Source organism: Trichocoleus sp. FACHB-591 (assembly GCF_014695845.1).
GTDB lineage: Bacteria > Cyanobacteriota > Cyanobacteriia > FACHB-46 > FACHB-46 > Trichocoleus.
Map to the genome: position 1 here is coordinate 57,672 of NZ_JACJPA010000040.1, position 335,699 is coordinate 393,370.

The following is a 335,699-nucleotide window of genomic DNA, read 5'->3' on the forward strand; positions in this document are numbered from 1 at the left end:
GGAATCGATAGTTTCTCCTTTACTCGACCAATCCACTCCCACTTAGCAGAGCCGTTGTAGCCCTGCGATCGCGTTCGGGCATGCACCGTCAACATCTGCGCTCCAGCATCCTGCAAGCGTTCGGCAAACTCCAGAATGTTAATCTCCTCATCTGTCCAGCCGATGCGGGTTTTTACCGTCACAGGCACATTCACCGCTTGTACCACTGTCCGCACAATGGCCTCTGCGGTTTGAGGGTCACGCAATAGCGAAGAACCACCTCCATTCTTCGTGATTTTGTTCACCGGGCAGCCCATGTTGATGTCGATCGTGTCCGCTCCCTCTGCGACTGCCATCCGCGCTGCCTCTGCTAGAAAGTCTGGGCGACAGTCAAACAGTTGAATACTAATCGGACGCTCGTTGGGGTCAATCTCCATAATTTTAGGCAGGTGCTTCATATGGCAAAGCCCGCTCGCCTGCACCATCTCGGTATACATCATCGAGGCAGGAGAATAGCGCCGCACCAACCGCCGGAAAACCAGATCCGTCACCCCCGATAGTGGAGCCTGAAGCACCCGACTATGAACGTCCAAAGAACCAATTTTCAGTGGGCTAGATAAGCGAGACTTCAGGCTGGAAGACAGAGAAACCATTACAAGCGGATGCATTACGAGTTTCTACATTGTAAGTAACTGAGCTAACCCATTGGGTTTTGCCAGGCGATCGCTCCTTTCTAGATAATTCCTGAAGCAGGCGGCAAACACGACTCTGAGCTTACGGTTCCCCTGAATGCGACCTGAGGTATTGCTGCCTACAGTAGAAACATCGGAACCCAAGCAATGCTCCTAAGCCCATGAGAACCTTAATTCGCTGGCAACCTCGACGTGAGTTCGACATTGTCCGTCGTCAACTTGACCAACTCTTTGACGAGATTTCCAATATCAATTTTGACTCAGCCCTGGTCAAACCTAGAGAGCTTGGCCCTAGAGAAAGGGGTGCTGCTTGGATGCCCGCGATCGAAATCAACGATATCGGAGCCGCACTAGTCCTACGCGCCGAAGTTCCTGGCGTAGACGCAGAGCATCTAGACGTGCAAGTCAGCCGAGATGCAGTCGCCATTCAAGGCGAATATCGGTCCGAGCAGAAAACTGACGAGCAAGGCCACTTCCGTTCTGAGTTTCGCTACGGCAACTTCCGCCGCGTAATCCCTCTGGGAGTGCCTGTGCAGAATGACCAAGTTCAGGCAGAACTCAAAGACGGCATTCTCACCCTCACCTTGCCAAAAGTAGCCCCTGAAAAAGCGGTTGTAAAACTCAACCTAAGCACCACCGAATCCGCTACTTCCTTAACAGCAGCCCCTGAGACTACCGAAACCGTTCCAACTTCAGCTTCCACTCAAGCCCCGGTGGCTGAAAGCATCCTTGAACTCACCTCAGATGTCTGGTCTGAAAACCCTACTGCCTAAACAGTAACCTTCAGACTACCTTAAAACCTCTTCTGGAGGGGGTCTGGGGGACGCAGCCGTCCCTCAGGCGGGGGTTTGGGGGCGAGTGCCCCCAAGGCTCGGATTCTTTTCCTAAAAAGGGGCAGAAACGAAGCCATCTCTCTAGAACCGACCATCCAGGTTCGGTAAATACCCCTTCAAGAGAAAGGCCAAGGACAAGCAGTATAGAGATTAGTGCGGTTAGCCTGGTCTGGCGTCACACAGTAGCTTAGCTGCCGACAAAACTCCAGTTCAGGTCTCACCCTGCCCCACCTCTGACCAAACTTGGCCTCTGAAATCGCTAAGTCTTTTGTATTGAATTGAATAGAGCCGGAGAATTTTATGGCAAAAGTTGTTGGTATTGATTTAGGCACGACAAACTCGTGTGTTGCGGTGATGGAGGGTGGCAAGCCTACTGTGATTGCGAATGCAGAAGGCTTCCGCACCACCCCATCGGTTGTCGCCTTTGCAAAGAATGGCGATCGCCTCGTGGGTCAAATCGCTAAGCGTCAAGCCGTGATGAACCCCGAAAACACCTTCTACTCAGTGAAGCGGTTTATCGGTCGTCGCTTTGACGAAGTATCAAACGAACTCACCGAAGTTTCCTACAAAGTCCTCAACGGTAACGGCAACGTTAAGATCGACTCCCCCGCTCAGGGCAAGCAGTTTGCGCCTGAAGAAATTTCTGCTCAAGTTTTGCGGAAGCTGATCGAGGATGCCAGCAAGTACTTAGGTGACACAGTCACTCAAGCAGTAATCACCGTTCCGGCTTACTTCAACGACTCCCAGCGCCAAGCTACCAAAGATGCTGGCAAAATCGCTGGGGTGGAAGTGCTACGGATCATCAACGAGCCGACGGCTGCTTCCTTGGCTTACGGTCTCGATCGCAAGAGCAATGAAACCGTTCTCGTCTTTGACTTGGGTGGTGGTACCTTCGACGTTTCCATCCTAGAAGTCGGTGATGGTGTCTTTGAAGTACTAGCGACCTCTGGTGATACTCACTTAGGTGGTGACGACTTCGACAAGAAGATTGTGGATTGGCTCGCTGACCAATTCCGTAGCGCTGAAGGCATCGACCTCCGTAAAGACAAGCAAGCTCTGCAGCGACTGACTGAAGCCGCTGAGAAAGCCAAAATTGAGCTGTCTAGCGTTACTCAAGCTGAAATCAACCTGCCCTTCATCACCGCGACTCAAGACGGTCCGAAGCACCTTGACACAACCTTAACTCGCGCCAAGTTTGAAGAGCTGTGTGCAGACTTGATCGATCGCTGCCGCATCCCTGTGGAAGCTGCTCTGCGTGACTCCAAACTCGACAAGAGCGCGATCGACGAAGTGGTACTCGTGGGTGGTTCTACCCGGATTCCTGCGGTACAAGAAATTGTGAAGCGCGTGCTGGGCAAAGACCCCAACCAGACCGTTAACCCTGATGAAGTCGTAGCGGTTGGTGCAGCCATTCAAGCAGGTGTACTTGCAGGTGAAGTCAAGGACATCTTGCTCCTCGACGTGACTCCCCTGTCTCTGGGTGTGGAAACCTTGGGCGGTGTGATGACCAAGATTATTCCTCGCAACACCACCATCCCTACCAAGAAGTCCGAAGTCTTCTCAACTGCGGTAGATGGTCAAACCAACGTCGAAATCCACGTCCTGCAAGGTGAGCGGGAAATGGCCAACGACAACAAAGACTTGGGTGTGTTCCGTCTAGATGGTATTCCTGCGGCTCCTCGTGGCGTGCCTCAAATCGAAGTCACCTTCGACATTGATGCCAACGGTATCTTGAATGTTCGTGCTAAGGACAAGGGTACTGGCAAGGAACAGTCGATCAGCATCACTGGGGCTTCTACTCTACCCAAGGATGATGTCGAGCGCATGGTCCGCGAAGCTGAGCAAAACGCAGCAGCTGACCAAGAGCGGCGTGAGAGGATTGACCTTAAGAACCAAGCTGACTCCTTGGCTTACCAAGCTGAGAAGCAAATGGGTGAGCTAGGCGACAAAGTTCCTGCAGGCGACAAGACCAAGGTTGAAGGTTTGATCAAAGACCTGAAGGAAGCTTCCAGCCAGGAAGATTACGATCGCATGAAGTCACTCACGACTGAATTGCAACAAGCTCTCTACAGCATTGGTAGCAACATCTACCAGCAAGCGGGTGGCGGTGCAGCTCCTGATGGGGCAACTGGAGCACCTGGTCCTGATGCTGGCCCCACTGGTGGTCCAACTGGTGGCGGTGGTGACGATGACGTGATCGACGCTGAGTTCTCGGAAACCAAATAAGCGATTCATTCGTCAACTTTAACGAATCGCTAGATCTGTACAACCTAGGGTCTGATAGTTTCAGGTAGCATGAGAGGTTTCTCTCGCTCCTGCGCTATCAGACCTTTTTATTTAGCGCCCCGTTTAACGGTCTGCTTGGCGCACTGTTAAGCTGCGCTTGTGTTGACTGCTACTGGCAAATTTTGCGGAACCAGCGTTAATTAAAGAGGGCGATCGCTCATTGTCATCACTGTTAAAAGAGTTGAGCTGGAAACGCTTCAGCCAGCCGACAGTCAGTTACGGTGAGCATCCCATTACAGGGTAGCTGGAGGCAGAAATGCAATGAATTGGCCAAATCAATTACTAATAGGTGCGATCGGCACAACAGCGATCGCCTTAGCGATGGCAGCTCCAGCCCAAGCCTTAACTCTGTACGGCACAACTCTGAATTCCGAGCTGATTCAAATTGACCCCGATTCGGGTCAAGGTACTCTGGTTAGCCAATTAGCTTTAGGAGCCTCTCCTTTTGGTTTAGCCACCCACGGCAACAATCTCTATACCTACGATCAAGTGAGCGGTACGATTCTGCAACTCGATCCTTTGACCGCCAAGACTCTCAACACCTTTGATGCTGGCATTAAAGAAGATGGGGAAGGAGAGTTGGCCTTTCGCAAAGATGGCACTGGTTTCTTAACTAGCAGCTTTGGACCCACCGGAACGTTGTTTAGCTTTAATCTTGCGGGACTTAGCTCTACTCAAATTACACCTCGCGACAGCTTGACTCCCAGCCTGGATGGTTTGGCCTTTGACCCCACTGGCGTGCTCTTTGGTCTTAGCCAAAACCAAGTAGATTTATATACGATTGACCCCGCGACAGGAGCCAGCACCTTCATTGGTGATCCGGGCTTAGACAGTTCTTTCGTAGCAGGCTTAACTTTTGCTCCCAACGGCACCCTCTACGCTGCCGTGAATAACGCCCTGTACACCTTAAATCCGCAAACTGCGGCAGCGACTTTGGTTGGGAATACAGGCTTTACTCGCGTCTCAGGACTCGCATTTTTTGAAACTAGCTCCACCGATCCAGATTCTGGTCCCGGTACTCCATCCGAACCGCCAGTTCTCACTCCCCCAGGTGGCACTGACCCTAATTCTATTCCTGAGCCGACTTCGGTCATGAGTTTGCTGTTACTAGGAGCGTTGGGTTGCTGGTCATTGCGACTCAAGTACTGATTTCAAGGAAGGGTTTTCAAGAAAGGATTTTCAGGGAAGGATTGGCTGGCGATCGCCCTTATTGGCTCTGACCTGATTTCTTAAGACAATCCAGGCAAAAGCGAACTTCTATTTTGGAGTTAGAGATACTTAGAGGTTTAACTACGACAGGTTGATTCTGAGGGGAAAGCGCTCAGGCTTGTCAGCGATCGCAGAGTTGGGTTTCTCGCCATGCCAAATCACCCTCTGTTTTATCCTGTTTCTGAGCATCTATCCGCCACGCCACTCCATGACCAAATCCAGATTGCCTTGGCGATCGCTGATCCACAAGTTCTCAAATCGCTGCTGACGAACTGTTTGCCTGCGATCGCGCAACCCCACGAGATTGGTGAAGTCAGCGCAGAAATTGGGATTCCCTTGCAGGATCAACAAACTGCGGATGCGGTGGTTCACTTTGAGGCGGTGAAATGTGTCTTGGCAGATTCTCCCCCTGCAACGCCTTCAAGGGAAGCTGAATCGTGCCATAGTCCCTATCGCCACCAAACTAAAACGAGTCAGAGCAAACACTCCAAATGCGAGTCAGAAACCCTGACACTAGCTCACAACGTTTCTCTAGCTCAGGCGATCGCGCTTTTAACAAAAGTCGGATTCGGGCCGCAGCAAGCACAGGAAATTTTGCACCTGTCCTACGAAGCCTCGCACAAGTCTTGGTGGTACGCCTTAGATGCAACAGGGCAGTTCTCCATCCCGTTTCTGCGCTATATCCGCACGCTGCGCTACCCGGACGGCACCGTCTCCCTACAATACAAAGATTATTTCTCTGAAACCAAGCCTGCAGGTTTTCAAAGCTTGCCGCAGAAGGTGTTGGTTATAGTCCGTGAGGACAGCCAAAGTTTTAGCCAAACGCTCCGCCAAATCAATGCGGATAGAACGGCGCTAGGCATCACTCAGGCAATTTTAATTTGCAACACGATCGCTGAGTTGGAAGCGCAAGCCTTTATTAGACAAGGGATTAGCCTTTATCCAGCCACCGACTTGATTTTGCCCACCCAAGCCAACTGTGCCGTTTGTGCCACTCACGCCTGCCCGATGAATGGTACTGCTGATTCTGCGATCGCCGTTTGTTATCGCTTTTGCTTAGAGGGCAGCTACGTCTGAGCGGTTATGAGATAATAATCTCCGGTCTGAAAGGGGAACCTATGCGCCTGTCTCAAATGCTCTTTGTCACACTGCGGGAAGATCCAGCGGAAGCGGAAATCCCCAGTCATAAATTGTTGTTGCGGGCAGGATACATCCGGCGGATTGGTAGCGGAGTCTATGCCTATTTGCCGCTGATGTGGCGAGTGCTGCAAAAAGTCTCCCAAATTGTGCGCGAAGAAATGAACGCAGCAGGAGCACAGGAATGCTTACTGCCGCAGTTGCAACCTGCCGAATTGTGGCAAGAGTCAGGTCGTTGGGATACCTACACCAAGGCCGAAGGCATCATGTTTTCGCTGGTCGATCGCCAAGAGCGGGAGATGGGACTCGGCCCCACTCACGAAGAAGTGATTACGACGGTGGCTCGCGAGATGATTCGCTCCTATCGGCAACTGCCCACCCACCTCTATCAAATCCAGACCAAATTCCGCGATGAAATTCGGCCTCGCTTTGGCTTGATGCGGGGGCGCGAGTTCATCATGAAGGATGGTTATTCTTTCCACGCCACAGAAGAAAGCCTGAAAGAAACCTATCAAGCCATGCACCAGGCTTATAGCAATATGTTCCGGCGCTGTGGGTTGGCGTTTCGCGCGGTAGAAGCAGACTCTGGCGCAATTGGGGGTTCTGGCTCCCAGGAATTTATGATTCTGGCGGAAGCGGGCGAAGACGAAGTGCTCTACACCGAGGATGGCAAGTACGCCGCCAATGTGGAGAAAGCAGTGTCGCTGCCTGTGGATGCTGAACCCTCGGCTTTCCCAACCTACGAGAAGCGCGAAACTCCGGGTACTGACACGATCGAAAAGCTCTGCCAGTTTCTCAAGTGCTCCCCCACCCAAATTGTCAAGAACGTTTTGTACGACGTTCGATATCGGCAGAAGGGCGTTTTTCTTGAATTCAGATGGATCGTTCTAGTTTCCATCCGTGGCGATCAAGAAGTAAACGAGGTCAAGCTACAAAATGAGCTTTCAAGATTGAAAGGTGACGTAACAATTGTCTCCTTACAGCCTTTGGAGACCAAAGTGCGAGTCACTTCAGGGTTAGAGCCTTTACCTGTCGGTTACATAGCACCTCAAATAGATTGGAGTAAGTACTTTTCAGATCAAGTAAAACTTGAATCCTCTGAAGATTTAAAGGGAGTTTTCTCACTGAAAGCTATAGGTCAAGCGAACAAAGTCTGGAAGCACATACCTTCAACAGCAAATCTTACAGACCCTAGCCACGCCTTAGACGAGATCAATAAAGCTGTTGAAGCGTACCTTAAAGAGTTGAGTGCCAAAAAAGAATTAACCTCTGAGGAAAATGATGCTTTCTCTGAAGAAGGAGGATTAAAAACTCAAATTTCTCAACTACGGTCGCTTTTGCAACAAAAGAAAACAATCTTGGAGTTTAAGCAGTTAGTAGACCAAACAGCAGTTGACCTCAAGAACTTTGTCACTGGAGCCAATGAGTCGGGTTATCACGTGGTGGGGGCCAATTGGGGCGACCAGTTCCAGTTGCCGAAACTTGTAGTTGATTTGCGGAAAGCCAAACTCGGCGATCGCGCGGTGCATGACCCTAGCCAAACGCTGCAAAGCGCTCGTGGCATCGAGGCGGGTCATATCTTCCAACTGGGCACCAAATATTCCAAGGCGATGGGAGCTACTTACACCAACGAGCAAGGCGAAGAAGCACCGTTAATCATGGGATGCTATGGCGTGGGCGTTTCTCGTGTGGCGCAAGCTGCGGTGGAGCAATCCTACGACAAAGATGGCATTATTTGGCCTGTGGCGATCGCCCCTTACCAAGCGATCGTGGTGATTCCTAACGTGAATGATGCCGAGCAAGTGAAAGCGGCTGAAACGCTTTACTCCGAGTTGAACCAAGCAGGCATTGACACCTTACTGGATGACCGGAATGAGCGAGCTGGGGTCAAATTCAAAGATGCTGACTTGATTGGCATTCCTTACCGCATCGTCACAGGCAAGTCACTCAAAGACGGCAAGGTGGAAGTGGTGCAACGGGCAACCAAATCAGTTCAGGAACTCCCACTCACCGAAGTGGTGTCTACTCTCCAGCAATGGGTAAACGCCGCCTGCTCCTAGCAAGACCCCTCCCCAACCCCTCCCCGACGCGGAGAGGGGCTTTGACTCTGGCTCTCCTTCCTTAGGAGGGAAGGGGCTGGGGGTTAGGTCGGTCGCACCTCCTCAACTCCGGACTTGTTATGGAATTCCTCACCATTTTTCTGTCGAGCCTGATTGCTCTGGTTTCACCCGCAGGCTTAGTGCTCGATCGCGTGGCTGAAAATGCAGTGCGATCGCAATTTGAGTCGGTGGAGCAGTTGCAGGTACGAGTTGATAACGCCCCCAGTTACCAAATTGTCCAGGGCAAGGCAGAAAAGGTGAGGATTGCGGGTCGAGGCTTGTTTCCGTTACCAGAATTTCGGATTGCGGCATTAGACGTTGAAACCGATCCGATTGACATCAACCCTCGGGGCGGCAAAGGTCTGAAGCTCGATCGCCCTTTGCAAGCAGGGGTGCATCTAGTTCTGACCCAAGCAGATATTAATCGCGCCCTCAGTTCTCCTACAGTGACCAAACGTTTGCGGGATTTGGGGGCTAGCGCCTTAGAGGACTCTGAAGCTCAGCAAGTACAACGCTACGATTTTCTCAACCCACAAGTGGAGTTGCTGCCCAACAATCGCATTCGGGCCAAGGCGGAGCTGCAAGAACAGGGGCAAAGCGATCGCTTGCAGATTACCGTCGAGTCGGGTCTAGCAGTTGTAGCTGGGAAGCGATTGCAGTTGGTGGAGCCACGCATTAGTGTGAATGGGGAAGCAGTGCCCCAGGAAATCCTCGACCCGATCGCCAAGGGAGTCACGGAGCGGTTTGACCTTGACCAATTAGCTGGGCCAGCAGTAACGGCACGAGTCCTACAATTAAAGATAGTGCCAGAGCAACAGATCGATATTGTCGCTTTTGTCCGCGCTGAAACACCTCCAGCTTCTCCTGCCACCCCATCAAACTAGAGATTGGGCGAAAAACTTGGGTATGCTTTTGTAGTCACTCGGACTTCACCATCTGACTTTGGTGGGTTGTTACCGTCATCGGCTTTGGTAGTGCATTTACCACACTACTAACCTTTCAACAGGAGCTTCCTATGGAAGACCAATCTCGGACCCGTCCAGTTTCTGTCAGTCTAATTGCGGGCTTGTCAGCCTTGATTATGGCGGCAGGGGGAGGAGCCGCCTGGCTGGCTTGGCAATCCTCTCAACCGGACTTCGCCAGCCGGGTTCCCAATGCCACCAACCCTACAGATTTTTCCACTACCAAACCGCCGCAAACCCAAGCCGCTCAGCCTGCTCAGGAAGAATTAGCCCGCCCTTATTGGCTTCAAGACACAGGTAAAGGACTAGAAACTGTACCCAATCAGACAGCTTTACAGACTGACTTGCAGCCAGAAGCCGCTCTGAAAGCTGCCTTTGCTGAATTATTGGCTGGCCCTAAGGGGAAAGATACCGCGATCGCCACGACCCTGCCTCAAGGCACGAAACTTCGCAGCCTAACCGTGGAACCAGACGGTATTCATATTGACTTCTCAGAAGAGTTTACTCAAGGGGGCGGCAGTGCCTCCATGACGGGTCGAGTGGCGCAAGTCCTTTACACCGCTACCAGTCTCCAGCCGGATGCTAAGGTTTGGCTCTCCGTGAATGGCGAACTGCTAGAAACACTAGGGGGTGAAGGCTTACTCCTAGATCAACCCTTTACTCGCCAAAGCTTTGCCAGAGACTTTCCACTCTAGTGCTCTGATTTCGTGTTTTGGCCTAATGTTCGGGAGTGCTGACGCTGATGGACTGCTCAGCTAGACCAAAGGTGCGGAAGTAGTGAGCTTGTTGCTCAATCCGAGTGGCGAGGCGATCGCAAACTAAGTTACAAAGCTCAAAAATCAGGTCATCTTCGATGCTGTAGTAGGCCGAAGTTCCCTCAGTCCGTCGGCTCAAGATCCCCGCTTGCAGCATCACCTTTAGGTGCTTAGAAACATTAGCTTGACTAGTTTCCGTAGCCTCGACCAAATCTTGTACGCATTTCTCACCATCGCGCAACAAGTTCAAGATTCGTAGACGCATTGGCTCACTCAAGATACTGAAGTACTCAGCAATTTGCTGCATCACTTCTTGCGGTACGGGCTGCATTAACTTCATGCCAATCTGACCACAAAGGGAACTGATCCCCACATATTAGCAGTCAAAACCAACTTGACAATAGAGGGATCAACAAAGCTGTTTATTCACCGCTACTTTTGTGAGGATTTGTTGAACCTCAAGCTCAGCAATCTTGCAAATTTTTCTACTTCAGTATTAAATTCATCCGGATGACCGCCATCGCCACCAGAATTCTTAGTTTGATCACAAAGTTAGTGCAATCAAGTATAAAAAGACACGATACTGTCGGATTATTCAGTTCATAGTTTTAGTATTCAAAAACACATTTGGCTCTTCGCTGCCTGTCATCTCTAAGGTAGGACCAAAAAGCTCACCATTGGGTCACAGAGGTAACAAGTAGTAAGTTTTTACCATTGGTTCTAATCACCTTTTCGGTGGAATTAAGGTGCTCAAACTGTTTAGCCTAGGCCCATCGTTTCACAGAGGTAATTGAGTGCAGAAAGGTCATGAATAATGCATCTGTGAATCGTGATGTTTCTCACAAGTTACTTCATTTGGAGTTATTGTCTGTGTTCAGTTTTGGCAACAGTTTCGATTTAGAGCAGCTTAATACCAGCCGAGAGATTAATGCGGCAGTGGTGAATGTAAGCGGTCGCCAGCGAATGCTCTCTCAACGGACAGCTTTGTTCGCTTTGCAACTAGTTTGCAGTCGTGATGACGCTGAGCGGACTCGGTTGCAGTCTGTCTTACTATCGGCGATCGCGTTGATGGAGCAGTCTCATCAAGGGTTGCTAAAAGGAGATGCCAGCTTGAAACTGCCAGGTCGTTTGTCTCCGGCTCTGCAAGCGATGTATTTTGAGCCGCCGTTGAATCTGGACCAACAAGTCCGCGACTACATTTATCAGGTGCGAGCGATCGCGACGGCTCCAGAAGCAGAACTAACTCTAGAGAATCCGCATTTGCAAGCGATTCTGAGCGCTGCTTCTACCAGGCTCCTAGAAACCTTAGATGCAGTCGTGAGCCAATATCAAACAGAGAGCGAAGCCGAACAACTAGCTATTGATTTAAGTCACGCAGAATTGTTTCAGCAGCGCGAGGCAGCTACGGCAGGGGCGCAACAACAAGCGCAGCAACTGGAAACGATGTTAGTTGAGCTGAAACAAACCCAGGCGCAACTGATTCAAACTGAGAAAATGTCTAGCTTGGGTCAATTAGTGACAGGCATTGCTCAAGAAATTAACAATCCTGTCAACTTCATCTATGGCAATTTGGGGCATGTGAGGGAGTATAGCCACAATTTACTCAATCTATTAGCGCTCTACCAAAAGTACCACCCGCAACCTGAGCTAGAGATTCAACAACAAATCAAACTGGCTGACCTCGAATTCTTAGTTCAGGATCTTCCCAAGGTTTTAACTTCACTGGCGGTTGGGGTTAAGCGAATCCAAGCCATTGTTTTGTCTTTACGCAGCTTTTCGCGGCCCGATGACGCCCGCATGCGACGAGTCAATATTCATCAGAGCCTCGACAACACATTGTTACTCTTGCAGCATCGACTGAAGCCAGCAGGTGGCTTTCCAGGAATTCAAATCATCAAAGAGTACAGCGATTTACCTTTGATTGAATGTCATCTAGGTCAAATTAATCAAGTTTTTATGCATCTTTTGAGCAATGCTATTGATGCTTTGAGAAGTAGCGATCGCACTACTCAGAATTGCATCGACAATTCTTGCCTACTCCCCAGAATTACTATTCGCACCAAAGCAGAAGATACAAGCACAATCACTGTTTCGATTGCTGATAACGGTCCTGGGATCAGCGATGAAGTAAAAGCCCGACTCTTTGAACCTTTTGTTACCACTAAACCGATGGGAAAAGGAACTGGAATCGGGCTTGCTCTCAGCCAGCAGATTGTGACAGAAAATCATCAAGGGGCACTTTGGTGTGTCTTACAATCAGGCCGAGGAGCAGAATTTTGCCTCAAGTTACCGCTCCAACCCGCCATCGCTACCTAATCACCGCAATAAACAATTAAATCAATTTCCACATCACCTAACCCTGCCAATCCAATCACTCCGACTGTGGTTCGGCTCGGTAAGCGATTAGCTGGAAAGTAAGCCGAATAAATTTCATTGACAGTTTGATATTCACGAAAATCAGTAATAAAAATCCGACTCATTACCACTTTGTCTAGACCTGTACCAGCATGCTGCAAAACTAATTTTAGATTCTCCATGACTTGCTTAGTTTGCTCCGCGATCGGACCTCGCACAATCTCTCCAGTTTCAGGGTCTTCAGATAATTGACCTGTGACAAACAGAAAGTCACCCGCTCGAACTGCATGAGAGTAAGGCGCAACAGGAGGTAGTGTATTGGGCAAAGTGATATATTCGAGCACAGGGAAACTCCAATTTCGACAAGTTTTTTGCGTCTTTTCGACGTTTTACGGCCTTCTTCGCCTCTCAGCGTTCCCCAAAGTGTGTTCTAAAAAACAATTTAGAAAATGCTTCGAGTTTTTATGCAGCGCGAGCCTCTAACTTAAACTTCAGGTAGATAAGGTGCTGGTAAAAATAACTGTTTAGGAAGTGCAGCGTGACAGCCTCGTCGCTGATTCACTACTTGAGTGATGCCGAAGTCTACTGCAACTGACATGAGGGCATAAGCTTCGTCAGCACTCATCTTACGCTTGGTTTGTAAGAAGTCCAGCATTTGATCGGCACACTGGAGCACCGCTTGGTTGAGATCATCGTGAAAGCCGTGGGTAATCCAGTGAGATTGAGTTTCCAGGAGAGGGCTGCCGATGGGAAAGTCTTTCAAGAGCGAGATTTGCAGCCAGGCATTCATCGATGCTTCGATCGCGGTGCCTGAAATTTCGCCATCTCCTTGCCCCATGTGAGGGTCCCCAACAAAGAAATTGGCTCCGGTCGTAAACACGGGATAGTAAACCGTAGCTCCTGCTCCCATGCGCCAGTTATCGATGTTGCCACCAAAAGGTCCAGGGGGGACGCTATTGACGCGACCCTTCTGCGGAGGAGCCACCCCCATAATGCCGAAGTGAGGTCGTAGAGGAATAGCAACATGGGTTTTGATCGGCTCGCGGTGGGTGGCTGCGGGCGGCACTATCAATCCCGGCTGGTTATACAATGGGCGCTCTTTGAAGTCGTAGGCAAAGGCAGGTTGGGCCAATCCCGATTCAGTATCTAATTTGTAAACAGTAATGCGCTCTTTGCGGAAGCTGTTGTAGAGGTAGCCCCAATGAGCAGCAATGTTAGCTCCATAAGGCAGACGCGGCGTGGTCTTCAAAATTCTGACGACTAGTGTGTCTCCTGGCTCAGCATCCTTCACCGCGATCGGACCTGTCATGATGTGTAAGCCTGGACCGCGATCGCTGACTTGTTCGTAGACATCCCGCACGCCTTGGTCCATCATCAAATCGGGTGCTCCTCCCGCTTGATGAGTCAAGGCTTCCACATAAACAATGTCCCCAGAGTTGATCGTGAGGACTGGAGGCAAAGACTGATCAAAAAAGCCCCAGAAACAGGTGTTAGGTGTGGCTTTAAGGACATGCAGGTTTCCCGCATCTCGCACAGTCTCAGCGATCGCCAAGATATCCAGTTTGGCGACTTCCGGATCTCGACAGAATTCCATTGCATAGGCAGATGAGTCTTGATCAGAGTCGTGCTGATGTTCTGTCATTGATCCACCCCATAGGGACAAGCACTGAATCAGTTAAACAATAGCTTAGATAAACTTAGAGCAAACCAGCCAGCCACAACTGCTTAAGGATCACACAGTCCGGAAGCAGGATGATGCTTAACTAAGTTCAGGTACTTACCAGGAATTAAGTATGTTCAGAAGTATGCTTAATCGCTATCGAACAGGCTTTCTATTCTTTTTATTTTCATTGGCTTTGTGCTTGCCAATTGCTTGTAGCTCCCAACCTCAAACCAATTCTGTTACTAATCAGCCTTTGATTGTTGGGGTTCCTCCTTGGCCAGGATTTGCTGCCCAATATGTCGCGACAGATTTGAATCTGTTTAAAGCAGAGGGGATTGAAGTTAAGGAGGTTTTCTTCCCCACCCAAAGCGACCCTAATACTGCTTTATTAGCCAACAAAGTTGATCTAGCTTTGACGGGAGTTCCTGACTTAGTGCCGTTGGCTCAGCGCGACGCTTCCATCAAATTATTAATGCTCTTTGACTATTCAGATGGCTCTGATGGCATTATTGGTCGTGACATTAGTCAACCCTCTGATTTAAAGGGTAAAACCGTAGCTCGGGAAAACCTTTTGTTTGAAGTGTTACTGCTACGACGCTATTTAGAAGAAGGTGGGTTAACAGAGAAAGACATCAAGATTGTTGATACTTCAGCCGCTAATGCTGCTGCTTCATTTGCCGCAAAAAAAGTTGATATTGCCGTAACTTATGATCCTTGGATGGCTAAGGCAGCAAAGCAAGGCGGCGGCAAGATTCTGTTTACCAGCAAAGATAGCAATATTGTTCCTGATGGTTTAATTGCCAAAGAAAAGGTAATTCAAACCAAGAGAGCTGAAATTTTAGCCTACATGAAAGCGATCGATAAAGCAGTAAAGCTAGTCCAGCAGAAAGATGAAAAAGCGATCGCCATTGTAGCCAAGCGGCTCAACGTTACTCCGGAAGAAGCCGCACAGCAAGTGGGGGGAGTCAAATTATTCGGCATTGAAGATAACAAGAACATTGTCTTTAACCCTCAACATCCTAGAAACGTCTTTGACAGCCTGAAGTTCGCAGCCAAAACTGCCAAGGATATGAACCTAACTCCCACTGTAGTGGATGTTAATAAAATCTATGATGATTCTCTAGTGAAGTCATTTTGAGCTAAATCAATCAGCAAGTTTGGTGGGTGCTTAATGCGATCGCACTCATCCAACTAATGGCTTTTAATGATTTTTATCAGTCGCCCAAGGTACGACTAAGTTAAAGAGTGACTTGAAGCTAAAATCTATTAGTAAGCCTACCAAACCAATTACAATAATCCCTACAAAAATGGCATCGGTTTGGTAAGCTCTTTGAGCCATTAAAATCCGATAACCTAGACCTGAGCTGGCTGCAATCAACTCGGCAATCACAACAAAATTCCAGGCCGTCGCGATATTAATCCTGAGAGTATCAATAATATGAGGTAGCGTAGCTGGAAAAATCACATCAAAGAAGATGTCTTTTTCTTTGGCTCCCAAGGTATAGCTAACCTTAATTAAATCACTCGGAATAAACTTGACGGCATCAGCAATCATCAAAACGTTATAGAAGAAGGTGCCCAGAAAGATAATGGCGATTTTAGATGGCTCATCAATGCCGATCCATAAAATAATTAAAGGAATAAAAGCAGCAGTCGGCATATACCGAAGTAAACCCAAAATTGGTTCTAGAAGCCCTTGCATACTCTTGAAGGCACCAATTATTAACCCCAGAGGAATGCTAAGAATAGCTGAAGCCAAGAAGCCCCAAATTACTCTTGACAAACTAGCGATTAGATCTGCAACTAATTCTCCGCTTTGTAGTGAAGTATAGCCGCGAGCTAACACAGTAGTCGGGCTTGGCAAAAACTGATTATCTACCCAACCGCTGTAAGTGATGCAAGCCCAACCTAACAGAGGTATTGAAATAGATAGAAGCACCATCAAAAAATATAGACGCTTAGAAATCTCACCTCGAATTTTCCAGAGACTACACCAAGCCTGAAATAGCTTTCTAGTCATAACTTTGGTTAAAATTTGGTAAAAATTCCTTGGATGTTGCCAAAATTAGCACGCCCGAATTAGTCATCTAAGCGCAGCGATCGCTTACCTACCTGCCTTGGCTAAAAGTTCAGGGCTAAAAGTTTAGGTCAACAGCCCTTCGGTTACATCCGTTACGCCTAGATTGCCCAAGGGCATGCTGAAGATAGAGGGTCTGAGGCACTACCATCGGTCGGACTCATGCTCACCCTGAGGCAATTCGCAATGGCACCGTCTACTAGACCTCCGAATTCCAGTCTTGAAACCGCTTTCAGGGTTGATGGCATAGCCACCTCAATGGGTCAACCCAAACTAGCGGTCCACCACCTCAGCAAAACCTTTCAGAGCCGGAGGCAGCCGCTGGTAGTCTTGCAAGACATCAACCTCCACGTTTGCCCCAATGAGTTTGTCTGTATTGTGGGCAAGTCTGGTTGCGGTAAATCAACCCTGCTGAATATTGTGGCAGGGCTGGTTCCACCTACCTCTGGGCAAGTGCTGATGGATGCTGTGGCAGTGCAAGGCCCCGGTCGCGATCGCGGTTTAGTTTTTCAAAGCTACACGCTATTTCCCTGGCTCACCGTCGCTCAAAACATTGGTTATGGGCTAAAGTTGCAGCGTCTACCCAAACCGGAACGGAGGCAACGGGTAGCGTATTATTTAGACGTAGTTGGGCTAACTCAATTTGCCAAAGCTTATCCTAAACAGCTATCGGGTGGGATGAAACAACGAGTGGCGATCGCGCGGGCTTTAGCGAATGAACCAGACGTTCTTCTGATGGATGAGCCATTTGGCGCTTTGGATGCCCAAACCAAAGAGCAAATGCAGCAGTTTGTGCTCAATCTTTGGGAGCAAACCCACGTCACAGTTTTGATGATTACCCATGACGTAGAAGAAGCAATTTTTCTATCTCAAAGGATTTATGTAATGAGTGCCCATCCAGGGCAGATCAAGGCAGAAATTGGCATAGATTTGCCAACGCAGCGGGATATGGAACTGAAGTTGACCCCAGAATTTCTGCAAATTAAACGACAGGTCGTTCATACCATGCGCGATCGCCTTGAGCCAGGCTAATTCGGCATGTCAGGTTTATGAGCAGTTTGGTAGCACAGCGCACGATGAATCCTTCAGATGGCACCGTCCGAGTTGGAATCCTACATTCTTTAAGTGGGCCGCTGGCAATCAGCGAATCGTCTCTGAAAGATGCTGCCTTAATGGCGATCGCTGAAATTAACCAAGCCGGGGGCGTGCTCGGTCGAGCGATCGTACCTGTGGTGGAAGATAGCGCTTCTGACCCTTACGTCTTTGAGCAAAAAGCTAGAAAGCTCCTAAAAAATGAGCAAGTCGTCACTTTGTTTGGGGGTTGGTCTTCCACAGGACGCAAGTTGGTCTTATCTGTCTTAGAAGAATTCGATCGCTTGCTCTGGTACCCCGTGCAGTATGAAGGTTTGGAGTGTTCCAAATACATTTTTTACACCGGAGCCTGCCCCAACCAGCAAGTGGAGCCAGCCGTTAATTGGTTGTTTCAGCATCAACATCGCCGCTTTTATCTCCTGGGGATGGATTACGTCTTTCCCAGAGTTGCGAACAAAATTATCAAAGCGCGGTTGAAGCAACTGGGAGGCACGACTGTGGGCGAAGCCTATCCCGCTTTAGAAACCACAGATTATCGCTCCGTGATTGAGCAAATCAAACAAGCTAGCCCCGATGTCGTTTTTAGTACTTTAAACGGCAACGGCAATGTGGAATTTTACCAGCAGTACCATGCAGCGGGGATTTCTGCGGCAGAAATTCCCATTATGGCGGTGAGCGTGACCGAAGATGAACTGCAACGCATCACCCCAGCAGCAATGGCAGGACACTACGCTACTTGGAGCTATTTCCAAAGCATCGACAGTCTGCCAAACCAGGCTTTCGTACAACGGTTCAAAACGCTGTACGGAGCAGAGCGAGTCACCAGCGATCCCGTCGAAGCCGCTTACAGCCAGGTTTATCTATGGAAACAAGCCGTTGAAACCGCTGAATCCTTTGAAACCCACCCAGTTCGCTGCGCTGCCTATGGCCAAACCTTGATTGCCCCTAGTGGTTTCATTCAGATTGAGCCGAATCACCATGTTTGGAAGAGTTGCCGCATTGGTGAGATTTTGCCCACGGGGCAATTTCAGTCGCTATATGTCTCAGAACGCTCGATCAAGCCCCAACCCTGGTTTGGTGTAGATGAATCTGACTTGAGAGATTCAGCTTTAATCCTTGACTTACTAGCAGAAGTGCCCCAGGTCATCCAGTACAGCTGCCAGCTAGAGCGCAAGTCGCGAGAACTAGAAGTGGCGATGGCCGAACTGGTGAACACCAATCAACATCTGCAACAAGCCAAAAATCAGTTGCTAGAGTTGACCAAGCGAGAAGAACTGCTGAAGCGTCGCCTATCCATTCAAATCCGGAGCACGCTAGAGCTAGAAACCATTGTGCGGACTGCTGTCCAGGAAATTCACCATCTCTTCGAGATCGATCGCTGTGAGTTTCTTTGGTACAACCAGAGCGAGGAAGCCGCTCGGTTTAAACTGGCCCATGAAGTTTCTGCCCCTCACCTGACTCATCGCTCCTTGCCACCCCCCACGATCGCCGTGGAAGTGCTAGGGGAAATCTTGCTGAAGCTGAGCCCGCTGTGGATTGACAACATTGCCACGGCTCCTCAGTTAGACACTAGGAGCCGAGAAGCTTTAACGGATTTAGGTCTGGTTTCTTTGCTAGCGATCGCCATCTATACCAATTCTGGACAAATCGGAGCCATTGTTTGTGAGCATTACAGCGGCTCTCGGTCTTGGAGTACGGATGAAGTGGAGTTACTGCAAGATGTCGCCGACCAGTTAGCGATCGCGATCGATCAAGCCGAGCTTTACGCTCAGAGTCGAGCCACTGCTGCTGCGGCTCAAGCCCAAGCTCAGCGGCTCACCCAGGCCTTGGCAGAACTGCGAACCACCCAAACCCAGTTAATTCAGACTGAGAAAATGTCGAGTTTGGGCCAGTTGGTCGCAGGGATTGCCCACGAGATCAATAACCCTGTGAATTTTATCTACGGCAACCTGAGTTACGCGAATGAATACACCCAGGATTTGCTAAAACTCATTGATCTATATCAGCAGCATTATCCTGAGCCAGCGTTAGAAATTCAGCAACATCGCCAAACCAACGATTTTGAGTTTTTAGTTGCAGATCTGCCGAAGATGCTGAGCTCTATGAGAGTCGGGGCCGATCGCATCCGCCAAATTGTTCTATCGCTCCGCAACTTCTCTCGGCTAGACGAATCAGAGATGAAACCTGTCAACATCCATGAAGGAATTGATAGCACTTTACTCATCCTGCAAAACCGCTTCAAAGTTCGACCAGGCTCTCAAGGGATCGAGGTGATTAAGCAATATGGCGACTTACCCCAAGTAGAGTGCTACGCCGGACAGTTGAATCAGGTCTTCATGAACATCTTGAGTAATGCCATTGATGCCTTGGATAGTCAAAGCGAGGCAGCGATCGCATCGGGTCTGACAGAGCCTGCACCCACTATTACAATCCGCACTGAAGTCTTACATCCAGAGCGAGTCACTGTGCGGATTCAAGACAACGGCCCTGGTATGACTGCTTTTGTGGTTCAACGTTTGTTCGATCCGTTTTTTACAACCAAGCCAGTCGGTCAGGGAACCGGCTTAGGGCTCTCGATTAGCTACCAAATCATTGTGGAGAAACATCGAGGAACCCTTTGGTGCAACTCCCAACCGGGGACAGGAGCAGAGTTTTGGATCGAAATCCCCATTAGCCAAAGTGCCCCATTCCTCGTTAGTGAAGCTGAAGCTGCCTCTGTTCCTGAGTAGTCTCCTGAATAGTTGTAGGCAGGCTCGAAGCACGAGATGCCCGTTGAATAAAAATAAACCGTAGACATTAACCAACTCCCCACCTCATGCCAGCTACATTGTCTTTTCTCACTCGTTTTAGCTGCCGCACCTGGGTTCGCTATAGCCTGGCACTGTTCCTGATGCTGCTCAGTGTGAGTTGCGGGCCTGAATCTGGCGATCGCCCTACCCCATCGGCCTCCAATCCACCGACAACTAGCAATCGGGAAGTCAAAGAGTTCAACGTCATTGATGTGGCGGTAATTCCAGCTCTGAGTCCTAAAGAACAAGAAAAACAACTGGAATCTCTCGCAGAGTATCTAGAAAAGTCGCTGGGATATCCCATTTACTTTCAAGTTACTCCGAGCTATGAGCAAGCGGTTGAGCTGCTCGTGCAGGAAAAGGTAGAAGTTGCCTATTTGGGGCCTTTAACCTATGTGCTGGCCCAACAGCAAAACCCTCAAGTTGAGCCGATCGTCGCTCCGATTGAAAAAAGCACAGGTCGTCCTTCTTATACCAGCGTCATCATTGCTAGGAAAGCTGCTGGAATTGATAGCTTGAGCGATCTTAAAGGCAAGCGGTTTGCCTTCGTCAGCCGATCCTCCACCTCTGGTTACTTGGTGCCAATGGCTCACTTCCAAAAAATAGGTCTGCGTCCAGACCAAGACTTTGCCACCGTCAAATATTCTGGCAACCATGACAAAGCGCAGGCGGATTTGGAAGCAGGCGTGGTAGACGCGATCGCCGACAGCAGACCCTCTTTGCTAAAGCGGCAAAAATCTGGCAAGCTTGACCCCAGCCAGTACCAGATCATTTGGGAATCCGCTCCCATTCCCATGTCACCGATTGTTGTCTCTAAGAAACTTTCCCCGGAAATCGTTTCTAGCCTTAAAAAAGCTCTGATTAATGCTCCTGAGGGCCTTGCAGACGTTACAGGAGCTGAATCTGCGGGATATACATTGGTCGAGGATGCTGATTATGAGCCGATTCGACAATTACAAAAGACCTTAGAGGCAAATTCTGGTCCAAGACAATGAAGATTTGGCAGAAGTTTATTGGCTCATCGCTGGTGGCGGCTGGGTTGGTGGCTAGCTTCATGAGCGGCAGTACCCTCCTGATTAAACAAGCCGATCAGTCGATCCAAGCGAGCCGGGAGAAAACCATTCAAGCTCGGATCATTTCCTTAGAGCTGCAACTTTCCTTACGCGAGCAACTACTAGCGCTCAAGGCTTTCTTGCTGACGGATCAAGCAGCGGCGGACATGGCCGATTACCAAAAGGCGATGTCTAACTTTTTGATCAGCTTGGAAGAGTTGGAGCGCATTATGCCAGGGGCCGCAGAAATCCCTGTCGTGCGACGGCGACATCGTTTCTTAGTGCGCTTGGCAGGAACCCTGACCAACACACCCGCCAAGGGAAATCAAATTCAGCAAGATTTACGAGCCTTAGACTCTTTTGGTAAAGACATCGACTTTTATTTGGCTCTATTAACTGATACGGCTCAACAGCAAGATGTTCTGGCTCAGCAAGCTGGACAACAGTTTAAGCAAGGAGCCCAAGCTTTTACCTACGCCATTATTGGGCTAATTGTTTTGGTCTTGGTCGGTCAATTTTTATTGATTTTGCTGCCTGTCATTCGCTCTATCCATCAGCTCCAGGTAGGTGCGGCGACAATCGGAGCGGGCAATTTAGACCATCAGGTAAATATCTCAACTGGGGATGAAATTGAGAAACTGGCGCAAGAGTTTAATCAGATGGCGGCGCAGTTGGCCGAGCTTTACCGCTCTCTAGAACAGAAGGTGACTGAGCGGACGGCAGAACTTGTGCGGGTCAACGAAAGTTTGGAAAGTGAGATCAGCGATCGCAAGCAAGCCGAAGCCTCGCTACGGCAATCGGAGGAACGGGAACGCGATCGCGCTCAACAGCTAGAGCAAGCCATCGAAGAACTCCAACAAGCCCAATCCCAACTGATCCAGACTGAAAAAATGTCCAGCTTGGGGCAACTAGTGGCGGGAGTAGCGCACGAAATCAACAACCCAGTCAACTTCATTCATGGCAATTTGGAGTACACCCATACCTATGTGCAAGATTTATTAGAACTGATTCATCGCTACCAGCGGCACTCTACCTCAGTTCCGGCGGAAGTCCAGCAATATGCTGACGCAATCGATCTAGACTTTCTGCAAATTGATCTGCCTAAAATGCTGGCTTCGATGAAAGTTGGCACTCAGCGGATTCGCCAAATTGTGCTTTCGCTCCGCAACTTTTCTCGCCTCGATGAATCGGACATGAAGCGCGTCAATATTCACGAAGGCATCGATAGTACGCTGTTAATCTTGCAGAATCGGCTAAAAGCTAAGCCAGAACATCCAGGCATTGCAGTGGTCAAAGAGTACGGTGACTTGCCGCTAGTCGAGTGCTATACGGGGCAACTCAACCAAGTCTTTATGAATATTCTCAGCAATGCGATCGATGCCTTAGACAGCTACAACCAGACGCGATCGGCAGCAAATCTTCAAAGTCATCCTAGCCAAATTCGCATTCGCACAGAACTCGTGTCACCGGATCGGGTTGCCATTCGCATCGCTGATAATGGTCCTGGCATGACCCATGAAGTCAAACAGCGCCTATTCGATCCATTCTTTACTACCAAGCCCGTGGGCCAAGGGACAGGATTGGGACTATCAATCAGCTACCAGATTGTGGTGCAGCGACACAGAGGAACCCTACATTGCGAGTCCCGACCCCAGCACGGCACTGAATTCTGGATTGAGATTCCGGTACAACAAAACTATGCCCAAACTTCCCACTCAGCCGTAACCGCACTCCCCGTACCAGAAGCAAGCTCGCAGGGCGGTTACTAACCTAAAACCACCTCGCGAGCTAAGAATCCGTAGATCAGAGGGTAGTCTCGATCACCGCTTCTGCTTCATGGGCAATCGCACGCAATTGATCTAAAGTTTCCGGTTGCACTTGTTGCCACAATCCGCGCTGGTGGGCTTCTAACAAGCGTTCTGCCATATCGCGTAAGGCCCAGGGATTTTTTGCTTGAATAAAAGCTTGGACTTGCTCATCCAAAACATAGGCATTGGCCACGCCCTGATACATGTGGTCCTCGACGCAGTGAGCAGTGGCATCGTAGGCAAACAAGTAGTCAATCGTAGCCGCCATTTCAAAGGCTCCCTTATATCCATGCCGCATCACTCCCTCGATCCACTTGGGATTCACCACTCGCGATCGGTAGACACGAGCGATTTCCTCTTGGAGTTTGCGAATTTTAGGGTTTTGGGGCAGTGAATGGTCGCCAAAATAAGTTTGGGGATTCTTGCCAGTGAGCGATCGCACCGCCGCCGTTAAGCCGCCTTGAAATTGGTAATAATCATCCGAGTCCAACAGGTCGTGTTCGCGGTTGTCTTGGTTGTGTAGGACGATCTGCATTTGTTGTAGCCGTTGCTCAAAGGCTTCGGGGGCAGCGCGGCCTGTGCCGTTGCGGGTGTAGGCATAACTGCTCCAGTTGATGTAGGCCCGCGCTAGATCCTGATCATCCGTCCAATTTTGCGCTTCAATCAAGCCTTGCAAACCCGCTCCATAGGCACCCGGTTTAGAACCGAAGACCCGATAACGCGATCGCTGTTCTGCCTGTTCTGGCGTCAGCCCCACAGATTGCCAATGTTGAGTTTCCTGCTGGACTTGAGCCGCTAAAGGGTTTTGGTCGGCTGGTTCTGACAAGGCAGCGACAGCGGTGACAGCTTGATCGAAGAGATCGATCAAGTTGGGAAAAGCATCGCGGAAAAATCCAGACACTCGCAACGTCACATCCACGCGCGGTCGCCCCAGAATTGCCAGCGGTAAAATCTCGAAATCCACCATCCGGCGAGAAGGGCCTTCCCAAATCGGCTGGACTCCCAGCAAGGCCAACGCTTCTGCCATGTCGTCGCCTCCGGTTCGCATGGTGGAAGTACCCCAGATCGACAAGCCCAGCGTTTTAGGATACTCACCATTTTCCTGGGTGTAGCGCTCGATCAACGCTTCTGCCGCCTTTCGCCCTACATCCCAAGCGCTCTCGGTAGGAATGGCCCGAATATCAACCGAGTAAAAATTGCGGCCCGTCGGTAGCACTTCCGGGCGACCACGGGTGGGGGCTCCTGATGGCCCACTGGGAATGTAACGGCCTGACAGACCTTGCAATAAATGAGTAATTTCTTGCGGGGTTTGTTGCAGCTTCGGCAGCAGAACTGTGCGAATCCAGGTGATCTCTGCTTGGGTTTGGGGTGGGAGAGAGCGATCGCTAGAGGCAAGCGTATCTATAGAGGCATCACTAGAGGCATCCATTACCTGCTCCACTAGCAGAGCGGCTTGTTGTTCCAAGAATTCCACCACATCGCCCAAAGTCCGACAGGCAGACAACTGCGGCTGGAGATACACAGGCAGCAGGGAACTAGCTACAGGGGCATGGTCTCCGGCTGGGAGTTCTGGTGCTAACCCAAACGGACTGGCTAAATCAGCCATGAGTGGATCAAGATCTAAACCCCAATCTTGGGCTAAGGCGCGAGTTAAACCCATACGACCCGTTCCAGGATGCCGCGCGATCGCCACGATCAAATCTCTGAGTTGCCGCCCTTCTGGACAGCACCCGAAAATGTGCAGACCATCTCTGATCTGAGCTTCCTTCAGTTCACACAGATAACCATCGGCTCGCGTCAAAAATTCTGCCAATTGAGCCTGCGCTGAGGTGGAGCTAAACTCAATGCCTAAATCTTGATGGAGATTTTCTTGCAACACCAAATTCGTGATGCGATCGCGAATGACAGGTAAGCGAGTGGGGTCTAAGCTTTGGGCTTCGTAATATTCATCAATTAACCGTTCTAGTTGTTGCAGTGGCCCATAAAGTTCGGCCCGAGTCATGGGGGGCGTTAAGTGATCGAGAATCACAGCTTGCGCTCGCCGCTTGGCCTGTGCTCCTTCCCCTGGGTCATTCACAATAAACGGGTAGAGGTGCGGTAAAGGGCCAAAGGCGACTTCGGGATAACAGGACTGGGACAAGGCGAGACTCTTACCTGGTAGCCACTCCAAGTTGCCATGCTTGCCAACATGCACGATCGCCTGAGCTTGCAAGTGCTGCCGCAGCCAGTAGTAGAACGCTAAATACCCGTGAGTCGGCTCTAAATCAGGAGCATGATAGTTCAAGGCGGGGTCCAAATCGTAGCCCCGCGCAGGTTGAATGCCGACAAAAACGTTTCCGAGCTGCAACCCAGAAACAGGGAAAGCAGCAGGCTTGGCGCTTGGGTTTTCGGGCTCTGACGCTAAGCCGTCTACTCTCGGTTCTCCCCAGCGATCGCGCATCCCCTGCTGGACCGATGCAGGCAAAGCTGCAAAATACTGTTGGTACTCTGCTAAATCAAGGCTCTGATGCACAGCGCGTAATTCATAACCTTCAGGGTCGTTAGTGACTCCAGCGGTTAAACGCTGAATCAGCTCCTCACTGCTTTGGGGCACATCTGCTAGGTCATAGCCTGCTTGCTGCAATGCTTTGAGGATTTCGACACAGCTCGTTGGGGTGTCTAAACCCACGCCATTCGCCAGTCGGCCATTACGGGTGGGATAGTTAGCGAGAATCAAAGCAATGCGTCGCTGGGCGGGTGGAGTTTGCCGCAGCGTAACCCAATGGGCAGCTAGGTCAGCCACAAACTCAATGCGATCGCGTACAGGCTGATAGCCCACCACATCTGTTTCTAGATCGGGGTTGCGAATCTGGATCGCTTTAAATGACACGGCACGACTAATAATGCGGCCATCGACTTCTGGCAAGGCCACATTCATCGCTGTGTCTCGGGGCGACAATCCCCGGTACTCGGTTTCCCACTGCTCCACCGTGCCGCCACTCAAGATCACCTGGATCACGGGCACATCCAACTGTTGCCAAAGCTCTAGATTGGGAGTCTCGGTTTCCAACTTAGCCAGCGAGAAACTCGTGGCATTAAGCAGTACCTGAATAGGAGCCGCATCTGGAGTCTGGAAGTACTTCAACAACTCGGTCTGCAAGTCTGGGTCGCGCAGCGATGGCACAAAGATAGGCACAGGCTCTAACCCCCGCTCGGCTAAAGCTTGGCACAAGGCATCAATCGGAGCTGTGTTGCCTGCAAGGTAATGAGCCCGGTAGAACAATAAGCCTACTTTTGCAGGTGAGGGGTGAGAGGTTAGCGCTGCAAGCGTTCCTGTAGGGTGAGAGGCAAGATGGAGGGGAGGGGATGAAGAGTAAGAATAAGGCTGCCAGGGGTAGAAGCCGATTTGAGGAATCGCTTTAGGCGGTGCAGGAGCATAATCTTGGTTGAGGCCGATTTTGACCGCAAACTTGAGGGCGTTGACCAGATTGGTGACACCGCCTTCGGTGAAGTACCGCCAGAATTGATTCACTGCTGTGAGAGGCACTGTTGAGTGGCTGATCAAATCTGGGTCAGGGCGATCGTCTCCTGGCAACACAATCAGAGTCGCCTTGGTGCGCTGAACCGTATCTTTGACCACCTCAAAGCCGTAGGACCAATAAGAACGACCTCCCAACAGGCGCAAGACGATCACCTGAGCGGACTCCAACACCGCTTCAGCATAGGTATCTATGGTGAGTTGTTGCTGTAGCTGCAACAGGTTCACCACACGAATAGCTGGAAACTCTGGGGGCAATTGCGGTAGAGCTTGCGCCATTGTCTGGATGTCAGTGTCAGCCGCAGTCAAAAAAACAACGGGTGCGGGCGTTTGCTCGATAAAAATCACGCCTTCCACTTGCGGATTCCAACCGCCGGGCGTAGCAGCTAAACGATGCATAGTTTCTGGGTTTCTAAATTTGGTTTCTGAACTTGGATTTCTAAATTTGGGTTTCTAAGATATTGCTGACAAATACTGCTGACCCTGGACTCCCGCTCCTCCACGGATCTGGAGAGGAGTTGATTAGGATATGCTGATTAGTAGCTGATCGTCATGTCAGACGCGCATCTTTACTAACTCAAAAGCTTGACGCTCTATCGCAGTCAAGCATTAATCAAGCAATTTAATTACTGAGTATTCAATTATTTGGGTGCGGTTCCAGCCATGCTGCATCGTACCAGCTTACAGCGTTTCCCTTGACTGAGTCAGGCAGCTAATTTGTGTGAACAACCCCGAAAATGCCTAGTTTCCCAGCCTCAGCAGTATGTCGGACTTTGCCTGGTGCTACCTTCAACCAACTACGCGACCTTCTGCACCAGACGGCTCTGGCGATCGCGCCTCAGGCTACAGCTACAGTTCTGACCGAAGCCGTGCTCTCTGCCACCAACCGTTCTCTAGATCTAGAAGTAGAACAATTTGTGGTGGTGGTATCAGAGCCGTTTAGTGCGCTGCTGTCTGCCAAAGCGGTTGGGCTTGAGTCTGGGTTGGAGCCCGGAGTGCAGTCCAGGCTTCATTCTGGGCCTGAGTTGCACTCCGGGCCATCAACCGAACCCGCTGCCTGCGAGGTGAATTTAACCTTTGAGCCAGCCGCGATCGCTGAGTTTTTATTTCAACTTCGCCCCCTGTTTAGTCACCAGTCTGATGTTCCTGATACCTTAGGGCAGCTTTGTCAGCAGCTTCGCCCCAACGATGCCAAGCTGCAAAGTGAGTTTACGTTGCAACTAGTGGAACGATTGGCGATCGCTGGGACAGCCAAACCAGGGCTAAACAGCGATTACCCATTTGTGTCAGTTTGCCAGCCCGTCGAGGAAGCGCTGCGCCAGCAGGTTGAGCAAGAGCGCTTACTTAATCAGGTGATTACGCAAGTGCGCCAAAGCTTGGAGTTGTCCAGCATTTTAGAAACCGCAGTGCAGCAAGTCCGACACTTTCTGCAAGCCGATCGCTTAGTCATTTATCAATTTGATGCTCATTTAGCAGCGGTTAGGCCCAACCCGCAAACGCCCTTTGACTCTGAGCCTCTGCAACACTTGCAGCCTGGTTATGGGTGCATTACCTATGAAGCGCGTGCTGCGGCAGAAATTTCTTCTGTGCTGCATGTGGCGGAAGAGGAAAACTGCTTTGTGGGGATTCCCAATTGCCAGGAAAAATATTGCCAAGGCTACACCCTAGCGGTGAGTGATGTGGAAGCGACCTATGTCATTTCGCCCTGCCTGTTGAAATTGTTGCGTCGGCATCAAATTCAAGCAAAGTTGGTGGCCCCCATTGTGGTGCAGGGTGAGCTATGGGGATTGTTGATCGCGCATCAGTGCTTTGCGCCTAGAGAGTGGCAGGAAAGTGAAAAAACATTTTTGCAGCGGATTGCTGAGCACTTAGCGATCGCCATTGACCAAGCCCAGCTCTATGCTCAGGTGCAACAACAGAAGGAAACTTTAGAAGAGCGGGTGATTGAACGGACTCAAGAGCTACATGATGCCTTGGCTGTAGCCCAGGCCGCCAGTCAAGTTAGAAACGAATTCGTGGCCACCATGAGTCATGAGCTGCGCACTCCACTCACCTGTGTCATTGGCATGTCAGCGACTTTGTTACGCTGGTCCTTTGGGCACTTGAGCGATCGCCAACGCCATTATCTACAAACGATCCACGATAGCGGCGAGCATCTGCTGGCTTTAATCAATGACATTTTGGATTTGTCCCAAGTAGAAGCTGGGAAAGCCACCTTAAATCTGAGCGAGTTTTCTCTCACCAATTTAGTCAATCAAAGCTTGCAAACGCTGCAAGAAAAAGCCGAGTCTAACGACATTGCACTGATTAGCGAAGTCAGGATTTCGGCGGCAGGCGATCGCTTTACCGCTGACCAACGGCGACTGAAGCAAGTATTGCTCAACCTGCTCAGCAACGCCATTAAGTTCACACCAGAAGGCGGCCAAGTCACACTGCGAGCTTGGCTCGAAGCCGAAACAGCTGTGCTTCAAGTGGAAGACACAGGCATTGGCATTCCAGAGCACCAACGTCCCTTACTGTTTCAAAAGTTTCAGCAGCTTGATACCTCCTACCAACGCAAGTATGAGGGCACCGGGTTAGGGCTAGCTTTAACCAAACAGCTCGTGGAACTTCATGGCGGCTGGATCGATGTTGATTCGACAGTCGGCATCGGTTCGGTGTTCACAGTACATCTTCCTGCTCAACAGCCGTCTGCCGCTACAGAGGTCCCCACCACGCATTCCAGTCAAGGGAATTTGCAAGGCCGCATTGTCTTGATCGAAAACCATGAGGAGAGCGCCATGCTGATCTGCGACCTGCTCACCGCAGCAGGCTACCAAGTAGTGTGGCTCGTGGATGGATCAACGGCGGTGAAGCAAATTGAAATTTTGCATCCAGTTGTGGTGGTCGCTGACATGCAACTGCCGGGGATGGATGGCTATGAAGTGATGCACTATTTACGCACTTCACCCGCCACTCAAGCTCTCAAAATTCTAGTTTTAACTAATCACTGTCCTGACAAAACCGATTCTCACTATTTAGAAGCAGGCGCAGACGATTGTTTAAAGAAACCGATTGAACCGGAGCAATTGCTATACAAGGTAGCAGCCCTGATGGAATCGGTTACGCCAGCCGCTCTGGAAGCAGCGTTTTCTCCCTAAAAGTCATTTATCACGCTACATTTATCACGTTACAAATATCACGTTACAAAGTCACAGGCTCAGTTGAGGCGATGTCTGCTATTTCTAGCGATGTGGTTCCATCTTTGCGTCATGGGTTAATCGTATCTTGCCAAGCTCCAGTAGACTCGCCCCTGCACGAACCCAACGTCATTGCCGCGATCGCTCAAGCAGCGATTAACAAAGGAGCCGTCGGCGTCCGGATTGATACCCCCCAGCATGTAGCAGCTGTACGCCAACGCCTTCCGGCCCCGATTATTGGCCTTTGGAAACAACAAATTCCCGGTTTTGACATTTACATCACGCCGCAATTTCACCATGCTGCCGCGATCGCTGAGGCAGGAGCCGACATCATCGCGATTGATGCGACTTTGCGCGATCGCCCCGGTGGTGAGACAATCACTGATTTGATCGCTCGGATACACCAAGAACTCGGCAAACCCGTGATGGCCGATGTCGATACATTAGAGGCCGCGATCGCCGCAGTTGCAGCAGGAGCAGACTTAGTAGGAACCACGCTCTACGGCTACACCACCGCCACCCAGCAGCAATCTCCCCCCGGTTTCGACTTGCTCACTCAAATGGTTCAACAGTTGAAGATTCCAGTTATTTGTGAGGGTGGTATCGCTTCACCTACAATGGCCCGCCAAGCCTTAGATCTAGGAGCCTATGCAGTCGTCGTAGGTACAGCGATCACAGGCATTGATCTACAAGTTCAAGCCTACCGAGCCGTGTTTCCTTAACAAGTTGCGTGCTTAGCCTATTAGGTTAATTTAAGAGGCAGTCGCTAGATTACCCCGTTGCAAAATCACCATGCCTGAACCGACTACAGGTGTACGGGCTAGCAGTTTGCCTTCAGCATCGGTTATTTCTAGCTTGGTGAAATCTAAGGTTTTGGCCTTGGCTAGCACTTCACTGGCTAACTGATCCTGCTGAGAGTTTTGCAGGTTGTACCAGCGATCGCTCAGTTTTACAGTCAGGCGGTTGCCAACCAAGTTCGTTTGCACCAACTGCACCAAATTCTCAGCGTACTGAATTGTCACTTCTGCTACCTTCGCTTGAATCGAGGCGAGGATTTGCTCTTGTGGGGACAAGACAGGGGCAGGAGGCTCGATCGGTGCTGGGGGCGTCACCTCAACTGGCTCCGGAGGTTCGGGAGCTACAAGATCCAAAGGTACTTCTGGAGCATCAGCGATCGCAGGTATTTCTGGCTCGGCCACGATTGGCTCAGGCAGAGGCACGGCTGTTTCCTCAGGTGGCGCAATCGCTACTGGAATTTCTGCTTCCGGAGCGCTGAGTTCTGGAGGTGCTGTAAGTTCCGCTGGGGGGACTCGCTGCGAGATCGGCACTTTGGCGACTTCTGGTGCCCTAGGCTGGGGGGAAGAGAAGAGTGAATTCGTTGTCAGGACAAGAAACACGACCCCAGCGATCGCCAGATTGGTTAAAGCTCGATCGGATAGTTTTTCGTTTAGAGAAGCTGGTAAGCGGTTGCGAATTTGCGGCAGAGTCTTAGTCCACCAAGATTGCAGACGTGCCAGTTGAGGCTGGATTTTTTCTACGGCTGCCGTCGTCCAGGTTTGGAGCTTGGCTAAGAAGGGACGCGATCGCTCCAGTAGGGCCGAGAAACTAAGTTGAGCGGACTGGCCAATAGGTTGAGTGGGGGTTGGTGAAGTTTCCTGAGTCGAAGCTGGCCTAGACGGAGATTGTGGAGTATCCGTCTCCAGTTTTTCGGCTGCTGTTTCCAAGCTCCGAATGGTGAGGCGCAGCACTTTAGCACTTTGCGCCTTCAACCCAGGCTGAACCTGCTCCCATTTCTGCTGCAACGTCTGGGTGACTTGTTGCAAGCTCGTTCCACCTTGACCAGTGGAGGCTGGGCGATTGGGAGTTGGGGGGACAGATGATGATGGTTGCTTCGGCTGCTCCTCTGGCATGGAATCTCCCTCTAGGCTACGCAAACCGCAGGAAACGCGGTAGATTCTTACGGGTGTTACCACAAAGCCTATCATTTCCTCCCTAGCAACCGATATTCTCTCGACGCTCTTGCCCTTCCCTGCTACTGAACTATGAGCTTGAATCGCCGTCAATTTCTGATTTTAAGCGGTTTAACAGGAGGTTTTGGTGTAGCAGTGCTAATGCAAAGAACCTTTGCAGAATCAGCCATCCAGCGATCGCCCGCTCCTAGCCAGCCACCGCCACCCAAAGCAGCAACTCCTACCCAACCTGCCAATGCCAACGTCGGCAAAGCGATCGCACCTCAAGGGATGTTTGCTCCACCCAGAGGCGATGTGCGGATTGCAGTGATTAGCGACTTAAATAGCCAATACGGTTCCACGGACTATGAGGCAGAAGTAGACAAGGCGATCGCTCTAATTCCCGCTTGGCAACTGGATTTAGTGCTCTGTGGGGGCGACATGGTGGCAGGCCAATCTCAATCGTTGTCTGATGGGGAAGTGCAAGCGATGTGGGCCGCATTCGATCGCCACATTGGGGCACCGCTCCGCAAGGCCAAACTGCCCTACGGCTTTACTGTTGGCAACCACGATGCTTCTGCTGCTTTGTCTTCCAGTGGCACCTTCTTATTTCAACGCGATCGCAATCTAGCTGCCGCCCACTGGAATAACCCAAAGCACAATCCGGGTTTGCAGTTTGTCGATCGCGGTAAATTTCCCTTCTACTACACGTTCCAGCAAAATGGCATTTTCTATTTAGTTTGGGATGCCTCTAGCGCGACCATTCGGGCGGATCAACTCGCTTGGGTGGAAAAAAGCTTAGCCAGTCCTGCGGCTCAAAACGCCAAGTTACGCATTGCCATTGGTCACTTGCCCCTCTATGCCGTAGCTGTAAGACGCGATCGCCTTGGTGAAATTCTCGACCAGCCGGATAAGTTGCGATCGCTGCTAGAAAAATATCGAGTCCATACTTACATCAGCGGCCACCACCACGCCTACTTTCCGGGGCATCGCGGCAAGCTAGAGCTGCTGCATGCAGGGGCGATCGGGGCTGGGCCTAGACGCTTGCTCAACAGCGATCGCCCCCCACAGAAGACCTTAACCATTGTGGATGTCAAGCTAGGTTCAGCTTCGACGACTTACACCACCTACGACATGACCACGCTGCAACTGGTAAAGCATCAAGACCTACCCAGAATCATTGTGGGTCCCAATGGTTGGGTACTTCGTCGAGATGTGCAGGAAGCAGACATGACCCCAGAGGAGCGATCGCTGATCTAAACCCTGCCAACCCAATAGCCCGCTAGCAATAGGGCGTTACATCCTCACCACATTTATCGGCAAGGTAGGAGAGCGCCCGAAACCGCAGACCCACCAACTGCTCGTAAAGCGGGTTTAGCTTGCACAGGGGAGGAATATGCACGACCTTGCGACCAAATAGTTGAATATCACGCTCGAAGGGACATTGAGCAGGAATCAGCTTGCAAAGGAAGCGAGCCACCTGAGGATCTTGAACGTCTAGTTCATCGAGCCATTCCCGCACCGGATGCAGCAAATCGGCTTTTTCCGCTTCTGTCAGGTTGAGCGGAGCGACTGGAGCGGAAGCTAGGTTTTGGCTGGTCGAGGTTGTGTCTGATGGATGATAGAGGGTGTGGCGTAAGGCTTCCAGCACTTCTAAACTTTGCCCCAGCGCTTGGCAAAACTGCTCTAACTGAGCGTCTTCTTGAGCCGAATAGGTACCATCTGCGATCGCTACCATCACAGCCGTGCGGAGGAAGTGTTGGGCAATTTCATTGCTTTGGCCCAAACTGGCAGCCAGTTCCCTCGGTGTGATTGTTGTTGTGGCTTCTAAGCTGCTCGAGGGAGCCAATTCTTGCTGGGTCAGGCTAGTGATTAGCTCTTGCTCTTCCCGGTCAAAGTTGCCATCAGCCCAAGCGATCGCGAGTAGCCCTCTCAACCAGGCAGAAATTTGGTCGCTAGTTGGAGGGGATTGCGCCAGATCAGACATAAAATTCTACTGAGTTTCAAGTTGCGATTTTGAACCGATTTTAGCTCTAGTCTTGGCTGAGCTACCTGTAAACTAAACTGGCAATTCCCTGTGAGGCAGTTCTGTGACCCTGCAAGAATTTAGTTTGTTGTTAATGTCAATTGTCGCTAGTGTAGCGGGGCAGTTCTTTCTCAAAGCAGGGGCACTCAAACTCGGCAAGGTGAATGTAGACAATGTGTTAGGGCACATTCTTAGCATTCTATTCACTCCTGAGTTGCTGGCGGGTCTGACCTGTTATGCCTTTGGCGCGATCGCCTATATTTTGCTCTTGACTCGCGTCAAGCTGAGTATTGCCGCACCTTCGGTGGCCTTGAGTTACGTCTTTGCGGTGATGCTAGGCTACTTTTTATTTCGTGAAACCATCCCTGTCAGTCGAGTCATCGGACTGGGTTTGATTGTCAGCGGTGTAGTTTTGGTCGCTTGGCAAAAATAAGCTAATTGTGGCGTTTTGGGGTTTACCCTGCGGAGAGCTTAGAGATATGGCTGCAAAATCTCTGCGGTAGCCTGTCCAGTTTTCGCCCAACTAAACTGTGTAGCTCTCGCTAATCCTCGCTCACGCAACTGCGATCGCAAACTCGTATCCGTCGCGATCGCTTGCATGGCCTGGGTTAATTCGGCCACCCGATAGGGATTCACCAAAACAGCCGCATCACCCGCCACTTCTGGCAAAGAAGCCAAATCTGACGTGATCACCGGAGTCCCACAGGCCATTGCCTCCAATACAGGTAAGCCAAATCCTTCCCAGAGGCTCGGAAACACTAAGGCGATCGCCTGATTCAGCAATCTGGGCAATTCGGCATAGGGCACGTAATCGAGAAACTTCACTTGCTGTTGAAGGTTCAACTCGGCAATTTGGGCTTGTAGGGCGGGAGTGTATCGCGGGTCGGTGGGTCCTGCTAGCCACAGTTCATAATCGGAACAGTTCGGCAAAGCCGCAAACGCTGCTATCAAACGCTGCGGGTTCTTGTGTGGATTGTGACGGCCTAAATAAAGGAAATAGTTTTTTTGGGGTAAGTGCAAGTCGTGAAAGTTGCTGGCATCATAAGCCAACGGAATTGCTATTACTTTTTTAGCTGAAATACCAAAAAAATTAACGACATCTTGAGCAGTTGCCTGCGAGTTACAGATAATTTGTTCTGCCTGTCTTAGAACAGCAGGAATATAGTAGCGACAATACAGCTTTTGAGCCGAAGAAAACCACTGCGGAAAGTGCAGAGGAATCAAATCATGAATTGTGACAATCGCCCTACAGCCTTTTGAGATAGGTGACTCTGGAACTGGGGAAAATAATAATTTAGAACCAAGATTTTGATAAATTTTTGGCAAATAGAATTGAGTCCAAAGTAATCGTTTGAGATGCCCCTTGGCTCCAAACTCGGTTGTTAAGCCGATAGGAGCTGGATACGTCTTTATATTTTCTGCCAAAGGTGTTGGACTCACCGCTTTAATGTCTGGCAGAGACAGCGCCTTCAGTAAATTGAGACTATAAGTTGCCCAACCTGTCGGTCTTTCTGGCAAAAAGGCTAAATTAACGAGGAGTGACATTGAGACTTGAGCTGAGTTTAGAGCTTAAAGGATATTGCTTAAAGTTGAATAATAATAGAATAATCTTGCCAAAAGTGGGATTTAAGGTTTTCAGAAAAAGACTCAGAAATTTAATTAAAAGATAAAGTCTTACTAGAATTTGTTCTACCAAGGAGCAATGTTTTTGATAGTAATAAAGCTGACTCTTGCGATACTCAATTGCCATCGCATCAGCTCGCTGACTCACAGATTGTCCTTTTAGGTGAATCAGCGCGGCTTGAGGAGTATAGAGAATTTTCCAGCCTTGGTTTCGCGATCGCTGGCACAGATCTGATTCTTCAAAGTACATAAAGAAGTTTTCATCAAATCCGCCCAAGCTATCAAACAATTCTCGTCTGATAAAAATTGCTGCTCCAATTACAATCTCAACTTCTTGAATTACCTGAAATTGTTGGCTGATTGCTGCCTGATTGTTAGCATTTTGATATTTTTTCAACTGTTGTTGCGCTTGGTACTCCCCTCGCAATCCGATCGCAGGAACTACTGAAAGCTGCAAAGTACCATCTGGGTTCAGAAGTTGTGGCCCAATCAGTCCCACATCCAAGTGAGTTTGCATCAAGATTAACAAGTGCGGTAGCGGATCACTGATCAGGACAGTATCAGTATTCAGTAGAAATAAGAAACTTCCTTTGGCCGCTTGAGCACCTAAATTATTTCCTGCCCCGAAACCTAAATTTTTAGATGATTGAATGACCTGCACATGAGGAAATTTTTGCGCAACTAATTTTGGGCTGCCATCGGTGGAGTCATTGTCTACTACAATAACTTCATAAGTAACCGAATGAATGAATTTCTCAATCGAATCGAGGCAGTCTAGAATAACTCCTACACCGTTGTAATTAACTAAAATAATTGAAACTAAAATATTTTGTTTATCTGGTTGCATTAGTTAGAAAATATCATCAACGCTAACCAATCTTGAATAATTTTGGCGTCAGCCTTTGGCGTAGTTTCTGCAAGTCGAATAATAGCTTTAAAGCCCAAATCCTTAAAGCAATTCCCTCAGAGCCATATCCTGCTTGCCAACTTTGCCAACCTAAGCGAAGAATGCCTAAACCAAAGTCTAATCGGCGATCGCTAAACGGATCTCGCCATTCAGGATTGGTAGATTGCTGAAAGCGTAGATAGAAAGCCTGACTCAAGTTTCGATGAATCAGATAACTTTTACCCGTAATTCGACACTTTTTACTGAGCCAAACAATCAATTCTCGGTAGAGTTTCCCGGCATCTCTAACCACTCCAATAGTATTAGAACCGTGAATTCTATACCTAACTAAAGGCTGCCGCACATGAGCAACTTTCCCTAACTGCGCTGCTACGATCGCGACCCAAACATCGTGATACCAATTCACCTCTACTTGAGGTGGAAACGGCAGCACTGAGGGCAACAACGTCGCACAAAATAGTACCGAACAGCCCGTCACAGTGTTTCGTAGAAGCAGTAGCTCGGCTGTGAGTTTTTCCGGGTGGCGGCTCTCGAACTCCCAAGCCGAAGCATGCAAGGTGCGATCGCTCCCATCAATCAGTTCTAGGTCGGAATGCACCAACAGCGCTTGCTCAGCTCGTAGAGTTTCTAGTAACAGGCTCAGCTTATGGTCTTGCCAGATATCGTCTTGGTCGGCAAAAGCGATCGCGGTCACTGTGGCATCGGTAGCTACATACTGCAAACCCCGCTCAAAGTTGTGATAGGAATTGAGATTTTGGGGATGGAAGTGACAGATAAAGCGATCGTCGTTGCCTACGGTGTCTCGAATTAGCTGCTGCGACTCAGCTTGCGAGCGATCATCGACAATGTGGCAAACCCAGTTTTGCCAAGTTTGGCTTTGAATTGATTGAATTTGCTGGCGAAAATAGGCTGGGTCCGGGTTGTAAGTAGCGAGAACAATAGCAATTTTTTCTGGGCCTGACATGCTGGTATCCCTAGGCCAGTTCAATTTGGCAATCATCCCCTACCATGAATCTCAAGGCTTTGGGTCGGCGGGGGTGCACCGTCAGGGAGGCATTGCGACCAATCACACTGTCCACGATCCGCTGATGAATATTGACGACTCTAGCGCCTTGCAAAATCACGCTGTGGTCAATATCAGTGTCAATCAGGGTGACTTTGTCAGCAATGCTGCTGTAAGGACCGATAAAGCAATTTTCTAAGTGACAGTTTTGGCCGATGATCACAGGGCCGCGCACAGTACAGTTAATCAGTTGTGAGCCTTCGCCAATCGCGACCCTGCCGCTAACCTGTGACTGGGCATCAATTTCGCCCGCGATTTGGGGATTTACATAACTGTCGAGAATGATTTGATTGGCAGCGAGCAAATCATCTTTCTTGCCGGTGTCCAACCACCAACCTAGTAGTTGAGTTGCCTGGACTTGGCGTTGTTGATCGATTAAGTATTGAATCGCGTCGGTAATTTCTAATTCGCCACGTGTAGATGGTTGGATATTGGCGATCGCGTGGTGAATCACGGGGGAGAAGAAATAGACCCCCACCAAAGCCAAATCCGAGGGGGGTTGCTGTGGCTTTTCAATCAAGCGCACAATCCGTCCATCCTCCGCCACCTCTGCCACCCCAAAGGCACTGGGGTTCTTTACCGAGCGCAGCAGAATCAAGGCATCGAGGTCTTGCTGAGTGAATTTATCTAAGAATTGCTCCAGCCCATCTTGGATCAAGTTGTCGCCCAAATACATAATGAAGGGCGAATCTCCCAAAAAAGGCTGAGCCACTTTCACAGCATGAGCTAAACCCGCGGGTTGTTCTTGCAGAATATAAGTAATTTTGGCCCCAAAGCGATCGCCCTCTCCCGTCTTGGCTTTTACTTCTGCACCCGTTTCGGGGCTAATAATGATGCCAATATCAGTGATGCCAGCCGCTACAATCCCTTCAATGCCATACCAAAGAATTGGTTTATTGGCGACGGGCACTAGTTGCTTCGCTCCTGTATAGGTCAGCGGTCGCAGACGTGTCCCTTTACCGCCGGAGAGAATTAGCGCTTTCATGGGTTTGAGCATAAAGTTCGGCTAGCATGTGCCTGAGTCCTTGTCGCCAGTGGGGAGGATAAGTTCCCAGAACTCCCGCTATTTTTGCACAAGAGAGGACTGAGTAGGCTGGACGCTGAGCGGGCGTAGGATATTCAGCCGTTGTAATCGGAACCACTCGCTGCACTTTGAGCGGCAAACCTAATAGTTTGGCTTCTTCAAAAATGGCAACAGCAAAGTCGTACCAACTGGCTACGCCGCTATTGGTGTAGTGGTAGATGCCTGCGTTTTCGGGATTTGCGTGGGGAATGAACTGAGCGATCGCCTGAGCTAAATCCTTGGCCCACGTGGGACTACCAATTTGATCGGCTACCACGCGAATTTCTTCACGCTCAGCTCCTAGACGCAGCATAGTTTTGACAAAATTACCTTTGCCATAGCTGCCATAAACCCAAGCCGTTCTGAGAATGGCGTAGTTGGAAGTGCTGAGCGCGATCGCGGTTTCTCCCATCAATTTTGATTTGCCATAAGCCCCTAGGGGATGGGTAGCATCTGTTTCTAAGTAAGGGTGGCTTTGCGTGCCGTCAAATACATAATCGGTTGAGATATGGATCAAAAAAGATCCCCCACGTTGGGCAGCGGCGGCTAAAACTTGAGTCGCTGTGGCATTAATCGCGATCGCTTGCTCTAATTCCGCTTCCGCTTTGTCTACCGCTGTGTAAGCCGCAGCATTCACCACAATTTCTGGTTGAATCTGATCCATCACCTGCCGAATTTGTTCAGGCTGGGCTAGATCTAGTGCGGCTCGCCCTAAGCTCGTGACTTCTCCGAGAGAGGTGAGGCAAGTTCTTAGCTCTTGGCCCACTTGGCCGTCTGCTCCGGTGACTAAAATCCGTTTCATGGAAACATCTCTGCCGCTTTGAAAAGTGGTCCCGCTTGATCTTTTGCTGACAGAATCGGAGTCTCTCCGGCCAATGGCCAGGCGATCGCTAATTCTGGGTCATTCCACAAAATGCAGCGCTCTCCACCGGGAGCGTAGTAATCCGTCGTTTTGTACAGAACTTCTGCAACGTCTGAAACCACAAAAAATCCGTGAGCAAAACCCGCAGGTATCCACAACTGCTGCTGATTTTCGGCACTGAGCAAGCGCCCTACCCATTGCCCAAAAGTGGCGGAACTGCGGCGAATATCAACGGCCACATCGAACACCGCTCCTACTACCACTCGGACTAATTTCCCTTGCGGCTGCTGAATTTGGTAATGCAACCCTCGAAGCACATTCTTTTGGGAGCGAGAATGGTTGTCTTGGACAAAAGAGACAGGAGTTCCAGTCTTATCGTCAAATAATTTTTGGTTAAAGCTTTCAAAAAAGAAGCCGCGATCGTCTCGAAAAACCCGAGGTTCAATCAGTAAGACATCTGGAATCTCAGTTGGCACAATATTCATAGTCACTTCTCACACAGATTGCTCAGCGCTTAGCGGCTGTTAGGGCGACATTTGGCCAGTTGCGTTCCCAGAATATCATTGTTGGGGCTGGCTCAAAGTACTGGTTCAAAGCACTGGCTCAGAGCAATAGATGCTAAAAAATTCTGTAATCTCTATTCACAATCCTGAGAGTGAGGTGAGCGATCGCGTGAACTTTATGAAATTTATCTAAAATTTACAAAGCAACAATTTTTGTTTTCAGTACGTTCACGCATGTAACGTTAGAATTAAGCGAAAGCATGCAACCTAGTTTTAACTAAATTAATTTTTTCAGTGAGGATCAGTTAGTCAGCTTTAAGCTAAGACAGAACTGTAAGTAAGACAAAACTGCCAACCTCAACTTTAGATAATGACAGATTTTGTGGAGTCAATCTTAGCCTGGAGTGTTTGCGTAAACTTGCGCAAAGCGAAGGTGCTCTAAGGTCTACGTTTTTAGGATAGCGACTGAGTTATGACAGCTTAAAACTACTGAGCTGATGACTAGCTCCATCAAAGCAGTAGTAGTGTGTTCCCTGTTTTCTGCGGCTGGTCAAATATCCGAGCTATTGAATTAAAAGAGACCGAAATTTAGTGGACAGGCTAAATACACATCAACATTTAAGTTGGCAGGCTGAGGAGTCGTCGGAGACATCTCTGCCAGAGTTGCAGACGCACGGAGCACCGCAGCGAGCAGCTTCGTCTCGAATTCAGCAATTGGAAGCTGAGCTTTGGGTCGAGCGCTTTTGCAATCAACTCAGCGATCGCCTAGCCAACCAACTCCTGAACCACAAACATCAACCGGAACTCGCCACTGCTCTACAGCCAGAAGCAGAAATTTTTCAAATCATTGTCAATGAGCTGAGAAGCGCTCTAGGCAGCGGAATCGTTGCGATCGCCCTACCTTACCAGTCACCCACTCCTCCCTTAGCGACAGTTCCAGCCGCTTCAGAAGCAATACTGGCTTTTCGCATCGGTCATGTAGCGCCTCAGCAATTGCAGCGCTCCAGCAATTCCGTGACACCCATCGCGATCGCCACTAGCAAGCCGTTCAAATTTAGTTTGGGTGAATTGTTGCCCCTGACTGATTTACAAACGCTGCATGACCAAAGCGATCCGATTGCTTGGCCAATTCTGAATTTGGATGGCAAAGCTTTGGGTTGGCTAATTGCTTCTGATGTTGTTTGTGATGCGGTTGGCGAAACCAAACTGGCTACCTTGCAAGCCTGGCAGGGACCCTTAAGAACCCATTTAATTGAACGGCTGATCCATCAATGTGCGATCGCAGTTCAGCAAGCTCGACAACTGAATGCCACTTGTCCGCAGTGCCAAAACCTAGAAGCTCGCAACCGGGAGCTAGAGCGCTCCAATCAACTCAAAAGTGAGTTTTTAGCCAATACGAGTCACGAAATTCGGACTCCCCTCAGCTCCATTCTAGGTTTTACTCATTTGTTACGAGAGCAGGGATTCAACCCCAGTAGCCTCCGCCATCGAGAATATCTCAACATTATTTTGACCAGTGGTCAGCATTTATTAGCCTTAATTAACGACATTTTGGATTTGTCCAAAATTGAAGCGAATCAACTCGATTTGCAATGCGAAACGACTAAAGTTGAAGAGATTTGTCGCAGCGTTCTGAAATTAGTCAAAGAAAAAGCCAGCGACAAAGGCTTAGAGTTGCGCCTTGACCTCGATCCAAATGTCACAACGTTTGTTTCTGACCCGTTGCGGTTGAAGCAAATGTTATTCAACCTACTATCCAACGCTTTAAAGTTCACCACCAAAGGCACTGTAGGTTTGCAAGTCCGGTTAGCGGGGATTTTTCTGGACTTCACCGTTTGGGATACCGGAACCGGGATTTCTTACGAACAGCAACAACAGTTGTTTCGGCCTTATTCACAGATTGCCAATGCCGTGGTGAGCCGAGACGAAGGCACAGGTTTAGGCTTAGCTTTAACCCAGAAGCTAGCTGAACTACATGGCGGTTGGGTAGAAGTCGAATCAGAACTCAATCGGGGTTCGCGCTTTACGGTCAAGTTGCCATTAACGCCGCAGCTCAACACTCAGCCTATCTGGGAATGCACAGAAGCTTTGCCCGCAATCTCTACAGCAGCCAGCCCCGCAGTCAGCTCTACTTCTGCCGTCGCTGAGAGTGCTGCCAAGTATCAAGTTGAGACTGAAATTACTGTCCCTCACTCAAGCCCTCGATCTAACCCTCGGTCTAACCAGAGTTCAGCCAAGCCGAGAACCACCCCGGACATTTCCAGCCCGACTAGCTCAGCTACTCCTACGGCTCAGCGATCGCGACTGAAGCGGACTGCCATGCAAGCAGCGAGTCCCTCAGCTCAAGCTGCTCTACGCCACAACACAGAATCAGTGATGGCAGCAACTCCGGAAGAGGCTGCTACAGGCATGCGAGTTTCGAGCCGCCCCAGAGCGCTGAGTACGCACACTCGGCCCTACCATATCCTGCTGATCGAAGATCACGTCCCCAATGCCAAGTTGCTGATTGCTTACCTGAGCAAGCTGGGTTATGAAGTCACCTGGGTCAAAAATGCGACCGAAATGTGGCAAGCGTTGGCCATTTCATTACCTGCTCTGATGTTGATGGACATTCATCTACCTGAGATTGATGGCCTGTGCTTAACCCGTGAGTTGCGGTCTTATCAGGCATACCAACAACTGCCAATTATTGCTCAAACTGCAATGGCGATGACAGGCGATCGCGAAGTTTGCTTAGAAGCAGGCTTTACCGACTACCTCACCAAACCAATCGATTTGAGTGCACTGGCACAAATGGTAGCGAAATACAGTGGTGGAGTTGAACCCAATCACAGGTTGCCGCAGCAAGCTTGAGCCAAATTAAAAATCTAGCCGAAATTCGCTACCCTAGGTGAGGCGCTTGATGCCGAAAGTTGCCAAAGTTGCCAAAAATTGAGTAACTATCATTGCTTGGGGATTGCCAGACCATGCTGCTACAAAAACTTGAGCAATTGAGAACCTTATTGGCCGAAATGGAGCAGGCTTTGATCGCCTACTCAGGCGGCATTGACAGCACTCTCATTGCTAAAGTGGCCTACGATGTCTTGGGCGATCGCGCCCTCGCAGTCACGGCAGATTCCCCCTCATTAATGCCAGAAGACCTGGAGGATGCTCGAATTCAAGCCGCTGAGATCGGCATCGCCCATGAGGTGGTTAACACTCATGAGATGGACAACCCCAACTACGCTTCAAATCCGGTCAACCGCTGCTACTTTTGCAAGAGTGAACTGCACGACACCTTAAAACCACTGGCTTTAGAGCGGGGTTATCCTTACGTAGTCGATGGCGTGAATGCCGACGATTTACGAGATTACCGTCCGGGCATCCAAGCAGCCAAAGAACGAGGAGCGCGATCGCCCTTGGCTGAGGTTGGCATTTCCAAGCTGGAAGTGCGAGAACTGGCTAAATCTTTGGGTTTACCTTGGTGGAACAAGCCTGCCCAACCTTGCCTCAGTTCACGTTTTCCCTACGGTGAAGAAATTACGGTAGCCAAACTGCAACGAGTCGGGCGAGCAGAGCGTTATCTGCGTGATTTAGGACTCCAAAATCTCCGCGTGCGATCTGAAGGCGATACAGCCCGAATTGAGTTACCCCCAGAGCAAATCAAAGAATTTGTTTTAACGACCGATCTTCCCACTGTTGTAACAGCCTTCCAAAGTTACGGCTTTCTCTACGTCACCCTCGACTTAGAAGGCTTCCGCAGTGGCAAACTGAATCAAGTCTTGCAGATTGCCAACAGCAAATAGGCAGTCTCAGAAGTTTGACCTACAAAGCATCTGAGAAATATTGAGTTTACCGTGCGGCTTCAAGTTGCAGATCTCCCAAGACTTGCTTCATATCCAGCGCTAAAAAGCGATCGATGGATTGATACATCCAGTAAGCCGAGAGGGAAGCCTCTTGCCCCGTTTTTTGAAAACCCAAGGTAGTGGCCAAGGATGAAAGATGAATCGGATGTACCACCACGATGTAGAGATCGCACAGGTTAGGGAAATCCTGTTTCATCTGCGTCAGAGTGGCTTGCGCATCTTCTAAAAACTGGCAGAGATAATCGCGGCGCAGATATTCACTATCAACAATCCAAAATCGCTCAAACACAGTTGTACAATTCACATCTCCTAAGGATGCGATCTGGAATGGGTCGCTTTTGGCCTTGGAGGTTAAGTAAAAGCTCTTGGCGGGTGGCCTGAAGAAATTAGCTTCTGACTCACTGGCAACCGGAAATAAAATCGACATGCCGACGGGCTGAAGGTTATCGCAGCGCCGCAAGACCCGCATCCCGGTGGGATATTGTTGTGCCCAAGCTCGCAGAGTTTTGATGATTTTGGGCTGAGCGATCGCGGCATCTTTGACCAGCCAACCATAGGTGTGAGTTAGCAAACTCGCGATTGGAATAGCATCGGTGCGGGGATTGAATGCGTCTGGTTGCACGCTGGGGAAGGGGGACAACTGAGGCGATTCAGCCAGCTCTGGCACCGCCCGAATGCAAATAGAGACGCGGTTGCCGTCAAATTGTTTGTCAATCAACCCTAGGGCAACGAGTTTGTCTAGCATCATTCCCGCTGCGCGATCGCTTCCTTGGTCTTTACCTGTGTAGAAGAGTTGTGCCGCTTCTCGATGGCTACAAGCGACTGGCTCTGCTAATGGCTGTAATCGCGAGATGGGGAGAGGAGGTAATTGCGTCACAGCTTGTTGCTGCTTCAGAGACAAATAGGCCCACAACCGCACGAAACATTCGGCTCGACGCCGAGTTAAGCCAATGCGTCCAGACAACAGCGTCATGTAATGCTGCTGGCATTCTGGAGTAAACCAGAGGTCTAGCTCATAGGGCTGCATGGAGCACTCCCGTTGCCGCAATGCTGTGACAACTCAAGGTGCTAAGCGCTCAATCAACCATTGGCTACCTTCGCCTTGGCGATAACGCAAGCGATCGTGGAGACGACTGGGCCGACCTTGCCAAAATTCGATCGCCGATGGCACCACGCGGTAGCCTCCCCAGTGATAGGGGCGGGGAATTTCTTGGTCTTGATATTGCGCGGTTAATGCTTGTAACCGTTGTTCTAACACTTCGCGATCGCTGATCACTTCGCTTTGATTAGAAGTCCAAGCGCCTAAACGACTACCACGGGGACGACTTTGGAAATAAGCATCGGCTTCTGAGTCTGCGACTTTTTCTACACGACCTTCAATGCGGATTTGCCGTTCTAGCTCGGCCCACCAAAACACCAACACAGCTTGAGGATTAGCATCTAGCTCTTGGCCCTTGCGGCTGTTGTAGTTGGTATAGAGCACAAAACCTCGTGGGTCAAAGCCTTTGAGCAAGACAATACGGGCTGAGGGCATGCCTGATGGAGTTGCGGTCGCCAAGGTCATCGCATTCGGTTCGTGTAGCTGGGCGGCGATCGCTTGATCAAACCAAATCTGAAATTGTTGAAACGGGTCGGGATGGGCTTCTGCTTCGGTCAGTGCTTGTAGGGCGTAGTCTTTACGCAGATCAGCGATCGAACTGTTCATGAACGGTATATCAGAGCAATGATGAGGGATCAAATTATTAGCTGGGCGAATGGAATCTATGACCATTCATGGAGTTGTAAATGGGAACCACGCCTTACACTTACCATTGGAGTTGCATCCTAGGCAGCTTCTTGCCTGAGTTAGCGTTGAGAGGGAGTACATAAAAGCTATGACGTTACTATTAGCGGGAGATATTGGCGGTACTAAAACTATCCTGCGGTTAGTAGAAGCCCAAACGACATCACCTCAAGCCAAAATTAATCTTAAAACACTCTACGAAGCTCGCTACTCTAGTCAGCACTTTCCTGACTTGGTGCCGATGGTGCAGCAGTTCTATAAGGAAGCCGCAGAAAAAGTAGGCTATGCTCCCGCGCCCCAAGAAGCTTGCTTTGCGATCGCTGGGCCTGTGGTCAACAACACCTCCATTTTGACAAATTTGGGTTGGTCTCTCGATGGTAAGCGGCTAGAAGCAGAGCTAGCCCTCAAGCATGTACGGCTAATCAATGACTTTGTGGCGGTAGGGTATGGAGTCGTGGGCTTGAATCCCGAAGACTTACTCACCTTGCAAGCAGGCAAACCAGATCCGAGCGCTCCCATCGGGGTGATTGGGGCGGGAACGGGCTTAGGAGAAGGATTTCTGATTCCTTGCAACAACGGCTATGAAGTGTTTGGTTCCGAAGGGGGGCATGCCGATTTTTCGCCTCGCTCCGAGCTAGAGTTCCAACTGCTGAAGTACTTGTTGGATCGCAACAACATTCAACGGATTTCTGTAGAGCGTGTGGTTTCTGGGCAAGGGATTACTGCCATTTATCAGTTTTTGCGCGATCGCCAACTCACAGGCAGCGCTCAACCGATTGCTGAGTCTCCAGTGGGGCAGATCGTGAGAACTTGGGAGCATGAAGCGGGGCGGAGCGAAAAAACCGTAGACCCAGCCGCCGCGATCGCCACTGCTGCTTTAGAAGAGACAGATCGGCTCTGTGAGCAAGCGATGCAAATCTTTGTGGAAGCTTATGGGGTTGAAGCAGGCAACCTAGCACTGAAACTCCTACCCTACGGTGGCCTTTATGTGGCGGGTGGCATTGCCTCCAAAATTTTGCCACTGATGCAGACTGGTTTGTTTATCCGAGCATTCGGCCAAAAGGGCAGAATTAGCCCGTTGCTAGAGCGAGTCCCAGTCCATATTGTCTTAAATCCTCAGGTTGGCTTAATTGGAGCTGCCCTCTGTGCTGCCCGATTAGAGGGTTAACTCTCTGATTGCGATTACTGGCAGTAGCAGTATTAGTCAGGAAAGCGACTGGGAGGAAAAAGATAGCTAATTGCAACCACACCTAAAGCCAGGGCGAGGCTCACCAGAAGGATCGCTAATGAGAGGGGAGACATAGGGATTACCATTGTGCCAACCGCCTGACTTTAGCGATTCTGTTTGGCATCTTCGTGACCACAACATCACAAAGTTTTGTCATCGGATATGGCTCACCTCAAGGAGTGGGTTATTCAAGCCAAGGGTAAGGAAAATCTAAAGGTACTACCCTGCCCTACCTGGCTCTCCACTTCAATTTGGCCCCCTTGCAACTCTACCAAGCGGCGGGAAATGGATAACCCAATTCCGGTGCCGCCAGAACTGCGATCGCGCGACGGATCAGACCGCCAGAAGCGCTCAAAGACATGGGGTAGATCGGCAGGAGCAATGCCTACACCCGTATCTACCACTGCAACCCACACTTTTCCTGCTTCACTCCAAGCCTGCACTGTAATTGAACCCTGCTCGGTATATTGCAGCGCGTTCCCTACCAAATTGACCAAAACCTGTTCTACTCGCTCCGGGTCAGCCAACGCCAGAGGGAGAGCGGCTGGACAGTCTAGACGTAGCTCTGGTCCTTCTTCCAGCAGTTGGTCAGAAAACTTCTCAATCAGTGCCGTCAACAAAGGCAACAGTTCCAACTTTTGGGTATGAATGGGCAGATAACCTGCTTCAGCTTGAGAGAGTTCTTGCAGGTCATTCACCAAGCGCCGTAACCGTCTGGTTTCCTTCGCCAAGCGTTGGTAAATATCGACAGAAGGTTCGATCGTGCCATCTGCCAAGCCTTCTAGATACCCTTCCACTACAGTTAGGGGAGTGCGCAGCTCATGAGTCAGATCGCCCACTAGCTCCCGCCGCCGCTGCTCTACTCCTTGCAGATCCGCTGCCATGCGATTGAAACTTGCCGCCAACCGATGCAACTCACGAATGTCATTGGCGGGCATGCGCTCACTGAGATTGCCAGAAGCAAATTTCTGGGTGATGGCTTCCATTTGAGTTAAGGGTTTGACAATGCGCCGCGCCACCAAGTAGCTCAGTCCGCCCGCAGTCGATCCGCCGACGACAACTGACCAAAGTGCACCGCGTCCCCAGGCATACTCAAAGCCTTTAATCAGTTGGTAGCGCACATAACCTAACTTAAATCCGCTTCCTTCTAACTTGGCTAAATGCAGCACAAACAAGCGAGGTGAGTAAAACTTGCCCACTGTGATCAGGGTACTCAGCCCCACTACCATGACAATCACATGGGATAGAAATAGTCGTCCTTGCAGCCCAATTTTAGCCACGAATGCTCGATGTCCTGAATCTAATCGTTCGCGATCGCCAGTGCTATTTAACCAGTGCTATCTCTTAACCTATTGCCTCAGCCTTAGCTCGCTACGCTAGTTCTAGGCTAACTTCAAACTCAGTTGTTTTGCTTAGTATCTTTTTAGATAGTATTGCACTTTTAAGTATGTACTTCCCATATTGATGCTAGCTAGTTTAGAGTAAGAAGACATCCAAGAAATAGCCAATTTCATTTGGATTCCAGCAGGATTTCAGCTGAGAAACACCTCCCTGACGCAACACACCAGGAGTTTTTTCAGCGATCGCCTTTATTACGAGGTTTAAGCCATGACCCAAGGGACAGTGAGTAACTTAATTCATGATCGCAATGCCCGTGGTCGCACTAAAATCGGCTGGCTCGACAGCTACCACACCTTTTCCTTTGGCAACTTTTACGATCCCGGTCGGATGGGGTTCCGGGCGTTACGAGTAATCAATGACGATCGTGTAGCACCGGGCGCAGGATTTCCTATGCATAGCCATCGGGATATGGAAATCCTGACCTATGTGATTGAAGGAGCCTTGGAGCACAAGGATAGCTTAGGCAACGGTGCCATCATTAAGCCAGGTGAAGCTCAGGTGATGAGTGCAGGCACAGGCATTACTCACAGCGAGTTCAACTCTTCCAGCACCGAACCTGCTCACTTTTTACAAATCTGGATTCTGCCAGATGAGCAAGGGTTGAAGCCCCGATACGAGCAGCAGGACTTTCCTCTAGAGGAAAAGCAAGGTCAATGGCGCTTGATTGGCGCGAAAGATGGCCGTAATGGAGCCGTCACGATTCACCAAAATGTTGACCTGTACGTGTCCATCTTGGCTGCAGGCGATCGCCTCTCCTACACCCTCCAACCAGAACGCTACGGCTGGCTGCAAGTGGCAAAAGGTATGGTTGCTTGGGGCGATCAAACTCTCCGGGAAGGAGATGGTGTCGCGATCGCTCCTGGAGAGCAGCTAGATCTCAGCAGCGACACAGGTGCAGAACTCTTGCTGTTTGATCTGGCGTAACTTCAAGCCTGTAACTGATCCTCAAATTTGTAGCCCACCCCGATCACCGTTTTGATGAACGTGGGATTTGCGGGGTCGGGCTCAATTTTTTTGCGGAGTCGCGCTACATGGGTATCCACCACCCGCTCATCGCCAAAAAAGTTACTACCCCAGAGTTTGTCGATCAGTTGCGTGCGGTTCCAGGCTCGTCCTGGATAACTCATAAACGTGGCTAATAGCTCAAACTCTAGGGTAGTTAGATCCAATGCTTCTGCGCGATCGCTCCCTATAGCCCCCCCTATAGCGCCTTCTGTAACGCCATCCATAAAGCGGGAAGCGGTGCGCTGTTCAATATCAATCAGAAAATGCTGGGTGCGGTAAGTTTGAGTTTGGCCGCCTTGTCGGAGCGTCCGTCTCAACAGCGCCCGCACCCGCGCTACCAGCTCCCGCGGGCTAAAAGGCTTCACCAGGTAGTCATCCGCCCCAGTAGATAAGCCAATGATGCGATCGATTTCTTCACCCTTGGCCGTCAGCATCAAAATATAGGGATCTTTCGCGCCGGGACGTTGCCGAATCCGAGCGCACACCTCTAAGCCATCCAAGCCAGGAATCATCAGATCTAGGATGACCAAATCTGGCTTTTGTTCTGGAAACACTTGCAGCGCCGTGATGCCATCCCGACAAACTCGGCAGGAAAATCCTTCCTTCTCTAAATACAGTTGAATGAGTTGGGCAATTTCAGCTTCATCCTCGACGATTAAGATTTCCATTGGCTTTGCCGCTTTTCCCCATTTTCTACAAATGACGATTAAATTCGACCGAAATCACCCACAAGCAGGATGTAGATTGTATTGATACGGTCGCGATCGCAACTTCTGTATTGGGCAATCTGGAAGTTGTATTTATCTTTCTAAACTAATCAGGTGGAGTGGGACTGCCCTATGGAAACCGCAGTGCATCAGGATAGTTTGCAGGTGCTGGCACGGCAGTTACAGCAACATTTGCAATCCGAGTTGGCCCAGCCAGTTCCGATCCAGATTCAGTGTGCGCTAAAGCAAGGCGTACTCATGATTTTAGGCCAACACTCTCCTGGTATTAACCCACCCACTCCTCAGTCAGTTTTCACGCTTTTAGAGCAAGCCTTAAAGTCTCTACAACCCGATTTTTCTGATTCCGAGTTTAACTACACCGTCCGTTTGTATTTGCGAGTCGCTGGACAGAAACAACCTTACGCTAGCCATTCCCTGACGCTGGAGCCCACCGCACCTGCCGAGCTTCTAGAGGGCGATGTTGCTACACCACCGAACAACTCAGCTAATACCAGCCACAACTTTGAGTCTACCAATGCGCTGCTGGATGCCGAGATTGCCGACCCACCAGACTTAAGCGATGCAGAGGATAACCCTTTTGGTTCTGCCATTCAACCTCTGACTGAGCCTAGTGATGAGTTAGTTCCCACCCGCAAGCCCAGTAAGCCAGACCAACGCACTAGGTTACCTTTGCTGGTAGCTGGAGCAGGGGTAGGGCTGTTTGCCTTGGCAGGAGTCATTTATGCCCTGACTCGGCCCTGCGTGATTGGCGGTTGTCCCGCGATCGCCACGGCGCAGCAACTTAGCCAAGAGTCAGCGAAAATTCTCCAAGCTACCAAGTCTGGGCAAGAAGTTTTAACGGCTCAACAAAAATTAGAGACAGCAACCCAAGCTCTAGCGCCCATTCCTGCTTGGTCAGGTCATCATGGGGAAGCACAAACTCTGCTAAACACTTATCAAGCACAAGAGCAAGCGATCACCCAAGTAGTAGCTGCGCAAAACCAAGCGATCGCCGCCGCGCAAAAGAGCCAGAACCCGCCGCATCCCTTAGCAGACTGGACTGAGATTCAAAAGCTCTGGCGAGGGGCAATCACACAATTAGAGGCAGTCCCCAAAACCAGTACTGCTTACCCCGTGGCGCAGAAGAAGCTGACGGAATACCGCGCCAACCTCGTCATGACCAATAAGCGAGCCAAACTGGAGCAACAAGCTAATGCAACTTTAGCGAAGGCTAAGTCTACCGCTCAGGTGGCGGAGGCTCGCCAGGGAATCGCTCAATCCTTAGCAAGTTGGCAGCTAGCAGATGCGACTTGGCGCATGTCTACCAACACCTTGCGGCAAGTTCCACGCGGCACGATGGCCTATCAAGAAGCTCAGCAATTGCTCGGTGAGTATCAGCCAAAGATTCTAGCAGCCCGCGATCGCAAAACGAAGGAGCAGTTGTCTGTCAATGCTTATCGCCAAGCCGTGAACTTAGCCCGTCAAGCCCAAAGTTTTGAGCAGCAAAATCAATGGTCCCAAGCAGTAGCTAACTGGCGAGATGCCCTAGCTGCGGCTAAGCAGGTTCCTACAGACAGCCTATTTTACAACCAAGCTCAGCCATTAATTAGTTCTTATGGCAACTCGCTGACCGAAGCCGAGAATAAGCTGAGTTTGGCAAATATTTTAGAAGGCGCTCGCGCTGACCTTCGCCGTACTTGTGCTGGCTCTCCCAGGGTATGCGACTTTGCGGTGAGTCTCGCCCTAATCAGAGTTCAGTTAAATCCTGACCATGTCAGAAAGCTAGTCCGAACCGCGATCACCGCTGAAGCGAATGGTGACATTGGCACCCAAGTAGACGTTCGCGATCACATTCAAACTTTGGAAGCCGCTCTAGAAGCCATCAGCGAAAACGCCAACATCGCCATCGAACTCTACGACGAAAACGGATCGCTGTTAGGACGCTATGTGCCTTCTTTAGCCCAATAGGGTAGGGCGATCAGCTCAGGAGGGTAAGAGCGATCGCCCTACGCTGTCCCTATGACTAAATCACCCCTAATCTCCGTGAGTTCTCCAGCCGAGTCTTCTCTGTGTGGGCTTTGCGAGACAAAACTTGGAGATTGTCGAGCGTAGTTAGGCCACCTTCAGCCATTGGCTTAATGTGATCAATCTGAAAATCTCTTCTCATTTGGCTCTTGAAACCACTCACGGCACAAGTGATAAATTTCTGGGTATTTGTGTATTTGGCAAACACAACATCTTTGATCTCCCTATACTCGGCTGGATCTCTCTCCCTAATTTCAATCAGCGATAGATTTTCTAGCGGTACTGTGTCAGGAATTACGGTCGGTATACTGACAGGCAGATCATTGCCATAGACTCCACTTAACTTGTTGATCTCAATATCAACTTGCTTCTTGAAATACAGGTAATTGTCGAATAGAACCTTCCAGAAAGATTTCTCACTATTCCATAGAGAGGCAAGATATTCAGCTTCCTGTCTACGAGTGAGATCATTTTCATAGATATGTTTGGCTACTACAGACAAATCGCATTTTCTACGCTCACTAAAGGCAATGAATTCTGGCTCCATTTCCTTTTGAGCATAGAAACGAAGAATATTCTTGACATCCGCATCTCTATACCCCAGTAAGAACGGATGATCAGGAAAATATAATTCCTTTGTTTGTTGCAGAAGATACCCAAGTTCTTCATCTGTTAAAATTTCGCGATCCTCAATACTGACTAGCTTGAATATAGCCGCCAAATCATTAACAAAGCTATCGTAGGCTTCTTCAGTATCGTTGTAGAGAAGCACATCATAGTTCCTAGATTCAGGTTCACCTGATTCAGAAATTTCAAGGATAGAAAAGCGATAAATACCAACAGGAACTCGTCTCAAAAAATCCAACTTCTCCAAAGCGGTAGTATCGATAGAATCATCCATCATCCGAGCAAATTCTTCAATCTTCTCAATCGAGATCAGTCGAGCAATTTTTTTCATTGTCTCGATATCTCGATCGCCAAATTCCACGTCATCGTCAGTTAATTTCTCAGGATTTACCCAGTTGATCTTGTCTTCCCAATTGTCAATGAAGCTGACGACATAGGCTTTCTCTGTACCTCCTGCCTTCTGGCCTCGCAAAGCTCTACCAATCATCTGAGTCATCAGAATTGTAGAAGTAGTGGGGCGAGTGAGGAAAACAGTCTGGACATTGGGTAAGTCAGTTCCTTCAGTCAGCATCTCCACGTTGATGAGTACTTCAAGTTCCCCAGCTCTAAAACGCTTAATTTTGTCTGAGTTTTCTTTAGGAGAAATTTTGGCTCCCGTATTTAAGTCTGAGAGTTGACTTACGACAAAATCAGAATTAATTCCTCTACTCTTAAATACTGCGTTTAGTGCGATCGCATGGTCAACGTCAATCGCAAAAACCAAAAGTGGTTTATACTTCTCGCGATTTGCAACGTAGTGGTCAACAATCCGTTTATTACGGATACTGGACATGGCAATCTTCTCAGCAACCTTTTTTGGCAACTTATCAAAAGCTTCGATCGCCTTAATGTCTTTTGTGGTCAGCTCCTGATAAAAATCTAGATTCGTTGCTAAATTCTCGAAGACTGGCTCAGCTAGGATGCCTCTGGTAATTAGGGTTCTCAAGTGCTCTGAGAAAATAATGTCATCGGGAAAAACCTGCTTAAGCAAGCCCTGCTCACCTTTATCCGTTCTAAACGGAGTGGCTGTGAGACCGAGCATTTTGAAACCGCTCTCATTTCCTCTTTTCTGAAAATCCTGTTTAATCGTGTCAATTAATTTGCGATAGGTTTTTGCTGTTGCATGATGTGCCTCATCTACAACCAAAAGGATTGCATCAGAATGCTTGACCCAATTGTTTAGTAGATGATTTAGCCCACTGTTGAGGCTATCTTTGCTAGCGATGATGATGTCATCAGTGGGTTGAATGTTGACTGGGCGATCGTGTTTGGGGTGACCGGAGATCACACGGTATCTGAACTTTTCAACATCGCTGAGCAGGGATGGATAAGCACTGAACTTGATCGTCTCGAAGGCTTGATCTAGTAGTTCATGCCGATGAGCAATCCACAAAACCTTTTTTCGCTTATCTATAAAGTTACGCAGTAGCCAGTGAACGGCTGTGAGGGTCTTCCCGCCACCTGTAGGCAGAACTAGCAAGCCTTCAAAAGATGATTGATTCTTCTGGTCTAGCGCTTTGATTGCCTCGTTCTGATGAGAGTACAGATCTCTAGGATTTTGGCCCGCATTAATTTGGATCTGACCAGCGTACTCAACTTGAACGGTTGCCATAGAGTTAAAAGCCTTAAGACGACAGTGGGCTGATAGAGAAGACTGAATCAGCTTTTCGTGCAACTGTTTACAGCTCCATGGGCAGTGTTCCCTCAGACAGGGCATATATGGAAGCGATCGCCTCTGCCATTTTTGTTGGCTAAATTGCAACTCAATACAAAGTTAATTGAGCGGCTTGATTAAAAAACACACGACAGAGACCTCTAGTAACCAAAATAGTTGTCACCAATGTCGTAAACGCCAACATAAACATAATCAGCATTTGGTAACTAGCGGCATCTAAAGGACTGACCCCGCTGAGCAATTGCCCAGTGATCATGCCTGGTAGGGTAACTAACCCAACTGCCATCATCGAGTTAATCGTGGGAATCATGCCTGCTTTGATCGCATCTCGACGGTATTGAGCCACTGCTTGCTCTGGGGTTGCTCCTAAGCTTAAATAAGTTTCAATTTCTAGGCGACTGTTACTAATGGTGCTGGCTAAGCGTTCTCCTGCGATCGCGGCTCCATTCATGGCGTTTCCCAAGACAATCCCTGCTAGGGGCACCAAATATTGGGGCGAGTACCAAGTGTCAGGGCGAATCACCAGCAGGTTGGTATAGCTCAAGGTCAAAGTGGCGGCGACAAAGATTGAACCCCAGAGCAGTGACAGCAATTGTGGAATCTTCTTGCTGATGCGGTTACGAGCCACAATGGTGGCAATGGTCAGCATGCCCGCAATAATGCCTAACACTACCCAAGGATTGTCTACGGCAAAAACTAGCTCTAGCAGATACCCGACCATGACCAGTTGAATCACCGTTCGCCCGGTGGCAACGGTCAGATTCCACTCCAAACCAACCCGTTGCCAAGCCGATAAGCCGATCGCGATCGCCATCATTCCCAAGGCCCAAGCTAGATCCAGGGTGTCTAACTTTATCAACGTATCCACAAGCTCTGACCTGCCAACGTGTTTTCCTGATTTTGCCAGAGCTGAAACAATCTGAGGGCAGCTTTATTCTAGAAACTGGTAAAGCCGAGGAATGGCGGATTCCATTTTTTAACAAAGTTTGATTTTATTAACCTAGCAAGACTTGTGGTGTAAACGAGTGAATAAAGTCCCTCTGCTCAACCTGACGCGGCAATTTGAAACCATCAGCGAAGAAGTAAATGCAGCCGTTCTCCAGGTTTTGGGTTCTGGTGGTTACATTGGTGGTCCCGCCGTTTCAAACTTTGAGCAGCAGTTTGCCGCCTACACAGGCACCTCGGAATGTATTGGCTGCAACTCTGGGACTGATGCCCTCTTCTTAGCCCTGCGGGCATTAGAGATTGGCCCTGGAGACGAAGTAATTGCGCCTCCCTTTACCTTTTTCGCGACCGCAGAAGTGATCAGTGCAGTGGGAGCTACCCCGGTTTTTGTCGATATTGATGCGAATACGTTCAATCTCGACCTCAATTTGATTGAAGCGGCGATTACTGAGAAAACCCGCGCCATTATTCCAGTGCATCTGTTTGGTCAGCCTGTAGATATGACTCGACTGATGGCGATCGCGGAAGCCCACAACCTAGCCGTGATCGAAGACTGTGCCCAAGCCACTGGAGCTGAATGGACTGGCAAAAAAGTTGGCAGTATCGGCCACATCGGTTGCTTTAGCTTCTACCCCACCAAGAACTTAGGCGCAGCTGGAGATGGGGGCGCAATCACTACTAATGATCCAGCGATCGCAGCCAATATTCGGATGTTGAAAGAGCACGGCAGTCGCACCCGTTACTATCACGAGGCGATCGGGATGAATAGCCGACTGGATGCGGTACAAGCGGTGGTGCTGCAAATCAAGCTGCGGTTTCTAGACACCTGGAACCAACAACGGCATCAGATTGCTGAGCGCTACCAACAATTGCTTAGCCGTATTCCGCACATCGTTCCGCCTCAAGAAATAGGTGGGGGGCGATCGGTGTGGAATCAATACACAATCCGCCTGGTGAATTCGCCAGATGCACCCAGCCACCTGAACCGTGAACCTGGAGCCTTGCGGGATTGGGTGCGAAATGAGCTGCAAAGCCGTGGCGTTGGCTCGATTGTTTACTATCCTTTACCGTTGCATTTGCAGTCGGTTTATCGAGATTTAGGCTATCAGCCAGGGCAACTGCCTGTGTCCGAGCAAATGTGCCACGAAGTTTTGTCTCTGCCCATGTTTCCTGAGCTTTCGGCTGAAGAGCAAGACCAAGTGATTTACAGCTTAAAAGATTGCTTGGCTACTGCTGTTGAGAGTCAAAGTTAATCGGGAAGACTACAAGCGAAAGCCTTAAGTCTGCTTGTGCTGCTACCGATCGCCTTGCCATTTACTAAAACCCCTGCTGTCAGCGATTTAATACGAAAGTACAGCAATATTTACAATCTTTAGGCTTCGACTCGTTGGAGTTTGAATTGCCTATTGCTTGTAATGTCGAGGTTGCTGAACTTTTACTGCTCAGAGGTTCACGCTAATTGCAGTGATCTGTGACACAAAACTTAACTCTGCCTGCAGTTGTATCCCAGTTGTTTGTAGTTTCCTATACTATAGTTAATAAAAAGATAAGAAAATTCTGGGGTCTGACCTAATCGCAGCTTGGGAAGTTACCCGTAAATTTCAGTCGAAGATCAGTAGGTACTGGGCAGGCCGAGTGACAGCTCAAGATGTAGATGTTGCGGCGACTGTCAGGCTTTTGAGACGTTAATCCCGCACAAAAGAGGCGTAAAGAGGCGTGAGTCAGCATCAACTGGTTTCTACAGCAGAAACACAACCGCGTTCCACCGACCTTGGCTGGCGGGCTCACCGCGAAAAACCGCTCTCCACTCGCAAGTATGATGCTCAGGCGATCGCCCGTCACTACCGCTATCGCCCTCTCCAAGCTATCTGGCGTGCTCTTAATATTCTTTGGTCTTTTGCCTGGTTTGTCCTGGGCTTGAAGTTCGATGATTGGCAGCACCGCACCGAAGCCAATAAATTTAAGCGGGCTGCTCAACTCCGGATTCTGCTAACTCGCTTGGGTCCCACCTTTATCAAAGTAGGGCAAGCACTTTCTACTAGACCCGACTTAGTGCGGAAAGATTTTTTAGAAGAACTAGTGAAGCTCCAAGACCAGTTACCGCCATTTCCCACAGCGATCGCCTTTGGCATTATCCAGGAAGAACTAGGTTACGCAGTTGACGAGATCTACGCTCAGATTTCCCCAGAACCGATCGCGGCTGCCAGCTTAGGTCAGGTATATCGGGCACGCCTTTACAGCGGAGAAGAAGTTGCGGTCAAAGTGCAGCGGCCCAATTTGCTGCCTACGCTGACACTAGATCTGTACTTAATGCGCTGGGGTGCCGCTTGGCTCGGCCCTTGGCTCCCTCTCAATTTAGGGCACGACCTCACCTTAATCGTGGATGAGTTCGGTACCAAGCTGTTTGAGGAAATTGACTATTTGCACGAAGGTTACAACGCCGAGAAGTTTGCTGATAACTTCCGTGACGACCCCACGGTAAAAGTCCCCAGTATCTATTGGAGCTACAGCAATACCCATGTCTTGACGCTGGAGTGGATTCACGGCTTTAAGCTCACTGACACGGAAAGCATTAAAGCCGCAGGTTTAGATACAGATACCTTAATCCGCATTGGCGTGACCTCTGGTTTACGTCAGCTTCTAGAGTTTGGCTTCTTCCACGCCGACCCGCACCCTGGCAACTTGTTTGCTATGCCCGATGGTCGCATGGCATACATTGACTTCGGCATGATGGACCAATTAAGCGAAACCAACAAAGAAACCTTGGTGGACGCGGTGGTGCATCTGATCAATAAAGATTACGTGGAGCTAGCCGCAGACTTTGTTAAACTCGGTTTTCTCGCTCCCAACACCAATATCTGGCCGATTGTTCCGGCGCTAGAAAGCGTATTGGGCGACATTATGGGCGAAAGTGTGGGTGACTTCAACTTCAAAACCATTACCGACAAGTTCTCGGAACTGATGTATGACTATCCGTTCCGCGTTCCCGCTAAATTTGCTCTGATTATTCGTTCGTTGGTGACGCAAGAAGGACTGGCACTGAGCCTCAATGCTGGCTTCAAAATTGTGGATGTTGCTTATCCCTATGTGGCTCAGCGATTGCTCAAAGGAGAATCACCAGAGTTACGGCGTAGACTGATTGACGTGCTGTTTAAGGATGGCAAGTTTCAGTGGCAACGTTTGGAGAATTTGATTGCGATCGCCCGCTCTGATACTAACTTTGATTTACTACCGACGGCTCAACTCGGTCTGCAATATTTGCTGTCGCCAGAAGCCAACTTCCTACGCCAACAGCTCATTCTCGCTCTGATTGAGGACGATCGCCTGCACACCGAGGAAGTTCAGCGGCTCTGGAACTTGATTAAAGACGAACTCAAGCCTGCCCGCCTTTTTAGTGCAGCTTGGGGAGCATTAGCTGGAGCCTCCATGCAAGGAGCGGCGGCGCTGCTACCCACGATTCCCTTTGCTAGTTGGCAGACTCCTCAAAATCACTAAAAATTGAGGAATATCCATAGATTGATACAATTGAGCGTCAGCAACTGCATATTAGGAGTTTTCTGTGTTTACTTTCCCTGACCCTCCCTACTTCTTACTGGTTGCTGGCCTCCTGATCAGCATTACTTCTGGGGTCGCGTTTGAAGCAACTCTAAAGCAAGCGGTGCAAGATTGGGCCAAGAACCGCTCCACTCGCACCCTAGCCGCTTTGCAAGGCATGCAGCTGTTTGTACCTTTCTTGGGAATTACCGCAGGTGCCTGTCTCTTTTTAGGTTCTGGGATGGAAATTTTTGGTTTTAGCACCAAATTGTCCTACGCCCTCTCTCTTCCCTTATCAATTTTCACGAGTTGGCTAGTTTGGTCGCAGTTGGGCAAGATTTTGATCCAGCTAGAGCAGGGTGGCTCACAAGCGCTGGATCTAGATTCATTCAACTAACTCCGCCTCAGCCTTAATCTCTATTTCAAGGTGCTGATGCACTACCTGCCTGAGCCTGTTGCAGTTGCTTTTCAGCATTTGCGGCCCAGGCAGTATTGTTTTGAGCGGTGTAGAGGTCCTTAGCATACTGCAAGACCTGTTGGGCATCTTCGTACTGCCCTTGCCGCAGAAATACTAAGCCAGCGCCATAGTAGGCATTAGCGTAGTTGGAATTGGCTTCTGCCGCTTGGCGAAAAGCCACTAAAGCTTCTGATAGCTGCCCTTGCTTCAGCAAAACAGACCCTAAGTTGTAATGGGCTTCTGGATACTTGGGACTGATTTTAATCGCCTCACGCAGCGCTGCGATCGCCTCAGACATCTTACCCTGCTGCATGTAAACTACCCCAAGATGATAAGCAGGTTCGGGAGCGGTTGGGCTAAGCTGTTGTGCCCGCTTGAATGTCGCGATCGCCTGGTCTAGAGCCCCTTGTTGTTCCAGCACCAAGCCCAAGTTGTAGTGAGCCAAGCCGAGTTTGGGATCGATTTCTAGCGATCGCTGCAAATATTCTTTAGCTTGCTGTAAGTTGTTACCTTCCAACAACGCTGCGCCTAAATTGGCATAAGCCAGAGCAAATTTGGGGTCTACTTGAGCCGCTTGATAAAACGCATTAGCAGCAGGTTGCAACTCACCTTTTTGTCGGAGTGCCAACCCCAAGTTGTAGTGAGCTGCTGCCAAGCTAGGGTTGAGCTGAGCCGCTTGCTGAAAGGCTGCGATCGCGGGTTCTAACTTCCCTTGCTGAATTGCTCGCAACCCTTGCTGCATTACATCCTCGGCTGTTTGGGTAGATTGAGCTTGAGCGACGAATGATGGCCTCATCTGTCCACCCCAATTGCTGTGCAGTAATCCTAGCTGGATCAGCACAGCCACACCCAGCCAACCCAACTTATAGACAAATTGATTGTGGTTTTTCATCCAGGCTGAACTCCCATCAAACATGCTGCTGTTAGCACTGTAAACTGCTTGGTTTGAAGAACGGAACACTGATCCATGAATTGAGCTAAGGCAGGCGTTTGTCCTTGTTGTAAACGAGCGATCGCCTCTGATGCAACAGGTTGGTATTGATGCAGCCAGCGTTGCCATCTTGGCCCTGGCGTTAAGTAGGCTGGTGTAAAAGCATCCTGCTCAATTAAGAAAAAATCAACTCCATACTTCACAATGAAGTGCTGCACGTCCTGAAGCTCAGGGCTGTAATGGGCTTGCACCAAATCGATCGCTCGTTGGCGAATTTGCTTGTAGTAACCCAAGTGGTAAGGAAAAGCAAATTCTCGGGCCACCAAAATAGAGCGTTTGGCAAAAGCAGGCAGATTACTAGCTTCTTCCGCCAAAGAGGCAATCAGCGTATCTTTGGGCTGTTGAGCCAAAAACTCATAAACCTCAGGCACCCGACCTTTAATTTGCAAGTGAGTGCTCAAAAAAATACTAGGTACGGCTGGAACCACAAGGGAAGCGATCGCCAGGATTGCCACCAACCCTAAACAACCCCGCTGCCACAGGTTCAAAGCTGTTCGGCTTCGTCGCATCTGAACCAGCCAGCGTAGACCTATTTCTGCAAGTAGCACTAAGGTAATGCCTGCGGCTAAAGCCATGACTATCCGGAGGCTGTGCTCCATATAGCGACCGGGAAAGTGCAACTTCAAGAAAACCACGTGTGCCAAGCCAAACAGTTCTACTGAGGCGATGAGCACTTGAACTAGTAGCTTAATTTGGCTAGAAACTTGGCGCACTAACGCCGACGGATAGCGCAGTAAGAATGGCAGGAACGCTCCAGCCCAAATGACAGGTGGATGCAACGGCAACCGGATGCCGCTATCCCCCACAAACCAAAAGGCGAGCAAATTTGGGATGAAGAACTGGGCACGACCATCTACACCGTACTCCGGCATGAGTTTAGCCTGAGCCGCTGTAACAATGGGGCCAAATTCGGCAGCTTGCTGGGCAAAAGGCCACAAGGCAAAAAGGGCGATGACTAAGCTCAAGCTCCACAAGATCCAAGCTTGGCGATCGCCTACCAAACGCAATTGACCTTTGTGCCAGTGCCACAGTCGTACCGTAAGAATGGCGATTTGGAGTAAGGCCATTTGGGGATAAAACAGGGCTTGTAGCGCGATCGCGATCAGGCAGGGAACGAGCGATCGTTTTAGCAAGTAATACAAGAATGCCAAGAAAATTGGATATAAGAAGGCGCGAGAAGTGGCGGAAATCAAGTCGTCATTAAGCCACCAAGACTGATTAAGAATGAGCGTGGATAAAAAAGCACTGATAGGAACTGGAAATAATTGCAGAGCTGTACCAAAGCCATAGACACTAGCAATTAGCCCCAAGAATAAAGGCAGAAACTTAGCTATAACTAAAGGCTCGATTCCTAGTTGGTTCATCGCCCAATAGAAACTTTTATAGCCCATAGGGGCAATGGATTCTAGATAATTAGCAATTAAATCATTAGGAAATAAAGCTGGGTTAGAAAATCGTTCTAACCAAACTACATGCAAACGAGCATCATCTTGAATCAGATAAGGCTGACTCAGTGAATAGGTTAATGAAATCAAACTAAAATAAACTGTTACCGCCAAGCTTAAAATCAACCAAAAGTTTTTACTATTTAGAAGTTCCCAGTTAAGTTTGGTAGTTGCAATTAGGGTTCTAGCTTGAAGTAGGGGAAGGGGCATGAAGTTTCAACAGGGCTATGCAACAATTTGAAGAAAGTTAAAGCAATCTTCAAATTTATAGCTGTTATTGCACATAGTCAAATCAAAGGCTCAACTCTGCCTTAATTCAAGCATCTGCACAGTCAAAATACCTGCCTGCAATGAGTTTTCTTTAGCCCATTGAGCCGCGATCGCCAGATGAGAAGATACGGCAGCTGACTCATCTTTTTAGCGAAATCTAAGTTTTTTATAGACAAGCTATTAAAATTCACGCGATTCTATTCCTGCCGAATTGCTAGCAACATACAGATTAAACCAGGTCATAGAGTTGTGAATTAATAGCTTGAGAACTGTAAAGACTCATCAAGATAACTGTTACATAAAATTTTACTAACAAACCTCTATTTACAATCCCAAGCGCGTTAATCTAATCCTTAAGTAGTTAAGATTTCTGTGTTGAAAGCTGAGCAGTCATCTTAATTGCCGCTTTACTTTTTCACATAATTAAATAAGGAGAGCGACCTATGAACAACAAAGTAGAGGTGGGTTCGCGAAATGTAGCCATTGTTGGTCCTTATCTGAGTGGAAAAACTACGCTTCTCGAAAGTCTTTTATCGGTTACCGGAACAATTAACCGTAAAGGTCGGGTGCAAGACCGTAATACCGTGGGGGACAGTGCTACTGAAGCCCGCGATCGCCAAATGAGTGTGGAAATAAACGCCGCCAGTACTGAATATGGCGGCGTTCGTTTTACGTTTGTAGACTGTCCCGGTTCAGTTGAATTTGCTCAAGAAACCTACAACGCTTTGATTGGTGTTGATGCTGCGATCGTAGTTTGTGAAGCAGTGAGCGATCGCGTCCTCACCCTCGCACCCTTATTTAAGTTTTTGGATGACTGGGAAATTCCCCATCTCGTCTTTATCAACAAAATGGATCGCGCCACCTCTCACTACATGGATGTGCTCCAGGCGCTGAAGTCCGTTTCCAGTCGGCCTCTGGTGCCGCACCAGTATCCGATTGCCCAGGGCGAAGAGATTGTGGGCTTTATCGATCTGGTGAGCGAGCAAGCTTATCACTACCATCCGGGTGCACCTGCTGACCCCGTGCCAGTCCCAGAAGCACTTCGGAGTGAAGAGCAGGCTGCCCGAGCGGAAATGCTAGAAGTGTTGGCAGACTTTGATGATCATCTTTTAGAAGAACTGCTGGAAGAAACTACCCCCCCCGAAGAAGAAATTCTGCAAGATCTAAAAATGGATCTGGGTGCCGATTTGATTGTGCCTGTCTTCGTTGGCGTGGCTGAGCAAGATTATGGCGTCAGGCCACTATTAGAAGCACTGCTGCGAGAGGCCCCCGATGCCGAAACAACGGCAGAGCATCGAGGCACGGTTCTCAGCGCTAAGGCTCCATTGGCTCAAGTGCTCAAAACCTACTACACTCCTCAAGGCGGCAAGCTCTCTTTGGTGCGGGTTTGGCAAGGCACAATTACCGATGGCATGACCTTAAATGGCGTGCGAGCAGGAGGGCTGTATCGCTTGATGGGACAGCAAACGCATAGCTTAACCACGGCTCAGGCAGGCGAAATTATTGCCGTTAGCCGCTTGGAAGGTGTGAGAACCGGAGACACGCTAACTACGGCTGACTCTCAACCCACCGCCGAACTGCCGAAAGCCGAACACATGGCTCCTGTGTTTGCGCTTGCCATTACTCCTGAGAAGCGCAACGACGAGGTGAAGCTCAGTGGTGCCCTAACCAAGCTCTTAGAAGAAGACCCCTCTCTAGCTTGGGAGCAACACGGAGATACCCACGAAGTTATTCTGTGGGGGCAAGGCGACATTCACTTGCAGGTAGCGCTCGATCGCCTGCAGCGGAAGTACAACTTGCCCATGAGCACGCATCTGCCCCAAGTACCCTACAAGGAAACGATTCGCAAACCCACCTCTTCTCATGGGCGCTACAAGCACCAAACCGGAGGGCATGGGCAATTTGGAGATGTTCACCTAGACATCAAACCGCTGCCACGGGGAGAAGGCTTCAACTTTAAGGAAACGATTGTGGGTGGTGTGGTGCCACGGCAGTATATTCCAGGGGTAGAGACAGGCGTGCGGGAGTTCTTGGTACATGGACCGCTGGGTTTTCCGGTAGTAGATGTGGCAGTAACGCTCACCAATGGTTCCTACCACAACGTTGACAGCTCGGAGCAAGCCTTTAAGCAAGCAGCGCGGATTGCCATGCAGGAAGGCATGACTCAGTGTGAGCCCACTTTGCTGGAGCCGATTCTGGCGATCGCGATTTCTATACCCACTGACTTCACTTCCAAAGTGCTGAAGCTGGTGAGCGGGCGACGGGGCCAGATCTTGGGTTATGCCGCCAAAGACGGTTGGCATGGCTGGGATGAGGTTGCTGCTCACTTGCCCCAGGCGGAAATGCACGACCTAATTGTGGAGCTGCGATCGCTCACGATGGGCGTGGGTTACTTCCACTGGGAAGCACATCATCTACAAGAAGTGCCAGAAAAGCTGGCTGAAAAGGTGCTCGCCTCCAATATTGGCAACAATAATGGCAACAGCAACGGTAACAATCGGCATTAAGTTTCTGCCCTACCAAGCGCTATAGACTGGCCTTCTGGTAGACGCTAAAGCTAAGCAGAGAGTGGCATATCAGACAATACGGCTATCTGGTATGTCACTATGTTTAGCTTATTAGAAACCACTATTCGGCCACTACAACTGAATTCTAGAGTGCTAGAGGTGGCCTATGAACTGTATTTAGAAGCACCCCAAGCGAGTCACCCCGGCATTAATCTACAAGAACTGTCCCGACGCACTGGAGCCAGTTTGATGGAATGCCGTAATGCGATCGTTGAGGCGAACCAAGTAGGCAGATTCCCGAATTGCTCCCTGTACACGGCATGAACTGGGATCATACGGCCTACAACGATGCCAGCGACTCTCCCTACGATTCGTGCCCCAATTCTACGGAGCAGCATTGTTCACCTGCGCTTAAGTCGCCTTCTGCTTATCGTTTTAGTTGGTTTGACTGGTTTTGCCTCTGGTATCCACCGGGCTGGCTGATTTTGTTCAATCGCCACTGGCAGCATTACCATGACGATCCTGAAGGCTGGAATTGGCTGGATTACATGCTGTTTCTGATTCCAGGAGGCTTTTACCTAGCCTCTTTTATCCGCTGGTTGCGACTCGGTGGTCGGGCACCCCGATCTGAAGGAGGCGAGGTTAACCCTGCTTATCAACAAGCATTTCAAGATGAAATCCTGGGTCCAATTGTGCAACACTATTTCCGGGCAGAGTTGCACCAGCTAGAGCATTTGCCTGCCACAGGCCCACTGGTCGTGGTAATGAATCACGCAGGTATGGCTTTCCCCTGGGATTTTATCAGTTTAGGTTGGTTACTTAAGCAGGAACGAAATTGGGTGATCCAGCCGCTAGCTCACACCATTTTCTTTGATCATCCTTGGTTGAATTGGTGGCTCCCACCCAAATGGCCTCAAGTTTTAGGGGGAGTGCGGGCGGAGCGTCAAAGTTTTGAAGCAGCCGTAGCTAATGCAGAGACAGAAACGGTAGTACTTTATGCCCCAGAAGGCTGGCGCGGATTGATTAAGGGGTGGCGGCAGCGCTATCAGTTGACTACGTTTGACCCTAGTTTCATTCAAGTCAGCGATCGCCATCAAGTACCCATTTTGCCCGTGACTTGCATTGGTAATGAGTCGTTGCACCCTTGGGCTTGGAACTTCAAAACCTTGGCCCGTTTGATTAAGCTGCCGCTGTTTCCTGTTTCATTGCTGATGGTGGCGTTTGTGCTGTTTCCCTCAATGGGAGTTTGGGCCATGCGATCGCGGCTCAAGTACACGGTGCAACCGCTCTACCAACCTTGGCAGGAAGCAGGAGTTACAGCACCAGATCAGCCGAAGCGATCGCATGCTTACCAACAAGCCCAAGCCTTGCGATCGCAGCTTCAAGACCAACTCAACCAGATTCGTAGCAGTGCGAAAAGCAAGTAACTACTTCAGGCTCAGCGCTTTGGGTTTGAGGGCTAAGAGCATCTCGACCTGAGCGGTGGTTTTGTCTGGTTGCGTCACAGTGATGCCAAGACCACGAATAGAGTTCAGCATGGCAGTTGTTTCAGGTGTAATGCTGCTAGTTTGAGTTTTTAACAGACTGGTATTCATCACGGCCATGATTTTATCCATGTCGAGATAAAAGTAGCCTGCATTCGGCTTAGCCAAAGAACTTGTCACCGTTTTGAAGGCAGCGCTTTGGTCTAGAGGTTGCTTGGCTGGTGCGGTCATGCCATCGATGAGGGGGCTACCCACGGCGATAAAGAGAGAATTTTGGTTCAGCCAACCGTGCCCCAAAACGCTTTCCTGTTGTGGCAATTTCCATTCGGTAATGGTTTTGCCATCCACACTGCGTTGCGCTACCTGCATAAAGTTCTTTTGGGCGATCGCATCCAGTTTGGTCAAGGTGGCCTCGGCAGTCGCGCGATCGCTGGTTTCTAGCACCAACACACCCCCAAACCCAACCGAAGACAGCACGCCTTGGTTGAGGGCGATCGCCCCTAGGCCAAATTCTCCATCCATCCAGCCAAACACTTCTTTATCAGCATCCAGGTTGACAGCCTGTAGCTGTTGCCTCACGGTATCAACCACTATCTGGCTCTGGGGCACGTTTTGTGCCTGCTCTACCATTGTTGTCCAGGCAGCTTTCAGGCCTTGCCCAGTCACTAAGGCGATCGTGTCTGTCGGAAAGGCAGCGACTACTTTGCCTGGAACGGGCTTGTACTGCATGGCAGTGGCTTGGGGTTTCGCTTTCGCCTTGGCTTTCACCCGCAGCCCAGAATCATCTACGCCCACACCCACGACTAAGGATTCTACCTGGTCTAGCTGCTGCATGCTTTGTGGCGGGATTTGGGACGCTTGCGGGCTGTTGGCGATCAGTTGTTTGACCGAAGTGCCGTAGTTCGGTAAATAAATTTGGGCGATCGGATTTTCTACATCTACGCCCGTTGCCATCAGTCGAGCCGCCCCGGATTTGTCGGCAAAGGAAGGCGCACCCTTGAACGTATCCACCGCCTGTTCTACCGTGACTTTTTTGTTAGCAAGCACGAGGCGATCGCTGAGCACAGCACTGTAAATTGTGCTGTTGGGCTGATCCTTTTGCGTGGTGGCTGAGATTTTGATGCCTTTGTAATCGCTCTCTTGGGTTTGAACTCCCGGCTGGGACTTGGCTTGATTGGCAAAGGCTAAAGCTCGAACTTTGTCTTTAATGCCCACTACGAGTAGGGTGTCCGACTGTTGGGTGCTTTCAGACGCACTCGGTAGCACGGCCACCATGACATTGCCCACCCAAGGCTTCAGGTCTTTGTCATAGTTGAGTTGGCTGCCTTTGAGCAATGAAGCCTGGAAGCTTTGCACTCCTTGACCCACAAACTTCTGAGCCTCTGGGGTGCCAAACTGTTGCAGTTGGTCCCAACCTTTAGCATCACTGGCAATGAAAGTAGCCATCAGCGCTTCATCAGGCACCACTTCCGCACTCGCAGCGGGACTGGATGAATCAATCGGGCCGCCTTTCATGAACCAGTAAGCAGCACCCCCAACAACAACCGCGATCGCAGCAACAGGCAATAATACTTTTTTGAAAGCAGACATGGGAACCAAGTTCTCCTAGTAGCGTGGGATTTTAAGCTCTAATGTGAAACGGGGCTAAACCTAAGAAGGAATGAGCGCTGGGCTTGATAGAGGAAACACAGTTCTTCGGCTTGATTCCAGTGTTCCCTGCCACAATGGATCAAAGATTGAATCCTTCTTTAAGAATTTCTTGTGGCTAACAACAGAGTTGATGCGATTTTGCACCGCGCCTTAGCGGGCAACGACATTTCTCCAGAGGCAGGGGTGACGCTGCTGCAACAAACAGAGCCAGCCGCGATCGCTGCCATTCGAGAAGCGGCAGACCAATTGCGCCAGCAGCAAGCAGGCAACACTGTTACTTACGTCATCAACCGCAATATCAACTTCACGAATATCTGCGAGCAGCACTGTAGCTTTTGCGCCTTTCGTCGGGATGCAGGAGATGAAGGGGCTTATTGGCTGGATAACGCCAAAGTTCTGGAAAAAGCCACAGATGCAGTGCAACGGGGTGCCACTGAGATCTGTATGCAAGGAGGGCTGAATCTGGAAGCCAAGCTCAATGGCAGTTCCCTAGCCTACTATTGCCAGGTTGTAGAAACGATTACTCGTCAATTTCCCCATCTGCATCTCCATGCTTTTTCGCCTCAGGAAGTGCAGTTCATCGCGCGGGAAGATAGTCTGAGTTATGTCGAAGTGATTGCTGCCCTACAAGCAGCGGGCGTTGGCTCTATGCCAGGAACTGCCGCAGAAGTGCTAGACGATGAAGTACGTCGCATTCTCTGCCCAGAGAAGACTGACAGTGCCACCTGGTTGGAAATCGTGGCGACTGCTCACCGCTTAGGCATGCCCACGACTAGCACCATGCTCTCTGGGCACATTGAAACGCCAGAGCAACAGATCAAGCATCTGGATTTGCTGCGATCGCTCCAGCAATCTGCTCAAGACCGAGGCGATCGCGGCATTACTGAGTTTATTCTGTTGCCGTTTGTGGGTCAGGAAGCTCCGAAACCATTACGTCGTCGGGTGGGACGCGATCAACCGATTCTGGCTGATGCTCTGTTGCTGATGGCAGTGGCTCGCATCTACTTAGGTCGCTGGATTCCCAATCACCAACCCAGTTGGGTCAAACTTGGCTTAGCAGGTGCAACTGAGGCTTTAACTTGGGGCTGCAACGACATCGGCGGCACTTTGATGGAAGAGCACATCACCTCAATGGCGGGAGCCCAAGGCGGCACCTGTATGGAAGTTGATACGTTACAAGCTGCGATTAGCTCTCTAGGTCGTCCTTATCAGCAGCGAGATACGTTGTATAACGCGATCGCAACTCCAACTCTAGTACCTTCTTAAACCGCTCTCTGACCAGTGACGTTTATCCGCTGTACCCAAATTGTTATACCTCGTCTCCCAACGTCTTCTGTTTCCACTCTTCAAACGTGATTTCTTTCACCTCGCTTGAAGCATAGGGATATAACTGATGATCTCGAAACTGAATCCACAGATAAAAATCTTTCATGATACTAAAGTGCTTGTCGATGATTTTAGCAATGGGCACTGACTTATTGCTTTTTATGTATTCTCTGGGTTGTCGACTCCAGTTAAAATCTTCGATATCTTTGGAGTTGAATTCAAATGAGTATCCTCCTTTGAATAAGGGAGGTCTTGATTCTGAAGATAAGTTTTTTATTCGGTGCATTTTGAAGTACAAAGTTGGCACTGGAACTTTTTTATGCTGTACATACCTACGTAAATCTTTCACAAATACATTTTCAAAAGTATCCTTTAAGTATTCAGCTAATCTGGCCTCATATGCATTTGCAAAATCCCGAACATCAGCCGATGTATGGTCTTTCAGCTTTCCATGAACTATACGGGTATGGTCTATAAGCGATAGCCATGCAGCAGCATAGTTATGAATACGGCGACCGATTTCACGACCACCACTTATGTGCAAGCTGACATGGTTTTCGTTATCACTCAAAAACTCATCCCTATTAGCAGTTTCTAAGTAATCCTCAATTGTTCTCTTGAACTCTATATAGTTGCCCTCAAAAATATAAAAGCTATAAAAAATGATTGGAAAAAAATTTTCTCCCATTGCTCTGCACTTAGTTTCCTAGGGCTGCTCCTACTTTATTCTACTAACAGAAAAGTAGTCAGAAGAAAATCTATGTTGACAAAGCAGCAAGTAATTCAGCGAGAGGGCTAACTATTATTAGACTTAAGATTCCTCCAAAACATGCTTGCAGGAGTAATTAGATAGAAGCTCTCTGCATAACACCCCAAATTGAATAGACGCTGGATTTTTCCGCAATATGCGCTGACTCAGGTAAATAGATTGAGTCTTTCCGTTTTAGAGATCTGGGAAAAGCTAGGCAATGACTACTCAATTTCTCTTGAGTAGCTGTCCGGATATAGCAGGCCACAGGCCGATAATACTTTGCTAGAGTGACAACGGCGTTGCGTATTCTGTCTGGCTAAGAGAGCTTGGGGTCATGATCGAGAAGAAAAATAAGGTTGCTCTACCACTCACGCTAGGAGCAGCGGGCTTACTGATTGCAGGGGGAGCGGCGACCTACTGGTTTATTACTCAGAGAAACACTGGGTCAGGCGAGCTACCCATGGGAGCCAACATCATTCCACAAACCGCGCTCATGGCAGTTTCGGTCTCGACTGATTCAAATCAGTGGCAAACCCTCAGACAATTTGGCACCCCAGAAACCCAAGCCTTAGTAGACCAAAACTTAGCTCAGTGGCGCGATCGCCTGCTGACTGCCAACGGCTACAACTACCAAAAAGATATTCAACCCTGGGTTGGTAGACAAGCAACTTTCGCCTTCCTACCTTCTCAAACAGCCACACCCGCTAGCCCCTCCCCCACCCTGCCTGCTCCCACTCCGGGAGGCCAGCAATCGGTAGTATTGGTTCTACCCATCACCAATCCGGGACAAGCGCAGCAAGCCCTCTCTCAGCCCAAAACTGGAGCAGGGACTCAGTGGACGCAGCGGGACTACAAAGGATTTCAGATCCGAGAAACCCAGGGAGCACCGACCCAAAATTACTCCGCTACTGTTCTAGATGGGCGCTTCTTGGTGGTTACGACCGATCCCAAGATCACCGATCAAGCGATCGACACTTATAAAGGTGGTGCTTCTCTCCTCAACGCTCCTGGATATACCGCCGCCTTCAATAAGATTGGTACGAATCAAGCCTTTGCCAACCTATATGTAAATGTGCCAGCAGCAGCAGCGGTAGCCTCCACCAGTTCAGCCGTTCCGGTTGCACCAGAAAGCCTCAGCCAGCAAATTCAAGGCTTGACTGCTGCCTTTAGTTTGCAGCCACAGGGCATTCAGGTTCAGAGCGTTGCTTGGTTGAAGCCAGACAGCAAGAAAAAGTATACGGTTGCGAATGCGGCCAAGAATATGACTAACCGCTTGCCTGCGGAAACTTTGGTCATGGCTTCGGGTGGCAATCTCAAGCAGCTTTGGGAGCAGTACATTCAGGGAGCCAACACCGCAACCTCGCCTAACCTGACCAATCCCCAAGTGTTACGAGAAGGGCTGCAAACGCAGACAGGTTTGGACCTGGACAAAGATTTGCTGAAGTGGATGGATGGAGAGTTTTCCCTGGCTTTAATTTCCAATCCACAGAAAGCGCCGACAGATTTACCCGCTGGCTTGATGTTTATGGTGCAAGCGAGCGATCGCCGAGCTGCCGACAAAGCATTCAAGCAACTGGATGAGGTGATGGCCAAGCGGTACAACTTCAAGGTCAATGAAGTCAAAGTTGGCAATCAATCCACAATTACGTGGTCGCCTGCTTTAGGAGGCGCGATCGCCAGTCATGGCTGGTTAGATAGTAATGTTGCCTTTCTGACGGTGGGTGCACCTGTTGCGAACAGCATTATCCCCAAGCCCGCAACACCTCTAGCCACCAGTGAATTGTTCCAGTCCACTGTACCCGCAGAGCTAAAACCAAATAACGGACACTTCTTTATTGATGTCGATCGCACTCTTAGTAGCAACCTAGCTTTGATTCGGCTGGCTCCTAGCAGTCAGGTTTGGGCAAAAGCGATTCAGGCGATCGGAGTGACAGGAGCAATTAGTGACGAGCGCACCACTCGCTACGATGTGTTTGTGCGTTTGCGTCAAGGTAACAAGCCAGGCCCATTACCCAGCCCCTCCACCAGTACTAACGAAACTCCTAGTCCCACCGCATCGCCTACGCCTTCTCCAGAAACTTCTCCCAGTCCATCTCCTTAGGAGCCACTTGATAGGTAGGCTACCGGCAAGGCCCAGGAGTCGATAGGATAGGATCAGCCTTATTAGCATCCAGTCTGCAAAACTGTTGGGAGAGCGTCGATGGATTTGGTTGAACTTCAAGGCAAGTTAGACAATGTCTCGTTTGCCGTTTTATTTGTCACCATGCTGATCTACTGGATCGGGGCAGCGTTTCCCAAGATTCCGCTCTTGCCAGCATTAGGCACTACTGGGATGGCGATCGCTAACCTCTGCACAGCAGCCCTTCTAGCGGCTCGGTGGCTAGAAGCAGGTTATTTTCCCATCAGTAATCTCTATGAATCTTTGTTTTTCCTAGTTTGGGGTTTGACCACCATCCACCTGATCGCGGAGAACATGAGCCGTAGCCGCTGGGTGGGAACTATCACAGCTCCGGTGACGATGGGGATTACTGCTTTTGCCGCCTTGACCCTACCAGACGAAATGCAGGCTTCGGCACCCTTAGTACCCGCTCTCAAGTCTAACTGGCTGATGATGCATGTCAGTGTCATGATGCTCAGCTACGCCACTTTGATGGTGGGAGCACTGCTGGCGATCGCCTTTTTGATTGCGACAAGAGGCCAAAAAATCGAGTTACACGGCAGTTCGGTCGGCACAGGTGGCTTCCGCGAAGGAGCCTATCGCTTACGTCGGGCGGGAGAAGCTGTAAACTCAGAGGTGAGCACTGAACCCGCGTTAGCTTATGCTGCTGACAGCAACGGTAGCGGCGGCACCGCAGTCCTGAATGCGGTTGGTGCTGAAACAGCTACTAGCGAACTCCTTTCGCCTCAGCGCCTGAGCTTGGCCTCAACCTTAGACAACATCAGCTATCGGATTATTGGTTTGGGCTTCCCTCTGCTCACCATCGGCATTATCGCGGGTGCAGTTTGGGCTAACGAAGCTTGGGGTTCCTACTGGAGCTGGGACCCGAAAGAAACCTGGGCCTTAATTACCTGGCTAGTTTTCGCAGCTTATCTCCATGCGCGGATCACTAAAGGTTGGCAAGGTCGGCGTCCAGCAATTTTGGCAGCTAGCGGTTTTGTGGTCGTCTGGATCTGCTATCTAGGAGTTAACCTGCTGGGTAAAGGACTCCACAGCTACGGCTGGTTCTTCTAAACCGCAAGTTATTTTGCAGTTGCAGTCAGTTCTCAGTTGAAGAGCTGGCTGCTTATTTTTTGACATGATTTAGCCGTACTAGGGTCTATGAGTGCTCCTTCTACTTGGACACCTCTACATGCCAAAGTTCATCAAACTCTGCGATCGCGGCAGTTACTACCCCGACAACGGCGTTTATTAATTGCCGTCTCTGGCGGGCAAGATTCGCTCTGCCTAGCAAAATTACTTTTAGACTTGCAGCCTAAGTGGAATTGGCAGGTCGCGATCGCCCATTGTGACCACCGCTGGCGAACCGACTCAGAGGCGAATGCTACTCATGTGCAACAGTTGGCGCAAAGTTGGCAAGTTGAGTTTTATCAACGCACTGCCACTCAAGCTTTGCCCAGCGAAGCAGCCGCTAGAACCTGGCGCTACCAAGCACTCACCGAACTTGCTCAAGCGCATGATTACCATTATTTAGTCACAGGTCACACCGCCAGCGATCGCGCTGAGACGTTGCTCTACAACTTGATGCGGGGCAGTGGAGCCGATGGGTTGCAAGCCCTAACCTGGCAACGAGCCTTAAGCCCAGAAATTATGCTGGTGCGGCCTCTACTAAATTTGACGAGGCCAGAAACTGCTCAATTCTGCCAAGTGTTTAACTTACCCGTTTGGGAAGACTCGACCAATCAAGACTTGAAATATGCCCGCAATCGGATTCGGCAAGAATTACTGCCTTACTTACAGCAGCACTTTAATCCGCAAGTAGAAAAAGCTTTAGCCCAAGCCACCGAGCTACTCCAGGCAGATGTGGAATATTTGGAACAAGCCGCCACAGAGCTACACCAGCAAGCTCAGCATCCTGCCCAACCTGGTTTGAATCGCTTGGTATTACAACCTGCTCCTCTAGCTTTGCAAAGGCGGGTGGTACGGCAGTTTCTCCAAACAGCCCTGACCAGCGAAATCAATTTTGAGCAGATTGAGAAATTAGCTAGCTTAATTTCAGCCCCCAACCGATCGCAAACTGATCCGTTTCCGGGAGGGGCGATCGCGGTAGTAGAAGGTGAATGGATTTGGTTAAAACAGCTCTAGCCCTACTTCATTCACCCCCACTCATCTAAACTGGGCTGACTAAGGAGCTGCCAACTCTGGCGTATTCATCAAGCCGACTAGCAGTTGTCGCATGTCAGCGATCGCTTGCAGTTGGTAATCACTGGCTTCTTGGACTTGATTGAGGACACCCGCGATCGCTTCCAGCTTTTGCCTTACTCCATCCACATGGTCTTGTACAGGTTGCATCATCTCTTGGTAGAGGCTGACCTTGCCCGACAGTTCCGCCAAGTTAGCTCGCTGAGTTTGCAGGTTTTGCTCTAGCTGCTTCAGCTCGTTCTGTTTCTGGGTCTGCTCATTGGATTGACTATCCACCATGCTCTGGGCTTGTTGAATCGCCCCCCGCATTTGTTCAATCTGGTTTTCTAGCTTTTGCAGTTCTTCCGCTTGCTGCTGCTTAATGTTTTCGATCTGAATTAAGGCAGGTGCTAGGTCAATTTCACTCTCCTGTTTCACCGCTTCTGATTTGCCTTCTCGTCGCAGTAAAACAGCTTGGTGTTGCGCCAGAATTTCTTCCCGTTCCTTGAGGTTGCGTCGTTGTCCCACCAAGGTTTCGTTCAGCATTTGATAGCGGTCTTGCTCATCTGCTAGCTCGGTCTCTAGCCGGAGACGGTCATACTCGCTGGCCTGCTGAATCTGCGCTTGCACCTCTTCAATCGTCTGCTGCTGAAAACCTAACTCTTCTTCCTGGTCATTAACGAAACGGAGGATTTTTTCCCAGTCACGCTGGAGATCTTGAAGGACTCCTTGAAGCTCGCCCAGTGGCATCGTTTCTAGTGCTTCAACGTCAACTTTAGGGCTAATCTTAACTTTGTCAGAAGTTTCCGATAGCCGATACAGTTGCTGATGCAGCTCTTCCTGGTTTTGCAGTTGCAGACCTAGCGTCTGGGCATAATCTTGCTTGAGGTTTAGAGCGTTTTGCTGTGCTTTCAACTCAGCTTTGGCCTGCTCCAAAGAAGTCTGGGCTTGTTGCCACTCGCTCCAGCGAGTTTGTAGATCTTGGGCTTGGCGATCGACTTCTTGTTGTAGCTGCTGAGCGCTGGCCCGTTGTTGCTCTAGTCGCTGCCAATGCTCGGTCAGAATGTTTTGCTGGCCATTGATGATTTCAACGGCCAAATTCAGTTGCTCGCGAGCCGATTCAGTCGGAGCCACTGAACCAGACAAGCGGTTCAATAGCTCCTGAATTTTACCGGCTTGTTCATCATCTAGAACCGCCGATTGCTGAATCTCGGATTGGCGTTCCTCTAAGCGTCGCATTTCACCATGTAGGTGAGCCCAAGCTCCTTCCAGTTCCTGGTTGCGGCGCTCTAATTCTTCCCGAAGTCGGTTGGCTTCTTCTCGCGATCGCTCAATTTCTTGGCGCTGCTGCTCTAGCTGCTCAAAATCTTCTTCTATTTGCTGAAGCTGCTCCCGCCGCGCTTCCATTTCCATTTCACGGCGATTAAGCTCTTGGCTTTGATAAGTCAGAGACTGCTTCCACTGCTCAATTTCTTCTTCCTGGGTCTTAAACTTTTCTTGCAGTCGAGAGAAATTTTGCAGAATAGTCACTAGCTGGCGGGAGGCTTCCTGTAGCCGCTGCACCTGCTTATTCGCAGTCAAGTCAGCTAGTACCAAGGCTCCTGCGTTAAAGCTATTCGCCTCATCTGAAGGAATAACTTCTTCCCCAGGGACAGCAGCCCAACTCTGCTCAGAGCGCTGACAAGCCAGCAACTTTAGCTCTGCCTTACCACTACCAATGAATCCGGTCTTTTTTTGTACTTCTGCTAGATACAGCACGCCAATCGTCCTCTTCCGTGTCGATGCCCAGTTCCTTGTGTCAGATAAGCCTTCTGCCAGCAGTTTCATTCGCCCTGCTAAACCCAGTTTAAGAAGAGAACATTGGTTGAGCAATATTCTTTAACACTGGGGTTCTTGCTGGGAACGCTACTGAATCCACCTACATAAATATGAGAGGTTCATGATGAGTCTACTGCTCCTACCGTCTCTAGTTTATTGGTTTTTACCTGTTGCTCGCTGCAAGCAGTCTCTGGGGAGGGGCGTATCCTTAACCACTTTTGCAACCCGAAAACGCAGCGGTCTTAGCGTCATCGTATCCTTAGACTGTTTTGCCTCTCAACTTGCTGCCACCTGAAGTCAATGTACATTGACTTTACTAAGGACTCTTACAGTGAGTAGCGCTATATAAAGCTCCATTAAAGATGAAGCAGTAGAGCTATTCACTCGAAGTAAAAGCCTAGCGCCATCATACTAACCCCTACAACCCACGTTACGGTGAGAAAAAGCTATTGGATCTGAATAATCAAATTTTTGTCGTAAAAGCAACAAATTTAGAATCCACAGTTCCGATTCTGGCTTCAGGCCAAGAATTGAAGATGCCAGTAGACCTGCTGAAGTCTTAAACTAAACTGAAATATATACTTCAGTGGACTCATCCCATCACCACAATTTAGCATCATTTTTAGTAGTGATGTCGAAGCAGTAACTTCTATGGCATTTCCAAGTACCACCAAAAAACTTCTTTTGGTTTATTGATAAGCAAATCTTTAATGTTACGAACGAGGAAAATCGCTCAATGTTTAGTTCTATCAGTAACGGGCTGCCATAAAAGAAAACTCGTAGGAGGTTGGTAAAAGTTTTAACACGAGTTTAATTTCTTACTGATCGTTATTATTTTGTGTAGGAACACCTGCGGTAAGCAAGAAGTTTGAAACTATATTGAGTCAGGGTTCCACTTGACAAGCGTCGAAGCTGTTCTTTGGAGAGCATCATAGCTGCATCATGCAAGGCAAGTTAAACGAGATAGACATCCGCAGCATTCTACAACTGATTGAGCTAGGTCAAAGAACGGGTGAGCTTTGTGTTGAAGCCTATGGTTCTCTGCCAAGCCTGCTCAGCAATGATCGTTTCGGGCGATCGCTATCCACCCAGTCTTGGTTTGTCTTTTTTCTCAATGGCCAAATTGTCTATGCCGCAGAAGGGGATGACAGTTTACTTCGCCTGCGTGACTATCTCCGCCGCTACAAAGTAGAAGCCGCACTCGATAACGTCACCGTCCCCTCGGTCGCTGCGATCAACGCCCCTGAGTATGGCTACTTGTGGGCACTGCTAGAAAATCATATTTTAACACCTGCTCAGGGACGTAGCATCATTCAGAGCATGGTGCATGAAACACTTTTCGACTTGCTGAGTCTCCATCAAGGTTCATTTATTTTCGAAATTGGCTCCGCTTTGTCTCCCCAACTCACCACTCTGGAGATTAATCCGCTGGTGGCCAAGATCATGAAGCAAGTCCAAGAGTGGAAACAGTTTCACCCTCACATTCAATCACCTGATCAATGTCCGATCATTGCTGATGCCAAGCAGCTACAAGAGGCTTTACCGGAAAACGCCTTCAACAGCCTGCATCGCTGGGCAGATGGCAAAACCTCAGTCCGACAGATGGCCCGTTATCTCAACCGGGATATTCTCACCGTTGCCAGAGCTATTTACCCCTACGTGCAGCAGGGGCTAGTACAACTGCTATATCCCACCTCAAAAGAAACTATTGCTAGCAAGCAGCCATTTTCCCTACAGATGGCTCGAACTCCCAGAGTGGTTTGTATCGACGATGGGGCAAGCATTCGTAAAACGGTGGAGTACATGTTAAGCCAACATGGTTATGAAGTTACATCCATTGGGAATCCTCTTAAAGCACTGAGCTTAGTATTTCAACTCAAGCCAGATCTAATTCTTTGTGATATTGCTATGCCGGAGTTGGATGGTTACGAAATTTGTGCCATGCTACGCAAATCAACGGCTTTCCGGCAAACTCCTATTGTGATGTTGACTGGGAAAGACGGATTTATTGATCGGGTCAAGGCTCGTATGGTCGGGGCGACTGACTACCTGACCAAACCATTCGGTGAAAACGAGTTACTCATGCTAGTGGAAAAGTATGCTGGCTCAGGCGACCCCGATCGCCCCAAACCAGACAGGCTGCTTGCTGATGCGCTAGAAGATGAGTTAGAAATTGACCTTGGCGATCCAGCTTCTGCTTCCTCAGCGCCTTTTAGTTAAGCATTGAGGGTATTTTAGTGATTAATTAGTGATTATTCTAAAAATCAAGGATTAAGGTGACTAACACAAATCTAAAGATTAAGTTTAAGAGTGTACGCGGTCGATCTTTCCCGTTAACCTTTGCAGTTAGCAGGTAGGGTGGTTATGAGTACAGTTCTAGTTGTGGAAGATAGTGTCACGCAACGGGAGATGATCACAGACCTTCTCAAAGGAAGTGGCCTAACTGTTACTGTAGCTAGCGATGGGGTTGAGGCATTAGAGCGCATCCAAGCACATTGCCCTGATTTAGTGGTCTTGGATATTGTGATGCCTCGCATGAACGGGTATGAGGTTTGTCGTCGTTTAAAAGCAGATCCCAAAACCCAAAATGTGCCTGTAGTGATGTGCTCTTCCAAAGGTGAGGAGTTCGATCGCTACTGGGGCATGAAACAAGGTGCAGATGCTTATATTGCTAAGCCCTTTCAACCCACAGAGTTAGTTGGAACAGTCAAACAGCTGCTACGAGGATAGGTAGGCGTGAATGGTTGGGAACCCAGATTTTTTAACAGGTAGAGGCCAAGACCAAGCTCCAGAATTTCAGGAATTAGAAAGTCCTGAAGGTGAGTTGCACCTAAGATTCTATGTATCTTCAGGCAACGAGTTTGCTCTACCTGCTACAGGAATTCGGGAAGTTATTTCACCTTCGCCGGATCGGATCACTCCCATCCCGAACGTTTCCCCTTTGCTTTTGGGTACGCTGAATGTACGTGGGCGCGTTATTTGGGTGGCTGATTTAGGCCAATTTCTAGGCGATGCTAATCCTCTCAATACAGATAGACCAGAGATTCCTGTCATTGCAGTCGAAGATCAAGACACCATGTTAGGGTTAGCAGTTGATCGAATTGTGGGCATGGATTGGCTAGACATTGATGAGGTACAGATGCCAGCTAATGTTCCGGATAGTATGGCTCCGTTTTTGCGGGGCGAATGGATGACGGACAATAAAGACGACAAGTTGCTCCGACTACTCGATCAAATTGCAATTCTTCGATCAGCGCGGTGGGCAGCATGAGTCAGCTCATGAATTAGTTAGATTTAGGGTTGAGCAAGGTGGTTCAATCACCCGCTGCAAACCAATCCACACAAGTAGGGTGAGCTTCGAGCAAATGGGATACGTGCAATGGCAGGAGGAGGCAAATGGCATCCAGCACTGAGTACGCGCAAGACTATCAACAAGCCCAGAAGGCATATTATCAGGGCAGTTATGAAGAGGCAGCGGCGATTGTCGATCGCCTGGCTCAAGACTTTCCTGATGACCCCAGTGTCCATCTTCTAAAGGGTCATATTTACTGCTACGGACTCCAGCAGTATGATGTGGCGCGCGAGCAATATCAACGGGTGCTGGGCTTGACCTCTGATCCTGAATTTATTGACTACGCGAATAGTGGATTGGCTTACACTAACGAATCTGATGCGGATGCAGGAGCCGCTTCAGCAGCTAATTTGGATGATGGCTCTCCTAATGTTCAAGAGCTAGATAGTTTTGCAGGTGGCTCTAACTATGGAGCCGCAGAAAGCTGGCATGCCCAGGAAGAACCCGCCTTTGACTTTAACAATGCTGAGTTAGAAAGCTTCGACGATTTTGACTCTGGCTTGGGTTTGACAGAAATGCCAATGGCTTTTGATGAGCCTGTTGACACGCCTGCGACAGCAACGCCTTTCTCCAATCCATTTGCTAATAGTTCTTATGCAAGTTCTGAGCCTTTAGACAATACTGCCGATCCATTTGCCTTTGACGAATATCTAGATGCTCAAGATCCAGGGACTCATCCACAGTCTCAATCTGGGACTTCCCAGGAGTTTTCGCCCTTTGGCCACGACTCTAGCTTGGGGCAGAGTGAGTTTGATGCATCGCTCGATCAGTTTGACGATGTCTTTCAACCCCTAGATTTTCCAGAAGATGATCTGAGTCCAGACGCTCAGTTGTATGCGGCTGAGGAGGAAAGCCTCCCTAGCGATCGCCCATCGGCTTTAGACTCTTTCCCTGGCGGCAACATTTCTGCCAATAGTTCATACAGCTCTAATCCTCCCTTAAGAGAAGACGAAACTCTCTTCATGGCTGATGAGGAGCTAGATGACTTTAATGCTGGTAATTTTGGCTACACAGACCTAGATTCAACTGGCTATAACTCCAGCAACTACGAGCAAGATGAGCAAACTTTCGTCTCATCTTCCAACTGGAACGGCTTTGACGCCCAAGACAACAACGTTAGCACCTTTGACGACGCCTTCTCAGATCCAGAATCCCCTGTGACCGGAGGCTCCTCTAGTGAAGCAGGTGGACGCCAGAGCAGCATCGACTTTCTAGATGAGTTCGATGAATTTGATGATCTAGGCAACCTACCCGACTTTGATATCTCTGAAAGTTCTGCGGGTTTCACTAGTCCTTCGGTTGGCTCAGCTGCTTTTGGAGGCATGGGTGGTACAGTCTCTGGATTAAATAGCCGTCGCGGCCACGAGAGCGCTGCCCCAGAGGCAGGCGCAGGACTGAGCTTTTCCAATATGGGAGAAGTTGATTTCAGCGATAGCGGCGATCGCTCCATTATTCGAGACGATGAAGTATTTGGGATTGCTGGCAACTCTGAGCAAGTCCCCATCTTCACCCAAAGTGACAGCCTCAATGTAGAGCCTACCGTCACCTCCGAGCAGGGAATGTTGTCGTTCTTAGACAATGCCTCGCTTAAAACCAAGCACTTAATCACAGCGGGTGCAGTGGGAGTGATTTCAGCTTTAGCAGTGGCAACGGTTAGTTGGGTGGCAGCGCGGGGTGCCGTAGAGCAAAAGCGGCCTGAAGTCATCGCTAGCTTGAGGCAAACGGGTCTAATCATGGCTGTTGTGGCTGGGGTCACTAGCGGTGGTGTGGCTTACTTTATGGGTCGCAAAACCGCCAATCAAATTCAGCGAGCAACTGATAACTTGCAAGCTCAATTTCAAGCGGTCTCTCAAGGGAATTTAGATGCTCGGGCTTCGGTCTATTCAGAAGATGAGTTTGGCCAATTAGCTGCTGGCTTTAACCAAATGGCACGGGTGATCCTCACGACTACAAGTGAGGCGCAACGGAAGGCAGAAGAGCAAGAGCAAGCCAAAGAAGACCTACAACGCCAAGTAATTCGCCTCCTAGATGACGTGGAAGGGGCGGCGCGGGGTGACTTGACAGTTCAGGCAGAAGTCACCGCTGACGTACTGGGAGCAGTTGCCGATTCGTTTAACTTAACGATTCAAAACCTGCGCGAGATTGTACAGCAGGTGAAGTTGGCAGCCCGACAAGTGAACAAAGGCGCTTCCGACAGTGAAATGTTCGCTCGCAGCTTATCGTCTGACGCTTTGCGGCAAGCAGAAGAGCTAGCGGTCACCCTCAATTCTGTCCAGGTCATGACCGATTCCATTCAACGGGTAGCTGAAAGTGCCCGCCAAGCAGAAGAGGTGGCTCGTTCAGCCTCTGCGACAGCGCTCAAAGGAGGTGAGGCAGTAGAAAGCACGGTTTCCGGTATTCTCAAGATCCGCGAAACAGTGGCAGAAACCACCCGAAAGGTGAAGCGGCTGGCCGAGTCGTCACAAGAAATTTCAAAAATTGTGGCGTTGATTTCCCAAATTGCTTCTCGTACCAACCTCCTGGCACTTAACGCTAGTATTGAGGCAGCGAGGGCGGGTGAAGCTGGACGTGGTTTTGCCATTGTGGCTGATGAAGTCCGACAGTTGGCTGACCGGGCAGCGAAAGCTTCGAAGGAAATTGAGCAGATCGTGCTGCAAATTCAGAGCGAGACAGGCTCCGTAATGACAGCAATGGAAGAAGGAACTCAACAGGTAATTGAGGGAACTCGCCTAGCAGAACAAGCGAAGCGATCGCTCGAAGACATCATTCAAGTGTCTAACCGCATTGATGCCCTTGTCCGTTCCATTACTGCCGATACGGTAGAACAAACGGAAACTTCGAGAGCGGTGGCTCAGGTAATGCAGTCGGTTGAACTAACCGCACAAGAAACCTCTCAGGAAGCTCAAAGAGTTTCGGGTTCTCTACAAAACTTAGTAGGAGTTGCGCGCGACCTCTTGACTTCCGTAGAACGGTTCCGTGTAGAGGCTGGGGAGCGACAGTAAAGGCAACTTTTAACGCTTGGATGTCGCGGAATAACTCGAAGTTAATTTGTTTTGATGTCGATTTTAAAAGGATCGGGTACATTAAAACAATCTTAGGTAGAAGCCCATCTGAGCGCAGGAAACAAGCTAATTGATGCTGATGGCATAGCCCTAGAGCGGCTCCCTGCCTTCAAATTCCGTCAAACACAACCCAAACGTTATAGTTTTGGGTGCTTCTTGACCTCAGGCTACGCTTCGATAGCAAGCATTTAGAAGAAATAACGTTTTCCAAAGGAACGGGGCACTGCTATGCAGTCAGAACAACAGCAGCGGATCATGGGTTACTTCATTGAGGAGGCCAAAGACCACCTCAACACCATTGAGCAAGGTTTGCTGAATCTGCAAAGCACCATCGAAGACTCGGAAATGGTGAATGAAGTCTTCCGAGCGGCTCACTCTGTCAAAGGCGGAGCAGCCATGCTAGGAATCAATAGCATTCAGCAGGTTTCGCACCGTCTAGAGGATTGCTTCAAACTCTTAAAAGAGTGCCCCATCAAAGTTGATCAAAAATTAGAATCTTTGTTTCTTAGGGTGTTCGATACTCTGCACGAACTCCTAGAGCAACTTCAAGGACCTTTTGGTCTGACTGAAGATATTGCTAACGGTATCATGTCAGGCATTGAGCCGATCTTTACCGAGCTCACCAATCACTTGGAAGGACTGATCACTCAAGCGGGTGGTGTAATTCCAGTCGAAGAAGGGTCTAGCTTTATCCCTGTTGTGGTTGAAACCACCCCAATCCCAGTTGCAGCAGCTCCTCTGCATCAAGAAGAAAGTGCGTTGCTATTGCTTTTTCAAAGCGATGTGCCAACCCGCTTACGCGAGATGTTGCAGTTGTTCAAGCAGTCGGAAAGCTCAGAGAATCGAAAACAACTGCAAGACCTTTGCCGTAGCTTAGGACAACTAGGTGAACCATTCGATTTGCCAAATTGGTGCAACTTGCTTGAGGTGTCTCGTCAAGCGATCGCCTGCCCTGATAATGCCTACCGAACGCTAGCTCCTATTGTCATCAAAGAAATCAAAAAAGCACAGGAGTTGGTTCTAACTAACCAGGCAGCAACAATTTTAGCTGGGGACGCTCTGACCGTTCTAGTGCCTGTTTCCGCCGCCGAAGCTGCAACGGAACCTACATTTGATGACCTTCTGGCTGGGGATCTCTTTGAACTCACTAATGAGCCGGAAGAATCTCTGACTGAAGCGTTCGATTTATTTGAAACGGCAGAAGAGCCTACTTCTGATGACATTTTTGCTGTAGACCTGACTGAAGATAGTCCGTCAGATGGGCTTGAGGATTGGTTTAGTAGCCCTGCCCTAGAACCAGACGCAGTCACTAGCGACGCAGACCTCGGTTTAGATTTATCCTCCGACCTCAATGCAGACTTGGTTGCGGCTGAGCAAGCTACAGGCGATCGCAATGGCCCTGAGGTAGGAATGGCGGAGCTAAACAGCTTGGCCGATCTGTTTGAAGGGGAAGTTCTTGATTTAGGCGTAACTTGGCAAGAAGAAGAAATTATCAGAGAGACTGCTGAGTCAGCAGATGGTTCTCTAGAGAGTGATGTCAATTCAGATGATTTCTCAGATTTACTCTTTGATGCAGAGAGTTCTGGGAATTCCAGTTCTAAAGCCAGGGGATCAGATGACCTCGCTAGCTTGTTTGGCAGTGATGACTTGCTCAATGATGAATCTTTAGATTTCCAAGGCTTAGAAGACTTCACTGATACCTCACTGGAATCTTCAGCAGCGATCGCCTTTGAAGACCAAGCTGAAGAGCAACCTGATCTAGACTTTTTCGGAGATCTTGAATCAGACGATGCTGCTTTCAATAGTCTCGGTGTAGAAGCAGTAGAGGACTCTATAGATACCTCAGCAGACAACTTAGCCTTTGAACTATCGGAGTCAAGCTTTGAATTATCCGAATTTGAAGTTGTTGCTGATGAGATTGTCGTTGAGGTTCCTTCTGACGAGTTGAGAGAGTTCCCTGACTTATTTGCTGAGTCTGATGAAAGCGAGCTACTCTCTCTAGAAACTTCTTCTGAGGAGCTGACTAACGCGACTATTTCAGATGATTTCACTGATTTCTTCAATGAGCCTGCCCCAGAAACCTCTCTTGAGGGACTGGGTGATAGCGAACCTGACTTCCTCAGCGCTGAGCCAACCTTTGAGCCTGATGCAGAGCTAGAGGCCGCTTTAGAGGATTCAGAATCTATTGGACTATTTGGTGAGGAATCTCCTAGCGATTTAGAACCAGGGATTCTAGCTGAAGATGAGGCAGATCTGACTGATTTGTTTGGTGTCTCTGAGGAACCTTCCTCTCTAGATGCAGTTAACCTGTTCGTAGCCAGCGATGATCAAGACAATGTGTCAGATGACCTCTGGTCAGAGGAGACAACCGACTCAGCCGAGCCTGGGACTTCTTGGTTAGACGCTCCCATGAGCGAGGTAGATGACACTCCACCCGATCTATCACTGGCAGAGGCAGACTTAGCGGCTGAGCCAGAAAGCCTAGATTTTTCCTTGGAAACGTCAGCAGAAGCTGATTTAGATGATTTGTTCGCCACTTCCTCTAACGAGGGAGATGAACCTGATGTTGATGCGGATGCACCAGTACTAGACCTAGCTTCCGAGGAGCCTGTGGCTGCGATCGCCGATCCTTGGGAGGAACAAGGGCTAACAAGTAGCGATTCTGAGCCTGAAGCGAGTTGGAACTTAGACGCTTTAGATTTGGGTGAGGATCTATTAACGACTCCTGAAGCAACGAGAGCTGACGGAGAAGATCCCTTTGCGATCGCTGAGCAGTTAGAGAGTTTTGATTTTGATCTAGAAACTGAGAATTCTGAAGCGGCATTCACTCTCGCTCCAGATGCTGATGAAGAGCTTCTGCTAGAAGAACTGACTGACAGTGCCGCCTCATCTGACTGGTCGCTGACTGAGGTTAGCGATCGCAATACAAGCGACGAGCTAACCCTAGATCTTGGTGCAGATGAATCCCTAGACCTGTGGAGTCCAGAAGCTTTCGATCAGACAGACCTCAATGAGGTGGTAGCAGACGCTGATCTCAACACTGAGCTTGACGAATCGTTACTCCTAGAAGAACCTACTGATGATGCCGAGTTTGCAGACTTATTGGCTGAGTCTGAGCTGAGCGATCGCAGTGACGATCTGGGCTTTGACCTGAGCAGTGATGAAACTAACGACCTCTGGGGAGACGATTTGTCATCTGGGGTTGATCTAGAGGAGCTATCACTCGTTACACCAATTGCAGCTACCGAAAGCGTTGATGATCTTAGGTTGGCAGAATCTTTTGCAGATGATGCCGAGCTAGACGATCTCCTCACCGAATCCAGCGAATTCGGTGTCACTCCTGAAGAATTTGATTTTGAGTTAGCCAGCTCTGAAGCTACAGACCTGTGGCCTGAAGCCGTAACAGGCGAAACCGATTTGGCAGCGCTAAACCTAGAAGAAACGGCTGACTTAGGTGGCTCCGCTGACGATCCACTAGCTGACTTTTCGGTAGAAGCTAATTTTGCTGATCTCACCACTGATGCAGACGAATTAAACACCAGCGCAGACGAGCTCGACTTTGACCTCATAGGAGCTGATAAGGCTGATGAATCTTGGATGTCAGAGTCCATCGAAAGCTTGAATGAAATCCCTGAAACCACAGTCGTAGAAACCTCTCTTTTTGATGAGGACTTATCGCCGGAAACAGTAGAATTCAATGCTGATTTAGATGATTTAGAAGACTTCATGAGTGAGTCTCTAGAGGCGAGAGATGCCAACTCAGACTTTGGGGGGCTGAATGATCCATCAGATGAATTGCTACTAGATAGCTTGCCTACTGAGGAAACATCTGCCTTTGAAGACTTTAGTTTTGAGTCAGCGGCTGACACTTCGGATGAGTTGAATTTTGGTGATGAACTTACTCCAGCAGCAGATCTAGGAGACTTGTTCGATGAGCCTTCGGAGCCTGAGGTAGAGGTAGAGGCGATCGCTCTCGACTTGGGTAGCTTTGATGATTTCTCGTTAGATAGCTTGCCGACTGAAGCCCCAGAAGCAACTGAAGACTTTAGTTTTGCGTCAGTGCCCGAAGCAACTGAAGACTTTAGTTTTGAGCCAGCGGCTGACACTTCGGATGAGTTGGATTTTGGTGACGAACTCACTCCAGCAGCAGATCTAGGAGACTTGTTTGATGAGCCTTCGGAGCCTGAGGCAGGGGTAGAGGCGATCGCTCTCGACTTGGGTAGCTTTGATGATTTCTCCTTAGATAGCTTACCGACTGAAGCCCCAGAACCGACTGAAGACTTTAGTTTTGAGTCAGTGGCAGACACTTCTGATGAGTTGAATTTTGACGACGAACTAGCTCTTAACCTAGATTCTGAAAGCAATCACACTCAACTTGATGTTTTATCCAATGTTGAGCTCGATGAATCTTCAGAGGCTGATTTCGCCTTTGACTTAGACACTCCTGAAACTAGCCTGGACGAAAGCGAGTTAGGATTCGATAGCTTACTGGATGATTCTGAGCTTGATCTAACCGAGTCTCTAGCGCCTGTAGAACCATCTCTAGGTGCTGAGAGCGAACTAGATTTTGGCGACGAATTAGCGTTAGGAGGCTTATTTGATGGCGAAGAAACCTCCGATAACCTCAGTGAAGCAAGTTTGTTTGACGAAGAAGAGTCAGATAGCCCCAGCGAAGCCAGCATTCCTAAGAGCATAGATTCCGAAGGTTGGCTTGAGGGCTTTGATGCAGATGATGCTGATGCAGCTATCACTTCTGAGGTAGCCCCTGACCTAGCTTCTGACAATAGCGATGAGTTTGGGGACTTCTTCCAAACAGAAAGTGTCGATACAGCAGAGGAGGAAGCGGTCGATCTTTTTGCTGACTCCCCCACCACTGAATCAACTGATGAATTCGGCTTTGATGCGCTAGACCTCTCTGGCTTACCTGTTGCGGAAACGACTGAGCTTGGAGATGCCTTTACAGAGGTTGATGCAGAACTCGGCTTGGAAGACGATGTCACTACTAGCACTGAATCAGCACCAAACCTGACCACAGAATCAAGCTTTGACCTTGATGAGGTTGATCTCGATCTGTTTGATTTAGGAACAGATGCAGTTCCAGAAGCTGCGGACGTGACGGATATCAGCTTTGGCCTAGAAGATTCCGAAGCAGCAGATCTCAATGACTTTGATTTATTTGCTCTAGATTCAACGGATGATTTTTCCGATGGGTTAGATTTGGGTCAAGCTCAAGCTAGCGTCGATACTGCCGATGTTGGTGGCTCTGACTTAGATGACTTCCTAGCGATCGCTAGTGAGGAAGATGGCTTTGACGGTAACTTTGAGCGCAATACAGCGCCCGCTGATTCTCTCGATAACTTTGATGACCTCGAAGCTTTACTGAGTGAGGATGATTTTGCTGCGCCACCCTCCATCTCAGAGATAGGCAAAGACGACGCGGACTTTTCAGGATTGGAAGCGTTGCTGGACGAAGAATCTTTTGGTTCTGTTAATGGGCTAGGAGCGTCTGCGTTTAGTGCTACTGCCAGTGGTGCTGGAGCTTTTGACGGTGAATTCGATGATTTAGAGAAGCTTCTAGAGGATGCTGACAAAACCTTGGGTGGTCCTCCAACCGTTAAAACGAGCCGCGGTGCTGCTCCTCAGGCTAACCGTCGGCCAGGGCGTCGAGGTGGAGCAGGTTTTGCGGAGCAAACGATGCGGGTTCCGGTTAAGCACTTAGATAACCTCAGCAACTTGGTTGGGGAACTAGTGGTCAATCGGAATAGCTTGGAGCAAGACCAAGAACGGTTGCGGCAGTTCCTAGATAATTTGCTTTATCAAGTGCAGCAACTCAGCGATGTTGGGCAGCGGATGCGTGACCTGTACGAGCGATCGCTGCTGGAAAGCTCACTCTTAGCCAGCCGCCAAAGTCATCATGCCCCGGTACATGGTACCAATGGTGATGCTCAGAACAGCCACTCCACAGGAGCTAGCTTCGATGCCCTAGAGATGGACCGCTTTACTGGGTTCCATACCTTGTCTCAAGAGATGATCGAGTTGATTGTCCGAGTTCGAGAGTCTGCTTCTGACATCGAATTCATCGTGGATGAAACCGATCAGGTCACCCGGATGTTCCGGCAGGTGACAACTCAACTGCAAGAAGGTCTGACCCGCTCCCGAATGGTCCCCTTCGCCCAAATTGCCGATCGCTTGCCGCGGGCAGTGCGAGATATTGCCCTCAAGTGTGGCAAGCAGGCTGAGCTGCATGTCGAAGGTCGAGAGACCTTAATCGACAAGATGATTTTGGAGCAGCTTTATGATCCCATGACCCACTTGGTCAACAACGCGATCGCCCACGGGATTGAAACGCCAGATGTACGGCAAGCGGCAGGCAAGCCTCCTATTGGTCGTATTACGATCCGGGCCTTCCACCAGGGGAACCAAACGGTGATTTCTGTCTCGGATGATGGGGCAGGAGTTGATCCAGACCGAGTGAAAACAAAGGCGATCGAGAAACGTCTGGTTACGCCCGCAGAAGCCAGGACTCTTTCGCGCTTGGACGTTTATGACTTGCTCTTCCATCCCGGTTTCACGACCAAGGATCAAGTTACAGATTATGCAGGCCGTGGAGTCGGCATGGACGTCGTCCGCACTAGCTTAGGTGAGATTCGTGGTGCCATCACTACTGACTCTGCCGTCGCGAAGGGAACGACGTTTACTATTCGCCTTCCCCTTACCCTGAGCATTTCCAAAGCTCTCTGCTGCATCAGTAATCGGGCTCGCATTGCCTTCCCGATGGATGGGGTAGAAGACATGCTAGATGTGCCCAAGGAGCGGATTCAAGCTAATCCTGATGGCCAGCCTTGTATTCTCTGGCGCGATTTGCTGCTGCCCTTCCGACCGTTATCTGACATCCTCAAGTACAACCGTTATCTCGGTCGTGGTAGCGTCTACGGCGGTAACCAAGAAGATGACATCGTCTCCATTGTGGTGCTTCGTAGTGCTGGCAACTTCATTGCTTTGCAGGTCGATCAGGTCTTGGGCGAGCAAGAAATTGTAATTAAGCAACTTGAAGGCCCTGTACCTAAACCAATCGGGGTTGCTGGTGCGACAGTTCTAGGGGATGGGCGGATTATGCCGATCGCGGACGTTTTAGAGCTAATCGACCTGTCTATGGGTCGGATTCGCCGAGAAGCTAGCACCACGCTGTGGGATCAAAACGCTGAACCTCCTGTAGCGGAAGCCGTTGCCAAAACAGACCCGACGGTTCTGATTGTGGATGACTCGATTACAGTGCGTGAGCTGTTGTCCATGACGTTCAACAAAGTGGGCTACCGAGTTGAACAAGCGCGTGATGGTCAAGAAGCTTGGGAAAAACTGCGCTCTGGTCTGCCCTGCGATATGGTGTTCTGTGACATTGAAATGCCTAGAATGGACGGCCTAGAGTTGCTATCTCGGATTCAGAAGGATTCCACCCTCAACCACATCCCGATCGCGATGCTGACCTCGCGGGGTGCCGATCGCCATAGACAGATGGCTGTCCAGCTCGGTGCCAAGGGTTACTTCACCAAACCTTACCTAGAAGAAGCTTTACTAGATGCCGCTCAACGCATGCTAAAAGGTGAAGTTTTGATTGCAGGTAGTGGGAGCCATGCATAAGTTCTAGCTCACTTACTAAGGCTTAGGAGCGATCGCGCTATTTCAAGGAGGGAATCACGCTTTTGACGGGTTCCCTCCTTTTCAGTCTCACGGAAAATATTTTTTGCCCCTATTCTTCTCTGACTTGCCACCATGCCCCACTTCAACGAACCCTTCGTTTATCCTCCTAGCCCTCAGACAGCTCAAGTTGACACCTATCACGGTGTTGAAGTCCCCGATCCCTATCGCTGGTTAGAAGACCCGGATTCGGACGAAACTCAGGCGTGGGTAGAAGCGCAAAACCAAGTCACTTTTCAGTTCCTCAATCAGATTGCGGTTCGCGATCGCCTACAGCAACGCTTAACCCAGCTCTGGGACTATGAAAAATATGGCCTTCCCTTTCGGGGTGGTGATGCCCAAAAGTATGGCGTCCCGGAGCGCTATTTCTACTTTAAGAATGATGGGCTGCAAAACCAGAGCGTCCTCTATACGCTGAACTCGCTTGATGCTGAACCTAGAGTTTTGCTGGACCCCAACAAGCTATCCGAAGACGGCACAGTGGCTCTTTCTGGGCTGGTGATTAGTGAAGACGCTAGGCTCATGGCTTATGGTCTCTCCACATCTGGGTCAGATTGGCAGGCATGGCAAGTTCGAGATATTGAAACGGGGCAAGACTTGAGCGATCGCCTGGAGTGGATTAAATTCTCTGGGGCGGCTTGGACTCATGACAACCAAGGGTTTTTCTACAGCCGCTACGACGAACCCAATGAAGCTTCTAAGCTAGAAGCAATCAACTATTTTCAGAAGCTCTACTACCATCGTTTAGGCACGCCTCAAGCTGAAGACGTGCTGGTTTATCAACGATCTGATCAACCAGAATGGGGCTTTAATGGCGGTGTCACCGAAGATGGCCGTTATTTAATCATCTCAGTTTGGCGCGGCACCGATCCCAAGAATCTAGTGTTCTATAAGGATTTGTCGAACCCTAATGCCGCCGTGGTCGAACTGATTTCTGAGTTTGAAGCTAGCTATAGCTTTATTGATAATGACGGTTCAACCTTTTGGTTTCAGACTGATTTAGAAGCACCACGGGGTCGCGTAATCGCAATCGATATTCAGGCTCCAGACCGAGAAAATTGGCGGGAACTGATTCCCCAAGCGGTTGAAACCTTAGAAGGTGTGGGTCTACTCAATGATCAGTTTGTAGCTTCCTACCTCAAAGACGCTCGCAGCCAAATCAAAATCTTTGACTTAAAGGGTGCCTTTGTTCGAGAGGTACTACTTCCTGGAATTGGCTCAGCCGGGGGCTTTGGCGGACGACGAGAGGACACCGAAACGTTCTATAGCTTCACGAGTTTTACCACTCCGCCGACCATCTATCGCTACGACATGGTGAATGGGGAAAGCAGCGTTTTCCGGCAGCCAACTGTCGCTTTCAACCCTGACGATTATGAAACCAAACAGGTTTTTTACGCCAGTAAAGATGGGACTCAAGTGCCCATGTTTATTACTCATAAAAAAGGCTTGCAGCTAGACGGCAACAATCCCACTTACCTCTATGGCTATGGTGGCTTTAACGTGTCGCTGACACCTAGCTTCTCAGTTAGCAACTTGGTGTGGATGGAACTGGGTGGTGTGTATGCCATGCCAAATCTGCGCGGCGGGGGTGAGTACGGGGAGGAATGGCATCAGGCAGGGACAAAGCTCAACAAGCAAAATGTGTTTGATGACTTTATTGCCGCAGCCGAGTGGCTGATTGCTAACCAATACACCGCTCCTAACAAGTTAGCGATCGGCGGTGGCAGTAATGGTGGCTTGTTGGTCGGCGCTTGCATGACTCAACGCCCAGATTTATTTGCCGCAGCATTGCCCGCAGTTGGTGTGATGGATATGTTGCGCTTCCACAAGTTCACCATTGGCTGGGCTTGGACTTCGGACTATGGTTCTCCGGAAGAGCCAGAAGAGTTTAAGGCGCTTTACGGCTACTCACCGCTGCATAACCTGAAGCCAGAGACTGCTTATCCTGCCACTCTGATCACCACGGCGGACCATGACGATCGCGTGGTGCCTGCCCATAGCTTTAAGTTTGCCGCAGCGCTTCAAGCTGCCCACCAAGGGGCCGCTCCCGTTTTGATTCGGATCGAGACTAAAGCAGGGCATGGTGCAGGCAAACCTACTGCCAAAGTAATTGAGGAAGTAAGCGATCGCTGGGCTTTCTTAGTGCAGATCCTTAACATTCCGATCGCCGCTGAAGGTTGAAGTTTCATCTTGAGGAAGAGTGACAAGCTCTCTCTAACGTGCGATCGCGGTTCTTCCCATTTACAGAACTCACCCCATAGGCACCCTCGTTAACATGTTTACAAAAGTTAAATATTTTAATGAGAGTGCCTTTATCATGCCTAATTTACTAGCAGCCACTCAAGAATATTGGCGCAAGTTAAACGAGCTACAAGCGGCTTACCAACGGGGAGAAGTATCACTGCCCGAAGTAGATGCTAGAGTGGCCGAGCTGATGAGCGAGTTGGGGCAAGAACGGCGGGCGGCGCTCGACTTCACGCTCGCAAATATGCGCCATTTGTGGTATCAGCAAAGAGAGATGATTATGGGCGTGAGTTTGCTGAGTGTGCTCACTTACGCTTGGGCAGTTATGCCTTAACTCAGGCAAAATCCTACAGCAGAAAATTTGAGTTTCCGGAACTTTTTGAGTTTAATTACGTCATCGTTTGGTAACGTCATAGCGGATCGCGACTTAAGTAGCTTGTGATCAACCGTTACGCTCCAAATTTGCGCTCCAGAACGGTTGTGCCTGCTATAGTTGGATGCGATCGCTCACCCAAGCGCGAGACAATTTATGAAACGATTTCTAGCTGCCCTTGCCTGCATTCCTCTCACTCTAACGGGTTCAGTTTTTGAACTCACGCCTGCTAGTGCTGCCCCCACAGCCGCCGCTCAACAGGCGCAACAGCAACAAAGAGCTAAAGAACAAAGGGCTAAGGCTGCCAGTTATCGTCGTTACATGCGACTAGGGTACGCTGCGAATAAACAGCGAGACTACCAAACTGCCCAATCGAGTTTTCAAGCTGCGCTCAGGATTCGTCCTGGCGATCCTTATGCCACGAAAGCTCTACGTAATGTTAGAGGGTTTGTACGACGCAACGAGTTAATTAGGGCTGCTAACGTGGCGCGGCAAAAGCGTGCAGATGCCTTGGGTCAAACGTTACAACAAGCAACCGCAGGGCAAGATTGGCAATGTGCAGTGGCGGTGATCGATAATTTAACCCCTTTGTTGCCTGCCAATTCATTAAAACGAGCTGAACTGCTGGCGTATCGTAGTCGGCTACAAGGGTTGATCGGGGCGGAAGCAAATGTCACCCGCTGGTCTACTATTTGTAGCCAAGCTAGTCTCACGGCGCAAGGCCGCTAAAGTTTCTAGCAGCGATCGCCTCTCCAGTAGGCTCGGAAAGTATAGGAAGCTCAGGAAGCGATCGCTCCATTCAGAAAAGTTTAGTCAAAGAATTAGCGGTACAAGCTGCCATCGGGCATGGTGGCTCCCACTAGGATTGCCTCGTCTTGGTTGGTATCAGCGATATCTGCTCCTCGGAGGCTCGCTTCTGCCAGGTTAGTTTGCCACAGGTTTGCTTGCATCAGCTTAGCCCCCCAGAGGTAAGCGCGGTAAAAACTAGCTGCGGTCAAGTTGGCTTCGCAGAGATTCGCTGCATTTAGGTTTGCGCCAGTTAAGTCTGCTTCGGTCAAATCAGCAGCGGTTAAGTCAGCTTTACTCAGGGTTGCTTCGCTTAAGTTGGCTCGGCGTAAATCGGCTTCGCTCAAATTAGCGGCATGTAAGTTCACTCGGATCAAACTCGCAACTCGTAATTGGGTTGCGCTCAAGTTTGCAGCTGTGAGGGTGGCTCCATTCAGATTGGCTCCGCCTAGCTTGGCAGCACTTAGATTCACGCCATCTAAGTCAATCCCATTCAAATCCACACCATTCAAAAAGGCGGCACTGAGTTTGGCACCATTAAGTAACGCACCATTGAGAGCAGCGCCACTCAGCCGTGCCCCAGTCAAGTTAGCCCAGTTAAGATTTGCCTTGGTGAGATTAGCGGAGCGAAGATTGATATTTCGCAAATCGGCTCCACAAAGGTTCACTTCTTGCAAGTTCGCGGCTCGTAAGTTAACTGCTGTCAGGATAGCTCCGCTCACTTTAGCGCCCGCTAAATCTGCTTTAACGAGAAACGCCCCTTTGAGATTGGCTTTGGTTAAGTCTGCATTCGTTAATCGGGTGTACCCCAGTTTGGCGAAACTTAAATCCGCTGAATAGAAAAACGCCCCATCTAAGTTTGCACCTGTCAAGGAAGCCCGACTCAGGTTGGCAGATGCAAACGAGGCACCTGTAAAGTTAGCACCTGCCAGATTGGCTCTTTCCAGGTTTACCCCAATCAGATTGAGGCCACTAAAGTCTCTTTCCCCTGCTGCATAACGTTTCAGTAATTCATCCGCATTCATACTATGGCCTCGCGATCGCTCTGGGCGGGTAATAAGTTTAAACTGCCCAAACCAAAACCAAGTTCAAAACGAATGTATCTATTGACACAAAGCGTTATACAGCTTCAATATCCTTGAGTTCTAGCTCACCTCAGCTTGAGCAAATTTTGAGCGAAGCTATCTACCAAGACTAGTGCCTAAAATCACTCGATTGTGTAAGTGATGCTGATCTGGCTTAAAACCCTTACCTCTGTAGAGGCCGCAGGATCGTAGGGAGGTGCACCTGTACTGGGAGGACTGAGAGGATTGGCAGGCCCCCCCACCTTAGAACCGCATTTAGAAAAAGCAGAGGGCGAGCCTAGGACCGGCAATTCTGTAATCTGCAAAACGGCTCCGAGCCGAACTCGCACCGCTGTTGCTAAAGCTCGCAGACGCTCTTGGGCATCGCTTAAAGCGGCTCGCCGGGAAGCATTTTCTAAAGGCTTACAGTTTTTGACAGCATACTCCGCCCCAATGCTTTGAACGGCAAGACGATTGGTTTTCTGGGCTGCATTGTTCACGGTTAAAACCACTTCTTGGACCCGGGGACGAGTTGGCTTTTCGAGCAAAACAACTACGTCAGCGCTTTCGCTAGAAGTTACTTGTACTGTGACGGCCTCGGCTGGAACACCGATGGCTTGTAACGCTGTGACTACCGGTTGTAGGACCGCAGGTTGTAGCGGTCGATTACCCACTGCCAACTGATTTGGCGCTCCTGCATCTGCACCAAACGGATTACGAGTGATTACTTGAATCTCCAGCCGAGCTATATCCGCTGGAGCCGTTACCTGTCCTTGCCCCAACACTGTAATGTTGCGTGGAGCATTCACCAAAGGAGTGGCAGGATAAGCAACCTGAGCAATGGAGGTAGAAACTGCAAGTTGCGGTAAAGCTTTCAGCTCAATGGCCTTCACCTGGGGCGGAGGTAAGAGGAACGCTGACGAAAAAAGTGCTGCGATCGCGATCCCTTTCATGGGGGCAAGACTCCTGCTTCAAGCGTTTCACTTCTAATCGTTTGCTAGCTCACGATGACTTCTACGCTGCCAGCAAGCGACCTCCACTGTTATAACCTTTCCGCTCTAGGAAACACCCAAAATACTACTGTTCAGTTAGGTAAATTGACTTAGCTACACTGAATTAACGCCTATTAGCACAAAGCTTTATCTAGTTGTGAATCGTGCCATCAGGCATCACGGCTCCACTCAAATTAGCGTTTTTTAGGTCTGTGTCAATTAACGTTGCCCGTCTCAGGTTGGCATCCATCAACATGGCATCTGTTAAGGTCGCTTCAGTTAAGTTTGTCCAGCTGAGGTTGGCGCGATACAAGTTAACGTTATTTAAGTTGGCACCCCGGAGAGTGGCCCAGCTCAAGTTGGCATTTCTGAGGTTTGCCTGCTTCAGTTGGGCCACTCGAAGATTCGCTCCAGTCAAATCTGCTTTGCTCAAATTTACTTCACTAAGTTTTGCCGCGTCTAAAATGGCACCGGTCAAAATACTATGAGCGAGATTGGCACGGTCTAAGCAGGCACGACTGAGGTTGACATGAGTCATGTTGGTGTTACTCAGGTTGGAGCCGTTGAGTGCTGCTTCTACTAGCTTGGTGCGGCTAAGATTCGCTTCATGCAAATCTGCCTCAATTAAGCTAGCGCCGCCCATATTGGCTTCACTCAAATTGGTATTTTGCAAAATGGCACCTCGAAAGTTGGCTTCACCCGACTGCGCTCCCTTCAAGCTGGCTTCGCGAAAGTTGACCCGAATCAAGTTGGCACCAATCAGAGTCGCATTCGTTAAGTTGGCTTGACTCAAATTCGCCCCTCCCAAGTTGGCACCACTCAAGTTGGCTTCGAATAAGTTCGCTCCTGTCAAATCTATCCCGCAAAGGTTGACCTCGCTCAAAGATGCGCGCATCAAGTTGACATCTTGAAAATTTCTTTCCCCTGCTGCATAACGTTTCAGCAGTTCAGCGGCATCCATAGGATTTCCTCTCGCAATTCTGTAAGTAAGCAAGTCAGCTAGGTACACTCATCCATGAGTTTTTGCTCAAACCAGCTTTAGGTTAGTGCCTAACTCTAGCCAGATCTCGGTTAGCTAGCGATCGCTGCTTGCTGATATAGCAGCTATTTACACTAGGCTGCCCTTCTAATCAGTAGAGCCTGACAAACTTTTATGCGTCTTAATAGTGATGAAATTAATTGATCCTACCTTCTGAGTTCGTGGTTACACACTATTTTCCAACTAGGCAGGGATCACACTTTTACTAACAATATTTGGCTTGAAATGAGATGAGTCTACTCTAAATTCATGAAGTTGGCATAATCCTTGCTACTGAGATCTCTTAATCAAGCTAGGTACCGGATCTGAAGGTTCTTTGGAGCTTGGTTAGGCGATCGCTGAAGTGACGTCCTACTTAAGACGCAACTGACAGACTGGTGCTTGATCCATATTTCGACAGAGTTATTTATGGCTATATTTACATAGCTTAACAAATAGTTAAAAAGCTAGTTAGTTTCTCGGAAGAAACCAAACTACAGCTAAAAAATCACTTAACTCAGCAACTGATTAAACGAGGTAACTGCAATGACAGAACAATTTAAGCAGGGCGATTCAGTGGAATGGAAGACCTCTCAGGGAACAACCCAAGGTGAGGTCAAGCAAAAGCTTACTGCTCCAACTGAAATCAAAGGGCATCATGTTGCAGCCTCTCAGGAGCATCCTGAGTATTTAGTCGAAAGTGACAAAACTGGCAAACAAGCGGCTCACAAACCCGAAGCCCTCGAAAAAGTGGAGGACTAAAAATGACTACAGATGCTAAATCAGTGGTTGAAGAGTTTAAGCAAACTGTCAACATGACGGCTCGCGAACTCAACACTTGGCTACAAACTGAAGAGTCAAAAGCGGTAGGTCAGAAAGAATCAGGACATGAATCCATCGGTCATCAATCTGGTAAACACATCGTTGAGCTGCTCAGCAAATCCCAAGCAGACTATGGCGAAGGTGATTTGTCCCAAATGAAGCGAGTGATCAGCTATGTCCACCGCCACTTAGCTCAACACCCGTCGGGGGATATTGAGCAGACTCGCTGGCGTTACTCCCTAATGAACTGGGGCCACGATCCACTTAAGTAGGGGCGATCGCTTAGTTCAAGTTGGCCAAAACCTACTCATAGGTTCTACCGTTGGGCATGATGGCTCCGACTAAGCTAGTGTTGCGGAAATTTACCTGATTGAGTTTGGCATCAATCAAAATCGCTTCTTGCAAATTACCTTCGCTGAGGTTGGCCCAACTCAGGTTGGCTCGGTAAAGATTGGCGCGACTCAGGTTAGCCCCTCGTAAGGTAGTCCAACTCAAATTCGCGCCTCTCAGATTTGCTCCTGACAAGTTTGCCTTGATCAAGGTGGCTCCGCTTAAGCGGGCACGGCTGAGGTGCGCCCCTTGCAGGTTAGCCAACTCTAAAATGGCTCCATTCATAATGGCGTTGGTGAGGTTAGCTAGCTCTAAGGCGGCCCCTTGCAAAATGGCATTGGTGAGATTGGCCGCTTCTAACATCGCTCCGTTGAGAATCGCATCAGTTAAGTTGGCCCGATTCAAAGCCGCCTCTGCCAATTTGGCTCGACTTAGATCAGCGCCGCGTAAGTTCGCTTCACTCAAACTCGCCTCACTGAAATCAGCCGCCACACAAATCGCGTTAGTGAGGTTGGCCCCCCGCAGATTGGCAGTCTGCAACTTAGCTTCTCGTAAATCTACACCCGTGAGGTCAGCGCCTGTGAGATTTGCTTCTTGCAAGTTTGCTTGTAAATTCGCATTGCGAAGATTGGCTTCTCTCAGATTTGTGCCAATTAAGGAAGCACCCAGCAGCTTGGCACCGCTCAAATTAGCTCCTCGCAGATTCGCCTCACTTAGATCGGCTGTGGCTAAATCTGCACCTGCTAAATTGGCACTGCGAAAATCTCGCTCGCCTGCTGCATACCGCTTGAGTAAATCCATAGGCACCCAGGTCATCTTGATCCGCTTTTGCTGTCACTAGCTTTAGAGTGCCTTAATGGATACAAGGTGCATCATTCCTTTTAATTCTTAAGAGTTTAATTTTCCGAGCGGACGAGGCGATCGCTACTTGTTTCGCCACTAATGACGATGGCAATTAATCTTTTCTGAAAAGGGTCAGAGAAAAATCAGGCCAGCGATTGGGTCATTACTGTAAGGATAAACAACATCACCAATAGTCTTGCATTCTGACAAAATCAGAGAAAGCAATGAACCGAATCCTCACAGCTTTTACAGGAAAGAAGAATGCCTGATAACGTTAGAAGCCAAGTCGTAACTCAAGGTGTCCAGCGATCGCCTAATCGTGCCATGCTTCGGGCAGTTGGATTTGGCGATGATGACTTTACCAAACCCATTGTAGGGGTCGCTAACGGTTATAGCACGATTACCCCGTGCAATATGGGCCTAAACGATTTGGCAAAGCGGGCAGAAACCGGGGTAAAAATGGCTGGGGCGATGCCTCAGATGTTTGGCACCATTACTATTAGTGACGGTATTTCGATGGGAACCGAAGGGATGAAGTACTCCCTGGTCTCCCGCGAAGTGATCGCTGACTCAATTGAGACGGCGTGCATGGGCCAAAGCATGGATGGTGTGTTGGCCGTGGGCGGCTGCGACAAAAACATGCCAGGTGCCATGATCGCGATCGCCCGCATGAATATTCCATCTGTTTTCGTGTACGGTGGCACGATTAAGCCAGGGCACCACAACGGTAAAGACTTAACCGTGGTCAGTGCTTTTGAAGCGGTGGGCGAGTACAGTGCTGGCAAGATCAGCCAAGACGAGCTACTAGAAGTAGAACGCAAAGCTTGCCCTGGTGCAGGCTCTTGCGGCGGTATGTATACCGCTAACACCATGTCTTCCGCGATCGAAGCGATGGGCATGAGCTTGATCTACTCTTCTACGATGGCGGCTGAAGATGCCGAGAAAGCAGAAAGTGCTGAAAAGTCAGCTTTCGTCTTGGTCGATGCCGTTCGTAAGCAAATTCTGCCTCAGCAAATCCTGACTCGCAAAGCCTTTGAGAATGCGATCTCGGTAATCATGGCTGTGGGTGGTTCTACTAATGCGGTGCTGCACTTACTCGCGATCGCCCATGCAATTGGCGTTGAACTCACCATTGACGACTTTGAAACTATCCGGGGCCGTGTACCTGTCTTGTGTGACCTCAAGCCATCTGGTCGCTATGTCGCCACCGATTTGCACCAAGCGGGGGGCATTCCTCAAGTCATGAAGATGCTGCTGGAACATGGCCTGCTACATGGGGATGCGCTGACTGTGACTGGGCAAACTCTGGCTGAAGTCCTGGCTGAAATCCCGGCTGAACCTCGCGTTGACCAAGATGTGATTCGTCCCTGGAACAATCCCATGTATCCTCAAGGCCACTTGGGTATCCTCAAAGGCAACTTAGCGACTGAAGGTTCTGTCGCCAAGCTAACTGGGGTAAAGAACCGTCGTATCACTGGCCCTGCACGGGTGTTTGAGTCGGAAGAAGAATGTTTGAAAGCGATTCTGGCGAAGCAAATCCAAGCAGGAGATGTGATTGTCATCCGCTACGAGGGTCCCAAAGGTGGTCCTGGGATGCGAGAAATGCTGGCTCCTACCTCCGCCATCATTGGGGCTGGGTTGGGTGACTCGGTGGGCTTGATCACCGATGGTCGTTTCTCTGGCGGTACTTACGGGATGGTTGTGGGTCACGTTGCACCTGAGGCGGCTGTAGGAGGTGCGATCGCGCTGGTTCAAGAAAGTGACACGATTACCATTGATGCGGATGCGCGGCTGTTGCAACTAAATGTGTCGGATGAGGAGTTGGCGCAGCGTCGGGCAAATTGGCAACCTCGTCCGCCTCGATATACGAAGGGGGTTTTGGCGAAGTATGCGAAGTTGGTGGCTTCGAGTAGTGTGGGTGCAGTGACTGATCTGAGTTTGTAGTTGTCTTTTCCCAGCTCTCTACACAACATCAAATGCTTGGGAACAAGCGCCCCCAAGCCCCCGCTGAGGGACGGTTGCGTCCCTCAGGCTCCCTCCAAAAGTTTTTGAAGGGCAAGGATCAAACTGTATCTATCTGTGTCAGTTTTCTAAGAATTTGGTTCATAGGTCCCCAGGTTATGGTCTGGGTTGGTAGCTTGGCAAGGTAAGGCATCTTATTCAGTCGTATCTAAATAGAGTGATGACGATCAAGATTGATGGTCTCAATCCTATTTCCAATACTTTGCGGGTTATAACGAACCAGGTTCTGACGCATGCTGAGCAGGCTAGGGTTAGAGCGGCAGATGCTGTGAGTGCTACAGCTCAACAAGCACAAATGTCTATCACTTATGCAGTTGAACAAGCCAAAAGCTCAGTAGAAGGCACAGTGCAGCCAACTGGGAGATTGAGTAGTGGTATGACTGACGCGATGCAAAATGCCTTGGGTGGGGCAATACAACAGTGGATGGCGGGACATCAGTTTTGGGCTTGGCTGATTCAGCATCCTTTGATCTCGGTTGGGTTGCTGCTGGTGTTGTTAGTACTGTTACAAGGATTGTTCAGTGCGATCGCCCAGTTAATTCAACGGGCAGGATTAGCTTTGCTGCGATCGCCTTGGCAGCTCAGCCAGTGGTTGCTTGGTTTTAGCACCAAGTCATTTCAGTCAGCTTTAGCTCCGGGTCCAAAGCAAGAAGTTGAATCGAAGCAGCAAAGATTGACGGAAATTGTGCATCGGCTAGAAGTTCTCAAGCAGGAGCAGGATGCTCTATTGCAAGAAGTCAAAGCAATTGTGGCATCGGACTCTGCCACGCGCAAGGGTTAGGGCTTCTAGCGATCGCTTGTTAACTATCCACATTGGCTTTGCCGTTCGTAAGCTTCCCCTTTGCGAACATCGGCTGGGACGTAGACTGAGCCACCTCCGGAGTTACTGTTGATGTAGTTGCCACGGGCGGTGCTGTTGCAGTTAAAGGCAGTTACCGTAGGTTGTGGCGATCGCTGCCCACACAAGTTTTCTAAGTTGATCAGTTGGTTGCTATTGGTTTCCATGTAGCAAACGGGAGTATCTGGGTTAGCGTTGGTCGTGGTTGCTGGACGAGGGGCGTTGTCTTGGGCGATCGCTGGAGCAGTGACTAGTAAAGCAGTTGCAGCCATAGCCAACCGAACAAATAATTTCTGCATAATGAATCCAAATGAAGGTGCAGGTAGGGGCGAATGGGGATTCGCCCTCACAATGTTGCACGTGGCAACTCAATTACTGGCTAGAGAAAGTGGAAGCACAAATTGCGATCGCTGGTTATTTCACCGTCACTTGAGTGGGTTTGTAGTCGGTGCCCAGTTTGTTGGCGCAGAAACCCATCTCTAGAGTTTGGTTTGGCGCAATGACTCTGGCCCAATCTGGAGCGGTGGCGACATAACCTGTGCTTTGCTTCACCAAATTGCCATTCCAGCTATTAGCGATCGCGGCTTGATTCATCTGGAAGGTGACTTGCCAGTTAGAGCTACTATTCGTTGTGCCAGAGTTGGTGACACGCAGATTGGTACAAAAGCCAGAAGCCCAATCGGATTGCATAATCGCTTCTGCTTTTAGTGCAGTGGAAGTCGTAGGTGTGGGAGTAGGCGTTGGTGTTGGCGTAGGAGATGGACTTGGACTGGGAGCAGGAGCTGGGCTAGGGGTTGGACTCGGACTGGGGCTGGGTAGGGGAGTTGGACTAGGGGCAGGAGTTGGGCTGGGCGTAGGACTGGGAATCGTGCTGCCAATCTGATTGGTGGTAGAACCAACCACACCAGTGGCCAGTGAGAGCAACGAACCTAAAAGTTGTTGCTTAGCAGCATTAACAGTGCGCCAGTCATCTTGCAGAATGCCACCCGTATCACCACTGTTGGGGTTCCAGCTCCAGTAGGTAAAGCTGAGATTTTTCTGGTTAATAAACTCAACAAATTTGCGTTGCCAAATCCCCTCTTTGGAGGTGCTATCGACTTGTCGCCCGCCAAACTCCCCAACCAAGATGGGCGCAATTCCTTGAGTGGCAATGTAGTGGAATCCAGTTTCCCAACGGGTTGGCAGGTTGTTGGGGAAAGTTGGATCAGAGAACCAAGCTTGGTTGAAAACACCAGGACCATACTCGTGCGGAGAATAAACTAGCTTGTTGGCTACAGGTAAACGTACTGGGTTGTTCTTCACGCCTTCTAAGTTAGCGCCCCACCAATGGTTAGCAAGTTGTTGTCCTGCTACGTTTTTCTCGACACCCTCTACCACAATTAACCAATGGGGGGCGATCGCCTGAATCGCTTTACCCGCTCGTTCTGCCGCTAGTCGCCAATCAGTTGCAGGGTCATTTGTGCCCCAGCTGGCCCGACCATGCGGTTCGTTTTTCAGGTCGGCACCAATCACGTTCGACTGGTTCTTGTAGCGGGTGGCCAGCATTTTCCAAGTGTCGATCCAGTCGGCTTCGGTAAAACCATCGCCATACCAAAGTTCAGGGATTTGTTGATCGTTGAGTCGATGACTGTCGAGCAGCACTAGCAGTCCTTGACGGTTGGCTTCTTGAATCACCAAATCCATAATTTGCAGGGGAGTTTTGCCTTGCAGCTCGCGATTGCTGCCGATGCTGAAATCAACCCCTTGCACAGTGCTCGATCGCAACGATTGCACCGAGTAAGGTAGGCGAATTAGGTTATAACCCTGGCTTTTGATTTGGGCCAGCATTTCTTTGTAATCTCGTACCCACAGACCATGTGGTGCATGGGTTTCAGTTTCGATGCCAAACCAGTTGATTCCTCGTAACAGGACTGGCTGACCGCTAGCATCCACAATCCGAGATCCTTTCGTAGATAGCGGCAGTTGAGCATTGGTGGCTGCATCGGCAACTTGCATTGCACCCGGTTGTAAGGTGAAACCAAGGACCGAAAGTACAAAGGCTCCTCGATAAAAGGACCGCCAAAAGCGAGCGGTGCGAGAACGCTGAGCCACAAGTTGGCTTTGAGCAGATTGCTGTTGCAGTGTCGTTTGACGTGCCATCTGAATTGCCTCCTCTACGATTTCGCGTGGAGTTAGGCAAAGTTGAATTCCAAAGCAGTGTGAATGTTGTCAGCCCAAGTGACTGTCTGAGCAGGGCTCAGAGGGATATTTATTTAACTGGATAGAGAACAATGCCAAGACTAAAGCCAGCGGAAACAGTGTTTCCACAAAATGCAGAAAGGAAGACTGGTATAGCTGGTACAGCTAAGTTGAGTTGGGACGATCGCCTTAATTTGAATGAGAAAAACTTAAACCAAAAATTCCATCAACAATCGAACATCATCAATTAGCGCTTAACCTTACGACTGGACTCGGATTATCTGCAATCGTTCGGCGCGAACGAGTAGACGTTATTGGTAACAGAATTCGTGTGATCAGAGGTGATCATTACTTCAGAGCGCACACAACTGAGGGAAGGAAGGCCGTTGTTCTAGCGCAACGGCTTTCAAGATAACGGATATAGCTTCAGCACCCTGGTAATTCAGCACTATTCTGACTGATTTCACACTTTTTGGAGTCAACTTCACACTAACGACACAAATCTAAATTTTTGATGAAGCTATGTCATCCCTAAAATTACTTAGCCAATTAAAAATAGAACCGCAAACCAAGAATAATGAGTTGTATTTTTTTATACTAGGGTGCTTCAAGCCTAAAGCTAGCGGCTTTTTCACTCTGTCGGCTGAGCTCGGTAACTTCACGGTATAAAAATAATTTAAGTCTAGATTTTTTCTTGCCATCTGTTCCAGGCAAGTCTACGCTCTAAAAATGGCGCAAGGCCCAAATCAGTGAGCCCATAGGAGATACAGACGATGAGTGATGCAATTCAGTGGACCGCCGACGCAGAAGCCCGTCTCAAAGAAATTCCTTTCTTTGTTCGTCCAGCTGCCCGCAAAAAAATCGAGAGGTTTGCCCAAGAGGCAGGCATCAACCAAATCACAATCGAAGTCTACGAGCAAGCCAAACAAAAATTTGGTTCTAATTAAATGATTGCCCTGCTTTGTGTGGGGCGATCGCACTGTTAGCTGATTGATCCAAGAAATATATCCAAACTTCTCTTACCAAAAACTTCTTGACCACTCATTCCAAATTTCATTACTAAGAGATCCAGATGCAACTCTATCTCTAACTTCTTCAGAATAGATATCATTTGGCCAAAGCCTTGCTTTACCTTCTCCTAGTCCGGGAAGCGAGGTAGAAAAAAGATAATCTGCTAATCTTCTAACCATCGGTTCTTCCTGTGCAAGCTTGTATAGAAGATAAGAAACAAGTGAACCTATAGGGGTAAAGCCTGTTGTTTGACCCTGGCTCTCAATTGCATTGCACACATGACTTGTGAAACCTGGATTCCGCTTAGTCGAAGACCACGTTGCTAAATCAGCGACACATACAAGATCAAGCATTTCTCTAGGGTGTTTGACATTTTCTGAATCCGCTTTTTCAAGATAATTGTTAATCCTCTTTACAGGAGTTGAAGTTTTACCTTTCCAACTATGTGAGTGGGAGAGTAGGCCATATATGATTGAACTGTGTAACTCCTTGTAAGGAGTACCTATACGCTTCGGCAAGTACTTTCTAATCTCTACAGCATTTTTAGTGGCACTACAAATGTGAGCTGCTTTCAAGGTAACTTTACACTCAAAAGCAGCCGCAACTCCTCCAGCAAGATAGAGCTTCTTAGTTAACAATTGCTTTGGATAAATAGGATGGAGAATGAGAATATCTATTTGAGGGCTTGCTATTCCTTGAGAACTTAGAATTCTTCCTTTGGTTACAACTTCATATATTGGTGGTAGCCAATTACGAAATAGTTCTGCCCAATTCTCTTCTCCTTGATCTCCTGCTGTTCCAGGATCTTCAGTGGCTCGCTTTCGAATACGGTTATATTCACAACTCATTTCCGTAGTAACAGACTGCATAAAATCATTTAGGTCATGGGATTTAATTTCCATAAAGTCTCTTTTTCAATTAATTCAAGATATTAGAGCTTCAGTAAGGTGAAAGAGTAACTACTTTTGAGCTGTAATAACTAGGACAGCCTATAATTTCTTGCTACTGGAGAATAGAGCAAAGTAACGATGCATTCACTTTTCAGGCAGGGCGATCGCTCTCCATCTCAGTTGGAGTAATCATTTGAGAAATTAGGGGTCGGGTTAGTGTAGCTGCTGTAGAACTTACTATGCGCGCTTGCTGGCTGTAGCTGCTTTAATAATGCTGAGATCTATGGTGTCCAAGCTAAGACCAATCCTGCCAGCTCTCGGTTTTTTCTGTGGTTTGCTTTTAGCTGCGATCGCAACTCAACACAATATTTTCTTGTTAGGGATACTAGTAGGGATGCCAGGATTGCATGGGGTACTAATTGCTAGAAGCGCGCTTAGGGGCCAGAGGCAAGCAAAACTAGATAAAAAATGTCTGATCGGAGAACTTGCCTGTGCCAGTTTTCTGGTTGTGGCTAGTTTAATAATGTTGGCGTCTGCTGCGTTCCATAAAATACCCTTCTTCCCAGCTCTCGCTCTTTTCTGTGGCTTGCTTCTAGCAGCGATCGCGACTCTTCCACTAATCATTACAGGAGTGCTGAAGGTCATCACAGCGGTGAGGCAAAAGCGAGAGGTGTGGCAGAGCGTATTGAAGTTATTACTAAATTCTTTAGCGCTTCTAATCTATTTGGTGGCTCTAGCCTGGATAAGTGTGTTCCTAGTCTTCCTCTTATCCGGTGAGCCTTATATGGGTAACTAGCAGCCTAATTTCGATATGGGCGATCGCGATCGCCTTGGCTGCTAAAAAACCGCAAAAGAAAAGGTAGGAGCGGTACATGACCAACTCCTACCCTTGGGACTAATTGACTTAAATGACTAGCGAGAGATTAGTAGTCGAAGTCGCCGCCACCCATGCCAGCGCCAGCACCAGCAGGAGCGCCATCCTTAGGCTCAGGCTTGTCAACCACGATGCACTCGGTGGTTAGCACCATGCCAGCGATGGAAGCTGCGTTTTGCAGAGCAGAGCGGGTAACCTTCGCAGGGTCAACGATACCAGCTTCGAACATGTCAACGAATTCGTTGGTTGCTGCGTTGAAGCCAACGTTGAAGTCCTTCTCTTTGACGCGCTCAGCAATGACCGCACCGTTCTGGCCTGCGTTCTCAGCAATGCGCTTTAGGGGAGCAGCTAGGGCGCGAGCCACAATCAAAGCACCTGTGAGTTCTTCACCCTTGAGGTTGCCGTTTGCCCACTCTTCCAGTTGAGGAGAGAGGTGAGCCAAGGTGGTGCCACCACCAGGAACAATCCCTTCTTCTACAGCAGCTTTGGTTGCGTTGATCGCGTCTTCCAAGCGGAGCTTACGATCCTTCATTTCGGTTTCGGTCGCTGCGCCGACTTTGATGACTGCAACGCCACCTGCCAACTTAGCCAAGCGCTCTTGTAGCTTCTCTTTGTCGTAAGAAGAATCAGTTTCTTCCATTTGACGGCGGATTTGCTCAACACGAGCTTTGACTTGAGCTTCGTTGCCTTCAGCCACGATGGTGGTGGTGTCTTTGGTCAAGGTGATGCGACGAGCGCGACCTAGGCTATCTAGCTTGGTGCTATCTAGTTTCAGACCTGCATCTTCGGTAATCAGTTGACCACCGGTTAGAACAGCGATGTCTTCGAGCATGGCCTTACGGCGATCGCCAAAGCCAGGAGCTTTAACAGCCGCAACGTTTAGAACACCACGTAGACGGTTCACAACCAAAGTTGCGAGCGCTTCTTTCTCAATGTCTTCTGCAATGATGACCAAGGGGCGACCAGCACGAGCAACTTGCTCTAGTACGGGCACTAAATCTTGCACCAAAGCAATTTTCTTGTCGGTGATCAAGATGAAAGGCTCATCTAGAACTGCTTCCATCCGCTCGGTGTCGGTAGCGAAGTAGGGAGAGATATAGCCTTTGTCAAAGCGCATCCCTTCGGTGATTTCTAGTTCGGTAGTCATGGACTTCCCTTCTTCTAGGGAGATCACACCTTCCTTGCCCACCTTATCCATCGCGTTGGCAATCATTTGACCAACTTCATCGTCGTTGCCCGCAGAGATGGCACCGACTTGAGCGATCGCCTTGGAATCTTCAACAGGGCGAGCGTGCTCTCTAATTCTGTCCACCAAGAAGCCTGTACCTTTATCGATACCGCGCTTGAGGGAAATCGCATTGGAACCCGCAGCCACGTTACGCAGACCTTCTTTAACGATGGCGTGAGCCAACACGGTTGCAGTGGTGGTGCCGTCACCCGCCGCGTCGTTGGTCTTAGAAGCAGCTTGGCGAATCAAGGAAACACCAGTGTTCTCAACGTGATCTTCAAGTTCAATTTCTTTGGCGATCGTGACACCATCGTTGACGATTTGGGGTGCGCCAAACTTCTTCTCTAGAACTACGTTGCGGCCTTTGGGACCCAAGGTGACAGCAACTGCTTCAGCCAGGATGTCCATGCCTTTTTCTAGAGCACGACGAGCGTTTTCGTTGTAAATGATGCGCTTAGCCATAGGATTTAAGTTCAGTAATGAGGACAACGAATCGGATGGAATCTTGAAAGCTTTGGTGTTTAGCAATTAGCAATTAACTCGTGCCAGCCTTGGGGTGCAGCTTTGTTCAACCCTCAGCAGTTAATGGCTAATGATTTCTAAACTATGAAACAATCGCGAGAATATCTTTCTCAGAGAGCAATACGTACTCTTCGGTACCCAATTTAATGTCGGTCCCTGCATACTTGGAGTACAGTACTTTGTCACCAATTTGCACTTCGAGTTCCTGACGAGCACCATCGTCGTTACGCTTGCCAGGACCTACTTGGACAACTTCTCCAACCTGAGGCTTCTCCTTAGCGTTGTCAGGCAGAAGGATGCCACCTGCGGTTTTTTCTTCAGCCGCGCTGACTTTAACAAATACGCGATCGCCCAAAGGCTTAACGGTAGAAACGCTCAGAGATACAGCTGCCATAAAAAATTCTCCACACTACAGGTTTAGATCCAGTTCAATTTCGGCAGGCCCAGTCTAGTTAAGCCAAACCTGAAATGTCGTAACCCATGCTGTAGCACTAAGCTTTTGTCCACAGTCATAGGTCGATCTGATCCGGGGGATTGAGGCGTTAGCACTCTCCATCCCTGAGTGCTAATCTACCTAAGGTCAGATACGATTGCAACTGATTCGGCTGTACGGGTTCCCGAACTTAAAATTTGTTGCTGGTTGCAGTCTTACCGATAGGCGATCGCTACTATCGCTGTGTATTAATCGTTTCGAGCTGATGGACTCAAAGCGATCGTGCTGCTTTTAGCCTCTTATCTGGCTCTTAACTAAAAACGGGCAAAATTAAATTTTGTATCAAGCCCTACATACCGTGTTTTTACTGGCTGATTCAGAAATCCAGTCCTGAATATACATATAGGTCTGAATGATCAAAAATCAGGTTTCAGCCTTGTAGCCTTAGCTACCAAAGCTTTTTATCCAACCTAAGCTTAAATTCATTCACCCTTTACAATCAGAGTTGGAATGTATTTTTTTGGATAATTCTACGTAGGGACACTAGGGCTCTTAAATCAGGACATGCCAACTTAACATTGGAAGTTCGGTTTAGAGTTTGTACTTGCGATCGCAACCTAAGCAGATTCAGTTGATCTACAGTTAGTTGGTTTAGCCACAGTTAGTTATAGCTTTCCTAGCCAGCTTTACCCAGTCGCGGAAAGAGTTCGGTTGGGCCACTTCCAACCCCATCATGCATTTTCGAGAACCATGAATTTTATGGGGATCTCTACAGGTACAGCCCTTCAATCTCTATTCCTAGCACTAGCGCTAGCAACGGGCTTTGGTTCTGATGCTCAGGCAACTTTACTATTCGACCGGGGACTACCCAACGAAAACATCAATAATACAGCTCCCAATCATCCTGCCTTTGATCCAGACCGTAGCAATATTACTTGGGGATTTGCCGATCGCATAGGCTCTGGCTACTCTTACCCCTTGGGCGACGACTTTTCGTTTGGCATCGCCGGACAAAAGTATTTGGTTGACACCTTGCGAGTGTGGGCAGTGATTGGAGTTGCGAATACAGCAGCAACGATTCCCAATAACTTCTGGCAGAACTTCACCTTATGGGGTGGTCAGGTAGACTCAGGAGCAGCTGGATTGAGCACAGTCCACAGTGGACCAACCAATGGTTCTGATCCCCGGATCAAGATTTCTCAAGTCACCTATGTGGATGGTGAAAACTATTGGGCAGAACCAGTTCAGCTATACCGTAAGATTTGGCAAATAGATTTTACGGGTCTCAACTGGGCGATTGAGGGAGGCCAATTGTACCAGTTCTTTGTCGATGGTCATGGCTTTACTAGCTTAGACACTTGGAATGTCTTTCCTGTCCTTCATGCATCCAATGCTGCTTTAAGTGGCTCTCCCTCAGCTGGAGCAGATGATTTCTATCGGCTACTGCGGATTAAACAGGGTACGCCAGATTATGTTGGCACATGGAACTCTAATAACCTGGGTCTACCGGGAACTTATGGCGCTAGCGGTTTATCAGGGCGGGGTGGCTGGAACAAGTCATCAGATATCAATGTGCAAATTTACGGCAACCTCTTTCCAACGACTAACCCAACTGTAATTCCTGAATCCAGCTCTGTTAGCAGTCTGCTGGGATTGGGCGTATTGGGAATTGGAGCTTGGCTAAGAGGGCGAAAGCGCGATCGCCAACCCTAAACTTAATCCTCGTTATTGAACACCGTTGCTAACCACTGCTACCGAACAATCGTTTCTTTAACTCCATCTTGCCCTCAATCAGAATTTGATCCTGACCGTTGCAGAGCGATCGCATTTACAACTTCAATTTTGATATAGCAATCCCAATTGGTTTGTGAAGAGTGTGCCTCTCACAATCCGATAGACTTATGAAGCATTTAGGACGGCTATAGAAGTGTGAAACTGAGTCCAACTTCAAAAAGATTTACGATTCCCCTTCAGTGATAAGCTGGAGGATGGCGACTTTTAAGACTGTCCTTAAGTACTCGAAATAGCTGTTCACAACATAGGCGCGAGCATGGTCACCACGGCAGAAAAGACAAATGTTGGTTACGTTTCCCAAGTCATCGGTCCCGTTTTAGACGTTAGATTTCCTAACGGTAAGATGCCGAGGATCTATAACGCTTTAAAGATCGAAGGTAAAAATGCAGCGGGACAAGACGTTGCTATTACTTGCGAAGTGCAGCAGCTTCTAGGCGACAACCAAGTTCGTGCCGTCGCCATGAGTTCCACCGATGGCTTGGTGCGTGGAATGGAAGCCGTTGACACAGGCGCTCCCATCAGCGTGCCCGTCGGTGCTCCTACCCTAGGCCGAATTTTTAACGTGCTGGGTGAGCCCATCGACAACAAAGGCCCAGTTGATACTCAAGAAACTTTCCCCATCCACCGTGCCGCTCCCAAGTTAACCGACTTGGAGACAACACCCTCCGTATTTGAAACCGGAATCAAAGTGATCGACCTGCTGACCCCCTACCGTCGGGGTGGCAAGATTGGTCTATTTGGTGGTGCTGGTGTAGGCAAGACCGTCATCATGATGGAATTGATCAACAACATCGCTACCCAGCACGGGGGAGTCTCCGTATTTGGTGGTGTAGGCGAGCGCACCCGCGAAGGGAACGACCTCTACAACGAAATGATGGAATCCGGGGTTATCAAGAAGGACAACCTCAACGATTCCAAGATTGCTCTTGTGTACGGTCAGATGAACGAACCACCCGGAGCTAGAATGCGGGTTGGCCTGACTGCTCTGACGATGGCTGAGTATTTCCGCGATGTCAACAAGCAAGACGTACTGTTGTTCATCGACAATATTTTCCGTTTCGTTCAAGCGGGTTCTGAAGTATCTGCGTTGTTGGGCCGGATGCCTTCTGCGGTAGGATACCAGCCTACGCTCGGTACTGACGTAGGTGACCTACAAGAGCGGATTACCTCTACCACCGAAGGTTCGATTACTTCGATTCAAGCGGTTTACGTGCCTGCGGATGACTTGACCGACCCAGCACCTGCAACCACCTTCGCTCACTTGGATGGAACCACCGTACTTTCACGGGGTCTCGCTTCCAAAGGTATTTACCCTGCGGTAGATCCTCTCGACTCTACCTCCACCATGCTTCAACCCAGCATTGTTGGAGATGAGCACTACAACACCGCTCGTGCAGTCCAGTCGACTCTACAGCGCTACAAAGAACTGCAAGACATTATCGCCATTCTCGGTTTGGATGAATTGTCTGAAGACGACCGGGTGATCGTAGCGCGGGCTCGTAAGATTGAGCGTTTCTTGTCTCAGCCCTTCTTCGTCGCAGAAGTGTTTACGGGTTCTCCTGGTAAGTATGTCTCGATCGAGAATACGATCAAGGGCTTCCAGATGATTCTGGGTGGCGAGTTGGATGCGCTTCCTGAGCAAGCCTTCTACCTGGTAGGAGACATCAACGAAGCGATCGCCAAAGCCGAAAAAATGAAGGCAGACGGCAAATAGCAACGAGATGAGAGGTAAGGGACGCGAGGTGAGGAGCTACGAATCCAAATTTTGCTTCTTTGGCCTTGAGTCCCTCACTCTTATTCCCTAGCCCTGGAGAAACCTATGACATTAACTGTACGTGTAATTGCCCCAGACAAAACTGTTTGGGATTCTACGGCTGAGGAAGTTGTTTTGCCTAGCACTACTGGGCAATTGGGCATCCTGAGCGGCCATGCTCCCCTACTCACCGCCTTGGAAACTGGCGTGATGCGCGTCCGTCCTGGTAAGGATTGGGTCGCGATCGCCCTGATGGGTGGTTTCGCAGAGATCGAAGCCGATGAAGTCACCATTTTGGTGAATGGTGCAGAGCGCGGTGAAGCGATCGACTTGGACAAAGCTCGTGCTGCCTACTCGGAAGCAGAAGCTCGCGTCAACCAAGTACAAAACGGTACCCGTCAAGAACAAATTCAAGCTACCCAATCTCTCAAGCGGGCCCGAGCCCGTCTGCAAGCCGCAGGTGGTGTTGTGCAGCTTTAATCGAGCCTTAATTACTTTTCAGTCTTAACTCCCTTTGGTCTTGCGCTAGAGGGAGTTTTTTATATGCAACTTACTAATCTTGATAAGAGCTTTACTAAAGGCACGTAAAATCACAAAATTCCTTCTATGTTGCGCTGCTAGACTGTTGCCGAACCAGCTTTTCTGAACTTATTTTCAAGCTTTTATTAGAGCGATTTCTACCTAAAGCTTGGATCTATAAAGGCTCAAAAAATTAATTAAGATTCAGTAGGGGTATTTGAGATGAGACTTCGACTTATTTTATCCTCGCTTGTACTAGCTCCATTACTGAACTTAATTCATCCAATTGCGATCGCACTTGCACAAGAAGAAGCTGGGCCAGCTCTCACTGAAGCTGAATTATTAACTTCCCTCGCTGGAGATTATGCCAATATTGGGCAGAAAGATCAGGCTATTCAGCTATTAAAAGAACCTTTATCACTCAATCAATCACTGGTAGAGCCTTGTCACAAACTTAGCCTTTTAGCCAGTGTTGCAGGCCAGTATGCGTTTATGGGACAAAAGGTTAAAAGCTCAGAGGTTTTTAGCCAGGCTCGAAACATTTTGGAGGCAACTAAATATTGTGGGCCAGAACCATCGAGTTCTGCTTGGAGTGACCCTACGACTTGGATTTCGCTAGCATTTCTTAACCATGCTAGGGCAAGCCAATATGATACAGCTTTTCAAATCGCAACGGGTTTTGGCGAGCAATATATTGAACCTATTCAGAATGGTCTGGAATATAGAAATGCTGTGAAGGATCCCGAATGGAGCAAGTTAAATGTTGCAATCCAACGCAAATTAGCTAATTTCTATTTCAGAACCAAAGAGTTTAACAAAGCTAGAACAATATGGCTTGCTTTAGCTGACTACTACAAAGAACAAGGGAAGCTTGAGCAGGTAACTCAATTTCAAAATTTAGCTTCGAAGATTGAACCAACTAAAGCAGATAACTCTGTGGGCAGTCAATCTCCCAAAGAGATAGCACGCCGCAGTCTTTTCGAGTGTTTTCAAAAGTTAAGGTTACTTTATCCTGATGTCACATGGACGCTTACAAGAACTCTAGATACAGAAGATCCCATAGGTCCAGAAGAGCTGAAGCCAATTCTCGATCTCTGTAAAGAAGAAAGATTCACTGCAAAAAATACAGCAAGTACCCAACAGCTTGTCCAGGCTCTCGATCAGATAGCTGTGACTTCACAGCAAATTCCAGCACCGATTAAGCGTGCTGATCTATTAGCTGCGATCGCAAATATTTACGGACAGCTTAAGAAAGATACAGAGGCAACCAAACTTCTTGACCAATCCCTATCCAGCCTGAAAGCAGGCCTCAAGTCAAAACTTGACGATCGTTACGAAGCAAGTGCTGTACTTGTTTCAATTATCAGCGGCTATCTAGACATACAACGAGTCGATCAAGCGCTCGAAGTAGCTCAGATGGTGCGAGCTGGTGAAATCAAATTGGCAGCTCCTGATTTTGCCAACATTGTTGTTGGACCTAAGTTTGCTTACGACAGTTTGATGCCACCCGTCGTCGCCTTCTACGCAGAAATAGGAAATTTTGAATCAGCACTTCAGCTTGCAAACAGCCTTGGCAGGGGGCATCAAGACGACGCACTACTCAGAATTGTTCAGCGATACGTATCAATCGGGCAACATGACAAGGCGCTTCAGACGGCTCAAACCATTAGGGGGCTTGAATTTCAAAATAAAGCTGAAGTCATGTACGACATTCTCGCAGAAGCAATTGAGGCAGGCAATTTAGAATGGGCCAGACAAGCGACTCAAAGCATCAACTGGAAAGCACAGGCCACAGAGTCAATCATGCAGGATCGTGAACAGGCAGGCGCTTTCAGCCTTGCTTATCACGATCGGTTACTGCTGATGATTGCTCGTGAATACGCTGAGTCGAAACAATTCACTCAGGCACTTAACGTTACTGCTCAAATTGGCGTAGATGAACCTGGTAAGGTGCCTAAGGCTGAAGCCCTGAGTGCGATCGCTCGTCAGTACGCCAAGGGAGGGCAACCAAAAGAAGCAGTTAAATTGCTCAATCAAGCTGTGGAGATTGCTCGATCTATTTCACCCAACTAGCCGCACTAATTTGCTTGTGGCCTTAGAACACTTTTTCAAGGTTCTACAAAATACCCAGGGGGGTCATGGGTGGCCTGTATTCGCGATCGCCTTTAGTCCTAAGGGTCAACTATTAGCCACTGGAGGTGATGATAGGACCATCAAGCTCTGGCACGTTAATACAGGCCAATTAATGCTGACTGTGGATGCATGACCAAACACCACAGTTCGGCTCCAGGAATTTTTTCCACAAAAAAAGGCGCTTTCCATCCATGTTGGTGCTGGACGGATTTAAGCTGCGCCAAAGAGTCAGGAGCCGATAAAAATCAGGCGCTACCTGTAAAAGTAACTTCAGGAAACTTAGATTGAGCCTCCGACATGGGACGGCGTCTGCCTTCCTCTTGCCAGTAGTTAATCACTTCTGTTGCTTTGTTGAGTAGCTCGACGCGATCGGTTTCAGCAATCCAGTGCTTGGCTTCCAGTTCGTTCTTGAGTTGTTCCCAAGCGTCATTGCGAGGCCAGAAAAAGTAAGAAGTCAGAGGGCTGGTACCTTTACCAACAACCTGATCAACCGCAAGAGCAACGTTCTCTTCTAACCAGAGAATCTTTAAGATAAACTTCGACAATCAAACCTCCAGCAGGCAGCCTTAAACTGTTTGCGTAACTCCACAAACGATCATCTTACCTTACTGTCCCCCGTATCTGACAAGATATCTTGCAGGGACTCGACCTCGGGAGGCGTAAATCATTGACTCAAGCATCTAAAGCAGCATTCACTGCCGTTGTGGTATTCGACATTGACGGCGTCGTGCGGGACGTGAGTGGCTCGTACCGTCGCGCTTTAGCAGACACCGTCGAGCACTTTACCCAGGGGGCTTATCGCCCTTCTTCGGAGGATATGGATGCCCTCAAGTCAGAAGGCATCTGGAATAACGATTGGGAGGCTTCACAAGAGCTAATTTGTCGCTATTCTGAAACTCAAGAGCAAAACGAGCTGGATTGTACCTACGAAGAAATAGTGGCGTTTTTTCAGGGTCGCTATCGTGGTCCAGACCCCAACTATTTGACTGGCTATATCTGCCAAGAGCCTTTGCTGATGAGTGCGGCTTACATTGAGCAGTTAAGCCAAGCCAATATCGGCTGGGGCTTTTTCAGCGGTGCCACCAGAATTTCCGCAACCTATGTTCTCCAAGCCCGTATGGGGTTAAAGTCGCCGCTACTTGTGGCAATGGAAGATGCACCCGGAAAGCCCGACCCCACTGGGTTATTACAAACCGTGGAGCATTGGGAAAACCAAGGCTCTGCTACAGCAACAACCCCTGTTTTTTACGTGGGGGACACCGTTGCAGACATGCAAACGATCGCTAAAGCTCAGCAAATTCAACCCGATCGCGCTTGGCTGGCAGTTGGCATTTTACCGCCTCATGTCCAAACCACCCCAGAGCGTCGAGAAGCTTACGCTACAACGCTGAAACAAGCAGGGGCGATCGCGGTTTTTGAGCAGGTTGAGCAACTCACACCTGACACCATCCGCCAGTTGATGGGTTCACAGTAACGTGACGAACTGACAAATCAGGTTTTTAGTTCAAAGACAAAAACTTTTCTAATGCCGTCGCCATTGTGGGTGGCCAACGTCGGACTGTCGTAACCCATTGAACGTCCTTGTAGCGAGAATCTAGACCCACTGCTGAAACCCACTGACTCTCCGCTTCACCCCGCTTGCCTTGCACCCATAGGGCCGCAGTCAGGGCTGCTCGCATGTCAGCAAATTTAGGATACTTCCGCACCAAGTTCCGCATCGTGCGGATCGCTTCGTCGGTTTGGCCTGCTTGATAGGCTGCCAGTGCATAATTAGCTCGTGCAAAGGCGTAATCTGGTGCTAAATCAGCAGCATGGCGATAGTCTGCGATCGCCATTTCCCACTGGCCTAGCCCTGCTTCAGCATTGCCTCGATTGTTAAAGGCCGCCGGATCATTGGGGTCCAGTTCTAAAACGTGGTTGTAGTCTGCGATCGCGTCTTCCCAGCGTCCTAACCCTTCTAAAGCCGTGCCTCGATTCAAATAAGGGTCTGGAGCATCTGGAGCCAACTCCATTGATTTGTTGTAGTCTGCGATCGCAGCTTCAAGCTTGTTTTGGCTGACCCTAGCATTGCCACGATTACTCCAAGCTGCGGCATTGTTGGGCAGGCGATCGAGAATTTGAGTCCAGTAAGTTTCAGCCATTGCAAAGTCACCGACGTTAGTAGCAGCAAACGCCTGCTGAAATAAATCATTGACTTCTGCCTGCACATCCTCCGTCAGCGTCTCCACAGCGGGACTAGATGCAGACAACGTAGCAGCCTGAGCTGTTGGTAAATCCCCGCTACCCAACCAAGTAGCGATGCCGATCCATAGCCCGCACAGCAAAGCCAATATTAATCGCATTGAAGTAGCTCTTGAGTGACTGTATAAAATCTTCTGCAATCTTAGAGATAAAGGGCTCAGGATAATAAGGGAAGCTGGCTATCTGGAGGAGTATAACCCAGGTGCTTCCAGGCGGCAGTGGTGGCGATGCGACCCCGAGATGTGCGATTTAGGTAACCAATTTGCAGCAGATAAGGCTCATAAACTTCTTCAATAGTTTGGGAGTCTTCCCCAGTCGCAGCAGCCATCGTGTCTAACCCAACAGGGCCACCATTGAAGTGCTCAATCATGACACTGAGTAGGCGACGGTCGGTCCAGTCAAGGCCACAAGGATCGACGTTGTAAAGTTCCAGAGCTTCAGCTGCGATCGCCTGAGTGACAGTGCCTGCTGCCTTAACTTCTACATAGTCACGCACCCGCTTCAGCAGTCGATTGGCAATCCGCGGCGTCCCCCGAGAACGGCGAGCAATTTCAGCCGCTCCTTCATCAGTAATATCCGTGCGAAGAATCAGACTGGTTCGACGCACAATTTCAGTCAACTCATCCAATTCGTAGAAGCGCAGTCGTTGAATCAGCCCGAAGCGATCGCGCAGCGGAGAGGTTAACGCACCAACTCGTGTCGTAGCGCCGATTAAGGTAAAAGGTGGCAGTGGAATGCTACGAGTTCGGGCACTCTGGCCTTTGCCCACCGTGACATCCAGCCGGAAGTCCTCCATTGCTGGATAGAGAATCTCTTCTGTCACCCTGGGCAAGCGATGAATTTCATCTATAAATAGAATATCTCCAGGCTGCAAATTGATTAACAGCCCTACAATGTCACGTGGACGCTCTAAAGCGGGGGCACTGGTGATTTTGCAAGTGACTCCCATCTCCGAGGCCAAAATCAGCGACATCGTGGTTTTGCCCAAGCCAGGTGGCCCGTAGAGCAACAAGTGATCTAAGGTCTCAGCGCGAGCCTTGGCCGCTTGAATCGCGATCGCCAAAACTTCCTTGAGATCTTTCTGCCCGACATACTCAGACAGGCACTGAGGTCGTAACCGTTCTTCCTGCTTGCCAGCTTCTTCAGGACAAGCTTCAGGTTGCACCAGCGACTCTGGCGTGGCAGTGGCCAAAAGGGGACCACTACTAACAGCAACCTGACGAGAACGGGGCTTACCTTCCGTTCGCCGATCTGGTTCCGATGGCTGTTGTTTAGAAGAGATAATTGCCATAGTTGAGTATCATCATACTCAGAGATTCGCTCAAAACAATGACATCTGTGTTTACAGTTCCCGAAGGAATGACGTTTGAGCAAGCGATCGCCCTGACACAATCGCTATTAGCTCATATGGAACAGGGTACCCTGTCAGCCGCAGAAGTAGAGCGGGCGATCGCAGCTTTAGTCAGCAGCGAAGCAGGGGCTCGTGGCTTTTTCGTAACTTATCTCACCGATTCCGGAACCCTAGCAGATAATCCGGATACAGCAGTTCTGACGGCTCTGCGCTCTGCTCCAGAAATAGTGGCTGAGTTGCTGATCAAAAACTTAGCGATGTCTGCTGCAATGGCCGTATTCCATCGCCGCCAGCAGAATGAAGCCACTGCCCAAGAGTCTGACCGCGTGCGATCGCGCACTGAGCGCTTAATTCGGCTACTACAATTACCCGCAGTGCAAGTCAAAGGCCAAAGCTTGATCCATAGCATCACTGCTGGCCAAGGCCCATACCAAAGCTTTTTAGATCGCTGGGGCTATGACACGGAGCAGCGTCAAGTCATTCAGCAGGTTCTCCAGCAAGCCTTAGCGTAATTGCATCAGCAAGCCCATACTCGGCCTCAGAATTTTAGATTCACTTAAGGCAGAATTTGAATAAAATCTTAACTTAAGGTATGTTATCGGGACCACAGATCAAGGCTACAAGAACCTAGATCAAATTATCCAGCCCTGTGTTTCACGCAGCGACAGGAACTCAGACGTTTGATCTACCTTCATAGGTAAGAAGTAAATTACGGATTCGATCTTGATCTAATGCAGATTGCTTCGTAGTTAGCAACATAAACAGACCGAGAGCCTTGAGCTGAGCAATGTTTGGTGTGTAGGCAGTGGGTGAGGACGTGAAAGTTGATCAGACCAATGAAAGGAGTAGTTCGACGAGTTAACAACCTAGCTCGTTGGTTACCAATTGCCCCCAAGTGGTGGGCCAAGCTAGACCTGCTTAAAGCACTGGTGCAACGAGATCTAGAAGCTCGCTACAAAGGTTCCGTTCTGGGAAATTTGTGGCCTTTGCTGAACCAAATTTCTCAGCTACTAATTTACACATATGTCTTCTCAATTGTCCTCAAGGTCAAGTTGAGCATACAAGGATTACCTGACAACAATTTAACCTTTGGCCTTTGGTTGTTCGCAGGGCTACTTCCTTGGATTCCCTTTTCCACTGGGGTCGCTCAAGGTGCAGCGTCAGTGATTACTCAACCTAACCTAGTCAAAAAGGTCGTCTTTCCTCTAGCACTGTTACCGTTGGTTCCAGTTCTATCCCTCTTCTTGGAGAGCACCTTGGGCCTGATGGCCTTAATCTTGATGGTTGCCATAACTTCTCAGACGATACATAGCACGTTATGGCTACTACCACTGGTTTGGATCCCTCAACTGCTATTAACAGCAGGGTTGGGGTACCTGTTTGCTGGCTTCACCGTTTTTCTGCGAGACATCCCTCAAACACTAGCAGTGATTCTCAATCTCTGGTTTTACGTAACCCCCATTATTTATCCAGCCTCTGCTATTCCCGAACAATGGCGAGCTTGGATCTTTTGGCTAAATCCCTTCACTGCGATCGTCGAAGTTTATCGAGATTTAGTCCTAGTCGGAGAAGTCCATCATTGGGGGGAATGGGGCACTGCTTCACTGGTGTCTCTGGTCGTTTTTTTGGGAGGTCTCTGGTGTTACCAGAGGCTACGTTCAGCATTCGCTGACGTGCTTTAGGATTTCCGAGTCAGCATTGGCAGAAAAAACTACTCACGCTCAAGTCACTTCCACATCTCATCACAGTTACCCCAATGAGTGAAACCGCAATCTCCGTCAGGGACATCTCGAAGTGTTTTAAGCAATATAGTCACCCAACAGATCGCCTGAAGGAAATTCTGCTGCCAGGGAAAAGTTGGGCGGAGGAATTCTGGGCTTTACGAGATATTAATCTAGAGGTGCTTAAAGGAGAGACCCTAGGCATCATCGGGCAAAATGGCTCAGGCAAAAGTACGTTGCTACAAATTATTGCAGGGACTCTCACTCCTAGCACAGGGAAAGTGGCGGTCAATGGCCGAATTTCAGCGTTGCTTGAGCTTGGAAGTGGTTTTAATCCAGAATTTACAGGACGTCAAAACGTTTTCTTCAATGGACGACTCCTGGGTCTGAGTTATCCAGAAATTGAGTATAAATTTGATGAAATCGCTAGTTTTGCAGATATTGGCGATTTTATTGATCAGCCTGTTAAAACCTATTCCAGCGGCATGTTTGTCCGCCTTGCATTTGCAGTTGCTATTAATGTTGATCCACAAATTCTAATTGTTGATGAAGCTTTATCCGTTGGCGATGGTATTTTTATTCATCGCTGTATGGCGAAAATCAAGGATTTTCAAGATTCTGGCGGTACGATTTTATTTGTTTCACATGACACAGGTGCAATCTCTCGGCTTTGCTCTAAAGCAGTTTGGATTAATAAGGGCAGGCTTGTAGAGGTTGGAGAACCTTGCAATGTGAGCAAGCATTATCAGGCATGGATGTATGACCAAATAAATGAGTATCAAAAAGCCCATGAGTGTACTACTCAGGGAGACACTGATGATGAGGAAGCAAAGAGCGAACCGATTGAAGCTGATGGAATCTCTCTAGCTACTTTGACTCGTAAAACATTAAATTCTTACACTGAACAACCTTACAAGAATTTTGAAAACGTTGAACGGTTTGGTACAGGCCGAGCTGAAATTATTGGCTTTGATCTACTAGATAGTGATAACGCAAAGACAGGTTTTGCCTACCCAGGTGACAAAGTGAAAATGAGTGTCAAAGTTTTGGCTCATGATCACATTGACAATCCTTTGATTGGAATCATGCTTTATGATCGCCTAAGAACTCCTATTACTGGATTCAATACTTATCAATACGAGCATAAAGTGCCTGTATTATCAGCTAATGAATCTTTGATTATAGAATTTCACTTGATTTGGCCCGAACTTCAAGGAGGCAACTACGTGTTAGAGCCTGCGATCGCAGATGGCAGTCAAGAAAACCATGAAATGCTTGATTGGTTGCAGTCGCCTTTGAACATAATCTCAGGTATGACAGAATTAACCTTTGGTGTTTTTAGAGTGGCTAATCTTGCAATTACCCATCAGGTTCACCATTGTGAGCTTTTAAAGGAACAAGTTTCGAGTATTTAAACCAATTAATTTAGACTTTCAGGTATAAATCCAATGGGCTTTCTAGATCCAGTGCAAGTATGTGTATGCTGTGGCTCTGATCGTATCGTCATGACTCCAGTACTTTGGCAGTCATTGATTGATGAATGGAAGCTCTCAAGTTACGAAACTGACTATGTGAATCGGCAGCAAGGCCTACACTGCGAGGGCTGTCATTCCAATTTGCGTTCTATGGCATTAGCCATGGCAATCATGAAGTCTTTTGGCTACGAAGGCCTTTTTAAGGATTTTGTAACTCAAGAAGAGATACAGAAGCTTAAGATTTTGGAAATTAATGAAGCTGGTAACTTAACGCCTTTTTTGGCTCAAATTCCAGGACATATCTTAACTAGCTATCCCGAAGTAGATGCAATGCATCTACCGTTTGAGTCTAACTCTTTTGATTTAATTGTTCATTCCGATACATTGGAACATATTAAGCATCCTGTTAGAGCTTTATCTGAGTCTTCAAGAATTTTGAAACCAGGTAAGTTTCTTGCTTACACGGTTCCTATGATTGTTGATAGACTCACGCTAGCTAGAGAAGGACTACCACCAAGTTATCATGCTGGGGCTGAGGAGTTATCGAGCGTTTTGGTCTATACCGAGTATGGCTGTGATGCCTGGAAACAAGTCATTCAGGCTGGCTTCAGCGAGTGCCGCATTTATTCACTGGAGTATCCCACCGCTCAAGCATTTGTTGCTGTCAAGCTGATCAGTGCCTACGTAGATACGGCAGTCCAACAACTTGAAGCCTTCGATTCAGGTCTCCGTCATCGCCTGCGACAACTGGAATCAACGCTAGATCAATCTCAGGCTCAAATGCACCACACCTATGGAGAGTGGGAAAAATCGCAAGCTCAGCTGCGTGAAGCCTATGCTGAGCGAGATCAATTGCAGGTACAACTCCAGCAATCCCAAGCAGAGTTAGAGCGATCGCAGGCACATCTGCACGAGACTTATGCTCAGTGGGAACAGTCCCAAGCACAACTACGCCAAACCCAGGCAGAGCTGGAGCAATCCCAAGCAGAGTTAGAGCGATCGCAGGCACATCTGCACGAGACTTATGCTCAGTGGGAACAGTCCCAAGCTCAGCTCCAGGAAGCTCAGGCTGAACTCAGCCGATTACAAGCACAACAAGCCACTTACGCTGAACTAGAGCAGGCCCAAGTTCAGCTTCAAGAAGCTCAAGTAGAACTCGTGCGATCGCAGGCTCAAATCCGAGACGCTGAGACAGAAAAGCAGCGATCGCAGACCCAAATTCAACAGCTAGAAACTGATTTAGATCAGTTACAATCGCAGCTCCAACAAACTCATGGCCGCTTGGAATACTCCCAGACCGTTATTGCGGCCATGCAAACCAGCAAGTTCTGGAAATTGCGCGATCGCTGGATGAACCTTAAGAAAACGTTGCGGGTTGAACCCTCCGAAGAGTTCAAATTCGCGATCGAGAATCTTCCGGGATTAAATTTGGGTTCAACGACTCAATCCGTACCAAAAGCAGTCGTTCCTTTAGAGTTAGAACGCCACAAACAGACTGTAACCACTACATACAAACATGTCTTAAAGAGCTTTTTGGCATCAGGAGCAAAGCTACACCTTCCTACCAGCCAAACTCCCTTAGTTACAGTTATTTTAGTTTTATATAATAGAGCTGAGCTAACTTTCCAGTGCTTACGGTCTTTATCCGAAAACTTTTATAACTCCTTCGAAGTTGTCATCGTTGACAATGCTTCTTCTGATGACACTAGCGTGCTCCTGGATCGCATTCAAGGTGCCAGGATTATTCGCAATAGTGAAAATCATCACTTCTTATTAGCAAGTAATCAAGCCGCTAAAGTCGCTCAAGGAAAATACATATTATTCCTGAACAATGATGCCCAAGTCCTCCCCGGCAGCATTGCCTCTGCGGTTAAAACGATTGAGAGTGCAGAGGACATCGGCGCTGTAGGTGGCAAGATTTTGCTGCTTGATGGTAGCTTGCAAGAAGCTGGAAGTATTATCTGGCAAGATGGCTCTTGTTTAGGCTATGGCCGAGGCGACTCTCCGTTTGCTCCCGAGTATATGTTTGGGCGCGACGTAGATTATTGCTCTGGCGCATTTCTCCTCACTAGTCGAGAACTCTTTTTGCAAATGGGCGGCTTCGACGAAGATTACAAGCCTGCTTACTACGAAGAAGCAGATTACTGTTTACGATTGTGGCGCTCAGGCAAACGTGTAGTTTACAACCCCGATGCGGTAATCCTACACTTCGAATTTGCCAGTTCAAAATCGAGTGACGCTGCTTTACAGTTACAGGCTAAAAATCGTGAGATTTTTGTTAACAATCATCGCGATCGCTTGCAAACTCACCACTTACCAGACCCCGCTAATATCTTGTTGGCTCGCACCACAGCTAACAAGCAGCCCCGTGTCCTTTTCATTGATGACCGAGTTCCCCATGCCTTCTTAGGTGCTGGTTATCCCAGAGCCAGAGAAATTCTTCTATCTCTAATTGAGCTAGGTTACACTGTCACCTTTTATCCTCTCAATGATCTGATTGATGAAGGAGACTGGGATACAGTTTATCGGGACATCCCTAAAGTCGTAGAGGTGATGACCGAGCACGGTAGGCCCAAGCTGGCAGAATTTTTGCAGCAACGAGCTGGCTACTATGAGGCCATCATTATTAGCCGCCCTCACAACATGCAAATCTTTCAACCCATCTTCACAGGGCATCCTGAACTATTCAGCAGTACTAAAGTTATTTACGATGCTGAAGCGCTCTTCTCCTTACGTGAAGTGGCTTATCGCCGATTGAATGGCCAAGAAGTTTCTGAAGCTGAGATTGACACTTTAATTCAAGATGAAGTCAAGTTAGCCGCAGGCGTTAGCTCAGTTATTTCGGTTTCAGAACCGGAAAGTAAGAAATTTGCTGAGTGTGGATTTCCTACCGTTCATACATTGAGCCACACAGTAGCTTTACGTCCCACTGAAAATTCCTTTAAGCAACGGTCTGACATTTTATTTGTTGGGGCTATTCATGATGATTTCAGTCCCAATGCAGACTCAGTCATTTGGTTTGCCAATCAAGTATTTCCACAAATTCAAGCGCAGCTAGACGGAGACTTAAAGTTCAAAATTGTTGGGTTTAACAGCTCTGAAAAAGTTTTCAACCTAGCTAATGACCACATTCAGGTGATGGGCCGAGTGAACAACTTGGAGAGCTATTACAACCGCGCTCGTCTCTTTGTTGTCCCCACTCGCTTTGCTGCCGGGATTCCCTTGAAAATCTATGAGGCCGCTTCTCATGGACTGCCAGTGGTCACGACCTCACTGATTGCTGCTCAGCTAGGGTGGCAAGATGGCATAGAGTTGCTGGTTGCAGACGACCCAAATGAGTTTGCTCAAAAGTGCGTCCAGTTATATACCGACGCTGAGTTATGGGAGAAACTGAGGTTTAATATTTTACGCAGGATCGAAGCAGAAGGTTCTAAGGAAGCATTTACCGCCAAGCTACAAGAAATCCTGACGAAGGAATAAATCAAATGTAGAGGTTAGACCGATGCTAGAAAATTCTGTACTAGGTTCTAAACGTGTGCTAGGGCGAGTTCATCGACTACTCTTCCTGCTCAAAACTGAAGGGTTGAATCCGGTCCTAGCGAGAATTTTTAGGAAGCTTTATTTCAAGCTTGCTAGCCCCTCACTTTTGGCTGAATCGCATCCACCTGCTTTAGAAGTACCTCTAAGCGCTAACCCTACTTATCAGCAATGGCTGAATAAGAAATTCCCGCGAGAGACTGACCTAGCTAAGATGGCTGAGACGCTGAAGGTATTTCGGTATCAGCCAACTATTAGCGTGTTAATGCCCGTCTTCAACACACCAGAAACTTTTTTGCGAGAGGCGATCGCCTCAGTTATTGACCAGATTTATCCTTATTGGGAATTGTGCATTGCCGATGATGCCTCTACACAGCCTCATGTAAAAGAGATTTTGGCAGAATATGCTGCTCAAGATCCCAGGATTAAAGTGGTCTTTAGAAGCGAAAATGGCCACATTTCTCATTCCTCTAATTCAGCCTTAGAAATAGCCACAGGAGAGTTTGTTGCCCTTCTTGATCATGATGATTTGCTAACGCCAGATGCTTTATATGAAGTAGCTCTATTGCTCAATCAGCATCCTAAAGCAGACATGATCTACTCAGATGAAAATAAGCTGAATGAGCAAGGCCAACTGATAGAACCTGCCTTTAAACCTGACTGGTGTCCAGACTCCTTTTTATCTCGCATGTATACCTGTCATTTAGGAGTTTATCGGCGCTCTTTACTCAACCAAATCGGTGGCTTCCGTGTGGGTTATGAAGGCAGCCAAGATTATGATTTAGTCCTAAGGTTTACTGAAAAAACGAATCAAGTCTTTCATATTCCCAAGGTGCTTTACTGCTGGAGAATCCATCCCGAATCTACAGCGACTGGTGAGGAAGGTGTCAAACCTTACGCGTACATTGCAGCTCAAAAAGCCCTAGAAGAATCTATTGAGCGGCGTGGAGAGCCTGGAAAAGTTCTAGATGCACCTGGCTTTTTAGGAATTTATCACGTTCGTTATCAGCTACCAGAGCAATATCTAGTTAGTATTATTATTCCAGTAACTAGTGAGCACCAAACTTTTATTAAAAACTGTATAACATCTATTTTTACAAAAAGTACTTATCCAAACTATGAAGTAATTGTTGTTAGCGATCGCACTGTTTCTCAAGATACAAATCGCCTTCTTGCTCAGTGGCAAGCTAAAGAACCAACAAAGTTTAAACATCATCAGCTTTCTAAGCCTTGTTCTAGTTCTAGCCTCAGCCGCTATGGAACTCGTCAAGCTCAAGGCAGCTATTTACTATTTCTAAATGCCAATACAGCAGTGATTACTCCAGATTGGATTGGTGCCATGCTGGAACAGGCACAGAGACAATCTATTGGCGCAGTTGGAGCTTTATTGCGATATGACGATGACACCATTCAACATGCTGGCTTAATTGTCGGCATTCGTGATGCTGTAGGCTGTAACCACAAGTATCTGCCTGCAACAGCTTCAGGTTATATGTTTCAAATTCAAGCCATCAATAACTTCTCTGCTGTTTCTGGTGCTTGCCTCATGTGTAAGCGAGAAGTTTATGAGCAAATTGGAGGCTTTGATGAAAAATTAACCCATCAATATTACGACGTAGACTTATGTTTAAAGATGGTAGAGCAAGGATATAGAAACATATATTTGCCTCACGTTGCTCTATACCATTATGAGTCGAAGGAAGAGAAAGTCTGCGAACCGGATTTAGCTTATTTCAGAGCTAAATGGCAAAGCTTCATTAAACATGACCCCTGCTATAGCCCTCATTTAACAAGGGAATATGAAGATTACCGCCTTTGAACTTAAGCACCTTGCAGATTGTGTAATAGATTAGTAGCTACTAACAATACAGCTCCATTCTTCGTATTCTGAAGCACAAACAGCAGTTGCCTCATTTATGTCTTCTAAATCTGCACTAATCACTGGCATTACAGGACAGGACGGTTCCTATCTTGCCGAGCTACTTTTAACTAAGGGATATCAAGTTTTCGGCTTGGTCCGTCGTTCTAGTTCTGGTAATTCTAGTCGTATTAGTCATTTTTCCGATGACATCAAAATCCTTTCTGGAGACTTACTAGACCAGTGCTCCTTGATGGATGCCATTATTGAGGCGCAACCAGACGAAATTTATAATCTTGCGTCTCAAAGCTATATTCCTACTTCTTGGACCCAGCCTTCCTTGACGGCTGAGTATACGGCGCTAGGCGTTTCTCGGCTTCTAGAGTCCATTCGCCGTTGTAAACCGGATGCTAGGTTTTATCAAGCTTCTAGTAGCGAAGTCTTCGGGCAACCGGATGAATCCCCACAAACAGAGCGCACAGCTTTTCGTCCTCGGAATCCCTATGGGGTAGCCAAAGCCTATGCTCACTGGATGAGCGTGAATTATCGTCAGCAGTACAATCTTTACACTTGCTGCGGCATTACGTACACGCATGAATCTCCCAGGCGGGGAGCAGAATTTGTGTTTCGCAAGATCACGCGAGCAGCGGCCCTCGTTAAACTGGGCTTGCTAAATGAGCTGAAGCTAGGGAATCTTGATGCGAAACGAGATTGGTGTTATGCCAAAGATGCTGTTTATGCGATGTGGTTAATGCTGCAACAGCAAGAAGCAGATGACTACATCATTGCTAGCGGTGAAACTCATTCCGTGCGTGAGTTGGTGGAATGCGCCTTTAGCTGTGTGAATTTGAACTGGGAAGATTATGTTTCGGTTGATCCTGCCTTTTACAGACCTGATGAGCCTGTCCAGTTAATGGGCTGTATCGACAAAATCCGCAATCAATTAGGCTGGCAGCCTCAGCATTCTTTTCAAGAGTTAGTGGAGTTGATGGTAGAGCATGACTTGAAAGCTCTCCAAGATCAGCCTTAACAAATGCAGAATTCTGATCCGGGCTTTGGAGTAAAGCGATCGCCCTCCTGAATTCGTGTTTGTGTGCTCAGCTTGACATCCACGATTTGTGACAGTTTTAAGGGCGCTCTCCCACCCGGGAAAGCGCCCTTTTTAAGTTTGATGCAGTCATTCTAATAGGAACTGGCTAGCTGAAGGCTAATCAACTTAGACCTCAACAAAGTGTTTCTACTTATATAAACAATCAACAAAAGCCCAAATAAACAGGAAACAGAGCCGTCTGGCGTCAATTAGCTGAGGGAAGCGTGACTGCGATCGTAGGAAGCTCGGAAAGAGGGATGAGCTTTGCCTTGAATATGGTTCCAGTACTCTGATGCTTCAGCAGGCATCCCTACTTCTGCCGCGGCACGACCCAGCATCGATTGCTGACGATTTTTGATCAAGTGGTGGTGGCGCATCATTAAAGCACGAGCTTGATCTTGAGCAGACATAAATAGTTCTCCTATTAGATGAATCGATCTGAGCATTTATGGGTTGTTTAATCAATATAACAAATTTTTCTGTATCTAAAGTTACAAAACGCTTTACATGCCATATTTTTAATATTTTTTTACAAATAGAGGAAACCAAAAGTCTTTGCAGGCTAGGAGGCGTTTCGCTGAGCGCGCATCTCCAAGAAACGTCAGCTTGTTTAGGCTACCGTTCAGCGGTAAGCTCAGACCACTTGAGCTTGTGGGAGAAAAGCTGTGGCAGTTGAGGAGCGTTTGGTTGAAGTAGGGCCGTTGAAATGGTTTTGCCGAGAAGCAAACCCGATGAACTCAACGGATAAGCCGCCAGTGCTGCTGCTGCACAGTTTTCCTTCCCAAAGTTACAGTTGGCGGCAGGTGTTGCCTGCTTTAGCCGAGCAAGGTTTCCGGGCGATCGCACCAGATTGGCCTGGGTTTGGCTTTTCCTCTAAGCCAGATAAGCGAGATTTTGCTTACACGCCTGATGCTTTTGTTGGAGCTTTGGCAGACTTGGTGCAAGCGCTGGAAGTGGAGCGGTTTTCCCTGGTGGTGCAAGGTTTTTTGGGAGCTGTAGGGCTCCGCTATGCTCTACAAAATCCTGACCAGATCGAGCGCTTGGCTATTTTCAATACGCCGCTCTCTACCACTGCAAAGCTGCCTTGGAAGATCCAACAAATGGGATTGCCCTTGGTGGGTGACATGATGACGCAAGATCCCTTGCTAGTGGATCGATTGTTGGAAGGCGGTGGGCCCTACCAGGTGGCTGACAAGGATTTGGATGTGTATCGGCGGCCTTTTCTCAAAAGCTCGGATGCGGGGCGATCGCTGCTATATACGCTACGCAACTTACAACTGCCAACAGCTACCGCAGAAATTGAGCCAGGCTTTGCTAACTGGGAGCGGCCTATTTTGGTGGCTTGGGGCATGTCCGATCCTTGGTTGCCGTTTAGCATGGCCGAAAACTTTACTAAAGCGGTTCCTGATGCAGAGCTAGTAAAACTAGAGGAAGTGGGACACTATGCGCAAGAAGACTGGTATGAAAAGGTGAATGAGGTGCTCTTACCTTTCCTACGTCGTCAAAGTCATTGAGCCTAGCTAGGATTGAGATGCTAGTTAGATTTAGGCGATCGCTGCCTTAAGATCTCGCAGTCTTTATTTAGGAAGAAGACTTTGAGTACAGTCTTGAGATATATTTCTTTACGAAAATTATAAATGGTCGCCCCCTAAGCGCCTCTCTAAAAACTGATTTGAGTTTTGGGATAGGTTCTAATCAACAAGGCAATTAATTTTGCAAGTGGTAAACAAGTAGAGTTATGAGACAATATCGGTCAATTTTGGCTCTAGCACTGGCCTTCGTCACAGCGTTTCTCGTCAGTTGCAGTAGCCCCACCAGCACCAAAACCCTGACTTACAGCCCCACTCAAGTCGAGCGCATCCAAAGTTATGCCTCTGGTATCACTGCCCTTCGCGGTCGCATGCCAGAGTTGGCAACTCTAATCGAAAATCGTGAATGGATCGATGTTCGCGGCTTTATTCACGGTCCTCTAGGAGAGTTGCGAATCAGAATGGGAAATTTGGCTCGCAACTTACTGCCCGATGCTCAAGGGCAAGCGCGGCAAGCTGCTCAAGACATTTTTACTCACCTAGAAGAAATCGATGAAGCGGCTCAGAACGGCGATTATCGTCAAGCGATTCGCAACTATGCGGAAGCGTTGAAAGACTTTGACGCTTTCTTCCAACTCGTGCCCAACAGCTAGAAAAAAGATCTCTCCCCAAACCCCTCTCCCGTGGGAGAGGGGTTTTGAATGTGGCATCCTAGGCTCTTAACTTTGAAGCGAAATCTATGAGTCGTGTTGCTGTGGTGGGTTGTGGGGTCGTGGGAGCTGCGATCGCCTACGAACTCAGCCAAATACCAGGATTGACGATCACTGTGTTCGATCGCCAACTTCCTGCTCAAGCCGCAACGGGAGCTGCCTTGGGTGTGCTGATGGGCATCATTAGCCACAAAGTGAAGGGTAAAGCTTGGCAGTTGCGGCTTGCCAGTATGCAGCGGTACGAAACGTTAATTCCAGAACTAGAGGCGATCGCAGGTTGCAATATTCCCTGGAATCGCAACGGTATTTTGAAGCTGTGTTTTGCCGAGGAAGACCTCGCTAAATGGCAAACCTTGGCTGAAACCCGAAAAAGTCAAGGCTGGCTGCTAGAGATTCTGGATGCGGCTCAGCTTCCGAATCAGTACCCTTATCTCAACCCGGATTCGATCAGTGCGGCCATCTACTCACCTCGCGATCGCCAAGTCGATCCGGTGGCTCTCACCCGCGCCTTGGTCACGGCTGCCGAACGCAACGGTGTGACGTTTCACTTTAATGCTGCTGTAGAGACCATCACTTGTAGCCCTGGCTCCAACAATTCACAGACTTGGTCTCAGTTACAAACAACAGCAGGAAACTTTGAGATTGATTGGTTGGTAGTTGCGGCGGGTCTAGGCTCCACGCCCCTAACTGCGGCTCTTCAGCAATCAATAGAAATTCGTCCAGTTTTAGGTCAAGCGCTACATCTGGAACTCGACCAACTCTTAGGTATTCTGGAAAAGCAACCTGTAATTACAGGCAATGATGTGCATATTGTGCCTTTAGGCTCGAATCAGTGCTGGGTGGGGGCAACGGTCGAATTTGCTGCTGGTGAGGAAGTGGTGGCGGATGAAGCGCAATTGCAAACAGTTTTGAAGCAAGCGATCGCCTTCTGCCCTGCCTTAGCTAAAGCCACCGTACTCAAAACTTGGTCTGGTTTGCGCCCACGTCCGGAAGGCCGTCCTGCTCCAATCATTGGGCCGCTGCCAGGTTACAGTAACGTTTTACTGGCTACAGGTCATTACCGCAATGGCGTTTTGCTAGCTCCTGCGACGGCTCAGATGATTCGCCAGTTGATTACCGCCAAGCAAAATTAATTTAATTACACTTTCTCGCTCTCTTGAATCCTCCTGTGCCAAAATCGCGGAGAATCGGGGGGCAGTATGGATGTAAATGAACTCCTACAACGGTATGCGGTAGGGAAGCGGGACTTTGCTTGGGCAGATTTGCAGGGAGCTGATTTAGCAGGTAGCAACTTAGCGCAAAGTAATTTAAACCGAGCCAACTTGACAGGGGCGAATCTCAAACAAGCCAACCTAAGCCAAGCTAACTTAACCAAAGCCAACTTCAGCAACGTTGATTTAACCGGGGCTAACCTCACAGGAGCTACCTGTCGTAAAGCCAACTTCACCGGGGCTATTCTTGCAGGGGCGATATTGGAAGACGTTGATTGGACAGGGGCAACCTTGCCTGATGGCAGCATGTTTGAGGCGATCGCTGCTGCTGAGCCTGAGACCGACACACAACTAGAAGATGCAGCAGTGATTAGTAGTGAAGCAGCGAGGAAGGAAACTCCTGAACTGGTAGCAACTCCGGCGCTGTCAACTCCTGCCAGACCCCGACAAACCACGCTGAAGGAGTTTCAAGCAGATTTACCTTGGCCCTCTTTATTGTTGCTGGGGGTAGGATACTGTTGCTTTGGTTTTTTGATTGGCATGCATCCAGGGGCGGGGTTAGCTTGGGTGATTGCTTGGCTCGGATCGATCGCTTGGCTGTTTGAGGAATCTTTAACTTGGTTTGCACCGTTGGTTGGGGCGATCGCAGTTATGGCAGCGACGGGGGTTTCTGTCGTGCTTTTGGCGGTCTGTGGTGTAGTCACCTTCACTTTGTTGGTGATGCTCAGATTTCTGGGTTGGAGTTGGCGAGCGGCTGTCAAGGACAGTCTTTGGGTGGGCGCGATTGGCGCAGTTGCGATTACAACCGCAAGTTGGCTATTTGCGGACAATGAAGGAACTGGCGCAATCCTGGTATCTGGCAAGTTTCCCTTCGCGATTTTGCTGCTGTTGGGAGTGTCTGGAGCAGGGCTGGGAGCTGTTGCTTGGGGCCAGATGTTGGGGACAGGCTACAGTAGGAAGCAAACCGCTTGGACTTTTGGTGGTACTACTGCCTTGGGTTTACTGGGTGGTTGTTTGCTGGCGCTTCCCTTACGTGGGTAAGCCTTTACGCAGGTAAGAGTGTGCGATCGCAGCATTAGTAAAAATCTCCGAATGACAATGGGAGTATAGGGTGAGCGAGACACCGGATTTTATTCTCTATGCTCAACATGGTTGGGCCGATAGCAGCCGAGAGATTACGGCTCTGGCCCAGAGCATCGCTTCGTCCAATACCAAAGTCGTCACGCCGAATCTGGGTTTTGTTAAAACTTGGCTACGGATCGAACCACTGATTGAGCATGTGGAGCAGGTTGCGATCGATATGTTGGCGACCTACCCCGAAACTCCCATCAGAATTATTGGGCACTCAATGGGCGGTTTGATTTGGCTCGAAGTGCTGAATCGTCATCCTGAATGGTGGTCGCAGGTAGACTCGTTGGTGCTAGTGGCCTCTCCGGTAGGTGGTTCAGACTTAGGTCGCATTGTCGATCCATTGCAGTTTGGATTAGGCATTGCGCGAGACTTGGGTAAAAACCGCCGCACCATTGCTGAGACGATCGCGGCTGTAATTCCGACTTTGACGATCGCGGGAGATTATGACGGTGGGAGCGACGGCACGATTCCGGTCGAGTCGAGCAAGTTCCGCCATGCCAAATTTGTCTGCATTTACGGCTTGCCCCACGCCACGCTGAAAAATCACCCTGCTGTTGCTGCTGCGATCCGTGACTTCTGGGGTGAATCAACTGAGGAATCGGAGTTGAGTGGGCACCTGATTCAGCGCTTGCGTTTGGTGGCGGGTATGACTGATGCTCACCGTCGCGACTTTGAGCGATCGCAAACCCTTTTCACCTTTGAGGATGGCACGACAATGCGCACCTGGAAAAATCCCTTTGGCGTGGATCACGTCTTTGTCGCCAGTCCGAGAGGGCAATGCCTCTATGGTGGGTTCGTTGGTTGGCTCCATGCCGATGATCTGCGGCAAGCCCTTGAAGAAATCCAGCGAGAATACCAGCCTCAGCTCTAAAGCGATCGCTTGTTGCGTTGCTTGAAGCGCTGGGATACTCACCTTTGACGGCGGGAACAATAAGCGCTAACCCCCAGGAAAACCAACTATGGAATCTCAAGCAACTTCTCTCTACGAGCGGCTTGGTGGTGTGTACAGCATTGCCACTGTTGTAGATGACTTTATCGATCGCATCATGGATGATCCACGCCTCAACTCCAACCCACTAGTTGATGAAGCGCATCATCGCGTTTCGAGGTCTGGATTCAAATATTTGGTGACGGAAATGGTCTGCTGGGCAACAGGTGGCCCCCAAAAATATAGCGGTCGCTCGATGCAGGATTCCCATGCTCACCTGAAAATTACAGCAGAAGAATGGGAGTCTTTTTTGGACGATTTTCAACAAACGCTAGACAAGTTTGCTGTCCCTGCTACGGAGCAAGCTGAGCTGTTTGCGATCGTTCAAAGCACCAAGCCCGACATTGTAATTCCTGCTTAAGACTTCATTCCTAAATTAGTTCGTGATATTAGGCGATCGCTCTTATCTGGATGGAGAGGAGCGATCGCTAATTTTTGATTTATCAATTATTTGGGACTATTATGTAAGCTCATCAACTTAATATCGCAGCCATATGAAAACAATTACGGCCATTTATGAAAAAGGGGTCTTAAGACTGACTCAGCCGATTGATCTGCTAGAGGGGACTGAAGTGCAAGTTATTGTAATGACTAATGAAGTTAGTTTTCCCAAAGGAAATGCTGCAAGTATTTTAGCTGCGATCGCTGCTCTACCCAATGAAACAGTTGACAGCGAAGTCATAGTAGCTGTTGATGAATCATAGCTGATAACACCAAAATTTTTGGCAGCAAAAGTGTTACCTAGCCCCATCGATTTCAAGTTTGTTTTTAGGTTCAGCGATCGCTTGATTTCTAACTCAAAGAAAGAGCGGTTGCTGAACTGATATACCTTTAAGCTTAAATAAAATTACATTAAAGATAAATAAATTATTAATTGAGTTAGTGATACTAACTAAGCCATTGGATAGATGTGGTTTGTTTTTATAAAAGCGGAGGATAAACATAGTAAAAAGTCATTCGAATATAAATCTGTCAGTTTAATATCAACATCTTCTAGCAGTTTTAGCTAAAGGCTATTTCGAGATTAAACACTTCTAAACGTGTTTTAACATAAGTAAATAACTTAATGCTTTGAAGTGCAGAGATAATTCTGCATCCAGTTAAGGCATTCAGTTAGTTGGAGCTAATAGCGCTCTTCTCTAAATCAAAAACAAAATATTAGGAAGAGTTGAAATTGCAGAAGCTCAAATGCCTCTCAGTTAGGTCTGAATGATTTAGAGCTAGCTCACGCTTTTGATTAATTCGCAGATCTATATTCTGTTGGCTCTCTTAGTGAGTTGGTGGAAATAGATGAACGTGAAGAGAGTAGCGATCGCTGCTGGCGCTTTGAGTCTTGCCAGTAGTGCGCTTGTGGCTTGCTCACCGACTACCCCTAACAACCGATTAGCGATCGAAGGCAATCAGGGCAACCCAAGCAATGAGGCGGTGAAGCTAAAATCTGTCGCTGTCACCGTGGGCGATTTGAGTAATCCTTTTTTCGTGCTGATGGGGCGAGGTGCGGAAGAGGAGGCCAAAAGAATTGGCGGTGAAGATGTCAGAGTCACGCTAGTATCCAGCGGCTATGACCTGAACCAGCAATTCAACCAGATCGAAAATTTCATTGCTTCGGATACGGACGTGATCGTCCTCAATGCGGGTGATAGCAAAGGCATTGCCCCAGCTGTCGAGAAATCTAAACAAGCGGGCATTGCCGTCATCGCTGTGGATACAGGGGCGGAGGGCGGCGTAGATGCCACCATCACCTCCAATAACGTCCAAGCGGGACAAGTGAGTTGCCAATACATCGCCGATCGCCTCAAGGGGAAAGGCAACATCGTCATCGTCAATGGCCCTCCAGTCAACTCGGTCTTTGAGCGAGTCGATGGCTGTGAGCAAGTTTTGGCAAAATACCCCGGTATCAAAGTTCTTTCCAAAGACCAGAACGCTGAAGGAAGCCGAGATGGGGGGCTAAGAGTGATGAGTGACTTGCTCACTTCTTTCCCTAAAATTGATGCGGTCTTTGCGATTAACGATCCTTCGGGAGTCGGGGCGGAGTTAGCAGCTCGCCAAGCCAAGCGCAGTGAGTTTTTCATTGTGGGCGTGGATGGCGCACCAGAAGCCAAAGAAGCGATCGAAGACCCCAATAGTTTGTTTGTGGCGACGGCGGCTCAAGACCCCTTAGGCATGACCCGCAAGGCCGTTCAAGTAGGTAATGACATTCTGCATGGCAAGAAGCCTGCTAACCCGGACATTTTGATTCCAGTCAAGCTAATCACGCGAGAGAACGTCAGCGAATACCCAGGCTGGCAGTGAGATTGATTTAGGAGCTACTGATGACCACCGACATCCGAGCCTCATCTCCAGAAGGAGCGATCGCCACTCCGGTGCTGGAAATGCGAGGCATTACCAAACGATTTCATGGTGTCCCTGCTCTCCAGGGTGTGAGCCTCACCATCTATCCCGGAGAAGTTCATGCCCTGATGGGGGAAAACGGGGCAGGCAAAAGCACGTTGATGAAGATCTTGGCGGGAGCCTATATCGCAGATGAAGGCGAGATCTTGCTCAACGGTCGTGCCGTTAACATTACCGATCCAGCGATCGCCAGAAAATCGGGCATCAACCTGATTTATCAAGAGTTGAATGTCGCGCCCAACTTGACCGTGACCGAAAACATGTTCATGGGCAGGGAGTTGCGGCGAGGACCATTTCTCGATCGCGACGGTATGGAACGAGAAGCAGCCCAAGTGCTCAGAACCCTGGGAGCTAGTTTCACCACTCACGACATCGTTGGAGATCTCGCGATCGCGGAACAGCAGCAGGTAGAAATTGCTCGCGCCCTCAAGGACAACAGCCGCATTTTGGTGATGGACGAGCCGACAGCAGCTCTGTCTGACAGGGAGACAGAACATCTGTTTGAGGTGATTCGGCGGTTGCGGAGTGACGGCATTGCCATTATCTACATCAGTCACCGCATGGAAGAGATCTATGCTTTGTCCGATCGGGTCAGCGTTCTGCGAGATGGGCAATACATTGGTAGCCTGATTCGCAGTGAAATTTCTCCCGATCGCTTGGTGCAGATGATGGTCGGTCGGCCCATGCAAGACTTCTATGAGCACCAGCGACAAAGCAAGCCAGGTCCGGTGGTTCTGGAAGTGAGAAACATGAGCGATGGGCGCAAGGTGCAACCTGCTAGTTTTTCGGTTCATGCGGGAGAAGTCCTGGGGCTGGCTGGTCTAGTCGGTGCAGGCAGGACAGAACTATCGCGGCTGATTTTTGGCGCTGACCCTAAAACCAGTGGCGAAGTCTTTCTGAATGGTCAGAAACTGAACATTAACTCTCCCGGTGATGCGATCGCCGCAGGCATTGGCTATGTCCCAGAAGACCGCAAAGACCAAGGGCTGTTTCTAGAGATGAGTTCTCGCAAAAACATCGTCCTAAATCGGCTGAAACAAGATGCCCACGCTGGCTTGGTCAATTGGGGCGCAGTCAATCAAGTGGCGACAGACGCGGTAGAAAACTTCAACATCCGTCTCGCCAACTTAGAAATCCGGGCTGTAGACCTCTCTGGGGGAAACCAACAGAAGTTACTGCTAGCTCGGTGGCTGGCGATTAAACCCAGAGTGATATTGCTGGATGAACCGACGCGTGGGGTAGACATCGGCGCAAAAAGTGAGATTTACCGCATTATTAGCGACTTGGCCGCAGAAGGAGTTGCCATTCTCATGGTTTCTAGCGAACTGCCGGAAGTTGTGGGAATGAGCGATCGCGTGTTGGTGATGCGAGAAGGAGAGCTAGTGGGCGAGCTGGGCGGCTCCACTGGCAGACAGATTACACAAGAAAACATCATGGCTTACGCCACTGGCGCATCGGAGGTAGCAGGATCATGAGCCGAACAGAATTAAGACCGCCGAAAGATCAGACGAGCGATCGACCCCGCACTCAGAAACGCAAAGGGGCAAAGGATTTACTTCAAGTGGCAGGGATTCTGCCCATCCTGCTGATTATTGGCATTCTGTTTACGTTTCTCACGCCGACCTTCCTGACACCTGGCAACCTGGTCAATATCATTCGGCAAGCCTCGATCAACATCGTGCTGGCGACCGGGATGACCTTCGTAATTCTGACCGGAGGCATTGACCTTTCAGTCGGCTCGATTCTGGGGGTTTCTGCGGTCGTCGCGGTGCTAGTCTCCCTGATTCCAGCGCTGGGATGGGCCGCTGTCCCCGCTGCGCTACTGGCAGGACTAGGAATGGGCTTGGCGAACGGTGCCTTGATTGCCTTTCTGGATTTGCCACCCTTTATCGTTACCCTAGGCGCGTTAACGGCTTGGCGAGGCACCGCTTATTTAGTGGCGAACGGCACGACCGTGATCAACCGCGACCTCAACTTCGCCTGGATTGGCAACAGCTATCTTGGCCCCATACCTTGGCTGGTGGTGATCGCATTACTTGCGGTTGCGGCGAGCTGGTTTGTCCTCAGGCGGACGGTGTTAGGCGTGCAAATCTATGCAGTAGGAGGCAACTCACGGGCTGCGCGGTTAACTGGGATTAAAGTGAATAGGGTGCTGCTATTCGTCTATGGTGTCAGTGGCTTGCTTTCTGGCTTAGCAGGCATCATGAGTGCCAGTCGTCTTTACAGCGCTACGGGAATGTTGGGCAACGGCTATGAGTTAGACGCGATCGCAGCGGTAATCCTCGGTGGTACCAGCTTCACCGGAGGCATCGGCACCATTGTCGGCACGTTAGTCGGTGCGCTGATCATCGCGGTACTCAACAACGGCCTGACCTTGCTGAATATGTCCTACTTCTGGCAACTAGTAGTCAAGGGTTTGGTGATTATCGCGGCTGTGACGATCGACCGTTTGCGTCGCCGCAATCGCCGTTAAAGCGAACCATAACCTCCACCACCAGGGGTTTCAATCACAAACACATCGCCGGGGTTCATTGCAACCTCGGCTTTGCTGTTTAATAGCTCGATCGCGCCGTCTTGCCGTTCTACCCAGTTATGCGCGATCGCCCCTGGTTGACCTCCCTGCAAGCCAAAAGGGGGAACGCGCCGACGATTAGCAAGAATCGCCGCAGTCATAGCTTCGCGGAAACGAATGCGACGAATCACGCCATTGCCACCCCGATATTTACCTCCACCCCCACTCTCAGGCCGAATCGCAAAGGTTTCTAGCAACACAGGAAAGCGCCATTCCAAAACTTCCGGGTCGGTGAGGCGCGAGTTGGTCATGTGAGTTTGCACCGCATCGGTACCCGAAAAACCAGGACCAGCGCCGGAACCACCACAGATGGTTTCGTAATATTGATAGCGATCACTGCCAAAGGTGAAGTTGTTCATTGTCCCTTGGGAAGCCGCCAACACACCTAACGCGCCATACAGCGTATCCACGATCGCCTGCGACACTTCCACATTCCCCGCTACCACTGCCGCTGGATATTGCGGATTCAGCATAGAACCTTCCGGGATACGAATCTTCAAAGGCTTGAGACAACCCGCATTGAGAGGAATGTCATCCTCTACTAACGTGCGAAACACATAGAGAACCGCTGCTTTCGTCACAGCTAAAGGCGCGTTGAAGTTGTTGGGTTGCTGGGGGGAAGTGCCTGTGAAATCAATTCGGGCAGTTCGGGCGGTGTGGTTAATGGCGATCGCCACCTGGATCTGACTGCCATCATCCATCTCATAGGTAAAGCAGCCATCCTTCAGCACTTCAATTACCCGTCGCACCGACTCTTCCGCATTATCCTGCACATGGCTCATGTAAGCCTGCACCGTCTCCAAGCCAAAATGCTCTACCATCCGATGCAGCTCTTGCATTCCCTTCTCATTCGCTGCAATCTGCGCCTGCAAGTCGGCTAAATTCTGCGTCAGATTTCGCGCTGGATAAGGCCCAGAGGTCAAAAGCTCCGCCAATTCCTGCTCTCGAAACTGCCCCTGATCTACCACTTGGAAGTTATCGATCAGAATCCCCTCTTGCTCCACCGAAGTACTATTCGGTGGCATCGACCCCGGTGTAATTCCGCCAATATCCGCATGATGACCGCGAGAAGCGACAAAGAAGAGAGGTGAAGAGTGATCTGTGCCAACTGCTGCAAACACAGGCGTAATCACCGTCACATCTGGTAAATGTGTCCCACCATTGTAGGGATTGTTGATCGCATAGACATCGCCTGGTTTTAGCCGATCTCCTTTTGCAACCAATAGGCTCTGCACACTCTCACTCATCGACCCCAGATGCACTGGGATATGAGGCGCATTTGCCACCAGTTGACCTTGCCCATCAAAAATTGCGCAAGAGAAGTCCAGCCGCTCCTTGATGTTGACCGAGTAGCTAGTGTTTTGCAGCGTGAACCCCATCTGCTCCGCGATCGCCATAAACAAGTTGTTAAAAATCTCCAACATCACCGGATCAACATTTGTGCCGATCGCTCGCTGTCTCATCAATGGTTGAATTCGTTGAAGCACTAAATGACTGCGCTCGTTCACCTGTGTCTGCCAGCCTGGTTCAATCACATTAGTTCCAGTGGATTCAATAATGATGGCGGGGCCAGTAATGCGATCGCCAGGTTGGAGATGAGCACGATCAAAAACGGGAGTATCGTGCCAGGTATCTGCGGTGAACATCTGGACAGTCGCGATCGCCTCTGCTGGTCCAGTTCTCCGTTGCTCAGCGATCTCCTCTTCTGGAATCTCGGTCACGCCCACAACTTCCACAGAAACCGCTTCTACGATCAGTGCCTTGTCTGGTGCAATAAAGCCATACCGCTGTTGATGAGCCGCTTCAAACCAAGCCACCATATCCGGGATACTGCCAAACTCCACAATCAGCGCAGAATCTGTCCCTTCATAACGCAGATGTGCTTTAGAGAGAACTTGAATATTTGAAAACTCCAGTTCCCCGCAATTTATAGCCCTAGCGGGCATACCAGAGAGGGGGGCCTGCATCAGTTCAGCTTTGGCATCATCAGCAATCTCAGCCAACAGCTTTTCCAACTCAAGCATCAACCCATCCGTCAATTTCGCCTCAACCGATCGCTCTCGTAACACCCGCAGATCCGCCAAACCCATCCCATAGGCCGACAATACGCCTGCAAACGGATGAATGAACACCTGTGTCATTCCCAGAGCATCCGCGATCGCGCAAGCATGTTGGCCACCCGCACCGCCAAAACAGCAGAGCGTGTACTCTGAAACGTCATAACCACGCTGCACCGAGATTTTCTTGATCGCATTCGCCATTTTCTCCACAGCGATCGCTAGAAATCCCTGTGCCACCTGTTCTGGAGTGCGATTATCTCCCGTGGCTGTACGAATTTGGGCAGCAAGTTCGGCAAATTTCGCTTGTACCACTTCGGCATCCAGTGGTAGATCTCCGTTGGGGCCAAAGACTTTAGGGAAGAATTGAGGATGTAACTTGCCCACCATGACATTGGCATCGGTTACCGTTAAGGGACCATTTTTGCGATAACAAGCAGGCCCAGGATTTGCCCCTGCCGACTCTGGCCCCACTCGGTAACGTGACCCATCAAATTGCAAAATTGATCCACCGCCTGCTGCCACGGTGTGAATGGACATCATCGGCGATCGCATCCGCACACCCGCCACTTCGGTTTCAAAGGTGCGCTCATATTCGCCGTTGTAATGCGCTACATCCGTTGAGGTGCCGCCCATGTCAAACGTGATGATCTGGTCGAAACCCGCTAAATTGCTGGTTTGGACTGCGCCGACAATGCCTCCTGCTGGCCCCGAAAGGATACTGTCTTTACCTTGGAAAAACTTCGCGTCGGTCAGTCCCCCGTTGGATTGCATAAACATCAGTTGCGTATCTCCCAACTGACTTGCCACGCGATCGACGTAGCGCCGCAGAATTGGAGAAAGATACGCATCTACAACTGTCGTATCTCCTCGGCTCACCAATTTCATCAACGGGCTGACTTCATGGGAGACCGAAATTTGCGTAAAACCTATCTCTCGCGCCAACACTGCAACTTGTTGCTCATGATTGGGGTAACGGTAGCCGTGGAGGAAGGCGATCGCGCAAGCTCGAATTCCACTTTCATAAGCCACTTGCAATGCAGGACGCATCGCTTCTAGATTCACCGGAGTTAACTCTTCCCCTTGAGCTGTGTAGCGTTCCTCTACCTCAATCACCTGCTCATAAAGCATTTCTGGAAAGATGATTTGACGGGCAAAGATATTAGGGCGGTTTTGGTAGCCGATCCGCAGCGCATCCCGAAAGCCTTTAGTGATGAGAAGTACAGTGCGATCGCCTTTCCGCTCCAACAAAGCGTTAGTCGCCACGGTCGTTCCCATCTTCACTGCGGCAATCTGCTCTGTTGGGATGGGTGCCTCGGTTGCTACTTCCAACAGTTCGCGAATGCCTTGAAGAGGAGCATCTGTATAGCGTTCGGGGTTCTCTGACAACAACTTATGGACAATTAACTCACCGTTAGGCTGTCGGGCCACAATATCGGTGAAGGTGCCACCGCGATCGATCCAAAATTGCCAACCCGAATTAGATACACCAGACATTTGAACTCCCAACCATTACCGCATTGATTTGTGCTGCTGTAGTTTTTGTGAAGTTTCTAAGCTTCAGGAATGCGCTTGAGCGATAAATTCTATGGGTTTTTAGGAATCAGCCTTACTCAGGGCGTTGCATTTACTAAGCTTCCTCTCAACAGCATGAAACAAATCTGGCAAGCCTGCAAAACTTCACTGAGACACGGGTTGAAATCTAGCGCTGCTTGGCGACAGGGGTATCCTTGGCACTACGCTCGGCTTCGACGACCGGAGATGGCTCAGCGCTACCCGTATCTGTGGAGCCAATTTACAACTCCGATTCCTCCACGTCCTGATTCTCCTCAAATGAGTGCAAATCGGCTGTGGAATCTGAAGTTGGCAGCGCGAAAAATTCATGGCTTGGTAATCCAACCCCAGCAGATCTTCAGCTTTTGGCATCGTGTCCCGCGTCCTACTCACTTTAGTGGCTTTCGGGAAGGGCCAGTTTTTGTGCGAGGTGAAGTCAAGCTGGATTTTGGCGGTGGACTCTGCCTGATTTCTACCAACCTATTCAACGCTTTTCTGCTGGCTGGATTTGAGATTTTAGAACGGCATCACCACAGCATCGACCCCTATGGCAACAAGCGTTTCTTTCCCATAGGGCGAGATGCCACAGTTGCCTATGGCTACAAAGATTTGATGGTGAGAAACACGAGTGGTATCCCTTTGCAACTAAGGCTAGACGTTGATTCAGAGCTAGGAGAAGTAACTTCAAGCGTTTGGGGAATCACACCTTGTCCGTTTGCGGTGAATGTAACTGCTGAGATGCTAGAGCAAACGCCTGCCCCTAACGCCGATGGGATGCCTGGTTATCGCGTCAAGGTGACTCGCTATATTGGTAGGCCCATCCAAGCTCATCTAGAAGCGTCCAGAATTTGGCAGCCTGACTACGAAGCGATCGCCGTTTACCAACCCAGCCAGAGTTCCTACTACAACACCGGTTCCACTTCAACCGCAACTGGTATTTGAAACTATTTGAAATTGTTTAAGAACCGAGGTTAGTACTGTTGCAGCGTGAATACTCTGTGAATCGAATGGCTTACCTATCAGGTGTCATTCTCTTGCAGCGCTACAAAAACCATTGCTTACCTTGGGAGAGTTGGTCATGCAGGCAGATCTGCTGAATCGCAAACAAACTCACTTTCTGCTGTGGCGTCCTGGCAGCATTGACCCAATTCCAGCGCTCTACATTGGCACTTATGCCAGCCTCAAAGCAGGCCAGTTTGACCAATTTCGGGAAATTCCACTTCAGCGATCGCCTGAATTTCCAGATTTGTGGGAAGTAAAAGTGCAAGACTGCAACCTTGTTGATGGGCAAGTTTACGGCTATTGGTTCAAAATTCGCGATACCAATCCCTACAACGCCAGCCGTCCCGTACTCTACTGCACAGACCCCACAGCCTACACCGTCGATCGCCGCTTTGCCGCCTCTAGCCCTAAGGAACTAGATGGTGCGGCCAGTGGTGATCCGGTGAGTGTCGTGCTGTATCAAGCTGGACAATTAATTCCTTGCGATCCAGAAGGGCAAGCGGTGGATTGGACAGGCGATCGCTCACTCTCAGATCTACCGCCCAACAATCGCTTGGTGATTTATGAGCTACCCACCCGCTGGACTCGGATTGATAGTAGTGGGGACGTGATCGTCGGTAAAGGAGCTTTCCGGGATGTGGAATCTCTCTTAGAACCTGCGGAAGCTGCCCCAGACTTTCCAGATGTGCCAGCCTTGCAACCAGGCCGTGCCCACCTGCTAGAGCTAGGCGTGAATGCTCTGGAACTGCTGCCTCCTGCCGACAGTGACGATAATTTGAATTGGGGCTATGGCACTGCTAACTATTTCGCCGCCGACTTTGACTTGGGCAGCCCCGACAGTCAACAAGCTCCCACCGCTTCAACCGATTTAGCGAGCTTAGTCAAAACCTGTCATCGCCACGGACTGCGCTTCTTCTACGACGCGGTAATGGCGTTTTCTCGCAACAATCCCTACGCCAACATCAATTTCCTCGACTTCTACATCTACTTTGGCAGCGGTGATCCAGAGCAAACCAATCGAGACGGTTTCGGTGGCGACTTATTCAAGTACAACTACACCGTGGAGGGTTATCACCCGATCACCGGAGGGCGATCGCGCCTAGTGCCTGCCCGTGAGTACATGAAAGCTCACATTGCTCACTGGATGGACTATTACCGCGTCGATGGGTTACGTCTAGACAGCGTCAACAACATCACCAATTACGACTTTTTGCAAGAGTTTAAGGATTACGCGCGATCGCTTTGGCAACAACGGGGCGGAACAGGCGATCGCTTTTTAGTGGTGGGTGAGGAACTCAGCGTTCCCTTAGAACTCGTCAATCAAAACCGTCTGGACGGCTTGTGGAATGAGAAGTTCAAGCAAATCATTCGCCAGGTAATTTTAGGCCGCAATTGGTATGGTGATCCGAGTTTTGAGGGTAGTGTCCGCAAACTGATTGACTGTCGCTTGCTCGGTTTCTCGGATGGTGCCCAAGCAGTTAACTACTTAACCTCCCACGACATCGGCGGCTTAGGCAATGAGCGCTTCTACAACTGGCTGGCTAACAACGGCGTCGCCGACGCAGAATCGCGCATCAAGCTGGCTTTTGCCTGCTTACTTACTGCGGTAGGGATTCCGATGATTTTGGCTGGCGATGAATTTGCCGATCAGCAAGATTTAGATATCGACTATCCGGGTCAGGGAGAGACCAACAAACAAGTTGACCCAGTGAACTACAGCCGTGCCAGCGAAGATTGGCGACAGCGAATTTTTGGTTATGTGGCTCGATTGGTACGCTTGCGCACGACTTCTGACGCGCTAGCCTCCAACGACATTCAGTTTATCCATAGCGACTTTAGCGAAGGTAAGCGGGTAATGGTTTGGCAACGAGGTTATGGCAGCAATCTAGTTGTAGTAATAGCCAACTTCTCAGACTACGGCACCCCGAACCCCACCAACCCCAACGCTGAGTATCTCATCCCCAACTGGCCCAAAATCTCGGAGGGCGATCGCTGGCAGGAAGTCACCCAGGAGCGGTGGGTTCTAGGCGATCGCATTGGCCGAGAACCCATCTACCCCTGGTCAGCACAAGTTTATGCCTTAGATCAAAGCACTTAAAGAAATCGTCAATTGCAGAGGCTACTATTCAGCTAGTTTTCCCAGAATTAATTGATGACCCTTGTGAATGATTTCAATTTTGGGTGAGAAGCTGCTAACAAATGCGTCAATACCAATTTGGGTGTTTTGGTTGGGGTTGTCCGGAAATCTAAAGTCATAGTCATCAAATACCAGTAGCCCTTGAGCTTTCACTAAGGGCCAGCTCAACACCGCATCAATTAGTACGTCACAAGCAAGATGTGAGCCATCAATATAGATAAAGTCATAGGTATTGGTCGGCAAGCTTTTGAGCACTTGATGAGACGAACCCACTATCTTTTTGACTTTTTCAGAAGCACCAGATTGTTGAATATTGAAATCAAAACGGTCTTCGAGAGATTTGATATAGTCAGGGTCGTAAGATTGATGCTCGAAGCTACCTTCAAAAGTATCTACACAAGTAATGGTTGCCGAGGGATGCGTTAAGACATTTTCCAACAGCCAGCAAGTGGAGCGACCTTCCCAACTACCGATTTCTAGAACAGTTAAATTGGGTTGACCCACAAACTGCTGCAAATGTACTTGCCACGTTGGAATATTGAAGCTAAACCAATCTGATGTAAATGTGTAGTTTTTGGCTGCGGTGTGGAGTTTATACCTGGCATCGACTAATCTTCTTGCAGCATCAGCATTATTGGCATCTAGCTCTACAGACTGTTTCAGGTAGGTTTCCGCTGATTGAAACTGCTGCTTTTGAGCAGAGGTGACGCCTAGGTTGAGAAATATTTTGGAAAGATGGACAGGACTAATGCTTGCCTGAATCTCCAAACATCTGCGAAATTCTTCAAACGCTTGGTCTAAAGATCCTTGCTGATGAAATACTAGACCTAAATTGTTGTGGGCGATCGCCACCTGATTTCTGACGGCATCAAATTGGGGGTTCTGGCGAATATTGTTGTTGAGAAAGCAAATATCAAACAATTCATGAAAAGGATGAACTGCGGCTAGTTTTTGTAGCACTCCTTCTAAGAGATTAAGATTTACTTGTTCAAAGCCTTGGGCAAATGCCAGTGAATGGGTTGCCGATGCTAAGAACCGTCTTCCCTCTTGCTCAAATATTTTCAACTCTATAGCAAGTCGAATTAGGATTAGCGAATTATTAATATCGTTGGGAAGGAATTGGGCAATGTAAGAACGAATCAACCAAGCATTTTTCCAATTGGCATTCTGTTCGTATTGCTCAGCTGTAGTTGCCAAGAATTGAATCAATTCAAGCGTGCTGTTTTGTTGCTGAATAGCACTTTTTTGTGAGAGCACTGACAGCCAGATACTTTGTGCTTCCGAGGCTCGCTCTGCCAGGAGCAAAGCCAGAATCAAAGAGGTGTGGTCAGTCACTTCTACTGGTTCTGCTTGCATGCCTGCGGAGTAATTTGGCATTGCCTCACGAGCGCCTGTTGGGGCGACAGTTTGTGGAGGCTGCTGGCTATGGGTCATGGTTAAATTCCTGAAAAAACGGGTGGGCAACTCATCTATAAAGAACGAATGCCCATTTCTAGGCCGCGACAGACACCCGTTAAAAAATCTAAATCTAAAGTTTCAATGCGATCGCTGGGCTTATGATAGTGCGGATTCCGCAGATGTGCCGTATCGGTCACCATCAGGGCGCGATCGCCTCGGTCCCAAAAGGCAGCATGATCACTGCGCCGGGTATCTGGCAAAATCATGCCTCTTTTCCCCGCAGGTAACCAGCGACAAGGCACGCCTGCCCGCCGCAAATGATGGCTGAGGTGGATTAGGTCTGGAATTGTTTTCAGATTGCCAATCAAGCCGATAAAGTTGCCTTGGTTGGGAAAGAAATACTTGAGGCCAGGAGGATACTGTTGGGAATTAGGAGTGCGATCGCAATACCCCAGCATTTCTAGAGCCAGCATTAAGCGCAGAGGCGCTTGTTGCAAGGAAGTTGCGTAATAAGTGCTGCCTGCGAGGTTGTAGCTAGTTTCTTCAAAGTCGAAGGCGACTAACCGTACTGGATAGCGAGCAGGTGCCTGGTGAAAAGCCCGCGCTAGCTCCAGCAGCACTGCTACCCCTGTGGCGTTATCGTCTGCTCCCGGTGAACCGACTACAGCATCGTAGTGAGCCCCAATCAAAATCGGCGGTCTGGGGCTGCGCCTTGCTGTAGTGATCGCTGGCAAATCCAAAATCAAATTCTTCAAGTTCATGCCCTGAACCTGAAACTCTTGGACCTTCACTTGGCCCCATTGTTCTAACTGTTGGCGGATATATTGTTGAACAAAAAAGTGTCCAGCCGTGGCCAAGTAAGGATCGCGATCGCGAGCAACTTGAGTTAAATGCTGGTTTAATCGAGATTTTAACTCCACCCAAAACTTCCATTCCACTAGACGGTAGTGGCAACTTCCAAGAAAAAATAGCTGTGCTTAGCGGAAAGTTTTCATTGCAAAAATTTCCACTTAGGGTCAGTAGGGGGTTTCACCCTATAGGTGGATTATTTCGCGGTTAGAGTTAGTATACTCTACTACCTAGCTACCAGAGGTTGTATACAGCACTACTGTATACGACATTTTGTGCATCCTCTCAAGCATTTATCCATACATGTTGCTATTTTGTCTTGTCTGGGTTGCATCCCAAGCTGAGTACTTTTTCTCTTCGGGACCAGGTTTGCTTAAAGCGCCTGAACGTCTATTCAGCACCTTTCCTGCCAAGATTCTTTCGGCAGTGAGTAGACCTTCCAAATCCACTACAGCTTGGCTCCAACCCGCAGTCACCTCCAATCTCTACAGCACCTATTCGCCTAAGTTAGCGTTGCTAAGCGTGTCACCGCAGCCCAAGCGCCAGAGTGCTTTGATCTCTTCTTCAACCTCTAGTTGGTTCAATCCGGTCGAAAATTCACTTTTTCACCCCAAATTAAGAACTGCCCCTGCTAGTATTGCGGCGATTAAATTAGAACCTCAACTTTGGGCTACTCGTTCTCTAGCGATTACAACGACCGCTAGCAAGAACTTCATGGACCACTATCCGGGTCAAGTCCTGCGGCTATTTAAGGATTTGTTTACTTGGCAAGGTCAGGAAAATAGCCTGAATGCCGTTAAAGCAGTGGTGATAGTCCGAGCTAATCGGGCTATCACGCCAGAGGGTAGTAGCCTCGCTAGAAGACAGCAGAAGTGGTCTGCCTTCCGACACACGGCTTTTATCCAAAATTTCTCGTCTCAGTCTCCTCATCGCACAGTGTTTCAAGTGTGGGTGAAAGGCTATCTCATTGCTGAGCTGCCGACTCGCGACCAAGCCGAATGGGTAGGGTCACAATTTAAACAAACCTTAGAGAATCCTCACTTTGATGCCTCTAAATTGCAGCCTGGCATGGCCCAAGGGAACCCTGCTGGCAAAGTCGGCGATCGCACTCTATTTGTGGTTGATCCAGCGATCGCCGCTCACTTGAAGCGCACGCGCGAATTGTTAGCAGTCGAGTGGGTGAACAACCTACGCATTGCTTTGGCAACTCCACCCTTAACCTTGGCGGAAGCCCAAACTAAAATGTACGGTCTGGTGGAAACTGACCAAAAGATTCAGGGGCTGGCTTCTTGGTACGGCCCCTATTTTCATGGTCGGCTGACAGCGACGGGTGAAACATTTAACCAAAATGATTTAACTGCGGCCCATCCCTCACTTCCCTTTGACACGTATCTCAAAGTGACAAACCTCAACAGTGGCCATTCGGTAGTGGTGCGAATTAACGATCGCGGTCCTTATGTAGACAACCGCATTTTAGACTTATCGCGCGAAGCCGCCCGCCAAATCAACAGCGAAGACGCAGGAGTCATTCCCTTTCAAGCAGTGATTATGCAACCCAATGCTCCTCAAAGCATTGCCGCAAATTCACAACTTAGAGCTGGCCTATAGCGTGGCTGACTTATAGGGTGGTCTGGGACGGAATCACAATATGGTGGTTCCGATCTACATTCAGCCATCCTTCTTCTTTTAGCTGACCCAGCAAGCGAGTCACGGTAACCCGCGTCGTGCCGATCGCATTGGCTAAGTGTTGGTGAGTCAACCGGACGCCTAGACGAGTGCCTTCGGCAGTAGGCAAACCAATTTCTTGCTTCAGCAACAACAACAAATGGCACAGCCGATCTTTAACTCGGCGATGCCCCACCAAAGCTAAAATTGCTTCCGTCTGCCGTAAGCGGCGGTTGACGTGGCGCAGAATTCCCTTCGTCAGAGTGGGAGATTGCTCCACATCAGCCACCGTTAACCGCATTAAATCAACATTAGATAAAGCGGTAGCTTGATAAGGATGGGTCAGCGTCAATGGCAACCCAAAAGGCATGGAAGGTCCCGCTAAACCCAGCAAAGCTTCATCGCCGTTGGGGTAGAGGGTACTGAGCTGCACCACCCCGCGACAGACAATCCAAATTTCCTGCGGGGCCATGCGGATGGATTGACCACTGCTATATGGATATAAACTGCGGCCTTCGTAAAGCTCCTCCAGCAACTGACGTAAATCGGGCTGAGAGCCTGCCTCAGAGGCAAAAGAATGGAGCATACCAATTACCCAGGCTAAATCTTTCCCTTAATTTAGAGGTTCGAGCTCAAGGGAAGTTAATTGCTGGGTTTACGCCCGGTTAAATTTTGGTTATGCCGCTTGTGATCTTGCTCACAAGACAGACTGCCAGACAGCAGTACGGCTCAATTAGGTTAACTGCTGCCTAGAGTAGGGTCAAGTATGCTAGCTCACACCAGAGTTAACTTGGTCAGCCCTTGCCAGCCAAACTTTGTCAGTCAGCCCTTGTCAGTCAAATTACATCAGCATGGAGGCAACGAATCGCTTCTAGCAGCCCTCTGGCTTTATTAAGGGTTTCCTGGTACTCGCGTTCTGGCTCCGAATCCGCCACCAAGCCAGCGCCTGCCTGGACACTGACTCGGTACTTGCCATCGCCTTGGCTACGAACTACCATCGTCCGAATGGCGATCGCGGTATTGAGCTGCCCTTCAAAATCGTAGTAGCCATAAGCTCCGGAGTAAGGCCCCCGCCGACAAGGCTCTAAGTCATGGATAATTTCCATTGCCCGAATCTTTGGGGCTCCGCTCACCGTTCCAGCCGGAAAACAAGCTTTGAGCAAATCCCAAGCTGTTTTGTCAGAGGCTAATTCACCAATAACATTGCTGACGATGTGCATGACGTGGGAGTAGCGCTCAATCACCATCAACTGATCGACTTTGACACTGCCACTTTGACAGACTCGCCCTAGGTCGTTACGGCCCAAATCGACCAGCATGACATGCTCGGCAATCTCTTTGGGGTCTTGCAGAAGGTCTGTGGCTAGCGCTGAGTCTTCTGCCGTCGTCTTGCCACGGGGACGAGTACCAGCGATCGGGCGCAGAGTTGCAGTTAGGGGGCCTTGGGGGTCAGAGGTCCGTTCAGCTTTCACCATTACTTCTGGACTGGAGCCAATAATTTGCCAGTCTTGGAAGTGGAAATAAGCCATGTAGGGCGAGGGATTAATTAAGCGCAGGGAACGGTACAAAGCAAAAGGATCGCCACGGTATTCTGTCGCCAACTGCTGAGAAATGACGACCTGGAAAATATCCCCTGCTTTGATGTGCTCTTTAGCCTTCTCCACATTGGCGCAGAAGTCAGCTTGTGAGGTGTTGCTGGTGTAATTTAGCGGTGGAGCAGTTTTGAGGCTGCTGGGCGGAGTCCATTCAAGAACGGTGTCAGTGCCAGATAACGGTAGCTGTAGTTTGCTGACTAACTGCCGGACGCGATCGCAGGCTTGCTCATAGGCCTGTGCCAGATCTACCCCTGGCGATTGTAAGTCCGCGTAGGCGATCGCCCAAATCTTGCGCTTGACTTGATCAAAAATCAACAGGTTATCTACCTGCATCCACAAACCATCTGGCAGGTCTGCTTCTGTAGCAGGATAAACCGGAACGCGCGGTTCAATCCAACGAATTAATTCATAGCCCCAAAACCCAAACAATCCCCCAATCCCCGGCGGTAGCTCTGTCAACTTGACAGGTTGGTAAGGTTGCAAGCAACTCGTCAAAATATCTAATGGGTTGCCGGAAAACTCTTGAACGGAACCATCACGATGAGTTTGAGTGGTGCGATCGCCTCTCGCCTCCAAAATCCACAGCGGATCGCAGCCCAACAAACTGTAGCGAGCGAGTTGCTCACCCCCTTCTACAGATTCCAGCAAAAAGCTATAGGGTTGCCCTGCACAAACTTTATACCAGGCTGAAACAGGCGTTTCTAAATCTGCCACCCATTCCTGGTAAACCGGAATGAAATTACCTTGCTGAGCGAGGGCTGAAAATTGCGAAAAATCCGGGAAAATCATGGCTGTATGGTTCAGTCTGGGAGGGACTCAAGTAAACACTTTACTGGCGAAATGGATTGACCTGAGTCATGCTGGTTGAGGTTGAAGGGACGCAAATAAATCAAAATACTTCGTTGATTTAAAAAGTAAAGCCTCGGAGGGAGCAAGCCATCCGAGACTCAACTGTCTTTGTCCTGTCAATCAATTAAACTGCACTAAGCAACCATCCGAACACTTTGAAAGAATTTTTGAAAATTCAAAAACTCCATCAAGCTTCGAGATGAGAACTTAAGCAGCTAGCCCTAGACGCTATAAGTTGACTCACCACTAAATTTGACTTTAGAGGGGTCAGTGTTTTGACCAATACGGCGTTCTTTCTTACCCACGTAAGGACGGCCTGCATTCACCTTCTCAGGGAACACACCATCCTTAGGATGCAGGTACTCCATTTCGCCATTCGGAAAAATCCGATAGATCTTATAGTTAGTGATTTTGAATTTTGCCCGCAGTTGCTGGCCTCCGAGGGCGATGCAGTGCTCTTTACGAGCTAGGTACAGCAAGTTGTCACCTTGCTGCATAACTGCCGCTCCACCCGTGGGCATTTCAAACACTTGCTCTTTGGGGCTAGTCCAAGTGATGGCGTATTTCTCTTCGACTTGAGCTTTGGTTAGTAGGCCACCTGTACTGCCGCCAAATAAAGGAGTTTGTCCAGTAAGGGTTTCTGCCATGAATTTCTCTCTGAACGTCTGAACGTTTTACGGCATCCTATCACTGAGACGGAACCCGTCTATCTACTTTGTCAGGAACTGTTACAGTTCTTCAGTATTACGGCTTGACAATTCTTTAAATTGTTAAGGACGCGTAGTGATCCGTTTATGCCGCATCTTGGAATTGCCCGTTTGGACATTAGGCGATCGCGTCTCTCGTCCTTCTCGACTAATCGGAATCGTGAAGTGGAAACGACTGCCTTGATCTCTTCCGGCTGATTCCGCCCAGATCTGCCCCCCTAAGCCCGTAATAATTTGGCGGCAAATGGCTAAGCCTAAACCTGTGCCTCCTGTGGTGCGGCGCAAGGCTCCTTCCTCTTGATAGAAGCGATCGAACACCGCTTCCAGCCGATTCGGTTCAATGCCTCGGCCTGTATCGGTAATCGTTACCTCTAGCATTTGTCTACCATTCCGGCGAGCTTCAATGGTGACTTGGCCTTCAGGTTCAGTAAATTTGCAAGCGTTTTCCAGCAGTTTCGAGAGTACCTCGACTAACCATTCACCATCGGCTCGTACCAACGGTAATTCTGGAGGCACTTGGGCCGCAATCTGGGGCAACTGAGCTTGGGATTGCCGAGAATGAATGCTGCTCAGAGCTAGGTCCACACATTCCTGCAAAGGCAGCGGTTCTAAGTTCCACTGCACTCGTCCACTCTCTAAGCGCGAGAGGGTGAGAAAATCTTGTACCAGTTTACGCATGCGCTCTGCATCACTTAAGGCGGTGCTGAGCATGACTTGCCGCAGTTCCAACGGCATATCCGGCTCGCTAGCAAGGCTTTCTAGGCACACTTGAATCGTGGAAAGGGGAGTGCGGAGTTCGTGGCCTGTGATGGCAATTAAGTTGCTACGGGTGCGATCGAACGCTTCGAGCTGTTGGTTTAAATCTTCTAAGTTGGCGTAGGCTTCCGCTTGAATCAAGGCCACTCCCACTTGGGTGGCGATCGCCTCTACTAAAGACAACTCATCATCAGCCCAGCGATGAGGTAACGCGCCGCAGTGATGCAGTTCTACCATGCCCATCAAGCGATCTTGATACAGCAGGGGCACCATCAGCCAAGAACGAATCTGCCAGCGATCGCTTAGTGCCTGCAAGTCTGCGTTGCCAGTGATGCGGGAATCCTTGGTCGTATCTTCGATGTGGATCAACTCGCGCTTCTGAGCAATTTCCTGAAATAAAGGATTGTTTTGCAGCGGCCAAGTTTGACCATTTAGAGAAGGCGCGGTAATCCCGGCTGTAGCCGTTGCCCCATCTACCGCTGAGTCGGCACAAATGGCATTGGGACTGAGAAACTCATACTGAATTGTGGCTGTCGCATCTGTGGCTCGACAGCGATACATTAGGCAGCGACAAACGCGGAGGGTTTGCCCTAGTTCCTGCACTGCTACTTTGAAGATTTCGTCTGGGTTGAGCGATCGCCGAATGGCTGAACTGATCGAGTTAACCAACCGCTCTTTGCGTTCCTGAGCCGCGATCGAGCGATAGGTTTTGAGCAATTTGTACTGGCCCGCTTGCAAATAGGTCAATAGCCGCTCGACAAAGGGGTCAGGGTCAATCCCTTGCAACCCAGACGGCTTTTTACCCAAAAATTCAGCTTTGGCTTGCGCTACTTTGTCTGCTAATTCAGGTCGATACTCCAACACTCGATCTAGCAGGAGTTCAGCCGCTTGGCAGGTCACTTGACGGTCAAAGGTCCACACCCCTTCAAAGCGCCGGGTCTGATCCATCGCGGGTTGCTCTGGTGGTGGTAGCGCATCTCGCCGGAGCCTGACTGGACTGGTATTTGGGCTTTCACGCTCGCGACAAACCAAACAACTAGCATACTGCTGCCCAATTACCACCAAATGCCATTCATGGGTCAGTTGATCAGGCGGCTCAAAAGCGATGGTTTCGTAACTGCCTGAACGATTGGCAAAATCGGTTTCGGGTGCTGCTAAGACATAGACCTGATTGGTGCGCTCAGCAATCCGTAGATAACGATGTGCTTCCTGCCGATAGAAACGCTCTCGCTGGAAGCTAGCAATCACCAAGGGCCGTTCGGTTCCCGCCAAAACTTGGTCTTCCATTGCATGAGACAACGCTGTCAGGGAGGACTTGAAGTATAGTTGCGGTCTTAGTTCGGGCAGGGCTTGTAACAGAGCTTCCAGCACGGAAGTATGGGTACTCATTCAGGTTTTTATCAGTCCAGGCGGGACACAATCCACGTGAAAGCGGTATTGAGATAGACTGCGCCTAATTCCCACGCTATAGCTCTAGAGAAGCAATCTAGAGAGGCAATCTAGCGCTCAGGCTGGCGGCAAAGGCTCAACTGGCAACCCAGCACTTATGCCACCGACCACAACCTATCTTAATCAGGATTAGGTGTTAGCGGTTATCGAAAGTTTTCTTTCCTATTTTGACTGAGCGATCGCAAGTTGAGCGCTAGCTAGTTGCGCAAAATTCGCCTTTCGCTCTCTGAATAGCCATTAAACTCTATCTACTCAGCGATCGCCAGCTTATATAAGTTTTTATTTACTCCTTCTTAAGAAGTACGCCCAAAGTGTTAGAAAAAATTCAAATTCAAAAAGCAAAATAACTCGCTTTTTAGCCAAGTTTGGTTAAGTACATTAATTAATAAAATTAGAGGCATTTATAAGCTATTTTTCTCTACCAGAATCCCGAAAATCCTTATATCACCGTATATCTAGCAATATCACAAGCTCTAAAGGCCAGCATTTTTTATATCAGCTTTATAAAACAACGTTTGTTTATAAAGAGTGTATAGACAACCGTTTTTTGAGATTGTTTTCCGTAGATTCCCTGAATAGGATGAGTTTGTAACTTACGTAACCTTTCGTAGTCCACCGCTATGAACACTAAAGCTTTCTTCTCATGGGTGCCCGTAGTGGCTGCAGGAGCCACTGCAGTTCTTGGTTTTTCTACCCAGGTCAGTGCTGCTACCGTCAACTTAGGTGCCGCAACCGGATATAACGTTTTTGTTTTGGGTGATGTGAATCTAGATGCAGACACTGAAGGCAAAATGGCGATCGCTGGTGATGCCACCCTGCGTAACTATAGTGTTGGCCTTAAGGACCAAGGTGGCGATGCCCTAGTAGTGGGTGGCGATCTTGACTTCAAAAATGGCACAGTGTACGGCAATGCCGTTGTGGGTGGCAGCGCAAATCTAACTAGCGTTGACTTCCAAGGTGGTGCACTGAAGTCAGGCAACCCCATCGACTTTGGCAAAGCGGGTCAATCTCTAGTGAATCTGTCGCAATCCTATTTGTCTAGCACTGCAACTGATGCAGAAGTGACATCCTGGGGCGGAATTAATTTAGCGGGCACAGGCTCTACCAATGTCTTTGATTTGGAAGGCACTGATTTAGCAAACGCTACAGGTTTGAGCTTCGAAGGCTCCGGTAACTTCATTGTTAACGTCAGCGGTAAAAATGTTTCCTTCCAGAATTTTGGTTTCTCGCTAAAAGGCGTTGACAAGCAAAATATTCTATTCAACTTCTTTGAAGCAACCAACATTACGGCTTCTGCGGTAGGAATTGAAGGTAGTATCCTAGCTCCCAAAGCCAAGTTTGAGTTTAATAATGGTCAAATGAATGGCACGCTGGTTGCGGCTGGCTTAACTGGCACTGGCCAGTTCAACCATGTGGGTCGTCCTCCAGTTGAACAGCCCCCTGCTAGTGTTCCTGAGCCTGCGACCTTAGCTGGTTTAGGTTTCGCTGCTGCGGCTTTAGCAGCATCTCGTCGGAAAACCAAGCAGGCTGCATAGATACAAACCTGTTAAACAACAGCTCCGAACTAGAGCCTGCCTGGTGGATTTGATTGAGAACTGAGATGTCTTTAGTTTATAGTCGGAAGCTTATAGCCAGGAGCTGTTTGTTGCAAGGTTGATAGTCATGAATACTTGAGATTTAAGTGAAGGCTTGCTAACCCAGCCTTCATTTTTATTTTGTCTTTACTGACGGGCACACTCTACAGCCGCAAAATTAGCCGTGCCAAACTGAAGTAGATCAGTACGCCTAGTACATCTACGGCAGTAGTAATGAAAGGAGCTGACATCAGAGCTGGATCAAGCCCTAGAGAACGAAACAGAAAGGGTAGAGCTGAGCCAGACACGGAAGCCAATAGCGCGATCGCGAGCAAACTGATCCCTACCGCTATGGCGACCATTAAGTTGCCCTGGAGAAAATAGGCCCAGACGATCGTGATGCTCCCCAAAATTAGGCCGAGCAAAATCCCTGCGATCGCCTCCCGCCGAATAATTCGTAGCGCTTCTTTCAGCCGAATATCCTCTGTATTCAAGCCTCGAATCACCACCGTAGAAGACTGAGCCCCGACGTTGCCCCCAGTGCCTGTGAGTAAGGGAATAAAGGCAGCCAACGTTACTACCTGCTGCAACAGTTCTTCTTGCGCTTTAATAATCGTGCCAGTCACCGTATTTGTGAGCAGCAGGACAAAGAGCCAGACAACTCGTCGCCGCGCTACGGTAAACAAATTAGTTTGGAAATAGTTGTCGCCATCCGACTGCACGCCACCTAGCGCGTAGATGTCTTCGGTAGTTTCTTGCTCCAAAATGTCGAGCACATCATCGACCGTAACAATTCCTACCAGCCGCCGCTCCGTATCTACCACGGGAACAGCCAAAAAGTCATAGCGTTGAATCAGTCGAGCCACTTCTTCTTGGTCTGTATCTGTCTGAACAGAGAGCGCATCGCGAGTCATGATCTCCCCAATCGTTTGTTGGGGTTGTGCCACTACCAATTCTCGCAGTGACAGAGTGCCTGTCAAACAGCGGGCTGCATCCGTTACGTAAAGGTAATAAATTGTCTCGGTATATTTGGCGAGACTGCGAATCCGTTCTAAGGCTTGAAAAACCGTAAAGCTTTCTTTTAAGGAAATATACTCAGGTGTCATAATTCGCCCTGCTGTGCCTGGTTCGTAACCCAATAGCAAAGCAGTGGATTGGCGCTCTAAAGGACTTAACTGCTCCAGCAGGCGAGTGACAATCTTAGCGGGTAATTCATCGAACAAGCGCACTCGATCATCAGGAGACATTTTATCGACAATGTCCAAGACTTCCTGACGCTTAAACTCCTGAACTAGAGCTTGCTGCACCGAAGAATCTAGATACTCATAAACTTCGATCGCCTCACTTTTAGGTAATAAGCGAAAGGCAATTACTTGAAGGGTTTCAGGCAAACCCTCGATCGCCTCGGCAGCATCAGGGGCTTGCACAGGCACCAACAACGCTTTGGCCCCTGGCAAATTTCCTTGTTCTAGCAGGGCTTGGAGTTGCGATCGCACCAACTGTCGAAGTTCGGTTCGCGAAGTAGATGGCAACGGAGAGGAGAGATATTCAGTCAAGGCGGATTTCCTCAACTTAGGAGTACGTCACTTGCTACCTTCAGTCTACGGGTCAGTGGTAGGCAATCGGTATAGCCTGCTTCTACTTCAGCCCACGAGCCAAAATTGTACCTAGCTGAATGCTGATCACTCCCAGCACGGCACTGCCCACCCCATATAAACCCGCATACCACAGATTCTGGTTCCGCAATAAGCTTACCGTCTCCAAACCATAGGTAGAAAAGGTGGTGTAGGCACCGAGAAACCCAGTGGCCACTAACAAGCGCATCTCGGACGAAATGGCAACAATCCGCTCTAAAGCCAGAGTCGAGAAAAATCCCATGCCCAAGCAACCCGTTAGATTAATGACAAACGTTCCATAAGGAAAGCTCGTGCCAAAGCGTTGGGTAAACCAAACTGTCAAGTAGTAACGGCTGAGAGCCCCCACGATCGCCCCTAAACTAATCGCGATCGGAGCTCGATGTGCAGGGTCTTGAAACACTAACAACCCCATAAAGTACAACACTCGGGTCAAGACTATTCTTGAGTCAGCCTATTTAAGGAAGCAAAACACTTAACAAGGATTAGGATGTGTAGCAGTCAGAGCAAACCTGCGTCAGCACCATATCTAACCCTTAAAGCGCAACTCCGTCATCTTTCTTACAGAAATAACGAGCAAATTCAGATTCAGTTTTGTTCTTTTTCATCCAATACTCCTCAATGAACGCTAAACCTTTTATCAAACAGGCATGGGCAAACTCAAGCACAGTTTCTCACTGGCTAAAATTTTTGTGTATTTTTTTGCTAGTGCTAGGCATTTGCTTCCGATTTGTCAATCTAGGACAAAAAGTTTATTGGAAAGATGAGGCTTACACTTCGCTTTGGCTTTCAGGTCACTCTCGAACTGAAATAATTGCAAATATTTTTAATGGTCAAACTCTTAGAGCTAGTGATATCTCCAAATATCAATTCCCTAGCCCTGATAGAAACGCTTTAGATACTGTCAAACAACTTGCAACACATGATCCTCAGCATCCACCACTTTATTATTTGTTAGGTTGGTTTTGGCTCAAGATATTTGGCACTTCCACTGCAACCTTAAGAAGCTTATCTGCGTTTCTAAGTTTATTAATCTTTCCAAGTCTTTATTGGCTTTGTCGAGAATTGTTTGGCTCGGCAGTTCCAGGCTGGACTGCGATCGCCTTGTTTGCCGTATCTCCCTTTCATGTGCTCTACGCTCAGGAAGCCAGGGAGTATAGCTTATGGACCGCAATAGTTGTGCTCTGTAGTGCCGCTCTACTCAGCGCTATAAGACAGCAAACTAAAGTAAGTTGGGGAGTATATAGCCTCACCATCGTCCTTGGATTCTACACATGCATCCTTCAAGGATTAGTCGTTGTGAGTCATGGACTCTACGTCTTGCTTACCCAGGGCTGGCGACTGAACAAAACTTGGAAAGCCTACTTAGCTAGTTCTCTCATAGCCTTTGTCGGTTTCCTACCCTGGCTGCCATACCTCAAGCAAATTGATGGAGTAGGCTGGACTGCCACACCTATTCCTTTGTCAGCTTTTATTAAAATTTGGGCCTTAAACCTCAGTCGCTTATTTTTAGATGTGCAGTTTAGCTTAAAGAACCCACTTACTTACCTGATACTGCCAATTTTGGTACTAGTGGCCTACTCACTTTACTTCGTGATCCGTAACGCTCCTAAGCCAACTTGGTTGTTTATTGTCACGCTACTAGGTGTTACCTTATTTGCTTTTACAGCACCAGATTTGATAGGTGGGGGACGGCGATCGCTGATCAACCGCTATTTGATTCCTTGCTATATCGCCATTCAACTTGCGGTTACTTACTTGTTAAGTGTCAAGATTTTCGTCCCTAAAAGCGACTTCCCCTACTTTTGGCGATCGCTATTAGCTATTCTTGCGGGCCTTGGCATTATCTCTTGCGCTACTAGTACGTCGGCAACCACTTGGTGGCACAAATACAGCAGCAATGCAAATCCAGCGATCGCACGAGTCATTAATCAGTCTCCTCACGCTCTCGTGATCAGCGATTCTAGTTTTGGTGAGGTACTTGCTTTAAGCCATCTTCTAGAACCGGACGTGAAATTGCGACTAACCTTAGAACCTCAGCAACCGATCGTTTCTCAGCAAGTAATCCAAGAGTTCAGTGATGTCTTTTTGCTAGAGCCTTCACGAAATTTGCGAGAAACATTAACCCAGCAAGCATTCCATTCTCAGCGAGTACCACGGGTCCAACATCTTTGGCACTTAGAACAAGGCAGCAGTCCCAAGGTACCCAGCGACCGATCATCATGAATTGGCTGCCTGATGATTCTGTGTCCTGTTTACCTGCCAAATCTCGCCAAACTGGTTAGATTGGATTTGTCGCATCATTACTAATTGCGTCAGCCATCCTAATTACTTAGCCTTACCCGCTTTGGAGGCCCTTTATGAGTTCTGATGAACCAACGAACGCAGAAACCGTCGTTGTCGAAATCCATCCTCCATCCACTTCTGGCGAAAATACGGCGCTGGTCAATTCCCAAACCGATGCGATCGTGACCGTCGAACTAACTGAGGAAGATGACGAAATTAAACGCGAAACTCAAGCGTTGATCGCAGCCATTCGGAAGCGCGCTCAAGCGGAAGTGCAATCTGCGGGCGATCTCAGCCGTGATGCTTACCTCAACGCCGTCCGCCAAGCGAGAACAGCAGTTGAACAAAGCCAATTGATGATCGATCCCCAGCATTTGGAACAGACGATTCAAACCTTACAAAAAGAAGCTGATAAAAGCTGGCACGTCATTCTAGGTGAAATTGAGTCCGTTGGTTTTCAACTTGCAGATGCAGCTAGACTCGCTTGGAATAGCTTAATGGCTACCCGTCCTAAGTAAAGCGAACCGGTCACACTTGGGTGCATGACCGATAGGATTGCTACGTGACAGTCCAACATTCCGTAAATTTTGGGGGTACGGTTTTTTCGTGCCCCTACTTTTATGAATGGGGTTGAACAGAGTCTAGCTTTGATTGAGCTATCCGCCCTTGGGCACTCCAGACAGACAACCCCTTCATCCCATTCAGCTCAGACTCGGTGATAGAAGCGCAAGCAAAATGCTGGATAATGGGAAGGTTTCGCTAAACATCCCTAGGACGTACTGCGCTTTTGGCAGCTTCTCCTGAGCCTCAACTTCAATTTCATCAATTCTGAAAAGCAAGAACTCTGAATCATTAGCTATGCGAACCCATTATTGCGGCCAACTCCGAGCAGAAAATATTGGAGAGACTGTCACGCTGTGTGGATGGGTAGACCGTCGCCGCGATCACGGGGGTGTAATCTTTCTAGACCTACGCGATCGCACTGGCATTGTCCAAATTGTCAGCGATCCGGAACGCACCCCCAATTCTTACGAGCCAGCGGGTGATTTCCGCAACGAGTATGTCATCCAAGTCACGGGTCGGGTGACTCGCCGCCCTGATGACTCGCTCAATCCTCGGCTGCCCACGGGAGAAATTGAAATCTACGCTGATCAGGTCGAGCTGTTGAATGCGGTTCGCAAGCAACTTCCCTTCCAGGTTTCTACGGCAGACAACGAGGCTGTACGAGAAGATTTGCGCCTGAAATATCGCTACTTAGATTTGCGGCGCGATCGCATGAATCGCAATCTGCGGCTACGTCATGAAATCATCAAAACATTGCGGCGCTACCTAGAAGATGCCAAAGATTTTATCGAAGTTGAAACGCCGATCCTGACTCGCTCCACCCCGGAAGGCGCACGAGATTACTTAGTGCCTAGCCGCGTCAACCCCGGAGATTGGTTCGCGCTGCCGCAGTCGCCGCAGTTGTTCAAGCAACTGCTGATGGTGTCAGGGTTCGATCGCTACTACCAAGTGGCTCGTTGCTTCCGGGACGAAGATTTACGGGCCGATCGCCAACCTGAATTTACTCAACTAGACATGGAAATGAGTTTCATGTCGCAAGAGGAAATTCTGACTCTAAACGAAGACTTAGTTTTCCATCTGTTTAAGACCATAAAAGGCATCGATCTACCCAGACCCTTTCCCCGTCTGACCTATAAAGAGGCGATGGATCGCTATGGTTCTGACAAGCCTGACACCCGGTACGACCTGGAGCTAGTGGAAGTCTCCGATTTGGTCAAGGGTTCTGGCTTTAAAGTGTTCTCTGGTGCAGTCGCGAGTGGCGGCATTGTCAAAGTTCTACCAATCCCCGGCGGCAACGATGCCATTTCCAACGTGCGGATTAAACCTGGTGGTGACTTATTCCAAGAAGCTTGCAACGCGGGCGCTAAAGGTTTGGCCTACATCCGCGTGCGCGAAGATGGCGAAATTGACACCATTGGCGCGATTAAGGACAACTTAACTGCTGAGCAAAAGCAAGAGCTACTAGCTCGGACTGGCGCTAAGGCAGGTGATTTGTTGCTGTTTGGTGCTGGTCCAACCGACTTGGTGAACAAAACCCTCGATCGCCTCCGCCAAGTAATTGCCCAAGAACTGAATCTAATTGATACCGAAAAGATCAATCTACTCTGGATCGTCGATTTCCCCATGTTTGAGTGGAATGCTGACGAGAAGCGCCTCGAAGCGCTGCACCATCCCTTCACCGCACCCCACCCAGACGACCGCGATGACCTAAAAACAGCTCGCGCTCAAGCTTATGACTTGGTGTTCAACGGCTTTGAAGTTGGGGGTGGTAGCCTGCGGATCTATCAACCCGATTTGCAAGCCCAAGTCTTCGAGACCATTGGTTTACCCGAAGAGGAAGCTCAAAGTAAGTTTGGCTTCTTAATCGAAGCCTTTGAGTACGGCACACCGCCTCATGGGGGCATTGCCTATGGACTCGATCGCTTGGTGATGTTGTTGGCGGGTGAAGAATCGATTCGAGACGCGATCGCCTTCCCAAAAACGCAGCAAGCTCGTTGTCTGCTAACCAGTGCGCCTTCGGGCGTGGATGACAAGCAACTCAAGGAGCTGCATGTCGCCTCTACTCACAAACCAAAAACTTAAAGCGTCAGGCTCACGGAGCCGCTCAATTGCAGTCGTTCGATTGCCTTAGTGGTAGGGGCGGGTTTTGCTTAAAATGCTGATTTTAGTAATCACTTTTCTGCTCAGCCCGCCCCTATCTGTTGTTCCTGTGGCTTTTGTAGGTTGGGTTTTCCAACCTCAACCTAACGTGACTACTTAGGCAGTTGCTTCTAATAGTTGAATATTTGAGAAGAGGAACTCCTGAACAGAAGTTTGACCATCGGTTTCGGTAGAAATTGCTCGACGGCTCAGGATGTAGAAGTCGCCCACCTTCTCGTATTCATCTTCAAATAGGCTCTTGCCACCTTTCTGCTCACCCGTCTGGGGATCGTGGTAAACCGAGTCATAGCGGTGAGACAGGTAGCCTTCACCCGTGTCGTGGCTGCTGAACGTGTTGATCGTAACTACAACACCGTGGATGTGACGGTGTACCAAGCACACCTCGTTATCCCGCACTTTATAGCGATCGCCTTCTGCCTTGCCCCCCATCAGAATTTCCACAGCACCCGTCTCATCGGTATTACCAAAGGAGAAGCTGTTTTTGCCGTGGGTTTCTTCAAAGGTGCGGCGAACCCGGTGGATGGCAATTTCGAACAACTGGCCGTGAATCGCCTGCTTAGCGTCCTCGTTCTCGATCCCTTCAACTTCAGGCTTAAAGCCAGCGCTGACTCGCGCTTTGCCAGTAAATACCTGATCGTCTTGCTTTAGGGTGACATCAGCGGTGTAGCCAGGGAAGCTCTTATCCCAGGTGTAGCGATTTTCGTAAGCAGCTCTAAAAAGCTCTGGAGCGGATACTTGTGCGACTGTCATGAGTTTTTCCTACGTCTTCTGCTTTTGTTTCTTATTCTTAAGATAGAAGGCAGGCACTCAGACTGCATAGACCTCAAGTGGGTACACCTTGATTAATGGGCAAATCTCCCCATAACTTCTTTCAAGCGATCGCCGCTGCTCCTAATGAACCTGAACTCCGCCTGCTTTTTATGAAAGAAGCAGGGGAATATTTTGATGCCGAATGTTGGGGCTTGTGTCTGCTGAATGAGCAATCTCAAGCGGCGGAAGTAGATATTCAAGGCGGTCCTAATGTAGATGCCTTTGTGCAACGCTACGAGAAAATTGGTCGCAGCACTGATCCCGTATTGCGCTATGTGTTTGAGCACCATGCGCCCACTCACGAGGGAGTAGTGTTTGCGGGCAACGATTGGAAAGAATCAGAGCTATACCAAAATTGCTACGCCTACTACGACCAAGAGCATGTGATGATGGGACCGATCGTGAATCATGGCCGCTTAATTGGTGGCGCTTATTTCACTCGTGCCAGCGATGCTCCGGCGTTCAACTTACAAGATTTAGCGAGTTTGAGCGGCTTATGTTTGCATCTTTCAGCTCGTTTGGCCGTTTTTCGACCCCAAGCATCCCCTCGCTTGCAGCCATCTATTAGCGATCGCCTCACCGAGCGGGAGCAACAAATTGCGGAACTAGTGGCTCAAGGACTGACAAACGCAGAGATCGGTGAAAAGCTCTGGATCACTCAGAACACCGTAAAACAAGCCCTAAAACGCATGTTCCGAAAGCTCAACGTCTCCACCCGCACCGAAATGGTGGCTCGTTTAAGAGATAGCCTTAATCCCTGAATCAGCAGTTCAAGCAATACCAAATAATTCGTAGGGTGCCGTGAGCACGCAGCACACGCACCTTTGCCCGTGCGTTACGCCTTCGCCTAACACACGCTACGGGGTTAATTTGTGGAGATATCTTCAAAAAAGAAACCCCCTTGTCTAACTTGGGACAAGGGGGAAATCTATTCATGTTTGAACGCGGAGAAGATTAGCCGTTTTTCGAGCCAGAGGCTTGAGGTGCAGGAGAAGTTTTGATAACTTTCTTGACTGGCTTGGGCTTGGAGCCAGAGTTGAGACGAGGTTTGTCGTCAGTCACGATATCCTCATAAGCCTCAGATTGCATCCAAGTAGGACGACTGCGATCGTAAATCATTTGCAGGGCAGCAGCAGCGATCGCATGGGAGTCGTACTCTTCACCCAGTTGCGCCACGATAGGCAAGAAGGAAGCCATCCGCTCACCAGCTAGTGCTTCACGCAATTGCGCTTGCAGCTTCTCAATGTGACGTGCTTCAATCATAGCCCGAGTGGGGATCGAGCGAATTTCCAGAGATTGGCGGATGTGACGCTCAATATCGCGCAGTTTGCGACGATCCAGGGGTTGAATCAGAGAGATTGCAGTTCCTTCTTTGCCTGCACGACCTGTCCGACCAATCCGGTGAACATAGTTTTCAACGCTATCGGGCAAATCGTAGTTAATGACATGAGTTAGGTCATCGACGTGGATACCCCGAGCGGCAATGTCGGTAGCCACAACCCAACGAACTTGAGTCTCCCGGAAGCGATGTAGGAGGCGCTCCCGCTGGCTTTGGCTCAGATCACCGTGATATTCATCCACGCTATGACCTGCGCCTTGCAGTTGGCTAGTGAGTTCCGCCGCAGCGCGACGAGTCCGCACAAAGATCAACGCGGATTCAGGATCTTCTAGTTCCAGAATCGGTTGTAAAGCTCTAGCTTTGGTGCAGCCACGGGGCACCATATAAGCCACTTGGTTAATCCGAGAAGGAGCGGCTTTGGGCTGCTCAATCGTGACCGTGATGGGCGATCGCAAGAATCGGTTGACCAACTTGCGAATCGAAGGGGGCATGGTGGCCGAGAAGAAAGCAGTATGACGCTCTGTGGGCACCTGAGTCAGGATTTTTTCCACGTCATCGATGAAGCCCATATTGAGCATTTCATCAGCTTCATCCAACACCAACCAACGCAGGTGATTGAGTTTGAGGTCGCCACGGTCGAGCAAATCTAACACTCGTCCCGGAGTTCCTACCACTACCTGTACGCCTTGTCTGAGGCGCATGATTTGACGATCGATCGCTTGACCACCATAAATCGGTAGAATGTGCAGTCGTCGCTCATCATTAAAGGTGCGAATGGCTTGGCTGACTTGAACAGCCAACTCACGAGTGGGAGTTAGGATCAAGGCCTGCACCCCTACAGCATTCAAATCGATCTGCTCTAGGATGGGCAGCGAGAAGGCAGCAGTTTTACCTGTACCCGTCTGGGCTTGGCCTACTACGTCACGGCCTGCCAACAGATGAGGAATGGCTTGGGCTTGAATTGCACTGGGAGTGGTAAAACCGATCTTTTCTAGATGTTGAACGCGGGCTTCAGAGAGGCCAAGACTTTGAAACGAAAGAGTCATGCAGTTTAGTAAATAAGGGTCATGAATCGCATGGCATACTCCCGCCCCAAGCATGAAAAGCTTGGTCGCAGTTTTCTCGTATCGTAGGGAGTCGAGTCGACTTCACCCTCAACGAGCTTCGACGGGATGCCGTCCGCCGTTTGAACCCTGCCAAAGACTGAGCGTATTGATCTAGAAGGTTTTATCCACTTCGGCAATTTGCAAGCTGTACCCTCCTAAACAGGTACATTGCCATTAAAGACTTGCGGCTAGAACCCTCTACCTGGTCTTGCCAAGGTTCTTGTAACTAACCAGCGCTTATGAGCGCTTGGTCAATAGCTGTCATATTAAGAAATTTTACGACCTAAGTGACAAAATTGTCCAACCTTAATTTTTGTTAGGGTGCAACGCAACCATAAAGATCGTAAACATCAGCGTCGGCAATCGTAACTGGAACTAAGGTTCCCAGTGCTGCCTCGCCTTGAACGTAGACAACACCGTCAACTTCTGGAGCAAAGCGAGCCGAACGCCCAACCAACTCGCTAGTTTCAGGATTTTCTTGCTCAATCAGAACGTTAACGGTTTTCCCGATCTCAGCTTGATTCTTCTTCAAGGAAATGGGTTGTTGAAGAGCCATCAACGCATCACGACGCTGATCCATTATAGCTTGCGGTACTTGATTTGGCAGGCTATAGGCAGGAGTGCCCTCTTCGGCTGAAAAAGTAAACACACCGACGTGATCAAATTCATGCCGCTCGACGAACTGCAACAGGTGCTCGAAATGCTCATCGGTTTCCCCTGGGAAGCCGACAATAAAGGTGGTGCGTAGAACCGCATCCGGAAGAGCAGTTTTCAGTCGCTCAATAATGCTATCGTTGACGCGACCTTGCCAAGGTCGATTCATCGCCCGCAAAATTTCTGGGTGAGAATGTTGCAACGGCAAATCTAGATAGGGCAGAACGTTAGCAGTTTCTTGAATGGCGGTAATAACTTTGGGGGTAAGCCCGGTCGGATAGGCATAGTGCATGCGAATCCAAGGCACATTGACTTTCCCTAAAGCCCGCAGCAGTTCATCCAGTTTCGGCTCGCCGTAGATATCCAAACCATAGTTAGTGGTGATTTGAGAGATCAAGATAATCTCTTGCACCCCTTCAGCCGCCAATTGCTCAGCCTCGGCCACAATCGATTCAATGGTGCGCGATCGCTGATTGCCTCTCAGGTGCGGAATAATGCAGAACGCACAGCGGTAATCGCAACCCTCTGCCACCCGCAGATAAGCTACACCCTCGGTAGTAGTGCGGTAACGAGGCGTGGTTTCATCAGCAATGTAAGTCGGCTCTGCCGTTACTTCTTTGACGCGCTCACCTGTTTCTACCCGCTGAATCACGTTGACTATTTTGTTGTAGTCACCTGTACCCACTAAAGCGACTGCTTCGGGTAACTCATCCAACAGTTCTTGCTGGAAATGCTGTGCCATACAGCCTGTAATTACCACTTTCTTGTTGGCTTCAGTCAGTTCCACAATGGTGCGGACAGATTCTTCTCGCGCCGCTTGAATAAAACTGCAAGTGTTGACGATGACGTAATCAGCTAAGTCTTCGTTGGTGTCAACTTGATAGCCTGCTTCCACAAGCAGACCGAGCATATGTTCAGTATCAATCCGATTTTTCTCGCAGCCTAAATGTGCGACGGAAATAGTTGGCTTATTGCCCATGAAGTTCAGAATTCGGTAAGTATTGAGTAAGCGTTGAGACAGGGATAGGTCAGGTCGTTAAGAGTGTTGCGATCGCCTTTCCACCCCCGCTGGTTTGCTTTCCGATGGAGGCCGTTGACTGCAATCGCTAAATAAGCACGAATGTTCATCATATCGCACAATTTGACGGTTACAACATATTAAGCTGCTTCAATGACGATTAGTGCTTAGCAACTGGTTGAGGCTCACTTCGGCCTTATCTAAGCTAATTAAAGTGATTTTGCAAAAGCGATCGCAAGTCTGAGACAGGCTTACAGTTTGTCTGTAATACAGAAGCGTGGGGTCAAAGGTAATCTAGCGAATCAATTTTTGCGGCGAATAGAAGCGCGGTAAGAAGTTATCATTTTGATTATCTGACCTTTGCCGCTGAGTCCGAGATATTTGAAGCAAGTGGACTTAAATCACATATTCAAAACCGCTAATCCCATCATTGGTGTTGTGCATTTGCTGCCTTTACCAGCCTCGCCGCGTTGGGGAGGGAGCCTCAAAGCTGTGATCGATCGCGCCGAGCAGGAAGCCACGGCTTTGGCATCCGGTGGCGTAGACGGCATTATCGTCGAAAATTTTTTTGATGCTCCCTTCGCCAAAGATCGAGTTGATCCGGCGGTGGTGAGTGCCATGAGCTTGATTGTGCAACGGCTGATGCACCTGGTGACGGTGCCCATCGGGATCAATGTCTTGCGTAACGATGCTCAGAGTGCAATGGCGATCGCGACTTGTGTGCAAGCTCACTTTATTCGCGTCAACGTGTTGACTGGGGTGATGGCAACAGATCAAGGTCTGATCGAAGGGCAAGCGCATCAACTCTTACGCTATCGTCGAGAACTGGGCAGCAATGTCAAAATCCTGGCAGATGTATTGGTGAAGCACGCCCGACCCCTGGGATCGCCTAATTTGACCACAGCGGTGCAAGAAACCATTGAGCGCGGTTTAGCGGATGGGGTGATTTTGTCTGGTTGGTCCACAGGCAGTCCTCCTAGCCTAGAAGATTTGGAACTGGCGACTGCGGCAGCAAATGGCACGCCTGTATTTATTGGTAGTGGCGCGGATTGGGAAAATATTCCGACTTTGATTCAAGCAGCGGATGGGGTGATTGTCTCCAGCTCGCTAAAACGGCATGGTCGCATTGAACAGCCAGTAGACCCAATTCGGGTGAGCCGCTTTGTGGAATCAATGCGTCGCAGTTTAGCGATGAAAGGGCAAGCCAAGTCCATGTCTTCAGTTACGGCTCATTCTTATTCGGAATAGGACTTTGATAAACATTGGAGTGGTAACTCACTAGATGGGTTGCTATAAGCTAAATTGGCAATGATCAAGTTCAGTTAATTGCATAGGGGTTTTATGAGACGCCGACGTTCTACTCCTTGGATTCATCGCTGGTCTCGGTTAATTATTGCCGCGATCGCGGCTGTGGGAGCTTTAGGAACAGGCTACCTAACCATTACCAAACTGGCGGGAGGGTCTGCTGCCTGTCCAACGAGCGGTTGTGAGCAGGTACTTTCTAGCCCTTACGCCACAGTATTTGGTTTGCCACTGACCTTATTTGGCTTTTTGGGCTACGCCAGCATGGGGATTCTGGCGATCGCGCCTTTACTGGTGAATGCTTCAGCCAATAAAGATCTGCGCTCTAATTTAGAGAACTGGACTTGGCCGCTAATGCTAGCGATCGGCACAGCCATGACAGTGTTTAGCGGCTATTTAATGTATCTGCTGGCATTTGAAATCAAAGCGTTGTGTCTCTACTGCCTAGCATCGGCGCTATTCTCAGTCAGCTTCCTCGTTCTGACAGTCTTGGGTCGAACCTGGGAGGATGTGGGTCAAATCTTTTTCACAGGTGTGGCGGTTGGACTAGTGACCTTAGTCGGGACGCTAGGAGTTTATGCCAATATCGATGGGGCTGGGAATACCAATGCCTCTGGTTCTGGCGCTGGAGAAGCTGGTGCCCTAGTAACGACCCCTTCTAACCCTGCCCAAATCGCGCTAGCAAAGCATCTCACCCAAGTTGGGGCCAAAATGTATGGCGCTTACTGGTGTCCCCATTGCAATGACCAGAAGCAACTGTTTGGTCGTGAAGGTGCCAAACAAATCAATTACATCGAATGCGATCCGAGTGGACAAAATGCTCAACCTGAAGTCTGCAAAGCTCAGAAGATTGAAGGCTATCCTACCTGGGAAGTGAATGGACAGTTTTTCGGGGGAACCCAATCTCTACAAAAGCTAGCTGAACTCTCAGGTTATCAAGGCCCCAAAAACTTTCAGTAAGTTTCCGATCTAGACTTTGGCCAAAATTAGTTTTTAGTGCGATCGCAAATCTAGAGAAATCTAAGGGCGATCGCATTTTTTTATGAGTGGTAAATCTAAGTACTTTTCATCAAGTAATGGCAAGTTGATGTGAAGGATTGGTAAAAGCTGCTCGGCCAAAAGCCATTTTCTACCCGCCTCAGCCATAATTCAGCCACGTCAATGTAATTCTACGCAAATCCCAAATTTTCTGGGTTAGAGAGCAGGAGAACTTATGAAGCTGCGTATGGGGATATTCAGGGATATGAAGTTAGATGTCGCCTTTCCAGTGGCAGTTGTGGGAGTTACTGTCAGTTTTTTAGCTAGTGCAGAAGCTCAGGCTTATACGTTCACCAGAATTGCTGATACGAGTGGTCAGTTTAGCTCCTTCAGTAGCTTTCCAGTGATTAACGATCACGGCATCGTTTCTTTTTGGGCTGGTTTAGATGTAGGGGAGACAGGCATTTTTGCTGGAGATGGGGCAACAACCACAACCATTGCTGATACAAGCGGTGCTTTCAGGAGCTTTGATACGCTTCTGTCTATCAACAATCAAGGAACTGTAGCCTTCACTAGCTTTCTAGACTCAGGCAGTGGCGGAATTTTTGCTAGTAATGGTCAGACCGCTACCACTATTGCTCCGTTCACTGGATTAGAATTTGGGCCACCTTCAATTAATGACTCTGGAACTGTTGCTTTCTTCACCGATTCCTTTTATGGCAAAGCGAATGTCGTTATTAGTGACGGCAGAACGACAACCGTGATTTCTGAAGTGGGTGACAGCTTCTTTAAGAGCACTGATTCTCCCTCGATTAATAATGCTGGTACCGCGGCTTACGTGACTACAGAGGTAGGGCGCAAGATTACCACTACGGATGGCAGAGCGATCGCCTCGACCGGAACCTTTGGATTTGTTGGCTACCCATCGATCAACGATACAGGCACTGTTGCTTTCGTAGCAGGCGCTTTTGGCACCACTCTAGGAGGGATTTTTAAGAGTGATGGCACCACTTCAACCTTGGTTGCAGACAGCAATGGTGCGTTTTCCTCCTTTAGCTTCGGCACTCCATCGATCAACAATGCAGGTACAGTCGCTTTTTTTGCCCCCTTGAAAGCAGGGGGGCTTGGGATCTTTACGGGGCCTGATCCCATAGCCGATAAAGTCATTGCAGCTGGGAATTCTTGGCAGAATATTCCTGGTGACCCACTCTTTGGTTCCACAGTAACGAGCCTGTGGTTCTCGCGCGAAGGATTAAACAATGTTGGGCAAATCACGTTCTATGCCCGACTAGCGGACGGTACAGAAGGAATTTACCGAGCTGACCCAGACATACCAAATACTCCAAGCAAGCCTGAAACTAAACCAGGTCAAGACCCAGCTCAGTCCGTACCTGAACCAACCTCTGGGATAGGCTTACTGCTGCTAGGGGCAATTGGTTTAGGCAGCAAGCTCAAACTTCGACTGACAAAATAATTAGTTTGGCTGTACGGCTATTGAAACCACTGCTTCTGGAAACTGGCGCTTTAGCGCGGGTAGCACGGGGCAGGGTTTTTTGTCTTCTAAATTGTTAGGCTTGCCCCAAGTGAAGGGTGCCTTTTGGGCCGCAGACATCCACAGCAACCGTTTGGCACGAGTCATGGCGACATAGAGTAGCCGAAACTCTTCAGCTAGTTTCAGATGCCCTGCTCGCTCCCAGGCAGTCGCAACATCAGGGAGAGGAAACTGACCATGTAGGCTAGCGCGAATTTGGGCGCGAGCCACTTCAGAGAGCGTAAAATCGCCAAGAAATTGGGATTGGGGCAAAATCCTTAGCCCGCCAGGGATCGTTTGCTCATGTAGAAAGGGGAGAAATACATAATCCCAATCCAACCCTTTGGCCTTGTGCATCGTGATAATCGTCAGTTGACCCGATCGCGTGTAACGAGCTTCTGAGTTTTCTGTTTCCACAGGTTCAAATTTTTCTGAACTAACGATTTCGCTCAGCCGCATCAACATTGCAGTCATGGAGCTGTCCCCCACTGTTTGCTGCGCGATGCGTTCGGCTAGCTTATCTGCGGTGGCCAGTTCGGCTTGGTCATAGTTCAGCGCCAAAGCTAGGAAAGAAATGAATTGATAATGCGGCAATTCCAAGCGGGCTCGTAGCAAACTCGTACAGAAACGGCGGGCTTTCTGCACCGGATCGCTTTGCGGGGGATCAAGCGGTCCAGGATATAGAAACTGTTCTGGTAGGCTGGCGATCGCATTCAAATCCTGCGAGGGGATTAACTGCCGCTCTACTAAAACTGTGAGTGCTGCTTTTAAGTTATCGGGAGAATGAGGGCGATCGATGAATTGCAGCAGCGCTAGGATCTCACCCGGAACCCGCGAATGCCGATCGCGATCGCCGACATCATAAACTTCAATGCCGTAGTCTGGCTTGAGATAACTTAGACGCTCCGCGATAAAGCGCCCCTGTTTGTTTTCGCGAACTAAGATGGCCGCTTGCGTTTGGGGATCTTGAGCAAACAGCTCGATCACTCGCTGCCCAATCAGCTCCACGGTGTGATAAGTGTCGCGAGGACTGTATAGCTCTAGACCTCGCCCTGTAGCCATTGGGTTGGCATCCGGTTGCGGGTCTTCAGGATCAACCGGGCGAATGTGCTGGGGTCGGAAAGGTAAGGTAGTGCTGTTGGCAGATAGCGAGGTCTGCGATCGCGGAGCTCCATAGGTACGATTCACCCAGGCCAAGACAAAATTAGCGGCATCAATAATGATCTGGGTGCTGCGACCCGCTTGATCCATCGTCACGAGTCGGTCTTGGGTGCTGCAATTTTCGCAGAAGTCACGAAAGAAAATGGGGTCAGCCGGGGTGAAGGTGGAGTTGATTGCTTGGTTGGGATCACCTACCCGCACTAAGTTGGGTAATTGTTCAGCATCGCTGGGATTAGTAGATAAAATCTCCAGTAGCTTGGTTTGAAGCGGCGTAGAGTCTTGGGCTTCGTCTTCAAACACAGCGAATGTTTGAGTTTGCCAAAGCTGACGAGCACTGTCATTGTCTAGTACTTGCAGGGCAGACAAAATCATTTCGTCGTAGTCGATAAAATCTCGCGATCGCAGCAAAGCTTGATACCGCTCATACAGCCCTGCTGCGACTTCTAAGACGGAATATTCATCAGATGTAATCTCTGTGCTTAAGCGCTGCAAATCTTGGGGCAGCAAGCCAGAACTTTTAGCTTCATGGATGACCGTTTGCGCCAATTCTGGCAAGACTTCGGTTCGTAGGACTGACTGCCGCCGCAGCCGCTCGGTCTCTTCTCCGTCGAAATGTTGCCCTTCTAACAAGCGCTGGTATAGCGATGGATGATCAGCAATCCACTGCTCAATACAAGCCCGAATTAACCGGTGACTTTGCGTAGGAGAGATTAAAGTCAGGCGATCTAAGTTAAGCCCAGAAAGCTCAGGATGGCGAGTGGCAATGTTCAGCGCTAGACCGTGCAATGTCTGTACCAAAAAGCCACCCTGAGGCAGAGACATGGTTCGCAGCGCTTGGCGAATTTTGGCCTTGATGTTGGCGGCAGCCGAGCGAGTAAAGGTGACGACCACCAATTGACGGCTGCTATGCAACTGGTAACGGGCGATCGCGATCGCTGCTGCCCCTGCCATCCCAGTTGATTTTCCTGCACCCGGAACTGCTGAGACTGCCAGAGGGCCACCTCGCCAATCCGCCATCTGCTGCTGTCCAGGCCGCAAACTCGCTCGGATCTGCTCTAAGGCTCTGGTCCGCAACTCGCCTAGAGATTCCAGCGAAGGTTTGTTGAGTAAAGGAGCGGGCGTGAGTGAATCGAACAGGTTGGGGTCTGAGTTGGTGGGAATTTGAGAAGTCATGACTGATCTTGGGGCAACAGATCCTGGAACAACAGAGCTACTGAGCGATCGCCATCGCACCACTACATAGACATTTGGTTGAACAATTTGACCGAACAGGACTAGTTGTGACAGAGATTACAGAGAAATACCTGTAGGATCACCCGGAGGAGCCAGAGGGAATGTCATAACAAAATTGGCATTCATTTCCTGTTGTCGTCATGTCTGACTCCTTCTCCTCTCGCAGCGCTGTTGTAATTCACGCGATCGCCATTACTGCTGCGGTTGCTTTCCTTTCAGGCCATTCGCAACTCAAGCGAACAGTTCCTTCAGCACAAGCACCAACTTCATCGATCCAACTCTCAGCGCAACGATGATGCAGCTTGAGTAAAGAACGCCGAGAAAAAAGAGCTTGGTAATTTATATCACCCGTAAGTTGACCAGCGAGCTAGCGCCCTAGCTAAGCACAGCCCCAAAGAAATAGACGTAGCTCCGCTGGTAGAACGGCAACTCAGCTTCAGCCCGCTTTGCCAAGAGTCTTAGTGAAAAATTCAACAGCTACTACAAGCAATGGGAAGAGCACGCCAGCTAGACCCAGCCAACCCACAGCTTGTCCTAATAAAATCTGCAAAGGCTTATTGGTTTTGTCTGCGCGATCCACTGTGACGTTGATGTACTGGGAGCTTGCCCCAACTAAAAACGCCCCAATGACTCCGACTGGCACACTAGTTGCGATCCAGCCATTCAAGCGATCGCCTGGTTGAATAAGTCCTAGGGCTGGAAACAGCACCAGACCCAAAACTTCTAAAAACACCCAAATTCCTAAAGCAACAAAGAAATCTCTTTGCGTAATATCTTCTAAGGTAAAAGATAAAGGCTGTCTTTCACGAGCAGGTGTGCGAGGAGCTAACCGAGTTCTTTGCTTAGGCATGGTTGTGACTGCTAATTGAGGAATGCGTCCGTGGGATAGCGCTATTTTATAGAGAAGTTGCTGTGGTCTTCACAATCGATTCGTTGATCATCGCCTGAATCCCCTCAGTTTGGCGAGCGTACTCTGCGTCACTGAGCACTGGAGTGGAGTCAACCAGTGATATTGGAGTAGCTAAATCAATCCAAGACTGGCAACCTCCATACTCTAAACGATAGGGAATCATTTGAGTTTGGGGTAGGCGATAGGCCCGCAATAATAAGAGATAGAGCGGGGTGCGGGGTTTCCACTTCAAGCGATCGCTGACAAACCGCTCATTCCAAATGTGGTAGGGCATGAGTTGAGCGACAGTTGCTGCCTCTACGACCTGAAGAATGTGGGTAATTTGAGCCCAAGCGCTGATTGGCACAGTCTCAGGGTGCCATCCAGAGGCTACGGGTTGGACTTGAGGGGCATAGGCAGGCTTGAGCAAATTAGGTTTTTGGTGCTCATAGGTGGGATAAAGCACCACTGAGTCATGAGCCACTCTAAAAGTACCTCCTTGCTCTTTGATGCCCCCCTTTCGCAGTAGCAAAATGGTTTGCCCCTGCACCAAGGCACTGACAGCGACAGCCCACTCTTTTAGCGCGTGAGTCATTGTTAGTTCCATAGCTTCCATAGCATTGACTCCCAAATGAGTCGGTCAGGCTCTGTTCACTGCAATCTGTTCACTGCAATTTGCTCACGGCAATCTGTGATCGAAGCCTCTATCCTAATCTCTCACCTCAATTTCAGCCAACTCTGAGATTTGAGTAGGAATATCGCAGCCCTAAATGATGGCTTAGATTGATTCAGGTTGGTGAGTTGTGAGAGGCGCTTCACTAAGTGAATTGGTAAACATAACACCGTCAGCCCCGAAATTCAGTATTAGATAGTTTTTCTATTAAAAAAGATAATTTTTACTAGAAACTTGCACAGCTTTAAGAGTCAGCATTTATATTTAACTAAAAACTATTTCAGCTAACTTTTAAGTTGTATTCCACAGCCACAAAAAATAACTACCGAGAGCGATCGCTACATTTCTATATATCTTTAGAGGGAATTAATAATTTATCTAAAAAGATAGATTGAGCTGCCTCAGCATTCCACTAGAATCTACGGATAGATAGCATTAAATTCTTACGATTACCTGGGTGCAGTCCACAATTATTTTTTGAATAAATATCACCATTTTTGGCATCGAGGTTTTAGTAATGGCTCCTTTAAAACCCTACACGACTTACCACACCATCCCGATTTATTTGAAGCAATCAGAGCAAAATCGAGGTTTATGGTTGCAGTGGCAACGCGGCAAAGTGCGTTATGGCATTCGAGTTACTGAATTGAATGAAGCTTTAGGCAAAGCTTGGGCCATGATCGACGCCATGCTAGAGCTAGAAGTGGTACGGCGGGCTGCGTAAGCTCCAGCAGTTTTGCGCCACGCCTAGCTCTCTTATAGTTAAAACCAAACTCGGTTCCATCAATTTCATGATTGAGGTTATAAGCCTCGGGCTGCTCCTTCTCCACGGGGATCAGCGGCTCCTTCTAGCTGTTCATTGGGTGCTACCACAATCAAGTTGGCATTTCCCCAAGGAGATCGCTCCTGAATCTGATAGCCACGCTGTCGCAAGTCCTTCAGCGTGGCTGCATCCAGTCCCCAAGGTTCTACCCTAAGTTCATCGGGGAGCCATTGATGATGGATGCGAGAGGCAGAAACGGCAGCCCCAGCGTTCATGTCATAGACCAGAACGTTCAGAATGATCTGGAGGACTGTGGTGATAATCGTGCTACCGCCGGGAGAGCCTACGGCTAAGCGCAGTTTTCCCCGCTCCGTCACGATGGTTGGGGTCATGCTGGAAAGAGGAATTTTGCCAGGGGCAATTGCATTGGCATCATTCCCCACTAGCCCATAGAGATTGGGAATGCCAGGGGCGATCGCAAAATCATCCATTTCATTGTTGAGCAAAATTCCTGTACCGGGTGCAACGACTCCAGCTCCAAACGGGCCGTTGACCGTAAAGGTGAGGCTGACCGCATTGCGAGCTGGGTCAACTACAGTCAGGTGAGTCGTATCATCAGACTCGGCTGTTGTCATAAACCGTTTTAGAACCGCTGGATCAACCGCCTTAACGACTTTGGAGGAGCGGGCCTGTCGAGGTGGAATTTCTTGACGCCTTGTGGCCGCATAAGCTCGACTGGTCAGAGCTTTAACAGGAACTTGGACAAACTTAGGATCGCCTAAAAAGACCGCGCGATCGGCATAGGCAATCTGCATGGCGCTGGCCAGCAAATGCAACGCATCAGGGCTGTGCCAACCCCAACTCTTGAGGTCGGCGTCGCCCACAATATTCAAAATTTCTAATAAGTGAACTCCCCCAGACGAAGGGGGTGGCATAGAGCAAACTTGGTATTGCCGAAACGGGCCGCAAATCGGAGTGCGCCAAGTTGGGCGATAAAGCTGGAGATCTTTGGCTGTAATTAAGCCGCCATTTTTAGCCATATCACGGGCGATTGCCGCCGCAATCCAGCCTCGATAAAAGCTTTGGGGATCTTGAGCAATCGCCTGCAAAGTCTTGCCTAAGTCGCGCTGCACTAAGCGATCGCCGACTTCATAGAAAACACCATCGCGAGTAAAAACTTGCCGTGCTGCTGAATTCCGCAAAATTACTGCTTTACGGGCTGCGGCAGACTCCACAAAGCGAGGCGTTATCTCAAAACCGCCTTGTGCCAATTGAATCGCTGGATTGACCACTTGCGCCCAAGGCAACTGGCCATAGCGGCGATGCACTTCATAAAGTCCCGCCACCGTTCCTGGCACTGCCACCGCCAGATGTCCATCCACACTGGTTTGGGGGCGGACTCGTCCTTGCGCATCTAAAAACATATTGCGAGTGGCTAATTGCGGTGCTTGCTCGCGAAAGTCTAGGGCTGTGGTTTTACCCGTTTTACCCGCATGGAATAGCAAGAAGCCACCCCCACCGATGCCCGCCGAAAAAGGTTCTACGACTGAGAGGACAAAGGCTGTAGCGACGGCTGCATCTACGGCATTGCCGCCCTGCCGTAACATCGTCAGCCCTGCATTGCTTGCCTGGGGATGAGCCGACACTACCATCCCTCGCTGACTACGCTGGGGTGAGACAAAAGCGGCCAGGCTAGGCTGCCCCACTGCTAAGGTAACCGCACAACTGGAAACCAACGCGATCGCTAGCTGTGTGCAGTGATACAAGTAAGGATATGGCAAGCTTAAACCAGTCGGTCGATGGAGTTGATAGCGTTGAAACATAAGCGGGTCTCCTCAGCAGTGATCTCAGCAATGATTCTGTTCTGCGAGCGGGACCATTGCCGAAAGTGATTTTTCGGGAATACTACAGGACAGTGTTAGTTACCACTAGACTTGGGTAGCCTGAGACTTCTGAGTCTAGGCGGGTTCAACCAAGGTTTGAGTAGGTTTGAGGTAAGGACTGAGTGTTGAAGGCTGGCAGCCTGGAATGATTGAATGTTTGCACAAAGTTTAATCAACCATCAATCCGCTTCTGGGCCAAATCTAGCGCTGTTGGGGTCGCGCTGGTGGCGATCGCTAAAATTAACAGCATTAACAGCACGAACGAGAATGGGCTGCTCAATGGGAGATTGACAATGAAGGCACCTCTGCCTAGCAACGAATCAGCACGGCTTGAAGCTCTCTCTCAGTACAACATTCTGGATACGGCTCCAGAACAAGCCTTTGATGACTTGACTCGTCTAGCAGCTCAGATCTGTGAAACTCCCATTGCCTTAGTCAGCTTGGTAGATGCAAGGCGACAATGGTTCAAATCAAAGGTGGGGTTGAGTGTTCAGGAGACTCCTAGAGACGTTGCCTTTTGTGCCCATGCTCTCCACAAACCAAAAATATTCATTATTCCAGACGCACTAGCGGATGAGCGGTTTGCCAACAACCCTCTCGTCACTTCAGCACCCCATATCCGCTTTTATGCGGGCGTCCCTTTGGTCACGCCAGAAGGCTATCCGTTAGGGACTCTTTGCGTGATTGACTATGTACCCCGTCAGCTCAGTGAGTGGCAAATTGAAGCCTTATACGCTCTAGCTCGTCAAGTCTTAACCCAACTAGAGTTGCGGCGTAATTTAGCCAGCCTTGCCCATACCGCAGTCGAGCGCAAGCAGCCGGAAAAAAAGCGATATCACCTGCGTTTTAAGATTCGCAGTGGTTTTGCCCTCGTAGCAGGCGTTTTGTTGATGACTGGGTTTGCGGCACATCGGAGTGCCACTCAGCTTCAAATAGCCAGCAATTCGGTTGAGCAAACCCATTATTTGTTAGAGAGCTTGGGAGATACTGTCGCCCAACTCAAGGAAGCTGAAGCCAACCAGCGGAGCTACTTGATCACAGGTAAAACCTATTATTTAGCCCCTTACAAAGAGGCTTTGCAGGGTATTAAGCAAGACCTAAATCAGCTCCGCAGCTTGACTCATCATGACCTCAGCCAACAGCGAAACTTTAAGGCGTTAGAGACGTTAATTTCCCGAAGGCTGATGGAGCTACAGCAAACCATTGATTTGCGTAGCCAGTACGGGCTGGAGTCCGCCGTACAGCGTGTACTGGCAGATGAAAATAAAGACAACCTTGATGATATTCAAGAGCTTACTGTAGCAATGCAGCAACAAGCCAAGCAATTGCTGCGACAACAATCACAAGCAACTGCAACCAGCACTCAACAAACGCTGGTGATGTTCTCGGTGGGGCTATTGCTGTATCTTGTGATTCTTTCAATCGTTTACTACTTGGTAGATCGAGAAGTCCGAGAGCGTCAGCAAATAGAAGAAGCTCTATGGCAAGAGCGCAATTTTGTGTCCACTATCCTAGACACCTCTGCTGCTTTAGTGATTGTGCTGGATACTCAAGGACGAATTGTGCGCTTCAATCGCACCTGTGAGCAAATCACAGGTTATTCATTTGCTGAAGTGCGAGGTCGACCTTTTTGGGATCTTTTTACCGTCCCTGAAGAGACCACAATGGTTCAGGCTGTATTTGCCGAGTTACGAGCAGGGCAGTTTCCTAACCACCATGAAAATTATTGGCTGACTAAAGAGGGCGATCGCCGTTTAATTGCTTGGTCTAATACAGTGCTCCTAGACTGTGCTGAAGTGGTGGAGTATGTCGTTGCAACTGGAATTGATGTCACAGAACGGCGCTCTACCGAGAAAGAGCTAGATCAATCTTTTTCGCTGCTACAGGCAACCCTAGAGTCAACCGCTGACGGCATCTTAGCAGTGGATACCACTGGAAAGATGGTGATTTGGAACCGCAGATTTGTCGAGCTATGGCAAGTTTCTGATGAAATTATGGCATCGCGGCAGGATCAGCAGTTTGTTGACTTTGCTCTAGGGCAACTGCAAGAACCAGAAGAGTTTCTCGCTCAAGTTCAGAAGTCCTATACAAGGCCTGAGGCGGTGAGCTGTGCTATTTTCCAGTTGAAGGATGACAGAAGTTTTGAGCGTTATTCCAAGCCGCAGAAGATTGGTGACAAGATTGTGGGAACTGTCATTAGCTATCGAGACATTACTCAGCGGCAACAAGCGAAGGCAGCACTCCATCAGCAGTTTCATCGAGCTGTATTGCTAAAACAGATTACGCAGGAGATTCGGCGGAGCTTAAATACTCAACAAATTTTTCGGACGGCGGTGTGGCAGATTGGTCAAGCATTTAGTGTCAATCGCTGCTTGATTCGGACTTATGTCACCAGTCCCTCGCCGCAAATTCCAGTCGTAGCTGAGTATTTAGAGCCTGGTTATGATTCGGTGTCTCCAATCAATGTTCCAGTTGCTAGCAATCCGTTTATCGTTTCTGTGTTAGCGCAGGACCAAGCGATCGCGGCTGATAACATCAGCATCAATTCATCCTTTCAGAGTCCGATCGCGGCCTGGGAGCAAATGGGCTTGAAGTCGCTGCTGGCTGTGCGGACTTCCTATCAAGGCGAACCCAATGGCGTCATCTCTCTGCATCAGTGTGATGCCTATCGCCATTGGACTCTAGAAGAAATTAGCTTGCTAGAAGCAGTGGCTGACCAAGTAGGCATTGCTCTAGCCCAAGCCCGCCTCCTAGAACAAGAAACTGACCAACGAGAACGCTTAACTGAGCAATACCTAGCCTTAGAAAAAGCTAAGCAGACAGCCGAGGCAGCCAACCGAGCTAAAAGTGAATTTCTGGCCACCATGAGCCACGAAATTCGGACACCGATGAATGCGGTGATTGGGATGACAGGGTTGTTATTGGATACCCCTCTCACCCTTCAGCAGCAAGACTTTGCTGAAACCATTCGTACCAGTGGCGAATCGTTACTTGCCATCATTAACGATATTCTCGACTTCTCTAAAATTGAATCGGGCAGGCTGGATCTAGAAGAGCAACCCTTTGACTTACGCACCTGTATTGAAGGTGTTCTAGATTTACTGGCCCCCAGAGCGGCTGAGAAGAATTTAGAACTAGCTTACCTAATTGAACCGAATACGCCTGTGGCGCTCGTGGGTGATGTCACTCGGCTACGGCAGATTTTGGTGAATTTGATTGGCAATGCCGTCAAGTTTACGGAAACTGGCGAAGTGACCGTAGAAGTGAAAGCACGTCAACTACTGCGTAGGTACAATGCTGAGTCTTCTGACAATACAGAATATGCCGTTAGATTCGCCATTCGCGATACGGGAGTAGGGATTCCCAGCAATCGCCTCGACCGCTTGTTTCAACCGTTTACCCAGATTGACTCTTCCACCAGCCGTCAATATGGCGGTACAGGTTTGGGTCTGGTGATTAGCCAGCGTCTGAGCGAAATGATGGGAGGCAGGATCTGGGTAGATAGTGAGGTGGGCGCTGGCTCTACTTTCTACTTCTCCGTGATTGCCCAAGTTGCGGAGGACTTATCAACCAGTTTCAATATGCGGTTGCCCAGCTTAGCCAAGAAACGGCTGCTAATCGTGGATGACAATGCTACCAGTCGGCAGAATTTAATGCTACAAGCTCAGTCTTGGGGCATGCGGGCACGAGCAGCCAGCTCCGCCACAGAGGCGTTGACTTGGTTACGTCAAGGAGAACAGTTTGATGTTGCTGTGATTGATCAGCAAATGCCCACTACAGATGGTTTAACGCTCGCTACTGCCATCCGCCAGCAACAAGATTGCTCACAGTTATTACTGATTTTATTGACGACCCTCCGACAATCTGGGATTGAAAGGCAAAGCGCAAACTTTGCGGCAGTTCTGAGCAAGCCTGTGAAACAATCCCACTTTTATGATGCCTTGAATGAAATTTTTGCCGGAGTGCCTACCCCAGCACGCTCAACGCGCTCTAGTTTCTCTCGCTTTGATGCCCAAATTGCCGAACGTCATCCTCTCAAAATTTTGCTGGCGGAAGACAATGTGGTGAACCAAAAAGTCGCTTTGCACTTGCTGCAACAGTTGGGCTACCGAGCAGATATTGCGGCTAATGGCTTAGAGGTGCTTTCGGCCTTGCGACGACAGGTTTACGACTTGGTCCTGATGGATGTGCAAATGCCAGAAATGGACGGCCTCACCGCCACTCGCCGTATTTGTCAGGAGTGGTCTCCAGACACCCGCCCCTACATCATTGCCATGACTGCCAACGCCATGCAGGGCGATCGCGAGCTTTGCAAAGCCTCTGGGATGAATGACTATGTGAGCAAGCCGATTCGACTAGATACGCTTGTGAAAGCCTTAAATAGTTGTCCCTCCAAAAGCCAAACCTTACGGAGTGGAGAAACGCGATCGCCAGAAGATGTGCTGAATCGACAGGCGTTACAAGCCTTACAAGAGTTGGTAGGCGAGAATGCCATTGAATTTTTAGTCGAAGTGATCGACACCTACTTGGAAGATGGCGCTAAAGTGCTCCAGAGCATGTGGATGGCGATTGTTCAGGAAGATTTGGATTTATTGCAGCAGGCCGCCCATAGCCTGAAAATCAGCAGCGTGACTTTAGGAGCTAAAACCCTGGCAGCCCTATGTGAAGAGCTAGGCGCGATCGCTTATCCTAACGAAATCGAATTAGCTAGAGAACTGATGCAACACATTGAAGCGGAGTATGAGCGCGTCAAGGCAGCGTTGAAGTCTGAGCGGCAACAGTATCAGGTCTAAGCTTCTGATGACACTTTTGATGACGCTTCGGCTGTCTCGGTGGCAGGTGTAGATGAGCTAAACCAGGTTTGGGTGATCCAGGTGGTGAGGATGTGAGACAGCAAGCCTAGAGGGCCCGCAAATAAACAAAGAGCGATCGAGTGAATGGTCCAAATGCCAGTACGCTGGCCTTCCCAATAAATCCAGCGACCGACAAACAAATCCATGACCAAGAAATGCACCCAACCAGTAGCGGCAGCAGATTCGACCGCAAAAAACCGAGCAATATCGGCTAGCTGAGGGTTAGACAAGGCTTCAGCTGATTCCGGCGTAATCGTGCTGACAAACAGATAGAGATACAGCGCTGCTAAGACCACAAATGGAAGTAGCGAACTCATGACGCGCCGAGTCACACTCCAGTTGGGCAGCAGAATCATCAACCCCCAGAAAGGCAGCACAAACAGATTGGCACCATCAAATAGTTGGGCAAGGGTCATGACGCAATTTCTCCAAGTAATTTATACAACGGCTCCCCTTCCGGGTTGGCTTCTGGGTTTGGGGACAAGACATCTGTAAAGACTATTGTGGCTTGCCGCGACTGAGAAGGCGATCGCGCCAGTTTTTCGCACCTATGCGTTTGGTCAATCAATTTGGGTAAATCAAACGGATGTGGGACCAGACACTCCGAATAAAGTGGGGAATTATGTTTAGTAGCCCCCAGCGTTTTGAAACTTAAAAGCACCATGACAGTGAAACTCAGTCTGCTAGCGGCGATGCGTCAGATGGTTCTGTTTGCCTTGACTCCCACGGCGATCGCCCTGAGTGTAGGCTTGCCGAGTTGGGCGAAACCTGCGATGTTGCAAGCGAGGTATGCAGATTCGCAAATTAATGTGCGTTCAGCCCCATCCACGGTCGCATCTCTAGTTTCTACAGGATGGGTTGGCGATCGCGTTGAGGTGTTGCGAGAAGCGCGGGGGCGAGATGGTGCAACTTGGAGTTATGTTCGCTTCGAGCGAACTCGCTTAGCAGGCTGGGTGCGGAGTGACTTGGTACAGATTCAGCGATCGCCATTACCAGCTCCGTCTCTCGGCAACTCGTCTGCGATCGCCGTTCGTCCTCAACCCAGCTCAGCAAACCCCACAAAGGTAACAACGCTGCGCCCCAAGAGCCTAGGGCTACCTAGCTACACCCCAGAGCAAATCAGCTATTTCTTAGAAGTGGCAATGGGTGGCGAGTTTGGTGCGTCAGCTTCTAGGGTCCGGAAATGGCAGGGTCCGGTAAAGATTAAAGTTCACGGGTCACCGACCTCAGAAGATCTACGCGCGTTGCAGGCAGTTATCCAAGATATTGAGGGGGTGACAGAGGGGCTGCAACTGCAAATGGATCAAGACAACCCCAACATGGAAATCTACTTTGTACCGGAGTCCGATTTCCGGCGGTATGAACCGAACTACCAAGCACTTAATTACGGCTTTTTCTGGACGTATTGGGACCAGCAGAATACCATTTATAATGCCAAAATTTTGATTTCGACCGTTGGGGTGAGCCAGAAGGAGCGATCGCATCTGATCCGCGAAGAACTGACCCAATCGCTCGGCTTGATGCAAGATTCTAACCGCTACCCCGACAGCATCTTTTTCCAGGGCTGGACTGACCCCACCGAATACAGCGAAATTGATAAGGCGCTGTTGCGGATGTTGTATCGCCCAGAAATTCAACCTGGGATGACGCGATCGCAGGTCGCTCAGGTGCTCAGCCAATGGCAAACAGCAAATCAGTCCTCAGCTAAAACCCAATGGCTAGGCGATCGCGCTCCCTTAGATTTCTCCCTGCCCACAGTCCCGCAGGTTGGGCGCTAAAGATCGGAAGTTAATAGATCGAAGTTAATAAATCCAAGAGCCAGAAACCCAGCCTCCATTAGCCAGTTCATACCACCCGTTGGAGGTGCGCCCAGTAATGCTAGCTCGTGAGCCATTGGACAAACTGCCAACTACACCGTAGCCAGCGCCGGGACCAGAGCGAATGTTGAGAGCGCTCCCATTGGTCGAAATCGTGACCGCACCGCTCGGCGCGCCACCGCCGCCGCCGCCGCCGCCACCGCCAGCGCTGAGGTAGTCTGCTGCTACCCAGCCACCGCCCGCAAGTTGTGCCCATGTGTAACCGTCCCCAGAGGCCCGATTGCTAGTGATACTCACTTGCCCGCCGTATCCCAAACTGCCAATTACCGCACTTCCTCGGCTAGGGGTTGAGCGGATCAGTAGCCCACTTCCGGCAGTAACTGTGTAAGTGCCAGGAGCACCGCCACCGCCACCACCGCCACCACCAGTGATGCTGCCGTTATTGATGCCTAGAGCTGCCGCTGTTGCCGCACCGACAATGCCATCAGCGCTCAGTCCTTGTTGTTGCTGAAAGCGAATGACAGCCGACTCAGTCGCAGGACCAAAAACACCATCCACGCCACCCGTGTTGTAGCCACGATTAACCAAGGCTGACTGTATAGTGCCGACGAGACTGCCACTAGAGCCACGTTTTATAACTGCCGCCATTGCATCTGAAGTGGTACTGAGAATTGCCAAGCCGATCGCGATCGCCGCCAAGCTCATCCATCCAGAATTGAGGAGCTTGAAGTTAAGCGGCTGGAAAGAAAATTGTGGCTCTGAATCAGGGTCAGCGTAGGCGACAGCGGTATGAACAAAAGCTAAAGTTTCCATGCTAGATGCATTCTCCAATAGGGCTGTTGAATGAATACGTACGGTGGCTGATGATTCCTCGATCACCACTATCTAAGCAAGGTGCTAATTATACTGAGTAATCGTAAGGAATTAAGATCCCGTATAATCACAGTCTCTCTTTAGGTTCTCAGATAATCCACCGAATATCGCCACTTAAAAGGGTAATTTAAGCTTTAGGAAATCTGGATTTAAGGGCAGGCGGGTACCAGCGTCACTAGAACCTGCAAGAAAAACTAGCGATAGAGTTGACAACAAAGCTTCACTAGATGATTCCGGATCTGTGCTAACCCCAATCTTTGCAGCTGAACAGCTTGGTGGAGAGTAGATCTACTGAGACGGAGACATGACAAAGTGTTGCCCAGTAGTCAGCTGGTGATTAGCCAAGACCGTAAATACCCCCAAAAGCTTTACCAAGCGGCACTACGGCCATTCCTATACTTAGCAGTCTCCGATCCAGTGCTGCTTCGAGTTGTTTGGCTAATACCAATTCTCTAAATTCTATTTGCAGATATTCGTAGGGGTGAATGGCCGTTCGCCCCTACAGCCAATCATTTGTAGCCCGATTTTTAGAAATTGGTATGAGTCTAAACTGTGGCTAATCGTGCAAAACTGTTGCAAAACCGCTGCGAGTCTTGCAAAACGCTTGAAAAACAGTAGTGTCAGCTTAACTTTTAGTTCACGGGAGGAGCATTGGGCCAACGGAGGTCTGTGAGTAAATCATATGGCTGAGATGCACAACCCGTGAGCAAGTAATCGTTGGGGAAAAGCTAATAGTCTAGCTCTTCTAACTTGGTAGAGGGCGTTTGAAGGTCAGCGTGTTGAAGGTACTGGTGTACATATACTTGCCGTAATCGTCCCGCGAGATGATCTCCTGGTTGACCACATGGCTCACCAGTTCCCATCCTTGCCGACCGAGTCGATTGAGAAACTCAATCACGCTAGAAACGTTATTCTGCTGTTCCCCATTGAGCTGTAGCCTTAGGGTCGAGGTAGAACCAACCCGGTTGACAAAATAGAAAACTTCGCAATACTCCCACTTCTGCATGCACACCTCACCTAACAACCACTTATCCTTAGCCCAAAAATGATGGCTATTCGTAGATGATGTTGTCAAGCATAATTACATCTCTCAGGTTGGCACCTAGCAAATCTGCTCCTGCTAAGTTAGCCCGGGTTAAGTTGGCCCCTACTAGTTCAGCGCTGCGTAGAATTGCCCCTTTTAGATTGGCATCACTCAGATTCGCTTTCTGTAAAGTCGCTCCAGTTAAATTAGCTCCGACTAAATCGGTTTCTCGCAAAACTGAGGCTCGCAGATTGATACCTTGCAGATTAGCCGCACTGAGAATGGCTCCTGTCAAATCACTTTCTGAAAAATCGGCTTGACTTAGATCTGCCCCGATCAGAATAGCCCCCACAGGCTTTGCTCGCCGGAGATTTGCTCGGTTTAGGTCAGCTCCGGTTAAGTTAGTACGGCTCAAGTTAGCACTGCTCAAATTGCTTCCTGTTAATTTAGCTAAGGCTAAATTGGTGCCAGCTAAGTTAGCGCGGCTGAGGTTAGCTCCAGTTAAATCAACCTCAATTAAATGGGCGTTTGATAAGTCAACATCGCTCCAATCTACGCCTCTGAAGTCACGTTCCCCATCGGCATATTGCTGATAAATCTGATTCACATCCATGCTAAATCCTTGATCACTCCCTGTAATTCACTACATCACAGTACTTACCAGAGTTATGACTGTGGAGATGGTTGGTCTAACAACTTCCTTCTCCACAGTCGAGCAAAATTAATCTGGTAAGCTACTAAAATTTTCCAGTGTGTAGGAATACAAAACCTCCTGGAAATGGCTTGCTTCTATAGCTATTAGTGCTGAAGTGGCCTTTGAGTGAGTATAGTAAGCAGATCAAAAGCTCCCGGTAGTCTGACTGAGCCGTTTTAGTCTGTGATGAAAATCACGTATTCTTGGTATTTAAGTCGCTTTTCTAGTACCTAAGAATTACACAATGAGTCAAGAGATGCTGAGTGCTGGAAAGCCTTAGGGATGGAGTTAACAGCAATAAAAATGAGTGCGAATGAAGTCACTTAGGGGGAGTAATTAAGTTCTATGGAGCTTTTAGAATATTTGGTAGAGCTAGAAGACCGTGTCCAGATGCTTCTGCCGTTAGTAAGCGATCGCCTGGATCATTATTGGAGCTTAGAGCAAGTCAATGAGCTACTCACAAGCGATCGCCTTACGAACTTAGACGAGCCTCAACCCGAAGAAGTTTAAGTGGCGAACTCAAAAACTCAGTATCCATAATAACCGCACTGACCAAGTGCACTAACCAAGTGCACTGGCCAAGCCAGATCGTTAAGTTAGACCATCGTTAGCCAGTACGATCGCAGGTTCTGGAATTTGAACAGTTCACCAGCAGAAGTACAGCCACTAAACAGGTTTAGCGGACTTGGTTGAGCTGAGCCAAGACATTACGGTAACCATCGGCTTGACCCAATTTGAGATAGAGATTTGCAGCTGTTTCCATATCCGCCAATGCCTGTTGACGATTGCCTTGGCTCAATTGCAGTAAGCCTCGCTGGAAATAGGCATCCGCATTGCCTGGATTAATTTGAATGGCTTGGCTGTAGTCTTCAATCGCTCCATCTGGGTCTCCAGCAGCTTTACGGTTCATACCCCGCTCGGTATAGGCAGTATCGTCACTGGCGTTCATGCTCAGCGCTTGGGTGTAGTCTTCCAGCGCTCCTTGAGCATCTCCTGCATTCGAGCGAGCCTTAGCCCGAGTCGCGTAGGCCACCGCATAGTTGGGGTTGATCTCCAGGGCTTGAGAGTAATCGCTGGTTGCCCCCTGCTGATCACCTAAAGCTGCACGAGCATCCCCTCGACCCTTATACGCTTCTGCGTAGTTGGGCTGTAGTTGAATGGCTTGATTGAAATCAGCGATCGCCACTTGAGGTTGTCCCATCGCTACCAGCGCAAAACCCCGGTTTCCGTAGGCTTCCGCGTAGCTAGAGCGCACTCGAATAGCCGCTGTGAAATCATCAACCGCCCCCGTTTGGTCACCATTCGCAGCGCGGACGAATCCCCGATTGAAATAAGCTTCCGCATAATTAGGCTGGAGCTGCACAGCACGATCGAGATCGTCTAGAGCGGCATTGCGATCGCCTAGAGCGGCCCGAATGACTGCTCGGTTCAAATAAGCTTCTGCGTAGTTAGAGTTGTGCTTCACTGCCTGGTCAAAATCTGCCAGAGCGGCTTGGCTCTCTCCTAGAGAAGAATGTACAAACCCTCGGTTGAGATAAGCAGCAGCATAGTCAGACTTGAGTGTAACCGCTTGATTAAAGTCTTCTAAGGCCGCTTGAGAGTTGCCACCTTGGTAATAAAGATTGCCCCGATTCACATAGGCCGTCGGATCATTCGGATTCAGCTCGATCGCTTGGTTGAAGTCAGCGAGTGCCCCTTCCTTATCGCCCAGCGTAGACCGAATGTAGCCACGATTCACATAAGCGGAACCATAATTCGGATTTAGCTCGATCGCCTGATCGAATTCTTTCAGAGCCGCATCGTAATTTTCTTGTTTGGCTTGCTGGGCTCCGCTGCGATAGAAATCTTGAGCCTTAGGCTGCTTGGTTTTTTCCGATTGGGCCAGTCCCACTGGGCTTAATCCACCCAAAAGAACAAGGGCTCCCAAAATTGTGATTGCTCTGTGCATGATTTTCATGGCTCCACCTCACGGTTCTATGCAGGGACGCGACTCACGAGAGGCGAATTCTAGGTAGCATAGCTCCTGAATTTCCCCTAGTTCAGTTTGCCCGTTTTCGTCAAAATTCATAAAGTTTTCCTGAAAGTTACTGATTTCAGCTCAGCTCGTCAAGGTTTGTGTAGCTAAATGGCTTCTTCTGGAACTTCATCCAAGATTTTTGAATTCAAATGATGACTCTGCCTACTAAATGGGCACTAAGTAGATAGGTATCTAGTAGCACAACCAAACGATTACGAGTCTAAGGACTAGCTCAGGTAAATCTAGGAGAAAACCGAGTGGGCATTTTTGACAAGATTAAAGGCGAGTTTGTCGATATCGTTGAGTGGCTCGATCAAAGCAACGATACGATCGCCTATCGGTTTCAGCGCCACAACAACGAAATTAAGATGGGGGCTAAGCTGACGGTACGCCCTGGGCAGAAGGCTGTATTCGTCAACGAAGGGCAAATTGCAGATACGTTTAGTCCTGGGCTTTACGAATTAACGACACAAAATTTACCTGTTCTCAGCACCCTACGCGGCTGGAAGTACGGGTTTAACTCTCCCTTCAAGGCAGAAGTTTACTTTTTCAACACTAAGATTTTTACCAATTTGAAGTGGGGCACACCCAACGCCATTACGATTCGCGATCCAGAATTAGGTCCAGTTCGTCTGCGGGCCTTTGGCAGCTACAACATCCGGGTGGCAGACCCGGCTCAACTGATTCGTCAGCTTGTAAGTACAGACGGCCTGTTTCAGGTAGATGAAGTCAGCGATCAAATCCGCAACATGATCATCACGGCCTTTGCCACCTGGTTTGGCCGAGGCAACATTGCCTTGTTTGATTTTGCTTCTCGCTATGGGGAGATGGGCGAAACCATCCGGGCTGGGATGCAGCCAGAGGTGCAGCAATTTGGGCTAGAACTCACTCAGTTACTAATTGAGAACGTCTCGCTACCCCCTGAAGTCGAGACTGCCCTAGATAAACGGGCTTCGATGGGTATTTTGGGCAACATGCAGCAATATGCTCAGTTCCAGGCGGCAAACGCGGTTGAGGCCTCAGCCAACAATCCGGGAGGCGGCAATCAAGCACTGGATTTTGGTGTGGGTTTGGCGATGGGACAGCAGCTCATCTCTAATCTTCAAGGTGGGCAAGCGGCACCGCCTGCACCTGTGGCACCTCCCGCTGCGCTTACAACACCCCCTCCACCACCTGTCCAAATTCAGTGGTTTGTTTCGCGGGGTGGTCAGAATCTGGGGCCATTTACGCCAGAGCAACTACCTCAAAATGGTTTAACGACTCAAACTCACGTATGGCGATCGGGGATGGAAAGTTGGAAGTTGGCTGCAGAAGTGCCTGAGCTAGCCACAGTTCTAGCCTCAATTCCACCTGCGCCTCCGGTGAGCTAAACGAACCCCCATGACCGCTACTCAACCCCTGATTAAACAATTTCCTTGCCCTGGTTGTGGGGCAAGTTTGCAGTTCAACCCTCAAGCAGGTCAACTGAAATGTCCTTACTGCGGTCGAGAGGAAATCATTCCTCAGAGTGCAGAGCAAGTGGTGGAGCGATCGTATGAGGAATATCTCAATACAGGTCGGACGAAAATGGCAGCGCTCTCAACGACGGCGCTGGAAGTGGTTTGTCCGGGCTGTCGGGCGCAAATTGATTTTGAGCCACCCGATGTGGCTGGGCTATGTCCCTTCTGCGCCACCAGTATTGTGGCTCAGCCCAAGTCAGCAGATCCCCTTATTACCCCAGAGGCCGTGTTGCCGTTTAGTGTGGGGCAAAAAGCCGCTCGTGAAAAAATTCACCACTGGTTAGGCAAGCTTTGGTTTGCACCCAATGGTCTGAAAAAAATGGCACAGCATGAAGGTTTGCAAGGCATGTACCTGCCTTTCTGGACCTACGATTCTTTCACGGTCAGCCATTACCAAGGGGAGCGGGGGACTTATTACTATGTGACAGAAACCTATCAAGAAACTGATTCTGAGGGCAAAACGGTTACTAAGACTCGCCAAGTGCGGCATACTCGCTGGAATTCTGTATCTGGCCGAGTCGATCGCTTCTTTGATGATGTGTTGGTAGCAGCTTCACAGTCTGCAAATATTGAGCGCCTAGAAGAGTTGGAGCCTTGGGATTTGTCTCGGTTGGCTCCTTATAATCCTTCGTTTTTGGCAGGGTTTAAGGCTCAACGGTATCAAGTCACTTTGCAAGAAGGGTTTGAAACCGCCAAAGGCAAGATGGCTCCAGTGATTCACTCGGATGTATGCTGCAATATTGGGGGAGATGAGCAGCGAGTGCATTCTGTTTCCACGGCCTATAGTGCTATCACGTTTAAGCACATTCTTTTGCCTGTGTGGCTTTCGGCTTACCGCTTCAACAATAAGCAGTATCAGGTAATGGTGAATGCCCAGACGGGAGAAGTGTTGGGCGATCGCCCTTACAGCATCTTCAAAATCACAATGGCGGTGCTTTCTGGAATTGCAATTGTTGCTGGTACCTGGTTTGGTATTGATGCTTATCAACAGCGGCAACTTCCGCAGCCTGAACCTGTCACCGCACCTTCGCTTTCCGATCCAGCAACATCTCCTGAGCTGCCAGCGACAACGCCAACTGCATCCCCGAAAATGGCTCCAGCTCAATCTACTAAGCCAGTAGATGCCAATGATCCATTTCGGCAAGCGATCAATCGAGCCACAAAAGCCTCAACTTTGGGGCAGTCAGCAGAAACTGAGGCAGATTGGTCTGCTGTGGCTAGTCAGTGGAACCAAGCCATTCTGCTCCTAGAAGAAGTGTCACCTGATAGTGCTAACTACGAAACGGCACAAACTAAGTTGCAGGAGTACCAGCGCAACTTCGACTACGCCAAGCGAAAACAGGCTGAGGCTGCGCCTTAACTTAACGCTAATAGTTGCCGTTAAGCCGTAGGCGACGGGTATAGCTTTTCCATAGGGGCACTTGGTATCCTGCGAGATTCAGGGTGGGGATTTGGAGAATCTCGGCACTGGGCGATGAGTCCGCGCTTAGAGGTCGGCGGATCACGGTGGATTCTGACAAAAAGGCTCGTCCATAGGTGTTGGCAACATCTTCAGCTTCACGGCAGCTAATCTGCAATTGACCAATGGGAATGCTATTGGCTGAATAAGACCATTGAAAAACTTGAAGCGGCTGGTTAAAAGGAAAAGTGAACCGACGTTGACATAAAGCATCGGTGACTTCATACATCTTGGCGATGTGGAGGTCATAAAGACTCAGTTCGCTATCGAAGAAAGCTTGGTCATTGCCACGATCGGGCACTGAGAGACTGGCAAAGGCGGTGCCACTGCCATCTACACCGCTAATGATGATGCTATTGATGGGGACTTCTTCTCTAGCGATCGCGGGAGCAATGCTAGCTATAACGATGGCTAGCATTGCCAAGGTGCCAGTGAATGAAATTGCTAATTTGGGGAGCATAGTCGTTCTCCTAAAACAGGAGCAGTAATCTGAGAAGCTGATAGATCTCGACTTCTATTGCGGCTTCTAGTTCTATCTTGACTGCAAAGACTACCTGCAACCAGGATGGCAAACGAGCTAGGATCACCAAGTTGCGATCGCGGCAGGCGAATTATGCGGAAGCGGCAATGGATTTTGGTTGCGCTCTTTTTGTTGACAGTGCTGCTGGGGATAGTGGCAGGGCAAAACTGGCTTGGGCGATCGCCTGCTTATCTAGCTGTGAATCACTTCCGCAAGGATACAGCCCTATCTGAGCAGTTGTCCCAATTTTCACCGTCAGCGCCCGCCTCCAGCGCCGCTCCTTCAATTTCCCAAGTTAATGCTCCTACGGTCGATTCCAAGCGGCTGTTTGCCCATGTACAGGCTTTGGCCTTTGAGCGGCACAGTGAGAGCGATCGCCTGCAAGCGAGAGAATATATTCTGAAAGCTTTGGAGCAAGCAGGCTGGCAACCTTACCTGCAAGTGTTTAGTAGTGGGGTGAATGTGGTGGCTGAGCGAGCGGGGACTGACCCACAAGCAGGCAGCATTCTCGTGGCCGCTCACTTTGATACGGTGGTAGGGTCTCCCGGAGCGGATGATAATGCGACCGGAGTCGCAACCACGCTGGAGGTAGCTCAGTTACTAGGTTCGCACTCGACTCCCCGCACCTTAAGAGTTACTTTTTTTGACCAAGAAGAGCGGGGTTTGCTAGGTAGCTTTGCCTTTACCTCCGATGCCAACCTGCCACAAGATTTGCAAGGCGTGATTATCCCGGAAATGCTGGGATATGCCTGCTACAAGTCAGGATGTCAAAAGTATCCAGTTGGTTTACCTTTCCAACCGGAGACGAGCCAAGGAGATTTTTTAGCAGCGATCGGCGATCAAGAACATCTACCACTCCTAGAAGCTTTCCATCAGCCTGCAAAACCTGGACAACCCGCGGTGATTACTTTGCCGATTCCACTGCGAGGTTTGTTGACTCCAGACTTGCTCCGCAGCGATCACGCTCCGTTTTGGCAAAAAGGGATTGGTGCAGTAGTAATTACAGATACAGCAAATTTCCGCACGCCTCACTACCATCAGCCCAGTGATACCCCAGACAAGATTGACCAGAAATTTTTTGCGGGGTCTGCTCAGGTTGTGGTTAATGCAGTGAGTGCCCTGCTGGAAGGACGTCACGGCTTAGCCACCTCAAGCAACTCGTAGCACTACACAATCTCTGTTACAACGGCGACAGTGATCTGGCCTTTGAAGATCTGCCTTCTGCGAGATGTGAGGGGTATTTTCTCCTGCCAAGGTTAAGTCTAAAGCTACGCCAAGGACTCTATGAAAGCATTACTGCTCTATCCTCGGTTTCCTCAGTCTTTTTGGTCGTACGATCGCTTTATGGAAATAGCTGGACTCAAAGCGGCTATTCCCCCCTTAGGAATTATTACAGTTGCAGCGCTTTTACCTCAAGATTGGGATATTCGGTTTTACGATCGCAACGTCAAAGTTGAAACCGAGGCGGACTGGGAATGGTGTGACATAGTTATTCTCTCCGCCATGCTGGTGCAAAAACCAGACTTCCACGCCCTGATTCAAAAAGCAGTGCAATTGGGCAAGAAAGTAGCTGTGGGCGGGCCTTACCCTACATCAGTGCCACAAGATGCCCTAGACTCCGGAGCACATTATCTGATCCTGGATGAAGGAGAGATGACGGTGCCGCAGTTTTTGACGGCGATCGCCCAGGGAGAATCTCAAGGCATCTTTCGTTCTCTCGAAAAACCAGATGTTAGCTTAAGCCCGCCGCCCCGCTTTGATTTGCTGCAACTGGATGCCTATTTCATGATGGCGATCCAGTTTTCGCGGGGGTGCCCCTTCAATTGCGAGTTTTGTGACATCATCACACTCTACGGTCGTAAACCCCGCACCAAAGAACCGCAGCAAGCTTTAGCGGAGTTGCAAGCGCTGTACGACTTAGGCTGGCGAGGTTCGCTTTTTATTGTGGATGACAACTTTATTGGCAATCAGCGCAATGTCAAACGCTTTTTACGAGAGTTGATTCCCTGGATGCAGGAACACAACTATCCTTTCACCTTTATGACTGAAGCGTCCGTCAATCTGGCAGAAGATGACGAGCTGCTACAGATGATGGGAGAAGCAGGTTTCTACGCAGTCTTCCTCGGCATTGAAACGCCGGATCAAGACAGTCTCCAGGTAACGCGCAAGATGCAGAATACTCGTAACCCGCTGATCGAGGCTTGCCGCAAAATCAATGACGCAGGGATGCTAATCTACGCTGGCTTTATCCTGGGCTTTGACGGAGAGCGCACAGGTGCAGGAGAGCGAATTCAAGCCTTTGTAGAACAAACCAATATCCCTCAACCCATGCTGGGGATTCTGCAAGCTCTGCCCAACACGGCTTTATGGAATCGGCTGCAACAAGAGCAACGTTTGGTCGCAGGTACAGGCGTGACGGATGTCGGCGACCAGAATACTTTAATGAATTTCGTTCCCACTCGACCAATCGCCGAGATTGCCAAAGAGTATGTAGAGGGTTTTTGGACCTTGTATGAACCGACTAACTACTTGAGGCGGTCTTTTCAGCAATGCCTCAACATTACGCCTCCCTCAGGCCGCAAGCAGATGATGCAGTTTACGCCGGGTAGAGGATTACGGCTGGTAAGTCAGTTAATCTGGCACCAAGGAATACGACGACCAGAAATTCGCGGACAGTTTTGGCGACAGTTATGGGCGATCGCACGAAACAAGCCCCAAACTCTGGCAATGTATCTGGGCTTATGCGCCGCTGGGGAGCATTTTTGGGAATATCGGGCTTTAGCGAGACAACGCATTACTGAGCAGTTGGGCTACGACCCCACGATCACTCCTGTGGTACCGGAAGCCCAACCTACTTTGGTCAGGCTATGATGCGTTTGCTAAAAGCCTTCCCTTAGGCATGAACGCTGCCATCGGGCATGCGGGTGCTAGCCAATCCTGTGCCTTTTAGAGTTGTACCTGCGATCGCGGCTCCCCGTAAGTCTGCTGATTCTAGGTACGCTCCATCTAGGTCGGCCCCCTCTAGTTGGGCTTCCTGTAAATCTGCACCACTCAGGTCTGCCCCCCTAAGATCGGCTCCCCGGAGGTCTGTCTTACTTAAGTTAGCGCCCTTCAAGTCAGCTCCTCCCAGCTTGACTCCCCGCAGGTCAGCACCGCTTAAATTGGCTTTGGTTAAATCGGCTCCGCTGAGGTCAGCCCCAACCATTTCGGCGCTAATCAGGCAGACCTCGATCATTTCCGCATCGGCCAAGCAAGCCTGATTCAGTTTTGCTTGCTCCAAGTGGGCATTGGTCAAATCCACGCCTCGTAAGTCTGCGCCAACCAAGTGCGCTCCAGTTAAATGCGCCCCAACCAACTTGGCATTTGTTAAGCACACATGCACTAGGTTAACTCTGCTAAAGTTGCGTTCTCCTGCTGCATATTGTTGCAAAAATTCTTGAGTATCCATCTTGTTTATTCCCAGTTTTTATTATTGGATTGAATGCTGAATTGAATCCAAGCCATAGCAGCTTAATTCAATGACAATTTTTTACTCAAACTAATACGAATAATCAGCATTTAACTAGAGCTACAGTTTTATTGATTTTTAAGTAATTCCTCAAATGCCAAGTGCTTCAGCACCTGAATATCTCGATTTCAGAAGGTCTATTTTAATCTCTACAACACCGCAAGATAGACGGCTTACATTGAATCCATGTTGTAGGAAATCCCTAGATCAGATTGTGTAGAAATTCAGATTTAGAGATGCTGATAGAGTTAATTAGATAGTAAAAAATAGTCTTCACTACCTTCACCCTAGCATGGAATATTGAATTAAGCTTTTAGGATTTTCAGCAACTCTTCTCCTAGAACAGCTCCCGCTTAGGTAAAGTCATGACTCAAAAACCAACAGTCGATCGCCAACGCGAACACCAAGCCAATGAGCGGACTTTTCTGGCTTGGCTACGAACCTCGATCGCGCTGATTGGCTTTGGCTTTGCGATCGCTCGTTTCGGGCTATTTTTGCAGCAACTGCAAATCACTTTGACGCAACAGAGCACGCGAGTGCATCCGTTTTTGAACTCGTCAAACTTAGGATTGAGTTTGGTAATTCTGGGAATTGCCACCATCTTGATCGCGGGTTGGCACTACAACCAGGTGTTTTGGCAAATCGAGCGAGGAGATTATCGTCCCAGTCGATGGCTGGTTTGGGTGATGACGATTGCTGTGGCTGTTTTAGGGTCGCTTAGCATTCCTTTGGTTCTGTGGAGAAATTTCAATACGCCTGTTCCTCCCCACAACAGCGATCGCCCGAATCTCACTAAACCTATAGAATGAGCGGAAGGGAACAACTGCTAGGGACTGATGGCTCGCACTCCTACGCTCTCATTTGATCGGGGTACATTGATTCTGCATCCACCACCGAAAGGTAAAGCGTGGATTGAGTTTGCCACCTGGGACGACCGGGTAGAACGCTTCCGAATTCCTGCAATTCACTACCGCGAATTGGTAGAAGCGCTGCAATCCGACGGCACCGCCTTTGAAGATCAAGCCCGCATTTTTGCGCCATTGCCTTTGGTGGCGAGTGTGGAGATGCAACCCTATCCTCACCAAAGCGAGGCGCTAGCGGCCTGGATCGAGGCGGGGCGGCAAGGTGTGGTGGTGTTGCCCACGGCGGCTGGGAAGACGTACTTGGCGCAGATGGCGATGCAAGCCACACCTCGCCATACGTTGATTGTGGTGCCCACTTTAGATTTGATGCATCAGTGGTACGCCCACCTGATGGCTGCCTTCCCAGATGTAGAGATTGGTTTGCTAGGGGGAGGCTCCCGCGATCGCACCCCCATCCTTGTCTCGACTTACGACAGCGCTGCGATCAACGCAGAATCCTTGGGCAACCAATATGCGCTGCTAATTTTTGATGAATGCCATCACTTACCCAGCGACTTCAATCGCGTCATTGCCGAGTTTGCGATCGCTCCTTACCGTTTAGGTCTCACTGCCACACCAGAACGCGCCGATGGTAGACATGCGGACCTAGAAACTCTGGTTGGTCCGGAAGTTTACCGCCGCACACCTGAGGAGCTGTCGGGAACTGCACTGGCGAATCATGAAGTGGTGCAGATTAAGGTAAAACTCTCGGCCCAAGAGCGCGATCGCTACGATGAGTTGATCAAAACTCGCAATCAGTTTTTGCAAGATGTAAATATCCGCCTGGGGAGTATGCAGGGGTGGCAGCGGTTTGTGCAGGCGAGTGCCCGATCGCAGGCAGGGCGGAGAGCCATGTTAGCCCATCGAGAGTCGAAGGAGATCGCCTTAGGCACAGAAGGAAAACTGCGAGTCTTGGCAGATCTGTTATCGCAGCACTATCCAGAACGTATCCTGATCTTCACTAACGACAATGCTACGGTTTATCGGATCTCGCAAAATTTCTTGATTCCAGCGTTGACCCACCAAACCCCAGTCAAAGAACGCCACGAAATTCTAGACCGCTTTCGCAACGGCACTTACAAAACTCTGGTGACATCTCACGTACTCAACGAAGGGGTTGATGTACCAGAAGCCAGTGTCGCGATAATTCTCTCTGGTACTGGCTCACAGCGAGAATTTATTCAGCGCTTAGGACGTGTACTCCGACGCAGCAAAGAAGGCGAGAAATTAGCCATGCTGTATGAAGTGGTGGCAGAGCAGACCAGCGAAGAAAACACCTCCGATCGCCGTCGTTCTACTACTGCCCCGACTACTGCCAAATTCAAGCCCAAACCTGCACAGCAACCCCGACAATTAGAAATTGTCCCCTCGAATCCTACCTCTAGCCCTTACGAGATAAGCGCCCATGTTACCCACCGAGCTGCTGATTCACCGATACAGTGGGGAGGAGATCATCCCGAAACGCCTGAAACTTGAGGCGACAAATGTAGCGATCGCTTCTGAGCTGATCTCTCTGTTCCGAGATGTTGTGGGGCAGACGCAGGGAGAACTGAATCGGCAACTGCAAGAGTTAGAAGGAGACACCCCCGATTACCGGATGAAGCGGGGTTTGGCGCATTTGCTCAAGAGTGCTATGTGTACGTTTGAGATCATCAGCCCTCTAGAGCCGCAGCAGTTGCGAGAACGAGTTTTTGCCTTTGCTGCGAATACGCTGCCTAGTCCGCAGGCGACTCCTCAAACATTGGATCGGTTGGCAGATTCGTTGAGCAAAGAACTAGAGCGAGAAGTTTTCCCAGACCAAATCCGCGCTGGCTTGTATGCCGACTTGGCAGAGAACCGCATCCTCACCCAATTTGAAGAACCTACGCCAGAAGCGTTGCTGCATCGCTACAACTTGTCGCAAGTGCAAGGTGTATTCTACAAAGCCAGCCATATTATCTTGAATGTACATCGCAACGATCCGGGTGAATACAAGCTGCTGTTCCGTTACCTGAAGCTGTTTCAACTGATGACCTACATTGAAGGTGATGCGGATCATGGCTTTACGATCACGATTGATGGGCCTGCTAGTTTGTTCAAAGTCAGCACCCGCTACGGCTTGGATATCGCTAAACTGATTCCGGCGATGCTGCATGTGACGAAGTGGAACCTGAAAGCCACTTTGCAAACCCGTGACTTTTACACGAATGAACCCAAATTGCGCCACTTCAGCCTCAAAGACGATTGCGGATTGGTGACTCATTATCCTCCCGGCAAGCCCTACGACAGCATGTTAGAAGCTTCCTTTGCCGATCGCTGGGATTCCCTGAAATCTGAGTGGAAATTGGAACGAGAAGTAGATCTAATTCCGATTCCGGGCAGTGTCATGATTCCCGACTTTCGCCTTGTACATCCCGATGGTCGGACGTTTCTGCTCGAAATTGTGGGTTACTGGCGACCGGAATATCTCCGCAAGAAATTTTCCCAGGTGCGCCAATCGGGTTGCGACAACTTAATTTTGGCCATTTCCGAGCGCTTAAACCTCGAAAAAGCAGGCGTAAAGGTACAAGATACTCCTGCAAAAATTATTTGGTTTAAGGATAAATTGGCTCCAAAAGCCGTGTTGGCGGCGATCGCTGACTCCAACTAAACCAAAGCGATCGCTAATCGAGGCTGATGAGTAAATTTGCTGAAACATAAAATCAATTGCCTCGTCAACTTGGGTATCGGGGTCATCAACTAAGTTGACCCGACTGAACGACGCAATCTCTAGCACGTTCGTTAAGCCGAATCCGAAAACTCTGGCGAGAGGTTTGAATCCAAAAGCTCTACCGGGTTTAAGCGATCGGCAATTTGTAGAGTTGGCATAGTCAGGAGGGATGTAAGAGATGCACCGCTTACTCAGCGCCATTTCTTTAGTGGTATTGCTACAAGGCTTGCAATTGGTAGTGCAAGCGCAATCTGTACCTGAGACGCCACCCTTGGGTGAACCTGTAGAAGTGATCGCCCCTGTCGCTGATCCAATCGCAGCGGTGGTTGCGGCTGGCTTGATGACAAAAGATAGTAACGGGGATTTTCGTGGAACTGATTTGCTCAGTCGCGCCGAGTTGGCTTCTATCTTAGTCAAAACGTTTCAGTTGAATCAGCGAGCAGCGGCTAAGCAAGGTGAGCCAGTGCCCGTAGATGATGTATCGCCTAACTACTGGGGCTATAAAGACATCCAAACGGTGCTGAAAACAAAGACCATGACAGGCTATCGCGGTCGTTTGTTCTATCCCAACCAGAAAATAACTAGAGCCGAAGCCCTGGCAATTTTTGCTCAAGCCTATGGCGTGTATCAGTTCCCAGATGCGACCGTAGAAGCGATTTTGGCTCGCTATCCTGACTCCCAAAACATTCCTGCGTGGGCACGTAAGGCAATGGCAACGGCGCTGAATGAAGGCTTTGTCAATGTGGAAAGGAACCGCATTAATCCGCTCCAGCCAATCACGCGAGGTGACTTGGCTTATGCCTTGAGCCAATATTTAGCACGGCAAACGAGACCTGATTCTACGCCTGCTCAGGAAACTTCAACTCCTCAATAATCAAGTCGCGATCAGGCTGAATAGAGCTGCCGCAGCTTTTTCGGAATCCGCTCAATCTTGCTAACCCCAAGTAGGGTGGTAATCGAAGAGCCACTTGAATTGTAAATCTCCCAACCAAGTCGGAGTCAGCTGATAAATCCAGTTGCGCATGAAACAACCCACTGCGGACTCAGTTTGCCCCAGTTGGCTGACTTGCCGCGAGGAGGTGAATACCTGAGCAACTCGGTGGCTGCGGCTAGCTTCAAATTCTCGTAGTAAGGATACTATCTGGGTGCGATCGCCTGCTTGCTTTAACTGCTTAGCCAGCTCGAAAGCATCTTCGATGGCCATACAACCTCCTTGGCCTAAGCTAGGCTGTACGGGATGGGCGGCATCGCCGATTAAAGTCACTCGGCCTTTTCCCCACTGCTGACCCAACGGTTCGCGATCGAAAATATCATCCCGATAAATTGGATACTCACCCAGACTATTCACAATCGTAGGGACTGGCTCAGCATAGTTGGAAGCCAGCGATCGCAACATGAGCAAAGCACCGCCTTGGCTAGCGTCCTCACCCCCCATTGCGGTGTTTTGGAAGGCATAGAACGAAAAGCGCCCGTCGCCAACATCGAAGTAGCCGAAGCGATTGCCTTTACCCCAAAATTCCAACCAACTGTATTCTGGGTCCAACGGCAGCCCAACACCAGAAAAATAACCTCGCCAGCAAGTGGTACCGCTATAAACTGGCGGTGTCAGACGCTCACAATTCTCTAGACTAGCTCTTACCCTGGAATACAGTCCATCTGCTCCCACCAGGATATCTCCTTCGGTGCTGCTGCCATCTTGAAAGGAGACTCGCACGCGATCGCCCAAGTCCTCAAATTTCTCAAAAGCGACTTCTGTATGTACCTTATCTGGGGGGAGAGCTTGATAGAGAATCTGCTGAAGCTCCGGTCGTAATAAACAAATCCCTAAATTCTCTTCTTGAATAAACTCTGGAGCATTGATGTATAAGGGGCGACCCTTCTGATTAAAAAATCCTCCTTTGCCAATTTTGCCACCCTTTTCATAAAGAGCGTTGTAAAGCTTACCTGCGCATAACAGTTGGTAGATGCGGATGGCATTGCGCTGAATAAAGATACCGCCTGGCCCAGAGAGCATGGCATCCAGCGATCGCTTTTCATATAGTTCAACATCAATTCCGACATCTAGAAAAGCCCGGGCCAGCGTGAGGCCACCGATACCACCGCCGATGACAATTGCTTTTTTGATAGAAGGTTGAGTCGGAATATGGTTTTGTTGCATAGCTAAATGCACGGAGGAAACTTAAGCTACAAAAATGACAATGGCAATTTACTCACTGTAACTGATGCTGATTGCTAGCAGGCTATTACGATGGGCAAGGTGAGAAATGAGAGGTAAGCCAGTTTGACTGACCAAACTAACAATCATGCTTGTCGCCATGCGCCTGCAACTGCTCGCAACCGAGAGCCGATTTTGCAAGTGTTGCAGCGGGTGTTACCTGACACAGGCACAGTCTTGGAACTAGCCAGCGGCACTGGAGAACATGCCATCTTCTTGGCACCACGCCTCCAACCAAGAATCTGGCAGCCCAGCGACCCCAATCCTGAAATGGTGGCAAGCATTGCCGCGTGGCAACAAGAATGGCCGTCCAAGCAGCTGCGATCGCCTTTACAATTAGATGCCCGTGACCCTGTTTGGCCTGTTGAGATAGTCAGCGATGGTAACGATCTGCCTGAGCCACCCATTAGCGCGATCGTCTGCATTAATATGATTCACATTGCGCCTTGGTCAGCTTGTCTAGGACTAATGGCTGGCGCAGGACGCATACTTCCGGCGGGGGGCATTCTGTATCTCTATGGCCCTTATCAGCAAAGTGGACAGCACACGGCTCCCAGCAATGAGTTTTTCGACGAGATGCTGCGATCGCAAAATCCAGAGTGGGGTGTGCGGCACTTAGAAGATGTCGTCGCAGCAGCCAACGCTCAAAATCTGACTTTATTGGAGACGGTACCGATGCCTGCAAACAATTTCTCTGTGATCTTTCAGCATCTTTAGCAACCGTTTTGTTGATGCTCCTCCAGGAGCAGCGGTAGGTTTCTGGCGATGCCTACCTCTACTATGGAACTAATCAGGCTTGATGAGGATAGATTTAGGGATGACTACGACTTATGTTTTCCTGGCGGGTGCGAGTCGGGGTGTAGGCCGAGAAATCGCTCGTTGTTTAGTCGAACAAGGCATACAGGTAAAGGCCCTGTTGCGCTCTGAGGCAGCTCGTTCAGAACTAGAAGCAATGGGCATTACAGTGGTGCTGGGCGATGCTTTAAGCGCCGCTGAAGTAGAACAGGCAATGCAGGGAACCCCAATTCAGGCTGTGATCAGCACCATTGGTGGCTTGCCTAAGGATGGAGAAAGAGCCGACTATCTAGGCAACAAAAACCTAGTAGATGCAGCCGTGAAAGTAGGAGCCTCAAAATTTATGTTGGTATCTTCTATTGGCAGCGGCGAGAGTATTGTTGCGCTTTCCCCACAGGCATTAGAGACGTTACGGCCTGTGTTAATTGAGAAGGAGAAAGCAGAGCAACATCTGATTGCTAGTGGCTTGAACTACACGATTGTCCGACCGGGTGGCTTAAAGTCTGAACCTGCAACCGGAAATGCAGTGCTGACAGAAGATCCGAAGGTATCCGGCATGATTCATCGGGCTGATGTGGCGCACCTCGTTTGTCAATGTCTCCAATCCGATCGCGCCAATCACAAAATTCTCTCTGCCATTGATCGCCAGATGTTGTTTGTCCCGGTTGAGTTTGCCGAATTTGCGCTGCCTTAAGTTCAGGCATCCAAGGCTAGCGATCGCTTGAGCTCTTATTTTGGCTCCTGGCTAATGGGAATCTCGATCACAAATTCTGCACCGTGGCCAATTTCAGAAACACAGTGTAGAGAGCCACCATGCTTTTCTTTCACGATCTGATAGCTGATTGACATGCCTAGACCTGTGCCTTTGCCGACAGGCTTTGTCGTGAAGAAGGGGTCAAATAAGCGTTGTTGAACCACTGGCGATAGTCCAGGTCCATTATCAGCAATCCTGATTCGGACTCGATCAGCACTGGCTCTCTCTGTGTAAATAGAAATTCGACTTGAATTCTGAACTGCGTCTCGCAAGGAGCGCTGTTGATTCTGTGACTCCAGAGCATCAATGGCATTGGTGAGGATATTCATAAATACTTGATTGAGCTGTCCTGCATAGCACTCGACCAAAGGGATATCACCATAGTTCTTGACCAATTCAATGGCAAGGTGCCCATCCCCAGCTTTGAAACGATTCTGCAAAATCATCAGGGTGCTGTCAATACCTTCATGGAGGTTAACCGCTTTCATCCCCGCCTCATCCATGTGAGAGAAGTGACGCAGAGAGACGACAATCTGCCGGATGCGCTCGGCTCCTATTTTCATTGAAGAGAGCAGTTTAGGCAGATCTTCCACTAAGAAATCAAGATCGATGGCCGCTGCTTCCGCCTCCACGGCTGCGATCGGATGGGGATAATGTTGTTGATAAAGCTGGAGTAGGCCTAAGAGGTCTTGTGTATACTCGTTCGCGTGTTTCAGGTTGCCATAGATGAAGTTGACGGGATTATTGATCTCGTGGGCCACCCCAGCGACAAGCTGCCCTAAGCTAGACATTTTTTCGCTTTGAATAATTTGGGTTTGGGTTTGTTGCAGTTCCCAGAGCGTTGATTCTAGTTGTTGGGCTTTTTCTCGTAGTTGGGTTTCAGATTGGCGCAAGGCAGTTTCTGTTTGCTTGCGCTTAATGCCCAGTGCAACTTCTTGAGCCACAAAGGCCAAAGCATCTAGAGTAGAAGTGCTGAGGGACTGGCGAGCAAATAAAGCTATTACACCTAACAACTGATCTTCCACCATGAGGGGGTAGCCAGCAAAAGCCACCATACCCTCTCGCAGCGCCCAGGCTTTATCGCCAACCCGAGGATCGTCCAGCACCGTATTGGTTAAGTGCGGCTCACGTTCGGCAGCAATCAGGCCAATCTTGAACTGGCCGACTGGGACACGGGCATGAGCACCATCAAGATGGGTGTAGAGACCAGAGCTAGCTTGCAGCTCTAAAATGTTCTCTTCTGGGTTGAGGAGCCAGATCCGGGCAAAGGCAGCATCTAAATGGCCCACCACCGCATTAGTGCATTGATGGAGCATTTCCTGGAGGTCATCACTGCGAGTCAGGGAAGCATCAACCTCGGATCGGAAGGCAGCCAGTCGCACTTGATCCACTAGCGCTTGCTCTGCCTGCTTGCGAGCGCTAATGTCTCGTGCTACCCACAACACAGATTGTTCGGTCAAGGCGACCAGCGTGGCATCAAACCAAATCAGTTGATCCTCAACAGGTAAACTGTACTCAACCTTGACGGCGGTTTGTGTCGTTAGAGCTTGCTGAATGTGGTGTAAGAAAAAGTCTGCTGCTGCTCGAGGCAGTACCTCATGCATGGTCTTGCCCACCAAATCAGTTGAGGGGCGGTATAGGAGGGGAGCGCAACTCGGTGCAATTTTTAAGTAACGGCCTTCAGCACTAATCACTAGAATCACATCTTGCATCGCCCCAAATAGAGTCATTAACTCTGCTTGAGACATGCTTAATGCGACTTCTGCCTCAGAGCGTTTGTCTTCAACACCCTTTTCAGCAGTAAGTTTACGGGCTGTGAGGTCTTGAGTAACTTGAGAAATCCCTTGGAGTTGTCCATTGAGATCAAATAGTGCGGTTAGAACCACACTGGCCCAATATCGGGAGCCATCTCTACGAACCTGCCACCTCTCCTCAGCAACACGACCTTGAGTGATCGCAGTTGCCAGAACTTGGCTAGGTTGACCTCGCTCCATATCCTCAGCCGGAAAAAAACAAGAGAAATGCTGCCCAATCACTTCCTCTGACTGATAGCCTTCTAAGTTTTGAACCCCTGCATTCCAACTGCAAACATACCCGTCAGGGTCGAGAATCATGGTTTCGCCATTTTGCACAGGCCCTAGAGAGCGGGTGAAGCCTGACTGATGAGGCTGGCAAGAAGTCGCTGCTAGTGGGTGGTGCATAGGGGCTGCTTGAGAAGCTAATTTTGGGCAGCATCAGCTTCCTAAACTTTTGAGGTTGCCTTAAGGTTGCCAAAAATTTGGGCAGAAAGTACTGACACTAAACCTAAGACTTCCCAAACTAGCCATGACTTTTCTAAGACTGTTTACGGAATCTGCATCCGCTAATTGGCGCGGCTTTATTCGTAATATTGCTGAGCTCAACCCAGTTTCACCTCAAGCTACAACCGGGGAGTTGGGTGAAAAGCCTAATTGGAATTAAACTGTTTGACCCAATCCTGCTGAATCGCAAAGTCTAAGGCCAAACGAGCGATCGCAAATAGGCAGATACTTTCGATCGCCAGCACCCCAAACGGCCAAAGCGTTCCTTGGAGATTGAACCCCACATCCACCTGCGCCAACCCACGCACTAAGCCAAAAGCTAGTACTACACCCGACTTGAGGTGCGGATTTTGGTCTTCGCGGATCACATAGCGGTAGGTGACCCCGAACAAAAACCCCGCCAAAATGGCGATCGCACCACTAATGAGCAAATTGGCTTCGATACTGGCGATTTGTAGGCTGGCGAGGCTAGCAAACTGGGTAGCCAAAACTTGACTGTTGACAAGCGCGATCGCGGCAAAGGCCACGCAGACAGACAAAGCGGCTAAGGTTCCTGCTTTGAGCGATTCAATGCGTTCTGCTAAATTCAGCTCGAAAGACCCGTTTACCATGCGCAATTTTGCTCAATCCTGTCAAGGCGCGATTGTATCAGGTTGGACCACCCGATCGCTAAATTTGCAATTAATTGTCAGGGTTGAGCCGAGCTAGTAACGGACAAAATGGAGGCATTGATTGCTCAAGTTTTGAATTATCATAAGGGTCGGAGTAGTTTCATAGGCTTGTCTTTAACAATATGGATATTCTGACGCTGGGCTGGGTTTCTCTCCTCGCTGTCTTTACCTTTTCGATCTCGATGGTGGTTTGGGGCCGTAACGGGTTTTAACTCCTTCCCCGTCCCCTCTCCCTAGGGGGAGGGGTACCATAGGCGGGGTGGGGTTAAGCCTCAATCAACAAACTTAGAGTTATTGGCTTCACGCATCTAAGTATTCTTCCAAAGGCAAATCTTTTTCGTTCTTGATTGTTTTCATTCAAAAGTTATTGTGGAAGCTACTGTTGCTAACATCCTCGTTATTGCTGCGCTCGGGCTGCTGATCACCGTCACTGGTGGCGTTGCCTATTTAACTGCTGTAGATTGGCGCGATCGCCGTCGGCGTGAGCAGGAGCAGCGAGAGCAAGTCCCAGGCCGGGTTCGCCGGGAACAAGAGCAACAAGAAAAATCCCGCGGTCGCAATCGGCGTGGCAAAGAGCAGCGGGAAAAGACCCCAGGCCGTCGAGCCAAAAAATCTGAGTGATTCAGGCGGGTCAGGAATAAAACTAACTTTAATCAATAATTGCAGCACTTAAAGAGCGCTCAGTGTCTCTGAAGAGTGCTTCAGATTGATTTGTGCGAATTAAGAAAAACCAGGAATTTTTCTAGCATCTACCTGGCATCTACAAATTTGTGATCTGCAGTGCGCTGTCTTGTGATCTACATGACGACAAGCCAAGTTTTGCTGTGATACGGTGATGAGAATTGGTAGCGTCGTGGCTGTAGTTTGTAGCTTTTTACACAAAAGTTACAAAGCGATCGCGGTTAACCAGCGATTTTCGGGAAATTTAAAGTAATTCTTTTTTGTAGAGCTATCCCTATGAGTATTTTCTTATCTTTGGCAATGCTTGTGGTGATATTAATATTGAGCGAATCTCCTGGTGGTGCTCTGGCAATGGGGCTGGGTTTGTTTACAGCAGCGATCGCCATTCGGCATGTAGCGTCCCATTAATCTCCCATCAATCGAAGACTAGAATTGCTGGCGTCTGCCCCTGCCACCCCCTGCACCTGTCTCCTACTTTATAGGGATGTATAATCCTCGCCCAAAGGGATGCTTAGAAGTAGGAATGATAGGGCAGGAGCGCTGGTATGGAAGCGTTACATCGAGTTGCTAAAAAAGTTTCTGACACGATCTGGGAGATTCCAGTTTCTTATAAAGAAGGGATGCGGGTGCCTGCCCGAATCTATGCAACTGAAAAACTAATCAAAGACATAGACGAAGGCGTAATTGACCAGATCACCAACGTCGCCACATTACCAGGCATTACCAAATACGCGCTCTGTATGCCCGATGGCCACTTCGGGTATGGCTTCCCGATTGGAGGTGTGGCCGCAATGGATGTCGAGCAGGGTGGGGTGATTTCTCCCGGTGGCATTGGCTTCGATATCAATTGCGGTATGCGCTTGGTCGTCACGAACCTTACCTATAAAGAAGTTAAGCCGCACATCAAGCAATTGGTAGACAAGCTATATAAAAGCGTGCCTGCGGGCGTAGGCAGCAAAGGGTTTGTCAAGTTGTCCCGCAACGACTTCCGGCAAGTGTTGCAACAAGGAGCCCGTTGGTGTGTAGACAATGGCTACGGTTGGAAAGCTGACCTAGAACTCATGGAAGAAAATGGTTGCCTCGCCGGAGCCAATCCGGACAAAGTGAGTGAAAAGGCGATCGATCGCGGCTTTAACCAAATCGGGACGTTGGGTTCTGGCAATCACTACTTAGAAATTCAAGTTGCTAAAAAAGAAAACATTTACGATCGCGAGCTAGCGCGAGCCTTTGGCATCACCATCCCCGATCAAGTCGTGATCATGTTTCACTGTGGTAGCCGAGGATTTGGCCATCAAGTCGCCACTGATTATCTGCAAGTCTTTCTCAAAGTGATGGAGAGCAAGTACGGCATCAAGGTGTTGGATCGAGAACTGGCTTGCGCTCCTTTTGATTCCCCTGAAGGCCAAGCTTACTTCGCGGCCATGCAGTGTGGCATCAACATGTCCTTCGCCAATCGCCAAGTGATTTTGCATCGCATCCGGGAAGTTTTCTCTGACGTGTTTGGTCGCTCCGCCGAAGACCTGGGTCTAGAGATGGTCTATGATGTCGCCCACAACACCGCCAAGCTAGAACAACATATTGTAGATGGTCAAGCGCGATCGCTCTTGGTTCACCGTAAAGGAGCCACTCGTGCTTTTGGGCCTGATATGAGCGATGTCCCAGAAGACTACAAAGTGTACGGTCAACCTGTGATTATTGGCGGCAGTATGGAAACAGGTTCCTATTTGTTGGTTGGAGTCCCGACTGGCGACCAAACCTTCTTTAGTACCGCTCATGGCAGTGGCCGCAAAATGAGCCGAACTAAAGCCCGCAAAACCTGGAGTGGTGATGTGCTGCAAAAGGAGATGCTGTCTAAAGGCATTTATGTCCGTAGCACTTCTGCATCTGGTTTAGCTGAAGAAGCGGGCGGTGCCTATAAAAATGTAGATGATGTGATCGAAGCCGCTGAGCTAGCGGGAATCAGCAAACGGGTGGCGCGTCTGACCCCCATCGGCAACATCAAAGGTTGATGGCACCTAACCCCCCAGCCCCCTTCCTTGCTAGGGAAGGAGGAGCTAGAGATGCCACCATTTACAGAATTATAGCTATTACCATCGAGCACTTCTGGAGGGGGCCTGGGGGACGCAGCCGTCCCTCAGCGGGGGGTTGGGGGCGAGTGCCCCCAAGGCTCGGTTATCTTGAAAACCGTCACGAACTAAGCTCGAACAAATCGCGATCGCCCAGCCACCAAACCATCACCCGCGAGTTCTCCCTGCCCCTTTACTTCCTTCAAGCCAGCCGTTTAACTAGTAGTCAAGGTTTCTCACTGTTGCCGAGACAGTCAAGGTTCCATGACAAAAGCTTTATGGCAACCGCCTCGTTTGCGTCGTGATGAAGAGCAAGTGTCTGAGCGTCACGCTACCTGGTTGGAACTGTTTTACGATTTAGTATTCGTCGCTGCGACCGCAGAGCTAGCCCATAGCTTAAGCGGCAACATTTCCTGGACTGGCTGCTTAAAATTTGCAGTTTTATTTGTGCCCATCTGGTGGTGCTGGGTAGGAGCAACCTTCTACGCCACTCGCTTTGATATCGGAAGCATTGTCGATCGCTTGTTTGCCTTAGTCCAGATGGCGATCGTCGCAGCAATGGCAGTTAACGTGCATCATGGGCTGAGCAGCTCCGGCAGTGGCTTTGCCATCTGCTATGTTCTGTTTCGTGTCACCTTGATCTTGCAGTATCTCAACGCGGGACATCACATACCAGCGGCGCGATCGCTGACAACTTGGTATGCCACTGGCTTTGGCCTAAGTGCTGGACTTTGGCTAGTTTCAGCTTTTCTGCCTCCTCCTTTACGATTGGGGCTGTGGGTAGTGAGCTTAGCGATAGACCTCTCTACCCCGCTCTCTGCGGGTCGTCTCGTTGCCAAAATTCCTCCCAGTATGCCCCACGTTCTAGAACGCATAGGACTGTTTACCTTAATTGTCTTGGGTGAGTCTGTGATCGGCGTAGTGGGAGGGTTGGCAGAACATGAATGGAGCCTAGGCTCTATCCTTGTAGGGTTGTTGGGGTTGGCGATCGCCTTTAGTCTGTGGTGGTTGTACTTCGATACGGCTGATGGGTCGCCCCTTAAGTCGATGAAAGTAGGCAAGATGCGGGTTGCTCTCACTTGGCTCTATGCTCACCTGCCTCTAGCAATGGGATTGGTCGCTGCTGGAGTTGGTGTAGAACACCTAATTGCCCATGATGCTACTGCCATTCCCTCCAGTGCGGAACGGTGGCTGTTGTGCTCGGCGATCGCGACTTGTTTGTTGGTGTTAGCCGGGATTCACTATATGAGCTGCGCTTTGGGAACTGCGAGGTATCGCAAAATTTTGAGCGCTTATCGCACTGCATCCGCCGTTCTAGTGCTGCTCCTAGCGATGGTTGGCGGTCGCCTCTCATCTCTGAATCTGGTAACGCTCGTAGCCTTAGCTTGTGTCGTCCAAGTTCTACTTGATCTCCTCCGCAGTTCAGTCGCCACTCGTCCCGCTACTGCCACAGAAACCAGCCAGCCCTCCAAGCCAACTTAACACCCCTAAAAGCTGCTGCATTGGCTCAAACCTATGACAACTCGCACCCCTCTAACCTTGATTACAGGTCCTCTCGGTAGTGGCAAAACCACATTGCTACGACATATTCTCGCTACTGTTTCTCAAAAGATTGCCATCTTGATGAATGAATTTGGTGAGATTGCGATCGATGCCAAAGTGATTCAAGGCCAGAATGTGAGCATGGCTGACTTGGGTGGGGGGTGTGTTTGCTGTTCGCTCTTGGGTGAGTTTGAGGCAGCAGTGAATGAGATCATTGAAACCGTCAATCCAGATCTGATTGTGGTAGAAACCACTGGCTTAGCAGAACCGGATGCACTGGTGTTTGACATTCAAGAAAGTATTCCGGTGGTGCGGCTAGATGGTGTAGTGACCGTGATTGATGCGGATGGTTTGGTTCAATATCCGCAAGTGGGCCATACTGGGCGGATTCAGATTGAGGCAGCCGATGCCATTTTGCTCAACAAGGTGGATTTGGTGGCAGAGAGTGAGCTGGAAGCGATCGCCACTAAACTTCACCGCTTTAACGAAACGGCTCCTATCTTCCACACCCAGCGCGGCCAAATAGATCCAGCCTTATTGTTTGGGATTGCCAAAGCGGAGCGATCGCTCCAACCACCCCATCACATTCACCAGCCAGAGTTTGATTCCTTCAGCTACACTTCTCCTGCTACGTTCGATCGCGTCTGTTTTGAAGAGTTTGCCGCTAGCTTGGCTCCAAGCGTCTATCGAGCTAAGGGCTTTGTGCGGTTTGTAGACGATATTTATCTATTTAACTTTGTCGCGGGTCGTTGGGACTTTGAACCCTTTGAGCAAGCAACGACAGAGCTAGTCTTTATTGGCAAACGGGTGAACGAGCACCAAATCGAAATCTTACAGCGCCTCAAGTTATGTGAGCATTGAGACAAGCGTATTCTCCGCAATAGCATGAATCAGAGTCAATTGGTTACACTCTACTGAACTGTTGACCATGACCGCTTGTTCAGAAATACGGAGGTTAGAGCATTTTGGAAGTCGCCCTCTCCCAACTCTGGCGCTATGGTAGCGCTGTGTTGCTAGTTGCGATCGCCTCATTCCTGATTTTGCTAGCCTCCGACTCGACGATTGCAGCAAACCCTTGGCTGATTGGTTTCGCCCCGGTCATTTTGAGTGCAAGATATGGAGGTCTCGGACCAGGTCTCCTTGCTACAGTTCTAATGGGTGTTGCTTGCGCCTACTCCTCTCCGCAATCTCTGACCTCTAGTGGGGCGATCGCGCCGAATGACCTGGTTGAGTGGAGTGTCTTTGCACTAGAGGGAATATTGATCAGCGCGCTGATGAGACTGCATACAGTTCCCTCTCAACACCAGCGTGGGCCACGTTCTAAGCTTGAACTGAGAACCATTTTAGACAACGCTCCAGTCGGACTGTATGTTGTCGGCAGTTCTAACCATGAGTTTATGAACCAGCACTTATGCGCTTGGCTAGGGCTAACTTCAGAGCAAATCCTGGGCAACGGCTGGATAGATAGCATCCATCCAGAAGATCGAGAGTGGGTGATCCGTGCATCCACAGAGAGCCTGACCGCAGGCCAACCTTTTGAAGCCGAGTATCGCATTCTAGATCAAAGTGGCACGCTCTATTGGATCTTAGATCGGGCTGTCCCTGTGCAAGATGAGGCAGGTCAAGTGCAGTTCTTCCAAGGGTCTTGTGTAGATATTACTGCGCGTAAGCAGGCTGAGGAGCGCTTGCAGTCAGTGGCGCAGCAATTGCAAGAGCGAACCGCAGAGCTTTCCGCCTCACGCGCCCACATGCAGGCCCTTCTAGACTATACTCCCGCCATCATTTACATCATTGATGTGGATGGTTATATGAGGTTTGCCAACGCCGAATGGTATCGGATATTTGGACCACTTTTCGGAAACCCAATTGAAGGGCAAAATCTACGCGATTTTTTGCCTCCTGAAGCAGCGGCTGTGTTCTTTCAAGAAAATGAAGAGATTTTTGCCTCAGCAAAAGTCATGACATTTGAGAATGATATGACCTTACCCGACGGCGTTCATACTTTCCTCCGCATCAAATTTCCGCTTCAGGACGCAAGTGGGGAAGTTTACGCTTTCTGTGGAGTCTCATTAGATATCACTGAGCGTAAGCAAGGGGAAGAAGCCCTGCGGCAAAGTGAAGAACGCTTTCGCTCTTTGAGTGCCTGTTCTCCCTTGGGGATTTTTCTCACGGATACTCAAGGAAATTGTACTTATACTAATCCTTCCTGGCAGGCGATCGCAGGTCTTACCTTTGAAGCAGCCTTAGGCGAAGGGTGGGCTCAAGCGATTCATCCCGAAGATCGGGAGCGAGTGGCCGCTTATTGGTTTTACTGCGCGTCATCGGGCCAAGCATACTCAGATGAGTTTCGCTTCCAGCGACGAGAGACAGTATGCTGGGTACATTCTCGCTCGTCTCCTTTGTTTGCCGATAATGGTCAACTCATGGGTCATGTGGGCACTGTGGAAGATATCACCGAACGCAAGCAAGCCAGCGAGCAATTGCAAGCGTTAACACGCCAATTACAAGCCCAGAATGAACAGCTGACCGAAGTTTCGCGCTTAAAGTCAGAATTTCTCACTAATATGTCGCATGAGTTGCGGACACCTCTCACTTCGATTCTAGGCTTCTCCAGCGTGTTGCTGCAAAAGAATTTTGGAGCTTTGAATCCTAAACAAGAGCAGTACTTATCCCTGATTCACTCTAGTGGTGACCATTTACTCGCACTGATCAATGATTTGTTGGACCTAGCTAAAATCGAAGCAGGCAAACTAGAGCTTGATTTTGAGGAGCTTAACCTGGCAGCATTATGCCAAGCCGCTCTAGAAATGGTAGAGGTGCGAGCCTTGAGTAAACAGCAGCAGTTATCTCAAGAACTTCCTCTGGCCTGTGAATTTATCCTGGGCGATCGCCAGCGAATTTTACAAGTGTTGCTGAACTATCTATCCAACGCGATCAAGTTTACGCCTGCTGGCGGCACCATTACGCTGAAGACTCAAGTTGTAACTGATGTGGAGTTACAGAACTTCAATGTGTTGGAGGTGGAGGAAGAAGCGGCTTTGCAGGGTGCATCTACTTCTATGTTCGTAGGGTTATCCGTTAGCGATACAGGAATTGGTATCCCTGTCGAAGATCAACATTTACTGTTCCAAACTTTTCAGCAAGTAGATGGAGCCACCGATCGGCGGCATGGAGGAACAGGTTTGGGGTTAGCCCTGACCAAGCGGTTAGTCGAGTTACATGGAGGCAAGGTCTCGTTTACCTCTACCTGTGGAGTTGGCAGCACCTTCTCTGCTTGGTTTCCCTTACCTGAGAGCAACGTAGAACCAATTTAGATCTGCAAACATAGAGCTTAAAGATAATTACGATTTAACTAACAAATAGTATGTCTTACGAATTTTTAGAAGATATTGCGATCGCAGATATTGCTTTCCAAGCTTGGGGCAAAGATTTGCAGGAAGTGTTTTTGGCGGCGGGAGATGCCGTTACCAATACCATGATTGACAACCTAGAGGCGATCGCACCTCAGGAGACCCGCACCTTCACCTTAGATAACGACGAGTTAGATCTCTTGCTATTTAATTTTCTACAAGAGTTTGTCTATTACAAAGACAGCGAACAACTCCTCCTGCGCCCTCAACAGGTACAAATTGAGCAAAAGGATACGCTTTACTCCCTAACGGCAATGGCAAAGGGAGAAGAGCTTGATCCAGAACGCCACCAGCAGCGAGTCGATGTGAAAGCCGTAACTCTCCACCGCTTTAAGCTAGAACAAACACCAGAAGGTTGGACAGCACTGGTGATTTTAGATATTTAGCGGTGCTAGAACGACAGGTTATGTGAGCGATCGCAGTTGATATGCACCTGATCCATAAAGTCATGATGAACTGATTTTTCGCTGGGTGGCTCTCCGGTTAAACTAGGTTCTGGCACGAAAAGTATACAGAGCCTAAGTAATTACTCCGGAATGGGTGTAGATACTGGTTATGGAGAGACAACACCGCAAGCAACCAGGAAAGGAGTAATGCATCGAGAAGCCGCTAACTCGTTTGAGCGTTCCACCCGTCATTTTTTCTCAAACGGCATTCAATTTCTATTGCAACTCCTGAATAGAAAAACCGTTTTGATTCTGACTCTCCTATTCATTGCTGGGGTGTCGGGGGCTTTGTGGAATATGTCGCGGCTCTCATCTAGCTTGATTAAGTCTCAAGCACTTCAGAGCGCTGCCTTGTATGCTCAAGCCATTGAAGAAGCTCGAACCCTCTACAGTTCCGAGGCGGTCAGACGAGTCGCAGGTGTTCCCGGAATTACAGTGACGTATGACTACACAAATACGCCAGGTGCAATCCCAGTCCCAGCCACCTATTTGATCGAGCTGAGCCATCACCTGAGCGACAAAAATCCTGGCATGTCGGTACGGCTGTATAGTGACTACCCGTTTCCTAGCCGAAAAGCTGAAGGTGGCCCTAAAGATGAGTTTGAGCGTGAAGCTCTACGTTATCTGACCCAACATCCAGAGCAACCCTTCTATAGAATCGAAACTTTTCAAGGTCGTCCGGCTCTGCGCTATGCCCAAGCAGACATCATGCAGGCTAGTTGCGTCAGTTGCCATAATAATGACCCCAATAGCCCGAAACGAGATTGGCGAGTCGGAGATGTGCGAGGTGCGCTGGAGATTACTCGACCGCTCGATACGTTTATGGCTCAAACCAATGCTGGATTACGTGGCACCTTCCTCATGCTCACCACTCTGTCGCTCCTAGCGCTATCAGGAATTGCATTGGTGATTGGTCGCTTACGTCAAACTTCTAAGGAGCTGGAGTTGCGCGTGATTGAGCGTACGGCTCAACTTCAGTCCGCAAATCAGGAATTAGCGATCGAGCAAGGAAAATCAGAACGCTTGTTGCTGAATATTTTGCCACCCCCCATTGCCCAAAAGCTCAAAGACGGTCAGAGCAATATTGCAGATGGCTTTGCCTCGGCCACGATTTTGTTTGCGGATCTGGTCAACTTTACCCAATTGGCCGAACAAGTGCCTCCAGAAGCACTCGTGGCGATGTTGAATGAGATCTTTTCCGCCTTCGATCGCCTGAGCGAACAATATGACTTAGAAAAAATCAAGACGATTGGAGATGCCTATATGGTGGTGGGAGGCTTACCCACGCTACGACCCGACCACCCCCAAGCGATCGCCGAAATGGCTCTAGCCATGCGCGAAGAGATTCACAAATTCAATAGCCGCTATCACCAAAATTGCAGCCTCCGAATTGGCATCAACACAGGCCCAGTGGTAGCTGGCGTGATTGGCACCAAAAAGTTTATTTACGACCTATGGGGCGATACGGTCAACGTTGCCAGCCGCATGGAATCTCATGGGTTACCAGGAGAAATTCAAGTTACTGCGGCTACTTACGAATGCCTCCGAGATGACTACAGCTTCGAGCCTAGAGGTTCAATTGAGGTCAAGGGGAAAGGAGCCATCACAGCCTATTTACTGACAGGCAGGAAAAGCCACGCCAATCTTTATCTAACTCCTGCATCGGTAGCCTGAAACAGGAGTTTGGTTCTTGGTACAAGACGAACCAAGTCGAGAAACAGGAGGCAGTTTAGGCTTAGCCCGGATGATGCGGTACTGATTCGTTGTTTATCGAATTTGTTCATGTTGTAGCTGAATCAGGATATAACTGGCAAACTCACGATCTGTTGCCAGCTTGAATCCCATCAGCCGTTCTAGAGCTTCACTCCGATTGGCAGTAATGGGGTTGGCTTGGTTGACGACCAATAAGTAACCAACTTGCCAGTCATCTATGACTAAATTTTCTACTTGGTGTCGCTCCTGCTGTCGGGCCGCATAAACCAACAAGCCATTCGCCTCTAGGTTGCAGATAGCGCGGTTTAGCGTCAGTTGAGCAGTGATTCTATCTTGACTGGCGATCGCATCCCAGCTATCAAGACGCTCCTGAATGTTTTGCAAAAACTCGTTTGCCAGTTCGGTTCTATCACTATCTAGATGGTCATGATGAAACCGGGAAGCATGGCTACCGCGCAATAGAGATATGAGCTGAAGCCCAGTCTCCATTCTGTAGAGTAGTAAAGGAGATTGAATTGGTTCTGATGCTGGCGGATCTAGGTTAAAAGCAGCTCTGATCCACGCTTCATGTCTGCGCTTGATCTTCCTCAACATATCTACAGGATATGTGTGGGGTTGAGCATCAACCAGTTGATGATGAACTTGACAGAGCAAAATGAGATTGGAGTAGTCATCTGGTTCTTCCACAGTCAGCGGGAAATTACCACGGGGGCCATTGGGTTCGGGTGCCACAATATGACATTCATTCCCAATTGCCGACTCTAAGTATGATTCAGTGGCGTGCATAACCAATTGACGCTGACAAACAGCACAGCGATCGCCCGATCGTTTCCACAGAATCCTACGGGTCTGATTAGAGATGGCCATCGTGACAGTTAAGTAAACTCTACCAATCCCCCTAGTATTCCCCCAGCAAAATTAGCTCTAACAGAATGGGTTGGGTCTGGCCTGTGGCGATCGCAAGCTTGAGCAGCTATTTTTCTACCTGCTTCTGAATTGCGTAAGTAACTTGTAGCAGCCCTGTTTCATAAGTTTTGGTATGTTGCAACTTCAGCAATGTCTCAAGAGTGGGGTCATGAGCAATCAGAGGAATGCCATCACCCAGAATAATGGGGTGAATTGAGAGAATCAGTTCATCCACAAAACCATGCTGGAGACAAAAACGAATGATTTCAGAGCCGCCTACTAGCCAGATATTTTGCTCTTGAGCGTGACGTAACTGGTTCAGGAAGTTGACCCAGCCAGCGCTGACAAACTCTACATTTTTATCTTGTTGCTGTTGTTGTGTTTTGGAGAAAACATATCCTTTTTTGCCGTGATAGGGATACTCGCCAAAGCCCAAAACTTGCTCATAGGTTTTACGCCCCATCAAAACTGTATCGACTTGTTCAAAAAACTCAGTGTAGCCGTAGTCTTGATCTGTAAATAGCCAATCTACTGCTCCGGATGTTCTGGCAATATATCCATCAAGGCTAGTTGCAATAAAGAGTTGAATGGAGCGCATCTTTGTTACTGATTGGTAGATTCCAAAGCGGCTCGATCCCAATGAGCTAGGTCGGCAGCAGCTTCATAAGTGGTCTGAAAGAAGGCAAGGAGCATGGCATCGGGGTCAGGTGCCTGTTGTAGGGCTGCGTAGGGCAAAACAAATTCTTGGAGATCGGGGCTGTAGAAGGCTTCCGCAGGTTGAATCACATAATCTCGAAACCCTTCAGGCCCAGGATAGGCATAGGCGTAGAAGATCGGCTCAGCCACTGTGCCGCCTCCGGGCCAGAAGCCACAACTGCTCACTTCATGCGAGTAAGCTTCTCTGGTTACCCAATCGGCCATGTGGGGAACGCCACCAGGATGTTCTGGGGCAAGACGACCCGAGAAGCGAGTGACTGCTAAGTCAAAACTGCCCCAAAAGAAATGCACTGGGCTTGCTTTACCAATAAAGCGGGAGCGAAATACAGTCATGACTCGGTGTGTTTGCAGCAAGATTTGCCAAAGTCGCTGAGCATACTCTGGATCATAGGTAGCATGTTGATGGTCTTGCTCAAAGCGAATGGGATCAGCGATTTCTTGTGGCATAGTCCAGATTTGGACTGCAATCCCCAGTTCACGCAAGGTGCCAATGATCTCTTGGTGAAAATCTGCTACAGAACGAGAAACGAGAGGGATATTTCTGGTAGCACCATCGCTCGTTTCAATGCGTAAGTTGTGATCGATGAAGTCAAAATCAATCTGAAAGAGACGGGTTTGGTAAGGAATAGCAGAGGTCGTCAAGCCTCTGGGCGTGACATACAGTGTGGAATGCCACCAATGATTCAGCTTGGGGGCCAGGGCGAGCCGAATTTTACCGACAATTTGAGTCCACAGATGCAGAGTTGCATAGGTATCTTGCCATGCCGTCACTGGCAGGCTCGGCCAAAGACTATTGCTAGCGGTGTTATGCACAGGAGTTGCCATGAAGTGAACCTCCAGATCATCCTGTCCTTATTAAACTGGCTATGCCGCAGCAACCCTGCTTTCTTTAGCAATTTATTCGGTTGAGTGAGAACCCAATTAGCGATCGCCCTTGATACCAGCCTAAACAGGCGATCGCCCGGATGCTTGACTAAAAGCCACTTACACGGCCAATGGGACGATTTCTGCTTGTACCTTCGCCCCTGTGATGGATAGGCGAGCCACTGAAATAGGCAACTTAAAGCGCTTCGGCCCTGCGCTGCCTGGATTCACATACAAGACACCTCCGCGTTCTTCTATCAACGGTTTGTGGGAATGTCCGCTAATTACAACTTGAAATCCAGCCGCTTGGGGATCAAACTTGAGTTCTTGGAGGATATGCAGCATGTGGATGGAGATGTCTGCAACTTTGACACTCTCCTGCTCTGGAATCACCTCAGCCCAATTCGCTTTGTCAATATTGCCTCGGATTGCAATGACAGGCATAGGAGATTTTAGAGCAGGGGTGGGAATGGCTTGTAATCCTGCCAAGACCTCTGGCTTGCCAATGTCTCCTGCGTGCAGAATCAGGTCGGAACCCGTTAAGGCAGCGATCGCCTCAGGACGCAAAAGCCCGTGAGTATCAGCAATAACTCCTACTTGCGTCCCTGACTTTATAGCTTGCCCCATTGCTCCACCATTGCCCGCTGCCTCAAACTACTCTGACTATGCTGCCTGAGCTAAAGGAGAATTGTCATAGTGAGCCAGGAGATCCGCTGGATCGTTGTAGATGGCGATCGCGTCCGCCAGTTGCTCATCTGGGAAGCCACCGGAACGCACCGCAATTACCCCAACTCCCGCTTTGCCTGCTGCCTCAATGTCATAAGGCGTATCGCCTATCATCACAACTTCTTCTGGAGTCATTTGGCTTTTAGCTAGAGCTGCTTCCACAATATCCGGTGCAGGTTTAGAATGTTCGGCATCCCCAGAGGCAGTGGCTTCATGGAGCAGATCATCTACTTGAGCGACTTTTAGTAGAATTTTTAGTTCTTCCTTAGTAGCGGAAGTCGCAATAATCAAGTGTAAGCCTTGTTCCTGCATCTTCAAAACCAGGTCTCGGCTACCATTGGCGGAATCTAATTCATTGCCAAATTTGTTGAGAATCAGCTCTTTACGACGAGTGCTAATTTCTTTTCCTACCCCTTCTTTGTTATTTAGATCTGACACCATCTGCGGAATGATCTGATCGCCACCCATACCAATTAGAGGCCGCACATTCTCGAAAGGAACTTCGTAACCAAATGCAGCAAAGGCCTCCACCCAGGCTTGAGCATGAGCATCGTTGCTCAACACTAGCGTTCCATCTACATCCAGAATTACACCTTTAAGTGCCACTGCGGTTTCCCTTTTGAGCAAATTTCTTGTATAGTGGCACAGCCTAAAAATCACTTCATCAGTCTTGCAGATGAGAAGATCAAGACTCGATACTGTAGCGAGATTGCATGGATTTAGAAGGGCTGCTGCGAAACAATCGGACGATTCGGGTAATTGGGTTTGACGATGCGCCTTTTGTCCGGCGATCGCCTGATCCGGTGCCAGTCGCGGGAGTCGTTTGTGCGGGAACTCGGTTTGAAGGGATGGTGTGGGGCCAGATTCAACCGGATGGCTGGGATGCCACCGAGGAGCTTTGTCGGTTGCTAATCGGGCGGAAGTTTCTGCCGCAACTGCATTTGGTGTTGCTTGATGGCATCTCCTTAGGTGGCTTCAATGTGATTGATCTCCCTTTACTGGCAGAACGACTCGGCAAACCTTGTGTGACCGTGATGCGACGGCAACCTGACTTGATGGCAGTCAAACACGCAATGCAGCGCTTACCGGAAGCAGATCGCCGATTGGAAATGATGCAAAGAGCGGGTTGTATCTATGCGCGATCGCCTTTTTACTTTCAAGTGTGTGGGGCACCACCAGACTTGATTGCTCAAGCTCTCCCTCGTCTCAGCGATCGCGGCCATGTGCCAGAAGCGCTGCGAATTGCTCACCTGATTACCGCAGCAGTAGTCAAAGGGGAGAGTGGGCGACAAGCATAGTGCGGTAAACCTAAGAGAGAAGAGAGAAACGGTTGGACGGTTGGGTGAAGCTATGTTGCAAATTGATGGTTCCTATGGTGAGGGAGGCGGTCAGATTCTCCGCACCAGCTTGAGTTTGGCAGCAATTACAGGGCAAGCCATTCGGATCGATCGCATCCGAGCAGGACGCAAGAAACCAGGATTAGCGATTCAGCACCTCACGGCTGCCCGAGCTGCTGCCGAGATATGTCGAGCGGAGCTAGTAGGAGATGCGGTCGGCTCCACTACCCTAGAATTTCGGCCCACGGTGTCGCCACAACCAGGACAATACAAATTTGATGTGGCAGAAACGACAGGGGCAGGTTCGGCTGGAGCGATCGCGCTGATTTTGCAAACGATTCTGCTGCCTTTAGCCCTCAGTCCAGGTGGTTCTCATGTCACGCTCCGGGGTGGGACTCATGTAGCTTGGAGTCCACCCACTACCTACATCGAACAGGTGTATCTGCCGATGATGCGGAAAATGGGCGTGCAGGCGAAGATGCAACTACAAGCGTGGGGTTGGTATCCCCAAGGGAACGGCGAGGTAGCCTTAGAGATTACGGGGAACCAGGCACCACTGCAAGGCATGGAAGTGCTAGAGCGGGGCAAGCTGAAGCAGGTGCAAGGATTGGCTGTGGTGACAGAGTTGCCTGCCCATATCCCTCAGCGGATGGCGAGCCGAGCTTATAACCTGTTACAGCAAGCGCAACTGCGATCCGATGTGCAACCCCTGCGGGCAAAAGGGATTGCGCCTGGGGCAGGGATGTTTCTCACCGCAGAATACCAACATAGTCGGGCTGGGTTCAGTGCCATCGGCAAAGTCGGTTTAGCGGCGGAAAAAGTCGCAGAAATGGCCGTACAGGAGTTCCTGGCATTTCAGGCGACAGATGCACCGATTGATGTGCATTTAGCGGATCAGTTGTTGTTGCCTGCGGCTCTCGCTACGGAGCCGAGCCAGTACCGAGTCGCAGAGGTGAGCTTGCACCTCACAACCAACGCTTGGGTGATTGAGCAATTTGGTTTAGCTCAGGTAGCGATCGCTCCAGATACGCAAGTTGTCACCGTCACACCCAATCGTTAGCGAAGCCACGACTATTTCTCCCCGCAGACTGAAGCTGACCTCACTCACCTACTTACCATTCAAGGTAAAGGATGCGCGGGAAAGTGAGACATTGTATGAATTATCTAGTGGCGGTTTTACCCGATCGGAACCAGGCAGAGGCCGCTTACACAGCCTTGGAAAAATCAGGTCTACCTCTTAGTCAGGTAGATATTCTGGGCAGGGGTTACAAAAGTGCAGATGAATACGGCTTGATTGACCCCAACAGCCAAGCAAAAAAAGGTGCGACAAGCTTAGCTGTCTGGTTAATTCCTTTTGGCTTTGTGGCAGGTTATGCCTTCAACTATCTAACCGGAATTGCTATCTTGCCGATCGCTGCGGTTGGTAACCATATTATTGGCGGGCTTCTGGGAGCTGCTTCTGCGGCTTTGGGAGCTTTCTTGGTTGGTGGGGGCGTGGGTTTATCTGTGGGCAGTGGAGATGCGTTGCCCTACCGCAATCGCCTCAATGCGGGGAAATACTTGGTGGTGGTGCAAGGGTCGGAAGAACTGACCCACCAAGCAACTCATGTGCTGCGTCAGTTTGAACCGGAGAACCTGCAAGGTTACGCCGAACTCACAGCCGCCTAAACATAAGTAGACAGATCGAAGACTGGCATACAGCTTAAGAAATGGGGGATGAAGTTCTTGGAGTTATGCCCAGCTCCTCAACCCCAACCTCTCTGTATGCAAAACTTTTGGTCAGCTCAAACCACAGCTTCAACTGCCGTGGGGCTGCTGTCAGTGCTCCTAACCACTGCTGCCCCCGCGATCGCCCAACCCAGTAGCTCATCTACCGCCCAATCCGCTGCCGTCCGAACGACTCCAGTCAAGGTGCCAGAAATTCTCTCCGGGCCACCCAACACCACGTTACCAGTGCGACGGTCTTCTGGGAATTGTCCTTCTACCATTCGTCTCTGGACTGCCTCGCGTTACTACGAAGGCGGAGCCGAAAACACCGTGATCATGAATATGTCGGCGATCGCCTCAGCACCCGCGAAGTTCATGGATGTGCGCGATCGCGTGGTGATCTATGGTGCACCTTTGCAGAAAACTTACGCTTCTTGTGTCGGTTGGGTCGTCGCTCCTAATGCGCCTGAGTACAATATTTGGTTGCAATTCGGCAACGCCTACTTCCGCTTCGATCTAGATTCTCTTAAAGGTAGACCTCTGAGCGAAATCACCTATCAGAATGTGGTGAAGGGACAACCCTATTTGCGTTGGGCGATCGCGGATTAACCAGATTCACACCGTTAGACTTCCAACAAGAGGAGTTGACGGATTGGTTGGACTGAAGTCAGGAGTGCATCATAGATGTGGTAGCAGCAAAAAATTTGATCAGTCTCTAGGCAACGGGGCCTAGAGACTGATCATCGTCCCTAGCTGTATTCAGCCCGGAGTCAGGATTAGCGTTCGACCACTGCTGCTCTAATTCGATCTGTTTTGCGATTAAATCAATTAAGTAGCGGATGCGCTCAATGGTGACTCGGATACCATCAATCGTCTTGGCGCGCTCTTCAATCAATTCTTCAAAGCGTCTGTGAGAACTCATGGTGATTCAACAACAGGGCAAAACTGAGACAATCTACATACAAACCAAAATCGCAGGGATTGCCCGGATCTGAACCTCTCGTAGGGGGCAACTGACTAGAAAAACTTTTAGTGATTCAAAATACAGAAAAGCTTCAGAGGCAATGCTAACAAGCGATTGGTAGTACTGCGATCGCTACTGTGTGAGTAAACAGTAACAACTGCGTAAAATAAAGGCAGGAAGCGAGACGCGAGCAAATATGTACCTGACCTGGCTAGACAGCAACTCTTGGCTGATTGAAATGGGAGGCAAGCGAATTCTGCTGGACCCGTGGTTAGTCGGGCCGCTAGTTTTCGGTAATATCAACTGGCTGTTTAAGGGCATCCGTCCCCAAGAGCGTCCAATTCCCGATCGCATCGACTTGATTTTGCTGTCTCAAGGGTTAGAAGACCATACGCATCCTCCCACGCTCCAACAGCTCGATCGCTCAATTCCGGTTGTTGCTTCCCCTAGCGCTGCTAAAGTGGTGCGCGAGTTGGGCTACCACCAAGTAACGACTCTGGCACATGGAGAAAGCTTTAATCTAGATAACCAAGTCACTATTCAAGCCCTACCCGGATCGCCCATTGGTCCCTTCGTCACCGAAAACGCTTATTTCTTGAAAGAACTTGCTTCAGAACTCACTCTTTATTACGAACCTCACGGCTATCATGCCCCAGTCCTGAAGGAGATGGCACCGATTGATGTGGTGATCACCCCAGTCATCGATATGAAAGTGCCTGTATTAGGACCAATCATTCAAGGCAAAAATAGCGCTTTCGAGTTGGCGGAGCTGGTGCAACCTCAAGTGATGCTACCGACCGCCGCTGGAGGAGATGTCACATTTGAGGGAGTGCTGATGGCGGTGATCCAGACAATGGGTAGCGCGGATACACTACGCACTCAACTAGCGGCTAGCAAACTCTCAACCCAACTATTAGAGCCAAAACCCGGCGATCGCGTGGAACTAAAACTCCAACCCCGGGCGATCGCCAAATCATGATTGTGAATTAAAACTTTTGTGTTCCACCTGTAGGGCCAACAGCCGTTCGCCCCTACCCCTACTTAACGATGGATAGAACCATCAGGGAGGGTGGCTCCTTGCAAATTGGCTTTGTGCAGGTTGGCCCAGCCCAGCTCAGCTCCTTGCAAATTGGCTCCTTGCAGATTAGCCCCACTCAAGTTAGCGCCCCGCAGATAGGCGTAACTGAGATTAGCCCCTTGCAAATTGGCCTTGCTGAGATTGGCCCAACTGCAATCGGCTTTAGATAAATCCGCTTCGCTCAAGTTAGCTCTAGAAGCATACGCCCGCCCCAGATGCGCCTGGATTAAGTTGGCCTTGGTGAGGTTAGCTTGGTAAAGATGAGCAGTAAGCAGCTCCGCGTTATAGAGAGTGGCATTGCTAAGGTCTGCTTGACTTAAATTAACCGCCATCAGGTTGGCTTCGCTCAAGTTAGCGCGGCTCAAACGAGCTTCACTGAGGTCTGCGCCTCGGAGATTGGCTTCTCGCAAATCGGTGCCAATCAGGTTGGCTCCACTCAGGTCAGCCCGCTTAAAATTGGTACCCCGCAAATCCGTGCCGATCAAGTTGGCTCCGCTGAGATTGGCATCGCGCAAATCTGCCTGCATCAGGCTAGCGTCAACCAACTCAGCGTTGCACAAGTAAACTTCTACCAAGTCAGCCGCTTGAAGATTAGCGTTGTTGAGAATGGCGTTGCTGAGATTGGCAGCAATCAGTTTCGTATGGCTGAGGTCTACCCGCTTGAGATTGACTCCTTGCAAATCTGCGCCTCGGAGGTTGATGCCGCTTAGATCTGCTTCGCTCAAATCCGGTTCTACAGCATTATTGTGAGTTCTCCACTCCAGCCATCGCACAGCACCCATTTTCAATAGCGCCAAATGTTCTGGATTTGCCATTGAGTGCTTCCTTTATTCCTTGCCTCGATCAGTGGGGTTTTCACGCCCAGTCACGCTTTCAATAGCTGCGAGAGCGGCACTGGAGCCAGCGAGAATGTCTTGCTCGTCTCCGCCTAAATACAGCCGTCCAAAGCTGCCAAAGGCTTGCACCTCTAGCAATCTAATCCCAGCTGCCTTTTCAGCTTCGTTTGCAGCCAGAGCCGCATATCCCGCAGGTTCAACTTCCAAAACATAAAGGGTTTGGCCCGCCAAAATCAGATTGCCTCGCCGAAAGCGGTTGATTAACTGAGTTTGGTGCGCATCAATGTTGCGGATAATTTGGCTAGAAACCACCCGTGGCTTCAGGCGATCGCGCTCTTTCGCTCCCAATGCCTCTAGAATCGCCATCCCAGCAGTCCGGGTATCTCCTTGGTTGCGGGAATGCACTTCTAGCAAGCCATACAGACGCTCAACGATTTGCAAGCCTGGTCGCACCGAGGTGGCTTTGAGGGCAACATCTGTGATCCGGTTGATTTCAATGCCGGGGGAAATTTCAACCCAGAGCGAAGTATCACCTGGGAGTGGCAAGAACCCAGGCACCACGGTTCCCAAAAATGCCGCATGCTGTGGTTGAATATTGTCCAGATAAACGTAGCTGCGTAGTTCTATGCCCAAGGTTAAAACTCAGTACAGACCAATTTGCTCAGTGTACGGGTAAAAGTATCTCAGCTATTGTGCCATCCGGCTATGGTTCCGCAGAGATGACTTGCCATGGGGGTCAGAAAGATCCCTCAGGCACGCTTGAGGTACCACCACTTTCAACCCAATTATTCGAGCAGCAATCACAACTCACAGTTCAAGCAACTGCTGATATGGGTCGAGCAGCAGCAAAATCTGAAGGCAAGGTTCTCAAGCTGATCCAGATCTTGTACTCCACTCTCATACAGGTAATACATACTTGACTGTCTTGCTCGGCCAAGTCCATTGCTAGGGCAAACGCTTCTTGTCTGCTATCAGCAGGAAACCTTCTCCAGAGGCAGTACAGCTCTTTGCCAGAACACATCCCTTCGCGAATCTCATGGTCATACAAAAACTTAAAGGGGTGGACCAGTTCGTGAGACAACACCAAAGGCAACATAAAACTTCGAGGGAGGAGCTACTTCATCTTCCTTAATGCTCTATCAACAAAAATGTATTCTCTCTTACTTAAAGGAAAATCAATTTAAATCTTTACACTGTCATAAATAACTAATAGGTTTGTTAAAAAAACGACAGTAAGCATTGCCACACTTCCTGTTTTCCCTTAATAAGACGAGCTTGGTCAGAGGCTGCCTTTAGCTCATCTAGATTAAGCCACTTGGCGGCATCAATCTAAGCAATTTGCCTGAAGCATTGTTTGTAATAATAGATACATCAATAATCCAAATAACTTTTGCTAATATTAGCTCCCTAAATAATAAAAAACTTTGAGAATTTCCGGATCGCCTCCCGTTTTCTAGGGGAAAAAGCTATAAGTTTTTTCAAAGAGAATAACTAGCTAATCTAAGAAAGAAACATTTTATACAATTGTTCAACCGTGAGCCTGATCACCCTAAATTTCATAGCGGCAGCAGACTATACAATTAACCAGTTCTCTAAACAGCTTTCATGTCAGTTGATTCATTTGCCCTGTAGCAATTTATTCAAGAGCCTCCTTACATGAAGCCACTACTACCTAACGTCTTGACTCAGCGCTGGCGAGGACGCCCGGAGGAGGACAACTCAGAACTCGAAGCTCAACCTCCAGCAAAAGTTTTATTGCCTGGGACTACGGGTTCTCTGACTCGTCGCACGCTGATCAAGCTGGCAGTAAGGATTGCGGGTGTGATTGTGGTGTCAACTACGATCAGCTATTTCCACATGATTTCTAGCTTCAAGTCCCAAACACTGGGGCAACTGGAAAAGTATGTAGAAGAGCGGGTGGAGCGAGAAAATACGATCTTTGCGTTGGCAGAAACGAACCAAGCAGTCTTGAAAACTGAGTTGCTCCGGCGCTTAGAGGAATTAGGGGATCAAGATCCCAAAACTGAATTCGATCGCTTGTTTGCGCGATCGCCTGATGGGGCTATTCGCAATCGCTCAGAAATCTTTGATGGCACTCGTGAAGCAGGCGTATACATCGACAAGCGAGTGCAGCTCAATGCAGATATTCGGCAGCGAGTCCTCACCTTCTATCAACTGGCGAATATGTATGGTGCGGCGTGGCATCATCAGCTGCAAAACACCTATTTCACATTGCCAGAGAACATTATGGTGCTCTACTGGCCCCAAGTGCCAACTTGGGCCGCTGATGCTACCTCAGATCTATCCATGCCCGACCAGGAGTATTACTGGGCGGCTAACCCAAAACATAACCCAGCGCAAGAAACAGTCTGGACAGGCTTGTACTACGACATTGTAGGTAAAACTTGGTTGGTGACTTGTGCCACCCCAGTCAGCCGCAACGGGAAGCCCATTGTCACTTTGGGCCAAGACATCACCTTAGATGAGCTACTCAACCGCACCATCCACGATCGCTTACCTGGCGCTTACAACATGATTGTGCGCTCCGATGGTCGCCTGATTGCCCATCCCCAGCGTACAGCGGAGATTCAAGCCAAGAAAGGAGAGTTTGACATTCAGCAGTCGGGCGATCGCCATCTAAAGCAAATCTTTCAGAAAATTCAGACCCTGCGCTCGGGTCAGGTGATTATTGACAACGCGCAGCATGACGAATATCTAGCTGTCGCCAAAATCAAAGGGCCAGACTGGTATTTCGTTACAGTCTATCCCAAGTCGATCTTGGCGCAACCCGCTTTCCAAACGGCTCGCATCATCTTGCTCTTGGGCTTTTTGTCTTTATTGCTAGAAATTTTAGTGCTGTTTTTTGTCCTGCGCCAACAGATCGCCAAACCCTTAACCAGCTTCATGCAGGCTACAGAACTGGTGGCTGCGGGCGATTTCAATATGCAGCTAGATGAGTCACGCCGAGATGAGTTGGGGCATTTGGGGCGCTTGTTTAACTCAATGGCCGACCAAGTATACAGCCGAGAACAAAGCCTAGAGCAAGCCCGCGAGAAATTGCGGCGCAACAACGAAGAGCTAGAACTGCGGGTGTTAGAGCGTACCACCGAGTTGAGCCTGGTGATCACTCAACTAGAAGACGAAATTACCGAGCGGCGGGAAGTAGAATCGGCCCTGCGTGATTCAGAAACGCAACTCAAAGAGCAGGCCCTACAGCTCCAGCAAGCGCTGCAAGATCTCCAAAGTACCCAAGCCCAACTGATTCAAACGGAGAAGATGTCTGGTTTAGGGCAACTTGTGGCTGGGGTGGCGCATGAGATCAATAACCCAGTAAATTTCATCTACGGCAACCTCACCTATATCAACCGCTATGCCGAAGATCTGCTCGATCTGGTGCAACTTTATCAGCAACATACCATCGAGAAAATCCCTGCGGTTGAAGCTCAGATTGAGGCGATCGAGTTGCCTTTCTTGGTCGAAGATCTGCCGAAACTCTTGGCCTCCATGAAAGTTGGGGCCGAACGCATTCGCCAAATTGTCCTATCCCTCCGCAACTTCTCCCGCCTCGACGAAGCCGAAATGAAGCCTGTGGATATTCATGAAGGCATCGACAGTACGCTGCTGATTTTACAGAATCGTTTAAAGGTACAACCCCATCGGCCAGAAATTGCTGTAGTGAAAGAATATGGTGAACTGCCGTTGGTGGAGTGCTACGCCGGACAACTCAACCAAGTGTTTATGAATATCCTTTGCAATGCTATTGATGCTCTAGAGGAAGATTATGAGCAGCGATCGCTAGCTAATCCCGCAACGATACCCAGCATCACGATTCGCACCACTACCCACAAAGCAACGGTGCTGATAGACATTGGTGACAACGGCCCTGGTATGAGCGAAACCGTTAAGCACCAATTGTTTAATCCCTTCTTCACGACCAAGAAGGTGGGAGAAGGAACTGGCTTGGGCTTGGCGATCAGTTATCAAATTGTGGTGGAAAAACATCACGGTCAATTGCGCTGTCTTTCCACACCTAGTCAAGGTACTCACTTTTTAATTGAGATCCCAACTGCGCACAAAGCGATCGCTGATCAATCTGCAACTGAAAACCCTGCGGGTGAAAAATCTGCGATCGCTTCCCTCACCGAGTAAGCTATTGCTCGTCGCGCCCATGAGTAAAGGCGGGAGGTGAAGTTGCCTCAACTGCCGTAAATGGCTCTAACACCTTGTAAGTATGCGAGGCTCCTTTCGGCACCACCCAAGAATCACCCGTTTCTAGAAGCACCATTTGGCCTTCCAGGTGCAACTCAGCACGACCTTGGATCACATAACCGACAGTTTCGTATTCACGACGAGTTTCAGGCTTGGATGCACCCGGTTGCTCGTTTTCCCACATCCGCATGGCTAGAGTCACTCCTCCAGCCAGGTACTTTTGCCCTAGCTCACCATGAGGAGACTGGGCAGATTGAACTTTGATGACTGTGGTATCGCTCATGATTTTTCGACCTAATAACGACAAGTTAAACAATTGGCGATCGCAATGGGGCAGGCTCCAGCCCATCAGCCTGACTAGGCGAGTGGAGCCGCAGGGAGTCAGGCTTGATATGCTCAGCTTCTAGAATTTCAACCAAGTTATACAGCTCCGAGAGCAACTGGTTGATTAAAGCTGTCTTTTCAAATTGAGGAGCAGGGTCAATCTCCATGACTACGGCCTACGGCTTGAGGACAACTTTGATGCAGTTCTCTTTTTTATCTCTAAAGATCTCGTAACCATGAGGAGCTTGGTCTAGAGGCAGTTTATGGGTAATGACAAAGGAGGGGTCAATCTTGCCTTGCTGTACCGCTTCCATCAAGGGTTTAATGTAGCGGTGCATGTGAGTTTGGCCCATTTTGAAGGTCAAGCCTTTGTTGAAAGCAGCCCCAAAAGGCACTTTGTCTAGAAAGCCACCATATACGCCTGCTAGGGAGACATGGCCTCCTTTGCGACAGGAGAGAATGACTTGACGCAGAGCAGTAGGGCGATCGGTTTCCAGACGTACCGCTTGCTTAACTTGGTCGTACATCGCCATGGGGCCTGTGCCATGCGCTTCCATACCTACCGCATCAATACAGCTATCGGGGCCACGTCCGCCCGTCATCTCTTTGACGGCTTCTCCAGCATCAATCTCTTCGTAGTTGATGATTTCGGCTCCACATTGCTCTTTCGCCATCTGTAAGCGTTCGGGAATGCGATCGATCGCGATCACTCGTTCGGCCCCTAGCATGAAGGCACTCTTGATGGCAAACTGACCGACAGGACCACAGCCCCAGACTGCTACGGTATCCCCTGGCTCAATGTTGCAGTTTTCTGCCGCCATGTAACCTGTGGGGAAAATGTCAGTCAGGAACAAGACTTGATCGTCACTGAGTCCATCGGGCACTTTGAACAGACCTACATCGGCAAAGGGAACACGAGCATATTCCGCTTGACCGCCTGCGTAGCCGCCAAACATGTGAGAGTAGCCAAACAGCCCAGAGGGAGAGTGCCCCATTGCAGCTTCTGCCATCCAGCCGTTGGGGTTGGAGTTGTCGCACAAAGACCACAAATCCCGCTGACAGAAGAAGCAGCCGCCGCAGGAGATGGTGAAGGGAACGACAACGCGATCGCCGATTTTCACGTTCTTGACGGCACTACCAAGTTCAACCACTTCTCCCATGAATTCATGCCCGAGGATATCTCCCTCTTTCATGCTGGGGATATAGCCATCAAGGATATGTAGATCGGAGCCGCAGATGGCGGTGGAGGTGATTTTGATGATGGCGTCACGGGGATTGAGAATGGTGGGATCGGGGACGTTGCCGATCCGAACGTCGTTTGCTCCATGCCAGCAGAGTGCTTTCATTTAATCTTGCTCCTTTACGCTTTTGAATTAGGTTTTGATATAAAACCAAGAAGTAATGCACTGAAATATGAAATAGAGATCGACTCTTCTTTCCCCCTTCCCTGGTAGGGAAGGGGGCTAGGGGGTTAGGTCATGGCTTGAACATGACACGCATGCAGTTGTCTTGTTTGTTTTTGAACATTTCGAAGCCGCGTTTGGCTTCTTCTAGTGGTAGGGTGTGGGTGAGGACAGCGGAGGGGTCGATGCCGCCGTTGAGGACGTGTTCTAGCAACATGGGGATGTAGCGCTGACCGTGCATTTGACCCATCTTGAAGGTCAGGGCTTTGTTGAAGGCAGCGCCAAAAGGCATTTTGTCTACAAAGCCAGAGTAGACTCCCATGATCGAGAGAGTGCCGCCTTTACGACAGGCAACCATCATTTGTCGCAGCACGTTGGGGCGATCGGTTTCCATTCTTACGGCTTGCTTGGCTTTGTCATAAAAGCCTTCCACGCCCATGCCGTGGGCTTCTAGACCCACCGCGTCAATGCAGCTATCCGGGCCGCGTCCTCCGGTCATCTCTTTGAGTGCTTCGCCTGCGTCTACTTCTTCGTAGTTGATCACTTCGGCTTTGACCAACTCTCTTGCCATGCGGAGCCGTTCAGGAAAGCGATCGATCGCGATCACTCGTTCGGCTCCCAGCATATAGGCACTGTGCATAGCGAAGAGACCCACGGCACCTGCCCCCCAAACCGCGACGGTATCTCCCGGTTGGATGTCGCACATTTCTGCGCCCATGTATCCGGTGGGAAAGGCATCGGAGAGAAAGAGTAGTTTCTCATCTGGGATGCCTTGAGGAACTTTAATTGCTCCGTGATCGGCGAAAGGAACGCGAATATATTCGGCATGGGCACCCGCGTAACCGCCAAAAGCATGGGAGTAGCCGAAAATTCCAGCGGTGGAGTAACCTGTGACTTGCTCTTGGAGCCAACCTCCAGGGTTGGAGTTGTCACACAGAGACCACTGTTGCAAGTTGCAGTAGGAGCACTGCCCGCAACCGATGATGGATGAAACTACAACGCGATCGCCCCGTTGCAATTTCCGCACTTCGCTGCCAATCTCAACCACTTCGCCCATAAATTCGTGACCAATAATGTCACCGGGTTGCATGGTAGGGATGTAGCCATCATAAATATGGAGATCGGAGCCACAGATAGCGGCGGCTGTGACTTTGACAATGGCGTCTCGCGGATTGAGAATCTTGGGATCGGGGACTGTGTCCACGCGGACATCATTGGCCCCATGCCAGCAAACTGCTCTCATCGAATGATTACTCCTGCCTATTGAGATGCACGACAGGACGTTTGTCCTTCGGTGGTGGCAATTTCGCCTGCTTCCATCAGCATTTTGAATCGGCGTAGTTCATCGCCAATTTGTTGTTCGGGTTCTTCGCCTAGGAGTTTGGCGATCGCGGCGGAGACGGCCCCACCGGGAATGTTGTATTCCATCACCACTTTGACTTCGGTGCCCCGACCACCAGTCGCAGGTTGGAAGCGCACAAAGCCAGAGTTATCAACGTCAGCGTTCTCGGCAGAAGCCCAAGCAATGAAGCGGTTTTCTTCTTCTTGAATGATGTCAGCATCCCACTCGACGCTGGTGCCCAGAGGTGCGCTGGCAATCCAGTGCGATCGCGTGTCGTTGTAGACGGTGACAGATTTGAGGTGCTTCATGAACCGGGGGAGGTTCTCAAAGTTACGCCAGAAGCGGTATAGCTCTTCGGCAGACTTGTTGATGGTGACAGTTTTTTCAACTTTGATGCCTTTGTTGAGACCCACAGCGTCTTGAGCTTGCTGGAGCACTCCCTGAGCTTTTTGCACAGTGCTTTGCTTAGTCACACCTTGGTAGAGCAATCCCCCGCCTGCGACTGCGGTCAAAACGCCCCGGAGCGATCGCTGTTGTAAACCTGCAAGCACCAAGGCACCTCCCCCGATGAGAGAGGCCCAACGCTCAGCATCACTGGCCTCGCTGCTGCCAGACTGGTTAGGCACGATTGGCTGATTACTACTTTGTTCCATTTGTTTTTCCTTTAGAGTTTCAAATTTGATTTTGTTAACTAAACACTTAGCCGAGATGAGAGCGGAGCACTATCTTGTGTCCATTCTTGTGCCCGTTGCAGCAACTCACAGACCTCGCGATCGCTGGTCTGAGGGAATGCTTCGTACCAGGCTCCCACCGAGGCAAATCGCTCTGGCATCACAGCACAGATGATCGCGTCTACTTGTGGACTGAGCTGCTCATAGGCTTGACGCGCTCCGACTGGAACCGCCACGACAACTTCTTTGGGTTGTTGTTGCTGCACTGCCATGACTGCGGCTCGCATTGTCGCTCCTGTGGCTAAACCGTCATCTACCAGAATCACAATTCGATCTGTGATCGGCAGGATAGGGCGATCGCCTCGATACAAATGCTCGCGGCGTTGCAGCTCTTGTTGTTCGCGCTGCGTCACCTGTTCTAGCGAGATATCGGAGATCTGTTGCATCTCCACCACATCTTGATTCAGCACCCGTACATCACCTGAGGCGATCGCTCCCATCGCCAGTTCTTCGTGACCCGGAACCCCAAGCTTCCGCACTAGAAAAATGTCTAGCGGCACATGGAGGGCAGCAGCAATTTCAAAGGCGATCGGCACCCCACCGCGAGGCAGTCCTAAAACCAGCACATCAGCGCGATCGCTATACTGCGTCAGCAAAGATGCTAGAAATTGACCTGCTTCAGTTCGGTTTTGAAATCGCTTCATGATTCAATCTCCTGACCAGCCTAGAGAGCTAGTGATCTGCAATAGCCCGCCACCTCAAATCTTGGCTGCGGCACCAGAGGTAGGTTGAGGGGGGCTGACGGGGCCGACACTAATGCGAGCATGGTAAAGATCAGCGACTTGCTGCTCATGCTTGGCAATGTCGATCTCCATGTCATCAAAAATTAGAGTAGTGGTGGGGTCGGTCAGCTTATTACGCAGGGCATAGGTATCAACGACTCCGGTTTGCAAGTCGCCCAAGGCTCGCCGCAAGATCGAAATATCATCGGTACGGGTTTGTAACCAACCTTTGAGCGTAGCTAGAGTGCCGCTGGCGACTGCTTGCAGAGATTCTTGCTCCCCGAACAGCCGCAACCTTGCTTCTAGCTTCTGGATATGTTGTTTTTTAGCCGCGCAGACATGCTGAAAGACAGACCGCAATTCCCCGTCATCTGTCTTCTCGGCATACTGCTGGAAAGCTTCTAAACCGTAACGCTCTCCGGCGATCGCTGTATTAATGGCGCTGACGATCTCCTGCTTACTAGAGCCACCCCACTCTTCGCCCAACTTCCACCAACCTGCATCGCGATCGCTGACATCAGGCAGAGTCGTGTCTGGAATGCTTAGGCTCAGGCGAGTCAAGATCGCAGTGGTAAACATGGGCAAGTCACCCGGACGGCGCGAGGTGAGCAGATTGCCATCCTCTACCAACGGCTCATCCACATAGTTGGCTCCTGCATTCTGCATATCTTTGCGAATGGCTCGGAAACCTGTGGCAGTCCGACCTTGAAGTAAGTCTCCCTCAATCAAAACTTGAGGACCGTGACAAACCGCTGCGACCAACTTGTTTTGGGCGATCGCATCTTGGACAAAGCGCACCGTCTTCATATTGGTCCGCATTTTGTCGGGAGCCATGCCACCCGGAATAATCACTGCATCAAAGTCAGCGGCACGGGCTTCTGTAGTAGTGCCATCAGGTTCCTGCGACACTCTGCCTTGCTTGCCTTTGTACTGCTCATTCATCCGGGAACCGAGGACAACGACTTCGGCTCCAGCTTTTTTCAGAGCTGTGTAAGGAACGTGAAACTCTGAATCTTCAACACCGTTTTCAATTAAAATGGCAACTCGTCTCGAAGAGGCGGGAGTTCCATTTTGAGCGTAATTGGATACCATAATTGAATTCCGTACCTCTGATTGCGGGCACTAATGCTGCAATGAAACACGCAAGCATCAATGGTTGTAGCCGAAACTAATTCTTGAATTCTTGTCAGTAGATAGAGAAATAAACTAAATCCAGAATTAACTCGTCTTGTGACTCATCACCTGGCTTATTAAGTGCAAAGGTATAGATGCTTACCGGGCCGCAGCCGTTGATTGAGTCAGCCTAGCTGCAAGCAGCGCTTTCGCCCGTTCTGCCCGTCTGTTCTCTTCTTCTTGTAATTCCTGGAAGAATTGAGTCAACTCGCTGTCGCCTGCTTCCTCCGCGTCCTGAATGTAGACTTCGCAAGTGGCAGCCCCTTCTAAGGCATGGTAGAGCACACTGACTAGGTCGTACTGCTCGTCGCTAGTGCCAGTCGTATGTTCGCCGTGATGAGACATGGTGATCCTCCTAAGGGTTGGCACATTAATTGGACGCTTATGCTGTGTGTAAGCACGTCTCAGCGTACGTCCGCCAAGGACAACCTCTCCTCGCCCTACAGACAGATCTCAACCAAATCTCAGTAGACCTCACTCAATGGATCTCAAAGCTCCAAAAGCTAGGAAATCTAATTTCAAGCTTTTGGCCTGCGCTTCGCCGAACTCTTCTAAATTACCTACTCCTCAAGGTGGGAAGTTGATAGCTAACTTCTGCCTCAAGCAGCATGGAACTTTGCCAAAATTTGGCGTTAATGAGTGCCTATAGAACGCCTTGATCACTTGCATTCAAAGTTGTGCTGGTGTCCATCCCAAAACTCCAGCGATCGCCTTGCTTCTCCTCCAGCTGGGCTGCTATTTAGGCGATCTCCCGAAGCGATATTCCTGACTCGTTCAATTAGTGAGAAACAGCATCCTGTCCATTTAGCAAATTCTTTTGTTATGAGCCAGAGCCTATCCACCACTCACAAATCGACCACCCACAGATCGACTCGTTGGTTTGCACTTGTATTAACTCTGATTTTAACTTTCCCCTTATTTGCTGCCTGTGGTGATTCTCAAGTCACCTCGCCCCAACAACCGCCTACTTACAACACCCGTAATGACAGGCAATATGCGCCTCCCCGTAACGATACACGGGTAAACCAAGGCTTGAACAACAAGCAGAAAGTTGCCATTTTGGCTGGAGCAGCCGCGCTTTACTATCTTTACAATCAGCATCGCAACAAACAGGCGCAAGGGCCAGAAGGACAGTATTACCTCTCTAAAAATGGTCGAGTTTACTACCGGGATGCTCAGCGTAAGGTACATTGGGTGACACCACCGCGAGAAGGCATTCGAGTACCTGAAGCAGAAGCTCGACGCTATCAAGAGTTCCAAGGCTACAACGGTCGAGAAACAGGTCGTGACCTTCGCGATTTAGCCGCAAGTGGTGAGCCCGCTCCCGCTTATTAAATATAGGTTTAGGTAGTGATTAGTTGCTACAGGATAGTTGCTACAGGACACATTGAAAAACTGCTGCTCAGCGGTTGTGGATACAGGCTGATATAGATTGAGCCTCCGTGAGCAGCTTGATAACCAAACTGAAATAGGAGATCCATCATGGTTGATGATTTTTTCCGGAGAATGCAGGATGCCCTACTGGGAGATGACCCAGATGTGAACTATGACCGACGGGTCCGCCCTGCTAGTGAAGACCCATACGGCGATCCTGCGGACCAACCTCCTTACGGTAATGTTCGCCCCGCTAGCGAAGATCCTTACGGTGACCCAGCTAACCAAGGTGGCTACGGTTACGATCCTTATGGCAACGTGCGTCCCGCTAGCGAAGACCCCTACGGCGACCCAGCTAACCAAGGTGGTTACGGCGTTGGCTATCAAGACCCCTACGGCAATGTCCGCCCGGCTAGCGAAGACCCCTACGGTGACCCTGCTGACCAAGCTGGCTATGGCACGGACCCATTTAGAAATATCCGCCCCGCCAGTGAAGACCCCTACGGCGATCCAGCAGATGACCCCCGCTACCGGAGAAACGTGCGTCCCGCCAGCGAAGACCCCTACGGTGACCCTGCTGACCAAGGCTGGTAAAGCAATTTAGATTGATGTTGTAATTAGAAAAACTCCGCCTAGGCAAAAACTGGGCGGAGTTTTTAGCTACTTGTCAGAGCCTGATGAGACGCGATCGCCCTTACTTTCGAGCCTTCACAAAGAAGGTCGTCATGTCTTGCCATACTCCTGCATCCGTTGCCAACTGCTCAATTTCTGCTCGATATTTCCTCTGAAGTTGCTCCAGTTGTTGAGCAGATAATAGAGATAAGGGATTACCTCTTGGGTAAAAACTACTTTCGCTCCAGCTTAATCTACCGTCATCTAAGCTCAAATAGCATCCAGACGGCTCAATTACAACCTCAATCTCTCTGAAACCCGCATGAAGCAACAAATCACGACACTTCTCAGGGGTGTTAAGCGGTTCGTTAATGTGAGGTAAGGAAAGATTGAATAGCTCTGTGTAAACTTTGCCTTGAAGTGGGGCCAAGTAAGCAGTGTCAGCAGGACAGGTGAAAGCCACAAATCCTCCTGGTCTCAGAAACCGATACCACTTCTCTAAGGTTTTAGGAATATCAGGCAGATATGTGATCGCAGAGCAACAGAAAATTACGTCAAAGCTTTCGGGCATAAAGTCTACAGCTTCTGCATCTGCTTCAACGAACTCAATGTTTGTTAATCCTAGAGGTTCAACCTTCCGCTTAGCCTGAGCCAGCATCCCAGGAGAAAAATCGACTCCCACCACGTAACCCTGCACTCCAACTTTCTGTGCCGCCGAAATTGCCACTAATCCGGTACCTGTAGCAATATCAAGCACTCTTTGCTGCTTTTGCAAAGGTACAAAACTTAAGAGCTGGGCTGCTTCTTGAGGGTGCCGAGAACCTTCTTGGTCATAGGCAATTCTCTGATTAAAGAAATCAATCACCTGTTGCTTGTATTGATTCATGAGCTTTAGAACTAGGTGTTTCTAAGCGATCGCATATCACCCTATCCAAATAATCACTCTAATTTCCCTTACCTTTCAAGCCGTTATCTATCTAATTGCAGAGGGCCAACCGAGCGAAACAGTTGCAGTCCCAAGGACACGCTCCATCCTTACTCCTGCGTTTCTGCCTATTTGTGGAGTGAGTTCAGATTTATCTTCGTTACCTTGGCAACTATAGAACTACAAACTATAGAACTGCAAAACAGAGAGGCAGGGCAATGGCTAACCAAACCTCATCTGGTGCCAAGTCAGGACCAGGTTCAGAACCAGGACTGAACGCGAGCCAACATGTGGACGCACCAGAACTGAACGAATATACCGATACCAATCCCGCATTGTTTAGTGACGAAGCGGAAGGACCAGAAGAGATTGCGGATGATGACGTGCCTCAGGAAGTCACAGAATCCTATGGCACGGGAGTGAAGGATCAACCAGGTTGGACCACTGGCGGACGCACCATGTACAACCGTAGACAGGCCTACAATGAGACCAGCCCAGAGCTGAGTGGTGGAGATGTTGATGCAGCCTGGACCATGCATATGGAAGGCGAAGAAATGGTAGGGGGCACCGTCGCCACCCCAGACCAAGATATTGTGGATGACTTGGGTGCAGCGATGGGCACAGAAATGCGCGATCGCGAGGACTTCTACGGTAACGACAAATTTACTCAGCGAGATGAGCATCGTTGGGACTTAGATCCTGCCTCTGCTGAGGATTACCAAAATCGACATCAAGAAGAGTAGGGATTCACCAAATTAGATTTGCAGTTATGTTGGGCAGGGTTCACCTGTCCAACTAAGCAAACTTAACTGGGTGCCAGAGTAATCCCCTGAGAGATTTGCCCCTGAGGGATTTGTAGTTATAAGGATACAGAGGTGATGCAACTTAAGCCAATTAATCAGCAGGTGGTCGCGATCGTGGGTGCCTCTAGTGGCATCGGTCGCGAAGCAGCGCTGCAATTTGCTCAGCGAGGGGCCAAGGTCGTCGTAGCGGCCCGGAGCCAACCTGGGCTGGAGTCTCTGGTGGAGGAGATCCAACGGGCGGGAGGTGATGCGATCGCTGTGGTTGCCAATGTCGCTGATATGCAACAGGTGCAGGCGATCGCGGATACAGCAGTAGAACGTTATGGTCGCTTGGATACTTGGGTACATGCCGCTGCCACAGGCGTGTTGGCTCGCTTTGAACAGATTACCCCAGAAGAATTTCAGCGGGTGATTGATGTCAACCTGATGGGGCAAGTTTACGGTGCGAAGGCAGCGTTACCTTACTTAAGGCGAGAGGGTCGGGGTGCCCTGATTCATATCTCCTCCATGGAAGGTCGGCGGAGTCTGCCACTGCAAAGCCCTTATTGTGCGTCTAAACATGCGCTGCAAGGGATGTTGGAATCTTTGCGGGTAGAACTGCAACATGAAGGGATACCAATCAGCGTTACTAGTGTTCTGCCCTCTGTGATTAATACGCCGTATTACAACAAGGTAAAAACCAAGTTGGGTGTCAAGCCTACAGGGATTCCACCTTATTATGATCCGCGTTTAGTCGTAGATGCAATTCTGTATGTGGCGGAGCATCCCACTCGCGACTTTATTGTGGGGGATGTCGGTCGAGTGTTAGATGTGGCGCAGCGGATCTCTCCTCCTCTAATTGATGCCGTTTTAACAGTCGTGGGAATTCCAGGGCAGCACACCACTGAGCCAGAATCAGAAGCCTCTCCAGATAACGTTTTCGCTCCGATCGCCGCCGATCAAGGACTCGATCGCGTAGATGGTGATTTTGACAACTTAGTCATTCCCAGCGTTTCCGACTGGTTCGCCATGCGATCGCCTTTTGCCTGGGGCGCAGTGGCGGGAACAGTGGCAGTCGGAGCATTGGCTTTGCTAGCCAACGGAATGCTCAATAATTCTCAGCAACCTTAATAAGAACCTAACCCCTAGCCCCTTCCCTAGTAGGGAAGGCCAGAGCCATAACCCCTTTTCATAGTCCCTCCCCGGCGCGGAGAGGGGTTGGGGGAGGAGTCATCTAATTTAAAAACCAGAAATTTCTACCTCTTCATCTTTAGCCCAGTTAAAAAACCACTTAAGGAGTTCTATATCATGCAACTTAAGCCGATCAACCAACAAGTGGTTACGATCGTCGGCGCTTCTAGTGGCATTGGCCGAGAGACCGCGTTGCAATTTGCTCGCGAAGGAGCCAAAGTCATTGTTTCCGCCCGGAACCAAGCAGGATTAGATTCCTTAGTTGAGGAAATTCGGCAAGCAGGCGGAGATGCCACCGCGATCGCGGCAGATGTACGGGAGTTTAAGCAAGTCCAGGCGATCGCAGACAAAGCAATTCAGCAATATGGCCGCCTCGACACTTGGGTGCATCTGGCAGCTGTAGAACTCTATGCCTCCTTTGAGCAGACCACCCCGGAAGAGTTTAAGCAAATCATTGATATCAACTTAATGGGACAAGTGTTTGGCGCAATGGCGGCGTTGCCCCATCTGAAGCGGGAAGGACGCGGGGCGCTGATTCATGTCTCTTCGGTGGAAGCGATCCGAGCCCTACCGCTGCAAAGTGCCTATGCTTCTTCTAAACATGGCATCAACGGCTTCCTGGAATCGCTGCGGGTGGAATTGATGCACGACAAAGTGCCAGTCAGCGTTACTGAAGTGCAGCCTGCTTCTATCAATACACCCGTCTTTGACAAAGCTCGCACTAAGTTAGGGGTAAAGCCTATGGGGGTGCCTCCGCTCTATGCGCCCGCTGATGTGGCGAAAGTCATTCTTTATGTGGCCGAACATCCCACGCGCGACATTGTGGTGGGAGATGCAGGTAAGGCGATCGCTCTACTCCAGCGGTTGTCACCTCAACTCGTGGATGCCTTCATGCGCCAGAGTGGGTTTGAGGCTCAGCGTACTGATAAACCCAAATCTGAAGATGCTCCTGACAACTTGTATGAGCCGATCTCTGGCTACGACCAAGTGAATGGAGAATTTCCGACTCAGCCGAGCTTGACTACTTGGCTCGATACTCACCCCACTGTCACTTGGGGGGCGATCGCAGCCACAGCCGCTTTAGGAGCAGCTGCACTCTTGGGTTGGGGCAACGAAGTTTAGATAGGTGAGGACTGAGGACGGAGAAACGACGATGGCAAAACAGCGTAAAACCAAACAGCAGATTCAGCAAATAGCGCAAGCGCAACTTGGCTACGAGCAACTCCGCCCTGGCCAAGCTGACGCGATCGCCGCCCTCCTAAAAGGACAGGACACGCTAGCTGTGATGCCCACAGGATCAGGTAAATCTGCCATTTATCAACTTGCTGGGTTGCTGATTCCAGGCGCTACCGTGGTCGTTTCACCGTTACTCGCGTTGCAACAAGATCAAAAAGAAGCCATTGAAGCACAGAAGTTAGCAGAGGTTGGCGTGGTCAACTCCACGATCGCCGAGGCTGAACGAGCCGCTGCCTTTGCACAGTTAGCCGAGTCGAATCTAGAGTTTCTATTTCTAGCTCCTGAGCAATTCAACAATGAGGAAGTGCTAGAGCAACTCCAAGCAGCCGCACCTTCGCTGTTTGTGGTCGATGAAGCCCATTGCATCAGTGAATGGGGCCATGATTTTCGACCCGATTATCTCCGCTTGGGTACGGTGATTGAAGCCTTGGGACATCCATTGGTTTTGGCTTTGACTGCTACCGCTGCTCCGCCCGTACGGGAAGAAATTGTCGATCGCCTAGGCATGCAAAAGGCCAAGGTTGTGGTGCAAGGGTTCGATCGCCCCAACATTTGGTTGGCAGTCGAGCGCTACGAAGACACTCGTGAGAAACAGGAAGCTCTACTCGATCGTGTAGTGCGGGCTGAGAAACCAGGCATTATCTATGTAGCCACTCGCAAACGAGCCGAGGAGCTAGCGGAAGCCTTAGAAGAACAAGAGGTGAAAGTCGTGGTCTACCACGCTGGGAAATCTCCTCAAGTTCGTGAAGCTGCTTATCACGCTTTTATGGATGATGAAGCAGAAGTGATTGTGGCGACGACTGCTTTTGGGATGGGTGTGGATAAACCAAATGTGCGCTTCGTTTTCCATTACGACATTAGCGACTCCATCGATTCCTACTATCAGGAGATCGGTCGAGCCGGACGCGATGGAGAATCGGCTCAGGCAGTTTTGTTCTACAACCCCGAAGACTTTAACTTGCGCCGCTTCTTTGCCAGTGGCGGCAAAATTGAGACCGAGGATGTGGAACAAGTGGTGCAGGTGTTGCAAGAGCGAGAGGAACCCATGGCCCCACGCGAACTGCAAGAAACTACGAACTTGTCCCGCTCCAAACTCAAAAATACCCTCAACCGTTTGGGCGAAGTGGGAGTCCTAGAGACTTTGCCTAACGGGGAAGTCGTACCCAACGAATCACTCCCTGACCTAGAAGAGGCCGTCGAGGAAGCAGTGCGCCTACAAGAACATCGCCAACAATATGTGCGATCGCGAATTGAAATGATGCGGGGCTATGCCGAAGTACGCGACTGCCGCCGCCGTTTTGTCCTCAATTACTTCGGTGAAGGCCTTTCAGAATCTTGTGGTTTCTGTGATAACTGCAAAGCTGGAATCACGAATGAGCCAGAAACAGGTCATCAGCCTTTCCCGATCAACAGTCAGGTGGTGCATAAAAGCTGGGGCATAGGCACAGTCATGCGCTACGAAGGCGACAAAATCACCGTGCTATTTGAAACCGTTGGATACAAGACGTTAGGCGTGGGCATGGTGCTACTGCGTGGCTTGCTCAAGCGGATGGATACAGCTGTCGCAGATTCAACCATTAGGAGCTAATCCTTAAGGAGTTACAAACCACAAAGGGGATGGGATGAAAACACAGTTAATTGAAAAGCAAATTCACTTCGCTGGATGCAATGTTTCCTATTTAGTTGGGGGACCGATCACCGCTACACCACCAATCTTGTTTGTGCATGGCTGGGGCGTTTCGGTAGAACCCTATCAAGAGATGCTGAGCCTCTTGGCCCAACGGTATCGGGTGATCGCTCCCTACTTACCCAATCTGGGCAAAACAACGGGACCAAAATCTGTCTGGAATTACGATGATTACACCCAATTCTTAATCGATTTTATTAACATCCTTAATTTAGAAAAAGTGCATTTGATGGGGCACTCTTTGGGCGGTGGCATTTCGGCCCAAGTTTCCGCCACGATGCCTGGTGTCGTAAGCAGCGTAGTGCTGATTGATAGCACAGGGATTCCTTCTGGCACTATTCCAACTGTGTTGCCGCGTCGCTTGGTGGAAATGTTAGGTCAGATGCCTCAAGCTCGGTTGCCGCAGCTTCAGCAGATTTTTCAGGCTTTTACATACAACTGTTTCTTTTATCTCCAGAATGTCGCTGAAACCCTGAAGGTAGCTTTGGAAGGAGACCTGAAACCGTTACTTCCCCAGATCCAAGCGCCTTGTCTTTTACTTTGGGGTGGTCAGGATTTAACAACCCCTCTAAGCGTGGCTCAAGAGTTTTTAAGTCATATCCCTAACTCTCAGCTTGTTGTCGTTGACGAGGGATTTCATGAATGGAATTTATTCCTTGTGGAAAAATCTAGCAGCATTATCTTGAACTTTCTGGATGGGATTGAAGCAAAACCACAAGTAGGCGTAAACCTTGATGAGTTCGTTATTCAGCATTAATTGGCGAGAACTTTTTATCCCCAACCTCTCTTTGGTTGAGCTTTTTATTCGAGGTTCAATTGTTTATCTAGTGTTGTTTGGGGTTCTGCGATCGCTCCCCAGTCGGCAATTAGGCAGCTTGGCAATTACGGATTTATTAGTCGTAGTTTTATTTGCTGAGGCTGCTCAGAACGCGATGGCGCGAGACTATACTTCCATTACAGAAGGGGCGGTTCTGATTGGCACCGTCATTTTTTGGAGCTACGCTCTCAATTGGTTAGGCTTTCGTTTTCCAGCGGTGCAGCAATTCCTCAATCCCCCACCCTTGCTCTTAGTTGAGAAAGGTAAACTGTTACGGCGCAACCTACGGCGAGAACTGATCACCGAAGATGAATTAATGAGTCAATTTCGCCAACAAGGGATTGAAGAACTTGCAGATGTCAAGGCTGCTTATATGGAAGCGGATGGCAGTGTTAGTGTCATCCCAGAGAAGCCTCGATCTGTGGCTTATCGGACTTTGAAGCGTGACGTTGTGACCAAAGGAGTTGAATAGACCAGGGGGCAAGAAAGGCGCTAGCTCAGCGAGTAGGACTGCACCAGAGCCAGCATTCCTTCTGGCAACGTAGCCCCATGCAACTTCGCTCCTGTCAGATTGATGCCTGTCCATTGAGTATGGCTCAAATCTGCGGCAGTCAAAATAGCATCCGTTAGGTCGGCCCGGATTAAACTGGCACCTAACAGGTCAGCACTGCTCAAATCTACGCCTTGCAACGTCGCTCCAATCAGATCTGCTTCATATAAGTGAGCCCGCCGCAAATTAGCCTGATATAGATTCGCTCCGTGTAAGTCGGCTTCCCCTAAACTAGCGCGGCTGAGATTGGCTTGAACCAAGTTTGCTGCTTTTAGTTTCGCCCCTACCAAGTTAGCTCGACTAAGATCAGCTTTGACTAAATCAGCTCGGGTCAAATTAGCAACCCTCAAAATTGCGTCTATCAAACGGGCTCGGCTCAGAATGACACCCGTTAGGTTAGCGCCCGTTAGGTTTGCGCCACTCAGGTCAGCGCCGCTGAGATCAGCACCACTCAGGTTTGCGCCTACTAAATCAGCTCCTTTTAGGCTAATTCCCCTTAGAATGACTGCCTGTAGCGGTGCTTTTGGTAGTTCTATGGCACCAAAATCCTTTTCACCCGCTGTATAACGCTTTAGCAGCTCATTCACATTCATTCTGACTCACACCTTATCCCTAGGAAGCTATGGGGATCATAGCCCAACCTTTCTAAGGTGGAAGTGCATAGTGTGATACAAGGGCAGGGCGATCGCCTTAACCTAATATTTGCAGAATATCTTTGGGAACGGAGAGAGAGGGATTCGAACCCTCGTTAAGTTGCCCTAAACAGCATTTCCAGTGCTGCGCCTTCAACCACTCGGCCATCTCTCCTGGGGGGTCTGCACTGCTTATTTCAGCACAGGATTTCTATCTTAGCAAATACTACCAGAAGTGGCTAGGTTTTGGCGAGTTATTTCTAAAATAAGCTTGCATCATTTATTTTTACTGACCTAGATCTGACTTTTATCTGACTTTTACCGCTATAAACAAAAATCTGCATCAGCTAATGTAACTTATATCACCCGCTTGAGAAGCTACGTTCTCATAAGGCATCTAGCCAATTGCCTGTCGCTGACGCTGTTACTAACGGCACTAGACTGACTGACGCTAGTAACACCACCGACTTTTCTCTAAAATTATTCACCCATCTATTGCTCTATGTCTTCTCTAGGAGTTGAGTTCAACCCCTATTTCGGCTTGGAGGAAAAGCTTTGAATTCGGAGGCTCAGATGAGCAACTCATTTCCACTCTCTACCTCTCCTGTAGCGCTGGACTCAGAGCGATCGCCTGCCCCTAGCTTAGAACAGCAGGTTGCTAGGTTAGATTTGGCGCTGTTACAGGCTGTCCTGAATTCATTAGGGCAAGGGTTTGTGGTGGTGTCCCCCACCCTCCAGCTCATTTATTGGAATCAGCGGGCGGTAGAACTGTGTCGTTGGTTCCCGCCCTCGCGTTCAACTTTGCCAGAGGAGCTGGAAACCTTTTGCCGCCTCTTTCTGCGACGCAACTGCCCAGAAAGCCAGGTGGTCTTAGCGGATTACCAAATTGAGCCAACAATGAGACTACAAGTTTCGGCTCGCTGGCTCAAAGGTCTGCCCAACTCTGGCGAACCGACTGCGGCGGCTGACCTAGAGCAGGCAATCTTAATTGTGCTGCAAGATCGGCAAGCCATTTTAGAAGAAGAATTGCAGTTGGTGCAGACACAACTGGAACTGACCAAGCGCGAAGCCGAGATTTGGCTGTTGCTGAAACAGGAGTATAGCTACCAAGAAATCGCTCAAACCTTGCAAGTCAGCCTCAACACCGTCAAAACTCATATCAAAAATCTTTACTCGAAAAAACGGATTTATCAGTGCTAAGCGCCTAGATTTGTCTCAGGGATGGTCAAAAGCTGGCACAGTTATAGATAGTCCATTGTCATTGTGGCACCGAGGTTTCTGCGGAAATTCTCTGCTACTGAATGGACAAATCCCTGATTGCAGTGCTCCGCGCTTTGAGATTCATGACCCGTTCCTATTCTGTTCGCATCCATTACCGCCAGAAAGGTACCCACCACACGGTTCAGGTACCAGAAGATCGCTATATCTTGCATAGCGCCGAGAACCAAGGGGTAGAACTGCCCTTCGCTTGTCGCAATGGGGCTTGCACGAGCTGTGCGGTGCGCGTTGTCTCTGGTGAAGTCGCTCAGCCGGAAGCAGTGGGTCTTTCTCCCCATTTGCGCGATCGCGGCTATGCCTTGCTCTGTGTCAGCTACCCCCGCTCTGATTTAGAGGTAGAAACTCAAGACGAAGATGAAGTCTATGAGCTGCAATTTGGTCGCTATTTTGGCAAAGGCAAGATCAAAGTAGGTCTGCCTTTGGACGAAGACTAGAATTGCCGCTTGAGGATTTGAGGTTTTAGATTTGAGATTGAGAGTGAGCCAAGACCAGGAGCGATCGCGTTTCCAGAGCTGGCGGTGGTGGCAAAGGTTGGGAGTTGGTTGCGGCCTTTGGTTGCTAGTAGCCTCGCTGACAGCCTGCCAAAGCCCGATGTCAGCTCAAGGCACCTTAGTAAAAGTAGAGCAGATCGCCAATGGACAGGTGATTGAGATCAGCCCTGCTAATAACTCCCCTGGTACACCAGAGCGAGTACGGCTGATTGGCATTGATGCACCAGATTTAGCCCAGCAACCTTGGGGACCCGCCGCTAAGCAGCAACTAGAGCGTCTGATCGGCAGTAAGCCTGTGCTACTAGAACCTGGACTAGAATCTCGCGATCGCTACGAACGAACATTGGCCTACGTTTGGCTAGATGGTAAGCTACTCAACGAAAAGCTAGTAGAAGCGGGCTATGCGTTGGCAGTACCGCGATCGCCCAATACCAAGTACGACCAGCGCTTAAAGCGCGCCCAAGAAAAGGCCAGACTCATGGGGGTGGGCATTTGGAACCCTAACGAACCCATGCGCCTGACTCCGGCAGAATTTCGCGCCCAAAATCGCTAGTTAATGCACACCTTCGAGTTGCTTCTTTGGTTCTGGAGCCTCATTGGGAATTCCCAAGATGTCGTTATAGAGATTGGAGTACTCTCTAGCCGATTTATCCCAGCTAAAATCGGTGTGCATGCCGCGTTTCTGCATTTCTTGCCATTGGGGCTTGAAGCGGAAGCCTTCCCAAGCACGCACCATACAGGTATAGAGATCCAGCGGTTCGTATCGATCGAAGCAGTAGCCCGTACCTGTATGATTCATCGGGTCATGGTGACTGACGGTATCCACCAGACCACCTGTGCGGCGCACAATCGGTACACAACCGTAGCGCATCGCTAGCATTTGGCTAATGCCGCAAGGTTCAAACCGAGAAGGCATTAAGAAAGCATCTGATCCCGCGTAAATGCGTCGCGCTAAAGCATCGTTGTAAAGCAAATAAGCCGCCATCCGACCGGGATAGCGAGAAGCAATTTGCCACATTTGGGTTTCATAGTAGCGATCGCCCGTTCCCAACAAAATAAACTGGGAATCTGTGTAAGACATAAAGCGATCGAGCACTTGAATAATTAAGTCGATGCCCTTCTGCTCCACCAATCGCGTCACAATGCCAATCAAGAAAGCTTTAGAGTTGACTTCTAACCCCACTTCTTCTTGGATCGCAATCTTGTTAGCAGGACGGCGATCGAGCGTATCAGCATTAAAAGTTTGCGTCAGGCGCTTATCCGTTTCTGGATTGTAAGAATCCATGTCAATGCCATTGACAATGCCGCTCAGCTTGCCACTAATGAAAGATAACAACCCCTCCAGCGTTTCCCCGTAAGCAGCCGTTTGGATTTGCTGGGCGTAGGTGGGTGAAACGGTGGTGACTCGGTCGGCATACTGTACCGCTGCGGCCATCGTGTTGTGGCCTTGCATATACCAGGGGCACCAGGTCATTTGCTCTAATTTCCAGCGCCACGGCCCTTGGTAAGCCAGGTTGTGAATGGTGAATACAGTGCCAATATCAGACGTTTGATGCATCCAAACCGGGATCATGCCTGTATGCCAATCGTGGCAGTGAATAATATTTGGCTTCCAATAGTTCCAAGCAAACTCAGCCGCTCCATTGGAAAACAGGGTGAACCGCCAATCCTCGTCCTCACCAGAGTAAATATGCCGGGGTAGGAAGGCTGGGTGGCTAAACAAATACAGGGGTACATCAGTCCCAGGAAGCACACTTTCGTAAACAGAAAATGTCTGGAACATGGCGCTACCCGACCAAACAGGCTCGGCTGGAATTGACATCTTATCTGGCAGGAAGCCGTAGTAGGGCATAAAGATGCGGACATCGTGGCCCATCTGGCGCAACACTTGTGGTAGGGCACCGACGACATCTCCCATCCCACCCACTTTGGCAACTGGGGCTGCTTCTGCGGCAACAAACAGAATTCGCATGTTAATTCCTGTATCCCCTGAAATGGTTAGCTGAACAGGTCAGATTGGCAAATTGGCCGAACCAGTAACGTCATCATACCGACTCCTGCCCCTTTCTCTCTAGCTGGCTAGCTGGCGATCGCACTCCATGCCCTATTTCTCTGCAAACTTCACAAAAAAAGGCACCCACGAGGGGTGCCCCTACAGTACAAGGCAAAACTAAGTTAGCTACGCATTTCAGCAGTAATCTGATTCAAGATTTCTTGGGCACCTTGCTGCTTGGCCTGGTTGGCTAGCTCTGTACCTAAGCGTTCGGCTTCAGTGGCAGGGCCTGTAATGCTCTCTTTGATGATGGTTTGGCCGTCTAGGCTGGCAACTAGTCCGGTGAGGGTGAGGGCATCACCGTTAATCTCGGTGTTCACGCCGATGGGTACTTGGCAACCCCCTTCGAGTTCCCGCAGGAAAGAACGCTCAGCATAGCAGCGCTGCGCGGTAGGGGTGTGCTCTAAGGCTTTGATCACGTTCAGCACTTCTGCGTCGCCTTCACGACACTCAATCCCCAAGGCACCCTGGCCTACGGCATGGAGAGACACCTCAGAAGGAATAGCTTGGTGAATGCGATCGCCCATGCCCAAGCGATGCAAACCTGCGACCGCCAAGATCAAAGCGTCATACTCACCTGCATCCAGTTTGGCGAGGCGGGTGTTGAGGTTGCCGCGCACGTCTTTGAAGCTGAGGTGGGGGTAGTGGTGGCGCAGTTGAGCCAAGCGACGTAGCGAGGAGGTGCCGATGACAGCTCCAGCGGGTAGGGTGGCGAGCTGTTTGTCTTTATGCTTTTCGTGAACCACTAGAGCGTCGGCGGGGTTCTCGCGCTCGGTGACGCAACCTAGCATCAGTCCTTCGGGTAGGCGAGTGGGCAAATCTTTGAGGGAGTGGACGGCAAAATCAATCTCGTTGTTGATCATGCCTAGCTCTAGTTCTTTGGTGAACAGCCCTTTGTCACCAATTTTGGCGAGCGCAACATCAAGAATTTTGTCGCCTTGGGTGCTCATGGTGTGCACTTCAAATGTCCGATCCGGGAAGGCTTTTTGTAACTGTTCCTGAACCCAGTAGGTCTGAACTAAAGCCAACTGACTTTTACGCGAACCGATGCGGATTGTGCGAGCAGGACTGGAAACAGCGGAGGACATAAGGCAGTGCAGTGAAAGGGTTTTCTTAAAGTCACTCTTTCCAGATTACCGCAGCGATGGACAGCAGGGGCTTGAATGACTGCTGTTGAATGGTTACAGATGATTAAGTTGGTGGGTGTTGTTGGTTTTGGGAAAATCCGAACCCTTGGGTGCGCTTGCCCCCAAACCCCCGCTGAGAGACGGCTGCGTCCCCCAGACCCCCTCCAGAAGTGAATTTGGTGGGGTGTGCGAGATTGGGTTATTTGAGTTTTTGCTTGATAAATCCGGTGATTTGGGCGAGTTGTTTTTTCAAGCTGTCGATGTCTGTTTGCATCTGATCGAGCTTGGCGTTGAGGGCTGGGATGGCTGAGTTAGAAGTGGTGGTAGCCGTGGAAGGGGTAGAGGGTTTGGGAGTGGCGATCGCGGCTGGTTTGGGAGTTCGGGATTTGGCGATCGCGGCGCGCAAGGCTCCAATTAAGGCCTTTTGCCCAAAGGGTTTCTCGATGAACTCGAAGCGATCGAATAAGTCTGGCACTTTCTCGACGACTTCTTCTTTGCGCCCTGACATCAATACGAGCGGGATGCTTTGGAGTTCTGGTTGAGCTTGCATTTGCTCTAGGACTTCCCAGCCATTCATTCGCGGCATGAAGAAGTCGAGTAATACGATGTTGGGACGAATTTTGCGAATTAAATCTAGGCCCTCAACTCCGTCTTTGGCTTCTAAAAACTCAAAGCTGCCTTGTGGCAACATGTCTCGCACTTGCATGCGAATGGTTTTTCCATCATCAATGACTAAAATTTTTTGATTTGCCATGACTGATTACTAAGAGTTGAGGGTCGCCCTACGGTTCCGTGGAGATTGCGTCTGCTTCAGTTTTCACGTTGCTCAAGAATTAATTAGCAGATTGAAACAATTTTTAGTGATTTAAACCATAAAAAAACTGCATTCATGAGCCTCAAATACTGAGCAACATGAATGCAGTTAGCTAACTCTGGAAGGAAATGTGATTTAAAGAGTGATTGAAATATTTGAGAGGGCTAAGAGATTTAGCTTGCCATCAAAATTTTTGATTTGAAAGCTCTGAGGCTAACTTACAAGCCTGTTTCGCTGTCGTGCTCAGCAGTTGCGGAGTCAACACCCATTGGGGAAACCAGGTCACGGAAGAGAGTGATTTGCTGCTGGAATTGTAGACCTTTGATTTGCTCTAGCAGACTTTGAGCTTCAGGCGCGAGTTGATAGTCAGCAGGCAATGGGCTGATAATGCCAGCATCCATGCCCTGAGCTAAGCGATACCAGAACAACAACTTGGTAGTGTCGCCTATGGAGCCATACTCACGAGCCAGTAAACCGTTTTTGTGTGTGATTAAATCACGTTGCAGTTGCAGCTGCTCTTCATGAGACATGTCCTTAACTTGGTTGAACAGGCCCTCAGCGATTTCAGGAGAAACGGTGCTAGCGCCAGGAGCAGCAGGCGTAATGGCTCCACCCATTTCTTTGTAAATGAAGTAGAACAGCGCCAATTGCTGATCCACATCTAAGCTTTGGAAGGCTTCTACATTACTTCTAATCGTTTCGTCTTTCGTGAATGTCATCGGGATCTCACTCATACAACTCCTGCAAGGTAACAGGGCATTTACATCTCTTAAACCCACTGAAGATAGAGGTAGCCAAACCTTACTACAGACAGAGGAAAAGTCTTAAAGGAAGCAGAGTATAAGGGGTAGTAGGTCGCACTTTGTCTGCGCCTATCTCAACTAGAAGAGTAGTTTGCGAGCGCACGTTTAGCAGACAAGGTTGCTAATATCACCGGAGCAGGCACAGGAATTGGCGAAGCGATCGCCCACAGTTTTGCCAAGCAAGAGCCAAAGACGGCTTAAAAAGTAGAGAGATTCATTTCGTGAAGTAAGCGATCGCTACCATTCATTTGAGGAGAACAGATCGTATGCAACTGGCAGGGAGAGTGGCGTTAGTCACAGGAGCCGGATCTGGAATTGGTAAAGCCGCAGCTCAACTCCTGGCTAAAGAAGGAGCCAAAGTAGCCGCCTTAGGCCGCAGTGACGATGATGTGCAACAGACCCTAGAAGAGATTCAAAAATTGGGTGGAGAAGCCATCCCAGTAATAGCTGACATCTCCCAACCTGAGGCGATGCAGCAAGCGATTCAAGCGATCGCAGATAAATGGAGCAGGTTAGATATCGTCTTTGCCAACGCTGGCATCAATGGCGTTTGGACTGCCTTAGAAGAACTTGACCCCGACGAGTGGGACAAAACCCTCAACGTCAACCTCAAAGGCACCTTTCTCACCGTCAAATACGCCATCCCACTGCTGAAAAAACAAGGCGGCTCCGTGATTGTTACCTCCTCCGTCAACGGCACCCGCATGTTCAGCAACACCGGAGCCACCGCCTATGCCTGCTCCAAAGCAGGACAAGTCGCCTTCACCAAAATGGCTGCCTTGGAACTCGCTGAGCATCGGATTCGCGTCAACGTCATCTGCCCCGGAGCTATCACTACCAACATCGACGAAAACACCGAACGCCGCGCCCTAGAGGAAATCCAAGAACCCGTCGAATTTCCGGAAGGCAAAATCCCCCTCACCGACGGTAAACCAGGCACCTCCGAACAAGTTGCCCAACTCGTCCTCTTCCTCGCCTCCGACAACTCCAGCCACATCACAGGCACCGAAGTTTGGATCGATGGCGCTCAATCCTTGTTGCAAGGATAGTGTGGATCTCCCTGCTTTGAGACCTAACCCCCAGCCCCTTTCCTGCTAGGGAAGGGGAGCCAAAGAAGCCAGAATTAAAACATAGCCACCTCACACAGAAGTTACCTCTGGAGGGGGTCTGGGGGACGCAGCCGTCCCTCAGTGGGGGTTTGGGGGCGCTTGCCCCCAAGGGCTCGGATTTCCCAGACTTAAACCGATAAAAATCAGGTTGAACCCACATGCCACAAGTATTTGGAAAACTCCCCACCACCACACAACCCTGGTCCACCATTGGGGCAGTTCAATCCATTCAAAAAGACGATCGCACCCTTCACCTCGATTGTGGTGGCCCTAAACTCGCGATCGCCATCCTGGCTCCCAACCTGATTCGCGTCCGCCTTGCCCCCACAGGCACCTTTCAACCTCGTCGCTCCTGGGCCGTCACCAAAGACGACCAAGACTGGCCCGCCACCTCCTTTGATCTAGAAGAAACTCCTTCCACGATCGAAATCAAAACAGCCCAGATCCGAGTTTCAATTCAGCGAGATACCGCTCAAATCACCTGCCTTGACAACCAAAATCGTTCCTTTGCCCAAGATATAGCTCCTGGGATGGCTTGGCGGGCAGGCGCGATCGCCGCTTGGAAGCAGATTGAAGCCGACGAACACTTCTACGGATTTGGAGAGCGCACTGGGTTTCTCGACAAACTCGCCGAAGTCAAAACCAACTGGACTACAGACGCCCTCGACTACGGTTCTCTCAGCGATGAGATGTACCAAGCGATTCCTGTCTTCATGGCACTGCGGCCCGAAGTAGGCTATGGAATTTTCTTCAACAGCACCTATTGGAGCCAGTTTGACATTGGCGCAGATCAAGCAGGGGTGTGGCGGATGGAAACCCGTGGCCCAGAACTCGACTACTACATCATCTACGGCCCCACCCCAGCGCAAATCATCCACACCTACACCGAGCTAACCGGACGGATGTCTCTGCCACCTCAGTGGGCGATCGGCTATCACCAATGCCGCTGGAGCTACGAATCTGAAAATGTGGTGCAAACAATCGCCCATGAGTTTCGAGAACGCCGCATTCCCTGCGATGTCATCCACCTCGACATCGACTACATGAACGGTTATCGGGTCTTCACTTGGAGTCCCAAACGCTTTCCCCAACCTGACAAACTGATTCGCAACTTGGCTGAGGATGGATTTAAGACTGTAACCATCGTTGATCCTGGGGTGAAATACGAGCCAGAAGCCGACTATGCTGTGTTCGACCAAGGACTAGAAAAAGACTATTTTGTCCGGAAAGCTGATGGACAACTGGTTCACGGTTACGTCTGGCCCAGCAAAGCTGTATTTCCTGACTTCTTGCGCTCAGAAGTTCGCAGTTGGTGGGCTGACTGGCACAAAAACCTGACCGAAGCAGGTGTAGCAGGGATCTGGAATGACATGAACGAGCCTGCTTTAGACGATCGCCCCTTTGGAGACAACGGAAACAAAATTTGGTTTCCCCTTGATGCACCACAAGGACCGAAGGATGAGCAGGCTACTCACGCCGAAACCCACAACCTCTATGGCTTAAACATGGCGCAAGCTTCAGCTGAAGCCCTAAAGAAACTCCGCCCCACAGAACGTTCCTTTGTCCTGACGCGATCGGGTTATGCAGGTGTGCAGCGTTGGTCCTCCGTGTGGATGGGAGATAACCAATCATTGTGGGAGCATTTGGAAATGTCCCTGCCCATGCTCTGCAACATGGGGCTGTCGGGGGTGGCTTTTGTTGGGTGTGATATTGGGGGGTTTGCAGGCAATGCCACCGCTGAGCTGTTTGCCCGCTGGATGCAGGTAGGGATGCTGTACCCCTTAATGCGGGGTCACTCCTCGATGGGTACAGCTCAGCATGAACCCTGGGTATTTGGCGATCGCGTGGAAGCCATCTGCCGCGAATATATTGAACTGCGCTATCGATTGCTGCCTTATCTTTACAGCTTGTTCTGGTCAGCCGCAACCACAGGGGCACCCATTCTGCGCCCATTGCTCTACCAATATCCCAACGACCTCAAAACTTATAGCCTCTATGACCAAGTGTTACTCGGTCCATCCTTGATGGCCGCGCCAGCTTATCGTCCGGGTGTAGAGTGTCGAGCTGTTTATTTACCAGCAGGGACTTGGTACGACTGGTGGAGTGGAGAGCAGTTTGAAGGGCCAACCCATATTCTGGCTGATGCTCCCCTAGAACGGATGCCGCTCTATGTGGCTGCTGGCAGTATTATTCCAATGGCTCCCGTGATGCAGTATGTGAATGAGCGATCGCTAGACGAACTCAGACTAAGAGTTTGGCCCGGAACTGGCGAGTGGACTCATTATGAAGATGATGGTCATACCTTTGAGTATCAGGATGGTGCTTGGGCTACGACTCACTATCGCGTCTTCCCAGAAGGTCAGCAAACCGTGGTAGAGATTGCAGCGCGGCAAGGCAACTGGACACCCAGCGATCGCGAAACTATTGTGGAACTTGTTGGCATCGGTGAGCAGTGCTTTCAGGATGACGGCAGCGATCGCCGTCTAACCTTCTAAATCAAACTATTGCTGTCGCAGAATATCAGCAGGACAGCGAAACCAACAGTCTGGCCCTTGAATATGGAGATGAGCGGGCGTATCTGCAACCTTCAATAGTTTGTTAGCTAGACTCGTGCAGCGCTTGAGCAAGCGATCTGTCACAACGCTCGTGGGACACATCACCAACAACACAGTGACATCATTTGTTTCTTGCACAATGCCCCACTCTGAGAGGCTGAGCAAAGCTCTCAAGGCTCCATCGCAGGATTGGTAAAAGCGTTGCTGAGTGCTAATCACAGTTCCCAATTCTTTCGCTAGCATCCAATCAGTTGGGCCTAAGGGTTGGGGTTGGTCGTCAGGGTGCCTCATGCTGTTTTTCCGACAAGGGGCTAGGGCTGAATTGCTGCACGTAACCGTGTCAGTATGCCCACCCCAGGTAGCGAGATCACAGAGGCTTTGCTTCGTACTTTTGGCGATGCGCGGCTAAGAGTTGCAGATAGTACGGGTTCGTCTTGGCTTGGACCCATTTCTCCTTAAAGATAGCCGCCGATTCTGCCTTGATCGGATCTACGTCGTAAGGCAAAACTTTCTGTCGTGCTGCCTGCTGCTCAGCTTCAGAACCCGCTTTTTGCGGATTGGCTTGGTATTTTCTGCCGTTTTTGTGGTTGGCATAACGACGCGATCGCGTGTAACCCATTTGCAGAAATTTCCGAGCCATATCTGCTCCGACAAAATCTCCCTGTTCCAGATAGTCCAGAAACATTTGGTAAATCGTTTCGCTAGACTGTTTAGCGATCGCAGGAGTTTTGAAACGCCAGTGAGGCAAAATTTCTGCCTTGTATGGCTCTACCATCAGCACACCCTGTTCACCTTTGCCGACGCGGTACAGTTCTGGGTGCTGACGGAAATCAATGGTTTTGAAGTCCAAAGAATAATCAAATGACATGGCTACTCTAGGTCTGATTTAGATTGAATAGAAGTGCTGGCGATCGTTCTGGCAATATGTTCTGAATGGAATGGTGCTCGTTATGCAATCTAGTTTCTCCACCTGCAACTCCACTTTGGCTCTTGGTATGCTGCGTCGCATGCATCACATCGCGTTAAATGTGCAAGATCTGCAAGCCTCGCGACAGTTTTACGGCACTTTGTTAGGGCTACAAGAGTTAACCGGAGATGCAGTTCCGAGTACATTGAGAGCGTTGGTAGAAGCAGGGAAAGTTGCTAATTTTGTCATGCCCGATGGCACTGTGCTCGATTTGTTTTGGGAGCCAGATCTCACACCACCCGATCCAGATCCTAGTCGAGGCTTTACCCGTGCCAATCATTTAGCCTTTGATATCGAGCCGCCACTGTTCGATCAAGCTGTGGCAGTACTGCACCAAAATCAAGTCGCGATCGCAGAAGGCCCAGTCACCCGCCCCACCGGACGCGGCATCTACTTTTATGACCCCGATGGCTTTTTAATTGAGATTCGCTGCGACCCAGATACAGCTTCAGCTACCAGCGCTTAAACTGCCTTTAGAAGCCGCCTTCCCAGTCAGAGCAAGTCCCTTGGTTGCCCCAACCATAGGGATGGAACCCACAAATCAACATATGTCGGCTCTCGTAAGCAGTGCCGTAAGCCACGCCGTGGTAGTGAGCGCAACCCTGGCAAGCTTTCGGGCGAGAGGGCGCAGTCTCAATAAACCCAACTTGCGATCGCAGAATTTGTTGCTTACTTTGCTGCCGATGCCATTTCACATAGTCGGCTTTTCTAAAGAAATAGTTGGCCTTCTGAAACGGATCTTGGGTGGTATGCATAAAAGGCTTCTATAGGAGGAGGTTTTACCTTCTAGCCTATCCAAGTAATTCTCGTTACCGCATCATTCTTAAGCATACTTATAGCCTACGCTGGCAAAGGCACTAATCCTGTAGCTCTAATGGGGAACTGATGTTAAGGCTTGGGTTAGGTTCTCTAAAGTAGCTTCTAGCAATCGCAGTTGATGGCGTTGGTGGGAAAGTTCTAGGGGTTCGGCGGGTACAGAAAAATTGAAGATTTGCTCGGCGGTGAGTTCGTAGTCGCGCAGTGCTGCCAAAGCCAGAGTGCTGAAGCGAATTAAATAATCTTTCGCAGCCTCCGAACAAGCTTGCTGAGTTTGGGCTGTGTAAGCTGCGGCAGAAGTGGGCGGTGCCGAGGCAGGAGTATCAGTGGTTTGATTGAGCAGATAGCTGGCTCCTCCTAAAACTGCGGCTCCTAATGGGCCTCCTAACACCCAGCCTAGCCCAGTGGCGATCGCGACAGGTGTAGAATCACTCGATGAATTAAAGTTTTTGGTTGTGGGTGGGTCTTGTGGCAGTAAGACCTGAGGCGCGTCAGGGAAAGCAAACCACGGATCTGTAGGTCGAGGACAGTTGAGAAAATCACAAGCTTTGTAAACCCATTCGGCGAGCGATCGCTTTTGCTCGTTCCAGCCAGGTTTCAGTGTGTTGGTTTCCCAGGTGGCGAAGTCAAATCTCTGGAGAGCGTCGGCAGCATCGGCTTGGTAGCGATCGAGCAGGTTAGGGAGAGATAGCCAATCGCGGCATTGAGTAGCACTGGCGAGAAACCCATCTTTAATCAGTTTTTGGACTTTTTGGCGGATTTCTACTTTTTTGTTGCGGGTTTGTTCTGCTGTAGCGATTTCATGGGCGATCGCTTCTCGCTTAACTTGTAAGGCTTGTTGTACTTGGTTCGCTAACACGACTACACGCGGTAAACGAGGTTCGCTCTGACCACGCTGTGCTTGGACAATGCTCTGCAAAGCAGATTCAAACATAGGGAGTCCTGCCGTCTGAGCCGCTGCCATATCTCCTTTTAGGCGGGATCTCAGGGCAGGTAAGGCATCGACACGATATAGATTGCTAACACCCGGAGGTAATTGTGAACGAAAACTCTCAGCGACAAATCGCATGCGCCGATACACTTCTTTTTGGTCGTCGGTTTCCAGTAAGTTGAGGAAATTGACGACGAATACCACGGTGGTAATGCCGCGATCGAGCAACCAATCCCGCAGGTTTTCGCGTTCTCCTAGGGTCATTAGTTTGCGGCCATCCAAGACTTGCACGACCAGATCTGCGGTTAAGAGTTGGTCTTTAACCAAGGCATCTTGAGCCTCGCGATCGTTAGTTCCGGGTAAATCTAGCAGTTCTACGCCTGTTTGCAAAAAAGGATGAGGGCAGTACACCTCAACCGCAGCCACGTCTTCGCGCATCCGCCGCTGATCATCTAAAATGGCAAATCGCTTCAAAACATCAGTACCCATTTCGCAGATCTCAGCGCCACTGCGCAGCAAAATCCGAGTGGATAAGTCAGAGCCGTACTTGACTCGAATCGCTGCGCCTGTGGTGGGAATCAGGTCAATCGGTAGCGCTTTTTCACCGAGTAAGGCATTCAGCAGCGTGGATTTACCGTAGTTGAAGGGGCCGAATACTGCGATGCGAAAATCAGAACTGGTCAGGCGATCGCAAACTGCGATGACATCCTGCTTCAAGGGTGAATTGGGTTCTAAGTCCAGCAGACCTACCGCTGTTTTAAGCGTCGTTAGTAAATTCTGGGAAGCGTTGGGTGACTGCATACGGTTGACTTGAAAGCCTGTTTATAAGATATCAATCTCAAAAAATTTGTCTAGAAATGCCTGTAGAAGCGTCTGTAGGAGCGTCTGTGGAAGCGATCGCAAAGAGCCTCATCAATACTTGTCTTAAAGTGATATTTTTGCTCAGAATTTGAAGGGAATTTTGGCTGAAAATTTTGTCAAAAAAAGGGGAGAGAGTGCGCTCAGGGGAGTATTTATACTCCCTTTAGGAAAATCAATTATTTCGATTAACTATACCTCCAGCGGTACGAATGAATCTGTAAGGCCTCCTAAGCTGAACGCAGGATTGTGAAAATCCACAGTGAATTTTGAGATATCTCTTAATTTCATTGCACCGAATTTATTAGGAGCCTGAGGCCAAGATTATGTTTTTTCATAAAAAAGAACCCATTCATACAGTTCAAGTTAATGAGCCCGATCCTCGGTTTGCTCAGTTGATGCTAGAGCAATTTGGTGGAGCCACCGGAGAACTCTCAGCCGCCTTGCAGTACTGGGTGCAGTCTTTCCATGTGGAGAATGCCGGGATTCGAGACATGTTACAAGACATCGCGATCGAGGAATTTAGCCACCTCGAAATGGTAGGCAAACTGATTGAAGTTCATACAAAAGATGTGGACCAAACAGAAGCGTACAAGAGTACGCTCTTTGCAGTACGCGGTAAGGGGCCTCATTTTCTAGATAGTCAAGGAAATAACTGGACTGCTAGCTACTTGAACGAAGGCGGAGATGTGGTGCGTGACTTGAGAGCAAATATTGCCGCAGAAGCGGGTGCTCGTCAAACCTACGAAGAGTTGATCAAGTTATGTACCGATGAAGGAACCAAAAAAACCCTCGTTCATCTGTTGACACGCGAAATTTCGCACACGCAGATGTTTATGAAAGCGCTAGATTCTATGGGCAAACTCACTGATCCGATGTTTGGCAACATCCAGCCAGATGAGACGGTAGCACTCTACTTCAACTTATCGACGGATGGAGATAAGCCAGACGAACGTGGCCCCTGGAACTCTGAGCCTACCTTCCAATATGTGGCTGATCCGCTAAATACTTCTGCTAAATAAGTCAGAAGAACGGGAAAGCGCGATCGCGCTCAAACCCTGAGTAAGTTTTGATAAGCCGTCTCAACGTTTTGACTGTCAGAGAGGACAGATTTTTCAATTCCTTTGAGGCGGTTGATCTCATTCTCACGATTAATTTCATGAGATGTTTTTTGTTGCAAGAGGTTTTCTAGCTCAGCTTTACGCGACTGAATATCGTCGTTGATGCGTTTAATCACCTCGCGCTCGTAGGAATCAAAACATTCTTGAATCGCACTGTAAATGGGTTGCCATTGCTCTTGAGCCACCTGGGGCAAGTGTTTCACCAGCTCTTTCTTCGTGGCTTTTACCAATTCTTTGCGGGATTGATCGGCTTGCGCCATTCCCATTCCTAAGCCAATTAAGCCCAGCCACAAGGGACCGAGCATAATACCGAACATAGACGACGCTACCACGGCAATGCTGGTCACAGTCAGGAAGTTGAGCAAAATATTTTGCCAATCGAAGCCTGCGCCCGCCATCGCCACGCCCGCCAAATTGCCTCTGGCGAGAGAAACTAAACCCATTGCCCACTTCGCCCAAGCCGGAGAATCATCCTCAGTAGAGGCACTAGCGCGAGTCTGGATCTTTTGCCCAGTTAACTTAGCCGTGATTTGGTCGGTGACTTGGGTATAAGAGGCACCATAGTTCGCAGCCCTGCTGGAGAGTTGGGTAAAGGCAGCTTCCATATCCTTTTGAACGGTGAGGCTCCAGGCACAGAACTTGTCATTGACATATTGCTGAAAGGATTTCTCTAGCTGTGCTGCAAATGCTTCTCGCTTGCCTTGGCTAAAAAAGTCCATGAATTGCAGATTCGGTTGGTACTGCAAAAAGTCTTGCTCAAAGGTATGCTCCAGGTTCAACACATAGGTGCGGAAAGAATCTGCGATCGCTCTGGCTCGACGATCTCTCAAGTTGCGGATCTCATCTTGGAACTGGTCGCGAATTTCGGTGAGTTTGACAAACTCTGGTTCTACTGAGTTAATCCGCTGTTTCAGTTCATTCACATCCTGGTCGAGCAAGGGAATGCGCCGAGCGATCGCTTCTCCCACATGAGTTGCCGCCTGTCGAGCCAGAGTTCTGGCTTGCCGCAACTCAGAAATGGCTCGTTCCTGAGTTAAAAAGATATTTAGCGCTCCCATAAACTCTGGGAAGCCTGTACCAGCGAGAGCAGCGTCTGGATTCTTGACTCTCAAGCGCAGGGCTTTGAGCGAAGATAACTCAAATACCCGTTCTTCGTAGATGTCATAGCCATCAGCCACACAATATTCTGCTAGGTTGGCTTTGAAAACACGCCGTAATTTGGTTTCGGCCTCTTCTAATTCTTCAGTATCATCAGGGTCAATCAAGCTTTCCCGCACCTGGTCCCAAGCATTCACCAGGAAGAAAACCGTCAGACCTCGGCCCTTGATGTAGTTTTCTAGGTAGCGGCGTTCACCCAACGTACAAGGTTGAGAAGCCCGTAAGACAAATAGAATCGCATGGCAGTTGTTGATGTATCCGAGAGATAACTCATTGCGTGCTTCCGTGTCGTTCAACCCCGGACTGTCCACAATTTCCACCCCGCGTTGCAGTAGAGGAAGTGGGTATTCCACGATCGCGCAATCGATATTGGGAAAGGCTTGTTTTTTCTGTTGTTCTAGTTCTTTGGCTTCTCCTGGATCAATTGTGTAGCGCTGCTTAAAAGTTTTGAAGTCGAGCTTTTCTGGACGAGTGCCGTCATTGAAGTGCACTGTCACTTTCTTCTCCAGCCCGTAGCGCAACACCGTGAGAATCGCGGTACAAGGATTGACATCACTAGGTAACAGGTTTTCTCCGATCAGCGCATTCAGGAAGGTACTCTTGCCTCGCTTCATGTCACCCAATACCAACAGCCGAAATACGCCTTGCTGCAAGTTTTTGCTGGCTACAGCGAGATCTTCGATATCACGTTCTAGACCGAGTTGCCCCGAACTAGTGGCTCCCTCTAACTCGGATTGTTTCAGGGTATCGACCATGCGGCCCAAAGAGTTAGCGACCTGCGATCGCACTTGAGCCACGCGATCTAAATCGTTGAGAAATCCTGTCGCTTCAATTTTGGCACTCATGGTTGTTGATGTTTTTTAGTGGAGCGAAATGAGCAATTAAAAGTAGACGCGATCGCCAGCCAGTCAGGAATTGGCATATCCCTAATCGTTGATCACAGCTAAACGGATAGAAGCAACATGGAGTTATAAACTGATTCAACGGTACGGATTTCGGACAATACTTCTGCGTCTAAGGCTTGTAAACGCTTGGCTTCCGCTTCTCGATTAATCTCATGGGATTCCTTCTGCGCTACTAAATTGTCCAGTTCAGCTCTGCGTGCTTGAATATCATCATTGATCCGCTTCATTACTTCTCGCTCATAAGCATCAAAGCAATCTTTGATCAGTTGATTGATTGGGTTCCATTGATCACGAGCGATATCAGGAAGATGTTTGACGAACTCTTTTTTCGTAGCTTTAACAAACTCTTGGCGAGCTTGATCCAGTTGCAAAGCACCAATCCCTAAACCGACCAACATAATACCAATCGGCCCAATAAAGGCACCTGTAAACAGCGCTAGAAAGCTGGTAATACCAATCACCGCAATATAGTTGACCAGGATGTTTTTCCAATCAAACCCTGCTCCCGCCAGAAACACCCCAGCAATATTGCCCGATGTTAGGGAGAAGAATCCCATCGCCCATCTCGCCCAAGTCGGAGAGTTATTTTCTGATGAAGCGTTGCCTGTGTAGATGGTTTGCCCAATTAACTTCTCAGTGATGGTGTCGGTGATGCGGTTGTAATCAGTGCCATAGCTGGCAGCACTTCTACCCAGCTCAGCAAAGGCAGCGCTGATTTCCTGCTCAGCCGTACGTTGCCAAGCTACAATCTTTTCGTTGATGTAACGCTCAAACGCTTGCCGACAAGCAGCATTAAACTCCTCTCGCCGTCCCTGAGAGAGAAAATCCCAAAAACTAATGTCTGGTTGATAGCGCAAGAAATCAGTGTCGAACGTGGTGCCTAAATTGAGAATATAGGAGCAGAAATCAGTCGCAATCTCCTTGGCTTTGCGATCGCGTAGCTCTCGGATTTCCGCTTGGAACTGATCGCGAATCTCATTCAGTTTGGCAAATTCTGGCTCCACAGACTTCAGGCGTTCCTTGAGTTCCTGCACATCCTGATCGAGCAAGGGGATACGACGAGCGATCGCTTCGTGAGCATGGTTATAGGCTTGACGAGCCAGGGTCGTCGCTTGGCGCAGCTCTGCCACAGCACGTTCCTGAGTCAAGAAGCGACTAAGCGCGGCTTCAAATTCCAGGAAACCTGTTCCGGTTAGCGGGTCGGCAGCATCTTTGAGGCGGCGACGCAGAGCATCAAGTGAGGACAGTTCAAAGACGCGCTGGTTATACAGATCTTGACCATCGACGCGGCAATACTCCGCTAAGTTCGTGCGAAACACCTGCCGTAGCTTGGCTTCTGCCTCTCGCAGTTCCTCGGCATCATCCAAGTCAACTAAGCTTTTACGAATTTCGTCCCAAGCATTAATCAAGAAGAAAACGGTGAGCCCTCGGTCTTTGAGATAATTTTCTAAATAGCGGCGTTCGTCCAGGGTGCAGGGCTGGGAAGCTCGGAAGACAAACAGAACCGCATGGCAATTGTTGATGTAGCTAAGCGACAATTCGTTGCGTGCTTCGGTGTCATTTAGTCCAGGACTATCAACAATCTCCACACCCTTTTCTAGGAAGGGTAAGGGATATTCCACCACAGCATGGCTGACCTGGGGAAAAGCGAGTTGCTTGACTTCCTCTAGCTGTTTGGCTTCGCTCGGATCTATTGTGTACTTTTGCCTAAAGCTGGTGAAGTCTAAGCGCTCAGGCGGGCGATCGCCTTTGAAGTAGACTGTAACTTGCTTTTCCGGGCCATAGCGCAATACAGTCAGCAGAGCAGTGCAAGGACTGACATCGCTGGGCAGCAGGTTCTCGCCAATCAAGGCGTTGAGCAATGTGCTTTTACCCCGCTTGATATCTCCCAAAACTAGCAGGCGGAACACACCTTGGCGCAAGTTCTGGCTAGTGAGGTTTAAATCTTGAATCTCTCCGTCTAACTCCAGCTTGCCAGAAGCTTGGCTACTCTCCACCTCAGCTCTACTCAAGGCTCCCGAAATATTGTCTAAATGCTGAGCCATTTGATGCCGCACTCTGGCAACTCGATCTAGATCGAGTAACAAACCTTCCGCCTCAACTTTGACGCTCATGAATCCTGCCTCAATTAAGGAAATAACTTAATACCTAAATGGAATCTTGGTTTAACGTCGATTTGCTCGATTTGCTGCCCCAACTGCAATCAGATGATGACGAACTACATGCTCGAAGTGATAAATGTAGGCAGCCGCAATCACCCAAACTACTGTCGGAATCGTGAATAAATAGTGAGTTTTATCCCAAGCTAAAAACATGGAATATAAGGGGTAAAGCGATCGCCAAGTGGGCAAGAAGGGGCCCACAATCCCAATGGTTGCCAAAGTCGCTAATAGAATGGCTGACCATCCCATCACGCCTTCCCACCAACTCATGAGGCTGGGAAAAAACCCTAAATTGGGCTCCATTTCAGGCGATCGCGTTTCGGGAAAGAAGCGATCGAGAAATAGGTGTAATAAATGATGAAAAATCGCAATGATCACAATGGGAGAGAGCAGCGCCAACACGCCAAAGGAGATTGCCACAGGTGGCAGGAATCGAGCCATAAAATAGCCCATTTGCCAAATTAGTTTCACTGCAAAAGCAAGGCTACCCGTTAGCAAAACCAACAGTACAGCGCTCACCCATGCACTCGGTACCGGAATCCAAGCAGGCCAGTTTTTCATGGGTAAAACCCCTATGAAGGGGAGGAAGAGGGCGTTGTAAAAGTAGCTTTAGAGAGGGAACGTCTCGATTAATTCTTGTCTAGTCGCTGCTGGCTCGAAACGTAGCTATTTTCAACGTCTAGCGCGATCGCTTTCAAAAAACAGTTTGTACGCGACCCAAGCTACTCCTCCCACAATCACCACCCCCGTGAGCCAGGTTGCAATCCGAATCGTGATGATCACCGCAACTGCGATGCCCATAAACTGAGCCACATTCACCAGCTGCTTGGACCATTGCTGCAATGACTTTTTAGATGGCTGGTGTTTCGCGGTTTCATAGAGAGGGGGCTGATGTGTTTGATTGATTTCAGCTTCTAGCTCCCGGAGCCGCAAGGCATGTTCTCGCTCTCGCAACTCTTTTTCTCGCCGTCGCAATTCTTCTTCTGGGTTACTGCTAGGGTTCATGGGTAGTGAAAGTCCTGACGGGGTGGAGTGAATAGATGCCTAACCCAGGTTTGGATCTGAAGCAGGCAAGGAACTGCTCCACAACCTTAGCCTTCCCGACCGGGCACTGCCTAGACTAAATTAAAAATTTTCATTCTAAAGGGGGATGTTACTTAACCAAATCTTTAAGATCACTTAGGCGATTGCATTTTGATCTTGAAACCCCTGTAACAATGCCTCTGGAATCGGATGTGGTCGCATGGTGGTGCGCTCTATCCAGACCCATAATGCTTCTCCTAATTTCTATCTCCTGATTTATATCCGCGCGATCGCCCTCCCATCTGAGCGATTTTTCCGATCTCTACTCATAGAAAAAAATTGCTGGACTGAAGATGGAAAAGCACTCACTGAGCCGTTTAACTCAGCTCTCTGGCTAGGGGTAAGGGTTTTTCTGACTTGGGCTTTTTTCTCACCTTAGCCATCAGTTGCCCTACTTGGCTCAGGTCTACATTGCCGCCACTGATGATCACACCAATGCGAGCATTAGGGACAGAGACCACTCCCTCTAGCAAGGCCGCAGCGGCTAGCGCTCCTGTGGGTTCCACCACAATCTTGAGACGTTCCCAGAGCCAAAACATGGTTCGTAAAATTGCTATTTCTGAAACTGTCACCATGTCATGGACATAGTGCAAAACTAAGGGAAACGTCACCTGGCCTAAAGCAGGAGTCCTGGCTCCATCGGCTACTGTATCCGGGTTGTGAACTGTTTGCAGAGTGCGGGTATAAAAAGAGCGAGTAGCATCGTCGGCGCGGGCAGGTTCTACCCCAATCACTTGGCACTGAGGGGAGAGAGCTTGAGCTGCGATCGCGCAACCAGACAGCAATCCTCCACCGCCACAACACACCAACAGGAGATCCAGTGGTCCCACTTCGTCAATCAGTTCCTTCGCAGTAGTCCCTTGTCCTGCCACAACCTGAGGATGATCGAATGGAGGAATTAAGGTGAGGCCGCGATCGCGAACTAAGCTTTGGCTCAACTCTTCGCGTGAAGTGGCTTGGCGGTTGTAAAGCACTACTTCTGCCCCATACTCTCGCGTGGCTGCTTGCTTCACCGCTGGCGAATCTTCTGGCATCACAATCGTCGTGGGAATCTCTAAGATTTTTCCCGCTAGGGCGATCGCTTGAGCATGGTTTCCAGAGGAGTACGCCAAAACACCTTGCTTTTTCTGGGTTTTTGTCAGTTGGGCCAGAGCGTTATAGGCTCCTCGAAACTTGAATGAGCCTGTGCGTTGAAAGTTTTCGCATTTAAAGAAAACTTGGCTCTGAGTGCGTTGGTTGACAGTTTGCGAAGTGATTACAGGAGTCCGTGTTGCTTGGCCCATTAGCCTTTGAGCAGCGCTAGCAATGTCGTCATAGGTGACTAACAAAGGCCCGAGCGGGGTAGGTGAGTCAGGGGTTGCCATCGGTTCGGAATGAGTTATACCGGGATTGCGGTAGTTTCTACAACCAGTTGAATGAAGGTTACCTGCTAGTGGCGATCGTCTCAGGTTCAGCTAATCAGGCTCAGCTAAACAGCTTAGCAATGGCATCTCCACTGTGGCACGACTGACCCATATAAGGATGCCTTAAGATCATCACAAGTAGATGTGATTTGTCCTCGATACCTAGATAGATCCACTGAAGGCCAGTTAATGGGTATGCTAAAGCTAGGTTCTGGTTCTAGGGGAGCAGGATGCCCAAGCTTGTACACAGATTGAGACACGGAGCGATCGCTTTAGTGTTCGTGGTATTGACGATTGGGTGTGCAACTGAGAGTGAACCGCCGCAAGCAACGACACCAGGCTTACCTCCAGTGAATAAAGCTAAAAATGCCGCTCAAGATGCTCAGCAGAAAGCGTCAGAGCGAGAGCAAATTGACCCAGAAAAGCAACAACAGCAGCCAGGCCAATGAGGTGGTCTAAATTTTTCAGGCAGCACTTGCAGGGTCTCTATCGGGAGTGTCGCTAACAACATTATTTTGACACCTCGTACTATGCCTGTGATAGAGACTGGGTAAGGCTGAACATGTCTCACTTGAAGGAGGCTAGGCTACTTGCCTTCAAGTTAAATCTAAAAATAGCTTCTATTAAATCCCTGTTTTATATGTTCCCTGTGTCCCCTTCGGAAAACAAGCTTGCAGTTAGCCCTCGTCCCCTCATTTCTCCCGCCTACAGACAAGCGCTAGAGCCTTATACCGAACCTGAATCCTTAGAGTTGTCTGACCACAAGCCCCCCATTATGCAACTGGCGATCGCGGCTTCGACCACCACTCTGGCCTCTAAACCTAATCGCATTGAGGTAGCCTTAGCGTGGCTGGTTGCGGGTGTTTGCATGCTAGGAGTGACTTCTACTTGGAACTTAGCTTTTACAGCACCTATGCCCCAAACGAATCAAGCTCCCCTAGAGCGATCTGGCAGCTAAGCGATCGCTAGGGTTTCCCCTGTTGACCATACTACTGATAGGTACTTGTATGGCTGCTTCCCTCACGTCCCCCAGACAGATTCAAACCAGCCCCGAGCCTGGACCTGATTTAACACCTCTGCCGGAATCGGAGCCTGAAACGACGGCTCCGACTCCTGAACCACAGCCTGAGCCTAACTCAGACCCTGAACCCGAACCTCCTGCTCCAGACTTGCCTCCTGAGGTCAATCCCGAATCTATTTAGGAGGCAACTTCTATGAATCGTCACTGGCTGAAAATCCTAGGTTTTACTGGTTTAGTCATCGTAGGGTTAGTGCTGTTGCCAGGACGTTTGGCGGCTCAATCCACAGCACTACTAGAATCTCGATTGGCCCGGTTAGAGTCAGATGGCTATCAACTCCGAGCTGAGATCAGCCGTCTAGAGGCTCAAATCTACAGTTTAAGTCGTTCTGGCACCCGCCTACCTGAGCCTAGTCGTCCTGCGGCGCCTGCTATTACACCACCCAGGCCAACTCCTGCAACTACACCCATTTTGGACCGCCTAGCAACCTTGCTAATTGAGTTAAAAGAGCGAGTGACGAATGTTGAAGCTCGCATAACTCGTTTGGAAAAAGCTGACCCTGCCCCACGATCGCGCTGACCGCAGTTCCCACCTAAGATCTAGTTAGGCAAACCTACAACTGTGGACCATGAGAGACGCACATCCTCAGCAATCGCCGACTCACAAAAATGGGTTTCTGTATCAACTAATTTGGATGTCAACCGGCGCGATCGCCCTTATAGCCCTAATTATGTTGTTGGGAGTTTGGCGTTCTGGGCAGCAGTTTTGGCTTGATTTACAAGCCCTGTGGCGACCGACTGAAACTGCGCCCCAAGTGGATGTGCGATCGGTAGCGTTGCGGCAAATTCAAGGCGTGAGTGAGCTGAGTACCACAGTCTTTACGATGGAAGCCATTGTACCGACGCATCAAAATCGCGAGTTGGCAGGGTTTGTGGTCGGAACTACCAAGCTGCTGTACATTGCCTATGGTGAAGTGCGAGCAGGGGTTGATTTAGGACAGCTACAACCCCAAGACGTGGTTATTAATGGCAACATCATCCAAATCCACCTGCCGCCTCCGCGTATCCTTGATGCCAAAATTGATGTGACGCGATCGCAAGTGTACGACTACGATCGCGGTCTTTTAGGGTTAGGGCCAGATGTCGCGCCAAATCTACAAACCTTAGCAGAGAAACAAGCCCTGAAAAAAATTGTGGCCACTGCTTGCCAAGAAGGAATATTGCAAAAAGCCAGCGATCGCGCTCAGCAAGTGGTTAGCCAGCTCCTTCGCACCACTGGGTACTCGCAAGTTGTAGTTACAACTCAGCCACCTCTACCAGCAGCCTGTGCCGCAACCTAAAATGCTACGGGTACCACTTCCATCTAAAATCATTGGCAGTCCCGCTTTTGCTGTGTGCAACCATCTGGAAAGGAACCAATACAATGCCAGAATTTTTCAGCTCCAAACTCGACCCCACTGAGCAAAGTTGGCGGCAGCAGCTAGAACTATTTGTTGAATCGCACAAACCAGAATTAGCGGCCTTGGCTTGGGGACTAGCGCAACACTCGGAGGCGGAGCCAGGAGTTTTAGGAGTTGACTTTCAACCGACTCCCCATCTGGTATTTTGCTCTGTTGCCGCGATCGCCGAACTCAACCGCAAAGTAGATAACCAAATTCAAGAAATTCTCGGAATTATTGATGCTAATCAACCTGAGGAAGAAGTTTTAATCCTCGGTTTGGGGACTGGCAAAGGGTTTGAGTTTAAGCTAATCCAGTTCAAACCAGAACCTACACCCCCGCAATGTTACGAGCAAAGTCTAGTCAACGGCGAGGCACACCTACAGCAAATCGAGCAACAGCTCAATCAGTACTTGAGTCAGTGGAGTTAGCTCTCGATTATCGCTGCCTGCTCAGGTTAACTTGCTAGGCGCACTTCAGGTTGATACCCTGCTAATGCTAAAGACCGTGAGCGATCGGAAAGCTGAGTTAGACAAACCTGATTCTGCTCATCAATCAGATTTTCTTTCTGCAACAGTTCCACAATCGTTTGACACAGCAGACTTTCCACCTGCTTGGCTCGACCCGTTAGCCAGTGATGAGTCGTAGCATCTTCTGGAAACTGCTGGATACAGTCAGTCGTATATTGACGAAAAGCTCTTACCTCTTGCACCAGACGGACTAAATAGCTGGGGCACTCACAGGCCAGCACATCCGCAGCCTCGCAAATTGCATATAAATCTGCGTCAGACAACTCTGAAGAAATCCGAATTTTCATTGTTTAGGGAACCGTAGTTGCAAGGGTAGAGGTAGCTGAACGCCAGCCAGCTAAAGGGTTAAGCTGAGCAAAGCTCCAGCCTCGAAGGCAGCCTAGAGAGAGTGGGCTTAGGCTGACGAGTCGTTTTTTCGGGAACTTGGGTTAGCGATCGCAAGCTGACCCAAACGGCATATCCTACGCTGGAGGCAGTAACCACAACTGGAACTCCCTGCTCTACCAGTTCACAAGCCTTTTGATAAGCCGTTAGCCGAGCCGTTTGGCTAAATTCCTGAGCAAGGGCATACAGCTCGTCTTGATGACGCATCCCTTGTTTGACAGAAGTATGGAGATAGAAATTGAAGCGGTGGACTAGCTCTTCGTTAACAACTATTGGCAACATAAGGGCAGAAGTTACGGTATCAAGAACTTGAGCAAGGGCAATACTACTTAGTATCTATTAAGTATTATTAACGAATGTAACACGTCCTCATAAAACCTAACCTCCACCTTTGGCTAGAAAGCGATCGCCTCGAATGATTCCGCCAATTGGCTTAGAGCCAGACTCAAGCCAAACATTTTATCTACTCTGCTGAAAAAAAAGTTTCTTAGAGTACAGCATAGATCACCTCAAGCAAAAATCCTTAAGAAATTATTTAGATTTCCGATGATTTGTATTAGACTGAGATGAAATTTGGCGCTTTGGGTGCAGACAGTACCCGGATTTCTCTCAGAATCACTAAGCTCATGACAAATCATTGACGAATCGCCCATGAACATGGAGTCCTTCCGCCATAAGCACCAACATCTTTGGGTGAAACAGCCTCTAATCTTGGTAGTGGATGACGATGAGGATAGCTTGTTGCTTCTCTCCCAGATTCTGAAGGTGTTCGGCTTTGCTTGTATCAACACTTTGCAAGGTCAAACGGTCCTCAACTTAGCTAAGAGATACCAACCCGATCTGATTTTGTTGGATGTTGTCTTGCGAGATATCAGCGGCGTTGAAGTCATTCAACAACTCAAACAACATCCTCAAACTCAGGCAATTCCCGTCATTGCCGTAACGGCTCTGGCTAGAGTAGAAGACCGAGAACAAATCTTGCAGCTAGGCTGGGATGACTACATTAGCAAGCCCTATACTCTAGAGGGCCTAGAAGGTTTAATCTATCGCACGCTAAACCAGATTGGTTTTTACCAAGCTAGCTAGTTTGTCAGATAAGTCGTAGAAACAAAAGAATTCAGCCGAAAAAAGGCTGAGAGCTAAGCTTTTAAGCAAACTGTTCAGTTTTTTCGCGAAATCAACTAAGATTTGACCTTAGACTCCGTTTAAGTGCTAGTAGTTTTTGTCAGAAGCTTCACAACTTGCTTCAATCTAATCAAGTAAGTTGTCAACCTTGTGGTTTTAATTCCGAGCCATTCTCAATATTTGCTCGTGGTCGCTGGGAGAATGCCTCGTTTGCTCAGCTTGGGGTGACGATGACTTTATAAGGCATCTATAAAAGTTGGCTTCATCATTGGATTTATCAACTGAGCCAGCTCTTATTGAAAGACTGTCTTAAAGTAATGCAACATTTGAATCCAGTGAGGTCCAAAACTACATTAAAGACAGTTACACTCAGTATTATTTCGTCTCAGAAAGTTCGGTTTATTTACGAATCTCTTGTAGAATCAAGAACCAAGAAATCTTGTAAATGGTTGATTCATGCTTTATCGAGAAAATCTAGAGCGTTCAACCTGACTAAATAGCTACGAGCCAGTTCGCCACAAGTAAGCGCCAAATTGCCGCTTCGGAAATGCCTCGTCCAAGCTTCTGTTAGGGATCGCAGGTGCGCTCGTTTCGTCCCAGAGGCAGGATATGGATTTGAAATGTTTCCTGGAAACCGATCAGCCAAATTGTGTGAAACAACCATTGATTTTGGCGGTTGATGATGATGAGGACAATTTGTTACTCATTAGCCAAGTCCTGAGTTTAGGAAACTATTCGTTCATTACTGCAACGAATGGCTTAATGGCTTTGAGTATGGCTGAAGAGCAGTTGCCAGATCTAATTTTGTTAGATGTAATGCTCCCTGATCTCGACGGTGCAGAAATCGTACGCTGCTTAAGACGAAATCCCGAAACCCTGAGGATTCCGGTTATTGCAGTCACAGCAATGGCAAGAAAAGAAGATCGCGATCGCCTTCTAGAAGCGGGTTGCAACGATTACATCAGCAAGCCCTACATGGTTGATGACCTAGAAGAGCTGATTCACCGCTATCTTAGTTCTCCTCCCCCTGCCTTTTAGCTTTAGGGGTAGAAGCTGGATCACGAACGGTGGGCGTTGCTCCTAAAACGGCAATCGTGCCAGTTCGTCCAGTATCGATTTTGCCGTCGCTGAGTAAATCTAGCACCTCAACCCCCAGCACCTCCTTAATCAACTCCCTCAATTGCGGCTCGATGGCTTTAGATAGATCCGCCCGGACTTGTTTAGCGAGTTCTTCTTGACCACTGTTCGCCAACAACTGCTCGGGAGGGGTGATGGAGTCTTCTAGAACGATCGCTAATTTCTCATCAAACAGTTGGCAGGTTACTTTACTAGGCTGATGCCCAAGCTGCTCGCGATAGAGCGCTTGAATCCGCTGCGAGAGAGTGCGTTCTAGTTGCCCACGGGTAGGGGTAGCTGTCATAGACGAAAGGGTAACCAAGGAATGAAAGGTTTGAGATTTAGCGATGTAAATCTGTGCAAACCTTGTTGGAGCTTTATTAGGAATGATTTCTTTTCATTAATTTACCACACGAGCGTTTTTACCTTTCTTATTCCTAATAAAATTTACCTACTTAGGTAGTTGTTTTTTATTTGATACTTCCTACGAATCAGCAGTGCGGTTTTTAACTTTCAGCACGGAACGAAAGTTTGCTCTGAGCCATTAAGTGGCAGCTAGCAGCGCCTTAAGTTGGATTTGTGATGTACAAAGTTTCTGCGGAATCAAAGCGATCGCAACTGTTGAAGTAAACAAGGGCACTTTGTTAGGTAAGAAGTGACCCGCTTCTACTTAAAGAACTCAAAATTTAGAGCAACTCTCATGACTGGAAAGTCAACTCGGTCTGCATTACCCAACTCACGCGGAATGCCACCCCTACCATCTGCTAATACGGCTCTCTACATTGCTGGGGGAGTGACCCTTCTCCTAGGAGCAGTGCTTTTTCGCCCCTTTGTCATCGTCAACGCTGGGGAGCGAGGCGTGGTGATGCACTTTGGCAAAGTCCAAAATCAAGTGTTAGATGAAGGCATCCACCCAGTAATGCCAGTTCTGACCTCGGTAAAGAAAATGAGTGTCCGAGTACAGAAGGACGACATTAATGCCCGTGCCGCTTCCAAGGATTTACAAGATGTCACCACGGAAGTAGCCATCAACTGGCATATCGATCCGGCACAAGTTAATACGGTCTATCAACGAATTGGTAATAAAGAGCAAATTGTCAGCGGCATTATTACGCCTGCGGTTTCTGAAGTAGTGAAAGCCGCGACTGCCAAGAAGAACGTTGAAGAGATTCTTACCAAGCGCACCGAGCTAAAAGGCGAAATTGATGACCAGTTGAAGAAACGGTTGGCATCTTACGGCCTCTTGGTTGATGACGTTTCGTTGGTCAACTTTGGGTTCTCGCCAGAGTTCAACAAAGCGATCGAAGCGAAGCAAATTGCTGAGCAAGAGGCGAAACAAGCAGAATTCACCGCACTTCGGGCCAAGCAAGACGCAGAGGCCGCTGTGAACCGCGCTAAAGGCCAAGCAGAAGCTCAGCGATTGCAACGACTGACTTTAACGTCAGAGCTATTGCAGCAGCAGGCGATCGAAAAATGGGATGGCCGCTTTCCGACTGTCATGGGTGGCAATGGCACTCTGCCGCTAGTCAATATCGATCCTGCGACCTTAAACCAACGTCGTTAGGCCGTATCGGGTAGCGCGTGTTAGGCGCAGCCGTAACGCATGGATCAACAGCATTGACCTTTAAGAGGCGTGATCAGTTAAACGTGATCAGTTAAATGGTAGCAATCGCCACCAAAGCAGACTTACCTCAACCTAATAGCTTAAGAACTTGTTAAAAGTCAGGAAAAGTCTAGATTTCTAGGGCTACCTTGGTTTTTAAGATACCTCCTAACTGGGTTTTATAGCTCCACCTTTTGTAGCGGCATGCACGGAGGTGGAGTTTCTGTTTTGAGTGGGTTTGGATGAGGATTGCTAACGAGTACGGGTAATATCGATGGTAATTCTGCCACCAAAATCGGGAATGGGGGCAGCAGGTTTAGACAACTGCACTCGGACTTGCTCCACGACGGGTTGATCGGGATGGGCAGGTAATCGCAGAAGCTCTTCTGCGATCGCACTGGCTAATCTCTCCACCAAAGAGAATTTGCTGGTTTTAATCAGTTGCTTCACCGTTTCGATAGCGTTGCGGTAGTCCAAGGTGTCTTCAATGCGATCGCTAGTCCCCGATTTAGACAAGTCCAGCCACAAGGTTAAATCCACTTCAAACCATTGGCCCAAAACCTGTTCTTCTGGCAAAAAGCCTGTGTAACCGTAAGCGCGAATTCCCGTCAGTTGAATGCAGTCCATGTGTCGATTCAGCAGTAAGGCAGTTGAAACCAAAGTGACTCTGTAGGGGCGAATTGCGATCGCCCTCAGTTATGTGTGGCTAGAGAGATGGGTTGCTATAGATCCCGGTGGGTAAAAGGTTTAGCGTTGGGGCCAGCGTAGGTAGCCGCAATGTGCCCATCTCCGGTGATCTCATACTTGTAAGTTACCAATCCTTCCAGACCGACAGGGCCGCGAGGTGGCATTTTCTGGGTGCTAATGCCCACTTCAGCCCCGAAGCCATAGCGGAAACCATCGGCAAAGCGAGTCGAGCAGTTTTGGTATACGCCTGCCGCATCGACTTCAGCGAGAAACTGAGCCGCAGCTTTGGGGTCTTCTGTGGCGATCGCTTCGGTATGCCGCGAGCCATAGGTATTGATATGGTCGATCGCGATGGTTAAGTCATCTACGACTTTAATCGACAGAATCAGATCGCTGTACTCCGTAGACCAGTCGGCTTCAGTCGCAGCCGCAATATTCAAAATGGCTCTGGTACGATCGTCTCCGCGCAGTTCTACATTTTTGGCTTGGAGCGCAGAGCTCGCTTCTAGCAAGAACTCAGAAGCAATATCTTTGTGAACTAGTAATGTCTCGATCGCATTGCAAGCGGCAGGATACTGAGTTTTAGAGTCAACGGCGATCGCCACAGCCTTACGGATATCGGCTCCTTTATCCACATACAAGTGGCAAATACCATCGGCATGTCCTAAGACTGGAATCCGCGTGTTGTCTTGGACGAAACGCACAAAAGAATTGGAACCTCTAGGGATAATCAAATCTACATATTGATCGAGTTTTAACAACTCTAAGGTTTCTTCGCGAGTGGTCAAGAGTTGCACTACAGCAGGATCAATTTCGGTCTGAGCTAAACCTGTATGAATCGCTTTCACGAGGGCTTCGCAGGAGCGTACCGCTTCTTGGCCGCCTTTGAGGATCACGCCATTCCCAGACTTGATCGCCAGTGAGGAAATCTGCATCACCGCATCGGGACGAGCTTCAAAAATTACGCCCAACGCACCCAACGGGCAAGAAACCCGCTTCATCACCAAGCCTTGGTCGAGTTCGCGGTGAATTTGCACCTGTCCTACCGGATCGGCTAAGCGACCCACATCTCTGACTCCGGCGATCGCGGCTTTTAGTTTGCTTTCATCCAGCTTTAAGCGAGCATAGAGAGAACTGCTAATGCCTGCAACTTGAGCAGCTTCGCAGTCGGCAGCATTAGCAGCCAAAATTTCTGGAGCGGCAGTTTCTAAGGCTTGGGCGATCGCTTCAATCGCTTGATTTTTCGCCTCGGCTGGCAAGGTCGCTAACTTACGCGCAGCTTGACGGGTTTGCCGAGCCAGATCGGGAAGAGACAGAGAAGCAACTTGAGACGCGATCATAGGTTTAGATAGAAAGCCACAAGCAAGCCAAAGTTTAGCAAATCTCGACTTGTCCTTTAAATCCTAACGGTGAATGCTGTCTATCCATCATTTCTCTCGCTTTTTCTCCTAAACCTCTATGCCTAAATTCGCCACCTACCTTCACCCGCAGACTTGCCAAACGTCTAAGCCGAGTCATTTGATTCCGTTCAAAGGCTATTCATTTCCGCACTACAGCAAGGTTCGGCAAGAACTTGAAAAAAGCCTCTCTGACTATCCAACACTGCCAGTCAGACGAGTGAAATATAGTGAATACTTGCGAGTCCACACTAGAGAGTATTTGCAGCAACTAGTACTGATGGCAGCGGAGAAGCCGCTAGAGAAGTTCAACTTGGAGATGCCCCATCTTCTAGGTGGTTGTTGGGGACTGGAGCATTGTCTGCCTGGTTATGCTTACGGGCTGGGTGGCTTGTTTGAGGCGATCGCCCAAATGAAACAAGGCAACTTAGAGCGGGCTTACTGCTTTAGCTTGGTTGGCCATCATGCTCATGCAAACTGGGGGCATGGCTATTGCTTGCTCAACCCTTTAGCCGCAGCGGCGAAATATGCGCAAGAGCAAGGCTTTGAGAAAATCCTGATTGTGGATTGGGATATTCATCATGGCGATGGCACGCAATCTATTTTTAGTGGCGATCGCAGCGTATATTGCCTTAGCATTCATAGCGCGATCGACCTGTACATGGCCAAAGCTTCAGATTTGAAACGTGGCACCACGACAGCTGCCGAAGCCGTGGGGCATTGCAATATTCCTCTGCTACCTGCCCGATTCGCCGATGACTTCCCGCCCAAGATGGGGCTGACGGGTCAGTTCTACCGAGTCAACGAGAGCCTATCTGCCTTTCAGTCTGCGTTGGACCAAGTTCCTTGGACTCCCGATTTAATTTTGATTTTCTCTGGATATGACTCGCATCGGGATGACTGTGGCAAAGAAACTACAGGCTGGACGGAAGCAGATTTTGCAGCGCTGACTGAAGCAGTTTTAGAGGTGGCAAAAAAAGCCAACTGCCCAGTGCTGTCTAATCACGGAGGTGGCTACAAGTTACCCATCACGATCGCCTCAGCTGTGAGTCATGTAAAAACCTTAGCGAGCTATAGCTAAACCCACCCCTACCAACCTGCTTTTGTGAACGGATGCTAAAAGGGTCATGCGTCTCAGCCAAATTGCTTAAAGATTGCGTGTACTTTTGCGGATTTCTGCGTAGAAAAATTGGATCTGTGGGTATCAAAAGATCAACTGCACGGGCTGCTGAATTAACCCAAAGCTTTTGTGCCCTTTAATCCCCTCTTTCTCTACGGAGAATCCTTATGTCATCCCAATCGGGAGCGCTCCAGGCTGGAATAGACGCTCTAAAACAAGGGCGCTACTCGGAAGCTATCAACTTATTAGAAACTTTCTGTCGCAATAGTTCTTTAGCGGAATCAAAAGAACTATTGCAAGCTCAGATGTGGTTAGTGAAAGCGTATCAACGTGTAGGGCAACCGGAGAAGGCGATCGCGCTCTGCCAGCAGTTGTCGCTGCACGAAAACCCTCAGGTTCACACTTGGGCCAAGCAAACTCTCCAGACACTCTCCACTGCAACGCCCGCTCAGCCTACTAAGGCAACTCCTCGAACTGCGGCTTTAGAAACTCAGCCTACACCTACTGGCAAACTAAACCGGGCGGCTAAGGCAGGAGCCAAGCTAGCCATGTCGGGGATTGGTGGCAGTTTAGCGCTGGCTTCCGGGGTGACGATCTCCTTGCTGTTTGGCATGGTGTTTGTCTTAGCCTTGAGCCTGGTGTTTATTCTGGGTAGCGATCAACCGGGAGTTGGCTTCGCGATCGCGGTTGCATTCACCCTCGTTTTTAATCTGCTGGCTTTCTTTATTGCGCCTTGGTTTATGGACTCGATCCAAGGTTGGTTCTACGGCACTCGCTGGGTTTCTCTGCCAGAAGTAGCGAGGCATAGCCCAGAAGCAGCGCGGGTAATTCAGCAAGTTTGTGCCCAGAAAAAACTGAAGCAACCCCGCCTTGGCATCATCAACGACGAAAATCCCACTGCTTTTACCTACGGCTCCTTGCCTAACAGTGCCCGCTTAGTCGTCAGCCAAGGCTTGTTCACCTACCTCGACGATGACGAAGTTGCCACGGTGTATGCCCACGAGCTAGGGCACATCGTCCATTGGGACTTTGCGGTGATGACCGTTGCCGCTACGTTGGTGCAGATTACCTATTTGATCTATAGCTTTGCTCGTCGCATGAGCCGTGGCGGTGGCGACAACAAACTCAAAGACGCAATGGGAACTGCCGCGATCGCCGCTTACATCTTTTACCTGATCGGCACCTATCTAGTTTTGTATCTCTCTCGTACCAGAGAATACTTTGCCGACCACTTCGCGGCTGAAACGACAGGCAACCCTAATGCCCTCTCTCGCGCCTTGGTCAAAATTGCTTACGGGATTTTAGAAGAAGGCCAAAGAGCTAAGGAACCCAGCAAGTTAATCGAAGGTACGCGGGCGCTAGGAATTTACGACCCGAAAGCGGCTAGCTCAGTCGGCACAGCTTACCGAGTTGCCTCCTCACCAGAAAAAATTGGCCGCGTCTTTTTGTGGGATATGTTTAATCCCTGGGGCTGGTTGATGGAATTAAGTTCCACCCACCCTCTGACCGGGAAACGAGTCCGAGCCTTGAGCACCTACGCCGAACAGTTGGGTTTAGAAACTGAGTTCGATATGGCGCGGGTGGTCGCTGAAAGTCGCACCCTGAATAAGAACAAGCTCTATGGCAACTTTGCCCTTGATCTCTTGTTGTACGGTGCTGAGTTCATTGGCTTGGCGCTCGGTCTAGTGATTGGTTTGGCGCTGATGTCGCTGGCTGGCTGGAAAGTTTTAGTATCTCTCGGCTTGCTCGGTTTGGGTTTGGGTATCTTGGTCAAGATGATGGTGGCGTTCCCAGATTTCAGCCGCGCTCAAGCGAGTGATGTGATGAGCTTAATGTCTGATCCTTATGCTAGCCCACTGCGCGGTCGCCCCGTGAAACTCAGCGGCGAGTTGATTGGTCGCGGTGATGCGGGTTATAAGTTTGGTTCTGACCTGAAGCTGCAAGACCCTACAGGCATGATGTATGTCCACTACGCTTCTCGCTTTGGACCTTTGGGCAACTTCATGTTTGGGGCCAACCAAGTTCAAGAATTGCTGGGTTCGCAAGTGAGCGCGACAGGTTGGTTCCGCCGCAGCATTATGCCCTGGGTAGACTTAGCCCAACTCAAGACAGTGGGTGGCAAAACGGTCGATAGCTACCATCGTTTCTGGCAGTGCATTTTGGGGGCTGGAGCCATTATTGCTGCCATTGTCGTGCCAGTCGTGTTCTAGAAGTGGCGCGATCGCCCCTTTTCTGTTTCCTGTTCCTGTTGAAATTTCTGTTGATTATTAATCTTGATAGAGGGGCGCGTCGCTTGCGCCCTTTTTGCTACCCGCTTTTTACTGCTCAAAGCAGCGCTCTCCATCACACCACTGCTTTGAGCGTCAGAGTTGCTTCACTCAACTGCCGCGTGCTCACTCTAGTTTGTCCGATGCCACTTGCGGTTTGGCTAGCTCCTTGGTTGATCGCAGTCATGGCATCCACTACTTGCTGAATCGCGATCGCCTGTTGCTTAGAAGTTAAAAAAATCTGTTGGTTACTTAAGGAAATATTATTGACCGCAGCCACAATGCTCTCAACGGTTTTGGTGCCTTCATCCGTCACCATCACTGTAGAGTTGGTAGCGTTTTGAATATCGGTCACGAGAGTACCAATGCGATCGGCTGACTTGCGGCTTTGGTCGGCAAGTTTGCGGATTTCTGTCGCAATTACAGCAAATCCTTTTCCTTGGTCTCCGGCACGTGAAGCTTCGACAGCAGCATTCAGCGCTAGCATGTTGGTCTGATTCGCCAGATCACTCACCAAGGTAGAAATTGTGCCAATTTGGTTGGTTTGCTCACTCAGATATAAAATCTGTTCGGCAATTTGACCCACTTTTGCTCTCAGGCTGTCGCCGTTGTTGCGGGCTTGCTGATCTTGCTGACCATTGACCAAAACCAACACTTGGCGTGCTCCTGTAGCGGCTGACTCTGCCTGCTCAGCGGATTGCTGAGAAGCGACGCTCAGTTGATCCATTGCTGCTGTGGTTTGGTTCACAGAAACCGCTTGTTGAGAAACCGTTTTTTCTTGCTGTTCTACGGCTGCGGCAATTTCTGTGGAGGAGCTAGCTACCACTGAGACAATCTGATTAATCGTTTGAGTGATGCGGGATGAAATGAATAGTCCCATCACGATTGCCAGCAAACTCGCCGCGATCGCGCCTACCACAGCCATCACAATGAGCGATCGCATGGCTTCCTCCGATGCCTTCACTCTTTCGGCTTGCAACTCATCTTCATGCTCAGTTAGGTCATTCAGGATTCCTCCAGCCTCGTCAATCAGCCCTAAGATGCGACCATTCACCATCTCTTGACCAGCTTCCTTGACTTTGCCAGCCTCTACCAGACTAATCAGACTTCTATTAATCTTTGAAATCTCTTTGCCTAAAACCTTTAATCTTTGCAGGCGCTCAACCTGGTCCTCACCCGAAACAGCAATTACTTTTTCTAAAGTAGCTATTCTTTCCTCATAGTCTTGGACACTTGCTTCATAGGCTTTGGCAAAGATATCATTTCGAGTCAAAAGATACCCACGCGCATGAGTCTGACGTTTATACAGAGTCATTGCTAAACGGTCACACTCTTGAACAATGTGGGCACCTACTTCTGTGATGCGGCTTTGCTCGATTACATGTCTAGCATTAGCAACTACTACCCCGGTCGCTGCAAATGTAAGGACTAATGGCACTCCATAACCCAACAAAATGCGTTCTCTAAGCTTGAGGCGGCTAAAATCAATCATGTTTTCTATAGGATGCTTTAAAGAGCTTCAAAGATTGATAATTCTGACGTGATGTATAGACATCGATAGAGCCTCGAATTATCTTTTCTTAGCTATCCCACTAGTGTTTCTCAAGCTCGAATCTGATTACAAAATTTCATAGCTCAGTCCGATTAAGTGTTCATTAAAAAAGAAAATTAGCTGCTTTCACCGAGGAAATACTGAGCGATCGCAGCCTTAGTAACCGCTTGCAATGATTTTGAAATAGAAGTCAAAAATTAAGCAAATTAAACAACATCCACAGGAGGGGTGAATGCAAAACAGTGACCGACTAGGCCGAGCTCAAGACGCTTTGGTAGGGCTGTCCGTCGGAGATGCATTCGGTGAGAATTTCTTTCGTGACTCGAAGATTGAGACTAAGTGGAAACAATTTCAGATACTACCCGCACCATCTTGGTCATTCACTGACGATACCCAAATGGCCCTCTCAGTTGTGGCTATCCTGCGCCGATATGGTGAGATTCAGCCAGATGCGCTAGTTGCCAGCTTTGCTCAGCATTACGATGCCAAACGAGGATATGGCCGAGCAATGGGTGACATGCTAGCAAAAATCCGTTCAGGTCAATCTTGGCAAGCTTTGGCTGCTAGTCTGTTTCAAGGTCAGGGGTCTTTTGGGAACGGAGCTGCCATGCGAGTTGCTCCTCTAGGCGCTTATTTTGCCGATGACTTAGACGCTGTAGTTGAGCAGGCAAAACGCTCGGCTGTTGTGACTCATACTCATCCGGAAGCAATTGCAGGCGCGATCGCGGTGGCTGTGACAACTGCTTGGGCTTGGCGATTTCGGATGAATGGTTGTCCTACTCGTACTGAATTTTTGACCCAAGTTTTGTCGTTGGTGCCTCCTAGCGAAGTGCGATCGCTAGTTCAAAAAGCGTTGGATTTACCAGCAGACACCAAAGTTTTGAAGGCAGTTGCGGTGTTAGGCAATGGTAGCCGTATTTCTGCTCAAGACACGGTTCCGTTTGCCCTATGGTGTGCAGCGACACACCTTGACAACTATGAAGCAGCCCTTTGGCTGACCTCACGGGGTTTTGGTGACGTTGATACAACTTGTGCGATCGTAGGTGGAATTGTTGCAGCCTATAGCGGGGTAGAAAGTATTCCTGCCGCTTGGCTCACGGCGAGGGAACCTTTACCCAATTGGCCGTTTGAGGAAACGTAAAACTTTGCCAAGCTAGTTATGGCTCTGACAGAGTCGTCGGTTGAGTGTGGCCTAACTTAGCTTTTGCTTGTTGCCAGAACGCTTCTAATTCTTCCAGACTGTAGTCGGTTAAGGGGCGATCGCACAGGGCTTCAACCTGCACAAACCGCTGAATAAAACGGCGATTCGTGCCTTGTAGGGCTTCCGCTGGGTCTAATCCTTGCCAGCGAGCGATATTGACGATCGTGAACAACAAGTCCCCCAGCTCTGATTCTTGGTGCGCTTTGTCCTCTCCTTGGAGTGCTTCTTGCAACTCAGCCAGTTCTTCGTGGAATTTATCCCACACGCCGTCAATGCTATCCCACTCAAACCCAGCTCCTGCAGCTTTCTGAGAGATTTTCATCGCTGCCATTAGAGGCGGTAGGCTCCGAGCATAGTTGCTGAGTTTTTGGCTGAGGAGGGGAGGCTGAGTTGTGGCTCCTTTTTCTTGATCTTTAATTTGCTCCCAGTTTTGCCGTACCTCTTCCACACTGGCAACTTCCACATCCCCAAAGACATGAGGATGGCGACGAATCAACTTCTCACTAATGCCTTGGGCGACTTCGGTTAAGTTAAACTGCCCTTGCTCGCTGGCAATCTGGGCTTGCAGAACCACTTGCAGCAGGAGATCTCCTAATTCTTCCGCGATCGCCTTCTGATCACCACTGCGAATGGCATCTACGGTTTCGTAGGCTTCCTCAATCACATAAGGAATTAGAGTCTCAGGAGTTTGGGCTAAGTCCCAGGGACAACCCCCATCGGGCGATCGCAATTTAGCCACCACCTCGATCAGTTGTTGCAAAGCAGTTAGGGCAGCAGTAGTCGGAAGCGGAACTTGTCCCTCTGGGTGTGACATGGAGAAAAACCAAGACTATTTACTTTAATCTTTACCTTAATCAATCTAGTTTCGAGGCTGTGGTTTCGTAGGCATGATCCTAGACTGAGGTTTGGCGCGAGGAGCTGATTTTCGTTGACGCTTTTTAGGCTTGGAGTAAAACAGTCCTTTCCAACCCTGAGTTTTGTAGCGTTTGTGAGTCGATTTGTAAGTAGAACTCAGCCAATCGCTACAGGAATGACTCAGCGCCCCCAGTTCTAGGCCCAAGCACAGGGCCATCACTTCTGGGCTGTACTGCAAAACTGACTGTTGAGCCAAATCAGCCGCAGTAGGCCAGTCGGGGACGGGGTAGCCGAGGGCAAGGGCGATCGCCACTCCGACTAAGCTCAAAGCACTCAACCAAGTCGCCAAATAAAGCAGGCGTAGCGCTGTGCCGACTACAGGCCCATGAGACCAAAAGGAACGATGCCGCATCATTTTGCGATAGGGCAACCATATCCATCGCAGCCAGCCCCAGCGTTGATATTGCCGCGAGTAAATGTCGAGGTCAGGACCAAACATCAGTCCCCCAAACAAAAATCCACCCGCCACTAGTAAGGTGAGGTTGCTACTTTGAGTTCGCCCATAGGTCAGACCTGCCACTAATGGCAAGCTCCACAGGGTAATGCGATCGTGGGTTCGACCAGAGGGCATGGAAGTAAAGTACGAGGAAATCCAGAAAATCCGAAAATTTAGTCTCAGAAAATATTAACAAGAACAAAAATGTCTGCTATATTTAATTCTCGTGCCCAAACGATTGGGTGCAGGTCACGGGCGATTAGCTCAACGGTAGAGCGCCTGCCTTACAAGCAGGATGTTACAAGTTCGAATCTTGTATCGCCCATTTTTCTTTTTGTACGTGTACGTTCGCACATTAAATGTCGCGATTCGCAAAATAATTTCCGAGCTGAGAAAATTATTTTATCTGGTTGATCCTGCTGTTCTGTGCTAATCGACTGAGACAGTCTGCGCAAATAGCGGATGCTGCCCTCTAACTTATTCAAGCATCATAGAGCCATCTACGTTGATTTGCCTTTAAGTCAAGGGCAGGACTTTAACAGCGTTGCTTCTATGAGTCATCCTCCTAAGTCTTCCCTACAGCACCGCGTGTCTTCTGAGCCGCTGTCAGACTATGATTCTCGACAGGGTGCTGGCCTACTGGACTTTCCCACTCGTTGGTCGTTGCGTCGAGCGAAAAGTATCCGCCAAAAAATTGGTTGGTCTCATGCTTTGGCGATTGGGGTAGCAGTGATTGGATCTACTTTTGGCCACCTTCTGGGAGACGCCTATGCGAGAGTCGCAACGCGAAACTGGGAAGCAGCTCACCAGGAAGAGAGGCTATTGAGCAGCTTGAATTTGGCTGTCCTAGCTGCTCGCAGTCACCAACAACAATTTATTCCCTTACTCCAAAATCCCCCAGCGTTTGAGCATGAGCACAAGCACTTTTTGGGGCATGTGCAGAAAATTCGTGGATTAAGGGCAGAGGTGCAGACTGCGGTTGTCACTCATGCTCGATTTAGTCAGGCCAGTGTAGAGTTAGAAGCTTGGTTGCGTACCTATGACAGCACGATTGAAGTCTATACGGAGCAGCTAGATCAGGTATTACAAAAGATAGATCGCAGCCGTTTACAAACAGCTAATGTTTCAGCGGCTCAGCAATCATTGCTGGCATTTACCAATAGTGATGCGGCTCTAGAGCTAGATAGTTTGTCTGACGACTTGACTCTCTTGCTGGACGATGTCCATGCCCGAGAGATGGAGGCAGACATCGCCATGCATCGAGCAGAAGACTTACACAGTTTAATTACTTACACGAGCTTGTTGCTGTCGGTTGTACTCGCAGTTGTCCTGGCTCTGCGGACTAGCCAAGCGATCGCTCGTCCCATTGAAGCCGTGACCCAAGTGGCGCAACGAGCAGCTCAAGAATCACGGTTTGACTTGCAAGCTCCAGCCCTGACTGATGATGAAGTGGGACGGCTGGCAACGGCCTTCAATGGCTTGATCCGTCAGGTAGGGCAGTACACCCAAGAGCTAGAACTCAGCCGCCAAACTTTAGAATTGCGAGTCGAAGAACGAACCCAGGAACTAAAACAGACAATTCAGGAGCTAGAGGAGGAAATTAGCCTCCGTTGCCAAATTCAAGTGGCACTCCACAAAAGTGAGGAGCTTTTTCGCTCCTTAAGCGCCTGTTCTCCTGTCGGCATTTTCCTCGCAGATGTGGCGGGTGGTTTAACTTACATGAATCCCCGGTTGCAAGCTTTGAGCCCCAAGAGCACCGCAGCAAATGGCACCGAAGTTAGCTGGGGAGCTAGTTGGATGGAGTGGGTGCATCCTGAAGATCGCGATCGCGTGCTTAGTGCTTGGGCTGAGCATATCCAACAAGGTGGCAGTTACGCAGATGAGTATCGACTGCAAATGCCAGAGGGTGAGACTCGTTGGGTTCACGCGCGATCGTCTCCCTTATTTGCTGACACTGGGATTCTCCTGGGGCATGTAGGCACCGTTGAGGATGTAACAGAGCAGAAACAAGCAGAGCAAGAGATTCGCCATGCTTTAGCTAGAGAGCGAGAGCTGAATGAACTACGCGCCCGTTTTGTCACCACGGTTTCTCATGAGTTTCGCACCCCCCTGACTGTAATTGTTTCCTCTACGGAGTTAGTGCAGCACTACGAGCACAAAATGACTCAGGAGAAGAAACAGCAACATTTCGAGAAAATTCAAACGGCTAGTCGTTATATCACTCATCTACTCGATGAAGTGCTCTTGCTGAGCCAAGCCAGTAGTAGTGAGCTGCAACCGAACCCTGCTCTTATGGATCTAGAGCAGTTTTGCCGCAATCTGCTAGAAGACATGCAGGTTGCCTCATTCAGTTCTCATACTTTCCGATTTCGCTATCAAAGCTTTCATCCCTCGGTCTGTTTAGATGAGAGGCTATTACGGTACATCCTGACTAATTTGCTCTCAAACGCCATTAAATATTCACCCCAGGGCAGCGAGGTGGAGCTTGAGGTCACTTGTGATGGTGCCAGCGTCACTTTGAGCGTGCAGGATCAAGGGATTGGTATTCCTGCTGCCGACCAGTTGCATCTCTTTGAAGCCTTTCATCGCGCCAAAAATGCGACTAACATTCCAGGGGTTGGTCTAGGCCTATCGATCGTCAAGAACTGTGTAGACATCCAGGGTGGTCAAATTACAGTAGAAAGTAAGGTTGATCTCGGTACCAAATTTACGGTTGTGCTGCCACTAATATCTCAATCCCACGAAACTCAATCTCAAGAGATTTAAAGGCATCTTTAAGGGCAGATTCAAAGAGCTGCATTCACAGTCTGCGTCTCCCACGGATAATGAGGACAAGCGATCGCAGGCTGATTGATACATCAGTAAGCAACTCATGAGCAATCCATCGGCAAAGTACATTCTGGCGCTAGATCTGGGCACTACGGGCAATCGAGCCTTTCTGTTTAACCACGACGGCAAGATTGTCGGGCAGGCTTACAAGGAATTGACCCAGTACTACCCGCAGCCCGGATGGCTAGAGCATGATCCGCAACAGATTTGGCAAGATACTTGTTGGGTGATGCAAACAGCCGTACAGCAAGCAGGCATTGCCGCCACCGAGATTGCCGCGATCGGATTGACCGTGCAGCGAGAAACTTGCCTGCTGTGGGATAAAACCACCGGACAACCTTTGCATCCTGCGATCGTGTGGCAAGATCGCCGAACTGCCCCTTTGTGTCATCAGTTACAGGAGCAGGGTTACGCCCCAGAAATTTACGATCGCACGGGCTTAGTGATTGATGCGTACTTCTCCGCCACCAAGTTGAAATGGCTCCTAGACCATACGGCGGGCAAGGTTGATCTAGGCAATGTGCTGGCAGGGACGATTGATACTTGGGTGTTGTGGAACCTCACGGGGGGACGGGTGCATGCCACAGATGACAGTAATGCCAGCCGCACAATGCTGTTTAACCTACGATCGCGCCAGTGGGACGCTCGGCTGCTCGATATATTTGGGATTCCCGCTCACCTTTTACCCGAAGTGCGACCTAGCTTAGGTTTGTTTGGTGTGACCGATGCTCAGATGCTAGGAGTTGAAATTCCCATCACTGCCATCTTGGGCGATCAGCAAGCGGCTTTGTTTGGGCAGGGTTGCGATCGCGCGGGTTTAATCAAATGTACGTACGGTACAGGTTGCTTTCTTGTGGCTCATACAGGAGCGGAAATCAGGCGATCGCCAGGACAATTGGTTTCAACCGTGGCTTGGACTCGAGCTGATCAGACTGGAGCTCCGGAGGTGGGTTATGCCCTCGAAGGCAGCATGTTTACCACCGGAGCCTGCATTCAGTGGTTGCGCGATGGGCTGAAGCTAATTCAGACTGCGGCGGAGACGGAAGCAATGGCTGCACAGGTGAGCGATAACGGTGGCGTTTACTTTGTGCCTGCCTTGAGTGGCTTAGGCGCACCGCACTGGGATATGAGCGCTCGTGGTGCCTTTCTCGGCATTACAGGAGGAGCCCAGCGAGAACATCTGGTGCGTTCAGTCTTAGAGGCGATCGCCTACCAAGTCAAAGAAGTGGTGCAGGCGGTGAATGCTTGTAGTAGTACCAAGGTGCAACGACTGAAGGTAGACGGGGGAGCCTGCGACAACAACTTCCTCATGCAATTTCAGGCAGATGTGTTGGGGATTCCGGTCGAGCGTCCTGTAGTCCGGGACGTGACTGTGCAAGGGGTAGCCTTTGCTGCGGGCTTAGCCTCCGGTTTTTGGCAAGACTACGCAGCCCTAGTTAATAATCGCCAGAGCGATCGCGTCTTTGAGCCGAGAGCCACCACAGCAGCGCTAGAGAACTACACCACTTGGCAAAAAGCATTGTCTAGAGCGAAAAATTGGGCCGAGTAGCCTCCATAACAAATCCCTCGCCATAATCCGATACAACCGGAAAATAACGAGGGGGAAGGGAGATTTACGCGAATAAAAATCCTAGGCAGAGCGCGATCGCTTACTCTCTGTAACCAGTGCGGCTAACGACATCGGGCTCTTGGTAGCGGACATTTTCTTTCGGCTTGCGGAAGAGATTAGCTAGACCCAACAAACCAATCAAACCCAACCAACCCAAATTGTTGTTGTCATCTTTGGTTTCTTGGAAAGGCGTTGTGTCTAGAGTGGGGTTGTTGTTTGCGTTGTTGTCAGTCTGAGCGTGGCTAGGAAGGCTCAGGGGCACAACAGCAAGACTAGCAGCCAGCACACCAGCACCAACTAACTTAGATAGAGTAGTCCGTTTCATGGTCAAAAATCCTCTAAAAATTTCTAGCGAAGGGATGCAATGCAGCTAAGCAATTAAATGCTTGAATATGACCTTGGGGTGGAAGTTAGCGTTGCAAAAGCAAATCCAAAGTTCTGAGAAGAGACCAGAGAAGAGAGTTTTACCTCAGATCTCCCCTGGCCTTTGGAGAGATAACACGCTAACTACGACAACTCTATGGATTAGTAGCGAGTTCCAGTGCGGCTGACTTCTTCGGGTTCGCGGTAACGAGTAGGCTCTTCGTGGCTCTTCTTAGCTAAACCAGCCAAACCAGCCAAACCGAGCAGACCCAACCAACCCCAGTCAAAATCGCGATCGCCTTCAGTAGCAGTGTCAGTATTGTTGTAGGTAGAAGTAGTATCTGTACCAGAAGTGGTAGAGGTGCCAGCATCAGTTTGCGCACCAGCAGGCAAGGTTAGAGGTAGTGCAGCAAGGCTAAGACTGAGTACACCAGCACCGATAAATTTAGATAGAGCAGCAGATTTCATGGTTAAAATTCCTTTTTTCTTTGTAATGTCTGTCGAATGCTTTAAGAAATAATTCAAGCTTTGAAAAACTCTTCGGTTTAGATGGCACCGATACTGAACAATTTACTGGTTCCCAATCGATAGCGAATCGCTCTCTAGCTGTAATCTGATAGTGCGTTTAACTCTCACTCAAGAAATAGAAATTGCGTCACTGGTCAGTCATAAGAGGCAAGACTCGCAAGCACCAAATCCCCCTATACACCCTTTTAAATTTCAATAAAAATTGGGGATCATAGACCCAGCAGCAGTTTCCGAAAATGAGTAACTTTATTAGTAATAAACCTAGCCCAATCCTGGCGTTAAATTTTTATCTGCAACTGGCAGGTATCATGAGCTGAATAGAGCCGTTTACTACCATTCAGAACTAGCTGAGAATTAGCTGAAAGCTAACTGAGAATTAGCTGAGAATTTTTAGGCTACTTAGAGATAAATTAGAGATATTAATGGCAATTTCTCATTTACAAGCCGCTAAAAGTGATTTTTAAGTAGCTATCAACTCATTTTCTTGACAAAAGTTAAGAATTCAATTTAGGGGCTGGTTGTATAGGAATTTGCACAATAAATTCTGCGCCCTCTCCAGGTACCGAAAGGCAACGCAATTGTCCTTGATGTTTTTCTACAATTTGGTAGCTAATCGATAATCCTAAGCCTGTCCCTTTCCCCACTTCTTTAGTTGTAAAAAAGGGATCAAAGAGGCGCTGTCGGGTTCTCTCGGTCATACCTGGGCCATTATCCACAACCCGAATCATGACTTGATTAGGCTCTACTACAGCAGTGCTGATCCAAATCCTAGGGGATGCAACCAGAGCTTCTTGATCAACTAGAGCCACGCCATCTTTCAAAGGTTGATTGGTGCAGCGCGCTTCCAGAGCGTCGATTGCGTTGGTCAGTAAGTTCATAAAGACCTGATTCAGTTGTCCTGCGTAGCAGTTAACTAAAGGAAGCTGACCATATTCTTTAATCACTTCGATGCCTAGATAGCCTGGTCGGGGCTTCAGTTGATTCTGCAAAATTACCAGAGTGTTATCTAGCCCCTGATGGATGTCTACTGGCTTCATTTCTGCCTCATCCAATCGAGAGAAATTTCTTAAGGAGAGGACGATCTGCCGAATTCGTTCCGCGCCCACTTGCATCGAAGCGAGAATTCGCTCGAAATCTTCTCCCAAAAACTCCAGATCAATTTCTTGGGTTGTGGTCTGAATGGCAGGAGCAGGATGAGGATAGTGGGCTTGGTAAAGGTGCAGCAACTTGAATAAGTCCTGGAGGTACTGCTTGGCGTGGGTTAGGTTGCCATAGATGAAGTTGATCGGGTTGTTAATTTCGTGCGCCACTCCAGCGACTAGTTGCCCCAAGCTGGACATTTTCTCGCTTTGCACGAGTTGGGCTTGCGTCTGCTGTAGTTCGTGTAGGGCTTCCTGCAATTGTTGAGCTTTTTCTCGATATTGCGTTTCTGACTGGCGTAGCGCCGCTTCCGCTCGTTTGCGTTCTGTAATGTTTTCAATCATGCCGAGGCTATAGCTGGCACCGCCTTGCTGGTCCCGAATCAAGGTGGCGGTTAGGTTAGCCCAAACAACTTCCTGAGTTTGTTTCAAGTAGCGTTTTTCAATCTGGTAACTGGCGATCGCCCCTGTCACCATTTGCTGGAACAAGCGTAAATCTTTACTCAGGTCGGTTGGATGCGTGATGTCCTTAAACGAGAGCTGAGTTAACGCCTCGGCCTCATAAACCAACATGCGGCAAAAGGCTTTGTTCACCTGAACCAACTGTTCGTCTTCCAAGCTGGCGATCGCCATGCCAATCGGAGCGTCTTCAAAAATACGCCGAAAGCGCTCCTCGGTTTTTTGAATTTGTTCAAACAGACGGGCATTTTCTAAGGCGATCGCAATTTGGCCCGCTAGGGTTTTGAAGGTGTCTAGGTCAATCGCACTAAAGTGATCGGTGTAAACGTCTTGAATGTCGAGAACGCCGAGCAGTTGCCCTCGTGCGACCAGCGGTACAGCCGCTTCTGTGCCCATTGGCAAAGCAGCTAAATCAGGGGCGATCGCCTCACTTATACGCCTAGACTCTGCAACGGCTAACCTTTGGGTGCGTGCGGCACAGGCAACTAAGCTATCAGGACAATCTAACCGGATGCTAATTTCTCGATGAGCAGGCCAAGAGATATCGGCTCCACTGGCTCCCGCTTGGCGGCTAAGTTGTTGCGTAGCGGGCTCCCATAAATAAATTTGCACATGGTACAAATTGAAGCGAGTCTGCAACAAGGTGACCGCTTCTTGCAAAAGTGATTCGGGATCAACAATTGCTTTGGATAACTCACTCACAGCGAAGGTGACATGCTGACTTGCTTCCAATTCATGGGTGCGTTCTTCCAGCCCTTGGAAGAGTTTGCCGACTTGCTCCGCCATCGCATTAAAGTTGGTCGCTAAGCTGCCAATTTCATCCTGCGATACGATATGAGCCCGAGCATTAAGCTGCCCTGCTGTAAACTGAGCAACTCGTTGCGCTAAGTGGACTAAAGGTCGGGCAAGCCATTGAGCGATCGCGATCGCAATGATGATCACGGCGATCGCAATCAAAACTGCTAATCTCTGCGCTACCCGAACTTGAGCGTAAATCGGAGCTAAAAAAACTTGCTGAGGTTGCGCGAAAATCACGAACCAAGGCTGGGTTCTGAGCCTAGCCGCTGCAACGGCACTTAGCTGATGATTGACCCCAGTGAGTGCCGTAGTGAAGTATGTGGGTGGACAGGTTCTGACTGCTTTGCAGGTAATCTGATTCAGTCCTTGCTCAAACGCAGGTAAGTCAGTAGCCAGTTCAGATGGAGGTCGCTGCGGCAATCGTCCCGCCTCGATCAAAGCCTTCACTTTGTTGGCAGGTAACGGCACTACAGACTTAAATATCAATTCGGCAGCAATGCCATGAGCCAGACGAATGTGATTTTCGTCCAATAAAACAGCAAAAGATTGAGCACCTGCTAAACCATTGTTTTGGGCGACTAGCTGTTGAATGGCGGCGGCATTGTAGCGAACCGCTAGTACACCCACAATCGTGCCTTTGGCATTACGGACTGGGCTGCTGAAATAAAGGCTGGTAAAACCATCCCTGCCGACCCGGATCGGTGAAGCGTAAGGAAATTTAGTTTGCAAAGGTTGCCGAATGTAGTCATCGGTAGCCTGACTGCGACCAATATCCTTCAAGTTCGTTGCCAGCACACTACGGCCCTGGCGATCGAACAAGGTGTAAGACAGGATATTGAGCGAATCCCGGCGAGTCAGGGTACTTAAGATGGCAGCAGCTTCGGCTTCGGCCTCACTGTTGGAGCGTCCCTTTGGCGGGAGACTCAGATATTGAGCTAAACCGGGTAGTTGCGCATCCACTCGAACTGCATCTAAGTTGGCAGTGATAAAAGCATCCAGGGTTAAGGCAGTTTGGCTGGCTGCAGCATACAAAGCTTGGTTGGCAGTGCTGGTGAGAGTAACTTGAGCCGTGTGTTTATTCAGCCAAGACAGCAATAGCAGCGGGATCAGCGCTACGCCCAAAAAAGCCAAGATTAGTTTGGTGCGAAGGGAAAAAAATTGGAACTGCCGCACAGTGACCGACTTCCTGCAAATTGTTTTGAATCGCTATAAATCGCTATACATACAGAGATACCCTGATTGAACAAGAAAGTGTGAGACCGATCGCTCTTAGCTAGCGCAACTACATTTGTTTTTGCAGCCAATTTGCTTAGGGTTGAGACCAAGCGGCTTGCCATTGTTGCATTTTCTGAATCTCGGCTTTTTGAGTCGTCAGAATATTTTGAGCTAATTGCTTAATTTCCAGATGTTGTGACTTCTGCAAAGCGTCTTGGGCCATCGCGATCGCGCCTGCGTGGTGAGGCATCATGGCACTGAGAAACCGCTGATCAAATTCACCCCCGGATGCACTGAAGTCCTGATGCATCATCATCGCTGCCTGTTGCTGGGCAGACATCGGTAGCATCTTGCGCTTCTCTGCGTCGTAAGCCATCGGAGTGCTGTCAAATTCGGGATACCACTGTTGCCGCCATTTCTGCAATTGCGTAATTTCCTGAGTTTGAGCTTGAATCATCTCTGCTGCAAGCTGCTTTAGCTCAGGCCGTTGCGCTTTCTGTTGGGCTGCTTTAGCCATCGCGATCGCGCCTTGATGGTGAGGAATCATGGCATCAATGAAACGCAAATCATAATTAGCTTCAGAGGGCCCTAGATCAAGAGCGGTATTATGACTTGAGCCTGGGTGCGCGTGGTTCATCCCCTGAGCTTGGGGGCTAGCCGAGGGATTGGCGGCTGAACTCGTAGTGGCGCCTAGAGTAGGTGCTTGGGTTTCGGAGGTGGAAGCACAGCTGATGAGAAGACTGCCCGTGAAGGCGATCGCCGTGAGTAGACGAGCCGGAGGTTTGGCTTTAGAAGTAGGGGGTTGCATAAATATTAGTTCCAGTGCAACTCAATAAGTGTCTTACAGAGGATTGTCAACGCTCTAGCCAACTGGAGTGTCAATTGGGGAGTTTAGGTAAAGATGGCTCCACCCATGAGCCGTTGATAGCGATATTCTAGTTCTGCTTGCATCAGCGGCCAGCGCTCGAGCGTGGCATCTTTAGCGATCGCTTTCTCGGCGGCTTCCCGTGCCACTTCCAGCACCGCTTGGTCCTCAACTAAGCTAGCCAAAGCAAAATCGGGCAAACCAGACTGCCGAGTTCCTAGCACTTCCCCTGGCCCTCGGAAGCGCATATCCATTTCTGAGATAAAAAAGCCATCCTGCGATTGTTCTAATACTTTCAGGCGTTGCCGCGCAGTTTCCGCCTTGGAACTACTCATCAGCAAACAAAAAGCTTGGTCTGCCCCTCGACCCACGCGCCCGCGCAACTGGTGCAACTGTGATAAACCAAAACGTTCGGCATGCTCGATCAGCATTACCGTGGCATTTGGGACATCCACACCCACCTCCACCACTGTCGTTGAAACCAGAATTTGGGTTTGATTGTCGCGGAATTGATTAATCGCTTCCTCTTTCTCCGCCGAAGTCATGCGGCCATGCAGCAAACCAATCTGAAATTCTGGAAAGATCTGCTCTTGCAGCCGTTGATGTTCCTCGATCGCAGACTTTAGATCCAACTTCTCGGACTCGTCTACCAAGGGCAACACTACATACACCTGGCGGCCCTGAGCCACTTGGCGACGAATTAACTCATAAGCTTGGGTGCGATCGCTGGCAGTCAAAGCCGTTGTCTGAATGGGTTTGCGTCCGGGTGGCAACTCATCAATCTGGCTCACATCCAAGTCGCCGTGGAGCGTCAGGGCCAGGGTACGGGGAATGGGCGTCGCCGTCATCGTCAAAACATGAGGGATGCCATTGACACCTTTTTGCTGCAATCTAGCTCTTTGTTGCACTCCGAAGCGATGCTGCTCATCAATCACCACCAAGCCTAAGCGCTGGAAGGTGACTGGATCTTCAATCAAGGCATGGGTACCCACCAACAGAGGCAGTTCGCCTGTCTGTAATTGTGCGTGGATTTGCCGTCGCTTCGCCGTCTTGGTTGAGCCTGTGAGTAACTCGACGGGTAAGTGCATCAAGTTAAACCAACTCACCAACTTACGGTAATGCTGCTCTGCCAACACCTCAGTCGGAGCCATCAGCGCTGCTTGGTAGCCTGCCTGAATCGCTGCCAAAACCGCCACGACTGCTACCACAGTTTTCCCCGATCCCACATCTCCTTGCACCAGTCGGTTCATCGGGGCAGGTTGCTGCAAGTCGTTGAGGATGTCATTAATCACCCGTTGCTGAGCCCCCGTGAGTTGAAACGGCAGCAACTCATACAACTGATCAATCAATTGCCCAGTGGGAGCCAAGATAGCGCTCGCTTGGGTTTGGCGCTGGCTCTGGCGACGCTTCAGCAACCCCAACTGCAAATAGAAAAACTCATCGAACACCAAACGCCGACGGGCCATATCTAAGGCAGCACTATCGGGTGGGAAATGAATATGCGCGATCGCTTCTGCCAATCCAGTTAGCTCATACTGCTTCTGTAATGGCTCCGGTAAGGGATCGTCTAGACGAGTGGCCGCAGGTAACGCCGCAATCACTGCTTTGCGAACTAAATCTGCCCCAACTCCCTCCGTTAATGAGTAGATCGGCACCACTCGTCCCACGGTGACCGACTCAATGCTACTACCTGAATGATCCAGCACCTCAATCTCCGGATCTTCCAAGGTCATGCCGTACTTGCTTTGCTTGACCAAGCCAGAAGCCGCAATCACCGCGCCCGGTGGGTAGAGCCGTTTCTGTTGCTCTTGCCAGCCTCGATTGCGATATCGGTTCCCTGCGAAGAAGCGGCTCAGCTTAATTTGCCCACTGCGATCGCGCACCACTAATTCAAAAATGGTTAATTTGGCATTACGAGGGCTATTGAAGCAGGTACAGCGCTTGACTGTGCCCACCAATGTCACCGTCTCCCCAGCCTCCAAGTCACGAATCTGGACCTGCCGCGCGTAGTCAATGTGGTCACGAGGGTAATAAAACAGCAAATCGCGAACCGTATAAAGTCCTAGTTTGGCTAGCCGTTCCGCATTCTTGGGGCCAATTCCAGATAGATAAGTGAGGGGTTCATCGGGAGAAATGGCTCGCTGTGACTCGGCTAGTGGGGCAGTTTTAGGAGGTTTTGGCTTCGGTTCTGACGCTGCTAGCCCGTTTTCAGCGCCACTACTTTGGTTCGTCCGCTCACAGGTTTGCCGCACTTGATAAAGAAACCGCCGCGTATCGGCCACTAAATGCTGCCGCTGGGCAAAACTCAGATCGGAGTAATTAGTAAATTGGCCCGCCATCTCCTGCCAACGACTGCGATCGCGACTCGGCAAAATTTCTGGAGCCTGCTGCAAGCTTTGAGCGAGAAATTCACTGAAGCGAGACTGCTTACCCACCAAATCATTGAAGCCATGCTCTGCTTCCACGGCCAAGGCTTTTTGCAGCCGCACCCAATCAGGCGGAGAGGAAGATGGAATTGCCGCTGTGGAGGTTGGGGTCACTATTTCAGGTTGGGGCAAAGCCAATTGCTCAATTGCATCCTCCATACAAATCCTGGATTAAGTTAGGACAGCGGATCTCGATTTAATCCTCAAACCAACTGGCACGCCAAGCAGATTCAGCTTCTGCGATCGCTCGTTCTCGTTGCTTCTTTTGGTATTCCTTGCCAAGAGATTGCAACCGCCCGGATAAATTCCGTAGTTTCTGTCGCCACAGCGCTACAGTGCTATCCGTAAACTCAATTTCTGCCAGACGCAAATGAATAGCCACGATATGAGTGATAGAAAGTCCTGATGGCATTGCTTCAGGCCGATTTTCATCCACAGTTTCCACCAACAAATTCAGCAAGTTTGGTGTACTCGCTACTGAGTCTGCCGCCTCTTCGGCTTTAGAAGCCGCCTCTAGTAAAACTTCTGGCAGCTCTTTTGGCAAGATGTCTACTTGCTGAAATAGATGATTTGCCTCTTTCGAAACTTGGCTCAAAGTTCGAGCGATCGCCCGTTCCACCCCTTCTCGCCACCGGACTAACCGTTCTGGTGTCAGGCGTTGGGACTCGGCATCTTCGCTTTTGGGTTTTAGAGTTTCGGGTTCTGAAGCTTCTGATTCTTTTGGCTGTGGCTCCATAGTTTGAGGTTCGGCCACGTTAGCAAGCCATTGCTTCTCGACAGTTTCTGTCAACGCTACATCCAGCGAAGCGAGAGAAAACTCCTCAGGCTCTGTTGGTTTATCGCTAGACTGCTGCTCAGGTTGGGTCTCGCCAACGCGCCGTAGTTGCTCCAATAAAGTTTCTTGGGCTTGCTTAGCCAGTTGCTTCAAAGACTGCTGTAATTGATGCCTTTGGTTAAAGGACAAGCGCAAAAACTGCTGGGGATACCCTTGGGTACACAGATGATAGCTTGCCAAAATTAGCTGCTGTTTAACCGCCTGTCCCAACGCTGCTAAATAGCCAGAATCAACGCTATAAAACTCATCAGCCGTACCTGCTAGCATTTGCTCTAATGCAGCAATATCACGTTCAATTTGTTCAACTGATCTAACCATTCTTCTGCCTATGGTTAAGAAGCCCCCAAATAGAGGAAAGACAGGTCAGAGTGGTGAGCTTGACCTGTCTTCACATTACTATCCAAACTACACTTCAGTCGATCCTTGCGGATGTTAGAAGCTGCAAGCTAAAACTTTTACTTAGTCCCAGTCATCGCTGCAACTTCATCAGCAAAATTGTTCTCTTGCTTCTCAATGCCTTCGCCCAGAACGAATCGGACGAAGCGACGAACTTGGATGTTTTCACCAGTCTGAGCAATAGTTTGCTTCACCAACTCTTCCACCGTGATGTTTTGGTCACGAATGTAAGGCTGATCCATCAAAGTCATTTCTTTCAGGCGCTTGTCAATACGACCTTGAACGATTTTTTCCTTGATGTTGTCTGGTTTGCCAGCTAAGTCATCGCGACCCATTTCGATCGCTTTTTCCTTCTCCGCGATGTCTGTGGGAATGTCGCTCACCTTGACGTACTCAACGTTAGGGCAAGCCGCAATCTGCATAGCTACGTTGCGAACCAGGGTCTGAAACGTTTCGCCGCGAGCTACGAAGTCAGTTTCGCAGTTTACTTCTACCAGAACTCCAACGCGGCCGCCCGTGTGGATATACTGACCAACCAAACCTTCCGCTGCAACTCGCCCTTCTTTTTTGCCAGCAGAAGCGAGACCTTTTTGCCGCAGCCACTCGGTCGCTTTGGTGATGTCCCCACCATTCTCGGTAAGGGCTTTTTTACAATCCATCATGCCTGCGCCAGTTTTTTCGCGCAGCTCTTTCACGCTTTGTGCAGAGATGTCCGCCATTTTGCCTTGATTCCTACTTCAACTCGATTGAGACCTTGAACGCGAAAACTCTAAAAAAGCTGGGTCAAATGAACTGCGATCGCAGTTCATTTGGTGATAGCTATCGAAATTAACTATGCTTCAGCTTCTGCTTCTTCCTCTGGCAGGAACGAAGTATCGTTGTCTTCGTAGTCGAAGTCGTCCTCCGCACCTTCGTAGTCTTCGTAGTCGTCCTCAGCCTCTAGCTGACCGTGACGACCTTCATAGATCGCATCCGCTAGCTTACCTACTATCAGCTTAATCGACCGAATGGCATCATCATTAGCTGGAATAGGAATATCTACGAAGTCAGGATCGCAATTAGTATCTAAGAGCGAAACGATGGGAACGCCCAACTTGAGGCACTCTTGAACCGCGTTGTACTCCCGGCGTTGGTCCACGATGATGACGACATCGGGAACTTTGCGCATGGCTTTAATGCCACCTAGGTACTTCTGAAGCTTTTCGAGTTCTCGGCGGAGAACAGAAGCTTCCTTCTTAGGCAGTAGGTCTAGGGCCCCAGTTTCTTCACGGCGCTCTAGCTCTTTAAGGCGATCGACGCGGGTTTTGATGGTGGTCCAGTTGGTGAGCATGCCGCCTAACCAACGCTGGTTGACGTAATAAGCTCCACAACGCGCCGCTTCTTGAGCCACGATCCCAGCTGCTTGCCGCTTGGTGCCAATAAACAGGAATTTTTTGCCCTGTTCAGCCGCAGTTCGCATGTAGCTGTAGGCTTCTTCCATCAACTGGGCAGTTTGCACCAAGTCAATGATATGAACACCGTTACGAGAGGTGTAGATATAAGGAGACATTTTGGGGTTCCACCGACGGGTTTGGTGCCCGAAGTGAACGCCTGCCTCCATCATTTGAGCCAAAGAGACGACTGGCATATTTTTTTGAACTCCTGATTCGGGTTAATCCTCCATCCAGGTGTATTTCTGAGCTTCATGGCTCTTCAGAAACACCCGAAATCCTGGATGTGCGAATTTAGACAACTTTTCTAGCGTAACACAATTAGAGTCTTCCTTTGAGTCGGAGTTATTGATTGAAAGTGACAGTGTGCACTCGGCTCAGTTGAAAGGCTTCTTTGGTATCAGAGTTATAAGCCCAAGCTGTGAGAACAGCTCTGTCTGCTGGCAGGGTTGCTGGGTCGAGCGTTACAGTCCAGCCTGAGTTTGTATAGTTAGGGTTGTTTGTGACTTTGGCGACATCGGTTCTTTCTACACTAACAGGAGCGATCGCGATGACAGCATTCTGATCACCCTGCGTGACGATCACTTGATTCGCTGACTTGCTAGTAGTCGGAAGAATTGCCCAACCGTTGAGGGTCAAAATATCTGTTTTAGGTAAGGTATGTTCTGGCGTTATCTTATTGTTGACAGCATCAAAATAACCATTAGTAGACTCTGTACCAGCAGGCAGTGGATAGAACTTCACTTCACTAATGTTCTGCACGCCTAGATCAGTGACACTGATGGTTGAAGTCGCTGTTGCGGGCGAGGCTTGACCTGCCGCAGGAGCGGTCGTAGTAGGAGCAGTCGTGGTCGTAGTATCAGAAGTTGTTGTAGTGTCGGTACTGGGGCCACAAGCTGCCAAGGCAACCGCGATCGCCGTGAAAACCACTAAATTCTTGAGTCGCAACATAGGTATCCTAGGTGTGATTTGTAAAAACAGGTCAGAGAGAGTAGAGCAGTTTTACCAAAGCTAAAGTACTGCAAATGTGTATATCTACTCAAGCACCCCAAAAATAGAGGCCACTGATATATTACGAAGCGGTCTGCTGCCTTTCAGCATAAGCGGCATACACACCTTGAACGTTGTACCAATTGAGAAAGATACGAGCAATCTCTAGGGCTAGTTGGGGCTTGCCTTGCTCAATCAACCATTGCAACAAAGGAGCTAAGGTTCGTTCATTCAATGAGCCACCCAGAGAAAGTAAGCCCCAGAGCACGCGGTGCAGCCAAGTCATTTGAATCATCATCCGCACTTCCCAGGTGGGATGCTTTTGATAGAACAAAACTCCCATACGTCCGCGTTGAATTTCTTTATCAATTAACTGCGGAATTTCTGCTAAGGCAAAAGGTGGGTGCCAATGGTAGCCAACCGCATCGGGGCATTTGATCAGCTTGAGACCTAATTGCTTTAGCCGCACGCCTAGCTCCAAATCTTCCCAGCCATACAGTTGAAACTGTGTATCAAACAAGCCCACTTTTTCTAGCCAGTAACGAGCGATCGCGACATTACCTGTAGCAAAATAGGCGGCTGAGAAATCTGTGACTTTGTACGGCTCACTGGTGGGTTGCTCAAAATTGCAGGTATTAATCACTCGACCGTAGGTGAAGAGGCGGGGCGGCTCATTGGAGGTCCTTGGGGCGGGGAGCGATCGCTGGCCTTGCTTCAGACCATCTGCATGAGCTTGCAAAAACTGTTCGGTAACAACCAAGTCACTGTCAATAAAAATAATCGTGTCCCCAATCGCTTGCTGCACCCCCAAATTCCGAGCCGCAGATGGACCTTGGTGATCTTGGCAAAACAACCGGACATGAGGAAACTCTGCTGCACTTGTGCGTATCCAATCGACTGTGCCATCCGTAGAGCCATCATCAACTAGCACAACCTCATAATCAGTCACCTCGGTATCGGTCACCAGGTATTGGCGCTCTAAAGCCCTCAGGCACTTTTCCAAAATCGGTTGGCGATTGTAGGTCGGGATGACAATACTAAAAAACACAGCTTCTCCTGCAAGGGAACCTTACTCTCAATATCTTCAGCCAATCTTCAGCTATGCCTTGGCTACCTAGCTAGCCTTAAAGCTTATGGCATTTGAGTGACTCAACAAAATCAAGCATCAATGATGTATCTGTAGAGATTCTGACAAGAATTTATGAATATTGGTTGCATAATAGGGACTCAGTTGTTCTACCAAATCGAGAAAATCAATGGGTCGCGCCAAGAAAGTTGTGCTGGCATACTCCGGCGGAGTTGATACTTCCGTCTGCATTCCTTATCTCAAAACTGAGTGGGGGGTTGAAGAAGTTATTACCTTAGCAGCCGACTTGGGCCAAGGGGATGAGCTAGAACCTATCCGCAAAAAAGCACTCGACTCAGGCGCTAGCGAGTCCTTGGTAATTGATGCAACGGCAGGTTTTATCAAAGAGTATGCTTTTCCTGCGATTCAAGCTAATGCACTCTACGAGAATCGCTATCCCCTTTCTACCGCTTTGGCTCGGCCCCTGATTGCCAAGCTATTGGTGGAAGCAGCCGAAAAATACGGTGCCGATGCGGTCGCACACGGTTGCACAGGCAAAGGCAATGACCAAGTGCGATTTGATGTCTCGATCGCCGCCTTAAACCCTAATCTCAAAGTCTTAGCGCCCGCTAGAGAATGGGGCATGAGCCGGGAAGAAACGATCGCCTACGGGGAAAAATTTGGCATTCCTGCTCCAGTCAAGAAGTCTTCACCCTACAGCATCGATCGGAACCTCTTGGGCCGCAGTATTGAAGCAGGCCCCCTAGAAGACCCTTGGACTGAGCCTTTAGAAGAAATCTACGCTTTAACCAAGGCGATCGCAGAGACACCCAACGAACCAGAATACGTAGAAATTGGCTTTGAGAAGGGTTTGCCAACCCACTTGAATGGAGAAGCTTTAGATTCTGTAGCGCTGATTACCCGACTAAACGAACTCGCTGGTAATCACGGTGTCGGACGGATCGATATGCTGGAGAACCGTTTAGTTGGCATTAAGTCGCGTGAAATTTATGAAGCACCCGCGCTCCTAGTGCTGATTCAAGCCCACCGAGATTTAGAGAGCCTGACGCTAACCGCTGATGTCACCCACTACAAGCGGGGCATTGAGGAAACCTACAGCCAACTCGTCTACAACGGCCTTTGGTACAGCCCCCTTAAGGGAGCTTTAGATGCTTTTGTGCAACAGACCCAAGAGCGCGTTTCTGGCACTGTACGAGTCAAGTTATTTAAAGGCAATGCCAATATTGTGGGGCGGCAATCTGCCAACTCCCTCTACAGCCCAGACTTGGCAACCTACGGCGCAGAAGACAAGTTCGACCACAAAGCAGCAGAAGGGTTTATCTATGTTTGGGGCCTACCCACGCGGGTTTGGTCGCAACAAAATCGCCTTTAACCTTTTCTATTTAGCTTTGGATTCAGTCAAAAGCTCTAAGACAATCAAAAAACAGATGGAGCAATGCAAAACTGCTCCATCTGCTAAATTTGCCTATTTACCAACAGGTTTCCAAAGCTGATTTAGTTTGATCCAGCTTCAGAATTAATCTGGACGTTCTAATTGCTTAGCTTTACGAGTTTCTAACCAGATAGGAACTGCAATCCAGGCGATCGCCAGGAACAAAGCGACTCCAGCAAATTGAGCGGCCCAAACAACTAGCTGTTCTAAGGGCACAATTCGACCTGCGAAGAATGCCAAGGTTACCATCACAGAAGCCCAAACTGTTGCCCCAAACAAGTTATAAAACATGAATTTGAGAAACGGCATCTGGACAATTCCAGCAAGCGGGCTAGCAAAAACTCGGAGCAAAGCAATGAAACGGCCAAAAAACACTGTCTTTCCGGCGTTTTCACTAAATTGATTTTTGACTTCTAGCAATTGCTCTTCTCGAAAGCGGAAGATGCGACCGAGGCCAACGAGCAGCGGCCATCCGCCCCACCTACCAATCCAATAGCCGCAAGTCCCGCCCAGCGAAGCACCGAGAACTGCACTACCGAGGACAATCCAGTAATTCAGTTCACCGCTACCCGCCAAGAAACCGCCAGCGAGTGTCGCAGTTTCACCGGGAATTGGCAAGCCGAGATTTTCTAGCAGAATACCTACAAATACTGCCCAGTAGCCATATTGACGAGCTAATTCCTGGATAGTCTCTAGCGATAAAAACTCGAAAGACATGCAACACAGCCTTTACAAAGATTTGCCTTTCTTAAGATCTTGACTCGCCTATCTGAAAGTGTCAATAAACCCTTGGTAGTGCCAGACGCTACTGGGACAAAACTTGCTTCTCAGAGGATTTACGCCTTTGTAGGCCAAACTTTCAAGAGTGAGTCAATCGCATTCTCGATTTGAGTGCGATCGCTGAGCAGTTTAGGTCTGCTCCAACTAGGATTGAGAGAACTAATCAGTTGTGGAATAGGTGATGGATGTCAGAGGTGAGTCAGGTTGCCGTTAAGTTTTGGGATGTTACCTATCGCCTTAAGCAGCGTGCTTTGATTACTCAACTAAATTTTGAAGTGCATCGAGGGGAAATCTTAGTTTTGTTGGGACGTAGTGGATGCGGCAAAACTACGACTCTCAAGTTGATCAATCGGTTGTTATTGCCGACGAGTGGCGAAGTTTGGGTAGAAGGCAAACCTACCAGCCATTGGAATCCGATTCAACTGCGACGACGGGTTGGTTATGTGATTCAGGAAGTGGGGTTGTTTCCGCATTTCACAGTGGCCCGGAATGTGGGGGTGGTACCCGCTCTGGAAGGATGGGAGCGCGATCGCATCTCTGCCCGTGTCAAGGAGCTTCTAGAACTTGTGGGCCTAGACGCCAAGCATTTTGCCCACCGTTATCCTCATGAACTTTCGGGCGGTCAACGGCAACGAGTGGGAGTGGCCAGAGCTTTAGCGGCTGACCCACCGTTATTGTTAATGGATGAACCGTTTGGAGCGCTGGACCCGATTACGCGGTTAGAAATTCAACGAGAGTTTCGCCAACTGCAACAGCAACTCGGCAAAACCGTGATATTTGTGACTCATGATGTGCAAGAAGCCTTTCTCCTCGCTTCTAAAATTGGCTTAATGCAAGAGGGTCAATTGAGTTTCTGGGGGACACGAGAAGAGTTTTTGCGATCGCCCCTTCCAGAAGTGCAAGCCTTTACCCAGTGCTTACAGCCGTTTAATACCATGCCAAACCGGGAAGCCAGTTGATGTTGGGTGAGTTTTGGAGCCGTTATGCGGGTGAGATTGCTCAGCACACCCTAGAGCATGTGCAGATGGTGGGGATTGCCCTGGCGATCGCGATTCTGTTTGGCATTCCTTTAGGAGTCCTGATCACTCGCAAGCCACACCTCGGTAAGCCAATTTTAGGATTCGCCAACGTTGTACAAACGATTCCCAGTTTGGCTCTATTCGGCTTTTTGATTCCAGTGCCATTTTTAGGCGGGATTGGTGTGCAAACGGCGATTTTGGCGTTAGTTCTCTACTCCTTACTCCCTATTATTCGCAGCACTTACACCGGAATTGTCAGCGTTGATCCGGCGATTCGAGAGGCAGGAGTGGGCATGGGCATGACCGACTGGCAGTTGTTGTGGCAAGTAGAACTGCCCTTGGCCCTGGGCTTCATTCTGGCGGGGGTACGAGTGGCGACGGTGATTGGCGTGGGTTTAGCGACGATCGCAGCGGCAGTCGGTGCAGGTGGATTAGGGGTGTTTATCTTTCGCGGCGTGGCAGTAGTGGATAATCAACTCATTCTGGCTGGCGCAATTCCAGCGGCGGTGATGGCATTGTTGGCAGATTTTGGTTTCGGCTGGCTGGAGCGGCGGCTAACACTAAAGGGTTCCCGATGAGAAGAACAGTTGTCTTGGGTTTAATCGCAAGCGTTTTGAGTTTGGCGATCGCAGGCTGCAACTCTAGCAATCAACGTATCGTGGTCGGCTCCAAAAACTTCACCGAGCAAGTGATTTTAGGGGAGTTGCTGGCTCAAGAAATTGAAGCGAAAACCAATCTCGAAGTCGATCGCCGTTTGAATCTGGGGGGTACATTTGTCTGCCATCAAGGCATTGTAGCTGGCGAGCTAGACGTCTATCCGGAATACACAGGCACCGCTTACACAGCAATTCTTAAGCAAACTGCTATTAGCGATCCCAAAGCGGTCTACCAGCAGGTGAAACAAACTTATGCTCAGCAGTTCCAGTTGGAATGGACAGAACCGCTAGGCTTCAACAACACCTTCGCGATCGTGATTCGGGGCGATGATGCTCGTAAGAATAATCTCCAAACTCTCTCTCAAGTCGCAAAATATACTCCACAGTGGCAAGCAGGCTTTGGGTACGAGTTTTTAGAACGCGCCGACGGTTTTCCTGGGTTAGCGAAAACTTACAATCTCAAATTTGCTGAGCAGCCCAAAGTGATGGACCTAGGCTTGCTGTATCGGGCGCTTACCGACAAGCAAGTCGATCTCGTCGCTGGAAACTCCACGGATGGCCTGATCGACTCGCTAGGTTTAGTGGTGCTACAAGACGATAAGCAATATTTTCCGCCTTACGAGGCTGCCCCTATTGTGCGTCAAGAAACCCTACAAAAACATCCAGAACTGCGCTCTGTCTTCCAGGGGCTGGCTGGCAAAATCTCTGAAACCGAGATGCGACGACTCAACTACGAAGTAGATGGCAAGCGCCGCGATGTGAAGCAAGTGGTAGAAGAATTCCGCAAAGCTCAAAACTTGTAGGGATTTTTGGCCAGCTAGACACTTCCTAGATGAATTCATTAGGATTGTGATTAAGTAGAGCAACGTCAATCAGGCTGGCCTTTCGGCCCAAGAATGTTTGGCGATCGCATCATGTTTGTAGCAAGGGGGCTGCCATGATCGAAATCATTTTAGTGATCACGCTAGGCTTATTGCCTCCCCTATTATCGCTATGGCTGTTGCAGCGAGCAGAAATCAGAGCCCAGAATCGATTAAGGGTGGCAATGGCAGCAGTAGAACGTCGGAGTTTACAAAATCTCCGTCGAGCTTCTAGCGACCAGCGCTATGTCGAAGGTCTGGGGTTGCTTACAGGCGATATTACCTGTCGGTTTAATGCGCGATCGGCGCATCTACGTTGTGCGGTGAATCCTCTAGGGCCGTGTCAGGACTGTCGGTATTACGAGTCAATTGAGTTTAGCTAGGACACTTCTAGTCATGCCGTAAACGCAAGAAAGGGGATAGTTTTCACCATCCCCTTTCTTAAAGTTTCTGAGTTTTAGAGATTAGAGCTGAGGCACGTACTGCTCTTTCTCGGGTACTACCGTGTACTCAGCCACAATTTGGCGGAACTCGTCGCCGTCGATGGTTTCTTTTTCAATTAAGAGATCCACCAGGCGATCGATTACGGTGCGGTTCTCACGGATGATGCGACGAGATTCATCGTAGCAGTGCTCCACAATTGAGCGGACTTGAGCGTCAATCCGAGACGAAATCTCATCGGAGAACTCCGAGCGAGTCATCAAATCGCGGCCCAAGAACACTTCGCCTGATTGGCTCTCTAAGCACAAGGGGCCTAAGTCAGACATACCGAACCGGGTCACCATCTGCCGCGCCATGCTGCTGACTTGTTGCAGGTCATTACCCGCCCCAGTAGTCACCTCAGCATCACCGAAGATCACTTCCTCAGCCGCACGACCGCCTAAAGCTCCCATGATCCGAGCCATCAGTTGCGCTTTAGAAATCAAGCCTTGCTCTTCGCTGGGAGTAAACCAGGTCAAGCCCTGAGCTTGTCCGCGAGGAATCAAAGTGACTTTTTGGACGGGGTCATGAGCTTTGACCAAGGTGCCAATCACCGCATGGCCAATCTCGTGATAAGCAATCAAGCGCTTGCTCTTGCTATCGACCAGAGGAGTGCCTTCCATCCCAGCTACCACGCGATCGACTGCATCATCGATTTCTAGCATGGTGATCGCTTCTTTACGGCGACGTGCGGTTAGAATAGCGGCCTCGTTCAGTAAGTTTGCCAAGTCTGCCCCGGTGAAGCCAGGAGTCCGACGAGCCACTAAGTCGATCGAAACTTCGTCAGATAGCTTCTTGTTGCGAGCATGGACTTGCAGGATTTCTACACGGCCTTTAATGTCAGGAGCATCTACCGTGACTTGGCGATCGAAACGACCCGGACGCAGCAAAGCTGAATCTAGGACGTCAGGACGGTTAGTTGCGGCAATGATGATGATGCCAGTGTTGCCTTCAAAGCCATCCATTTCAGTGAGCAACTGGTTGAGGGTTTGTTCCCGCTCATCGTTGCCACCACCAATGCCTGCGCCCCGTTGCCGACCGACTGCATCAATCTCATCGATAAAGATGATGCAAGGCGCGTTTTCTTTCGCTTTCTTGAACAGGTCACGGACGCGAGAAGCACCCACACCGACAAACATTTCGACGAACTCAGAGCCAGAGATGCTGAAGAAAGGTACACCCGCTTCCCCGGCGATCGCCTTAGCCAAGAGAGTTTTACCTGTTCCTGGAGGACCCACTAGCAACACCCCTTTAGGAATGCGGGCACCAACGGCAGTAAAGCGTTCTGGCTTCTTGAGGAAAGTTACAACTTCTTGCAACTCTTCCTTGGCTTCTTCTACGCCTGCCACATCCTCAAACATGACACCCGTTTTCGCTTCCATCTGGAACCGAGCGCGGGATTTGCCAAAGTTCATGGCTTGACCAGGGCCACCTGGCACATTATTAGAGCGACGGAACAAGAAGAAGAGTCCCGCAATCAGCAAGATTGGGAAGACTAGGTTCCCCAATAGGCCCCAGATGGCACCATCATTACGGGGTGGATGCACATCAAAGCTGATTTTTTCGGTTCTGAGGCGGGAAATCAGTTCAGGAGCATTACCCGGCAGGTCTACTCTGAGCCGCTGCACCCGATTATCTAATTCTGGATCAACCGCTTCTACAATTGCTGTCCGTCCTCCTTCATAGAGGTCAACACTTGTGACTCGACTTGCGTCTAGATATTCCAAAAAGCGCCCATAGGTCATGCGGGTACTTGCTGCGTTTTTGCTCATATCTACTGGAGTTGGAGCAAAAGCGCCTTGCCAAAAGAAGAAACCGATGACCACAGCGGGCAGTGCCCACAGCAGCACTGTTTTCCAAGACAATTTCATAAGTTAGTGGCCTCTATATACGGAGCAACACGGAGCACAACAGTTAGATTCGGCGTGAGTGAGCCATCCCACTCGCAGAATAGAGTTTTTGAATCAAGGGCAGCTAAATTAATTTCCCTTAGCTTCATATCTATCAAGCTCAGGTTTGTCGGAGCTTGCTTAAGAACGGTTAAAACAGCTTCTTAATCAAATTTAACTTAATTATCAGGATTGGGGCAAGCAAAGGGGTTTGTCTCCTCATAAACCATGCTATATAGTACCTTTGTACTATAGAAATAGGGCCTAAAGAAAGCGATCGCCAGATCTGGGTTTACAAAGCTAGGTTTACCAGGTCTAGGCTCAGCCAGACTCAAACTTTTTTCAGCATCCACTTCTTAGCACCTATGCCAAAACTTTACCGAGTTTTGGCTATTCATCCATCCCTCCTGAGGGCTTGAATCAGTGCTTCGTAGTCAAGACAGGGCATGCACAGTTATGAATTTAAGCGAGAGGTGAATAATTCGATGACTGCCAGACAACCCTCTAATTCACTCAATGGCCATTCCAGCAATGCTGCAATTTTGAGTATTGACTTGGGCCGAACTTCTACTAAAGCTTGCGTGAGCCGCTATCCCGATGATGTAGTGCTGATTGCTGCGAATGTCGCTCACTTAACCGTTGACCAAGTGCGACGGGGTGGGTTCGAGTCCCGTTCTACTGATGCGCTATTAGATATTTGGTTGGAGCACCAAGGTCGAGGCTACGCGATCGGGCAATTAGCAGCAGACTTTGGAGCCAACTTAGGCGTTGGACAATCCAAGGTTGAAGATGCCTTGGTCAAGGTGTTGGCTTGCGTAGGGCATTTCAATCTCAGCGGAGATTTAGCTGTGGTTTTGGGACTGCCTTACCACTCCCAAGAGCAGTTCGACCGTGAGAAGGAGCAATTAATCAGTTTGCTGCGATCGCCCCATGTTTTGGCTTACCGAGGCGAGCCAAAAGCCGTCAACATTCAGCAGGTGTGGGTGATGCCAGAAGGCTATGGCAGCCTAATCTGGTGTGAAGCCCAAGACAAAGACGCTCATAGTCCTGACTTGCCAAATTTGTCAGTCGCGATCGTGGATATTGGCCACCAAACTACTGACTTTCTCATGGTCGATCGCTTTCGGTTTGCGCGCGGAGCCTCCAAGAGCGAACCCTTTGCCATGAACCAGTTCTACGACCAAGTGGCAAGTCAAATTCAAGGCGCAGATAGTCAGTCGCTCTCGTTAATCGAAGCAGTGAATCGACCTCAAGGACAACGGTTTTATCGTCCGCGTGGTGCCACTCGCCCAACGGATTTGGATACTATTCTGCCCAGCTTGCGGAAGAGTTTTGCCCGTGAGTTGTCGAACCGTTTAATCGCTTGGCTACCAGAACGAGTTACAGATGTGATCGTCAGTGGTGGGGGTGGCGAGTTTTTCTGGCCAGATTTTCAACCCTTGCTAGAGGAGGCGCAGTTGCGCATTCACCTAGCCCAACCGTCGCGCAAAGCAAATGCATTAGGCCAATACCTCTATGGCCGCGCCCAGTTGGCAACTGTTAATCCTCAACTCACCAAGGTCTGACTGCCATGCCCACCCCCCCGAAAAAGACGAATAAATCTATTACGTTTACTCCGGAAGCTGCTGACCAAACTTTGTTGGTGGCGATCGAAGCCGCATTAACCGAGGCGCAGTACGACAGTTTCAGCGACCTCTGTAAGCAAGCGCTCCAGCAAACCTTATTAGCCGCTGAGCCCACTCAGTCTGTCAATCACGATGTTAGTCATGCTATTGACTTTGAATCAGCTTTAGCACCCATCCAGCAACAAGTAGACCGATTGGAGGCAAAGTTAGTTGCTAACCAATCTCAACAATTTGATCAGCTTGAAGCTCAGCTCAGGCAAGTTACTCAGCAGTTAGAGGAATTGGGAACGAAGAGCGATCGCGGGTTTTCTAGCTGGAAACAACCGACCAACAATCCAACGACGGAGTATCTCAATCAATTAACCAGTCAGCTCATTCACTTGACGACTCAAGTTGAAGCGATCGAGACTCACATTGCTCAGCAGTTTGCAGACCTACAATCTCAGCTTAACCAGGCTCCACCAACCTTACCTGTCCCCGTTCCGACTCCTCCACCTAGCATGGTTGAAGTTTCGTCACCACTATCAGCTCAGACTTGCATCCCTACTAACCCCATTGCCCTTGAACCTATCTTTGTTATCAAGGAGCCAGTCTCAAAAACAGCAGCTTTATCTCCCGAATCTGATCCAATTTTGAGCCGACTCAGCTCTCTTCTAGAAGATTTCTAAGTCATTTAGATTGGCCCTCTAGCAAAGGCTTCAGCCCTTGAGTGTGGAGTCACTGAATTGGCACCTTAGCAACTCCCCACTCAAACTGAACTCATTAATGGATAGGCTGAGATGATGGACGGACAACCATTAACGAACTTCTGAGAGCTTGATGCGGTAGGGATGGTAGCTAGCAGGTTTGTAGGAACCGATCCAGATTTTATAGGTTCCAGCAAGCCATTGACCTGCAATACCAGGGTTTTTGCCTTGATGGTCATCATTACACCAGGTGCCACCTGGCCCTTGAATCACCAAGGTAGTATCTTCAGGGCTTTCGACTTCCAAGCTGAGGTAATCGAAAAAGCCTGTCAGCGAGAGGGTGTGGTCTGGCTTAGTATCCATGTAACCGCTGCACGGTCCTGTTATCGTATCATTGCGTTTTGCAATACTTGTAGCCGCCACTGACCCCCCACTAATACCCTGAATTCTAGTTGGGTCTGGGGAAAACTTGGGACCGAGTTTAACGTTTTCAAAGATCGAAAGTAAGGGAGATTGGGCTGACTGCGCTTGTGCCGGGGTCGTGATCAAACCTCCAGCTACGATCGCGATCGCGATTGGCAATCCTACTCCTCTGCCTAGCCCACTGTTGCGCATTCTGGTTGCCCTTAACTGCTTACTGACGGAATGTAGCAAATAGCAATCATGCCGCTAACAGATCGCCATTGCTCTAAACCTACATTTTTGTTATTCGGAGTGTAATGAGCACGCTTGCGCCCGATCCCACTCCGTAAATGATTGGTGAGAACTACTCTTGTAAAAAAGACGGTAGGGTTCCTAACGGAGTTCCCTACCCTTTGCTTGAGATAGTTTTACCACCCTATCTCCCTCAGTAACTAGTATTTTTAGTTTTGATTGGATTAATTTGCTACAAAGCAGACACGAAGATTTACTGAGCGACCGTCAAAGCTTGTTGCAGACGGGGTAAATCTTGTCCCTTCTGATGCAGAAGCAGCCAAGACTGAAGTAAATCAGGCCCCTGTAAGTCTCCAGTCAATCCGGCACGTAGCGATCGCATCACTAGGCCTTTCTTGACGTTCTGCTCTTTCACCACCTGCTTGATGATGTCTTGCGCTTGCTCAGCAGTCAGACTGTGGTCGCTTGGTAAAGCCGCAGCCACCGCTTGCAGAGTAGCAGCCGAGCCTGCTTGCTGGAGTTGTGTCTTGGCTTCGTCAGTGAAAGCAATCGGGTTGAAGAACAACTGGCTCATCTCGACTGCATCTTTTAGAAGTACCAAGCTCGCTGCTAGTAAACTCGTGAGCTCCTCTAGCCAAGCGCGATCGCCTGTGGGGTCAAACTGGTACCCAGCGGCTTGCCAAAAGGGAATTAACAAATCTGTCAGGCGATCGACAGGCATTGCATGCAAGTATTGGCTATTGATCCAATTCAGCTTATCCCAGTCAAACTTGGCTCCTGCTTTATTGACGCGATCGAAGCTAAATAGTTGAGCCGCTTCGGGTAAAGTAAACAGTTCTTGCGTAGCATCTGGTGCAGACCAACCGAGCAAGGTCATGTAGTTGGCTAAGGCTTCTGGCACGTAGCCCATCTGCTTAAAATCGGAAATGGAAGTGACGCCATCCCGCTTAGAGAGTTTGGCTCCCGCTGAGTTCAGAATCAGTGGCGTGTGACCGAACTCTGGCGCTGTAGCACCTAAGGCTTCGTAGAGCAGAATTTGTTTGGGCGTGTTGCCAATATGGTCTTCTCCCCGAATCACATGGGAGATTTTCATGTCAATATCATCGACAACCACGACAAAGTTGTAGAGGGGTGGTCCAATTTCATCAGCGGCAGCGGCCCGCGCAATCACCATATCGCCGCCTAGATCTCGCCCTTTCCAAGTGACTTTGCCCCGGACTAAATCATTCCAGCTAATTTCTCGATCATCTTCAATTTTGAAGCGAATGACTGGCTGACGGCCCTCAGCAATAAAAGCTGCTTCTTGCTCAGGTGTCAGGTTACGGTGACGGTTGTCGTACCGAGGAGCCTCGCTTCTCGCCTTCTGGGCTTCCCGCATGGCATCCAACTCTTCCGGCGTTTCGTAGCTGCGGTAAGCTAAGCCTTTGTCGAGCAGAGATTGAATCGCCTGCCGATACAAGTCCATCCGCTGGGTTTGGTAGAACGGCCCTTCGTCCCAAGTCATGCCTAGCCAGGTCAAACCTTCCAGGATGTTTTGGGTATATTCCGGACGCGATCGCTCTATGTCAGTGTCCTCAATCCGCAAGATGAATTGACCACCCTGATGGCGGGCAAACAGCCAGTTAAAAACCGCAGTTCTGGCAGTACCAATATGCAAGTTCCCTGTGGGACTGGGGGCAAGACGGACTCGAACAGTCATAGGTCAAAGTTAGAAAGGATGCAATTAGGCGGGATGAAAAAGGATGAGGGATGAAGAAGATTTTAATTCATCCTTCATCCCTCATGCTTCACATTTTATTTTACGGGACTGACGGGGCTCGAACCCGCAACTTCCGCCGTGACAGGGCGGTGCTCTAACCAATTGAACTACAGTCCCTTGCAAGTCGCGATTTCTATTATGCTGATGTTTCACGGGTTTGTCAAACGTTTTCTCAAATTTTTCTTGAGGGATTTTTTAGATGCCAATTCGGGATGCGGTGGAGGCTGACCTACCCGCGATCGTAGAAATTTACAATGCCACCATTCCTAGCCGCAGGGTTACGGCAGATACTCAACCTGTCACGGTAGAGAGCCGTTTGGCTTGGTTACGCGATCGCGACTATCAATCTCGGCCTTTATGGGTAATGGAGCAGGAGCAAACTGTGGTGGGTTGGCTCAGCTTTCAATCTTTTTATGGCAGACCCGCCTACCAAGCCACCGCCGAAGTAAGTGTTTACGTCGCTGCACCTTATCAGCGTCGAGGAATTGGGCAAGTTCTTTTGCAGCAAGCCATTCAGCACAGCCCCCAGCTAGGCTTAAAAAACTTGCTCGGCTTCATCTTTGCTCACAACCAACCCAGTTTGCAGTTGTTTGAGAAATTTGGCTTTCAGCAGTGGGGCTATCTCCCGCAAGTCGCTAGTCTTGATGGAGTAGAGCGAGATTTAGTGATTCTGGGACGCAAGATTTCTAGAACCGAGCCTTTAGACCAACTCTGAGCACAGTTCTGCTTGCAGGAACCCAACCAACCAATCTTTGATCTGGTAAGTGGCGCGACAATCATCTTCGTTGTACTGCACGATCGCGTCTAGGTAAGCGCGATCGCCTGTTTCTAGCCACTGGCTATACCAGCAAATTGCCTGGGCTCCATTCGCTTTGGCATCGCGCCAGTCAAACCCCACCCAACGAGCGATCGGTTTGAGGGCATAGCTTTCGACGGGCAAAATTACCGTACGAGTCACCCGCTCATGCAAATCGACAAAGCGGCTGAGTAGTGGTCGTACCCAAGGAGATGGTGTGTCGTACAGCTTCGCCAAGCGCGCTACGGTTTGAGGCTCGTAGGGACAGAAATGAAAAATCGGAGCATCTGGATAGTCGTTGACTAACTCCAAAAACTGCTGCCAAACCAAAACCTCGTCTTCTGGCCGCTCTGCCAACAAAGGATGGAATGTTTCTTGCTGAGTTCGGCGATCGACGACCAATACTCCATGTAGAAAAGCCACATTCAGGTCTGGTTCAGCTTCAATGTCGAAATAAAGTTCGACTGGGGCAGTCGGCAGTTCTTGGGACAAGTTTAAAGGCTTGCCGGAAGGTGACTTGTCTGGGTAGGCGATCGCTCGGTTCTCTAACACAGCCTGCGCTTGCCAAACTAGCCTTTGAGCTACTTCTGGGCCAAAACCAGGTAAAGTCTCCAGCCTGGTTGGCGTAGAGCTGGCTAAAGATTCGACTGTAACTAGATCAAGGGCTTGCAACTGCGTGTAGCGGCTGGCAGTAACTCCAGGCAGCAGCGATAGATGCCGTTGCGCTTGCGCTACTCCCGAACAGTAGTTCAACCAACCACACAGGTTACAGCGGTTACGAGCAATGAAAACTTCTGGGGCTTCTGGGGCAAGCAGAGTTTGCAAACACTCTTGCAAAATCGTTTGCATCTGGGGCAACAGAGTCCACAAATCGACTTCGTAAGCTCCTTTTTCTCGCAAAATTAGCCAACTTGTCTCAGGCCAAGCGCCTTGCACCGCAGCCAAAACATAGGTATGAAACGTGGCCAGAATTTGGTATTCCAGCTTGGGGCGCTTGCCTAACCTAATTTCAGTTGGGACGTAAATCCAATCGCCAAAGTAAGACTGACCAGGCTGCTTGATCAGGAGATCGGGCTGACTCACCAAGGTCACTCCTTCTGGTGTCTCCCTTAGGAGAATCCCTTGGTAAATGCACTCTACTCCCTGCCGCATCATTTCCAGAGTGGCTTGGCTTCCAGCAATCCAATCTCTCGGCGGCCAGGTGGGTTGCTGCCAAGCATACTCTGTCAACACAGTTCGTCGATGAGCCGCGCTGTCCTGGATTAACTTGAGCAAGTAATCACTCGGAGGATCTCGTTGAGTGAGATCCCCATAGATATCTAGGAAGGCTCTTCGACTACAGCGTTGATACTGTAGTAGGAGTTCAGTAGTCAGGAACATGCCTTCAACGCTAGCAGGAAATTTGCTTAGTTGTGGTATTTAGAGACTGCTAAATCAGCCTACTTTGTCGAAGAACCCAGATTCATCTCAGGATCAGCAACGCCAAAGGGCCTCTGGTGGTTGTATAGGAGAATGATTTGAGTAGTCCATACCACTCAAATCATTCCAAACTTTAGACCTACCAGAACGCTTACTTACGCACGAAGCCAGCGGGATCTAAGCGCACGTTGGCACAAATGATGCCAGGACCGACAGGAGTGCCTTGGGTCGAGTGGATGTTTAGGTAGCCGATGTCTGCCAAAGCAACCGGGGCAGATAGCTGAACAGGGCTGAAGGGTGAACCAACCCGACCAAAGCCACCAGCGCTAGATTGCAGCGGGGCGATCGCGGCCAAATCTGTAATAACGCCGCCACCGACTTCGGAATCTAATAGAGCTTTGTCGCCTTCGCAACTAGTGGGGTTAGCATCAGTCAGAGCGCCATGAAAGTGATAAGGCAGAGTCTGGCTAGGCTCTAAACCTGTGGTCGCGAAGTAGTACCCTGTGACTTGATCTTCGTCGTTCACAAGTAGGGCACCACTGCCTAAAATCTTGCTAAAGCGAGGCTGGTAGCCAGGAATAACTCTGGTGCTAGCCGTTTCTCCAGCAGTAGAGACAAGCACGATGGGAAGGACTCGTTGGTCAGAAGCTTGCCCGGTTGGAGCGGGGGTTTCCTCGGCAGGGGTCTCTTCAGCGGGAGCTTCTTCAGCTGGAGTTTCCTCGGCAGGGGTCTCTTCGGCGGGAGCTTCTTCAGCGGGAGCTTCTTCAGCAGGAGTCTCCTCGGCGGGAGCTTGCTCTTGAGCGATCGCGCTCTGCTCCCCGATCAGAGCCATGCCGATGCTGCCACTAGCACCCATTACAGTCGCTAGTCCAACAATCAGAGCAGATTTCAGCAGGGAGCTACGTAGTTGCCAGTTTGCCATAGGGAATCTAGTTCCTCACACGAACACTAAATATTTTTCCTTAAACAATTTATAAAAATCTATCTAATTGGGGATGTATCCCAGGATTGATTTCTCTAGCTAAATTGCTAAACCATTGAAAATTCTAAGGCTACGTTCATGTCGTCATAACTTAAATTGCTAAAATGCTAGGGCTTGCCCCATGACTTGAGCCGCTATGACCAGTACGCTTTCGGTTCATCACCTTCTAGAGCGTCATCGCCACCAGTTTCCTGCCTTAGCGAATAAAGCTTATTTCAACTACGGTGGTCAAGGCCCAATGCCCCAAGCGGCTTTAGCAGCAATGCAGCAAGCGCACTTGCATATGCAACAAGCTGGCCCATTTTCTAATAGCAGCAATGTCTGGATTAATCAGGAATCTCAGCAAACTCGCCAAACGATCGCCGCAGAGCTGGGCGTAACGGCTGAAACCATCACCTTGACCGATAGCGTCTCGACAGGCTGCAATATTGCGCTCTGGGGTATCGATTGGCAACCTGGCGATCGCATTTTGATGACTGACTGTGAGCATCAAAGCATCATCGCTGTGGTTCAAGAAATTCAGCGTCGGTTTGGCGTAGCGGTAGACGTTTGCCCGCTGATGGCAACGCTGAATGCAGGTGATCCGGTGGCGGCGATCGCGCAGTGTTTAACAGCTAATACTCGCCTGGTTGTTCTCAGCCATATTCTGTGGAACACGGGCCAGTTGCTTCCCCTAGGAGAAATTGTGGCGGCTTGCCACGCCTACCCGACCCAGCAACATCCGGTACGGGTTTTAGTGGATGCAGCGCAGTCGGTAGGAGTTTTACCGCTCGATTTGGCGGCAATAGCGGTAGATTTTTATGCGTTTACAGGGCATAAGTGGTGGTGTGGCCCAGCAGGTGTGGGTGGGCTGTACGTGCGCCCAGAAGCGCTGGAAACATTGCAACCAACCTTCATTGGCTGGCGAGGCATCACCACGGATGCCAATGGCCAACCCGCAGGGTGGGAACGAGGCAGCAAACGGTTTGAGGTAGCCACTTCCGACTATGCCTTGTATCCTGCGTTGAGAGTGGCGATCGCGACTCAGAGCGAATGGGGTTCAGTGGAAGCTCGTTATCAGCGGATTCAAACTCTGAGTGCTTATCTGTGGCAGCAACTGAAGGAATTATCTTCTGTGCATTGCTTGCGGACTGCACCACCGGAGGCAGGTTTGGTTTCGTTTCAGGTAGATCAAGCTTCTGAGCGATCGCACCGCCAACTGGCTCAGTTTTTAGAGAGCCAAGGTTTAATGGTTCGTACCATTTTGAATCCTGATTGTGTCCGTGCTTGTGTGCATTACCTGACTTTAGAATCGGAGATCGATCGCTTGGTAGCAGGCGTGCAGCAGTTTTGTCAAACGGTGGGGTAGGAGGAGAGCTTAGGCATGTCGCGACCCGTTTTATATGTGGCAATTACCAATCACGGTTTTGGTCACGCCACTCGTGCTGCTTCAGTAGTGGCAGAAATTCAACGCCTCTGCCCAGAGATTTTGGTGGCAATGGTGACAACGGCCCCCCGGTGGTTGCTGGAGTCGTATGTGAGTGGTGACTTTATTCACCGTCCCCGTGGCTTGGATGTCGGGATTATCCAAAGCGACAGCATCACGATGGACAAAGTTACCACGCTAGAAAAACTACAGCATATCCGGGCACAAGAGCGATCGCTGATTGCCTCAGAAGTGAACTTTATTCAGCAAAATCGCGTGGGGCTGGTGTTGGCAGATATTCCACCTCTAGCTACCAAAATTGCTCAAGCCGCAGGCGTACCTTGCTGGATGATGAGCAACTTCGGGTGGGACTTCATTTATCAAGCTTGGGGCGGTGAATTTGTTGAGATAGCGGATTGGATTCGGGGTTGTTTCCAACAGTGCGATCGCCTGTTTCGCCTACCCTTTCACGAACCGATGAGTGCCTTTCCCACCATTACCGATGTGGGTTTAACCGGAGGCTCGCCTCGCTTTGACTTAGATCAGCTGCGCGCCATGTTTAATCTCACTGCTCCGCCAGAGCGAACCGTTTTACTCACCTTCGGTGGTTTGGGTCTGGATCAAATTCCTTATCAGAATTTGCAACGTTTTCCTGATTGGCAGTTCATCACCTTCGATCGCCAAGCTCCAGATTTACCGAACATACGCCAAGTCACTGATCACCAATACCGTCCGGTTGACTTTATGCCACTGTGTGGCCGTTTAGTCTCCAAACCGGGATACAGCACCTTTGCCGAAGCTTGCCGTCAAAACTTACCCATTATTACCATCACGCGGGATGACTTTGCCGAATCGCCCGTGTTGCTAGCAGGCATTCAGGATCATGCTCAGCATCAAATTCTGCAACCAGATGAATTTTTACACAGCGACTGGGAGTTTTTACGCCAATCACCTCAACCCCCGCGTCAGTCTGAAGCGGTCAGAACCGATGGCAACCAGGCGATCGCTGAAGCGGTGATTCAATACTTTGCCCAGTAAATTAATTCATCCAATTAACCAGCTATTCAAAATTCATGCGCCATTACCAACGTTTCGTCACCATCTCAACAGCAGGTAAGTCGCTGGCTAAAATCACCTCCAAAATTCAGGCGATCGTGGCGGAGTCAGGGATTGAAACGGGACTCTGTACTTTGTTTTTGCGGCATACTTCGGCGAGCTTACTGATTCAAGAAAACGCTGACCCAGACGTGTTACGCGATTTAGAAAACTTTTTTGCCAAGCTTGTCCCCGAAGATAGCCAACGCTACATTCATAGCGCTGAAGGCCCAGACGATATGCCTGCTCACATTCGAACGGCCTTAACTCACAGCTCCGAGCAAATCCCCATTTCTCAAGGACGCTTAGTCCTAGGCACCTGGCAAGGCATTTATGTGTGGGAACATCGCCAACGCAGTCACACCCGCGAGCTAGTCGTGCATATCACTGGAGATTGAAACCCGCTGAATGTCGCACTTTTACGGGCATAAAATTTCTGAGCAGCGATCGCAACGGTGCTTTCACGGTATCTCTGCTAGCTGCCTTTTTATAGGATGAACCCGGAAAATGGACCATCCTATAGGGCGATCGCAGTATGTCAAGTTTGTCTTCCCGCAGTTCGCGATCGAGGTGGCGCAAGACTTGCCCTAAACAGGTTTGGTTAAGCTACGCTGCCTTGTTTGCAGTCCTATGGACGATTCCACCCGTTTTTCATTACATCAAGCAGGCCCAACGTGGCCATCCGTTAGATGCTCACTATTTTTGGGCGGAGCTATCACCGGAAAAAGTTTTCCATCTCGGCCTCTATAACGGTCCTGGCGGCAGCAATTGGAAGATTGGCCTGCCGATCGCAACTCTTTGGACTGCTTCAGCGCCCCGCTCTTTGCCAGAGCTACAGAAGCTTGCTTTAGGGGTAATGAACCGCGATCGCCAACTCAACGGCTTGTCTACTTTGGTAGAAGATCCGCTGCTCTCCCAAGCCGCGCAACTCCATGCCCAAGACATGATGAATCGGCATTATTTTGCTCACAACTCGCTAGAGGGCCGCACGCCGACCGAGCGGTTTCACGCGATCGGTGGGGCTCCGAGAGTGGGCGTAGGAGAGAACATTATTTATGTCCAAGACTCTAGCGTCGGACTCACCTACCGAGATATTGAAATGTTTCAGAAGGGCTGGATGTATAGCAACGGCCATCGAGACAATATTTTGAAGCCAGAGTACGTCAAATTTGGCTACGGCATTGTGATTGACCCCGTTTCCGGGCGCAAATTTGCAGCTCAAGAATTTGCGGTACCCGCTCCGACTCCCTAACCAATTTCTCACCAATCTTTCAGTCAGCTCGGCATCAGGAATACATCAAACGCTTCAACTTTCTACTACCTTTAAAGCAGGTGGGAACAACCCGCAACAGATTCCTTCTACCAAATTGTCTTGCTAAGTGTTTTGGCAAACTTAGGCTTTTGCATAGCCCAGAGTCATTTGCCAAAGCGGTTCTAGCAGTTCATTGATGTTGAACTTGTCGCCATTCGAGAACATGCCGCAGTTTTTCTGGCCTCAGCCGAGAGTCGCCTCCTCCCCAGCCGTCCATTCAGCCTTACCACAACGTTATCAAAGGTGGATGCAAGGGCTCTTATGCAGTGCTGCTGTCGCGCTTAGTTGCAGTATTGCCAGCCCTAGTCATGCGGCAGAACGGCTCACATTACGCCTCGGCCCCTTTCAGCAGACGATCGCGATCGCGGATTTAGAAGAATTTGCCAAGACGGGAAAACTGTCTCCCGCACTCAAACCTTATGCGCTAGTCTTGACCCCTGATATCCGCAACGCTCTGGCCGATCGCCTAGAACTTGACCCGAATATTGGCGACCAAGTCGTAAATGAGCTGTTGCGCTCCCCCGCTGGGCAAAGAATGCTAGCTGCCTTGGGCGTGGCGATTCCGGGTAGTAATGTAGAACAACTGCAAGCCGCGATTACGCTGGCGGCCCGTCAGGTCGATGGCTTGAGTGTCCTGGCGATCTTGAGAGCATTTCCTCAAGAAACTGTGACGGTAGATGTCACTTCGATCGCGGCGCTCGCTTCTCAACTCAACTTTTCCTACTGGGAAAGCCAAGCCCTCAGCCCCATTTTAGAGCGCGAGTTGAAGGTAGACTCTGCCTTTACCGCCGCCTTTGACCCTGCGGTGCCTGGTCCTCAAGTCGTAGAGCAAAAGACTCTGGTGCTGCGCGATCGCCAACGCCAGCGTACTCTTCCTGTGGATCTTTACTGGAGCGATCGCCCTAGTGGTCCTTTGGTTGTGCTTTCTCACGGCTTTGGCGCGAATCGGACTTTCCTGGCTTATTTGGCACGTCATTTAGCTTCCTATGGGCTGACGGTAGCCGCGATCGAGCATCCTGGCAGTAACATGGCCTGGTTAGCCAGTCCTTCACCAGGTCAGGCTCGCGATACTTTACTCTCAGCCGCCGAGTTTGTTGAGCGACCCAGAGATGTCAGCTTTTTGCTGGATCAGTTGGCACAACTAAATCAAAAACCTGGTGCCTTGCGGGGGAAGCTGAATACTAACCAAGCTAGCGTCATGGGGCACTCGTTAGGAGGGTACACAGCCCTGGCTTTGGCAGGAGCGGAACTGAATGTGGTCGGGTTGCGCCAGTTTTGCCAAGAGCACATCCCCCTCGGTTTATCTCCCGCCGACTGGTTGCAATGTACTGCTATTGATCTACCAGAACGTCGGGTGAGCTTGCGCGATCCAAGAGTGGTGCAGGCGATCGCCCTCAATCCTGTCATTGGTCGTTTGTTTGGGCCAGAAGGACTGAAGCGAGTCGCAACGCCAACCTTGATTTTGACGGGTACAGAAGACAGCCTGACCCCAACCCTAACCCACCAGTTACAACCTTTTGCCCAACTGCCTAATCCTAAATATTTAGTCACCGCGATCGGAGGAACTCATCTGAGTGTGGGTGATCCGGCGAATTTTAGTGACTTAATTACCCAAAGTGCTTTAGTGCGAGAACGGCAAGGCAAAGAAACCGCAAATCTCCGCCAATTGCTGCAAGGAGTGAGTTTGGCTTTTATCAAGCAACTGACTCCAGAAGCCAAGCAATACCAACCGTTTTTAACTTCTGGCTACGCCCAATCACTCTCTACAGCTCAAATTCCGCTACGCCTGAACACAAAACTACCAGCCAGCTTAGCGCCTTGGATGAAGGTAGCAGCTCTGCCACCCCATCAACTGAATACTCAAGTAAATCAGCAGGTTTCGGCGTTGGCCTATTATTTCGTGGCTTGTAACTCAGTGCTTTACACCGTTAGTGCCTCATTTGGCAGCTCTGCGTGGCAACTCGGTTCGCGTCGTCCAGGTTCTGGCTGATCGTTGTCTAGCTGATTAGGATGGCAAAAGCCCGATTGATGACATTCCAACAGAACGAGTCACTAGTTTGTACACTGGAAGTAGGATCTAGCAACTGAACTATCTTGCCAACCAGCTTGGAGCTGCACGATTGACGCTGCATGACGTAGCCTAGCTCCCTTGCAAATGCTGGTATCCAAATCCCCTCTTCACTGGTCACTTCTGGTGGCAACTCTACCTGCTCATAGTCTGTGGCTGATTGGCGGCATGCTCTGTCTAGCCTTAGGGACGCTGATTCCTGAACCGAGCATCCCGGCTTTAGGCATCGCCGCCATCATTACCGCGATCGCCACCATTGGCGTTCCTTCTCCCCTCGCCCAAATGATTTTATGGGGGGTGCTGTCCTTCACCCTAGCGAGTTTCATGCGATCGCTGATGCCGAAAGAAGCCAAAACTCTCAAGCACGATACCGAAGCTTGGGTCAGAACTACCATTCCGGCAGGTGGAATGGGGCTTGTCATCTATGAAGGGACGCTTTGGCAGGCTTGCTGTCAGTTGCCAGATGTGGCGATCGCAATCCAGCAGCGGGTCTATGTAGTGGGGCGGCAACGCAACACCCTCCTGGTTATCCCTGCCAACTACCCGGACCTTAACATTTCAGACAGACTCTCCTCAAGCTGACTAAACTAACCACTAAACTGAAAAGTCGTAGTCTGAGTAATTTTGGCTCTGCGTTTCTGCCCAACCCACTCATCGGGAGTTGATTGACTTATGGAGTCTATTCTTGCCGCATTAGCTTTAGTCATTGTCGGTTATACCGTTGGCTCTGTAAAAATCATCAACCAAGGCAACGAAGCGCTGGTAGAACGTCTGGGCCGCTATCACCGCAAACTCACTCCTGGCTTGAACTTTATCGTGCCTTTTGTAGACTCCATTGTTTTGGAAGACACGGTACGGGAGCAAGTCTTAGACGTAGAACCCCAAGAAGCCATTACCAAAGACAACGTGGCTTTGAAAGCGGATGCGGTGGTTTATTGGCGGATTCTAGAACTAGAGCGAGCATTCTACTCGGTAGAAGATGTGGAGTTGGGGATTAAAAACCTGGTGCTAACAACTCTGCGATCGGCTTTGGGCCAAATGAAAGTAGAAGACACCTATTCATCTCGCTCCGAAATTAACCAAACCCTACTGCATCAGCTCGATGAAGCGACCGCGGCTTGGGGCGTGAAAGTAACGCGGGTTGAGGTGCAGAACATTTCACCGCCTCCCTCCCTCCTAGAATCGATGGCGCAGCAACGAGCGGCGGAAATTCGCAAGCGGGCTTCTATTTCTGAGGCAGAAGGCACGGTTGAATCGATGCGGTTAATTGCGAAAGCGCTGCAAGCTCAACCCAATACGAGTGAGGTGCTGAAGTACCTAATTGCTCAGCGGTATGTAGAAGCCAATGAAAAAATTAGTGAAAGTCCTAACTCCAAAGTCATTTTCATGGACCCAAAGGCTTTGAGCGAAGCTTTGGAGAACTTGATGGAAACACCAACCGCGCCCGATGGTTTTGATCCGGGACTCGGTGGCGGCCCTGGTAATGGTGCTTCATCCTGACTCAGGCAGGTTTTACCTGTAAGTTAAGCCAGTTCTTGCCGCCAAATTGCATCTGCTACAAGGCAAACATCTCGCAACTCCTGGACATCATGCAGTCGCAGTAGGTCAGCGCCGCCAGCGATCGCGGCACAACAAGCAGCCGCTGTTCCCCAGACTCGTTGCTGCGGGTCCGGCTGATTCAAAATATGACCAATAAAACTTTTGCGAGATGGGCCCACCAAAATCGGGCAACCTAAGGCTCGAAACTCTGAGATGCGGCGCAGCAGTTCTAAGTTTTGCGAGTAAGTTTTGGCAAAGCCAATCCCTGGATCAATCATTAGATGGGCAGGGTTAATTCCCGCCACGATCGCTGCTTCTATGCGAGCTTGCAAAAAGGCTTGAATCTCGCCGGCTAAGTCTTGGTAATCAGTTAACTGTTGCATTGTCTGAGGGGTGCCTCGGATATGCATCAAGATCAGAGGTACTTGCAAGGCAGCCACAGTAGATAGCATCTCTGGATCAAAGGTTGCACCCGAAATATCGTTGATGATGTCAGCTCCAGCCTCTACCGCCGCTTTAGCGACAACCGCTCTGGTTGTATCTACCGAAATTGGCACATCCAGTTGCGATCGCACCGCTTTCACCACCGGAATCACCCGCGCCAGTTCTGTTTCTACGTCTATCTCAGTGGCTTGGGGTCGGGTAGACTGCCCCCCAATATCTAGAATGTCTGCACCAGCCGCAACTAAATGTTTGGCCTGCTCTAAGGCTGTCGCCAAGGAGTCAAATTGTCCACCATCACTAAAGCTGTCTGGCGTAACATTCAGAACTCCCATCAAGTAAGTACGTGCTCCCCAATCGAAGCGATTATTTCTAATTGTCCAGGTAGCACGCATTAGCATTGAAGTCACTAGATATACAGTAGCGAAAGATACCGAATAGACTATTCTGAAGGTGAAGTCAATCCACGTAGGAACTCGGTGGTCATTTCAGCATCTTGCTATACAACTAGATATAGAGACGCTTAGTTATACAGCAATAATATTTAGCCGTTATTTAGCCGTTTTTGAGCCAGCAGGCTAGCAAAAAAATATGACCAAAATTTTACTCGTTGAAGACAACGAGGTGAATTCTTTTATGATGTTACGGCGGCTTCAAAAGCGCGGCTACCAAGTTGTACATGCCGCCGACGGGGTTCAAGCAATCGCGATCGCCCAAGCAGAGACACCCGACTTAATTCTAATGGACATGAGCCTACCCGTTCTGGACGGTTGGCAAGCAACCCAACAGATCAAGGCTGCTCCTACCACCCACACCATTCCCATCATCGCGCTGACCGCCCATGCTCTGGCAGGCGATCGCGAAAGATGTCTGGCAGCAGGGTGCGACGAATACGAAACGAAGCCAGTTAACTTCAATCAGTTACTAGAAAAAATGCACTTTTTTCTGAACAAGCCTCTTTAGGCTGCCCCTTTATTAACGTGGGGATTTTTTAGGATGCTGCGCTGGCAGTCTACTCCTTATGCTGTTCCGCTCCTCATTGCCGCTGGGGTCTCCATTACCCTCGTGTACCTGGCATGGCGGCGTCGCTCTGCGAGTATTGCTAACACCTTTGCCCTGTTCATGTTGGGTGTTTCAGAATGGTTGCTCGGATATATCTGGGAACTGAGCAGCAGCGACCTCGCTAGCAAAGTTTTAGCAGGGAAAGTTCAGTACTTCGGAATTGTGGTGGTGCCAGCAGCTTGGTTACTCTTTGCCCTCCAGTACACAGGGCGAACCAAGTGGATGACTCGGAGAAACTTGCTCCTGCTGACCATTGAACCGCTGGTCATGTCACTTCTGGTGTGGACGAACGAGTGGCATCGGCTAATTTGGTTCCAGACGGAACTTGAGCAAATTAGCTCCTACACCCTCCTGAGCGTGACCCACGGCATTGGGTTCTGGATCCATGCCGCTTACTCCTACCTCATAACTGGGTTGGGCACGGTTCTAGTCGTGCAAGCGTTGCTGCGTTCTCCTCAGCTCTATCGGGGGCAAGCTTGGGCTTTATTGATTGGGGCGATCGCGCCTTGGCTCGCTAATGCCCTCTACCTCTTACGCTTAAATCCCTTTCCTCACTTAGACCTCACTCCATTTGCTTTCACAGTCACAGGAGCCGCAACAGCTTGGGGATTGTTCCACTTTCGTCTGCTCGACATTGTGCCTGTGGCTAGAGATGCCGTCATTGAAAGCATGAGCGATGGCGTGATGGTTTTAGACCTCCAAAATCGGATTGTAGACCTCAATCCTGCGGCGCAACAAATGATTGGGTGGAATGCCGCCGCGATCGGACAACCTGCCATGCGTGTGCTCGCCCAGTGGCCGCATTTACTACAGGAGTATGGCAACCTTTTAGAAGCACATACCGAAATCAGCTTTGGCACTGGCGAGGATGAACGCTGCTTTGATCTACGCATTTCTCCCTTGACTGACTCCTACCGTCGCTTAACAGGTCGCTTAATTGTTTGGCGAGATGTGACTGAGCGGAAGCAAGCGGAAGCTAAATTACAAGCAGCAAAGGAAGCAGCAGAAGCCGCTAATCGGGCTAAAAATACCTTCCTAGCCAACATGAGCCATGAGTTACGGACTCCGCTCAATGCTGTGATTGGCTACAGTGAGCTAATTCAAGAAGAACTGCAAGAAATGGGGCATGAGGAGTTTGCTTCTGGTTTGGAGACGATTGGCAGGTCCGGACATCATCTACTCGCACTGATCAGCGATATCCTGAATTTCTCCAAAATTGAAGCAGGCAAAATGGATCTCTATATCGAGACCTTTGACCTGGCGACATTAGTAGAAGAGGTCGTTGCCACCATTTACCTGTCTCTGAGAGAGAACGATAACAAGCTACAGATCAACCTGGCGGCTAATTTAGGTTCTATGCAGGCTGACTTGATGAAGGTGCGTCAAGTCCTCTGCAATTTGTTAAACAATGCCACCAAATTCACGCAGCAAGGGCTGATCACCCTGACGGTCTACAAAAGCCAGACCAGCCTGGCTATAGGAGCAGCTACAAGCTCAGACTGTTTTATCTTCGAGGTTGCTGATACGGGGATTGGCATTACCCCAGAGCAGATGCAACAAATTTTTCAACCTTTTACTCAAGCAGACGCTTCAACCACCCGTCGCTATGGTGGCACTGGCTTGGGTCTATCGCTGAGTCGCCGTTTCTGTCAAATGATGGGGGGTGACATCACCGTTGCGAGTGAGTTTGGCCAAGGTTCCGTGTTTACCATCTGCTTACCGACCCAGGTCAACAGTGACGCCCCTTTGGAATAATCTTCAGTAGGGGCACCTCTTGTGGGTGCCCTGCTTGGGTATAGTTGCTAGGTTCTACGCTTGGTGGTTGACGATCCGGGCAAAGCTCTTAGGGTCTAAACTGGCCCCACCGACTAAAGCACCATCGATCTCTGGTTGAGCCATAATCTCGTCAATATTGTCTGGCTTGACAGACCCACCATATTGAATTGAGACATTGGCGTTGGTTAACTTCTGACGAATTAACCCAATCACGCGATTAGCTTCTGCTGAATCGCAAGTATCACCAGTGCCGATCGCCCAGATAGGTTCGTAGGCAATCACTAGATTCTGCTGGTCAACGCCGACTAAGTCTTTGGCCAATTGGTTAAAGATCACGGCTTCGGTTTCGCCAGCGTCACGCTGTTGCTTGGTTTCGCCCACACACAAGATGGGGGTGAGGTTATGCCTTTGGGCTGCTCTCAGGCGCAAGTTTACGGTTTCGTCGGTTTCGCCAAAGTACTGTCGGCGCTCGCTGTGACCCACGACTACAAACCGCACCCCAATTTCAGCCAACATGGCACCAGCAATTTCACCCGTGTAGGCGCCCACGTCTTCCCAATGAACGTTCTGAGCGCCTAACTGAACTCGGCTACCATGCAAGCTCTTAGACAACAGTCCTAAATCTGTAAACGGAGCGCAAACGACTACTTCCCGCTCATCTGGGGTTGCATCCAATTCGGACATAAATCCTTGCAAAAACTCCAGGGATTCTGCCTGGGTTTTGTACATTTTCCAGTTGCCAGCAATAACGATTTTGCGCACAGGTGCTTCAGCCAAACTCACAACACTTCGAAATGCAACCTCCAGTTTAAGGCTTTGAGGGGGCAGTTTTACCTATTCTTCTTCGACTTGCTGTTTAAGGTGAAGTATTAGCCCAGAATTAAACTCAAAGCGATCGCCCTTCTCCAGTTAGGAAAAAAGCGATCGCTTGAATTAAGAGTTATAGCCAGTGAACCGATGTACCAGTTCGCTTCCTAAAACTTGATGTTGCTTATTCTGCGGTCACAGCTTCACGCGCGGCAGCAGCTTCGTCGGGATGAATGCCCAAACGAGTGAGGTTGACGCGGCCCCGGTTGTCAATTTCCCGGACCTTCACCACCACTTCATCACCCACAGCGACTTCATCTTCTACTTTGCCGACCCGATGCTCAGCCAACTGAGAAATGTGGATCATGCCTTCCTTGCCAGGTAGGAACTCCACAAACGCCCCAATCGGGATAATCCGAGTCACACGGCCTGCATAAACATCTCCCGCATTCAGCTTGCGCGTCATGCCTTGGATGATGTTGCGGGCCCGCTTCGCCTTCTCGCCATCCACTGCTGAAATGGTGACAGTACCATCATCTTCGATGTCGATCTTGGCTCCGGTTTCTTCGGTAATGCCTTTGATCGTCTTACCACCTGGGCCAATGATCATGCCGATCAAATCTTGATCGATCTTGATCGTCAGTAGGCGAGGCGCGTAGGGTGAGAGTTCCTGACGCGGTTGATCGATCGTCGCCAACATCTTATCCAGGATGTGCATCCGGGCAGGCTTGGCTTGGGCGATCGCCTTGGAAATGATTTCCATTGACAGCCCAGTGATCTTCATGTCCATCTGAAGCGCTGTGATGCCGCTATCGGTTCCAGCTACTTTGAAGTCCATGTCACCCAGGAAGTCTTCGATGCCTTGAATATCGGTCAGAATTCTGACTTCGTCACCTTCCTTAATCAGACCCATTGCCGCACCGCTGACAGGTTTGGTAATCGGCACGCCCGCATCCATCAGAGCCAGGGTAGAGCCACAAACGGAACCCATCGAGGTGGAACCGTTGGAAGACAGCACCTCAGACACAACCCGAATCACATAGGGGAATTCTTGCTGAGTCGGCAAGACAGGCACTAAGGCGCGTTCTGCCAGGGCACCGTGGCCCACTTCCCGACGACCAGGCGATCGCATGGGCCGAGTTTCGCCCACCGAATAGGGGGGGAAATTGTAGTGGTGCAGATAACGCTTTTGCTCGTCGGGGTGCAGGTCGTCTAGTTCCTGGGCATCGCCAGGAGTACCCAATGTGGCAACCGACAACACCTGAGTCAAGCCCCGGTTGAATAGGCCAGTGCCATGTACACGCGAAGGCAGTACCCCAGTCCGACAAGAAATGGGCCGTACTTCATCCAACTTCCGCCCATCTACACGCACTCCGTCTTCAATCACTTGACGACGCATGAGGGTTTTGGTGATGTCTTTGAAGGTGTTGCCGAGCGCTTTGGAGTTTGCTGCTGCGGCGACTCGTACCGCATCAGTTTCTTCCAAAGCTGCAATTTGGCTGGCGATCGCTTCTTTGACCTGATCTAAAGCGGCATCCCGTACCTTTTTGTCTGGTTCAAAGCGGGCCAGAATTTCTTTAATCTGAGCCGTGGCGCGATCGCGAATGAACGTTTCTAGCGTCGAGTCGATTTCGGGGGGCGTTTCTTGCACCAGAGCAATGCCCAACTCCTCCAGCAAATCACGCTGAGCTTGAATCAGGTCGCGAACCGCTTCATAACCAAAGTCGATCGCCTCGATCATGTCTTGCTCAGGCAATTGGTTTGCGCCTGCTTCCACCATGACCACGCCATCGGGAGAGCCTGCAACAATCAAATCCAAATCGCCAGACTCGATTTCGGTGTAGGTCGGGTTAATAATAAAATCATCACCCACCAAACCGACGCGCACGGCTGCCATTGGGCCATTAAAGGGAATCTGAGCCAACAACACCGCAATGGAAGCTCCCGTCACCGCTAGCACATCGGGGGGGACTCGCTCATCCATGGACACGGTGGTTGCCACCACTTGAATGTCATCCCGCAACCAACCGGGGAATAGTGGCCGCAGGGGACGGTCAATTAGACGGCTGGTCAGGGTTGCTCTTTCAGGGGGACGACCCTCACGCCGGAGAAATCCGCCTGGAATCCGACCTGCTGCATAAAGTCTTTCTTCGTAGTCCACCAGCAATGGCAAGAAATCAATTCCTTCTCGCCCCGTGGCTCTTGTAGCCGTCACTAGAACCGCCGTATCGCCCGATTGAATTAATACTGACCCGCCTGCTTGAGGGGCCAGCAAACCAACCTTAAGTCGAATATCCCGTCCATCAAAGGATATTGACTTGTCTATCTCTACCATGTAGCGTTCGTTCCTTTGTTGTTCTTATTTTTTTCTTCTGTGGCAATCGTAGCACTGATACCCTTGTGCTGCCTTTACAGGAGAGTCTTTGGAGGCGATCGCTTGAATAAATTAGCCAAGGCAATTCCTCGCCTAGCCCTCAATCTTTAGTCATTCAACTCAACAATAATTAATGATTTTTTGTGGAGAGTTCACTAGAAATTGCAGGTATAAACCATGCCTTCGATGGCTGATTTTGTCATTGCTTGCTCATGAAACTGAGCCGAGAGATGCTCACGGCTTGAGCAATAATTCAACAAGTTATTGGTAAGCACAATCAGCGTAAAGACCGATATAGAATGAGGGCATCACTTTGAGAGCCATCACTTAACTGTACGGCTTCAGGAATTCGGCCAATGGTGCTGAATCCTAAAGATTGCCATAGGCTGATGGAAGGGGTGTTGGTGGCAAACACCAAGTTAAATATCACGGCCTCATAACCTTGGGCAGTGGCGATCGCTAACATTGACTCTCCCATCCAGCGCCCAATTCCTTGGCCGCGAAGACTCGATTCCACAATAAACCCAGCATTGCAGAGATGGCTGCATCGTCCCAGAAAGTTGGGCTTGAGATAAAACGCTCCTAGGATGTTCGGTAATTCTTGGCCTCCTAGGTCTTGGCCCTCTAGGTCGCTCACCCCCCGCACGACAAAGGCATCATGAGTCGTCCAATAAGCTGCAAATTCACTTTCGCTCAAAGGTTGTATTTGAGGATAGGTTTGGCCTTCAATAATGACAATATTCAACAGTTCCCGAACCCACTCGCGATCGGCAAGCTGCATCCGATCTAACTTAGCTGACATTCCATTTCGCAGCGTTTTATAGAGCGGCAACTGGATGTTCATTTAGAGAGCACCAAAAGAGTTATCAGCCCAGAATTTTTAGTTCGAGAAAGTCATGGCTACGCAGATGGCAAGCTTCGGTAGGTTTTACTCCAACTTTTAATCCTGATAAAATTCGGCAACTTAAAATCGCATGGCAATTTTACACGGTAGTTGGTTACTGCAAACTTCCAAAAATGTGGCTCATCAGAGTGCCTCAGAACTAGGAGAGCAGCTCTTATCTCTGGATGCCACAGGCTGTTTTTTTGTTTGGGGTGAGACGTGGCGACGGATTGCTGAAGATACTGCCATTGCCACTGACCAAGTTCCTGAGCATCCCTTCGCGATCGCACCTAGCGAGTTAGCCGATCTTCTGCGATCGCTGCAACAAGCGGGCAAGCTCAAGTGGACTTTACCAACTGCTGCTGCGTCTCCAGCAGCAAGCTCAACTCCGATGGGACGCTCTCGTAAACGTGCTGCGAGTACTGCGATCGCCATTGAGCCTGCTCCCGCTGCTGAAGGTGCGATCATCTGGCGATCGCAAGTTTTGGCTTTGCCCACCTGGGTTACAGCCACAGCCGCTATCCCGCAACATTCGGCTGCGGCAGTTAGTGAGGCTGAAGTCACACCCGATGCCCTCTGTCTCTCTCCTTGGCGAGTCGAAGGCTTTTGTCTACCACCCTTGGCTGCAATGCAATTTTTGCAGGCTTTGCCGCTGAGTTCCTTTGGTGCCGAAGACTCGTTTGTGGGTGACGATTTGCGGTTTTGGTCCCACATGGCTCGCTGGAGTCTAGATTTGCTGGCGCGATCGAAGTTTCTGCCGATGGTGCAAAGCAATGACAATACAGTAGTTGCTCATTGGCAGGTACTTTTAGACAGTGCCACTGACCAAGCTCGATTAGAAAAGTTTAGTCAGCACTTACCTGCAGTTTGCCGCACTTATCAAGCTGCATCTCAAGCCACGTCTCAATTTCAAGCCCTAGACTTACCCCTAGCTCCGCAAGATTTAATTCGAGAATTCTTAAACAATACGTTGGATGCCCAAGTTAGAGCGATCGCAACTCCTCCAACTTTTACGCCAGCTTCAGGCGATCGCCGCAAACCAGACGCTGCCATTGACCCAGCTTTGCAACTGTGGCTTCAAGCGTTAAGCACTGAATCTGGTTTAGTCGCAACCGATCCAACGACCGTAGGACGTTTAGAATCCGCTTTACAGACCTGGACAGCTCCACTCCAAGATTATTTGGTGGAGCAGCGACGGTTTCGGACCTGCTTCTATTTGCATCCTCCAGTCAGTGGTCAAACCGAATGGCTCCTGGAATATTTCTTGCAGGCAGCTAATGATGCCGACTTTTTGCTAAGTGCTCCTACCATTTGGAGCAATCCAGTGGAGCGGTTAGTGTATTTAGGCCGCACAATTGAGCGACCGCAAGAAACGCTACTAGCAGGCTTAGGACTCGCTTCACGCCTGTATCCATTGCTAGAACCGAGCTTGCACGAGCAACGACCTCAATTTTGTCGTCTCACCGCTTTGCAGGTGTACGAATTTATTAAAACGGCAGCTTGGCGTTTACAAGACAGCGGCTTCGGCGTAATTCTTCCTCCTGGATTGGCAAATCAGGAAGGATGGGCTAACCGTCTCGGACTGAAAATTCAAGCTGAGACTTCTATCGCGGGCGATCGCCGTTTAGGGCTACAAAGCCTGCTGAATTTCCGCTGGGGTTTGTCCATTGGGGGTCAAACGCTTTCCAAAGCAGAGTTCGACCAGTTGGTGGCACTCAATACACCTTTGGTCGAAATCAACGGTGAGTGGGTAGAACTGCGTCCTCAAGATATCCGCGCCGCCCAGAACTTCTTCGCAGAACGTAAAGACCAGATGGCTCTCTCTCTAGAGGATGCCTTGCGAATTAGCACAGGCGACACTCAAGTGATTGAAAAGCTTCCCGTTGTGAGTTTTGAAGCTTCCGGTGCCTTGCAAGAGCTGATCAATGCCCTCACCTCTGGCAGTCAATCTGTAGAAGCGATCGCCACTCCCACCACTTTCAAAGGAGAACTGCGCCCCTACCAAGCCCGTGGTGCAGGATGGCTAGCATTTCTGGAGCGCTGGGGTTTAGGGGCTTGCCTCGCGGACGATATGGGTTTAGGTAAAACCGTGGAGTTCATTGCTTTCTTGTTACATCTACAGGAGCAAAACGCTCTAGAACAACCGACCTTGTTGGTCTGTCCCACTTCTGTATTAGGGAATTGGGAGCGAGAAGTAAAGAAGTTTGCTCCCACCCTCAAAGTGATGGTGCATCACGGTGACAAGCGTCCTAAAGGTAAAGCTTTTGCTAAAACTGTTAAAGGTCAACATTTAGTCATTACGAGTTACGCTCTGATTCAGCGAGACCTGAAAGATCTGCAAACTGTGAGTTGGCAGGGAGTGGTGCTAGATGAAGCTCAAAATATTAAAAATCCAGACGCTAAGCAATCGCAAGCAGTCCGACAGTTAGAGAACCACTTTCGCATTGCCTTGACAGGAACTCCCGTAGAAAACCGCCTCTCGGAGCTGTGGTCCATTTTGGACTTCCTCAATCCTGGCTACTTAGGGCCAAAGAACTTCTTTCAACGACGATTTGCGATTCCGGTCGAGCGTTACGGCGATACTGCCTCGCTTAAAACCTTGCGATCGCTGGTGCAACCTTTTATCTTGCGCCGTCTCAAGAGCGATCGCAGCATTATCCAAGATTTGCCTGACAAGCAGGAAATGACCATTTTCTGTGGCCTCACCGCCGAGCAAGCAAAACTATATCAGCAGGCTGTCGATGCTTCCTTGGCCGAGATTGATAGCGCTGAAGGCATTAAACGGCGAGGAATGATTTTGGCACTACTGGTGAAGCTAAAGCAAATCTGCAACCACCCAGATTTGGGGAAGGATGAAGGCGGAAAGAGGAAGGATGCAAAACTAACTACTTCATCCTTTAAAGCTCGTTCAGGCAAGCTTCAGCGTTTGGAGGAGATGCTGGAAGAAATTTTAGCGACGAGTGAAGAAGTAGGTGCCAACCGAGCCGATCGCGCTCTAATCTTCACTCAGTTTGCCGAATGGGGCAAATTGCTACAAGACCACCTACAAAAACAGCTCAAGCAAGAAATTCCATTCCTATACGGCAGCACCTCCAAGAAACAGCGCGAGGAAATGGTCGATCGCTTTCAACAAGATCCACAAGGCCCTCAAATCTTCATTCTTTCCCTTAAAGCAGGCGGAGTGGGTCTCAATCTAACTCGCGCCAACCATGTCTTCCACTTCGATCGCTGGTGGAACCCAGCAGTCGAAAACCAAGCGACTGACCGGGTATTCCGGATCGGGCAGACTCGGAATGTCCAGGTGCATAAGTTTGTCTGCAACGGCACTCTGGAAGAAAAAATTCATGAACTAATCGAAAGTAAAAAAGCCTTAGCCGAGCAGGTAGTAGGAGCGGGTGAACATTGGCTAACCGAGCTGGATACCGACCAACTCCGCAACCTGCTTCTGCTCGATCGCGCTGCTGTGATTGATGAGGATGCCGAATGACCCACTATTCTCCTAATCTCCCTAAAAACAACCCACCGCCCAAAGCTACCACTGCCGCCGATGGCGTTTCTCTCCAGCCCAGTCGCGAGTGGTGGGCACAGCGCTGGGTAGATGTTCTAGAGTCCTTTGGCTGGCGGCGACGGTTAGAACGAGCTCGCAATTACGCTCGGCAAGGCAATGTTCTAGAACTAGAGTTCCAGGGGCCAAAGGTATCTGCCCAAGTTCAAGGCACCGCTCCTGAGCCGTACCAAGTCTCGCTCTCCCTCGATCCGTTCGACGATGAACAATGGGGATATGTGATTGAAACCATGTCGCAGCGAGCCATTTTTTCAGCCAAACTACTGGCGGGAGAAATGCCTCAAAGCATTGAAGAAGTCTTTACTAGCAATGGTTTAAGCTTGTTTCCATTGACGCGGTTCGACATCCACAGCAAATGCTCTTGTCCCGACCCTGCCAATCCTTGCAAGCACATTGGAGCGGTTTATTATCTGTTGGGCGATCGCTTTAGTGAAGATCCGTTTGTTCTGTTTGAGTTGCGAGGTCGCACCAAAGAGCAAATTATTGCGGCCCTGCGACAAATGCGGAGCACGAGTCCCAACGAAACCGCAGAATCGTCCGCAGAAGAATCGGTGAGCGATCGCCTGCAACCCGTTGCACCACTCAAAATCGAGCAGTTCTGGCACTACAGCGAACAACTAGAGCCTTCTTTGGTAGTTATTGCTCCACCCCCCAGCACAGAAACCATTTTGGATGTGCTCGGTCCCATTGCTATAAAACCAGAGGCTGTGACCAGCCCAGGGACGACTCACCCTGCCTCTCCGGGCGTCGTGGATCACCTACGGTCCATCTATACAGCCGTGAGCCAACAAGCAGTTCTGACTGCGATGAATACCGAGGGCAGTTGATCAGGTTCCGTTCAGGCAGCCCTTGCTGAAATAGGCCTTATTGGCCAAACTCCAAGCGAGCTTGCTCTACTAGGTCAGCCGTCACCGTATCCATCTCCCCTTCTCGCGCTAAATGCTCAATCCGCTGGCGTGCCTGCGATCGCACGAAAAAGGGAATATTTTGAAGTTTCACTTTGGCTTCAGGAGTCCATTTCAAAGCGTCCGTCAGATCGGATTCGCGCATACAATTGCTTCCTTAGCTTGTCTTGTATTCAATTATTTCAAGGCCTCAATCTTTTATAGCTTCGTTTGTTATTTCTTCATTTTTGTGAAAATAAACTTATGAGCAAAACAATGGAGCACTTTCCAGAACTCAATGATTTACGTCTCTGCCGTCACGGCATGATGCTCTACAACAGAAATGACGTTTTCATCGGAAGATCACTTGCTTTTTATGGCGAGTACTCTGAATCTGAAGTGGAACTTTTTCAGCAACTCTTAAAACCAGGAAATTTAGTCATTGAAGCTGGAGGAAATATAGGCGCTCATACTGTTGTGTTTGCTAAAGCTGTGGGACGGGACGGCCTAGTTCTTGTATTTGAGCCACAACGTATCGTTTTTCAAACCCTTTGCGCCAACTTGGCTCTCAACAATTTAACTAACGTGAGTGCAAAACAAGTAGCCTTAGGACAGAAAGTTGGCACAACGAAATTACCCCCTCTTAATTACGAAGATCCTGAAAACTTCGGCGGGATATCTCTAGGCAGGCAATACGATGGAGAGGAAGTAGATATTAAAACTATCGATAGTTTGGACTTACAGCACTGCCATTTAATCAAAGTAGATGTAGAGGGCATGGAGAAGGAGGTATTGGGTGGAGCTTTAAATACAATTAAACGTCTACGGCCTTTTCTTTATGTGGAAAATGACCGTCCAGAACACTCAGAAGCTTTAATCAGTCTCATTCAGTCTCTTAACTACCGTCTTTGGTGGCATTTCTGCCCACTGTATAACCCTAATAACTTCGACGAGAATCAGGAAAATATATTTGAAAATCTAGGCTCTCTTAATATGCTGTGCATTCCTGCAGAGATTCAAACTGAGACAGCTTTGAGCGAAGTTAGGGGGCCAAAAGACAATCCCTTTAACAAAATCAAAATCACTTTGTAGTTTACATGAGGATTTATAGCTGTCGCCACAGGAGTTAGGACGCGGCTTCCTTGAGGACTGTCTCCATCGCTTCACGCAAACTAGTAGCGCTGCGTCGTTGTTTGCGAATGCGGCCCTTTAACCATGCCCAACACTTTTCGATACGATTCAGGTCTGGTGAATAGGGCGGTAAGTAGACGACTTG

General features: G+C 49.5%; 287 protein-coding genes and 3 tRNA genes (1 of these 290 only partly in view). 160 read left to right on the forward strand and 130 right to left on the reverse strand.

Annotated elements, in window-relative coordinates:
• Positions 1–647: the 5' portion of a tRNA dihydrouridine synthase DusB gene (gene dusB, locus H6F90_RS06485; RefSeq protein ID WP_242024370.1), read on the reverse strand. The gene continues 436 nt to the left of window position 1, outside the view; 647 of the gene's 1,083 nt are visible here — the first part of the coding sequence; its start codon is at positions 645–647; the stop codon falls past the left edge of the window.
• Between the two features lie 185 nt (positions 648–832).
• Between dusB and H6F90_RS06490 the strand changes: the two genes are divergently transcribed.
• From H6F90_RS06490 to H6F90_RS06520, 7 genes are all read left to right on the forward strand, one after another.
• A complete protein-coding gene (locus tag H6F90_RS06490; RefSeq protein ID WP_190551268.1) occupies positions 833–1,444 on the forward strand; it encodes an Hsp20/alpha crystallin family protein in 612 nt (203 codons plus the stop codon).
• Positions 1,445–1,804: 360 nt separating this feature from the next.
• Positions 1,805–3,730 carry a molecular chaperone DnaK gene (dnaK, locus tag H6F90_RS06495; RefSeq protein WP_190551270.1) on the forward strand — a complete coding sequence of 642 codons (1,926 nt, stop codon included), beginning with the start codon at positions 1,805–1,807 and terminating at the stop codon, positions 3,728–3,730.
• A 321-nt stretch (positions 3,731–4,051) separates the two neighbouring features.
• A complete protein-coding gene (locus H6F90_RS06500; RefSeq protein WP_190551272.1) occupies positions 4,052–4,939 on the forward strand; it encodes a hypothetical protein in 888 nt (295 codons plus the stop codon).
• Between the two features lie 210 nt (positions 4,940–5,149).
• Entirely contained in the window at positions 5,150–6,076 is a 927-nt protein-coding gene (locus tag H6F90_RS06505; RefSeq protein WP_190551274.1) for a hypothetical protein, read from the forward strand.
• 41 nt (positions 6,077–6,117) lie between these two features.
• Positions 6,118–8,196: a proline--tRNA ligase gene (gene proS, locus H6F90_RS06510; RefSeq protein ID WP_190551276.1), complete on the forward strand. Its 2,079-nt coding sequence runs from the start codon at positions 6,118–6,120 to the stop codon at positions 8,194–8,196.
• Positions 8,197–8,315: 119 nt separating this feature from the next.
• Positions 8,316–9,119 (forward strand): DUF2993 domain-containing protein, encoded by an 804-nt coding sequence (locus H6F90_RS06515; protein WP_190551278.1) that lies wholly within the window; start codon positions 8,316–8,318, stop codon positions 9,117–9,119.
• A 131-nt stretch (positions 9,120–9,250) separates the two neighbouring features.
• Positions 9,251–9,892: a GerMN domain-containing protein gene (locus H6F90_RS06520; protein ID WP_190551280.1), complete on the forward strand. Its 642-nt coding sequence runs from the start codon at positions 9,251–9,253 to the stop codon at positions 9,890–9,892.
• A gap of 22 nt (positions 9,893–9,914) precedes the next feature.
• Here the strand turns inward: H6F90_RS06520 and H6F90_RS06525 are convergent, their stop codons facing one another.
• Positions 9,915–10,292 carry a helix-turn-helix transcriptional regulator gene (locus tag H6F90_RS06525; protein ID WP_190433152.1) on the reverse strand — a complete coding sequence of 126 codons (378 nt, stop codon included), beginning with the start codon at positions 10,290–10,292 and terminating at the stop codon, positions 9,915–9,917.
• Between the two features lie 467 nt (positions 10,293–10,759).
• On the opposite strand from H6F90_RS06525, the gene H6F90_RS06530 reads away from it, so the two are divergent.
• Positions 10,760–12,268 (forward strand): ATP-binding protein, encoded by a 1,509-nt coding sequence (locus tag H6F90_RS06530; protein WP_190551282.1) that lies wholly within the window; start codon positions 10,760–10,762, stop codon positions 12,266–12,268.
• Here the strand turns inward: H6F90_RS06530 and H6F90_RS06535 are convergent.
• Complete coding sequence (locus H6F90_RS06535; RefSeq protein WP_190551284.1) at positions 12,265–12,651, reverse strand: Rid family detoxifying hydrolase; 387 nt, start codon at positions 12,649–12,651, stop codon at positions 12,265–12,267. The genes H6F90_RS06530 and H6F90_RS06535 overlap by 4 nt on opposite strands.
• 140 nt (positions 12,652–12,791) lie before the next feature.
• Positions 12,792–13,949, reverse strand: a complete 1,158-nt coding sequence (locus H6F90_RS06540) for an acetamidase/formamidase family protein (protein ID WP_199295759.1) — start codon at positions 13,947–13,949, stop codon at positions 12,792–12,794.
• Positions 13,950–14,100: 151 nt separating this feature from the next.
• Between H6F90_RS06540 and H6F90_RS06545 the strand changes: the two genes are divergently transcribed.
• On the forward strand, positions 14,101–15,108 hold the full coding sequence (locus tag H6F90_RS06545; protein ID WP_206756160.1) for an ABC transporter substrate-binding protein: 1,008 nt from the start codon (positions 14,101–14,103) through the stop codon (positions 15,106–15,108).
• Positions 15,109–15,171: 63 nt separating this feature from the next.
• Here H6F90_RS06545 and H6F90_RS06550 read toward each other — a convergent pair whose 3' ends face one another.
• Positions 15,172–15,990, reverse strand: a complete 819-nt coding sequence (locus tag H6F90_RS06550) for an ABC transporter permease (protein WP_190551288.1) — start codon at positions 15,988–15,990, stop codon at positions 15,172–15,174.
• A 243-nt stretch (positions 15,991–16,233) separates the two neighbouring features.
• Between H6F90_RS06550 and H6F90_RS06555 the strand changes: the two genes are divergently transcribed.
• The 4 genes from H6F90_RS06555 (at position 16,234) to H6F90_RS06570 (ending at position 22,749) form a co-directional block, all read left to right on the forward strand.
• Entirely contained in the window at positions 16,234–17,079 is an 846-nt protein-coding gene (locus H6F90_RS06555; protein ID WP_199295760.1) for an ABC transporter ATP-binding protein, read from the forward strand.
• A gap of 17 nt (positions 17,080–17,096) precedes the next feature.
• Entirely contained in the window at positions 17,097–19,868 is a 2,772-nt protein-coding gene (locus H6F90_RS06560; protein ID WP_199295761.1) for a transporter substrate-binding protein, read from the forward strand.
• A gap of 86 nt (positions 19,869–19,954) precedes the next feature.
• Positions 19,955–20,923 (forward strand): phosphate/phosphite/phosphonate ABC transporter substrate-binding protein, encoded by a 969-nt coding sequence (locus H6F90_RS06565; RefSeq protein WP_190551290.1) that lies wholly within the window; start codon positions 19,955–19,957, stop codon positions 20,921–20,923.
• Positions 20,920–22,749: an ATP-binding protein gene (locus tag H6F90_RS06570; protein ID WP_190551292.1), complete on the forward strand. Its 1,830-nt coding sequence runs from the start codon at positions 20,920–20,922 to the stop codon at positions 22,747–22,749. The genes H6F90_RS06565 and H6F90_RS06570 overlap by 4 nt, the downstream gene beginning before the upstream one ends.
• A 34-nt stretch (positions 22,750–22,783) precedes the next feature.
• Here H6F90_RS06570 and cobN read toward each other — a convergent pair whose 3' ends face one another.
• Positions 22,784–26,704, reverse strand: coding sequence for a cobaltochelatase subunit CobN (gene cobN, locus H6F90_RS06575; protein ID WP_190551294.1), 3,921 nt, complete (start codon positions 26,702–26,704; stop codon positions 22,784–22,786).
• A 338-nt stretch (positions 26,705–27,042) separates the two neighbouring features.
• Here cobN and H6F90_RS06580 point away from each other — a divergent pair, with 338 nt between their 5' ends.
• Together H6F90_RS06580 and H6F90_RS06585 are read left to right on the forward strand one after the other, a co-directional pair.
• Positions 27,043–29,445 carry a GAF domain-containing hybrid sensor histidine kinase/response regulator gene (locus H6F90_RS06580; RefSeq protein ID WP_190551296.1) on the forward strand — a complete coding sequence of 801 codons (2,403 nt, stop codon included), beginning with the start codon at positions 27,043–27,045 and terminating at the stop codon, positions 29,443–29,445.
• Positions 29,446–29,516: 71 nt separating this feature from the next.
• Positions 29,517–30,206: an N-acetylmannosamine-6-phosphate 2-epimerase gene (locus H6F90_RS06585; protein WP_190551298.1), complete on the forward strand. Its 690-nt coding sequence runs from the start codon at positions 29,517–29,519 to the stop codon at positions 30,204–30,206.
• 30 nt (positions 30,207–30,236) lie between these two features.
• On the opposite strand, the gene H6F90_RS06590 is transcribed toward H6F90_RS06585, so the two are convergent.
• Positions 30,237–31,394 (reverse strand): hypothetical protein, encoded by a 1,158-nt coding sequence (locus H6F90_RS06590; protein ID WP_190551300.1) that lies wholly within the window; start codon positions 31,392–31,394, stop codon positions 30,237–30,239.
• Between the two features lie 132 nt (positions 31,395–31,526).
• Here H6F90_RS06590 and H6F90_RS06595 point away from each other — a divergent pair, with 132 nt between their 5' ends.
• Positions 31,527–32,693, forward strand: coding sequence for a metallophosphoesterase (locus tag H6F90_RS06595; RefSeq protein ID WP_190551302.1), 1,167 nt, complete (start codon positions 31,527–31,529; stop codon positions 32,691–32,693).
• 22 nt (positions 32,694–32,715) lie between these two features.
• On the opposite strand, the gene H6F90_RS06600 is transcribed toward H6F90_RS06595, so the two are convergent.
• Complete coding sequence (locus H6F90_RS06600) at positions 32,716–33,420, reverse strand: Mo-dependent nitrogenase C-terminal domain-containing protein (protein WP_190433126.1); 705 nt, start codon at positions 33,418–33,420, stop codon at positions 32,716–32,718.
• Between the two features lie 103 nt (positions 33,421–33,523).
• Between H6F90_RS06600 and H6F90_RS06605 the strand changes: the two genes are divergently transcribed.
• A complete protein-coding gene (locus H6F90_RS06605) occupies positions 33,524–33,892 on the forward strand; it encodes an EamA family transporter (protein ID WP_190551303.1) in 369 nt (122 codons plus the stop codon).
• A gap of 38 nt (positions 33,893–33,930) precedes the next feature.
• Here the strand turns inward: H6F90_RS06605 and H6F90_RS06610 are convergent, their stop codons facing one another.
• From H6F90_RS06610 to rfbC, 6 genes are read right to left on the reverse strand one after another with little or no spacing between them, the layout of a single operon-like run.
• Positions 33,931–35,004, reverse strand: a complete 1,074-nt coding sequence (locus tag H6F90_RS06610) for a glycosyltransferase family 1 protein (protein WP_190551304.1) — start codon at positions 35,002–35,004, stop codon at positions 33,931–33,933.
• A complete protein-coding gene (locus H6F90_RS06615) occupies positions 34,988–35,929 on the reverse strand; it encodes a glycosyltransferase family 2 protein (protein WP_190551305.1) in 942 nt (313 codons plus the stop codon). The genes H6F90_RS06610 and H6F90_RS06615 overlap by 17 nt, the downstream gene beginning before the upstream one ends.
• A 22-nt stretch (positions 35,930–35,951) precedes the next feature.
• Positions 35,952–36,953, reverse strand: coding sequence for a glycosyltransferase (locus H6F90_RS06620; protein ID WP_190551306.1), 1,002 nt, complete (start codon positions 36,951–36,953; stop codon positions 35,952–35,954).
• A gap of 10 nt (positions 36,954–36,963) precedes the next feature.
• Positions 36,964–38,037: a glucose-1-phosphate thymidylyltransferase gene (locus H6F90_RS06625; protein ID WP_190551308.1), complete on the reverse strand. Its 1,074-nt coding sequence runs from the start codon at positions 38,035–38,037 to the stop codon at positions 36,964–36,966.
• Positions 38,009–38,917, reverse strand: a complete 909-nt coding sequence (gene rfbD / locus H6F90_RS06630) for a dTDP-4-dehydrorhamnose reductase (RefSeq protein ID WP_190551310.1) — start codon at positions 38,915–38,917, stop codon at positions 38,009–38,011. Before rfbD ends, H6F90_RS06625 begins: the two co-directional genes overlap by 29 nt.
• Entirely contained in the window at positions 38,914–39,462 is a 549-nt protein-coding gene (rfbC, locus tag H6F90_RS06635) for a dTDP-4-dehydrorhamnose 3,5-epimerase (RefSeq protein ID WP_190551312.1), read from the reverse strand. Before rfbC ends, rfbD begins: the two co-directional genes overlap by 4 nt.
• A gap of 609 nt (positions 39,463–40,071) precedes the next feature.
• On the opposite strand from rfbC, the gene H6F90_RS06640 reads away from it, so the two are divergent.
• The gene (locus H6F90_RS06640) at positions 40,072–42,333 is read left to right on the forward strand and encodes an ATP-binding protein (RefSeq protein WP_190551314.1); all 2,262 of its coding nucleotides are present in this window, start codon (positions 40,072–40,074) and stop codon (positions 42,331–42,333) included.
• Between the two features lie 113 nt (positions 42,334–42,446).
• Positions 42,447–43,265, forward strand: a complete 819-nt coding sequence (larE, locus tag H6F90_RS06645; protein WP_190551316.1) for an ATP-dependent sacrificial sulfur transferase LarE — start codon at positions 42,447–42,449, stop codon at positions 43,263–43,265.
• Positions 43,266–43,311: 46 nt separating this feature from the next.
• Here the strand turns inward: larE and H6F90_RS06650 are convergent, their stop codons facing one another.
• Both H6F90_RS06650 and pdxH read right to left on the reverse strand, forming a co-directional pair.
• Entirely contained in the window at positions 43,312–44,352 is a 1,041-nt protein-coding gene (locus H6F90_RS06650) for a hypothetical protein (RefSeq protein ID WP_190551318.1), read from the reverse strand.
• A 33-nt stretch (positions 44,353–44,385) separates the two neighbouring features.
• The gene (gene pdxH / locus H6F90_RS06655) at positions 44,386–45,030 is read right to left on the reverse strand and encodes a pyridoxamine 5'-phosphate oxidase (protein ID WP_190551320.1); all 645 of its coding nucleotides are present in this window, start codon (positions 45,028–45,030) and stop codon (positions 44,386–44,388) included.
• A gap of 169 nt (positions 45,031–45,199) precedes the next feature.
• On the opposite strand from pdxH, the gene H6F90_RS06660 reads away from it, so the two are divergent.
• Positions 45,200–46,276, forward strand: a complete 1,077-nt coding sequence (locus tag H6F90_RS06660) for a glucokinase (protein ID WP_190433096.1) — start codon at positions 45,200–45,202, stop codon at positions 46,274–46,276.
• A 248-nt stretch (positions 46,277–46,524) separates the two neighbouring features.
• On the opposite strand, the gene H6F90_RS06665 is transcribed toward H6F90_RS06660, so the two are convergent.
• Positions 46,525–47,616: a sensor histidine kinase gene (locus H6F90_RS06665; protein ID WP_370587963.1), complete on the reverse strand. Its 1,092-nt coding sequence runs from the start codon at positions 47,614–47,616 to the stop codon at positions 46,525–46,527.
• A 328-nt stretch (positions 47,617–47,944) separates the two neighbouring features.
• Between H6F90_RS06665 and H6F90_RS06670 the strand changes: the two genes are divergently transcribed.
• Positions 47,945–48,661 (forward strand): pirin family protein, encoded by a 717-nt coding sequence (locus H6F90_RS06670; protein ID WP_190551322.1) that lies wholly within the window; start codon positions 47,945–47,947, stop codon positions 48,659–48,661.
• Positions 48,662–48,663: 2 nt separating this feature from the next.
• On the opposite strand, the gene H6F90_RS06675 is transcribed toward H6F90_RS06670, so the two are convergent.
• The gene (locus H6F90_RS06675; protein ID WP_190551324.1) at positions 48,664–49,410 is read right to left on the reverse strand and encodes a response regulator transcription factor; all 747 of its coding nucleotides are present in this window, start codon (positions 49,408–49,410) and stop codon (positions 48,664–48,666) included.
• Between the two features lie 171 nt (positions 49,411–49,581).
• On the opposite strand from H6F90_RS06675, the gene H6F90_RS06680 reads away from it, so the two are divergent.
• The gene (locus H6F90_RS06680; protein WP_190551326.1) at positions 49,582–51,417 is read left to right on the forward strand and encodes a hypothetical protein; all 1,836 of its coding nucleotides are present in this window, start codon (positions 49,582–49,584) and stop codon (positions 51,415–51,417) included.
• A 55-nt stretch (positions 51,418–51,472) separates the two neighbouring features.
• Here H6F90_RS06680 and H6F90_RS06685 read toward each other — a convergent pair whose 3' ends face one another.
• Positions 51,473–53,752: a DEAD/DEAH box helicase family protein gene (locus H6F90_RS06685; RefSeq protein WP_190551328.1), complete on the reverse strand. Its 2,280-nt coding sequence runs from the start codon at positions 53,750–53,752 to the stop codon at positions 51,473–51,475.
• Positions 53,753–53,903: 151 nt separating this feature from the next.
• Positions 53,904–54,683 (reverse strand): iron export ABC transporter permease subunit FetB, encoded by a 780-nt coding sequence (fetB, locus tag H6F90_RS06690; protein ID WP_190551330.1) that lies wholly within the window; start codon positions 54,681–54,683, stop codon positions 53,904–53,906.
• 157 nt (positions 54,684–54,840) lie between these two features.
• Between fetB and H6F90_RS06695 the strand changes: the two genes are divergently transcribed.
• The 3 genes from H6F90_RS06695 to H6F90_RS06705 all read left to right on the forward strand — a co-directional run bounded on the left by H6F90_RS06695 (position 54,841) and on the right by H6F90_RS06705 (position 58,691).
• The gene (locus H6F90_RS06695) at positions 54,841–56,013 is read left to right on the forward strand and encodes an aminotransferase class I/II-fold pyridoxal phosphate-dependent enzyme (protein WP_190551332.1); all 1,173 of its coding nucleotides are present in this window, start codon (positions 54,841–54,843) and stop codon (positions 56,011–56,013) included.
• A 463-nt stretch (positions 56,014–56,476) separates the two neighbouring features.
• The gene (locus H6F90_RS06700) at positions 56,477–58,255 is read left to right on the forward strand and encodes an ABC1 kinase family protein (protein WP_370587964.1); all 1,779 of its coding nucleotides are present in this window, start codon (positions 56,477–56,479) and stop codon (positions 58,253–58,255) included.
• Positions 58,256–58,319: 64 nt separating this feature from the next.
• Complete coding sequence (locus H6F90_RS06705; protein WP_190433085.1) at positions 58,320–58,691, forward strand: hypothetical protein; 372 nt, start codon at positions 58,320–58,322, stop codon at positions 58,689–58,691.
• 25 nt (positions 58,692–58,716) lie between these two features.
• Here H6F90_RS06705 and H6F90_RS06710 read toward each other — a convergent pair whose 3' ends face one another.
• Positions 58,717–59,643, reverse strand: a complete 927-nt coding sequence (locus H6F90_RS06710; RefSeq protein ID WP_190551334.1) for a tetratricopeptide repeat protein — start codon at positions 59,641–59,643, stop codon at positions 58,717–58,719.
• A complete protein-coding gene (locus H6F90_RS06715; protein ID WP_190551336.1) occupies positions 59,640–61,277 on the reverse strand; it encodes a hypothetical protein in 1,638 nt (545 codons plus the stop codon). Before H6F90_RS06715 ends, H6F90_RS06710 begins: the two co-directional genes overlap by 4 nt.
• Before the next feature lie 623 nt (positions 61,278–61,900).
• Here H6F90_RS06715 and H6F90_RS06720 point away from each other — a divergent pair.
• The 3 genes from H6F90_RS06720 to H6F90_RS06730 all read left to right on the forward strand — a co-directional run bounded on the left by H6F90_RS06720 (position 61,901) and on the right by H6F90_RS06730 (position 65,391).
• Entirely contained in the window at positions 61,901–63,964 is a 2,064-nt protein-coding gene (locus tag H6F90_RS06720; RefSeq protein WP_190551338.1) for an elongation factor G, read from the forward strand.
• A gap of 99 nt (positions 63,965–64,063) precedes the next feature.
• On the forward strand, positions 64,064–64,288 hold the full coding sequence (locus H6F90_RS06725; RefSeq protein WP_190551340.1) for a hypothetical protein: 225 nt from the start codon (positions 64,064–64,066) through the stop codon (positions 64,286–64,288).
• Entirely contained in the window at positions 64,285–65,391 is a 1,107-nt protein-coding gene (locus H6F90_RS06730) for a 1-acyl-sn-glycerol-3-phosphate acyltransferase (RefSeq protein WP_190551342.1), read from the forward strand. The genes H6F90_RS06725 and H6F90_RS06730 overlap by 4 nt, the downstream gene beginning before the upstream one ends.
• Here the strand turns inward: H6F90_RS06730 and H6F90_RS06735 are convergent, their stop codons facing one another.
• Entirely contained in the window at positions 65,392–67,038 is a 1,647-nt protein-coding gene (locus tag H6F90_RS06735) for a DUF3352 domain-containing protein (protein ID WP_190551344.1), read from the reverse strand.
• 171 nt (positions 67,039–67,209) lie between these two features.
• Here H6F90_RS06735 and cofH point away from each other — a divergent pair, with 171 nt between their 5' ends.
• Complete coding sequence (gene cofH / locus H6F90_RS06740; protein ID WP_190551346.1) at positions 67,210–68,364, forward strand: 7,8-didemethyl-8-hydroxy-5-deazariboflavin synthase subunit CofH; 1,155 nt, start codon at positions 67,210–67,212, stop codon at positions 68,362–68,364.
• A gap of 43 nt (positions 68,365–68,407) precedes the next feature.
• On the opposite strand, the gene H6F90_RS06745 is transcribed toward cofH, so the two are convergent.
• Positions 68,408–69,112, reverse strand: coding sequence for a hypothetical protein (locus H6F90_RS06745; RefSeq protein ID WP_190551348.1), 705 nt, complete (start codon positions 69,110–69,112; stop codon positions 68,408–68,410).
• A 397-nt stretch (positions 69,113–69,509) separates the two neighbouring features.
• Here H6F90_RS06745 and H6F90_RS06750 point away from each other — a divergent pair, with 397 nt between their 5' ends.
• The 3 genes from H6F90_RS06750 to tilS all read left to right on the forward strand — a co-directional run bounded on the left by H6F90_RS06750 (position 69,510) and on the right by tilS (position 73,478).
• Positions 69,510–71,276: a DUF3352 domain-containing protein gene (locus H6F90_RS06750; protein ID WP_190551351.1), complete on the forward strand. Its 1,767-nt coding sequence runs from the start codon at positions 69,510–69,512 to the stop codon at positions 71,274–71,276.
• Positions 71,277–71,375: 99 nt separating this feature from the next.
• Entirely contained in the window at positions 71,376–72,407 is a 1,032-nt protein-coding gene (gene ccsB, locus H6F90_RS06755) for a c-type cytochrome biogenesis protein CcsB (protein WP_190551354.1), read from the forward strand.
• An 87-nt stretch (positions 72,408–72,494) separates the two neighbouring features.
• Positions 72,495–73,478 (forward strand): tRNA lysidine(34) synthetase TilS, encoded by a 984-nt coding sequence (gene tilS / locus H6F90_RS06760; protein WP_190551357.1) that lies wholly within the window; start codon positions 72,495–72,497, stop codon positions 73,476–73,478.
• 39 nt (positions 73,479–73,517) lie between these two features.
• On the opposite strand, the gene hmpF is transcribed toward tilS, so the two are convergent.
• Entirely contained in the window at positions 73,518–75,341 is a 1,824-nt protein-coding gene (gene hmpF, locus H6F90_RS06765; RefSeq protein ID WP_242024371.1) for a pilus motility taxis protein HmpF, read from the reverse strand.
• 933 nt (positions 75,342–76,274) lie between these two features.
• Here hmpF and H6F90_RS06770 point away from each other — a divergent pair.
• The 8 genes from H6F90_RS06770 to H6F90_RS06805 all read left to right on the forward strand — a co-directional run bounded on the left by H6F90_RS06770 (position 76,275) and on the right by H6F90_RS06805 (position 92,787).
• The gene (locus tag H6F90_RS06770) at positions 76,275–77,552 is read left to right on the forward strand and encodes a response regulator (RefSeq protein ID WP_190551359.1); all 1,278 of its coding nucleotides are present in this window, start codon (positions 76,275–76,277) and stop codon (positions 77,550–77,552) included.
• 144 nt (positions 77,553–77,696) lie between these two features.
• The gene (locus H6F90_RS06775; protein ID WP_190433054.1) at positions 77,697–78,062 is read left to right on the forward strand and encodes a response regulator transcription factor; all 366 of its coding nucleotides are present in this window, start codon (positions 77,697–77,699) and stop codon (positions 78,060–78,062) included.
• A gap of 10 nt (positions 78,063–78,072) precedes the next feature.
• Positions 78,073–78,603, forward strand: coding sequence for a chemotaxis protein CheW (locus tag H6F90_RS06780; protein ID WP_190433052.1), 531 nt, complete (start codon positions 78,073–78,075; stop codon positions 78,601–78,603).
• A 125-nt stretch (positions 78,604–78,728) separates the two neighbouring features.
• Positions 78,729–81,686 (forward strand): methyl-accepting chemotaxis protein, encoded by a 2,958-nt coding sequence (locus H6F90_RS06785; protein ID WP_190551361.1) that lies wholly within the window; start codon positions 78,729–78,731, stop codon positions 81,684–81,686.
• A 288-nt stretch (positions 81,687–81,974) separates the two neighbouring features.
• Entirely contained in the window at positions 81,975–89,384 is a 7,410-nt protein-coding gene (locus tag H6F90_RS06790) for a response regulator (RefSeq protein WP_190551363.1), read from the forward strand.
• Positions 89,385–89,516: 132 nt separating this feature from the next.
• Positions 89,517–91,622 carry a prolyl oligopeptidase family protein gene (locus tag H6F90_RS06795; protein ID WP_190551365.1) on the forward strand — a complete coding sequence of 702 codons (2,106 nt, stop codon included), beginning with the start codon at positions 89,517–89,519 and terminating at the stop codon, positions 91,620–91,622.
• Between the two features lie 136 nt (positions 91,623–91,758).
• On the forward strand, positions 91,759–92,019 hold the full coding sequence (locus H6F90_RS06800) for a hypothetical protein (protein ID WP_242024372.1): 261 nt from the start codon (positions 91,759–91,761) through the stop codon (positions 92,017–92,019).
• A gap of 195 nt (positions 92,020–92,214) precedes the next feature.
• Positions 92,215–92,787, forward strand: coding sequence for a hypothetical protein (locus H6F90_RS06805; RefSeq protein ID WP_190551368.1), 573 nt, complete (start codon positions 92,215–92,217; stop codon positions 92,785–92,787).
• A gap of 92 nt (positions 92,788–92,879) precedes the next feature.
• On the opposite strand, the gene H6F90_RS06810 is transcribed toward H6F90_RS06805, so the two are convergent.
• The 3 genes from H6F90_RS06810 to H6F90_RS06820 all read right to left on the reverse strand — a co-directional run bounded on the left by H6F90_RS06810 (position 92,880) and on the right by H6F90_RS06820 (position 95,861).
• On the reverse strand, positions 92,880–93,869 hold the full coding sequence (locus H6F90_RS06810; protein ID WP_190551370.1) for a pentapeptide repeat-containing protein: 990 nt from the start codon (positions 93,867–93,869) through the stop codon (positions 92,880–92,882).
• Between the two features lie 182 nt (positions 93,870–94,051).
• On the reverse strand, positions 94,052–94,861 hold the full coding sequence (locus H6F90_RS06815) for an SIMPL domain-containing protein (protein ID WP_190551373.1): 810 nt from the start codon (positions 94,859–94,861) through the stop codon (positions 94,052–94,054).
• A 190-nt stretch (positions 94,862–95,051) separates the two neighbouring features.
• Complete coding sequence (locus H6F90_RS06820) at positions 95,052–95,861, reverse strand: pentapeptide repeat-containing protein (RefSeq protein WP_190551375.1); 810 nt, start codon at positions 95,859–95,861, stop codon at positions 95,052–95,054.
• 603 nt (positions 95,862–96,464) lie between these two features.
• Here H6F90_RS06820 and H6F90_RS06825 point away from each other — a divergent pair.
• Both H6F90_RS06825 and H6F90_RS06830 read left to right on the forward strand, forming a co-directional pair.
• Positions 96,465–96,680, forward strand: coding sequence for a DUF2945 domain-containing protein (locus H6F90_RS06825; protein WP_190551377.1), 216 nt, complete (start codon positions 96,465–96,467; stop codon positions 96,678–96,680).
• A 2-nt stretch (positions 96,681–96,682) separates the two neighbouring features.
• Positions 96,683–97,012: a DUF3140 domain-containing protein gene (locus H6F90_RS06830; RefSeq protein ID WP_190551380.1), complete on the forward strand. Its 330-nt coding sequence runs from the start codon at positions 96,683–96,685 to the stop codon at positions 97,010–97,012.
• Between the two features lie 31 nt (positions 97,013–97,043).
• On the opposite strand, the gene H6F90_RS06835 is transcribed toward H6F90_RS06830, so the two are convergent.
• Positions 97,044–97,886: a pentapeptide repeat-containing protein gene (locus tag H6F90_RS06835; RefSeq protein WP_242024373.1), complete on the reverse strand. Its 843-nt coding sequence runs from the start codon at positions 97,884–97,886 to the stop codon at positions 97,044–97,046.
• A 288-nt stretch (positions 97,887–98,174) separates the two neighbouring features.
• Between H6F90_RS06835 and ilvD the strand changes: the two genes are divergently transcribed.
• Both ilvD and H6F90_RS06845 read left to right on the forward strand, forming a co-directional pair.
• Entirely contained in the window at positions 98,175–99,857 is a 1,683-nt protein-coding gene (gene ilvD / locus H6F90_RS06840; protein WP_190551382.1) for a dihydroxy-acid dehydratase, read from the forward strand.
• A gap of 238 nt (positions 99,858–100,095) precedes the next feature.
• Complete coding sequence (locus H6F90_RS06845; RefSeq protein ID WP_190551384.1) at positions 100,096–100,716, forward strand: hypothetical protein; 621 nt, start codon at positions 100,096–100,098, stop codon at positions 100,714–100,716.
• A gap of 23 nt (positions 100,717–100,739) precedes the next feature.
• Here H6F90_RS06845 and H6F90_RS06850 read toward each other — a convergent pair whose 3' ends face one another.
• Together H6F90_RS06850 and H6F90_RS06855 are read right to left on the reverse strand one after the other, a co-directional pair.
• The gene (locus H6F90_RS06850) at positions 100,740–101,045 is read right to left on the reverse strand and encodes a hypothetical protein (RefSeq protein ID WP_190551386.1); all 306 of its coding nucleotides are present in this window, start codon (positions 101,043–101,045) and stop codon (positions 100,740–100,742) included.
• A gap of 142 nt (positions 101,046–101,187) precedes the next feature.
• The gene (locus H6F90_RS06855; RefSeq protein ID WP_190551388.1) at positions 101,188–102,912 is read right to left on the reverse strand and encodes a cellulase family glycosylhydrolase; all 1,725 of its coding nucleotides are present in this window, start codon (positions 102,910–102,912) and stop codon (positions 101,188–101,190) included.
• A gap of 812 nt (positions 102,913–103,724) precedes the next feature.
• Between H6F90_RS06855 and H6F90_RS06860 the strand changes: the two genes are divergently transcribed.
• Positions 103,725–103,898: a PCP reductase family protein gene (locus H6F90_RS06860; protein ID WP_190551390.1), complete on the forward strand. Its 174-nt coding sequence runs from the start codon at positions 103,725–103,727 to the stop codon at positions 103,896–103,898.
• A gap of 72 nt (positions 103,899–103,970) precedes the next feature.
• Here the strand turns inward: H6F90_RS06860 and H6F90_RS06865 are convergent, their stop codons facing one another.
• From H6F90_RS06865 to groES, 3 genes are all read right to left on the reverse strand, one after another.
• Positions 103,971–104,864 carry a DUF6602 domain-containing protein gene (locus H6F90_RS06865; RefSeq protein ID WP_190551392.1) on the reverse strand — a complete coding sequence of 298 codons (894 nt, stop codon included), beginning with the start codon at positions 104,862–104,864 and terminating at the stop codon, positions 103,971–103,973.
• Between the two features lie 911 nt (positions 104,865–105,775).
• A complete protein-coding gene (groL, locus tag H6F90_RS06870; RefSeq protein WP_190436983.1) occupies positions 105,776–107,416 on the reverse strand; it encodes a chaperonin GroEL in 1,641 nt (546 codons plus the stop codon).
• A 142-nt stretch (positions 107,417–107,558) separates the two neighbouring features.
• Positions 107,559–107,870: a co-chaperone GroES gene (gene groES / locus H6F90_RS06875; protein ID WP_190436980.1), complete on the reverse strand. Its 312-nt coding sequence runs from the start codon at positions 107,868–107,870 to the stop codon at positions 107,559–107,561.
• A gap of 789 nt (positions 107,871–108,659) precedes the next feature.
• On the opposite strand from groES, the gene H6F90_RS06880 reads away from it, so the two are divergent.
• The 5 genes from H6F90_RS06880 to H6F90_RS06900 all read left to right on the forward strand — a co-directional run bounded on the left by H6F90_RS06880 (position 108,660) and on the right by H6F90_RS06900 (position 114,241).
• Positions 108,660–109,622 (forward strand): hypothetical protein, encoded by a 963-nt coding sequence (locus tag H6F90_RS06880; protein ID WP_190551394.1) that lies wholly within the window; start codon positions 108,660–108,662, stop codon positions 109,620–109,622.
• A gap of 337 nt (positions 109,623–109,959) precedes the next feature.
• Positions 109,960–111,417 (forward strand): F0F1 ATP synthase subunit beta, encoded by a 1,458-nt coding sequence (gene atpD, locus H6F90_RS06885; protein ID WP_190436974.1) that lies wholly within the window; start codon positions 109,960–109,962, stop codon positions 111,415–111,417.
• Positions 111,418–111,522: 105 nt separating this feature from the next.
• Positions 111,523–111,936 (forward strand): ATP synthase F1 subunit epsilon, encoded by a 414-nt coding sequence (gene atpC / locus H6F90_RS06890; protein WP_190551397.1) that lies wholly within the window; start codon positions 111,523–111,525, stop codon positions 111,934–111,936.
• 261 nt (positions 111,937–112,197) lie between these two features.
• Entirely contained in the window at positions 112,198–114,048 is a 1,851-nt protein-coding gene (locus H6F90_RS06895) for a lipopolysaccharide assembly protein LapB (RefSeq protein ID WP_190551399.1), read from the forward strand.
• Between the two features lie 16 nt (positions 114,049–114,064).
• Positions 114,065–114,241 carry a WD40 repeat domain-containing protein gene (locus H6F90_RS06900; protein ID WP_370587965.1) on the forward strand — a complete coding sequence of 59 codons (177 nt, stop codon included), beginning with the start codon at positions 114,065–114,067 and terminating at the stop codon, positions 114,239–114,241.
• 112 nt (positions 114,242–114,353) lie between these two features.
• Here H6F90_RS06900 and H6F90_RS06905 read toward each other — a convergent pair whose 3' ends face one another.
• On the reverse strand, positions 114,354–114,653 hold the full coding sequence (locus H6F90_RS06905; RefSeq protein WP_190436966.1) for a 30S ribosomal protein PSRP-3: 300 nt from the start codon (positions 114,651–114,653) through the stop codon (positions 114,354–114,356).
• 122 nt (positions 114,654–114,775) lie between these two features.
• Between H6F90_RS06905 and H6F90_RS06910 the strand changes: the two genes are divergently transcribed.
• The gene (locus tag H6F90_RS06910) at positions 114,776–115,582 is read left to right on the forward strand and encodes a TIGR01548 family HAD-type hydrolase (protein ID WP_190551401.1); all 807 of its coding nucleotides are present in this window, start codon (positions 114,776–114,778) and stop codon (positions 115,580–115,582) included.
• 25 nt (positions 115,583–115,607) lie between these two features.
• Here the strand turns inward: H6F90_RS06910 and H6F90_RS06915 are convergent, their stop codons facing one another.
• Both H6F90_RS06915 and ruvB read right to left on the reverse strand, forming a co-directional pair.
• Positions 115,608–116,450, reverse strand: a complete 843-nt coding sequence (locus tag H6F90_RS06915; RefSeq protein WP_190551402.1) for a tetratricopeptide repeat protein — start codon at positions 116,448–116,450, stop codon at positions 115,608–115,610.
• Between the two features lie 56 nt (positions 116,451–116,506).
• A complete protein-coding gene (gene ruvB, locus H6F90_RS06920; RefSeq protein ID WP_190551403.1) occupies positions 116,507–117,640 on the reverse strand; it encodes a Holliday junction branch migration DNA helicase RuvB in 1,134 nt (377 codons plus the stop codon).
• Positions 117,641–117,678: 38 nt separating this feature from the next.
• Between ruvB and H6F90_RS06925 the strand changes: the two genes are divergently transcribed.
• From H6F90_RS06925 to H6F90_RS06950, 6 genes are all read left to right on the forward strand, one after another.
• Positions 117,679–118,212, forward strand: a complete 534-nt coding sequence (locus H6F90_RS06925; RefSeq protein ID WP_190551404.1) for a hypothetical protein — start codon at positions 117,679–117,681, stop codon at positions 118,210–118,212.
• A gap of 324 nt (positions 118,213–118,536) precedes the next feature.
• Complete coding sequence (locus H6F90_RS06930; protein WP_190551405.1) at positions 118,537–119,382, forward strand: ABC transporter permease; 846 nt, start codon at positions 118,537–118,539, stop codon at positions 119,380–119,382.
• A 74-nt stretch (positions 119,383–119,456) separates the two neighbouring features.
• Entirely contained in the window at positions 119,457–120,836 is a 1,380-nt protein-coding gene (locus H6F90_RS06935; RefSeq protein ID WP_190551406.1) for an ABC transporter ATP-binding protein, read from the forward strand.
• A 90-nt stretch (positions 120,837–120,926) separates the two neighbouring features.
• A complete protein-coding gene (locus tag H6F90_RS06940) occupies positions 120,927–124,376 on the forward strand; it encodes a glycosyltransferase (RefSeq protein ID WP_190551408.1) in 3,450 nt (1,149 codons plus the stop codon).
• Between the two features lie 22 nt (positions 124,377–124,398).
• On the forward strand, positions 124,399–126,252 hold the full coding sequence (locus tag H6F90_RS06945) for a glycosyltransferase (RefSeq protein WP_190551410.1): 1,854 nt from the start codon (positions 124,399–124,401) through the stop codon (positions 126,250–126,252).
• A gap of 97 nt (positions 126,253–126,349) precedes the next feature.
• The gene (locus H6F90_RS06950) at positions 126,350–127,321 is read left to right on the forward strand and encodes a GDP-mannose 4,6-dehydratase (RefSeq protein ID WP_190551412.1); all 972 of its coding nucleotides are present in this window, start codon (positions 126,350–126,352) and stop codon (positions 127,319–127,321) included.
• A gap of 269 nt (positions 127,322–127,590) precedes the next feature.
• Here H6F90_RS06950 and H6F90_RS06955 read toward each other — a convergent pair whose 3' ends face one another.
• Positions 127,591–127,791, reverse strand: a complete 201-nt coding sequence (locus H6F90_RS06955) for a hypothetical protein (protein ID WP_190436937.1) — start codon at positions 127,789–127,791, stop codon at positions 127,591–127,593.
• Between the two features lie 255 nt (positions 127,792–128,046).
• On the opposite strand from H6F90_RS06955, the gene H6F90_RS06960 reads away from it, so the two are divergent.
• The 10 genes from H6F90_RS06960 to H6F90_RS07005 all read left to right on the forward strand — a co-directional run bounded on the left by H6F90_RS06960 (position 128,047) and on the right by H6F90_RS07005 (position 137,814).
• A complete protein-coding gene (locus tag H6F90_RS06960) occupies positions 128,047–128,895 on the forward strand; it encodes an alpha/beta fold hydrolase (protein ID WP_370587966.1) in 849 nt (282 codons plus the stop codon).
• A 224-nt stretch (positions 128,896–129,119) separates the two neighbouring features.
• Positions 129,120–129,563 (forward strand): photosystem II protein PsbQ, encoded by a 444-nt coding sequence (psbQ, locus tag H6F90_RS06965; RefSeq protein WP_190551414.1) that lies wholly within the window; start codon positions 129,120–129,122, stop codon positions 129,561–129,563.
• Between the two features lie 86 nt (positions 129,564–129,649).
• Positions 129,650–130,753 (forward strand): FAD-binding oxidoreductase, encoded by a 1,104-nt coding sequence (locus H6F90_RS06970; protein WP_190551416.1) that lies wholly within the window; start codon positions 129,650–129,652, stop codon positions 130,751–130,753.
• A gap of 66 nt (positions 130,754–130,819) precedes the next feature.
• Positions 130,820–131,872 carry a pentapeptide repeat-containing protein gene (locus tag H6F90_RS06975; RefSeq protein WP_190551418.1) on the forward strand — a complete coding sequence of 351 codons (1,053 nt, stop codon included), beginning with the start codon at positions 130,820–130,822 and terminating at the stop codon, positions 131,870–131,872.
• A 70-nt stretch (positions 131,873–131,942) separates the two neighbouring features.
• A complete protein-coding gene (locus H6F90_RS06980; protein WP_190551420.1) occupies positions 131,943–132,833 on the forward strand; it encodes a serine aminopeptidase domain-containing protein in 891 nt (296 codons plus the stop codon).
• An 88-nt stretch (positions 132,834–132,921) separates the two neighbouring features.
• Complete coding sequence (locus H6F90_RS06985; protein WP_190551422.1) at positions 132,922–133,311, forward strand: group 1 truncated hemoglobin; 390 nt, start codon at positions 132,922–132,924, stop codon at positions 133,309–133,311.
• 133 nt (positions 133,312–133,444) lie between these two features.
• Positions 133,445–133,654: an antitoxin family protein gene (locus tag H6F90_RS06990; protein WP_190551423.1), complete on the forward strand. Its 210-nt coding sequence runs from the start codon at positions 133,445–133,447 to the stop codon at positions 133,652–133,654.
• Positions 133,655–134,240: 586 nt separating this feature from the next.
• Entirely contained in the window at positions 134,241–135,242 is a 1,002-nt protein-coding gene (locus H6F90_RS06995) for an ABC transporter substrate-binding protein (protein WP_190551425.1), read from the forward strand.
• A 20-nt stretch (positions 135,243–135,262) separates the two neighbouring features.
• Complete coding sequence (locus tag H6F90_RS07000) at positions 135,263–136,816, forward strand: sugar ABC transporter ATP-binding protein (protein WP_190551427.1); 1,554 nt, start codon at positions 135,263–135,265, stop codon at positions 136,814–136,816.
• The gene (locus H6F90_RS07005; RefSeq protein ID WP_190551429.1) at positions 136,813–137,814 is read left to right on the forward strand and encodes a ribose ABC transporter permease; all 1,002 of its coding nucleotides are present in this window, start codon (positions 136,813–136,815) and stop codon (positions 137,812–137,814) included. The genes H6F90_RS07000 and H6F90_RS07005 overlap by 4 nt, the downstream gene beginning before the upstream one ends.
• Here H6F90_RS07005 and H6F90_RS07010 read toward each other — a convergent pair.
• Positions 137,811–141,467, reverse strand: a complete 3,657-nt coding sequence (locus H6F90_RS07010; RefSeq protein WP_190551430.1) for a hydantoinase B/oxoprolinase family protein — start codon at positions 141,465–141,467, stop codon at positions 137,811–137,813. The two genes, H6F90_RS07005 and H6F90_RS07010, sit on opposite strands and share 4 nt — an antisense overlap.
• A gap of 153 nt (positions 141,468–141,620) precedes the next feature.
• Here H6F90_RS07010 and H6F90_RS07015 point away from each other — a divergent pair, with 153 nt between their 5' ends.
• Complete coding sequence (locus H6F90_RS07015; protein ID WP_190551431.1) at positions 141,621–142,466, forward strand: VanW family protein; 846 nt, start codon at positions 141,621–141,623, stop codon at positions 142,464–142,466.
• Positions 142,467–142,602: 136 nt separating this feature from the next.
• Positions 142,603–144,624, forward strand: a complete 2,022-nt coding sequence (locus tag H6F90_RS07020; protein ID WP_190551432.1) for an alpha-amylase family glycosyl hydrolase — start codon at positions 142,603–142,605, stop codon at positions 144,622–144,624.
• A gap of 24 nt (positions 144,625–144,648) precedes the next feature.
• On the opposite strand, the gene H6F90_RS07025 is transcribed toward H6F90_RS07020, so the two are convergent.
• Both H6F90_RS07025 and H6F90_RS07030 read right to left on the reverse strand, forming a co-directional pair.
• Entirely contained in the window at positions 144,649–146,097 is a 1,449-nt protein-coding gene (locus tag H6F90_RS07025; protein ID WP_190551433.1) for a class I SAM-dependent methyltransferase, read from the reverse strand.
• 35 nt (positions 146,098–146,132) lie between these two features.
• A complete protein-coding gene (locus H6F90_RS07030) occupies positions 146,133–146,981 on the reverse strand; it encodes a M28 family peptidase (protein WP_190551434.1) in 849 nt (282 codons plus the stop codon).
• Positions 146,982–147,336: 355 nt separating this feature from the next.
• On the opposite strand from H6F90_RS07030, the gene H6F90_RS31440 reads away from it, so the two are divergent.
• The gene (locus H6F90_RS31440) at positions 147,337–148,518 is read left to right on the forward strand and encodes a septal ring lytic transglycosylase RlpA family protein (RefSeq protein ID WP_370587967.1); all 1,182 of its coding nucleotides are present in this window, start codon (positions 147,337–147,339) and stop codon (positions 148,516–148,518) included.
• Between the two features lie 10 nt (positions 148,519–148,528).
• Here H6F90_RS31440 and H6F90_RS07040 read toward each other — a convergent pair whose 3' ends face one another.
• The 4 genes from H6F90_RS07040 to H6F90_RS07055 all read right to left on the reverse strand — a co-directional run bounded on the left by H6F90_RS07040 (position 148,529) and on the right by H6F90_RS07055 (position 153,871).
• Positions 148,529–149,161 (reverse strand): Crp/Fnr family transcriptional regulator, encoded by a 633-nt coding sequence (locus H6F90_RS07040; RefSeq protein ID WP_190551435.1) that lies wholly within the window; start codon positions 149,159–149,161, stop codon positions 148,529–148,531.
• A gap of 250 nt (positions 149,162–149,411) precedes the next feature.
• A complete protein-coding gene (trpE, locus tag H6F90_RS07045; RefSeq protein WP_190551437.1) occupies positions 149,412–150,959 on the reverse strand; it encodes an anthranilate synthase component I in 1,548 nt (515 codons plus the stop codon).
• A gap of 281 nt (positions 150,960–151,240) precedes the next feature.
• Positions 151,241–151,666, reverse strand: coding sequence for a photosystem I reaction center subunit II PsaD (locus tag H6F90_RS07050; RefSeq protein ID WP_190436875.1), 426 nt, complete (start codon positions 151,664–151,666; stop codon positions 151,241–151,243).
• A gap of 123 nt (positions 151,667–151,789) precedes the next feature.
• Positions 151,790–153,871: a DICT sensory domain-containing protein gene (locus tag H6F90_RS07055; RefSeq protein ID WP_190551439.1), complete on the reverse strand. Its 2,082-nt coding sequence runs from the start codon at positions 153,869–153,871 to the stop codon at positions 151,790–151,792.
• Between the two features lie 680 nt (positions 153,872–154,551).
• On the opposite strand from H6F90_RS07055, the gene H6F90_RS07060 reads away from it, so the two are divergent.
• Positions 154,552–155,466, forward strand: coding sequence for a choice-of-anchor A family protein (locus H6F90_RS07060; protein ID WP_190551716.1), 915 nt, complete (start codon positions 154,552–154,554; stop codon positions 155,464–155,466).
• 203 nt (positions 155,467–155,669) lie between these two features.
• Here the strand turns inward: H6F90_RS07060 and mgtE are convergent, their stop codons facing one another.
• Positions 155,670–157,061 (reverse strand): magnesium transporter, encoded by a 1,392-nt coding sequence (gene mgtE / locus H6F90_RS07065; RefSeq protein ID WP_190551441.1) that lies wholly within the window; start codon positions 157,059–157,061, stop codon positions 155,670–155,672.
• 82 nt (positions 157,062–157,143) lie between these two features.
• Positions 157,144–157,566, reverse strand: a complete 423-nt coding sequence (gene crcB, locus H6F90_RS07070; RefSeq protein WP_370587971.1) for a fluoride efflux transporter CrcB — start codon at positions 157,564–157,566, stop codon at positions 157,144–157,146.
• Positions 157,567–157,829: 263 nt separating this feature from the next.
• Between crcB and H6F90_RS07075 the strand changes: the two genes are divergently transcribed.
• From H6F90_RS07075 to aspS, 3 genes are all read left to right on the forward strand, one after another.
• Positions 157,830–159,365 (forward strand): glycosyltransferase family 39 protein, encoded by a 1,536-nt coding sequence (locus H6F90_RS07075; protein ID WP_190551443.1) that lies wholly within the window; start codon positions 157,830–157,832, stop codon positions 159,363–159,365.
• Positions 159,366–159,499: 134 nt separating this feature from the next.
• Positions 159,500–159,943 (forward strand): hypothetical protein, encoded by a 444-nt coding sequence (locus H6F90_RS07080; protein ID WP_199295764.1) that lies wholly within the window; start codon positions 159,500–159,502, stop codon positions 159,941–159,943.
• 340 nt (positions 159,944–160,283) lie between these two features.
• Positions 160,284–162,071: an aspartate--tRNA ligase gene (gene aspS / locus H6F90_RS07085; RefSeq protein ID WP_190551445.1), complete on the forward strand. Its 1,788-nt coding sequence runs from the start codon at positions 160,284–160,286 to the stop codon at positions 162,069–162,071.
• A 174-nt stretch (positions 162,072–162,245) separates the two neighbouring features.
• Here the strand turns inward: aspS and H6F90_RS07090 are convergent, their stop codons facing one another.
• Complete coding sequence (locus H6F90_RS07090) at positions 162,246–162,899, reverse strand: DUF3386 domain-containing protein (RefSeq protein ID WP_190551447.1); 654 nt, start codon at positions 162,897–162,899, stop codon at positions 162,246–162,248.
• A 95-nt stretch (positions 162,900–162,994) separates the two neighbouring features.
• On the opposite strand from H6F90_RS07090, the gene H6F90_RS07095 reads away from it, so the two are divergent.
• Positions 162,995–163,720: a LuxR C-terminal-related transcriptional regulator gene (locus H6F90_RS07095; protein WP_190551449.1), complete on the forward strand. Its 726-nt coding sequence runs from the start codon at positions 162,995–162,997 to the stop codon at positions 163,718–163,720.
• Between the two features lie 193 nt (positions 163,721–163,913).
• Here the strand turns inward: H6F90_RS07095 and H6F90_RS07100 are convergent, their stop codons facing one another.
• From H6F90_RS07100 to H6F90_RS07110, 3 genes are all read right to left on the reverse strand, one after another.
• Positions 163,914–165,344 (reverse strand): DEAD/DEAH box helicase, encoded by a 1,431-nt coding sequence (locus tag H6F90_RS07100; RefSeq protein ID WP_190436852.1) that lies wholly within the window; start codon positions 165,342–165,344, stop codon positions 163,914–163,916.
• 376 nt (positions 165,345–165,720) lie between these two features.
• On the reverse strand, positions 165,721–167,037 hold the full coding sequence (gene rimO / locus H6F90_RS07105; protein WP_190551452.1) for a 30S ribosomal protein S12 methylthiotransferase RimO: 1,317 nt from the start codon (positions 167,035–167,037) through the stop codon (positions 165,721–165,723).
• 5 nt (positions 167,038–167,042) lie between these two features.
• Positions 167,043–167,189, reverse strand: coding sequence for a hypothetical protein (locus tag H6F90_RS07110; protein WP_190551454.1), 147 nt, complete (start codon positions 167,187–167,189; stop codon positions 167,043–167,045).
• A 277-nt stretch (positions 167,190–167,466) separates the two neighbouring features.
• Here H6F90_RS07110 and btpA point away from each other — a divergent pair, with 277 nt between their 5' ends.
• The 3 genes from btpA (at position 167,467) to H6F90_RS07125 (ending at position 170,830) form a co-directional block, all read left to right on the forward strand.
• Complete coding sequence (btpA, locus tag H6F90_RS07115; protein WP_190551720.1) at positions 167,467–168,324, forward strand: photosystem I biogenesis protein BtpA; 858 nt, start codon at positions 167,467–167,469, stop codon at positions 168,322–168,324.
• 93 nt (positions 168,325–168,417) lie between these two features.
• The gene (locus tag H6F90_RS07120; protein ID WP_190436843.1) at positions 168,418–169,338 is read left to right on the forward strand and encodes a vitamin K epoxide reductase family protein; all 921 of its coding nucleotides are present in this window, start codon (positions 168,418–168,420) and stop codon (positions 169,336–169,338) included.
• A 253-nt stretch (positions 169,339–169,591) separates the two neighbouring features.
• The gene (locus H6F90_RS07125; RefSeq protein WP_190551456.1) at positions 169,592–170,830 is read left to right on the forward strand and encodes a choice-of-anchor tandem repeat NxxGxxAF-containing protein; all 1,239 of its coding nucleotides are present in this window, start codon (positions 169,592–169,594) and stop codon (positions 170,828–170,830) included.
• On the opposite strand, the gene H6F90_RS07130 is transcribed toward H6F90_RS07125, so the two are convergent.
• Complete coding sequence (locus tag H6F90_RS07130) at positions 170,831–173,221, reverse strand: ATP-dependent helicase (protein WP_190551458.1); 2,391 nt, start codon at positions 173,219–173,221, stop codon at positions 170,831–170,833.
• Between the two features lie 200 nt (positions 173,222–173,421).
• Between H6F90_RS07130 and H6F90_RS07135 the strand changes: the two genes are divergently transcribed.
• Positions 173,422–173,577 (forward strand): hypothetical protein, encoded by a 156-nt coding sequence (locus tag H6F90_RS07135; RefSeq protein ID WP_190436834.1) that lies wholly within the window; start codon positions 173,422–173,424, stop codon positions 173,575–173,577.
• Positions 173,578–173,717: 140 nt separating this feature from the next.
• Here H6F90_RS07135 and H6F90_RS07140 read toward each other — a convergent pair whose 3' ends face one another.
• Both H6F90_RS07140 and H6F90_RS07145 read right to left on the reverse strand, forming a co-directional pair.
• Complete coding sequence (locus H6F90_RS07140; RefSeq protein WP_190551460.1) at positions 173,718–174,131, reverse strand: hypothetical protein; 414 nt, start codon at positions 174,129–174,131, stop codon at positions 173,718–173,720.
• A gap of 46 nt (positions 174,132–174,177) precedes the next feature.
• Positions 174,178–174,786: a DUF1802 family protein gene (locus H6F90_RS07145; protein WP_242024376.1), complete on the reverse strand. Its 609-nt coding sequence runs from the start codon at positions 174,784–174,786 to the stop codon at positions 174,178–174,180.
• A gap of 574 nt (positions 174,787–175,360) precedes the next feature.
• Between H6F90_RS07145 and H6F90_RS07150 the strand changes: the two genes are divergently transcribed.
• The gene (locus H6F90_RS07150; RefSeq protein WP_190436828.1) at positions 175,361–175,567 is read left to right on the forward strand and encodes a hypothetical protein; all 207 of its coding nucleotides are present in this window, start codon (positions 175,361–175,363) and stop codon (positions 175,565–175,567) included.
• 77 nt (positions 175,568–175,644) lie between these two features.
• Here the strand turns inward: H6F90_RS07150 and ggt are convergent, their stop codons facing one another.
• Entirely contained in the window at positions 175,645–177,429 is a 1,785-nt protein-coding gene (gene ggt / locus H6F90_RS07155) for a gamma-glutamyltransferase (protein ID WP_190551462.1), read from the reverse strand.
• Positions 177,430–177,782: 353 nt separating this feature from the next.
• On the opposite strand from ggt, the gene H6F90_RS07160 reads away from it, so the two are divergent.
• Positions 177,783–182,282 (forward strand): response regulator, encoded by a 4,500-nt coding sequence (locus tag H6F90_RS07160; RefSeq protein WP_190551464.1) that lies wholly within the window; start codon positions 177,783–177,785, stop codon positions 182,280–182,282.
• On the opposite strand, the gene H6F90_RS07165 is transcribed toward H6F90_RS07160, so the two are convergent.
• Together H6F90_RS07165 and H6F90_RS07170 are read right to left on the reverse strand one after the other, a co-directional pair.
• On the reverse strand, positions 182,279–182,758 hold the full coding sequence (locus tag H6F90_RS07165; RefSeq protein ID WP_190551466.1) for an ABA4-like family protein: 480 nt from the start codon (positions 182,756–182,758) through the stop codon (positions 182,279–182,281). The two genes, H6F90_RS07160 and H6F90_RS07165, sit on opposite strands and share 4 nt — an antisense overlap.
• Complete coding sequence (locus H6F90_RS07170; RefSeq protein ID WP_190551468.1) at positions 182,755–183,006, reverse strand: hypothetical protein; 252 nt, start codon at positions 183,004–183,006, stop codon at positions 182,755–182,757. The genes H6F90_RS07165 and H6F90_RS07170 overlap by 4 nt, the downstream gene beginning before the upstream one ends.
• On the opposite strand from H6F90_RS07170, the gene H6F90_RS07175 reads away from it, so the two are divergent.
• The gene (locus H6F90_RS07175; protein ID WP_199295766.1) at positions 183,005–184,120 is read left to right on the forward strand and encodes a DUF2927 domain-containing protein; all 1,116 of its coding nucleotides are present in this window, start codon (positions 183,005–183,007) and stop codon (positions 184,118–184,120) included. The genes H6F90_RS07170 and H6F90_RS07175 overlap by 2 nt on opposite strands.
• Before the next feature lie 24 nt (positions 184,121–184,144).
• Here H6F90_RS07175 and H6F90_RS07180 read toward each other — a convergent pair whose 3' ends face one another.
• From H6F90_RS07180 to H6F90_RS07190, 3 genes are all read right to left on the reverse strand, one after another.
• Positions 184,145–184,972: a peptidoglycan-binding protein gene (locus H6F90_RS07180; RefSeq protein WP_190551470.1), complete on the reverse strand. Its 828-nt coding sequence runs from the start codon at positions 184,970–184,972 to the stop codon at positions 184,145–184,147.
• An 805-nt stretch (positions 184,973–185,777) separates the two neighbouring features.
• Complete coding sequence (locus H6F90_RS07185) at positions 185,778–186,038, reverse strand: DUF4177 domain-containing protein (protein WP_190436816.1); 261 nt, start codon at positions 186,036–186,038, stop codon at positions 185,778–185,780.
• Positions 186,039–186,084: 46 nt separating this feature from the next.
• Positions 186,085–186,669 (reverse strand): pentapeptide repeat-containing protein, encoded by a 585-nt coding sequence (locus H6F90_RS07190; protein WP_190551472.1) that lies wholly within the window; start codon positions 186,667–186,669, stop codon positions 186,085–186,087.
• A 426-nt stretch (positions 186,670–187,095) separates the two neighbouring features.
• Here H6F90_RS07190 and H6F90_RS07195 point away from each other — a divergent pair, with 426 nt between their 5' ends.
• Entirely contained in the window at positions 187,096–187,260 is a 165-nt protein-coding gene (locus tag H6F90_RS07195; RefSeq protein ID WP_190436813.1) for a hypothetical protein, read from the forward strand.
• A gap of 166 nt (positions 187,261–187,426) precedes the next feature.
• Here the strand turns inward: H6F90_RS07195 and H6F90_RS07200 are convergent, their stop codons facing one another.
• Positions 187,427–188,707: a tetratricopeptide repeat protein gene (locus H6F90_RS07200; protein WP_190436811.1), complete on the reverse strand. Its 1,281-nt coding sequence runs from the start codon at positions 188,705–188,707 to the stop codon at positions 187,427–187,429.
• 317 nt (positions 188,708–189,024) lie between these two features.
• On the opposite strand from H6F90_RS07200, the gene H6F90_RS31445 reads away from it, so the two are divergent.
• Both H6F90_RS31445 and H6F90_RS07210 read left to right on the forward strand, forming a co-directional pair.
• On the forward strand, positions 189,025–190,137 hold the full coding sequence (locus tag H6F90_RS31445) for an SPFH domain-containing protein (protein ID WP_190436808.1): 1,113 nt from the start codon (positions 189,025–189,027) through the stop codon (positions 190,135–190,137).
• Between the two features lie 10 nt (positions 190,138–190,147).
• Positions 190,148–191,626: a hypothetical protein gene (locus tag H6F90_RS07210; protein ID WP_190551474.1), complete on the forward strand. Its 1,479-nt coding sequence runs from the start codon at positions 190,148–190,150 to the stop codon at positions 191,624–191,626.
• A 7-nt stretch (positions 191,627–191,633) separates the two neighbouring features.
• Here the strand turns inward: H6F90_RS07210 and H6F90_RS07215 are convergent, their stop codons facing one another.
• A complete protein-coding gene (locus H6F90_RS07215) occupies positions 191,634–192,185 on the reverse strand; it encodes a hypothetical protein (protein ID WP_190551475.1) in 552 nt (183 codons plus the stop codon).
• A 105-nt stretch (positions 192,186–192,290) separates the two neighbouring features.
• On the opposite strand from H6F90_RS07215, the gene H6F90_RS07220 reads away from it, so the two are divergent.
• Together H6F90_RS07220 and H6F90_RS07225 are read left to right on the forward strand one after the other, a co-directional pair.
• The gene (locus H6F90_RS07220; protein WP_199295767.1) at positions 192,291–193,409 is read left to right on the forward strand and encodes a M28 family peptidase; all 1,119 of its coding nucleotides are present in this window, start codon (positions 192,291–192,293) and stop codon (positions 193,407–193,409) included.
• Between the two features lie 120 nt (positions 193,410–193,529).
• Positions 193,530–195,116 (forward strand): B12-binding domain-containing radical SAM protein, encoded by a 1,587-nt coding sequence (locus H6F90_RS07225; protein ID WP_190436801.1) that lies wholly within the window; start codon positions 193,530–193,532, stop codon positions 195,114–195,116.
• Between the two features lie 22 nt (positions 195,117–195,138).
• Here the strand turns inward: H6F90_RS07225 and H6F90_RS07230 are convergent, their stop codons facing one another.
• A complete protein-coding gene (locus H6F90_RS07230; RefSeq protein ID WP_190436798.1) occupies positions 195,139–195,693 on the reverse strand; it encodes a pentapeptide repeat-containing protein in 555 nt (184 codons plus the stop codon).
• Positions 195,694–196,118: 425 nt separating this feature from the next.
• Between H6F90_RS07230 and H6F90_RS07235 the strand changes: the two genes are divergently transcribed.
• From H6F90_RS07235 to H6F90_RS07250, 4 genes are all read left to right on the forward strand, one after another.
• Positions 196,119–196,562, forward strand: a complete 444-nt coding sequence (locus tag H6F90_RS07235; protein WP_190551476.1) for a YidH family protein — start codon at positions 196,119–196,121, stop codon at positions 196,560–196,562.
• 27 nt (positions 196,563–196,589) lie between these two features.
• Positions 196,590–198,131, forward strand: coding sequence for a DEAD/DEAH box helicase (locus tag H6F90_RS07240; RefSeq protein WP_190551477.1), 1,542 nt, complete (start codon positions 196,590–196,592; stop codon positions 198,129–198,131).
• Positions 198,061–199,284 (forward strand): DUF790 family protein, encoded by a 1,224-nt coding sequence (locus H6F90_RS07245; protein WP_190551479.1) that lies wholly within the window; start codon positions 198,061–198,063, stop codon positions 199,282–199,284. Before H6F90_RS07240 ends, H6F90_RS07245 begins: the two co-directional genes overlap by 71 nt.
• Positions 199,285–199,522: 238 nt before the next feature.
• Positions 199,523–200,218, forward strand: coding sequence for an S-layer homology domain-containing protein (locus H6F90_RS07250; RefSeq protein ID WP_190551481.1), 696 nt, complete (start codon positions 199,523–199,525; stop codon positions 200,216–200,218).
• A gap of 60 nt (positions 200,219–200,278) precedes the next feature.
• Here the strand turns inward: H6F90_RS07250 and H6F90_RS07255 are convergent, their stop codons facing one another.
• Positions 200,279–201,502 carry an FAD-dependent monooxygenase gene (locus H6F90_RS07255; protein ID WP_190551483.1) on the reverse strand — a complete coding sequence of 408 codons (1,224 nt, stop codon included), beginning with the start codon at positions 201,500–201,502 and terminating at the stop codon, positions 200,279–200,281.
• A gap of 123 nt (positions 201,503–201,625) precedes the next feature.
• On the opposite strand from H6F90_RS07255, the gene H6F90_RS07260 reads away from it, so the two are divergent.
• Both H6F90_RS07260 and H6F90_RS07265 read left to right on the forward strand, forming a co-directional pair.
• Positions 201,626–202,276: a DUF938 domain-containing protein gene (locus tag H6F90_RS07260; protein WP_190551485.1), complete on the forward strand. Its 651-nt coding sequence runs from the start codon at positions 201,626–201,628 to the stop codon at positions 202,274–202,276.
• A gap of 100 nt (positions 202,277–202,376) precedes the next feature.
• Positions 202,377–203,048, forward strand: coding sequence for an SDR family oxidoreductase (locus H6F90_RS07265; protein WP_190551487.1), 672 nt, complete (start codon positions 202,377–202,379; stop codon positions 203,046–203,048).
• A gap of 35 nt (positions 203,049–203,083) precedes the next feature.
• Here the strand turns inward: H6F90_RS07265 and H6F90_RS07270 are convergent, their stop codons facing one another.
• A complete protein-coding gene (locus tag H6F90_RS07270) occupies positions 203,084–205,309 on the reverse strand; it encodes a PAS domain-containing protein (RefSeq protein ID WP_190551489.1) in 2,226 nt (741 codons plus the stop codon).
• A 124-nt stretch (positions 205,310–205,433) separates the two neighbouring features.
• Here H6F90_RS07270 and H6F90_RS31080 point away from each other — a divergent pair, with 124 nt between their 5' ends.
• Positions 205,434–205,568, forward strand: coding sequence for a hypothetical protein (locus H6F90_RS31080; protein WP_255524967.1), 135 nt, complete (start codon positions 205,434–205,436; stop codon positions 205,566–205,568).
• On the opposite strand, the gene H6F90_RS07275 is transcribed toward H6F90_RS31080, so the two are convergent.
• A complete protein-coding gene (locus H6F90_RS07275) occupies positions 205,555–206,019 on the reverse strand; it encodes a hypothetical protein (RefSeq protein ID WP_190551491.1) in 465 nt (154 codons plus the stop codon). The genes H6F90_RS31080 and H6F90_RS07275 overlap by 14 nt on opposite strands.
• A gap of 182 nt (positions 206,020–206,201) precedes the next feature.
• Between H6F90_RS07275 and petN the strand changes: the two genes are divergently transcribed.
• The 9 genes from petN (at position 206,202) to H6F90_RS07315 (ending at position 215,898) form a co-directional block, all read left to right on the forward strand.
• Complete coding sequence (gene petN, locus H6F90_RS07280; protein WP_190436771.1) at positions 206,202–206,291, forward strand: cytochrome b6-f complex subunit PetN; 90 nt, start codon at positions 206,202–206,204, stop codon at positions 206,289–206,291.
• 157 nt (positions 206,292–206,448) lie between these two features.
• Complete coding sequence (locus H6F90_RS07285) at positions 206,449–206,700, forward strand: hypothetical protein (protein WP_190437040.1); 252 nt, start codon at positions 206,449–206,451, stop codon at positions 206,698–206,700.
• A 336-nt stretch (positions 206,701–207,036) separates the two neighbouring features.
• Positions 207,037–207,168, forward strand: a complete 132-nt coding sequence (locus H6F90_RS31085; RefSeq protein WP_255524968.1) for a hypothetical protein — start codon at positions 207,037–207,039, stop codon at positions 207,166–207,168.
• Positions 207,169–207,305: 137 nt separating this feature from the next.
• Positions 207,306–208,769 (forward strand): RtcB family protein, encoded by a 1,464-nt coding sequence (locus H6F90_RS07290; protein ID WP_190551493.1) that lies wholly within the window; start codon positions 207,306–207,308, stop codon positions 208,767–208,769.
• Positions 208,770–209,090: 321 nt separating this feature from the next.
• Positions 209,091–210,308 carry a low temperature requirement protein A gene (locus tag H6F90_RS07295; protein ID WP_190551495.1) on the forward strand — a complete coding sequence of 406 codons (1,218 nt, stop codon included), beginning with the start codon at positions 209,091–209,093 and terminating at the stop codon, positions 210,306–210,308.
• 33 nt (positions 210,309–210,341) lie between these two features.
• Positions 210,342–211,229 (forward strand): GTP-binding protein, encoded by an 888-nt coding sequence (locus tag H6F90_RS07300; RefSeq protein WP_190551497.1) that lies wholly within the window; start codon positions 210,342–210,344, stop codon positions 211,227–211,229.
• Between the two features lie 104 nt (positions 211,230–211,333).
• Positions 211,334–213,682: a PAS domain S-box protein gene (locus H6F90_RS07305; protein ID WP_190551500.1), complete on the forward strand. Its 2,349-nt coding sequence runs from the start codon at positions 211,334–211,336 to the stop codon at positions 213,680–213,682.
• Between the two features lie 50 nt (positions 213,683–213,732).
• Entirely contained in the window at positions 213,733–214,164 is a 432-nt protein-coding gene (locus H6F90_RS07310) for an archease (RefSeq protein WP_190551501.1), read from the forward strand.
• A 207-nt stretch (positions 214,165–214,371) separates the two neighbouring features.
• Entirely contained in the window at positions 214,372–215,898 is a 1,527-nt protein-coding gene (locus tag H6F90_RS07315; protein ID WP_190551728.1) for an adenylate/guanylate cyclase domain-containing protein, read from the forward strand.
• 93 nt (positions 215,899–215,991) lie between these two features.
• On the opposite strand, the gene H6F90_RS07320 is transcribed toward H6F90_RS07315, so the two are convergent.
• From H6F90_RS07320 to H6F90_RS07340, 5 genes are all read right to left on the reverse strand, one after another.
• Complete coding sequence (locus H6F90_RS07320; RefSeq protein WP_190551503.1) at positions 215,992–216,804, reverse strand: HNH endonuclease; 813 nt, start codon at positions 216,802–216,804, stop codon at positions 215,992–215,994.
• 106 nt (positions 216,805–216,910) lie between these two features.
• Entirely contained in the window at positions 216,911–217,441 is a 531-nt protein-coding gene (locus H6F90_RS07325; RefSeq protein ID WP_190551505.1) for a dihydrofolate reductase family protein, read from the reverse strand.
• 5 nt (positions 217,442–217,446) lie between these two features.
• On the reverse strand, positions 217,447–218,385 hold the full coding sequence (locus H6F90_RS07330) for a DUF5996 family protein (RefSeq protein ID WP_190551507.1): 939 nt from the start codon (positions 218,383–218,385) through the stop codon (positions 217,447–217,449).
• Positions 218,386–218,544: 159 nt separating this feature from the next.
• Positions 218,545–219,051 (reverse strand): metallophosphoesterase family protein, encoded by a 507-nt coding sequence (locus tag H6F90_RS07335; RefSeq protein WP_190551509.1) that lies wholly within the window; start codon positions 219,049–219,051, stop codon positions 218,545–218,547.
• A gap of 36 nt (positions 219,052–219,087) precedes the next feature.
• Positions 219,088–219,756, reverse strand: a complete 669-nt coding sequence (locus H6F90_RS07340) for an HAD family hydrolase (RefSeq protein ID WP_190436738.1) — start codon at positions 219,754–219,756, stop codon at positions 219,088–219,090.
• 107 nt (positions 219,757–219,863) lie between these two features.
• On the opposite strand from H6F90_RS07340, the gene H6F90_RS07345 reads away from it, so the two are divergent.
• The 4 genes from H6F90_RS07345 to H6F90_RS07360 all read left to right on the forward strand — a co-directional run bounded on the left by H6F90_RS07345 (position 219,864) and on the right by H6F90_RS07360 (position 222,803).
• On the forward strand, positions 219,864–220,448 hold the full coding sequence (locus H6F90_RS07345) for a DUF99 family protein (protein WP_190551511.1): 585 nt from the start codon (positions 219,864–219,866) through the stop codon (positions 220,446–220,448).
• A 52-nt stretch (positions 220,449–220,500) separates the two neighbouring features.
• The gene (gene rtcA, locus H6F90_RS07350; RefSeq protein ID WP_190551513.1) at positions 220,501–221,547 is read left to right on the forward strand and encodes an RNA 3'-terminal phosphate cyclase; all 1,047 of its coding nucleotides are present in this window, start codon (positions 220,501–220,503) and stop codon (positions 221,545–221,547) included.
• A gap of 95 nt (positions 221,548–221,642) precedes the next feature.
• Entirely contained in the window at positions 221,643–222,155 is a 513-nt protein-coding gene (locus H6F90_RS07355; protein ID WP_190436730.1) for a hypothetical protein, read from the forward strand.
• 48 nt (positions 222,156–222,203) lie between these two features.
• Positions 222,204–222,803: a hypothetical protein gene (locus H6F90_RS07360; protein ID WP_190551515.1), complete on the forward strand. Its 600-nt coding sequence runs from the start codon at positions 222,204–222,206 to the stop codon at positions 222,801–222,803.
• A gap of 106 nt (positions 222,804–222,909) precedes the next feature.
• Here the strand turns inward: H6F90_RS07360 and H6F90_RS07365 are convergent, their stop codons facing one another.
• The gene (locus H6F90_RS07365) at positions 222,910–223,116 is read right to left on the reverse strand and encodes a hypothetical protein (protein WP_190551517.1); all 207 of its coding nucleotides are present in this window, start codon (positions 223,114–223,116) and stop codon (positions 222,910–222,912) included.
• Between the two features lie 238 nt (positions 223,117–223,354).
• Between H6F90_RS07365 and H6F90_RS07370 the strand changes: the two genes are divergently transcribed.
• Positions 223,355–224,137, forward strand: coding sequence for an MBL fold metallo-hydrolase (locus tag H6F90_RS07370; RefSeq protein ID WP_190551519.1), 783 nt, complete (start codon positions 223,355–223,357; stop codon positions 224,135–224,137).
• Between the two features lie 62 nt (positions 224,138–224,199).
• On the opposite strand, the gene H6F90_RS07375 is transcribed toward H6F90_RS07370, so the two are convergent.
• The 3 genes from H6F90_RS07375 to H6F90_RS07385 form a co-directional block, all read right to left on the reverse strand.
• Positions 224,200–225,051 (reverse strand): pentapeptide repeat-containing protein, encoded by an 852-nt coding sequence (locus H6F90_RS07375; RefSeq protein WP_190551522.1) that lies wholly within the window; start codon positions 225,049–225,051, stop codon positions 224,200–224,202.
• A gap of 12 nt (positions 225,052–225,063) precedes the next feature.
• The gene (locus H6F90_RS07380; protein WP_190436712.1) at positions 225,064–225,705 is read right to left on the reverse strand and encodes a hypothetical protein; all 642 of its coding nucleotides are present in this window, start codon (positions 225,703–225,705) and stop codon (positions 225,064–225,066) included.
• Between the two features lie 181 nt (positions 225,706–225,886).
• Positions 225,887–226,168, reverse strand: a complete 282-nt coding sequence (locus H6F90_RS07385; protein ID WP_190551524.1) for a hypothetical protein — start codon at positions 226,166–226,168, stop codon at positions 225,887–225,889.
• A 560-nt stretch (positions 226,169–226,728) separates the two neighbouring features.
• Between H6F90_RS07385 and H6F90_RS07390 the strand changes: the two genes are divergently transcribed.
• Positions 226,729–229,221, forward strand: a complete 2,493-nt coding sequence (locus tag H6F90_RS07390) for an ATP-binding protein (protein ID WP_190551526.1) — start codon at positions 226,729–226,731, stop codon at positions 229,219–229,221.
• Position 229,222: 1 nt separating this feature from the next.
• Here H6F90_RS07390 and H6F90_RS07395 read toward each other — a convergent pair whose 3' ends face one another.
• The 8 genes from H6F90_RS07395 to H6F90_RS07430 form a co-directional block, all read right to left on the reverse strand.
• Positions 229,223–229,564 carry a cupin domain-containing protein gene (locus H6F90_RS07395; protein WP_190551528.1) on the reverse strand — a complete coding sequence of 114 codons (342 nt, stop codon included), beginning with the start codon at positions 229,562–229,564 and terminating at the stop codon, positions 229,223–229,225.
• 25 nt (positions 229,565–229,589) lie between these two features.
• Complete coding sequence (locus H6F90_RS07400; protein ID WP_190551530.1) at positions 229,590–229,772, reverse strand: hypothetical protein; 183 nt, start codon at positions 229,770–229,772, stop codon at positions 229,590–229,592.
• Positions 229,773–229,781: 9 nt separating this feature from the next.
• Positions 229,782–230,951 (reverse strand): zinc-dependent alcohol dehydrogenase, encoded by a 1,170-nt coding sequence (locus H6F90_RS07405; protein WP_190551532.1) that lies wholly within the window; start codon positions 230,949–230,951, stop codon positions 229,782–229,784.
• Between the two features lie 130 nt (positions 230,952–231,081).
• Positions 231,082–232,251 (reverse strand): zinc-dependent alcohol dehydrogenase, encoded by a 1,170-nt coding sequence (locus tag H6F90_RS07410; protein ID WP_190551534.1) that lies wholly within the window; start codon positions 232,249–232,251, stop codon positions 231,082–231,084.
• Between the two features lie 17 nt (positions 232,252–232,268).
• Positions 232,269–233,003, reverse strand: a complete 735-nt coding sequence (locus H6F90_RS07415) for an SRPBCC family protein (protein ID WP_190551536.1) — start codon at positions 233,001–233,003, stop codon at positions 232,269–232,271.
• Between the two features lie 38 nt (positions 233,004–233,041).
• Positions 233,042–233,725: a phosphoribosyltransferase gene (locus tag H6F90_RS07420; protein WP_190551538.1), complete on the reverse strand. Its 684-nt coding sequence runs from the start codon at positions 233,723–233,725 to the stop codon at positions 233,042–233,044.
• A 54-nt stretch (positions 233,726–233,779) separates the two neighbouring features.
• Positions 233,780–234,895, reverse strand: a complete 1,116-nt coding sequence (locus H6F90_RS07425) for a DJ-1/PfpI/YhbO family deglycase/protease (RefSeq protein ID WP_190551540.1) — start codon at positions 234,893–234,895, stop codon at positions 233,780–233,782.
• A 180-nt stretch (positions 234,896–235,075) separates the two neighbouring features.
• Complete coding sequence (locus tag H6F90_RS07430) at positions 235,076–235,321, reverse strand: hypothetical protein (RefSeq protein ID WP_190551542.1); 246 nt, start codon at positions 235,319–235,321, stop codon at positions 235,076–235,078.
• A 477-nt stretch (positions 235,322–235,798) separates the two neighbouring features.
• On the opposite strand from H6F90_RS07430, the gene H6F90_RS07435 reads away from it, so the two are divergent.
• Positions 235,799–236,311, forward strand: a complete 513-nt coding sequence (locus H6F90_RS07435) for a hypothetical protein (RefSeq protein WP_190551544.1) — start codon at positions 235,799–235,801, stop codon at positions 236,309–236,311.
• A gap of 147 nt (positions 236,312–236,458) precedes the next feature.
• Entirely contained in the window at positions 236,459–236,944 is a 486-nt protein-coding gene (locus tag H6F90_RS07440) for a hypothetical protein (protein ID WP_190551546.1), read from the forward strand.
• Positions 236,945–237,044: 100 nt separating this feature from the next.
• On the opposite strand, the gene H6F90_RS07445 is transcribed toward H6F90_RS07440, so the two are convergent.
• Entirely contained in the window at positions 237,045–237,848 is an 804-nt protein-coding gene (locus tag H6F90_RS07445) for a class I SAM-dependent methyltransferase (protein WP_190551548.1), read from the reverse strand.
• 257 nt (positions 237,849–238,105) lie between these two features.
• Here H6F90_RS07445 and H6F90_RS07450 point away from each other — a divergent pair, with 257 nt between their 5' ends.
• The 6 genes from H6F90_RS07450 (at position 238,106) to H6F90_RS07475 (ending at position 244,072) form a co-directional block, all read left to right on the forward strand.
• The gene (locus H6F90_RS07450) at positions 238,106–238,630 is read left to right on the forward strand and encodes a DUF6335 family protein (protein WP_242024377.1); all 525 of its coding nucleotides are present in this window, start codon (positions 238,106–238,108) and stop codon (positions 238,628–238,630) included.
• Between the two features lie 135 nt (positions 238,631–238,765).
• The gene (locus H6F90_RS07455) at positions 238,766–239,800 is read left to right on the forward strand and encodes an SDR family oxidoreductase (RefSeq protein WP_190551550.1); all 1,035 of its coding nucleotides are present in this window, start codon (positions 238,766–238,768) and stop codon (positions 239,798–239,800) included.
• Positions 239,801–239,977: 177 nt separating this feature from the next.
• Positions 239,978–240,982 (forward strand): SDR family oxidoreductase, encoded by a 1,005-nt coding sequence (locus H6F90_RS07460; RefSeq protein WP_190551552.1) that lies wholly within the window; start codon positions 239,978–239,980, stop codon positions 240,980–240,982.
• Positions 240,983–241,013: 31 nt separating this feature from the next.
• Complete coding sequence (locus H6F90_RS07465; protein ID WP_190551554.1) at positions 241,014–242,684, forward strand: ATP-dependent DNA helicase RecQ; 1,671 nt, start codon at positions 241,014–241,016, stop codon at positions 242,682–242,684.
• A gap of 34 nt (positions 242,685–242,718) precedes the next feature.
• Positions 242,719–243,540 (forward strand): alpha/beta fold hydrolase, encoded by an 822-nt coding sequence (locus H6F90_RS07470; protein WP_190551556.1) that lies wholly within the window; start codon positions 242,719–242,721, stop codon positions 243,538–243,540.
• The gene (locus H6F90_RS07475) at positions 243,518–244,072 is read left to right on the forward strand and encodes a DUF421 domain-containing protein (RefSeq protein ID WP_190551558.1); all 555 of its coding nucleotides are present in this window, start codon (positions 243,518–243,520) and stop codon (positions 244,070–244,072) included. The genes H6F90_RS07470 and H6F90_RS07475 overlap by 23 nt, the downstream gene beginning before the upstream one ends.
• A 20-nt stretch (positions 244,073–244,092) precedes the next feature.
• On the opposite strand, the gene H6F90_RS07480 is transcribed toward H6F90_RS07475, so the two are convergent.
• Together H6F90_RS07480 and H6F90_RS07485 are read right to left on the reverse strand one after the other, a co-directional pair.
• A complete protein-coding gene (locus H6F90_RS07480) occupies positions 244,093–244,743 on the reverse strand; it encodes a pentapeptide repeat-containing protein (protein WP_190551560.1) in 651 nt (216 codons plus the stop codon).
• Positions 244,744–244,872: 129 nt separating this feature from the next.
• Positions 244,873–244,957: transfer RNA gene (locus tag H6F90_RS07485), tRNA-Ser, on the reverse strand.
• A 398-nt stretch (positions 244,958–245,355) separates the two neighbouring features.
• Between H6F90_RS07485 and H6F90_RS07490 the strand changes: the two genes are divergently transcribed.
• The 3 genes from H6F90_RS07490 (at position 245,356) to H6F90_RS07500 (ending at position 247,104) form a co-directional block, all read left to right on the forward strand.
• Complete coding sequence (locus H6F90_RS07490) at positions 245,356–245,982, forward strand: LuxR C-terminal-related transcriptional regulator (RefSeq protein ID WP_190551562.1); 627 nt, start codon at positions 245,356–245,358, stop codon at positions 245,980–245,982.
• 143 nt (positions 245,983–246,125) lie between these two features.
• Positions 246,126–246,494: a 2Fe-2S iron-sulfur cluster-binding protein gene (locus H6F90_RS07495; protein ID WP_190551564.1), complete on the forward strand. Its 369-nt coding sequence runs from the start codon at positions 246,126–246,128 to the stop codon at positions 246,492–246,494.
• Positions 246,495–246,537: 43 nt separating this feature from the next.
• Positions 246,538–247,104 (forward strand): thermonuclease family protein, encoded by a 567-nt coding sequence (locus H6F90_RS07500; protein WP_199295770.1) that lies wholly within the window; start codon positions 246,538–246,540, stop codon positions 247,102–247,104.
• On the opposite strand, the gene glgA is transcribed toward H6F90_RS07500, so the two are convergent.
• Positions 247,105–248,523 (reverse strand): glycogen synthase GlgA, encoded by a 1,419-nt coding sequence (glgA, locus tag H6F90_RS07505; RefSeq protein WP_190551567.1) that lies wholly within the window; start codon positions 248,521–248,523, stop codon positions 247,105–247,107.
• A 203-nt stretch (positions 248,524–248,726) separates the two neighbouring features.
• Positions 248,727–249,692 (reverse strand): hydroxymethylbilane synthase, encoded by a 966-nt coding sequence (gene hemC / locus H6F90_RS07510; RefSeq protein WP_190551569.1) that lies wholly within the window; start codon positions 249,690–249,692, stop codon positions 248,727–248,729.
• A gap of 75 nt (positions 249,693–249,767) precedes the next feature.
• Here hemC and H6F90_RS07515 point away from each other — a divergent pair, with 75 nt between their 5' ends.
• Positions 249,768–249,905, forward strand: a complete 138-nt coding sequence (locus H6F90_RS07515) for a hypothetical protein (protein ID WP_190551571.1) — start codon at positions 249,768–249,770, stop codon at positions 249,903–249,905.
• A gap of 25 nt (positions 249,906–249,930) precedes the next feature.
• Here the strand turns inward: H6F90_RS07515 and H6F90_RS07520 are convergent, their stop codons facing one another.
• Together H6F90_RS07520 and H6F90_RS07525 are read right to left on the reverse strand one after the other, a co-directional pair.
• Positions 249,931–250,485: a response regulator gene (locus tag H6F90_RS07520; protein WP_190551573.1), complete on the reverse strand. Its 555-nt coding sequence runs from the start codon at positions 250,483–250,485 to the stop codon at positions 249,931–249,933.
• Positions 250,486–250,763: 278 nt separating this feature from the next.
• Complete coding sequence (locus H6F90_RS07525; protein WP_190436639.1) at positions 250,764–251,264, reverse strand: orange carotenoid protein N-terminal domain-containing protein; 501 nt, start codon at positions 251,262–251,264, stop codon at positions 250,764–250,766.
• Positions 251,265–251,614: 350 nt separating this feature from the next.
• Here H6F90_RS07525 and H6F90_RS07530 point away from each other — a divergent pair, with 350 nt between their 5' ends.
• Positions 251,615–252,397, forward strand: a complete 783-nt coding sequence (locus H6F90_RS07530) for an SDR family NAD(P)-dependent oxidoreductase (protein ID WP_190551575.1) — start codon at positions 251,615–251,617, stop codon at positions 252,395–252,397.
• 218 nt (positions 252,398–252,615) lie between these two features.
• Entirely contained in the window at positions 252,616–254,952 is a 2,337-nt protein-coding gene (locus H6F90_RS07535; RefSeq protein WP_190551577.1) for a glycoside hydrolase family 31 protein, read from the forward strand.
• Positions 254,953–254,958: 6 nt separating this feature from the next.
• Here H6F90_RS07535 and H6F90_RS07540 read toward each other — a convergent pair whose 3' ends face one another.
• Positions 254,959–255,303, reverse strand: coding sequence for a hypothetical protein (locus tag H6F90_RS07540; protein WP_190551579.1), 345 nt, complete (start codon positions 255,301–255,303; stop codon positions 254,959–254,961).
• A gap of 76 nt (positions 255,304–255,379) precedes the next feature.
• Complete coding sequence (locus tag H6F90_RS07545) at positions 255,380–255,880, reverse strand: DUF4385 domain-containing protein (RefSeq protein WP_190551581.1); 501 nt, start codon at positions 255,878–255,880, stop codon at positions 255,380–255,382.
• 82 nt (positions 255,881–255,962) lie between these two features.
• Here H6F90_RS07545 and H6F90_RS07550 point away from each other — a divergent pair, with 82 nt between their 5' ends.
• A complete protein-coding gene (locus H6F90_RS07550; RefSeq protein ID WP_190551583.1) occupies positions 255,963–256,445 on the forward strand; it encodes a VOC family protein in 483 nt (160 codons plus the stop codon).
• 7 nt (positions 256,446–256,452) lie between these two features.
• Here the strand turns inward: H6F90_RS07550 and H6F90_RS07555 are convergent, their stop codons facing one another.
• Both H6F90_RS07555 and H6F90_RS07560 read right to left on the reverse strand, forming a co-directional pair.
• Positions 256,453–256,734: a hypothetical protein gene (locus H6F90_RS07555; protein ID WP_190551586.1), complete on the reverse strand. Its 282-nt coding sequence runs from the start codon at positions 256,732–256,734 to the stop codon at positions 256,453–256,455.
• A gap of 116 nt (positions 256,735–256,850) precedes the next feature.
• Positions 256,851–258,527, reverse strand: coding sequence for a dynamin family protein (locus H6F90_RS07560; protein WP_190551588.1), 1,677 nt, complete (start codon positions 258,525–258,527; stop codon positions 256,851–256,853).
• A 383-nt stretch (positions 258,528–258,910) separates the two neighbouring features.
• Between H6F90_RS07560 and H6F90_RS07565 the strand changes: the two genes are divergently transcribed.
• Positions 258,911–259,606, forward strand: a complete 696-nt coding sequence (locus H6F90_RS07565) for a manganese catalase family protein (protein ID WP_190551590.1) — start codon at positions 258,911–258,913, stop codon at positions 259,604–259,606.
• A 29-nt stretch (positions 259,607–259,635) separates the two neighbouring features.
• Here the strand turns inward: H6F90_RS07565 and H6F90_RS07570 are convergent, their stop codons facing one another.
• From H6F90_RS07570 to H6F90_RS07590, 5 genes are all read right to left on the reverse strand, one after another.
• On the reverse strand, positions 259,636–261,708 hold the full coding sequence (locus H6F90_RS07570) for a dynamin family protein (protein WP_190551592.1): 2,073 nt from the start codon (positions 261,706–261,708) through the stop codon (positions 259,636–259,638).
• Positions 261,709–261,806: 98 nt separating this feature from the next.
• Entirely contained in the window at positions 261,807–263,882 is a 2,076-nt protein-coding gene (locus tag H6F90_RS07575; protein ID WP_190551594.1) for a dynamin family protein, read from the reverse strand.
• 51 nt (positions 263,883–263,933) lie between these two features.
• On the reverse strand, positions 263,934–264,491 hold the full coding sequence (locus H6F90_RS07580; RefSeq protein WP_190551596.1) for a hypothetical protein: 558 nt from the start codon (positions 264,489–264,491) through the stop codon (positions 263,934–263,936).
• Between the two features lie 111 nt (positions 264,492–264,602).
• Positions 264,603–264,935, reverse strand: coding sequence for a hypothetical protein (locus H6F90_RS07585; protein WP_190436596.1), 333 nt, complete (start codon positions 264,933–264,935; stop codon positions 264,603–264,605).
• A 395-nt stretch (positions 264,936–265,330) separates the two neighbouring features.
• Positions 265,331–266,377, reverse strand: coding sequence for a threo-3-hydroxy-L-aspartate ammonia-lyase (locus H6F90_RS07590; protein WP_190551598.1), 1,047 nt, complete (start codon positions 266,375–266,377; stop codon positions 265,331–265,333).
• 269 nt (positions 266,378–266,646) lie between these two features.
• Between H6F90_RS07590 and H6F90_RS07595 the strand changes: the two genes are divergently transcribed.
• From H6F90_RS07595 to H6F90_RS07620, 6 genes are all read left to right on the forward strand, one after another.
• Entirely contained in the window at positions 266,647–266,865 is a 219-nt protein-coding gene (locus H6F90_RS07595; RefSeq protein ID WP_190551600.1) for a hypothetical protein, read from the forward strand.
• 200 nt (positions 266,866–267,065) lie between these two features.
• Positions 267,066–267,374 (forward strand): hypothetical protein, encoded by a 309-nt coding sequence (locus H6F90_RS07600; RefSeq protein WP_206756161.1) that lies wholly within the window; start codon positions 267,066–267,068, stop codon positions 267,372–267,374.
• 49 nt (positions 267,375–267,423) lie between these two features.
• The gene (locus H6F90_RS07605; RefSeq protein WP_190551604.1) at positions 267,424–267,618 is read left to right on the forward strand and encodes a hypothetical protein; all 195 of its coding nucleotides are present in this window, start codon (positions 267,424–267,426) and stop codon (positions 267,616–267,618) included.
• 12 nt (positions 267,619–267,630) lie between these two features.
• Positions 267,631–268,014, forward strand: coding sequence for a hypothetical protein (locus H6F90_RS07610; RefSeq protein ID WP_190551606.1), 384 nt, complete (start codon positions 267,631–267,633; stop codon positions 268,012–268,014).
• 49 nt (positions 268,015–268,063) lie between these two features.
• Positions 268,064–268,774, forward strand: a complete 711-nt coding sequence (locus tag H6F90_RS07615) for a DUF4230 domain-containing protein (protein WP_190551608.1) — start codon at positions 268,064–268,066, stop codon at positions 268,772–268,774.
• A gap of 83 nt (positions 268,775–268,857) precedes the next feature.
• On the forward strand, positions 268,858–269,304 hold the full coding sequence (locus H6F90_RS07620; protein WP_190436582.1) for a hypothetical protein: 447 nt from the start codon (positions 268,858–268,860) through the stop codon (positions 269,302–269,304).
• A gap of 26 nt (positions 269,305–269,330) precedes the next feature.
• On the opposite strand, the gene H6F90_RS07625 is transcribed toward H6F90_RS07620, so the two are convergent.
• Complete coding sequence (locus H6F90_RS07625) at positions 269,331–269,690, reverse strand: hypothetical protein (protein WP_190551610.1); 360 nt, start codon at positions 269,688–269,690, stop codon at positions 269,331–269,333.
• Between the two features lie 58 nt (positions 269,691–269,748).
• Positions 269,749–270,069 carry a hypothetical protein gene (locus tag H6F90_RS07630; protein WP_190551612.1) on the reverse strand — a complete coding sequence of 107 codons (321 nt, stop codon included), beginning with the start codon at positions 270,067–270,069 and terminating at the stop codon, positions 269,749–269,751.
• A gap of 369 nt (positions 270,070–270,438) precedes the next feature.
• Between H6F90_RS07630 and H6F90_RS07635 the strand changes: the two genes are divergently transcribed.
• Entirely contained in the window at positions 270,439–270,873 is a 435-nt protein-coding gene (locus H6F90_RS07635) for a response regulator (protein ID WP_242024378.1), read from the forward strand.
• A 690-nt stretch (positions 270,874–271,563) separates the two neighbouring features.
• A complete protein-coding gene (locus H6F90_RS07640) occupies positions 271,564–271,950 on the forward strand; it encodes a response regulator (protein WP_313930246.1) in 387 nt (128 codons plus the stop codon).
• Here H6F90_RS07640 and H6F90_RS07645 read toward each other — a convergent pair.
• Positions 271,925–272,332 (reverse strand): DUF2294 domain-containing protein, encoded by a 408-nt coding sequence (locus tag H6F90_RS07645; protein ID WP_190436570.1) that lies wholly within the window; start codon positions 272,330–272,332, stop codon positions 271,925–271,927. The two genes, H6F90_RS07640 and H6F90_RS07645, sit on opposite strands and share 26 nt — an antisense overlap.
• Before the next feature lie 396 nt (positions 272,333–272,728).
• On the opposite strand from H6F90_RS07645, the gene H6F90_RS07650 reads away from it, so the two are divergent.
• Positions 272,729–273,592 (forward strand): prohibitin family protein, encoded by an 864-nt coding sequence (locus H6F90_RS07650; protein ID WP_242016938.1) that lies wholly within the window; start codon positions 272,729–272,731, stop codon positions 273,590–273,592.
• Between the two features lie 291 nt (positions 273,593–273,883).
• Here H6F90_RS07650 and folB read toward each other — a convergent pair whose 3' ends face one another.
• Together folB and H6F90_RS07660 are read right to left on the reverse strand one after the other, a co-directional pair.
• Positions 273,884–274,291, reverse strand: coding sequence for a dihydroneopterin aldolase (folB, locus tag H6F90_RS07655; protein ID WP_370587968.1), 408 nt, complete (start codon positions 274,289–274,291; stop codon positions 273,884–273,886).
• Positions 274,292–274,353: 62 nt separating this feature from the next.
• Positions 274,354–275,658, reverse strand: a complete 1,305-nt coding sequence (locus H6F90_RS07660; RefSeq protein WP_190551613.1) for a glutamate-5-semialdehyde dehydrogenase — start codon at positions 275,656–275,658, stop codon at positions 274,354–274,356.
• A 118-nt stretch (positions 275,659–275,776) separates the two neighbouring features.
• Here H6F90_RS07660 and H6F90_RS07665 point away from each other — a divergent pair, with 118 nt between their 5' ends.
• Positions 275,777–276,796 carry a histone deacetylase gene (locus tag H6F90_RS07665; RefSeq protein WP_190551615.1) on the forward strand — a complete coding sequence of 340 codons (1,020 nt, stop codon included), beginning with the start codon at positions 275,777–275,779 and terminating at the stop codon, positions 276,794–276,796.
• Between the two features lie 206 nt (positions 276,797–277,002).
• On the forward strand, positions 277,003–279,045 hold the full coding sequence (locus tag H6F90_RS07670) for a zinc metalloprotease HtpX (protein ID WP_190551617.1): 2,043 nt from the start codon (positions 277,003–277,005) through the stop codon (positions 279,043–279,045).
• Between the two features lie 133 nt (positions 279,046–279,178).
• Here the strand turns inward: H6F90_RS07670 and H6F90_RS07675 are convergent, their stop codons facing one another.
• Entirely contained in the window at positions 279,179–280,594 is a 1,416-nt protein-coding gene (locus tag H6F90_RS07675) for a methyl-accepting chemotaxis protein (RefSeq protein WP_190551619.1), read from the reverse strand.
• 292 nt (positions 280,595–280,886) lie between these two features.
• Between H6F90_RS07675 and H6F90_RS07680 the strand changes: the two genes are divergently transcribed.
• Positions 280,887–281,795 carry an ADP-ribosylglycohydrolase family protein gene (locus tag H6F90_RS07680; RefSeq protein ID WP_190551621.1) on the forward strand — a complete coding sequence of 303 codons (909 nt, stop codon included), beginning with the start codon at positions 280,887–280,889 and terminating at the stop codon, positions 281,793–281,795.
• A gap of 16 nt (positions 281,796–281,811) precedes the next feature.
• Here the strand turns inward: H6F90_RS07680 and mazG are convergent, their stop codons facing one another.
• Positions 281,812–282,669, reverse strand: a complete 858-nt coding sequence (gene mazG, locus H6F90_RS07685) for a nucleoside triphosphate pyrophosphohydrolase (protein ID WP_190551623.1) — start codon at positions 282,667–282,669, stop codon at positions 281,812–281,814.
• 45 nt (positions 282,670–282,714) lie between these two features.
• A complete protein-coding gene (locus tag H6F90_RS07690; RefSeq protein WP_190551625.1) occupies positions 282,715–283,341 on the reverse strand; it encodes a metal-binding protein in 627 nt (208 codons plus the stop codon).
• 118 nt (positions 283,342–283,459) lie between these two features.
• On the opposite strand from H6F90_RS07690, the gene H6F90_RS07695 reads away from it, so the two are divergent.
• The 3 genes from H6F90_RS07695 (at position 283,460) to glpK (ending at position 287,584) form a co-directional block, all read left to right on the forward strand.
• Positions 283,460–283,531 (forward strand) — tRNA-Val (locus H6F90_RS07695).
• A 227-nt stretch (positions 283,532–283,758) separates the two neighbouring features.
• The gene (locus H6F90_RS07700; protein ID WP_190551627.1) at positions 283,759–285,972 is read left to right on the forward strand and encodes an ATP-binding protein; all 2,214 of its coding nucleotides are present in this window, start codon (positions 283,759–283,761) and stop codon (positions 285,970–285,972) included.
• A 106-nt stretch (positions 285,973–286,078) separates the two neighbouring features.
• Positions 286,079–287,584: a glycerol kinase GlpK gene (gene glpK, locus H6F90_RS07705; RefSeq protein WP_190551629.1), complete on the forward strand. Its 1,506-nt coding sequence runs from the start codon at positions 286,079–286,081 to the stop codon at positions 287,582–287,584.
• Positions 287,585–287,684: 100 nt separating this feature from the next.
• Here the strand turns inward: glpK and H6F90_RS07710 are convergent, their stop codons facing one another.
• The 10 genes from H6F90_RS07710 to H6F90_RS07755 all read right to left on the reverse strand — a co-directional run bounded on the left by H6F90_RS07710 (position 287,685) and on the right by H6F90_RS07755 (position 300,136).
• Positions 287,685–287,969, reverse strand: a complete 285-nt coding sequence (locus H6F90_RS07710; RefSeq protein ID WP_190436538.1) for a WGxxGxxG family protein — start codon at positions 287,967–287,969, stop codon at positions 287,685–287,687.
• Positions 287,970–288,169: 200 nt separating this feature from the next.
• Positions 288,170–288,475, reverse strand: a complete 306-nt coding sequence (locus H6F90_RS07715) for a WGxxGxxG family protein (protein WP_190436535.1) — start codon at positions 288,473–288,475, stop codon at positions 288,170–288,172.
• A gap of 554 nt (positions 288,476–289,029) precedes the next feature.
• Positions 289,030–292,104, reverse strand: a complete 3,075-nt coding sequence (locus tag H6F90_RS07720) for an ATP-binding protein (RefSeq protein WP_190551631.1) — start codon at positions 292,102–292,104, stop codon at positions 289,030–289,032.
• A 136-nt stretch (positions 292,105–292,240) separates the two neighbouring features.
• A complete protein-coding gene (locus H6F90_RS07725) occupies positions 292,241–292,954 on the reverse strand; it encodes a DUF305 domain-containing protein (RefSeq protein ID WP_190551633.1) in 714 nt (237 codons plus the stop codon).
• Positions 292,955–293,037: 83 nt separating this feature from the next.
• The gene (gene recG / locus H6F90_RS07730) at positions 293,038–295,596 is read right to left on the reverse strand and encodes an ATP-dependent DNA helicase RecG (RefSeq protein WP_190551635.1); all 2,559 of its coding nucleotides are present in this window, start codon (positions 295,594–295,596) and stop codon (positions 293,038–293,040) included.
• Between the two features lie 37 nt (positions 295,597–295,633).
• Positions 295,634–296,590, reverse strand: a complete 957-nt coding sequence (locus tag H6F90_RS07735; protein WP_190551637.1) for a hypothetical protein — start codon at positions 296,588–296,590, stop codon at positions 295,634–295,636.
• A gap of 137 nt (positions 296,591–296,727) precedes the next feature.
• Positions 296,728–297,387 carry a translation elongation factor Ts gene (gene tsf, locus H6F90_RS07740; protein ID WP_190551639.1) on the reverse strand — a complete coding sequence of 220 codons (660 nt, stop codon included), beginning with the start codon at positions 297,385–297,387 and terminating at the stop codon, positions 296,728–296,730.
• Positions 297,388–297,500: 113 nt separating this feature from the next.
• Positions 297,501–298,295: a 30S ribosomal protein S2 gene (gene rpsB, locus H6F90_RS07745; RefSeq protein ID WP_190551641.1), complete on the reverse strand. Its 795-nt coding sequence runs from the start codon at positions 298,293–298,295 to the stop codon at positions 297,501–297,503.
• Between the two features lie 148 nt (positions 298,296–298,443).
• On the reverse strand, positions 298,444–299,049 hold the full coding sequence (locus H6F90_RS07750; protein ID WP_190551643.1) for a hypothetical protein: 606 nt from the start codon (positions 299,047–299,049) through the stop codon (positions 298,444–298,446).
• A 121-nt stretch (positions 299,050–299,170) separates the two neighbouring features.
• The gene (locus H6F90_RS07755; RefSeq protein WP_190551645.1) at positions 299,171–300,136 is read right to left on the reverse strand and encodes a glycosyltransferase; all 966 of its coding nucleotides are present in this window, start codon (positions 300,134–300,136) and stop codon (positions 299,171–299,173) included.
• Between the two features lie 208 nt (positions 300,137–300,344).
• On the opposite strand from H6F90_RS07755, the gene H6F90_RS07760 reads away from it, so the two are divergent.
• Complete coding sequence (locus H6F90_RS07760) at positions 300,345–301,547, forward strand: argininosuccinate synthase (RefSeq protein ID WP_190551647.1); 1,203 nt, start codon at positions 300,345–300,347, stop codon at positions 301,545–301,547.
• 144 nt (positions 301,548–301,691) lie between these two features.
• Here the strand turns inward: H6F90_RS07760 and H6F90_RS07765 are convergent, their stop codons facing one another.
• Entirely contained in the window at positions 301,692–302,324 is a 633-nt protein-coding gene (locus H6F90_RS07765) for a DedA family protein (RefSeq protein ID WP_190551649.1), read from the reverse strand.
• Between the two features lie 248 nt (positions 302,325–302,572).
• Between H6F90_RS07765 and H6F90_RS07770 the strand changes: the two genes are divergently transcribed.
• The 4 genes from H6F90_RS07770 (at position 302,573) to H6F90_RS07785 (ending at position 305,305) form a co-directional block, all read left to right on the forward strand.
• Positions 302,573–303,346 (forward strand): ATP-binding cassette domain-containing protein, encoded by a 774-nt coding sequence (locus H6F90_RS07770; RefSeq protein WP_190551651.1) that lies wholly within the window; start codon positions 302,573–302,575, stop codon positions 303,344–303,346.
• Positions 303,346–303,984 carry an ABC transporter permease gene (locus tag H6F90_RS30360; protein WP_190551653.1) on the forward strand — a complete coding sequence of 213 codons (639 nt, stop codon included), beginning with the start codon at positions 303,346–303,348 and terminating at the stop codon, positions 303,982–303,984. Before H6F90_RS07770 ends, H6F90_RS30360 begins: the two co-directional genes overlap by 1 nt.
• Complete coding sequence (locus H6F90_RS30365; protein WP_190551655.1) at positions 303,981–304,865, forward strand: glycine betaine ABC transporter substrate-binding protein; 885 nt, start codon at positions 303,981–303,983, stop codon at positions 304,863–304,865. The genes H6F90_RS30360 and H6F90_RS30365 overlap by 4 nt, the downstream gene beginning before the upstream one ends.
• A 134-nt stretch (positions 304,866–304,999) precedes the next feature.
• The gene (locus H6F90_RS07785) at positions 305,000–305,305 is read left to right on the forward strand and encodes a DUF6464 family protein (protein ID WP_190551657.1); all 306 of its coding nucleotides are present in this window, start codon (positions 305,000–305,002) and stop codon (positions 305,303–305,305) included.
• 81 nt (positions 305,306–305,386) lie between these two features.
• Here the strand turns inward: H6F90_RS07785 and ftsH2 are convergent, their stop codons facing one another.
• The gene (gene ftsH2, locus H6F90_RS07790; RefSeq protein ID WP_190436490.1) at positions 305,387–307,273 is read right to left on the reverse strand and encodes an ATP-dependent zinc metalloprotease FtsH2; all 1,887 of its coding nucleotides are present in this window, start codon (positions 307,271–307,273) and stop codon (positions 305,387–305,389) included.
• Positions 307,274–307,776: 503 nt separating this feature from the next.
• On the opposite strand from ftsH2, the gene H6F90_RS07795 reads away from it, so the two are divergent.
• Positions 307,777–308,856 (forward strand): ParM/StbA family protein, encoded by a 1,080-nt coding sequence (locus H6F90_RS07795; RefSeq protein WP_190551738.1) that lies wholly within the window; start codon positions 307,777–307,779, stop codon positions 308,854–308,856.
• Positions 308,857–308,861: 5 nt separating this feature from the next.
• Positions 308,862–309,584, forward strand: a complete 723-nt coding sequence (locus tag H6F90_RS07800; RefSeq protein ID WP_190551659.1) for a hypothetical protein — start codon at positions 308,862–308,864, stop codon at positions 309,582–309,584.
• 129 nt (positions 309,585–309,713) lie between these two features.
• Here the strand turns inward: H6F90_RS07800 and H6F90_RS07805 are convergent, their stop codons facing one another.
• The 3 genes from H6F90_RS07805 to H6F90_RS07815 form a co-directional block, all read right to left on the reverse strand.
• Positions 309,714–310,217, reverse strand: a complete 504-nt coding sequence (locus H6F90_RS07805) for a hypothetical protein (protein WP_190551661.1) — start codon at positions 310,215–310,217, stop codon at positions 309,714–309,716.
• Positions 310,218–310,509: 292 nt separating this feature from the next.
• The gene (gltX, locus tag H6F90_RS07810; RefSeq protein ID WP_190551663.1) at positions 310,510–311,955 is read right to left on the reverse strand and encodes a glutamate--tRNA ligase; all 1,446 of its coding nucleotides are present in this window, start codon (positions 311,953–311,955) and stop codon (positions 310,510–310,512) included.
• Between the two features lie 103 nt (positions 311,956–312,058).
• A tRNA-Asp gene (locus H6F90_RS07815) sits at positions 312,059–312,132 on the reverse strand.
• A gap of 82 nt (positions 312,133–312,214) precedes the next feature.
• Here H6F90_RS07815 and H6F90_RS07820 point away from each other — a divergent pair.
• On the forward strand, positions 312,215–312,730 hold the full coding sequence (locus H6F90_RS07820; protein WP_190551665.1) for a GNAT family N-acetyltransferase: 516 nt from the start codon (positions 312,215–312,217) through the stop codon (positions 312,728–312,730).
• Here the strand turns inward: H6F90_RS07820 and H6F90_RS07825 are convergent.
• Both H6F90_RS07825 and H6F90_RS07830 read right to left on the reverse strand, forming a co-directional pair.
• On the reverse strand, positions 312,716–314,191 hold the full coding sequence (locus H6F90_RS07825) for a TM0106 family RecB-like putative nuclease (protein ID WP_190551667.1): 1,476 nt from the start codon (positions 314,189–314,191) through the stop codon (positions 312,716–312,718). The genes H6F90_RS07820 and H6F90_RS07825 overlap by 15 nt on opposite strands.
• Positions 314,192–314,381: 190 nt before the next feature.
• Positions 314,382–315,152, reverse strand: a complete 771-nt coding sequence (locus H6F90_RS07830; protein WP_190551668.1) for a hypothetical protein — start codon at positions 315,150–315,152, stop codon at positions 314,382–314,384.
• A 196-nt stretch (positions 315,153–315,348) separates the two neighbouring features.
• On the opposite strand from H6F90_RS07830, the gene H6F90_RS07835 reads away from it, so the two are divergent.
• The 7 genes from H6F90_RS07835 to H6F90_RS07865 all read left to right on the forward strand — a co-directional run bounded on the left by H6F90_RS07835 (position 315,349) and on the right by H6F90_RS07865 (position 322,592).
• Complete coding sequence (locus tag H6F90_RS07835; RefSeq protein WP_190551670.1) at positions 315,349–316,560, forward strand: aminotransferase class V-fold PLP-dependent enzyme; 1,212 nt, start codon at positions 315,349–315,351, stop codon at positions 316,558–316,560.
• Between the two features lie 15 nt (positions 316,561–316,575).
• Positions 316,576–317,655 carry a glycosyl transferase gene (locus H6F90_RS07840; protein ID WP_190551672.1) on the forward strand — a complete coding sequence of 360 codons (1,080 nt, stop codon included), beginning with the start codon at positions 316,576–316,578 and terminating at the stop codon, positions 317,653–317,655.
• 35 nt (positions 317,656–317,690) lie between these two features.
• Complete coding sequence (locus H6F90_RS07845; protein ID WP_190436460.1) at positions 317,691–318,110, forward strand: secondary thiamine-phosphate synthase enzyme YjbQ; 420 nt, start codon at positions 317,691–317,693, stop codon at positions 318,108–318,110.
• Positions 318,111–318,247: 137 nt separating this feature from the next.
• Positions 318,248–318,964 carry a CAP domain-containing protein gene (locus H6F90_RS07850; protein WP_190551674.1) on the forward strand — a complete coding sequence of 239 codons (717 nt, stop codon included), beginning with the start codon at positions 318,248–318,250 and terminating at the stop codon, positions 318,962–318,964.
• 196 nt (positions 318,965–319,160) lie between these two features.
• Positions 319,161–321,014 (forward strand): alpha/beta hydrolase, encoded by a 1,854-nt coding sequence (locus H6F90_RS07855; RefSeq protein ID WP_242024379.1) that lies wholly within the window; start codon positions 319,161–319,163, stop codon positions 321,012–321,014.
• Positions 321,015–321,218: 204 nt separating this feature from the next.
• Entirely contained in the window at positions 321,219–321,674 is a 456-nt protein-coding gene (locus tag H6F90_RS07860) for an NfeD family protein (protein WP_370587969.1), read from the forward strand.
• Positions 321,675–321,764: 90 nt separating this feature from the next.
• The gene (locus H6F90_RS07865) at positions 321,765–322,592 is read left to right on the forward strand and encodes an SPFH domain-containing protein (RefSeq protein WP_190551676.1); all 828 of its coding nucleotides are present in this window, start codon (positions 321,765–321,767) and stop codon (positions 322,590–322,592) included.
• A gap of 23 nt (positions 322,593–322,615) precedes the next feature.
• On the opposite strand, the gene folP is transcribed toward H6F90_RS07865, so the two are convergent.
• Positions 322,616–323,473 carry a dihydropteroate synthase gene (folP, locus tag H6F90_RS07870; protein WP_190551678.1) on the reverse strand — a complete coding sequence of 286 codons (858 nt, stop codon included), beginning with the start codon at positions 323,471–323,473 and terminating at the stop codon, positions 322,616–322,618.
• Positions 323,474–323,663: 190 nt separating this feature from the next.
• Here folP and H6F90_RS07875 point away from each other — a divergent pair, with 190 nt between their 5' ends.
• Together H6F90_RS07875 and H6F90_RS07880 are read left to right on the forward strand one after the other, a co-directional pair.
• A complete protein-coding gene (locus H6F90_RS07875) occupies positions 323,664–324,035 on the forward strand; it encodes a response regulator (RefSeq protein ID WP_190436450.1) in 372 nt (123 codons plus the stop codon).
• A gap of 33 nt (positions 324,036–324,068) precedes the next feature.
• A complete protein-coding gene (locus H6F90_RS07880) occupies positions 324,069–325,889 on the forward strand; it encodes a histidine kinase N-terminal 7TM domain-containing protein (RefSeq protein WP_190551680.1) in 1,821 nt (606 codons plus the stop codon).
• A 54-nt stretch (positions 325,890–325,943) separates the two neighbouring features.
• Here the strand turns inward: H6F90_RS07880 and tpiA are convergent, their stop codons facing one another.
• The 3 genes from tpiA to H6F90_RS07895 form a co-directional block, all read right to left on the reverse strand.
• On the reverse strand, positions 325,944–326,693 hold the full coding sequence (gene tpiA, locus H6F90_RS07885) for a triose-phosphate isomerase (protein ID WP_370587970.1): 750 nt from the start codon (positions 326,691–326,693) through the stop codon (positions 325,944–325,946).
• Between the two features lie 208 nt (positions 326,694–326,901).
• A complete protein-coding gene (locus tag H6F90_RS07890) occupies positions 326,902–329,052 on the reverse strand; it encodes a polyribonucleotide nucleotidyltransferase (RefSeq protein ID WP_190551684.1) in 2,151 nt (716 codons plus the stop codon).
• Positions 329,053–329,368: 316 nt separating this feature from the next.
• Complete coding sequence (locus H6F90_RS07895) at positions 329,369–329,935, reverse strand: GNAT family N-acetyltransferase (protein WP_199295771.1); 567 nt, start codon at positions 329,933–329,935, stop codon at positions 329,369–329,371.
• Positions 329,936–330,065: 130 nt separating this feature from the next.
• On the opposite strand from H6F90_RS07895, the gene H6F90_RS07900 reads away from it, so the two are divergent.
• Together H6F90_RS07900 and H6F90_RS07905 are read left to right on the forward strand one after the other, a co-directional pair.
• Positions 330,066–333,461, forward strand: coding sequence for a DEAD/DEAH box helicase (locus tag H6F90_RS07900; protein WP_190551685.1), 3,396 nt, complete (start codon positions 330,066–330,068; stop codon positions 333,459–333,461).
• Positions 333,458–334,366 (forward strand): SWIM zinc finger family protein, encoded by a 909-nt coding sequence (locus tag H6F90_RS07905; protein WP_242024380.1) that lies wholly within the window; start codon positions 333,458–333,460, stop codon positions 334,364–334,366. The genes H6F90_RS07900 and H6F90_RS07905 overlap by 4 nt, the downstream gene beginning before the upstream one ends.
• A 37-nt stretch (positions 334,367–334,403) precedes the next feature.
• Here the strand turns inward: H6F90_RS07905 and H6F90_RS07910 are convergent, their stop codons facing one another.
• Positions 334,404–334,589, reverse strand: a complete 186-nt coding sequence (locus H6F90_RS07910) for a PCP reductase family protein (RefSeq protein ID WP_190551686.1) — start codon at positions 334,587–334,589, stop codon at positions 334,404–334,406.
• A gap of 98 nt (positions 334,590–334,687) precedes the next feature.
• Between H6F90_RS07910 and H6F90_RS07915 the strand changes: the two genes are divergently transcribed.
• A complete protein-coding gene (locus H6F90_RS07915; protein WP_190551687.1) occupies positions 334,688–335,515 on the forward strand; it encodes an FkbM family methyltransferase in 828 nt (275 codons plus the stop codon).
• Between the two features lie 34 nt (positions 335,516–335,549).
• On the opposite strand, the gene H6F90_RS07920 is transcribed toward H6F90_RS07915, so the two are convergent.
• Positions 335,550–335,699, reverse strand: a 150-nt coding sequence (locus H6F90_RS07920) for a transposase (protein WP_190550225.1), incomplete at its 5' end; no start/stop codon positions are given.

What these genes read in the sequence shown, in the direction of transcription:
- H6F90_RS06570 (WP_190551292.1), top strand. Translation starts at nt 20,920, where the DNA reads ATGAAGATTTGGCAGAAGTTTATTGGCTCATCGCTGGTGGCGGCTGGG.
- H6F90_RS07255 (WP_190551483.1), bottom strand. Translation starts at nt 201,502, where the DNA reads ATGCAACAAAACCATATTCCGACTCAACCTTCTATCAAAAAAGCAATT.
- H6F90_RS07370 (WP_190551519.1), top strand. Translation starts at nt 223,355, where the DNA reads ATGTACCTGACCTGGCTAGACAGCAACTCTTGGCTGATTGAAATGGGA.
- H6F90_RS07195 (WP_190436813.1), top strand. Translation starts at nt 187,096, where the DNA reads ATGGAGCTTTTAGAATATTTGGTAGAGCTAGAAGACCGTGTCCAGATG.
- H6F90_RS06680 (WP_190551326.1), top strand. Translation starts at nt 49,582, where the DNA reads ATGGAAACCGCAGTGCATCAGGATAGTTTGCAGGTGCTGGCACGGCAG.
- ccsB (WP_190551354.1), top strand. Translation starts at nt 71,376, where the DNA reads ATGGATTTGGTTGAACTTCAAGGCAAGTTAGACAATGTCTCGTTTGCC.
- H6F90_RS06990 (WP_190551423.1), top strand. Translation starts at nt 133,445, where the DNA reads ATGAAAACAATTACGGCCATTTATGAAAAAGGGGTCTTAAGACTGACT.
- H6F90_RS07375 (WP_190551522.1), bottom strand. Translation starts at nt 225,051, where the DNA reads ATGGCAAATCCAGAACATTTGGCGCTATTGAAAATGGGTGCTGTGCGA.
- H6F90_RS06525 (WP_190433152.1), bottom strand. Translation starts at nt 10,292, where the DNA reads ATGAAGTTAATGCAGCCCGTACCGCAAGAAGTGATGCAGCAAATTGCT.
- H6F90_RS07345 (WP_190551511.1), top strand. Translation starts at nt 219,864, where the DNA reads ATGGATTTAGAAGGGCTGCTGCGAAACAATCGGACGATTCGGGTAATT.
- H6F90_RS06985 (WP_190551422.1), top strand. Translation starts at nt 132,922, where the DNA reads ATGGAATCTCAAGCAACTTCTCTCTACGAGCGGCTTGGTGGTGTGTAC.
- H6F90_RS07055 (WP_190551439.1), bottom strand. Translation starts at nt 153,871, where the DNA reads ATGAGTACCCATACTTCCGTGCTGGAAGCTCTGTTACAAGCCCTGCCC.
- H6F90_RS07395 (WP_190551528.1), bottom strand. Translation starts at nt 229,564, where the DNA reads ATGAGCGATACCACAGTCATCAAAGTTCAATCTGCCCAGTCTCCTCAT.
- H6F90_RS06515 (WP_190551278.1), top strand. Translation starts at nt 8,316, where the DNA reads ATGGAATTCCTCACCATTTTTCTGTCGAGCCTGATTGCTCTGGTTTCA.
- aspS (WP_190551445.1), top strand. Translation starts at nt 160,284, where the DNA reads ATGCGAACCCATTATTGCGGCCAACTCCGAGCAGAAAATATTGGAGAG.
- H6F90_RS06895 (WP_190551399.1), top strand. Translation starts at nt 112,198, where the DNA reads ATGAGACTTCGACTTATTTTATCCTCGCTTGTACTAGCTCCATTACTG.
- H6F90_RS07135 (WP_190436834.1), top strand. Translation starts at nt 173,422, where the DNA reads ATGTCTGACTCCTTCTCCTCTCGCAGCGCTGTTGTAATTCACGCGATC.
- H6F90_RS06815 (WP_190551373.1), bottom strand. Translation starts at nt 94,861, where the DNA reads ATGAAAGGGATCGCGATCGCAGCACTTTTTTCGTCAGCGTTCCTCTTA.
- H6F90_RS07595 (WP_190551600.1), top strand. Translation starts at nt 266,647, where the DNA reads ATGCCCAAGCTTGTACACAGATTGAGACACGGAGCGATCGCTTTAGTG.
- H6F90_RS07535 (WP_190551577.1), top strand. Translation starts at nt 252,616, where the DNA reads ATGCCACAAGTATTTGGAAAACTCCCCACCACCACACAACCCTGGTCC.
- H6F90_RS06790 (WP_190551363.1), top strand. Translation starts at nt 81,975, where the DNA reads ATGCAGTCAGAACAACAGCAGCGGATCATGGGTTACTTCATTGAGGAG.
- H6F90_RS07835 (WP_190551670.1), top strand. Translation starts at nt 315,349, where the DNA reads ATGACCAGTACGCTTTCGGTTCATCACCTTCTAGAGCGTCATCGCCAC.
- H6F90_RS06995 (WP_190551425.1), top strand. Translation starts at nt 134,241, where the DNA reads ATGAACGTGAAGAGAGTAGCGATCGCTGCTGGCGCTTTGAGTCTTGCC.
- H6F90_RS06925 (WP_190551404.1), top strand. Translation starts at nt 117,679, where the DNA reads ATGACATCTGTGTTTACAGTTCCCGAAGGAATGACGTTTGAGCAAGCG.
- H6F90_RS07425 (WP_190551540.1), bottom strand. Translation starts at nt 234,895, where the DNA reads ATGGTATCCAATTACGCTCAAAATGGAACTCCCGCCTCTTCGAGACGA.
- H6F90_RS07700 (WP_190551627.1), top strand. Translation starts at nt 283,759, where the DNA reads ATGAGTCATCCTCCTAAGTCTTCCCTACAGCACCGCGTGTCTTCTGAG.
- folP (WP_190551678.1), bottom strand. Translation starts at nt 323,473, where the DNA reads ATGCTAATGCGTGCTACCTGGACAATTAGAAATAATCGCTTCGATTGG.
- H6F90_RS06710 (WP_190551334.1), bottom strand. Translation starts at nt 59,643, where the DNA reads ATGAAAAACCACAATCAATTTGTCTATAAGTTGGGTTGGCTGGGTGTG.
- H6F90_RS06810 (WP_190551370.1), bottom strand. Translation starts at nt 93,869, where the DNA reads ATGAATGCGGATGAATTACTGAAACGTTATGCAGCAGGGGAAAGAGAC.
- H6F90_RS07430 (WP_190551542.1), bottom strand. Translation starts at nt 235,321, where the DNA reads ATGTCTCATCACGGCGAACATACGACTGGCACTAGCGACGAGCAGTAC.
- H6F90_RS07680 (WP_190551621.1), top strand. Translation starts at nt 280,887, where the DNA reads ATGCAAAACAGTGACCGACTAGGCCGAGCTCAAGACGCTTTGGTAGGG.
- H6F90_RS07675 (WP_190551619.1), bottom strand. Translation starts at nt 280,594, where the DNA reads ATGATTGATTTTAGCCGCCTCAAGCTTAGAGAACGCATTTTGTTGGGT.
- H6F90_RS06820 (WP_190551375.1), bottom strand. Translation starts at nt 95,861, where the DNA reads ATGGATGCCGCTGAACTGCTGAAACGTTATGCAGCAGGGGAAAGAAAT.
- H6F90_RS07795 (WP_190551738.1), top strand. Translation starts at nt 307,777, where the DNA reads ATGACTGCCAGACAACCCTCTAATTCACTCAATGGCCATTCCAGCAAT.
- H6F90_RS07215 (WP_190551475.1), bottom strand. Translation starts at nt 192,185, where the DNA reads ATGCTCCCCAAATTAGCAATTTCATTCACTGGCACCTTGGCAATGCTA.
- H6F90_RS07365 (WP_190551517.1), bottom strand. Translation starts at nt 223,116, where the DNA reads ATGAGTTCTCACAGACGCTTTGAAGAATTGATTGAAGAGCGCGCCAAG.
- H6F90_RS31080 (WP_255524967.1), top strand. Translation starts at nt 205,434, where the DNA reads ATGACTTTTCTAAGACTGTTTACGGAATCTGCATCCGCTAATTGGCGC.
- H6F90_RS06650 (WP_190551318.1), bottom strand. Translation starts at nt 44,352, where the DNA reads ATGCAGCCCTATGAGCTAGACCTCTGGTTTACTCCAGAATGCCAGCAG.
- H6F90_RS07405 (WP_190551532.1), bottom strand. Translation starts at nt 230,951, where the DNA reads ATGAAAGCACTCTGCTGGCATGGAGCAAACGACGTTCGGATCGGCAAC.
- H6F90_RS06935 (WP_190551406.1), top strand. Translation starts at nt 119,457, where the DNA reads ATGAGTGAAACCGCAATCTCCGTCAGGGACATCTCGAAGTGTTTTAAG.
- H6F90_RS07825 (WP_190551667.1), bottom strand. Translation starts at nt 314,191, where the DNA reads ATGTTCCTGACTACTGAACTCCTACTACAGTATCAACGCTGTAGTCGA.
- H6F90_RS07475 (WP_190551558.1), top strand. Translation starts at nt 243,518, where the DNA reads ATGAGTTCGTTATTCAGCATTAATTGGCGAGAACTTTTTATCCCCAAC.
- H6F90_RS07455 (WP_190551550.1), top strand. Translation starts at nt 238,766, where the DNA reads ATGCAACTTAAGCCAATTAATCAGCAGGTGGTCGCGATCGTGGGTGCC.
- rtcA (WP_190551513.1), top strand. Translation starts at nt 220,501, where the DNA reads ATGTTGCAAATTGATGGTTCCTATGGTGAGGGAGGCGGTCAGATTCTC.
- H6F90_RS07630 (WP_190551612.1), bottom strand. Translation starts at nt 270,069, where the DNA reads ATGTTGCCAATAGTTGTTAACGAAGAGCTAGTCCACCGCTTCAATTTC.
- H6F90_RS06620 (WP_190551306.1), bottom strand. Translation starts at nt 36,953, where the DNA reads ATGTCAGGCCCAGAAAAAATTGCTATTGTTCTCGCTACTTACAACCCG.
- H6F90_RS07690 (WP_190551625.1), bottom strand. Translation starts at nt 283,341, where the DNA reads ATGCCCTCTGGTCGAACCCACGATCGCATTACCCTGTGGAGCTTGCCA.
- H6F90_RS07335 (WP_190551509.1), bottom strand. Translation starts at nt 219,051, where the DNA reads ATGGGGCAAGCTATAAAGTCAGGGACGCAAGTAGGAGTTATTGCTGAT.
- H6F90_RS06600 (WP_190433126.1), bottom strand. Translation starts at nt 33,420, where the DNA reads ATGTCTGATCTGGCGCAATCCCCTCCAACTAGCGACCAAATTTCTGCC.
- H6F90_RS06940 (WP_190551408.1), top strand. Translation starts at nt 120,927, where the DNA reads ATGACTCCAGTACTTTGGCAGTCATTGATTGATGAATGGAAGCTCTCA.
- H6F90_RS07530 (WP_190551575.1), top strand. Translation starts at nt 251,615, where the DNA reads ATGCAACTGGCAGGGAGAGTGGCGTTAGTCACAGGAGCCGGATCTGGA.
- H6F90_RS06490 (WP_190551268.1), top strand. Translation starts at nt 833, where the DNA reads ATGAGAACCTTAATTCGCTGGCAACCTCGACGTGAGTTCGACATTGTC.
- H6F90_RS07725 (WP_190551633.1), bottom strand. Translation starts at nt 292,954, where the DNA reads ATGCAACCCCCTACTTCTAAAGCCAAACCTCCGGCTCGTCTACTCACG.
- H6F90_RS07040 (WP_190551435.1), bottom strand. Translation starts at nt 149,161, where the DNA reads ATGCTCCATTCTTTTGCCTCTGAGGCAGGCTCTCAGCCCGATTTACGT.
- H6F90_RS07915 (WP_190551687.1), top strand. Translation starts at nt 334,688, where the DNA reads ATGAGCAAAACAATGGAGCACTTTCCAGAACTCAATGATTTACGTCTC.
- H6F90_RS07230 (WP_190436798.1), bottom strand. Translation starts at nt 195,693, where the DNA reads ATGGATACTCAAGAATTTTTGCAACAATATGCAGCAGGAGAACGCAAC.
- H6F90_RS07190 (WP_190551472.1), bottom strand. Translation starts at nt 186,669, where the DNA reads ATGGATGTGAATCAGATTTATCAGCAATATGCCGATGGGGAACGTGAC.
- H6F90_RS07620 (WP_190436582.1), top strand. Translation starts at nt 268,858, where the DNA reads ATGCCAGAATTTTTCAGCTCCAAACTCGACCCCACTGAGCAAAGTTGG.
- groL (WP_190436983.1), bottom strand. Translation starts at nt 107,416, where the DNA reads ATGGCTAAGCGCATCATTTACAACGAAAACGCTCGTCGTGCTCTAGAA.
- H6F90_RS06770 (WP_190551359.1), top strand. Translation starts at nt 76,275, where the DNA reads ATGCAAGGCAAGTTAAACGAGATAGACATCCGCAGCATTCTACAACTG.
- mazG (WP_190551623.1), bottom strand. Translation starts at nt 282,669, where the DNA reads ATGTCACACCCAGAGGGACAAGTTCCGCTTCCGACTACTGCTGCCCTA.
- H6F90_RS07875 (WP_190436450.1), top strand. Translation starts at nt 323,664, where the DNA reads ATGACCAAAATTTTACTCGTTGAAGACAACGAGGTGAATTCTTTTATG.
- H6F90_RS07480 (WP_190551560.1), bottom strand. Translation starts at nt 244,743, where the DNA reads ATGAATGTGAATGAGCTGCTAAAGCGTTATACAGCGGGTGAAAAGGAT.
- H6F90_RS07050 (WP_190436875.1), bottom strand. Translation starts at nt 151,666, where the DNA reads ATGGCAGAAACCCTTACTGGACAAACTCCTTTATTTGGCGGCAGTACA.
- H6F90_RS07525 (WP_190436639.1), bottom strand. Translation starts at nt 251,264, where the DNA reads ATGACATTCACGAAAGACGAAACGATTAGAAGTAATGTAGAAGCCTTC.
- atpC (WP_190551397.1), top strand. Translation starts at nt 111,523, where the DNA reads ATGACATTAACTGTACGTGTAATTGCCCCAGACAAAACTGTTTGGGAT.
- H6F90_RS07840 (WP_190551672.1), top strand. Translation starts at nt 316,576, where the DNA reads ATGTCGCGACCCGTTTTATATGTGGCAATTACCAATCACGGTTTTGGT.
- H6F90_RS06730 (WP_190551342.1), top strand. Translation starts at nt 64,285, where the DNA reads ATGAACTGGGATCATACGGCCTACAACGATGCCAGCGACTCTCCCTAC.
- H6F90_RS07715 (WP_190436535.1), bottom strand. Translation starts at nt 288,475, where the DNA reads ATGAAATCTGCTGCTCTATCTAAATTTATCGGTGCTGGTGTACTCAGT.
- H6F90_RS06675 (WP_190551324.1), bottom strand. Translation starts at nt 49,410, where the DNA reads ATGGAAATCTTAATCGTCGAGGATGAAGCTGAAATTGCCCAACTCATT.
- cobN (WP_190551294.1), bottom strand. Translation starts at nt 26,704, where the DNA reads ATGCATCGTTTAGCTGCTACGCCCGGCGGTTGGAATCCGCAAGTGGAA.
- H6F90_RS06945 (WP_190551410.1), top strand. Translation starts at nt 124,399, where the DNA reads ATGCTAGAAAATTCTGTACTAGGTTCTAAACGTGTGCTAGGGCGAGTT.
- H6F90_RS07515 (WP_190551571.1), top strand. Translation starts at nt 249,768, where the DNA reads ATGACTGCTGTTGAATGGTTACAGATGATTAAGTTGGTGGGTGTTGTT.
- H6F90_RS07450 (WP_242024377.1), top strand. Translation starts at nt 238,106, where the DNA reads ATGGCTAACCAAACCTCATCTGGTGCCAAGTCAGGACCAGGTTCAGAA.
- rfbC (WP_190551312.1), bottom strand. Translation starts at nt 39,462, where the DNA reads ATGAATATTGTGCCAACTGAGATTCCAGATGTCTTACTGATTGAACCT.
- H6F90_RS07060 (WP_190551716.1), top strand. Translation starts at nt 154,552, where the DNA reads ATGAACACTAAAGCTTTCTTCTCATGGGTGCCCGTAGTGGCTGCAGGA.
- H6F90_RS07410 (WP_190551534.1), bottom strand. Translation starts at nt 232,251, where the DNA reads ATGAGAGCAGTTTGCTGGCATGGGGCCAATGATGTCCGCGTGGACACA.
- H6F90_RS06850 (WP_190551386.1), bottom strand. Translation starts at nt 101,045, where the DNA reads ATGGCTGCAACTGCTTTACTAGTCACTGCTCCAGCGATCGCCCAAGAC.
- tsf (WP_190551639.1), bottom strand. Translation starts at nt 297,387, where the DNA reads ATGGCGGACATCTCTGCACAAAGCGTGAAAGAGCTGCGCGAAAAAACT.
- H6F90_RS07080 (WP_199295764.1), top strand. Translation starts at nt 159,500, where the DNA reads ATGAGTTCTGATGAACCAACGAACGCAGAAACCGTCGTTGTCGAAATC.
- larE (WP_190551316.1), top strand. Translation starts at nt 42,447, where the DNA reads ATGCTGCTACAAAAACTTGAGCAATTGAGAACCTTATTGGCCGAAATG.
- H6F90_RS07300 (WP_190551497.1), top strand. Translation starts at nt 210,342, where the DNA reads ATGACAACTCGCACCCCTCTAACCTTGATTACAGGTCCTCTCGGTAGT.
- gltX (WP_190551663.1), bottom strand. Translation starts at nt 311,955, where the DNA reads ATGACTGTTCGAGTCCGTCTTGCCCCCAGTCCCACAGGGAACTTGCAT.
- ilvD (WP_190551382.1), top strand. Translation starts at nt 98,175, where the DNA reads ATGCCTGATAACGTTAGAAGCCAAGTCGTAACTCAAGGTGTCCAGCGA.
- H6F90_RS06745 (WP_190551348.1), bottom strand. Translation starts at nt 69,112, where the DNA reads ATGGGAGAAAATTTTTTTCCAATCATTTTTTATAGCTTTTATATTTTT.
- H6F90_RS07570 (WP_190551592.1), bottom strand. Translation starts at nt 261,708, where the DNA reads ATGAGTGCCAAAATTGAAGCGACAGGATTTCTCAACGATTTAGATCGC.
- H6F90_RS06560 (WP_199295761.1), top strand. Translation starts at nt 17,097, where the DNA reads ATGAGCAGTTTGGTAGCACAGCGCACGATGAATCCTTCAGATGGCACC.
- H6F90_RS06625 (WP_190551308.1), bottom strand. Translation starts at nt 38,037, where the DNA reads ATGAAAGCGCTAATTCTCTCCGGCGGTAAAGGGACACGTCTGCGACCG.
- H6F90_RS07805 (WP_190551661.1), bottom strand. Translation starts at nt 310,217, where the DNA reads ATGCGCAACAGTGGGCTAGGCAGAGGAGTAGGATTGCCAATCGCGATC.
- H6F90_RS07130 (WP_190551458.1), bottom strand. Translation starts at nt 173,221, where the DNA reads ATGACTTCTCAAATTCCCACCAACTCAGACCCCAACCTGTTCGATTCA.
- H6F90_RS06500 (WP_190551272.1), top strand. Translation starts at nt 4,052, where the DNA reads ATGAATTGGCCAAATCAATTACTAATAGGTGCGATCGGCACAACAGCG.
- H6F90_RS06860 (WP_190551390.1), top strand. Translation starts at nt 103,725, where the DNA reads ATGAGTGATGCAATTCAGTGGACCGCCGACGCAGAAGCCCGTCTCAAA.
- H6F90_RS06530 (WP_190551282.1), top strand. Translation starts at nt 10,760, where the DNA reads ATGAATAATGCATCTGTGAATCGTGATGTTTCTCACAAGTTACTTCAT.
- H6F90_RS07250 (WP_190551481.1), top strand. Translation starts at nt 199,523, where the DNA reads ATGCACCGCTTACTCAGCGCCATTTCTTTAGTGGTATTGCTACAAGGC.
- H6F90_RS07565 (WP_190551590.1), top strand. Translation starts at nt 258,911, where the DNA reads ATGTTTTTTCATAAAAAAGAACCCATTCATACAGTTCAAGTTAATGAG.
- H6F90_RS07120 (WP_190436843.1), top strand. Translation starts at nt 168,418, where the DNA reads ATGAGACGCCGACGTTCTACTCCTTGGATTCATCGCTGGTCTCGGTTA.
- H6F90_RS07465 (WP_190551554.1), top strand. Translation starts at nt 241,014, where the DNA reads ATGGCAAAACAGCGTAAAACCAAACAGCAGATTCAGCAAATAGCGCAA.
- H6F90_RS07220 (WP_199295767.1), top strand. Translation starts at nt 192,291, where the DNA reads ATGGCAAACGAGCTAGGATCACCAAGTTGCGATCGCGGCAGGCGAATT.
- H6F90_RS07615 (WP_190551608.1), top strand. Translation starts at nt 268,064, where the DNA reads ATGAGAGACGCACATCCTCAGCAATCGCCGACTCACAAAAATGGGTTT.
- proS (WP_190551276.1), top strand. Translation starts at nt 6,118, where the DNA reads ATGCGCCTGTCTCAAATGCTCTTTGTCACACTGCGGGAAGATCCAGCG.
- H6F90_RS07490 (WP_190551562.1), top strand. Translation starts at nt 245,356, where the DNA reads ATGAGCAACTCATTTCCACTCTCTACCTCTCCTGTAGCGCTGGACTCA.
- H6F90_RS07560 (WP_190551588.1), bottom strand. Translation starts at nt 258,527, where the DNA reads ATGCAGTCACCCAACGCTTCCCAGAATTTACTAACGACGCTTAAAACA.
- H6F90_RS07090 (WP_190551447.1), bottom strand. Translation starts at nt 162,899, where the DNA reads ATGACAGTCGCACAAGTATCCGCTCCAGAGCTTTTTAGAGCTGCTTAC.
- H6F90_RS06775 (WP_190433054.1), top strand. Translation starts at nt 77,697, where the DNA reads ATGAGTACAGTTCTAGTTGTGGAAGATAGTGTCACGCAACGGGAGATG.
- H6F90_RS07385 (WP_190551524.1), bottom strand. Translation starts at nt 226,168, where the DNA reads ATGTTGCCTTTGGTGTTGTCTCACGAACTGGTCCACCCCTTTAAGTTT.
- H6F90_RS07605 (WP_190551604.1), top strand. Translation starts at nt 267,424, where the DNA reads ATGGCTGCTTCCCTCACGTCCCCCAGACAGATTCAAACCAGCCCCGAG.
- H6F90_RS06610 (WP_190551304.1), bottom strand. Translation starts at nt 35,004, where the DNA reads ATGTCACTCCTCGTTAATTTAGCCTTTTTGCCAGAAAGACCGACAGGT.
- H6F90_RS07175 (WP_199295766.1), top strand. Translation starts at nt 183,005, where the DNA reads ATGACAGTGAAACTCAGTCTGCTAGCGGCGATGCGTCAGATGGTTCTG.
- H6F90_RS06855 (WP_190551388.1), bottom strand. Translation starts at nt 102,912, where the DNA reads ATGGCACGTCAAACGACACTGCAACAGCAATCTGCTCAAAGCCAACTT.
- H6F90_RS07895 (WP_199295771.1), bottom strand. Translation starts at nt 329,935, where the DNA reads ATGAACATCCAGTTGCCGCTCTATAAAACGCTGCGAAATGGAATGTCA.
- groES (WP_190436980.1), bottom strand. Translation starts at nt 107,870, where the DNA reads ATGGCAGCTGTATCTCTGAGCGTTTCTACCGTTAAGCCTTTGGGCGAT.
- H6F90_RS07310 (WP_190551501.1), top strand. Translation starts at nt 213,733, where the DNA reads ATGTCTTACGAATTTTTAGAAGATATTGCGATCGCAGATATTGCTTTC.
- H6F90_RS07235 (WP_190551476.1), top strand. Translation starts at nt 196,119, where the DNA reads ATGACTCAAAAACCAACAGTCGATCGCCAACGCGAACACCAAGCCAAT.
- H6F90_RS07585 (WP_190436596.1), bottom strand. Translation starts at nt 264,935, where the DNA reads ATGAACCCTAGCAGTAACCCAGAAGAAGAATTGCGACGGCGAGAAAAA.
- trpE (WP_190551437.1), bottom strand. Translation starts at nt 150,959, where the DNA reads ATGATTTTCCCGGATTTTTCGCAATTTTCAGCCCTCGCTCAGCAAGGT.
- H6F90_RS07420 (WP_190551538.1), bottom strand. Translation starts at nt 233,725, where the DNA reads ATGAAGCGATTTCAAAACCGAACTGAAGCAGGTCAATTTCTAGCATCT.
- H6F90_RS07225 (WP_190436801.1), top strand. Translation starts at nt 193,530, where the DNA reads ATGAAAGCATTACTGCTCTATCCTCGGTTTCCTCAGTCTTTTTGGTCG.
- H6F90_RS07180 (WP_190551470.1), bottom strand. Translation starts at nt 184,972, where the DNA reads ATGGAAACTTTAGCTTTTGTTCATACCGCTGTCGCCTACGCTGACCCT.
- H6F90_RS07520 (WP_190551573.1), bottom strand. Translation starts at nt 250,485, where the DNA reads ATGGCAAATCAAAAAATTTTAGTCATTGATGATGGAAAAACCATTCGC.
- H6F90_RS06725 (WP_190551340.1), top strand. Translation starts at nt 64,064, where the DNA reads ATGTTTAGCTTATTAGAAACCACTATTCGGCCACTACAACTGAATTCT.
- H6F90_RS07315 (WP_190551728.1), top strand. Translation starts at nt 214,372, where the DNA reads ATGCATCGAGAAGCCGCTAACTCGTTTGAGCGTTCCACCCGTCATTTT.
- H6F90_RS07265 (WP_190551487.1), top strand. Translation starts at nt 202,377, where the DNA reads ATGACTACGACTTATGTTTTCCTGGCGGGTGCGAGTCGGGGTGTAGGC.
- H6F90_RS07400 (WP_190551530.1), bottom strand. Translation starts at nt 229,772, where the DNA reads ATGGAGATTGACCCTGCTCCTCAATTTGAAAAGACAGCTTTAATCAAC.
- glpK (WP_190551629.1), top strand. Translation starts at nt 286,079, where the DNA reads ATGAGCAATCCATCGGCAAAGTACATTCTGGCGCTAGATCTGGGCACT.
- H6F90_RS07390 (WP_190551526.1), top strand. Translation starts at nt 226,729, where the DNA reads ATGAAGCCACTACTACCTAACGTCTTGACTCAGCGCTGGCGAGGACGC.
- H6F90_RS07160 (WP_190551464.1), top strand. Translation starts at nt 177,783, where the DNA reads ATGAAGGCACCTCTGCCTAGCAACGAATCAGCACGGCTTGAAGCTCTC.
- H6F90_RS06955 (WP_190436937.1), bottom strand. Translation starts at nt 127,791, where the DNA reads ATGTCTGCTCAAGATCAAGCTCGTGCTTTAATGATGCGCCACCACCAC.
- H6F90_RS07165 (WP_190551466.1), bottom strand. Translation starts at nt 182,758, where the DNA reads ATGACCCTTGCCCAACTATTTGATGGTGCCAATCTGTTTGTGCTGCCT.
- H6F90_RS07460 (WP_190551552.1), top strand. Translation starts at nt 239,978, where the DNA reads ATGCAACTTAAGCCGATCAACCAACAAGTGGTTACGATCGTCGGCGCT.
- ggt (WP_190551462.1), bottom strand. Translation starts at nt 177,429, where the DNA reads ATGTTTCAACGCTATCAACTCCATCGACCGACTGGTTTAAGCTTGCCA.
- H6F90_RS07855 (WP_242024379.1), top strand. Translation starts at nt 319,161, where the DNA reads ATGTTGAACTTGTCGCCATTCGAGAACATGCCGCAGTTTTTCTGGCCT.
- H6F90_RS07865 (WP_190551676.1), top strand. Translation starts at nt 321,765, where the DNA reads ATGGAGTCTATTCTTGCCGCATTAGCTTTAGTCATTGTCGGTTATACC.
- H6F90_RS07580 (WP_190551596.1), bottom strand. Translation starts at nt 264,491, where the DNA reads ATGAAAAACTGGCCTGCTTGGATTCCGGTACCGAGTGCATGGGTGAGC.
- H6F90_RS07025 (WP_190551433.1), bottom strand. Translation starts at nt 146,097, where the DNA reads ATGACCCATAGCCAGCAGCCTCCACAAACTGTCGCCCCAACAGGCGCT.
- H6F90_RS07545 (WP_190551581.1), bottom strand. Translation starts at nt 255,880, where the DNA reads ATGTCATTTGATTATTCTTTGGACTTCAAAACCATTGATTTCCGTCAG.
- H6F90_RS07290 (WP_190551493.1), top strand. Translation starts at nt 207,306, where the DNA reads ATGGAAGCGTTACATCGAGTTGCTAAAAAAGTTTCTGACACGATCTGG.
- H6F90_RS07765 (WP_190551649.1), bottom strand. Translation starts at nt 302,324, where the DNA reads ATGTCTTTCGAGTTTTTATCGCTAGAGACTATCCAGGAATTAGCTCGT.
- H6F90_RS07100 (WP_190436852.1), bottom strand. Translation starts at nt 165,344, where the DNA reads ATGACTCTTTCGTTTCAAAGTCTTGGCCTCTCTGAAGCCCGCGTTCAA.
- H6F90_RS07785 (WP_190551657.1), top strand. Translation starts at nt 305,000, where the DNA reads ATGATCGAAATCATTTTAGTGATCACGCTAGGCTTATTGCCTCCCCTA.
- H6F90_RS06750 (WP_190551351.1), top strand. Translation starts at nt 69,510, where the DNA reads ATGATCGAGAAGAAAAATAAGGTTGCTCTACCACTCACGCTAGGAGCA.
- atpD (WP_190436974.1), top strand. Translation starts at nt 109,960, where the DNA reads ATGGTCACCACGGCAGAAAAGACAAATGTTGGTTACGTTTCCCAAGTC.
- H6F90_RS06915 (WP_190551402.1), bottom strand. Translation starts at nt 116,450, where the DNA reads ATGCGATTAATATTGGCTTTGCTGTGCGGGCTATGGATCGGCATCGCT.
- H6F90_RS07415 (WP_190551536.1), bottom strand. Translation starts at nt 233,003, where the DNA reads ATGGAACAAAGTAGTAATCAGCCAATCGTGCCTAACCAGTCTGGCAGC.
- H6F90_RS06835 (WP_242024373.1), bottom strand. Translation starts at nt 97,886, where the DNA reads ATGACCTGGGTGCCTATGGATTTACTCAAGCGGTATGCAGCAGGCGAG.
- H6F90_RS07110 (WP_190551454.1), bottom strand. Translation starts at nt 167,189, where the DNA reads ATGATGAACATTCGTGCTTATTTAGCGATTGCAGTCAACGGCCTCCAT.
- H6F90_RS07645 (WP_190436570.1), bottom strand. Translation starts at nt 272,332, where the DNA reads ATGACAGCTACCCCTACCCGTGGGCAACTAGAACGCACTCTCTCGCAG.
- rimO (WP_190551452.1), bottom strand. Translation starts at nt 167,037, where the DNA reads ATGGGCAATAAGCCAACTATTTCCGTCGCACATTTAGGCTGCGAGAAA.
- ruvB (WP_190551403.1), bottom strand. Translation starts at nt 117,640, where the DNA reads ATGGCAATTATCTCTTCTAAACAACAGCCATCGGAACCAGATCGGCGA.
- H6F90_RS06845 (WP_190551384.1), top strand. Translation starts at nt 100,096, where the DNA reads ATGACGATCAAGATTGATGGTCTCAATCCTATTTCCAATACTTTGCGG.
- recG (WP_190551635.1), bottom strand. Translation starts at nt 295,596, where the DNA reads ATGGAGGATGCAATTGAGCAATTGGCTTTGCCCCAACCTGAAATAGTG.
- H6F90_RS07295 (WP_190551495.1), top strand. Translation starts at nt 209,091, where the DNA reads ATGACAAAAGCTTTATGGCAACCGCCTCGTTTGCGTCGTGATGAAGAG.
- rfbD (WP_190551310.1), bottom strand. Translation starts at nt 38,917, where the DNA reads ATGAAACGGATTTTAGTCACCGGAGCAGACGGCCAAGTGGGCCAAGAG.
- H6F90_RS07495 (WP_190551564.1), top strand. Translation starts at nt 246,126, where the DNA reads ATGACCCGTTCCTATTCTGTTCGCATCCATTACCGCCAGAAAGGTACC.
- hemC (WP_190551569.1), bottom strand. Translation starts at nt 249,692, where the DNA reads ATGTCCTCCGCTGTTTCCAGTCCTGCTCGCACAATCCGCATCGGTTCG.
- H6F90_RS07270 (WP_190551489.1), bottom strand. Translation starts at nt 205,309, where the DNA reads ATGCACCACCCACTAGCAGCGACTTCTTGCCAGCCTCATCAGTCAGGC.
- H6F90_RS07665 (WP_190551615.1), top strand. Translation starts at nt 275,777, where the DNA reads ATGCCTAAATTCGCCACCTACCTTCACCCGCAGACTTGCCAAACGTCT.
- H6F90_RS07590 (WP_190551598.1), bottom strand. Translation starts at nt 266,377, where the DNA reads ATGGCAACCCCTGACTCACCTACCCCGCTCGGGCCTTTGTTAGTCACC.
- H6F90_RS07200 (WP_190436811.1), bottom strand. Translation starts at nt 188,707, where the DNA reads ATGAAAATCATGCACAGAGCAATCACAATTTTGGGAGCCCTTGTTCTT.
- H6F90_RS07150 (WP_190436828.1), top strand. Translation starts at nt 175,361, where the DNA reads ATGGCTCCTTTAAAACCCTACACGACTTACCACACCATCCCGATTTAT.
- tilS (WP_190551357.1), top strand. Translation starts at nt 72,495, where the DNA reads ATGAGTGCTCCTTCTACTTGGACACCTCTACATGCCAAAGTTCATCAA.
- H6F90_RS07330 (WP_190551507.1), bottom strand. Translation starts at nt 218,385, where the DNA reads ATGGCAACTCCTGTGCATAACACCGCTAGCAATAGTCTTTGGCCGAGC.
- H6F90_RS07880 (WP_190551680.1), top strand. Translation starts at nt 324,069, where the DNA reads ATGCTGCGCTGGCAGTCTACTCCTTATGCTGTTCCGCTCCTCATTGCC.
- H6F90_RS06595 (WP_190551302.1), top strand. Translation starts at nt 31,527, where the DNA reads ATGAGCTTGAATCGCCGTCAATTTCTGATTTTAAGCGGTTTAACAGGA.
- H6F90_RS07320 (WP_190551503.1), bottom strand. Translation starts at nt 216,804, where the DNA reads ATGGCCATCTCTAATCAGACCCGTAGGATTCTGTGGAAACGATCGGGC.
- H6F90_RS07125 (WP_190551456.1), top strand. Translation starts at nt 169,592, where the DNA reads ATGAAGCTGCGTATGGGGATATTCAGGGATATGAAGTTAGATGTCGCC.
- H6F90_RS07140 (WP_190551460.1), bottom strand. Translation starts at nt 174,131, where the DNA reads ATGCCTAAGCAAAGAACTCGGTTAGCTCCTCGCACACCTGCTCGTGAA.
- H6F90_RS07555 (WP_190551586.1), bottom strand. Translation starts at nt 256,734, where the DNA reads ATGCATACCACCCAAGATCCGTTTCAGAAGGCCAACTATTTCTTTAGA.
- H6F90_RS06825 (WP_190551377.1), top strand. Translation starts at nt 96,465, where the DNA reads ATGACAGAACAATTTAAGCAGGGCGATTCAGTGGAATGGAAGACCTCT.
- dnaK (WP_190551270.1), top strand. Translation starts at nt 1,805, where the DNA reads ATGGCAAAAGTTGTTGGTATTGATTTAGGCACGACAAACTCGTGTGTT.
- pdxH (WP_190551320.1), bottom strand. Translation starts at nt 45,030, where the DNA reads ATGAACAGTTCGATCGCTGATCTGCGTAAAGACTACGCCCTACAAGCA.
- H6F90_RS06970 (WP_190551416.1), top strand. Translation starts at nt 129,650, where the DNA reads ATGAGTCGTGTTGCTGTGGTGGGTTGTGGGGTCGTGGGAGCTGCGATC.
- H6F90_RS07660 (WP_190551613.1), bottom strand. Translation starts at nt 275,658, where the DNA reads ATGATCGCGTCTCAAGTTGCTTCTCTGTCTCTTCCCGATCTGGCTCGG.
- H6F90_RS06505 (WP_190551274.1), top strand. Translation starts at nt 5,150, where the DNA reads ATGCCAAATCACCCTCTGTTTTATCCTGTTTCTGAGCATCTATCCGCC.
- H6F90_RS07440 (WP_190551546.1), top strand. Translation starts at nt 236,459, where the DNA reads ATGGTTGATGATTTTTTCCGGAGAATGCAGGATGCCCTACTGGGAGAT.
- H6F90_RS06830 (WP_190551380.1), top strand. Translation starts at nt 96,683, where the DNA reads ATGACTACAGATGCTAAATCAGTGGTTGAAGAGTTTAAGCAAACTGTC.
- H6F90_RS07275 (WP_190551491.1), bottom strand. Translation starts at nt 206,019, where the DNA reads ATGGTAAACGGGTCTTTCGAGCTGAATTTAGCAGAACGCATTGAATCG.
- H6F90_RS07770 (WP_190551651.1), top strand. Translation starts at nt 302,573, where the DNA reads ATGTCAGAGGTGAGTCAGGTTGCCGTTAAGTTTTGGGATGTTACCTAT.
- H6F90_RS06615 (WP_190551305.1), bottom strand. Translation starts at nt 35,929, where the DNA reads ATGCAACCAGATAAACAAAATATTTTAGTTTCAATTATTTTAGTTAAT.
- H6F90_RS30360 (WP_190551653.1), top strand. Translation starts at nt 303,346, where the DNA reads ATGTTGGGTGAGTTTTGGAGCCGTTATGCGGGTGAGATTGCTCAGCAC.
- H6F90_RS07170 (WP_190551468.1), bottom strand. Translation starts at nt 183,006, where the DNA reads ATGGTGCTTTTAAGTTTCAAAACGCTGGGGGCTACTAAACATAATTCC.
- H6F90_RS06800 (WP_242024372.1), top strand. Translation starts at nt 91,759, where the DNA reads ATGCCTAATTTACTAGCAGCCACTCAAGAATATTGGCGCAAGTTAAAC.
- H6F90_RS07610 (WP_190551606.1), top strand. Translation starts at nt 267,631, where the DNA reads ATGAATCGTCACTGGCTGAAAATCCTAGGTTTTACTGGTTTAGTCATC.
- H6F90_RS06865 (WP_190551392.1), bottom strand. Translation starts at nt 104,864, where the DNA reads ATGGAAATTAAATCCCATGACCTAAATGATTTTATGCAGTCTGTTACT.
- H6F90_RS07820 (WP_190551665.1), top strand. Translation starts at nt 312,215, where the DNA reads ATGCCAATTCGGGATGCGGTGGAGGCTGACCTACCCGCGATCGTAGAA.
- H6F90_RS06685 (WP_190551328.1), bottom strand. Translation starts at nt 53,752, where the DNA reads ATGGCAACCGTTCAAGTTGAGTACGCTGGTCAGATCCAAATTAATGCG.
- H6F90_RS07575 (WP_190551594.1), bottom strand. Translation starts at nt 263,882, where the DNA reads ATGAGCGTCAAAGTTGAGGCGGAAGGTTTGTTACTCGATCTAGATCGA.
- H6F90_RS07210 (WP_190551474.1), top strand. Translation starts at nt 190,148, where the DNA reads ATGACCGCTACTCAACCCCTGATTAAACAATTTCCTTGCCCTGGTTGT.
- H6F90_RS07185 (WP_190436816.1), bottom strand. Translation starts at nt 186,038, where the DNA reads ATGCAGAAGTGGGAGTATTGCGAAGTTTTCTATTTTGTCAACCGGGTT.
- psbQ (WP_190551414.1), top strand. Translation starts at nt 129,120, where the DNA reads ATGAGACAATATCGGTCAATTTTGGCTCTAGCACTGGCCTTCGTCACA.
- H6F90_RS06590 (WP_190551300.1), bottom strand. Translation starts at nt 31,394, where the DNA reads ATGCCAGAGGAGCAGCCGAAGCAACCATCATCATCTGTCCCCCCAACT.
- H6F90_RS07910 (WP_190551686.1), bottom strand. Translation starts at nt 334,589, where the DNA reads ATGCGCGAATCCGATCTGACGGACGCTTTGAAATGGACTCCTGAAGCC.
- H6F90_RS07470 (WP_190551556.1), top strand. Translation starts at nt 242,719, where the DNA reads ATGAAAACACAGTTAATTGAAAAGCAAATTCACTTCGCTGGATGCAAT.
- H6F90_RS07635 (WP_242024378.1), top strand. Translation starts at nt 270,439, where the DNA reads ATGAACATGGAGTCCTTCCGCCATAAGCACCAACATCTTTGGGTGAAA.
- H6F90_RS06565 (WP_190551290.1), top strand. Translation starts at nt 19,955, where the DNA reads ATGCCAGCTACATTGTCTTTTCTCACTCGTTTTAGCTGCCGCACCTGG.
- H6F90_RS06880 (WP_190551394.1), top strand. Translation starts at nt 108,660, where the DNA reads ATGAATTTTATGGGGATCTCTACAGGTACAGCCCTTCAATCTCTATTC.
- H6F90_RS06660 (WP_190433096.1), top strand. Translation starts at nt 45,200, where the DNA reads ATGACGTTACTATTAGCGGGAGATATTGGCGGTACTAAAACTATCCTG.
- H6F90_RS07145 (WP_242024376.1), bottom strand. Translation starts at nt 174,786, where the DNA reads ATGGAAGCTATGGAACTAACAATGACTCACGCGCTAAAAGAGTGGGCT.
- glgA (WP_190551567.1), bottom strand. Translation starts at nt 248,523, where the DNA reads ATGCGAATTCTGTTTGTTGCCGCAGAAGCAGCCCCAGTTGCCAAAGTG.
- H6F90_RS06585 (WP_190551298.1), top strand. Translation starts at nt 29,517, where the DNA reads ATGTCTGCTATTTCTAGCGATGTGGTTCCATCTTTGCGTCATGGGTTA.
- H6F90_RS06580 (WP_190551296.1), top strand. Translation starts at nt 27,043, where the DNA reads ATGCCTAGTTTCCCAGCCTCAGCAGTATGTCGGACTTTGCCTGGTGCT.
- H6F90_RS06555 (WP_199295760.1), top strand. Translation starts at nt 16,234, where the DNA reads ATGGCACCGTCTACTAGACCTCCGAATTCCAGTCTTGAAACCGCTTTC.
- H6F90_RS07760 (WP_190551647.1), top strand. Translation starts at nt 300,345, where the DNA reads ATGGGTCGCGCCAAGAAAGTTGTGCTGGCATACTCCGGCGGAGTTGAT.
- H6F90_RS07245 (WP_190551479.1), top strand. Translation starts at nt 198,061, where the DNA reads ATGTTACCCACCGAGCTGCTGATTCACCGATACAGTGGGGAGGAGATC.
- hmpF (WP_242024371.1), bottom strand. Translation starts at nt 75,341, where the DNA reads ATGAAACTGCTGGCAGAAGGCTTATCTGACACAAGGAACTGGGCATCG.
- H6F90_RS07830 (WP_190551668.1), bottom strand. Translation starts at nt 315,152, where the DNA reads ATGGCAAACTGGCAACTACGTAGCTCCCTGCTGAAATCTGCTCTGATT.
- H6F90_RS07735 (WP_190551637.1), bottom strand. Translation starts at nt 296,590, where the DNA reads ATGGTTAGATCAGTTGAACAAATTGAACGTGATATTGCTGCATTAGAG.
- H6F90_RS07325 (WP_190551505.1), bottom strand. Translation starts at nt 217,441, where the DNA reads ATGCGCTCCATTCAACTCTTTATTGCAACTAGCCTTGATGGATATATT.
- H6F90_RS07435 (WP_190551544.1), top strand. Translation starts at nt 235,799, where the DNA reads ATGAGCCAGAGCCTATCCACCACTCACAAATCGACCACCCACAGATCG.
- H6F90_RS06540 (WP_199295759.1), bottom strand. Translation starts at nt 13,949, where the DNA reads ATGACAGAACATCAGCACGACTCTGATCAAGACTCATCTGCCTATGCA.
- rpsB (WP_190551641.1), bottom strand. Translation starts at nt 298,295, where the DNA reads ATGCCAGTCGTCTCTTTGGCTCAAATGATGGAGGCAGGCGTTCACTTC.
- H6F90_RS06735 (WP_190551344.1), bottom strand. Translation starts at nt 67,038, where the DNA reads ATGTCTGCTTTCAAAAAAGTATTATTGCCTGTTGCTGCGATCGCGGTT.
- H6F90_RS31085 (WP_255524968.1), top strand. Translation starts at nt 207,037, where the DNA reads ATGAGTATTTTCTTATCTTTGGCAATGCTTGTGGTGATATTAATATTG.
- H6F90_RS06545 (WP_206756160.1), top strand. Translation starts at nt 14,101, where the DNA reads ATGTTCAGAAGTATGCTTAATCGCTATCGAACAGGCTTTCTATTCTTT.
- H6F90_RS30365 (WP_190551655.1), top strand. Translation starts at nt 303,981, where the DNA reads ATGAGAAGAACAGTTGTCTTGGGTTTAATCGCAAGCGTTTTGAGTTTG.
- H6F90_RS06720 (WP_190551338.1), top strand. Translation starts at nt 61,901, where the DNA reads ATGAACAACAAAGTAGAGGTGGGTTCGCGAAATGTAGCCATTGTTGGT.
- H6F90_RS07550 (WP_190551583.1), top strand. Translation starts at nt 255,963, where the DNA reads ATGCAATCTAGTTTCTCCACCTGCAACTCCACTTTGGCTCTTGGTATG.
- H6F90_RS06670 (WP_190551322.1), top strand. Translation starts at nt 47,945, where the DNA reads ATGACCCAAGGGACAGTGAGTAACTTAATTCATGATCGCAATGCCCGT.
- H6F90_RS06795 (WP_190551365.1), top strand. Translation starts at nt 89,517, where the DNA reads ATGCCCCACTTCAACGAACCCTTCGTTTATCCTCCTAGCCCTCAGACA.
- H6F90_RS07670 (WP_190551617.1), top strand. Translation starts at nt 277,003, where the DNA reads ATGTCATCCCAATCGGGAGCGCTCCAGGCTGGAATAGACGCTCTAAAA.
- H6F90_RS07540 (WP_190551579.1), bottom strand. Translation starts at nt 255,303, where the DNA reads ATGAGGCACCCTGACGACCAACCCCAACCCTTAGGCCCAACTGATTGG.
- H6F90_RS07015 (WP_190551431.1), top strand. Translation starts at nt 141,621, where the DNA reads ATGAAACAAATCTGGCAAGCCTGCAAAACTTCACTGAGACACGGGTTG.
- H6F90_RS06950 (WP_190551412.1), top strand. Translation starts at nt 126,350, where the DNA reads ATGTCTTCTAAATCTGCACTAATCACTGGCATTACAGGACAGGACGGT.
- H6F90_RS06975 (WP_190551418.1), top strand. Translation starts at nt 130,820, where the DNA reads ATGGATGTAAATGAACTCCTACAACGGTATGCGGTAGGGAAGCGGGAC.
- H6F90_RS07095 (WP_190551449.1), top strand. Translation starts at nt 162,995, where the DNA reads ATGGGCAAATCTCCCCATAACTTCTTTCAAGCGATCGCCGCTGCTCCT.
- H6F90_RS06785 (WP_190551361.1), top strand. Translation starts at nt 78,729, where the DNA reads ATGGCATCCAGCACTGAGTACGCGCAAGACTATCAACAAGCCCAGAAG.
- H6F90_RS07005 (WP_190551429.1), top strand. Translation starts at nt 136,813, where the DNA reads ATGAGCCGAACAGAATTAAGACCGCCGAAAGATCAGACGAGCGATCGA.
- H6F90_RS07020 (WP_190551432.1), top strand. Translation starts at nt 142,603, where the DNA reads ATGCAGGCAGATCTGCTGAATCGCAAACAAACTCACTTTCTGCTGTGG.
- H6F90_RS06780 (WP_190433052.1), top strand. Translation starts at nt 78,073, where the DNA reads ATGGTTGGGAACCCAGATTTTTTAACAGGTAGAGGCCAAGACCAAGCT.
- H6F90_RS07750 (WP_190551643.1), bottom strand. Translation starts at nt 299,049, where the DNA reads ATGTTGCGACTCAAGAATTTAGTGGTTTTCACGGCGATCGCGGTTGCC.
- ftsH2 (WP_190436490.1), bottom strand. Translation starts at nt 307,273, where the DNA reads ATGAAATTGTCTTGGAAAACAGTGCTGCTGTGGGCACTGCCCGCTGTG.
- H6F90_RS07905 (WP_242024380.1), top strand. Translation starts at nt 333,458, where the DNA reads ATGACCCACTATTCTCCTAATCTCCCTAAAAACAACCCACCGCCCAAA.
- H6F90_RS07445 (WP_190551548.1), bottom strand. Translation starts at nt 237,848, where the DNA reads ATGAATCAATACAAGCAACAGGTGATTGATTTCTTTAATCAGAGAATT.
- H6F90_RS07240 (WP_190551477.1), top strand. Translation starts at nt 196,590, where the DNA reads ATGGCTCGCACTCCTACGCTCTCATTTGATCGGGGTACATTGATTCTG.
- H6F90_RS06550 (WP_190551288.1), bottom strand. Translation starts at nt 15,990, where the DNA reads ATGACTAGAAAGCTATTTCAGGCTTGGTGTAGTCTCTGGAAAATTCGA.
- H6F90_RS07890 (WP_190551684.1), bottom strand. Translation starts at nt 329,052, where the DNA reads ATGGTAGAGATAGACAAGTCAATATCCTTTGATGGACGGGATATTCGA.
- H6F90_RS07000 (WP_190551427.1), top strand. Translation starts at nt 135,263, where the DNA reads ATGACCACCGACATCCGAGCCTCATCTCCAGAAGGAGCGATCGCCACT.
- H6F90_RS06930 (WP_190551405.1), top strand. Translation starts at nt 118,537, where the DNA reads ATGAAAGGAGTAGTTCGACGAGTTAACAACCTAGCTCGTTGGTTACCA.
- H6F90_RS06805 (WP_190551368.1), top strand. Translation starts at nt 92,215, where the DNA reads ATGAAACGATTTCTAGCTGCCCTTGCCTGCATTCCTCTCACTCTAACG.
- H6F90_RS07355 (WP_190436730.1), top strand. Translation starts at nt 221,643, where the DNA reads ATGAATTATCTAGTGGCGGTTTTACCCGATCGGAACCAGGCAGAGGCC.
- H6F90_RS07900 (WP_190551685.1), top strand. Translation starts at nt 330,066, where the DNA reads ATGGCAATTTTACACGGTAGTTGGTTACTGCAAACTTCCAAAAATGTG.
- H6F90_RS07360 (WP_190551515.1), top strand. Translation starts at nt 222,204, where the DNA reads ATGAAGTTCTTGGAGTTATGCCCAGCTCCTCAACCCCAACCTCTCTGT.
- H6F90_RS07850 (WP_190551674.1), top strand. Translation starts at nt 318,248, where the DNA reads ATGTCAAGTTTGTCTTCCCGCAGTTCGCGATCGAGGTGGCGCAAGACT.
- petN (WP_190436771.1), top strand. Translation starts at nt 206,202, where the DNA reads ATGGATATTCTGACGCTGGGCTGGGTTTCTCTCCTCGCTGTCTTTACC.
- H6F90_RS06520 (WP_190551280.1), top strand. Translation starts at nt 9,251, where the DNA reads ATGGAAGACCAATCTCGGACCCGTCCAGTTTCTGTCAGTCTAATTGCG.
- H6F90_RS07650 (WP_242016938.1), top strand. Translation starts at nt 272,729, where the DNA reads ATGACTGGAAAGTCAACTCGGTCTGCATTACCCAACTCACGCGGAATG.
- H6F90_RS07845 (WP_190436460.1), top strand. Translation starts at nt 317,691, where the DNA reads ATGCGCCATTACCAACGTTTCGTCACCATCTCAACAGCAGGTAAGTCG.
- H6F90_RS07800 (WP_190551659.1), top strand. Translation starts at nt 308,862, where the DNA reads ATGCCCACCCCCCCGAAAAAGACGAATAAATCTATTACGTTTACTCCG.
- H6F90_RS07710 (WP_190436538.1), bottom strand. Translation starts at nt 287,969, where the DNA reads ATGAAACGGACTACTCTATCTAAGTTAGTTGGTGCTGGTGTGCTGGCT.
- H6F90_RS07625 (WP_190551610.1), bottom strand. Translation starts at nt 269,690, where the DNA reads ATGAAAATTCGGATTTCTTCAGAGTTGTCTGACGCAGATTTATATGCA.
- H6F90_RS07010 (WP_190551430.1), bottom strand. Translation starts at nt 141,467, where the DNA reads ATGTCTGGTGTATCTAATTCGGGTTGGCAATTTTGGATCGATCGCGGT.